General features: G+C 69.3%; 430 protein-coding genes, 6 tRNA genes, 7 pseudogenes and 4 riboswitches (2 of these 447 only partly in view). Of the genes and pseudogenes, 198 read left to right on the plus strand and 245 right to left on the minus strand.

Annotation, left to right across the window (positions count from 1 at the left end; translation table 11 throughout):
• Window positions 1-765: the 3' portion of a DNA cytosine methyltransferase gene (locus tag ATL42_RS11935; protein WP_245862494.1), read on the plus strand. 411 nt of this gene lie to the left of the window's left edge; only the last 765 of its 1,176 coding nucleotides appear in the window; its start codon lies beyond the left edge, outside the window; it ends in the stop codon at window positions 763-765.
• Between the two features lie 515 nt (window positions 766-1,280).
• Here the strand turns inward: ATL42_RS11935 and ATL42_RS11940 are convergent.
• From ATL42_RS11940 to ATL42_RS11955, 4 genes are all read right to left on the minus strand, one after another.
• Window positions 1,281-2,315: an LLM class flavin-dependent oxidoreductase gene (locus tag ATL42_RS11940; protein ID WP_098455537.1), complete on the minus strand. Its 1,035-nt coding sequence runs from the start codon at window positions 2,313-2,315 to the stop codon at window positions 1,281-1,283.
• Window positions 2,316-2,414: 99 nt separating this feature from the next.
• On the minus strand, window positions 2,415-3,401 hold the full coding sequence (locus tag ATL42_RS11945) for an ABC transporter permease subunit (protein ID WP_098455538.1): 987 nt from the start codon (window positions 3,399-3,401) through the stop codon (window positions 2,415-2,417).
• Entirely contained in the window at window positions 3,401-4,405 is a 1,005-nt protein-coding gene (locus tag ATL42_RS11950) for an ABC transporter ATP-binding protein (RefSeq protein ID WP_098455539.1), read from the minus strand. Before ATL42_RS11950 ends, ATL42_RS11945 begins: the two co-directional genes overlap by 1 nt.
• Window positions 4,406-4,567: 162 nt before the next feature.
• A complete protein-coding gene (locus ATL42_RS11955; protein ID WP_098455540.1) occupies window positions 4,568-5,410 on the minus strand; it encodes an aldo/keto reductase in 843 nt (280 codons plus the stop codon).
• An 85-nt stretch (window positions 5,411-5,495) separates the two neighbouring features.
• Here ATL42_RS11955 and ATL42_RS11960 point away from each other — a divergent pair, with 85 nt between their 5' ends.
• The 7 genes from ATL42_RS11960 (at window position 5,496) to ATL42_RS11990 (ending at window position 14,529) form a co-directional block, all read left to right on the plus strand.
• The gene (locus ATL42_RS11960; protein WP_098455541.1) at window positions 5,496-6,167 is read left to right on the plus strand and encodes a GNAT family N-acetyltransferase; all 672 of its coding nucleotides are present in this window, start codon (window positions 5,496-5,498) and stop codon (window positions 6,165-6,167) included.
• Window positions 6,168-6,278: 111 nt separating this feature from the next.
• Window positions 6,279-9,932, plus strand: a complete 3,654-nt coding sequence (locus ATL42_RS11965; protein ID WP_098455542.1) for a TM0106 family RecB-like putative nuclease — start codon at window positions 6,279-6,281, stop codon at window positions 9,930-9,932.
• Window positions 9,933-10,028: 96 nt separating this feature from the next.
• Window positions 10,029-10,742, plus strand: coding sequence for a DUF6308 family protein (locus ATL42_RS11970; RefSeq protein ID WP_098455543.1), 714 nt, complete (start codon window positions 10,029-10,031; stop codon window positions 10,740-10,742).
• A 185-nt stretch (window positions 10,743-10,927) separates the two neighbouring features.
• Window positions 10,928-11,131: a cold-shock protein gene (locus tag ATL42_RS11975; RefSeq protein ID WP_098455544.1), complete on the plus strand. Its 204-nt coding sequence runs from the start codon at window positions 10,928-10,930 to the stop codon at window positions 11,129-11,131.
• Between the two features lie 215 nt (window positions 11,132-11,346).
• Window positions 11,347-12,435 carry a fatty acid desaturase family protein gene (locus ATL42_RS11980; protein WP_098455545.1) on the plus strand — a complete coding sequence of 363 codons (1,089 nt, stop codon included), beginning with the start codon at window positions 11,347-11,349 and terminating at the stop codon, window positions 12,433-12,435.
• A 129-nt stretch (window positions 12,436-12,564) separates the two neighbouring features.
• Complete coding sequence (locus tag ATL42_RS11985; protein WP_098455546.1) at window positions 12,565-14,109, plus strand: carboxylesterase/lipase family protein; 1,545 nt, start codon at window positions 12,565-12,567, stop codon at window positions 14,107-14,109.
• A 216-nt stretch (window positions 14,110-14,325) separates the two neighbouring features.
• Window positions 14,326-14,529 (plus strand): cold-shock protein, encoded by a 204-nt coding sequence (locus ATL42_RS11990; protein ID WP_066460786.1) that lies wholly within the window; start codon window positions 14,326-14,328, stop codon window positions 14,527-14,529.
• Window positions 14,530-14,619: 90 nt separating this feature from the next.
• Here ATL42_RS11990 and ATL42_RS11995 read toward each other — a convergent pair whose 3' ends face one another.
• Complete coding sequence (locus ATL42_RS11995) at window positions 14,620-15,477, minus strand: SDR family NAD(P)-dependent oxidoreductase (RefSeq protein WP_169925415.1); 858 nt, start codon at window positions 15,475-15,477, stop codon at window positions 14,620-14,622.
• A 216-nt stretch (window positions 15,478-15,693) separates the two neighbouring features.
• Here ATL42_RS11995 and ATL42_RS12000 point away from each other — a divergent pair, with 216 nt between their 5' ends.
• Window positions 15,694-16,317, plus strand: a complete 624-nt coding sequence (locus ATL42_RS12000; RefSeq protein ID WP_245862496.1) for a M15 family metallopeptidase — start codon at window positions 15,694-15,696, stop codon at window positions 16,315-16,317.
• Window positions 16,318-16,758: 441 nt separating this feature from the next.
• Here ATL42_RS12000 and ATL42_RS12005 read toward each other — a convergent pair whose 3' ends face one another.
• Together ATL42_RS12005 and ATL42_RS12010 are read right to left on the minus strand one after the other, a co-directional pair.
• Window positions 16,759-18,360, minus strand: coding sequence for an ABC transporter permease (locus ATL42_RS12005; RefSeq protein ID WP_098455549.1), 1,602 nt, complete (start codon window positions 18,358-18,360; stop codon window positions 16,759-16,761).
• Window positions 18,357-19,265 carry an ABC transporter ATP-binding protein gene (locus tag ATL42_RS12010; protein WP_098455550.1) on the minus strand — a complete coding sequence of 303 codons (909 nt, stop codon included), beginning with the start codon at window positions 19,263-19,265 and terminating at the stop codon, window positions 18,357-18,359. Before ATL42_RS12010 ends, ATL42_RS12005 begins: the two co-directional genes overlap by 4 nt.
• A gap of 112 nt (window positions 19,266-19,377) precedes the next feature.
• Here ATL42_RS12010 and ATL42_RS12015 point away from each other — a divergent pair, with 112 nt between their 5' ends.
• Window positions 19,378-19,980 carry a TetR/AcrR family transcriptional regulator gene (locus ATL42_RS12015; protein WP_098455551.1) on the plus strand — a complete coding sequence of 201 codons (603 nt, stop codon included), beginning with the start codon at window positions 19,378-19,380 and terminating at the stop codon, window positions 19,978-19,980.
• A 17-nt stretch (window positions 19,981-19,997) separates the two neighbouring features.
• On the opposite strand, the gene ATL42_RS12020 is transcribed toward ATL42_RS12015, so the two are convergent.
• Window positions 19,998-21,176: an acyl-CoA dehydrogenase family protein gene (locus tag ATL42_RS12020; RefSeq protein WP_098455552.1), complete on the minus strand. Its 1,179-nt coding sequence runs from the start codon at window positions 21,174-21,176 to the stop codon at window positions 19,998-20,000.
• Between the two features lie 160 nt (window positions 21,177-21,336).
• Between ATL42_RS12020 and ATL42_RS12025 the strand changes: the two genes are divergently transcribed.
• Entirely contained in the window at window positions 21,337-21,993 is a 657-nt protein-coding gene (locus tag ATL42_RS12025; protein WP_169925416.1) for a QsdR family transcriptional regulator, read from the plus strand.
• A 73-nt stretch (window positions 21,994-22,066) separates the two neighbouring features.
• Here ATL42_RS12025 and ATL42_RS12030 read toward each other — a convergent pair whose 3' ends face one another.
• The gene (locus ATL42_RS12030; RefSeq protein ID WP_098455553.1) at window positions 22,067-22,492 is read right to left on the minus strand and encodes a VOC family protein; all 426 of its coding nucleotides are present in this window, start codon (window positions 22,490-22,492) and stop codon (window positions 22,067-22,069) included.
• Between the two features lie 105 nt (window positions 22,493-22,597).
• Here ATL42_RS12030 and ATL42_RS12035 point away from each other — a divergent pair, with 105 nt between their 5' ends.
• Window positions 22,598-23,644, plus strand: a complete 1,047-nt coding sequence (locus tag ATL42_RS12035; RefSeq protein WP_098455554.1) for a helix-turn-helix transcriptional regulator — start codon at window positions 22,598-22,600, stop codon at window positions 23,642-23,644.
• Window positions 23,645-23,646: 2 nt separating this feature from the next.
• On the opposite strand, the gene ATL42_RS12040 is transcribed toward ATL42_RS12035, so the two are convergent.
• Together ATL42_RS12040 and ATL42_RS12045 are read right to left on the minus strand one after the other, a co-directional pair.
• Entirely contained in the window at window positions 23,647-24,789 is a 1,143-nt protein-coding gene (locus tag ATL42_RS12040; protein WP_098455555.1) for a YihY/virulence factor BrkB family protein, read from the minus strand.
• Window positions 24,790-24,852: 63 nt separating this feature from the next.
• Window positions 24,853-26,601 (minus strand): GAF domain-containing SpoIIE family protein phosphatase, encoded by a 1,749-nt coding sequence (locus tag ATL42_RS12045; protein ID WP_143556755.1) that lies wholly within the window; start codon window positions 26,599-26,601, stop codon window positions 24,853-24,855.
• A 128-nt stretch (window positions 26,602-26,729) separates the two neighbouring features.
• On the opposite strand from ATL42_RS12045, the gene ATL42_RS12050 reads away from it, so the two are divergent.
• Entirely contained in the window at window positions 26,730-27,968 is a 1,239-nt protein-coding gene (locus ATL42_RS12050; protein WP_098455557.1) for a sensor domain-containing phosphodiesterase, read from the plus strand.
• 27 nt (window positions 27,969-27,995) lie between these two features.
• Here ATL42_RS12050 and ATL42_RS12055 read toward each other — a convergent pair whose 3' ends face one another.
• The 5 genes from ATL42_RS12055 to ATL42_RS12080 all read right to left on the minus strand — a co-directional run bounded on the left by ATL42_RS12055 (window position 27,996) and on the right by ATL42_RS12080 (window position 36,772).
• Window positions 27,996-30,377 carry a glycoside hydrolase family 65 protein gene (locus tag ATL42_RS12055; RefSeq protein ID WP_098455558.1) on the minus strand — a complete coding sequence of 794 codons (2,382 nt, stop codon included), beginning with the start codon at window positions 30,375-30,377 and terminating at the stop codon, window positions 27,996-27,998.
• A complete protein-coding gene (locus ATL42_RS12060; RefSeq protein WP_245862499.1) occupies window positions 30,374-31,117 on the minus strand; it encodes a beta-phosphoglucomutase family hydrolase in 744 nt (247 codons plus the stop codon). The genes ATL42_RS12055 and ATL42_RS12060 overlap by 4 nt, the downstream gene beginning before the upstream one ends.
• Complete coding sequence (locus ATL42_RS16735) at window positions 31,111-33,570, minus strand: plasma-membrane proton-efflux P-type ATPase (RefSeq protein ID WP_245862503.1); 2,460 nt, start codon at window positions 33,568-33,570, stop codon at window positions 31,111-31,113. The genes ATL42_RS12060 and ATL42_RS16735 overlap by 7 nt, the downstream gene beginning before the upstream one ends.
• Window positions 33,571-33,810: 240 nt before the next feature.
• Complete coding sequence (locus tag ATL42_RS12070) at window positions 33,811-35,169, minus strand: MGMT family protein (RefSeq protein ID WP_169925417.1); 1,359 nt, start codon at window positions 35,167-35,169, stop codon at window positions 33,811-33,813.
• Window positions 35,170-35,602: 433 nt separating this feature from the next.
• Window positions 35,603-36,772, minus strand: a complete 1,170-nt coding sequence (locus ATL42_RS12080; protein ID WP_098455562.1) for a TRAFAC clade GTPase domain-containing protein — start codon at window positions 36,770-36,772, stop codon at window positions 35,603-35,605.
• A gap of 181 nt (window positions 36,773-36,953) precedes the next feature.
• Between ATL42_RS12080 and ATL42_RS12085 the strand changes: the two genes are divergently transcribed.
• Window positions 36,954-39,074, plus strand: coding sequence for a thioredoxin domain-containing protein (locus ATL42_RS12085; RefSeq protein WP_098455563.1), 2,121 nt, complete (start codon window positions 36,954-36,956; stop codon window positions 39,072-39,074).
• A gap of 12 nt (window positions 39,075-39,086) precedes the next feature.
• Here ATL42_RS12085 and ATL42_RS12090 read toward each other — a convergent pair whose 3' ends face one another.
• Window positions 39,087-39,473: a YciI family protein gene (locus ATL42_RS12090; protein ID WP_098455564.1), complete on the minus strand. Its 387-nt coding sequence runs from the start codon at window positions 39,471-39,473 to the stop codon at window positions 39,087-39,089.
• 154 nt (window positions 39,474-39,627) lie between these two features.
• Here ATL42_RS12090 and ATL42_RS12095 point away from each other — a divergent pair, with 154 nt between their 5' ends.
• The 4 genes from ATL42_RS12095 to ATL42_RS12110 all read left to right on the plus strand — a co-directional run bounded on the left by ATL42_RS12095 (window position 39,628) and on the right by ATL42_RS12110 (window position 43,300).
• Window positions 39,628-40,116, plus strand: coding sequence for a GNAT family N-acetyltransferase (locus tag ATL42_RS12095; RefSeq protein ID WP_098455565.1), 489 nt, complete (start codon window positions 39,628-39,630; stop codon window positions 40,114-40,116).
• A gap of 76 nt (window positions 40,117-40,192) precedes the next feature.
• Window positions 40,193-41,878 carry an ABC-F family ATP-binding cassette domain-containing protein gene (locus tag ATL42_RS12100; RefSeq protein WP_098455566.1) on the plus strand — a complete coding sequence of 562 codons (1,686 nt, stop codon included), beginning with the start codon at window positions 40,193-40,195 and terminating at the stop codon, window positions 41,876-41,878.
• A gap of 57 nt (window positions 41,879-41,935) precedes the next feature.
• Window positions 41,936-42,691: a ZIP family metal transporter gene (locus tag ATL42_RS12105; RefSeq protein ID WP_098455567.1), complete on the plus strand. Its 756-nt coding sequence runs from the start codon at window positions 41,936-41,938 to the stop codon at window positions 42,689-42,691.
• 30 nt (window positions 42,692-42,721) lie between these two features.
• A complete protein-coding gene (locus ATL42_RS12110; protein WP_098455568.1) occupies window positions 42,722-43,300 on the plus strand; it encodes a hypothetical protein in 579 nt (192 codons plus the stop codon).
• A 19-nt stretch (window positions 43,301-43,319) separates the two neighbouring features.
• Here the strand turns inward: ATL42_RS12110 and ATL42_RS12115 are convergent, their stop codons facing one another.
• The 11 genes from ATL42_RS12115 to ATL42_RS12165 form a co-directional block, all read right to left on the minus strand.
• Window positions 43,320-44,426, minus strand: a complete 1,107-nt coding sequence (locus ATL42_RS12115; RefSeq protein ID WP_169925418.1) for a hypothetical protein — start codon at window positions 44,424-44,426, stop codon at window positions 43,320-43,322.
• Window positions 44,369-44,614 (minus strand): hypothetical protein, encoded by a 246-nt coding sequence (locus tag ATL42_RS12120; RefSeq protein WP_098455570.1) that lies wholly within the window; start codon window positions 44,612-44,614, stop codon window positions 44,369-44,371. Before ATL42_RS12120 ends, ATL42_RS12115 begins: the two co-directional genes overlap by 58 nt.
• Window positions 44,615-44,841: 227 nt before the next feature.
• Window positions 44,842-44,914: transfer RNA gene (locus ATL42_RS12125), tRNA-Arg, on the minus strand.
• Window positions 44,915-45,080: 166 nt separating this feature from the next.
• Window positions 45,081-45,169 (minus strand) — tRNA-Ser (locus ATL42_RS12130).
• A 78-nt stretch (window positions 45,170-45,247) separates the two neighbouring features.
• Window positions 45,248-46,531 (minus strand): threonine/serine exporter family protein, encoded by a 1,284-nt coding sequence (locus tag ATL42_RS12135; protein WP_245862507.1) that lies wholly within the window; start codon window positions 46,529-46,531, stop codon window positions 45,248-45,250.
• A gap of 30 nt (window positions 46,532-46,561) precedes the next feature.
• The gene (locus ATL42_RS12140) at window positions 46,562-47,341 is read right to left on the minus strand and encodes a CAP domain-containing protein (RefSeq protein ID WP_098455571.1); all 780 of its coding nucleotides are present in this window, start codon (window positions 47,339-47,341) and stop codon (window positions 46,562-46,564) included.
• A gap of 204 nt (window positions 47,342-47,545) precedes the next feature.
• A tRNA-Ser gene (locus ATL42_RS12145) sits at window positions 47,546-47,630 on the minus strand.
• 123 nt (window positions 47,631-47,753) lie between these two features.
• The gene (locus ATL42_RS12150; protein ID WP_098455572.1) at window positions 47,754-48,371 is read right to left on the minus strand and encodes a GTP-binding protein; all 618 of its coding nucleotides are present in this window, start codon (window positions 48,369-48,371) and stop codon (window positions 47,754-47,756) included.
• On the minus strand, window positions 48,352-48,762 hold the full coding sequence (locus ATL42_RS12155) for a DUF742 domain-containing protein (protein WP_211281813.1): 411 nt from the start codon (window positions 48,760-48,762) through the stop codon (window positions 48,352-48,354). The genes ATL42_RS12150 and ATL42_RS12155 overlap by 20 nt, the downstream gene beginning before the upstream one ends.
• Window positions 48,763-48,776: 14 nt before the next feature.
• The gene (locus ATL42_RS12160) at window positions 48,777-49,226 is read right to left on the minus strand and encodes a roadblock/LC7 domain-containing protein (protein WP_098455573.1); all 450 of its coding nucleotides are present in this window, start codon (window positions 49,224-49,226) and stop codon (window positions 48,777-48,779) included.
• A gap of 35 nt (window positions 49,227-49,261) precedes the next feature.
• Window positions 49,262-53,539, minus strand: coding sequence for a HAMP domain-containing sensor histidine kinase (locus ATL42_RS12165; protein ID WP_169925419.1), 4,278 nt, complete (start codon window positions 53,537-53,539; stop codon window positions 49,262-49,264).
• A 207-nt stretch (window positions 53,540-53,746) separates the two neighbouring features.
• Here ATL42_RS12165 and ATL42_RS12170 point away from each other — a divergent pair, with 207 nt between their 5' ends.
• Together ATL42_RS12170 and ATL42_RS16565 are read left to right on the plus strand one after the other, a co-directional pair.
• On the plus strand, window positions 53,747-54,745 hold the full coding sequence (locus tag ATL42_RS12170; protein WP_098455575.1) for an NAD(P)H-quinone oxidoreductase: 999 nt from the start codon (window positions 53,747-53,749) through the stop codon (window positions 54,743-54,745).
• Between the two features lie 24 nt (window positions 54,746-54,769).
• On the plus strand, window positions 54,770-55,033 hold the full coding sequence (locus ATL42_RS16565; protein WP_098455576.1) for a proteasome activator: 264 nt from the start codon (window positions 54,770-54,772) through the stop codon (window positions 55,031-55,033).
• A 36-nt stretch (window positions 55,034-55,069) separates the two neighbouring features.
• Here ATL42_RS16565 and ATL42_RS12180 read toward each other — a convergent pair whose 3' ends face one another.
• The 6 genes from ATL42_RS12180 to serS form a co-directional block, all read right to left on the minus strand.
• Entirely contained in the window at window positions 55,070-56,017 is a 948-nt protein-coding gene (locus ATL42_RS12180; RefSeq protein WP_098455577.1) for a carbohydrate ABC transporter permease, read from the minus strand.
• Window positions 56,014-57,003 (minus strand): carbohydrate ABC transporter permease, encoded by a 990-nt coding sequence (locus tag ATL42_RS12185; RefSeq protein ID WP_098455578.1) that lies wholly within the window; start codon window positions 57,001-57,003, stop codon window positions 56,014-56,016. Before ATL42_RS12185 ends, ATL42_RS12180 begins: the two co-directional genes overlap by 4 nt.
• A 139-nt stretch (window positions 57,004-57,142) precedes the next feature.
• A complete protein-coding gene (locus tag ATL42_RS12190; protein ID WP_211281814.1) occupies window positions 57,143-58,519 on the minus strand; it encodes an ABC transporter substrate-binding protein in 1,377 nt (458 codons plus the stop codon).
• 164 nt (window positions 58,520-58,683) lie between these two features.
• On the minus strand, window positions 58,684-59,700 hold the full coding sequence (locus tag ATL42_RS12195) for a LacI family DNA-binding transcriptional regulator (RefSeq protein ID WP_098455580.1): 1,017 nt from the start codon (window positions 59,698-59,700) through the stop codon (window positions 58,684-58,686).
• A 4-nt stretch (window positions 59,701-59,704) separates the two neighbouring features.
• On the minus strand, window positions 59,705-60,556 hold the full coding sequence (locus tag ATL42_RS12200; RefSeq protein WP_098455581.1) for an HAD family hydrolase: 852 nt from the start codon (window positions 60,554-60,556) through the stop codon (window positions 59,705-59,707).
• Window positions 60,553-61,827, minus strand: a complete 1,275-nt coding sequence (gene serS, locus ATL42_RS12205; RefSeq protein ID WP_098455582.1) for a serine--tRNA ligase — start codon at window positions 61,825-61,827, stop codon at window positions 60,553-60,555. Before serS ends, ATL42_RS12200 begins: the two co-directional genes overlap by 4 nt.
• Window positions 61,828-61,945: 118 nt before the next feature.
• Here serS and ATL42_RS12210 point away from each other — a divergent pair, with 118 nt between their 5' ends.
• The 4 genes from ATL42_RS12210 (at window position 61,946) to ATL42_RS12225 (ending at window position 68,506) form a co-directional block, all read left to right on the plus strand.
• Window positions 61,946-63,157: a diacylglycerol/lipid kinase family protein gene (locus tag ATL42_RS12210; protein WP_098455583.1), complete on the plus strand. Its 1,212-nt coding sequence runs from the start codon at window positions 61,946-61,948 to the stop codon at window positions 63,155-63,157.
• Window positions 63,158-63,239: 82 nt separating this feature from the next.
• Window positions 63,240-65,747: a hypothetical protein gene (locus ATL42_RS12215; protein ID WP_098455584.1), complete on the plus strand. Its 2,508-nt coding sequence runs from the start codon at window positions 63,240-63,242 to the stop codon at window positions 65,745-65,747.
• Window positions 65,748-65,786: 39 nt separating this feature from the next.
• Entirely contained in the window at window positions 65,787-66,791 is a 1,005-nt protein-coding gene (locus ATL42_RS12220) for a TIGR03885 family FMN-dependent LLM class oxidoreductase (protein WP_098455585.1), read from the plus strand.
• A gap of 8 nt (window positions 66,792-66,799) precedes the next feature.
• A complete protein-coding gene (locus ATL42_RS12225) occupies window positions 66,800-68,506 on the plus strand; it encodes an alpha-amylase family protein (RefSeq protein WP_098455586.1) in 1,707 nt (568 codons plus the stop codon).
• A 74-nt stretch (window positions 68,507-68,580) separates the two neighbouring features.
• On the opposite strand, the gene ATL42_RS12230 is transcribed toward ATL42_RS12225, so the two are convergent.
• The 3 genes from ATL42_RS12230 to ATL42_RS12240 all read right to left on the minus strand — a co-directional run bounded on the left by ATL42_RS12230 (window position 68,581) and on the right by ATL42_RS12240 (window position 71,159).
• Window positions 68,581-69,384 carry a glycosyltransferase family 2 protein gene (locus ATL42_RS12230; protein ID WP_098456543.1) on the minus strand — a complete coding sequence of 268 codons (804 nt, stop codon included), beginning with the start codon at window positions 69,382-69,384 and terminating at the stop codon, window positions 68,581-68,583.
• A 168-nt stretch (window positions 69,385-69,552) separates the two neighbouring features.
• Window positions 69,553-70,380 (minus strand): DUF5926 family protein, encoded by an 828-nt coding sequence (locus ATL42_RS12235; RefSeq protein ID WP_098455587.1) that lies wholly within the window; start codon window positions 70,378-70,380, stop codon window positions 69,553-69,555.
• 56 nt (window positions 70,381-70,436) lie between these two features.
• Window positions 70,437-71,159 carry a hypothetical protein gene (locus tag ATL42_RS12240; protein WP_143556756.1) on the minus strand — a complete coding sequence of 241 codons (723 nt, stop codon included), beginning with the start codon at window positions 71,157-71,159 and terminating at the stop codon, window positions 70,437-70,439.
• A gap of 162 nt (window positions 71,160-71,321) precedes the next feature.
• Between ATL42_RS12240 and pgm the strand changes: the two genes are divergently transcribed.
• Window positions 71,322-72,995, plus strand: a complete 1,674-nt coding sequence (pgm, locus tag ATL42_RS12245) for a phosphoglucomutase (alpha-D-glucose-1,6-bisphosphate-dependent) (RefSeq protein WP_098455589.1) — start codon at window positions 71,322-71,324, stop codon at window positions 72,993-72,995.
• A gap of 175 nt (window positions 72,996-73,170) precedes the next feature.
• Window positions 73,171-73,896 carry a hypothetical protein gene (locus ATL42_RS12250; protein WP_098455590.1) on the plus strand — a complete coding sequence of 242 codons (726 nt, stop codon included), beginning with the start codon at window positions 73,171-73,173 and terminating at the stop codon, window positions 73,894-73,896.
• Between the two features lie 18 nt (window positions 73,897-73,914).
• On the opposite strand, the gene ATL42_RS12255 is transcribed toward ATL42_RS12250, so the two are convergent.
• A complete protein-coding gene (locus ATL42_RS12255; protein ID WP_098455591.1) occupies window positions 73,915-74,241 on the minus strand; it encodes a GNAT family N-acetyltransferase in 327 nt (108 codons plus the stop codon).
• Between the two features lie 81 nt (window positions 74,242-74,322).
• Here ATL42_RS12255 and ATL42_RS12260 point away from each other — a divergent pair, with 81 nt between their 5' ends.
• Window positions 74,323-75,597: an MFS transporter gene (locus ATL42_RS12260; protein WP_245862510.1), complete on the plus strand. Its 1,275-nt coding sequence runs from the start codon at window positions 74,323-74,325 to the stop codon at window positions 75,595-75,597.
• Window positions 75,598-75,693: 96 nt separating this feature from the next.
• Window positions 75,694-77,463: a pyruvate dehydrogenase gene (locus ATL42_RS12265; RefSeq protein ID WP_098456545.1), complete on the plus strand. Its 1,770-nt coding sequence runs from the start codon at window positions 75,694-75,696 to the stop codon at window positions 77,461-77,463.
• 9 nt (window positions 77,464-77,472) lie between these two features.
• Here ATL42_RS12265 and ATL42_RS12270 read toward each other — a convergent pair whose 3' ends face one another.
• Window positions 77,473-78,429, minus strand: coding sequence for a diguanylate cyclase domain-containing protein (locus tag ATL42_RS12270; RefSeq protein WP_098455592.1), 957 nt, complete (start codon window positions 78,427-78,429; stop codon window positions 77,473-77,475).
• Between the two features lie 172 nt (window positions 78,430-78,601).
• Between ATL42_RS12270 and ATL42_RS12275 the strand changes: the two genes are divergently transcribed.
• The 4 genes from ATL42_RS12275 (at window position 78,602) to ATL42_RS16570 (ending at window position 82,137) form a co-directional block, all read left to right on the plus strand.
• On the plus strand, window positions 78,602-79,099 hold the full coding sequence (locus ATL42_RS12275; RefSeq protein WP_098455593.1) for an NfeD family protein: 498 nt from the start codon (window positions 78,602-78,604) through the stop codon (window positions 79,097-79,099).
• Between the two features lie 43 nt (window positions 79,100-79,142).
• Window positions 79,143-80,615 (plus strand): SPFH domain-containing protein, encoded by a 1,473-nt coding sequence (locus tag ATL42_RS12280; RefSeq protein ID WP_098455594.1) that lies wholly within the window; start codon window positions 79,143-79,145, stop codon window positions 80,613-80,615.
• 93 nt (window positions 80,616-80,708) lie between these two features.
• Entirely contained in the window at window positions 80,709-81,413 is a 705-nt protein-coding gene (locus tag ATL42_RS12285; RefSeq protein WP_098455595.1) for a hypothetical protein, read from the plus strand.
• 49 nt (window positions 81,414-81,462) lie between these two features.
• A complete protein-coding gene (locus ATL42_RS16570; RefSeq protein ID WP_211281815.1) occupies window positions 81,463-82,137 on the plus strand; it encodes a DivIVA domain-containing protein in 675 nt (224 codons plus the stop codon).
• A gap of 25 nt (window positions 82,138-82,162) precedes the next feature.
• Here the strand turns inward: ATL42_RS16570 and ATL42_RS12295 are convergent, their stop codons facing one another.
• Together ATL42_RS12295 and ATL42_RS12300 are read right to left on the minus strand one after the other, a co-directional pair.
• Window positions 82,163-83,200 (minus strand): VIT1/CCC1 transporter family protein, encoded by a 1,038-nt coding sequence (locus ATL42_RS12295; RefSeq protein WP_245862772.1) that lies wholly within the window; start codon window positions 83,198-83,200, stop codon window positions 82,163-82,165.
• A 166-nt stretch (window positions 83,201-83,366) separates the two neighbouring features.
• Window positions 83,367-84,356 carry an alpha/beta fold hydrolase gene (locus ATL42_RS12300; RefSeq protein ID WP_098455597.1) on the minus strand — a complete coding sequence of 330 codons (990 nt, stop codon included), beginning with the start codon at window positions 84,354-84,356 and terminating at the stop codon, window positions 83,367-83,369.
• Between the two features lie 125 nt (window positions 84,357-84,481).
• Here ATL42_RS12300 and ATL42_RS12305 point away from each other — a divergent pair, with 125 nt between their 5' ends.
• From ATL42_RS12305 to ATL42_RS12315, 3 genes are read left to right on the plus strand one after another with little or no spacing between them, the layout of a single operon-like run.
• Window positions 84,482-85,576 carry a M15 family metallopeptidase gene (locus tag ATL42_RS12305; protein ID WP_098455598.1) on the plus strand — a complete coding sequence of 365 codons (1,095 nt, stop codon included), beginning with the start codon at window positions 84,482-84,484 and terminating at the stop codon, window positions 85,574-85,576.
• Window positions 85,577-85,620: 44 nt separating this feature from the next.
• Window positions 85,621-86,229 (plus strand): class I SAM-dependent methyltransferase, encoded by a 609-nt coding sequence (locus ATL42_RS12310; RefSeq protein WP_098455599.1) that lies wholly within the window; start codon window positions 85,621-85,623, stop codon window positions 86,227-86,229.
• A gap of 7 nt (window positions 86,230-86,236) precedes the next feature.
• A complete protein-coding gene (locus ATL42_RS12315) occupies window positions 86,237-86,593 on the plus strand; it encodes a nucleotide pyrophosphohydrolase (protein ID WP_098455600.1) in 357 nt (118 codons plus the stop codon).
• A gap of 11 nt (window positions 86,594-86,604) precedes the next feature.
• Here the strand turns inward: ATL42_RS12315 and ATL42_RS12320 are convergent, their stop codons facing one another.
• Window positions 86,605-87,339, minus strand: coding sequence for a glutamine amidotransferase (locus ATL42_RS12320; protein WP_098455601.1), 735 nt, complete (start codon window positions 87,337-87,339; stop codon window positions 86,605-86,607).
• Between the two features lie 60 nt (window positions 87,340-87,399).
• Window positions 87,400-88,374, minus strand: coding sequence for a glutathione S-transferase family protein (locus ATL42_RS12325; protein ID WP_098455602.1), 975 nt, complete (start codon window positions 88,372-88,374; stop codon window positions 87,400-87,402).
• Window positions 88,375-88,528: 154 nt separating this feature from the next.
• On the opposite strand from ATL42_RS12325, the gene ATL42_RS16465 reads away from it, so the two are divergent.
• The 3 genes from ATL42_RS16465 (at window position 88,529) to ATL42_RS12340 (ending at window position 91,867) form a co-directional block, all read left to right on the plus strand.
• Window positions 88,529-88,849, plus strand: coding sequence for a DUF4234 domain-containing protein (locus ATL42_RS16465; protein WP_169925420.1), 321 nt, complete (start codon window positions 88,529-88,531; stop codon window positions 88,847-88,849).
• A gap of 57 nt (window positions 88,850-88,906) precedes the next feature.
• Complete coding sequence (locus tag ATL42_RS12335) at window positions 88,907-90,427, plus strand: glucose-6-phosphate dehydrogenase (RefSeq protein ID WP_098455604.1); 1,521 nt, start codon at window positions 88,907-88,909, stop codon at window positions 90,425-90,427.
• Between the two features lie 132 nt (window positions 90,428-90,559).
• The gene (locus ATL42_RS12340; RefSeq protein WP_098455605.1) at window positions 90,560-91,867 is read left to right on the plus strand and encodes a multidrug effflux MFS transporter; all 1,308 of its coding nucleotides are present in this window, start codon (window positions 90,560-90,562) and stop codon (window positions 91,865-91,867) included.
• On the opposite strand, the gene ATL42_RS12345 is transcribed toward ATL42_RS12340, so the two are convergent.
• From ATL42_RS12345 to ATL42_RS12355, 3 genes are read right to left on the minus strand one after another with little or no spacing between them, the layout of a single operon-like run.
• Window positions 91,772-94,879 (minus strand): AAA family ATPase, encoded by a 3,108-nt coding sequence (locus ATL42_RS12345; RefSeq protein ID WP_098455606.1) that lies wholly within the window; start codon window positions 94,877-94,879, stop codon window positions 91,772-91,774. The genes ATL42_RS12340 and ATL42_RS12345 overlap by 96 nt on opposite strands.
• 1 nt (window position 94,880) lies before the next feature.
• Complete coding sequence (locus tag ATL42_RS12350; protein ID WP_098456546.1) at window positions 94,881-96,086, minus strand: exonuclease SbcCD subunit D; 1,206 nt, start codon at window positions 96,084-96,086, stop codon at window positions 94,881-94,883.
• A gap of 38 nt (window positions 96,087-96,124) precedes the next feature.
• Window positions 96,125-96,493, minus strand: coding sequence for an STAS domain-containing protein (locus ATL42_RS12355; protein ID WP_098455607.1), 369 nt, complete (start codon window positions 96,491-96,493; stop codon window positions 96,125-96,127).
• Between the two features lie 234 nt (window positions 96,494-96,727).
• Here ATL42_RS12355 and ATL42_RS12360 point away from each other — a divergent pair, with 234 nt between their 5' ends.
• Window positions 96,728-97,201 (plus strand): hypothetical protein, encoded by a 474-nt coding sequence (locus ATL42_RS12360; protein ID WP_098455608.1) that lies wholly within the window; start codon window positions 96,728-96,730, stop codon window positions 97,199-97,201.
• On the opposite strand, the gene ATL42_RS12365 is transcribed toward ATL42_RS12360, so the two are convergent.
• On the minus strand, window positions 97,193-98,893 hold the full coding sequence (locus ATL42_RS12365) for an ABC-F family ATP-binding cassette domain-containing protein (protein ID WP_098455609.1): 1,701 nt from the start codon (window positions 98,891-98,893) through the stop codon (window positions 97,193-97,195). The two genes, ATL42_RS12360 and ATL42_RS12365, sit on opposite strands and share 9 nt — an antisense overlap.
• A gap of 113 nt (window positions 98,894-99,006) precedes the next feature.
• Here ATL42_RS12365 and ATL42_RS12370 point away from each other — a divergent pair, with 113 nt between their 5' ends.
• The 5 genes from ATL42_RS12370 (at window position 99,007) to hrpA (ending at window position 105,422) form a co-directional block, all read left to right on the plus strand.
• A complete protein-coding gene (locus tag ATL42_RS12370; RefSeq protein WP_143556757.1) occupies window positions 99,007-99,480 on the plus strand; it encodes a hypothetical protein in 474 nt (157 codons plus the stop codon).
• Window positions 99,481-99,619: 139 nt separating this feature from the next.
• Complete coding sequence (locus tag ATL42_RS12375) at window positions 99,620-99,985, plus strand: hypothetical protein (RefSeq protein WP_098455611.1); 366 nt, start codon at window positions 99,620-99,622, stop codon at window positions 99,983-99,985.
• Between the two features lie 88 nt (window positions 99,986-100,073).
• On the plus strand, window positions 100,074-100,463 hold the full coding sequence (locus ATL42_RS12380; protein WP_098456547.1) for a roadblock/LC7 domain-containing protein: 390 nt from the start codon (window positions 100,074-100,076) through the stop codon (window positions 100,461-100,463).
• 77 nt (window positions 100,464-100,540) lie between these two features.
• Window positions 100,541-100,705 carry a hypothetical protein gene (locus ATL42_RS16470; protein ID WP_169925421.1) on the plus strand — a complete coding sequence of 55 codons (165 nt, stop codon included), beginning with the start codon at window positions 100,541-100,543 and terminating at the stop codon, window positions 100,703-100,705.
• Between the two features lie 85 nt (window positions 100,706-100,790).
• Window positions 100,791-105,422, plus strand: a complete 4,632-nt coding sequence (gene hrpA, locus ATL42_RS12385) for an ATP-dependent RNA helicase HrpA (protein WP_098455612.1) — start codon at window positions 100,791-100,793, stop codon at window positions 105,420-105,422.
• 322 nt (window positions 105,423-105,744) lie between these two features.
• Here hrpA and ATL42_RS12390 read toward each other — a convergent pair whose 3' ends face one another.
• From ATL42_RS12390 to ATL42_RS12400, 3 genes are read right to left on the minus strand one after another with little or no spacing between them, the layout of a single operon-like run.
• Window positions 105,745-106,374, minus strand: coding sequence for a LysE/ArgO family amino acid transporter (locus ATL42_RS12390; RefSeq protein WP_098456548.1), 630 nt, complete (start codon window positions 106,372-106,374; stop codon window positions 105,745-105,747).
• 53 nt (window positions 106,375-106,427) lie between these two features.
• Window positions 106,428-106,880, minus strand: coding sequence for a DoxX family protein (locus ATL42_RS12395; protein WP_098455613.1), 453 nt, complete (start codon window positions 106,878-106,880; stop codon window positions 106,428-106,430).
• Between the two features lie 39 nt (window positions 106,881-106,919).
• Window positions 106,920-108,443 (minus strand): APC family permease, encoded by a 1,524-nt coding sequence (locus ATL42_RS12400; RefSeq protein WP_098455614.1) that lies wholly within the window; start codon window positions 108,441-108,443, stop codon window positions 106,920-106,922.
• A 173-nt stretch (window positions 108,444-108,616) separates the two neighbouring features.
• On the opposite strand from ATL42_RS12400, the gene ATL42_RS12405 reads away from it, so the two are divergent.
• Complete coding sequence (locus tag ATL42_RS12405; protein ID WP_098455615.1) at window positions 108,617-108,922, plus strand: DUF4235 domain-containing protein; 306 nt, start codon at window positions 108,617-108,619, stop codon at window positions 108,920-108,922.
• A gap of 95 nt (window positions 108,923-109,017) precedes the next feature.
• On the opposite strand, the gene ATL42_RS12410 is transcribed toward ATL42_RS12405, so the two are convergent.
• The 3 genes from ATL42_RS12410 to ATL42_RS12420 all read right to left on the minus strand — a co-directional run bounded on the left by ATL42_RS12410 (window position 109,018) and on the right by ATL42_RS12420 (window position 111,006).
• Complete coding sequence (locus tag ATL42_RS12410; RefSeq protein ID WP_098455616.1) at window positions 109,018-109,911, minus strand: SDR family oxidoreductase; 894 nt, start codon at window positions 109,909-109,911, stop codon at window positions 109,018-109,020.
• Between the two features lie 88 nt (window positions 109,912-109,999).
• Window positions 110,000-110,386, minus strand: a complete 387-nt coding sequence (locus ATL42_RS12415) for a DUF1304 domain-containing protein (protein ID WP_098455617.1) — start codon at window positions 110,384-110,386, stop codon at window positions 110,000-110,002.
• Window positions 110,383-111,006 carry a TetR/AcrR family transcriptional regulator gene (locus ATL42_RS12420; RefSeq protein ID WP_169925422.1) on the minus strand — a complete coding sequence of 208 codons (624 nt, stop codon included), beginning with the start codon at window positions 111,004-111,006 and terminating at the stop codon, window positions 110,383-110,385. Before ATL42_RS12420 ends, ATL42_RS12415 begins: the two co-directional genes overlap by 4 nt.
• A 115-nt stretch (window positions 111,007-111,121) precedes the next feature.
• Between ATL42_RS12420 and ATL42_RS12425 the strand changes: the two genes are divergently transcribed.
• On the plus strand, window positions 111,122-112,138 hold the full coding sequence (locus ATL42_RS12425) for an NADP-dependent oxidoreductase (RefSeq protein ID WP_098455619.1): 1,017 nt from the start codon (window positions 111,122-111,124) through the stop codon (window positions 112,136-112,138).
• Between the two features lie 66 nt (window positions 112,139-112,204).
• Here the strand turns inward: ATL42_RS12425 and ATL42_RS12430 are convergent, their stop codons facing one another.
• Together ATL42_RS12430 and ATL42_RS12435 are read right to left on the minus strand one after the other, a co-directional pair.
• A complete protein-coding gene (locus ATL42_RS12430; protein WP_211281816.1) occupies window positions 112,205-114,163 on the minus strand; it encodes a sigma-70 family RNA polymerase sigma factor in 1,959 nt (652 codons plus the stop codon).
• A 111-nt stretch (window positions 114,164-114,274) separates the two neighbouring features.
• Window positions 114,275-114,859, minus strand: coding sequence for a GNAT family N-acetyltransferase (locus ATL42_RS12435; RefSeq protein WP_098455621.1), 585 nt, complete (start codon window positions 114,857-114,859; stop codon window positions 114,275-114,277).
• A 205-nt stretch (window positions 114,860-115,064) separates the two neighbouring features.
• Here ATL42_RS12435 and sigK point away from each other — a divergent pair, with 205 nt between their 5' ends.
• Together sigK and ATL42_RS12445 are read left to right on the plus strand one after the other, a co-directional pair.
• The gene (sigK, locus tag ATL42_RS12440; RefSeq protein ID WP_098455622.1) at window positions 115,065-115,664 is read left to right on the plus strand and encodes an ECF RNA polymerase sigma factor SigK; all 600 of its coding nucleotides are present in this window, start codon (window positions 115,065-115,067) and stop codon (window positions 115,662-115,664) included.
• Complete coding sequence (locus ATL42_RS12445; RefSeq protein WP_098455623.1) at window positions 115,661-116,440, plus strand: anti-sigma factor; 780 nt, start codon at window positions 115,661-115,663, stop codon at window positions 116,438-116,440. The genes sigK and ATL42_RS12445 overlap by 4 nt, the downstream gene beginning before the upstream one ends.
• A 72-nt stretch (window positions 116,441-116,512) precedes the next feature.
• Here the strand turns inward: ATL42_RS12445 and ATL42_RS12450 are convergent, their stop codons facing one another.
• Both ATL42_RS12450 and ATL42_RS12455 read right to left on the minus strand, forming a co-directional pair.
• Entirely contained in the window at window positions 116,513-117,142 is a 630-nt protein-coding gene (locus ATL42_RS12450; protein WP_098455624.1) for a class I SAM-dependent methyltransferase, read from the minus strand.
• Entirely contained in the window at window positions 117,139-118,185 is a 1,047-nt protein-coding gene (locus tag ATL42_RS12455) for an NAD(P)/FAD-dependent oxidoreductase (protein ID WP_098455625.1), read from the minus strand. The genes ATL42_RS12450 and ATL42_RS12455 overlap by 4 nt, the downstream gene beginning before the upstream one ends.
• Window positions 118,186-118,275: 90 nt before the next feature.
• Between ATL42_RS12455 and ATL42_RS12460 the strand changes: the two genes are divergently transcribed.
• On the plus strand, window positions 118,276-118,866 hold the full coding sequence (locus ATL42_RS12460; RefSeq protein WP_098455626.1) for a helix-turn-helix domain-containing protein: 591 nt from the start codon (window positions 118,276-118,278) through the stop codon (window positions 118,864-118,866).
• A gap of 11 nt (window positions 118,867-118,877) precedes the next feature.
• On the opposite strand, the gene ATL42_RS12465 is transcribed toward ATL42_RS12460, so the two are convergent.
• Window positions 118,878-119,291, minus strand: a complete 414-nt coding sequence (locus ATL42_RS12465) for a hypothetical protein (protein WP_098455627.1) — start codon at window positions 119,289-119,291, stop codon at window positions 118,878-118,880.
• Window positions 119,292-119,423: 132 nt separating this feature from the next.
• Between ATL42_RS12465 and ATL42_RS12470 the strand changes: the two genes are divergently transcribed.
• Entirely contained in the window at window positions 119,424-120,431 is a 1,008-nt protein-coding gene (locus ATL42_RS12470) for an IS481 family transposase (protein WP_098453606.1), read from the plus strand.
• Here the strand turns inward: ATL42_RS12470 and ATL42_RS12475 are convergent.
• Both ATL42_RS12475 and ATL42_RS12480 read right to left on the minus strand, forming a co-directional pair.
• Window positions 120,428-120,811: an MmcQ/YjbR family DNA-binding protein gene (locus ATL42_RS12475; protein ID WP_098455628.1), complete on the minus strand. Its 384-nt coding sequence runs from the start codon at window positions 120,809-120,811 to the stop codon at window positions 120,428-120,430. The two genes, ATL42_RS12470 and ATL42_RS12475, sit on opposite strands and share 4 nt — an antisense overlap.
• A gap of 14 nt (window positions 120,812-120,825) precedes the next feature.
• Window positions 120,826-121,407, minus strand: a complete 582-nt coding sequence (locus tag ATL42_RS12480; RefSeq protein WP_169925423.1) for a GNAT family N-acetyltransferase — start codon at window positions 121,405-121,407, stop codon at window positions 120,826-120,828.
• Window positions 121,408-121,570: 163 nt separating this feature from the next.
• On the opposite strand from ATL42_RS12480, the gene ATL42_RS12485 reads away from it, so the two are divergent.
• Window positions 121,571-123,721, plus strand: coding sequence for a GmrSD restriction endonuclease domain-containing protein (locus tag ATL42_RS12485; RefSeq protein WP_211281817.1), 2,151 nt, complete (start codon window positions 121,571-121,573; stop codon window positions 123,719-123,721).
• A 6-nt stretch (window positions 123,722-123,727) separates the two neighbouring features.
• Here ATL42_RS12485 and ATL42_RS12490 read toward each other — a convergent pair whose 3' ends face one another.
• The 4 genes from ATL42_RS12490 to ATL42_RS12505 are packed head-to-tail and all read right to left on the minus strand — an operon-like array spanning window position 123,728 to window position 126,463.
• Window positions 123,728-124,741, minus strand: coding sequence for a hypothetical protein (locus tag ATL42_RS12490; protein ID WP_143556759.1), 1,014 nt, complete (start codon window positions 124,739-124,741; stop codon window positions 123,728-123,730).
• Entirely contained in the window at window positions 124,720-125,889 is a 1,170-nt protein-coding gene (locus ATL42_RS12495; RefSeq protein ID WP_098455632.1) for a WXG100 family type VII secretion target, read from the minus strand. The genes ATL42_RS12490 and ATL42_RS12495 overlap by 22 nt, the downstream gene beginning before the upstream one ends.
• Entirely contained in the window at window positions 125,889-126,179 is a 291-nt protein-coding gene (locus ATL42_RS12500; protein ID WP_098455633.1) for a hypothetical protein, read from the minus strand. The genes ATL42_RS12495 and ATL42_RS12500 overlap by 1 nt, the downstream gene beginning before the upstream one ends.
• Window positions 126,176-126,463 (minus strand): SAV_915 family protein, encoded by a 288-nt coding sequence (locus ATL42_RS12505; protein WP_098455634.1) that lies wholly within the window; start codon window positions 126,461-126,463, stop codon window positions 126,176-126,178. The genes ATL42_RS12500 and ATL42_RS12505 overlap by 4 nt, the downstream gene beginning before the upstream one ends.
• Before the next feature lie 208 nt (window positions 126,464-126,671).
• On the opposite strand from ATL42_RS12505, the gene ATL42_RS12510 reads away from it, so the two are divergent.
• Window positions 126,672-127,130 (plus strand): hypothetical protein, encoded by a 459-nt coding sequence (locus tag ATL42_RS12510; protein ID WP_098455635.1) that lies wholly within the window; start codon window positions 126,672-126,674, stop codon window positions 127,128-127,130.
• Window positions 127,131-127,142: 12 nt separating this feature from the next.
• On the plus strand, window positions 127,143-127,658 hold the full coding sequence (locus ATL42_RS12515; RefSeq protein WP_098455636.1) for an SRPBCC family protein: 516 nt from the start codon (window positions 127,143-127,145) through the stop codon (window positions 127,656-127,658).
• 279 nt (window positions 127,659-127,937) lie between these two features.
• On the opposite strand, the gene ATL42_RS12520 is transcribed toward ATL42_RS12515, so the two are convergent.
• Entirely contained in the window at window positions 127,938-129,026 is a 1,089-nt protein-coding gene (locus ATL42_RS12520; protein ID WP_098455637.1) for an alkene reductase, read from the minus strand.
• Window positions 129,027-129,233: 207 nt separating this feature from the next.
• Between ATL42_RS12520 and ATL42_RS12525 the strand changes: the two genes are divergently transcribed.
• Window positions 129,234-130,064, plus strand: coding sequence for a hypothetical protein (locus ATL42_RS12525; RefSeq protein ID WP_143556760.1), 831 nt, complete (start codon window positions 129,234-129,236; stop codon window positions 130,062-130,064).
• 37 nt (window positions 130,065-130,101) lie between these two features.
• Window positions 130,102-130,692: a GNAT family N-acetyltransferase gene (locus tag ATL42_RS12530; RefSeq protein ID WP_098455639.1), complete on the plus strand. Its 591-nt coding sequence runs from the start codon at window positions 130,102-130,104 to the stop codon at window positions 130,690-130,692.
• Here the strand turns inward: ATL42_RS12530 and ATL42_RS12535 are convergent.
• Complete coding sequence (locus ATL42_RS12535; protein ID WP_098455640.1) at window positions 130,585-131,205, minus strand: response regulator transcription factor; 621 nt, start codon at window positions 131,203-131,205, stop codon at window positions 130,585-130,587. The genes ATL42_RS12530 and ATL42_RS12535 overlap by 108 nt on opposite strands.
• Entirely contained in the window at window positions 131,202-132,377 is a 1,176-nt protein-coding gene (locus ATL42_RS12540; RefSeq protein WP_098456549.1) for a sensor histidine kinase, read from the minus strand. Before ATL42_RS12540 ends, ATL42_RS12535 begins: the two co-directional genes overlap by 4 nt.
• 166 nt (window positions 132,378-132,543) lie before the next feature.
• On the opposite strand from ATL42_RS12540, the gene ATL42_RS12545 reads away from it, so the two are divergent.
• Window positions 132,544-133,638 (plus strand): FtsX-like permease family protein, encoded by a 1,095-nt coding sequence (locus tag ATL42_RS12545; protein WP_098455641.1) that lies wholly within the window; start codon window positions 132,544-132,546, stop codon window positions 133,636-133,638.
• Window positions 133,635-134,363 carry an ABC transporter ATP-binding protein gene (locus ATL42_RS12550; protein WP_098455642.1) on the plus strand — a complete coding sequence of 243 codons (729 nt, stop codon included), beginning with the start codon at window positions 133,635-133,637 and terminating at the stop codon, window positions 134,361-134,363. Before ATL42_RS12545 ends, ATL42_RS12550 begins: the two co-directional genes overlap by 4 nt.
• Here the strand turns inward: ATL42_RS12550 and ATL42_RS12555 are convergent.
• Window positions 134,302-134,868 (minus strand): TetR/AcrR family transcriptional regulator, encoded by a 567-nt coding sequence (locus tag ATL42_RS12555; RefSeq protein WP_098455643.1) that lies wholly within the window; start codon window positions 134,866-134,868, stop codon window positions 134,302-134,304. The genes ATL42_RS12550 and ATL42_RS12555 overlap by 62 nt on opposite strands.
• A gap of 116 nt (window positions 134,869-134,984) precedes the next feature.
• Between ATL42_RS12555 and ATL42_RS12560 the strand changes: the two genes are divergently transcribed.
• Window positions 134,985-135,833 carry an alpha/beta fold hydrolase gene (locus tag ATL42_RS12560; RefSeq protein WP_098455644.1) on the plus strand — a complete coding sequence of 283 codons (849 nt, stop codon included), beginning with the start codon at window positions 134,985-134,987 and terminating at the stop codon, window positions 135,831-135,833.
• 75 nt (window positions 135,834-135,908) lie between these two features.
• Here ATL42_RS12560 and ATL42_RS12565 read toward each other — a convergent pair whose 3' ends face one another.
• On the minus strand, window positions 135,909-137,225 hold the full coding sequence (locus tag ATL42_RS12565; RefSeq protein WP_098455645.1) for a methyl-accepting chemotaxis protein: 1,317 nt from the start codon (window positions 137,223-137,225) through the stop codon (window positions 135,909-135,911).
• A 225-nt stretch (window positions 137,226-137,450) separates the two neighbouring features.
• Here ATL42_RS12565 and ATL42_RS12570 point away from each other — a divergent pair, with 225 nt between their 5' ends.
• On the plus strand, window positions 137,451-137,960 hold the full coding sequence (locus ATL42_RS12570) for a GNAT family N-acetyltransferase (protein WP_245862514.1): 510 nt from the start codon (window positions 137,451-137,453) through the stop codon (window positions 137,958-137,960).
• Here the strand turns inward: ATL42_RS12570 and ATL42_RS12575 are convergent.
• On the minus strand, window positions 137,957-138,376 hold the full coding sequence (locus tag ATL42_RS12575) for a MerR family transcriptional regulator (protein WP_098455646.1): 420 nt from the start codon (window positions 138,374-138,376) through the stop codon (window positions 137,957-137,959). The two genes, ATL42_RS12570 and ATL42_RS12575, sit on opposite strands and share 4 nt — an antisense overlap.
• A 48-nt stretch (window positions 138,377-138,424) precedes the next feature.
• On the opposite strand from ATL42_RS12575, the gene ATL42_RS12580 reads away from it, so the two are divergent.
• From ATL42_RS12580 to ATL42_RS16745, 3 genes are all read left to right on the plus strand, one after another.
• Complete coding sequence (locus ATL42_RS12580) at window positions 138,425-139,408, plus strand: oxidoreductase (RefSeq protein WP_098455647.1); 984 nt, start codon at window positions 138,425-138,427, stop codon at window positions 139,406-139,408.
• A gap of 195 nt (window positions 139,409-139,603) precedes the next feature.
• Window positions 139,604-140,518, plus strand: a complete 915-nt coding sequence (locus ATL42_RS16740; RefSeq protein WP_245862519.1) for a hypothetical protein — start codon at window positions 139,604-139,606, stop codon at window positions 140,516-140,518.
• Window positions 140,515-140,883, plus strand: a complete 369-nt coding sequence (locus ATL42_RS16745) for a GntR family transcriptional regulator (RefSeq protein ID WP_245862522.1) — start codon at window positions 140,515-140,517, stop codon at window positions 140,881-140,883. Before ATL42_RS16740 ends, ATL42_RS16745 begins: the two co-directional genes overlap by 4 nt.
• 40 nt (window positions 140,884-140,923) lie before the next feature.
• Here ATL42_RS16745 and ATL42_RS12590 read toward each other — a convergent pair whose 3' ends face one another.
• Window positions 140,924-141,343 carry a hypothetical protein gene (locus ATL42_RS12590; protein ID WP_098455649.1) on the minus strand — a complete coding sequence of 140 codons (420 nt, stop codon included), beginning with the start codon at window positions 141,341-141,343 and terminating at the stop codon, window positions 140,924-140,926.
• Window positions 141,344-141,539: 196 nt separating this feature from the next.
• Between ATL42_RS12590 and ATL42_RS12595 the strand changes: the two genes are divergently transcribed.
• The gene (locus tag ATL42_RS12595; RefSeq protein ID WP_098455650.1) at window positions 141,540-143,000 is read left to right on the plus strand and encodes an MATE family efflux transporter; all 1,461 of its coding nucleotides are present in this window, start codon (window positions 141,540-141,542) and stop codon (window positions 142,998-143,000) included.
• Window positions 143,001-143,393: 393 nt separating this feature from the next.
• Window positions 143,394-143,831: a DUF2087 domain-containing protein gene (locus tag ATL42_RS16980; protein WP_425443215.1), complete on the plus strand. Its 438-nt coding sequence runs from the start codon at window positions 143,394-143,396 to the stop codon at window positions 143,829-143,831.
• A gap of 256 nt (window positions 143,832-144,087) precedes the next feature.
• Here the strand turns inward: ATL42_RS16980 and ATL42_RS12605 are convergent, their stop codons facing one another.
• From ATL42_RS12605 to ATL42_RS12620, 5 genes and pseudogenes are all read right to left on the minus strand, one after another.
• Window positions 144,088-145,212: a hypothetical protein gene (locus tag ATL42_RS12605; protein ID WP_098455652.1), complete on the minus strand. Its 1,125-nt coding sequence runs from the start codon at window positions 145,210-145,212 to the stop codon at window positions 144,088-144,090.
• Window positions 145,209-145,841 (minus strand): ABC transporter ATP-binding protein, encoded by a 633-nt coding sequence (locus tag ATL42_RS12610; RefSeq protein ID WP_098455653.1) that lies wholly within the window; start codon window positions 145,839-145,841, stop codon window positions 145,209-145,211. The genes ATL42_RS12605 and ATL42_RS12610 overlap by 4 nt, the downstream gene beginning before the upstream one ends.
• Complete coding sequence (locus tag ATL42_RS16860) at window positions 145,829-146,836, minus strand: peptidoglycan-binding domain-containing protein (RefSeq protein ID WP_098455654.1); 1,008 nt, start codon at window positions 146,834-146,836, stop codon at window positions 145,829-145,831. Before ATL42_RS16860 ends, ATL42_RS12610 begins: the two co-directional genes overlap by 13 nt.
• A 281-nt stretch (window positions 146,837-147,117) precedes the next feature.
• Window positions 147,118-147,591, minus strand: coding sequence for a hypothetical protein (locus tag ATL42_RS16250; protein ID WP_143556761.1), 474 nt, complete (start codon window positions 147,589-147,591; stop codon window positions 147,118-147,120).
• Between the two features lie 216 nt (window positions 147,592-147,807).
• Window positions 147,808-147,987 (minus strand): annotated as a pseudogene (locus ATL42_RS12620) (IS30 family transposase); the annotation flags it as partial.
• 38 nt (window positions 147,988-148,025) lie between these two features.
• Between ATL42_RS12620 and ATL42_RS12625 the strand changes: the two are divergent.
• From ATL42_RS12625 to ATL42_RS12645, 5 genes and pseudogenes are all read left to right on the plus strand, one after another.
• Window positions 148,026-148,254, plus strand: a pseudogene (locus ATL42_RS12625) (integrase core domain-containing protein); the annotation flags it as partial.
• A 438-nt stretch (window positions 148,255-148,692) separates the two neighbouring features.
• Window positions 148,693-149,718 (plus strand): type IV toxin-antitoxin system AbiEi family antitoxin domain-containing protein, encoded by a 1,026-nt coding sequence (locus ATL42_RS12630; RefSeq protein ID WP_098455656.1) that lies wholly within the window; start codon window positions 148,693-148,695, stop codon window positions 149,716-149,718.
• A gap of 196 nt (window positions 149,719-149,914) precedes the next feature.
• On the plus strand, window positions 149,915-150,625 hold the full coding sequence (locus tag ATL42_RS12635) for a nucleotidyl transferase AbiEii/AbiGii toxin family protein (protein WP_245862526.1): 711 nt from the start codon (window positions 149,915-149,917) through the stop codon (window positions 150,623-150,625).
• 146 nt (window positions 150,626-150,771) lie between these two features.
• A complete protein-coding gene (locus ATL42_RS12640) occupies window positions 150,772-151,056 on the plus strand; it encodes a helix-turn-helix transcriptional regulator (RefSeq protein WP_245862778.1) in 285 nt (94 codons plus the stop codon).
• A gap of 86 nt (window positions 151,057-151,142) precedes the next feature.
• Window positions 151,143-151,643, plus strand: a complete 501-nt coding sequence (locus tag ATL42_RS12645; RefSeq protein ID WP_143556762.1) for a hypothetical protein — start codon at window positions 151,143-151,145, stop codon at window positions 151,641-151,643.
• Between the two features lie 85 nt (window positions 151,644-151,728).
• Here the strand turns inward: ATL42_RS12645 and ATL42_RS12650 are convergent, their stop codons facing one another.
• The 6 genes from ATL42_RS12650 to ATL42_RS12675 form a co-directional block, all read right to left on the minus strand.
• On the minus strand, window positions 151,729-152,940 hold the full coding sequence (locus ATL42_RS12650) for a hypothetical protein (protein WP_098455659.1): 1,212 nt from the start codon (window positions 152,938-152,940) through the stop codon (window positions 151,729-151,731).
• A 247-nt stretch (window positions 152,941-153,187) separates the two neighbouring features.
• A complete protein-coding gene (locus tag ATL42_RS12655) occupies window positions 153,188-154,501 on the minus strand; it encodes an RNA polymerase sigma factor (RefSeq protein WP_245862529.1) in 1,314 nt (437 codons plus the stop codon).
• A gap of 29 nt (window positions 154,502-154,530) precedes the next feature.
• Complete coding sequence (locus tag ATL42_RS12660; protein ID WP_098455660.1) at window positions 154,531-154,932, minus strand: YciI family protein; 402 nt, start codon at window positions 154,930-154,932, stop codon at window positions 154,531-154,533.
• Window positions 154,933-155,097: 165 nt separating this feature from the next.
• A complete protein-coding gene (locus ATL42_RS12665; RefSeq protein WP_098455661.1) occupies window positions 155,098-156,117 on the minus strand; it encodes a glycine betaine ABC transporter substrate-binding protein in 1,020 nt (339 codons plus the stop codon).
• A gap of 69 nt (window positions 156,118-156,186) precedes the next feature.
• Window positions 156,187-156,930, minus strand: coding sequence for an ABC transporter permease (locus tag ATL42_RS12670; protein WP_098456553.1), 744 nt, complete (start codon window positions 156,928-156,930; stop codon window positions 156,187-156,189).
• A complete protein-coding gene (locus ATL42_RS12675) occupies window positions 156,927-157,601 on the minus strand; it encodes an ABC transporter permease (RefSeq protein ID WP_098455662.1) in 675 nt (224 codons plus the stop codon). Before ATL42_RS12675 ends, ATL42_RS12670 begins: the two co-directional genes overlap by 4 nt.
• A gap of 65 nt (window positions 157,602-157,666) precedes the next feature.
• Between ATL42_RS12675 and ATL42_RS12680 the strand changes: the two genes are divergently transcribed.
• Window positions 157,667-158,668, plus strand: coding sequence for an ABC transporter ATP-binding protein (locus ATL42_RS12680; RefSeq protein WP_098455663.1), 1,002 nt, complete (start codon window positions 157,667-157,669; stop codon window positions 158,666-158,668).
• Between the two features lie 98 nt (window positions 158,669-158,766).
• On the plus strand, window positions 158,767-160,296 hold the full coding sequence (locus ATL42_RS12685; RefSeq protein ID WP_098455664.1) for a glycoside hydrolase family 64 protein: 1,530 nt from the start codon (window positions 158,767-158,769) through the stop codon (window positions 160,294-160,296).
• A gap of 18 nt (window positions 160,297-160,314) precedes the next feature.
• Here the strand turns inward: ATL42_RS12685 and ATL42_RS12690 are convergent, their stop codons facing one another.
• From ATL42_RS12690 to ATL42_RS12710, 5 genes are all read right to left on the minus strand, one after another.
• A complete protein-coding gene (locus tag ATL42_RS12690; RefSeq protein WP_098455665.1) occupies window positions 160,315-160,938 on the minus strand; it encodes a 1-acyl-sn-glycerol-3-phosphate acyltransferase in 624 nt (207 codons plus the stop codon).
• Between the two features lie 25 nt (window positions 160,939-160,963).
• Window positions 160,964-162,085 (minus strand): tetratricopeptide repeat protein, encoded by a 1,122-nt coding sequence (locus ATL42_RS12695; protein ID WP_098455666.1) that lies wholly within the window; start codon window positions 162,083-162,085, stop codon window positions 160,964-160,966.
• 105 nt (window positions 162,086-162,190) lie between these two features.
• On the minus strand, window positions 162,191-163,489 hold the full coding sequence (locus ATL42_RS12700; RefSeq protein ID WP_098455667.1) for a M18 family aminopeptidase: 1,299 nt from the start codon (window positions 163,487-163,489) through the stop codon (window positions 162,191-162,193).
• Between the two features lie 66 nt (window positions 163,490-163,555).
• Window positions 163,556-164,176 carry a DinB family protein gene (locus ATL42_RS12705; protein ID WP_098455668.1) on the minus strand — a complete coding sequence of 207 codons (621 nt, stop codon included), beginning with the start codon at window positions 164,174-164,176 and terminating at the stop codon, window positions 163,556-163,558.
• 32 nt (window positions 164,177-164,208) lie between these two features.
• Entirely contained in the window at window positions 164,209-165,177 is a 969-nt protein-coding gene (locus ATL42_RS12710; RefSeq protein WP_098455669.1) for a LysR family transcriptional regulator, read from the minus strand.
• A 152-nt stretch (window positions 165,178-165,329) separates the two neighbouring features.
• Between ATL42_RS12710 and ATL42_RS12715 the strand changes: the two genes are divergently transcribed.
• Window positions 165,330-168,851: a proline dehydrogenase family protein gene (locus tag ATL42_RS12715; protein ID WP_098455670.1), complete on the plus strand. Its 3,522-nt coding sequence runs from the start codon at window positions 165,330-165,332 to the stop codon at window positions 168,849-168,851.
• Between the two features lie 19 nt (window positions 168,852-168,870).
• Here ATL42_RS12715 and ligA read toward each other — a convergent pair whose 3' ends face one another.
• The 5 genes from ligA to ATL42_RS12740 form a co-directional block, all read right to left on the minus strand.
• Window positions 168,871-171,015, minus strand: a complete 2,145-nt coding sequence (gene ligA, locus ATL42_RS12720) for an NAD-dependent DNA ligase LigA (RefSeq protein WP_098455671.1) — start codon at window positions 171,013-171,015, stop codon at window positions 168,871-168,873.
• Window positions 171,016-171,165: 150 nt separating this feature from the next.
• Window positions 171,166-172,737 (minus strand): hypothetical protein, encoded by a 1,572-nt coding sequence (locus ATL42_RS12725; RefSeq protein WP_098455672.1) that lies wholly within the window; start codon window positions 172,735-172,737, stop codon window positions 171,166-171,168.
• A 27-nt stretch (window positions 172,738-172,764) separates the two neighbouring features.
• Complete coding sequence (locus ATL42_RS12730) at window positions 172,765-174,207, minus strand: hypothetical protein (RefSeq protein WP_143556763.1); 1,443 nt, start codon at window positions 174,205-174,207, stop codon at window positions 172,765-172,767.
• Window positions 174,200-174,559: a helix-turn-helix domain-containing protein gene (locus ATL42_RS12735; protein WP_098455674.1), complete on the minus strand. Its 360-nt coding sequence runs from the start codon at window positions 174,557-174,559 to the stop codon at window positions 174,200-174,202. The genes ATL42_RS12730 and ATL42_RS12735 overlap by 8 nt, the downstream gene beginning before the upstream one ends.
• On the minus strand, window positions 174,546-175,661 hold the full coding sequence (locus ATL42_RS12740; RefSeq protein WP_245862533.1) for a tyrosine-type recombinase/integrase: 1,116 nt from the start codon (window positions 175,659-175,661) through the stop codon (window positions 174,546-174,548). The genes ATL42_RS12735 and ATL42_RS12740 overlap by 14 nt, the downstream gene beginning before the upstream one ends.
• A gap of 498 nt (window positions 175,662-176,159) precedes the next feature.
• Here ATL42_RS12740 and ATL42_RS12745 point away from each other — a divergent pair, with 498 nt between their 5' ends.
• The 4 genes from ATL42_RS12745 to ATL42_RS12755 are packed head-to-tail and all read left to right on the plus strand — an operon-like array spanning window position 176,160 to window position 179,623.
• Window positions 176,160-176,729 carry a hypothetical protein gene (locus tag ATL42_RS12745; RefSeq protein ID WP_143556764.1) on the plus strand — a complete coding sequence of 190 codons (570 nt, stop codon included), beginning with the start codon at window positions 176,160-176,162 and terminating at the stop codon, window positions 176,727-176,729.
• Between the two features lie 34 nt (window positions 176,730-176,763).
• Window positions 176,764-177,702, plus strand: coding sequence for an efflux RND transporter periplasmic adaptor subunit (locus ATL42_RS16475; RefSeq protein WP_169925425.1), 939 nt, complete (start codon window positions 176,764-176,766; stop codon window positions 177,700-177,702).
• A 29-nt stretch (window positions 177,703-177,731) separates the two neighbouring features.
• Window positions 177,732-178,430 carry an ABC transporter ATP-binding protein gene (locus ATL42_RS16480; protein ID WP_169925426.1) on the plus strand — a complete coding sequence of 233 codons (699 nt, stop codon included), beginning with the start codon at window positions 177,732-177,734 and terminating at the stop codon, window positions 178,428-178,430.
• Complete coding sequence (locus ATL42_RS12755; RefSeq protein WP_098455677.1) at window positions 178,430-179,623, plus strand: ABC transporter permease; 1,194 nt, start codon at window positions 178,430-178,432, stop codon at window positions 179,621-179,623. Before ATL42_RS16480 ends, ATL42_RS12755 begins: the two co-directional genes overlap by 1 nt.
• Window positions 179,624-179,743: 120 nt before the next feature.
• On the opposite strand, the gene ATL42_RS12760 is transcribed toward ATL42_RS12755, so the two are convergent.
• The 14 genes from ATL42_RS12760 to ATL42_RS12825 all read right to left on the minus strand — a co-directional run bounded on the left by ATL42_RS12760 (window position 179,744) and on the right by ATL42_RS12825 (window position 194,804).
• On the minus strand, window positions 179,744-180,565 hold the full coding sequence (locus ATL42_RS12760; protein ID WP_098455678.1) for a hypothetical protein: 822 nt from the start codon (window positions 180,563-180,565) through the stop codon (window positions 179,744-179,746).
• A 180-nt stretch (window positions 180,566-180,745) separates the two neighbouring features.
• Entirely contained in the window at window positions 180,746-183,130 is a 2,385-nt protein-coding gene (locus tag ATL42_RS12765; protein WP_098455679.1) for a hypothetical protein, read from the minus strand.
• A gap of 134 nt (window positions 183,131-183,264) precedes the next feature.
• A complete protein-coding gene (locus ATL42_RS12770; RefSeq protein WP_098455680.1) occupies window positions 183,265-184,023 on the minus strand; it encodes a hypothetical protein in 759 nt (252 codons plus the stop codon).
• Window positions 184,020-185,561, minus strand: a complete 1,542-nt coding sequence (locus tag ATL42_RS12775; RefSeq protein ID WP_169925427.1) for an OmpA family protein — start codon at window positions 185,559-185,561, stop codon at window positions 184,020-184,022. Before ATL42_RS12775 ends, ATL42_RS12770 begins: the two co-directional genes overlap by 4 nt.
• Window positions 185,562-185,630: 69 nt before the next feature.
• Entirely contained in the window at window positions 185,631-185,852 is a 222-nt protein-coding gene (locus ATL42_RS12780) for a hypothetical protein (RefSeq protein WP_211281819.1), read from the minus strand.
• A 159-nt stretch (window positions 185,853-186,011) separates the two neighbouring features.
• Window positions 186,012-186,737, minus strand: a complete 726-nt coding sequence (locus ATL42_RS16485; protein ID WP_098455682.1) for a LuxR C-terminal-related transcriptional regulator — start codon at window positions 186,735-186,737, stop codon at window positions 186,012-186,014.
• Window positions 186,730-188,001 carry a sensor histidine kinase gene (locus tag ATL42_RS12790; RefSeq protein ID WP_098455683.1) on the minus strand — a complete coding sequence of 424 codons (1,272 nt, stop codon included), beginning with the start codon at window positions 187,999-188,001 and terminating at the stop codon, window positions 186,730-186,732. The genes ATL42_RS16485 and ATL42_RS12790 overlap by 8 nt, the downstream gene beginning before the upstream one ends.
• An 11-nt stretch (window positions 188,002-188,012) precedes the next feature.
• The gene (locus ATL42_RS12795; protein ID WP_098455684.1) at window positions 188,013-188,900 is read right to left on the minus strand and encodes a type II secretion system F family protein; all 888 of its coding nucleotides are present in this window, start codon (window positions 188,898-188,900) and stop codon (window positions 188,013-188,015) included.
• Window positions 188,897-189,820 carry a type II secretion system F family protein gene (locus tag ATL42_RS12800; protein ID WP_098455685.1) on the minus strand — a complete coding sequence of 308 codons (924 nt, stop codon included), beginning with the start codon at window positions 189,818-189,820 and terminating at the stop codon, window positions 188,897-188,899. The genes ATL42_RS12795 and ATL42_RS12800 overlap by 4 nt, the downstream gene beginning before the upstream one ends.
• Window positions 189,817-191,121: a TadA family conjugal transfer-associated ATPase gene (locus ATL42_RS12805; protein ID WP_098455686.1), complete on the minus strand. Its 1,305-nt coding sequence runs from the start codon at window positions 191,119-191,121 to the stop codon at window positions 189,817-189,819. Before ATL42_RS12805 ends, ATL42_RS12800 begins: the two co-directional genes overlap by 4 nt.
• Window positions 191,118-191,513, minus strand: a complete 396-nt coding sequence (locus ATL42_RS16490) for a TadE/TadG family type IV pilus assembly protein (protein ID WP_169925428.1) — start codon at window positions 191,511-191,513, stop codon at window positions 191,118-191,120. Before ATL42_RS16490 ends, ATL42_RS12805 begins: the two co-directional genes overlap by 4 nt.
• Entirely contained in the window at window positions 191,510-193,291 is a 1,782-nt protein-coding gene (locus tag ATL42_RS12815; RefSeq protein ID WP_169925429.1) for a CpaE/TadZ family protein, read from the minus strand. Before ATL42_RS12815 ends, ATL42_RS16490 begins: the two co-directional genes overlap by 4 nt.
• The gene (gene cpaB / locus ATL42_RS12820; protein WP_098455689.1) at window positions 193,288-194,004 is read right to left on the minus strand and encodes a Flp pilus assembly protein CpaB; all 717 of its coding nucleotides are present in this window, start codon (window positions 194,002-194,004) and stop codon (window positions 193,288-193,290) included. The genes ATL42_RS12815 and cpaB overlap by 4 nt, the downstream gene beginning before the upstream one ends.
• A complete protein-coding gene (locus ATL42_RS12825) occupies window positions 194,001-194,804 on the minus strand; it encodes a hypothetical protein (protein ID WP_143556766.1) in 804 nt (267 codons plus the stop codon). Before ATL42_RS12825 ends, cpaB begins: the two co-directional genes overlap by 4 nt.
• A 198-nt stretch (window positions 194,805-195,002) precedes the next feature.
• On the opposite strand from ATL42_RS12825, the gene ATL42_RS12830 reads away from it, so the two are divergent.
• Together ATL42_RS12830 and ATL42_RS12835 are read left to right on the plus strand one after the other, a co-directional pair.
• A complete protein-coding gene (locus ATL42_RS12830; protein WP_098455691.1) occupies window positions 195,003-195,356 on the plus strand; it encodes a DUF192 domain-containing protein in 354 nt (117 codons plus the stop codon).
• Window positions 195,353-195,979, plus strand: coding sequence for a prepilin peptidase (locus tag ATL42_RS12835; RefSeq protein ID WP_098455692.1), 627 nt, complete (start codon window positions 195,353-195,355; stop codon window positions 195,977-195,979). Before ATL42_RS12830 ends, ATL42_RS12835 begins: the two co-directional genes overlap by 4 nt.
• Window positions 195,980-196,172: 193 nt before the next feature.
• Here ATL42_RS12835 and ATL42_RS12840 read toward each other — a convergent pair whose 3' ends face one another.
• Window positions 196,173-196,949, minus strand: a complete 777-nt coding sequence (locus tag ATL42_RS12840) for a YdcF family protein (protein WP_245862781.1) — start codon at window positions 196,947-196,949, stop codon at window positions 196,173-196,175.
• 468 nt (window positions 196,950-197,417) lie between these two features.
• On the opposite strand from ATL42_RS12840, the gene ATL42_RS12845 reads away from it, so the two are divergent.
• The gene (locus ATL42_RS12845) at window positions 197,418-198,641 is read left to right on the plus strand and encodes a globin domain-containing protein (protein ID WP_098455694.1); all 1,224 of its coding nucleotides are present in this window, start codon (window positions 197,418-197,420) and stop codon (window positions 198,639-198,641) included.
• 3 nt (window positions 198,642-198,644) lie between these two features.
• On the opposite strand, the gene ATL42_RS12850 is transcribed toward ATL42_RS12845, so the two are convergent.
• Window positions 198,645-199,298 carry a hypothetical protein gene (locus ATL42_RS12850; RefSeq protein ID WP_245862537.1) on the minus strand — a complete coding sequence of 218 codons (654 nt, stop codon included), beginning with the start codon at window positions 199,296-199,298 and terminating at the stop codon, window positions 198,645-198,647.
• An 84-nt stretch (window positions 199,299-199,382) separates the two neighbouring features.
• On the opposite strand from ATL42_RS12850, the gene dapE reads away from it, so the two are divergent.
• Window positions 199,383-200,552, plus strand: a complete 1,170-nt coding sequence (gene dapE / locus ATL42_RS12855; RefSeq protein WP_211281820.1) for a succinyl-diaminopimelate desuccinylase — start codon at window positions 199,383-199,385, stop codon at window positions 200,550-200,552.
• Between the two features lie 206 nt (window positions 200,553-200,758).
• Window positions 200,759-202,204: a glycosyl hydrolase gene (locus tag ATL42_RS12860; protein ID WP_211281821.1), complete on the plus strand. Its 1,446-nt coding sequence runs from the start codon at window positions 200,759-200,761 to the stop codon at window positions 202,202-202,204.
• Window positions 202,205-202,288: 84 nt separating this feature from the next.
• Here the strand turns inward: ATL42_RS12860 and rbsD are convergent, their stop codons facing one another.
• The 7 genes from rbsD to ATL42_RS12895 all read right to left on the minus strand — a co-directional run bounded on the left by rbsD (window position 202,289) and on the right by ATL42_RS12895 (window position 209,302).
• Window positions 202,289-202,672, minus strand: a complete 384-nt coding sequence (rbsD, locus tag ATL42_RS12865) for a D-ribose pyranase (RefSeq protein ID WP_098455695.1) — start codon at window positions 202,670-202,672, stop codon at window positions 202,289-202,291.
• Window positions 202,669-203,646: a ribokinase gene (locus tag ATL42_RS12870; protein WP_098456559.1), complete on the minus strand. Its 978-nt coding sequence runs from the start codon at window positions 203,644-203,646 to the stop codon at window positions 202,669-202,671. The genes rbsD and ATL42_RS12870 overlap by 4 nt, the downstream gene beginning before the upstream one ends.
• Before the next feature lie 2 nt (window positions 203,647-203,648).
• Window positions 203,649-204,593, minus strand: a complete 945-nt coding sequence (locus ATL42_RS12875; RefSeq protein ID WP_098456560.1) for a D-ribose ABC transporter substrate-binding protein — start codon at window positions 204,591-204,593, stop codon at window positions 203,649-203,651.
• A 47-nt stretch (window positions 204,594-204,640) separates the two neighbouring features.
• Window positions 204,641-205,615, minus strand: coding sequence for an ABC transporter permease (locus tag ATL42_RS12880; protein ID WP_098455696.1), 975 nt, complete (start codon window positions 205,613-205,615; stop codon window positions 204,641-204,643).
• 27 nt (window positions 205,616-205,642) lie between these two features.
• Complete coding sequence (locus ATL42_RS12885) at window positions 205,643-207,148, minus strand: sugar ABC transporter ATP-binding protein (protein WP_098455697.1); 1,506 nt, start codon at window positions 207,146-207,148, stop codon at window positions 205,643-205,645.
• Between the two features lie 58 nt (window positions 207,149-207,206).
• Window positions 207,207-208,217 carry a LacI family DNA-binding transcriptional regulator gene (locus tag ATL42_RS12890; RefSeq protein WP_211281822.1) on the minus strand — a complete coding sequence of 337 codons (1,011 nt, stop codon included), beginning with the start codon at window positions 208,215-208,217 and terminating at the stop codon, window positions 207,207-207,209.
• Window positions 208,218-208,447: 230 nt separating this feature from the next.
• A complete protein-coding gene (locus ATL42_RS12895; protein WP_098455699.1) occupies window positions 208,448-209,302 on the minus strand; it encodes a DMT family transporter in 855 nt (284 codons plus the stop codon).
• Window positions 209,303-209,792: 490 nt separating this feature from the next.
• On the opposite strand from ATL42_RS12895, the gene argJ reads away from it, so the two are divergent.
• Complete coding sequence (gene argJ / locus ATL42_RS12900; RefSeq protein WP_098455700.1) at window positions 209,793-211,019, plus strand: bifunctional glutamate N-acetyltransferase/amino-acid acetyltransferase ArgJ; 1,227 nt, start codon at window positions 209,793-209,795, stop codon at window positions 211,017-211,019.
• 510 nt (window positions 211,020-211,529) lie between these two features.
• Here the strand turns inward: argJ and ATL42_RS12910 are convergent.
• On the minus strand, window positions 211,530-212,090 hold the full coding sequence (locus ATL42_RS12910; RefSeq protein ID WP_169925430.1) for a GNAT family N-acetyltransferase: 561 nt from the start codon (window positions 212,088-212,090) through the stop codon (window positions 211,530-211,532).
• 272 nt (window positions 212,091-212,362) lie between these two features.
• Between ATL42_RS12910 and ATL42_RS12915 the strand changes: the two genes are divergently transcribed.
• Window positions 212,363-212,791 carry a GNAT family N-acetyltransferase gene (locus tag ATL42_RS12915; RefSeq protein WP_098455703.1) on the plus strand — a complete coding sequence of 143 codons (429 nt, stop codon included), beginning with the start codon at window positions 212,363-212,365 and terminating at the stop codon, window positions 212,789-212,791.
• Between the two features lie 353 nt (window positions 212,792-213,144).
• Here ATL42_RS12915 and dnaB read toward each other — a convergent pair whose 3' ends face one another.
• Window positions 213,145-215,556 carry a replicative DNA helicase gene (gene dnaB / locus ATL42_RS12920; protein WP_098455704.1) on the minus strand — a complete coding sequence of 804 codons (2,412 nt, stop codon included), beginning with the start codon at window positions 215,554-215,556 and terminating at the stop codon, window positions 213,145-213,147.
• Between the two features lie 331 nt (window positions 215,557-215,887).
• Between dnaB and ATL42_RS12925 the strand changes: the two genes are divergently transcribed.
• The gene (locus tag ATL42_RS12925; protein WP_098455705.1) at window positions 215,888-217,219 is read left to right on the plus strand and encodes an MATE family efflux transporter; all 1,332 of its coding nucleotides are present in this window, start codon (window positions 215,888-215,890) and stop codon (window positions 217,217-217,219) included.
• 96 nt (window positions 217,220-217,315) lie between these two features.
• Here the strand turns inward: ATL42_RS12925 and rplI are convergent, their stop codons facing one another.
• The 5 genes from rplI to ATL42_RS12950 all read right to left on the minus strand — a co-directional run bounded on the left by rplI (window position 217,316) and on the right by ATL42_RS12950 (window position 221,650).
• The gene (gene rplI, locus ATL42_RS12930) at window positions 217,316-217,765 is read right to left on the minus strand and encodes a 50S ribosomal protein L9 (RefSeq protein WP_098455706.1); all 450 of its coding nucleotides are present in this window, start codon (window positions 217,763-217,765) and stop codon (window positions 217,316-217,318) included.
• A 15-nt stretch (window positions 217,766-217,780) separates the two neighbouring features.
• The gene (gene rpsR, locus ATL42_RS12935; protein ID WP_098455707.1) at window positions 217,781-218,017 is read right to left on the minus strand and encodes a 30S ribosomal protein S18; all 237 of its coding nucleotides are present in this window, start codon (window positions 218,015-218,017) and stop codon (window positions 217,781-217,783) included.
• Window positions 218,018-218,108: 91 nt separating this feature from the next.
• Window positions 218,109-218,606: a single-stranded DNA-binding protein gene (locus ATL42_RS12940; protein WP_098455708.1), complete on the minus strand. Its 498-nt coding sequence runs from the start codon at window positions 218,604-218,606 to the stop codon at window positions 218,109-218,111.
• A gap of 58 nt (window positions 218,607-218,664) precedes the next feature.
• Complete coding sequence (gene rpsF, locus ATL42_RS12945) at window positions 218,665-218,952, minus strand: 30S ribosomal protein S6 (RefSeq protein WP_098455709.1); 288 nt, start codon at window positions 218,950-218,952, stop codon at window positions 218,665-218,667.
• Window positions 218,953-219,145: 193 nt separating this feature from the next.
• The gene (locus ATL42_RS12950) at window positions 219,146-221,650 is read right to left on the minus strand and encodes a transglycosylase domain-containing protein (RefSeq protein WP_169925431.1); all 2,505 of its coding nucleotides are present in this window, start codon (window positions 221,648-221,650) and stop codon (window positions 219,146-219,148) included.
• A gap of 332 nt (window positions 221,651-221,982) precedes the next feature.
• On the opposite strand from ATL42_RS12950, the gene ATL42_RS12955 reads away from it, so the two are divergent.
• The 3 genes from ATL42_RS12955 (at window position 221,983) to ATL42_RS12965 (ending at window position 225,162) form a co-directional block, all read left to right on the plus strand.
• On the plus strand, window positions 221,983-222,681 hold the full coding sequence (locus ATL42_RS12955; protein ID WP_098455711.1) for a PadR family transcriptional regulator: 699 nt from the start codon (window positions 221,983-221,985) through the stop codon (window positions 222,679-222,681).
• Window positions 222,678-223,772, plus strand: coding sequence for an inositol-3-phosphate synthase (locus tag ATL42_RS12960; protein WP_098455712.1), 1,095 nt, complete (start codon window positions 222,678-222,680; stop codon window positions 223,770-223,772). Before ATL42_RS12955 ends, ATL42_RS12960 begins: the two co-directional genes overlap by 4 nt.
• A 103-nt stretch (window positions 223,773-223,875) precedes the next feature.
• Complete coding sequence (locus tag ATL42_RS12965) at window positions 223,876-225,162, plus strand: MFS transporter (protein ID WP_098455713.1); 1,287 nt, start codon at window positions 223,876-223,878, stop codon at window positions 225,160-225,162.
• Window positions 225,163-225,333: 171 nt separating this feature from the next.
• Here ATL42_RS12965 and ATL42_RS12970 read toward each other — a convergent pair whose 3' ends face one another.
• A complete protein-coding gene (locus tag ATL42_RS12970; RefSeq protein ID WP_098456561.1) occupies window positions 225,334-226,827 on the minus strand; it encodes a CCA tRNA nucleotidyltransferase in 1,494 nt (497 codons plus the stop codon).
• A gap of 71 nt (window positions 226,828-226,898) precedes the next feature.
• Here ATL42_RS12970 and ATL42_RS12975 point away from each other — a divergent pair, with 71 nt between their 5' ends.
• The 8 genes from ATL42_RS12975 to ATL42_RS13010 all read left to right on the plus strand — a co-directional run bounded on the left by ATL42_RS12975 (window position 226,899) and on the right by ATL42_RS13010 (window position 237,261).
• Window positions 226,899-227,516, plus strand: coding sequence for an NUDIX domain-containing protein (locus ATL42_RS12975; protein ID WP_098456562.1), 618 nt, complete (start codon window positions 226,899-226,901; stop codon window positions 227,514-227,516).
• The gene (locus ATL42_RS12980) at window positions 227,513-229,795 is read left to right on the plus strand and encodes a DUF6049 family protein (RefSeq protein WP_098455714.1); all 2,283 of its coding nucleotides are present in this window, start codon (window positions 227,513-227,515) and stop codon (window positions 229,793-229,795) included. The genes ATL42_RS12975 and ATL42_RS12980 overlap by 4 nt, the downstream gene beginning before the upstream one ends.
• Entirely contained in the window at window positions 229,792-231,456 is a 1,665-nt protein-coding gene (murJ, locus tag ATL42_RS12985) for a murein biosynthesis integral membrane protein MurJ (RefSeq protein WP_245862540.1), read from the plus strand. Before ATL42_RS12980 ends, murJ begins: the two co-directional genes overlap by 4 nt.
• Before the next feature lie 71 nt (window positions 231,457-231,527).
• Window positions 231,528-233,405 (plus strand): protein kinase family protein, encoded by a 1,878-nt coding sequence (locus tag ATL42_RS12990; RefSeq protein WP_098455716.1) that lies wholly within the window; start codon window positions 231,528-231,530, stop codon window positions 233,403-233,405.
• 104 nt (window positions 233,406-233,509) lie between these two features.
• Window positions 233,510-234,508: a thioredoxin-disulfide reductase gene (gene trxB, locus ATL42_RS12995; protein ID WP_098455717.1), complete on the plus strand. Its 999-nt coding sequence runs from the start codon at window positions 233,510-233,512 to the stop codon at window positions 234,506-234,508.
• On the plus strand, window positions 234,505-234,873 hold the full coding sequence (gene trxA, locus ATL42_RS13000; RefSeq protein ID WP_098455718.1) for a thioredoxin: 369 nt from the start codon (window positions 234,505-234,507) through the stop codon (window positions 234,871-234,873). Before trxB ends, trxA (ATL42_RS13000) begins: the two co-directional genes overlap by 4 nt.
• Window positions 234,874-234,988: 115 nt before the next feature.
• Window positions 234,989-236,299: an aminotransferase-like domain-containing protein gene (locus ATL42_RS13005; RefSeq protein WP_098455719.1), complete on the plus strand. Its 1,311-nt coding sequence runs from the start codon at window positions 234,989-234,991 to the stop codon at window positions 236,297-236,299.
• Window positions 236,296-237,261 carry a D-alanine--D-alanine ligase family protein gene (locus tag ATL42_RS13010; RefSeq protein WP_098455720.1) on the plus strand — a complete coding sequence of 322 codons (966 nt, stop codon included), beginning with the start codon at window positions 236,296-236,298 and terminating at the stop codon, window positions 237,259-237,261. The genes ATL42_RS13005 and ATL42_RS13010 overlap by 4 nt, the downstream gene beginning before the upstream one ends.
• 49 nt (window positions 237,262-237,310) lie before the next feature.
• Here the strand turns inward: ATL42_RS13010 and ATL42_RS13015 are convergent, their stop codons facing one another.
• The 8 genes from ATL42_RS13015 to rpmH form a co-directional block, all read right to left on the minus strand.
• Window positions 237,311-238,462: a ParB/RepB/Spo0J family partition protein gene (locus ATL42_RS13015; RefSeq protein ID WP_098455721.1), complete on the minus strand. Its 1,152-nt coding sequence runs from the start codon at window positions 238,460-238,462 to the stop codon at window positions 237,311-237,313.
• 153 nt (window positions 238,463-238,615) lie between these two features.
• The gene (locus ATL42_RS13020) at window positions 238,616-239,638 is read right to left on the minus strand and encodes a ParA family protein (protein WP_245862543.1); all 1,023 of its coding nucleotides are present in this window, start codon (window positions 239,636-239,638) and stop codon (window positions 238,616-238,618) included.
• Window positions 239,639-239,948: 310 nt separating this feature from the next.
• Entirely contained in the window at window positions 239,949-240,581 is a 633-nt protein-coding gene (gene rsmG, locus ATL42_RS13025) for a 16S rRNA (guanine(527)-N(7))-methyltransferase RsmG (protein ID WP_098455722.1), read from the minus strand.
• A gap of 55 nt (window positions 240,582-240,636) precedes the next feature.
• Window positions 240,637-241,155 carry a Jag family protein gene (locus ATL42_RS13030; RefSeq protein ID WP_098456564.1) on the minus strand — a complete coding sequence of 173 codons (519 nt, stop codon included), beginning with the start codon at window positions 241,153-241,155 and terminating at the stop codon, window positions 240,637-240,639.
• A 50-nt stretch (window positions 241,156-241,205) separates the two neighbouring features.
• Window positions 241,206-242,360: a membrane protein insertase YidC gene (yidC, locus tag ATL42_RS13035; RefSeq protein ID WP_098455723.1), complete on the minus strand. Its 1,155-nt coding sequence runs from the start codon at window positions 242,358-242,360 to the stop codon at window positions 241,206-241,208.
• 66 nt (window positions 242,361-242,426) lie between these two features.
• Complete coding sequence (yidD, locus tag ATL42_RS13040; protein ID WP_098455724.1) at window positions 242,427-242,723, minus strand: membrane protein insertion efficiency factor YidD; 297 nt, start codon at window positions 242,721-242,723, stop codon at window positions 242,427-242,429.
• A complete protein-coding gene (rnpA, locus tag ATL42_RS13045) occupies window positions 242,720-243,085 on the minus strand; it encodes a ribonuclease P protein component (protein ID WP_098455725.1) in 366 nt (121 codons plus the stop codon). The genes yidD and rnpA overlap by 4 nt, the downstream gene beginning before the upstream one ends.
• A 5-nt stretch (window positions 243,086-243,090) precedes the next feature.
• Window positions 243,091-243,228 (minus strand): 50S ribosomal protein L34, encoded by a 138-nt coding sequence (gene rpmH, locus ATL42_RS13050; RefSeq protein ID WP_191783193.1) that lies wholly within the window; start codon window positions 243,226-243,228, stop codon window positions 243,091-243,093.
• A gap of 472 nt (window positions 243,229-243,700) precedes the next feature.
• Here rpmH and dnaA point away from each other — a divergent pair, with 472 nt between their 5' ends.
• From dnaA to ATL42_RS13100, 11 genes are all read left to right on the plus strand, one after another.
• The gene (gene dnaA / locus ATL42_RS13055; RefSeq protein ID WP_098455727.1) at window positions 243,701-245,167 is read left to right on the plus strand and encodes a chromosomal replication initiator protein DnaA; all 1,467 of its coding nucleotides are present in this window, start codon (window positions 243,701-243,703) and stop codon (window positions 245,165-245,167) included.
• Window positions 245,168-245,741: 574 nt separating this feature from the next.
• Complete coding sequence (gene dnaN, locus ATL42_RS13060) at window positions 245,742-246,872, plus strand: DNA polymerase III subunit beta (protein WP_098455728.1); 1,131 nt, start codon at window positions 245,742-245,744, stop codon at window positions 246,870-246,872.
• A gap of 21 nt (window positions 246,873-246,893) precedes the next feature.
• Window positions 246,894-247,790 (plus strand): phosphogluconate dehydrogenase (NAD(+)-dependent, decarboxylating), encoded by an 897-nt coding sequence (gene gnd / locus ATL42_RS13065; RefSeq protein ID WP_098455729.1) that lies wholly within the window; start codon window positions 246,894-246,896, stop codon window positions 247,788-247,790.
• 86 nt (window positions 247,791-247,876) lie between these two features.
• Window positions 247,877-249,142 carry a DNA replication/repair protein RecF gene (gene recF / locus ATL42_RS13070; protein WP_098455730.1) on the plus strand — a complete coding sequence of 422 codons (1,266 nt, stop codon included), beginning with the start codon at window positions 247,877-247,879 and terminating at the stop codon, window positions 249,140-249,142.
• A gap of 76 nt (window positions 249,143-249,218) precedes the next feature.
• The gene (locus tag ATL42_RS13075) at window positions 249,219-249,794 is read left to right on the plus strand and encodes a DciA family protein (RefSeq protein ID WP_098456565.1); all 576 of its coding nucleotides are present in this window, start codon (window positions 249,219-249,221) and stop codon (window positions 249,792-249,794) included.
• A gap of 295 nt (window positions 249,795-250,089) precedes the next feature.
• The gene (gyrB, locus tag ATL42_RS13080; protein WP_245862787.1) at window positions 250,090-252,105 is read left to right on the plus strand and encodes a DNA topoisomerase (ATP-hydrolyzing) subunit B; all 2,016 of its coding nucleotides are present in this window, start codon (window positions 250,090-250,092) and stop codon (window positions 252,103-252,105) included.
• Window positions 252,106-252,187: 82 nt separating this feature from the next.
• The gene (gene gyrA / locus ATL42_RS13085) at window positions 252,188-254,809 is read left to right on the plus strand and encodes a DNA gyrase subunit A (RefSeq protein WP_211281823.1); all 2,622 of its coding nucleotides are present in this window, start codon (window positions 252,188-252,190) and stop codon (window positions 254,807-254,809) included.
• Complete coding sequence (locus tag ATL42_RS13090; RefSeq protein ID WP_169925433.1) at window positions 254,806-255,519, plus strand: DUF3566 domain-containing protein; 714 nt, start codon at window positions 254,806-254,808, stop codon at window positions 255,517-255,519. Before gyrA ends, ATL42_RS13090 begins: the two co-directional genes overlap by 4 nt.
• Window positions 255,520-255,646: 127 nt before the next feature.
• Window positions 255,647-255,720 (plus strand) — tRNA-Ile (locus tag ATL42_RS13095).
• A 27-nt stretch (window positions 255,721-255,747) separates the two neighbouring features.
• Window positions 255,748-255,867, plus strand: coding sequence for a DLW-39 family protein (locus ATL42_RS16575; protein ID WP_211281824.1), 120 nt, complete (start codon window positions 255,748-255,750; stop codon window positions 255,865-255,867).
• A 52-nt stretch (window positions 255,868-255,919) separates the two neighbouring features.
• A tRNA-Ala gene (locus ATL42_RS13100) sits at window positions 255,920-255,992 on the plus strand.
• A 20-nt stretch (window positions 255,993-256,012) separates the two neighbouring features.
• Here the strand turns inward: ATL42_RS13100 and ATL42_RS13105 are convergent.
• Entirely contained in the window at window positions 256,013-256,615 is a 603-nt protein-coding gene (locus tag ATL42_RS13105; RefSeq protein ID WP_098455732.1) for a GNAT family N-acetyltransferase, read from the minus strand.
• 12 nt (window positions 256,616-256,627) lie between these two features.
• The gene (locus ATL42_RS13110) at window positions 256,628-257,662 is read right to left on the minus strand and encodes a hypothetical protein (RefSeq protein WP_098455733.1); all 1,035 of its coding nucleotides are present in this window, start codon (window positions 257,660-257,662) and stop codon (window positions 256,628-256,630) included.
• A 125-nt stretch (window positions 257,663-257,787) separates the two neighbouring features.
• Between ATL42_RS13110 and ATL42_RS13115 the strand changes: the two genes are divergently transcribed.
• A complete protein-coding gene (locus ATL42_RS13115) occupies window positions 257,788-258,327 on the plus strand; it encodes a peptidylprolyl isomerase (protein ID WP_098455734.1) in 540 nt (179 codons plus the stop codon).
• Window positions 258,328-258,337: 10 nt separating this feature from the next.
• Window positions 258,338-259,177, plus strand: a complete 840-nt coding sequence (locus ATL42_RS13120; RefSeq protein WP_098455735.1) for a rhomboid family intramembrane serine protease — start codon at window positions 258,338-258,340, stop codon at window positions 259,175-259,177.
• A 121-nt stretch (window positions 259,178-259,298) separates the two neighbouring features.
• Here ATL42_RS13120 and ATL42_RS13125 read toward each other — a convergent pair whose 3' ends face one another.
• The gene (locus ATL42_RS13125) at window positions 259,299-259,628 is read right to left on the minus strand and encodes a cell division protein CrgA (RefSeq protein WP_098455736.1); all 330 of its coding nucleotides are present in this window, start codon (window positions 259,626-259,628) and stop codon (window positions 259,299-259,301) included.
• Between the two features lie 93 nt (window positions 259,629-259,721).
• Between ATL42_RS13125 and ATL42_RS13130 the strand changes: the two genes are divergently transcribed.
• The 4 genes from ATL42_RS13130 to ATL42_RS13140 are packed head-to-tail and all read left to right on the plus strand — an operon-like array spanning window position 259,722 to window position 262,048.
• On the plus strand, window positions 259,722-260,474 hold the full coding sequence (locus ATL42_RS13130) for a DUF881 domain-containing protein (protein WP_098455737.1): 753 nt from the start codon (window positions 259,722-259,724) through the stop codon (window positions 260,472-260,474).
• 22 nt (window positions 260,475-260,496) lie between these two features.
• The gene (locus ATL42_RS13135) at window positions 260,497-261,252 is read left to right on the plus strand and encodes a class E sortase (protein ID WP_245862548.1); all 756 of its coding nucleotides are present in this window, start codon (window positions 260,497-260,499) and stop codon (window positions 261,250-261,252) included.
• Window positions 261,252-261,416, plus strand: a complete 165-nt coding sequence (locus ATL42_RS16495) for a hypothetical protein (protein ID WP_169925434.1) — start codon at window positions 261,252-261,254, stop codon at window positions 261,414-261,416. The genes ATL42_RS13135 and ATL42_RS16495 overlap by 1 nt, the downstream gene beginning before the upstream one ends.
• On the plus strand, window positions 261,413-262,048 hold the full coding sequence (locus ATL42_RS13140) for an aminodeoxychorismate/anthranilate synthase component II (protein ID WP_098455738.1): 636 nt from the start codon (window positions 261,413-261,415) through the stop codon (window positions 262,046-262,048). The genes ATL42_RS16495 and ATL42_RS13140 overlap by 4 nt, the downstream gene beginning before the upstream one ends.
• Window positions 262,049-262,178: 130 nt before the next feature.
• On the opposite strand, the gene pknB is transcribed toward ATL42_RS13140, so the two are convergent.
• Genes pknB through ATL42_RS13175 form a run of 7 tightly spaced genes read right to left on the minus strand, consistent with a single transcriptional unit; the run spans window position 262,179 to window position 271,773 of the window.
• Window positions 262,179-264,269 carry a Stk1 family PASTA domain-containing Ser/Thr kinase gene (gene pknB, locus ATL42_RS13145; RefSeq protein WP_098455739.1) on the minus strand — a complete coding sequence of 697 codons (2,091 nt, stop codon included), beginning with the start codon at window positions 264,267-264,269 and terminating at the stop codon, window positions 262,179-262,181.
• The gene (locus ATL42_RS16755; RefSeq protein ID WP_245862551.1) at window positions 264,269-266,071 is read right to left on the minus strand and encodes a serine/threonine-protein kinase; all 1,803 of its coding nucleotides are present in this window, start codon (window positions 266,069-266,071) and stop codon (window positions 264,269-264,271) included. Before ATL42_RS16755 ends, pknB begins: the two co-directional genes overlap by 1 nt.
• Entirely contained in the window at window positions 266,068-267,537 is a 1,470-nt protein-coding gene (locus ATL42_RS13155) for a peptidoglycan D,D-transpeptidase FtsI family protein (RefSeq protein WP_098455740.1), read from the minus strand. Before ATL42_RS13155 ends, ATL42_RS16755 begins: the two co-directional genes overlap by 4 nt.
• Entirely contained in the window at window positions 267,534-269,129 is a 1,596-nt protein-coding gene (locus tag ATL42_RS13160; protein ID WP_098455741.1) for an FtsW/RodA/SpoVE family cell cycle protein, read from the minus strand. Before ATL42_RS13160 ends, ATL42_RS13155 begins: the two co-directional genes overlap by 4 nt.
• Window positions 269,129-270,547, minus strand: coding sequence for a Stp1/IreP family PP2C-type Ser/Thr phosphatase (locus ATL42_RS13165; protein WP_098455742.1), 1,419 nt, complete (start codon window positions 270,545-270,547; stop codon window positions 269,129-269,131). Before ATL42_RS13165 ends, ATL42_RS13160 begins: the two co-directional genes overlap by 1 nt.
• A 4-nt stretch (window positions 270,548-270,551) precedes the next feature.
• Window positions 270,552-271,046, minus strand: coding sequence for an FHA domain-containing protein FhaB/FipA (locus ATL42_RS13170; protein ID WP_098455743.1), 495 nt, complete (start codon window positions 271,044-271,046; stop codon window positions 270,552-270,554).
• 10 nt (window positions 271,047-271,056) lie between these two features.
• Window positions 271,057-271,773 (minus strand): FHA domain-containing protein, encoded by a 717-nt coding sequence (locus ATL42_RS13175; RefSeq protein WP_098455744.1) that lies wholly within the window; start codon window positions 271,771-271,773, stop codon window positions 271,057-271,059.
• 194 nt (window positions 271,774-271,967) lie between these two features.
• Between ATL42_RS13175 and ATL42_RS13180 the strand changes: the two genes are divergently transcribed.
• Window positions 271,968-272,050 (plus strand) — tRNA-Leu (locus ATL42_RS13180).
• Between the two features lie 110 nt (window positions 272,051-272,160).
• On the opposite strand, the gene ATL42_RS13185 is transcribed toward ATL42_RS13180, so the two are convergent.
• A complete protein-coding gene (locus tag ATL42_RS13185; RefSeq protein ID WP_098455745.1) occupies window positions 272,161-273,222 on the minus strand; it encodes an LLM class flavin-dependent oxidoreductase in 1,062 nt (353 codons plus the stop codon).
• 36 nt (window positions 273,223-273,258) lie between these two features.
• Entirely contained in the window at window positions 273,259-273,525 is a 267-nt protein-coding gene (locus tag ATL42_RS13190) for a CBU_0592 family membrane protein (protein WP_143556767.1), read from the minus strand.
• A 150-nt stretch (window positions 273,526-273,675) separates the two neighbouring features.
• Here ATL42_RS13190 and ATL42_RS13195 point away from each other — a divergent pair, with 150 nt between their 5' ends.
• The 5 genes from ATL42_RS13195 to ATL42_RS13215 all read left to right on the plus strand — a co-directional run bounded on the left by ATL42_RS13195 (window position 273,676) and on the right by ATL42_RS13215 (window position 279,543).
• Complete coding sequence (locus ATL42_RS13195) at window positions 273,676-274,581, plus strand: LysR family transcriptional regulator (protein WP_098455747.1); 906 nt, start codon at window positions 273,676-273,678, stop codon at window positions 274,579-274,581.
• 46 nt (window positions 274,582-274,627) lie between these two features.
• Window positions 274,628-276,154 (plus strand): alanine/glycine:cation symporter family protein, encoded by a 1,527-nt coding sequence (locus tag ATL42_RS13200; protein WP_211281825.1) that lies wholly within the window; start codon window positions 274,628-274,630, stop codon window positions 276,152-276,154.
• 373 nt (window positions 276,155-276,527) lie between these two features.
• Window positions 276,528-277,094 (plus strand): low molecular weight protein-tyrosine-phosphatase, encoded by a 567-nt coding sequence (locus ATL42_RS13205; RefSeq protein ID WP_098455749.1) that lies wholly within the window; start codon window positions 276,528-276,530, stop codon window positions 277,092-277,094.
• A 53-nt stretch (window positions 277,095-277,147) separates the two neighbouring features.
• Window positions 277,148-278,356 (plus strand): App1 family protein phosphatidate phosphatase, encoded by a 1,209-nt coding sequence (locus tag ATL42_RS13210; protein WP_098455750.1) that lies wholly within the window; start codon window positions 277,148-277,150, stop codon window positions 278,354-278,356.
• Window positions 278,353-279,543, plus strand: a complete 1,191-nt coding sequence (locus ATL42_RS13215) for a pyridoxal phosphate-dependent aminotransferase (RefSeq protein WP_098455751.1) — start codon at window positions 278,353-278,355, stop codon at window positions 279,541-279,543. Before ATL42_RS13210 ends, ATL42_RS13215 begins: the two co-directional genes overlap by 4 nt.
• Before the next feature lie 42 nt (window positions 279,544-279,585).
• On the opposite strand, the gene ATL42_RS13220 is transcribed toward ATL42_RS13215, so the two are convergent.
• Window positions 279,586-279,978, minus strand: coding sequence for a hypothetical protein (locus ATL42_RS13220; protein WP_143556768.1), 393 nt, complete (start codon window positions 279,976-279,978; stop codon window positions 279,586-279,588).
• A 219-nt stretch (window positions 279,979-280,197) separates the two neighbouring features.
• A riboswitch (glycine riboswitch) is annotated at window positions 280,198-280,313 on the plus strand.
• A gap of 207 nt (window positions 280,314-280,520) precedes the next feature.
• Between ATL42_RS13220 and gcvP the strand changes: the two genes are divergently transcribed.
• From gcvP to ATL42_RS13245, 5 genes are all read left to right on the plus strand, one after another.
• Window positions 280,521-283,478, plus strand: a complete 2,958-nt coding sequence (gene gcvP, locus ATL42_RS13225) for an aminomethyl-transferring glycine dehydrogenase (RefSeq protein ID WP_098455753.1) — start codon at window positions 280,521-280,523, stop codon at window positions 283,476-283,478.
• Window positions 283,475-284,614 carry a glycine cleavage system aminomethyltransferase GcvT gene (gene gcvT / locus ATL42_RS13230; protein ID WP_098455754.1) on the plus strand — a complete coding sequence of 380 codons (1,140 nt, stop codon included), beginning with the start codon at window positions 283,475-283,477 and terminating at the stop codon, window positions 284,612-284,614. Before gcvP ends, gcvT begins: the two co-directional genes overlap by 4 nt.
• Window positions 284,615-284,675: 61 nt before the next feature.
• Window positions 284,676-285,047 (plus strand): glycine cleavage system protein GcvH, encoded by a 372-nt coding sequence (gene gcvH, locus ATL42_RS13235; RefSeq protein ID WP_098455755.1) that lies wholly within the window; start codon window positions 284,676-284,678, stop codon window positions 285,045-285,047.
• A 359-nt stretch (window positions 285,048-285,406) separates the two neighbouring features.
• Window positions 285,407-285,652: a LuxR C-terminal-related transcriptional regulator gene (locus ATL42_RS13240; protein WP_098455756.1), complete on the plus strand. Its 246-nt coding sequence runs from the start codon at window positions 285,407-285,409 to the stop codon at window positions 285,650-285,652.
• Between the two features lie 94 nt (window positions 285,653-285,746).
• Complete coding sequence (locus ATL42_RS13245; RefSeq protein ID WP_098455757.1) at window positions 285,747-286,211, plus strand: (deoxy)nucleoside triphosphate pyrophosphohydrolase; 465 nt, start codon at window positions 285,747-285,749, stop codon at window positions 286,209-286,211.
• A gap of 80 nt (window positions 286,212-286,291) precedes the next feature.
• On the opposite strand, the gene ATL42_RS16760 is transcribed toward ATL42_RS13245, so the two are convergent.
• Entirely contained in the window at window positions 286,292-286,720 is a 429-nt protein-coding gene (locus tag ATL42_RS16760; RefSeq protein ID WP_245862554.1) for a PadR family transcriptional regulator, read from the minus strand.
• Here ATL42_RS16760 and ATL42_RS16765 point away from each other — a divergent pair.
• Window positions 286,715-287,188: a hypothetical protein gene (locus ATL42_RS16765; RefSeq protein WP_245862557.1), complete on the plus strand. Its 474-nt coding sequence runs from the start codon at window positions 286,715-286,717 to the stop codon at window positions 287,186-287,188. The genes ATL42_RS16760 and ATL42_RS16765 overlap by 6 nt on opposite strands.
• 287 nt (window positions 287,189-287,475) lie before the next feature.
• Complete coding sequence (locus ATL42_RS13255) at window positions 287,476-287,841, plus strand: PGPGW domain-containing protein (protein ID WP_098455759.1); 366 nt, start codon at window positions 287,476-287,478, stop codon at window positions 287,839-287,841.
• A 51-nt stretch (window positions 287,842-287,892) separates the two neighbouring features.
• On the opposite strand, the gene ATL42_RS13260 is transcribed toward ATL42_RS13255, so the two are convergent.
• On the minus strand, window positions 287,893-289,299 hold the full coding sequence (locus ATL42_RS13260; protein ID WP_098456569.1) for an SDR family oxidoreductase: 1,407 nt from the start codon (window positions 289,297-289,299) through the stop codon (window positions 287,893-287,895).
• A gap of 111 nt (window positions 289,300-289,410) precedes the next feature.
• A complete protein-coding gene (locus ATL42_RS13265; protein WP_098455760.1) occupies window positions 289,411-290,298 on the minus strand; it encodes a sugar phosphate isomerase/epimerase family protein in 888 nt (295 codons plus the stop codon).
• Window positions 290,299-290,334: 36 nt separating this feature from the next.
• Here ATL42_RS13265 and ATL42_RS13270 point away from each other — a divergent pair, with 36 nt between their 5' ends.
• Window positions 290,335-290,928 carry a P-loop NTPase family protein gene (locus ATL42_RS13270; RefSeq protein WP_098455761.1) on the plus strand — a complete coding sequence of 198 codons (594 nt, stop codon included), beginning with the start codon at window positions 290,335-290,337 and terminating at the stop codon, window positions 290,926-290,928.
• A gap of 124 nt (window positions 290,929-291,052) precedes the next feature.
• A complete protein-coding gene (locus ATL42_RS13275; protein WP_143556769.1) occupies window positions 291,053-291,571 on the plus strand; it encodes a hypothetical protein in 519 nt (172 codons plus the stop codon).
• 108 nt (window positions 291,572-291,679) lie between these two features.
• On the opposite strand, the gene metE is transcribed toward ATL42_RS13275, so the two are convergent.
• From metE to ATL42_RS13330, 11 genes are all read right to left on the minus strand, one after another.
• The gene (gene metE, locus ATL42_RS13280; RefSeq protein ID WP_425443201.1) at window positions 291,680-294,049 is read right to left on the minus strand and encodes a 5-methyltetrahydropteroyltriglutamate--homocysteine S-methyltransferase; all 2,370 of its coding nucleotides are present in this window, start codon (window positions 294,047-294,049) and stop codon (window positions 291,680-291,682) included.
• 8 nt (window positions 294,050-294,057) lie between these two features.
• Window positions 294,058-295,104, minus strand: coding sequence for a methylenetetrahydrofolate reductase (locus ATL42_RS13285; protein WP_169925435.1), 1,047 nt, complete (start codon window positions 295,102-295,104; stop codon window positions 294,058-294,060).
• 5 nt (window positions 295,105-295,109) lie between these two features.
• Window positions 295,110-295,214, minus strand: a riboswitch (SAM riboswitch).
• Between the two features lie 79 nt (window positions 295,215-295,293).
• Window positions 295,294-296,541: an ABC transporter permease gene (locus ATL42_RS13290; protein ID WP_245862560.1), complete on the minus strand. Its 1,248-nt coding sequence runs from the start codon at window positions 296,539-296,541 to the stop codon at window positions 295,294-295,296.
• On the minus strand, window positions 296,538-297,434 hold the full coding sequence (locus ATL42_RS13295) for an ABC transporter ATP-binding protein (RefSeq protein ID WP_098455765.1): 897 nt from the start codon (window positions 297,432-297,434) through the stop codon (window positions 296,538-296,540). Before ATL42_RS13295 ends, ATL42_RS13290 begins: the two co-directional genes overlap by 4 nt.
• Before the next feature lie 135 nt (window positions 297,435-297,569).
• Window positions 297,570-298,340, minus strand: a complete 771-nt coding sequence (locus ATL42_RS13300; RefSeq protein WP_098455766.1) for a response regulator — start codon at window positions 298,338-298,340, stop codon at window positions 297,570-297,572.
• Window positions 298,337-299,866 carry a sensor histidine kinase gene (locus ATL42_RS13305; RefSeq protein ID WP_098455767.1) on the minus strand — a complete coding sequence of 510 codons (1,530 nt, stop codon included), beginning with the start codon at window positions 299,864-299,866 and terminating at the stop codon, window positions 298,337-298,339. Before ATL42_RS13305 ends, ATL42_RS13300 begins: the two co-directional genes overlap by 4 nt.
• Before the next feature lie 25 nt (window positions 299,867-299,891).
• On the minus strand, window positions 299,892-300,662 hold the full coding sequence (locus ATL42_RS13310) for a glycosyltransferase family 2 protein (RefSeq protein WP_098455768.1): 771 nt from the start codon (window positions 300,660-300,662) through the stop codon (window positions 299,892-299,894).
• A complete protein-coding gene (locus tag ATL42_RS13315) occupies window positions 300,659-301,276 on the minus strand; it encodes a DUF2238 domain-containing protein (protein WP_211281826.1) in 618 nt (205 codons plus the stop codon). The genes ATL42_RS13310 and ATL42_RS13315 overlap by 4 nt, the downstream gene beginning before the upstream one ends.
• Window positions 301,277-301,371: 95 nt before the next feature.
• A complete protein-coding gene (locus ATL42_RS13320; RefSeq protein WP_098455769.1) occupies window positions 301,372-301,914 on the minus strand; it encodes a PH domain-containing protein in 543 nt (180 codons plus the stop codon).
• 16 nt (window positions 301,915-301,930) lie between these two features.
• The gene (locus ATL42_RS13325; RefSeq protein ID WP_169925436.1) at window positions 301,931-302,866 is read right to left on the minus strand and encodes an NAD-dependent epimerase/dehydratase family protein; all 936 of its coding nucleotides are present in this window, start codon (window positions 302,864-302,866) and stop codon (window positions 301,931-301,933) included.
• A complete protein-coding gene (locus ATL42_RS13330; RefSeq protein ID WP_169925437.1) occupies window positions 302,863-303,822 on the minus strand; it encodes an AfsA-related hotdog domain-containing protein in 960 nt (319 codons plus the stop codon). Before ATL42_RS13330 ends, ATL42_RS13325 begins: the two co-directional genes overlap by 4 nt.
• Before the next feature lie 46 nt (window positions 303,823-303,868).
• Here ATL42_RS13330 and ATL42_RS13335 point away from each other — a divergent pair, with 46 nt between their 5' ends.
• Complete coding sequence (locus tag ATL42_RS13335) at window positions 303,869-304,453, plus strand: ScbR family autoregulator-binding transcription factor (protein ID WP_098455771.1); 585 nt, start codon at window positions 303,869-303,871, stop codon at window positions 304,451-304,453.
• Between the two features lie 51 nt (window positions 304,454-304,504).
• Here ATL42_RS13335 and ATL42_RS13340 read toward each other — a convergent pair whose 3' ends face one another.
• Window positions 304,505-305,089 (minus strand): DNA-3-methyladenine glycosylase I, encoded by a 585-nt coding sequence (locus tag ATL42_RS13340; protein ID WP_098455772.1) that lies wholly within the window; start codon window positions 305,087-305,089, stop codon window positions 304,505-304,507.
• Window positions 305,090-305,421: 332 nt separating this feature from the next.
• Between ATL42_RS13340 and nagA the strand changes: the two genes are divergently transcribed.
• Window positions 305,422-306,612 carry an N-acetylglucosamine-6-phosphate deacetylase gene (gene nagA, locus ATL42_RS13345; protein WP_098455773.1) on the plus strand — a complete coding sequence of 397 codons (1,191 nt, stop codon included), beginning with the start codon at window positions 305,422-305,424 and terminating at the stop codon, window positions 306,610-306,612.
• A gap of 28 nt (window positions 306,613-306,640) precedes the next feature.
• Here nagA and ATL42_RS13350 read toward each other — a convergent pair whose 3' ends face one another.
• Window positions 306,641-308,125 (minus strand): family 20 glycosylhydrolase, encoded by a 1,485-nt coding sequence (locus ATL42_RS13350; protein ID WP_098455774.1) that lies wholly within the window; start codon window positions 308,123-308,125, stop codon window positions 306,641-306,643.
• A 179-nt stretch (window positions 308,126-308,304) separates the two neighbouring features.
• Between ATL42_RS13350 and ATL42_RS13355 the strand changes: the two genes are divergently transcribed.
• The 9 genes from ATL42_RS13355 (at window position 308,305) to ATL42_RS13400 (ending at window position 317,073) form a co-directional block, all read left to right on the plus strand.
• Window positions 308,305-309,441, plus strand: a complete 1,137-nt coding sequence (locus ATL42_RS13355) for an ROK family protein (RefSeq protein WP_245862562.1) — start codon at window positions 308,305-308,307, stop codon at window positions 309,439-309,441.
• Window positions 309,442-309,570: 129 nt separating this feature from the next.
• Window positions 309,571-310,824: an extracellular solute-binding protein gene (locus ATL42_RS13360; RefSeq protein ID WP_098455776.1), complete on the plus strand. Its 1,254-nt coding sequence runs from the start codon at window positions 309,571-309,573 to the stop codon at window positions 310,822-310,824.
• 101 nt (window positions 310,825-310,925) lie between these two features.
• The gene (locus tag ATL42_RS13365; protein ID WP_342748133.1) at window positions 310,926-311,777 is read left to right on the plus strand and encodes a carbohydrate ABC transporter permease; all 852 of its coding nucleotides are present in this window, start codon (window positions 310,926-310,928) and stop codon (window positions 311,775-311,777) included.
• A complete protein-coding gene (locus ATL42_RS13370; protein WP_342748135.1) occupies window positions 311,774-312,592 on the plus strand; it encodes a carbohydrate ABC transporter permease in 819 nt (272 codons plus the stop codon). The genes ATL42_RS13365 and ATL42_RS13370 overlap by 4 nt, the downstream gene beginning before the upstream one ends.
• A gap of 57 nt (window positions 312,593-312,649) precedes the next feature.
• Window positions 312,650-313,429, plus strand: coding sequence for a glucosamine-6-phosphate deaminase (gene nagB, locus ATL42_RS13375; protein ID WP_098455777.1), 780 nt, complete (start codon window positions 312,650-312,652; stop codon window positions 313,427-313,429).
• Entirely contained in the window at window positions 313,426-314,361 is a 936-nt protein-coding gene (locus tag ATL42_RS13380; protein WP_098456574.1) for an ROK family protein, read from the plus strand. Before nagB ends, ATL42_RS13380 begins: the two co-directional genes overlap by 4 nt.
• A gap of 1,027 nt (window positions 314,362-315,388) precedes the next feature.
• Window positions 315,389-315,586: a hypothetical protein gene (locus tag ATL42_RS13390; protein WP_098456575.1), complete on the plus strand. Its 198-nt coding sequence runs from the start codon at window positions 315,389-315,391 to the stop codon at window positions 315,584-315,586.
• Window positions 315,587-315,675: 89 nt separating this feature from the next.
• Entirely contained in the window at window positions 315,676-316,218 is a 543-nt protein-coding gene (locus ATL42_RS16985; RefSeq protein ID WP_425443202.1) for a hypothetical protein, read from the plus strand.
• A gap of 237 nt (window positions 316,219-316,455) precedes the next feature.
• Window positions 316,456-317,073, plus strand: coding sequence for a hypothetical protein (locus ATL42_RS13400; RefSeq protein WP_143556771.1), 618 nt, complete (start codon window positions 316,456-316,458; stop codon window positions 317,071-317,073).
• Between the two features lie 296 nt (window positions 317,074-317,369).
• On the opposite strand, the gene ATL42_RS13405 is transcribed toward ATL42_RS13400, so the two are convergent.
• From ATL42_RS13405 to ATL42_RS13420, 4 genes are all read right to left on the minus strand, one after another.
• Window positions 317,370-318,764, minus strand: a complete 1,395-nt coding sequence (locus tag ATL42_RS13405; protein WP_098455781.1) for a PTS ascorbate transporter subunit IIC — start codon at window positions 318,762-318,764, stop codon at window positions 317,370-317,372.
• Between the two features lie 45 nt (window positions 318,765-318,809).
• Window positions 318,810-319,100, minus strand: coding sequence for a PTS sugar transporter subunit IIB (locus ATL42_RS13410; protein WP_098455782.1), 291 nt, complete (start codon window positions 319,098-319,100; stop codon window positions 318,810-318,812).
• Window positions 319,097-319,549, minus strand: coding sequence for a PTS sugar transporter subunit IIA (locus ATL42_RS13415; RefSeq protein WP_098455783.1), 453 nt, complete (start codon window positions 319,547-319,549; stop codon window positions 319,097-319,099). Before ATL42_RS13415 ends, ATL42_RS13410 begins: the two co-directional genes overlap by 4 nt.
• Before the next feature lie 251 nt (window positions 319,550-319,800).
• Entirely contained in the window at window positions 319,801-320,553 is a 753-nt protein-coding gene (locus ATL42_RS13420; RefSeq protein WP_098455784.1) for a GntR family transcriptional regulator, read from the minus strand.
• A 110-nt stretch (window positions 320,554-320,663) separates the two neighbouring features.
• On the opposite strand from ATL42_RS13420, the gene tkt reads away from it, so the two are divergent.
• The 3 genes from tkt (at window position 320,664) to ptsP (ending at window position 324,752) form a co-directional block, all read left to right on the plus strand.
• Window positions 320,664-322,694: a transketolase gene (gene tkt / locus ATL42_RS13425; RefSeq protein WP_098455785.1), complete on the plus strand. Its 2,031-nt coding sequence runs from the start codon at window positions 320,664-320,666 to the stop codon at window positions 322,692-322,694.
• 82 nt (window positions 322,695-322,776) lie between these two features.
• A complete protein-coding gene (locus ATL42_RS13430) occupies window positions 322,777-323,037 on the plus strand; it encodes an HPr family phosphocarrier protein (protein WP_098455786.1) in 261 nt (86 codons plus the stop codon).
• Window positions 323,034-324,752, plus strand: a complete 1,719-nt coding sequence (gene ptsP, locus ATL42_RS13435; RefSeq protein WP_098455787.1) for a phosphoenolpyruvate--protein phosphotransferase — start codon at window positions 323,034-323,036, stop codon at window positions 324,750-324,752. Before ATL42_RS13430 ends, ptsP begins: the two co-directional genes overlap by 4 nt.
• 156 nt (window positions 324,753-324,908) lie before the next feature.
• On the opposite strand, the gene ATL42_RS16265 is transcribed toward ptsP, so the two are convergent.
• Entirely contained in the window at window positions 324,909-325,682 is a 774-nt protein-coding gene (locus tag ATL42_RS16265) for a DUF8175 domain-containg protein (protein WP_143556772.1), read from the minus strand.
• Window positions 325,683-326,142: 460 nt separating this feature from the next.
• Window positions 326,143-326,877: an Ltp family lipoprotein gene (locus ATL42_RS16580; protein ID WP_098456576.1), complete on the minus strand. Its 735-nt coding sequence runs from the start codon at window positions 326,875-326,877 to the stop codon at window positions 326,143-326,145.
• 338 nt (window positions 326,878-327,215) lie between these two features.
• Between ATL42_RS16580 and ATL42_RS13450 the strand changes: the two genes are divergently transcribed.
• Together ATL42_RS13450 and ATL42_RS13455 are read left to right on the plus strand one after the other, a co-directional pair.
• Window positions 327,216-327,893, plus strand: coding sequence for a PDDEXK nuclease domain-containing protein (locus ATL42_RS13450; protein WP_245862564.1), 678 nt, complete (start codon window positions 327,216-327,218; stop codon window positions 327,891-327,893).
• A complete protein-coding gene (locus ATL42_RS13455) occupies window positions 327,868-328,539 on the plus strand; it encodes a hypothetical protein (protein ID WP_098455789.1) in 672 nt (223 codons plus the stop codon). The genes ATL42_RS13450 and ATL42_RS13455 overlap by 26 nt, the downstream gene beginning before the upstream one ends.
• Window positions 328,540-328,700: 161 nt before the next feature.
• On the opposite strand, the gene ATL42_RS13460 is transcribed toward ATL42_RS13455, so the two are convergent.
• The 7 genes from ATL42_RS13460 to ATL42_RS13490 form a co-directional block, all read right to left on the minus strand.
• Window positions 328,701-329,279 carry a GNAT family N-acetyltransferase gene (locus ATL42_RS13460; protein WP_098455790.1) on the minus strand — a complete coding sequence of 193 codons (579 nt, stop codon included), beginning with the start codon at window positions 329,277-329,279 and terminating at the stop codon, window positions 328,701-328,703.
• Between the two features lie 211 nt (window positions 329,280-329,490).
• Entirely contained in the window at window positions 329,491-330,075 is a 585-nt protein-coding gene (locus ATL42_RS13465; RefSeq protein WP_098455791.1) for a hypothetical protein, read from the minus strand.
• Window positions 330,075-330,653, minus strand: a complete 579-nt coding sequence (locus tag ATL42_RS13470) for a TerD family protein (RefSeq protein ID WP_098455792.1) — start codon at window positions 330,651-330,653, stop codon at window positions 330,075-330,077. Before ATL42_RS13470 ends, ATL42_RS13465 begins: the two co-directional genes overlap by 1 nt.
• 10 nt (window positions 330,654-330,663) lie before the next feature.
• On the minus strand, window positions 330,664-331,131 hold the full coding sequence (locus tag ATL42_RS13475) for a hypothetical protein (protein WP_098455793.1): 468 nt from the start codon (window positions 331,129-331,131) through the stop codon (window positions 330,664-330,666).
• Between the two features lie 7 nt (window positions 331,132-331,138).
• The gene (locus ATL42_RS13480) at window positions 331,139-332,338 is read right to left on the minus strand and encodes a toxic anion resistance protein (protein WP_098455794.1); all 1,200 of its coding nucleotides are present in this window, start codon (window positions 332,336-332,338) and stop codon (window positions 331,139-331,141) included.
• A gap of 94 nt (window positions 332,339-332,432) precedes the next feature.
• Window positions 332,433-333,965 (minus strand): dihydrolipoyl dehydrogenase family protein, encoded by a 1,533-nt coding sequence (locus ATL42_RS13485; RefSeq protein WP_098455795.1) that lies wholly within the window; start codon window positions 333,963-333,965, stop codon window positions 332,433-332,435.
• Complete coding sequence (locus ATL42_RS13490; RefSeq protein ID WP_098455796.1) at window positions 333,962-334,642, minus strand: GNAT family N-acetyltransferase; 681 nt, start codon at window positions 334,640-334,642, stop codon at window positions 333,962-333,964. The genes ATL42_RS13485 and ATL42_RS13490 overlap by 4 nt, the downstream gene beginning before the upstream one ends.
• A 150-nt stretch (window positions 334,643-334,792) precedes the next feature.
• On the opposite strand from ATL42_RS13490, the gene ATL42_RS13495 reads away from it, so the two are divergent.
• Window positions 334,793-334,966: a CsbD family protein gene (locus ATL42_RS13495; RefSeq protein ID WP_098455797.1), complete on the plus strand. Its 174-nt coding sequence runs from the start codon at window positions 334,793-334,795 to the stop codon at window positions 334,964-334,966.
• A 93-nt stretch (window positions 334,967-335,059) separates the two neighbouring features.
• The gene (locus ATL42_RS13500; protein WP_098455798.1) at window positions 335,060-335,809 is read left to right on the plus strand and encodes a hypothetical protein; all 750 of its coding nucleotides are present in this window, start codon (window positions 335,060-335,062) and stop codon (window positions 335,807-335,809) included.
• 18 nt (window positions 335,810-335,827) lie between these two features.
• On the opposite strand, the gene ATL42_RS13505 is transcribed toward ATL42_RS13500, so the two are convergent.
• The 13 genes from ATL42_RS13505 to ATL42_RS13565 all read right to left on the minus strand — a co-directional run bounded on the left by ATL42_RS13505 (window position 335,828) and on the right by ATL42_RS13565 (window position 345,217).
• On the minus strand, window positions 335,828-336,376 hold the full coding sequence (locus ATL42_RS13505) for a MarR family winged helix-turn-helix transcriptional regulator (protein WP_098455799.1): 549 nt from the start codon (window positions 336,374-336,376) through the stop codon (window positions 335,828-335,830).
• Between the two features lie 66 nt (window positions 336,377-336,442).
• A complete protein-coding gene (locus ATL42_RS13510) occupies window positions 336,443-336,706 on the minus strand; it encodes a metal-sensitive transcriptional regulator (RefSeq protein WP_098456577.1) in 264 nt (87 codons plus the stop codon).
• Between the two features lie 17 nt (window positions 336,707-336,723).
• The gene (locus ATL42_RS13515; RefSeq protein ID WP_098455800.1) at window positions 336,724-337,119 is read right to left on the minus strand and encodes a DUF302 domain-containing protein; all 396 of its coding nucleotides are present in this window, start codon (window positions 337,117-337,119) and stop codon (window positions 336,724-336,726) included.
• A gap of 46 nt (window positions 337,120-337,165) precedes the next feature.
• A complete protein-coding gene (gene trxA / locus ATL42_RS13520; RefSeq protein WP_098455801.1) occupies window positions 337,166-337,540 on the minus strand; it encodes a thioredoxin in 375 nt (124 codons plus the stop codon).
• Window positions 337,541-337,571: 31 nt separating this feature from the next.
• Complete coding sequence (locus ATL42_RS13525; protein WP_098455802.1) at window positions 337,572-338,015, minus strand: hypothetical protein; 444 nt, start codon at window positions 338,013-338,015, stop codon at window positions 337,572-337,574.
• Window positions 338,000-338,185: a hypothetical protein gene (locus tag ATL42_RS13530; RefSeq protein ID WP_098455803.1), complete on the minus strand. Its 186-nt coding sequence runs from the start codon at window positions 338,183-338,185 to the stop codon at window positions 338,000-338,002. Before ATL42_RS13530 ends, ATL42_RS13525 begins: the two co-directional genes overlap by 16 nt.
• 22 nt (window positions 338,186-338,207) lie before the next feature.
• On the minus strand, window positions 338,208-339,065 hold the full coding sequence (locus ATL42_RS13535) for an ABC transporter ATP-binding protein (RefSeq protein WP_098455804.1): 858 nt from the start codon (window positions 339,063-339,065) through the stop codon (window positions 338,208-338,210).
• Window positions 339,062-340,117 carry a FecCD family ABC transporter permease gene (locus tag ATL42_RS13540; protein ID WP_098455805.1) on the minus strand — a complete coding sequence of 352 codons (1,056 nt, stop codon included), beginning with the start codon at window positions 340,115-340,117 and terminating at the stop codon, window positions 339,062-339,064. Before ATL42_RS13540 ends, ATL42_RS13535 begins: the two co-directional genes overlap by 4 nt.
• A complete protein-coding gene (locus ATL42_RS13545) occupies window positions 340,114-341,157 on the minus strand; it encodes a FecCD family ABC transporter permease (RefSeq protein ID WP_211281827.1) in 1,044 nt (347 codons plus the stop codon). Before ATL42_RS13545 ends, ATL42_RS13540 begins: the two co-directional genes overlap by 4 nt.
• A gap of 23 nt (window positions 341,158-341,180) precedes the next feature.
• The gene (locus ATL42_RS13550; protein WP_098455806.1) at window positions 341,181-342,221 is read right to left on the minus strand and encodes an iron-siderophore ABC transporter substrate-binding protein; all 1,041 of its coding nucleotides are present in this window, start codon (window positions 342,219-342,221) and stop codon (window positions 341,181-341,183) included.
• 196 nt (window positions 342,222-342,417) lie between these two features.
• On the minus strand, window positions 342,418-343,278 hold the full coding sequence (locus ATL42_RS13555) for a CPBP family intramembrane glutamic endopeptidase (protein WP_211281828.1): 861 nt from the start codon (window positions 343,276-343,278) through the stop codon (window positions 342,418-342,420).
• A gap of 128 nt (window positions 343,279-343,406) precedes the next feature.
• On the minus strand, window positions 343,407-344,090 hold the full coding sequence (locus ATL42_RS13560; protein ID WP_098455807.1) for a response regulator: 684 nt from the start codon (window positions 344,088-344,090) through the stop codon (window positions 343,407-343,409).
• Window positions 344,087-345,217 carry a sensor histidine kinase gene (locus ATL42_RS13565; protein WP_211281829.1) on the minus strand — a complete coding sequence of 377 codons (1,131 nt, stop codon included), beginning with the start codon at window positions 345,215-345,217 and terminating at the stop codon, window positions 344,087-344,089. Before ATL42_RS13565 ends, ATL42_RS13560 begins: the two co-directional genes overlap by 4 nt.
• A 136-nt stretch (window positions 345,218-345,353) precedes the next feature.
• Here ATL42_RS13565 and ATL42_RS13570 point away from each other — a divergent pair, with 136 nt between their 5' ends.
• From ATL42_RS13570 to ATL42_RS13580, 3 genes are all read left to right on the plus strand, one after another.
• Window positions 345,354-346,406, plus strand: a complete 1,053-nt coding sequence (locus ATL42_RS13570; protein ID WP_098455808.1) for an asparaginase — start codon at window positions 345,354-345,356, stop codon at window positions 346,404-346,406.
• Between the two features lie 234 nt (window positions 346,407-346,640).
• Window positions 346,641-347,099: an ATP-binding protein gene (locus ATL42_RS13575; protein WP_211281830.1), complete on the plus strand. Its 459-nt coding sequence runs from the start codon at window positions 346,641-346,643 to the stop codon at window positions 347,097-347,099.
• A gap of 8 nt (window positions 347,100-347,107) precedes the next feature.
• Entirely contained in the window at window positions 347,108-348,322 is a 1,215-nt protein-coding gene (locus tag ATL42_RS13580; protein WP_098455809.1) for an NAD(P)/FAD-dependent oxidoreductase, read from the plus strand.
• 49 nt (window positions 348,323-348,371) lie between these two features.
• On the opposite strand, the gene ATL42_RS13585 is transcribed toward ATL42_RS13580, so the two are convergent.
• On the minus strand, window positions 348,372-349,364 hold the full coding sequence (locus ATL42_RS13585) for a diacylglycerol/lipid kinase family protein (RefSeq protein ID WP_098455810.1): 993 nt from the start codon (window positions 349,362-349,364) through the stop codon (window positions 348,372-348,374).
• A 199-nt stretch (window positions 349,365-349,563) separates the two neighbouring features.
• Between ATL42_RS13585 and ATL42_RS13590 the strand changes: the two genes are divergently transcribed.
• A complete protein-coding gene (locus ATL42_RS13590) occupies window positions 349,564-350,220 on the plus strand; it encodes an Ltp family lipoprotein (RefSeq protein WP_245862567.1) in 657 nt (218 codons plus the stop codon).
• A gap of 16 nt (window positions 350,221-350,236) precedes the next feature.
• On the opposite strand, the gene ATL42_RS13595 is transcribed toward ATL42_RS13590, so the two are convergent.
• From ATL42_RS13595 to ATL42_RS13610, 4 genes are all read right to left on the minus strand, one after another.
• Window positions 350,237-350,794, minus strand: coding sequence for a ribonuclease H family protein (locus ATL42_RS13595; RefSeq protein WP_245862570.1), 558 nt, complete (start codon window positions 350,792-350,794; stop codon window positions 350,237-350,239).
• Window positions 350,795-350,954: 160 nt separating this feature from the next.
• Window positions 350,955-351,320 carry a hypothetical protein gene (locus tag ATL42_RS13600; RefSeq protein ID WP_098455812.1) on the minus strand — a complete coding sequence of 122 codons (366 nt, stop codon included), beginning with the start codon at window positions 351,318-351,320 and terminating at the stop codon, window positions 350,955-350,957.
• A 5-nt stretch (window positions 351,321-351,325) separates the two neighbouring features.
• Window positions 351,326-352,156, minus strand: a complete 831-nt coding sequence (locus ATL42_RS13605) for a hypothetical protein (RefSeq protein WP_098455813.1) — start codon at window positions 352,154-352,156, stop codon at window positions 351,326-351,328.
• 64 nt (window positions 352,157-352,220) lie between these two features.
• Complete coding sequence (locus ATL42_RS13610) at window positions 352,221-352,844, minus strand: helix-turn-helix transcriptional regulator (protein WP_169925439.1); 624 nt, start codon at window positions 352,842-352,844, stop codon at window positions 352,221-352,223.
• Between the two features lie 48 nt (window positions 352,845-352,892).
• Here ATL42_RS13610 and ATL42_RS13615 point away from each other — a divergent pair, with 48 nt between their 5' ends.
• Window positions 352,893-353,285, plus strand: coding sequence for a hypothetical protein (locus ATL42_RS13615; RefSeq protein ID WP_098455815.1), 393 nt, complete (start codon window positions 352,893-352,895; stop codon window positions 353,283-353,285).
• Between the two features lie 22 nt (window positions 353,286-353,307).
• Here ATL42_RS13615 and ATL42_RS13620 read toward each other — a convergent pair whose 3' ends face one another.
• Window positions 353,308-354,138 (minus strand): SDR family NAD(P)-dependent oxidoreductase, encoded by an 831-nt coding sequence (locus tag ATL42_RS13620; protein ID WP_098455816.1) that lies wholly within the window; start codon window positions 354,136-354,138, stop codon window positions 353,308-353,310.
• A gap of 58 nt (window positions 354,139-354,196) precedes the next feature.
• Window positions 354,197-354,904, minus strand: a complete 708-nt coding sequence (locus tag ATL42_RS13625; protein WP_098455817.1) for a winged helix-turn-helix transcriptional regulator — start codon at window positions 354,902-354,904, stop codon at window positions 354,197-354,199.
• A gap of 88 nt (window positions 354,905-354,992) precedes the next feature.
• On the opposite strand from ATL42_RS13625, the gene ATL42_RS13630 reads away from it, so the two are divergent.
• Both ATL42_RS13630 and ATL42_RS16770 read left to right on the plus strand, forming a co-directional pair.
• Complete coding sequence (locus tag ATL42_RS13630; RefSeq protein ID WP_098456582.1) at window positions 354,993-355,664, plus strand: maleylpyruvate isomerase family mycothiol-dependent enzyme; 672 nt, start codon at window positions 354,993-354,995, stop codon at window positions 355,662-355,664.
• Window positions 355,661-356,197 (plus strand): annotated as a pseudogene (locus ATL42_RS16770) (maleylpyruvate isomerase family mycothiol-dependent enzyme); the annotation flags it as partial. The gene ATL42_RS13630 and the pseudogene ATL42_RS16770, both read left to right, overlap by 4 nt.
• Before the next feature lie 108 nt (window positions 356,198-356,305).
• Here ATL42_RS16770 and ATL42_RS16925 read toward each other — a convergent pair.
• Window positions 356,306-356,395 (minus strand): annotated as a pseudogene (locus tag ATL42_RS16925) (hypothetical protein); the annotation flags it as partial.
• 295 nt (window positions 356,396-356,690) lie between these two features.
• Here ATL42_RS16925 and ATL42_RS13640 point away from each other — a divergent pair.
• On the plus strand, window positions 356,691-357,551 hold the full coding sequence (locus ATL42_RS13640) for a hypothetical protein (RefSeq protein ID WP_098455819.1): 861 nt from the start codon (window positions 356,691-356,693) through the stop codon (window positions 357,549-357,551).
• 235 nt (window positions 357,552-357,786) lie between these two features.
• Here the strand turns inward: ATL42_RS13640 and ATL42_RS13645 are convergent, their stop codons facing one another.
• The 5 genes and pseudogenes from ATL42_RS13645 to ATL42_RS13665 form a co-directional block, all read right to left on the minus strand.
• Window positions 357,787-358,077 carry a hypothetical protein gene (locus ATL42_RS13645; RefSeq protein ID WP_098455820.1) on the minus strand — a complete coding sequence of 97 codons (291 nt, stop codon included), beginning with the start codon at window positions 358,075-358,077 and terminating at the stop codon, window positions 357,787-357,789.
• Window positions 358,078-358,439: 362 nt separating this feature from the next.
• The gene (locus ATL42_RS13650; protein ID WP_098455821.1) at window positions 358,440-358,775 is read right to left on the minus strand and encodes a hypothetical protein; all 336 of its coding nucleotides are present in this window, start codon (window positions 358,773-358,775) and stop codon (window positions 358,440-358,442) included.
• Window positions 358,772-359,044, minus strand: a complete 273-nt coding sequence (locus ATL42_RS13655) for a hypothetical protein (RefSeq protein WP_098455822.1) — start codon at window positions 359,042-359,044, stop codon at window positions 358,772-358,774. The genes ATL42_RS13650 and ATL42_RS13655 overlap by 4 nt, the downstream gene beginning before the upstream one ends.
• A complete protein-coding gene (locus tag ATL42_RS13660; protein ID WP_169925440.1) occupies window positions 359,041-359,328 on the minus strand; it encodes a hypothetical protein in 288 nt (95 codons plus the stop codon). Before ATL42_RS13660 ends, ATL42_RS13655 begins: the two co-directional genes overlap by 4 nt.
• Window positions 359,325-360,390: pseudogene (locus ATL42_RS13665) on the minus strand (IS30 family transposase). The gene ATL42_RS13660 and the pseudogene ATL42_RS13665 overlap by 4 nt, the downstream one beginning before the upstream one ends.
• Window positions 360,391-361,035: 645 nt before the next feature.
• On the opposite strand from ATL42_RS13665, the gene ATL42_RS13675 reads away from it, so the two are divergent.
• Window positions 361,036-361,950 carry a phosphotransferase enzyme family protein gene (locus ATL42_RS13675; protein ID WP_281254324.1) on the plus strand — a complete coding sequence of 305 codons (915 nt, stop codon included), beginning with the start codon at window positions 361,036-361,038 and terminating at the stop codon, window positions 361,948-361,950.
• A gap of 87 nt (window positions 361,951-362,037) precedes the next feature.
• Here the strand turns inward: ATL42_RS13675 and ATL42_RS13680 are convergent.
• From ATL42_RS13680 to ATL42_RS13710, 7 genes and pseudogenes are all read right to left on the minus strand, one after another.
• A pseudogene (locus ATL42_RS13680) lies at window positions 362,038-362,657 on the minus strand (hypothetical protein).
• 86 nt (window positions 362,658-362,743) lie between these two features.
• On the minus strand, window positions 362,744-363,505 hold the full coding sequence (locus tag ATL42_RS13685) for a VIT1/CCC1 transporter family protein (protein WP_098455825.1): 762 nt from the start codon (window positions 363,503-363,505) through the stop codon (window positions 362,744-362,746).
• A 153-nt stretch (window positions 363,506-363,658) separates the two neighbouring features.
• Entirely contained in the window at window positions 363,659-363,973 is a 315-nt protein-coding gene (locus tag ATL42_RS13690) for a helix-turn-helix domain-containing protein (protein ID WP_098455826.1), read from the minus strand.
• Window positions 363,974-364,062: 89 nt separating this feature from the next.
• Window positions 364,063-365,085 carry an NADPH:quinone reductase gene (locus tag ATL42_RS13695; RefSeq protein ID WP_098455827.1) on the minus strand — a complete coding sequence of 341 codons (1,023 nt, stop codon included), beginning with the start codon at window positions 365,083-365,085 and terminating at the stop codon, window positions 364,063-364,065.
• 47 nt (window positions 365,086-365,132) lie between these two features.
• Window positions 365,133-365,837, minus strand: coding sequence for a response regulator (locus tag ATL42_RS13700; RefSeq protein WP_098456583.1), 705 nt, complete (start codon window positions 365,835-365,837; stop codon window positions 365,133-365,135).
• 11 nt (window positions 365,838-365,848) lie between these two features.
• Window positions 365,849-367,126 carry a sensor histidine kinase gene (locus ATL42_RS13705; protein WP_098455828.1) on the minus strand — a complete coding sequence of 426 codons (1,278 nt, stop codon included), beginning with the start codon at window positions 367,124-367,126 and terminating at the stop codon, window positions 365,849-365,851.
• Window positions 367,127-367,303: 177 nt separating this feature from the next.
• A complete protein-coding gene (locus ATL42_RS13710) occupies window positions 367,304-367,927 on the minus strand; it encodes a CG0192-related protein (RefSeq protein WP_098455829.1) in 624 nt (207 codons plus the stop codon).
• Window positions 367,928-368,060: 133 nt separating this feature from the next.
• Here ATL42_RS13710 and ATL42_RS13715 point away from each other — a divergent pair, with 133 nt between their 5' ends.
• Window positions 368,061-369,398: an AI-2E family transporter gene (locus tag ATL42_RS13715; protein ID WP_098455830.1), complete on the plus strand. Its 1,338-nt coding sequence runs from the start codon at window positions 368,061-368,063 to the stop codon at window positions 369,396-369,398.
• Between the two features lie 18 nt (window positions 369,399-369,416).
• Here ATL42_RS13715 and ATL42_RS13720 read toward each other — a convergent pair whose 3' ends face one another.
• Complete coding sequence (locus ATL42_RS13720) at window positions 369,417-369,752, minus strand: hypothetical protein (RefSeq protein WP_098455831.1); 336 nt, start codon at window positions 369,750-369,752, stop codon at window positions 369,417-369,419.
• A gap of 192 nt (window positions 369,753-369,944) precedes the next feature.
• Here ATL42_RS13720 and ATL42_RS13725 point away from each other — a divergent pair, with 192 nt between their 5' ends.
• The 4 genes from ATL42_RS13725 to ATL42_RS13740 are packed head-to-tail and all read left to right on the plus strand — an operon-like array spanning window position 369,945 to window position 373,677.
• Window positions 369,945-370,943 (plus strand): siderophore ABC transporter substrate-binding protein, encoded by a 999-nt coding sequence (locus tag ATL42_RS13725; RefSeq protein WP_245862576.1) that lies wholly within the window; start codon window positions 369,945-369,947, stop codon window positions 370,941-370,943.
• Window positions 370,944-370,950: 7 nt separating this feature from the next.
• A complete protein-coding gene (locus ATL42_RS13730) occupies window positions 370,951-371,904 on the plus strand; it encodes an ABC transporter permease (protein ID WP_098455833.1) in 954 nt (317 codons plus the stop codon).
• Complete coding sequence (locus tag ATL42_RS13735) at window positions 371,897-372,922, plus strand: iron chelate uptake ABC transporter family permease subunit (RefSeq protein ID WP_098455834.1); 1,026 nt, start codon at window positions 371,897-371,899, stop codon at window positions 372,920-372,922. Before ATL42_RS13730 ends, ATL42_RS13735 begins: the two co-directional genes overlap by 8 nt.
• Window positions 372,919-373,677 (plus strand): iron ABC transporter ATP-binding protein, encoded by a 759-nt coding sequence (locus ATL42_RS13740; protein ID WP_098455835.1) that lies wholly within the window; start codon window positions 372,919-372,921, stop codon window positions 373,675-373,677. Before ATL42_RS13735 ends, ATL42_RS13740 begins: the two co-directional genes overlap by 4 nt.
• On the opposite strand, the gene ATL42_RS13745 is transcribed toward ATL42_RS13740, so the two are convergent.
• From ATL42_RS13745 to ATL42_RS13755, 3 genes are read right to left on the minus strand one after another with little or no spacing between them, the layout of a single operon-like run.
• Window positions 373,674-374,180, minus strand: a complete 507-nt coding sequence (locus tag ATL42_RS13745) for a heme-degrading domain-containing protein (protein ID WP_098456584.1) — start codon at window positions 374,178-374,180, stop codon at window positions 373,674-373,676. The two genes, ATL42_RS13740 and ATL42_RS13745, sit on opposite strands and share 4 nt — an antisense overlap.
• Window positions 374,181-374,229: 49 nt before the next feature.
• Window positions 374,230-374,898, minus strand: coding sequence for a response regulator (locus ATL42_RS13750; protein ID WP_098456585.1), 669 nt, complete (start codon window positions 374,896-374,898; stop codon window positions 374,230-374,232).
• On the minus strand, window positions 374,898-376,097 hold the full coding sequence (locus ATL42_RS13755; protein WP_098455836.1) for a sensor histidine kinase: 1,200 nt from the start codon (window positions 376,095-376,097) through the stop codon (window positions 374,898-374,900). Before ATL42_RS13755 ends, ATL42_RS13750 begins: the two co-directional genes overlap by 1 nt.
• A gap of 142 nt (window positions 376,098-376,239) precedes the next feature.
• Here ATL42_RS13755 and ATL42_RS13760 point away from each other — a divergent pair, with 142 nt between their 5' ends.
• On the plus strand, window positions 376,240-377,142 hold the full coding sequence (locus tag ATL42_RS13760; RefSeq protein ID WP_098455837.1) for an ABC transporter ATP-binding protein: 903 nt from the start codon (window positions 376,240-376,242) through the stop codon (window positions 377,140-377,142).
• Window positions 377,139-377,933 (plus strand): ABC transporter permease, encoded by a 795-nt coding sequence (locus tag ATL42_RS13765; RefSeq protein ID WP_098455838.1) that lies wholly within the window; start codon window positions 377,139-377,141, stop codon window positions 377,931-377,933. Before ATL42_RS13760 ends, ATL42_RS13765 begins: the two co-directional genes overlap by 4 nt.
• A 66-nt stretch (window positions 377,934-377,999) precedes the next feature.
• Here the strand turns inward: ATL42_RS13765 and ATL42_RS13770 are convergent, their stop codons facing one another.
• The gene (locus ATL42_RS13770) at window positions 378,000-378,980 is read right to left on the minus strand and encodes an NAD-dependent epimerase/dehydratase family protein (RefSeq protein WP_098456586.1); all 981 of its coding nucleotides are present in this window, start codon (window positions 378,978-378,980) and stop codon (window positions 378,000-378,002) included.
• Window positions 378,981-379,137: 157 nt separating this feature from the next.
• Between ATL42_RS13770 and ATL42_RS13775 the strand changes: the two genes are divergently transcribed.
• Window positions 379,138-381,063, plus strand: a complete 1,926-nt coding sequence (locus tag ATL42_RS13775) for a penicillin-binding transpeptidase domain-containing protein (protein ID WP_098455839.1) — start codon at window positions 379,138-379,140, stop codon at window positions 381,061-381,063.
• Window positions 381,064-381,208: 145 nt separating this feature from the next.
• On the plus strand, window positions 381,209-381,451 hold the full coding sequence (locus tag ATL42_RS13780; protein ID WP_098455840.1) for a hypothetical protein: 243 nt from the start codon (window positions 381,209-381,211) through the stop codon (window positions 381,449-381,451).
• A gap of 18 nt (window positions 381,452-381,469) precedes the next feature.
• Here the strand turns inward: ATL42_RS13780 and ATL42_RS13785 are convergent, their stop codons facing one another.
• Window positions 381,470-382,012, minus strand: coding sequence for a MarR family winged helix-turn-helix transcriptional regulator (locus ATL42_RS13785; protein WP_143556774.1), 543 nt, complete (start codon window positions 382,010-382,012; stop codon window positions 381,470-381,472).
• Window positions 382,013-382,284: 272 nt separating this feature from the next.
• Between ATL42_RS13785 and ATL42_RS13790 the strand changes: the two genes are divergently transcribed.
• Window positions 382,285-383,178, plus strand: coding sequence for a putative protein N(5)-glutamine methyltransferase (locus ATL42_RS13790; RefSeq protein WP_245862578.1), 894 nt, complete (start codon window positions 382,285-382,287; stop codon window positions 383,176-383,178).
• Between the two features lie 15 nt (window positions 383,179-383,193).
• Entirely contained in the window at window positions 383,194-383,886 is a 693-nt protein-coding gene (locus ATL42_RS13795; RefSeq protein ID WP_169925442.1) for a Pr6Pr family membrane protein, read from the plus strand.
• Between the two features lie 67 nt (window positions 383,887-383,953).
• Here the strand turns inward: ATL42_RS13795 and ATL42_RS13800 are convergent, their stop codons facing one another.
• Genes ATL42_RS13800 through ATL42_RS13810 form a run of 3 tightly spaced genes read right to left on the minus strand, consistent with a single transcriptional unit; the run spans window position 383,954 to window position 386,046 of the window.
• Window positions 383,954-384,634 (minus strand): cation efflux transmembrane domain-containing protein, encoded by a 681-nt coding sequence (locus ATL42_RS13800; protein ID WP_098455843.1) that lies wholly within the window; start codon window positions 384,632-384,634, stop codon window positions 383,954-383,956.
• Window positions 384,631-385,002, minus strand: a complete 372-nt coding sequence (gene cmtR / locus ATL42_RS13805; protein ID WP_098455844.1) for a Cd(II)/Pb(II)-sensing metalloregulatory transcriptional regulator CmtR — start codon at window positions 385,000-385,002, stop codon at window positions 384,631-384,633. Before cmtR ends, ATL42_RS13800 begins: the two co-directional genes overlap by 4 nt.
• 48 nt (window positions 385,003-385,050) lie before the next feature.
• Window positions 385,051-386,046 carry a LacI family DNA-binding transcriptional regulator gene (locus ATL42_RS13810; protein ID WP_098455845.1) on the minus strand — a complete coding sequence of 332 codons (996 nt, stop codon included), beginning with the start codon at window positions 386,044-386,046 and terminating at the stop codon, window positions 385,051-385,053.
• Window positions 386,047-386,160: 114 nt separating this feature from the next.
• Here ATL42_RS13810 and ATL42_RS13815 point away from each other — a divergent pair, with 114 nt between their 5' ends.
• From ATL42_RS13815 to ATL42_RS13835, 5 genes are all read left to right on the plus strand, one after another.
• Complete coding sequence (locus ATL42_RS13815; protein ID WP_098455846.1) at window positions 386,161-387,444, plus strand: extracellular solute-binding protein; 1,284 nt, start codon at window positions 386,161-386,163, stop codon at window positions 387,442-387,444.
• 6 nt (window positions 387,445-387,450) lie between these two features.
• Complete coding sequence (locus ATL42_RS13820) at window positions 387,451-388,443, plus strand: carbohydrate ABC transporter permease (protein WP_098455847.1); 993 nt, start codon at window positions 387,451-387,453, stop codon at window positions 388,441-388,443.
• A complete protein-coding gene (locus tag ATL42_RS13825; protein ID WP_098455848.1) occupies window positions 388,440-389,336 on the plus strand; it encodes a carbohydrate ABC transporter permease in 897 nt (298 codons plus the stop codon). The genes ATL42_RS13820 and ATL42_RS13825 overlap by 4 nt, the downstream gene beginning before the upstream one ends.
• Before the next feature lie 72 nt (window positions 389,337-389,408).
• Window positions 389,409-391,760 (plus strand): beta-xylosidase/alpha-l-arabinosidase, encoded by a 2,352-nt coding sequence (locus ATL42_RS13830; protein ID WP_245862581.1) that lies wholly within the window; start codon window positions 389,409-389,411, stop codon window positions 391,758-391,760.
• A gap of 71 nt (window positions 391,761-391,831) precedes the next feature.
• Window positions 391,832-392,497, plus strand: coding sequence for a transmembrane-type terpene cyclase (locus tag ATL42_RS13835; RefSeq protein WP_098455849.1), 666 nt, complete (start codon window positions 391,832-391,834; stop codon window positions 392,495-392,497).
• 59 nt (window positions 392,498-392,556) lie between these two features.
• Here the strand turns inward: ATL42_RS13835 and ATL42_RS13840 are convergent, their stop codons facing one another.
• Window positions 392,557-393,327, minus strand: a complete 771-nt coding sequence (locus ATL42_RS13840) for a GntR family transcriptional regulator (RefSeq protein ID WP_098455850.1) — start codon at window positions 393,325-393,327, stop codon at window positions 392,557-392,559.
• 117 nt (window positions 393,328-393,444) lie between these two features.
• Here ATL42_RS13840 and ATL42_RS13845 point away from each other — a divergent pair, with 117 nt between their 5' ends.
• The 6 genes from ATL42_RS13845 to ATL42_RS13870 all read left to right on the plus strand — a co-directional run bounded on the left by ATL42_RS13845 (window position 393,445) and on the right by ATL42_RS13870 (window position 399,834).
• A complete protein-coding gene (locus ATL42_RS13845; RefSeq protein WP_098455851.1) occupies window positions 393,445-394,587 on the plus strand; it encodes an SIS domain-containing protein in 1,143 nt (380 codons plus the stop codon).
• A gap of 1 nt (window position 394,588) precedes the next feature.
• Window positions 394,589-395,575: an N-acetylglucosamine kinase gene (locus tag ATL42_RS13850; RefSeq protein ID WP_098455852.1), complete on the plus strand. Its 987-nt coding sequence runs from the start codon at window positions 394,589-394,591 to the stop codon at window positions 395,573-395,575.
• Entirely contained in the window at window positions 395,572-396,561 is a 990-nt protein-coding gene (locus ATL42_RS13855; RefSeq protein WP_098455853.1) for a DMT family transporter, read from the plus strand. The genes ATL42_RS13850 and ATL42_RS13855 overlap by 4 nt, the downstream gene beginning before the upstream one ends.
• Window positions 396,558-397,595, plus strand: a complete 1,038-nt coding sequence (locus ATL42_RS13860; RefSeq protein WP_098455854.1) for a 1-phosphofructokinase family hexose kinase — start codon at window positions 396,558-396,560, stop codon at window positions 397,593-397,595. Before ATL42_RS13855 ends, ATL42_RS13860 begins: the two co-directional genes overlap by 4 nt.
• Window positions 397,592-398,473: a class II fructose-bisphosphate aldolase gene (locus tag ATL42_RS13865; protein ID WP_211281831.1), complete on the plus strand. Its 882-nt coding sequence runs from the start codon at window positions 397,592-397,594 to the stop codon at window positions 398,471-398,473. The genes ATL42_RS13860 and ATL42_RS13865 overlap by 4 nt, the downstream gene beginning before the upstream one ends.
• 119 nt (window positions 398,474-398,592) lie before the next feature.
• On the plus strand, window positions 398,593-399,834 hold the full coding sequence (locus tag ATL42_RS13870; RefSeq protein WP_098455855.1) for a BaiN/RdsA family NAD(P)/FAD-dependent oxidoreductase: 1,242 nt from the start codon (window positions 398,593-398,595) through the stop codon (window positions 399,832-399,834).
• Here ATL42_RS13870 and ATL42_RS13875 read toward each other — a convergent pair.
• Window positions 399,803-400,570 carry an SDR family oxidoreductase gene (locus ATL42_RS13875; protein ID WP_098455856.1) on the minus strand — a complete coding sequence of 256 codons (768 nt, stop codon included), beginning with the start codon at window positions 400,568-400,570 and terminating at the stop codon, window positions 399,803-399,805. The two genes, ATL42_RS13870 and ATL42_RS13875, sit on opposite strands and share 32 nt — an antisense overlap.
• A gap of 102 nt (window positions 400,571-400,672) precedes the next feature.
• Between ATL42_RS13875 and ATL42_RS13880 the strand changes: the two genes are divergently transcribed.
• Window positions 400,673-401,512: a helix-turn-helix transcriptional regulator gene (locus ATL42_RS13880; RefSeq protein WP_098455857.1), complete on the plus strand. Its 840-nt coding sequence runs from the start codon at window positions 400,673-400,675 to the stop codon at window positions 401,510-401,512.
• 51 nt (window positions 401,513-401,563) lie between these two features.
• Here ATL42_RS13880 and ATL42_RS13885 read toward each other — a convergent pair whose 3' ends face one another.
• Window positions 401,564-402,022 carry a GNAT family N-acetyltransferase gene (locus ATL42_RS13885; RefSeq protein WP_098456590.1) on the minus strand — a complete coding sequence of 153 codons (459 nt, stop codon included), beginning with the start codon at window positions 402,020-402,022 and terminating at the stop codon, window positions 401,564-401,566.
• Window positions 402,023-402,219: 197 nt separating this feature from the next.
• Between ATL42_RS13885 and ATL42_RS13890 the strand changes: the two genes are divergently transcribed.
• Together ATL42_RS13890 and ATL42_RS13895 are read left to right on the plus strand one after the other, a co-directional pair.
• Entirely contained in the window at window positions 402,220-403,626 is a 1,407-nt protein-coding gene (locus tag ATL42_RS13890) for a TrkH family potassium uptake protein (protein ID WP_098455858.1), read from the plus strand.
• Between the two features lie 75 nt (window positions 403,627-403,701).
• Window positions 403,702-404,895, plus strand: coding sequence for a MalY/PatB family protein (locus tag ATL42_RS13895; protein WP_245862584.1), 1,194 nt, complete (start codon window positions 403,702-403,704; stop codon window positions 404,893-404,895).
• A gap of 53 nt (window positions 404,896-404,948) precedes the next feature.
• On the opposite strand, the gene ATL42_RS13900 is transcribed toward ATL42_RS13895, so the two are convergent.
• Entirely contained in the window at window positions 404,949-407,549 is a 2,601-nt protein-coding gene (locus ATL42_RS13900; protein WP_098455859.1) for a helix-turn-helix transcriptional regulator, read from the minus strand.
• A 493-nt stretch (window positions 407,550-408,042) separates the two neighbouring features.
• Here ATL42_RS13900 and ATL42_RS13905 point away from each other — a divergent pair, with 493 nt between their 5' ends.
• On the plus strand, window positions 408,043-409,485 hold the full coding sequence (locus ATL42_RS13905; protein WP_211281832.1) for a dicarboxylate/amino acid:cation symporter: 1,443 nt from the start codon (window positions 408,043-408,045) through the stop codon (window positions 409,483-409,485).
• Window positions 409,486-409,600: 115 nt separating this feature from the next.
• Here ATL42_RS13905 and ATL42_RS13910 read toward each other — a convergent pair whose 3' ends face one another.
• Window positions 409,601-410,707 carry a CobW family GTP-binding protein gene (locus ATL42_RS13910; RefSeq protein WP_098455860.1) on the minus strand — a complete coding sequence of 369 codons (1,107 nt, stop codon included), beginning with the start codon at window positions 410,705-410,707 and terminating at the stop codon, window positions 409,601-409,603.
• A 72-nt stretch (window positions 410,708-410,779) separates the two neighbouring features.
• Here ATL42_RS13910 and rpmB point away from each other — a divergent pair, with 72 nt between their 5' ends.
• Genes rpmB through rpmF form a run of 6 tightly spaced genes read left to right on the plus strand, consistent with a single transcriptional unit; the run spans window position 410,780 to window position 412,114 of the window.
• Window positions 410,780-411,016, plus strand: a complete 237-nt coding sequence (rpmB, locus tag ATL42_RS13915) for a 50S ribosomal protein L28 (RefSeq protein WP_098455861.1) — start codon at window positions 410,780-410,782, stop codon at window positions 411,014-411,016.
• A complete protein-coding gene (gene rpmG / locus ATL42_RS13920; protein WP_098455862.1) occupies window positions 411,016-411,186 on the plus strand; it encodes a 50S ribosomal protein L33 in 171 nt (56 codons plus the stop codon). Before rpmB ends, rpmG begins: the two co-directional genes overlap by 1 nt.
• An 11-nt stretch (window positions 411,187-411,197) precedes the next feature.
• Window positions 411,198-411,503, plus strand: coding sequence for a 30S ribosomal protein S14 (gene rpsN, locus ATL42_RS13925; protein WP_098455863.1), 306 nt, complete (start codon window positions 411,198-411,200; stop codon window positions 411,501-411,503).
• Window positions 411,504-411,546: 43 nt separating this feature from the next.
• On the plus strand, window positions 411,547-411,813 hold the full coding sequence (locus ATL42_RS13930) for a type B 50S ribosomal protein L31 (RefSeq protein ID WP_098455864.1): 267 nt from the start codon (window positions 411,547-411,549) through the stop codon (window positions 411,811-411,813).
• Complete coding sequence (gene ykgO, locus ATL42_RS13935) at window positions 411,810-411,932, plus strand: type B 50S ribosomal protein L36 (protein WP_098455865.1); 123 nt, start codon at window positions 411,810-411,812, stop codon at window positions 411,930-411,932. Before ATL42_RS13930 ends, ykgO begins: the two co-directional genes overlap by 4 nt.
• Entirely contained in the window at window positions 411,932-412,114 is a 183-nt protein-coding gene (gene rpmF, locus ATL42_RS13940; protein WP_098455866.1) for a 50S ribosomal protein L32, read from the plus strand. The genes ykgO and rpmF overlap by 1 nt, the downstream gene beginning before the upstream one ends.
• A gap of 23 nt (window positions 412,115-412,137) precedes the next feature.
• Here the strand turns inward: rpmF and ATL42_RS13945 are convergent, their stop codons facing one another.
• The gene (locus ATL42_RS13945) at window positions 412,138-413,322 is read right to left on the minus strand and encodes a class I SAM-dependent methyltransferase (RefSeq protein WP_098456593.1); all 1,185 of its coding nucleotides are present in this window, start codon (window positions 413,320-413,322) and stop codon (window positions 412,138-412,140) included.
• Window positions 413,323-413,593: 271 nt separating this feature from the next.
• Between ATL42_RS13945 and ATL42_RS13950 the strand changes: the two genes are divergently transcribed.
• A complete protein-coding gene (locus ATL42_RS13950) occupies window positions 413,594-413,878 on the plus strand; it encodes an HU family DNA-binding protein (protein WP_098455867.1) in 285 nt (94 codons plus the stop codon).
• Between the two features lie 19 nt (window positions 413,879-413,897).
• Here the strand turns inward: ATL42_RS13950 and ATL42_RS13955 are convergent, their stop codons facing one another.
• A complete protein-coding gene (locus ATL42_RS13955; RefSeq protein ID WP_098455868.1) occupies window positions 413,898-415,217 on the minus strand; it encodes a YibE/F family protein in 1,320 nt (439 codons plus the stop codon).
• Between the two features lie 53 nt (window positions 415,218-415,270).
• A complete protein-coding gene (locus ATL42_RS13960; protein ID WP_098455869.1) occupies window positions 415,271-417,829 on the minus strand; it encodes a flippase-like domain-containing protein in 2,559 nt (852 codons plus the stop codon).
• Window positions 417,830-417,965: 136 nt separating this feature from the next.
• Between ATL42_RS13960 and ATL42_RS16865 the strand changes: the two are divergent.
• Window positions 417,966-418,439: pseudogene (locus ATL42_RS16865) on the plus strand (HdeD family acid-resistance protein); the annotation flags it as partial.
• 306 nt (window positions 418,440-418,745) lie between these two features.
• Here the strand turns inward: ATL42_RS16865 and ATL42_RS13970 are convergent.
• From ATL42_RS13970 to ATL42_RS13980, 3 genes are read right to left on the minus strand one after another with little or no spacing between them, the layout of a single operon-like run.
• On the minus strand, window positions 418,746-419,594 hold the full coding sequence (locus ATL42_RS13970; protein WP_098455871.1) for a CPBP family intramembrane glutamic endopeptidase: 849 nt from the start codon (window positions 419,592-419,594) through the stop codon (window positions 418,746-418,748).
• 60 nt (window positions 419,595-419,654) lie between these two features.
• The gene (locus tag ATL42_RS13975; protein ID WP_098455872.1) at window positions 419,655-420,572 is read right to left on the minus strand and encodes a cation diffusion facilitator family transporter; all 918 of its coding nucleotides are present in this window, start codon (window positions 420,570-420,572) and stop codon (window positions 419,655-419,657) included.
• The gene (locus tag ATL42_RS13980) at window positions 420,569-420,751 is read right to left on the minus strand and encodes a hypothetical protein (RefSeq protein ID WP_098455873.1); all 183 of its coding nucleotides are present in this window, start codon (window positions 420,749-420,751) and stop codon (window positions 420,569-420,571) included. Before ATL42_RS13980 ends, ATL42_RS13975 begins: the two co-directional genes overlap by 4 nt.
• 141 nt (window positions 420,752-420,892) lie before the next feature.
• On the opposite strand from ATL42_RS13980, the gene ATL42_RS13985 reads away from it, so the two are divergent.
• The gene (locus ATL42_RS13985; protein ID WP_098455874.1) at window positions 420,893-421,495 is read left to right on the plus strand and encodes a DUF305 domain-containing protein; all 603 of its coding nucleotides are present in this window, start codon (window positions 420,893-420,895) and stop codon (window positions 421,493-421,495) included.
• Between the two features lie 18 nt (window positions 421,496-421,513).
• On the opposite strand, the gene ATL42_RS13990 is transcribed toward ATL42_RS13985, so the two are convergent.
• Both ATL42_RS13990 and ATL42_RS13995 read right to left on the minus strand, forming a co-directional pair.
• Window positions 421,514-422,077 (minus strand): hypothetical protein, encoded by a 564-nt coding sequence (locus ATL42_RS13990; protein WP_098455875.1) that lies wholly within the window; start codon window positions 422,075-422,077, stop codon window positions 421,514-421,516.
• Window positions 422,078-422,256: 179 nt separating this feature from the next.
• Window positions 422,257-422,883: a copper resistance CopC family protein gene (locus tag ATL42_RS13995; protein ID WP_169925443.1), complete on the minus strand. Its 627-nt coding sequence runs from the start codon at window positions 422,881-422,883 to the stop codon at window positions 422,257-422,259.
• A 182-nt stretch (window positions 422,884-423,065) separates the two neighbouring features.
• Here ATL42_RS13995 and ATL42_RS14000 point away from each other — a divergent pair, with 182 nt between their 5' ends.
• Window positions 423,066-425,021 carry an adenylyl cyclase gene (locus ATL42_RS14000; protein WP_098455876.1) on the plus strand — a complete coding sequence of 652 codons (1,956 nt, stop codon included), beginning with the start codon at window positions 423,066-423,068 and terminating at the stop codon, window positions 425,019-425,021.
• Window positions 425,022-425,127: 106 nt separating this feature from the next.
• Here the strand turns inward: ATL42_RS14000 and ATL42_RS14005 are convergent, their stop codons facing one another.
• Window positions 425,128-426,108 carry a LacI family DNA-binding transcriptional regulator gene (locus ATL42_RS14005; protein WP_098455877.1) on the minus strand — a complete coding sequence of 327 codons (981 nt, stop codon included), beginning with the start codon at window positions 426,106-426,108 and terminating at the stop codon, window positions 425,128-425,130.
• A 158-nt stretch (window positions 426,109-426,266) separates the two neighbouring features.
• Here ATL42_RS14005 and ATL42_RS14010 point away from each other — a divergent pair, with 158 nt between their 5' ends.
• Window positions 426,267-426,914 (plus strand): GyrI-like domain-containing protein, encoded by a 648-nt coding sequence (locus tag ATL42_RS14010; RefSeq protein WP_245862587.1) that lies wholly within the window; start codon window positions 426,267-426,269, stop codon window positions 426,912-426,914.
• A 48-nt stretch (window positions 426,915-426,962) separates the two neighbouring features.
• On the opposite strand, the gene ATL42_RS14015 is transcribed toward ATL42_RS14010, so the two are convergent.
• From ATL42_RS14015 to ATL42_RS14045, 7 genes are all read right to left on the minus strand, one after another.
• Window positions 426,963-428,207 (minus strand): Dyp-type peroxidase, encoded by a 1,245-nt coding sequence (locus ATL42_RS14015; protein WP_098455878.1) that lies wholly within the window; start codon window positions 428,205-428,207, stop codon window positions 426,963-426,965.
• Window positions 428,204-428,809 (minus strand): copper chaperone PCu(A)C, encoded by a 606-nt coding sequence (locus ATL42_RS14020; RefSeq protein ID WP_098455879.1) that lies wholly within the window; start codon window positions 428,807-428,809, stop codon window positions 428,204-428,206. The genes ATL42_RS14015 and ATL42_RS14020 overlap by 4 nt, the downstream gene beginning before the upstream one ends.
• Before the next feature lie 65 nt (window positions 428,810-428,874).
• On the minus strand, window positions 428,875-429,531 hold the full coding sequence (locus ATL42_RS14025) for a copper resistance CopC family protein (protein WP_098455880.1): 657 nt from the start codon (window positions 429,529-429,531) through the stop codon (window positions 428,875-428,877).
• 232 nt (window positions 429,532-429,763) lie between these two features.
• Complete coding sequence (locus tag ATL42_RS14030; RefSeq protein ID WP_143556775.1) at window positions 429,764-430,420, minus strand: hypothetical protein; 657 nt, start codon at window positions 430,418-430,420, stop codon at window positions 429,764-429,766.
• Between the two features lie 172 nt (window positions 430,421-430,592).
• On the minus strand, window positions 430,593-431,399 hold the full coding sequence (locus ATL42_RS14035; RefSeq protein ID WP_098455882.1) for a C40 family peptidase: 807 nt from the start codon (window positions 431,397-431,399) through the stop codon (window positions 430,593-430,595).
• Window positions 431,397-431,558: riboswitch (cyclic di-AMP (ydaO/yuaA leader) on the minus strand. It overlaps the preceding gene by 3 nt.
• Window positions 431,559-431,712: 154 nt before the next feature.
• Window positions 431,713-432,255, minus strand: coding sequence for a GNAT family N-acetyltransferase (locus ATL42_RS14040; protein WP_098455883.1), 543 nt, complete (start codon window positions 432,253-432,255; stop codon window positions 431,713-431,715).
• Window positions 432,255-432,800 carry an NUDIX domain-containing protein gene (locus ATL42_RS14045; RefSeq protein WP_098455884.1) on the minus strand — a complete coding sequence of 182 codons (546 nt, stop codon included), beginning with the start codon at window positions 432,798-432,800 and terminating at the stop codon, window positions 432,255-432,257. Before ATL42_RS14045 ends, ATL42_RS14040 begins: the two co-directional genes overlap by 1 nt.
• 48 nt (window positions 432,801-432,848) lie before the next feature.
• Window positions 432,849-432,911, plus strand: a riboswitch (guanidine-III (ykkC-III) riboswitch).
• 10 nt (window positions 432,912-432,921) lie between these two features.
• Between ATL42_RS14045 and ATL42_RS14050 the strand changes: the two genes are divergently transcribed.
• The gene (locus ATL42_RS14050) at window positions 432,922-433,236 is read left to right on the plus strand and encodes a DMT family transporter (protein WP_098455885.1); all 315 of its coding nucleotides are present in this window, start codon (window positions 432,922-432,924) and stop codon (window positions 433,234-433,236) included.
• Between the two features lie 434 nt (window positions 433,237-433,670).
• The gene (locus ATL42_RS14055; RefSeq protein WP_098455886.1) at window positions 433,671-434,345 is read left to right on the plus strand and encodes a GNAT family N-acetyltransferase; all 675 of its coding nucleotides are present in this window, start codon (window positions 433,671-433,673) and stop codon (window positions 434,343-434,345) included.
• Window positions 434,346-434,464: 119 nt separating this feature from the next.
• Here the strand turns inward: ATL42_RS14055 and ATL42_RS14065 are convergent, their stop codons facing one another.
• The 3 genes from ATL42_RS14065 to ATL42_RS14075 all read right to left on the minus strand — a co-directional run bounded on the left by ATL42_RS14065 (window position 434,465) and on the right by ATL42_RS14075 (window position 437,759).
• Window positions 434,465-436,873 carry a heavy metal translocating P-type ATPase gene (locus ATL42_RS14065; RefSeq protein WP_245862795.1) on the minus strand — a complete coding sequence of 803 codons (2,409 nt, stop codon included), beginning with the start codon at window positions 436,871-436,873 and terminating at the stop codon, window positions 434,465-434,467.
• Window positions 436,874-437,085: 212 nt separating this feature from the next.
• Window positions 437,086-437,391 carry a heavy-metal-associated domain-containing protein gene (locus ATL42_RS14070; RefSeq protein WP_098455888.1) on the minus strand — a complete coding sequence of 102 codons (306 nt, stop codon included), beginning with the start codon at window positions 437,389-437,391 and terminating at the stop codon, window positions 437,086-437,088.
• Between the two features lie 86 nt (window positions 437,392-437,477).
• Window positions 437,478-437,759, minus strand: a complete 282-nt coding sequence (locus ATL42_RS14075) for a metal-sensitive transcriptional regulator (RefSeq protein ID WP_098455889.1) — start codon at window positions 437,757-437,759, stop codon at window positions 437,478-437,480.
• A 105-nt stretch (window positions 437,760-437,864) separates the two neighbouring features.
• Between ATL42_RS14075 and ATL42_RS14080 the strand changes: the two genes are divergently transcribed.
• Window positions 437,865-438,086, plus strand: coding sequence for a hypothetical protein (locus ATL42_RS14080; protein ID WP_098455890.1), 222 nt, complete (start codon window positions 437,865-437,867; stop codon window positions 438,084-438,086).
• 138 nt (window positions 438,087-438,224) lie between these two features.
• Entirely contained in the window at window positions 438,225-438,728 is a 504-nt protein-coding gene (locus ATL42_RS14085) for a septum formation family protein (RefSeq protein WP_098455891.1), read from the plus strand.
• A 49-nt stretch (window positions 438,729-438,777) separates the two neighbouring features.
• Here the strand turns inward: ATL42_RS14085 and hemL are convergent, their stop codons facing one another.
• From hemL to ATL42_RS16785, 3 genes are all read right to left on the minus strand, one after another.
• A complete protein-coding gene (hemL, locus tag ATL42_RS14090; RefSeq protein ID WP_098455892.1) occupies window positions 438,778-440,106 on the minus strand; it encodes a glutamate-1-semialdehyde 2,1-aminomutase in 1,329 nt (442 codons plus the stop codon).
• A gap of 91 nt (window positions 440,107-440,197) precedes the next feature.
• The gene (gene hemB, locus ATL42_RS14095) at window positions 440,198-441,178 is read right to left on the minus strand and encodes a porphobilinogen synthase (RefSeq protein ID WP_098455893.1); all 981 of its coding nucleotides are present in this window, start codon (window positions 441,176-441,178) and stop codon (window positions 440,198-440,200) included.
• Window positions 441,175-441,897 (minus strand): uroporphyrinogen-III synthase, encoded by a 723-nt coding sequence (locus ATL42_RS16785; protein ID WP_245862589.1) that lies wholly within the window; start codon window positions 441,895-441,897, stop codon window positions 441,175-441,177. Before ATL42_RS16785 ends, hemB begins: the two co-directional genes overlap by 4 nt.
• A gap of 709 nt (window positions 441,898-442,606) precedes the next feature.
• Here ATL42_RS16785 and ATL42_RS14105 point away from each other — a divergent pair.
• Both ATL42_RS14105 and ATL42_RS14115 read left to right on the plus strand, forming a co-directional pair.
• Complete coding sequence (locus ATL42_RS14105) at window positions 442,607-443,716, plus strand: FAD binding domain-containing protein (protein ID WP_143556776.1); 1,110 nt, start codon at window positions 442,607-442,609, stop codon at window positions 443,714-443,716.
• Window positions 443,713-446,472, plus strand: a complete 2,760-nt coding sequence (locus ATL42_RS14115) for a molybdopterin-dependent oxidoreductase (protein WP_143556777.1) — start codon at window positions 443,713-443,715, stop codon at window positions 446,470-446,472. Before ATL42_RS14105 ends, ATL42_RS14115 begins: the two co-directional genes overlap by 4 nt.
• Here ATL42_RS14115 and ATL42_RS14120 read toward each other — a convergent pair.
• The 3 genes from ATL42_RS14120 to ATL42_RS14130 form a co-directional block, all read right to left on the minus strand.
• Window positions 446,414-447,799, minus strand: coding sequence for an MFS transporter (locus ATL42_RS14120; protein WP_143556778.1), 1,386 nt, complete (start codon window positions 447,797-447,799; stop codon window positions 446,414-446,416). The genes ATL42_RS14115 and ATL42_RS14120 overlap by 59 nt on opposite strands.
• Window positions 447,800-447,943: 144 nt before the next feature.
• The gene (locus ATL42_RS14125; RefSeq protein WP_098455896.1) at window positions 447,944-448,975 is read right to left on the minus strand and encodes an XdhC family protein; all 1,032 of its coding nucleotides are present in this window, start codon (window positions 448,973-448,975) and stop codon (window positions 447,944-447,946) included.
• A 161-nt stretch (window positions 448,976-449,136) separates the two neighbouring features.
• Window positions 449,137-450,438: a hypothetical protein gene (locus ATL42_RS14130; protein WP_098455897.1), complete on the minus strand. Its 1,302-nt coding sequence runs from the start codon at window positions 450,436-450,438 to the stop codon at window positions 449,137-449,139.
• A 493-nt stretch (window positions 450,439-450,931) separates the two neighbouring features.
• Between ATL42_RS14130 and ATL42_RS14135 the strand changes: the two genes are divergently transcribed.
• Window positions 450,932-452,066: the 5' portion of a response regulator gene (locus ATL42_RS14135; RefSeq protein WP_281254308.1), read on the plus strand. 29 nt of this gene lie beyond the right edge of the window; 1,135 of the gene's 1,164 nt are visible here — the first part of the coding sequence; the start codon lies at window positions 450,932-450,934; its stop codon lies off the right edge, out of view.

Raw genomic sequence — 452,066 nt, forward strand, 5'->3', positions numbered from 1 at the left:
GTCCCGGCCTTCCTCAAGTCACCCCAATACGAAGTATTTCTGTCCGAGCTGGAGCCAGGCGGTCTCCTCGAGGACTACAGCTTCGAGGCACGCGTGCTCAACTCTGCGGACTACGGCGCGGCACAGGCTCGTAAGCGGGTCGTCGTGATGGGGCACCACAAGGACGTGATTGCACCGGGATTTCCTGAGATGACGCACGCTGAGCACCGGACTGTAGGGGATGCATTGAGCGGCGTGCCCGCCGAGGTTACGGCCACGGGACTCGCAGGCGAGGTCGTCACCTTCGCGGGCAGAGAGCTCCGGGGACCTTACTCATCGCGCGAACTCCATGTCGGCCGCAACTATGAGCAGATCTCCCGTGATCGTTTCCCACACATCAAGTACGGGGGCAATCGATTCAATCTCCCGGACCACTTGAAATCCCCTTGCTGGCTCAAGCACACATCAGGATCGGGCGACGTCATGGGCCGGTTGCGGTGGGAAAAGCCCTCGGTGACGATCCGCACCGAGTTCTTCAAGCCGGAGAAGGGGCGTTACCTGCACCCGGAGGAGCATCGCGTCATCACGCACTACGAGGCGGCGCTCATCCAGGGGTTTCCGAGCGACTATCAGTGGCTCGGTTCCTGGGCCGACATCGCCCGGCAGATCGGGAACGCGGTCCCAATCGCTCTGGGAGCGGCGATCGGACGTCGCTTGAAGAATGCACTGGACTCGACCAACGAGGCTCCGTCGGAGGCCGACGCACCTGCTCCAGTTCTCCAATGAGTGCGCTTCTGGTCTTCAGCCCGTCCCGTCCTGAAGTACCGGAGAAGATAGTCACCGTCGTAAGGGAGTTAGAAGCGCGCCGAGCTACGATTCGTCGAACGTTCTCTGACCGCGGAGGGATCACATGCCGAGATGTCAGCCGAGTCGTCGATTCCACTCTGCACACTTCCGGCTTCGCGCCTGGCTCATACGCTACGTTCAGTCCAAACGAGTTGGTTGATTCTCCTCGTGCCCGAGCGATACAAGAACAGCTCGACGTATGATTCGGGCGTCAGCCAGCTCAAAGGACTAGAGGCCAGCTCAGGGGTACGCCTCGGCCTCCAGGGCATCTTTTTTTATCCCATACTGACAGGGCAATAGCGCCGACATCAGCGATGGCGTCCGGAGGGATCCCTAGCCCGACCGATCTGTTCATCTGAATACATAAAATTGGTCGTGTCAAACTTGGAACTCTTGAGTTCCCAAAGGTCCGAGTGACGTTGCGAGTACAGCTCCCGCCGCGGCGTGTCGACGCATCACGCCAACATCTCCCGCACCAACGGCACCACCCGGGTCCCGTACAGCTCGATGCTCGTCATGAGCTTGGAGTGCTCCATGGGCCCGTTGGCGTACTTGAAGTCGAACCGATCAAGCTCCAACGCCTTGACCACCCGCACGATCTTCCGGGCAACCGTCTCCGGCGACCCGATGAAGTACGCCCCCTCGGGCCCCACCTGCGCGCGGAACTGCCCCTCGCCCATCGCCCGCCCACCACGCTCGAGCGCGATCTTCGAGAAGTACTTGCCGATGAGCGGCCACGAGTCCTCTATCGCCTGCTCGTCCGTCTCGGCCACGTACCCCGGGGCGTGCACGCCGACCGGCAGCGGAGCCGTGCCGAGCTCGCCCAGCGCACGCCGGTACAGGTCGGTGAACTGCTTGAACGCGACCGGGTCGCCACCGATGATCGCGAGCATGAGCGGCAGGCCATACCCAGCAGCACGCAGGACGCTCTCCGGGCTGCCGCCCACCGCGATCCACGTCGTGAGCAGGCCACCGTCAACGTGCGGGAACACGTCCAGCCCGTCGAGCGGCTTGCGCACGCTCCCCGACCACGTGACCGGTTGCTGCTCACGGACCTTCATGAAGAGGTCCAGCTTCTCCTCGAAGAGCTCGGTGTACTGCGCGAGGTCGTACCCGAACAGCGGGAACGACTCGATGAACGACCCGCGCCCGAGGATCACCTCAGCGCGACCGCCCGAGATCGCGTCGATCGTCGCGAAGCGCTGGAACACGCGGACGGGGTCGTCGCTCGACAGGACCGTCACCGCAGACCCGACCCGGATGCGCTCCGTCGTCGCCGCGATCGCCGCCAAGACGACGTCCGGCGCCGAGACCGCATAGTCCGCGCGGTGGTGCTCGCCGATCCCGATGACGTCGAGCCCCACCTGGTCGGCGAGCACCCCCTCGGCGACGACGTTCCGGAGCACCTGCGCGTGCGTCAGGAGCTCACCGTCCGGGCCACGACTGACGTCGCCGAAGGTGTCGATGCCGAATTCCAGTGCGCTGCTCATGTCCGTCTCCTGATCGAGGGTGCCGAGGTCGAACCGACACCACCCACAGTAGTTGATGATTCAACCAATGCCTGCTCGACCAGTCGACGGCCCCGCCGATCAGCTGACGTCGCGCCGGCGGAACACCACCCCGGCGACCACGACGACGACCACAGTCAGGACGCCGATGACCGTGACACCGTGCGCGAGCGAGACGGTGCGGAAGTCCGACATGCAGGACTGCCCGAGGGCCTCCGTGGTGCACACCTCGACCCAGTACTGGCCCTCGCCCTTCGTGACCGCATCGATGTTGACCAAGAGCAGGTAGGGACGGACAGCCTGGGCGAGGCCGGACACGATGCCCTCGAAGACGATCATGTACCCGACGAGCACCCCCAGGGCGGCCGCGGTGTGCTTGAGGAGCGCACCGACACCGACACCGAGCGCAGCGACGACCGCGGCCAGCGCGATCGAGCGCCCCGCGAGGGAAGCCACACCGCCCCACACGTCCCCGGTGAGGTCACCGAGCGCGTCGAACGACGCAAAGATCCCGTACGCCCCGACGACGAACACTGCGACGAGACCGAGCACGATCGGGATGGTCCCGAGCGCGGCGGCGGCAACCTTGCTCGCGTAGACGCGCACGCGCCGTGGCTCGAACGTCAGCCAGTTCCCGAGCGCACCGGTGCTGATCTCCGCGGCGACGAATCCGGCCCCGAGCAAGAACGCGAGGACGACGAAGAGCGAGGAGATGTCGGCGAGCGCCGGCTCGAGGGCAGAGGCGAGCTCCCGTTGCGAGCCGATCCAGTCCTCGAGGCGTGGTGCAGTCATCTGGTCGCACCCCCAGTCGGCGGCTGGGTTGATCTCTTGCTCTTCGGCTTCGCCCTCGTAGCAGCCGGCGATCTGTTCGTCGCCGTTCTCTTCCCAGTACTTGGCCTGCTCCTCGTAGTTGCTCACCGCCCATGCCTGCTCCTCGTCGCTCAACGGCTTCGCGCCGTCCCACAGCCCGACGAGGGCGAGCACGACCACAGCGAGCGAGAGCACGGCACCGACGAGCACGAGCCGGCGGGCGAAGAATCTCTGGATCTCGACCTTGAGGAGACGCATCAGGCAACCTCTCCGTCGGTGTGACTACTCGCGGCTGCGATGTGGGTGCCGGGGCCTTCGCCAGCGGTGAGCTGGAGGAAGATCGACTCGAGACCAGCGCGCACGGGCACCAGCTCGTCGACGTAGAGCTCGTGGTGGGCGAGGCGCCGCGTGATGTCGGCGGGGTCGTCTGCTCCGTCGACCACGAGCTGGCGGCCGTCGAGGCGCACGGCCAGGCCTGCCTCGGTGAGGATGCGCAGGGCGCCAGGCAGGTCGGAGACACCGACGCGCACCTGGGTGGCTGCGTGGGCTCCTCCGCGGATGAGGTCGGCGACGGTCCCGCTCGCGAGGAGCCGCCCGTGGCCGATGATCGAGACCGTGTCCGCGACCTGCTCCACCTCAGCAAGGATGTGGCTGCTGACGAGGACCGTCTTCCCGCGCTCGGCGAGGCCGCGCATGGTCGTGCGGATCTCGCGGATGCCTGCGGGGTCGAGGCCGTTGGTCGGCTCGTCGAAGATGAGGAGGTCGGGGTCTTTGAGGAGCGTGGCAGCGATCGCGAGCCGCTGCTTCATCCCGAGGGAGTACGTCTTGTAGCGGTCCTTCCCCCGGTCGGCGAGCCCCACGTCGTCGAGCACCTTCCCGACGGCCGCTGCCGGCGCGCCGATCGCGCCTGCGAGGAGGTCGAGGTTCTTGCGCGCGGTGAAGGTCGGGAAGAACTTCGGCTGCTCGACGATGGCGCCGATGCGCCCGATGACGCCCGGCAGGTGGTCAGGCACCTCCTCGCCGAAGATCCGCATGCTGCCGGAGTCGGCGCGGATGAGGCCGAGGAGCATGCGGATCGACGTCGTCTTGCCGGAGCCGTTGGGGCCGAGGAACCCGTGGACACCACCGATCGGCACGTCGAGGTCGAGCCCCTGGACAGCGACGTGACGTCCTTTGAGCGAGCGGTACGTCTTGCGCAGCCCGCGTGTGCTCACCGCGAGGGTGGTCGGGTCGACGTCGGGCGGTGCGGCGGTGGCTGTCATCGGAGCTCCCCTGGGTGGCGCCTGCTGGTGCGCAGGCGTTCACAGGAAAGCGTATCGATGCAGGTCGGGCAGAGTCTGTACGACCGCAGGGGGATCTTCTCCGTGTCGTGTCCGTCTCCGGACGGGTGGCGACCACCCGTCCGGAGACGAACGCGGCTGCGGTCAGCGGTACTGCGTGAACGCCGCCGTCGCCGGGTCGGAGCCGAGACGCTGCCCGGTCTCGAGCCCGGTGATGTCTGCCATCTCCTGTGCGGACAGCTCGAAGCCGAAGAGGTCGAGGTTGGACGCGATGCGCTCGGGGTCCGTCGACTTCGGGATGATGATGTGGCCGTTCTGGACGTGCCAGCGCAGCACCGTCTGCGCAGCCGTGACGCCGTGCGCCTCGGCGATCGCGACGACGACGTCGGACTCGAGGTCCTCGCCCCGGCCGAGCGGGCTGTAGGCCTCGACGGTGATCCCGGCCGCGCGCGAGTCGGAGGCGAGCGACCGCTGCTGGAAGGTGGGGTGCACCTCGATCTGGTTGACGGCCGGCACCACGTCGGCGGACTCGAGGAGCGTGGTGAGGTGCTCGGGGAGGAAGTTGGAGACGCCGATCGCGCGCACCACGCCGTCCGCGTAGAGCTTCTCGAACGCGCGCCACGTCTCCACGTACAGGCCCTCGCTCGGGTACGGCCAGTGGATGAGGTAGAGGTCGACGTAGTCGAGGCCGAGCGCAACCCTGCTGTTCTCGAACGCCGTGAGGGTGCTCTCGTAGCCCTGGTCGCCGTTGCGCAGCTTGGTCGTGACGAAGAGGTCCTCGCGCGCGACGCTGCTCGCACGGACCGCCGCACCGACCCCTGCCTCGTTGTAGTAGCCGGCCGCGGTGTCGATGTGGCGGTAGCCGGAGCCGATGGCGGACTCGACGGCGCGCTGCGTGTCGTCGGCCGGGATCTTGAAGGTGCCGAACCCGACCTGCGGGATCGTGATGCCGTTGTTCAGTGTCACGGTGGGGTGAGAAGTAGTCATACGTCTTTCATACCGCAGCGTGCTGCGCGGTGCAGGCTGTGCCTGCGCCTTCCGGTCGCGGCCGGCCACCGCTACATTGCCTCGTATGGCCGACGACGCACGCCTCTCCCCTGCTGCCCCGCGCTACGCGGTCCGGCCCGCCGACACCTCCGACCCTGCCGAGGTCGACCGTCTCTACGAGATCTGCCTGCGAACCGGCGACAGCGGCGAGGACGCGACCGACCGTGCCGTGCACCCACGGCTCATCGGCGACCTCTTCCTCGGTCCGTACCTCGCCTTCGAGCCCGAGCTCGCGTTCGTCCTCGTCGACGAGACCCGCACCGGTCCGGACGCCGTCGTCGGCTACGTCCTCGGCGTCCGCGACAGCGCAGCGTTCGACGCCACCGTCGTCCGCGACTGGCTGCCCGCCGTCCGCGAGCGCTACCCGCTCGCCCAGGCGCGCGACGCGTCGTTGCCTGTGGGGACGGTCGACGCGATGTTCATCGAGATCCTTCACGACCACCACGGACCCGACCCGGCGTTCCTCGACCTGTACCCGGCGCACCTGCACGTCGACGTGCTGCCGCAGGCGCAGGGCGGCGGCAACGGCCGTGCTCTGCTCGAGACGCTCTTCGGTGTGCTGCGGGGGCTCGGTGTGCCCGGGGTGCACCTCGGCATGGCGGCGGGCAACGTCCGGGCGGGCGGGTTCTATGCGCACCTCGGGTTCATGCAGCTTGCGGCGGACGAGAACGTCGTCCACGTGGGGCTGCGTCTGTGACGCGAGGCACGTGCCCGGCGGGGGCGGGGGCGTCGGTCCCGTGAGGTGGCGCACCTGCTGCCCGGTAGGTTGAGCCCGGGGCATCTCGCCCCGTCCGTGTGAGGAGCCACCGTGCTTGTTCTTGATGACGTGCTGGTGTGCAGCGCGACCGACATCGCCCTGTCGGCGACGTGCGAGCTGGCGCTCCTCAGCGCGCTCGATCTGCGTCTGGGGCGGACGGCGGCACCAGCCGCGGTGGCGGGCGACGCGATGCTCGCGCGCACGGCGCACCTCGGCCTCGCGCACGAGAAGCGAGTGCTCCAGGACTACCTCGAGCGCTTCGGTCCGCACGACCCGGCGACCGGCTCGCTGCACCCGGACCGTGGTGTCGCGGTCCTCGAGGACGAGCGGTGGGACACGGCCGAGGATCTTCGGGCGGCGCACGAGCGCACGGTCGCGCTGCTGCGCAGCGGTGTGGACGTCGTCTACCAGGGCACCGTGTTCGACGGTCGGTTCCTCGGTCGCCCGGACTTCCTCGTGCGTCACGCCGACGCGCGCTCGGTCCCGCGCACGTCGTCGTCCCACGCGTCGTACACGGTCGTCGACACGAAGCTGGCGCGCCACGCGAAGGTCACGGCGCTCCTGCAGGTGGCGGCGTACGCGGACCAGCTCGCGTCGGCCGGGATCGCGGTCGAGCCGCAGGTGCGTCTCGTCCTCGGCGACGGCAGCGCGTCGAGCCACGCGGTGGCAGACATCGTGCCGGTCTACCGCGAGCGCCGCGCACGGCTCGAGGCGATCCTCGACGAGCACCAGGGCGAGGACGGGCCTGTCGTCTGGGGCGACGAGCGGTACCTGGCGTGCGGTCGGTGCGACGTGTGCGCCGTCCATGTGGCGGCGCACCGCGACGTCTTGCTCGTCGCGGGCATGCGCACGACGCAGCGTGCGCGTCTTGCGGCGGCCGGGCTGCGGACCATCGACGATCTTGCGGCAAGCAGCGGCCCGGTCGCGGGGCTCGCCGAGCGCACGCTCCATGCGCTGCGCGAGCAGGCCCGGATGCAGGTCGCGCAGGAGCACCGCCCCCTGCTGGCGAACGGGCAGCCGGACGTGCGGGCGGTCGTCGTCTCGACGGACGCGCTTGCCGCTCTCCCTGCTCCCGACCCGGGAGACCTCTTCTTCGACGTCGAGGGCGACCCGCTGTGGGCGGAGCGCGGCTCGGGCGACTGGGGGCTGGAGTACCTCTTCGGTGTCGTCGAGGCGGACGGCGCCGACGGGCCGGAGACGTTCCGGCCGTTCTGGGCGCACACGCGCGCCGAGGAGAAGCAGTCGCTCGTCGACTTCCTCGACTACGTGACGGCGCGACGCGCCGAGCATCCTGCGATGCACGTCTACCACTACGCCTCGTACGAGAAGACGGCCCTCGGGCGTCTCGTCGGGCGGCACGGTGTCGGGGACCGTCAGCTCGACGAGCTCGTGCGCGCGGGTGTTCTCGTCGACCTCTACGCGACGGTGCGCCAGAGCGTGCGGGTCTCCCAGCCGTCGTACTCGATCAAGAGGCTCGAGCCGCTCTACATGCGCGACGAGCAGCGCAATGACGCCCTCGACAACGCGGTCGACTCGATCGCTCAGTACGCGCTCGCGTGCGACCTGCGCGACGCCGGTCGCACGGACGAGCACGACGCTGCGCTCGATCTCGTCGAGGAGTACAACCGGTACGACTGCGTGTCGACGCTGCGCCTGCGCGACTGGCTGCTCGAGCGCGCCGCCGAGGCAGGCGTGACGCCGAGCGCCCCCGCCCTCGCCGAGGACACGGTCGTCTCCGCCCGCTCGATGGACGAGGAGAACCTCGAGGAGGCCATCGCGTCCGAGGCTCTCGAGCTCCTCCATGCTGCAGGTGACGCGCCCCGCGACGACCGCACGCCGGACGAGCAGGGCCTCGCCATGCTCGCGGCCGCGCTCGGCTACCACCGCCGGGAGAACAAGCCCTTCTGGTGGGAGCACTTCGACCGCCTCACGGCGCCGTCCGACGAGTGGGCGCAGTCGCGCGACGTGCTCGTCGCCGACACCGTGTCCGTCACCCGTGACTGGTTCAAGGAGGGCAACCAGCGCTCGCTGCGCCGTGAGATCACGCTCGTCGGCGCGCTCGCCACGGGCAGCACCCTCGGGGCCGGGTCGAGCGTCTGGTGCATCTACGCCGCGCTGCTCCCTGCAGGCCTCGTCGCGCCCGCAGGCGCGGTCCGCCAGGTCACCGGGACCGCCACGGTGCTGCGCGTCGCCTCGGACGAGGCAGGGCGCGACGTCCTCGTCGTCGAAGAGGTCCTCAAGAAGGGCCTCGACCCGTACGACGAGGTGCCCATGGCGATCGGCCCCGGCAGCCCGGTCCGCACCACGCCGCTCGAGAACGCGATCCGCGAGGTCGCGAGCAGCGTCCGCCGGTCCCTGTACCTCCCAGGCCGCTCGTTCCCGGCCCAGGCTGGGCTCGACATCCTCCGTCGGCTCCCGCCGCAGCTGCGCGACACCTCGGGCCCGGGCGGCAGCGCGACGGGTGCCCTTCCGGCTCCGCGCACGGGCAAGGGCGCGTACATCAGCGCCATCACCGACGCGGTCCGCGCGCTCGACCGCTCGTACGTCGCCGTCCAGGGCCCGCCCGGGACCGGCAAGACCTTCGTCGGCGCGCGCGTCATCGAGCGGCTCGTGCGCAGCGGGTGGCACATCGGCGTGGTCGCGCCGTCCCACGCCGTCGTGGAGAACCTCCTCGACACGATCGTCGAGGCGGGCGTGCCCGGCTATCGCGTAGGCAAGACTCCCCACGACCCCGGCGTCGAGCGCACGTGGACCGCGATCCCCGAGAAGAAGCAGGCGAAGTTCCTCGCCGAGCACCGCGACCACGGCTACGTCATCGGCGGCACGGCCTGGGACTTCACGAACACCGCCAAGGTCCCGCGCGAGAAGCTCGACCTCCTCGTCGTCGACGAGGCCGGTCAGTTCTCGCTCGCCAACACGCTCGCCGCGTCCGTCTGCGCCCACAACCTCCTCCTGCTCGGCGACCCGCAGCAGCTCCCGCAGGTGACCCGGGGGACGCACCCTGAGCCTGTCGACCAGTCCGCTCTCGCCTGGGTGGCCGAAGGCCACGACGCGCTTCCCGCAGACCGCGGGTATTTCCTCGAGCGCACCTGGCGCCTGCACCCGGCGCTGTGCGCCCCGGTGTCCCGGCTCGCCTACGACGGCCGGCTCCTCTCCGAAGAGGCCACGACGACGGCTCGCGACCTCGCCGGGGTCGCTCCCGGCGTGCGGACCGTCCTCGTCGAGCACCGCGGCAACGCCGTCCTCTCGGTCGAGGAGGCCGACGAGGTCGTGCGACAGGTCGCCGCCCTGGTCGGCACCCCGTGGTCAGACGGGACCACCGACGAGCCCGACGACGAGCGCGTGTACCGGCCTCTCGCCGACAGCGACGTCCTCGTCGTCGCCGCGTACAACGCGCAGCGCGCCCTCGTCGAGCGTTCCCTGCGAGCCGCCGGGTTCGCCGGCACCCGCGTCGGGACGGTCGACACGTTCCAGGGTCAGGAGGCGCCCGTGGTCATCATGACGATGGCCGCCTCGTCTGCCGAGGACGCTCCCCGCGGCACAGGTTTCCTCCTCTCGCGCAACCGCGTCAACGTGGCGGTGTCCCGGGGCCAGTGGCTCGCGATCGTCGTGCGGTCTCCGTGGCTGACCGACCACCTCCCCTCGACGCCGGAGGGCCTGTGCGAGCTCGGGGCGTTCATCGGGCTGAGCGGCACGCAGGGCTGACGCTCGCCCGGCCGGCCGGGCGAGCGAGCGGATGAAAAACGTGGTGATCGAGCGCACACGCTCGCCTCGAGAGACGATCCGTCCGATAGTCCACTCATGACTACATCGAGCTCGGACGTCGTCGCCGACCGTCCAGACGTCAGGGTGGGTGGAGCACGCACCAGCTTCGACGCCGCGCACAGCCACGTCCTGCACGTCCTCAACACTCCGGAGGACCACGGCTCGTACCCGGCGTACGACGCCTACGAGGGCGGGCCCTCGGAGCGCCTCTCGTCGGCCGACCTGCTCGCGCCATGGTTCGTCGGAGCGCCTCTCGCCAGCATCGCGACGTACGACGCGCTCGTCGACAACCTCCCGTCGATCAACGCCGTGCTCAGCGCGATCCCGCTGGAGACGTCCCTCGTGGGCGCCACCTACGACGACCTGGGGAGCGTCCTCGACCTCTACGCGTTCCTCGACACCCACCCGATGCCCGGCGTGTCCCTGACCACGTTCTCGGCGCTCTTGCACCGCAAGCGCCCGCGCCTCGTCCCAGTCTTCGACAAGCACATCTCCTCCTGCTACCTCGACGTCGAGGGAGCACCGCTCAAGCGCGACGACCGACGCTCGTACGCTGCGTTCGCACAGCTGTGGCTCCGTGCCGTCCAGCGGGACCTCGACAGCCAGCTCGACACGTGGGCGGAGCTCACCACGCTCGTCCCGCTCGACGGCCCGCCGATCAGCGCGCTGCGCGCCATGCACATCGTCGGGTCCTCCATCGGCACGCCCTCGCCCGAGACCGGCATCCTCACCGAAGAGACCACCACCTGACACTGCCACTAGCCACGACGGCCCGAGGTGTGTAGTCTCGGGACAGAAGTTGCTGTGCATCTCATGTCTTTGCCGCATCCGGGCCAATGCCCGCGGATCTTGTTCTTCAAGAGTTGACGACGGAACACCGTGACGAACGCCTCCGACACGCGGAGCCGTTGTGATCACTCTTGAAGGAGTATCAAATGACTGTTGGAACCGTGAAGTGGTTCAACGCCGAAAAGGGCTTCGGCTTCATCGCACCTGAGGACGGCTCGGCCGACGTGTTCGCGCACTACTCCGCGATCTCGTCCAGCGGATACCGCTCCCTCGACGAGAACCAGAAGGTCGAGTTCGACGTCACGCAGGGCCCGAAGGGCCCGCAGGCTGAGAACATCCGCCCCCTCTGATTCTGGTGCCCTGACCTGGGCAGTCTGAGTAGTCGGACGCCAGGACAGCTACCAAGATCTCTACGAATGCCCCGGGACTCGTTCCCGGGGCATTCGTGTATCCAGACCTGCTGGGACAGCCGCGTCGCCGACCACGCCCGAGCTCGAGCGGAACTCACCGGTCGGCGGCCCCCGAGAACGACCTCTTGCGCTCACCCACTCCCCTCGGAGCCCCCATGAGCGCGACGCTCACCCTGCCCGACCCTTCAGTTCCTCCCGAGTCGCCTCGCGTCCGCGCGGTCACCGACTTCGCCGAGATCTCACGACGCATCCAGGACGCCGGCCTCATGCGCCGCCGCTACGCGTACTACTGGGCCAAGCTCGTCGGCATGGTCGTCGTGTGGGCAGCGCTCATCACCGCGTTCGTCCTCGTCGGCGACTCCTGGTGGCAGCTCGCCACCGCCGTCGTCGCAGCCGTCGTCATGACGCAGACCGCTTTCCTCGGCCACGACGCCGCGCACCGCCAGATGTTCGTGTCCGGCAAGTGGAACGAGTGGACGTCGCTCGTCGTCGCGAACCTCTTCGTCGGGCTCAGCTACGGCTGGTGGCAGCACAAGCACACCAGGCACCACGGCAACCCGAACAAGGAAGACGTCGACCCAGACATCGACCTGCCGGTCCTCGCGTTCACCGCGACCCAGGCCGCCTCGCGCCGCAACCCGTTCACACGCTGGTTCGCCGCGCACCAGGGCTACTTCTTCTTCCCCCTGCTGCTGCTCGAAGGCATCGACCTGCACTACCAGGGCCTCAAGCGCGTCTTCGGTCGCGAGCCCATCGCCCGCCGCGGCGTCGAGATCCTCTTCCTCGGCACCCGCCTCGTCGGCTACGTCGTCCTCGTCTTCGCGGTGCTCTCCCCGGTCAAGGCCGTCGTCTTCATCGCCCTGCACCTTGCACTCTTCGGCCTGTACATGGGCGGCTCGTTCGCACCGAACCACAAGGGCATGCCCATCGTGCCGAAGGACCTCAAGATCGACTTCCTGCGTCGTCAGGTGCTCATGAGCCGCAACGTCACCGGCGGACGCTTCGTCGACGTCGCGCTCGGCGGGCTCAACTACCAGATCGAGCACCACCTCTTCCCGAGCATGCCGCGCATCAGCCTGCGTCGGGCGCAGCCGATCATCGCCGCGTTCTGCGCCGAGAAGGACGTCAAGTACACCCAGACGACGCTCTTCACGTCCTACGGCATCGTCATCCGCTATCTCAACGAGGTCGGCCTCGGCGCTCGGGACAACTTCACCTGCCCGCTGGTGCAGTCCTACCGCTGACGCAGACCTGTCGCGGATCCTCACGCCTTCTTCGCTGCCCCGGCGCGTGGCGCGCTCCCGGACGGGCTAGCCTCAGAGCGAGGACGCAAACCGCGAAGCCGCACCACCAGCGGCGCAAGGAGCCGCACTGTGAGCAGCACGGACAACCCCACGCCCACCCGCACCGTGAGCACCCAGGTCGACGTCGGCCAGGGCCGGGTCCGGGGGACCATCACCGCGAGCGGGCTGCGTGCGTTCCGCGGCATCCCGTACGCGGCCCCGCCCGTGGGCAACCTCCGCTTCCGCGCTCCTCAGGGACCGGTCCCCTGGACCGGTACCCGCAACGCCATGCACCACGGACCGGTCGCACCGCAGCGCGTCACCCAAGGGTTCTCCGCCGCCGGGCCGGAGACCGAGCAGTCCGAGGACTGCCTCACCCTGAGCATCCTCGCTCCGCAGCCGGGGCCCGACGACGCGCCGCGCCCCGTCCTCGTCTGGTTCCACGGTGGCGCGTTCAGCCGCGGCGCCGGATCAGCACCCGCCTACGCAGCCGACACCCTGGTCGCTCGCGGAGACATCGTGGTCGTCACAGTGAACTACCGCCTCGGTGCGCTCGGCTTCCTCGACTTCTCGCAGTACTCGACCCCGCGGCGGACGTTCGAGTCCAACCTCGGCCTGCGTGACCAGGTCGCTGCGCTCGAGTGGGTCCGGGACAACATCGCCGTGTTCGGCGGCGACCCGTCGCAGGTGACGATCGCCGGGCAGTCCTCCGGCGGCGCGGCAGTGACCACCCTCATGTGCGTCCCGTCAGCCCGTGGCCTCTTTCACCGGGCGATCGCCCAGAGCCCGACCCTCGCTGCGGCCTACAGCCCGGAGCGGGCAGCCGGCTGGGCACGCGACTTCATCAACTGGTTGCACACCACGGAGAGCCTCGCTGTGGACGCCCTGCTCAGCGCGTCACCGAAGGAGCTCGTCAACGCCGGCGCACGCCTGGCAGCCCTCGTCCCCGTCGAGACGCCTGGCGCGCTGTGCATGAGCCCCGTCGTCGACGGCGACTTCCTGCCGGAGCACCCGCTCGACGCGTTCGCGGGCGGCCGCTCCGCGCCCGTGCCGTTCCTCGTCGGCTCGACCAAGCACGAGGGCATCGTCTTCGCCAGGCCCGGTACGTCAGACGTCCCGATCACGCCCGAGGCGATCAACCTCATGTTCGAGATCACCGACCCGGGCGCACAGCTCCAGGTGCTCTCCGCCTATCCGGGGTACCCGAGCGCGCGCGCACGGGCCCAGCTCGGAGGGGACGCGACGTTCTGGGTACCTGCCGTCGAGGCGGCCCAGGCGCACGCGACCCGCTCGCCGACGTTCGTGTACCGCTACGACTTCATGACGCCAGCGCTCAACCTGGCGGGGCAGGGCGGCGGGCACGGCACGGACCTCGTGCCGGTGTTCGGCCTCCTCGACTCGGCTCGCGGACGAGGCATGACGTGGCTCGGCGGGCGCGAGGAGCTGGCCGCCGTCAGCGACCGGATGCAAGAGAGCTGGTTGTCGTTCGTCCGCACCGGCGCTCCTGTCGCAGGGTGGCCTTCCTACGATGCCGACGACCGTCCGACGATGATCTTCGACGCCCGCGACAGGGTCATCAGCGACCCGGGCCGAGAGCGCCGACGCGCCTGGGACGGCGTCGCGGGCTACCGCTGAGACCGGTCGATCTCGGACACCCGGATTTCACGGCGTGTCTAGCGACAACACCAGCGATGTGGCTAGAGTAAGTGGTGAAGTTGCAGTGCATCGCACGTCTTACCTGCACCGACGCGAGTCGGGGTAGTTCTTGGTCCTCAGGAGTGGACGACGCGCGCCGTGACGAGCGGCCTCCGCAGGGGAGGTCGTCTTACACGCTCTTGAAGGAGTATGAAGATGGCAGTTGGTACCGTGAAGTGGTTCAACGCAGAGAAGGGGTTCGGCTTCATCGCCCCCGAAGACGGCAGCGCTGACGTGTTCGCCCACTACTCTGCGATCCAGAGCTCGGGCTACCGCTCGCTCGACGAGAACCAGAAGGTCGAGTTCGACATCACGCAGGGCCCCAAGGGCCCGCAGGCGGAGAACATCCGCCCGATCTGATCTCGCACCAGCGTCGATCCGATTCTTGCGAAGGCCCCGGTCGGGAGACCGGGGCCTTCGTCGTCCCCGAACGGTGAAGACCTGGCCCGCTCAGCGCCCGAGACGGCTCGCGACAGCGCGCGCGACGACCTGCGGCACAAGCCGACCAGCGTGGTAGAGCGCGCGGGTCTGGACGCCGACGACCCGGTTGACCCCACGGGGCACCCCGAGGACCCGTGATGGCTGCGTGGCCTGTCGGTAGACCGCCGCAGCGATCGTCTCGGTGGAGAGCCGGACCCCGAGGGCACTGACGCTCCCGGCAGCCTGTGCGTCGTCGACGAGCGCGGTCCGCACCCACAGCGGCGAGACGCAGAACGCCCGGATACCGAACCGGAGCCACTCGAGGTCGAGCCCCTCGGTGATCGACTGGACGGCCGACTTCGTCGCGGCGTACGTGACGATGCCCGACTGGCCGTAGAACGCGGACGCCGAGCACATGGTGACGATGCGTGCCGGCTCACGCTCGGCCCCGACAGCGCCCTTTCCTCCCCCGCCGCGGGCACCTGCGACGCGCAGGTGGTTGAAGGCGGCCTGCGACCCCGCCAAGACGCCCTTGACGTTGATGTCGACGAGGCGAGACTGACTCTCCCAGGAGAGCTCCTCGAACGGCCCGGACACGATGGTCCCCGCGTTGTTGACGAGGACCGTGAGGCTGCCTGCGACAGCGACGAACTCGTCGAGCGCGCGGTCCCAGCCGCTACGGTCGGTGACGTCGAGCCGCGTGGTGACGACAGGGCGGCGCGGTCGGCCCGTGCGGAGATCGGTGACGTGCTCCCATCCTGTCGCGAGCGCGTCCACGTCGACGTCGCTCACGCCGACGGTCCAGCCGTGGCGGAGGAAGGTCTCGGCGGTGGCGCGACCGATACCTCGGGCGGCGCCAGTGATGAAGACGGTGGTCTGGGAGGTCATGGGGAGAACTATCCACCTCAGCATCGGTGCACGTCGCGCCAGAGATCTCGCCCGCCCAACGCCCACACCAACAGGCCGATAGTTTCGGCAGATCTTCGTTCCGAAGGACTCCTCATGGTCGGCCCCTCGAGGTCGATGGGCTGTGCGAGACCGGACCCATGGACGGGCCTGGGTCCAGGCCATGCGGACGGCCGAACAGAGGTCAGGAAAAGGTCAGTGGGTATCGAGGCAATCTCTTCACGCATCATGGAGATCCAGACGACGATCGCGTCGATGTCGCAGCGCACTGCGCCGGTCGCCGCCTCCGCGAGCGTGTCCACCGCTGCGTCGAGCACATCGACCGCGTCCTCGTTCGACACAGTGCTCGCCCAGGCTCAGAGCCTCACCTCCGGCACCTCGACCGTCACCGCGAGCAGCGCCTCCCGATCGACGCTCAACGCCGACGGGATCCCGACCGATCTCGCGGCCTACGGCAACGGCAAGATCCCGCACGACGCCCTCGCGTCGATCGGCACGACCGGCCACCGCCTGTGGGCACCGGCGAGCGAGTCCTTCGAGAAGCTGCTCGCGGCCGCGAAGGCGGACGGCGTCGACATCGGCATCACGGACTCTTACCGGACCTACGAGAGCCAGGTCGACCTTGCTGAGCGCAAGGGCTTGTACTCCCAGGGCGGCCTCGCCGCGACGCCAGGGACGAGCGACCACGGATGGGGCCTGAGCCTCGACCTCAAGCTCGACGGACCGGCGCTGGCCTGGATGCGGGCGAACGGCGCAGAGCACGGCTTTGTCGAGGACGTGCCGCGTGAACCGTGGCACTGGACATTCCAGGGCGAAACGTGACTCTTCAAGAACCCGCGGTCACTGGACGACGGTAGGATGACAGCGATTTCAGCGCGAAAGTATCGAGCATGCGCTTTCTTCGTTGAAATTCTGCGGAATCACCCATGGGTACTTCTCCCCATACTGTTCACCTCGCGTCGCCTTGAGTGCGGCCCCCGGTGGCTCTAGTGTCCTCAGGGTGATCAGTCAGAAGCTCGATACCGCAGCAGAAGCTCCCCCTACGCTCGTCTCGCTCCGGCGAGTCGGATTTGCCGGGCTGGCGATGGCTAACCTCATCGTCGAGCACCCACTCGCGCCGTCGACCCCCCTCACCCCCCGCGCGGTCCGCGGACGCCGTTCTGGCGCCCCCGCCCGCGAGCACGCCCCGGTCTCCTGACGGCTCGTCTCCCTCTCCCCCCCCACCCCTGCACCACCCCTCGCCCGCCCAGGGCGAGGGCGTAGTCATCGTGCGAGATCGCGCCTGCGGAAGCCCACGAAGCCGATCGTCACGAACGCCGCCGTCACGAGGGCGAGCCAACCGAGCCCGCTCCAGTCCGTGTGGGTCGTGGCCATCTCTGGCACGTGCCAGAACGGGCTGATCGCCAGGACCCAGTCGCTGAGACCGAAGCTCGGCCCGAGAAGCGTGAGGCCGAACGAGGCGAGGACGCCCGCCCACGCGGCGATCCCCAGCGCCGGACGGGCCCCGATGACGAGCACAGAGAGCGCCACAACAGTCCAGACCGCCGGCGCGGTCGTCACCGCCTGCACGAGCGCGTCAGCGAAGCTCATCCCGATGTCCGCCCGTGCTGCGAGCAGCGCGACGAGGACCCCGGCGACGAGGACATAGACGGTCGAGGCGCCCAGCGCCAGCACCACGGTGCTCGCGAGGTAGCGGCGCCGAGAGACCGCGCCGGCGAGGACGGGCTCGACCCGGTCTTCGAGCTCCTCCGTGCGCAGCTTGAGGAGCACCTGGACGCCGGGCACCGCCGCGAGGATGCCCAGCAGACTCATGATGGTGCGGACGAACGCCGCGACCAGCTCGTCTGGGCTCGTCGCTCCGGCGGCCAAGATCTGCTGGACGGACGCGTCACCGCTGAAGAGGTCGTCGGCAGAGGCAGCGAAGTATCCGAAGACCACGCCGAGGCCCAGGAAGGCGACGGCCCACGTGATCATCGGTCCGCGGTTCAGGCGCACAGCGAGGCCCCAGGTGGTGAGCGTGGCACCGCGAGCGGACCCTGGGCGCGGCGCGATCGCCCCCTGCCCGTAGTCGCGACGGCTCTGCAGGACGAAGGCCACGGCCACCGCGACGAGCGCGAAGGCGACCGCGAAGAGCAGGGGCGCCCAGTGGCCGCCGCTGGCCGGACGGGTCTCCTGCATCCAGCCGAGCGGGTTGATCCACAGCGTCCAGGCCGGTGCGTCGAGCGAGGAGGAGAAGCCGCGGAGCACGAACAGGACGCCGAGGGTACCGACAGCCATCGAGCTGGCCGTGCGCGCGTCAGAGCCGATCTGGGAGGTCACCGCTGCCACCGCGGTGAACATCCAGCCGCTCGCAGTGAAGGTCGCCCCCAAGAGCAGGGAAGTCTCCCACCCTCCGCCGAACAGGATCGTGGCGAGGCTGGCGACCACGCCCGCGGCCAGGGACCCGACGAGCGCCACCGCGATCCCGGACATCAGCCGGGAGGAGCGGCCCATCACCCCGGAGGCCAGGAGCTCGGCCTGGCCGGAGTCCTCTTGAGCGCGGGTGCTGCGGATCACCGTGAAGATCGCACCGAGCGCGACGAAGAACCCACCCAGCGTGAGGCTGCGCCAGGCGTTGAAGCCGTCGACCGAGCTGAGGTCGTAGGCGGGGCCGAAGATCAGGCCGAGCGCGGGGTTCGCGCCGAGCGCGGCGGCGAGCGCCAGGCGCTCGGCCGCGGTCGGGAAGACCCACGGGTAGATGAGGACGGACGACGCCGACAGGAACGTGACGATCCCGATCCAGGGGGCGAACCGGCGGCCGTCGTGCTTGAGGGAGGTGCGCAGCAGCGGCACCGTCCCGGTGAGGGACGTCGCGACGGCGCTCATCGGGCTGCCTCTGCGTCGTCGCTGCCGTAGAGGCGCAGGAACAGGCTCTCGAGCGACGGCGGGGCGACGGTCAACGCCGTGAGGCCTGCGGGGGCGAGCAGGGTCATCGCCTCGCCGATCCGGCCGGACTCGACGCTCACCACCAGCGTGGCGCCGTCGACGTGGACGTCGCCGAACAGCTCGCGGTCGCTGAGGTCGGGGGGTCGCGTCGTGCTGGCGTGGATCGTGGTGCGGGCGCGCCCGCGCAGGTCGGTCAAGGTGCCGGACCGGACGATCTGCCCGTCGCGGATGATGCTCACGCGGTCTGCCAGGATCTCGACCTCAGCGAGGATGTGGCTGGACAGAAGCACGGTCGCTCCCCGCTGCGTGGCCTCGGTGACGACCTCTTGGAAGACGTTCTCCATGAGGGGGTCGAGGCCGGAGGTGGGTTCGTCGAGCACGAGGAGCTCGGCGTCTGAGGCGAGCGCCGCGACGATCGCGACCTTCTGGCGGTTGCCCTTGGAGTACTGCCGGCCCCGCTTGGTCGGGTCTAGCTCGAAGCGCTCGACGAGCTCGGCCCGACGCTGCTCGTCGAGGCCGCCGCGGAGCGCGCCGAGGAGGTCGATCGCCTCGCCTCCGGTCATCCCCGGCCAGAGGGAGACGTCTCCGGGGACGTAGGCCAGGCGGCGGTGCAGCTCGACGGTGTCGGTCCACGGGTCGCCGCCGAGGAGGCGGACGGTGCCGCCGTCGGCCTTGAGCAGGCCGAGCAGGATCCTGATCGTGGTGGACTTGCCGGCGCCGTTGGGGCCAAGGAACCCGTGCACCTCGCCTCGCTCGACCTCCATGTCGACGCCCCGGAGCGCCGGGAACTTTCCGTAGGACTTCGTCAGTCCCACGCTCTCGACCACCGTGTCTGGTCCGCTCATCGGATCGTCCCCTCGTGTCTGGTGCACCCGACGGCCGGGCACCCCCAGTAAACTCCCCATACAGAGAATTCCACAAGTGGGGAAGTCCACGCGCGGAGAGTATCGTGGGGGCATGACGACGCCTGGACCCCGACGGAACAGACCGACCGGTCGGAGAGCAGGCGACAGCGGCACCCGGGAGGCGATCCTCGACGCAGCCCTGAGCCTGTTCGCCGAGCACGGCTACGAGAGCGCCTCGATCCGCGCGATCGCCTCGACCGCAGGCGTCGACCCGGCGCTCATCCGGCACTTCTTCGGCGACAAAGAAGCGCTGTTCGCGGCAGCCGTCGCCGACCGGACCACCATCCCGACCCGCATCGCGGCCGCCATGAGCGGCGACCCGACGACCGCAGGCCGTGAGATCGCCGACGTGTACCTGCGGCTCTGGGAAGAGGCGGACACCCGGAAGGTCCTGCTCGCGCTGTTTCGCTCGGCCGTGACCTCAGCGAACGCCGCCGACATCCTGCGCGACGTGTTCCTCGCTCGCATCCTGGAGAACGCCGCCCACGACGCCGAGGAGATGCGACGCTTCACCCTCGCAGGCTCCCACCTGCTCGGCGTCGCCCTCGCCCGCCACCTCGTGCGGATCCCCCCGCTCGCGGACCTCACCCTCGACGAGCTCGTCGACGAGGTCGCACCGACGATCCAGCGCTACCTCACAGACACCCACCGCTAGAGGACGGCCGCCGGCCGTCAGACGAAGGCCGCGTGCCCCGTGATGGCTCGCCCGACGATGAGCGAGTTCATCTCGCGCGTGCCCTCGAACGAGTAGATGGCCTCGGCGTCAGCGAACCGGCGGGCGACACCGTAGTCGAGCAAGATGCCGTTGCCACCCATGATCTCGCGCGCCCACCCGACCGTCTCGCGCATCCGGCTCGTCGCGAACGACTTCGCCAGGGCCGCGTGCTCGTCGCCCTGGCGACCCTCGTCGAGCAGCTGGGACACCTGCATGCACAGGGCGATGCTCGCGGTGATGTTGCCGAGGCACCGCGTGAGCAGGTCCTGGACGAGCTGGTGGGCCGCGATCGGCTTGCCGAACTGCTCCCGCTCCTTGGCGTACGCGAGCGCGGCCTCGTAGGCGCCGATCGCGTTCCCCACAGCCTGCCACGCCACCTCGGCGCGCGTGAGCCTCAGGACGGTCGCGACGTCGCGGAACGAGTGGATCTCCTGGAGGCGCAGCTCATCGGGCACGACGACGCCCTGGAGCACGATGTCGGCGTTCTGCACGGTCCGCAGGCTCTGCTTGCCCTCGATCTTCGTCGCGGTGAAGCCCGGCGTCTCGGTGGGGACGATGAAGCCCTTCACCTGGTCGTCGGCGACGTCTCGCGCCCAGATGATCACGACGTCCGCAAAGGTCGCGTTGCCGATCCAGCGCTTGGCGCCGTCGAGCACCCACGTGTCGCCACGACGCGCCGCCGTGGTCCGCAGCCCCCGCGCTGAGTCAGAGCCTGAGAGCGGCTCGGTGAGACCGAACGCCCCGATGATCTCGCCACGGCCCATCCTCGGGAGCCACTCCTTGCGCTGGACGTCCGAGCCGCCGACGCCGATCGCTCCCATGGCGAGCCCGCTCTGCACACCGACGAACGTCGTGACGGACGCGTCGACCCGGCCCATCTCCAGCGCGGCCCAGCCGCGGTACCGGGCGCTGTTCTCGAAGTGGCGCGACTCTTCCCACGACGACCCGAGGACGCCGAGGTTGCCGAGCCCAGGGACGATCTCGTGCGGAAACTCGGCACGGTCCCAGCAGTCGTCGGCGATGGGGCGCACGTGGGTGTCGAAGAACTCCCGGATCTCGAGGATCGAGGTGTTCTCGCGGGCGGTGAGGCTGTCCTGGAAGTGAAAGAAGTCGACTTCGAGGGATCGTGCAAGCATCCTGAGCTCCGTTGCTGTGGGTGGCCGCGCAGGTCGGCGACGAGCCTGCGCAGGCCAACTATGCATCATTCCCCAGAACGTTGCATAGACCGCAGGGTGACCACATACCCCACGTCACAGGACGTTGCAGCCGCGAGAAGCGCCCGGCTAGGGTGCGCCCATGACCGACGAGCCCGGCGACACCAGCACCACGGCAGGGATGGGAAGCCTCGGCACCAGCCTCGTGCCCAGTGCCCTCTCCCGACGGCTGCAGCCCGGACCGGACCTCCACGAGGACGCCCTGCGGGCGTTCGTCCACGCCCGCAAGACCTTCATCGCCGGCGAACGCGTCGACATGACCGTGCTCGCCGCGAGCCTCGGCGTCGACCGCACGTCCCTGTTCCGCTGGGTCGGCAAGCGCGACGCCCTCCTCTCAGAGGTCCTGTGGTCCCTCGCAGCACCCACCCTCGACCAGGTCGACCGTCGGGCCGTCGGTGCCGGAGCCGACCGGGTCGTCACCGTGCTCACCGACTTCACCGGCGCGCTCATCGACACCGAGTACTTCCGCGCGTTCCTGCGCCGTGAGCCCGCCCGGGCGCTGCGCCTGCTCACCACGAAGGAGAGCCACGTCCAGCGCCGCTTCGTCGCCGTCACCGAGGCCGCCCTGCGCGAGGAGAGCGACGCCGGCCGCATGACGCTCACCCTCCCGTGCCACGACCTCGCCTACCTCCTCGTGCGGATCTCGGAGTCGTTCACCTACACCGACCTCATCACCGGCGAAGCCCCCAGCGGCGAGCGCGCGCTCGCCGCGTTCCGCCTCGTCCTGCGCCCGGCCTGACCTCGCACGGCAGGTCCGCAGGTCCGCTCAGACCCACTGACGCGCCGCACGAGACCAGGCCGCGCATCGACGGTCAGGCTGCGTCGTAGGCGACCGCGACGTCAAGGACCCAGACGACGCCGAACGCGTCCTCCACCATGCCGTAGAGCGGGGAGAACGCCGACGGTCCGAGATCGGCGAGCACGGTCGACCCCTCGGCCAGCCGTCCCCAGAGCTCGGAGATCTCGTCGGCAGAGTCGCCGCGCACGGAGACGAAGAGGGACTTCTCGCCCTGGTCGTACGGGACGCTCGCGGGGACGTCGTACGCCATGATCTGGAACCCGTTCTCTACGACGACCTGGCCGTACTTCACCTGCTGCGCCTCGGAAGGCGTCTCGACGCTGGACGCGTCCGCGTTCGTGACGACGACGAGCCGTCCGCCGAAGACGTCGTGGTACTTCTCGAGTGCCGCGCGCGCGTCGCCGCGGAAGTTCAGGTGAGGGGTGGTGGTGACAGTCATGTCTGCTCCTGGGTGAGATGCGCCCCGGGTCGTTCCCCGGACACCACGAACTCTCACAGCGATACAGGACAGCCTCGGTCCTCTACCGACCGTAGGGTCGGGCCTATGACGACGACCACCGCGACGACGTCTCGCCTCCTCGCGCTCCTCTCGCTCTTGCAGACACGACGAGACTGGCCCGGCCCCATCCTCGCCGAGCGCCTCGACATCACGCACCGGACGGTCCGGCGAGACGTCGAGCGCCTCCGCGAGATGGGCTACAGCATCCGCGCCCTCAGGGGACCGGCCGGTGGCTACCGCCTCGACGCAGGCACCGAGCTCCCGCCGCTGCTCTTCGACGACGACCAGGCCGTCGCGCTCGCCCTCGCCCTCCAGTCCGCGGCGTCGAGCGGTGCCGACATCGACGAGGCCGCCGTCCGCGCCCTCGCCACGGTGCGCCAGGTCATGCCGCCACGCCTGCGCCACCGGCTCGACTCTCTCGACGTCACCGTGCTCCCTGGACGGCCCTCGGCGCGGCCCTCCGGCGACCCCAGCAGCACCGCCGAGCAGGTGTCGCCCGGCCTGCTCGTCGACCTCTCGACAGCCGTCCGCGCCCGAGAGGTCCTACGCCTCGACTACGCGAGCACCGGCGAGCAGGACCGCGATCGGGACGACACCCGTCGCGAGAGCCGGGACCTGCGCCCACCCCGCCGCATCGAACCGCACCACGTCGTCACCTCGCACGGACGCTGGTACCTCGTCGCGTGGGACCTCGACGCGGACGGCTGGCGGATCTTCCGCACCGACAGGATCACCCTGCGCACCCCGAACGGTCCACGGTTCACCCCGCGAGAAGTTCCCGGCGGGGAGGTGCGCTCCTTCGTCTCCGCGCAGTTCAAGGGCGCACGACGGGCCGACGTCTGGCCCTGCCTCGGGACCGCCGTCCTCGACCTCCCGGCCGCCGCGGTCCTCCCGTTCGTCGGTGACGGGAGCGTCGAAGCACTCGGGCACGACCGGTGCAGGATCACGGTCGGTTCCTGGTCCTGGGTGGCGCTCGCCGCCTCGCTCGGCCGGTTCGGCGCCGTCGTCACGGGCGTCGAGCCGCCCGAGCTCGTCGACGCCTTCAGCCTGCTCGCGGTCCGCTACGCGGAAGCAGCGACCGCGAGCCGCTGACGTCAGTCGTTCGTGGTCGTCTCGTTCGTGGTCGTCTCGCTCGCGCGCCGGTTCCCGACACGGTGCTCGGCGTCCGGGTCTGCGTCCACGCCCGACCTCTCGCGCAACGCACGCCCGCGCTCCACGTCCTCCTGGGCCTTCTCGGCCTTCTTCTCGCTCGCAGACGTGTCGCGCGGCGGCAGCTGGATCGTCTCCTCCGCGACGATGCCCGCCTGGAGCTCGCGCCCACGCTCGATCTCCGCGTCGAGCTCGGCGCCGAAGAGGAGCGCGAGGTTCGTGATCCACAGCCACAGGAGGAAGACAATCACGCCCGCGAGCGCGCCGTACGTCGCGTCATAGCTGGAGAACTTCGACACGTAGAAGCCGAACCCGACCGAGGCGAGCGCCCACACGAGGATCGCGACGAACGCCCCGACGCTGAGCCAGCGGAACTTCGGCTGCCGCACGTTCGGGGTGCCGTAGTAGAGGATCGCGATGACGAGGACGACGAGCAGCAGGACGACGGGCCACTTCGCAATGTTCCATACGGTGAGCGTCTGGTCGCTCAGCCCGATGAACGCCCCGATGGCGCTCGCCACGGGCCCGGAGGCGACGAGCATGAGGCCGATGAGCGCGACGAGGACGAGGGTCACGAGCGTGATGAGCAGCATGATGGGGCGCAGCTTCCAGATCGGTCGCCCTTCGTCGATCTGGTAGATGCGGTTCATGGCGCGGCTGAACGCGTTGACGTACCCGGACGCGGACCAGAGCGCGACGACGAGACCGGTGACGAACGCGAGCCCGGCAGCCGAGGAGCCGGTCACCTGCTCGACGACCGGTTCGATCGTCTTTGCCGCATTGGCCGGGACGAAGTCCTCAAGCACGTTCATGAGGTTGTCGACGATCTGCTCGCTGTTGCCGACGAGCCCGAGGATCGACACGAGGGCCAAGAGCGCAGGCGCGATCGCCAAGACCGCGTAGTAGGTCAGGGCAGCGGCGAGGTCAGTGCACTGGTCGGAGAGGAACTCGCGGAACGTCTTGCCAGCGATGAATCCCCACGAGTGCTTGGAGAGATCGGTCGGCGAACCTGGTTTGCGGTCGTCCTCAGGCTGGGGTGCGTCTGCCTTGAGGTGGGCTGCCGACACGGTGTTGTCGGTATAGCTCATCGTGGTCTCTCCTTGCACGGGCACGGGGTGGCTCCCTATGGTCCGTCGGGTGAGACCGCACCGCTACCGGAACGCGACCTCACCGAGGTCTGTCGGCGCACCGGGGGCCGGCACGGCAGGCTGTGCGTCGACCCGGACGAGCAGGACCGCGATGTCGTCCGCGAGAGCATCACCGACGAGATCGCGCACGAGCACCGACGGCAGTTCCGCGAACGCCACTGTCCCAGACGACTCGAGGGTCGTGACGAGCCGTCGGAGACCGTCGAGGAACATCTCGTCGCGCCGCTCGACGAGGCCGTCCGTGTAGAGGACGAGGACGTCCCCCGGCCCCAGGAGCACCTCGTGGTCGTGGCGCGTGATCGAGGGCTCCACGCCGAGCATGAGACCGTTGCGGCCCTGCAGGATCTCGACCGTGCCGTCCGCGCGAGCGACGACGGGCGGCGGGTGGCCTGCGCTCGACCACCGCATCCGTAGCCCGTCTCCTTCGTGGCTGAGCCGCGCGACGATCGCCGTCCCGGTCGCGTCGAGCTTGATCCCACGGTTCGTCTTGTCGAGGATCGACAGGATGGCCGACGGCGGCTCGTTGTGCTCCCACGCGAACGCGCGCAGCATCGACCGCAGCTGACCCATGACCGCTGCCGCAGCGACGTCGTGCCCGGTGACGTCGCCGATCATCACGGCGATAGAGCCGTCCGGCAGCTCGATCGCGTCGTACCAGTCACCGCCGACCTCTTCCGTGCGGGCCGCAGGCTCGTAGATCGACGCGAACGTCACACCCTGGATCGTCGGGAGCGGCGAGAGCATCGCCGCCTGCAGCGTCCTCGCCACGCCCTGGCGCGCCGCGAGCATCTGCGCACGGTCCAGCGCCTGCGCGGTGTACCCCGCGAGCGCCGTCTTGATCGCCCTCGACTGCTCGTCGAAGACCCGTGGCATGTCCCAGACGAGCGTGAGCACCCCGAGGAGCTTTCCGCTCGAGATGAGCGGGAGCATGCCCCGCGCGCCGGTGACGTTGTGGGAGACGCTCGCCGTCATGGGGAACTTCCGCACCATCTCGGCGCTGTCGGTGAACATCATGGGCTTGCGGGTCAGGGCGACCAAGGACAGCGGACGGTCGTCGCCGATGTACGCCGTACGCCAGTTCTCGTCGATCTCGTCGTAGAAGCCGTCGAGCGACGTGTAGGTCAGGGACATGCCGTCCTCGTCGAGGAGGGCGAGGCCTGCGTAGCGGGCCCCGAGACCCGTGGTCGCGACGCGTCCTGCGGTCGTCGCCACGTCGTCGATCGTGATCGCGTCCGCGAACGCGTCGCTCAGCAGGAGAAGCAGGCGGCTCTGCCTGTTCGTCTGCGTCGTGAGGCGCTGGATCTCGCGAGAGCGCGCGTGCTCTCCTCGCAGCCGCAGCTCCGACGAGCACACGTCGGCCAGGTCGGCGCAGAGCTCGAGGTCGGAATCAGACCAGTCCCGGGGACCGGCGTCGACGACGCACAGGGCACCGATCGGGACCGTTCCGATGCTCCGGAGCGGAAGAGCGACGAGGGCCCCGACCTCGGCGTCCGGACCAGAGAGAAGGTCACGCAGGGCGGGATCGTGCTGCAGGTCCCGACTCACGACCGGGGCGTCGCGCGCCACGACCAGGCTGGCGACCGACCCGCCCAGGTGCACCGCACCGTCGAGGGTCAGCGACACGACCGCTGCCGTCGCGCCGAGCTGTGCCCGCGCCAGGCGCGCATAGCGCTCCCGTGTCTCCTCGTCGAGGAGCTGCGCCCCGCTGGCGCTCGCGCCAGGACGCGGCGAGGATGGGGAGGTAGACGGCACGAGAGTGATTATCCACGGCAGCGCACGATTCACCGTCCCGTCGGCGATCCCTGCGCCTCATGCATCTCTGCCGCAGGTCGATGGGATCGTGCAGGTGCGCGAGGCGCTCGCGGAGAGGAGCCGAAAGCATGGGCAAGAGAAGGTCGGAGGCCGACCAGCAGGTCGCGGAGCTGCTCCGGACGGCCAAGGAGGCGATCGGGCTCTCCGTCGCGTTCCTCTCGCGGATGGACGGCACGGTCCAGCACCTCCAGGTCGTCGACTCCTCGATCCCCCTCCTCTTCCCCGAGGGGGCGCGGCTCAAGCAGGAGACGACCTTCTGCCAGGCGATCCTCGACGGCCGTCTGCCTGCTGTCATCCCGGACGTCCGCAAGCACCCTGCGGCGATGGCTCTGCCTGCGGCGAAGTTCCCTCGCCTGCGCAGCTACGTCTCGGTGCCTGTGACGTTGAGCGACGGCACGCTCTACGGGACGTTCTGCGCGGCCGGCCTCACGACGGACACGGGCCTGACCCTGCGTGACAAGGCACTCCTGGGCGTGCTGGCGTCGGCTGCTGCTGTGATCATCGAGCCAGGCGTGGTCGAGCAGGAGCGGCGCGACGAGATCACTGAACGCCTCGTGCCGGTGCTCGACGGGCGCGGACCTGTCGTCCTCCTCCAACCGATCGTCGATCTTCCGACGGGACGCCGGGTCGGTGCCGAGGCGCTGAGCCGGTTCCCCGCCGAGTGGGGCATGGCACCGGACGTCGTCTTCGAGCAGGCGCACAGCGTCGACCTCGGTCACCGGCTCGAGCTCCTCGCGCTCGAGCGGGCAGCCGACCACCTCGACGCGGTGGACGGGTACGTCGCGATGAACGTCTCGCCGCAGACGCTCCTCACCCCCGGTTTCACCGAGCTGCTCGAACGGCTGCCTCTCCCCCGGGTGCTCCTCGAGCTGTCGGAGCACGACCAGGTGGAGGACTACGACGCCCTGCGCGCCGTCCTCGCCGGGCCGCGCGCAGCAGGCATGCGGCTGGCGATCGACGACGTGGGTGCGGGCTTCTCGTCGTTGCGGCACATCGTCTTGTGCGCCCCGGACGTCATCAAGCTCGACCGGAGCATCGTCGACGGCGTGAGCACGGACCCGGTGCTCTCGACGCTCGTCGGCGCGCTCGTGGAGTTCGCGCACGGGAACGGGACGCTCGTCGTCGCCGAAGGGGTGGAGACAGCCCAGGACGTCGAGGCGCTGCGCGGCCTGCACGTCGACCTCGCGCAGGGTTGGTTCTTCGGACGCCCCGGGCTCGCGGCGGACCTCGCGCCCGTGGGGCTCGCGGCGGTGGAGCACGCAGCAGACGGGTTCTCAGAGGACGACGAGCAGCCGATCGCGTCCTGACGTCGTCGACCGGTCCGCTCTCGCGGGTCACCGACCGCGGTTGCCCTCGGAGCCCGCGGGCGGCGCGGGCTCCGGCGAACGACCAGGCGGCTGCGCCGGGCGCTGGAGCAGCGGGACCCGGATGCCGAGCTCCCGCGTGACCGGTGCGTCCGGCGTGACCGTGACCTCTTCACCGGCGTGCAGCAGCACGAGGCTCGCGGTGGCTCCGTCGACGACGGCGTACGTGACGGCGCTGTGACGGACGTCCACCGTCAGCCGCAGTCCCTGCCACCGGACAGAGAAGCGCAACCGCGTCAGCCCCTGCGGCAGGGCAGGGTCGAACGACGGGGTGCCCCCCGTGTCACGGAAACCGCCGAACCCTGCCACCAGTGCGAGCCACCCGCCGGCGAGCGACGCCATGTGCAGACCGTCGTGGGTGTTCTTCTGCAGGTCGTGCAGGTCGATGAGCGCCGCCTCGCGGGCGTAGTCGTACGCGAGGTCGAGGTGACCGGTCTCCGCGGCGAGGATCGCTTGCGTGCACGCGGACAACGACGAGTCACGCACGGTCCGCCGCTCGTAGTAGTCGACGTTGCGGGCCTTCTGCTCGGCGGTGAACGCATCGCCGCACCAGTGCATCGCGAGGATCAGGTCGGCCTGCTTGAGGACCTGCTTGCGGTAGAGGTCGAAGTACGGGGCGTGCAGGAACAGCGGGTACGCGTCCTCGTCGTCGTCGAAGTCCCACTCGGCGTGCCCGGTGAAGCCCGCCGACTGCTGGTGCACCCCCAGCACCGCGTCGAACGGCACGTGCACGGCCGCGGCCGCTCCGCGCCAGACCGACGTCTCCGGCGGGGTCACGCCGAGCCGGTCCGCGACGTCGGGGTGACGCAGCGACGCCTCGGCCGCAGCGACGAGCGCCCGGGCCGCCATGAGGTTCGTGTAGAGGTTGTCGTCGGTGACCGCGCTGTACTCGTCGGGCCCGGTCACTCCGTCGATGTGCCAGCCGCCGTCACGGTCATAGTGCCCGAGCGACACGAACAGGCGAGCGATCTCGACCAGCAGCTCGAGGCCGACCTCCCGCTCGAAGCCGGTGTCGCCGGTCGCCGACACGTAGCGCACCACGGCGTCGGCGATGTCCGCGTCGATGTGGAAGGCGGCCGTCCCGGCGGGCCAGTAGCCCGAGCACTCGTCTCCACGGATGGTCCGCCACGGGAAGGCTGCCCCGGCGAGGTGCAGCTCGGCGGCGCGCGCACGGGCCCGGTCGAGCGTCGAGTGACGCCATCGCAGAGCGTCGGCGACGCTCGACGGGTGGGTGTAGGTCAGCACCGGGAGCACGAACATCTCCGTGTCCCAGAACGTGTGCCCGTCGTACCCCAGGCCGGTGAGGCCCTTGGACGGGATGGCCCGACGCTCGGCCCGCGCTCCGGACTGCAGCACGTGGAACAACCCGAAGCGCACCGCCTGCTGCAGCTCCGCGTCGCCGTCCACGACGACGTCGGCCGCGTCCCAGAACTCGTCCAGGTAGGCCCTCTGCTCGGCGACGAGCCCGTCCCAGCCGGTCAGGCGCGCGCCCGCGAGCGCTGCGGCGACCTGGTCGCGGACCGCGGTCTCCGAGCGCAGGCTCGACCATCCGTAGGCGAGCAGCTTCACCACGCGCAGCTGCTCGCCCGGCTGCACCGTGCACGAGACCGTCAGCCGCGCCCAGTCCTCGCTCACGACCACCTCGGACGCCATCCGGCCGGGTGCCTCGACGATGTGGCCCATGCCCGCGCCCACGAGCAGCTCGCTCGCTCGCGTCCGGTGCAGCAGCACGACAGAGCGGTCGTCGCGGTCTTGCGCGACCGGCGCCAGAGGGTGCCCGAGCACCGCTGCGACACGCGGGTCGGTGGACTCCCCCGGCTGCTGCTCGTTCGCGACGAGCTCCGACTGCACGGTGATGCGTGCCGCGCTCCCGACGGGCTCGACCACGTACTCGATCGCGGCGATCGCTCGCTGCGAGAACGACACCAGCCGGCGGGAGCGGACCCGGACCCGGGTCTGTGCGGCGGAGCTCCAGTCGACGGTGCGCTCGAGCATCCCGCTGCGCAGGTCCAGCCGGCGGTGGTGGTCGTGCAGGTCGCCGTAGCGGACGTCGAGCGGGGCGTCGTCCACGAGGAGGCGGACGAGCTTGCCGTTCGCGACGTCGACGAGCGTCTGGTCGGTCTCGGGGAAGCCGTACCCGGCCTCGGCGTACGGCTGCGGCTTCTTCTCGTAGAACCCGTTGAGGTAGGTCCCGGGGATGCCGTACGGCTCTCCCTCGTCGAGGTTGCCGCGCAACCCGATGTGACCGTTCGACAGGGCGAAGAGCGACTCGGACTGCGCGAGCACGTTGAGGTCGAGAGCAGTCTCGCTCACCGACCACGGCTCGGTCGGATACGCCCCGTGCCGGATCACGCGGCCTCCACCAGCTCGGCCAGGTCCGTCACGACGACGTCCGCGCCGTGCGATCGCAGCTGCTGCGCCTGACCGACCCGGTCGACACCGACCACGTAGCCGAACCGACCGGCCCGGCCTGCGGCGACGCCCGCGAGCGCGTCCTCGAAAACGGCGCACTCCCCCGGCTCGGACCCGAGCCGCGCGGCAGCAGCCAGGAACGTGTCGGGGGCGGGCTTCCCGGCCAGGTGCTCGGCGCTGATCGTCACGCCGTCGACCCGCACCTCGACCAGCGCGGCGAGCCCGGTCACCGCCAGCACCTCCCCGGCGTTGGCTGACGACGACACGACCGCTCGGCGCAGGCCCGCACGCTCGGCGGCGACGAGGTAGCGCCGGGATCCGTCGAACACGGTGACCCCGTCCTCGTGGATCCGGCGCAGCACCATCGCGTTCTTGCGGCTGCCCAGCCCGTTGACCGTCTCGGCCGTGGGGGCGTCCTGGTCGGTGCCCTCCGGCAGGACGATGCCGCGGGCGGCGAGCAGGTCGCGCACCCCGTCGAGCCTGGGCTTGCCGTCGACGTACGCCTCGTAGTCGTGCACCGGGTCGAACGGCACGTAGGGCGCACCGTCGCGCTGGGCCCGTGCCTGCAAGAACTCGTCGAACATCTCCTGCCACGCGGCGCCGTGCACGGACGCGGTGTCGGTGAGCACCCCGTCGAGGTCGAACAGGCACGTCGTGATCTTGCTCGGCAGGCCTAGCACCGTGCGCCGTCCTCCACGCTCGGTGCGGGGACGTCCTCCACGCTCGGTGCGGGCACCGCGGCGCGGCCGCTCCCGCCGGGGTCGAGGATCCGGTAGGCGACGAGCTTGAGGCGGTCGTTGAGCAGCGCCCAGAGGATCGCGTAGCCCCACACAAAGCCGGCCCAGCCCCATCCGAGGGGCGTCATGAAGAGCCCGTACACGGCGATGAGCGTCGCGATGACCTGTGTTCCGACGACCGCGACCCACAGGATCCGGGCGGGCCGGATCGACCAGAACGGACCGCGGGTGCGCGTAAGGAAGATCGTCAGGTGCCCTGCGACCGAGAGCTTGAGGTACATCAGGGTCTGGACGTGGTCGCGATCGAGGTTGAAGACGCGCTCGCCGAGGTAGAAGAGCCCGAAGGCCGAGACGACGCCTGCGACGCCGAGGACTGTCGAGATGCCGAGAACGAGACGCATGTTCCACACCTCGGGCGTCTTCCTGTACTGCACCTTGTCGTAGGCGATCGAGAGGATCGCCCCGTCGTTGAGGATGGCGAGCATGACGATCATGATCGCGGTGACGGGGTAGAAGTCGAACGCCAGGATCGCGACCGTCATGAACAGCAGCACGCGCAAGGTCTCGGCGATGCGGTAGATGGCGTACGAGTTCATCCGTTGGAAGATCCGTCGACTCTCTTCGATCGCCTCGATGATCACCGAGAGCCCCGGGGTGAGCAGGACGATCGCGGCGGCCGCACGGGCCGCGTCGGTGGCACCCGAGACCGCGATCCCGCAGTCTGCCTTCTTCAGTGCCGGAGCGTCGTTGACGCCGTCTCCGGTCATCCCGACGATGTGGCCGCGCTGCTGGAGGACGTCGACGATGTGGTACTTGTGCTCGGGGAAGACCTGGGCGAACCCGTCGGCGGCCTCGATCGAGCGACCCACCTCGGCGTTCTCGTCCTTCGTCACGTCGCCGAGGCCCTCCGCGTCGAGGATGTCGGTGCCCAGGCCTACCTTGCCTGCCGTCTCCTTCGCGATCGCCAGCGCGTCGCCGGTGACCATCTTCACGTGCACGCCCATGTCTGCTGCTGCAGCGATGGTGGCCGTCGCGTCCTCGCGCGGAGGGTCGAACAACGGCAGCACACCGACGAGCTGCCATGTCCCGGCCTCGTCGGTCCGAGCCACACCGAGGGAACGGAAGCCACGAGCGGCAAAGTCGTTCACCGCGGCATCGACCGCTGCCCCGACAGCGTCCTTGTTCGCCGCGAGCGCCAGGATCACCTGCGGGGCACCTTTGGTGACCGTGAACGACGCGTCGCCCGGGCCGGTGACGCTGGCCTCCGTGCGCTTGTGGACCGGGTCGAACGGCGTGAAGCCCGTCACCGTGAAGGTGTGCAGGGCGTCCGGGTCGCTCAGCCCGCCCAGGACTGCGAGGTCGATGGGGTCGTCGTTGTCCGCACGCGAGGCGAGGGCCCCGGCGAGCACCACCTCGTCGGCCGTGATCCCGGGGGCGGTGAACGGGTCGCCGAGCGTCAGGGCGTTCTGGGTCAGGGTCCCGGTCTTGTCGGCGCAGAGCACGTCGACTCCGGCGAGCTCTTCGATCGCGACGAGCCTGCTGACGATCGCCTGCTTCTTCGCGAGCTGACGCGCTCCCACCGCCATCGTCACCGACAGCACGGTCGGCATGGCGACGGGGATCGCGGCGACGGTCAGGACGAGCGCGAACTGCAAGGTGGTCAGGAGCTCGTCCCCGCGGGCCAGCGAGACGACCATGATGACGGTGACGAGGGCGACGGCGAGCAGGATGAGGTAGTTCCCGATCTTCAGGACTGCCTTCTGGAAGTGGCTCACGGTGTGAGCGTCCTGGACGAGGTCGGCGGTCTTGCCGAAGTAGGTGTGGGCACCCGTCGCGTAGACCACGGCACCGATCTCGCCTCGGCGGACGATCGACCCGGAGTAGACGGCGTCGCCCGGCGCGCACGTGGCAGGCAGGGACTCGCCGGTGAGCGCCGACTGGTCGACCTCGATCTCGTCGCCGCCCAGCAGCCGGGCGTCGGCGGGCACGATGTCGCCGAGACGCAGGCGGATCACGTCACCGGGCACCAGGTCGCGCGCAGGCGGGGTCACCCATGCGCCGTCGCGCCGGACGCGGGCGGTGATCGCGAGCTTGGCCTTGAGCGCGTCGATCGCGTTGCCGGCCTGTCGTTCCTCGCTGTACCCGACGAGCGCGTTGGCGACCAGCAGCACGAGGATGATGGCGAAGTCTGCCCAGTGGCCGACCGCGCCGGAGAGGATGACTGCGACCTCGATCATCCAGGGGATGGGGCCCCAGAAGTAGGACAAGAGCTTGAGGAGCGGGTTGGTCGAGTGCTCGGCGATCTCGTTGGGTCCGTACCGCGACAGCCGCTGGGTGGCTTCGTCTTGGGTCAGCCCGTCGGGCGAGGTCTCGAGGCGTTCTTGGAACTCCTCCATCGGCACCGTCGCTAGGTCGGGAGGGTGTGTTTCCGCAGGTTGCGTCGGCACGCTGTCTACAGTCATAGGTGGCTCCACACTGTCTATGGAAAGCCGCGGCCCTACGCGATCGAGACGCGCACAGCGCTGCTCCTTGCTAGTGAGGGGCCTCGAGGTCGCACAGATCGACGAGGTCCTGGTCCTGTCCACACAACTCCGCTGCTGGTGCACTGTCAACCGAGGGGGCTCGTGCGTGCTGGCTCAGCCTGGCTCGGTCAGCTCTTCGAGCTCTGTCAGGCTCATCTGCTGGCTGCGATCCGCGACCCGCCGGTCAAGACGGACGCCCTCTGCCCGGAGCACGGCTAGCGGGTCACGGTGGTCGTCCGGGTCGGTCCAGGCGAACGACTCGCTCACGCGCCCGTCCGCGCCCAGGACCCGCTGCGCGTCGGGGCAGTCGGCGCAGTGCCCGATGTGGGTCCCGACAGGCTGCGCAGCCGTGCCGACCAGGGCCGCGAGATCACCATACGTCGTCCACCTGCCCGCCGGGATCGCCGCCATGATGGTGTGGAGCATGCTCCAGTCGAAGCCGCCGCGAACCGTGACAGTCCCGGCGATCTCGCTGAGAGTGCGGCCGTCGGGCAAGATCCACCACGCAGCTCCGCCCACCGAGGACTCGACACCTGCGGCCGCGAGCAGGACCGCCTGAGTGATCGGGGTCGGCAGTCCGCGCCGCCCGGCATACTCCCACTCGATCGGGTCAGACCGCCGGTTGCTCCACGTCGCCCGACCACGCCGCGGATCGCCACTGACCCACTCCTCGACCTGCCGCGCAAGATCAGGATCGACGTCGACGGGGCGGAGCCGGAGCGTCGTACCGTCAGGAATCATCGCCGAGTCGACGAGCTTCGCGACCGTGCTCTTCTCGCGCGCACGACGGCGGCCTGCGTCGTCTGCCCGCGCCTTCGCCCGGAGCGGCGACACCATGAGCTCTTCGACGTCCGGCACCGGGAACAGCTGCGAGACCGTGATGACGATCTCGCCGCCCAGCGTGCGGTATGCCTGGACCCTCTGGAGAGCCACGTCGAGGCCCATGTCGGTCAGCCAGACGGCCGTGGCCGTCACCACCGGAGGAAAAGCCCCGGCCACGAGCACGATCCTCGGTCTCTTCAGCAGCTCTGCGTCGAGCTCGCCGCCCACGTGCGTCGCGAGCAGCTCGCGCACGGTGTCCTCGTCCGCTGGGAGGCCCTGGCGGGTGCGGAAGCGCGACAGCTGGTCGACCAAGGACTCCTCAGTGAACCGGCTCGCCATCGCGGCGTACTTGATCGCCTGCATCTCGACCGTGTCCGGTGCGCGGTCACGCTTGAGCTCGGCAACCACCAGGCGCCCGTCGGTGCCGAGGCCGAGAACATCGAGCCGGTCCCGCTCTCGGGTACCAGACCCGGACCACCACCGGTCGAACTCGAGCGTGATGACCATGACGCCGGGGCCAAGGATCTGCGGATGCGCTACTACCCACTCCTGGAGATCGTCACGCTCCCGGAGCCCTGCGTCCGCGAGCGTCACCGACTCCGCCGGCGTCGCCTGCGAACCGTCGACCGTGAACACCAGCTCGCTCGCCACCGGAGGCACTCCCATCGCTGTTTGACCAGACAGATCCACGCGCACCTGCGCCGAACGATGCACGCCCCGGGTCGCTACCGAGGACTCCCGAGGACATCGGCCTCCGAGGGCGGCCTCGGCATGTCCCACACGCGCGCAAAGATGTCAGCAAGCTCTGGCCAGACGAGTCGCTGCCCGTCCTCGGAGGAGCGGACCTCGTCTGCGAGGGGAGGGAGCACCACGATGTCGTGGGGAATCACGCGCCCTGCCGCGTCACAGCGGCCCAGCGGATCAGGAAACCGCAGAGCCACATTCGTGCCGACCCGCCGACAGACGGTCGACTCACCGTCAGTTCCTGCGAACGCGAGATCGTAGACCGGGAGCGGATCGGCAGATCCTCCACGGAGGAGGAACCGAAATCCCCAGGAGCGCCCGCGCGTAGCCCAGACGAGCGTCACTTGAGGCTCTTGACGAGGAAGCCGTCCTTGACGCCCTGGTCGAGCTGGAGCCGGAAGTGCGCCAGCGTCGCGGTGAGGTAGTCGTGGTTCGCTCGGGCCTGGGCGTTGATCTCTTGGAGCTTCGCCTCCCCCATCTGGGCTACCGTCACGAGCGCGGGGAGAGCAATGACACCCAGAGCAGGGCCGACCTTCGGCGCCTTCGTCAAGAATGAGGCCAATTTTTTGGCGCCGGCAAGGGCATGTGCCACGGACCCGGCATTGCTCACAAGGTTGGCGAACAGCTTTTGCGGAATCTCGAACTTCTCTCCCCACCGAACAACTCGCTCCAGAGGGAGCATCGTTGCCACCGGCAGGAGGAGATCAAGGCCGACCCGTTCAGCCACCTCGATCCGGCCTGGCTCGAACCGTGCCGACGAGAGCAGCATGAAGTCTTCGCCGATCGACAGCGCGTCAGGGGTCTGCACGAGTCCCTTGAGCACCTCGTGGAGCGACGTGAGGTCGCCTGCAGCCTTCTCGACGACCAGATCTTGAAAGCCGTGGACGTCGAGGTCGGGGTGCAGGTCTGCCTTGGACAACGCGATGATCCAGATGCGGGGGAACTTCGCCAACGGCTCACCCTCGTGGAGGAGGTCGTCCTTGAGCCGCAGGAGTCCGTCGCGGACGCCCCAGAGCAGCGACTTGAGGTACTTTTCCTCCTCGCCCGCGGAGTCGAGCAGCTTCTGGCCGTCGACGAGAAGAACCGCGACGTCCGACTGGAGCAGCACCCGAAACGTCTCGACGCGACGGGTGGCCTCCTGAGCGCTGCTCGGCTCCTCGTCGAACCATTCTCCTGGGTAGTCGTGCCAGACGAGACGCAGCGCGTCGAACTTCCCCTTCTTCGCAGCCTTCGCGCCGCTGGCGTGCTTCAGCTTGATCATGAAGGAATAGGGAATCGCCGCAAAACGGGTGAGATCGGGCACCTTCGCGCTGTTCTTCATCCCCAGATAGTTCTGCCGCAAGCGGTTTCCCTGACCGGTGTCGTCAGCTATGACATAGAACAGGCTCTCCTTGAGGAAAGACTGCTCCTGCGCCGCACCGTAGAAAGACGAGACCAGAACGGTCTTTCCGCTTCCGGTCCCACCGAACACTGCAATGTGCTGGTCCAGCACCTGGTCTTTTTCCGTCATTTTGCGACCCTAGCAGCCGAGGCGCAGCAGCCCTCGTAGACACGAGAAAGAATTCACCCATGCCGGGTGGCTTAAAAGGCACCGGGGATGCGCTGGCACCAGCACGCGTGCAGAACCCGACCACAGCAGCCCCCCCCGTGCGCCGATCGCGCACCGCTCCCTCAGGGTCCAGACTGGCCCGGTGACCAACCGTCTCGCGGCCGCGACCAGCCCGTACCTCCGTCAGCACGCAGAGAATCCCGTGGACTGGCGGGAGTGGTCCTCCGAGGCGTTCGACGAGGCCCGCGAGCGCGACGTGCCCGTCCTCCTGTCGATCGGCTATGCGGCCTGCCACTGGTGTCACGTCATGGCGCACGAGTCCTTCGAGGACGAGTCCATCGCGCGCACGATGAACGACGGCTTCGTGAGCATCAAGGTCGACCGCGAGGAGCGCCCGGACATCGACTCCGTCTACATGGCGGCTGTGGTGGCGATGACGCGGCAGGGCGGCTGGCCCATGACGGTGTTCCTCACGCCTGACGGCGCCCCGTTCTTCGCTGGCACGTACTTTCCGCCCACTCCCGTGCACGGCATGCCGGGCTTCCCGCAGGTGCTCGACGCCGTGAGCACCGCGTGGCGAGACAAGCGTGCCGGGCTCGAGGAGCAGGCTGCGGGGCTCGTCGAGCACCTGCGGTCCGGCGCCGGGCTCTCTGCCCGGCACACGGTTGCGCCGTCTCCGACCGACCTGGAGGTGGCGGTCGAGGCGCTCGCCCGCCAGCTCGACACGACGCACGGCGGCTTCGGCGGGGCACCGAAGTTCCCGCCGTCCATGAATCTCGAACAGCTTCTGCGCCACCACGCGCGCACCGGCGACCCGTTGTCCCTGCAGATGGTGGAGCGCACGTGCGAGGCGATGGCACGCGGCGGCATCTACGACCAGCTCGGCGGCGGTTTCGCACGCTACTCGGTGGACGCGCAGTGGGTGGTCCCCCACTTCGAGAAGATGCTCTACGACAACGCCCAGCTCCTCAGCGTCTACGCGCACCTCGCCCGCACGCTCGCGCACAGCGAGAACACCGTCCTCGCTGGTCTCGCCCGCCGCGTGACGACCGAGACCGCCGCGTTCCTCCTGCGCGAGCTCCGCACCGCCGAGGGCGGCTTTGCCTCCTCACTCGACGCAGACACCGACGGCCATGAGGGCACATTCTACGTCTGGACGCCCGACCAGCTCGTCGAGGTGCTCGGAGCGGACGACGGCGCGTGGGCCGCACAGCTCCTCGCGGTGACGCCCGGCGGCACGTTCGAGGCAGGGTCGAGCGTCCTGCAGCTCCTCGAGCCGGTGCCCCCGGCGGACGACGCCCGGTGGGCGCGCGTCCGCGCCGCGCTCTTCGCTGCACGCGAGGAGCGCACGCACCCCGCCCGCGACGGCAAGGTCGTCGCCGGCTGGAACGGCCTCGCCATCGGTGCGCTCGCCGAGGCCGGCCGCATCCTCGAGCGTCCCGACTGGGTCGAGGCGGCTGTCGTCGCGGCCGAGCACGTCGTCGGCCTGCAGGTCCTCGAACCGGACGCCTCCGGCCGGGACAGCCTCGAGCTGCGCCGTGTCTCGCTCGACGGGCAGGTCGGTGCAGCCTCCGGCGTCCTCGAGGACTACGCCCTCCTCGCCGACGGGCTCCTCCAGCTCTTCTCCGCCACCGGCACCACCCGCTGGTTCGACGTGGCCGGGCAGCTCCTCGACGTCGTCCTCGAACGCTTCGCCGAACCGGCTCCCGCCGCCGCCGGCACAGGCAGCGAGACGCGCGGTCCGCTCACCTTCTTCGACACCCCCGCCGCGACGCCCGAGGGCGAGGTGCCGCTCGTCGTGCGCCCGGCCGACCCCGGGGACAACGCGAGCCCGTCGGGCCGCTCCGCCGCCGCCGGCGCCCTCCTGCGGTACGCCGCGCTCTCCGGCTCGCACCGCCACCGCGTGGCCGCCGAGGCGGCCCTCGCCGTCTACCCAGCCCTCGCGGCCACAGCGCCACGCTTCGCCGGGCACGCTCTCGCGGTGGCCGAGGCGCTCGCCGACGGGCCGCGCGAGATCGCGATCGTCCTGCCTGCAGCACCCGACCCAGGAGGCACGACGCAGGCCCGTGCCGATACGCTCGTGCGCGAGGCCTGGCGCTCCGGTGCCCCGGGAGCTGTCGTCGCGACGGGGGTCGAGGGATCGACGCACCCGCTCCTCGCCGACCGCCCCGCAGCCGTGCCGACGGCGTACGTGTGCCGGGGTTTCGTGTGCGAACGACCGGTCACGGACGCCGAGGGCCTGCGCAGCCTCCTGCAGGAGTGACGCCAGACTCGATCACGACTGGAGCAGCGCCTTGATGGAGTCCTCGGTCTGGAAGGGCCGCACCTCGACCGCGCCGTGGCACGCCTTCGAGCCCTCTGCCGCGAGCCGCAGCGCGACGTCCAGGTCGGGGACGTCGATCACCCAGAAGCCGCCGAGGTGCTCCTTGGACTCCAGGTACGGCCCGTCGGTGACCACCGGCTGGTCGCCCTGACCGTCGACGACCGTGGCGGTGGTGGCCTGTGCGAGCCCGTCGGCGAAGACGAACCAGCCCTCGGCCACGAGCTTGTCGTTGAACGCTCCGGTGTCCTCGACCGCCTGGAGCATGGCCTCCTTGGTCGGGTAGTCGCCGAACTCGTTCCGCTCGGCAGGCCCGTAGACGGACAGCATGTACGTGGGCATCTCATCGTCTCCTCGATCGGTGTGCGGACGTCTCTTACCCTGACGACGAACGACTGTCCTTCGATCCGACACCCTCACGGGCACTTTCTCAACCGGCGCAGCCTCCTGCAGTATTGACGAGCCGAACAGGCACCCGTCGTGCCACCATGAGCGCATGACGGTCCATCTCGAGCCCATGCCCGCCACGCGTCTCGCCCTGTGGGTCGAGCGGACGTTCGAGGAGTACATCGAAGATCGCGTCCGCGCGGGCGAGTCCCTCGACGAGGCGCACGCGAACGCGGAGCGCAACCACGAGAACATCTTCCCGGCGGGCCAGCTCGCCCCGGGGCACGTCGTCTGCGACGTGGTGCGCGACGACCTGCCGATCGGCTTCCTCTGGATCGGGCCGCGCTCCGACGAGAACCCGACCGCCTGGTGGGTGTGGGACGTCGAGATCGAGCTCGAGCACCGCGGCAAGGGCTGGGGGCGCCAAGTCATGGTCCTCGCCGAGAGCGTCGCCGCCGAACACGGTGCGACGTCGCTCGGGCTCAACGTCTTCGGCTTCAACACGGCCGCACGTCACCTCTACGAGTCGCTCGGCTACGAGACGACCGCCATCCAGATGTCCAAGCCGATCACCCCTGCGGACGAGTCGACCGCGTAGCCGAGCCTCGGCGCCGACGGCTGCGTCACCGTCGGGCGTCGTCGGGCGTCGTCCCTGCGTCGGGGAGGATAGACGCATGACCGCCACCCTCGTCGCCCGCGGCCTCGCCGCGGCCCACGCCGACCGCACCCTGTTCTCCGGCCTCGACCTCGTGGTCGCTCCCGGGGACGTCGTCGGCCTCGTGGGTGCGAACGGTGCCGGGAAGTCCACGCTGCTCTCGTTGCTCGCCCGCGTCCAGCCGCCAGAAGCGGGGGCCGTGACGCTCTCCCCGGCCGACGCCCTCGTCGGGTGGCTCCCGCAGGAGGTCGAGCGCGTGCCCGGCGAGACGATCGCCGCGCACCTCGCCCGCCGCACAGGCGTCGCAGACGCCCAGGCGGAGTTCGACGCGACCGCGAGCGCCCTCGGTGACGGCCTCCCCGGAGCAGACGACGCCTACGCCGCCGCGTTCGACCGCTGGATGGCGATCGGCGCCGCCGACCTCGGCGAGCGCACCGGCGCGGTCCTTGCCGACCTCGGCCTCGACCTGGACGACGACCACCTCATGACAGGTCTCTCCGGTGGTCAGGCGGCGCGCGTCGGCCTCGCAGCCCTGCTGCTCTCCCGCTTCGACGTCCTCCTGCTCGACGAGCCGACGAACGACCTCGACCTCGACGGGCTCGCCCGCCTCGAAGCCTTCGTGTCGTCGCAGCGCACCGGTGTCGTCGTGGTGAGCCACGACCGTGAGTTCCTCGCGCGGTGCGTGACGCGCGTGGTCGAGCTCGACCTCGCTCAGCAGCAGGTGGCGGTGTACTCGGGCGGCTACGAGGCGTACCTCGACGAGCGTGCGACGGCCCGGCGTCACGCCCGCGAGAGCTACGACGAGTACGCCGACAAGAAGGCGGGGCTCGAAGGGCGCGCGCAAATGCAGCGTGGCTGGATGGCCAAGGGCGTGCGCAACGCGGTCCGCAAGGGCGACCCCGACAAGCACATCCGGGCGGCGCACCGCGAAGGCTCAGAGAAGCAAGCGGCCAAGGCCCGGCAGACAGAACGCATGATCGAGCGCCTCGACGAGGTCGTCGAGCCGCGCAAGGAGTGGGAGCTGCGCTACGAGATCGCCGCCGCACCGCGTGGGTCGAGCGTCGTCGCGACGCTGCGCGAGGCCGTCGTGACCCTGGGTGGGGCCGACGGCCCGGATACGCAGAGCGCCGCGCCGTTCACCCTCGGCCCGGTCTCGCTCCAGGTCGACGCAGGCGACCGGGTCGCGATCACCGGCGCCAACGGCTCCGGGAAGACGACTCTCCTGCGCGCGCTGCTCGAGCGGGTCCCCCTGACGAGCGGCACGGCGTCGCTCGGCGCGAGCGTCGCGATCGGTGAGGTGGACCAGGCGCGCAGCCAGCTCGGCGAGGGCGCAGAGACCTCCACCCCTGCTCCCCTGTTCGACGCGTTCGCGCGCCTCGTGCCGGACTGGCCCGAGTCCGAGGTGCGCACGCTCCTGGCCAAGTTCGGGCTGCGTGCCGCACACGTGCTGCGTCCCGTCCGGTCGTTGTCCCCGGGCGAGCGCACCCGCGCCGCGCTGGCGCTCCTCCAGGCGCGCGGCGTCAACCTCCTCGTGCTCGACGAACCGACCAACCACCTCGACCTGCCGGCGATCGAGCAGCTCGAAGAGGCCCTCGAGTCCTACACCGGCACCCTCCTGCTGGTGACGCACGACCGCCGCATGCTCGACGCCGTGCAGGTCAACCGTCGGTGGGCTGTCGCTGGAGGCCGTGTCACGGAAGAGTGAGCCCATGAGCACGCCGAACCCGACCGCGACGCACCCGACCTCGATGCCCACGCCCTCGTGAACCCTGTCCTCGAAGCCGGCGCGTGGGGACTGGTCGGCGGGGCCGCCCTCGTCCTCGGCGCAGCCGTGGCCTGGTTCGTCCGGGTACCGGCCACGGTGACGGCGACCGTCATGGCGTTCGGCGCTGGTGTGCTCGTCTCGGCGCTCGCGTTCGACCTCATGGACGAGGCTGCCGACACCGGCGGCATCGGGCCTGCAGCGCTCGGGTTCCTCGCCGGTTCGGTGACGTACGTGCTCGCGAACGTCGAGCTCAACCGTCGCGGCGCCCGGCACCGCAAGCGTTCTCGGGGCAAGCAACCGTCGGAGGAGGAGCAGAGCGGCAGCGGTGGTGCCATCGCGATCGGTGCGCTGCTCGACGGCATCCCAGAGTCTGTGGTTCTCGGGGCGAGCCTCCTCGGCGGGGGCGGGGTGAGCGTCGGGGTCGCCGTCGCGGTGTTCCTCTCCAACGTTCCTGAAGGCTTGTCGAGCGCTGCCGGGATGAAGGAGGCCGGCCGCAGCGCCCGCTACGTGTTCGGCGTGTGGTGCTCGATCGCAGCGATCAGCGGGCTCGCCGCCGCGGCCGGCTATGCCTTCCTCGGCGACGCGTCACCTGAGGTCGTCGCGATCATCACGGCCGTCGCCGCGGGCGCGATCCTCACGATGGTCGCGGACACGATGATCCCCGAGGCGTTCGAGCGTGCCCACGTCCTCACCGGCCTCATCACCTCCGCGGGCTTCCTCCTCGCGTTCACGGTCTCCCGCCTCGGAGGCTGACCCAAGCATGCGTCAACGTATAGTTGACACATGACCGAACAGGAAGCACGCACCCTTCGCGACCACCTCGCTGCTGCCCTCGACGCCGCGGCGCCTGGAGTCGACGCCCGTCTCGACACAGATCCGCAGGCACACCTCGACCTCGTAGCGGTCACACAGAAGGCCACGACCGAGACGGACGCGTTGCTGCGCGCAGCGGTCGACTCCGCCCGTGGTGCGGGCTGCACGTGGGAGCAGATCGGCGGGGTCCTGGGCATGACCCGTCAGGCGGCGCAGCAGCGCTATGGTCGCCGCTCCGAGGATCTCGTCGCTACGGGTCCACACACCATGACGCTCGCTCCGCTGACCGCCTTCAACGAGATGCGCGTCCTGGAGCGGGCAGGTCACCACGGGTGGCACTCCATCGGGTATGGCGCCTTCTTCCATGTGGTGACGCACTCCGAGCAGCAGTGGGAGCACGCACGCACCACCTTCCGGTCCGGGGCCCCGTCGGGCGAGGGCTGGGAGAAGGTCGGCGCCGGGTGGGGCTGGTGGACCTACTACGCCCGGCCGCTCACGAGCACCGCGCTGCCTGGCCCCGACGACGTCCGCGACCTCCTGGACGGCTGAGCGTTCCTCGGCCCAGCGCTCAACCTGCGGCAGGCGTCGGGGAGAGCTGATCCTGGAGCGCCTTCAGGTCGGCGACCAGCGCCTCGATCCGGGCCCGCTCGGCCGTTGCTGCTGCTTCTGCTGCCACGAGCGCGGCCTCGCGCTCGGAGAGGTTCGCTGCGTCGCGCGACAGGAGACCCGCGGCAGACGTGAGGGTCTCCGCAGCAGCCGCCATGGGCAGGTCGGTCCCGTCCCACCACACCCAGGCCAGCCGCAACCGTGACCGTTGGTCCGCGGACATCGCTGCGACCTCGGCGGCCTTGGCGTCGTACGACTCCTCGTAGTACGCGACGGAAGCGCGGTCCGCATCGAGCTGTGCGCGCTCCTGCGCGTTCACCGTCTCCTGGGGAGCCGCCGCGGCCCAGGCTGCCTCGATCTCGGTGCTCATGTCGTCGAGCGCTCCCTGCCAGGCGGTGTGCACCGCGACGAGGGCCGCGCGGTCCTCGATGAAGCGCCCGTAGACCTCCTCGAGCCCGGGCGCCAGGCCGCCGTCACGCCAGAGCAGCGTCCCGACATAGGCGAAGAGCTCCGTCGGACGGTTCTCCGCGTTCTCTCCGACGGACCCGGCGATCTGCTCGAGGATCGGATCGTCGGCCGCGACGGTCGCCACCTCGGCTTCGAGGAGCGGTTCGAGCTCGTCCTGCTCGGCACCCGTGAGCCGGTCCCACGCCGCGTGCAGAGCCTCGTGCGCTGCCGTCTCGACGACGAATCCGTAGAGTCGCGGGTCCGTCGGCGCATAGAGCACGATCCCCCCTGTCCCACCGGAGTAGCAGCCCACCACCTCGGAGCGCGGGAACAGCGACGCCGCGTGACCGTCGGTGCACCGCCCAGCGAAGGCCTCCGCGTCGAGGAGCTCTGGTTGTGTGGCGTAGAAGATCTCGCGTCCCTCGTCGGAGAGGTGCGCGGCGTCAGCGAGAGCGACGACCTCGGCGGTCGGCGGCATCCCTGACGCGACGGCGACCGAGTCGACACCTGGCAGCGCGTCGAGCGCCGTGGCGATGCTGCTCGGCAGCCCGCCTGCCCCGTTCGTCAGCCACCAGGAGCTGCCGAGCGCAGCGACGACGACGAACGTCGCGAGCGGCACCACGCGACCGCCACGATGCCCAGACGACCGTCCTGTCCTCTGCGTCCGCCGGCGAGACCTGGCATGGGTTGGTCGACCAGCACGCTCTGGTCGGCCAGCATGCTCTGGTCGGCCAGCATGCTCTGGTCGGCCAGCATGCTCTGGTCGGCCAGCATGCTCTGGTCGGCCAGCATGCTCTGGTCGGCCAGCATGCTCTGGGGCTGCTGCGACCCGCGTCGCCTCGTCGAGCGCCCACTGCGGCACACGCCCGGAGGGCGAACGAGGAAGGTCGTCTGGGGTAGAGAGCACACCCTCAGTATCGACGGCCAGCCTGTGGACATGAGAATCGAACACGCCGTCGCGTGACTCATGCCACTGCTGCCACTGCCACAACGACGAACGGCCCCACTCTCTCGAGTGGAGCCGTAGGTGCTAGATGTGCGCCCGGAGGGATTCGAACCCCCAACCTTCTGATCCGTAGTCAGATGCTCTATCCGTTGAGCTACGGGCGCGTGATGCAGACCGGTGCGAACACCGACCGACGAGAACATTACCGTGCTGCCGCACAGATCCCAAACCGATCCCACGTGACGCCCGCCACCCGACCGTCAGGCGGCCGTTTCGCCAGCCCCGCGCACGACGAAGGGCCCCGGTCATCGACCGGGGCCCTTCGTGAAGCGGAGACGGAGGGATTCGAACCCTCGGACGGGTTTCCCCGTCACCACCTTAGCAGGGTGGCGCACTAGACCGGGCTATGCGACGTCTCCTCGAGCACCCACGGAGGACAGATCTTCTGCGGGCTGTGCAAGGGTACCTGCCAGGCAGTCCCCACAGCAAAACGGACGTCAGCGCGGCGCCCGCGTCCACGACCGGTCGGTAACGGTGCGGGCGATGGTCAGCCCGATCGCCAGCGCGACGACGATGAACGTCGCCTGCACCCCGAACGCGAGGGCCTCGACCGTCTGGCCGTCGTTGAGGAAGTAGATCGCACGGTACGCCGCCGCGCCCGGCACCATGATGACCACGGCAGGAACAGACAGCGTGATCCGCGGGACGTTCATCCGAGGCGCGACGAGGTTCGCGAGAACACCGACCAGGAGCCCCGCGAGGCACGCAGCCCCCTGCGGGATGATGCCGAGGTCGATGATCTCCAGCCGGAGCGTGTTCGCGACCATCCCGATGAGGGCCGCAGCGAGAGCGACCCGCCACCGGCTGTTGAAAAGCAGGGCGAACCCCCACACCCCGGCCGCGCTGGCCGCGAGCCGCAGGCCGGTCTCCAGCGCGGTCGACAACGACAAGGGCTCAGCCGGGTTAGGGGTGAGACCCATGACCGCGGAGACAGCCCACACGCTCAGCGCCGCGGACGTCATGATCATGAGCGCGTAGGTGAGCCGCGAGACGCCCGCCGAGAAGTCGAGCCGTGACAGGTCCAGGCCCGCAGTCACCAGCGGGAACCCCGGGACGAGGAAGAGGACCGCCGAGATGTAGCCGCTCTCGTGGATGGACGAGACGACACCCGCCTGGAACAGGACGTTGACGATGCTGAGGTAGACGACGCTCGCGATCGCCGCCGACAGCATCGTCACACCGAGCTGGTTGTACCCCCGGTGCAGCAGCGCGCGCCGTGTCAGCTGCCCCAGGCCCGCCCCGAAGAAGACGACGAGGACCTCCACCGGCCCACCGTTGTTGAGGAACGCGAAGGCTGCGCACGCGATGGCCGCGAAGAGCGCGTTGGGCACAGGGCCGTAGAGCGGCGGGGTCGCTTGGATCTCGTCGAGCCGACGCTCCAGCTCCTCCGTGGAGAAGCCGGGCGCGAGGCTCGCGCACAGGCGCTCGAGCGCGGCGATCCGTGCGGCGTTCACGCCGATAGCGGGGCTCTGGACCACCTCTGTGCGGAAGATCGGACCACGGTGGCACGTCGCGGTGATCTCGTTGACCGTCACCTGCGCCTGCACGCTGTCGATACCGAACGCGCGCCCCACCTGGTGCATGGCGATCTTCACGCGGTAGCTGCCGCTCCCTGCGCTGAGGAGCATGGTCCCGACCCGCAGGACGAGCCGTGACTGGCGGATGAAGCCGACGGGTTCGAGGGCGTCTTCGAGCGTGCCGGGGCTAGCGGGATCTGTCACCCGACCATCATCTCCCGATCCGGGGCCAGATCAGTATCTCGCGAACACCTGTGTCGCCCACGCCGTCCCCGCAGCATCGACGTGATATCCGATCCCGACGTCCGTGTAGGTCGACCCCAAGATGTTCTTCCGGTGACCAGGGCTGTTCATCCAGTTCGTGTGGATGGTGCCCGCGAGGTCGGCGTAGCCGCCGGCGTACGCGATGTTCTCGGCCAAGGCGCGCCACCCAGCCGGGATCTGCGTCGACACCGACGGGTTGTGCACCATCGCACCGGTCGCCGCCATGTTCGCGCTCCACGACTGCGCCACGGCCGCGAGGCTGTCGTTGTACGCCAGAGCCGGAAGCCCCGCCGCGGCACGGGAGCTGTTGAGCGCCGAGAAGAGCGCCTGCGTCCCGGCGCTGTTCGGCGCACCAGAGGCGATCGCGACGGTCGCGGCGGCGGCTACAGGCTCGGACACTGGCGCAGGAGGGGCTTCGGGGGCAGGCGCCGGCGCCTCGGGGGGTTCAGGCGCCGGAACAGGCTGCGGTACCGGCTGTGGAACATTCTCAGGCTCCGGAGCCGGAACCGGGGCAGGCGCCAGCGTCGCCTCGACAGGCACGGCCGGCGCCTCGACCGCCGGAGGCGGATCGACGGGGGCCGGGGCAGCCGTAGCGACCTGTGAGTCGTGACGTGCTGGGTCAGGCGACGAGGCATGGGCCCGCTCGAGGGCGACCTCCAGTGCCGGCGCCTCGGCTGAGGTGGCCGCAGAGCCCGCAGACAAGAGCGTCAGAACGAGCACGGACGTTGCGACGGCGATCGTGGACTTCACGCGGTTCTCTCCCCCTGTCGATACGCATCCCCAGAGCAGATGACCGATATGCGGCCCTTCTGCAGTTCTGGGCAAACGTTGCTCGTCTTACCATCGACGGAGACGGGGCGACTCGCGAGCCCCTGGGCCAAACTTCACCCGCTCCACGCACGACGACGCCCCTCCCCCAGCAGGCTGGGAAAGGGGCGTCGACATGGTCCGCGGCGGAGGGCGAGGGATTCGAACCCCCGGTTACTTTCGCAACAACGGTTTTCAAGACCGTCACATTAGGCCGCTCTGTCAGCCCTCCATGGTGGTGCCGTGCAGCTCCTGGTCAGGGGCAGCACAGAGCACACAGTGTGACATGGCGGACCATCAGGGATCGAACTCGTCTCGCTGCGTGCGCGACGACCCGGTCCGGGGTGGTGAGAGGTCAGGCGGCGCGCAGCTGCTGCATGGCGTGCTGCACGAGGGCGATGAGGGACTGCTTCGTCGCCGCACGTGACCGCGCGTCCGTGTAGAGCATCGGCACGTGGGCTGGGATCTGGAGCGCCTCGCGAACGTCCTCGAGCCGGTGCTTTGCCACACCGTCGAAGCAGTTCACACCGACGACGAACGGGATACCACGCGACTCGAAGTAGTCGACGGCCGGGAAGCACTGCTCCAGACGGTCGGTGTCCACGAGCACGACAGCTCCGATCGCACCGCGCACCAGGTCGTCCCACATGAAGAGGAAGCGGTCCTGGCCCGGCGTCCCGAACAGGTACAGCCACAGCGAACCGGGCAGCTCGATGCGACCGAAGTCCATCGCCACGGTCGTCGTCGTCTTGCGGTCAGACACGCCACCTGCGTCATCGACCCCGACCGAGTGCTCGGTCATGGCGGCCTCGGTGTTGAGCGGCTCGATGTCAGAGATCGAACCGATGAAGGTCGTCTTTCCGACGGCAAAGCCACCTGCAACAACGATCTTGACGACGGTGGGTGCACCTGCAGGCTTGGGGGGCGTCGCCGTGGGGGCGTTCGCGTTGCCGCTAGAGGGCGGAAATACCATTGAGAACACTCTCCAACACACTCAGGGACAGAGCCGGGTTCTGGCCGTGACCGGTGTGAACATTAACGGGCGTTGACGTGTGGATGGTGAGGAACCCATCGTCGGCTAGGTCGGCGATGAGGATCCGCACCACGCCGAGGGGCATCCGCAGCAGAGCGGAGACCTCGGCGATCGACACGTAGTTGTGAGCGGCGTGGCTGAGGATCGATCGCTTCTCCGGGGGAAGCCCACGGCTGTCCACAGCCCCTGGCATAACCTCGATCAGCGTCTCGAGAGGCAAGCTAGAGGTTGCAGAACGTACGCGTCCACCAGTCACAGCGTAGGGGCGCACGGTCGCGGCCTCGAAGTGCTCGCCATCCATCGCGTGCGAGTTCGACGTGAAGTTCGACATAGTTCTGACCTACCTCATCCGATCGGCGCTCGAATTGCTCCGTCAACGGGAAGGCTACCCCGCATCTCTGAGATAAGCTGCGGCGTCAGCGTCGCTTCTGTACGAGAGACGAGCATTGCCATCTCATAGCCGATAAGTCCCACGTCACAGGTCGAGTCGGCGACTGCGGCAAGCACAGAGCCGTTCGAGACGTTCATGAGGAACAAGAATCCGTTGTCCATCTCGATGATGGCCTGGCGAACGGCACCGCCGTTGAGCTGGCGGGACGCACCTCGGGTCAGGCTCGACATACCAGAGACGATGGCGGCCAGCTGGTCACCGCTCGTCCGGTCAAGGTTCTCCGACATGGCCATGAGAAGCCCGTCGGCAGACACCACCAGTGTGTGACGGGTGCCTGGAACAGTCCTGACGAAGTTGTCGAGCAACCAACCAAAGTTCGTCGCCTCAGTGCTGAGAGCGCTCACGCTTCCTCCTTTTCCGATGCCTCAGTGGCGATTGATCAACGCGGCCGGGGCGCCGAGTCGGGAACAGTATTCATCACGGTGCCGTCATCCGATGTCCGGTGATCAGCACCTCGGTTGTCAGCTGTTTCGGCACCCGGCGTCTGACGACCACGTGATGTGGCCGACTGGAACGCCGAGAGTCGGGATCGAAGCTCTGCCGCGTCGCGGCTGATCTTCTGCGAGGCCACGTCGTCGGTGGAAGCCGCGACCTGCCCACGTGTCCGGCGGGTCAGCCCGCCGGCCTGGTCCGTGTCGACTGCTGCCGGACGATATGCCGACAGCTGGCTCAACTCGGAAAGTGCTTGTTCCTGGATGTTCGACCGCATGGCGAGCATCGAGGCGATGTCCCCGTTGATCTGGCTCGGGGGTGTCCAGCTCTCGCCGGCGTCCCCGCCACTCGACGGAAGATCTGTGTGGGGAACCGGCGCCGCGGGGGACTGCGGTGCAGCTCCAGGACGGTGCGGGCTCCACATGTTGCCGCGCGCGTCGTTCGCGGACGGCGGACCGACGCGCAGCGACTGCGGTGCAGCCTGGTCGGCAGCGAACGGGGCGAACTGCTGAGCCCGCATCGTGCCGCTGACCTGCTGGTCGTCACCCCGGTCGTTCGACGGCACGTAGCTCTGGGAGCCTCCCGTCGAACGGTCCGTCCCGGTCGAGCCGTGGTCGGGCTCAGGTACGAACATCGGGCGGGGAGCCTGCATGGCAGCGACCTGCTGCACCGGGACCTCGGCCGTGGCAGGTGGCTGCTCGTCGTCACCGCGGCGGCGGAGCCACGCGAACGGTCCACGTCGAGAAGCCTCGGCCGTGTGTCGCGCGTTCCCGCGCCGGGTCGGCGCATCAGCGACGACGTCAGCGAAGCTCGGGAGCGTCGGTGTGTTCGCGACCGTCGGCGCCCACTGCGGGGACTGCTCGTCCTGAGCGCTCGGCTCTGGTCGGGCCGACTCCGGTCGACGTGGGGTCTCGCCCTGCTGCGGGTATGTGGGCTCGCGGCGCTGCGTGGGCTCGAAGGGGCGCTCAGCCTCGACACGCGGCTCTGCCGGACGGTACTGCTCCGGCGGACGCTGCGGCTCGATCGGGCGCAGAGGCTCGATCGGCCGGTAGGCTTCCTCGGCGGGCTGGCTCCGAGGCGTGGAGTCGCCGAAGGCGCCTCTCGTCCTCAGCGGTGCAGCTGCCTGGGGTGCGACGGGGGCTGCGGGCGCCTCAGGCGAGGCCAGCGGCTCGAAGCGCTCGACGGGCTGGAAGCCGCGCGACTCCTGGTAGGCCTGGACCTGTGCAGCCGTGCGTGTCGGCGGTTCGACCGGCGCGTCACGGTTCTCAGAGCTGCCCAGCGGCTCGAAGCGCTGGACGGGCTCGAAGATCTCAGGCTCAGCCTCACGCTGGACGGGAGGGGCGACTCGCGGCGGCGGGCTGCCGAACGACGGAAGCGGCTCGAACTGCTGCACGGGCTCGAACGTCGACTCGTCGCTGTCAGCCTGAGGCTGCCACTGAGGCTCCTCCACCTGCCACGCGAGCTCGTCCTCGTCCGGCTGGAGGCCGGGGACGACCATCGGGCGCTGCGGCTGCTCAGGCTCGACGGGTGCGGGGACCTCGAAGTGCAGGCCTGCCGTCGACGGTGCGCTGTGCTCGACGCGGTCGACGTGCTCGTCGACGGGGGCGTAGGCGTCGGGCTGAGAGTACTGCGAGTCGAACTCGCCCAGCTCAGACACGGGGACCGGGTCGTGCTCGTCGATCGTGTACTGGGACCGGGTGAGCTCCGAGGGGTCGAAGCGGCTCTCGCTCAGCTTGCCGCCACCGGACATCGGCGACTCGTGCTGGAGGCCACGCTCGGGTTCGGGCTCAGGCTCCGGAGCGACGGTCTCTTCGCGAGGTTCGTCGTGCTCGACCGGCAGCTCTGTCGGCGCGTCAGCCTCGACCGAGCTCCGGGTGCGGAACTTGTTGAACATCGCGCTACGACGTTCGCCGTCGAGGATGGGCTCGTCCTGCACGGGCTCGAGGTGCCCGAACGAGACGGGAGCCTCGGTACCGCGTGCACGGCTCGGGAGGCCGAGCGGGAGACGCTCTCCGAGCGCCTGGGGCGGGCTCCAGTTGAGGTCTCCGGGGCTCGAGAGGTCGATCGCCGGGTTGGCGGACTCGAGCGGAGGCAGGACCATCGCGCTCTGGGTGTCCGACACGTCAGGCGTGCTGGCGACGGCCGGCGTCTCGGTGGTGCTCGACGAGCTGCGACGACGCGGCATGCCGACGCTCGTGGCTCCGTCGGTGAGCGCCTCGAGGTCGACGGGCACAGCCATCTCGGCCTCGGGGGCCATCCACTGCTCGGTCGCCTGGCGGTTCGAGGCGCTCAAGGGATCTGTCGGTCCCTGGAGCGGCACGTCGCTGTCGTCGACGAAGAGGCCTGCCGGGAAGGAGACCGTGGCCACCGTTCCTGCGCTGCCGTCGCTCGCACGAGCGAAGAGGACATGGGCGCCGAGACGGTCGGAGAGCCGGCCGACCACGAAGAGGCCGAGGCGCTGGACACCGATGACGTCGGACGCGGAGCGGGACGCGACCTTGATGTTCGCGGCCTCGATGTCCTCGGGGCTCATGCCGAGGCCGTGGTCGCGGACCTCGACGGTGACGTAGCGGGACGTCCGGTTCGTCGTGACCTCGACGGGCGAGTGCGGCTCGGAGAACATCGTCGCGTTCTCGAGGAGCTCGGCGATGAGGTGCGCGGCGTTGAGCGCGTTGTGCCCGAGGATGAGCGGGTCGGCCTCGAGGTTGAGTCGGACCCGGTCGTACAGCTCGATCTCGGAAGAAGCCGTGCGCACGACGTCGGAGACGGGCATCGGCTGGCGCACGCGTCGACCGGAGTCGATGCCGGCGAGCACGAGGAGCGACTCGGAGTTGCGGCGCATCCGGGTTGCGAGGTGGTCGAGGCGGAAGAGGTTGGCGAGGACGTTCGCGTCTTCTTCAGACCGTTCGAGCTCGTCGAGGAACGCGAGCTGACGGTTGAGGAGCACGTGGTCACGACGAGCCACGTTGACGAACATCTCAGCGATGGACCCTCGGAGCGCTGCCTGCTCACGGGCCACCTCGACGGTGGTCGAGTTGACGTCGTTGAACGCTGCAGCGAGCTGTCCCACCTCGTCGGTGGACTCGATCTTGATGGTCGTCAGCGTGAGCTCCGGGCCCTGACCGGGCACGGACACCTGCTCGACGAGCTTCGGCAGCTCGGCACGGACGTCCTGAGCAGCCTTGGCGAGGTGGCGCAGCGGGACGGTGATGCGGCGCGAGATGAACACGGCGATGAGGATCGACGCCAGCACGGTGATGACCGTGATGACGATCGTGTAGATGGCGACGGTCTGCGTGCTGGCGACCTCGTCAGCAGTGGCCGTACGGGCGAGAGCGGAGAGCTCCCCCTGCAGCGGTGCGAGGGTGTCGACCTCGAGGGCGGACTGGTCGTTCCAGGTCGACGCGAGAGCCGGGGTCATGCGCTCGGTCTCACCGGAGGTGAGGATCTGACGCATCGTGGTGTATTGACCACCCGGGCGTTCGACGAGGAGCCCGTCGATGTTCAGCGCAGAGACCGAGGACTCGGCCGTGTCACGGGTCGTGTCGGTCCCGGCGATGAGTGCGGCGGTGTTGCGCTGCTCGCTCTCGATCCCCTGCCCGGCCAGCGTGGTGGTGAGCACCTTCTGGACGAGGGGGATCTCGGCGCGGACCGCGTCGACCATCCGAGAGACGTCGGCGTAGGAGTCGAGGAACCCTGCGACGTTGCGGTCGGTGAGGTTGTCGGCGAGCGCCTGGGGGACCTTGAGGAACTGCAGGACGAGCGCTGAGTAGCGGGTCGTGACGACTGCAGACGTTCCAGCCTTGCGGTTGACGAAGTCACGCACCGAGGCGAGGAGCGTCTGGTTGTTCTCGCTCACGGAGATGAGGGTGATGGTCACCGTCGGGTCGAGACGGCTGATGTCGAGTCCGGCGTAGGCCTCTCGGAGGGTCCCGAGCTTCACGTTGGTCTCGGAGCGAGCCTCGGTCAGTGCGAGCGTGGCTTCGCGGCGAGCGTTGATGCTCTCGACCTCTCGGCCTACAGGTGCCTCGTTGAAGGCGACGGACGCTGCGCGCTCCGTCTGGAGCGCCGTGGTCACTTCCTCACCCATGTCGAGCAGGGCGACGACCTCTTCAGCCTGCTGCGCGACCTGGAGGTCCCGGATGGAGGAGAGCGAGAACACGGTTGCTGCGATGAACAGCACCAGCACCGGTACGGCGAGGGCGGCGAGAATCTTTCCTCGCACACTCAGTCTCCGGAGCATGTGCATCCCTTCATGTTGCTGTCTCTAGCCGTTGCGACGCTGCTGCCCGTACGAGGCGCTGCACGAGCGTCTTCGTTCGCAAGAGCACCATCGACCGACAACGGGGCTCTCTTAAGGAGAACGCCGGTCTTTAACCCGCTACTGACGCGCATCTCGCGACTACCGCCGAGTGGCCGTAGGGTGACAAGTATGCACGTGGTTGAAATCACAAGCTTCGGCGACCCCGACGTCCTGGTCCTCGCTGAGACCCTAGACCCTGTCCCTGACCGGGGAGAAGTCCTCGTGGCGGTCGCTGCCGCCGGAGTCAACCGCGCCGACATTCTCCAACGCCGAGGGCACTATCCGCCACCCCCCGGCGCGTCGGAATGGCCAGGCCTTGAAATCTCGGGGGTCGTGACTGCCGTGGGCGAGGGCGTGACCCGGTGGTCGCCCGGCGATCGGGTCGCCGGGCTGCTCGAGGGCGGCGGGTACGCCTCGATGGTCGTGGTGCCGGAAGGGCAGCTGCTCGCGGTGCCCGACCACGTCGATCTCGTCGATGCTGCGGCCCTGCCCGAGGCCGTGTGCACGGCGTGGAGCAACCTCGTGGACGCGGGCGGTCTCCAAGCGGGTCATCACGTCTTGGTGCACGGCGGCTCCGGGGGCGTCGGGACGGTGGCGGTCCAGCTCGCGACGGCGCTCGGCGCACACGTGCTCGTCACAGCACGGGACGCGGACCGCGTCGAACGGTGCCGCGCGCTCGGCGCCCAGGACGGTCTCGTCTACCAGCGGCCCGACGGCGTGGACTTCGCGGACGAGCTCCCTGGCCTCGTACACGCAGCGACCGGGGGCCACGGCGCCGACGTCGTGCTGGACGTGGTGGGTGCGGCCTACCTCGACGCGAACGTGCGGAGCCTGGCCGTGGGAGGGACCCTCGTCGTCATCGGGACGCAGAAGGGGCAGCGCGGCGAGCTGGACCTCGGCCTGCTCATGGTCCAGCGGGCGCGGGTCGTGGGGACGACGCTGCGGGCACGTCCGCGCGACGAGAAGGCTCGCATCGTCGCGGACGTCGCCGCCACGGCATGGCCTATGCTCGACGACGGACGCCTCCGACCTGTCGTCCATGCTCGGCTGCCTCTCGCAGAGGCCGCCCAGGCACACCGTCTCCTCGACTCCGGCGACGTCTTCGGCAAGATCCTCCTCATCCCCTGACCTCCGGTACGCACGACGGGTCCGATGCAGCGCAGCGCAGGCACCCCCGGACCGACCCCGAGCACCGCACCGAGCACCGAGGTGACGACCCAGAGCACACCAGCGACGACCGAGGGTGACGCCACGCCCTCCCGCACGGTCATCGAAGAACCCGCGAAGGTCCTGCGGATCGGCGACCTCATCGAGCGACTGCTCGGTGAGGCGCGCAGCGCACCTCACCCAGGGCAGCACGGCCTCCACGCTGCCCCCAGGGCTGTCCACGAACGGCACCGGGGGTGGGGCGCCTGATGCGCGCCCCACCCCCGGTCAGTACCTCTGACAGGCTCAGCCCTTGACGGACCCCGCGAGCATCCCGCGGACGAAGTACCGCTGGAGGGACAAGAACACGATGAGCGGGACGATCATCGATATGAAGGCTCCCGCGGACAGGATGTGCCAGTCGCCACCGCGCGAGCCGGCCATCTCCGCGACGCGCACCGTGAGCGGAGCGACGTCTGGTCGACCGCCGGCGAACGTCAGCGAGACGAGGAGGTCGTTCCACACCCACAGGAACTGGAAGATCCCGAACGACGCGATCGCCGGGACGAGCAGCGGCATGAGGACCTGGAAGAAGATCTTCACGTGGCCGGCGCCGTCCATGCGGGCCGCCTCCACGAGGCTCGAGGGGATCTCCTTCATGAAGTTGTGCAGGAGGAAGATCGCCAGCGGGAGCGCGAAGATCGAGTGCGAGAGCCACACGGTCCAGAACGTCTCCGTGAGACCCCAGCTGACGTACTGCTTGAGGAGCGGGATGAGCGTCACCTGGATCGGGACCACCTGGAGCGCGAACACCGCGACGAAGAGGATGTTCTTGCCCTTGAAGTCGATCCATGCGAACGCGTAGGCGGCCAGGAGAGCCAGGGTGATCGGGATGATCACCGCGGGCAGCGTGATGACGATCGAGTTGATGAAGTAGGTCGACAGGTTCGTCGAGCTGCCGAAGAGCGCGCTCTCGTAGTTGTCGAAGTTGAACCACGGGTGCGCGATCGCGGTCCACCAGCCGCTGCTCTTGATGTCCGCCTCGGGGCGGAAGGACGTGATGAGCAGGCCGACGGTCGGCGTCGTCCAGAGGACCGCGATGATCACCGCGGTGACGGTCGCCCACGGCGAGGTGAGCTTGCCCTTCGCGGCGATCGCACGCTTCTCGACCCGGGAGAGCTTCGTCTTTCGGTCGACGGAGCGCTGCGACCCGTCCACGTCGGTGAGCTTCACAGGAACCACGGGGTCGGTCATCGGATCTCCTCCGTGATGCGGAGCTGGCGGATGTTGTATACGACCAGCGGGATGACGAACACGAAGAGGATGACCGCGAGCGCAGCGCCGAGCCCGGCGTTGTTCTGGCGGAAGCTCTGCGTGTAGAACTCGTTCGCGACGACGGACGTGCCGAAGTTGCCGCCTGTCATCGTCCGGACGATGTCGAAGACCTTGAGCGTGCCCATCGCGATGGTCGTGACGACAACCACGAGCGCCGGCCGGATGCTCGGGACGGTGATGTACCGGAACATGCCCACGCCGCGCAGGCCGTCGAGCTGGGCTGCCTCGACGATGTCGTCGGGGATCGCCTTGATGGCGGCCGAGAGGATCGTCATCGCGAAACCGGTCTGGATCCAGATCATGACCGCGATGAGGAAGAACGTGTTCATCGGCTGGGTCAGCAAGAACTGCTGCGGCTCGAACCCGACCCAGACGAGGAGCTGGTTGAGCAGACCGGTCTGCTGGATGCCCTGCTGGTTCGGCTTGAACTCGTAGACGAACTTCCAGATGATCCCGGCCCCCACCATGGAGATGGCCATCGGGAGGAAGATGAGGCCCTTCGCGATCTTCTCGAACCGGGTCCGGTCGACGAGCACCGCGTAGAGCAGGCCGAGGAACGTCGCCACGAGCGGCACGCAGACGACCCAGAGGGCCGTGTTGCGCAGCACGAGCTGGAACGAGTCCTGCGTGAAGGCTCGGACGTAGTTGTCGAATCCGATGTACTCCGAGCCGGTGCGGTCGAAGAACGACGTGTAGATGGTCCGCAGCCCCGGGTACACGAGCCCGAACGCGAGGAGCAGGACCGACGGGCCGAGGAACGCACCGATGACCAGTCCCTTCGGCGGGTTCTTGGGGCGGTCGACCGCGAAGAGCACCACGCCCATCACGACGACGAACAAGAGAATCGCCACAACCATGAGAACGAGCTTCTCGGTCGTGGTGTTGGCGTGCAGCAGCCAGTCCATCGGAGCCTCCGTGCCACCCGCCGGCTAGGGCGGGATCAGTTCAGGTCAGACATGGGGTTCCCGGTCTCCCCGGGGGCCGTGCGGACCGGTGGGGACCCACCCGCTCGGGTGAGCCCCCACCGGTCAGAGCATCAGTGCGTCAGGACTGGGGCCAGGAGGCCTCGATCGCGTCGGCGACCTCCTGCGAGCTCTTGTCCTCGGAGAAGAACTTCACCATCTCGGACCAGAACGTCCCGGTCCCGACCTCACCAGGCATGAGGTCCGAGGCGTCGAAGCGGATGACGGACTCAGGGTCGGCAAGGATCTCGGCGGACAGCTTGTCGAACTCCGTAGCGAGGTTGTCGGTGTCGAGACCGTTGTTGGCGCTGACCCAGCCGCCGTCAGGGGTGGTGACAGCCTTGACGTTGGCCCAGTCCGCGCTGGACAGGTACGTCTGGAAGGCCTGGACCTCGGGGCGGTCGCTGAACGCGGTGACGAACTCTCCACCGCCGAGGATCGGCTTCTCGCCCTCGGTCATCGCCGGGAGGTAGAACGCGAAGACGTCGCCGTCTTCAGAGACGTCCGTACCCGCGGGCCACTGCGTCTGGTAGAAGTTCGCCGCGCGGTGCATCCAGCAGTTGCCGTCGAGGATCGGTGCGCCTGCGCTGTCCCACTCGGTGGTCGCGATGGAGTCGACACCGCCGAGGCCGGCGTTGACGTAGTCCGGGTTCTTGAGGATGTCGGCGACGTCGTCGAGCGCCTCCACGATCTGGGGGTCGTTGAACGGGATCTCGTGGGTGTACCACTGGTCGTAGACCTCGGGTCCGGCGGAGCGCAGGACGACGTCTTCGACCCAGTCGGTCGCCGGCCAGCCGGTCGCGTCACCGGATCCGATGCCCGCGCACCACGGCATGGAGCCGTCGGCGACGATCTGGTCGGAGAGCGCGATCATGTCGTCCCACGTCGTGGGGACCTCGTAGCCCGCGTCGGCGAACATGGTGGGCGAGTACCAGACGAAGGACTTCATGTTGGCGCCGAGCGGTGCTGCGTAGAACGTCCCGTCGACCGATCCGTAGCCCTTCCAGGACTCGGAGAAGTACGTGTCGACGTTCGCCGCGACGGCGTCCGGGGCTGCTACGGCGGCGTCGGTGTCAGTGACGATCGTCTTGAGGAGCCCGGGCTGCGGCAGGTACGCGATGTCGGGCGCGCTGCCGGCCTTGAGGCGGACGAGCAGCTGGGCCTCGAACTCACGGGAGCCCTCGTACTCGACCGTGACGCCGGTGCAGTCTTCGAACGGCTGGTAGGAGTCTTCCTGCGTCTTCTGCTCGGGCTCGACGATCGAGGTGTAGACCGAGACGCTGGTGCCGTCCAGGTCGCCGAACTCGTCGTAGGCGGCGCAGTCGATCTCGGGAAGCTCAGCGGTGGCAGAGGTGTCGTCGGTGCTGTCGTCGCCGCCGTCGTCGGCGCTAGGAGCACAGGAGGCCAGCACGAGGGCGAGCGCTGCCCCGGTGGCCAGTGCAGCAGAGCTGCGGCGCATTGAATTTCTCATCTTCGAGGTTCCTCACATCGTCATGATCGGCACGGTCGGGCGGTACGGCCGGGGACGACAGCGATGTCGGCACCCTTGCCTCCAGGACCCATGCAAGCGCTTACATGGGGGTTTCGCAACTGGTGTATCGATTCTCCAGGGTAACGATTCAGTCACGCATCCCCGGAACGGGGCGAACCGGTCGAACCCCGCACGACGAGCCTCGTCGGATGGATCACCTGCAGAGCCGACCCACCGCCGGCGATGAGCTCGAGCAGCAACGCCGCCGCCTGCGCCCCCTGACCCGACGCGTCCTGGGACACCGTCGTCAGGTCGACGAGCTCACCGAGGTCGTGGCCGTCGATCCCGATGACCGAGAGGTCCTCCGGCACCCGGAGCCCACGGTCCCGGGCAGCGAGGATGACCCCCATCGCCATCTCGTCCGACGCCGCGAACACCGCCGTGAGCTCAGGATGGGCGTCGAGCAGGGTATGGGTCGATGCCCTGCCGCCCGGGACGTCGAAGTTCCCGTTGATCTCCCAGCCCGGGAGCGGCGGCGACCCCGCCGCACCGAGCGCGTCGGCCCAGCCCGCCCGGCGCGCGTTCGGCGGTGACCACGAGTGGTGGTCGTCCGGCGTCCCCGACACGTGACCGATCGCCCGGTGACCCAGCGCGACAAGATGTTCCGTCGCCCGGGTGCCCGCAGCATGGTCGTCCAGACGGACCGTCAGGTGGTCGTCGCGGCCCGTCCCCACGAACGCCAACGGCTGCCCGAGGTCCTCCAGCGCCTGCACCTCGGCGTCCCGCAGCGGCATCCCCACGACGAGCGTGCCGTCGACCCGGCGACGCAGCACCCCGGGGTCGACCTCCCGCCGCGGCTGCTCCCGCGAGATGTCGAACGTATAGAGGAGCGCGTCAAAACCCACCGCGCGCAGCGTCCGCTCCGCACCCTCGATGACGTTCGCGAAGAACCACCGGTTCACCCACGGCGTCAGCAGGCCGATCGTCCGCATCCGCCCCGACGCCAGGCTCGCCGCAGACGGCGACGCGACGTAGCCGAGCGCCAGCGCCGCGGACCGCACCCGCTCGCGGGTCGCCGCCGACACGTTCGGCAGCCCCCGCAGCGCACGCGAGACCGTCGCCGTGGACACACCCGCAGCCCGCGCGACGTCCTCGATCCCCTGGACCACGACGTCAGCCCAGCAAGATGCTTCGCAGGACCGAGACGGCACCGTCGTCGAGGATCGAGCCCGTCACCTCGTCGGCTGCAGCGATGACCTGCGCCTCAGCGTGACCCATCGCGACGCCGCGACCGGCCCACGCGAGCATGTCGACGTCGTTGCCGCCGTCGCCGATCGCGACCGTGTGCTCGCGGGCGATGCCCAGCAGCCCGCGCAGACGCTCGAGCGCGGACGCCTTCGTCACACCGTGCGGCGCGACGTCCATCCACCGCGTGCTCCCGATGACGAAGTACGTGTCGACGAGCCCCAAGAGCCGCAACGCCTCCTGGAACTCCCGCCGCGGCGCCTGAGCGTCCGCAGCGACGACGCGCGCCGTCTCACGACCGTGGAACTCGTCGAACTCCGTCACCGTGTGCAGGCCGTGCAGCATGCGCTCGGGGAACACCTCGTTCACCCAGTACCCGACGCCGATCTCTTCGACCGCCACCTTCGCCAGCGGCATGTGCTCGCGCACGACCCGCAGGGCCTGGTGCGGGTCGAACATGACGACGTCGTCGAGCACGAACCCGTTCGTCGACTCCGGCGCGATGCGCGCGGTGACCGACCCGTTCGAGCACACGACCCAGCCGTCGTCGATACCGAGCAGCTGCACCACCGGCATGAGCGCGACGAGCGGCCGCCCGGTCGCGAGCACCACCTGGTGGCCGGCGGCGCGGACGTCCGAGACCGCGTCGCAGACCTCCTCCGACAAGAACTCGTCGTACGTCATGAGCGTGCCGTCGACGTCGAGCGCGACAAGCTTGCGCTCGACACCCTGCGCGACGAGACCCGGCGCCGTCGACGAGCCTCCGAGGTCGAAGGTCATCGGCTCGTCGGCTCCATGACCTCGAGGCCGCCGAGGTACGGGCGCAGGCCCACCGGGACGCGCACCGACCCGTCCGCCTGCTGGTGGTTCTCGAGGATCGCGACGATCCACCGCGTCGTGCCCAGCGTCCCGTTGAGCGTCGCGACAGGCCGGGTCTCCCCCGACGCCGTGCGCTCACGCATCCCGAGACGACGTGCCTGGAAGGTCGTGCAGTTGGACGTCGACGTCAGCTCGAGGAACCGCTCCTGCGTCGGCAACCACGCCTCGCAGTCGAACTTGCGCGCGGCGCTCGACCCGAGGTCGCCCGCCGCCGTGTCGATGACCCGGTACGGCAGCTCGACGGCCGCCAGCAGCTGCTCTTCCCACGCCAAGAGACGCTGGTGCTCCGCAGCAGCCTCCTCGACCGGGACGTACGAGAACATCTCGACCTTGTGGAACTGGTGCACACGGATGATGCCGCGCGTGTCCTTGCCGTACGAGCCGGCCTCGCGCCGGTAGCACGCGCTCCACCCTGCGTAGCGCTTGGGGCCGTCCGAGAGATCGAGGATCTCGTCCGAGTGATAGCCCGCGAGCGCCACCTCGCTCGTCCCCGTGAGGTAGAGGTCGTCCTCCTCGAGGTGGTAGATCTCGTCGGCGTGCTTGCCCAGGAAGCCCGTGCCGGCCATGACCTCCGGCTTGACGAGCGTCGGTGTGATCATCGGTGTGAAGCCGGCGGCGAGCGCCATGTCCATCGCGGCGTTGAGCAGCGCGAGCTCGAGGCGCGCACCGATCCCGGTGAGGTAGTAGAAGCGTGCGCCGGACACCTTGGCGCCGCGCGCGGTGTCGATCGCGCCGAGCCGCTCGCCCAGGTCGAGGTGGTCGCGGGGGGTGAAGCCCTCGGCGGCGAAGTCTCGCGGGGTGCCCTCGGTGCGCAGCACCACGAAGTCGTCCTCGCCCCCGGGGGGCGCTCCCTCGACGATGTTCGCGACCTGGTAGGTCAGCGTGTCGAGCGTCTTCTCGGCCTCGGCGGCCTCGCTCTGGAGCCCCTTGACCTGCTCGGAGATCCGCTTCGTGTGCGCGAGCAGCTCAGCCTTCTCGTCGCCCTTCGCCGCAGCCACCTGCTTGCCCAGCGACTTCTGCTCGGCGCGCAGCTGTTCGAACTCCGTGAGCGCAGACCGCCGTCGCGCGTCGGCGTCGAGCAGGTGGTCGACGAGCGCGGGGTCATCACCTCGAGCCGTCTGGCTGGCGCGGACGAGGTCGGGGTTGTCACGTACGACTCGGAGATCAATCACCGTGCAAGGGTATCCACTCGCCGCCGGGCACGTGGCGCACCACCCCGCACGAGGCACGACGGTGGGCCCCGCTGCGCGGCGAGGCGCGGTGGAGGGCCCCAGGGCCTACCGTGTGCGCATGGGACTGGAAGGTTGGCTGCTCACTGCAGCGCTCGTCGTCGCGCTCGTCGCGCTCGGCCTGACGCTCGTGCTCCTGCGGCAGCACGCCGCGCTGCGGGCGGAGCTCGCCGCGCGTGAGGCGGCGTCGTCCTCCGGTGACGTCTCCGTGCCGTCCGGGCCGCGTCTCGCGTTCGTCGCGAACCCGTCGAAGAACGGTGCCGCGGCGATCAAGGTCTCGCTGCTCGCGCGGTGCGCCGCAGAGAAGCTCCCGGAGCCGGTGTGGTTGGAGACGACGATCGAGGACCCGGGGGTCGGTCAGACGCGCGAGGCGCTGAGCCGCGGCGCCGACCTCGTCGTCGCGGTCGGCGGTGACGGGACGGTGCGAGCGGTCGCCGAGGGCATGGTCGGTACGGGCAAGCCCATGGCGCTGTTCCCGCTGGGCACCGGCAACCTTCTCGCCCGCAACCTCGACATCTCCGTCACGGACCGCGAAGAGGCGTTCCGCATCCTGCTCGACGGCACGGACCGGTCGATCGACGTGGGCTGGCTCCAGGTGCTCACGCCCGCGCCGGTCGACGACGTCGCCCCGGACGAGCCACCCGCCACCGAGGCCGCAGGCCCGCGCCACCTCGCGCCCGGACCGCACGACCCCGAGGCAGCGGCCCTCGCACCAGCCGACACGACGAAGCACATCTTCCTCGTCATCGCCGGTCTCGGCTTCGACGCCGCGATGGTCGCCGACGCCGACGCGACCCTCAAGTCCAAGGTCGGCTGGATCGCCTACTTCCTCGCTGGCGCCCGCCACCTCCACGGCCGCCGCCTCGACATGACCATCACGCTCGACGACCACCCGCCGGTCCAGGCGAGGCTCCGCACGCTCATGGTCGGCAACTGCGGAAAGCTCCCGGGCGGGATCACCCTCATCCCCGACGCCCTCATCGACGACGGTGTCCACGACGTCGCAGCCATCGACACCCGCGGCGGGATCATGGGCTGGGCCCAGCTGTTCGGCGAGGTCGTCCTGCAAGGGTTCGGCCTGAAGAACGACCTGCCGAACAAGATCGGCCGCATCGACCACGCACGGGCCGAGCGCGTGCTGCTGCACGTCGAACGGGCTGAGCAGGTCCAGGTGGACGGTGACGTCCTCGGACGCGCCGTCGAGGTCCGCACGTGGGTCGAGCCTCTCGCCCTCGTCGTCCGAGCACCGATCCCCCGGCTCAGCACGAGGTAGACCGCACACCCTCCACAGGTGTTCCACCCGACGCACCACCGTGCAGGCCTGGCAGCGACCAGGCCCCGTCTAGGCTGACGAGGTGAACCGCAACCCGATCCTCGTCTCCGCGCGCACCCCGGTGCGCACACGCGTCGGGAGCGTCCTCCTCCTCGTCACCCTCGGCCTGGGAGGCGGCGCAGGCAGTGCCGGCGCCCTCGAACGGCCGTCGCACGAGACCAGCACACCGACCGCCGTCACCGACGCTCCGTCGGTGACCACCGCGAGCCCGCTGACCGACGACCGCGTCCTGCTCGTCGGCACCGGCGGGATCACGTGGGAGGACGTCTCCGCAGAAGCGACCCCCACCCTGTGGGCGATCGCCGAGGCCGGCGCCGTCGGCAACCTCGTCGACCGGAGCGTCGAGAGCTCCACGTGCCCGGCCGACGGCTGGCTCGCGATCTCAGCGGGCAAGCGAGCCGGCGACTGGTTCAACGCCAAGTCCGTGCCCTGCCGCCTCCTGCAGAACACCGTCCCCGGCTCCGGGTCGACCGTCCCCGCGTGGGACGACTACCTCGCGGCAGTCAGCGAGCAGACCTTCGGGGCGGCGATCGGGACGTTCGGCGACGTCCTCGTCGCTACCGCCACCCCCGCGAGCGCCGTCGGCCCGGGCGCCGCGATCGCCCTCGCGACGTCCGACGGTGTCGTCGCCGGAAGCTACGCCCCGCTCTCCACAGGCACGACCGACCTCCAGGCCGACCCAGACCTCCGAGAGATCGTCGGCACCGCGCTCGACATGTCCGAGCTCGTCGTCGTCGACCCCGGATCGGTGCGCAACCTCGGGCACGCCGCGGAGCTCAAGCCGGTGCCCATAGCCGACACCGACGAGAGCCCCGACATGCCCGAGGAGGCCAACCCGCCAGGCCCGACCGCCCAGGTCCAGCACGCCGCCGACGTCGCCGTCGTCGACGCCCAGATCGGCGTCGTCCTCGACGCAGCCCGCGCGCACGACCCCGGGCTCGAGCACACGACCGTCGTCGTCGCGTCGCTCTCCGAGGCGAGCACCACCGCACGCATGCAGGTCGTCGCCGTCCTCGGCAGAGACCAGCAGCCCGGCATCCTCGAGTCCCGCTCGACCCGTCAGGACGGGTACGTCCAGACGACCGACGTGCTGCCCACGATCGCCGAGCTCCTCAGCCTCACCGAAGAGATCCCCCGGGGAACCCTCGTCGGCTCCTCGATGACAGGAGACGACTCCGGCGCCCCCGTCGAGGACCGCGTCTCGACCCTCGTCGACGACCAGACCCACGCCCTGGCGACCCGGCCGCTCCTCGAGGGGTTCTTCCTCCTCTACTGCGCGGTGAACCTGCTCCTCTTCGGGGCCGTCTCCTTCGCGTTCAGCCGTCGGTTCATGGCCGCCGTCGACCGTGAAGACGCCAAACGCCTCGGTGCCGCGACCGAGGAGCCTACAGACCGCAGCCTCGTCTCCCGTCTCGCACCGACCATCAGCCAGATGCCCGTCCAGGTGCTCACCGTCCTGCGTGGCGCGAGCATCATCATCGCCGGCGTCCCCGTCGCGACCCTCCTCGCGAACCTCACCCCCTGGTGGACCACGAGCATGCCGACGCTCGCCCTGACCGGGCTCGTGATCGGATGGGTCCTCATCATCACGGCCGCCGCCGTCCTGCCGCCCTGGCGGGCGTGGCTCTTCGGCCCCGTCGGCGTGGTCGCGACCATCACCGCCGTCGTCCTCGCCGTCGACGTCGCCACCGGTGCGCACATGCAGGTCTCCGCGCTCATGGGCATCCAACCGACCGTCGCCGGGCGCTTCTACGGCTTCAACAACACGGCCTTCGCGCTCTTCGCGACGACGACCGTCCTCGTCGCCGCGGCCGTCGCGAACCGGCTCGTCGCCAGCGGCCACCGCCGGCTCGCCGCTGTCGCGGTCCTCCTCATCGGCACGACAGCCGTCGTCCTCGACGGGTCACCGAGCATCGGCGCCGACTTCGGTGGTCCCCCGGCGCTCGTGCCCGCCTTCGCGATCCTCGCGCTCGTCGCCGCCGGGATCCGGCTCGACTGGAAGAAGGTCGGCCTCGTGCTGATCGGCGCTCTCGTCGTCGTCAGCGGGTTCGCGGCCCTCGACTGGATGCGCCCGGAAGCGGACCGCACGCACCTCGGCAGGTTCGTGGACACCGTGCTCGACGGCGGGCTCCTCGACGTGATCGTGCGCAAGCTCGAGGCCAACTTCAAGACCCTGCGCAACCCGCTCGCCCTCGTGGGGATCGCGGGCATCGCGGTCATCGGTCTCGTCCTGGGCCGTCCGCTGCACGACGCGACGCGCTCTGACGACAGCTCCCGCTACCGCTGGCTGACCGACGGCGCCCCGCTCAAGCAGATCAACAACGACGCGCCCATGTTCGGTCCAGGCGTCCTGTGCGTGACGATCGCCCTCGTCATCGGCACGTTCGTCAACGACTCGGGGATCGTCGTCCTCGCCGTCGGCATGTCCGTCCTCGTCCCGCTCGTCGCGGCCACGTACGCCAGCTGGATGCTCACGCTGCGCAAGTCCCGGATGCTCGCTGCCCGCGCCGTGACGGAGCAGCCGGGATAGGTTCGTGCACTTCCGCACCCCCATCGGAAGGACGTCCCCTTGGCGATCTACGGATTTCACGCCTCGCACGAGCAGGTCCACCCGCGTCAGCTCCTCGACGCGGTCAAGCACGCAGAGTCCGCCGGCTTCGACGCCGCTATGTGCTCCGACCACTTCGCTCCCTGGAGCGAACGACAAGGCCAGTCCGGGTTCGCCTGGTCGTGGCTCGGCGCAGCCCTCGAAGCCACCAACCTCAAGCTGGGCGTCGTCAACGCACCCGGCCAGCGCTACCACCCGGCGATCGTCGCCCAGGCTGCCGCGACCCTGTCAGCGATGTACCCCGGCCGCTTCTGGGCCGCGCTCGGCTCTGGAGAAAACTCCAACGAGCACATCACCGGTGACGCATGGCCCCGCAAAGACGTCCGCAACGCACGGCTCCTCGAGTGCGTCGACGTCATGCGCGACCTCTTCGCCGGCGAGGAGGTCACCCGCGACGGTCTCGTGACCGTCGACCGCGCCCGCCTGTGGACCCGGCCCGAGACACCCCCTCCCCTCATCGGGGCGGCAGTGAGCGTCGAGACCGCCCGGTGGGTCGCCGGGTGGGCTGACGGCCTCGCGACGATCGCCCAGCCCCGCGAAAAGCTCCAGGAGATGATCTCCGCATACCGCGATGCCGACGGGCGCGGAGACCTCATCCTCCAGGTGCACGTCAGCTATGCCCCCACCGACGAGGAAGCCCTCGCGATCGCGCACGACCAGTGGCGCACCAACGTGTTCTCGCCCCCGCTGTGCTGGGACATCGACACGCCCGCGGCCTTCGACGAGGCCGCCAAGCACGTCCAGCCCGAGCACCTGCACGACTCTGTGCTCGTCTCGAGCGACCCCGACTTCTTCGTCGACCGCATCGGCGAGCTCCAGAGCCTCGGCTTCGACGAGGTCTACCTCCATCACGTCGGCGTCGAGCAGACGCCCTTCATCGACACGTTCGGGACAGAGGTCTTGCCGCAGCTCCGTGCGAGCAGCGCCTCGGCTGCCGCTCCCCGTGCACGCACGGAAGAGAGCTGAGCCCGGCCATGCGCATGACCGACACCTCCGACCTCTGGTGGAAGACCGCAGTCGTCTACTGCCTCGACGTCGAGACCTTCATGGACTGGAACGACGACGGGATCGGCGACCTCGAAGGCCTCGCCCAACGCATGGACCACCTCGCCGAGCTCGGCATCACGTGCCTGTGGCTCATGCCGTTCTACCCGACACCCGACCGTGACGACGGCTATGACATCACCGACTTCTACGGCGTCGACCCGCGACTGGGTCACCACGGCGACCTCGTCGAGATCATCCGCACGGCCCACGACCGAGGGATGCGCGTCATCGTCGACCTCGTCGTCAACCACACGTCCGACAAGCACCCGTGGTTCAGGTCCGCCCGCGCCTCCAAGACGTCCCCGTACCGCAGCTTCTACATCTGGCGCGACGAACCGCCCGCGGACCCAGCCCCCACGGTGTTCCCCGGCGAAGAGACCGGCGTGTGGCAGCTCGACGAGAAGACGAACCAGTACTACCTCCACAGCTTCTACAAGCACCAGCCCGACCTCAACGTCGAGAACCCGCGCGTGCGCGAGGAGATCGCCAAGGTCATGGGATTCTGGCTCGAGCTCGGCATCAGCGGGTTCCGCGTCGACGCGGTGCCGTTCCTCATCGAGCCGTCCGTCGCCGCGGAGCAGCGCGGCGAAGAGTACGGCGACCCCCACGACTACCTGCGGTCCCTGCGCGCGTTCCTCGGGCGTCGCACCGGCGACGGCATCCTTCTCGGCGAGGTCAACCTGCCGCACGCGGAACAGGTCGAGTACTTCGGCGGTGACGACGGGAACGAGCTCACCATGCAGTTCGACTTCGTGTCGATGCAGGCGCTCTACCTGTCGCTCGCCCGGTCCGACGCACGCCCGCTCGCTACCGCCCTCGCGGGGCGGCCCCCGGTGAGCCGGGGGTCGCAGTGGGCCAACTTCCTTCGCAACCACGACGAGGTGACGCTCGACAAGCTGAGCGAGGACGAGCGCCAGGAGGTCTTCGACGCGTTCGCCCCAGACGAGCAGCAGCGCGTCTTCGACCGGGGCATCACACGGCGGCTGCCGACCATGCTCGACGGCGACCCGCGCCGGATCCGCATGGCGTACAGCCTCATGTTCTCCATGCCCGGCACCCCGGTCCTGTTCTACGGCGAGGAGATCGGGATGGGTGAGAACCTCGACGCGGGCGGGCGCGAGTCTGTGCGGACACCCATGCAGTGGACGTCTGGCAAGAACGGCGGCTTCTCGACCGCGGCACCGTCGCGTCTCCCCGCACCCGTGGTCGACGACGGCTTCAGCCCCGAGCACGTCAACGTCGCGGACCAGCGCAACGACCCGGACTCGCTCCTGCACTTCATGCGGGTCCTCGTGCGCCGCTATCGAGACTCCACAGAGATCGGCTGGGGTGACCTCACCGTGCTCGACCAGCCCGAGAGCTCGGTGCTCGCGCACTGTGTCACCGGTGCCCAGGGGCAGATGATCGCGGTGCACAACTTCGCCTCGCACGCCGTCTCCGTGCCGATCACGGTCCCGAGGCTCGACAGCGACGGCTCGAGCGACACCAGCGACGCGGTCGGCGCACGGCTGGTCGACCTGCTCGAGTCGGGCGAGACCGAGGTTGCGGCCGACGGGACCGCCGAGCTCGCGGTCAGCGGCTACGGCTACCGGTGGTTGCGTGTCGTCCGGAGCGGCGACAAGCGCCTCACCTGAGCCTGCTGGGCTCGGCGGGACGTCCGCCGGGCTCAGCAGTGCCCCGACGACCGGCGACGCCGGAGAACGGCAGGCTAGCGAGGAGCGCGAGGGGGCTTGGACGTCGATTCCCGGACAGCCTTGCCGACCGCCCGCACCCGGCGGGCGTTGACGGCGAGCACGACGTCGCGGTACTGGCTCGCGCGGTGCATCTGCCCGCGAAAATCGGTGCCCGAGGGCCGGTGGCGCAGGTCGCACGGCACCTCGACCGCGACGTACCCGAGCCGTAGCAGGTCGATCGTCAGACCGGTCTCGACGCCCCACCCGCGTGCGAGCGGGGTCGCGGCCTCGAACGCCTCACGCGTCATGCAGCGCATCCCGGACAAGGGCTGGGTCGGTGTCCAGCCGGTCATCGCGGAGATCGCCCGCCGGGCGGCCCCGACCACGATGCCGCGCCCGCCCGCTCCCGCCTGCGGGGGCAGGAGCGCGATCGACATGTCGGCCCGCCCTTCGAAGACGGGCAGGATGAGCGGCGCCGTGTTCACGGCCGTCTCGGCGAGGTCGCCGTCGATGAAGAGGAGCAGGCGTGGTGGTCGGCCGGGCGCGTCGCGCATCGCGACGACGGCAGCCCCGGTCTCCATCGCCGAGGCCTTGCCCCGGTTGTGCGAGTGACGGACGACGACGGCGCCTGCGTCGCGCGCCACGTCCTGGGTGTTGTCCTCGCTGCCGTCGTCGACCACGAGGACGAGGTCCACGCGAGGGATCGCCTTGGCTGCACGGACGGTCGCAGCGATCCGGCGCGACTCGTCCTTCGCCGGGATGATCACGGCGACCCGCTGACGGGTCGCGGCACGCCCGCTGAGGTTCGAAGACACCGACTTGGCGCGCCGGGCTGACACCTGGTCGTCGCCCCCGTGCGCGCGCTCGTCGACGCCGTCGACCGTCGGTCGGTCAGACGACACGCCAGGTGCAGGCTGTGCGCCAGCTGCGGACTGCGGATCACCACTCACGAGGCCAACCCTAGTGGTCCTGTGGACCTGGCACGCGCCGGAGAGCCCGACTCGCCCTCAGCGCAGCGTGACCTGGCGGGAGACGATCCCCGCGCGGGCGCGACGCTCGTTGGCGTCGAGCGGCTCTGTGCTCTCGAGCTCTGCAGAAAAGAGCGGCCAGAACGCTGCGACGGACTCCTCGATGTCTTCAGCCTCAGACCCCTTCGGGAGCTCCCAGACGGGGATGACGATCCCGGACGAGCGGAACGCCCCGAGGAACTTCGACCCGCCGAAGCCCGAGGCGCGGCGGGCGTGCAGCCGCGCGACCGCGTCGATGACGGTGTCCTCGCTGACCGGCATGGACCAGCGCAGGTACTCGCGGGCTCCCATGCGGCACCAGTAGGCGCTGTCGACCGAGGAGAGCTTGCGGGTCTCGATGATCGTCGAGCTCGCCTCGTCGAGGGACTCCCGGATCTCCGCGGTGACCTCTTCGGCAGGGTCCATCCAGTACTCGAACGTGTCGTGGACCGTGACGTCGAACGGGACGGTCGGGTCGAGGATGTCCTGGAGGCGCGGTCCTGGCTCGGGGAGCGTGATCTGCGCGATGGAGCTGCCCGGTTCGAGCGCGATCGCGTCGAGGACGGTCTGCGCGAGGTCGCGGCTCGCGTCGCCGGAGCCTGCGTGCGTCTGGAGCGCGACGAAGATCTCGCCGTCGGCGCGGTGCAGCGCGGCCCACGCGCCCGGGAGGACCGTGGTGAACGTGATGTCGCGTGCGCCGTGCTCGGCCGTGGTCCGGGCCGTCGCGGTCGCGGCGGGCACCACCTCACGCATCGCGACGAGGTCGGGCTCTCCCGTGACGCCCTCGAAGGGACGCAGCACAAACTCAGGTGACGTGTTCTTGGCCATGCAGGAAGCCTACCTGCCGCGGTCCGGCGTCCGGGCAGCGGCAAGCAGGCTGTGGACTAGCAGCCTGCGGAGTCGTACACGCAGAGGAGCCCCCACGCGGCCTGGCTCGACGCGACCGCGTCCCCGCGCGACCTCGCGATGCTCGCCTCGCCCCCGAGGTGGCCCACGAGCGTGACGGCGTTCCCTCGACGGGTCGTCACGACGTAGTAGCCCAGAGCGTCGTCCACGCTGCCGGTCATGGACGTCCCGTAGTAGTCGACGGCCAGGCCGGTGCCCTGCGCCCCGACCGCCACCTTCTCCGCCACGTACGCCGTCTGGCCGTCAGCGTCCGTCGGTGTGCAGGCCGACATGACCTCGGCGAGCCGCTGAGCCTCGGCGACCGCCGCGTCTGCGTCCTCGAAGACAGCGAGCTGCTGGGTCTCGACCGTCGACTCGAACGCACCGTCGCCGTAGGTCACCCCGCGCGAGACGACGGCTGTGGACGGGCCGTCGGCGGCGCACGACTCTGGGAGCGCCCAGACGTCGACCGACTCGGTGACGACCGGCTCGACACCCTCAGCCCCGAAGGCTGCGCCCGAGAGCATCGCCTCGGGCGACAGCGTCGTGGTGAACTGCACCTCCGACGAGGCCACCGAGGATGGGTCTGGCATCGGTTCTAGCGTCAGCTCGGCGGTCGGAGCCGTCGAGGTGACCTCGGGCTCGTCCGCTGGGGCGCTGCTGCATCCCGCCAGGGCGAGCATTACCACGACGAGAGCGGAACCGCGCAGCGAGATTCTCATAGAGGAAGAGTGCCAGCCCGGAGCCCTGTGCCCAAGGCGAGCCCGCACCAAGGCACCGACCGGCGTCGGGACGGGCACCTGCTGGCCACCCGGGAATGTCCGGATATCTGACGATGGGGCGTCGCACTGACGAACAGGCGGTCCGCGTGTCAAGATCGACGCATGGACCCCCGCGCAGGCACTCTCGCCCAGGCTCAAGACCTCATCGACGTGGACGCCGTGGTCGGTGCGTACTACGACCTCGTTCCCGACGTCGACGACCCGTCGCAGAAGGTGGTGTTCGGCACGTCCGGCCATCGAGGCTCGAGCCTCGACCACGCCTTCAACGAGGCCCACATCATCGCGACGACCGCCGCGATCGTCGAGTACCGCCGCAACCACGGCACGGACGGGCCGCTCTTCATCGGGCGCGACACCCACGCGCTGTCGCTGCCCGCGTGGCAGACCGCCGTCGAGGTGCTCGCCGCCGCCGGCGTCCAGACGTACATCGACGCCCGCGACTCCTTCACACCCACCCCTGCCGTGTCCCAGGCGATCCTCCTGCACAACGGCTCCGCGACCCTCGAGGGTGTGCGCACCACGGGCCCCGGGCTCGCCGACGGGATCGTCGTCACCCCGTCGCACAACCCGCCGCGCGACGGCGGCTTCAAGTACAACCCGCCGCACGGCGGTCCCGCAGACTCCGACGCGACGAGCTGGATCGCCGACCGTGCCAACGAGATCCTGCGCAGCGGCGTCGGCCAGGTCCGCCGGACACCGCTCGAGCAGGCCGTCGCTGCGGACACCACGCACCGGCACGACTTCATGGTCGCGTACGTCGACGACCTCGCGACGGTGCTCGACATGGACGCCATCCGCTCGGCGGGCGTCCGGATCGGAGCCGACCCGCTCGGTGGCGCGTCCGTCGAGTACTGGGGCGCGATCGGCGAGCGCTACGGGCTCGACCTCACCGTGGTCAACCCGCAGGTCGACCCGCGGTGGGCGTTCATGACGCTCGACTGGGACGCGAAGATCCGCATGGACTGCTCGTCCCCGTACGCGATGGCGTCCCTCGTCGAGACGATGAAGGGCGACGCGCCGTACGACATCGCGACCGGCAACGACGCCGACTCCGACCGTCACGGGATCGTCACCCCCGACGCGGGCCTCATGAACCCGAACCACTACCTCGCCGTCGCGATCAGCTACCTGTACGGCGGTGCGCGTCCTGACTGGTCCCCCGAGGCTGGAATCGGCAAGACGCTCGTGTCGTCTGCGCTCATCGACCGGGTCGCCACCGGCCTGGGGCGTCGTCTCGACGAGGTCCCCGTCGGTTTCAAGTGGTTCGTCCCCGGCCTGCTCGACGGCAGCGTCGGCTTCGGCGGCGAAGAGTCGGCGGGTGCGTCGTTCCTGCGCAAGAGCGGCGGGGTGTGGACCACGGACAAGGATGGTCTGCTGCTCGCGCTCCTCGCCTCCGAGATCCTCGCGACGACCGGGAAGTCGCCGTCGGAGCACCACGCGGCGCTCGTCGACAGCTACGGACAGTCTTGGTACGCGCGCGTCGACGCACCCGCGACCCTCGAGGAGAAGTCCACGCTCGCGAAGCTCGCTCCCGAGCAGGTCACGGCGTCCACGCTCGCGGGCGAGGACATCACGGCCAAGCTCACGACCGCGCCGGGCAACGGTGCGTCGATCGGCGGGCTCAAGGTGACCACGAAGAACGCCTGGTTCGCGGCCCGCCCGTCCGGCACGGAGAACGTCTACAAGATCTATGCGGAGTCGTTCGTCAGCGAGGCGCACCTGGCCGAGGTCCAGGACGCGGCGCGTGCACTCGTCACCGAGGCGCTGTCGTCCTGATCTCGTACATTCGAAGGAGAGACTCTTCTTGTCCGGGTGACATTTATCCCCGTGCATGGGGAGAATTCCACGGGTAGTTCGTACCATGCGTCTGGCGGTCATCACGACTTTCTTCGGGATAGTCTCGAAAACAAGTCACTACCGACAATCTCCGAGACGGATCGAGACCTCCACCATGCGAATCTCCCGCGGGATCGCCACCCTGTCCATCGCCACCCTCGCCCTCGTCGGCGTGAGCTCCTGCTCGAGCGACGAGCCCGAGGAGACGGCCACGACCGCAGAGGAGACCGACGCTCCTGAGGCCGACGAGGCGGAGCCCGAGACCGCGGAACCAGAGGAGGACGCCTCCGACGAGCCTGCCGGATCGGGCTCCACCGCGAGCTGGGCGAAGCCCGTCACGACACCGGGAACGCTCTTGACGACGGTCACGTCGGACCAGTTCACGCTCGACGTCTACCAGGTCGGTGTGACCCAGGCGACGAAGACCGGCCAGTTCGCCGACGCTGACGGGAACCCGATCATCACCGAGGGTTCCGACATCGTGTTCGTGAACTACATCGTGACGAACACGTCGGGCGAGACCATCCCGATCGGCGCGAGCCTCGTCGACGTCTCGGCCCGGTACGCCGACTGGCCGTACATGCAGGGCATGGACTCGATCGTCGACAACGCGCTCTTCGAGGAGCAGGAGGTCAACTCGTCGGGCGCCGCGACCGACTCCTACGTCGACCCGTACGTCCTGCAGTGGGAGCCCGGCACCCAGTTCTCCTACGGGGAGAACTTTCTCTACCAGGCGGGTTCACCCATCACGTTCGACGTGACGATGGTCCCGGTCGACGACGAGGGCGACCTCGTGCACGACGAGAAGGTCGAGGTCACCGCAGACACCGCGATCGAATGATGTAGCTGTCGATCGCCTTCAGGGCAGCAGGTCCTGATATTCGGGGTGCCTCTCGACAAATTCGCGGACGAATGCGCACTCCGGAATAACGACCATCTTTTTTGTTCGGGCGTCGTCGAGCGCGGCACGGGCCAGGGCTGATCCGATGCCCTGGCCCTCGTGCTCCGGCTGGACGACCGTGTGCGTCATGACGATGGTGTCCTTGCCGTGGTGCGCGGTCGTCGCGACCGGGTCGTACGCGAGATAGCCGGCGACGTTCCCGTCGTCGGTGAGGACCTCGAACCGGTGCTCCTGTGCGTCGTGCGTCACTGTGAGCCTGTCGTCGCTGCTGCTGCTCGTAGACATATCCCCATGATGCGCTCGTAGCCCTCGTCGTGCTGCTCGACGACACAGGAGCACCCGTCCACCAAATGAGACACTTGCGGGGTGCTCGACCCCGCCGCCGCCTCAGACGCCCCCACCGCCCAGAAGCCCTCCCGCAACCCGTACGCGGCGATCCTCGCGATCCCCGGCGCCAAGAGATTCTCCGGAGCGGGTGCGCTCGCTCGGCTGCCGATGTCGATGGTCGGGATCAGCATCCTGCTCATGCTCCAGGGGATCCATGGGTCATACACCCTCGGGAGCCGGGTGAGCGCCGTCTACATCGTCGCGCAGGCGATCTTCTCCCCGCAGCTCGCACGGCTGGTCGACCGGCACGGGCAGTCGCGCGTCATGCGGCCGATGGTCGTCGTCACGACCGTCTCGCTCGTCGCGCTCGTCGTGTGCGCCGTCACGCGTGCACCGGAGGTGACGCTCTACGTCTTCGCGGTCCTCGTCGGCGGGACCATCGGCTCGGTCGGGTCCATGGTGCGGGCGCGGTGGTCCTACCTCCTGGACGACAAGCGCAAGCTCCACAGCGCCTACTCCTTCGAGGCGGCGGTCGACGAGCTCTGCTTCGTCATCGGCCCCATGCTCGCGACCATCCTCGCGACGAGCGTCGCGCCCGCGGCCGGTCTCATGGTCCCGATCCTCGCCGTGTCGATCGGTGGCGCGTGGTTCTTGTCGTCGCGGGCGACCGAGCCTCCGCCCTCTCCCCGGGTCGCCGGCGTCCACCAGCGGTCCGTGCTCCTCAACGCCGGCATGATCGCCGTGATCGTCGTGTTCGTCGGGATGGGCACGATCTTCGGCTCCGTCGACGTCGCGACGATCGCGTTCGCTGAAGAAGCCGGCCACGAGCCGCTCGCGGGCGTGCTCCTCGGCATCTTCGCCGCGGGATCTCTGGTGTCTGGTCTCGCGTACGGGGCGAGGCAGTGGCTCTCGCCGCTGTGGTTGCGGTTCGTCATCGGCATGATCCTGCTGGCCGGGAGCGTGAGCCTCTTCCTGTTCGTCACGACCCTGCCGGTGCTCGCCGGCGTCATGTTCCTCGCCGGCTTCGGGATCGCCCCCACGCTCATCAACGGCAACAACCTCGTCCAGATCCTCGTCCCCCCGGCACAGCTCACAGAAGGGCTCACCTGGGTCGGTACGGCCCTCGCCGCGGGCGTCTCCTTGGGAATGACCGTCGGCGGCCAGCGGATCGACGGCGGCGGCGCGCACGCAGGCTTCCAGGTGGTCATGCTCGCCGGAGCCCTCTCGGCCCTCACGACGCTCGTCTTCCTCCCGGTGCTGCGGCGGCGCGGCCAGGAGTCGCGGATCGTCGAGGCCATCGACCCGATCGCCTAGGACCTCAGGAGGTCGAGCGCCTCCGCCTGAACAGGCGTGCACCACGGAACCGACGCACGATGGACGAGCACCTCCGTCGTCTCCGAAAGGACCACCGTGGCCAAGAAGGCTCGCAACCAGACCGTCGCCGACCTCCTCGTCGCGCAGATCATCGAGGCTGGTGCCAAGCGCATCTACGGGATCGTGGGCGACAGCCTCAACCCGGTCGTCGATGCCGTGCGCCGCGCCGCCCACGACGGCGCGGACATCGCCTGGGTGCACGTCCGTCATGAGGAGGCCGCCGCCTTCGCTGCTGCTGCGGAGGCCGAGGTGACCGGCAACCTCGCCGTCTGCGCCGGGTCCTGCGGCCCGGGGAACCTCCACCTCATCAACGGCCTCTACGACGCGAACCGCTCGAAGGTGCCCGTCCTCGCCATCGCGAGCCAGATCCCGACGACGCAGATCGGGACCCAGTTCTTCCAGGAGACGCACCCGGACCGGCTCTTCAACGAGTGCTCGGTCTACTCCGAGCTGATCTCCTCGCACGAGCAGGCGCCCCGCGTCATCAGCTCGGCGATCCACCACGCGTACGGCGCGCCGGGCGTCGCGGTCCTCACGCTCCCGGGCGACGTCGCCGACCACGACGCCCCGCCGGCGCTCGTCGACGTCTCGACGCGCCCGCCTCGCCCGCGCGTCGTCCCGGACCCGGAGTCGCTGCGCCAGCTCGCTGACGCGATCAACAGCGCGAAGAAGGTCACCTTCTTCGCCGGCGTGGGCGTGCGTGGCGCGCACGACGACGTCATCGCCCTGGCTGACAAGATCGCTGCACCCGTCGGCCACTCGCTGCGCGGCAAGGAGTGGATCCAGTACGACAACCCGTTCGACGTCGGCATGTCCGGTCTCCTCGGCTACGGCGCCTGCCACGACGCGATGCACGAGGCCGACCTGCTCGTGCTCCTGGGCACCGACTTCCCGTACGACCAGTTCCTGCCCGAGAAGGTCCGCACCGCGCAGGTCGACACCAACCCGACGCACCTCGGCCGGCGCACGCGTCTCGACGTCGCGGTCGTCGCAGACGTCGGTGAGACCGTCCGGGCGCTCCTGCCGCTCGTCGAGAAGGCTCGCTCGCGGAAGTTCCTCGACTCGATGGTCTCGAAGCACGAGCGCGCGATGAACGGCGTCGTCGGCGCGTACTCCGGGCGCGCGGCCGAGACGATGACGCCGATCCACCCCGAGCTCGTCGCGGACGTCCTCGACCAGGAGGCGTCCGACGACGCCGTCTTCACCGTCGACACCGGGATGTGCAACGTGTGGGCCGCGCGCTACATCCGGCCGAACGGCAAGCGTCGGGTCATCGGGTCCTTCCTCCACGGGTCGATGGCGAACGCGATGCCGCACGCGATCGGTGCGGCCGCCTCGCAGCCGGGCCGCCAGGTGATCGCGATGGCCGGCGACGGCGGGCTCTCGATGCTGCTCGGCGAGCTCGTGACGATCAAGCACTACGACCTGCCCGTGAAGATCGTCCTGTTCGACAACGCGACGCTCGGCATGGTCCGCCTCGAGATGCTCGTGGACGGGCTGCCCTCGTTCGGCACCGACTCCCCGTCGGTCGACTACGCGGCAGTGGCCCGCGCGATCGGCATCCCGGCCGTGCGCGTCGAGGACCCGAAGGACCTGCGCTCCGCGCTGCGCGAGGCGCTCGACCGCCCGGGCCCCGCGCTCGTCGACGTCGTCACCGACCCCCGGGCGCTGTCCATCCCACCGACGATCACCGCCGGCCAGGTGCGCGGCTTCGCCGCCGCGCTGAGCAAAGAGGTGCTCGGAGGCGGGCTCGGCGAGGTCGTCTCCATGGCCCGCTCGAACCTGCGCAACGTGCCGCGGCCGTGACGGAGACCCTCAGGGCTCCGTGCGGTCGACCGCGTACGTGAGGAGCGTCCCCGGCAGGACCCCGACGGGCGCGACCGCGTACCCGGTGCAGGCGCGGAGCTCGGTGCCCTGGGCGCCGAGCTCCGCCGTGACGGCACGCAGCGCGGTCTGCGCGGCGCTGCGGACCCGACGCGCGACCGCTTCGCCCTGCGCGACCGCGTCCGCGTCGTCCGGCCCGGCGAGGGCAGCGAACAGCCCCATCTGTGTGCCGCTCAGGCGACCGAGCGTCGAGCGTGGCACGTACTCGTTGCGCAGCCCGTCCGCGATCGAGACGAGCACGGCGTCGCCCGCATCGAGGCCGAGCTCGGAGTTGACCGCGCTCACGCCGCGCAGCGACACGACGACCACAGCGAGGTAGCCGCTGCTCGCGGTGCCGGCGACCGACTGCGCCCCCAGCGCGTCGAGCCAGGCCGTGCGGCTGCGCAGCCCCGTGAGGTGGTCGTCGTCAGACACCGTCGCGACGTCGCCGGAGAGCGCGTCGACGAGCGCCGACACCGACACGCTCGCCCACACCTGGGCCCGGACGACGAGGTCGTCGTACCGGCGCGGTCGCGGGCGGGCCATCGCGATCCGCAACGCGTCCGCCACCGTGCACCACGGGTCGACGACGGTCGGGCTCCAGTCCGTCAGCTCGCTCACGTGCTTGCGGTAGAGCAGCGCACGCCCGTACCCCAGCTCCCCCGACATCGCCGCCGCGCACCGCTCACGCGTGATGAGCCCGACGTTCATCGAGTCCCCGGAGTACTGCACGGCGACGCTCTCCACCCGCTCCGGACGGAACAGCTCCTCGAGGCTCCTGCAGCTCATCGTCGACTCGACCACCTCGAGAGGACGGGAGACGTCAGAGACGGTCGGCACCCGTGCAGGGTGTCCTGCAGAGACGTCCGCCGGGGAGATGGTGGGCGCCTGGGTGCTCGCAGAGTTCATGGACGTATCTTCCTGCCGCCCACCGCGCCGGTTCACTGGACGTTCACCGGGTTCATGCGATGTTCATGACGCACGGCGCCACATCACCCGCTGCCGTCGCAGGGTCCCCGCCCACGAGCCTCGACCCGCTAGAGTGCGGGCAGAGAACCGGTCTACGACGAGGCGGAACACCATGCTCACCTTCCTCATCATCGGCGGTGTCGGTCTCCTGCTCGTCACAGGGTCCCTCCTGGTCGGCGAGGTGTTCGAGCTCGGCGACGGTGCCCTGTCCGGAACATCGCTCGGCGTCGGCGCCATCGTCTTCGGCGCAGTCGGTGCCATCGTCATCAGCAACGACCTGCCCCTGTGGGTCGCCTACGTCGGATCGCTCGTCGTCGCGGCCCTCGTCATGGTCGTCGTCCAGGTCTTCATCAAGCGCCTGCGCGACACCGAAGACGGACAGCCCGTCTCGCTCGTGGGCGTCCAGGGAGTCGCCACGTCCGACATCGACGGCGGGCGCGGCGAGGTCTCCCTCGACGCCGCCTCAGAGGTGGAACGCCGACTCGCCTGGGCACAGTCGCCCATCCCGGAAGGCACCCGCGTCGTCGTCGTCGAGCAGTCCGGCAGCCGCGTGCACGTCGAACGAGCGACCCCCGCAGCTCCAGCGCACGTCAAACCGACGAAGCCGTAGCGCCGACCACCACCGAAAGGAGCCCCTCCGGGGGCAGGACCTCATGCCAGAGAACACCATCACCATCATCGCCGTGCTCGCACTGGCGATCGCCTTCTTCTCGGTCATCGCCTTCATCGCCAAGCGGATCCGCCGCGTCCCACCGAACGAGGCCCTCATCATCGTGGGCCGTGGCGCAGGCAAGGCCGCCTCCGCCCAGGGCGGCCAGCGCGTCGTCGTCGGGGGCAGGGTCTTCGTCTGGCCCATCCTCCAGCAGGGCTTCTCCATCTCGCTCGAGCAGCGCCAGATCGGCATCACCGTCGAGGGCGTCGACAAGAACCGCATCAAGATCGCCATCAAGGCGTCCATCAACTTCAAGGTCCGTGGCGACGAAGAAGGCGTGCGCCGGGCAGGCCAGCGATTCCTCTCCCAGCAGGGCACGCTCACCGAGATCATCAAGGAGTCCCTCGAGGGCTCGCTCCGCTCGATCGTCGGCGACATGACCATCGAGCAGATCATCTCGGACCGCAAGGGGCTCTCCGACCGGGTGGTCGACTCGACCAAGACCGACCTGTCCGAGCAGGGCCTCCAGGTCGACCTGCTCAACATCTCCGACATCTCTACACCCGGCTCCGACTACCTCGGCAACCTCGGCCGCGCCGAGAACGCACGGGCACGACAGGTCGCTGAGGTCTCCGAGGCCGAAGCCCAGCGAGCGTCCGACTTCGCGTCGATCGAAGCCCAGGAGCAGGTCGCCGAGCGCCGCAAGGCCTTCGAGCTCAAGCAGGCCACCATCAAGGCACAGACCGACCGCGCCAACGCCGAGGCCAACGCCGCCGGACAGCTCGCCCGCGCGGAGCAGGACCGCCTCGTCGCCACCCAGCAGCGCGACGCCCTCGCCGAGCAGGCGAAGGTCACCGAGGAAGAGCTCGACATCTCCATCCGCAAGCCCGCCGAGGCCGACGCCTACGCAGCGGTCCAGCGAGCCAACGCCGAGCGCGACGCCGCGAACGCCGCGACCGAGGCCGACGCCTACAAGCGCACCACGATCGCGCAGGCCAACAAGACCGCCGCGATCCAGGACGCCGAGGCCAACGCCGAAGCCGTTCGTCGGACCGGCGAGGCCGAGCGCGACCGCCAGGTGGCGCTCGCTGTCGGAATCCGTGCGGAGGGCGAGGCACGAGCAGCCGCGACCGAGGCCGAGGGTCGCGCCGAGGCCGCAGCGCTCGACGCGAAGGCCGAGGCACTGAAGAAGTACGGCGAGGCCGCCCTCGTCCAGGAGCTCATCGAGCGTCTCCCCGAGATCGTCCGCGCGGCGGCCGAGCCGATCGGCAACATCCAGGGCATGACCGTCATCTCGACCGACGGCGCCTCCGCGATCACGAAGAACGTCGCTTCTGTCCTCGGCGAGGGCCAGGGAGTCATCAAGCAGCTCACCGGCATCGACCTCAACGAGCTCATCGCCAACCTCGCCGGCGGCGGGACCACCGCCGGCTCTGCGGCCCGGAACAGCGCCACTGCAGGCCCGTCCGACTGAACCGACCGGACAAATGTCACCCTCTGACAGGGGTGACAAACTCGCTGCCGCCCGCTATAGAAGTGCCGCGGTTACGTCGTTAGGGTGAAAGACATGCTCACATCCGACCAGGTAGCGAATGTCCACCGGTTCGCCGCGTCGTCGCGCGGCGGCTTCTCGACGACCGACGTCGACGCCCTCGTGGCTCACGTCGTCAGAACCCTCGCGAGCTACGAAGGGACCGGGACGCCAGGGCCCGACGGCCTCACCGCCGCAGCCCTGAGCAGCGCCACCCTGCCGTCGGTCTCCTCCGAGCCCGGCTACCCGCTCCTCGAGGTGCAGGACCTCCTCGACGAGGTGCACGAGACCCTGGCGACCTACGAGCAGCGAGGTGCCTTCCCCGCGACCTCGTGGATCCCCGCTGCCGACACGGACGCGCCCGCAGGGAGCGGCGTGCTCGCCAGCGTCTCGGTGCTCGCCGACCACCAGGCGCACAGCGCCCCGCTCCCGACGAACATGACTCCCGCGGTCAGGGCGCTCGCGTCCGTCGGCGGCGGCTCCCGAGGCCCGCTCCCTGCACCCGCGGGAGGCTCCTCGGACCTCACCCTCCCAGCGACGCCCTCGTGGGCGGACGAGCGCACGCCTGCGCGCGACTACGGGATGGATGCCGACAGCCTCCTCGTCGAGCTGCAGTCCGTCATCGCCCAGTCACGGGCGCGCGGCTCGCTCGAGGTCACTGTCCAGGTCCCCGGGCAGCACCTGCGCGTCATGCGTGTGGTCGAGTCCTCCCCCGGAAAGATCACGATCGTCGCGCAGTAGACCCGACCAGACCTGACGCAATCCACCGATACAGGCTAAGTTCTCCTTCATGCTGACCGCCGATGACGTCCTGACGCACGATTTTCCGTCCACGAAGTTCCGACAGGGGTACGACGTCGTCGCCGTCGACGACTTCCTCGATCGCGTGATCGGAGCCCTGCGGTACTACGAGACCGGCGGGGTGCAAGGCAGCCGCATGGGATCCGACGAGGTCCGTGCGATGAAGTTCCCGGTCACCAAGTTCCGTGAGGGCTACGACCTCGACGGAGTCGACATCTTCCTCGAAGAGGTCGAGCAGAGCCTCCTCGGTTTCGAGAAGGCTGAGAAAGCCGGGCAGCAGCCACCCCTCAGGCAGTATCGCCACGAACCCGAACCCGAGCCGGCGCCCGTTCAGCCGGCGTATGCCGAGCCGCAGTACACCGCCGAGCCGCAATACACCGAGCCAGCGTATGCAGAGCCGCAGTACGCCGAGCCCCAGTACGCACATGCCACGCGGCAGCACGACACCGACCTCCTGCCGCCGATCAGCCCGCACTCGCGCGACGCCTACCCCGCCCAGGCCGGGCTCGACCTCACGAACCTCGTGAACGCGCTCCAGCGGTCGTACCTGCTCTCCGCCGTGCCGAGCGACTCCCTGCCCATCGTGCTCACCCCGGACGGACGCGAGTACGTGGTGCGAGCGGTGACCCACGAGTCCGGCCAGGTCGTCCTCGAGCTCGGCTGAGACGGCAGCGGCGCCGGCGATCGGTTCAGCTCGCGCCGAACGCGAGACCGAGGAGGTACGTCACTCCGGCCGCGCCGTAGCCGATCGTGAGCTGCCGTACCGCTCGCGCGAGCGGAGAGGCCCCAGACAGCACCCCGACCGCAGCACCGGTGGCGCACAGGGCGAGACCGACGAGGCCTGCGCCGAGGAGCATCGCGGTATAGCCCTCGAGGCCCAGCAGGTAGGGCAGGACGGGGACGAGCGCGCCAGACGCGAAGAAGCAGAAGCTCGATGCAGCGGCACTCCATGCGGAGCCGACCGCCTCGTGCTCGCCGTGGGAGCCACGCGGCGCGATCTCCGTCGCCAGCGTGCACGAGGCGAGCACCTCGGCCGCGCGCCTCTCTGCCTCGGCGATGCTCAGCCCCCTCGCTCGGTACACGAGCGCCAGCTCGTTCGCGTCCACGTCAAGGTCGGGGAGAGCGGCAGACGCCTCGGGGCTCGGGTTCCCGGCGTCGAGCAGCTCGCGCTGAGAGCGCACCGACACGAACTCTCCCGCGCCCATCGAGAGCGCGCCGGCGAGCAGCCCTGCGAGCCCCGAGAGGAGCACCGTCTCGTTCGACGCTCCGGACGCACCGATGCCGAGGATGAGGGCGAGGTTCGACACGAGCCCGTCGTTCGCCCCGAAGACGGCGGCACGGAACGTCCCGGACATCCGGGTCCGCCCCCGCGTCGCGAGCCCGCGCACGACCTCCCCGTGGATGCGCTCGTCCGCGGCCATCGCGGGCGTCGCGTCCACGTCGATCCCGTACGTCGACCGGTCCTCGGCTCGTTGGGCGAGCGCGAGGACGAAGACGCCGCCGAGCCGCCGTGCGAGCTGTGCGAGGACACGCGTCCGCCAGTGACCCCGCAAGGGCTTGCCCACCTGGTCACCGAGCAGCTCGGTCCAGTGCGCCTCGTGGCGGCGTTCGGCCTCGGCGAGAGCCAGGAGGATCTGCTGCTCCTCGCCCGTCCGCCGTCCGGCGAGCTCTCGGTACACGCGCGCCTCGGCGCGCTCGTCAGCCAGGTTGCGACGCCAGCGCTTCAGGGTGCGCGGGGAGACGGCGGTCGGCCCGCGGGGCTTGTCCCTGTCGGCCTCTGGTGCGGTATTCACAGGCGCAAGTCTGGCAAGGTTGTGCGCCGCCGGTGTTCGGGTACCCGTCCGTCAGCGCAGGGGTGACCGAACATCGCGACCTACCCGGCGATGGCTCTGCTCAGTAGCTGAACGCCGACTGCTGCGTCGGCCGTGCCTGGAACGCGTGATGCGTAGCCAGCGGTGCCCTGCCGGGGGTGGCAGGAGGGAACGCGCCCCAGAAGCTGTCGAAGATCGCCGCCGTGAGTCCAGGGTTGTCCTCGGACGGGAGGTGACCTGCGTCCTCGATGACCTCGTACCGGGCGCCGAGCGCGCGCGCCATGATCTCTTGCCACTGCTGCGGCCACGCGTCGTCGTCGGCTCCGTGAGCGACGAGCGTGCGGACGCCCGTGTTGAGCAGCTGCTCTGTGGTGTCCGGTGCGGTCACGAGGATGTCGATGATGCCGAGCAGGTTGTCTGGCGAGGTCTGGCTCGCTCGGTACCGGTGGAACGACTCACGGGAGGTGAGCGGTGGGGCGCCGATCTCGACGAGGTCAGGGTTGGACGCCTCCCAGAGACCGAGGCTCCCGCTCTCCCGGACGACGAACGACATCTCGCGGATCTCCTCGCTCCAGCACTTCGGCCCCGAGCACAGGAACGTGAGGTCAGCAAAGAGCTTCGGCGAACGCAGCGCCGCCGCACGGGCGACGAGGCCTCCGAAGCTGTGCCCGACGATGTGGACGGGCGAGCCGTCACCGATCACGTCGGCGACCTCGAGCAGGTCGGTGGCGAACTCGCCGAGCCGGTAGTTCAGGGGGTTCCGCGGAGAGGCCGAGTCCGCCTGTCCACGCTGGCTGTAGGCCCACGTGTCCCACCCGCGGGCAGCGAGCAGCGGCAGGAGCGGGAGGAAGTCCTCCTTCGAACCGGTGAAACCCGGGACGAGCAGCACGGTGCCACGGGACCGCGCCGGGTTCGGGCCGCGCGTCACGGCGGGCGCATACAGTGCGGTGAGCTCGCCCACCATCGTGCGGATCGAGACCGGCTCGACACCGAGCGGGACGGGGAGTCCTCCGAACGGCTCTCCTGGCTGGACGAGCACCCCTCCGGGCCGTACATTTTCATCGATACCCATAGCCGCTCACTGTAGGCCTTGTACAGGGTGAAGTTCACCCCCTGCGGGTGAATTCTTTTCATCGAATATTCACAGCCGCGGTTATCCGACCTCTGGCGCACCCGCCGGGTATCGTCGAGAGCCTCATGCCTTCCCTCTCGTTGCCCCGTCATCCTGCCCTCCGCGCGTCTGTCGTCGTGCTCCTGCTCCTGCTCGTGCTGGTCGTGACGACGTCGACCGTGCGGGCGTCGACCGTCGACGCCCAGCAGGCTCACGAGGCCGCTGCGGAGGCCGCGGCAGACGCTGAGGCCCGCGCAGCCGCGTCGGCGAAGGTCGCAGCGACCCTCGAGCAGGCCAGGCTCGACGAGGCCGAACGCGTCGCGCTCCTCGAGGTGGAGCAGGCGCGCGAGGCGCTGGTCAAAGCGATCGCCGCTGCGCACGTCGTGCTCGACGAGTCCGTCGACCGGGTGGCCGACGACCTCGTGCGCGCCGCGCTCGCGGCCGCCATCGACGCGGCGAACGTCGCGCTCGAGGCGCCGCTCTTCGAGCTGGAGGAGGCGAGCAGCACGCTGGCAGACGCTCAGCTCGCCGTCACCGACGCGCAGACCGCGTGGGAGGACGAGCAGGTGCGCCTCGAGGCGGAGGCCGCCGCCGAGCAGGCAGCCCTGGAGGCCGCGCAGGCTACGGCCGAGGAGGCCGCCGGCGACACCGCTGCGGCCCCCGACGCTGCAGCACCGGCGGATCCAGCGCCCGCCTCCGCGCAGTGCGTCAACGACTCGACGTACTCGGGGACCCCCTTCTACACGACGGCCCCGAGCGTGGACGGCGACGGCTCGAACGGGAACATCCCTGCCTCGCAGATGACCCAGCTCTCGTGGGGGCACGACACCGCGGGGACGCCGCAGTACCTGCGCACGCAGGCTGCGCAGGCGCTCGATCAGCTCAATCAGGCGTACCGCGCCCAGTTCGGCAGCAACCTCGATCTCGACCTCACGTACCGCTCCTACGCGAGCCAGGTGGCGATGCGCAACGAGCTCGGCACCATCGCAGCGGTCCCGGGAACGTCGACGCACGGGACCGGCAACGCCCTCGACGTCCCGGAGTGGTCGTGCTACGCGTTCGGCTCTGTCCGGCGCGACTGGCTCGTGACGAACGGCCCGTCGTACGGCTGGGTGTCACCGTCCTGGGCCCGCGAGGGATCGTCGAACCCTGAGTACTGGCACTATGAGTACACGGGCTGACGATCTCGCCTGATCTGTCAGCACCCGTCGAGCGAGAGGCACGCATGCGCACCCCCACCGTCTGGGAGAACATCGTCCAGGAGAACCCTCAGCACTCCACCTGGTACGTCGAGCGCTTCCGAGCGATGGCGCAGCAGGGCAAGGACCTCGCCGGGGAGGCGCGCACGATCGACGCAATGCTCCCCCGTGGTGCGCACGTCCTCGACGCAGGGTGCGGGCCGGGCCGGGTCGGTGCGGCTCTCGCCGCGGTCGGCCACGACGTCGTGGGCGTGGACGTGGACCCTGTGCTCGTCGCGGCCGCGCGGGAGGACCACCCGGAGCAGACGTGGATCGTCGGCGACCTCGCCGAGCTCGACCTGCCTGCCGCTGGCGTGACCGCCTCGTTCGACGCGATCGTCTGCGCCGGCAACGTCATGACCTTCGTCGCCCCGGACACGCACGCCGAGGTGCTGCGCCGCATGCGGGACCACCTGGCCCCGGACGGCCGCGCGATCATCGGCTTCGGGGCAGGCCGCGGCTACGCCTTCGAGACCTTCCTCGACGATGCCCGCACCGCCGGCCTCGTCGTCGACGCGACCTTCTCCACGTGGGACCTGCGACCGTTCACCGACGGCTCCGACTTCATCGTCGCCGTCTTCTCGCGCACGGCCTGAGGCTCACATGACCGACCTCGCTGCCCTGACCACAGCCGTCCGACAGTTCGCGCACGAGCGGGACTGGGAGCAGTTCCAAGACCCCAAGTCGCTCGTCCTCGCACTCACGGGCGAGGTGGGCGAGGTCGCCGAGCTCCTCCAGTGGGTCCGCGCCGAGGAGGTGGTCGAGCGGTTCAGCACGCCTGAGCGGCGCGCCCGGATCGGTGACGAGCTCGCCGACGTGCTCCTCTACCTCGTCCGCCTCGCGGACGTGCTCGGCGTCGACCTCGGCGCGGCGGGCGAGGCCAAGCTCGCGCGCAACCACGAGCGGTTCCCCGTCGCGGGCGACGACAGCGTCGTCGGGGTCGCTCCGCACAAGGCGTAGGCGCCCGCAGATCACGTCCGGGCGTACCGCTCGACGAAGTTCCGCATGATGCGGGACGGGTGCGTGACCGCCGTGCGACGAACCTCGGCGATGACGCTGTCGGCCTCACCGAGCGGGAAGTAACCGTTGCCCTGGTAGAGCTCGATGCGCTCGACGAGACCTCGGACGTCGAGCTCCGGGTGGAACTGCGTCGCATAGAGGTTGGTCCGCACGCGGAACATCTGGACCGGGCACGACGGCGAGGACGCGAGGAGCACCGCGCTGTCCGGCAACCGGGTGCACGCCTCCTTGTGCCCCACGTACGCATGGAACACGGGCGGCATGCCTGCGAGCAACGGGTCGGCCAGCCCGTCGGCGCTGAGCGTCACCGGGACGGCGCTCACGGGCTCGCCGTACGTCGTGTCGACGACCGCGCCCTGCTGCACACCGAGCGTCCCGACGCCGTAACAGGCCCCGAGGTAGGGGAAGTCGCGGTCGACGATCTCGTCGAGCAGCCCGAGGATCTCTTTCTCCACCCGGACCTGGACGTCGCTCTTCTCGGCTTCCGGGTCGCTCGACGTGAACGGGCTCCCACCGACGAAGACCCCGGAGTAGTCGTCGAGATCGAGCGTCGGGAGCGGTCCTGCTTCCATCCGGATGCGGTGCAGCCCGTCCGCGGGCAGGCCGCCGCACCGCCGGAAGGCAGCCACCTCGCTGTCTGCCGCCGCGTCGTCTTCTCTGCTCGCCAGGAGGAGGAACGGTCGCACGCCCCCAGTGTGCCCCGCCCCGGCGGGCCTCGCGCGTCAGTGAGTCAGCGCGTCAGTGCGTCAGCCGGGAGGGGTCCCGTCGCCGAAGGGACGCCCGCCGAGCGACTCGCGCCCGTGAGGCGTCGTCCAGCCCGCGAGGTCTGGGCCCTTCGGCACGATCCCGCTCGGGTTGATGTCGCTGTGGACCACGTAGTAGTGCGCCTTGATCTGGTCGAAGTCGACGGTGTCGCCGAAGCCGGGCGTCTGGAACAGGTCGCGGGCGTACGCCCAGAGCACGGGCATCTCGGTGAGCTTCGACCGGTTGCACTTGAAGTGCCCGTGGTAGACGGCGTCGAAGCGCACGAGGGTCGTGAAGAGGCGGACGTCGGCCTCGGTGAGGGTGTCCCCGACGAGGAAGCGTCGGGTCGCCAGACGGTCCTCGAGCCAGTCGAGCGCCGTCCACAGGCGGTCGTAGGCGTCGTCGTACGCCTCCTGCGAGCCGGCGAAGCCGCAGCGATAGACACCGTTGTTCACCTCGGTGTAGATCCGGCGCATGATCGGGTCCATCTCCGCGCGCAGGTGCTCGGGGTAGAGGTCCGGGGCACCAGGACGGTGGTGCTCACGCCACTCGGTGGAGAGGTCGAGCGTCATCTGGGCGTAGTCGTTCGTCACGACCTTGCCTGTGGTGGTGTCGACGATAACGGGCACGGTGATGCCCCGCGGGTAGTGCGGGTCGCGGGCGAGGTATGCCTCCTGGATCCGTTCGATCCCGAGGACGGGGTCCAGGCCGTCCGGGTCGAGGTCGAAGGTCCAGCTGTTCTTGTCGTGCGTCGGGCCCGTCAGGCCGAGGGAGAGCACGTCGTCGAGGCCGAGGAGCCGGCGCACGATGATCGTGCGGTTGGCCCACGGGCAGGCTCGCGCCGCGACGAGGCGATACCGACCGGGCTCGACGGGGAAGCCGTCACGACCGTCAGCCGTGATCCTCGTGGTGATGTAGGTGGTGTCCCTGCTGAACTCTTGGCCTGGGATCGAGTACACGCCGCCTTCGTTGCTCATTCAACTATCTTGCCTCACGACAACCCGAAGAGCACGAGACCTACCCAAGGAATGTGAAGAGCACTACCCTGAGCGCGTCACCACACCGAACCCATCCACGCCGCCGCTCTCGGGCCCCGGCAACGGACCCTCTGGACTCACCCGCTCCCCGATCGTGGTCTTCCTCCTGCCGCTCGTCACCTTCGGCATCTACGGCCTCGTCTGGTACTACAAGGTCAACGTCGAGCTGCAGAGCTTCAACCGGTCGATCCAGGTCAACCCGGTCGCCATGATCCTGCTCTCGATCTTCGTGCCGTTCTTCATGCTCTGCTCGGTCTTCGCCACCGGGCAGCGCATCCAGCAGGCACAGGCCGCCGCAGGGCTCCCCGCGACGACCTCCCCCGGCATCGGGGCCCTGCTCCTGCTCGTCATCGGCGGACACTCGTTCTACTACCAGGACGCGCTCAACACCATCTGGCAGTACCGCCAGGCCTGATCCGTCACCCGGAGGTCCTGTCGTGCACCGGGCCTCGCCCTGACCTACCGTCGGGGCATGACCGATGCCACCCAAGCGCCACTCGTCCTCGTCCTGCACGGAGCAACAGGAGACCTCGCTCGACGCATGGTCCTGCCGGCGATCTACACGCTCTCGAGCAGCGGTTTCCTTCCGGAGCAGTTCTCGCTGGTCGGGACCGGTGCCGAGGACGTCGGTGCAGAGGCCTTCCGTGAGCGGGTGGTCGACTCGCTCACAGAGTTCGGCGGGGTGTCCTCGGCCGAGGACCCCGCCGTCGTCGCGTTCCTCGAGCGACTCTCCTTCGCCGGCCCCGTCACGGTCGAGGACGCCGGCACCCTGCCCGCCCGGATCGCCGAGGTGGCCGACGGTCAGCCCGCGACCGTCATCCACTACCTCGCCGTCCCGCCCGTCGCGTTCGAGCCGATCACCCAGGCGCTCGACGCGCACGGCCTCGCCGACGGCATCCGGGTCGTCTACGAGAAGCCGTACGGGACGTCGCCCGAGTCCTTCGAAGCCCTCGACCGCGTGGTGCACGACGTGTTCGACGAAGAGCAGGTCTACCGGATCGACCACTTCCTCGCGAAGGAAGCGACCCAGAACCTCTACGTCCTGCGCTTCGCCAACGAGCTCTTCGGCGGCATGTGGAACCGGAACCACGTCGCGCAGGTGCAGATCGACGTCCCCGAGGTGCTCGACGTCGCGCAGCGCGCCACCTTCTACGACGCGACCGGCGCCGCGCTCGACATGCTCGTGACCCACCTCTTCCAGGTGGCCGCCGAGATCGGCATGGAACCGCCTTACGCCATCGATGCGGCCGGGCTCGCCAAGTCCCGCGAACGTGTCCTCGGCGACTTCCGTCCGATCGACCCCTCCGAGGACCTCGTCTTCGGGCAGTTCGAGGGCTACCAGGACATCGACGCTGTCGCCGATGGCTCCCGCACCGACACGTACGTCGCCGCACGGCTGTGGATCGACAACGACCGGTGGTCGGGCGTCCCGTTCATCCTGCGGACCGGCAAGCGGCTGGCAGCGTCAGGCCAGCGCGTGACCCTCGTCCTGCGGTCCGACCACGAGCTGCAGTTCGGCGCAGCCGCCCCCGGCGAGCCCGAGGTGTGCCCCGAGAACGCGCACCTGCGCTGCAACACCATCAGCCTCTCGCTCGCAGGCTCCGGGTCCATCTCGTTGCGCACCACCGTCAAGCGCCCCGGTCACGATCTCGTCCTCGCGAACGGCACCGCGGAGCTCGACCTCGCGAGCGTCGATCCCGGCCGGTCCGTCCCGCCGTACGCCGCGCTCCTCTACGACGTGATCCGAGGAGACCGTTCGCTCTTCCCCACTGCGGAGAACCTGCGCCAGGCGTGGCGCGCCTTCGCCCCGGTGCAGGAGGCGCAAGCCGCCGAGAGCGTCCCCGTGCACAGTTACGCCCCGGGCACGTGGGGCCCCGTGGAGGCGGACGCGCTCGTGCACCCGTACGCCTGGCAGATCGACACGCACCCGGAGAACGCGGGCCCCGACGACATCACTGTCGGGCTGACCGAGCACGGAGCCGACCACGGCTGACCTGCACTGACCTGCACTGACCTGCACTGACCTGCACTGACCGACGGCGACGAGCACGACTGGCAGCCGACGACCCTGTCCAGCATCCGGACCGTCTGGAACATCCAGTTACCTCCCAGGAGTTGGCCCGTCATGCCTGCCTCCCAGTCGAAGCCGATCCCGCTCGGGTTCGTGCTCCTGCTCTCTGCGCTCGTCGCTGTCGGTCCGCTGACGATCGACCTGTACCTCGCCGCGTTCCCCGAGATCACCCGAGACCTCGGGACCACGGAACCACGCGTCCAGCTCACGCTCACCGCAACGCTCGCCGGGCTCGCGCTCGGCCAGCTGATCATCGGCTCCGCGTCGGACGCGATCGGTCGTCGCCGACCGCTGCTCGCAGCCCTGGCCCTGTACGTCGTGGTCTCAGCGACGATCGTCCTCGTGGACGGGATCGCGCTCCTCACCGCCCTGCGGTTCGTCCAGGGCCTGAGCGCCTCCGCGGGCATGGTCCTGTCCATGGCGATCGTCCGGGACCACTACTCGGGCTTCCGCGTGGGCAAGGTCGTCGCGCGGCTCATGCTCGTCGTCGGGGTCGCGCCCGTCCTGGCGCCGACGATCGGGTCACAGCTCCTGCGCCTCGGCTCCTGGCGCCTCATGTTCGTCCTGCTCTCCGTCGTCGGGCTCGTGCTGCTCGTCGTCGCCTACTTCCGCCTGGACGAGTCGCTGCCGGTCGAGCGTCGACGCTCCGGCGGCGGGCGAGCCGCACTGCGCTCGTACGCCGGGCTCTTGCGCGACTGGCCGTTCCTCGGGGTCGCGCTGCTCAGCGGCTTCTACATGGCGGCCCTGTTCACGTACATCGCGTCGTCGTCGTTCGTGTTCCAGGACGGGTTCGGGCTCAGCGCACAGGAGTTCGGGTACATCTTCGGGGCCGGCGCGGTCGCCGTGACCGCCGGGAGCCAGATCAACGGCGCTCTCATCGGACGGGTCACCCCGCAGCGCATCCTCGCGGTCGCGATCTCAGCAGGGTTCGTCCTCTCGGGCGCGCTCCTGGTGACGGCACTCCTCGTCGCAGGCTCTGAGGGCGGCGGGTTCTGGCCGTTGGTCGTCCTGCTCGTCCTCACGCTCTCGACGGTCGGCTTCGTCATGCCGTCCGCACCGGCGATCGCTCTCGAGCACAACGGGCACCGAGCCGGTTCCGCGGCGGCCCTGCTCGGGGCGTTCCAGTTCGGCATCGGTGCCGGGATCGCGCCGGTGACCGGACTGCTCGGCGGAGATCCTGCCACGACGATGGCGGCAGTGATGTTCGCGGTCGTCGCTGTCTCAGGCGTCTTGTTCGTCGCGGCGCAGCGCTCCGAGCGCCGTGCGTCAGCCCGCGCGGACGGTGAGGGTGCTCGATCCGTCGGGGAGACGACGGACGGAGATCCCGTCGCTGATGGTCTGCTTGAGAGTCTCCACGTGTGACACGACGCCCACGATGCGCCCTCCCGCGCGCAGACCTCCGAGCACCTGGAGCACGGAGTCGAGCGTCTCAGGGTCGAGCGAACCGAAGCCTTCGTCGACGAACAGCGTGCCGAGGTCCACTCCTCCGGCCTCGGCCATGACGACGTCGGCCATCCCGAGCGCGAGGCAGAGCGAGACGTAGAACGTCTCTCCGCCGGAGAGGGACGACGCGAGCCGGGGCGCTCCGGTCTGGTGGTCCAGGACACGGAGCGCCAGACCGACCCGGTGCCCTTTGCCGGTCTCCTTCTCGTCGCTGCGCTCGAGCTCGTAGCGTCCGTCCGACATGATCGTGATGCGCTCGTTGGCCGCCGCGACGACGTCCTCGAACCGGCGCATGAGGACGAACGTCGCGAGCGTGAGGCGCTTCGTGTTGTCTGCGGACACGCCGGTCGCCAGGCCCGCCATCCGCAGGACGGGCTCTGCCCGGGCCGCGACCTGCTGGAGCGCGGCCTCAGCCGCAGCGATCGTCTCGGCGGCCGCGGCAGCTGAGCGCACACGGCTCTCGGCGAGGGTGGCTTCGCCGGCCGCACCGCGGGCGGCGGCCTCCGCTGCCGTGACAGCCGCGCCGGCGGCGTCGACGTCCACGACGACCTCCTCGGGGAGCCCGGCCACGCCCGGGTCGGCCAGCCCGTCGCGGACCCGGTCTCGCGCCGACCGGTAGGCGGACACCTCGGCGTCGAGCGCGGCCGTGGCGGCAGACGAGAGGACAGCCGCCCGGACCTCGTCGAGGGTGGCGAAGCCCTGATCAGCCATGACGCGGGTGCGCTCGGCAGCGCGCTGCGCGTGCGCGCGCACGGCCGTCTCCGCGTCGGACCGCGCCGCACGGAGCACGTCGATCACCGCGACCTGGTGGTCGAGGTCCGCGACGACAGCCGCGACCGTCCGCCCGGCACCGTCGGCCTCTGCGACCGCTGAGGAGTCGGCTGCGAGGTCCGAGGCGTCGTGCTCAGCCCGTGCGGTGTCTGCCGTGATCCTCGTCCGGAGCGCTCCGAGCTCGTCGGTGAGCCGCGCGGTGGCGGCGTCGTGCGCGGTGAGCTCCTCGTCCGCTGCAGGGAGGGCGTCGCGGGCGTCCTGCGCCTCGACGACTGCCGACCAGGCCCGCTCGGCGACGGCAGCCGCGGTCGCACGGTCGGCGTCACCGGCCGCCTGGAGGGCGTTGGCGAGCCGCTCGCCGATCTGCGCGGCGCGGACGTCCGCGGCAGCGAGCAGCGTCTCTGCCTCGCGGCGCACGGTCTCGGCCGCATCGACGTCGTCTTGGCTCACGTGGTCGGAGAGCAGCGGTGCAGGTGCTGGATGCTCGTGCCCACCGCAGACGGGGCAGGGTTCGTCGTCGACGAGCGACGTCGCGATCTCCCCGGCCATCCCGGCGATGCGGCGCACACGGAGCGCGACCTCGTCCTCGCAAGCGTCGCGCGCGACCGCGCCGGCCCGGGAGAGCGCGGCCCTGGCCTCGGTGACCTCCGCCTCGAGTGCGGCGGCCTTGTCGAGTACCTGCACCGTCACGTCGGCGCGGTGCACGGCGTCGGTCCGCGCGACGAGCTCGGCGGCGACAGCACGCAGCTCGTCGCGACGGAGCTCGAGGTGGTGCCTCTCCGCAGGCCGGAGGCCGAGCGCGTCAGCCTGCTGCGCTGCTTCTTCGCGCAGCCGGTCGAGCGCCTCGGTGGCAGCGACGAGCGCGACGCTGCGCGCCGGCAGACCGGCCTCTATGTCGACGAGGCGCCCGAGAGCCGCAGCCCGTCCGGCCGCGTCGTCGCGGCGTTGGCGCAGGGTCTCGTCGGAGGGCGCATCGTCGGCGTCGTCCGTCCGCGGCTGGTCCTCGTCTGATGAGGCCGGGTGAGAAAGAAGCTCGTCGACGGGCGCCCGCTCCGGCAGACCGAGCACGGGAGCCGACTCGGCGAGGGCGGCACGGAGCGTGTCTCGAGCTTCGCGCGCACCGGTCGCGGCGTGCTCTTCGCCGACGACGAGAGGCTGCACCACGCTGGCCCGACGTGCAGCGTCGAGGTCCTGCGCCTGCTGGTCGACGACGGGTCCGCTCTCAATGAGCGCAGCGTCCTCGGCCCGCAACCGTGTCCGGCGCGAGAAGAGGTCGGCGCGAGAGCGTTCGTCATCGAGCATCGCCCGTGCGGTGGTCAGCGCCGAACCTGCGGCTGCGTCCGCGAGACGGAGCGCCTCAGCCTCGGCCTCCTGGCTGGCGACGTGCTCGCGAGCCAGCGCGTACGCGTGCTCGGGGAGGGCGTCTCGGAGCGTCTCTGCGGCGTCCGTCTCGAGCGCGGCGGCCTCGAGGAAGCGCTCGACGCTGCTCGTCGTCGCGGCGCGGGCCGCGTCGGTCTCGCGCTGCGCGTCGATGCGCATGGTCGCCAGCTGGGCCTGTGCACGCTCGTACATCTCGGTGCCGAAGACCTTCTGCAGGAGCCCACGGCGGTCCTCGGGGTTCGCTCTGAGGAAGTTCGCGAACTCGCCCTGCGGGAGGACGATCGTCTGGACGAACTGGGTGCGGTCGAGCCCGATGATCCGCTGGAGCTCGAGGCCTGCCTCGTCGAGCCGGGAGCTGACGAGCTCGCCGACGTCCCCGGGCTCCCCGAGCCCGGCGCCGGTCTCGAGCGCGCCGGCGGGCAGCCGCCACAGCCTGATCCCGGCCTGCTGCTTCGTCGTGCCGTCGCCCCGCTTCTTGCGACGCATCCGCTCCGGGGTACGCAGCACCCGAAAGACCCCGGCGCCGGTCTCGAACGTCAGGTCGACGAAGGAGTCGACCTCGTCCGGCGCGTACGCCGACCGCAACCGGTCGTCGCTCGAGGACGCGGACGCGACCTTGCCGTAGAGGGCGAAGACGATCGCGTCGATGAGCGTCGACTTGCCGGCGCCGGTCGGTCCTTCGAGGAGAAAGATCCCCGACGTCGCGAGGGCGGCGAAGTCGACGACGTGCTCGCCCGCGAACGGCCCGATGGCTTGGAGGCGCAGCTGGTGGAGATACATCTCACGCGCTCCGCTCGGCGGCGGCGGCGCGCTCGAAGGCGGTGCGGAGCACGCTGATCTCGGCGCTGCTGGGCTCGTCGCCGGTGACGTGCTCGACGAACCCTGTCGCGACGTCGACCGGGTCGCTCGCGGCCGTGACCGTGAGGCTGACCGACTGCCGGGGCTCACGCGCCTCGGGGCGGTGCTGCATGACGAGCGCGTGCGGGAACAGCTCCTTGAGCTGGACGTTCATCTCGCGCGGCCGTGCTCGGTCGGTGACGACCAGGCGCACCCAGTCGTCCCGGTGGGCCTCTCCGGCGGCACCGAGCAGGTCGGCCAGAGGGCCGACGACCTCGCTCAGCCGGCGCGGCACCGGTGCGAGGTGCAGCTCGGGCTCGCCGACGCCCCCCGGCGCCCGGCCGTCCGCCGGGTCGGCGAGCTCGACGACGACCGTCGACTTCGTGTGGCGCATCTCGGAGAACGAGTACGCGAGCGGCGACCCGGAGTAGCGGCCGACGGTGCCTGCCGGGAACGCGACGCGCTGCGGTCCGTGGAGGTGGCCGAGGGCGACGTAGTCGACGCCGGCGAAGACCCCGGCCGGCACGCTGTCGACGCCTCCGACCCGGATGTCGCGCTCTGACTCCGACGCCTCGCCGCCGACGACGAACGCGTGCGCCATGACGACAGACCGGACCGGCCGCCCCGCCGCGCTCGTGCGCAGCGCGAGGTCGGCGCGGACCCGACGCATCGCCGCCCCCATGACCGCTTCGTGCGAGCGGCCCAGCGGCTCAGGGGCGTCGTCCCGCAGTGCGGTGCGCGCCACATCCGGGTCGAGGTAGGGCAGGGCGTAGACGAGGACGGGCGGACCGCCGTGCGGGTCGACGAGCTCGACCGGCCTGCCCACGTCCGCGACCCGAGCGCGGACGTGGATGCCGGAGCGCAGCACGTCCGCGCCGAAGCCGAGCCTGACGGCGGAGTCGTGGTTGCCCGGCGTGATGACGACCTGGGCGTGCTCGGAGAGCCGTTCCACGGTCTGAGACAAGAGGGTGACGGCCTCGACGGGCGGGATGGCGCGGTCGTACACGTCGCCGGAGACGACGACCGCAGCGACGCCTTCGGAACGGGTCAGCTCGACGAGGTGGTCGAGGTACGCGGCCTGGTGCTCGACGAGATCGACACCGTGGAGCGTCCGCCCGAGGTGCCAGTCAGAGGTGTGCAGGATCCGCATGCTGCGACGGTATCCGCCACCGCCGACATCGTCTCCGGTCACGCGCCGGCGGCGACCGACTCCTGTGCACCGGAGCGCTCGATGGTGAAGAGCTCGCGCATGCCGACCATGTCGAGCAGGTCGACGAGGTTGACCGGCGGGTCGAGAAGGACGAGCTCGAGCGAGCTCTCGTCGCACACCTTGTAGACCTGGACGAGGAAGGCGATGCCTGAGGAGTCGATGAACGTCACGCGTCGGGTGTCGAGGACGACCGGGGCGTCACGGCCGACGAGGGAGACCATCGCGGCGCTCGCCTGCTCACGCAGCGCTGCGTCGATGTCGCCGGTCAGGGTGATGAGCGTCGTGCCCGGCCGGACAGAGCACGTGATCCCGTTCGCGTCGTCGCGGTCCGTGGGTGTGGAGGTCATGATCTTCTTCCTGTACTGCCCTGTGCGAGGGTCCGGGAGCGCCCGGAGAAGCGCGTCACGATCGGCACGCGGAATACGTCGGCTGACGTTAACCGCCCGGCGTGGAAATTTCCACCGCACCAGAGCGAGGCGACAGGCCCCGGTTCTGCCTCTCGTTCGTCCGAGAGGTGACTTCCGGGGTGAGATCGACCCGCTGTCCAGGGGTTTCCCAGAATTCCGTTGCAGAATTGTTACATGACGTCAAAGACGACTCAGATCGCAGCGGCCGGCCTCCTCGCCCTCGCCATGCCCCTCGCCCAGGCAGGACCCGCGAGCGCGACCTCGATAGAACGGCACACGACCCTGTCCCCCGTCTTCTCCCAGACCGAGGCGGTCGGCCGAGACATCCTCGTCGCCGCCACCCGCACCACCGCGCTGCCCGACGACCTCGCCGCCGTCGTGCGCGACGCCGTCGCCTCCGCCGACGCCGCGACCACCGACGCGCGCACCGCGCTCTCGCAGGCCAACAGCCCCGACGTCCACACGCGGTGGAACGCCGAGGGCGCCCTCCAGGACGCACGGACCGCGCTCGACGCCGCCTCTGCCGAGCTCCGCTCGGTCACGGCGCTCGTCGACGGGATCGACGCATCCACGACGCAGGCGCTGCGCGTGCTCCAGGACGACATCGACCTCCTGCGCGGCGCCGGGTCAGCCCTGACCTCAGACTGACAGCACGAGGACCTTGCCCCGCCAGGTCCGACGCAACCATCGGTCGTGCGACGCCGCCACGATCGTGCCGGGGGCCTTGCCGATCGCCTCCCCCAGCTCTTCCGCGAGCGCGAGCGAGATGTGGTTCGTCGGTTCGTCGAGCAGGAGGACCTCGGGGGCCTGCGCGACGAGCATGCCGAGCACCACGCGTCGGCGCTGCCCTGTGCTCAGCTCGCGCAGGGGCCGGTCCATGTCCCGGTCCTCGACGAGCCCGAACCCTTCGAGCGCTCTCGCTGCGCCGAGCAGGTCGAAGAGCTGGCGCGGCGAGCGGACGTCGTCCTGGAGGTAGACGTCTTGCTCGAGCAGGGCGACCCGCACGCCTGCGGCGGTCCGCACGGTACCGCGGGCGGGGACGATGTCACCGGCGAGGACGTGCAGGAGGGTCGACTTCCCGGAGCCGTTGGGGCCGGTGACGAGGAGCTTGGTCCCGGCGGCGACGTCGAGGCGTGCCAGCGTGAGACGGCCGGGGACCACGACGTCGCGCACCGAGAGCACGCGTCCCTTCGCTGCGGCGATCGCGAGCCCGTGCGGTCCGGGGGCGAAGGTCAGCGGGAGCGGCGGGCGTCGTACCTGGGCACGTTCGAGGACGTCGAAGCGCTGCTGGGCGTTGCGCACGCGACGCGAGACGCTCGACTCGACGCGTGCGCCGTGGAAGTCGTAGCTCATCTTGTTGCGGTCGCTCATGAGCCGGTCGTGGCCGACCGCCCGGGCGGTCGTGTCGACTGCCTGGCGCAAGGACTCGAGCTCGGCCTGCTCCGCCTCGTAGACGCGCTGCCACTCGGCGCGCTCCTTCTTCTTCGCGACCCGGTAGTCGCGGTAGGCGCCGTGGGTGAGCGTGCCTGACTCGCCGGTGGGCGAGGGGTCGAGGTCGAGGATCTCCGTGCAGACCTCATCGAGGAAGTCCCGGTCATGGCTGGCGAGCACGACGATCCCGGGCATCGCCCGGACTGCTTCTCCGAGGAACTCTGCGGCGTCGTCGTCGAGATGGTTCGTGGGCTCGTCGAGCAGGAGCGCGCCGGGCTGACGGACGAGGAGCGCCGCGAGGCCGAGCCGGGTGCGCTCGCCACCGGACATCTGCCCGACGACCCGCCCGTGGAGGTGCTCGATGCCGAGGCCGGCGAGCGTCACGGCGGCGCGCCTGTCGGCGTCCCAGACCTCGGCGGCCTCGGCGCGCGCGAGGGCGCGGGCGTAGGAGGCTTCCGCTTCCGAGCGCGCGTCGGCGCTGCTGCCCTCGTGAGCGCCGACGCGGTCACGGTCGCCGTCGAGCGCGGCGAGCACCTCACCCGCGGTGAGCACCTGCGCCTCGAGCGCGCGGACCTCCGCGAGCGCGTCGGCGATCACCTGCTCGACGGTCGCTGTCGGGCCGTACGGCGTCTCTTGGTGGAGGAAGCCGAGGTCGTCTGGGCGCTGGACGGTGCCGGCGTCCGGCTCGTCGATCCCCGCGAGGAGCCGCAGCAGCGTCGACTTCCCGGCGCCGTTCTCACCGACGACCCCGACGCGGTGGCCGGGCGCGACGACGAGGGACACGGCGTCGAGGACCGTGCGCCCGTCGTAGTAGCGGGTGAGCCGTTCCGCGACGAGCGGTGCGGGCCCGTCGAGGAGCTCGTCGGGCGCGTGGACGGATGAGGGGCGATCAGGGCCTGCGTGGGTCATGGTGCTCCAGTGTGGACCACGTGCCTGCGCGGGCGCACAACGTTTTCTGGATCCTCACGCTCCTGGTGCTGCGATCGATCGTGGTTCAGGACCCTGTCGGACACAATGGAGCCATGTCATCTCTTGCACCGTCATCGCACAGGACACGCGCCCGTCTCGCTGCCGTCGGTATCGCTGCAGCCCTCACGCTCTCGGCATGCTCAGACGACGGCATCAGCGGGGACCTCCAACAGCTCGTCGCCGACGCTCGCTCGCAGGTCGAGTCGATCGCCGCCGACGCCGAGTCGTTGAGCGACCAGCTGGGCAGCCTTCCCGCCGACGCGCGCTCCACCGCAGAAGGGGCCGTCACCGCCGCGAAGGACGCCTCCGCCAAGGCCCAGGCCGCCCTGGACGACGCCGGCGAGACCGGCGCAGACGCCGAGGAGACGACCTCCGACGCACAGTCGGCTCTCGACGACGCCAGCAGCCGGCTCGACTCGCTCCGCGCGCAGCTCGACGACGCGACGCCTCCCGACGTCATCGCGTCGATCGACTCTCTCCAGGCCGACGTCGACGCGCTCAAGCAGAAGCTCGTCGACGCGTCCTGAACAGGTCTGGGCCCGCTCGCCGAGCACCCCGTCGCAACGCAGGACGGACGACTCCCTCACGTCTGGGTCGCGCCGTCCGATGGGATGTCTGGACTCGCCTCGGAACCGCCGTGGCTCCGTAGACCCCTAGGACACACCTATGACGACAGTGGACAGCACCCTCAACGCAGCGCTCCTCATCGAGGGCGCGATGGCAGTGGCCCTCGTAGACTATGACAGCGGCATGTCCCTCGGGCAGGCTGGCTCCGGAATCGACCTCGATGTCGCAGCCGCGGGCAACACCGACGTGGTGCGCGCCAAGCTCCGCACGATGCAGGCACTCAACCTGCAGGAGGGCATCGAGGACATCCTCATCACGCTCTCCACCCAGATCCACCTCATCCGCCTCATCCAGAGCCAGTCCGGCAAGGGGCTGTTCCTCTACCTCGTCCTCGACAAGGGCCGCGCGAACCTCGCGATGGCTCGCCGGCAGCTCCTCAACCTGGAGCGCGAGCTCGAGATCTGATCCTCCGCACGACGCGCACCACCGCCAGCACCCCTCAGGGGTGCTGGCGAACGCGCCAGACCTGGACCCACGGGACGGACAAGAGCACATGCTCGTCAAGCACCACGCCATGAACGTCGCGAAGACGCTCCGGAGAGACATCCCGGGGATCCGTCGCGTGATGGTGGCACGCACAGACGGCCTGTCGTTCCACGACGACGCGCCTGACCAGGACGAGGGCCCGGCTGCAGTCGCAGCAGCCACCGTGCTCGCCGTCGGCTACCAGGCCGTCGGGGCGTTCACGCTCGGTGCGCTGCAGGTGACGACGGTGCGCGGCCCGGACGGGTGCGTCGTGGTCTACCCGATCGACGCCCGGCACCTGCTCACCGTCGTCACCGACCCGAACGTCAACCTCGTCCTGCTCGACCGGGTCGCCCAGCGGCTCGCGGCCGAGCTCGCGAAGGCCGACGAAGGGACCGGCGGAAGTCTCTTCCCCTAGGTGCAGCGCTCCCGAGACGTCGTCGGCGCACCGGCGCTGATATCTTGAGCGGAGAAACCAACTCCGGAGGAATCCCCATGCGTCCCCTCTTTGCCGTCGCCATGACCGCCCTGTTCGTGCTCGGCCTGTACCTCATGGGCGCGGCCACCGATTTCCCGGGCGCCGAGGCGTACGTGTTCGTCGCCGGTCTCCTCCTGTCGACCCTCGCCTTCTTCATCCCCATCCAGATGGTCAAGGACTGACTCGCTCGACGACGAGTCCCGGAGCCGCACGGAGCCTTCTCCCGCGGGAAGAAATGTGTTGCGCCCGCTGGGAGAATAGTTCGTTGTGAGCACGGCTGACGAGAACCACCAGACCACCGACCCGAGCGCAGGGACCGAGCGTCCCAGCACCGCTCCTCGGCGGCCGCGCCGCAACCGCCGCGGACGATCCCCGAGCGACAGGTCCCGGGATGACGGGTCCCAGAGCGACAGACCTCGTGGCGACAGGCCCCGAGGCGGCGGCGTTCGCGTCCCGCGCGTCAACCCTGCCCGGCTCGCACGGGCGGCCGCTGCGCGCGCCGCGGTCGTCGTCCCACCCATCACCTATCCCGAGCAGCTGCCCGTCTCTGCGCGGCGCGAGGACATCGCTGCCGCGATCCGCGACCACCAGGTGGTCATCGTCGCGGGCGAGACCGGCTCCGGGAAGACGACCCAGATCCCCAAGATCGCGCTCGAGCTCGGCCGCGGCCGAGCGGGGCAGATCGGTCACACCCAGCCGCGCCGCATCGCGGCTCGCACGGTCGCCGAGCGCATCGCGGAAGAAGTCGGCACGACGCTCGGCGAGATCGTCGGATACCAGGTCCGGTTCACGGACACCTCCTCGGAGGAGACCCTCGTCAAGGTCATGACCGACGGCATCCTCCTCGCCCAGATCCAGCGCGACCCCCAGCTTCTCGCCTACGACACGCTCATCATCGACGAGGCGCACGAGCGGTCCCTGAACATCGACTTCATCCTCGGGTACCTCACGCGCCTGCTCCCCCAGCGCCCGGACCTCAAGGTCATCATCACCTCGGCGACCATCGACTCGGCGCGGTTCGCGCGACACTTCGCGCCCGGTGGACCGGCCCCAGCCCCAACCCCAGCCGACGAGGGTGCGCCTGCTGCGACGGGTCCAGGCTCGACCACGCCGCCCGACGTGCCCCTGGCTCCGGTCATCGAGGTCACCGGCCGGACGTTCCCCGTCGAGCTCCGGTACCGTCCGCTCACGCCCGAGGACGCGAAGAAGGGCGAGGAGCGCGACCTCATGACCGCCGTCTGCGAGGCGGTCGACGAGCTGAGCGCCGCCGGCCCCGGCGACATCCTCGTGTTCTTCTCCGGAGAACGAGAGATCCACGACGCATCCGACGCGCTCGCCGGGCACTTCGGTGCGCGCGTCAGCGACCCGCGGCGCCCGGACCACATCGAGGTCATGTCCCTGTACTCCCGGTTGTCCGCAGCCGAGCAGCACCGGGTCTTCCAGTCCCACCCCGGCCGGCGCGTCGTCCTGTCGACGAACGTCGCCGAGACGTCCCTGACCGTTCCAGGCATCCGCTACGTCATCGACCCGGGCACCGCCCGCATCTCCCGGTACTCCAAGGCGACGAAGGTGCAGCGGCTGCCCATCGAGCCCGTGTCGCAGGCGAGCGCGAACCAGCGGTCTGGGCGCTGCGGTCGTGTTGCGGACGGCATCGCGATCCGCCTGTACTCCGAGGACGACTTCGAGTCGCGGCCCGAGTTCACCGAGCCGGAGATCCTGCGTACCTCCCTCGCGTCCGTCCTGCTCCAGATGATCTCTGTGGGCGTCGTGCGCACGCCCGACGACGTGGCGCGCTTCCCGTTCGTCGAGGCTCCCGACACACGGGCGATCCGCGACGGCGTCCAGCTCCTCACCGAGCTCGGTGCGCTCGAGACCCAGGCTCCCCCGGTTCCCCCGGAGCCCGCACGCACGACGGGCGGAGCCGAGCCCCAGACCACCGCCGGCTCGCTCGGGAAGGGTGGCGGCACGCGGCTCACCGACGTCGGGCGTGCGCTCGCCCAGTTGCCGATGGACCCGCGCCTGGCGCGGATGATCGTCGAGGGCGGCAGGCGCGGGTCCGCGCGCGAGGTGATGATCGTCGCCGCCGCGCTGTCCATCCAGGACCCGCGCGAACGCCCAGCCGACTTCCGGCCCCAGGCCGACCAGTCGCACGCGCGCTTCACCGACCCGACCTCCGACTTCCTCTCGTACCTCAACCTCTGGGAGTACGTCCGGGCCCAGCAACGAGACCTGGGGTCGTCGGCGTTCCGGCGCATGTGCAAGTCGGAGTACATCAACTTCCTGCGGGTCCGCGAGTGGCAGGACGTCGTGGCGCAGCTGCGGGAGATGGCCAAGCCGCTCGGGATCGTCGTCAACGCGCCCAGCACCCATGCCGAGGCCGCGGACGACGACCTGCGCCTCACGTGGGACACCGACACCATCCACCGGTCCCTCCTCGCCGGGCTCCTCTCGCAGATCGGCATGCAGGAGGCCACCGAGGTCAAGGCCTCCAGCGTCAAGGGCCGCGAGAGCGCGAACGACCGTCGGGCGAAGAAGTTCGCGCGCAACGAGTACCTCGGCGCGCGCGGTGCCCGGTTCGCGATCTTCCCCGGGTCTGGCCTCGCGAAGAAGCCGCCGGTCTGGATCATGGCCGGCGAGCTCGTCGAGACGTCGCGGCTGTGGGGGCGCGACGTCGCCCGCATCCAGCCCGAGTGGGCCGAGGAGCTCGCGTCGCACCTCGTGAAGCGCACGTACTCCGAGCCGCACTGGTCGACCAAGCAGGGGGCTGCCCAGGCGATCGAGAAGGTGCTGCTCTACGGCGTCCCGATCGTCACCGACCGCAAGGTCCTCTACTCCAAGGTCAACCCCGAGATCGCCCGCGAGCTCTTCGTCCGCCACGCCCTCGTCCAGGGCGAGTGGACCACGCACCACGCGTTCTTCGCAGAGAACCGCAGGCTGCTCGACGAGGCCGCCGAGCTCGAGGCACGGTCCCGTCAGCGAGGCCTCATGGTCGACGACGACGCCCTCTTCGCGTTCTACGACGAGCGGGTCCCCGAGTCGGTCGTCTCGGCACGGCACTTCGACCAGTGGTGGAAGAACGCCCGGCGCGACGACCCCGAGCTGCTGACGTTCACGCGCGACCTGCTCGTCCCCGAGGGCGCCACCTCGGTCTCCGCCGACGAGTTCCCCCACGAGTGGGTCCAGGGCGACCTCACCCTGCCGCTGACCTACCAGTTCCAGCCAGGTACCGAGGCCGACGGCGTCACCGTCCACCTGCCCATCTCCGTGCTCAACCGCGTGGTCCCCGACGGCTTCGACTGGATGGTCCCCGGCCTCCTCGCCGAGCTCACGGTCGCCACGATCAAGTCGCTGCCCAAGCCTGTGCGCGTCCAGCTCGTGCCCGCACCCGACGTCGCGCGCGCGGTGGTCGCCTGGCTGCACGAGGAGTGTCCGCAGTGGGGCGACATCACGCGGGCCGGCGACATGGCCGAGTCGTTCGAGAGCGCGTTCTCGCGTGCCGTCCGGTCGCTGCGCGACGTCGACATCCCTGCCGACGCCTGGGATCGCGAACGGCTCCCGGCACACCTGCGCATGACGTTCCGCGTCTTCGAGGAGCGCGGCTCCGGGGCGAAGCGCAGCCAGGTGGTCCTCGACGAGAGCAAGGACCTCGTCGCGCTCCAGCGTCGCCTCGCGGCGCAGTCCCAGGACGCCGTGCGCTCCGCGGTGAAGAGCGCGGTAGGCACGGCCCTCCGCGAGGCCCAGGCCGCGGCGAGCGCAGCGGCGGTCGCTGGTGCGGGTGCGGATGCTGGTGCCGGGGCTGGTGCTGGTGCTGGTGCGGATGCGGGTGCCGCCCACCCGACGTCCGTCGAGGTCGGCACTTCCAGTCCAGATCGGCGGTCTGGACTGCCGACCCCGGCCCAGAGTGCCGACTTCGCGGGCTCCGGAAGCTCCGGAGGCTCTGGGGGGCCAGGGGTGGCAGGAGCGGCAGGGGTGGCAGGGGGAGCAAGAGGGGTAGGGGCCTCTGTCACCGAGGTTGGTGGGCTGACGACCTGGCCCAGCGACTTGCCCGACGGGGTCATGCCCGCACAGGTCGAGACGCCCGGCCCTGGCGGGATGGTCGTGCGTGGCTATCCGGCACTCGTCGAAGAACGGTCCGGTGCGTCGTGGACCGTCGCGCTGCGGGTTCTCGCCGACGCGTCACGTCAGGCAGGCGAGCACGAGCGGGGCGTCAGGCGGCTCGTGCTCGGAGAGACCGCGCTGCAGCAGGCACGCATCACGTCGCGGTGGTCGAGCAGCCAGTCCCTCACGCTCGCGGCCAGCCCGTACACGAGCACGGCTGCGCTCGTGGCCGACCTGCAGCTCGCCGCCGTCCGCATGCTCACGCCGGAGGCCGGGTTCGTCCGGGATGCTGCTGCCTATGCCGCGACCGTCAAGGGCGTGAAGGTGCGGCTCGAAGACCAGGTCCACACGGTCGTCGGGCACGTGGTCGCAGCCCTCGCCGCAGCACGCACGCTCGACGGCGAGATCCGCAGCGGCAACAGCCTCGCGCTGCTCAGCACGCTCGCCGACATCCGCGACCACGTCGGCGGTCTCGTCGTCGACGGTTTCGTCGCCGCGACACCAGGTCACCGGCTGCCGCACCTCGCACGGTACTTGCGGGCTGCGTCGTACCGGCTGGAGAAAGCGATGACGAACCCGAACCGCGACGCTGAGCTCGCGTGGCGGGTGCACGACGTCGAGGAGGCGCACGCGAGAGCCCGCGCCGCGTACGCGGCCGGCTCGCCCGACCCTGTCCGTGCAGCCGAGCTCGCCGAGGTGCGATGGACGATCGAGGAGTTCCGCGTCTCGCTGTTCGCCCAACAGCTCGGCACCGACGGCCCCGTGAGCGAGAAGCGCATCCGCAAGGTCCTAGGCGTCTGAAGCGCCGACCACCAGCAAACTACAGGCGGCAACCTGCAGGCTTCGGGCCCCAGGCTGTGGGCTGTGGGCTGCAGACGGCAGACGGCAGACGGCAGACGGCAGACGGCAGACGGCAGACGGCAGACCAGGACATCGAGTTCGGCACTTTGAGTCAAGTACGGCACTCCCACCACCCGAACTCGACTCAAAGTGCCGACCTCACCGGTGCCCGGGGGCGGGTGGGGCTGACCCCGAACGGGTGGGGCCACCAGGGGTGGGGGCAGGAGCCGCTGCCGGAGAGCCGGCAGGAGCCGCGACCGAGGGGCTCGGCCGCGGAGGCGTGTCAGTCGCCGAGCGCCAGGCGCACGCCGAGGCCGATCATGACGACGGCGATGACCGAGTCGAGGATGCGCCACGAGCGAGGGCGGGCGAAGAACGGCCGGAGGTAGCGGGCGCCGAGTCCGAGCGCCAAGAACCACACGATGCTCCCGACCACCGCCCCGACGGCCCACCACCACCGCTGGGCGCCCGGGTTCTGGTTGGCGACCGACCCGAGGAACACCACCGTGTCGAGATAGACGTGCGGGTTGAGCCACGTGAGCGCCACAGCGGTCCCGACCGTGGACCGCAGGCTCGTCGACGGTGGTGCGTCGGTCGGAGAGAGCGCTCCGGGGTGGAACGCACGCCGGGCGGCGAGCAGGCCGTAGACGACGAGGAAGCCCGCACCGAGGACCCGCACGACGACGAGCGCACCGGGCGCGGCGTCGACCACCGCACCGATGCCGAGCACCCCCGCAAGGATGAGGACGACGTCCGACCCTGCACAGACGCTCACCACCGCGAGGATCGTCCGGCGCTCGCCCAGGATGCCGAGCCGCAAGACGAAGGCGTTCTGCGCACCGATCGCCACGATGAGCGCCAGCCCGGTCCCGAGCCCGAAGAGCGCCGGCAGCAGCGTCGTGGAGAAGGTCATGCGGCCGAGAGCAGTGACCTGGCCGTTGGCCAAGGATGTGCATCCACTCGCGGTCACTCTTCCTGGGGAGAGCGCGACCGCTGACGCCAGGCGTGCCACGCGCCCGTCGACCAGAGCGCCCACGCGACGAGCAGCGGCTGGAAGAGCAGCCGGACGCTCCGGGCGAGGTCGGAGTCGAGCCCGAAGGCGTCGGTGCGCGTGACGAGCTGCGAGATGTTGCCCGGGAAGACGATGACGAAGAACGCGGCAACCACCCAGCCGACACGGACGCGATGCGTGCGGCCGAACAGGAGGGCCGCGCCGAGGCTCAGCTCGACGGCGCCAGAGACATAGACGACCGAGTCGCGCGCCGGGAACCACGGCGGCACCTGAGCGAGGAACTCGTCCGTGTTCTGCAGGTGCCCCACCCCGGCCGCGAGCAGCACGGCTGCGAGGCCCCAACGCCCGACCGTTCGTGCGGCGGGGTGCGGTGCGGGCGTCGCCACGAGGCTCGGTTCGACAGTCATCGCAAAAAACCTAGCACCGCGCGAAGGATCCGCACCCGCTCAGGTGCGGACCTCGTCCGAGCTGTCGGTCGCAGCAGCCGCGCGCGCAGATCCTTCCCGGCCGAGCTGGCTGTTGCGGTACGAGAACCCGAAGTAGACGGCCGTCCCGATGACGAGCCAGGCGCCGAACCGCAACCACGTCAGGGTGGTGAGGTTCGACATGAGCCAGAGGCACGCGACGCCCGAGACGATCGGCAGCGCGGGCGACCACGGGACGCGGAAGCCACGCTCGAGGTCGGGACGTGAGCGGCGCAGGAGCGGGATGCCGAAGCTCACGAGCACGAACGCGGAGAGCGTCCCGATGTTGATCATCTCCTCGAGCAGCTCGACCTCGGAGAACCCGGCGATCGCGGCGACGACGACTCCCGCGCCGACCTGCAGGCGCACCGGCGTGTGGAAGCGGCCCGACGTGCGAGACAGCGCCCGCGGCAGCAGCCCGTCGCGGCTCATCGAGAAGACGATCCGGGTGAGCCCGAGGAGGAGCACCATGATGACCGACGTGAGGCCGAGCAGGATCCCGATCGAGATGACCTTGCCCGCCCAGTCCGCACCGACGAGGACGAACGCTGTCGTGAGCGACGGGCTGTCGCTCGCGGCGAGCTCGGTGTACGAGACCATGCCGGTGACGACGACGGTGACCAGGATGTAGAGGACGGTGACGACGGCGAGCCCACCGAGGATCCCGCGCGGGAGCGCTCGCTGCGGGTCTTTGGTCTCCTCCGCGGTGGTGGCGACGACGTCGAAGCCGATGAACGCGAAGAAGACGAGCGCAGCACCGGAGAGCAGGCCGACGGCTCCGTACGTGGTGGGCTCGAGCCCGAAGAGGAAGGCGAAGAGCGGCTGGTGGAGGGCGGACACCGACTCGGCGGGCTCCGCCGGCGGGATGAACGGCGAGTAGTTCTCCGCCTTGACGTAGAAGAACCCGACGACGATGACGAAGAGGGTGATGCCGACCTTGAGGATCGTCAGGACCCCGTTGACCCGGGTGCTGAGCTTCGTGCCGATGACGAGGAGCACCGTGAACACGGCGACGATCGCGACGGGTCCCCAGTCGAGGTCGACGGGCCCGAGGTCCACCGTGGTCGGGACGTCGATCCCGAAGAGCCCGAACGCGTCGGACAGGTAGATGCCCCAGAACTTCGCGATGACGGCTGCGGCGAGGAGCATCTCGAGGATGAGGTCCCAGCCGATGATCCACGCGACGAACTCCCCCATCGTCACGTAGGAGAACGTGTAGGCGGAGCCGGCGATCGGCAGGGTCGACGCGAACTCGGCGTAGCACATGATGGCCAGCCCGCACACGACGGAAGCGATGAGGAACGAGATGATCACGCCTGGTCCTGCATAGTTCGCGGCGGCGGTCGCCCCCACGGAGAAGATCCCGGCACCGACCGCGACGGCCACCCCCAGGACGGCTAGGTCCCACGCCGTGAGGTCTCGCTTGAGCGAACGGTCCGGGTCGTCCGTCGTCGCCAACGCCTGCTCGGCGCTCTTGCGCCTGAAGATGTTCTTGCCGCTAGCCATCGTCGTCTCCCCTGGTCTCGCGCCCGTTCAGGTCTGAGCCTGCTCCTTCGCCAGGGACACCGCGAGCCTGGTACCGCGATGCGGGACGACGGCGCCGGCGTCTCCCACCTCGTCGGGCGTCTCGCTAGGCCGTCGACCAGCGAATCTCCAGCACCTGAACTAGCGTCGGAAGCATGAACGCACCACGCAGAGAAGAGACAGGAACGACGTCCGCGAAGCTCTTGTACCGGCCTGTCGGGCTCGTCAGCTCGCTCATCGGCGGGCTCGTCGCCGGACAGATCTTCAAGCAGGTCTACAAGCGTGTCGCCCCTGGCGACCGCAAGGACGCGCCCGGCCCCTTGCAGTCTGAGTACGGCCTGGGCGAGGTGCTCGTCGCCGCGCTCATCCAGGGTGCCATCTACGCATCCGTCAAGGCGCTCATCGACCGAGGTGGCGCACGCGCCTTCCAGCGCGTGACGGGCGACTGGCCTGGTAGCTGAGCCTGGTCGTCCGCCTGCTCGAGCAGGCCGTCCTCGCGGACGTGCCTGCTCGAGCGGGTCACTGCTCGAGCGGGTCGGTCAGGGCTCAGGACGTGTCACGGCGTCGGTGTCCCGCCGTTGACGTTGAGGGTCTCGCCGCTCACGTAGCTCGACTCCTGAGACGCGAGGAACACATAGGCCGGCGCGAGCTCGGCCGGCTGGCCGGCGCGACCGTACGGGGTCTGCTCCCCGAAGGTCGGCAGCTTCGCGGGCGGCTGACCGCCCGAGGCCTGCAACGGCGTCCAGATCGGTCCCGGGGCGACGACGTTGACCCGGATCCCCTGGGGTGCGAGCTGCTGGGCTAGCGCCTTGGAGAGCGTGTTGATCGCCGCCTTGGTCGTCGCGTAGTCGACGAGGTTCGGTGAGGGCTTGTAGGCCTGGATCGAGCTCGTGTTGATGATGCTCGCCCCGGCCGGCAGGTGCGGGAGCGCCTCCTGGATGATCCAGAACAGCGCGTGCACGTTCGTCTTGAACGTCAGGTCGAACGACTCCGACGTGAGGTCGGCGAGCTCGTCGACGAACTTCTGCCGGCCTGCGATGTTCGCGAGGATGTCGAGCCCGCCGAGCTCGTCGACAGCACGGCGCACGAGCTCGCGTGCGAAGGACTCGTCGGCGATGTCGCCCGGGACGAGGACGCACGTGCGGCCCGTCGCGCGGACGAGAGCAGCGACGTCGTCGGCGTCGCTCTGCTCCTCCGGGAGGTAGCTGAGCACCACGTCGGCGCCCTCGCGGGCGTAGGCGATCGCGACAGCGCGCCCGATCCCGGAGTCTCCCCCGGTGATGAGAGCCTTGCGCCCCTCGAGACGGCCGGACCCGCGATAGCTGTCCTGGCCGTGGTCCGCCGTCGGGACGAGCTCGGAGTCGAGGCCCGTGCCGGACAGGCTCTGCTCCGGCGGCTCAGGCATCTGGTACTGCGTGATCGGGTTGGTGAGCGTGTGCTGGTCAGTCATCTGTGCTCCCTCTCTCAGACACGAGCCCTCACCGGGTGGGTGAGGGCTCGTTCTTTATCGTCTGGCGACGACGAGGAGGTCGCAACCGCTACGCGGCCAGGCCGACCGCCATCGTGAGGAGCGCCACGGCCGGAACCGACAGCTGGACGAGCGCCGCACGGGCCTTGCTCGGCGAGGAGACGAGGAGCACGATGCCTGCGAGCACCATCGACCCCGCACCGGCGAAGACGAGCGCTGTCCCCGCCGCAGTCTGGTCGGCGGCGACGAGGACGACGCCGACCACCGTGACGATCGCGAGGAAGAGGTTGTAGAAGCCCTGGTTGAAGGCGAGCTCTCGCGTCGCGACCGCCTCCTCGGCCGTGGTCCCGAACGTCGCACGTCCTCGAGGAGCCGTCCACAAGACGGACTCGAGCACGAAGATGTAGACGTGGACGGCGGCAGCGAGCGCTGCCAGCACGAGACTCAGGGCGATCATGGGGACTCCTCAGGGGTGGGGGCGGGGAGAGCAGAGGTGGGGGCGGGGAGAGCAGGTGTGGCGCGCAGGTCGTCGACCGCGTCGTGGAGCAGCTCGGCCGCGGCCGCCGGGTTGGTACGGGCTATCGAGAGTGCGGAGATCGTCAGCCCGGCGGTCACCCGGGCGCGTCGGGCTGCGTCCGGGATCTCTGCGGCGAGGGCCGTGGTGAACGCCGCGACGAGGTCGTCGCGGTACGTCTCGACGACGCGAGCGAGGTCGTCGTCTCGGGCGGCGAGGCTCGTCGACGCGTTGACGAGCAGGCAGCCGAGGCGCGACCACCGAGCCGTGTCGTCTCTGAGGACGGCTGCCAGCTGCTCGAGGTAGTCGACGACCTCCCCCAGCCCGGCCCCTGGCGCGCGGACGATCTCGCTCCGAGGGCCGACGACGACGTCGAGGTAGTTGCGCACCGCGTGGTCGAAGAGGCCTCGCTTGCTGCCGAACGCGTGATAGAGGCTCGACCGGTTGATGCCCGTCGCCCGTTCGAGGTCGGTGATCGAGGTCGCGTCGTACCCGTGCTCCCAGAAGAGGTCGCGCGCTGCGGCGACGGCGCTCGCCGTGTCGAATGCCTGTGGCCGACCCATGGTGTCCTCGTCCCTGTCTGCTCGTCCTCGTACCGTCTGTGGTTGCATCGTTCGCGTTCGTGGTCCACAGTAGTTGTGAACCGTTCAGTTCACAACCTCGATCGAAGGAGTCCCCGTGCCCATCAGCACCCAGGTCCAGCTCGTCTCCCGCCCGACCGGTTGGCCCACGGACGAGAACTTCCGCACCGTCCAGGTCGACCTCCCCGACCTCGCTGACGGTGAGGTTCGCGTCCGCAACGAGTTCATGTCCGTCGACCCGTACATGCGCGGCCGGATGAACGAGGGCCGCTCCTACACGCCGCCGTTCCCCCTCGGCGAGACCATGACCGGCGCCGCGGTGGGCCGCGTCGTCGAGAGCCGCTCCGACACGCTCGCCGAAGGCGACCTCGTCCTGCACCAGTACGGATGGCGCGACATCGCCCAGGCCGAGGCAGCCCAGTTCCGCCCCGTGCAGCCCCTCGAGGGCATCTCCCCGTCCGCGTACCTCGGCACCCTCGGCATGACGGGCCTCACCGCCTACGCCGGTCTCCTCAAGGTCGCCAAGATGCAGCCGGGCGAGACCGTGTTCGTCTCCGGTGCCGCAGGCGCCGTCGGCACCGCCGTCGGCCAGATCGCACACCTCAAGGGTGCAGGCCGCGTCATCGGCAGCGCCGGGACCGACGAGAAGGTCGCCCTCCTCACGGAGCGGTACGGCTACGACGCCGCGTTCAACTACAAGAAGGGGCCTGTCCTCGAGCAGCTGCGCGCGGCAGCACCGGACGGCATCGACGTCTTCTTCGACAACGTCGGCGGCGACCACCTCGAGGCAGCCCTGGACTCGTTCAACGACGGCGGCCGCGCAGCGCTCTGCGGTGCGATCTCCCAGTACAACTCGACCGAGGCGACGCCCGGCCCGCGCAACATGACGAACCTCGTCACGCGCCGCCTCACCCTCGAAGGCTTCATCGTCGGGTTCCACGCCCAGCACATGCCCGAGTTCATCAGCGAGATGGGCCCGTGGCTCACGTCGGGCGACGTCGTGTCCGACGAGACCGTCGTCGACGGCCTGGAGAACTCTGTCGAGGCGTTCCTCGGCCTCATGCGCGGCGAGAACACCGGCAAGATGGTCGTCCGCATCGGCGCCGCCGGCTGACCGGAACGGCTCCCCGACCCGCACGAGGACGGGCCGACCCGCACAGCGGGTCGGCCCGTCCTGCGCTCAGCCTGCGGCCTTGTACGCCAGCCCGGCCTCGGTCGGCGTGGTGGCGTCCCGGTAGAGGCCGAACTCGACGCTGTCCCCCACGGCGGGCAGACCGAACCAGGCATAGCGCTCGACGAAGGCGCGCGACTCCATGCCCGTCGTCGAGCCCTCGATGAAGGCGGCAGCCTGGGCCCCGGTCGGGTACTTCGGGCTGCCGGAGAAGTTCATCAGGCCGTACTCGGTGATCCAGACGGGCAGCCCATAGCGCTCGTGCACGGCGTCGACGTAGCTGAGGAAGTGGCCGACCGATGCATCGCTGAAGTCCGAGCCGTACCAGTGCAAGGTGATGAAGTCGACGCGCAGGTTGCGCTCGGCGGCGCCGGTCATGAAGGTGTCCAGCCATCCGCCGGGAGTGTCGCCGCCGTAGGCGACGGCCGGGCTGCCGAGGCGCATCCCCGTGCTCTCGAGCTGCGGCCACAGATCGAGCGCCTCCTCGACGCCCATGTTCGCCTGACCGCCCATGTCCGGCTCGTTGAAGCCGAGCAGAACCGTTCCCTCGCTCGCCACCTGGGCGAGCGTCGCGGCATCGACGTCGTCCCTCCCCCAGATCATGGGGACGAACTCGACGTCCGCCGGGCCAGGCATCGTCGCGTTCGACGGTGACCAGTTGTAGTACCAGCCGGCACCGACGTCACCGAGCGCGCCCTCGATGCCGTCGAACTGCCAGGTGGCGACCCCCTTCTTCACCGAGAGCGTGGCGGGCAGGACGGCTGCCGCGGTCGGGCTCGTGGTCGTCGTCGGAGCCGGTGCCGGTGCCGGTGCCGGTGCCGGGGTGGGTGATGCTGTCGGTTCTGGCGCGGCTGGCTGGGAAGACGGGCTCGGTGTCGGATCGTCCGTCGTCGGGGTCGGAGCAGGCTGAGGCTTTCGGGACGCTTCAGAGAGGGAGGGCGTGGACACGGTGGTCGACCGCGCAGCAGTCGGGACGATGACCGGGGCGCTCGCCTCCTGATCGTTCTGATAGCCCACCGCGACCGCCCCGCCGCCCAGCACCATCCCGGTGACGAGCAGCGTGGTGAGCACCCGGCGGCCGGTCGTGATCCCTGCGACGAACGACCTGCCGGTGATCACCGCGCCGGGTGCTGGGTGCGCCGTCCCGGTGCTCGCTGCCGTCCCGGTCTGCGCCGCTGCGACGGGGTCACCGCCGAGGTGAGCCAGCCCTGCGCTCACGGTCAGGCTCGGGGGCACGAGCGCCATGCCGCCGAGCAGCCGCTCGGCGGAGACGAGGCCCGACCAGGCGGGCGTGCACCGCTCGCACTCGCGCGTGTGCCGGGCGATGCGCTTGCGCCACAGCGGGCTCGGGCTCCCGTCCCAGTGCGTCGTCGCGAGGATGAGATCAGGGCAACGAGGGCTGGTCGCCAGTGCGCGCACGACCACCCGGGATGTCTCCAGCTGCTCTTTCATCCGCTGGATACGGACGGCGGTGTGCTGGCGGTTGACTGCTGTCGTGGCGACGATCTCGTCACGGGTCAGGTGACCCGAGGCCTCCAGCCACCAGAGCGCGAGCAGCTCGCGGGCCTCCTCGTCGAGCCAGCGGGTGGCCTCGGCAGTCTCTCGGCGCTGGCCCGACAGCTCCAGCCGGACGATCGCCAGGTCAGTGAAGTCTGACCCTGCCTGACGGACGTCGTCCGGCACCACCGCGCGCGGCGCGTCCCGGCGGGCTCGGTACCGCTCCCGCACCTGGCGCACGGTGATCGCGACCAACCAGGAGCGGAAGGACTCAGGTTCCTGCAGGTCGCCCAGGTTACGGACCACCCGCATCATCGTCTCCTGCACGACGTCGTCCACGTCGGCGTGCCCGTCCAGGGCCCGTCCGACGATCGTGTAGACGAGCGGCAGGTACTCGGTGACCAGTCGGTCGACGGCCTGTGGGTCGCCGGCGCGGGCAGCCACCACCGTGGCGGTATCAGGGTGGTTCACCATGAACGTGTGGACCTCTCCATCGGGTTTCGGACAGTCAGCTACGGCTGCCCAGCGGGCAGCCACATGACAGGAGACGGGCGCGGAACCCTCCGATAACGAAAACTTGCCTCACGTCTGCTGCCCCCGCGGCTCTGGCCCGTCGGCATCTGCATCGGCATCGTCGGCCGTGCGGTCGACGAGGCTCAGCTGCAGCAGCGTCGTACCCAACCATCGGTCGTGCTTGCGCCCGACGTCCTCGAGGCGCCCGACCGTGCGGAATCCGAGGCGGGTGTGGAGGGCGAGCGACGCGGTGGTCTCCGCGTCGGCGATGACGGAGACGACCTCGCGCGCCCCCGCTGCCCGCGCGAGGTCGAGGACCTCCGCGAGGAGCCGGGTACCCACGCCGCGGCCGGTCGCCGCAGCATCGAGATAGATGGTGTCCTCGACCGTGTACCGGTAGGCCGGTCGGACCCGCCACGGACCCACGTAGGCGAAGCCCACGACACCGCCGACCTCGCCAGGCGACGGGTCGGTGATCTCGGCCACGAGGAACGGCCACCCTGCCGCGACGATCGACACGACCTTCTCCGCCCACAGCGCCTCGCCGGGCGGCACGGTCTCGAACGTCGCGGTCGTCGTCCGCACGTGGTGGTCGTAGATGCGTGCCATCGCCGGGACGTCGTCGGACATCGCGGCACGGAGTACGACTGTCATGCTCGGACGATAGTCGGACTCCGCCGTGGCGCGCGCGGGCCGGGGTGAAGATCTCTCCCGCGCACCCATCCGGACCGCAGCCCGCTCCGAACCTCCCGTGACAGACGCACACCACGCGCCACGACGGAGGACCGCACCATGAAGACGTCAGACCCGCCGAGCCGCTCGGCTCGTCGCCCCTCGTTCCGCACGGCAGAATGGCCCGATGACCTCGACCGGACCACGTGCTCCTAGCGCGCCGACGGACCGCGACGAGCGGGCCCGACGGCTCGCCGGTCTCGTGAGCCAGGTCGCCACCGGCGACCGCGCAGCCTTTGAATCCCTCTACGACGAGACGTCACCGCTGGTGCACGGCACCGCGCTCCGGGTCCTGCGGGACCCAGACCTCGCTGCCGAGCTCACGCAGGACGTCATGGTCGAGGTGTGGCGCACCGCGCCCCGCTTCGACGCAGGACGCGGGAGCGTCGCCGCCTGGATCGCGACGATGGCTCACCGCCGGGCTGTCGACCGCGTGCGGTCGGTGCAGTCGCAACGAACCCGGGACGACCTCGTGGGAGTCCGGGACTACAGCAGGCCGTACGACGATGTCGCCGAGACGGTCGAGCACAACGAAGAGCGCGACCGGGTGACCGACTGCCTGGGATCGCTCACCGATCTCCAGCGGGAGGCAGTCATGAGCGCGTACTACGGAGGACTCACCTATCGTGAGGTCGCTGACAGCGCTGGCGTGGCCCTCCCGACCGTGAAGTCCCGCATCCGTGACGGGCTCAACCGGCTCCGCGACTGCTTGGGGGTGGACCTGTGAACAACGACGACCTGCACGACGACGTCCGCGACCTTCTCGCGCCGTGGGCCCTCGATGCGGTCGACGACGTCGAGCGCGCCACCGTCGAGCGCGCCCTGCGGGACGATCCGGCCCTCGCGGCGGAGGCGCGGTCCCTCCGGGAGACGACAGCTTTGCTCGCTGCCTCGGGCTCCGTCGCGGCACCCGACCGGCTCCGCACGTCCGTGCTCGACCGGATCGCCACCACGCCGCAGATGGGTGGGGCGGCACAGATCGGTGGGGTGACGCAGATCGGTGGGGTGACGCAGATCGGTGCTCGAGGCAGGTCTGGCACCGCGCGGGCGTCCCGCCCGCGTCCGGCCGCTCGGTGGCTGGCCGTCGCTGCCGCGTTCCTCGTGTCTGTCGCGGTGCCGACCGGGATCGCCGTCCAGCAGGCACAGCGTGCGGACCGGGTCCAGCTGCAGGCCGACGCTGTCGCGGACGTCCTCGCTCAGCCCGACGCACAGATCGTCCAGGCCGACGTGTCCGGTGGCGGGCGCGCGGTGGCTGTCGTCGCTGCCGACGCTGCCGTGTTCACGGCTGCGGACCTGCCCGACCTCGACGACGGGGACTACCAGCTCTGGGTCGTCGCGGACGGCGCACCGGTCTCGGCCGGGGTCCTGGCGCTCACCGAGGGGACGGCTGTGGCCCGCGTGGCGTCGATGCCCCAGGGGTCGGTGCTCGCGCTGACGGTCGAGCCTGTCGGAGGCTCTGAGCAGCCGACGACGGACCCGGTCGTCGTCCTCGCCGCCGGCTGAGCGCGCCGCACGGTCACGGACGACGCGCGGGCGGGATCGTGAATCCCGCCCGCGCTCGGCTCGTCGAGAGGCTCAGACCTTCCGACGCGCGTGGACGACCGTGTCGTTGATCGCGTGCTCCGCGCCCTCGTGGACGACGGTCCTCCCTGGAGAGGTGTTCGCGAGGACGTCCCAGGCGTCGGGGTCGAGCGACGCGACGATGTCCGCTCCTGCCCAGAAGGAGTCCGCGTCGAAGTGGCCGCGCACCGGGGTCTCGCGGTCGGAGAGGTTGTGCCCGACGACGAGCAGGCTCCCGCCCGGCGCCACCGAGGCGGCGAGCCGTGCAAAGAGCGGGATCCGGAGCGCGCTGGGCAGGTGCATGAACTGGGCTGAGACGAGGTCGTAGATCCCCTCGCCCGGCTCCCAGTCCGTGACGTCGGCCTGTTCCCAGCTGATCCGTGCTGCGACGTCGTCGCCGGCCTGCGCGGCGTGCTCGGCGCTCCGTGCGAGCGCGACCTGGGAGTGGTCGACCGCGGTGACCTCCCAGCCTGCGGCGGCGAGCCAGATCGCGTCGGCGCCCTCACCGCTGCCGACGTCGAGCGCCTTTCCGGGCGTGAGGTCGATCGCTCCGCTCACGAGGTGTGGGTTGGGCTTGCCGCTCCAGATCGCGGCGGACGAGCTGTAGCGCTCGTCCCAGAATGCTGCATCGTGCACCTGGCTCACAGTCCGTGCCTCCTGTTCCCGAGCACACGCTCGGAGTTGCGCGCTTCTGCCGCGGCCGAGAACGGTTCTCGGCGATCTGCGACGGCATGCTCAGTGTCCTCTGCGACGAGGTCTGCGTTGATCGAGGCTCCCGCGACGAGACCTCCGGCTGCTGCGACGACGACCTGCGCAGCGAGATCCGTGACGTTGCCGGCGACCCACACGCCAGGCACCTCGGTGGTCCCGGCTGCACCGGCCTGGATGTGCTCGCCTATCCCGGAGGGGTGCGGGACGGGAACGATGCCGAGCTGCGCGAGGAGCGTCGAGCGCGCACGCAGGAGCGGGGCCACGACGACGGCTCGGACGGGGATCACCGTGCCCGAGGCAAGCCGCACGCCGGCGATGTGGTCCTCGGTCACGTCGAGGCCTGCGACCTGTCCGTCGACGACCGCGATCCCGCGTGCAGCGAGCTGCTCCCACTGGTCGTCCGAGGGCTCGAAGGCGTCGTCGAGGAACAGGGTGAGATCGGCGGTCCACTGCCGGAAGAGCAGGACCTGGTGCATGGCCACCGGGCTCGAGGCGATGATCCCGACAGGTTGGTCACGGACTTCCCACCCGTGGCAGTAGGGGCAGTGCAGGACGTCGCGCCCCCACCTCTCGGCGACCCCGGGGACGGCGGGGAGCTCGTCGACGAGGCCTGTCGTGACGAGCAGCCTGCGCGCGCCGACCGTGCGGCCGTCCGCAAGAGCGACGACGAAGCGGCTGCCGGACCTGTATGCACCGACGACCTCTCCGTCGACGACGGTGCCACCGTAGGACTCCACCTCGGCGCGGCCGATCGCCAGGAGCTCGCCCGGTGGTGTCCCGTCGCGGGACAGGAAGCCGTGGACGCCTGCCGCTGGGGCGTTGCGCGGTGCTCCGGTGTCGACGACGAGCACGGAGCGACGCGCACTGGCGAGGACGAGCGCACCGTTGAGCCCGGCTGCTCCGCCGCCGACGACGAGGACGTCGACGGTGCTCGGAAGACCGGTGCGGTGCGGGACTGCAGTAGTGCTGTGGGTCATGGGACCACCTCCATGACGACCTTGCACCAGACTTCGCCAAAGCAGCAAGAATATTTGCCAGAACAGCAATTCTGGGTGCATGCTCGAGTGATGGAAGACCTCGATGACGTCATCACGGCCGTCGGCCCCCGTCTGCGCGCCCTGCGGGCCCAGCGTGAGGTCACCCTCGCCGAGCTCTCGGCGACGACAGGAATCTCGGTGAGCACCCTCTCGCGTCTGGAGTCCGGCCAGCGACGACCGAACCTCGAGCTGTTGCTGCCCCTCGCCCGGGCGTACGAGGTACCGCTCGACGAGCTCGTCGGCGCCCCGCACACGGGCGACCCGCGGGTCCACATGCGTCCGGTGTCGACGGCTCACGGCGCGACGATCATCCCGCTCACGCGTCGCGCCGGCGGCGTCCAGGCGTACAAGCACATCATCCCCGGCACCCCGCCCGACGCCGTGCCGACGCCGAAGACGCACGAGGGCTACGAGTGGGTCTACGTGCTCGACGGGCGACTCAGGCTCGTCCTCGGCGACCAAGACCTCATCCTGGTCCCTGGCGAGGCGGCCGAGTTCGACACCCGAGCCCCGCACTGGTTCGGCAGCGCCGACTCCCAGCCGGTCGAGATGCTCAGCCTCTTCGGCCGCCAGGGCGAGCGAGCCCACGTCCGCGCTCGCTCGGTGCCGCAGGGCTCATGACATAGCAGACGTCAGGGCGTGCGGTGGCGCAGCCACCATGCCGTGACATATGAGACGACGGCTGCGCCGAGAAAGACACCGACCGCGAGGAACAGCGCCCCCGCACCCCAGAGTCCGGACGAGTCCTGCGGTGCGGACGTGATGACGAACCCGGCGGTGAGACCGGCTGCGGTCGCGAGAGCGACGAGCGCGGTGCCGAGGCGCAGGGCTGTTCCGACGACGACGAGCGAGACGATCGTCAGCACAGCACCGAGCCCTTGCCACGTCTCGTAGGGGCCGGACGTGTTTCCGGATGCGTCGACCTGGTACGTGGTGTCCCACCCGAACCACCCGAACCAGGTCGCGGCTGAGAGGAGCGCGAGCAGCAGGAGGCGCCCTCTGTGCCGACGGGCTGGTCGTGGGGCGTCGTCGCGATCAATGGTCATGGCGGCACTCTAGGTGTTGTGGGTCATGACGTTGGTGACATGCCGGGGAGTGTGGGCGTGAGGAAGGGGTAGGTCCCGGTCTTGCAGGATGGAAGTACTCCTACATCCGCCTGCTTGAAGGACCTACCCCTCATGACCCACGCTAATGCCCCGTTGACCCCAGCCGGAAGACTGCGCCTGGTGCAGCGCTGCGAGTACCGTCCGATCGCTCACGTCGCGGCCGAGGCGGGCGTCGCCCGCCAGACGGTGACGAAGTGGTTGCGCCGCTACGAAGCCGTCGGGGAGGTCGGTCTGGTCGACCGGTCCAGCGCCCCGCACTCGTCCCCGACCCAGACCCCGCCCGAGGTGGTCGTACGGATCGAGGAACTGCGCCGCACCCACAAGTGGACGGCCCGACAGATTCATCTCGAGCTGGTCCGTGAGGGTCATCAGATCGCGCCCGTGACCGTCGCCCGCTGGTTGCGCCGGTTGGGGATCTCCCGGCGCCGGGACATCGACCCCACCGGCGCGAGCAACCGAGTCATCAAGAAGATCGTGGCCAGGTATCCCGGCCACATGGTCCACCTGGACGTCAAGAAGGTCGGGCGGATCCCCGACGGTGGCGGCTGGCGGGCTCACGGCCGCGGATCCGAGGCAGCCAAGGCCGTTGACCGGGCCAAGACCAGGGGCGCCAGAGCCGGATACGTCTACCTGCACTCGGCCGTCGACGGGTTCTCCCGCCTGGCCTACACCGAGGCCCTGCCCGACGAGAAAGCAGTCACCACGATCGCGTTCTGGGCCCGCGCGAGGGCGTTCTTCACCGCCCACGGAATCACCCGGTTCACCCGCGTCGTGACCGACAACGGGTCGAACTACCGCGCCCGCGACTTCCACCGCACCATCGCGGGCACCGCCGCCCGCCACCAGCGCATCCGCCCCCACACGCCCAAGCACAACGGCAAGGTCGAACGTTACAACCGCACGCTCGCCGAAGAGCTCCTCTACGCCACCGAATGGACCTCAGAGACACAGCGGGCCAACGCGATCACCGTCTGGAACATCCACTACAACTACCATCGACCCCATACTGCAATCGGTGACCGACCCCCAGCCTCACGCATGCCAGCACGTGTCACCAACGTCATGACACAGAACATCTAGGTGAGCCGTCGCAGGTGATCGGGGAGGACAGGCCGACGAGCACGCGCGAGACCCTCGACCACCAGGAGGTAGGAGTCGACGACGAGCTCGTGGACGAGGTCCGGCGTGAGGCCTGGCCCGGCGGCGACCGAGATCCAGTGCTTCTTGTTCACGTGATACCCCGGGGTGATCGAGGGGAGCTCGCGTCGCAGCTCGTGAGAGTCGTCTGGGTCGCACTTCAGGGTGATGATCGGCTCGCCGGTGGCTTCGGTCGCCATGAGGAAGACGCGGCCGACCACCTTGAAGACGTCGTGCTCGGGACCGAACGGAAACTCGTGCGCGACGTCGGGCAGCTCCCGGGCTGTGGCCATCGCAGCCGCTTGGATCTCCGGCCCGTCCATGCGGTCTCCTCGAGTCACGGCGTGGGTTTCCATCCGAGGGCGAGCACGATGTCGCGCCCGAGTGCCGTCGTGCGGTCGAGGTCTGGTCGGCGCTCGAACCCGGCGGCGAGCGCTGTGCGTTGGGAACCGACGTTGTCTGGTGTGGTCCGGGCGACGAGCGGGTGGTCGCTGAGGTACTCGTGCCAGAGCGCGACGCTCGCGCGTGCGGCCTCGCTCGCGAGCCCGCACCCCCAGACTGCGGGGGTCAGCCGGTAGTAGAGGTTGACGACGTTGCGACCGGCCCATCGTGACCAGCGGAGCCCGGCGAAGCCGATCGGTTCACCGGGTCCGTTGTTCTCGGGCCGCTGTGGATCACGGAGCCGGACGCTCCAGTACCCGAAGCCGAACTCGTCCCAGTGCGCGGTGAACCACGAGAGACGATCGGCTGCTTGGTGCCGGGTCCGGATCGGGACGGTCGGGTTGTGCTTGTTGGTCTCCGGGTCGGAGTGGATCTGCCAGATCGCATCGATGTCGTGCGCCTGCGGACGCGAGAGCACGAGCCGGTCGGTGACGGGCTCGGTGGCGGACTGCGGGACGGTGGTCAAGACGGGGAGCACGGGTACACGGTAGCGAGGGGGAACGACACTGCTGCGATGCACAGTGCATGAGCCTCGATCGTGACCTCGGAGGAATAGGCTCCCTCTGAGTCAAGTCAACGACAGTTCGCGCCGATGACGTGCCGAGTGCCGACGACGACGGCACGCACCCTTGAGGAGAACTGTGGATACCGCCGCCCATACGCCGCTCGTCTTGTTCAACCACCCGCAGCGTCTTGTCGTCCCACTCTTTCAACGCGCCTACGTGTGGGACCTGGCCGAGCAGTGGATTCCTCTCTGGCGAGACATCACGACGATCGCTGACCGATTTGTCAATGGTCAGATGCGGTCGAAACCACATTTCCTCGGTGCCGTCGTGCTCCAACAACAGCTGAGCACCGTAGGGTCGATGAGCACGTGGACCATCATCGACGGGCAGCAACGTATGACCACCCTGCAGCTTCTGTTCGACGCAGTGGCGTCTGCACTCACCGAGGCTGGATTCGAGCTGCTGCGCCAACGTCTCGAGCTCCTCACCACCAATCCGGTTGCGTTCTGCACCGAACCTGACGACCGCTTCAAGGTGTGGCCCACAAACCGTGACCGTGCAGCGTTCCGGGAAGTTCTCTCGGCCGAAGTGCCTGTTGAGCACAGCACCCTCGCGTTGAAGGACTCGCAGATCGTCAAGGCGCACGCATTCTTCGTCAGTCAGGCAGGAGACTGGCTGACCGACGAAGGAGACGCTCGCTTGCGAGCGGAGGCATTGGTCAACGCGCTGACTGACGGACTCCAGCTCGTTGTCATCACTCTCGGACACGAGGAAGACTCCCAGGAGATCTTTGAAACCCTCAACGCCCGTGGCACACCTCTCACGGCGGCCGACCTCATCAAGAACTTCGTGTTCCAGAAGCTGAGCCAGGAAGGTGCCGACACGGAGCTGGCGTATCGATCGGACTGGCAGTTCTTCGAAAGCGACTTCTGGGAGACGTCGGTCAGCGTCGGTCGCGTCTCTATGGCCCGGAGCTCGCTGTTCCTCAACCAATGGCTCATCGCTCAGACCGCAGAAGAGATCAGTCCCCGCGCGACCTTCGCTCGGTTCAAACGATTCGTCGAGCACGAGAACCGCGAGAAGATGTCGGAGCTCCTCCCACGGATCAAACGACAGGCGCAGATGTATCGCGGCTGGGTCGAACGTGCGAGTCAGGCCGATGCACACCTGAGCACGGTGGAGCTAGCGGTCTACCGGACGCAAGCAATCGGCAGCGAGCTCATCAAGCCTTTGCTCATCAGCCTGCACGATGATCACGTGAACGTGCCCGAGTCGGCACGGCATCGCGCGATCGCAGCAGTCGAGAGCTGGCTGGTGCGCCGGTCGTTGCTGCGTCTGACATCGTCAGACCTTGGCCGGATCGTCGCGGAGCTCGTCCGCATCGTCCAGACGGTCGACGCGCCAGACGTAGGCCAGAGCGTCGAGGCACTTCTTGCGCGACTCGACAGCGCCAGCACCTACTGGCCCGGTGACGCGGAGATTCGTGAGGACCTGAAGGCGCTTCCGGCATACAGCCGTTTCAAGCGCGCCAAGCTGCGCATGATCTTGCAGGCCGTGGAGGACCATGGACGGGGGTTCACACGCGACGGCGGTGTGAAGACGGGGAGCCGTGCGCTGCGTGGCGACAACCTGCACATCGAGCACCTGCTCCCCCAGTCCTGGCGTGCGTCCTGGCCGATCGCTGATGCGGAAGAAGGAATCCACCGCGAATCACGGGTCAACCGACTCGGAAACCTCACGCTGCTCACCGGTGCGCTCAACACCTCGATCTCGAACGGGCCATGGTTGGGCGAGAAGGGCAAGCTCGCGCAGCTCGCAGCGCACGATGTGCTTCTTATGAACCAATGGGTCAGGCACAACGGCTCCGCAGGCTGGGACGAGGGGCTCATCGACCGACGCACGTTGCTCGTGATCGACGCGCTCCTCGACACGTGGGTGGTGCCCGCGGGTCATACCGGAGAAATTCGTGTGCGAAAGCCAGACTCGGAGTCGGTTGTGGAGATCGAGGACCTTGTCAAGGCCGGGTTGCTGAGCGTTGGAGATTCGCTCACACCGCGAAGCGGGAGCAGTTCTGGTGAGCTGGGCTTTGTCGGAGAGAGCGGAACGATCCGAGTCGGCGATGATTCCTTCGAGTCCCCGTCGGCTGCTGCCAAGCGGGTTCGGGGCGGCTCGACGAACGGCTGGAAGTTCTGGTCTCTAGCCGACGGCAGGCGACTAGGGGATGTTCGCGAGCAGTACCGAAGTGCTCTGGTGATGGCGCCCGCACCAGCGACCCCACCGGTGTAGGTCACGTCACGACGTCGCTATCCACTGACGGTGCCCTTCGTCCGCAGCGACGTTCGGCTGAACATAGGCCGGGACGTCGGCGTTCTTCAGTCGGTGGACCGCCGCGGGCCCGCTCAGCTCGGCGCGGGCCGCAGGATTCTCCCGATAGAAGCAGAGGATCTGGTGGGTCAGGACCGGGTCGATGCCTAGGTGCAGTCTCCGGATCAGCCATCCAGAAGGTACGACCGGGCCGTCTCCACCGGCTGCCCCGTTCGCGTACACCCGGATATGGATGCCCTCGTACCGCTCCTCGTGCAGCAACCCGACTGCTTCCACCTCCGCGATCTGGTCCCAGCGCGCGACGTGGCGTCCACCGGTCCCGTAGAGCACGACCCCGTCAGCGTTGATGAGCACCCCCCTCTTGCGCCAGCCCGTGAGAAGCAGCGAGCCTGCCCACCAGAGAGCGCCTGCCGCGACGCACACTCCGGCCGGAGCTGCCATGTCCTGGCGGTAGCCCCCGACAGACGACAGCGGGATCACGGTGATCATGACGGCCGCGCCGACGAGCCCGGCGAGCACTCCGATCCAGGACAGCAGCGTCGTCCCGCGCGCGTACGGAAGCAGCAGCCCTCGGTTATGTGGGCGCAACGTCCCGGTCCGTACCCCGTACGTCGACCGGACACGACGGCGGACCCGGGCGCGATAGAGCGGCACGAGAAAGAGCAGCACGAGGACCCCGATCACTCCGACCGCGCGCGCTCCGGGGTCAGGGTCATTTTCAGCAATCGCTCTCAGGCCTGCCCACACGCACAGCGAGCCATAGGCCGCCACACCGACCATGGAGAGAACTGCAGGAGTCCTCGACACCTGGGTGAAGCGCTCTGGCCACGGCAGGTGCCGGAACTTTCCTCGTGGGCCGACTCTCGGGATCCGCGCCTCGGCGGCTGCTTGCTCTGCCCTGCTCTCGTGCGCGGAGTCGCCGTACCTCGCTTCACGCCTCTTCTCAGCCCTGCCCTTGATCATGAGGTCACCAGTCCCCACGCGGACGACGTACCGTCAGCGATCCACGATCCGGTGGCCTTCGCGCTGTCGGCCACCCACTCGAAGCCGTCGTCGATCGAGGCTCTGACGTCTTCAGACACCGTTTTCTCCCAGAACCATTCCGCCGTCCAGCCGAGTGCGATCGCCGTCCCGGTCGCCGCGATGGCCACGAGGACGACCGGGCCCGATGCGAACACGACGGTGACGGCGATGCCTGTCCCCGTCGCGACGACGGCCCCGACCAGTGCAGTGCTCACAGACTTGCCTTCGTGCACGTCCCAACCGACGCCTGCGAGGGTCACTGCGGTCCCGACGATCGGGAGGCGTCCGGCCCAGAGTCGCCCGGTCCGAGAGTGCGGGGACTGCTTGAGATCCTCCGTCAGGACGCGAAGCTCGCTCGCCTTGCTCGCGCGCAGGTTCTCCTGAAAAGCCCGTTCCTGCACGGTTCTAGCGTTGACGTATCTCGATTCCAGCACCTTGACGTCGTTGGTGAGCACTGTTCCGCGGTCCTTGAGTGTCGATACACGCACGCCGTAGGCGATGCCGCGGAACGTGCCGACGAACGTTCCCGAGACGAGTCCCCACCGCACCGCCGTCGCGTCAGGGATCGTCTTGATCGCGGCGATCGCGTCCGCGCGGAACGCCGCGACGGTGACTGCGTCGTCCTCGGCTTTCACGTACGCCGCGACCTTCATCTCGTGGGCCACGAGGTCGACGGTCGGGCGGTCGAACGGCGTCGCTGCTCGTGACGACGTGGCACCGACAAGCACGGGTCCGCGCGGGGCCACGGGAGCCGGGCCTGGCGCATGGATCTGCTCCGCGACGACGACGAGCCCGGCGAGCGTCGCCGCGGTTCGCACGGCCGCCATGGTCGCCTGGGCGGTCTCGAGCGCTGTCGCGTAGGTGTCGAGCCCTGTCGCAGCGGTCTGGGCGTCGGCGTCGAGGTCGCTGCCGTGGGTGGCGAGCGTCGTCATGACGTTCTGGAAGCCCCAGCTCGCGTTGCCGTCCCAGTCCGCACCCGCCGTCGTGCGAGCAGACGTGATGTTGTCGGTGTAGCCAGAGACCGCGAGCGCGAAGGTCGTGCGCAGCCATGTCGCGACGGCGCGGACGGCGGCGGGGTCCCCGGGAACCGCGGTGTCGATGGGCATCAGTGCGCCGTCACGAGGAGAGCGTCGGCTGAGCACTGGTCGGCACTGGCATAGGTGGTGCTCGACGTGGTGAGGCGGGCTGCTGCCTCGAGCGCGTCCGTGGACAGCACCGATGCGGCGGTGACGAGGTGGGTCATGAGCTCGGCGACGAGGAGCGAGGCGTCGCCGGCCGACGGGACGGGCGGGACGAGCGGGGCAAGTCCCTCGAGGAGGTCTGAACCGGCAGTGACGGTCGTCGCGAGGCTGCTCAGGGTTCCGTCGGCTGCGGAGAGGCCGCCCGAGCGCATCATGCGGCGGCCGTCCGGCGGAGCTCGGCAGGGAGCGAGACGTCGAGGAGGATCAGGTCGTAGGGCTGCTGCGCGTTGATCTCGTCGAGGGTCTGGGTTGCGAGGAGCGCCCACGGTTGATGGGTGCCGCACCCTGCGTGGAGGCGGTCGAGGGCCGTGTACGCCAGGAGGGCGAGCCGTCCGTCCTCGATGCGGCGGAAGTCGAGGAGCAGGGAGCCGTCCGGGGACGGTCCTGCGCTGGGGACGTAGAGCATGGGCGGCAGCGGGCGGCGGGCGGTGTCGGTCATGGCTCCCCTGTGGTCGATTCGGGCGATACATGCACGTTAGCCCGCTCGCACGGGCTCGATGGAGTTGTCCACAAGGGCGATCGTCGGGCGTTTCGCTGGGCAGATCCGGTCCGCATCTCGCATCATGATGGTGGGGGTAGACATGAAAAACATGAATGCTGCATTACACGTGGTTGTGGACGGAGAGCATGCTCGACAGTCGTTCGGGATGCTCACCGCTCATCTGCTCGCGCCTGAGGCGAACATCGAGCAGCTCAAGGAGTTCGTCGCGCTCCCGGTCGAGGAACGCGTCTGCGTCCTCGCCGCGACCTGGACGATGTGGAACGTGTTCGCTGGGGACGCAGCGGTGCTGGGTGCGTACGGCGGATCTGTCGAGACCGCCTTGCGCGAGACTCGCGCACAGACCGACGGTGACTACCGCGGGGCGTTCCCGTCGGCGGTCATGATCGCGAACAGATTTGACGACGCTCTCTCTCTGCGAGGATTGACCTTCATCGAACCTGAGCTGGTCGACGAGATCGGCGACTGCCCGGCGCACTCGCTCGGCGCCCTCGGATACTTCCTGAGGGCTGCGAGCATCGCGCTGTGCGCGTGCGCCGTGCAGCGAGGCTGCAGCATCTCGGACCTGCTCGCCCTAGTCGGTCAGCGCCTGGCGCTCTCCGCATGAGAGAGGAACTACATGGCCCGCAGAGCCACCGGACGTGTCACCCGATCAGGACCTGACGGCTTCGAGATGACCTTGACCCGGACGTTCACCGCACCGGTCGAGGACGTCTGGGCGAGCCTCACGGAGTCTGACCGAACGGCCGGATGGTTCGGTCCCTGGCGTGGTGACGCCCGTGCTGGGAGCACGGTGCAGGTGCGGATGGGTGCCGACGAGGGCGCCCCGTGGAGCGACATCCGCATCGACGCGTGCCAGCCTCCGCGCCGGCTCCTCGTCGCCCTCATCGACGACTCTGGTGAGTGGAACCTCGAGGTCATGCTCTCTGCAGGCGAGCACGGCGGCACGCTCCTCGAGCTCATCCAGCACCTCGAGGACCCCAACGTCGCGAAGAACAGCGGGCCGGGGTGGGAGTACCACCTGGACATGCTCATCGCGTCGCGCGAGGGCCTGCCGCTCCCGGAGTTCAGCGACTACTACCCGTCGCAGGTCGAGCACTTCGCGTCGCAGGCCCGGTCGGCGCAGCGCGCCTAGCCCGGAGAGACGCGAGGGCTTCAGCACCGAGTCCTGGAACGTTCGTGAGTTCGTCGCTCATACAGGTCATGTCGGCACAGACCGGCTCGACCTTGAGCTCGATCTCGCAGCCCGACGGGCCGCCCGAGCGATGGCTAGGAACGCTCACCTCTGTCGCTGCCGCCTGCCACAGGATCGATCACCGACGAGAAGGTGGAGTAGGCAGATACTGCGCGGGCAGCCCGCACCTGGCGGGCCGCCCGGCCTTCCTGTCGTCGCACCGGGCGACGGGAACGTGCGTCAGACGGCCAGGACCGCGTCGAGCATCGGGTAGTCGGTGTAGCCCTCGGCGCCCGGGCCGTAGATGGTGGCCGGGTTGAGCGGGTTGAGCTCGGCGTCCTCGCGCCAGCGGCGCACGAGGTCGGGGTTGGCGATGACGGGGCGACCGACCGCGACGGCGTCGGCGACGTCGGCCGCGACGATCTCGGCAGCCTCGTCACGCGTCGTGATCGTGCCGAACCCGGAGTTGACGACGAACGGCCCGCCGAAGCGTGCGCGCAGGTCCTGGACGAAGGCTCCAGACGGCTCGACGTGCAGGGCGCTCAGGTAGGCGAGGCCCAGGGGCGCGATCGCGTCTACGAGCGTGCCGTACACGGCTGCGAGGTCGGCCTCGTCGTTCTCGAGGACGCCCTGGATGTTGTGGGCGGGCGAGATGCGCAGGCCCACGCGGTCTGCGCCGATCTCTGCGGCGACCGCTGTCGCGACCTCGATGACGAGGCGTGCCCGGTTCTCCGGCGACCCGCCGTAGACGTCGTCGCGCTGGTTGGACACGGGCGAGAGGAACTCGTGGAGGAGGTAGCCGTTGGCGGAGTGGAGCTCGACGCCGTCGAACCCGGCCTCGATCGCGTTGCGGGACGCGGTGACGAACGTCGTGACGATGTCGTGCACCTCGTCCGTCGTCAGCGCGTGCGGGACGGGGTACGCGACCTTGCCTTGCGGGGTGTGGGTGTCGCCCTCGATCGCGATGGCGCTCGGTCCGACGACGGGCCGTCCGCCGTTGATGTCCGAGTGGCTCACGCGGCCAGAGTGCATGACCTGCGCGACGATCCGTCCGCCCGCTGCGTGCACAGAGTCGGTCACGCGACGCCAGCCAGCGAGCTGCTCGGGGGTGACGAGGCCAGGCTGCCCGGTGTACGCCTGTCCTTCGGGCGACGGGTACGTCCCTTCGCTGACGATGAGGCCGACCGAGGCACGCTGCGTGTAGTACTCGACGACGATGTCTCCCGGCACGCCCTCCAGACTGGAACGCATCCGCGTGAGCGGCGCCATGACGACGCGGTTGCTCAGCTCGAGAGAGCCGAAGGACGTGGGTTCAAAGATGTCGGTCACTGGTGTGGGTCCGTTCGTCGAGGCAAGGCTCCCGAGTGAGGACGGAGCCACTTGCGTCAACCTCCGGCACGGCCGGATATTCCGGTCTGTGATGCACGACACTGACCGTCGGGCGGTACCGTGCCACGTGGTGCGCCCGCACGTCTGCGCTGCGTATGCCCGGTTCTTCAGGTGCGGCACCGTTACCTAGGTGATAGACCAGACCACGTGACCACAGTGCGCAGCACCCCCGTCCGGCGCGGCCGTCCGCGCCGTCGTACCTCCCCACGCCGCAGGTCTGCCGTGCTCGTCGCCGCGCTCACTGCGGCGGGCCTCTCGCTGACGGGGTGCAGCAGCACCGACGACGCCACACCGACCGACGCAGCGTCTGACGCGGCCCTGCGCCCGACCACCGACCCGGCCTCAGAGACCTCCGCAGGAGCCGGCGCGGGTGCTGGTTGCACTGCGACCGAGGTCGGTACACCGGCGGGAGCAGCGACGACCGAGATCGTCGACGTCGACGGCGACGGCGCTCCTGACACCGCGTGGATGACCGGTGGTTCTGGACGCAGCTTCGGTGTGACGACGGCGTCGGGCGCGACCTTCAGTACCCCGATCGTCTCGGCCAGCCCTGTTCCCGCGTCGGCCGTCGTGAACGTCGTCGGCGACGACGCGACCCCCATCGCCCTCGTCGATCTCGGGCGCGAGGCCCAGCTCTTCTCGCTCATCAACTGCGCCGTGACCCAGACCGTCGACGCGAGCGACACCGCGTACGTCTTCGATCGCGGGTTCGCCGACCAGGGAACGGGCGTCGGGTGCACCGAGGTCGTCGGCGTCCTCCAGCTGGCTGGCCTCCGCGCGGTGCAGGAGGGCGGGACCTGGACGGTGACACGCACCCTCGTCGATCTCTCGGACGGGGGACGGGTGGCCGCCGACGGGACGGTCGACGTCGTCGCGGAGGGCGCGGCCGCGGCGGATCCCGTCGTGACGACAGCCCAAGAGGTCTCGTGCGGCGACATCGTCGCGGGCGACGGCGGGCTGGCCGAACCGGAGGCGTGAGCCGTCCGGCGGACTGATCGCTCACTAGGCTGTCCGCATGCAGATCGAGCTCCGCCCGTACGACCATCCGCACGTCCAGGCGCTCGTCGAGCGGCTCCAGGCGGAGTACCTCACCATCTACGGCCAGACCGACGCGGCCCCGGCCAGCGCGAGCGAGCTCGCTCCCCCGCGCGGCTCCTTCGCTCTCGGGTACGTGGACGACGTCCCGGTCGCGATGGGCGGATGGCGGCTGCGCGACGACGGCCGCGCGGAGCTCAAGCGCATGTACGTCGTCGACGAGGCGCGCGGTCGCGGGCTGTCACGCGACATCCTGAGGTGGCTGGAGGCCTCGGCGATCGCTGCCGGGATGACGGAGATGATCCTCGAGTCGAACCAGAAGCACCCCGCGGCCCTCGGCCTGTACCGCTCCCACGGCTACACGCCGGTCCCCGCGTTCGGCTACTACAGCGCGAGCCCGGAGAACGTGTGCCTGGGGCGGTCGCTCGCACCGCCGACCGGTCGAGGACAGCCCGGTGCCGCCTCAGCGCAGGATGCCCAGCCGTCGTGCCTCGGAGACCGCGGCGGTCCGGGAAGAGACGTCGAGCTTGGCGAAGACGTGGACGAGGTGCGACTTCACGGTCGCTTCTGACACGAACAGCACTCCAGCGGCCTCGGCGTTCGAGCGGCCGTCGGCGACGATCTCGAGCACCTGGATCTCGCGGGCGCTCAGGGCGACGCGCGGTGCGCGCAGGCGGTCGAGGAGGCGCGAGGCGATCACCGGGGCGAGGGCGCTCTCCCCCGCCGCGGCAGCGCGCACGGCGGCCAGGAGCTCGTGCGGAGGGGCGTCCTTGAGAAGGTAGCCGCTGGCACCGGACTCGACGGCACCGAGGATGTCGGCGTCGGTGTCGTAGTTGGTGAGCACGAGCACGTACGGCGGCGTCGCGAGCGCGCGCACGCGCCGGGTGGCGTCGGCGCCCGACGACCCTGCTCCGAGCTGCAGGTCCATGAGCACGAGGTCAGGCTGCTCGCGCTCGACGACCGCCACCACCTCGTCGGCCGTCGCCGCGTCACCGACGATCGCGAACCCGTCCTCGGACTCGAAGAGCGCGTGCAGGCCCGCACGAACGATCGGGTGGTCGTCGGCGACGACGAGACGGATCACGGCTGGACCGCCAAGACCACGGTGAGCGTCGTCCCGTGACCGGGCGCCGACTCGACGAGGAGGGTCCCGTCGAGCTGTTCGACGCGCTCGCGCGTCGCCCGCAGGCCGAACGAGTCAGAACGGCCTGCGTCGTCCCGTGCTCTGGTCTCTGCGACATCGAACCCGATTCCGTCGTCCGCGACCGTGAGGGTGACCGAGCCTGCGTCGCGGGTGATCGTCACGGCGACCGAGCGGGTGCCCGCGTGCTTGACCACGTTGGCGACCGCGCCCTGGACGATCCGCAGGAGCGCTGTCTGCACGTGCATCGGCAGGTCGAGACCGTCCGGCACGTGCACGTCCACGTCGAGGCCTTCCGCGTGCCACTGGGAGCGTGCGAGCCGACGCAGCACGCCGCCGATCTCGCGCTCGTCGAGGGAGGGTGGGGCCAGCTCGCGGATGAAACGCCGTGTCTCGGCGAGGTTGGTCGCGGCGGTCTCGCGGGCGAGACGCACGTGCTCGAGGCCTCGTTCCGGGTCGGCGCGCTCGGCGGCGTGCAGGAGGAGCTGGATGCTCGCGAGGCCTTGCGCGACGGTGTCGTGGATCTCGCGGGCGAGGCGGGCACGCTCGGCGAGGACACCGGACTCCCGTTCCGTCGCAGCGAGCCGCCCCTGCGTCTCGACGAGCTGCGCGACGAGCTCCTCGTGCTCGCGTGCTTCGCGGGCGAGCGCCTGGTAACCGCGTCCGAGGAGGAGTGCGACGCACGCGCCGATGAACGGCCCCACCGCTCCGGCGACGGACCAGCCGCCGTGCAGGCCGAGGGCGACGATCGCGACGGCTGTCGTGGCGAAGACGGTGATCGTGCCTGCGCGGCGGGGCAAGAGATGGATGTAGACGAAGAAGAGGGGGAACACGAGGTAGGCGGGCTCGGGCTCGAGCCACACCATGGCGATCCATCCGAGGGTGAGAGCGAGGAGCCAGAGCCGCACCGGGAGCGTCGTGCGGGCTCGGCGGCCGACCGCGCCGCCGGCGCAGTAGAGGAGGAACCATGCCAGAGCGAGGACCACGACCACTGCCCGCGTGGGTCCTGGCGTGAGGACCGCACGGACGACGACGAGCGTCGTGAGGCCCGTGACGAGGACGTGGAGGCCGGTGCGCATACCCACGAAGACGGGCGTGAGCGTGGCAGGTGGCATGTCGATCGACACTACGCCGACCGGGTGGCCTGGCGCATCGTTCGAACGATGGACGGCGGGGTCCGCCGTTCGAGCCCGGGAGGCCCGTCGCGCGGGCGATGACGCGGGGGCGACGTCTGATGGAAGGTCTAGAGCGTCGCGAGAACGTGGCACGGAAGGGATCCTCATGTTCGTCGCCTGGCGCGACCTCCGCTCGGCCAAGGGCCGGTTCGTCCTCATCGGCTCTGTCGTCACGCTCATCACCGTGCTGGTCCAGTTCCTCAGCGGTCTCACCGCTGGCCTGGCGTCCGAGAACGTCTCGGCAGTCTGGTCGCTGCCGGTCGACCGTGTGGTGTTCTCGTCGTTGTCGAGCGGGGCGGACCCGCAGTTCGCGGACTCCTCGGTCTCGCAGGCCGACGCTGACGCGTGGGCCGCGGTGCCGGGCGTCGAGGGTGTCGAGCCTCTGGGCGTCTCGCAGACGCGTGCGGAGGTGGGCGGTGTGCGGGTGGCGGTGTCGCTGCTCGGGGTCCAGCCCGGCTTCGTCGCCGGGCCCGCGCTCGAGGACGCTGCTCTCGGGGACGGCCTGGCTGACGGGAGCGTCGCGCTGTCCTCGGCCGCGGCGGCGGACCTCGGCGTCGAGGTCGGTGGGACGGTGACGATCAACGAGACCGGCTACACCGTCGCGGCGGTCGGCGGCGACTCCTGGTACAGCCACACGCCGGTCGTGTGGACGACGTTGTCCGACTGGCAGTCGTACTCCGCCGCGACAGGGTCGCCGGACGCGTTCGCGACGGTGCTCGCCGTGACCGGGACCGCTGACTGGACCGCAGCCGACACGAGCACGCAGACGGTCTCGGTGTCTCGGCTCGGCTCGCTCGTGGCGATCGGCTCGTTCCGCTCCGAGACAGGATCGCTGCTCCTCATGGTCGCGATGCTGTTCGCGGTCTCCGCGCTGGTCATCGGCGCGTTCTTCACCGTGTGGGGCATGCAGCGTTCCTCGGACGTCGCTGTGCTCAAGGCGCTCGGCGCCTCGACACGGTCCTTGGTGCGCGACGCGCTGGGTCAGGCCCTCGTGGTCCTCGGCATCGGCATCGGGGTCGGGACCGTCGTGGTCGTGGTGCTCGGTGCCCTGGCCGGGCAGGTCCTGCCCTTCGTGCTCAGCCCGCTGACGACGCTCCTGCCGGCGCTCGTCATGAGCGTTCTCGGGCTCGCGGGCGCGGCGACGGCGCTGCGCTCGGTCACGTCAGCCGACCCCCTCACCGCGCTCGGGAGCAACCGATGATCCAGCTCGACCACGTCACTCTCTCCTTCCCGGACGGTGCGTCGCGCGTCACCGCCGTCGACGACGTCTCACTCGTCGCGCAGCCGGGCACCGTCACCGGCATCACGGGGCCGAGCGGCTCGGGCAAGTCGAGCCTCCTCGCGGTCGCGGCGACGCTCATCCGGCCCGACAGCGGCCGCGTCGTCGTCGGTGGCCTCGATGCTGCGCAGCTCAGCCCTGCAGAGGCGAGCGACCTGCGTCGCAGCACGGTGGGCATCGTGTTCCAGCAGTCGAACCTTCTTCCTGCGCTCACGGCGCACGACCAGCTGAGGGTGATGAACGAGCTCGGGGCCCGGGGCAGCCGTGCGCGCCGTGCCGAGGTGGCACGGCGGGCGGATGAGCTCCTCGACGCGGTCGGCCTCGCGGACCAGCGGCACAAGCGCCCGAGCCAGCTCTCCGGCGGCGAGCGTCAGCGCGTGAACATCGCCCGGGCGCTCATGAACGACCCGAGCGTCCTGCTGGTCGACGAGCCGACGAGCGCGCTCGACCAGGAGCGCGGCGCCGCGATCATCGACCTCGTGGTCTCGCTCACCGTGTCGCTGAGGACGGCGACGCTCCTCGTCACGCACGACCTCGTGCACCTTCCCCGGATGGACGCCGTCCTGACGATGGTGGACGGGCGCCTCACGAGCGCGGAGCGAGCCCAGCGTCGATCAGCGTCGACGCCGCAGCCCGTGCAGCGGTAGCCCAGGCGGGCTCCTGCGTGATGGCGGCCATGGTCTGGGCGCCCTCCGCGAGCAGGACGAGCTGGGGCGCGACGTCCGCGTCGAGCCCGACGTCCTCGGCGAGCCTCGCGACGTAGTCGGCGAAGCCCTCTTTGTGGGCGCGGACCGCGTCGGCCACCGCGAGGTTGACCGAGCCGAGCTCACCGAACGTGTTGATGAAGCCGCAGCCTCGGAAGGCGTCGTCGCCGGTCCAGTCGACGAGGTAGTCGTAGATCGCGAGGAGCTTGTCGCGGGGGGTCGTCGCGGCGTCGACCGTGCGGGAGACGCAGTCCTGCCACGATCGTGTGCGGTGGTCGAGGACGGCGAGGACGATCGCGTCCTTGGACTCGAACTCGCGGTAGAGCCGTTTGAGCGAGACACCTGCGGCTGTGCGGAGCTCGTCCATCCCGACAGCCTGGACGCCGCGGCGGTAGAACAGGTCGTCGGCGGCCGCGACGACGGCGTCGCGGACGGTCAGGTCGGGCATGACGGACTTCTTTCGGTATTCATCACAAAGGGGTTGCGCTGAGAACGATCGTTCTCTACTGTATTCCACATCACGGAGAACGATCGTTCTCCCCTGGGATAAACAGGAGCACCACCATGCCGTACGTCACCACCGGGACCGAGAACTCCGCCAGCATCGAGATCTACTACGAGGACCACGGGCCCGCCGACGCAGCGCCCGTCGTCCTCATCCACGGATATCCGCTCGACGGCCGCTCCTGGGAGCGCCAGGCCCGGACGCTCCTCGAGGCCGGCCACCGCGTCATCACCTACGACCGCCGCGGCTTCGGACGCTCCAGCCACCCCGCCACCGGCTACGACTACGACACGTACGCCGCCGACCTCAACACCCTCCTCGAGACCCTCGACCTGCGCGACGTCACGCTCGTCGGCTTCTCCATGGGCACCGGCGAGGTCGCGCGCTACGTCGGCACCTACGGCACCGACCGCCTGAGCCGCCTCGGCTTCCTCGCATCCCTCGAGCCGTTCCTGCTCCAGACCAGCGACAACACCACCGGCGTCCCCCAGTCCGTCTTCGACGGCATCGCCGAGACGGCGCGCGCCGACCGCTTCGCCTGGTTCACCAGCTTCTTCGCCAACTTCTACAACCTCGACGAGACCCTGGGCTCCCGCATCAGCGAGGAAGCCGTGCGCGCCAGCTGGGCCACAGCGGCCGCGAGCGCACCCGACGCCGCCTACTCCGTGGTCCCCACCTGGATCACGGACTTCCGGTCCGACATCGCGACGGTTCGCGCCGCCGGCCTGCCGACGCTGATCCTCCACGGCACCGCCGACCGGATCCTCCCGATCGACTCGACCGGACGCCCGTTCCACGAGTCCTTCCCCGAGGCGACCTACGTCGAGGTCGAGGGCGCGCCGCACGGCCTGCTCTGGACGCACGCCGCCGAGGTCGACGCCGCGCTGGCGGACCTGCTCGCGCGCTGATCGCTGCGCCCTCGTCGGGCCCGGGCGGGCAGGCTCGGGCCCGCTCGCCCGGGCTCGGAGACGTCGGTCGACGCGCTAGCGGCTCGCGAGCTCTCGGATCGTGTCGGCGATGCTGTTCGCTCCGTCGGCGACCTTGACGAACGTCGAACGGGTCATCGCTGTGGTGGTGGACTGCTCTTCGACAGCGGTCGCGATGCTCGTCGTGAACCCGCTGATCTGCAGGATCACGGACGAGACCTTGACCATCGAGGTCAAAGCCTCGTCGGTCTCGGTCCGGATGCGCTCTGCGAGCGCGCCGATCGACTCGGTGGCGGTCGCTGTGTCACGTGCAAGGGTCTTGACCTCGCCGGCGACGACGGCGAAGCCCTTGCCTGCGTCTCCGGCCCGGGCGGCTTCGATGGTGGCGTTGAGCGCGAGGAGATTCGTCTGTGCTGCGATGCCGGCGATCACCCCGACCAGCCGACCGATCTCTTCGACCTCGCCACCCAGCTTGGAGATCACCGAGCTGGTCTCGGTGACCAGTCCGACTGCGTTGCCGGAGACGGCAGAGGCGTCGCTCACGTTCCCGGAGATCTCCCGGATGGCGATGTCGATAGACCCGACGGCGTCGGAGGCGGCGGTGACGCCACCAGAGACGGTGCTGGTCGCTTCGGAAAGGATGGTGAGCTGTTCGTCGACCTCGGCACGGTCGCGGCGCTGAGCATCGAGAGCCTCGGCGATCTCCTGCGCTGCTGCTGCCCGGTCGTCGGTAGCGGACTTCTCGGTGAGCAGCTGCTCGGCGAGCATCTCCTTGGCCTTGGTCTCCGCGGCTGCTGCACCGATCTGGGCGGCCTCGGCGAAGCGCCAGAAGGTGATCTGCGCCCAGGCGCCGGCCAGGATGAAGGCAGCGTGGACCATCGCCCAGAGCACCGGGTTGGTGGACTCGATCGACCCGGGCGTGAACAGGTGCATCGGCATGTAGATCGCCATCCAGAGATGGTGGATCGCGGTGAAGACGACGGCGAGGATGTAGGCGGGCCAGCTCTGGTAGAGCGCGATGAAGCCGAGGCTGACGAAGAAGTCGAAGTGGGCGGACGTCGAGCCGCCGAGCAGCTCGACGAGCATCGCGGAAGTCCCGAGCAGCGAGAGCGCGGCGGCCGAGGACGCGAGGGTGCGGTTCACCGGTGAGAGCGCGACGACCCCGGGTATGGCGACGAGGAGGACGAACTCGATCTGGGCCATCATGCCGTTGTGCCCACCGAACGCGGCAAGTGCGGCGAGCGCCGGCAGGTGCACACCGATGACGATGAGCACCATGCGGTGCCGGCGTTTCCAGTCGGCTTCGGCTAGGGGCAGACCGACCGGGAGCAGGGCCCGGAAGCCGGTGCGTGCAGGAGCGTCGGATGCTGTCATGGTGTCCCAGATTCTGTGAAGTGAGGTGGTCTGCACGGTCGTGGCGTGCGGAATCGTCTGGCCCCCTCATCGACCGCCTACCAGCCAACTGAAGAGAATTCGTCGAGATGCGACGGCGATCCCCGTCCCCGGACCGCGTGCGCGCGCGGAGCGCACAGCTGTGAGAGACGTTCCGTGCCGTTCTGTGTCGACACGTCCGGAACGTGGTGGGCTAACCTTTCACCCGTGAGCACCCAGGCATTCTCGATCCGGCGGACGACAGGCGACGACTGGCGCGAGGTGCGCGACCTGCGCCTCGAGATGCTCCGTGACACCCCGACGGGCTACATCGAGACGCTCGAGCAGGCGCTGGCCCACGGCGACGCCGAGTGGAGGATGCGCGGCGAGCGCGGGTCTGCCGAGCACCAGATCGTCCTCGCGGCGATCTCTGGTTCGGGGCGGTGGGTCGGGACGATGCGCGGGCTGGTCCTCGATCCTGAGGTCGGTCCCCTCCTCGTCGGCGTCTACGTCGCTCCCGACGTCCGGGGCGCCGAGGCCGGTGTGGCCGATGCGCTGCTCACGGGGATCGAGGCGTGGGCTCGCACGGAGGGCGACCGCCTGACGCTCCACGTCCATGAAGACAACGTGCGTGCACGGACCTTCTACGACCGTCGAGGATTCACCGCCACCGGCCACACCGTTCCTTACACCCTCGACCCCACGAAGAACGAGGTCGAGATGGTCAGGACGCTCTAGGCCCTCGACACCGGCCGTCGCGCTCCTGACGCCAACGCTCCCTGGTACATGTGGATCTTGTCGGTGATGACATCTCGGCAGGCTTCGAGCTCGGCGATCTGCTCGTCGAGCGACCGGGCGTGCTCCTGCATGAGGGCGATCCGTTCGGCCTCGTTGCCGTCCCCGGCACGCACGAGCGCCGAGTACCGGGCCATCTCGGCGACGGGCATGCCGGAGTCCCTCAACCGTGTGAGCAGCGCGAGCCACCTGACCGACTCGGCGTCGAACACGCGACGCCCGGCCGTGGTGCGCGGCACGTCGCGCGGGAAGAGTCCCTGGGACTCGTACCACCGGAGCGCGTGCACGCTCAGCCCGGCGAGATCCGCCAGCTCACCGATGCTGTACGTGCGCTCGGGCGCTCTCTCGTCGATCGCCATGAGCCCCTCCTTGACTTCGAGTCCACTCTAGGTCCTACCGTCGGTGTCATGACGACAACAGCAGACATGATCGCCCGACAGCAGCCCTTCACCACCGGGTTCGGATATCGAACGACGGCGTCCGAGGTCCTCGCCGGTCACACCCTGGCAGGCACGACGGCCATCGTCACCGGCGGCTATTCGGGGCTCGGCCTCGAGACGGTGAAGGCCCTGTCGGCTGCAGGCGTCTCCGTGATCGTGCCCGCCCGACGACCCGATGCCGCGGCAGCAGCCCTGGCGACCGTCGCCGGGGTGCAGGTCCGACCGATGGACCTCAGCGACCTCGAGTCGGTCGCGGCATTCACAGCCTCCGTCCGCGAGAACGGCACCCCGATCGACATCATGGTCAACGTCGCGGGCGTGATGGCGACCCCCGAGCAGCGCACCCGGCAAGGCTGGGAGCACCAGCTCGGCACCAACCACCTCGGGCACTTCGCCCTCGTCGCCGGCGTGGCGCCGCTCCTGCAGACGGGCGCTCGCGTCGTGTCGTACTCCTCGGTGGGGCACCACCGTTCACCGGTGCTCTTCGACGACTTGAGTTTCGAGACCACGCCCTACGACCCGTGGGTCGCGTACGGCCAGGCGAAGACTGCGAACGCTCTCTTCGCGGTGGGGCTCGACGCTCGGGCGAGCGCCGACGGCATCCATGCCTACTCGGTCCACCCGGGTGGCATCATGACCGACCTCCAGCGCCACATGCCTCGTGAGGAGCTCATCGAGCGTCAGTGGATCGACGCCGACGGGAACGTGAACCCGCTCTTCAAGACCGCCGCCGAGGGCGCGGCGACCGGCCTGTGGGCCGCGACTGCACCCGAGCTGGTCACCCGTGGTGGGGTCTACTGCGAGGACTCCTCCGTCGCGGCGGTCGTGCCTGACGACTCCACGGACATCGCCGCCGGAGGAGTCAAAGAGTGGGCTGTCGACGCTGACGCTGCGAACAGGCTCTGGGCACTCTCTGTCGCTGCGACCGGGCTGGACCCGTTCAACAGCTGACCAGCACGGCCCTGCAGCCGTCAGGAATGTGCGCTGAGCAGCACCAGCGCTGGGCCTGGCCCCGTCGCCTCTGCGGGGCTCGCCAGCGCTCGGGCGCGTCACGCTGGGGCGCCACCGTCGTTGGAAAAGTGTATCGATGCGTTGGTACATACATGTATCGTCTGGGAGGTACAGGCGAACGAGACGGGGTAGCTCATGACGCAGGTGTATCTGTTGGTGTTCGGGTCCTTCGGTGCGGGCATCGTGCTCGCGTCGGTGTGGCGACTGACGCGGGGGCGTGCGTCAGCGTTGCCTGCCGGACCAGCCAGCCGGCTCACGCTCACCGCAGGGCTGATCGTCCTGCTGGGCGATCTCGCGACCCGCGCCATGGCCGCCACGCCCCTCATGCCGTTCGACGTGCCGTCCGCTCTGAGCTGGTGGTACCTGGACTACAGATTCACCGTCCCGGTGGTCGCCGGCGTCCTCGCCGTGACGCTCCTCGCGCTCCCTGTCCACGCGCGTCGGGGACGCTGTACGGCCGAGCTCACCCGGCGGTCGCTGGTGTCGTTCGCGCGGCCATGGTGGTTCGTCCCGCTCGGCGCACTGCTCGCGCTCGTCGTCCTCGTCACGATCGTGGCAGGTGCGGCCTCTCAGCCGGACTCGTCGACAGGGCGCTACATGTCCTATGAGGTGGACGTCGGGGGCTACACGATGGGAACCAACATCTACGGATGGTTCTACTCCGTCCCGGCCATCGTCTCGGTCGGCGTCCTCCTCGTCGTCGCGACCGTCGGCATGTCGTTCGTCGCGCGGCCGGCCCTGGCCGAAGACCGGCAGGCGGACATCCGCGTGCGGACCGCACGGACCCGCAACATCGTCGCGGCCACGACAGGGGTGCTGCTGCTCCTCCTGGGAGACATCTGCGGGTCGCTCGCCGGGACAGCGTCGCTCCGGTCGACGTTCGCTACGTCCGAAGGGCCCGTGAGCTTCTGGACGACGTTCTCTGCCCTTGGGCCAGCACTCATCGCCGCATCCACGCTGTGCACCGCGCTGGGGGTCGCTCTCTGGGCTGCCGTCACGCTGTCAGGGGTCCCAGGGCGTCGGCGGGCACCGGTCACGGTCGGCTCGTGATCATCACGCTGTCCGGGTCCGCACCGCCGGCGGACCAGATCCACGACCAGATCCATGGACTGGTCTCGACCGGTCGGCTCGCGGCAGACGAACGTCTCCCCTCGGTCCGTCAGCTCGCCAAGGACCTCGGCGTCGCCCCCGGCACTGTCGGCCGGGCCTACCGCGCTCTCGAGATCGAGGGTGTGCTCGTCTCCCGGATCGGGAGCGGGACCCGCGTCGGCCCGACGGCGTCGACGACCACGCGCCCCGTCCTCGAGGCAGCCCGCGTCCTCGTCGAGACCAGCATCCAGTCGGGCACCAGTCTCGACGAGGCGGTCCGCATCCTCCGCGCGACCTGGCCGACCCCGCCGGGCACCGAGGTCTGATCCAGACGAGACCCTCCGGCGAGATCGGCGCTACCGTGGCTCACGGATTGGGGTCGAAGGTCCTGAACCATCCGTTGTCTCGCTCGACGAACAGGCCTCCGTCGCCGCGGCGCCCTCCGTCCGGCCAGAATATCGCGGTCAGAGGGATGAACACGGTGCCATTGTCGTAATGGTAGGCAAAGTCACCGTCGATCTCGATATCGGCCATGAGCTCGCGCTCTTCCTCGTCGAAAGGTGACAGGACCTTTTCGCAGTCACCATCTTCGTCGAAGGTCTTCTCGAACTCGTCGTCGAAGTAGGTGCACGCCTCCTCGACGTCGCCCTCGTGCAGCTCCGCGAAGATCGCAGCAAGCGCTGCGTCGGGAGTGGAGTTGTCACGCTCCGGATCAGGCGGCCCCTTGGAACTGGCACACCCAGTCAAAATCGTAGCAACTAATACGGCAGAAATTGTGGGGGACATAACCCTCGATACACTCACATCGCGGACAGTACCAGGCATCTTGCAGTGGGACGGACGTCAGCGAATACGCAGGTCACAAGGTGAACAACGCAAGAACGGGAGTCGACGACATGGTCGATAGGAAGGCTGGGGCGACGGTTCGTGAGCCGGTCCTCATGACCGTCGAGGGACCGCTCCGCGCGTCCGGTGCGAGCGCATGAAACAACGCCGGCTGCCGCCGACGAGGGAGCGGCCCCACCTCATAGATCTCGAGACGGCCCGTCACGTTCTCCGCGTCTCGGTCCCGCTGCTCTTCGGGATGGTCGGGAACTTGATCTTTCTGCTGGTCGATCGGATCTGTCTCGCCCGGTACTCGGAGGACACCCTCCAGGCGTCCGGCCCTGCCGTCTTCACCGCCACCACCGTCATCGTGCTCACCACAGGAGTTGTCGGGATCACCCGCTCCTACGTGGCGCAGGCCCACGGTCGCGGCGACGCGCGAGGGGCGATCGACGAGGGCGCGAACGGACTCGTCCTAGGAATGATCCTGGCGCTGCTGCTGGTGCTGTCGACACCGCTGCTCATGTGGGTGCCGACCCTGGGCGGCCATCCTCCGCACATCCAGGAGCTCGAGTCGCAGTATCTCGGTCTGTCCACGCTCTTCGGCGCGGTCATGACCGTCACCATGGCGCTCTCCTCCTACTTCAACGGGACGGAGCGCACACGGATACCGATGACGGTCGGCATCATCGGCCAGGCAGTCGGCGTGATCATGACGATCGGGCTCGTGTTCGGGCGCTTCGGGCTGCCGGAGCTGGGCATGCGAGGCTCCGCGCTCGGCACGCTGAGCGCGGTGCTGGTGATGCTCGTCGGCTACGTCGTCCTGCTGCCCCAGAGTTGTGCCGCCGGGCTGGCGCGCCTCGTGCGCCAGGGCGGGAAGCGGGCGGTGCAGGTCGTGCTGCTGCGCCTGCGGCGGGGTGCACCCGCTGGCGGCTCGCTCAGTCTGGAGGAGCTCGGCCAGACGGCGTTCGTGTGGCTCGCGGGAGGCCTGGGTGCGGTCGCGCTCGGCGCGAACAACGTCGCCCTCGCCGTGAACTACGCCGCGGTGATCCCTCTCATCGGGCTCGGCCTGGGGTGCAACATCTTGTGCGGCACGGCGGTCGGCGCCGGGCTCCACACAGACATCCCGCGGATCATGCGGGTCACTCTCGTGATCTCAGGTCTGTACGTGGCTGTGGTCGCCTTCTTCCAGATCGTCACCCCGACACTTCTTCTCGGTCCCTTCGGTCTGGACGGCTCAGACCCCGCGACGACGGCTCACGCGATCGACGTCTCGCGCGTGCTGTGGACGTACTCCGCCGCGTTCATGTTCTCGATGGTCGGCTCGGCCGTGCTGGAGTGCCTCGGGCTCGCGCGCTTCGCGTTCCTGGCACGGCTCGGCGTCATGTGGTGCCTGTGCGTGCCCGCCCTCGTCATCATCGTCGTGAACAACCGCGACGATGCCGACCTGCTGCCCGCGCTGTGGTTGGTCTTCTCTGCCTTCGAAGCAGTTATGGCGGGCCTCTGCCTGTGGCGCGTCAGACGCGCCGTGAGGAACGAGGAGAACCTGCTGCACAGCACCGACCGGCCCAGGGGTGCGCACGACGCGACCGACACGGCAGACGCACCCCGGCCATGATGGCGCTCGTCGCGGACCGCACGGACGATTGTTGGGCGGTAGGGTATTTTCTTGTCGGCGGGCTTGGAGATGATGCTCTCAACGTTGGACTGCGAAACCTCATCTATCGAAGAGTGAGCGAAGAGAGGCGCGCAAGCGCTTGGTCGTACGTCGGGGTCCTCGGTAACGCTATGACCGCGATCGGCTACTTTCTAGGAACTCCTTACGGAAACACGGATCCTCAGTTCATCATTGTCCTTTCGGGCATCCTTGGGGCTCTGGTTGTGGTGTTGGGGTCAGCGATTTATTGTAAGAGTTTTGGTGCAGAAGGCCGAGAGAAGGCGGATCACGATGAGCGATAGTGCGAGTTGGCAGCGCGTCATAGCTCTCTTGATAAATAGCGAGAAGCGGGCCATGTACGCTCAGGCGGTTCACAGAGACAGCACGGGAGATCCGATCACCTACCGAGACCTCTCGAAACGGGATCGAAGTTCCGTTCGAAGCCTGGAAGCATGCGGCCTCCTCATTGTTGAGGATTCTGGACTAGTCGTAGATGGTTCGGACTCTTTGCGCGAGCTTCTCGAGACACAGCCTCCGAACAGCGGCCTGTCGGTGACCCGTTTCTTTGAGAACGGTCGTCTTCAACGCACACCGAGCAGGTTGTCGGACCATCGATCGGCTATCGAGCACCTAGCCGACATATGTCTTCAGCGCGGCGAGAGAATCAGCGAGCGGGAGCTGATGGAGCGACTATCAGAACACGCTCTGGATCCCGTAGGACGGCGTAGAGAGATGGTCGAGTTCGGGTTCGTCAAGCGGACCAAGGATGGATCCTTGTACTGGCGTGCATGAAGAACCGATGCCTCTCCTCCGTGGTCCTGGTGACGTGAGCCCGGCGCGATCGGGAGAGCGAGATCTGTTGGTGTGCTGCACGCTTGGCGGGCATCTCAGAACATGGCACATCCGTGCCGACGTGCTCACCGAGGGCACGGGGCTCAGCCCTCGGCTTCTGCAACCGCACCGAGCACGTGGCCAGGCACCTTCTCGAGACCGGCTGATCTAGACCGCTCCTACACCCTCATCTGCGATGAGCCGAGAATCTCCTTTTTCAGCGGTCCTTGAGAGTAGCGAGGGTGTCCTGGCGTGGGAGGAGCTGGGCTGCGGCGGCGAGGCTGGTGGCGACGCACGTACCGATGGTCAGGCTGCGGGCGACGACGAGGAGGGAGGCTCTGGTCGCTGTGTCGGTGAGCGCGAGCCCTGCGAGGGAGAGGGACCATGCGCCGAGGAGCGCGACGGCCAACAGCGTCGCCCATTCGGTCCCACGGAGAAGTATCAGGGTGGTGCGCTCGGCACCGAGGGTCGTGTAGAGGCTGTCCTCTGCTCGTCGGAACCACGAGACGAGGAGCCACAGGAGTCCTGCGACAGCACCCCCGAGGTAGGGGCCGAGCGCGGTCGTGCGTTCGTCGAGCTCCGTGGAGAAGTCTCGGGAGAACTGTCCTGAGACGAGGCGGTCGAGGACGACGACGGGCGTCCCGTCGTCGTCCGGGGTGAGCAGAGCCGGGAGGACTGCGCGCACGGCGTCCGCGGTCGCGGGGGTCGTCCGGACGAAGCAGCGCTCGACGGTCCCGGCGGCGGCCTGCGGGACAGCGATCGAGTAGGCGTACTCGTCGCCGAGGACGTCGAGCGGTGTGACGGCGGCGATCTCCAGCGGTGCCAGAGGGAGGTCCTGCTCGCGTCCTCCCGCTCCGCCCGGCGCCTGCCCGCTCCCGAGCAGCACCGGGCTGGCGGGCAGAAGCTGCAGCACGTCACCGGAACCGGTGTCGTCGCGGGCGTCCGGGGTCACCACGGCTCCGCCACCGTCGATACCGAGGAACCTGTGGATGCCACCGGTCACGAGGACGACGGCGACTCCAGCGTCCGGGGCGGCCACGGTCGCGTAGGTCCCGGGCAGCCTGCGTGCGCCGAACGCTGCGTCGATGCCGTCGACGGTGTTGAGCGACTCGCACTGCGAGGCGGAGAATCCCTCGTCGCGCGTGGCGATGAGGAGGTCCCCTCCGGCGGCCCGCCACCTGGTCTCGTCGTCGACGATCCGGGCGACGGCGCTTGCGTCGAGGGTTGCCGGGACAGCGAGAGCGAGCATGAGACCGAGCACGATGCTGATCGTGACGAGGCCGCCCGAGGCGACGCTGCGCAGGCCTTCGCCGACGGCGACGCGCCGGTCCCAGTCTTTCATGCGGGCACCAGGTGGCCGTCGTCGATGCGCAGGACGATCTCGCACGAGCGGGCGACCTCCTCGTCGTGGGTCACCACGACGAGGCAGCTGTCCCGGGAGGCCTCGAGCAGCGTTCGGGTGACGTCCCGCGAGGTGGAGCGGTCGAGCTGGCCGGTGGGTTCGTCGGCGAGGACGAACGGGTGGCGGCCCACGAGTGCCCGAGCGATGACGACGCGTTGGAGCTCACCACCGGAGAGGGAGCGGGCGATGCGGTCTTCGAGGCCGCCGAGCCCGACGCGTGGGAGCGCCTCGCGGGCGAGGTCGAGCGCGTCGGGCCACGAGGTGCCGTCGTGCAGGGCGCCGAGCGCGGCGTTGTCGAGGGCGGTGCGCCGCGGCAGGACGTTCACGGTCTGCAGCACGTACCCGACGTGCTCGTCGGGGGGCGACCGTCGCCCGTCGTCATCCTCGACCGTGACCGTCCCGCCCGTGGGTCGCACAAGACCGCCGCACAGCCCTAGCAGGGTCGTCTTGCCGGATCCCGACGGGCCGGTGATCGCGACGCTCTGCCCTGGTCGCAGCTCGAGGTCCACGCCGTCGAGGACCCGACGGTCTCCATAGACGCGGGTGAGCGCCTCGGCTATGAGGCGCACGTGAGGCGGCGGATCTCGCCGGGGTTGGCCAGGACCGTGGTGGCCGCGGTGTCGAGGGGAAGGTCCACCGTGCCGGAACGCCCACCGATCGGCTCGACGGCTACGGGGTCCGCCGTGGCATCGGGATAGACGCAGGTGCGCCCCTCGGCGTCGGTGACGACCGCGGTGGCGGGGACGGTGAGGACCTCGGTCCCCTCGAGCTGCACCACCTGGCCGGCCCCCACCTCGGGACCGATCTGCTGGACCAGGTCGGCGACGTGCTCAGGGTCGGTAACCGCACCCGTCGCCGGGTCGTACGGAATGACCACCGACCCGGCACGGAGCTCGAACGCACCAAGGGTCCCGTCCGGGAGGGCAGGCATGTCGACGAGCACCGACGCAGGTTCGGCAGCAGCCGAGACCAGCGGCGCCCCGGGAATGATCGTCTCGCCCGCCTGGGCCTCGATGCTGTCCACGACGAGCGACCGGGGCCCCACCCACACCACCGACGCCCGGGCGAACGTCGTGCCGGACCTGCCGTGCGCCTCGTTCCACGCCCTGACCGCCTCCACCACGGAAGGCCCCGCCTGCCCGTCGACCGGGCCGTCGAAGGTCCCGGTAGACAGGAGGAACTCCTGGAGGCGCGCGACGTCCGGCCCGGCATCCCCCGGCGCGAGGTCACGGTGCAGCGGTGCAGCGGCCACCATGGCGACGAGCGGCACGTCTGCGACCGTCGCGACGGTCTCCCCCGTCTCGACGACGTCACCCGGCTTCACATCCACCGACGTCAGGACACCACCGGTCTCTGCCCGAGCAACGAGCCCCTGCGTCGACACGACAGTCAACCCGGCGACGAGACGCTCCACCTGCTCACTGCTCTCGACCGGCACGACCACGGCCTCGGGGGCGGCGTCCGACGCGAGCGGGCTCGAGGAGGTGCGCTCGACGACGACGATCCCGCTCGCACACAGGGCCAGCACCCCGGACACAGCGACGGCACCGACCAGACCGTCCATCTTTTGACGCTCCACGCATCACCCTCCACAAGAAATACTCAGTAGTTGTTGGCACTCCAGACAGGATTGCACCGGTGACGCACCGCCATGCAGGAACACTGGCTGCTCCCGGCCTCACATACGGTTGCATGGTCCGCGCTCACAATCGCGAACGTACTGCATCCAGCAGCAGCAGGCGCAGGCGCAGGAGCGACAAGCACTCCGGATGCCATGAACAATGCGGTCGGCCCGAGCAGGACGAATCGACGTGAGCACACCTTGCTCATACCTTCTGCTTTGCTTTACGTGTACCCAGCTTCAACGAGGCAATTTACCCCACCCTCGACCATGAGATCGGTCGATTTTATCTCATATTCAACCCTCGATGCATCGCGTTCGACATCGACCGAATTGCCATCCAGGCATTCCCACACCGCTTCTCGATACGGTTCGAAATTTGCATCGACCGCCTCTTGGACAACGGGGGTCTCCTGGTAGAGGGATTCCACGAACATGGAGTGGGTCAGGATGCACTCCTTGGATATTGCATCCGTCTCCGCTTCGGTGCGGCCGGCGGACCCAGCGCCGTAGCTATACTGTATTTCGGGGAACCCTCTAGTGTTAGAAACCTGATCGTTTACTACTTCTATACCCGCGGAACGCAGGCATTCAACTGTCTTCAAGACTGCCTTCTCGTAGTCTGAGAACGAGACAGTCTCGCTTCGGAGCACTTCTAACTGCTCTTCGGACGCGTTTGCTTGTTCTGCGGCAGACACGGTCCCGGCTACCTTGTCGTCCCAGGTCCTCGCATTTACGCTATTTTCCGAACTCTCTGAGCAGGCCGCTACACATAGGGACAGGACTAGGATTGCTCCCGAGCAGCGTATTCTTCTCACGCCACCACGCCCCCGTTTCGAAACGAATGTCAACAGAAATTTCAGGTGTCCGTTGAGTGTAACCGGTTCCACTACAGCCGTGCCAGTTGGGCGGTGTCAAGGCGTCGAATCACCGAGGATTTTCTCGGAGGATTCACGTGGATCCAGGAAGCCCAGGACGGCGCACTGTCGTTCGTTGACCTCGTCAGCGATGGCGGTCAGGTAAGGCTGGTGGTCGGTGATCTGAGTTCCCTTGGGTAGGTACTCACGGATCAGTTCGTCGGTCCTCTCGTTGGTGGGCCACCAACTCACACCGCACCATCCTGGCGTCCGCCGCCAAGCACCAGCGCATCCGGCCCCACCCCCAAGCACAACGGCAAGGTCGAGCGCTACAACCGCACCGTCGCCGAAGAACTCCTCTGCGCCCGCGAATGGACCTCCGAAGCTCAACGCACCGCAGCGATCACCATCTGGAACATCCACTACAACTTCCATCGACCCCACACTGCAACCGGGAACCAACCCCCAGACTCACGCCTCTCTGCACGTGTCACCAACGTCGTGACACAGAACAGCCAGGCGCGACTGAGTTCCATCAGTGCTCCTTCACCCCGCGGATCGTCTCACCATCGAGCCGTTGGAAGGCCTCCTCGGGGACTACCGCCGGCACACTCATCTCGCTCGTGGGTTCATCCTTCCAGGGCACCCCACAAGCCGTGGGGCGCCGACGCCATCTTGTGGATGGCGCGCTCCATCCACAAGGCCGACGCCTGAGGGCACCCCGGCTCAGCACCGCTGCGCATCGTGCGGAGCTGCTGGTCGTTTGCTGCTGGACACCGTTCCACCCGCTACCGAACGCGTCAGTAGGCCTTGCCCCGCTCCCGCCATGCGGGTCTCTAGCGCTACGGATGTATCGATCAGGAGATACGAAAGTAGAGCACCCCTACGCCGACCGCATCAGCGAGCACTACTCTCGTATCGCCCAGTTGATACAATCAACGCATGACGACCACCCTTGTGCTAGCGAAGGTCTCTCAGCTTGCCGCTGGGCAATGGGGGCTGCTCACCACCGCGCAAGCAGAGCGCGAAGGGGTGACTCGACTGCACCTGACTCGCCTTGCTGGCGCGGATATCCTCGAACGCGTCGACCGCGGCGTGTACGCGACCACGTCTTCACCGATCGAGCACCGCACGCTACGTGCCGCATGGCTTGCGCTCGACCCCAGTCACACCGCCGAAGAGCGACTGGCTGACCCGATCGCCAGCGGTGTCGTCTCGCACACCTCTGCGGCAGGGCTGCACCGACTCGGTGACCTGCTCGACGACCGACCGGAGATCACCCTTCCCCACCGAAAGCAGACACGGCGCGGCATCCGCCTGCATCGCCTTACCCTGACCGACAGTGATGTCACGTTCGTTGACGGGCTCCCTACCACCACCGTGGAGCGCACTGTCGCTGACCTTCTGTGTGATGGCCACGACCCTGAGCACATCGCGCAGATCATCGGCCAAGGTGTACGCCGTGGAGTGATCAACGTGACCGACCTCGCCGTTCACCTCGAGCCGTCCGCGCGCCGGTACGGGCAAGCGGACGGACCTGCGCTCGTCGAGCACCTTCTGGACCTCGTGGGACTTAGCCCCACAGCCCTCGTTCGTGACCTCGCCAACAGCGGCGCCGGCAGAGAGCTCGTCGCAGCTGGCCACTACGCGGGCGCGGCTAGCGCCATCACGGCCATCAGCGATGCCCTCAGCACTCTCATGCCAGGCATGCTGGGCCAGGACAAGACGTCAACGAATTCCCTCGCGGGCGTCCTCGAGGGCTTCAAGACGATCCAGGCGCAGATGGCGATGTCGGTGGCGCTTCCACAGTTCGCGTCCATGAACACAGCTGGGTTCCGCGTTGCCACAGCAGCGTGGGAACCGTCAGTGACGGTCGCGCAGCATGCTGCTTCCGACGTTGGCACTCGATCGACGGCTCAAGCAGTTGCTGCTGTCATGCACAGCGATGAGCCTGAGGGCGACGAGTGACAAGCGCCGGCGAGTATCGCTCCGGCGTCGCAGTATGGGCGGCAGTGACGTCGCGCGCGAAGGCGACCGCGAAGGAGACCGGAGTGGATTCGGCCGCGCTGATGCGACGTTTCGTGTTCGGACGGTTCCTCGCTCGTGTCTTCCACGACCCGGCTGCACCGTGGGTGCTCAAGGGGGTACCGCGATTCTCGCTCGCGTGCACGACGCCAGAACCACCAAAGATGTTGACCTGCTGGGACAGCTCAGCAATCTCGATGCCGCGGTGGACGCACTCCGCACATCCACCGCTCTTGATCTCAGTGACCACTTTCGGTTTGTAGTCACGAAGGTCGATCGCACCCTCGGAGGCGAAAATCAGCCCGGCGTGAACGGGTGCCGAGTGAACATCGACGCTTACTGCGGCACAGCGCAGAAGGGCTCTTTCGGAGTCGACCTGGTCACTGGATCCCTGATGACCGGTGCCCCCGAGCTACTCACCGACCCAGTGCTAGATCTGCGCGGGATCAATGCGCCCACGATGCGCCTGTACTCGGTAGTCGATCACATCGCTGACAAGCTGTGCGCCACACAGTCGACGTACGGCGCCGCCGGTGACCAACCGTCCAGTCGGGTGCGTGACCTTGTAGACCTCGTGGTGCTCGCTAGCGCTCAGGACATTGACGGTTCAGCTCTGATCGCTGCCATCCGGGGTGAGTGGATGCACCGTGGCCTGCCCGGCGTCCCAGTGTTTGCGCCGCCGCAATCGTGGGAGCGGCTGTACACGCCACTGGCGAAGAAGGTGCCAGCGTGTGCCCACGCCACGTCGTTCGAAGCCGCCGTTGCCCATATCGGCGCGTTTCTAGGCCCAGTGCTCGACGGGGACGCGACGAGTCGCCTCTGGTCTGCGGGCGACCACGTCTGGCAGTAGCCCAGTGAGCTCCGACATCGCAGTGCTACCCCGGGAGTTGCTCGATGGCCCCCGAGATCGGGCCGACCAGAGCACCGCCGAGCGCACCGCCGACCTAGATATGTAGAGTTAGGGATATGAGTCGTTCGTTGCGTCGGACGCCGGCGATGGTCGATGTCCTGGGTTGTCTGCTCGGTGCTGGTGAGGCTGTCTGGGGTCTCAGCATCTCCGCCGCGACCGGACGTCCCACCGGGACCGTCTATCCGCTGCTGGTTCGCCTTGAGCAGGCCTCCGTCGTGACGTCGGACTGGGAGCCTGCCAATGATCGGCCTGGGCCCCGTCGCCGCTTCTATGCGCTGACGCCAGCTGGCTGCGACTGGGCCAGCGGCGTGTGCGCCGCCAGGCAACCAGCTCGCAGCAGTCGGCCAGCGCTGCGGGTGGTGGTGGCGTGAGCCGGGCCGCACGTCGCTTGAGCCGGGCGATCAGGACAACGCCGTCGAGGGATCGTGATCGGTACGCCAGGGAGTGGCGCGGCGACATGGATGGCGCGATAGAGCTCGGTCTGTCCCCAGCAGAGGTGGCTCGGGGTGCACGTCGCGTCGCATGGCGCCTGCGAGTGCAGTCCTGGGAACGGGCCTTGTCCGGCGCGGAAGGCGGACGCAGGGCGGCGTTCGCCTGGGCTGGCGTTCTAGCCTCGCTGCCCGTCCTCTTCATGGTCGGCGGAGTTCTCGCCCCGCTCGTCGTCCCCGCCGCGCTCCTCGTGGCGCTCCTGGTGACGCGTCACGGTCCATCTCGGGCGGGCCGCGTCGTGATGCTGAGCGCAGCGGTCCTGTGGCTGGCGTGCACAGTCCTTTTCTGGTGGCTCTGGGGCGTGGGATTCGACGCTGCCGACGCGGGCCAGCCTCCTCCTGCCGTCATGGGGTGGTACGGGCCATCGTTCTGGGTGGGCCTCGGCGCCTTCGTCACCTTCTGGATCGCCTTCGTCGTCAGAGTCGTCCAGGTCGCCTCAACACGCGGAACCGTCCACAGCAGGTCCTAGGTCGTCCTCGGTCTCAGCCCGACCACCCGCCCCGCGCCATAGCCAGGAAGCGCCCAAGCAGGGTCGAGGACCGCGACAGAACGACCTATCGGACGTCAGCCAAGACCAGAGCGTCGAGGGCACGCGCCCGCCAGCGTTGACCGGACCGGACACCCATCGGCCTGCCACGGCGCGTGAGCTCCTCGGCCAGCACCGCACCAGACACCGACGGGTCGGCGCGCACCATCTCGATCGCCAGGTCGAGGATCGAGGGCACGTCTGCCGACAGATCCTCAGAACCACCGACACCCACGACCGCGAAACTCTCGTCGGCACGATCGTCGTGGCGATCGACCGCTGTGTCGCCGTCGCGATCGACGACGACGTCGGCATCGATGTGACCGATGTCAACGCCGTCACCGCCATCACCGCCGTCACCGCCATCACCAGCCAGGTCAGCCGGTGTCACCGCCGGCGCCTCGACCGTCGTGTCGTAGCGGTCGATCTGGGTGGTGACCGACGCCGGCGGCGCCGACGCGGCCGCGACCAGGGACCTGCCACCGCCGACACTCAGCTCGAGCCGCGGCACGACCGGCTCGTGCGACGGGTCCGGACATCCCGGCAGCCCCGCCACCCGCGTGGCGTCCGGCAGACGATCGACCTCGCCGACCGCGGCCAGCACAGCACCGAGCGTCGCCACCGGCGGTGCCACCCGCAACGCCCGCAGGTGCGCACGGTCCAGCCGTCGCCGGGCACGACGCCCCCGCGCCGTCGCCGACAGACCTGAGCCCTCCAGCCGTCGCACCACCAAGGCTGCACGCGCCACCCCCAGCAGGCGCCGGTCACGACGCACCTCCACCAGCGTCCGCTCCGCCTGCTCGGCACGAGCAGCCTGCAGCACCCGCTCCCACAACCACGCTGCCACCAACGGCGCGACGAACCGCACCGCCGCCGCCAGCACCGACCCTGGCTCCACCAACCACGTCGTGGAACCGTCCGCCCTCGTCACGACGAGCTCGTGGACCCCCGCCAGCAGCCCCGACGTCCCCGACACCACCCACACCGCGACCGCGTCAGCGCCACCCGGACGACCCGCCAGCGCCGCAGCACGCGCCAGCAACGCCGACGACACGAGCGCCAGCTCGAGGAACGACGCCAGCGCGACCGCCGCCAGCACAGGAAAACCCAGCACGTCGATGGCGAGGAACGTCATCCCCTGCGCCGCGAGAACCGTCGGCACCACAGCGCCCACCGCAGCGACAGCCGTCGCCTGCCGGCGCGCACGCTCAGCAGGCCCTATCGAGACCTTGTCGCTCATCGCCGCACCCCGCAGGGCTGCGCGTCCACGGCGTGCAGAGGCACACGGGCCGGACGAGCGCGAGAGACATCAGAAAGGTCCATGGACAAGGGAATCCTCCAGTACATCGGTGGGTTCTCTGCCCGACAGCGCGGGCGCACCGTCGGGCACTGTGACGCGTGCCGGGTGCAGGGTCGAGTGGAGGCTCGGTGATGACGGTCCGACCGTAGTCGAGGTGGCGTCGTGGCGGAAGGGCTCACGGGCCTGGTCAGCCGGTCGGATCGGGTTCGTCGCGTCGTGCAGGCCCGGGGGCCGTCTCGGCCATGCGCTTGCTGAGGAACCGGCGCTCGACCTCCGACGGTGCAAGCTCCCGGGCCCGCCAGTACTCGCGGTGCGCCTCGGTTCGTCTGCCCAGGCGCCGCAAGAGGTCACCTTTCGCCGCAGGGAGCAGGTGGTAGCCGTCGAGGGACCGTTCCCGCTCCAGCCGATCGATGAGCTCCAGGCCATCCTCTGGTCCGTGCGACATCGCGACGGCGACAGCACGGTTGAGCTCGACGACCGGGGACGGGGCGATCTGTCCGAGGCGGCCATAGAGCGCGGCCACCGTGGCGAAGTCCGTGCTGCCCGCGTCCGGGGCGGACATGTGGCAGGCGGCGATGGCAGCCTGGACGCAGTAGCTGCCGGGCTGTGAGCGGTACGCGACTGCCAGCCGCTCGGCGGTCGCCAGGAGTGCCATCCCTTCCGCTGTCGCAGCTGCGTCCCACGAGCCGCGGTCCTGGTCTTCCAGCGTCACCAGGTCCCCCGCGGCGTCCGTCCGCGCCCCTCGCCGCGCATCGTGGAGCACCATGAGCGCGAGGAGACCGATGGCCTCCGGCTGCTCAGGAGAACCGTCGAGCAGTGCGCTCAGCAGCCGGGCGAGGCGGATCGCTTCCTCGACGAGGGGTTCGCGGACCAGCGTGCTGGCCCCCGTCGCCGAATAGCCTTCGTTGAACAGGAGATAGAGGACGGACAGGATGCCGGCAGTGCGCTCCGAGATGAGCTCCGGCGGCGGCACGCGGTAGGGAATCCCTGCGTTCCGGATCTTGGCACGAGCCCGGACGAGCCGTTTCGACATGGTCGCTTCTGAGACGAGGAACGCGCGGGCGATCTCACCGGTGGTGAGGCCAGCGACCGTGCGCAGCGTCAGAGCCACCTGGGCCTCGAGCGGGAGGGCCGGGTGGCAACAGGTGTAGACGAGCCGCAGCCTGTCGTCCACAGCAGGATCGGTGCGGGGCTCGTCCGGCGCCTCGTCGAGCTCGACGAGCGCTGCCAGCTGACGCACCGCCCTCGTCTCGCGGGCAGCACTGCGCAGACGATCGATCGCCCGGTTCTTCGCGACGGTGGTCAGCCAGGCCCCGGTGCTGCGAGGGACGCCCCGGACCGGCCAGACGACCAGAGCCCGCGCGAACGCGTCCTGGACGCAGTCCTCCGCAAGGCTCCAGTCGCCCGTGACCCGGATGAGGGTGGCCATGATGCGCGCGGTCTCCGTTGCGGAGGCCGTCGCGACGGCAGCCTGCACCTGCGTCATCGGCTCCGTCACCACGACCCCCTCCCCGGATGTCGGCCGATCGCCTACTCGCCGGTCGCCTGCTCGTCGGTCGCCTGCTCGTCGGTCGCCTGCTCGCCGGTCGCCTGCTCGCCGGTCACCGGCTCGTCGAACGGCCACACCGGTCTGATCTCGATCTTGCCGAAGCGCGCCATGGGGTGCTTCGACGCCATCTCGATGGCCTCGTCGAGATCGGTGCAGTCGAGGATGTCGTAGCCCGCGATCCATTCTTTCGTCTCGGCGAACGGTCCGTCAGAGACCACCACCTCGCCGGCACGGACCGTGACGGTGGTCGCGTCCTCCACAGGGCGCAGCCTGTTGCCGTGGCGGGCGACGCCCCGGGCTCTCGTCTCGGCTACCCACTCCCCGATGTTGTCCTCAGCGGCGACGTACGCCGGTGCTGACGGATCCGTGCAGATGAAGAGCATGTATTCCACGATGACTCCTTCGTGTTGGTCGGTACACCAGCACGACGTCCGGGATGCCGCCAGGAGGACACGTCCCGAGATCTCGTGTCCCTGAAGAGACAGCACCGGCCGTCGCCCCGCGAGGGACGACGGCCGGTGCAGTCGTGTGCGTCCGTGCTATCCGAGCTATCCGAGCACTGCGTCCGAGGAGAAGATCAGACCGAGCGTGATCGTCCCGCTCTTGAGCGCTTCCTTCGTCAGCGGGCCGCCCGCGTCGAGGGACGTGAACTCCGCGACGTCGAGACCGTAGGTGTCCTGGAGGCCCAGCTGGCAGAACGGGCGCTCGGGGCACTCCGGCGGTCCGCCGAGGACGATCCCGCCGCAGTTCTCGGCAAGGTCCGTGAGGGTCGTGAGGTCGTGCTCGGTCGCGAACGCTTCCGTCACCGCGAAGGCGTTCTGGTCCTGCGCGTCCGCCGGCTCGCCGACGACGAGGCCCACGCCCTCGGCGAGGGTCGTCAGCTCCGTCATCGTGGCGTCGAGGTCAGGGGTGGCCACGGACTCCGCGCCCTCGCCGTTCACCTTGACGTTGAGGAACTCGGTGAGCGTGCTCACGTACTCCGGCAGCACGGTGACGGACCCGGACTCGAGGTCCGTGAGGTAGAGCTCGCGGTTGCCGACGTCCTGCGTCGAGGCGTCGTACCCGGCAGAGTTGAGCACCTCGGCGTAGAGGTTCGCGAGCGTCGCGCCCTCGGAGAAGTTCGGCGAGCCGACGACCACCGAGCGTCCCTCGCCGACCTGCTCGGTCGCAGCGAGTCCCTGCTCCTCGACGAAGGCCTGCGCGGCCTGCGCGGACGTCTGCCGGTCGATGTCGACCGCCTTGTTCAGCGCGACGAGGCCGTCGGTGTCGAGCACCGCGGACACCGTGTTGAGGAGCGTGACGAGCTCCGGGTCGTCAGCGGCAGCAGCCCCGTTGACGGCCGGCACGATGTTGTCAGGGTTCTGCAGGTTCTGGTCGTCGACGAGCGCGACGAGCGCGTCTCCGGGCACGGCCTCGCACACGGCGAGGTCGGACGCGGTGGTCGACGTCGCGGTCCCGGACCCGCTGTCGGAGGAACCTGGCGAGCCGCACGCCGCCAGGAGGACGACGACGCCCATCGCCGCGGCGAGCCTCGCCGTCGGTGCGGACGTGAAGGTAGACCTGTGCATCGTGCTCTCCTCAGAGGGTGGGACGTTTCCTCGACCATTTGATCCCGCCGAGCGGCGCGAGGCAACCGGTCAGGTGGACTCGCGGCGCGCTGCGGCCGTGACACGCATCTGGGGAGGCGTCACGAGCCGCTGGCCAGCGGCAAGAACACCTTCGACGAGCAGGCACAGGACGGCGACGAGAAATCCCCCGGCGATGACCTGCCCATAGCGTTGTGTGCCGAAGCCCTCGACGACGATGCGTCCCAGCCCGCCGCCGCCCACGAGCGCCGCGAGCGGGATCGTCGCGACGACCTGCACGGTCGCGCTGCGCAGGCCGGTCGCGATGAGCGGCATCGCCAGCGGGAGCTCGACACCGAGCAGCACGCGCCGCCCCGAGAGGCCCATGCCGCGGGCGGCGTCCCGGACGTCCGCGTCGACCTCGACGATACCCGCGTACGCGTTGGCGAGGATGACCGGGAGCGCGAAGATCGCCGCAGCGAGCACGGTCGGGCGGTTGCCGAAACCGAGCCCTGTCGTGGCAAAGATCGTCAGGAGCGCGAAGGTCGGCAGCGCACGGGACACGTTGGCGATCACCACGGTCGTCGCGCCCGCACCGGGCCCTGCGCTGCGCCGTGCCCGGCCCGAGTGCGTGGTTCCCGGTGCGTGCGCCCCGTGCCCGAGGAGCACGCCGAGCGGCAGAGCGACGAGCGTCGCGAGCAGCACAGCGACGACCGTCATCGCGAGGTGCTCCCCCGCGAGAGAGAAGACACCCGAGGGCCCCGTCCAGTTGAGCGGGTCGTTGAGCCACAGGAACGCGCTGCGCAGGTCGTTCACCGTGCCGCCTTGGTCCGCGCCCACGGGGTCACGAGGCGTCCGACCAGCGAGACGACGAGGTCGAACGCGAGGCCGAGGAGAAGACAGAGGATCGTCGCGGTCATGATCTGCGCGCGGTACCCGCTGGCGAAGCCCCGGAACATGAGCTGGCCGAGGCCGCCGTACCCGATGACGACACCGACCGTCATGAGCGCCACCGTGCTCACCGACGCGAGCCGCACACCGGTGATGACGCTCGGCAGGGCGTTCGGCAGCTCGACCGTGAGGAGCAGCCGCCACCGACCGTAGCCGAGCCCCCGGGCAGCGTCACGGACGTCCGGATCCACCCCGCGCAGCCCCACGAGCGTGTTGCGCACCACGAGCAGGAGCGCGTAGAGGACCAGGCCGACGAGGACCGTCGTGCGGCGGTCGCGCAAGAACGGGTAGACGACCGCGAAGAGCGCGAGCGACGGGATCGTGTAGAGCACGCCCGTCGTGCCGAGGACGAGGCCGGACAGCCGCGGCCACGTGTGCGCGAGCGCCGCCAGCGGCACCGCGACGAGCAGCGCGATGACTACAGCCTGCGCCGAGAGCGACGTGTGCTGGCCGAGATACCGGAGGATCTCCGGTGCGTTGTCCTGGACGTACGACCAGGACAACCACGGGTTGGCAGGCGCGTCGGAAGTCACCACAGCGAGGCTACCTGTGCGAGCGCCAGCCCGCGCCGCGAGCCGGGCGGGACGGTAGTGTCGCGCGCATGGCTGCCAAGGATCTTTCCGCGACGCCCGACGACGTCCTCATCCGTTTCCGGGGTGTGCGCAAAGAGTTTGCGAGCGGCACCGTGGCCGTCGAGGGCCTCGACCTGGACGTGCGCCGGCACGAGCTCCTCGCCCTCGTCGGGCCGTCAGGGTGCGGAAAGTCGACCACGCTGCGGATGGTCAACCGTCTCGTCGAGCCGACCGCCGGTCAGATTCTTCTCGACGGCGACGACATCGGAGCCGGCGACCCGGTCGCCCTGCGTCGGTGCATCGGGTACGTCATCCAGCACGTCGGCCTCTTTCCGCACCGGACGGTCGCGCAGAACGTCGCGACGGTCCCCCGGCTCCTGCGCTGGGACCGGAAGCGGACCACCGACCGCGTGGACCAGCTCCTCGACCTCGTGGGGCTCGACCCGGCGACGTACGCGCGCCGATACCCGCACGAGCTCTCTGGCGGAGAGCGACAGCGCGTCGGCGTCGCCCGGGCGCTGGCCACGGACCCTCCCGTGCTGCTCATGGACGAGCCGTTCGGTGCGGTCGACCCGGTCGGACGCCGTCGCCTGCAGATCGAGTTCCGCCGGATCCAGGAGGATCTCGGGACGACGGTCATGCTCGTGACGCACGACATCGACGAGGCCGTACAGCTCGCTGACCGGGTGGCCGTCTTCAGCAAGGGGGGCGTCCTCGAGCAGATCGACGACCCCGTGCGGCTGCTCGCCCAGCCGGCGAACGACACCGTCGCCGAGTTCGTCGGGCAAGGACGAGCGCTGCGTCTGCTCGGGCTCGGCACCGTCGACCGTGCAGACCTCTCCCCCGCCGGAGCGGTCGCGTCGGGGGCGACGATCCCGCTCGGCACCCGCCTCGACGACGCGTTCTCCGCCCTGGCGTCCTCGTCGAAGGACTCTCTCGACGTCGTCGACGACGGTCAGGTGGTCGGCCAGCTCTCCGCGTCCGCGCTCGTCGACTCTCTGCAGCGCCTCACGGAGAGCGGGCGAGACTAGCTCTCCAGCATGAAAATTTCCTCACTTTTGACTGCTTTACTGCATTTCGAGGTTGACGCCGCTGTTCTCCTCGAGACCGCACTGTTGATGGAGGTTTCATGCTTGTTCGTCCACGCACCGCCAGCCATCCAGGAGCTGCCCTGCTCCTGGTCATGACGCTCGTGCTCGCGGGGCTGTTCGCTGCCGTGCCTGCCCGCGCGGCGGAGTCGTCCGACTCTCTGCCCTTCACGATCACGAACGACTCTGGGCTGTCGAGCGACACGTCCGTCTATGTCATCGCCCGCGACCAGGCGACGGGCACACAGGGATGGGTCGACGCGACCGGCACCTGGCACGCCTTCGACTTCCCGACCAGCATCCCTGCTGGCACGCCGCCGCCCGCAGCCCCTGACACCTCCTTCGCCGGCCCTGGCGACGGAGAGAGCATGACCGTGTACCTCGGTCCGGGCCTCGTCGGAGGCCGCCTCTACGTCACCTTCGGCGCGCCCCTCTACCTCGCGCTCACCACCGACGGCCTCGTCGAGCCGGCCGGATGGCTGCCTGGCGACCCCAACCACGGCGTCATGTACGACTGGGTCGAGTTCGCTCGAGACGGCTCGCGCCTCTTCATCAACACGACGATGGTCGACATGTTCAGCGTCCCGCTCTCCGTCAAGGTGGCGAACGCCGACGGGAGCACGGAGACCCAGGGCAAGATGGTCGCCGGCGGCCGCGACCAGGTCTTCGCCGACCTCGCATCAGACCCCGTCACCGCCGGCCTCGTGCAGAACAACCCCGACGGCACCCCGCTGCGTGCGGTCGCACCGTCCCACGGCATCTACCAGGAGCTCACGAGCGAGACCTACTTCGACGACTACATCGCCGACGCATGGTCGTACTACGCCTCGAACGACCTGACGGTCGACACCGCGCTCGGCGCCTTCGTCGGCCGGGTCTCTGACGGGACCCTCGTGTTCCGCGACACCGCAGGCGCCACGGTCGGCTCCTTCGCCGCCCCGACGACGGTCGACGTCTACGCGTGCCACGGTGCGCTGCAGCCGTCGGACCAGCCGAACCAGACCGCCGCTCTCGCGATCGGCGCACGCATCTGTGCGGCGTTCAACCGCGGCACGCTCTCGACCGCGACGGTTCCTGGATCAGACACCCAGTCGACGAGCGACGCCGACACGTTCTACCCGGAGGGCGGCACGTCCAACCTCTACTCTGCAGCGATGCACCGCAGCCAGGTCAACGGCAAGGCGTACGGCTTCGCCTACGACGACGTCGCCGACTTCAGCCCGAGCATCAACTCGGCAGAGCCGACGTCCGCTGAGCTCACCATCGGTTCTGTCGTCTCCTCGACAGCAGGAACGACGACCGAGCCCACCACGGACGAGACGACCGAACCGGCAACCGAGCAGGCAACCGAGCCGGCAGAACCGGCCGCTGAGCCGACCACCGAAACGGCCCCCGTCGCGACGGACGGGGCGTCACCTGTCGCTGCGCCCACGACCGAGCCGGCCGAGGCTGCAGCCACGGCGACCCCGGAAGCCACCGAGGCATCGGTCAAGGCCGGCACGCCGACTGCCCCTCGCGCCGAGCCGACCTACATGCACCGGATCCGGACGATCTGGCGCTCGATGCGCTGACAGCTTCCTCGGGGAGCTTCAGCCAGCAGGATCCGTGGGGGGCGCCGACTCGGCGTCCCCCACGCTGTCTGCATCCTCGTCGCGCAGACGCGGCTCGGTCCGACGCGACGGCGTGTGACCGGTCTTGTCCGCATAGAACGCCCGCACGAGGTCCATGTCCGCGGAGACGTCGCCGGTCGGCTTGAACGTCAGCCCCAGCCCGACCGTCCGCGTCGGGCGGTCGACGTACCCGAGGGTGATGGGCAGCCCCGTCTCCATCGCGATGCGATAGAACCCAGACTTCCAGTACTCCCCCTTGGACCGCGTGCCCTCCGGCGTCACGACGAGGTAGAACCTGTCCCCGGCCTGGACGCGCCGGACGATGTCGTCGACGATCCCTTGCGGGTTGCGACGGTCGACCGGGAACCCACCGAGCGCGCGCATGAGCGGCCCGAGCGGCCCTTCGAAGAGCGTGTGCTTGCCGAGAAACTTCGCAGCGATCCCCGCCTGAGAGGTGATCGCGAGCATGATGATGAAGTCCCAGTTGGACGTGTGCGGTGCTCCGATGAGGATCCCGCCACCCTCAGGCGGGGTCGCTGGAGAGACGTACTTCCACCGGCTCACGGCCCAGTAGGCGCGCGCGAGCGCGCGACGAACCTTCACAGCGCGCTCTCGGTGAGTCCGAGGGTCACGGGACCCGACGCGAGAGGTGGTCCTCGTACTGGCGGCGCGCCTCCGCGTAGGCGACCTCTGCCTCGTCTGTACGACCAGTCACCTGGTAGATGTCCGCGAGGCCCACCATGCAGTCGCCGACCGCACGGCGCAGGCCGAGCTCCTGGTAGGCCTCGAGAGCAGTCTTGTAGTCCGCCTCGGAGTCGTCGAACCGACCGGAGTCCTGGTTCGTCGCAGCGAGACCGACCGTGCAGTCCGCGACCTGACGGTCGAGGTCCAGCCCCCGGTAGATCTCCCGAGCCGTGGCGTAGGAGGCGGTGGCCTCGTCGAAGCGCTCGAGCTCGCGATAGACCAGACCGAGGCCGATGGTGCAGTCGGCGACCCGGTTGCGCAGCCCGTGCGCCTCGTAGTAGTTCTTCGCGGAGCCGTACGCAGACTCAGCGAGCGTGTAGCGGCCGGAGCTCGCGTAGATGCCGCCGAGGCTGATCGCGGCGCTGGCGACCTCGCGCTGGAGGCCCTGTGCGATGTAGAACTCGCGTGCTGCGACATAGGACGACTCGGCAGCCTCGAGCTGCTCGGTGCCCCAGTAGACGAGCCCGAGGTTCATCTGGCAGTCGGCCACCTGACGGTGGAGGTTGAGCGCCTGGTAGTACTCGAGAGCAGAGCGGTAGGCGAGCTCGGCCTCGTCGGCCCGCTGCGCGTCCCAGTAGAGGTCCCCGAGGTTGACCGCGCAGGTGGCGGCCTCGTGGTGGAGGTCGTGCGTCTGGAAGTACGAGCGCGCTTCGCTGAAAGCCTTCTCGGCCTCGTCGTACCGGCCCGACGACTGGTAGACGTTCCCGAGGTTCGCGGTGCAGTTCGCGACGAGCCTGTCCATGCCCTGCGCGCTGTAGAACTCTCGCGCCCGGTGGTAGGCGCTCTCGGCTTCGTCGAACCGGCCCGTGGCCCGGTAGACGACGCCGAGCTTCACCGTGCAGTCCACCGCGCGCTCTTTGAGATCGAGCGCGACGAACTCCGCCTGGGCCGCCAGCCACTCATGCTCGGCACGTGGGTGGTCACCACTGGTGAACGCCTCGATTGCACGTTGAAAAGATTCGTCGGCGGCGCGTCGTCGCACAACTCGATCAAGCGTCCGTTCCATGGCGATGACTGTACGGGAGAGTAGCCGTCATTGGTGGCACGCGCTGGGTGAGTTCAACGTTCACCTACCCCCTGGAGGCGGGTGCCGACCACGCACAGCCTCGTCTCAGCCGCGGAAGAACGCCCCTGCCGCGGCTCCGAGCGCGGCAAGATCGTCGATATGAGCCAGTTCGCGTGCAGAGTGCATCGACAGCAGCGGGACGCCCACGTCGACCGTCCGGATGCCGAGTCGTGTCGCCGTGAGCGGACCGATCGTCGAGCCGCACGGCACCGTGTTGTTCGACACGAACTCTTGGTACCCGATGCCCGCCGCCGCACACGTCCGCGCCCAGAGGGCTGCGCCGTGCGCATCGGTGGCGTAGCGCTGGTTCGCGTTGATCTTCAGCAGCGGGCCACGGCCAGCGACCGGCCGGTTGGCCGGGTCGTGCTTCTCGGGATAGTTCGGGTGGACAGAGTGGCCTGCGTCGGCCGAGAGGCACCACGACCGGGCATAGGACTGGAGCCGCTGCGCCTCGGTGGCACCGGAGGCCGCAGCCAGACGGGTGAGGATGTCGTCGAGGAAGGGACCGCTCGCGCCGGAGCGCGACGCGGAGCCGAGCTCCTCGTGGTCGAACGCGGCGAGGACGCTCACGTGGGCCGCGTCGTCGGCGTCGGCACCAGCGGTCGCGACGAGGGCGACCAGCCCGGCATAGACCGACGAGAGGTTGTCCATGCGTCCCGACGCGAACAGCGCCCTGTCGAGCCCGAACCGCGTTCCTGGCGCGGTGTCGACCGTGAGGATGTCGTACCCGGCCACGTCGTCGGCCAGGACGCCCGCGAGTGCTGCGAGGTGTCCCACGATGTCGCCGTCGCCCGGCTCCCCCACGCCGTAGACGGGGCTGGTGTGCCGCTGGCGGTCGAGCGTGAGGCCGGTGTTGGCGTCGCGGTCGAGGTGGATGGCGAGCTGGGGGATGCGCAGGAACGGGCCGGTCCGGACGAGGTGCTCGGTCCCGTCACGGGTGACGAGGCGTCCGGCGAGCTCGAGCTCGCGGTCGAGCCACGAGGTGAGGAGCGGGCCGCCGTAGATCTCGACGCCGACCTGGAGCCATCCGTGAGAGCCGGTGCTCGGCTTCGGCTTGAGCTTGAAGCCCGGTGAGTCGGTGTGCGCGCCGAGGATACGGAAGGGTGTGGTCGGCCCGGCGACCTTCGGCTGGTGCCAGGCGATGACGGCGCCGTCGCGGACGACGTACGCGGTCGTCGGGAGCGCGGTGGTCTGGGTGGGCGCTGTCCACTCGTGCTCTTCGTCCAGACGGGTGAAGCCGGCCGCGTCGAGGCGGCGGCCGACCTCGGCGGCTGCGTGATAGGAGGAGGGGCTCGCTGCGATGAAGCGTGCGAGGTCCTCGATGTACTCGTCGGTGCTCAGCATGGTGCCATCCCATCACACGCTGGCGGGTCTCTCGGCGGTCGCCCCGATCGGATGCCCGGCGGGGAGTCAGGCCAGGTCAGGGGTGTGCGCCGCATCCTGGCTCGTCGCAGCTGCGGTCCTGGCGGTCTCGTCGAGGCGGGCCCGGTAGCGGTCCCACCAGGCGGCGTCCTCGTGCGGGAGGTTCTCGTTGCCGAGGCGCAGCCCGGTCGACCCGTCGAGGAGCTCTCGGACGATGTCGGCGTGGCCGATGTGCCTCTGGGTCTCGGCGACCATATGGACGAGGATCCGGTGGAGCGTCACCGTGCCGGGGGCTCGCCACCACGGGACGTGACCGAGGGCGTCGAGCGCCAGGGCATCGATGGTCGCGTCCGAGTGCGCCCAGACCCGCCGGTAGAGGTCGACGACCGACTGCCTGCTCTCGTCGAGTGTGGCCCACATGTCGGAGTTCGGCTCGGCATCCTCCTCCATCCAGGGCAGAGGCTCCGGGAACGGACGGCCGAAGACCGTTCCGAAGTACTCCGCCTCGGTACCGGCAACGTGCTTGACGAGTCCGAGGAGGTTCGTGCCGGTCGGTACGAGAGGTCGTCGGACGTCGTGCTCCGACAGCCCGTCGAGCTTCCACAGCAGGATCTCGCGGCCTTCCTGCAGGTAGTGGTGGAGATGCTCTTTCGCTGCGGTCTCGTCCATGGGTCCCATGCTCACAGACGGCGCACAGCGTGTCACTGGGACGGTGCGCCGGACCTGGTTCCTGCGCCAGCCCCGGTTCCGTCGCCGGGCGTCGCGTCCTGGGCCGCGAGCGCCTCGGCCGCCTGCTCGAGCGTCTGGCGGAACATCCGGACGGCAGGGGACGCGAGGCTCGCTGCACGCTGGGCGGTGAAGATGGTGCGTCGTGGCAGGCCGGGAAGGTCGACGAGACGGCAGGTGGTGGTGCGTCCGGTCCAGACGAGGTCGGGCATGAGGCCGACGGCGTTGCCGGACTCGACGAGACGGATCTGCGCCTGGAGGTCGGCGGTCTCGTAGCGGACGTCGGGCTCGAAGCCTGCGGAGCGGCACATCTGCTCGGAGAAGTGCCGGGACGCGGTGCCGCGCGGTTCCATGACCCAGGGCGTGCCGCGGACGTCGTCGAGGTTGGTGACGGGGCGCAGCGCGGTCTCGACCGGGGGCAGCGCGAGGCGGATGGCGTCGGTGGTGAGGACTCGCCGGTCGAGCCCGGCCAGCCAGGGCGAGGCGTGCGCCGGGTACTGCTCGGCGACGACCATGTCGAAGTCGCGGGTCCAGGTCTCTCGCAGCGCCTGCTCCGGCTCGCGCTGGACCATCTCGATGCGGACGTCGGGCGAGAGGGCTGACATGGTGCGCAGCGCGCCGGGCATGAGGGCGAGCGCGGCCGACTGGAAGACGGCGACGCGGACGCGGCCGCGCACGGTCGTGAGGGAGGCCTGGAGCTCGGCCTCGGTGCGTTCGACGATGTCGAGGAGCCGCTCGGTCGCTTCGACGAGGACGTCTGCCTGGGGTGTGAGCTGGACGCCACGGCCGGCTTTGCGGAGGAGCGTCATGCCGGTCTCCTTCTCGAGCATGCTCAGCTGCTGCGAGACGGTCGACGGGCTGAAGTCCATCGCCTCGGCGACGGCGGCGAGCGTGCCTCGCGCGGCGAGCTCGCGCAGGAGGACGAGCCGGTGCAGGTCGAGCATGGGCCCTCCTCGTGGTGCAGGCACCAGTGAATCATCGGCTGCCGTGACGAATATAAGCCAGGAATGATCGCTTTACCCGAAGACTCGGCGGCTTGATACTTGTCACGACGGCCCTGCGACCCAGCACCGTCCACACCTTGAGGGAGACTCCTATGACGCGCGCGAACCCACGTAGCACCTCGTTGCCCGCTGTCACGGGGACGGACGCCGAGAGCGGTCTGGCCGAGGAGTCCGTGGCGCTCGTCCGTCGGTGGCTCGCGGAGGCCTCTGAGCTGCCCGTCGACGGTTCGGCGGCCCAGCTGGCCGGTGCGCTCGGGGAGCCGGGCGGGCTCGACTTCGTCGTCGGTTTCGTCGACGGCGTCATCCGCCCCGAAGACGACCGCGTCGCCGCCCATGCCCTCGTCGAGCTCAGCCGCTCGGCACCGCGGTTCCTGCCTGCCCCGATGCGTGCCGCGCTCCGGCTCGGCGGGGTCGTCGCGCCGATCTTGCCCGGGGTCGTCGTCCCCGTCGCCCGGCGCGTGCTGCGCGAGATGGTGGGGCACCTCGTCATCGACGCGAGCGACAACCGGCTCGGCCCGGCCATCGCCCGCGTGCGCCAGGACGGCGTGCGCCTCAACGTCAACCTCCTCGGCGAGGCTGTCCTCGGCCGCCGCGAGGCGGACAACCGTCTCGAGGGCACGCTGCGCCTCCTGAGCCGCGACGACGTCGACTACGTCTCCGTCAAGGTGTCCTCTACCGTGCCGCCGCACAGCCCGTGGGCGTTCGACGAGTCGGTCGTCCACATCGTCGAGCGGCTGCATCCCCTGTTCTTGGTCGCTGCGCGTTCACCGGCGCCGAAGTTCATCAACCTCGACATGGAGGACTACAAGGACCTCGACCTCACCATCGCGGTCTTCACGCGCCTGCTCGACAGCCCGGACCTTCTCGACCTCGAGGCCGGCATCGTCCTCCAGGCCTACCTGCCGGACGCTCTCTCCGCGATGGTCCGGATCCAGGACTGGGCCGCCGACCGCCGGTCGCGCGGCGGCGCTGCCGTGAAGGTCCGGCTCGTCAAGGGTGCGAACCTGCCGATGGAGCAGGTCGAGGCCGAGGTGCACGGCTGGCCACTGGCCACGTGGGGGACGAAGCAGGAGACCGACACGCACTACAAGCGGGTGCTGCGGTACGCGCTGCACCCCGACCGGACCGCCAACGTGCGCATCGGTGTCGCGGGGCACAACCTCTTCGACGTCGCCTACGCCTGGCTGCTCGCCGGGCGTCGCGGCGTCCGTGCGGGGATCGAGTTCGAGATGCTCCTCGGGATGGCCCAGGGCCAGGCCGAGGCCGTCCGCCGCGAGGTCGGCAGCCTCCTGCTCTACACACCGGTCGTCGCGCCGCGCGAGTTCGACGTCGCGATCGCGTACCTCATCCGGCGTCTCGAAGAGGGGGCCTCGACGGAGAACTTCATGTCCGCCGTCTTCGAGCTCGACTCGGACCCTGTCCTCTTCGCCCGGGAGCGCGACCGGTTCCTCGCCTCGCTCTCGGCGCTCGACGGCGAGCCGGCCGACCACGTGCCTGCCGCTCGTCGCAGCGCGGACCGCTATGCCGCGATCGACGTCCCCGGCCCGGGGCGCTTCGTGAACACCCCCGACACGGACCCGGCGGTCGAGGCGAACCGGACGTGGGGACGAGAGATCCTCGGCCGGGTCGCCGGCTCGACGCTCGGCGCTGCAGCCATCGACGCAGCGCGCGTGACGGACCCGGCAGCGCTCGACGCGCTGATCACGGGCCTGCGCGAAGGCACGTGGGGGTCGCTGTCCGCACAGGAGCGTGCCGCGGTGCTGCACCGTGCGGGCGAGCTGCTCGAGGCGCGCCGCGCGGACCTGCTCGAGGTCATGGCCTCTGAGGCGGGCAAGACGCTCGACCAGGGCGACCCCGAGGTCTCCGAGGCGATCGACTTCGCGCACTTCTACGCCGAGCGTGGGCTCGAGCTCGCGCACGTCGACGGGGCGCGGTTCGTCCCGGCCCGCGTCACCCTCGTGACACCGCCGTGGAACTTCCCCGTCGCGATCCCGGCCGGCTCGACGCTCGCCGCTCTCGCAGCCGGGTCCGCCGTGGTGCTCAAGCCGGCGCAGGAGGCCGAGCGGTGCGGCGCCGTGCTCGCCGAGATCCTCTGGGAGGCAGGGGTGCCGCGCGACGCGCTGCAGCTCGTGCAGGTAGACGAGTCGACCCTCGGCCAGACGCTCATCGCCCACCCGCACGTCGACCGGGTCATCCTCACCGGTGCATACGAGACGGCCGAGCTGTTCCGCACGTTCCGTCCCGACCTGCCGCTGCTCGCGGAGGCGAGCGGCAAGAACTCGATCATCGTCACGCCGAGCGCCGACCTCGATCTTGCGGTGCGCGACGTCGTCGCCTCCGCCTTCGGGCATGCCGGGCAGAAGTGCTCGGCGGCGTCGCTCGTCATCCTCGTCGGCTCGGTCGCCCGCTCGCGCCGCTTCCGCACGCAGCTGCTCGACGCCGCGTCGTCGCTCGTGGTCGGCCCGCCAGACGACCCGCAGACACAGATGGGTCCGCTCGTCGCACCCGCCAGCGGCAAGCTGCTCGACGGGCTCACCACCCTCGACGAGGGCGAGCACTGGTCGCTCGCCCCGCGCCGGCTCGACGCGGCCGGTCAGCAGTGGACGCCGGGCATCCGGTCAGGGGTGGTCCGAGGGTCGACGTCGCACCGGGTGGAGTACTTCGGTCCGGTCCTCAGCGTCATGACGGCCGAGACGCTCGATGACGCGATCAACATCGCGAACGACATCGACTACGGGCTCACGGCCGGGATCCAGTCGCTCGACCCGGCAGAGATCACGACGTGGATCCGCCGCATCCAGGCGGGCAACCTCTACGTCAACCGTGGGATCACCGGTGCGATCGTCCAGCGGCAGCCGTTCGGCGGATGGAAGAAGTCGGCTGTCGGGCCCGGCACGAAGGCTGGCGGGCCGAGCTACCTGCTCGGTCTCGGCTCGTGGGAACCAAGCGAGGCGACGGCGACAGACCTCGTCACCGACCCGGCTGTCGCCCGCGTGCTCGGTGCGGCGCGAGCCGAGGTCGCGATCACCGCGTCTGGCGTGAGCGCCGACCCGGCGGCACCGTCCTTGACCGCGGACGACGTCGCGTCGCTCGAGCGTGCCGCGGCCAGCGACGCCGCGGCGTGGTCGACCGTGTACGGAACCTCAGCCGACGTCTCGGCTCTCGCGAGCGAGCGCAACGTGTTCCGCCACCGACCGGTGATGGACGCGGTGCTCGTCCGCCGGGCGGCCGACGAGCCGCTCGTGGACCTGCTGCGTGTCGTCGTCGCCGCGGCGGCCGCGGGAGCGCCCGTCATCGTCTCGTCTGCCACGGCGCTGCCCTCGCAGGTCCTCGTCGCGGTGCGGGCGGTCGCCCGGCGCCTCTACATCGAGGACGACTCGGCGTGGGCGGCCCGTGCGGCCCGGCGCGGCGGCGGCAGGATCCGGCTGCTCGGCCCGTCCGGGATGGACGCGGTCGCAGCGGCGACCGGCGGACGGCCCGACGTCGCGGTGTGGGCGCACCCGGTGACGGAGTCCGGACGCGTCGAGATGCTGCCGTTCCTGCGCGAGCAGGCCGTGAGCATCACGGCGCACCGTTTCGGCACCCCGAACCACCTCACGGACGAGGTCCTCTGAGCCGGTCGGCTCGCGCCGATCACGGCTCCGGAGAGGTGGATGGTGCGGGGCTCGCAGTGACGTCTTCGTCGGCGACGTCTTCCGCCGGGCTGCTGTCCTCGCTGGCCTCTGCGGTCGGCGCGCCCGCGAGGAGCACGATGAACTCGGCTGGGGTGATGATGCGGACGCCGAGGTCGGTGGCCTTCGTGTACTTCGACGAGGTCGACGGCTCGGAGACGAGCAGGGTCGTCGTGGTGGACACGGAGCTCGAGGCGGTGCCGCCGTTGGCTTCGATGACCTCGGCGATCTCGCCGCGCGTCAGGCCGGGGACAGACCCGGAGACGACGACGCGCATGCCGGAGAGCGGCAGCGCGTCTGCCTCGTCGCCGGGCTCCGGCTCGGTGCCCATGTTCACGCCTGCCGCCTCGAGCGCGTCGAGCACCCCGATCGCCTCGAGCTCGCGCAGCCCTTGGTACATGAGCTCGGCCTTGATCGGGCCGATGCCTCCGACGTCGGCGAGGGCGTCGACGCTCGCGGCGCGGAGCCGGTCCATGGTCGGGAACGCGGCGGCGAGCCGGCGGCCCATCGTGCGGCCCGTGGCCCGGATGCCGAGCGCTGTGATGACGCGGTTCCACGGGGTGCTGCGGGCGCGCTCGATCTCGGCGAAGATCTTGCCGGCGTTCGCGGCGCCGAGGGCGCGGCCGCCGAGGTCGAGCCCTTCGAGCTGCTCGAGCTCGAGCGTGAAGAGGTCAGCCACGGTTGAGACCATGCCGCGCTCGACGAGCGTGGTCGCGATCTCGGTACCGATGCCCTCGATGTCGAAGCAGTCGCGGGACGCTGCGTAGACGACCCGGCCGAGGACAGAGAGCTCAGGAGACGTGGAGCGCCACAGGAGCGTCGACTTGTCCCACGGGTTGCCTACGGGATCGTTCTCGGGCGGCGCCCACGGCTCGGAGTCGTCGGGGCGTGCCTCGAGGTCGACGTCGGCGATGTACGGGATGACGTCGCCCGCGCGGCGGACGGTGATCGTGTCCCCGACCCGGACGTCGCGCTCGAGCATCCATCCGACGTTGTGGCCGCTCGCGAACGTGATGGTCGTGCCGCCGACGAACACGGGCTCGACCTCGACCCGGACGGCGAGGCGCCCGGTGCGCCCGACGGCCGTGGTGATCGCCCGGACGGTGGTCGTCGCGTTCTCGGCCTCGTACTTGTAGGCGACGGCCCACTTCGGTGCGCGGGAGCCGTAGCCGGCAGCCCGGCGGTCCTCGTCGTCGTCGGCCTTGACGACCGCTCCGTCGATCGGGAAACCGAGGGTGGCACGACCGTCGCCGAGGAGCTGGACGCGGGCGAGCACCTCGTCGACGTCCGTGGTGGGCTCGGCGCTCAGGGCGTCGACGAGCTGGTGGACGGTCCCGATGCCGAGGCTCTCGACGAGGGCGATCCGTTGCCCGTGCGTGGTCTCGGCGACCTCAGCGACGGCGGGGTCGGGCAGCACCTCGTAGGCCGCGAACGTCGGGACGCCCGCGAAGGCCGGGTCGCCCTTGCGCAGGATGCCCGCAGCGGCGTTGCGCGGGTTGACGAACGCGGTGGCCTTCGCGGAGGACGCGAGGCGCAGCTCGTTGGCACGCTCGAAGGCCGCTTCGGTGACGAACACCTCGCCGCGCACCTCGAGCACCCCGGCAGACTCGCCGGCGAGCTGCTCGGGCAGCCCGCTGATCTCCAGCCGACGGATGCGGTCGGTGATGTCTTCCCCCGAGCGGCCGTCGCCGCGCGTGGCCGCGACGGCAAGCACCCCGTCGCGGTACGTGACCGTGAGCGCGAGCCCGTCGAGCTTCGGCTCGACGACGACGGGCCCACCGAGGGTCGTGACGAACTCCCCCACCGCCTCGAGCCCGACGACCTTCTCCATCGATCCCATGAGCGACGTGTGCGTGACGTCGCCACCAGCGGACTGGCCCGCCGCGACCGAACCGAGCAGGTCGTCGAACCGCTCCGCGAGCGTCGGGTGGTCGACGGCGGCGATCCGCAGTCGCTCGATCCCGTCGTCGTACTCGGCGTCGGTCATCGTCTGGGCGTCTGTCTCGTAGTACGCCGACGCGGCCGTGCGCAAGGTCGCTGCAAGCTCGTCGAGGGCCGCGGCGGCGTCCCCGCCGGGCGATGGCGTGGGGGTCTCGAGGTCGTTCATCGTCGTCCGATCGTCCAGGGGTGTGGCCGTCCCTCACCCCAGCGGCCATGGGCCATTGTGCCCGAGGGCACTGACAACAGCGGGCGATGGTTCCACGTGAAACCATCGCCCAGGCCGTCGGTGCTGCGTCGACGAGGACAGACACGCCTCCTAACCGACCGGGGTCACTGACCTGTCCCGGTAGTACCCCTCACCGTCGGGGTGCGAGCTGGTGACCGGGTCTGAACCGCCCGCGTCGTAGTAGTCGGCACCGGACGTGTCTTTCGTCTGCGCGCGACACTTGGGCGCGGGGTCGACCGTGCGTGAGTCTCCGTTGACATCGATGTACTGCAAGGACGAGCTCGTGAGCGTCTTCTCCGTGTCGACCTCCGACCACGTCGACGACCACAGCTTGATGGGGGCGACGCGCACGCTGGCCTTGCTGCCTTCTTGCTCCTGGTCGACGTCGTACTCCAGCGAGCGGGCTCCACCCGCTTCGCTGATCTCGTCGAGGATGTCGCCCGCGTACGTGCTCGACCAGTCTTTGCCGAAGTCGATGGCCGCGTCCTTGTCGAGGGTGCCGTCCTCGTCACGCGGGAAGAGCTTCTCAGCATTGCCTTGGAGCATCTCTCGCGCTTCCTCCGTCAGCCCGTCCATGGGGATCGTGACCTCCACCATCGACTGTGTCCCGTCGGCTCCGCCCCAGGTCTTGTACCCGCCCGCGTTGAAGACCTCGAACGGGCCATAGCCGACCTGGACGCTGCCACCAGCCTCTTCAGACCACTTCTCGAGCGTCGTCGTGCTCGTGCGGAACATGATGTGGTCGACAGTCCCGTCTGCGTTCCACAAGACCGAGATCGCCGACGACTCGGTCGTCGAGTCTCCCCCGCCCACGCCGCCGCCGAGCTTGCCCTTCAGCATCGGCAAGCCCGACATCGCGAGCATGATCTGCCCGCCCATGGTGCTGTCAGTGGTGAAGGTCGTGAAGTACTTGCCGTCCGTCATGACCTTGCGCTCCTCGAGCGACGTCTCGGTCACGACGGAGACCTCTGCCTTGGTACCGCCGCCTGCCTCGTACTTGTCCTGCTGACCTCCCAGACCGTCGGAGACCTTGCCTCCGCCGGTCTGCTTCACGGTGAACCACAGACCAAAGCTGACGGTGGACTTCTGGGTCGAGGCCTCCGCTACGTGGATGACCTTGTGGTCAGGCTCGTCTGCCCGCACGCTCTCGAGTGCGTCGAGACGCTCCTTCCACCCTTCCCCGGCCAAGGAGTCCGTGATCGGCAACGAGTAGACACCCGGCTCAGGGTTCGGTACCCAAGGAAACCTCGTGATCTCTTCCATGTCAGGCTTTCTCGAGCAGTCGCCGTAATAGCAGTTGTACGTGTCATCGAAGTCGGCGACGGACTTGTCAGCATGCTCATAGAGGACGTACCAGTCGGCCCATTCCTGGGCGTCTTCGAGGTTGCGGAACTCATAGGTCGTGTCGTCGCTCGCCCCGGTCGCCGACCAGGCTCCGAAGGACACCCCGCCCTTGGCCTTGCCTTTGCTCGCGACGACTTCCAGCGTGATGCCGTTGCCGCTCCCTGAACCGTGCAGGGCGTGCATGCGGACCGTGCCGTTACCCATCTTCTCGAAGACGAACGCCTCAGACTTCGACCACTCCCAGAACAGCACCTGATGGACCTCGTCCTTCGCCTGAGTGTTCTGCCAGACGACGCACTCACGCTCTGTCGGCGACATGCATGTGTTCGATGGGGAAGTAATCGCCTAGTTCTGCTCTCGCAGTTGTGGGTAGTCGTTCCAGGTCCCGCCGGAGAGCTGGCTCCACCTGGCAGCGGTGCTCTCGGCGACACCGAAGGCGTCAGCGACCACGCGGGCGGGCAGTGCTGTGGCCAGGTGTCGCATGGCTGCATCCTTGGCCGTGCGCGGGCTGATGCCCACGGCTAGGAGAAGCTCACCGAGGCGCGACGAGGTGATGTGCGTCGTGGGCATGAGTCCGCTGAAGAGCCATTCGGTGCCCTCGGTGCGGTAGATCGTGCGCACGACGGGGTCGTTCACGTAGGTGCGAAGGAGGTCGCCCAACGCTCGTGGCATCGTCACGGGGTCTGTGGCGAAACGCACGGCGACCGATTCGTCGGTGATGGTGACGTCCGAGTGCTTCATCTGGGCGCAGGTGGCTAGGGACTGAGCGAAGAGGAGCACAAAGAGCCCTACGATCCGGGTCGTCACGGGGAGCTTGTCGTCGTCGAGCAGACGATCGATGTGTTGCCATCGCTCGCCCTCGCTGACGGCCGGACGTGCGTTCGTACCCGCTCGCCGTTGAACCTCGACGTCGGTCACGTGCCGGTTGGTACGCGCCCAGGTCAGGAAGGTCATCAGGGCGTTGCCGGTGTTGGCGATCTGAGCGAAGTAGTAGTCGAGGTCCCCTTGTGTGACTGTTGACAGTGACTGGCCTTGCCCCTCGACCCATGCCAGGAGGTCTCGGATGGCCGTGAGCTGATGGCGGCGACTGTCCACGACGGAGGCGCTGGCGTGGGTGTTCGGGTATCGCTGACTGAGGGAGCGCAGGATGTGCCACCGGTAGTGGCGCCTCAGCACGTGCGCGTGCTCAGTCGAGAGGGACTCGAGGAGACGCTGCGCGAAGAGGTCGAGGTCGTTGACGTAGATGTCGATCTCAGGGAGCGTCTTCGCGCTGATGAGCAGGCAACGAAGGTAGCGAATCCGGGGAGACGGTCCGAGGAGGTCGAGCGTCGCGTGACTGATCGGGGCGATCCCCAACGCCATCTGCCCCAGGGCCGTGCTGATCCCGTCTCTCCTGAGCCATCGAGTGACGTTGCGCGCGTCCGGTGCACTCAGCAGGTGCTCGAAGAGACTCACAAGGTCGGGGTGGAGAGTGCCGTCCTCGCGGGCCAGGACCTTTGATGCTCGATCCTTGAGCCGGCACGTTCCGCACTGGGCGCCGGTGAGCTGCTCCTCGCTGCCGCACGAGCGGCAGGCGAACCTGCTCGGCACTCCGGCGCACGCAGCGCACACGACGTTCTGCTCTTTGTCGTGGAAGGCGAGGACCTTGGGGACACCGCAGGACGGGCAGGGGAAGGCTTCACGTCGCAGCCGCGAGTAGCACGGGTTGCAGATCGGTCCGCCTAGTAGGTCATAACCGGCGGTGATCGTCCTCGCGCATATGTGGCACGAGCGGGCGGGCTCAGTCACTCGTGGGGCGGTGGATGCGTGCTGGGATCGGTCGCAGGGATCCGATCGACGGTCCCGTGGCACCGGTGGTGCTGGCGGTGCCGGTGCGTGTGGATCCGGTGGCGGCGACGGGCGGGTTGATCTCGATCAGGTCGGCCGGGCTGCAGCTCAAGATGGTGCACAGGGCAGCGAGGATCTCCATGTTGAGGCGAGCCGGTGGCTTGGTGACGAGGCGAAAGACCTGCTCCCTGGAGAGGTGGACCCCTGCTGCGCGTAGCGGTTCGACGAGGTCGGTGGTCTGGAACATTCCGGCAGAGGCCATCAGGGCGCGCAGGTGCCAGGTGATCGGTGCGTGAGTGTCAGGGCTGGGCATGGGAGTCTCCGTAGACGCGCGACAGGGCTTGGGCGATGACCCGGTTCTTGTAGTCGTTACCGACCGAGGTGTAGATGGCGGTGGTCGAGGCGTAGAGGTGACCGACCTGATCTTGGACGAACTTCTCCGAGTACCCCCACTCGATGAGGTTCGTGACGTAGGTGTGGCGCAGCGCATGCAGACTCAGCTCGACGGGCAGACCCGCACGGTCGCGCAGGTCCGCGAAGCGGCTGTCGAGGTAGCGCAGGCACACTCGCGTACCGCGCTCGGTCGGCCACAACGCTCCCCGCGGATCGTCCGACAGTCGCGGCCGTCCTTCATCGACCCACTGGCGGAGGCCGTCGACGACCCAGTCCAGCTCGGGCAGGGTCAGTACCGTCCGGCGGCGAGGACCAGAACCGCTCGATCCTTTGCCCCATCGCACCTCTACCGCGCCGTAGGTGCCGAACCTCGGCGCCGCCGGGTTCGGGCGGAGGTCGGCGAGCTCCAGCGAGGCTGCTTCCTTGCGGCGGAGCCCGAACGCGTAGATAGTCTTGAAGATCTGTGCGTCCCGCAACGCACTGAGCGCGCCCTTCCTGCCCGCGGCGAGGATCGTCTCGACCCGCTCGTCGGCGCACGCGAAGAACGCCTCAAGCTCGTCGTACGTCAACGCTCGGCGCTGCGGGCGCCCTTCGTACTCGAGCAGGTGGGCGACCGTGTTCCAGTCGTGGCAGATCTGCTGAGGAGCGCTGCCGAAGCGTTCGAGGCACTCCGCGACCCACTCGTAGCGCATGTCGGTGAGGTAGGCGCAGAAGATGCGGACGGTCATCTGATAGTTGCGGATCGTCGACTTCGCCAACGGCTTCGACCCGGACATCGACCGCACGGTGAAGTCCTCGAGGTCCCCCGGACCCCACTGCCACGGCGGCTTCTCGCAGTAGCCAGCGAACCGGCGGATGAACTTGATCCGCACCTCGACACCGTATGGATCGAGCCCCCGGCTGCGCTGCTGATCACGCCAGCCGTTGAGCATCTCGTCGAAGACGAAGCTCGCCTCGTGCAACGGGCGCACGCTGCGCAAACGGCGCGTCGGGCTGAGGCTGAGGTCAAGGTGGTCCGACACCGTCCAAGTGTTGCATCTGACGCATCATCGATGCAATGGATGCAAGGAGTTCGCGTCCGGACTCGCGATCGAGGCTGTGAACGACAGGCCACAGCCAGGCTCGACGATGCAAGCTCGGCCAAGCGGGCATGCATTTGCTCCGCATGACTCTAGATCCGCCCCCTTCAGTCGTCCGTAACACGTTCGGGCGGCATGAATAGTGCCTCGCGACTGGCATTCACTGGCCCAGAGTATGTGAATTCCTTTCGGATGGTAGCGGACCCTCCGTGCGTCCGCGGGCGGGAACTGTCCACAAGTTCCTCCAGGTCAGGGCGCACAGAGACGGACCGTCGAGCCCGCGGAAGCCCGCTCAGAAGACGCCGACATCAACCGTGCCTACCCAGCGCCAAATGAGTCCAGATCTGCTCTTGTGGCAACGTGAGCGTTTCGCTAGGTTTCCGATACGGACATGTTGTCCGATTTCCCTAGACTCACATCCACGCCTGAAGAATCGCGATCATGACCACCACCCCTTCGTCCGCCGTCCGGGCACGTCGAGCAGGATCCCTGCTCCTCGTCGTCTTGTGCGCTGCTCTTGCAGGCTGCACGGCGAGCCCCGACGCCTCTGCCCCCGACACCACGTCACCGGGCGTGACAGTGCTCGAATATCCGGCGATGCTCGCCGAGTTCCGTGCGGAAGCTGCGACGCTGCAGCTCCCCGAGGGTGCCACCTGGATCGAGCCGGCGGAACCAGAGCCTGAACCCCTCCCCGGAGGCGGCATGGGAGTTTCCGACTTCGAGCAGGGTGTAGGCGTCGGAGCGGCGGGAAATCAGTGGTTCTGCTACTGGACTCGACAGTGGTTGGCGCAGCGGGGCGTCGATCCCACGGCGGAAGCGGAAGCACTGGACGTCATGAACTCGTACGTCGACAGTAGGGCGTTCCTCGAGACCATGGACCCAGCAAGCGCTCAGCCCCTCATCCTCGACCTCCTGAAGAAGGCGGCCCTCGGGGACCCGTCAGCGGCGGCGAGCTATGACGATCTCAGTTGCAAGTGGTGGCTGGCGCCAAACGCGTCGGCCGCGTCGTGACGCACCCAACGGGCGTCCGCTCCGGTAGGGCACTGTGACTGCGCCCCGCCGCGCCGCCATCTGCACCGCTGTGCTGCTCGGATTGCTGACTGCGTCCGGGTGCTCCGCGGTCGAGCTCCCGTCGGCTGCTCAGGCCACTCCCGTCGAGTCGATCCCGGTACAGCCCATCGCGGTGGTCACCGGATCGATCACCTCAGTCGTGAGCGTCCCCGTGACAGCAGTCGTGCGACCTGAGTACGCGGTCGTGTCCCCGGGGGACGGTCGGGTACGCCTGGCCAGCTCACTGACCAAGGACAAGGAGGTCACCGCCGGTCAGGTCCTGGGGTGGCTCGGTGAGACCACGATCACCGCCCCGACGGACGGCATCCTCACCTACCGCCTTCCCGACCGGACCACGTTGATCCACCAGGGCATCCCCGTCGCCACGATCAGGTACCCAGGATTCGGCGTCACGGGGACCGTGCCCGTCGCCCAGGCGTTCCGCCTGTCCGCGGACCCGTCCATCGCCAAGGTCCAGCTCGACTCCGGACCTGGCGTCACCGACTGCGCTCCCCAGCCGACCGCTCCAGCAGGATCGTCGACCCCCTCGACAACCACGCCATCGGCTGCTTCTCCATCAGCCGCCGTGACATCGACTCCCGCGCAGTCGACTGTCGTCGAGGCACCGACCACAGCCGCTGCGACGCTCGAGGTGCTGTGCCTCCTGCCCTCGGGCACGGGCGTTGTCGACGGGCTCACCGGCACCTTGGGGCTGCGAACGGGCGAGGTCACCGACGTCCTCGTCCTGCCGGTCGCTGCGGTCGCCGGGGCCGTCGATCACGGAGACGTGGCGCTCGTCGTCGACGGGACTGTGACCACGACGCCCGTCACCCTCGGGATCAGCGACGGCGTCCTGGTCGAGATCACCGGCGGGCTCGCTCTCGGCGACCAGGTCTTGCCGTTCGGCCCGAACCTTCGCCAGACCATCTCGTGAAGGGGCAGCCCTCTACGCCCGATGCCCCCGTGCTCACTGCGACGGACCTGCGGCGCACCGTGCGCCTACCCGGTGGCGGCACCCTCGCCGTTCTCCAGGGAGTCGACCTTGAGGTGCGTGCCGGAGAGTCGGTGGCGATCGTGGGGCGCTCTGGATCGGGAAAGACCACATTGCTCGCCCAGCTCGGCCTCTTGTCCCCTGTCAGCGGCGGGCGCCTGGAAATCCTGGGGATCGACGTCTCATCGATCAGCGACCGCCGCAGGGCACGGATGCGCAACCGCAGCATCGGGTACGTCTTCCAGTCCTACTCCCTCGTCCGGCACCTGTCCGCGCTCAAGAACGTCGAGCTCGCTCTGCTCTACGGCGCGCGGACCGGGCGCCGGGAACGGCGACGTCGCTCCCGCGCAGCCCTGGCGGCAGTCGGCCTCACCGACCGCGCACGGTCACGCCCCAAGCACCTCTCCGGCGGCGAGCAACAACGCGTGGCGATCGCGCGCGCCCTCGTGCGTGAACCTGCGCTCATCCTCGCCGACGAACCCACCGGTGCCCTCGACGTCGACACCGCAGCCTCAGTGCTCGACGTCCTGCTCAAGGCAACTCGCGAGCGGGGCTGCGCGCTCGTCGTGGTTACTCACGACGAGGCAGTGGCTGCGCAGATGAGCCGTCGCGTCGTCATGCACGAAGGCACCATCCGCACCACCCCCGCACTCGACGGAGTCGACGCCTGATGCGCACCGCCATCCACGCACTGGCCGATCTACGAGCCCACCCCTGGCGGGCAGCTTTGTCCGGGGTGAGCCTGACGATCGGCGTCCTTGCCGTCGTCGCGATCTTCACCATCAGCTCGGTCATCTCCGAGGTGTTCATCGCCGGCGCAGAGCAACAGTTCGGCCGAAAGATCACGGTCACCGGCACCCTCGAGCACCTCGCGCCGTCCGCCGACACCGTGCGCGCGATGCTCGACGCCGCCGACCCCTTCACCCAGGCCGGAGGCTCCGCCGCACTGATTGTGGAATCCACGTCCGTGCCCGGGATCTCCCACCCAGACGCCGCAGCAAACAACGAACCATTCGCCCGCGAGTCGATCAAGTTCGTCGCTGGCAACCTCGACAGCATCCGTCGCCTGCCCCTCATATCGGGGCGCTGGTTGAACTCCCGCGAGGACTACCCGCTCGAGATCACGCTCAACCCGACCGCAGCAGACACCTGGGGCGGAGTCGGAGCACAGCTCGCCCTCCAGGTCACGCCCTACTCCCCAACCCTGACCGCCACCGTGGTGGGCGTCGCCGCCGATGGATCCAACGACCCCGTCGTCTACGCGTCCCTACCCGCAGTCCTCGTCTACCAGCCTGACCTTTTGTCAACGGCCAACGTGCAGCTGATCCTCCACGACAAGGCCGCCGACGACACCACCTTCCGAGAGGTCGCCGAGCGGATCGCCGCAGCCGGAGGCGGCACCCTGGAGCCCAGCGGAATGAAGCGCTCCGACCAGGTCGACCGCCTCCTAGCCGACCTGCGCACCCAGCAACGCGCCTTCCTCGCCATCGCCCTCCTTGCCCTGGTGATCTCCGCACTCGGCATCCTCAACATCGGCCTCGCCAGCATCGGCGAACGCGCCCGCGAGCTGGTCGTCCGACGCGCCCTCGGAGCCACCCGATCCGGGGTCATCAGCCAGGTGCTCCTCTCGTCGATGATCATCGGACTGATCGCCTCCGCGGCCGCGGCCGCAGCCGCCATCTGGGGCGTGCAGTGGTGGGTACCCCAGCAGATCCCTCTCGGATCGGCCATCGAGCCTCCCGGAGTGCCCTGGACCGCAGTCGCCTGGGGAGCCCTCGCCGCAGTCGCGACCACACTTATCGGCTCAGCGTTGCCCGCGCTCGTCGCCGGCCGGCTCGACGTCGCGACCGCACTCCGCGACTGATCGGCCGCGACACGCGGCCTCGACACGAACACACACCGCCTGCGAACTCCCACCGGTGCGACCGGGCCGAGGGCAACCACACCGGACACCAGCCTGCCGTTGCACCTGGCGCAATAATGCTCAGTCCATCGCGTTGAGCGACTCGACCACACAGTCTTTGAGCGCCGCGGCACTCGCCTCCTGCGACGCAGGCCCGCTCCAGTCTGTGTAGTCCTCCCACGCGGCCTTGCACTGCTTCGGCACCCATAGGTCAGTGCACCCCACCTGTACCGTCGGCTCGAGAAGATTCAGCACCGGCTCGATCGCAGAGCTCGCGGGCGTCGCGTTCTTGCAGTCCTGGGTGTCCGGGTCCTCGTCGGTATCGCCGGTCGTGGAATCGGTCACGCACTCTGCCCACTCCGCAAACCCCTCCTCGCCCGACAGGTCTGTGCCCTGCTCCCACCCGCTGCGCGGCGCGCTGCACTCCGCCGGCGGCGTATAGGCCTGACACCCCGTCCACACGACCGTCCGGCCGTCGATCGTCCACACCGTCTCGAGCCCCGCCGGATCACCGACGACCTCACCGGTCTCCGAGTACTCACAGTCCTCACCCCGCGGGTGGCACGGCTCGGCAGAGTCGTACCCGTTCGACGTGTCGCACAGCTCGTCATAGTCCTCAGGCGCCACCATCCCCGTGTTCGGCGGCACGACAGCCGGACCGTCCTCGTCCTCGTCGTCGGGCACCTCCATGGACGGCTCCGGGGCGCAGTCGTCCGACGCCCCGGGCGCCGCCTCGCCCGCCCACGCCTCGTCCGCGGAGTCCACCACGCACTCGGCCTTCCACCCGATCCACTGCCCCACCGGCGCCCCGCTCAAGGTCACCGTGGTGATCGCCGCGACAACCAGCATCACCACGCCCACCACCTCGACCCCGGCGGCCCCACGCTCACGTCGCTGTCCCATACGACGACCCTTCAGTGAGACGACACCACGATCCAGGGGCCCTGGACCTGCCCAGGACCCCGCACGGGCCCGGGCCTGCCCCGCGACGACGATCAGAGGAGCAGGCTCACGCGCGAAGGCAACCGTTGGATCTGCGCGGTCTAGGCGAGGTCGCTGACCATCTCGCCGACCCGCACTCCCTCAGGTGTCCCACGTCGGTGTCACCGACCTGTCCCGGTAGTACCCCTGACCGTCAGGGTGGGAGCTGGTGACCGGGTCTGAGCCGCCCGCGTCGTAGTAGTCGGCGCCGGACGTGTCTTTCGTCTGCGCCCGACACTTGGGCGCAGGATCGACCGTGCGCGACTCACCGTTGACGTCGATGTACTGCAGCGACGAGCTCGTGAGCGACTTCTCCGTGTCGATCTCCGACCACGTCGACGACCACAGCTTGATCGGGCCGACCTTCACGCTGGCCTTGCTGCCCTCTTGCTCTTGCTCGATGTCGTACTCCAGCGCACGAGTGCCACCCGTCTCACCGATCTCGTCGAGGATGTCGCCCGTGTAGTCCGTCGACCAGTCCTTGTTGAAGTCGATAGACGCGTCCTTGTCGAGGTTGCCGTCCTCGTCACGCGGGAAGAGCATCTCGGCGTTGCTCTGGAGCATCTTGCGGGCTTCCTCCGTCAGCCCGTCCATCGGGATCGTGACCTCCGCCATGGACTGCGTCCCCTCGGCTCCGCCCCAGGTCTTGTACCCGCCCGCGTTGAAGATCTCGAAGGCACCGTAGTTGAGCTGGAGACTGCCACCGGCCTCTGCGGACCACTTCTCGAGCGTCGTCGTGCTCGTGCGGAACATGATGTGGTCCACGGTGCCGTCCGCGTTCCACAGGACCGAGATCGTCGAGGAGTCGGTCGAGTCACCTCCACCGCCCCCGTTGCCAGACGCCTTGCTCTTCAGCAGAGGAATACCCGACATCGAGAGCATGACCTGCCCGCCCACCGTGCTGTCCGTGGTGAACGACGTGTAGTACTTGCCGTCCGTCGTCACCTTGCGCTCCTCGAGCGACGTCTCGGTCGTGAGAGAGAACTCTCCCTTCACGCCGCCGCCCAGCTCGTACTTGTCTTGCGTCCCGCCCAGGCGGTCTGGGATCTTTCCCCCTCCGGTCGCCTTCGCGGTGAACCACGCACCAAAGTTGAAGGTGGACTTCTGGGTCGAAGCTTCCGCTACGTGGATGACCTTGTGGTCGGGCTCGTTGGCCCGTGCCTCTTCGAGCGCAGCGAGGCGCTTGTTCCAGCCTCCCCCAGCCATGTTGCCCATGCTCGGCATCGGCATGCCTCCCGGTGAAGGGCTCTGGATCGGCGGGAGCTTCCAGTTCTCTTCCATGTCGGGCTTGTTCGAGCAGTCTGAGTAATAGCAGTTGTACGCGTCGTCGAAAGCAGCGACGTCTTTGTCAGTTTTCTCGTACTCGACGTACCAGTCGGCCCACTTCTGCGCGTCTTCCATGTTGCGGAACTCATACGTCGTGTCGTTCGTCGCCCCGGTCGCAGCCCAGCCGCCGAAGGCGACCCCGCCTTTGAGGCTTCCCTGGCTCATGACGAATTCCAACGAGATGCCGTTTCCTTTCCCCGAGCCGTGCAGGGCGTGCATCCGGATGGTGCCGTCGCCCATCTTCTCGAAGACGAACGCCTCAGACTTCGACCACTCCCAGAACAAGACCTGGTGGACCTCGTCCTTCGCCTGCGTGTTCTGCCACACCACGCAGTCACGCTCCATCGCGTTGAGCGTCTCCACCACGCACTCCTTGAGCGCCGCAGCACTCGCCTCCTGCGACGCAGGCCCGCTCCAGTCGTTGTAGTCCTCCCACACCGACTTGCACTGCTTCGGCACCCACAGGTCCGCGCAGCCCACCTGGACCGTCGGTTCGTCGAGGTTCACCGTCGGCTCGATCGCAGAGCTGCCGGGAGTGGCGTTCTTGCAGTCTTGGGTGTCCGGGTCCTCGTCCGTGTCCCCGGTCGTCGAGTCGGTCACGCACGCGACCCACTCCGCGAACCCTTCCTCGCCCGAGAGGTCCGTGCCCTGCTCCCACCCGCTGCGGGGTGCGCTGCACTCTGCCGGAGGCGTGTATGCCTGGCATCCGGTCCATACGACGACGCGACCGTCGATCGTCCACACAGTCTCGAGCCCCGCCGGATCACCGACGACCTCACCGGTCTCCGCGTACTCACAGTCCTCACCCCGCGGGTGGCACGGCTCAGAAGAGTCGTACCCGTTCGACGTGTCGCAGAGCTCGTCGTAGTCCTCGGGAGGAACCATCCCGGTGTTCGGCGGCACCACAGCAGGCCCATCGGCATCCTCGTCGTCCTCAGGCACTTCCGTGGAGGGTTCGGGGGCGCATCCGTCGGTTGCTCCGGGCGCCGCCCCGTCCTCCCACGCCTCGTCCGCGGAGTCCACCACGCACTCGGCCTTCCACCCGATCCACTGGCCCACCGGTGTGGCGCTCAAGGTCACAGTGGTGATCGCCGCGACAACCAGCATCACCGCCCCCACCACCTCGACCGCGGCGGCCCCACGCTCACGTCGTTGTCCCATAGGACAACCCTTCAGTGAGACGACGCCATGATCCAGGGACCGTGGGCCTGCCCAGGACCCTGCACGGGCCCAGGCCCAGCAGGTCACGGGACCTGAGACCGTCGCCCGAGGCTGTCTCGCAGCAGCTGCGAGGGTCAGAGCACGAGACCTACACGCGACGTGTACCCACTGGTCTCGGGGGTCTCGAGGGCCGTGCCGCTCTGCGGCCGGGACGTGTGGCAGGTGCCGTCGACACGGACACCGATCATGCCGGCGGACACGCACAAGCCGCCGGTGGGACGCACCTCCGCGACCGCGACCGCGTGCGCCCGTTCTTCTCCCCCGTCGACGAGCGGCGTCTCGTAGCGCACCTCGACATAGACGAGCCAGCGCTCGAGATCGACCTGGACGTCGACGAGCTCGGCGCCGTTGGCCGTGGCGAGCCGCTCAGCGGCCTCGTACGCGACATCCAGGTCCGCCACGTCCCCGAGGGACGTTCCAGCCAGCGTCCAGACAGGCGCCGGGACAGGTGCCGGAGGCGGTTCCTCCTCCGCGGGAGTCTCGTCGGTCCCCGGCTCCGGGCTGGCTGGGTCCTCCGAGCCCGGGTCCGGCGTGACCACCGGGTCGGGCGTGACCTCCGGTTCGGGCGGCTCCGCGGTGCGGGCCTCCTCGAAGGTCCGCTCGACAGCGTCGTCGAGGACGCCCGCCGCCGCGAGCGCCGCGGCATCGGCTGCGGTCACGGCGGTGCGGCGGTCGGACAGGCCTGAGGCCACGATGGTGACGAGGAGGATCGCCAGGAGCACGAGCCCGAGCACCATGGGGATCGCCATGACGTGGAGCGAGCCTCGTTCACGGTCCGACGACCGGGGACGCTCGTGCGGCACGGGCGCGTCGTGCAGGCCGGTGCGGGTCACCTGGCCTCGTCCTCGACGGGGACGTCGACGATGCGGAACCGGTCGGGGGCGTCGATCGTCACGACGTCTTCTCCTTGGTCGGGCCAGTAGACGCTCACGGTGAGGACGTCGCCGGGGGCTTGAGGCCCGGCGGCGAGGAGCTCGTCGCCGAGGATGCGCCGGGTGCCGCTGTCGGTCTCGTAGTCGAGCGGGTACAGGCGCTCGGTCTCGCCGAGCAGCGTGAGCTCGTGGAGGCCGAGGTGGGTGCTCACGGCGGAGAAGCCGCGGGCGGCTGACAGGCCTCGGCCGTACTCGCCGAACAGTGCGCTCACGGCGCCACCGTGCCCGTCGACGAGCTCGATCTCGATCGTGCCGCGCAGGCCTGCTGCGGTGCGCACGACGGTCGCGGGCCCCACCGTGTAGGTGCCTGAGCCGTCGCCGGCGTCGACCTGCACGGGTTCGCCGTCGGTCGACGTCGGTGCGTCGGTCGAGGGCGGGCCGCTCGCGCCGGGTGCGGTCGGCACCGACGGAGAGGCCGTGCCTGCGGCGGTGAAGGAAATCTCGACGCGGCGGTTGGCTGCACGGGCGGCGGCGTCCGTGCCTGCGGCGACGGGTCGGGACTCGCCGTACCCGGCGGTCTCGACGACCTGGTCGTCGCTCAGGGCGGGGCGCAGGGCGTCGGCGACCGACGTGGCGCGCTGCTCGGAGAGCGACTGGTTGTACTCCTCGGTGTCGACGTCGTCGGTGTGCCCCGCGACGACGATCCTCCCGGCGGCTCCGTCGGCGACGATCGAGCGGGCGACGTCCTCGACGACGCGGGTGCCCTCAGGGTCGAGGACGTGCTCGTCGGCGGCGAAGAGCACGTCTGCGGTGAGCGTGAGGGTGACGTCGTCTCCTTCGACGGCGACCGAGCTCTGGTCGTCGTAGGCGGCGGTGAACGCTCGCAGGTCGTAGGACTGGCCGCCGCTCGTGGGCAGCCCGCCGAGCTCGTCGCGCGCTGCGTCGACGTCGAGCGCGGCATCGTCGTCCTGCGTCGAGTCGACGACCGGTACCGCGGCGACCACGCCGACAGCGGGCAGGACGACGTCGACGTCCTCACCGCTGGGCGCGGCGTGGACGGTGTGCAAGGTCAGAGACTCGCCCGGCTCGACCGTGAGGGCACCGTCCGATGCCCACACGGTGTCGTCTCGCACGACCGGGAGCGCGGTGCGCGCCTCGCGGTCGACGAGCCGGACGGCTCGTGCGCCCTTGCGCTCGGTCACGTCCTCGATGAGGAGGTACCCGAGGTCGACGGGCTCCTCGGCGTCGGCGGGGACCGTCACCTCGAGGGTCGTGACAGCGACGTCACCGTCGACCGCCACGGGGTGCGCGGCGACCGTGAGGGTGCTCGTGCCGTGTGCGAAGGTCGCCGTCGTGCGCGCGGGCACGGTCTCTGTCTCCCCCGCGCTCGGAGACAGCGACGGGGACGGGGACGGCACCTGATCGCGCTCGGGCTCTGCGCTGCAGCCCGCCACGAGCAGCGTCAGCACGAGAACCGTGGCTGTCCTCTTCGTGTGCACCCGTCCACCGTCTCCCGTCCGTCCCTCGTCACGTCCCACGTGCGACCGACCGCCTCGTGGGACGTCGTGTCAGTTGGTCCCGCCGACCTCGCCGATCTTCTCCACGGCGTTCGTGAGCTGGGTAGCGATCGCGTCGCCGACCCCCGACGCCTGGGCGACCACTGCGACGATGATCGCCACCACGACGATGATGATGCCGACGTACTCGACCGAGCCCTGTCCGGCCTCTCCGCGGAAACGGTTGCCGAGTGTGCAGAACATCGCCGTCGTCCATGCTGCGAGCTTGTCCATGATCCTCACTGCCCTTCGTGTCGTGGGTGACACCGTGTGCGGTCCCACCAGCACGAGCAACGCTAGGAGCCGGGACGACCCGGGCGACAGGGCGTCGACACCTTGGGCGGGCCCCTCTCAGGCCCAGGGTGCTCTGGGTCCAGGGGCCCGGGCCTGTGCTCACGCGGCGCTGTCCCGGGTCGCGAGCCAGCAGACGATCGCCTCGCCGCGCGAGGACACCCCGAGCTTGCCGAAGACGTTGTTCACGTAGTTCTTCACCGTCTTCTCCGTGACGAACAGCCGCCGGGCGATCTCCCGGTTCGTCAGTCCTTGCGCGATGGCCTCGATGACTTCGCGCTCACGACCGGTGAGGCGTCGGGGCGTACCGCGGCCCTCCGTCCTGCGCGCTGTCCTGCTCTCCTCCGTCTGCTGCGTCACGCCCTCGGTGCCGGTGGCCCTCGGGGTCACGGTCCGGGGCTCGGGTGGCGTCCACGGGACCGGCAGGCCGGCGAAGACGGTCCCGCCCGCCACGCACGTGCGCAGCGCGGCGACGATGCCACGCGGCCCCAGCGCGCCGTGCACGACGTACCCGCTCGCTCCTCGCGCCATCGCGGTCCCCAGCGATCCGGGGTCGTCGGTGTGCGTGAGCATGAGGACGCTCGCGTGCTCGACGAGGTCTGGCAGCGCGTCGAGCCCGTTGCTGCCGGCGAGGCGGACGTCGAGGAGCACGGCGTCGGTCTCGCCGCGCCGGACGATCTCGACGGCCTCGGCGAGGTTCGGGGTGTCCAGCACGGACGCGATCTCCTCGCTGTTCTCCAGCGCCGCCCGCACCCCGAGCCGGATGATCGCGTTGTCGTCGACCACGAGGACCGAGATCGGCCTCTCCTGCGTGTGTTCGCTACCCATCGAGCACCTTCTCTCTCGTCCGGTCCCCGGCCGGCTCGTGCCAGCCGGGCGTGCTGTTCTCGTCCTGGGTCGGCAGCTCCACGCGGACGAGCGTCCCGGCGCCTGGTTCCGACGTCCAGAGCGCGGTGCCGCCCATCTCCGAGACCCGTTCCACCACACCGACGATCCCGAAGTGCCCCGGCTCGGCCGCCGGCAGCTGCCCGGAGGCGCGCGACCCGGGCAGTCCGCGGCCGTCGTCGTGCACGACGAGGAGCAGAGGACGCGAGGTTCCTGCACCGTCCTCACGGACCAGGACGCGGACGTGCGAGGCACCGCCGTGCCGACGCACGTTCTCGAGCAGCTCGCGAAGCACCATCGTCACCGCACCACGCCGCGCAGCATCCACCGCGTCGTAGTGCTCGTCGACGTCCGGGCGAACGGCCACGAGCGTGCGCGCCGACCAGTCCTCCAGCCAGGCCACGAGCTCTCGACGGGTCATGGGCTCTAGACGGGTCATGGGCTCGACGGTCTCGCCGCCCGTCCGCAGCGCGCACAGCGCCGCACGCGTGTCCTCGTGCGCAGCCTCGGCCGCCTGCCCGAGCATGTCGGCGACCTCACGCGTGCGCGCGTCGGTGCTGGTGCGCTCGAGGAGGTCGTCGAGCGTGGCGACGAGCAGCCGGATGCCCGCGATCTCGCCTGCCACGGTGTCGTGCAGGTCGCGTGCCGTCCGCAGCCGGTGGTCGACGACCGCTCGTCGCACCCGGGCGCGCGCCAGCTCTTCCTGGGTGCGCGCGAGCGCGGCCAGCCCACGTCCGAGCGTCGCCCCGGCCCCGGCCATCGCGACGAGGGAGACGACCGTCGCGCCCGCGAGGACGAGCCCAGGGATGTCGCCGACGTCCCGCACCCAGGTGAAGGAGACGAGCGCGAGGCCGGTCGCGACGAGCAGCGCCGGACGCAGGCCTGTGGCCAGGCCCCAGAGCGCGACGGTCGCGGCGTCGTAGACGAACACGGGCGCGGAGCCCTCGAGCACCACCGTGACGACCGCGGCGGCGAGGACGTCGGCCCCCTGGATCGCGAACGAGCGCGCATAGACCGCGCCGCGGCGCGGCCACGTGACCGCGGGGACGAACGAGAACGGCGCGACGCCGACCCCGGCGACGAGCACGAGGACCTCGCCCTGCGCCACCACCGGAGCGAGCGCGAGCAGCAGCACCGCGAGCCGCAGCTGGCACAGGAGCCGCGCGACCCCCGCTGTCGTGCGCTCCCACGTGTGCTCCACCGGCATGGTTCCCCGCCTCAGAGCAGGCCGTCGAACAGGCTGGCGTTGCCGAGCAGCACGGCCGAGACGAGCAGGACGAGCGCGCCGGGCACGATCGTCACCGTCACGGCGAGCGACACCTTGGGGCCGGCCTTGGCCGCCTGCTGGCGGACCTTCTGCGCGTGGTCGCGGCGCACGTCCGCCGCGATGTCCGTGAGCGCGTCGGACATCGGCACACCGAGCTCCTCGGCCTGCAGCAGCGCGGCGACGAAGTTGCCGAACGCCTCCGAACGGGTCCGGTCTCGCAGGTCCTCGAAGACCCGCCGACGCGGCACCCCGAGCGACATCTCGTGCAGCGCCGCCCGGATCTCCTGGGCGAGCGGCCCGTCGGAGAACTCGCACACGCGCCCCAGCGAGGCCCGGAAGCCGAGGCCAGCACGGACCGTCACGCCGAGGACGTCGAGGAAGTCCGGCAGCTCGGCGTCGATCGCGTGCTGACGCCGCACCCCGACACCCCACAGCCACAGCGGCATCCACGCGCACAGCAGAGCGGCGAGCATCACGCCCATGAACAGCGACCCCAGGTACCACAGCGCCGCGAGACACACGGCACCGAGCACGACGAACCCTGCCTGACGACGGACGAACACCGTCGGGGTGATCCCGTCTGGTCGGCCGGCCCGCCGGATCGCCGCGTCGAGCTCGGTCATCCGGCGCGCCCCGAGCGCCTTCGTCAGCGGGCCGACGAGGCGTGCACCGAGCAGGTCGAGCATCCCGTGCGACCGCTCCGGACGCCCCTCGCCGGCCGGTCCCCCGCTCGAGGGCGCCTCCACGTGCTCGAGCCCTGTCGTCGTGAGCTGGTGCACCGCGATGGCGGCGACCACGACGAGGAGCGCGGCCGCGAAGGCGATGGCCGGGCCGTTCACAGCGCCACCTTCGACAGGCGCCGCACCATCACGTACCCGACGGCGAACAGCGCCCCCGAGACACCCAGCGCGAGCTGGCCGAGAGGTGTCCCGATCATCGCGTCGAGCGCCCCCGGAGACAGGACGTTGACCATGACGACGGCGGCCAGCGCGAGGACGATGACCGCGTAGCCGGAGAACGTGGCTCCGACGGTCGCCGTCTTGATCTCGCGCCGCAGCTGGCGCCGCTCGTCGAGCGTGCCAGAGATCGTGGTCAACGCTTTCACGAGCGCACCTCCAGCGCGGTTCTGGACGACGAGCGTCTGGCTGAGGACGGCGATCTCGCGGGACGGCAGGCGCTCGCGCAGGTGCGCCAGCGCCCCGTCGACCCCGTGCCCGACGCCCAGCTCCGCGCAGACCTGCGCCAGCTCGGAGGACGCCGGCTCCTGGATCTCCTGGGCCGCGAGCCCGAGCGCGCGAGGCAGTCCGAGGCCGGCCTGCGTCGCGTTCGCGAGCAGGCGCGCGATCTCCGGCAGCTGAGCGATGATGCGCTCGATGCGCTGCTCGCGACGGCGGTCGAGCCAGCGCGCGGCGCTCGCGACGAGCGCCAGTCCCACGACGACCCCGCCGACCCGCCCCAGCAGCGGGACCGCACCGACCGACCCGACGACGGTCACAGCACCGACGGCGAGGACGACGCCGGACGGTGACCAGGTGGGGTAGCCCGCTCCGGCCAGCAGCGCCGCCAGCCGCCGCCCGGGCGTGGTGCGACCGAACCGCGCGTCCAACCACCGGAGCCGGTCGCGGCTGACGACCGCAGACGGCCCGACGGCGTCGACCAGGGCCCCGTTGCGCTCGGCGGTCGCGTGCCGGTAGCCGACCGTCACGACCGCGAGGACACCGGTGATCGCGGTGATGACGAGCACCTCCCCTGGCGTCATTCGGTGCCGTCCACGACGTCGACGACGGACTCGCCGGCGAGCGCGAGCCGGGCCCGCAGATCGTCGGGGACGGACATGTGGACGAACCGGCCGGTGACCACGCGGTCCGGTCCGAGCGGGTCCGCGTGGAACTGGAGCACGGGCACTGTCACGTACTCCTCGCGTCCGTGGGAGGCCACCCAGCAGACCTCGGCGACGCGGCGGGCACCGTCGACCGACCGGCTCAGGTGCACGACGAGGTCGACGGCGCTGTTGATCTGGTCGCGCAAGGTCGTGACCGGCAGGTCGAGCTCGCTCATCGTGGCGAGCGTCTCGAGGCGGCGCAGGGCGTCGGCTGCGGTGTTGGAGTGCACGGTCGCGATGGAGCCCTCGTGGCCGGTGTTCATCGCTTGGAGCATGTCGAGCGTCTCTCCGCCACGGACCTCGCCGACGACGATCCGGTCGGGGCGCATGCGCAGGGCGTTGCGCACGAGGTCACGGATGGTGACGGCTCCGAGGCCCTCGATGTTCGGGGGCCGGGACTCCAGGCGCACGACGTGCGGCTGCTGCAGGGAGAGCTCGGCGGCGTCCTCGACGGTGACGATGCGCTCGTCGTCCGGGATGGCGCCGGACAGCGCGTTGAGGAACGTCGTCTTCCCGGTGCCGGTGCCGCCGGAGACGATGATGTTGAGGCGTCCGCGCACGCACGCGGTGAGCAGCCGGGCGGTGATCGGGTCGAGGCTGTCGCGGGCGACGAGCTCGGACATGCGGAACGGCCGCGGGAAGCGGCGGATCGTCAGGCAGGCGCCGTCGACCGCGAGCGGCGGGACGACGACGTTGACACGCTCGCCCGTGGGCAGGCGTGCGTCGACCATCGGCGAGGACTCGTCCACACGACGGTTGACGCTCGACACGATGCGGTCGATCGTCTGCATGAGGTGCTCTTCGGACGCGAAGCGCACGCTGAGGCGCTCGAGGCGCCCGCGCCGCTCGACGTACACCTCGGACGGGCCGTTGACCATGATCTCGGTGATGCTCTCGTCGGCGAGCAGCGGCTCGAGGACGCCGAGCCCGAGCACCTCGTCGACGATGCGCTGCACGAGGGTGGAGCGTTCGCGCGGGGACAGGACGGGTCCCTCGGAGACGAGCACCGAGAGCAGGACCCGTTCGAGGCGTGCCCGGCGCTGCACCGTCCCGAGCCGGAAGACCTCTTCGACGTTGATCTCTTCGAGCAGCCGCGCGCGGTAGCGGGCGACCATGTCCGGTTCTTCGGGCGCGCTGGCCCGGGTGCCGCCGTCGGCCAGACGGTCGCGCAGGCTCATGAGTCCATCCTCGGGAAGGTTGCGGACCGCTCGACGAGCAGGCCGCCGACGGTGACGGACGGGCCGAGCACCGGGAGGCGCACGGCGACCTGGACCTCGACGTCGTCCGCGTTCCGCTGGACGACGTACCGCTCGACGCGGATCCAGTCGGGGAGGCGCGCGTCGAGCGCTGGACGCCCTGGCTCGCCCTCAGCCTCGATGCGTGCGGCGTCCCGCACCGCGGCCTGGGTGGTGGAGTAGACCTGGGCGACGTAGACGCCCTGCACGCAGAGCATCGCGGCGAGCACGACGAGCGTGACGACGCCGACGAGCTCGAGCGCGACCTGACCGGCCTCCCGGCTGGTCTGCTCGTCGAGCTGCTCGTGCTGGTCGCCCTGCTCGTGCTCTCTCACGACGGTTCCTCGAAGACGCCGACGCGGGCGTCCACGCTGAGGTGCACGCCCGGGATCACCGTGGGCGAGTCGAGCGTGACGACGACGTCGTCCCCGTCGAGATCGACCTCGACGTCGTTGTCCCACGGCGACGGAACCCGTGCCTCGACGAGGCGCTCGAGACGGGCCCGCTCCACGTCGTCGCCCTCGGCGGGCATCCCGACGATGCCGATGTGGCGAGATCCCTCGTCTGCGGCACCGCGCGCGGCGAGGAGCCCGCCGGCCCAGAAGACGGCCTGCAGGCACAGGACGAACACGGTGAGCCCCATGAGCACGACGAACGGCAGCTCGACCGCGGCCTGACCCGACTCGCTGCCGGACGTCACGGACTCCTTCTCGGATGTTTCCTCGGGCGCCTTCTCGGGCGCTGTCTCGGCTGCCGCCTCGGGTGCGTCAGACGCTGATCCCTCGTCCCGGCTCGCCGTGTCCGGAATCGTCGTGTCCGGAATCGTGCTGTCCGGGCTCTCCGCGTCCGCGGTCGTGGCGTCCGGGCTCGCAGCGCCGCGACGGCGTCGGGACCTCTCGCTGCGACGGGCTGCCCGTGCCGGGCGCCGGCGCCGTGGTTGGTCGGTCACCTCGGGCGGAGGCTCGACGTCGTTGGGGTCGCGCACCACCGCGAGCGCCGCGGACGCGACGGCGGTGTGGACCGTGGTGCGGGCGGTGACGAGCTCGACGGCGTTGACGGCTGTCTCGAAGAGTGCGGCGCCGTCGGGTACCACCGCGGTCACCGGGCGCCCGAGGACGCGTTGGACCACCTGGGGGGTGACCTCGTCCTTCTTGGTGCGGCGGTTGACGACGATCGCCACGTCTGTGCGCTTGCGCACGGCGAGCCGTTCCCACTGGTCGAGGGTGCGGCGTGCGGCGCGCAGCGCGGGCAGGTCGGGGGTGAGGACGAGCACGACCCGGTCTGCCCGTTCCAGGACGGCGGCGCGTGGTTCGTCGAGCCCGGAACCGACGTCGACGACGGCGAACTCGGACTCGTAGCGCAGGGCGTGGACGATGGCGCGTGCGGTGTCGGAGGACATGGCTTCTGCGTGCTCGCCCTCGTCGGGTGCGGGCACGAGGCGCAGGCCGCCGGGCACGGGGTAGGTCGTCTCGCGCAGGCTGCGGCCCGACACCTCGTCTCCGAGCGCGGCGAGGTCGACGACGGACTTGCGGGTGGACACCCCGAGGTAGCCGGCGAGGTCGCCGCTGGCGAGGTCGAAGTCGACGGCTGTGACGACGCCGGCGCCGCGGCGTGCGAGGGCGAGCGAGAGGAGGAGCGTGTAGACGCTCGTGCCGACCCCGCCCTTCGCCCCGGCGACGGCGACGACGCGGCCGCGGTGGCCGCCCTGGTCGCTGCGTCCGACGGCGTCGTTCGCTGCTGCGGTCCACGCGGCGACGGACTCGAGGCGCGAGACGAGCTCGTCGAGCGGGGCCGTGCGGGCGACGACGGATCGTGCCCCGACGTCCATGGCTGCGGCCAGCCCGTCCGGGCCTGCCTCTTCGACGAGCATGACGAGCCCGAGCAGCGGCAGCATCGCGCCGAGCTGGCGGGCGAGGGCGTGGCCCTGCCCGTCGCGGACGGTCTCGTCGACGAGCACGACGCCGACGTCACCGACGCGGCCTACCGTCTTTGCGACCTCGTCGACGTCCGACGTGACGCGGACGAGCTCCATGGTGCCGCTCTCGAGCAGCAGGTTCTGCGTGCGCTCGTGGACTGCGGGGTCGTCGGTGACGAGGATCGCCTTGACGTTCATCCTTGAGCCTCCGTCGTGGTGTAGACCCATTGGTCTTCGGAGATCTCGCTCGTGTCGCCGGCGCCTCGCAGGGCCAGGCGCAGCTTGACGGAGAAGCTCTCGACGTACGCGACCTTGAGCGCGTCGTTCGTCGTGAGGGCGAAGGTCACGGGGACGCCGCTCGAGCTCTCGAAGCTCGCGCGGGCGTCGCTCTCGTCGTCGACGTCGCGGGCGACACCGACGTCGATGACCTGCGCGTTGGACACCCACACGCGCGAGCTGGGCGGTGCGGTGTCGGTGCCGCCGACGGTCGCGATGATGTCGACCCGGTCGCCTGGGCTGACCTTCCCGGCGACGCCGGTCTCGGCGTCGACCATGACGGCGATCTCGCGGTAGCCGGGCTCGACGGCCGGAGGGGTGACCATCATGCCGGTCTGGACGGTCGTGCCGGCGACGAAGCTCGAGCTGGCGACCTTCCCGAGGATGTCGTCCTGCTCGTCGGCGAGGAGCGTCGCACCGGAGACCCAGCGCTCGGGCATCTCGACGGACGCGAGCATGTCCTCGGTGATGGCCTCGTAGACGCCGACGTCACGCGTGAGGCGCAGGACCTGGACGGACGGGCCGACCCGTGAGCCGACGTCGTCGACGTAGGTCATGATGCCGAAGAACACGGCGACTGCGGCGATGCTCGTCAGGACGATGAGCACCAGGCCTCGTCGCTGTCGGGGATTCACAGACGGACTCCTTCAGAGTCGAGGATCGAGGCGGTGGGGAGGTCAGAGGCTCGAGAGGGCAGGTCGACGGTCTCGGGATCCTCGCGCACGACGGCGCAGAACAGGCAGGCGTCGTCGACCACCGGCCGCTCGCACACCGCGCACGGCTGCGTGCCTGCTGCGGTGGTGGCAGCGGCGACGGCGTCTGCGGCGAGCCGGGCGAGGTCCTCGGGGCCTTCGGTCGTCTCGAGCCAGCGTCGCGCGGGCCAGGTGCCGCCGGTGATCTCGGTCCGGTCTGCGGGCAGGGTGCGCTCGACGTCGGGCAGGACGTCCTTGCCTGCGCGGGCGACGACGAGGCGCGGCGACTCGACGGCCGGCGTCTCGCGTGTCCGGCGGACGACGTCCTGGTCGATGTCGACGAGGAACCGGGTGGTGGGCCACCACGAGAGCAGGTGCAGGCCGAGCCCGGGGTTCGGGTCGGCGAGCCCAGCGACCCCGCTGAGGACTGCTCGGGTGCGCACGGCGTCGTCCACGGCTCGGACGACCGCCGGGGCGAAGGTCAGGTCGGCTGCGGGCAGCGTGGCGAGCGCGGTGACGTGGAAGGACCACCTGGTCACGGGGCTGTCGAGGAGAAGCACCGCGACGGGTTCGTCGGAGAGCGCGCGCACGGCGTTCGCGACACCTCGGGACGTCGGGGTGTCACAGACGAGGAGCACCTCCTCGTGGACGGTCCTGACGATGTCCAGCAGGTCCTCGACGACGGCAGGGGACCACTCGTGGGCGGACGACGTGGCGCCGTCCGACCGGACCGGGATCAACAACGTTGCTTCTCCTTGCAATGCTTCTGGGGAAAAGCGACCATTCGCCTAATCGGACCCAAACGCAGGCATACGATGTCATGCGGACAGGAACAATGTCGACGTTTGTGTTGAATTGTTCGTGTTCTATTCATGTAAACAACACCTACGTTGCTGAGCGGCCACCGGTCGCCCCGACGAAGACCCCCGGAGGACACTCTCGTGCGCACCGCCCCGCTCGCCGTCGACGGTCGGCCTGTCGCCACCACCGTCGTCGCCGACACCTACCTCGCCCGCCTGCGCGGCATGCTCGGGCGCACCCCGCTGCCCGAGGCCATGTTCCTGGTCCCCTGTGCGTCCGTGCACGGGGTCGGGATGCGCACCTCGCTCGACGTCGCCTTCGTCGCACCCGACGGCGAGGTCCTCGGGACGGGTGTCCTGCGCCCCTATGCCTTCCTCGGTGCCCCGCGCGGCACGCGTGCCGTCCTCGAGGCCCCGACCGGGTCGTTCGCCCGGTGGGGGCTGACCACCGGCGCGCGCCTCGCCCGCCCCGACACCTCCCCTCTCCACGCATGACGACGCGCGTGTGGCGCCGCCCGCCCCACCACGTCGCGGAGGACGCGTGGCGCGAGGTCACCGTCCACCCGGTCGCGTGCGCGCTGTTCGCCGCCGCTGCGCTCACCGCGGTCGCGGCACGCGCGCTCCTCGGTGCGATCGAGGTCCTGCCTCCGCTCTCCCCCGGCAGGCTGGCCGCACTGCTGGTCGTCCTCCTGCCCACCGCGCTGGCCGCCGGGGTCGACGCGCGCACGCACCGTCTGCCCGACGTGCTCGTCCTGCCCGTCTACCCGATGCTCGCGGCCGTGCTCCTCGTCACCGCGCTCGTCGACGCCGACGGTGGGCCCGCGGGCCGGGTCGTGCTCGCGGGGCTCGTCGCAGCTGCGGCGACTGCGCTGCTCCACCTCGTGACCCCGGCCGGGCTCGGGTTCGGCGACGTCAAGCTCGTCCCCCCGCTCGCAGCGCTGTGCGCGTGGGACGGCTGGCTCGGACCGATGGTCTGGCTCGTCGCGTCGTGGACGTCGGCCGGGGTCGCGGCGCTCGTCCTCCTCGTGACACGGCAGGTCAGCCGTGGGTCGTCGATCCCGCTCGGGCCGCACCTCGTCGTCGGCGCGCTCGTCGCCGTGGTCCTCGCCCCGGTCTGACGCTCGCGGGCCGTGCCGGGGTCGATGGTTCCACGTGAAACCTCGCGGGCGCGCACGAGCGCGCTGTCGCTGCCGATCACGAGGGCTTCGAGCTGACACGGTTCGAGCCTGCGTCGCCACACACCTGCCGAACGCACCTGCAGGTCAACGCACCATCGCGCCCGTCAGGTCACCCACCCTGATGAGAACACCGCTATCTCTGAAGAGTATCGAGCGTGATGCCGAACCATTCGCGGACCCACGACGTCGGAAGAATCCATGGGACGGTCGGCGCGGCAAGCCCCTCGGCGTCAAGTCCGACGCGCTCGGCGAACGACAGTGCCCGGTACATGTGGTAGCCCTCACTGACGACGATGACCGATGTGCTCAGACCGTTTTCAGCAAGCATCTCTCGGGAGAACGTGAGGTTCTCGAGCGTGGAGGTCGAACGATCCTCCATCAGGATGCGGTCCTCAGAGATGCCTCTCTGCACCAGGACGCGCTTCATCGCTTCCGCTTCGCTGATCCATTCGTGGGCGCCCTGGCCGCCGGAGACGATCACCTGCACGGAAGGATTCGCCAGGAGATAGTCCGCGGCAGTATCGACTCGACGAAGGAGAGACGCGCTCGGCGTGTCGCCGTTCACGCGGCAGCCGAGGACGATCACGGTGGTGGGCGACTCGGGCTGAGTGCTCATGGCGGTCGCCATGAGCAGGGAGAGCGCGCCGCACCAGAGGACGCCACAACCGAGGAGAGCGGCAGCCGAGACGATGACGATCTTTCCGCGGCGCTGCTTCATACGGGCGGACAGGAAGCGGGAGACTCTCGACGAGAAGAGGACGACGACGGCCAGAAGGACAGAGAAGCCCATGCCGACGATGTTTCCGATGTTGATGATTCCAGAGATGGTCACGGGCTGGAGAAAGACCCAGAATCCATAGACCGAAAGCAGCAGGAGGATCAGGCGAAGCGCATTGCGCAGAGTGAGCATCTTCACGGATGAATACTCCTGTTAGGTGAGAATACAGTCGCGAACCGTATCACGAGCATCAGCAATGAGGTGTTCTCACCAGGATGGGCGGGCTGGGGAGCGCGGTGCTGGGTTGACCTGCAGGTTCACTGTAGCGCTGGTGCAAGGGGCGGGACCCCAGGCGCCAAGATTTAAGCCGCTAGATGTTCTGGGTCATGACGTTGTGACACGCCGGGACATGCGCGCGTGTGGAAGGGGCAAGTCCCGGTTGTCATACACCAAAGCCTCACCCGACACGATCACATTCTGAGCCAGGCCGCGATCACCGTCCGGAACATCCACTACAGCTCCCCTCGACCACGCTCTGGCCGGGGACCAGCCCTCGCCTCACGCCTCTACGCACACGTCACCACCGCCCTGACACAGATCGGCTAACCTGACAAAACCGGCCACCAGGGGGTGGTCGGGTCTCTCATGAAGGAGCTTGCCATGCTCTCCGACAGCTCACGTCCCGTCGTCGGATCGACCTTGCAGGTGATCGCCGAGCACATCCCCCAGATCGCGCAGCGCTTCTACCAGCACATGTTCGCGGCCCGCCCCGACCTGCTCGACGGCACGTTCAACCGGGGAAACCAGGCACAGGGGACGCAGCAGGTAGCTCTGGCCGGTTCGGTCGTCGCGTTCGCGAGCGCTCTCATCAAGACGCCGGAGCAGCTGCCCGAGCACCTGCTCTCACGCGTCGCGCACAAGCACGCGTCCCTGGGGATCCGGCCCGACCAGTACGACGTGGTGCACGAGCACCTCTTCTGGGCGATCGTCGACGTGCTCGGCGACGCCATCACTCCCGAGGTCGCCGCCGCGTGGGACGAGGTCTACTGGCTCATGGCCTACGCGCTCATCAACCAGGAGCGCGGCCTCTACAGCGGCCGTGGCGTGCGCCCAGAGACGGTGTGGCGGCAGTGGAAGGTCGAGGAGAAGATCGCCGAGACCGCCGACGTCGTCACGTTCGTCGTCAAGCGGGTGGACGACCGTCTCGTGCGGACGTCGCTGCCCGGCCAGTACGTCACCGTCAAGGTCCCGATGCCCGACGGCGTGCACCAGCCGCGCCAGTACAGCCTCACGCGCGCCGACGACGGCGAGCACCGTCAGTTCTCGGTCAAGCGTGTCCACGGTGGCGGCCAGCCGGACGGCGAGGTGTCGTCGTACCTGTGCGAGACCGTGGAGACCGGGGACGTCTTGACGATGTCCTTGCCGTTCGGTGACGTGGTGCTCGACGACTCTCGCCCGCTCGTCTTCGCCAGTGCTGGCATCGGCATCACGCCCATGGCCGGCATGCTCTCCCACCTCGTCCAGGCGGGCTCTAACCTGCCGGTCCACGTACTGCACGCCGACCTCGACGAGGCCTCGTTCGCCCTGCGGCACCAGGTGCTCGCCGACGTCCGCGCGCTGCCGAACGCGACCGTGCACGCCTGGTACGAGCGCGGACCGGAGTCGTCCTTGCCGCTCGACGGCGTGTTCGAGGGCCTCATGGACGCCTACCAGATCGACCTGCCGGACGGCGCCGGGTACTACCTGTGCGGGCCCCTGCCGTTCATGCAGGCGGTCCGCAGCGACCTCGTCGCCCGCGGTGTGCCGCCGCAGGACATCCAGTACGAGGTGTTCGGCCCAGACCTGTGGCAGGCCGACCTGCTGACCGAGGCGTCCCCGGGCTGAGCGTCACGGGACGTCGAGCGGCTCGACGAGCAGCCTGACGCGCTCGTCGAGGTAGGCCACGACGTCCCGGGCGGCGGCGTCACCGAGGGCTGCGTTCCAGCGGACCGCGAGCGTGCCGTCCGGGGCGAAGACGAGCGGGCCGTCGCCGGAACGGACCGCGGCCGCGTCGAGCGCGAGCTCGCGCCAGCCGTAGTTGACCGTCTCGCCGGGCCCGAACTTTCCTCGCAGGGCCGCGGCACGCAGGTCGCGGCGGGCTTCCGCCGACGCCGACTGGTGGTTGCGGACCCCCGCCTCGCGGGCGCGCACGAGCGCTCCCGTCGCGTAGAGCGTGCCGTCGGCTCCGAGCATGAGCGCTCCGAGACGCCACGCCCGCCCGACGCCGCGGAGCACGGCAGGTCGGGTGAGGCCCAGCAGCGGGCGCGGCTCGACGAGCACCGCGAGCGCCTCGTCCCGCGCACCGGCGGCCTCGAGGCGCTCGACGGCTCGCACCAGGACGGCGCGAAGATCGTCGAGGGCACGGTCGTCGAGGGCAGGGTCGTCGAGGGCACGGTCGTCGAGGGCACGGTCGTCGCGAGCGCTGTCGTCGCGAGCGCTGTCGTCGCGGGACCTGTGGTCGAGAGAGCGCTCGCCTGCGGGGTCCTGCTCGGTGCTGGTCACGCGACCATCATGCCGCGCGGCGGGTGGGCCGGGAGGTTCTCGGGCGGTGTGCCGAGACCGGGCGTCGTGGGCCACACTGGGAGGGTGCCTGAAGAGATCGATGTCGTCGCGCTGACGCAGGCGCTCGTCCGCTGCCGGTCGGTGACGCCGGCCGACGACGGCGCGCTGGACGTCGTCCAGGCGGTGTGCGAGGGCCTGGGCTTCACCGTGACCCGGCTCGAGTTCGACGGGACCCCGAACCTGTTCGCCCGGCGAGGCAGCGGTTCGCCGCACGTGTGCTTCGCGGGCCACACCGACGTCGTGCCGGCAGGCGCGTCCACGTGGACGTCCGACCCGTTCGCTGCCGACGTCCGTGACGGCGTGATCGTCGGGCGCGGGACGAGCGACATGAAGGGCGCCGTCGCGGCGTTCCTCGCGGCTGTCGGCGCGCGCGACGCGTCCACCGACGCGGACGCGTCGATCAGTCTCCTCATCACCGGAGACGAGGAGGGCCCGGCCACCGGTGGGACGGTGCGGGTGCTGGAGTGGATGGCAGCGAACGGGCACGTGCCGGACTTCTGCATCGTCGGCGAGGCCACGAACCCCACCCGCATGGGCGAGACGATCAAGATCGGACGCCGCGGCAGCATCGGTGCGCACATCGTGGTCGAGGGGACGCAGGGGCACGTCGCCTACCCGCACCGGGTGGACAACCCGGTGCACTCGCTCGTCGGTGCGCTCCACGAGCTGTCCACGACGACGCTCGACGAGGGGACGGACTGGTTCGAGCCGTCGAGCCTGCAGGTCACGAGCGTCGACGTCGGCAACCCGACGACGAACCTGGTGCCGGCCGTCGCGACCGCACGGCTGAACATCCGGTTCAACGATCTCCACACGGGACGGTCTCTGGAACGCCTCCTGCACGACGTCCTCTCTCGTCACTGCACCCGTTTCACTCTCGACGCGACGATCGGCGGGGAAGCGTTCCTCACCGTCCCCGACGCCGCCACGTTCGCGCTGGCCGCCGCGGTCGAGCAGGTGACGGGGACGGTTCCCACCTTCAACACCACCGGTGGCACCTCCGATGCTCGGTTCGTCTCGGGGTACTGCCGTGTCGCAGAGCTCGGCCTCGTCGGCGCGACGATCCACCAGGTCGACGAGAGCACGACCGTCGACGACCTCCACCAGCTGACGGCGGTCTACGCGGCTGCGCTGGACGGTCTGCTGCGGGCCGACGGGCCGCTGACAGATCTGCCGGGGACCCAGGCGGGCTGATCGGCCCGTGCCCGTCAGCCTCCTGGGCACGGACGTCACGAGCCGTGACTTTCCAGACATGTTTGACATACGTGATGCTCTCGCGGTTGGGTGAGCGCGAACCACCCGCCCGCCACGACGGCGGGGCGCACAGGCTCCGGGCGTCCACGCCGGACGACGAGGACCTGCGACGGCGGGAACCCAAGGACGAAACGAGGCGGTTTCGCATGCGAGATCAGCAGAGCTCACTTGGTAGATGGTCGACGACACGCCGTGCACTGACCGCGCTCACGGTGGGAGCGCTCATGGCGACCGTCACCGCGGCAGTACCGGCAGGGGCGTTCCCCGCGTCGTCGAAGCAGCAGGTGCTCACCTACCTGTCGTCGATCACGGGCAACGGGGTGGTCTCCGGGCAGCACAACAAGGAGCCTGCTTCCACCCCGGCGAAGTACACCGACGCCGTCAAGGGCATCACGGGCCAGTACCCCGGGCTGTGGGGCGGCGATCTCATGTTCAACGCCTCGGACGTCAGCAACCGCCAGAGCGTGATCGACGAGGCCAAGGCGCAGTGGTCCGCAGGCTCCCTCGTGACCTTGACCTGGCATGTGTGTCCCCCCACAGGAGGGTCGTCCTGCGCCTTCGAGGGCGGTGTGAAGTCCCGGATCACGGACACGCAGCTCGACCAGGTGATCACGGACGGCACGTCGCTCAACGCTGCGTGGAAAGCCCGGCTCGACGAGTCGGTCCCGTACCTGCAGCAGCTCAAGGACGCTGGCGTCCCGGTGCTGTTCCGCCCGCTGCACGAGATGAACGAGACGTGGAACTGGTGGGGCGGCTACGGCGCCAAGAGCGCGGAGCTCTACAAGATCACGCACGACTACCTCGTGGCCAAGGGCCTGAGCAACCTCATCTGGGTGTGGAACGTGCAGGACAACCCGGCCGGTGGCTGGTCGACGTACTACCCCGGCAGCAGCTATGTCGACGTGGTCAGCCTCGACGCCTGGTACAAGAACTACCCGAGCACGGCCGACTACCAGCAGATCCAGGCGATCGCGGGCAGCAAGCCGATCGCCCTCGCCGAGATGGGCAAGGTGCCGACACCTGCGTTCCTCGCGAGCCAGCCACGCTGGTCCTACTTCATGGTCTGGTCCGAGCAGCTGCAGAACGAAAACACCAACGCCGAGATCCAGGCCAGCTATTTCGCTGCCCCTGTCCTCAACCGAGGCGAGGTCACGCTCCCCGCAGGCGACAGCACGCCGACGACGTCCCGCACCGGTGCGATCACGGGGATCGGCGGGGCGTGCGTCGACGTCCAGGCTGCCGGCACCGCGGACGGCACGATCGTGCAGATGTACGCGTGCGCGACGGGCACCGCCCAGACATGGACGGTCAACGCCCCGACCGGTACGGGAACCGTCGTCAACCCGAGCTCGGGCAAGTGCCTCGACGTCTCGGCAGGCGGCACCGCGGACGGCTCCCGCGTCCAGATCTGGACGTGCAACGGGACGGGCGCGCAGCAGTGGACGTACAGCTCGGCGAACGGCACGTTCCGCAACCCGCAGTCCGGCAAGTGCCTCGACGCCGCCGGCGAGAGCAGCGCCAACGGCACCCGGGTGCAGATCTGGACGTGCAACGGCCAGACGAACCAGAGCTGGACGCTCCCGGCCGTCTGACCAGCACGACGAACGCGACGGCGCCGCCCCGGTCAGGGGCGGCACCGTCGCGTTCTGGCTTTCCGCAAGCCCGGTGTGCACTCGCTAGAACGACACCCCGCACACGAGCGCGGCGTTGGCGAACGCCGTGGCTTCACCGGTGCGCACGAACACCCTCGCCGCGCCGGCGAGCTGTTTGAGGTCGCAGTGCTCGATGTACTCGATGTCCGCGAACCGCTCGTTCAGCCAGCCCTCGACCACGGTGCCCCGCGCCTCCTGCGCAGCGACGCACCGGTCGACGACGATCTCGCCCAGCAGCGCACCGAGCACCTGCTCGAACCTCGGCACACCGTGCACGAGAGCGAGGTCGATCACCGGCACCCCGGCGGGCGCCGGCATGCCGCAGTCGGCGACGAGGACGACGTCGCCGTGGCCCAGACGGCACAGCGCCGCGCTCAGATCGGCGTTGAGGATGCCTGTGCGTTTCACGCGGTTGCCTCGTTCTCCTGGGTGGCGGGACCGGTACGGACCTCCGGGAGGATATCGCCCGCGCGAGGGTAGGACGGCTGGGTTCCTGGAGACTGCACCGCGAACGCACCGACCCGCACGGCCAGCCCGACCGCCTCGCGGAGGGAGTCACCAGCCGCGAGCCGGGCGCTGAGCGCACCCACGAACGCGTCTCCCGCACCGGAGCTGTCCACGGCCACCACCACCGGGGACGCCACGGCGTCGGTGCCGTCGGCGTCCGCGACGATGGCACCGAGCGCACCGCGGGTGAGGACGACGGACCGCACCCCCCACTCGCGCAACCTCGCCACCGCCTCGGCGTCCGAGGCAGGATGCTGCGCTCCTGGCGCGAGCTGCGCCAGGAGCAGCGCGGCCTCGTGCTCGTTCACGACGAGCGGGTCTGCGGCAGCGATCGTCACCGGGTCCAGCTCGATCACGGGTGCGAGGTTGAGCACCACGCGGCCGGTGGCCAGCCGGGCCGCGGCGACGCTGGCCGCTGCAGGAATCTCGCCCTGCAGCACCACCACCGCCGCGCCGGCGACGAGGTCGGCGCTCTGGGCGACGACATCGGCGTCCACCGCCTCGTTGGCCCCGGGGATGACGATGATGGTGTTCTCGCCGTCGTCGGCGACGGTGATCACGGCCAGCCCTGTCGGGCTGTCGACCGTCCGCACGCTGGACAGGTCGACGTCCGCGGACTCGAGGATCGTCGTGGCGGTGCGGGCGTGTGCATCGCGACCGATCGCGCCGACCATGCTCACCTGGGCGCCGAGCAGGGCCGCGGCCACGGCCTGGTTGGCGCCCTTGCCACCGGGCAGCATGGTGATCGACCGACCGATCAGGGTCTCGCCGGGCAGGGGGTGCCGCGCGACGGTGACGACCTGGTCTGCGTTGATCGACCCGACGACGACCACCCCGGCACGGGTCGCGCTGGTTCCCGAGGCGTGTGCTGGCACCGTCACTTGGTGAAGTCGCCCACGTTCGTCTTCGTGACAGCGACCACGTCGACGGGAACGGTGGCTTCGACGGCCTCGCCGTCGATCGCCTGGACGGCGAGCTCGACCGCGAGCCTGCCGAGCTCGGCGGGCTGCTGGGCGACCGTGGCGTAGAGGGTGTCTGCCGAGATGGCGGCCAGGCCGTCTTCGGTGCCGTCGAACCCGACGACCATGACGTCAGAGCCGGCCCGGTCTCCGAGGGCCTGGATGGCGCCGAGCGCCATCTCGTCGTTCTCGGCGAAGATGCCGGTGACGTCGGGGTGGGCCTGGAGCAGGTTGGTGGTCACGTCCAGAGCGGATGCCCGGTCGAAGTTCGCGGTCTGCTGAGCGACGACGGTGATGCCGGGGTAGGCGGCGATCCCCTCGTCGAACCCGGCGCCGCGGTCGCGGCTGGCCGAGGTGCCCGAGACACCCTGCAGCGTGATGACGGTGCCCTCCTCCCCCATCGCGGCGGCGAGCTCGTCGGCTGCCTGTCGTCCGCCGGCGACGTTGTCGCTGGCGACGAGGGAGGTCAGCTCTGCGTCGTTGACCGTGCGGTCCACGCCGATGACGGGGATGTCCGCGGAGAGCAGGGCGTTCACGGAGGCGCTCGAGGCGTCCGAGTCGACGGGGTTGACGATGACGGCCTTGGTGCTTCCGGCTTCTGCCGTGGCGAGCTGGTTGGCCTGGGTGGCTGAGTCGTTCTGGGCGTCGACGATGTAGAGGTCGACTCCGGCCTCGTCCGCCGCGGCCTGCGCGCCGTCGCGCAGCTCGACGAAGAACGGGTTGTTCAGGGTGGAGATCGCGAGAACGACCTTGGGCCCGCTGGCCTCGCCGCTGCTGTCGCGGCCGCAGGCGGTGGTTCCGACGAGGACGAGGGCGGCCGCTGCAGTGACGGCGGCGACGCGGCGGAAGGAGGAGGTCTTCATCATGTTTCCTTTGGTGGGGGTGGGTGTGAGCGAGAGAAGAACGGAGGTCAGCTGTTGCGGGTCTTGCGGCGCAGCACGTCGGCGCCGACGGCGAGGGCGATGACCAGCCCGATGACGACCTGCTGCCAGAACGAGGACACGTTGAGCAGGTTCAGGCCGTTGCGGATGACGACGAGGACGAGCGCGCCGATGAACGTCCCGGAGATCTTGCCGAGCCCGCCGGCGAGCGACGCCCCGCCGATGACGACGGCGGCGATCGCGTCCAGCTCGTAGCCGGCAGCGGCCTGCGGCTGAGCGGAGTCGAGCCTGCCGGCCAGGAGCAGCCCGGCCACGGCCGCAAAGAGCCCGGCGAGGGCGAAGACCGTGACGATGATGCGCTTGACCGGCAGCCCGGAGAGCCTGGAAGCCTCGGCGTTGCCACCGACGGCGTACATCGAGCGGCCGAGCACCGTGCGGTTGAGGATGAAGGAGGCGACGAGCGCTGTCAGGACCAGGATGACGATCGGCATCGGTATCGAGCCGACGGTGCTGCCGAGGAAGGACACCTCGGGTGCGGTCTTGATCGGTCGGCCGTCTGAGATCACCAGGGTGAGCCCGCGTGCCACGCTGAGCATCGCGAGGGTCGCGATGAACGACGGCAGCTTGCCGTAGGCGTTGGCTGCACCGTTGACCACGCCGGCGAGGAAGCCGACGAGCAGCCCGCCGATCAGCGCCGCCCAGCCGGGCAGGCCCGCGCTGACGAAGAACCAGCTCGAGGACATGGCCGAGAGCGCAGCGACCGCACCGACGGACAGGTCGATGCCGCCGGCGACGATGACGAAGGTCATCCCGAAGGCGAGCACCGCCACCGTCGACACCTGGATGCCGATGTTGAGCAGGTTCTGGCCGGTCAGGAAGTCCGGGGTGGCGATGACGAGCGCAATGCAGAGCACCACGAGGCCGACGAGTGCACCGTTGTTGGCCAGGAACGTCGTGTAGTCGAACGATCGTCGGGTCGGGGTGGCTGTTGTCGTCTTTGACATGAGCTGTTGCTTCCTTCAGTTTCAGGTTCAGGTCTGCGTGGCGACGTCGCGGGCGGCGAGCGTCATGACCGCGTCTTGGGTGGCATCTGCTGCGCTGAGCTCGCCGGCCAGCCGGCCGTCGCGCATGACGAGGATGCGGTCGCTCATGCCGAGGATCTCGGGCAGCTCGCTGGAGACCATGACGATGGCTCCCCCGGCTGCGGTGATGCTGTTCATGAGCTCGTAGATCTCGACCTTGGCGCCGACGTCGACGCCTCGGGTCGGTTCGTCGAGCAGCAGGACGGTCGAGGCGGCGATGATCCACCGGCCGAACACGGCCTTCTGCTGGTTGCCGCCGGAGAGCGACCGGATCGGCTGCTCGATGGTGTTCATCCGGATCCGGAGCGTCTCGGAGACGGCCTCGGCGCGGCGCCGCTGACCGGTGAAGTCGGCGAGACCGAAGCGGGCGCTGGACGACAGCGTCGCGTACCCGAGGTTGTCGTTGACCGACGCGTCGAGCACGAGGCCCTGACCCTTGCGGTCTTCGGGGACGTGGCCGACCCCGGCCCGAATGGCCGCCTGCACGTCACCTCGGGGAAGCTGGGCGCCGCGCACGGTGACGGTGCCGGAGTCGTATCGGTCGGCGCCGGCGATGGCACGGACGACCTCGGTGCGACCGGCGCCGACGAGTCCGGCGATCCCGACGACCTCACCGGCTCGAACGGTGAAGCTGATGTCGTCGAACCGGCCGGCGCTGGACAGGTGCGAGACCGCGAGCACCTCGGTGAGCGCCGGGGACTCGTCGGCGCGGCGCGGGAACTGGTCGTCGATGCTGCGGCCGACCATGAGCTGCACGAGCTCGTCTTCGGAGGTGGACGCCGGGACCTCGGCGATGAAGTGTCCGTCGCGGATGACGGTGACGGTGTCTCCGACCTCGGCGATCTCGTCGAGGTGATGGCTGATGAAGAGCATCCCGACGCCGCGCTGGCGCAGGTCTGCCATCACGGCGAACAGCGCCTGGGTCTCGTGGCGGGTGAGCGCGGCGGTGGGTTCGTCGAGGATGAGCACGCGGGCGTCGATGCTCAGGGCCTTGGCGATCTCGACGAGCTGTTGCTGGGCGATCCCGAGGTCGCCCACCATCGTGTCGACGTCGACGTCGAGGCCGATGAGTGCCATCGCGGCGCGGGCCTGGCGGCGGAGCTCCGTGCGGTCGACCATGCCGAACCGCGTGGGCGTCCGGCCGAGCATGACGTTCTCGGCCACGCTCAGGCTGGCCACGAGGTTGAGCTCTTGGTGGATGGTCGCGATGCCGTGGCGCTCTGCGTCTCGGGTGGTCGGCAAGGTGGTCTCGGTGCCGTCCACCAGGATCTGGCCGCCGTCGGGCTGGTAGACGCCGGCGACCATCTTGATGAGGGTGGACTTGCCCGCGCCGTTCTCGCCGAGCAGGACCTGCACCTGCCCGGGGTAGACGTTGACGGTGACGTCGTGGATGACGGTGACGTGGTCGAAGGACTTGGTCACGTTCTGCAACGTGACCAGGGGGTGTGCTGTCATGTCCGGCTCCTTTGCCGAGGCGGTCGAGCGAGAGAGATCGAGAGAGAAGGCGAGGCGGTCAAGCGAGAGAGATCGGGAGTGAGGAGGAGGCGCGCACGATGAGCTCGCTGGGCAGGACGACGGATGCGGGCTCCTCGCCTGCGATGACCTGCAGCAGGAGCTCGACGGCGATGCGGCCCATGTCTTCGACGCTGTGCGCGATGACGCTCAGGGCGGGGTCGAGCAGCGCGAACCATTCGATGTCGTCGAAGGCGACGAGGGCGACGTCTGTGCCGATCCGCAGGCCTCGACGGTGCAGGATGCTGATGGCGCCGACGGCCATGAGGCTGTCGGCGGCGAGCAGCGCGGTGGGTGGGTCGGCGAGCTCGAGGAGGGCGTGCACGCCGGCAGATCCGCTGGCGGCCTGGTAGTCGCCGAAGTAGACGAGCTCTGGGTCTTGGCTGAGGCCGGCCTCGGCGACGGCCTGGGTGAAGGCGGCGAAGCGGTCCCGGCCGGTGGAGGTGGCCTGCGGTCCGGAGATGTAGCCGATGCGGGTGTGCCCTTGTGCGGCGAGGTGCTGGACGGCCTGGCGGATGCCGGTCTCGCTGTCGGTCGTGACGCTGGGCAGGCGAAAACCGGGGACGGTGCGGTCGACGAGGACCGTGGGGACCTTGCGTTCGAGGAGTGCGCGCAACCGACCACCGTCGCCGCCGACCGGGGCGATGATGACTCCGTCGACGCGGCGCGAGATGAGGGTGTCGAGGTAGCGGTCCTGCTGGTCGCTGCTCTCGTTGGCGTTGCCGAGCAAGGTGACGTAGCCCGCTGAGAGACCGGCTTGTTCGGCGGCGTGCGCCAGGTCGGCGAAGAACGGGTTGCGCACGTCGGGCACGAGGAGGCCGAGGGACTGGGACCGGGCGGAGCGCAGGGCCTGGGCCTGGGCGTTGGGCTGGTAGTCGAGCTGCGCAGCCGCGGCGGCGACGCGCTCACGGGCGTCGGCCGAGGTGGCCGGGTTGCCCGACAGGACCCTGGAGGCCGTGCCCACGGAGACACCGGCGAGAGCGGCGACGTCCTTGATCGTTACGGCTTGCACATTCACTCCCTCGTGTCTGTGTGCGCTGGTGCAGGTGAGGCGATGTTTCTGGCAGTCTTCGTAGAATCGTTTCCATGGAAACGATTCCATGAGAGTTCGACAAAGGTACGTCCGAGGACCAGGCGTGTCAAGAGGGGTGGTCGTCGCGCTGCTCTGCCGCGTGCGGTCCGGGCTCCTTGCGGGTCGAGCTCGATGCCGGGCACCACCTCGCGAACGACGCTGGTCAAGAGCTAGCCAGAGGCAGCGACGGCCGCGATCGCGATGAGGGAAAGTGCCAGCCCCACGATCTGGAAGTGGACGATGCGTTCCTTGAGCACGACGATGGCGAAACCGACCGTGACAGCTGGGTAGAGCGCGATGAGGATACTGACGACGGAGAGCAGACCTGCTTGGAACGCGTAGAGCATCGTGACGTTCGCGACGACGTCCAGCAGCCCGATCATCACCGCGAGACGCGCCGTCGCCCCCTGAGGGAGCGTGCTCTGCCGCACGAGCACCGCAGCGGCCACGACGACGACCGACGCGATCCCTCGCGCCACGAGCAGCGGCCACAATCCCGTCCCGGCCTCGATCTGGTGAGTGAAGACAAAGCTGAGCGCGAAGCACGACCCGGCGCCCACCGTGAACTGCGCAACCCGTGGCGTGAAGGTCCGCGTGAGCGGCACATTGCTCGCCGTCGAGCCTTCTTTCGTCACCAGGACGATCGCACCCAGCGCGAGCGCTATCCCGGCGTATGCGAGCGCAGTCGGCCGCTCGCCGAGCGCGATCCCGACGATGACGGGAAGTCCCGCGACGATGATGGCGGTGAGCGGCGAGACGACGCTCATCGGGCCTTCGGCGAGTGCGATGTAGAACCACCACATCGCGAGTGCCATAACGATGCCCGACGCCCCACCCCAGAGGAGAGAGCCAGGCGTGGGGACGCCCGCGACAAAAGGCGCCGCGACACCGATGACGATGGCGGAGACCGGGTACGAGACGAGAACCACGCGCAACGGCTGGATACGTCGTGAAGCGACGCCACCGGCAAAGTCGCTCACTCCGTAGGCGACCGCCGAGGTGAGCGCGAGAACTATGGCGACCACTGGTTCTTGTCCGTTCTTCGGTATGACGTCGACAGCTGGACGGAGATCGGTGGCAACGGTGCTCGTCTCGGACGAGCGGTCCGCGGTCTGGTCGAGCCAGGGAGAGTGTTGCAGGGTCGTGCGGCTGGTGCACCTACGTGTCCACAATCGACTCCGGTCTCGTCGCTACGCACACCACGGGTATGTCCGGCACCGTGGGAGGGAAAAGGGGCACCTGCGCGCGGCGGCCGAGATGCTTCCCGCGAGCGTCGCGTGGTGTCCCAAATGGGCGCCGCACCATGGCAGCGGTGTCGACGAGAATCTCGACCAGGCGGTCGCCGCCGGGAGGGTCGCCCGTCGGCCGACGTCTCGCAATTTAGTGCCTGCGTCGACGCACAGCTGGTTGATGGGATGCTGCAGTCCCGGACTGGGCGGCCGACGCTGAAGCGTGCATCGATGCCGCGACCCACCTCTACCAGACCAGCGCCTGAAGGCGCGGAAGGGCCCTGCCATGTTTGATATCTCGAGGTTCGCACCGGAGTCGTTCCCAGCGGTCGCGGCTGTCGCAGGTGTCACGAGCGCGACGACGTCCTGCAGCTTGAAGTCTGGCGGCCAACCCGATCTGTTGCTCATGTGCGTCCCGCCGGGCTCAGCGGTCGCCGGCGTATTCACGCAGTCGAGCGTGACGTCGACAGCTGTGCAGCGCTGCCGCTCGAGCATCCCAGCAGGGCGTGCGCGTGCGCTCGTCGTGCACTCCGGAAACGCGAACGCACTTACCGGGGCACAAGGCCGGGCGCTGGTCGAGCGCATGTGCGAGAGCCTCGCGACAGAGCTCGACTGCCCCTCGTCAGAGGTGTTCATGGCAGGTACTGGGATCATCGGCCAGCACATCACCGACAGTCAGATCCTCGCTCCGCTCCCAGACCTGGCCTCCACACAGGGCGAGGTCAGCTGGGAGCAGGCCGCGCAGGCCATCCGCACCACCGACACCTTCCCGAAGGGTGCCTCGCGCTCGTTCCAGGTCGGCGACCGGCAGGTAGTGGTCAGCGGTATCGCCAAGGGTTCCGGGATGATCGCCCCTGATATGGCGACGATGCTCTGCTTCTTGTTCACCGATGCGGACGTCGAGCCGGACGAGCTTCAGGAGGCGCTCTCGCACGCGAACGTGCAGAGCTTCCGACGGATCAGCGTGGACGGTGACGAGTCGACGAGCGACACCATGCTCGCGTTCGCCACCCGGCGATCCGACCTGGCCGCCGGTGGTGATCGCACCTCGGCCGTGGCCGAGCTGCGCGACGTGATCGCAGAGGTCGCGCTCGACCTCGCGATGCAGGTCGTGAGCGACGGCGAGGGCATCACCAAGCTCATCCAGGTGTCCGTGACCGGCGCCCGCACCGAGGACGACGCCTACGTCATGGCCAAGTCGATCAGCGAGTCCCCCCTCGTCAAGACAGCGATCGCGGGAGGGCACCCGAACTGGGGGCGCATCGCGATGGCTGTGGGGAAGACCCACCGTCCGGTCCGCCAGGAGCGCCTGGACATCTGGCTCGGCCCGCACCAGGTCGCGCTGCAGGGCGACGCCAACGACTCCGTGGACCAGGACGCACTCGCCGTGTACATGAGCACCGACGTCATCGAGATCGCGGTCGACGTGGCGATGGGCACGGCCAGCTCGACCCTGTGGACCTGCGACCTCACTCAGGGCTACATCAACATCAACGCCCACTACTCCACGTAAAGCACGTGCGTGACGGGTCACCGGGCGAGAAACCTCGCCCGGTCAAGTTCTGCGCTGCACGCACCCGCATGCCCACCGGACGTCGGGCGCGTGCAGCGCGCCGGACTCGGTCGCCGCGTCCCGACGGGTCCTCAAGATCGCAGTCGAGGACCACGTCGCCTTCATGTCGCTGTACCGCAGTGAGCTCTGACTCACTGCAACCACGAGCGCACTGAACCAAGCCACCCGGCTGACCATGGGTTCGCAGAAACTCGACCGTGCTACACAAGCGGAGGCCTGTGCAATCTAGGCCGCACGCCCACACTCTTGACGTGCCACGCAGACTGCACGGACACGCCGCTGCACTTTGCACGATCTCGGGCGTGCCGCGGGGGCCGTGCAAACTAGGACGCAGGGCAACCACCCGCCCTAGCCGGCCTGACGGTAGGAGCATCACCCGCGGTCGTCACATCATGGTGTGAACGGGCCGAGCGTCAGTTCCGAACTTCCGCTAGACCCCGAACGCGACACTCACTCGGCGCGGTCTCCAGCCAGCAGGCTGTGGACAACGGTGTCCCGGCGACCCGATTTGAACGTCATGTGCGAGCGCAGCACGCCTTCGCGCCGGAAGCCACATCGCTGAGCTACCCGCTGCGAGGCGATGTTGTCGGGGCCGCAGGTCAGTTCCATGCGCGCGAGGTTCAGGGCATCGAAGCCCCAACCTGTCAGCAGCCGAACGGCTGTGGTCGCTGCGCCCCGACCACGCGCCACCGTCGTGAGCCAGTATCCGATGGACGCCCGTCGCTGCGTCAGATCGACCGCGTACAGCGACACACCGCCCCACAGCATTCCCGTGCCGCAGGCCACCACCGCCAGCTGTAACTCCTGCCCCGCGATCCACGAGCGCTGCTGGTCCTCCAAGAACCGCTGTGCGTCCTCGACGAGGTAAGGGGCAGAGGACGGCCATGTGAACGCCAGCACCTCCGGGTCAGCGAAGGCTGCATGCAAAGCGACTGCCTCATCGGCGAGCCACCGTCGCAACAAGACACCACCGGAGGACAAGTCCGGGTCAGGCAGCGGTAGGGCGCTCATCGCAAGCAGTATAGGAGCCCCGCAGCCACGCCCTACGCTCCTTGGGGTCCGCAGCCCGGTAGTTCCACCACCGTGATTTGCGGGGATCCACATGCGTCCCCCTCTCGGCCAGATAATGCCAACCTTTCCGATGCCGCTGGCCTCCCTCGACCCACGCTCTACGTCTGACTCGACGAGAGCGGCTAGCAACCCGCGCGGATCACGTCGAGGACCCCTCGCCCAATCGATGGACGACCTGCCCTGAACCGGTCCGCGATCCTTAGCCTGTCGCCATGAGCACCGCGCCTGAAGGCTATGAGATCTCTGCCGACCCTTCACGCCTGGATGTGGACCTCGTCTACCGCTGGTTGTCCGAAGACACCTACTGGGCGCTCGGACGCTCGCGCGAGAAGCACAACGCGGCGATCGCAGGTTCGACGAACCTCGGTGTTTTCAACGTCGAGTCGGGCGACCAGGTGGCTTACGCCCGCGTGGTCACCGACCACGCAACGTTCGCGTGGCTGTGCGACGTGTACGTCGCCCGTGAGGCGCGCGGGAACGGGCTGGGCACCGCCCTCGCGGCCGCCGTGCGCGACCACTTGGAGCCGTTCGGCGTCCGGCGGATCATGCTCGCGACGGCCGACGCGCACCGCGTCTACGAGCGCGTCGGCTTCGCGCCGATCACGACTCCTGAGAAGTGGATGGTACTGGGCTCGCAGTGATCTCCTCCGCCTGCTCACAGGGTAAGGACGTGTCATGCTGCGCTGAGGCTACGCCCCACCCTGTCTGAGGCCTGTGCATCGCCGAGCGCCAACCCAGACGGTCCAGCGTCGGGGTTGGCGGACAAACTACTGACGTCTAACCAAGGAGCCCCCACCATCTCGACCGCGCTCCGCATCTTGATGGAGACCGGTGTGCCACGGAGCAGCCCAGACCCAAGCACCACGCCGCTACTCAGGGGCCATCAGCTCAACACCCTCGCCCCATCTGATGGGCACGATCAGACAAAGTGACGGTCATGTTACAGAGGTGGGCGAGTGCGCAAAATAGGTTGCACGTCCACAACACCCCCACGTCACGCCTGCATATCAACAAATCGCGAGTAATGCCCTTGGAATGCCACGGTGATGACGTCGGTCGGCCCGTTGCGGTGCTTGGCGACGATGAGGTCGGCTTCACCGGCCCGCGGCGATTCTTTCTCGTACGCGTCTTCTCGGTGCAGCAGGATGACGATGTCAGCGTCCTGCTCGATCGACCCAGACTCACGCAGGTCGCTCATCGCCGGCCGCTTGTCCGTGCGCTGCTCGGCGCCACGGTTGAGCTGCGAGATCGCGATGACCGGAACCTCGAGCTCCTTGGCAAGGAGCTTGAGCGCACGAGAGAACTCCGAGACCTCCTGCTGACGCGACTCCACGCGCTTGCCAGACGACATGAGCTGGAGATAGTCGATGACGACGAGCTTGAGGTCGTGCTTCTGCTTGAGCCGTCGGCACTTGGCACGGATCTCCATGAGGGACATGTTCGGCGAGTCGTCGATGAACAACGGCGCCTCAGAGATCTTGCCCATGGTCCCCGCAAGCTTCTGCCAGTCGTCCTCGCCCATGGACCCGTTGCGCATCTTCTGCAGGTGGATCCGCGCCTCGGCCGCAAGGAGTCGCATGGTGATCTCGTTGCGGCTCATCTCGAGCGAGAAGACGACAGAGGTCAAGCCGTGCTTGATCGACGCCGACCGAGCGATGTCGATCCCGAGCGTCGAGTTGTGCGTCGGAATCATCGCGTGCGACGCGAGGTACAGGTGCTCGGGGTGGCTGATCTCCACGCACCGGACCGGCACGGGCTCCACAGGTCGCACGTCCACGATCAACCGGCTCTGCAGACGAGGAGTCGACACCCGGCGGCATTCCTTGTGGACAAGCTTCTTGCGCTCGAGCGCGAAGACCTCGTCGTCAGCCGTGAACGTGAGGGTGAACGCCGTCGCGCTCTCGTCAGACCGTCCGCGGACAGTCCGCTCGGACCAGCTCGTCTGGTAGCCGAGGCTGTGGACGAGCTCGCGAGCGTCCTGGGCGAGCCGCCTGCTCGTCACCGTGAGCTGCAGGCTCCCGGTTGGGTCGACGGAGCCGTCGGCGTCGAGCAGACCGGCCAACAGCTCGCGGCGCTGGTCCTCGCTGCCTCGCAGGTAGGACACGGGGATGTGCTTGTCACCCAGCACTCCGAGCGCCCGCAACATCCCGGCGACGGTGCCACGCACGTCAGCGCACTCGGGGGCGGGCAGCTGCAGCACGTAGTGCCGTGCGGCACCGTCCCGGCTCGGCAGCTCGTGCGCGACGAGCCCGAGCCCGTCGATCCGCATCGCGATCTCTGGATCTGCCGACGTGAGCTCTGCGGAGGCAGAGTCCCCGTCACCGAGCCAGACCCCCAGAGCATAGGGGTGCAGCGGAAGATCTGCGGCGGGAAGCTGCAGCGCGGTCGCCACGGGTACGCCGTGGTTGGCACGCTCGCCCGCTGTGGCACACCGCACCGTAGCGGCGATCTCCTCCGTCGTCCGGATCTCGGTAACGCTCCCTGCACGACGAGCCGCACGCGTCGTCGTCGCCCACTCGTGCTGAGCGTCCGCCACGATCGAGGTGCCGTCGTCGAAGACGACCTCGTAGCACGGACGGTCCGTCATGACCTCGGTCGCTGCGACGACCGTGGTGGGCGTCCCGTCGGCGGCGAGCAGCTCGTCTCCGACCTGCACGTCCCCCATCGTCGTCCACCCGGTCGGCGTCGGCAGGGGCGTGTCGAGCGCCAGAGCCTTCCCGATGGCCGGGCGCGCCGCCAGGACGATCATCTGTCCGGGGTGCAGCCCGTTGGTCAAGCGGTCGAGATCGGCGAACCCCGTCGGTACGCCCACCATGCCTTCGCCGCGGTGCCCGGCGGCCTCGATCTCGTCGACCGCTCCCCCGATGACGTCGCCGAGGACGTGGTAGTCCTCGCTCGTGCGCGTCTCGGTGACGGCGTAGACCTCGGCCTGGGCGTTGTTGACGATGTCGTCGACGTCGCCGCCGTCCGTCGCGTACCCGAGCTGGACGATGCGCGTCCCGGCCTGCACGAGACGGCGCAGCACGGCACGCTCACGGACGATCCGCGCGTAGTAGCCGGCGTTCGCGGCCGTGGGCACCATCGAGATGAGGGTGTGGATGTAGGGCGCTCCACCGATGCGGCCCATCTCGCCGCGCTTCGTGAGCTCGGCCACGACCGTGATCGCATCCGCAGGCTCGCCGCGACCGTAGAGATCGAGGATGACCTCGTAGACCGCCTCGTGGGCGGGCTTGTAGAAGTCGGTGCCCTTGAGCTGCTCGATGACGTCGGCGATCGCGTCTTTCGAGATGAGCATGCCGCCCAGGACGCTCTGCTCCGCGGCGACGTCCTGCGGCGGCGTCCGGTCGAACGGGGAGCCGGAGGAGCGTTGTGAGCTGTAGTCCGACTCGAGCTCGTCGATCGACATGAAGTCCCATCTCGTGTGCGTGCTTCTGGGCTTCGGTGTACACCCTGCCACTGACAGAGCGTCGGCTGCTCCTGCACCGTACGCTCGCGTGGCATGCGGAACCAACCCGCACCAATCGACTTATCCACAGGCTTGTCCCCAGGGGTGGGGACAACTCGGCAGGGGGCAGGTCAGCAGTCATCCACAGTGTGGATAGAGGTGTGGATAACTGGGGATAACCTGTTCATAGAAACGAGTTTTCTCCTCTCAGCCGCGACAATCCGCCACTCTGCTTGTGGACTCACAAGTGCCTCGAGAGGCATCCACGCCTCGGACCTGATGGGATCACTCTGTGGAACAATCTCGCCCGACCAGCGGCGTCGACCGCCAGATCCTCGCCCTCGCGGTGCCCGCGCTCGGAGCGCTCGTCGCCGAGCCGCTCTTCGTCCTCGTCGACTCGGCCGTCGTCGGGCACCTCGGGACTCCGCAGCTCGCAGGGCTCTCGATCGCCTCGACAATCCTGCTCACCGTGGTCGGTCTGTGCGTATTCCTCGCCTACGCGACCACCGCCGCGGTCGCGCGACGGCTCGGAGCCGGGGACGCCGTCGCGGCCTTGCGCTCAGGCATCGACGGCATGTGGCTCGCAGCGGCTCTCGGCGTCGGTCTCGCGGCTCTGCTCTGGGTGGCCGCTCCCTGGGCCGTCGGCGTCCTCGGTGCGGACGGCGCCGTCGCCGACCACGCGACGTCCTACCTGCGCTGGTCCGCCCCCGGCCTGCCGGGCATGCTCCTCGTCCTCGCGTCGACGGGCGTCCTGCGCGGCCTGCAAGACACCCGCACGCCCCTGTGGGTCGCAGCAGGCGGCGCTGTCGCCAACGCGGTGCTCAACGTCGTGCTCGTCTACGGCGCCGGGATGGGGATCGCCGGCTCGGGCCTCGGCACCGCGGTCGCACAGCTCGCCATGGGAGCGATCCTCACCGCCGTCGTCGTCCGGGGAGCGCGCGCCGCGGGCGCCGGCCTCCGTCCGTCGACCGGCGGGATCTGGTCGAGCGCGCGCGCCGGCGCGCCCCTGCTCGTCCGGACCGTGTCCCTGCGCCTCGCCATCCTCCTCACCGTCTTCGTCGCGACAGGGCTCGGCGCGGTCGCTCTCGCGGGCCACCAGGTCGTCACGAGCGTGTGGGGCCTGGCAGCGTTCGCGCTCGACGCCCTCGCCATCGCGGCGCAGGCGCTCATCGGCCACCGGCTCGGTGCGGGCGACGTCGACACGACCCGCCAGATCCTGCGACGCACGCTCCAGTGGGGCACGGGCGCCGGCGCGATCCTCGGCGCGGTCGTCGCGGGCGGCGGCTGGTGGTTCGCGCTGCTCTTCACGTCCGACCCCGACGTGCGCGTCGCGATCGCGCTCGGCATGGCTGTCGCTGGCCTGCTCATGCCCGTCGCCGGGTGGGTGTTCGTCCTCGACGGCGTCCTCATCGGCGCCGGCGACGGTCGCTACCTCGCGGTCGCGGGCGTCGTCACGCTCCTCGCCTACGCCCCCGTCGCCCTGGCGGTGCGGGCGTGGGCGCCGTCGGGCGCTGCGGGCCTGGCCTGGTTGTGGCTCGCCTTCGCGGGCGTCTTCATGCTCGCTCGCGCGCTGACCACCGGCCTCCGCGCCCGCGGCAGCGCCTGGCTGTCCACCGGCACCTGACGCAAACAGCCAAGAAGCGGGTACGACGACGGCCCGCCGCCTCCCGGGGGAGACGAGCGGGCCGTCGGTCGTGCAGATCAGTCGTTCAGCGTGAGATCACGCAGCGACGACGTTGACCTTGATGTTCGCCGAGACCTCGGAGTGCAGACGGATCGAGACCGTGTACTCCCCCGTGGACTTGATCGGCTGAGCGATCTCGATCTTGCGCTTGTCGACGGAGAGCCCACCGAGAGCGGACACTGCTGCCGCGATCTCGCCGGTCGTCACCGCACCGAAGAGACGACCACCGTTGCCAGCCTTCGCGGACACGGTCACCGCCTTCGACTGCAGCGAGTCGCGCGTGGCCTTGGCCTCGTCGAGGGTTGCGATCTCACGTGCCTTGCGAGCCTTGCGGATCGCGGAGATCTGCGACTCGGCACCCTTGGTCCACAGGGTGGCGAGGCTGCGGGGGACGAGGTAGTTACGGGCGTACCCGTCCTTGACCTCGACCACGTCGCCGGGCTCACCGAGTCCGGTGACCTCGTGGGTCAGAATAAGCTTAGCCATCAGTCAGCCTCCTTCTCAGCGTGCCGAGGACGAATAGGGAAGCAGTGCCATCTCGCGGGCGTTCTTCACGGCCTTCGCGATCTGACGCTGCTCCTGCGTGTTCACGCCGGTCACCCGACGAGCGCGGATCTTCCCGCGGTCGGAGATGAACTTGCGCAGCAGGGCGGTGTCCTTGTAGTCGACCGTCTCGATCTTGGCCGACTTCAGCGGGTTGGACTTCTTCTTGGGCTTGCGCACAACGGGCTTTGCCATTGCGGTACTCCTTTACAAGGTGCTTCTCCGGGCCGCACCGCATGCGATTGCGCACGGTGAGACCAGGAAGCGAATATCTACGTGGTGGGGACTAGAACGGAGGCTCGTCCGCGAACGAGCTGCCTCCGCCAGACGAGGCCGGGCCTGCGGTTGCCCACGGGTCGTCGGCCTGTGTCCCCGAACTGGCGCCGAAACCGCCACCGCCGCTGGTGTTGCCACCGGAGCGCTGGGCGCGGGTGACCTTGGCGGAGGCGTACTTCAGGGAAGGACCGATCTCCTCGACCTGAAGCTCGACGACGGTGCGCTTCTCGCCCTCGCGAGTCTCGTACGAACGCTGCACGAGGCGGCCAGACGCGATGACACGAGTTCCCTTGGTCAGGGACTCGGCAACGTTCTCGGCAGCCTCACGCCAGATGGAACAACGCATGAACAGCGTGTCGCCGTCTTTCCAGTCGTTGCTCTGGCGGTCGAACGTCCGGGGCGTGGAAGCCACCGTGAAGTTCGCGACGGCCGCCCCTGACGGGGTGAATCGGAGCTCGGGGTCGCCCGTGAGGTTCCCGACCACCGTGATGACGGTGTCACCAGCCATGCCATCTCCTTGGAGTGAGTGCGTGTTCGTGAGAGGTGCAAGGGGTCAGAGCGGGTGCTCAGACGTCTGCGCGCATGACCTTCGTACGCAGGACGACCTCGTTGAGGCCGAGCTGGCGGTCAAGCTCCTTGGACGTCGCAGGCGTGGCGGTGAAGTTGACCACCGCGTAGATGCCCTCGGTCTTCTTCTGAATCTCGAACGCCAAGCGACGGCGGCCCCAGATGTCGACCTTGTCGACGGTGCCGCCCTCGGTCGAGATGACCGAGAGGTACTTGTCGAGCGACGGAGCAACGGTGCGCTCTTCGATCTCGGGGTCGAGGATGATCATCAATTCGTACTGACGCATGTGTGTAACCCACCTCCTACGGACTCTGCGGTCACGGAACTTCCGTGACAGGAGGGTTGTGCGTGCGTGTCGGCCGAGCAGCGCCCGGCCTGGTGCTGTGCGCGCCCCACGCCGATAGGCGACGGGGAGTGGGCACACAACAAGCCACAAGGGTACCCGCCCGGGGGCGGGTACCCGAAATCGATCGCTCCGACTATCCGGAGCTCTTCGGTGTGGTCACTTCAGGGACCTCTTCCGAGGTCGCTGTGGGTTCCGGCGCCGGCGTGGTGGTCGGCTTGGTGGTGGCTGTCGCCGTCGGCTCCGGTTCAGGCTCCGGTTCAGGCTCCTCGGTCGGCTCCTGCGTCGGGATGCTCGACTGGTCGGGCCCCTTGGAGACGACGATCGACACGGTCGAGCCGATGGCAGTCTCCGACCCTTCGCCCGGGACGACGCTGATGACGTTCCCCTTCTTGACGTCCGAGTCGTACGCCTCGGTGATGGAGGAGTTGAGCCCTGCGGCTCGGACCGCCGACTCGGCGTTGTTGCGCGACCGTCCGACGAGACCGTTGGGCACAGTGGCCGTCTCGTCCTCTGGCGCCTCGGTGGTGGCTTCCTCGGTGGGCTCGTACGTCGGTTCCTGGGTGGGGGCGTACGTCGGTTTCGTCACCTTGGTCCGCGCGGGGAACTGGACGACCTCGCGGCCTTCGAGCACCATGCCCATGTAGTCGGTCCACACCTGGACGGGGATGGTGCCGCCGGTGACGCCGTTCTCCGCGGAGACGCCGCCGAACGGCGTGATGGTCTCCTGCACTCCCCCCTCACCGGACTGGTAGAGAGTGACGGCCGTGACGAACTGAGGCGTGTACCCCACGAACCAGGCGGACTTGTTGTCCTGGGACGTTCCCGTCTTGCCGGCGATCGGCACACCGAGCGCACTCGCCGCCTTTCCGGATCCTTCTTCGACGACCTTCGTCAGCGCATACGTGAGCTCCGCGACATCAGGAGCCTGGAACTCCTGCTGGGGCGTGTTCGGAGGCGTGTAGGTGACCGCGCCTCCCCGGCTCACGCTCGCCAGGATGTGCGCCTCGTGCCGGACGCCCTGAGCCGCGAAGGTCGCGTAAGCGCTGGCCATGTCGACCGGACGGACCGTCGCTGTCCCGAGGACGTTGGCGAGGTTCGACTCGAGGCCGTCAGCAGGGACGCCTGCACGCACAGCGACGTCGACGGTGTTCTCCGGACCGATCTCCTCGTTCAGCTCGATGTACGCAGTGTTGATCGATTCGGCTGTGGCCTTCTCGAGGGTGACGACCCCGTAGTCCTTGTAAGCGAAGTTCGCGACCTCGTACTCGCCGAACGACTTCGGCGAGTTGCCGTCGAAGGTGTCGTAGAGCGTCTTGCCCGCCTCGAGTCCGGCCATGAGAGCGAAGGGCTTGAAGGTCGAGCCTGCCTGGGCAGTTCCCTGGGTCGCACCGTTGAACTGCGTAGTCGTGTAGTCGGCCCCTGCGTAAAGGGCAAGGTACCCGCCTGTCGCCGGGTCGATCGTGACGATCGTCTTGACGAGGTTCGGCGAGCTGTCGGTCGCCATGTTCGCGATGGCCTGCTCGGCCTGGTCCTGGATGCCCTTGTCGATCGTCGTGACGATGGTCAGCCCACCGGTGAGCAGGTCCTCCTCGTCGATGGCGGCGTCCGAGTCGAGCTCGCGGGTGACCATGTCGAGCAGGTAGCCCTTAGGGCCGGCAAGTTTGTTCTCCTGAACGAACGGGACGGCCTCGGGGTAGACGAGAGCATCACGCTCGGCCTGCGTGAGGAACCCTTTTTCGACCATCCGGCCGACGACGTACTCCCAGCGGCTCTCAGCCTTCTCCGGGTCGTTGCGGGGGTCCCACCCGGTCGGGTTGGGGATCACACCAGCGATGAGGGCCGCCTGCGCGACCGTCAGCTCGGAGGCCGGGACGCCGAAGTACAGGAGCGCAGCGGTCTGGATGCCGTTGGCACCGCGACCGAAGTAGATCGTGTTGAGGTAGCCGGTGAGGATCTGGTCCTTGTCCTGCTGACGGTCGATCTTCACCGCCATGAGGACCTCTTCGACCTTGCCCGCGTAGTCGGACGTCGTCGAGCCCTTGTAGTAGCGCTCCACGTACTGTTGCGTGATCGTCGAACCACCGGTGACGCGGCCACCCTTGAGGTTCCCGATGAGCGCCCGGGCCATGCCCATCGGGTCGATCCCGGAGTTCTCGTAGAACGAGCCGTCCTCGGACGCGACGACGGCCTGCTTGACGTGCTCCGGGATCTCTTCGCTCTCGATGATCTCGCGGTTCTGGTCCGCGTAGGTCGCCATCTCGGTGACGCCGTCGGCGTAGTAGACCTTCGAGGCCTGCGCGAGCGCGAACTCGTCAGCGCTCTTCGGGACCGTGATCGAGGCGTAGGCCGCGAGGACGAGGCCCACCACGAGCGCGATGACCGTCAGGCCCGTCCCGACGACGACCCGCCACGACGGCAGCCAGCGGTGGATCGGGCCCTTGCCTGACCGGGGGTAGTCGAAGAACTTGCGCTTGGACGTCGTGCGGCCGCTCGTGCGGCCCGTCGGACGGCCGCTCGTGCGGGCCGTCGGGCGACCGGTGCTGCGGCCTGTGCTGCTGGCCGTCCGTCGCGTCGAGGGTGTGCGCGACTGTGCTCCGCTTCCCGTGGAGCGCGCCGGTCGATTGCTCGAGCTCGCCACTGTGAACCTTCCTGCCGTAGACATGTGCGGATCGCCGTCAGCTCGGTCGTTCTGTGGCTGATCTGCGTCGGGCCGGGCGAGCAGACACTCGGACCCAGATTCCCACGGTGCACTCTATGGGGTGAAGTTCGAAATTCCACAGTGCCTAGCACGTTCCAGGGACTTCCTCCCCGCGCCCCGCCCTAGAGCCACCCTGATCCTTCACACCTTCTGGGACAAAAAGCCCAGAGGGTAGCGTAAAGGGCCGTTCTTGCGCCAGTCACGCAACGCGCCTACTGTGTCGATGTATCGGATCGATACATCGAGAAGCACCGAACGAGGGATGGTAGGTCGTGCGCAGCAAGTCCACCGTCCTCGAGACAGCCATCCTCGGCCTTCTCAACGACTCCCCGCTGCACGGGTACGAGCTCCGCAAACGTCTCAATCTCGTGCTCGGATCGTTCCGTGCCTTGTCGTACGGGTCGCTGTACCCGTGCCTCAAGACGCTCGTCACCCGCGGGCTCATCGTCGGCAGCACGTCCTGTGCCGCACCACCCCATGCACTCTCAGGCAAGCGCGCGAGGATCGTCTACACGCTCACGGCCGACGGCAAGGAGCAGCTCCAAGGCGTCCTCGCCTCGTCCGGGCCGGCTGCATGGGAAGACGAGAGCTTCGACGTCCGCTTCGCGTTCTTCGGCCAGACGGACGCCGAGACACGCATCCGGATCCTCGAGGGCCGGCGCAGCCGCCTCAACGAGCGTCTCGAAGCGGTGCGCGACTCCACGGCGCGCACCCGTGAGCGGCTCGACGAGTACACGTTGGAGCTCCAACGACATGGCCTCGAGCAGGTCGAACGCGAAGTTCGATGGCTCGACGGCCTCATCAACACCGAGCGCGACCGTCGTCGTGCCCGGACACCGGGAGCACTCCCGGGCGCCAGCCTGACGGCGGACGCAGAACGAGCACCAACCGCACCACCCGAAGAAACCAGCAACCCACACACCGTCGACGGCGATCACCGCCTCGGCACTGACAGCAAGGAGCGAGGATGACTGCCATCCGCGTCGCCATCATCGGCGTCGGCAACTGCGCCACGTCACTGATCCAGGGCGTCGAGTTCTACAAGAACGCCGACGCGAACGACACCGTCCCGGGCCTCATGCACGTCCAGTTCGGCGACTACCACGTCTCAGATCTTCAGTTCGTGGCCGCGTTCGACGTGGACGCGAAGAAGGTCGGGTTCGATCTCTCCGAGGCCATCCTGGCGTCTGAGAACAACACGATCAAGATCGCCGACGTACCGCCGACCGGCGTCACCGTGCAGCGTGGACACACCCTCGACGGCCTCGGGAAGTACTACTCCGAGACGATCGAAGAGTCGGACGCCGAGGCTGTGGACATCGTCCAGACCCTCAAGGACGTCAAGGCTGACGTGCTCGTCTGCTACCTGCCTGTCGGTTCCGAGCAGGCCGCGAAGTACTACGCGCAGTGCGCCATCGACGCGAACGTCGCGTTCGTCAACGCGCTCCCCGTCTTCATCGCGTCCGACCCCGTGTGGGCCGCAAAGTTCGAGGCTGCTGGCGTCCCCATCGTCGGTGACGACATCAAGTCCCAGGTCGGCGCGACGATCACGCACCGTGTCCTCGCGCGTCTCTTCGAAGACCGCGGCGTCGTGCTGGACCGCACGTACCAGCTGAACGTCGGCGGCAACATGGACTTCAAGAACATGCTCGAGCGTGAGCGCCTCCAGTCCAAGAAGCTCTCCAAGACGCAGGCCGTCACCTCGAACATCGACGACGGTCCGCTCGCCGGCAAGAAGGAAGACCGCAACGTCCACATCGGCCCGTCGGACTACGTCGCGTGGCTCGACGACCGCAAGTGGGCGTACGTCCGCCTCGAGGGTCGCGCGTTCGGTGAGGTTCCCCTCAACCTCGAGTACAAGCTCGAGGTCTGGGACTCGCCCAACTCGGCCGGCATCATCATCGACGCCGTGCGCGCCGCGAAGATCGCCAAGGACCGTGGCATCGGCGGACCCATCATCTCCGCATCGACGTACTTCATGAAGTCGCCGCCGGTCCAGATGGAAGACAACAAGGGCCGTGCACAGCTCGAGTCCTTCATCCGTGGTGACATCGAGCGCTGACGTCCCACCTTGCAGCACCTCGGAGGGCCCCGGTGACATCACCGGGGCCCTTCGTCGTCCGGGCGGCGTCCGGGCGTACTTCATGGTGCGTACGCTTCGTGACGTGGGCGCCCTGAGAGATCTTCGTCAGCTGCTCCGCATCCGTGACTTCCGTCGGCTGTTCACCGTGCGGATGGTCAGCCAGGCCGGCGACGGGATGTTCCAGATCGGCTTGGCGACGTTGTTCTTCTTCTCGCCGGAGAGCCAGGGCACCGCTGCGAGCATCGCGGTGGCGTTCGCGATCCTGCTCGCGCCGTTCACGCTGGTGGGCCCCTGGGCAGGAGTGCTGCTCGACCGCTGGCGCCGCCGCCAGGTGCTCGTCGTCGCCAACGCGACGCGGGTGGTGATCACCGTCGTCATCGCTGTGGTCATCCTCGTGTGGGGCGTCGTCCCGGTCGTGTACGCCCTTGCTCTCCTCAATCTCTCGCTCAACCGCTTCCTGCTCGCTGCGCTGTCTGCGTCGTTGCCCCGCGTGGTGGACGGACCGCTGCTGCTCACGGCGAACGCCCTCGTCCCGACCCTCGGCGCGGGAGCAGCGGGTGCGGGAGCGCTCGTCGGCCTCGGAATCGGCCTCGCGGTCTCCGACGGGACGCTGCACGACGCCCTCTCGTTGGGGACCGCGGCGATCCTCTTCGCGGCTGCCTCGGCCCTCGCGCTCGTCTTCTCCCGCGACAGGCTGGGTCCGGAACGCCTGGCCGACGCGCAACAGACGCGCCACGAGCTCGCCCGCCTGGGGAACGGGCTGGTCGAGGGCGCACGGCTTCTCGTGGCACGACGGACCCCCGCGCAGGCGCTCGTCATGATGGCGACGCACCGTTTCCTCTACGGTCTCGCGTTCGTGGCAAGCATCCTTCTCTCACGAAACTCTCTCGGCGGGGACGACGCCGCGTCGTCCGGCTCAGGGATGGGGACGTTCACGCTCGTCCTCGCGGCGACGTCTGTCGGCTTCGCGCTGGCTGTCGTGCTCACCCCGACGGTCGCCCGGCACACCGGGCCGCAGGTCTGGATCGTCGTGTGTCTCGTCCTGGCAGCCGTCAGCCAGGCAGTGCTCGCGCTCGACGTGACCCTCACGACGCTGCTCGTCTGCGCCGTCCCGCTGGGCCTCGCCGCCCAGGGCGCGAAGATCGCAGTCGACACGATCGTCCAGCGCGACACGCCCGACGAGTACCGAGGCCGGGCGTTCGCGCTCTACGACGTCCTCTACAACACCGGCTTCATCGGAGCGTCCGCCCTCGCCGCGGTGACCTTGCCCGACTCCGGCTACTCGCCGGGACTGTTCGCGGGGATCGCGGTCGCCTACGCTGCAGCGGCGCTCGTCTTCGGCTGCTGGGGCGCCCGGACGCCGAACTGAAACGATTCGGTCCTTGCTCGACGGCCGTCGGACGTCGATAATCGGTCCAGGTCCCGTTCCCTTGGAACGGGTGGTCGGGGGGCCGATCGCTCGCCCAGAACGCAGCGGTGCGCTGGGCGAGCGAGGCCCACCAACCCGTGTTCCACGTGAAACATCGGGCACCTGACGCTCTCAGGCTCCGCGCTCGCCCCACCAGCCGAGCAGCTCCTCGCGTGCGGCGTCCGCTCCGATCGGGCCTCTGTCGAGCCGAAGCTCCATGAGGAACTGGTACGCCGCCCCCACGTCACGCCCCGGTGGGATCGAGAGGATCGCCATGATCTGCTCGCCGTCGAGGTCTGGACGGATCGACGCCAGCTCCTCTTGACCGCGCAGCTCTGCGATCCGCGCCTCCAGCCCGTCGTAGGCGGTGGAGAGCCGCTGCGCCTTCCGACGGTTGCGCGTGGTGCAGTCCGCGCGGGTCAGCCGGTGCAGGCGCTCGAGGAGCGGCCCGGCGTCCGTCACGTACCGACGCACCGCAGAGTCCGTCCAGGCACCCTCGCCGTAGCCGTGGAACCGCAGGTGCAGCTCGACGAGCCGGGTCACCTGCGCGATCGTCTCCTTGTCGTAGCGCAGCGCGCGCATGCGCTTGGCGGTGAGCTTGGCGCCGACGGCCTCGTGGTGGTGGAAGCTCACCGTGCCGCCCTGCTCGAAGCGCCGGGTCGCGGGCTTGCCGCAGTCGTGGAGCAGGGCCGCGATGCGCAGGACGAGGTCTGGTCCGGGCACCGGCCCGTCAGGTCCCGTCTCCAGGTCGATCGCCTGGTCGAGCACCGTGAGCGAGTGCTCGTAGACGTCCTTGTGACGGTGGTGCTCGTCGATCGCCAGCTTCATGCCTGGCAGCTCCGGGAGCACGTGCGTCGCCAGGCCGGTCTCGACGAAGACCACCAGACCGAGCCGCGGCTCCCGACCGAGCAACAGCTTGTTCAGCTCGTCCCGTACTCGTTCAGCGGAGACGATCGTGATGCGTTCAGCCATCTCCGTGATGGCACGGCGGGCATCAGGGTCGAGCGTGAACCCGAGCTGCGCCGCGAAGCGCGCCGCGCGCATCATCCGCAAGGGGTCGTCGTCGAAGGACCGCGCGGCCTCGATCGGGGTCCGCAGGACACCTCGGGCGAGGTCGACGAGGCCGCCGTGCGGGTCGACGAACGTGAGCTCCGGGAGACGGACCGCCATGGCGTTGACCGTGAAGTCACGGCGGGACAGGTCCCCTTCGAGCGAGTCGCCGAACGCGACGAGCGGCTTGCGCGACGCGGGGTCGTACTCGTCGGTCCGATACGTCGTCACCTCGACGACGACCTCCGGGTGGTCTGCCGTGGCGAACTTCTTGGCGCCGATCGTGCCGAACTCCTTGCCGATGTCCCAGTGGGCGTCCCCCCACCGCGCGAGCAGCGCCTCGGTCTCGTCCGGGCTCGCGGACGTGGTGAAGTCGAGGTCCGCGCTGGCCCTGCCGAGGAACGCGTCACGGACCGGCCCTCCGACGAGAGAGATCTCGTGTCCGGCGGTCGCGAAGAGGGTCCCGAGCTCACCCACCGCCGGTGCGAGCAGCGCAAGAACGGCTGTGGCACTGCGCTGCAGGGCAGCGACGTCCGCAGCGACATCACCCGCTGAGACGGCCTCGTCGGCCGGGATTTCAAGGTTGGGGACGCTCTCTGACTCAGACACAACATCAAAGCCTGCCAGATAAAGATAAAGTGGCCGACATGTCCACTCCCGCGCACTCTGAGGGCCGCTCGCAGGTCCCCGCGCCGCCGGGTGGTCACCCCCTGCGGATCAACCCGCAAGAATCCCGCCCGACGACGGGTCACAGCGCCCACGGCGTCCACGGCAGCGCGCTGACCTCAGACCTCCCGGTCGTCGAAGAGACGTCCGCCGGCGGGCTCGTCGTCGAGATCCTCGACGGGCTCCACCACGCGGCCGTCATCGCACGGCGCAACCGCGCCGGCCGCCTCGAGTGGTGCCTGCCCAAGGGACACCTCGAAGGAGAAGAGACCGCCGAAGAAGCCGCGGTCCGCGAGATCGCCGAAGAGACGGGAATCACCGGCTCCATCCAGCGGCGCCTCGGCGTGATCGACTACTGGTTCACCGGCGACGACCGTCGCGTGCACAAGGTCGTCCACCACTTCCTGCTCTCTGCGGTGGGCGGGTTCCTCACGGTCGAGGGCGACCCAGACAGCGAGGCCGAGGACGTCGCCTGGGTAGCGTTCGCAGATCTTCCGGCGACGCTGAGCTATCCCAACGAGCGACGCCTGGCGGCAGCTGCTCTCGACCTCCTCACTCGTCCGACAGATCCCGGACAGGACACCCCGACCCACAGATGAGACGTCTTCACGCCCCGCTAGCAGCACGTGACGGCTCCGGCACACCGATCGCGGACCGTGTGCGTGCCGGGCTCTCTGCACTCACGCTCGTTGCGGCCACCCTGCTCGGCGCCGCCCTTCCCGCGGCCCCTGCCTCGGCCGCGCTCGACGACGACGAGGCGATCGTCAGCGTCCAGCTCGTGTCCCTCGCACCCGAGGTGACGCGACCTGGAGACACCCTCACCGTCGTCGTCGAGATCCAGAACACCGGCCCGACCGAGATCACGTCGCCACAGGCCGAGCTGAGCGTGTCACCCGTCTCGATCTCGACGCGGAACACGTTGGCCGCCTGGGAGGAGAACGGGCTGGAGGGCAGCCTCGGCTCCTCGCTCGCGACGACGATGCTGCCCGGACCTCTCCCGCCTGGTGCCACGGCGGTCGTGACGCTCGAAGCGCCTGCCGACTCCATGCAGCTGCGGACCGGCGTCAGCAGCTGGGGGCCCCGCGGGCTCGCTGTCGCGGTCACCGGTGACACGGCCAGCACGGCCGCGGACGAGAGGCTCGGGGTGCTGCGCACGTACGTCGTGTGGTTCCCGGTCGACGACGCAGCGGTCAACCCGGTGCAGGTGAGCGTGCTCGTCCCTGTCGTCGGCCCCCCTGTGGACACGCTCGCACCGCAGGTCGCCGAGGAGACTCTCGCGGAGGAGACTGCCGCCGGCGGCAGGCTCGCGACGCTTCTCGCCAGCACCCAGGGCCTCCCCGGTGTCACTCTGGCGGTCGACCCGGTCCTGGTCCCCTCGTCGTCGGACGAGACCGACGAAGCGTCGGACGAAGCGTCGGACGAACCGACCAGCAAACCGACCGACGAAGCGACCGACGATCCTGCGGCTCCTGACCCGACCGAGCCGGAGGCGACCTGGGTCGAGACCCTGCTCGCCCAGGCTGCCGAGCGCGAGGTCTACGCCCTCCCCCGCTACGACCAGGACTGGGGCGCGTTCGCGGACGCCGGCCTGCCCGCTCCCGCGTCGAGCGACCTTCCGACAGCCCTCTCCGCGTGGCGCACCGACCTCTCGTGGCCCGCAGAGGCGGAACCAGACACGGCGACCCTCGGGCTGGTCGTGAGCTCTGGGGCGCCCACCGTCGTCGTCGGCCCGCAGGCCCTCATGCCCGACGTGGGCCTCACGTACACCCCCACCGGGCGCGCCACCGCGACCACAGACGCCGGCGACGCCGCCCTGCTCGTCCCGGACGCGACGCTCAGCGCACTCCTCGAGGCGCCCGCCCAGACGACGCCGGCGAGCGCACGCCAACGCGTGCTCGCCGAGCTCGCCGTCATCGCACGGGAACGCCCCGGTGACCAACGGCACGTCTTCGTCACGGTCCCCCGTGACTGGTCACCTGACGCGACGACCGCCCAGGCCCAGCTCGCGAGCATGGACACGGTCCCGTGGTCGTCTCTCCAGCCGGTCTCGACGCTCGCTGCTGCGCCAGACCCGGGGGTCTCGCGAGCTCCTCTGCCTGAGGCAGCCAGCAGCTCCGAGGGCGAGCTCGACCCCGCCATCATGAGGAACCTCCGTAAGACGAGCGCCGACATCTCCGCGTTCTCGAGCATCGTCCCCGACCCAGCAGAGATCACTGCGCCGCTCGACGAAGCGGTGCTCGCGGCGACCTCGATCGGGTGGCGGTCGGACGTCGCCGGCCGGTCAGCAGCGATCGACCGCATCCATGCCTCGGCGGCCTCCACCACGGCATCCATCACCATCCTCGGTCAGAGCGACTTCACCCTCATCAGCACGGGCAGCGCGATCCCCATCGACATCAGCAACACCCTCACGCAGCCCGCGACGGTCATCGTCGCGCTCGATCCCGACGACCCGCGTCTCGTCGCCGAGAGCTCAGTGACCGTCACCGTCCCCGCCGGCTCGGACGCGTCCGTGAGCATCCCCGTCAAGGCCATCGGGAGCGGCGACGTCACGGTGAACGTGCAGATCCTCGCCCAGAGCGGCGCCGTGGTCGCCCACCCCTTCGCCTTCGAGGTCCGCGTCCGTGCCGGCTGGGAGACCATCGGGACGGTCGTCGTCACGGTGCTTCTCGTCCTCTTCCTCGCCGGCGGTGTGATCCGGACCATCCACCGCGGACGGTCAGACCGTCGTGCGTCCGCGGCCGTGGTGGAGCAGCTCGAGCGGAGCGAGCAGACCGGTGAGCTGGCAGTCCTCCTCGACGCACAGTCCGTCAAGCCCGCACCCGACGACGAACCCGATCCCCCTCATCACCCCGACGACAGAGAGAACCACCTGTGAGCGCGCAACCGGTCAAAGCACGATCGATGGGACGCAGCTCGATGATCATGGCGTCGGGCACAGCCGTGTCCCGCGCCCTGGGTCTCGTCCGCAACGTCCTCCTCGTCGCGATCCTCGGCTCGACGGGACAGATCGCCGACGCGTTCGACATCGCGAACAAGGTGCCGAACATCCTCTTCGCGCTCATCGCCGGCGGTGTGCTCAACGCCGTCATCGTTCCCCAGGTGATGAAGGCCTACCGCTCGGACAACGCGCAGGAGTACCTCGACAAGCTCCTGACGATCACCGGGACGGCCCTGCTCGTGCTCACCGTGCTCTGCACGGCCGGCGCGACCGCGGCCGTGTGGATCTACACGAACGGCTCGAGCTGGACCGCCGGCCAGACGTCGCTCGCGGTCGCGTTCGCGTTCTGGTGCATCCCCCAGCTCTTCTTCTACGGGCTCTACTCGATCCTCGGTCAGGTCCTCAACGCCCGCAGCCAGTTCGGCCCGTTCATGTGGGCTCCGGCGATGAACAACGTCATCTCGATCATCGGCTTCAGCGCGTTCCTCATCGTCTTCGGTGGCCAGGACGCCAACGCGTCCATCGCCGACTGGGGAACCTCGCAGGTCGCGCTCCTCGGCGGCGTCGCGACGCTCGGTGTCGTGTGCCAGGCGCTCGTCCTCATCATCCCGCTGTGGCGCTCAGGGTTCCGCTGGAACCTGCGCTTCGGTTTTCGCGGCGTCGGGCTGCGGTCAGTCGGTCGCGTGGGCATGTGGACGTTCGCTGCGGTGCTCCTCGACCAGGTCGCCGTCTGGGTGACGACGAGCATCGCGACAGCCGCACCCAACGCCGCGCAGGCAGACGGCTACACGGGTGCCGCGGTCGCTGGGAACGGTGCCTACACGCAGGCGCTCATGGTCTATCTCCTTCCCCACTCCCTCGTCACCGTGTCGATCGCCACCGCGCTGTTCACCGGGATGAGCGCCGCGGCCGCGCGGGGAGACCTCAGGGCAGTCCGGGAGAGCGTGTCGCGCGGCCTGCGGACCATCGGGGTCTTCACCGTCTTTGCGACGGCGCTGCTCGTCGTCCTGTCTCAGCCGGCGATGAAGCTGCTCGTCCCGAGCCTCCGACCAGACGACGTCGTCGTCGTCGGTCGCGTCATGCTCGCCATGGCACTGGGGCTGGTGCCGCTGGGAGCGATGGTGCTCATGAAGTGGGTGTACTTCGCGTTCGAGGACGGCCGGACGGTCTTCATCATCCAGATCCCCGTGACGATCGTCCTCGGTGTCGGGGCGTACGTCTCGACGCTGTTCCTCCCAGGCGAGTGGTGGGTCGTGGCCGTCGCCGGAGCGATGTCGCTCTCCAACCTCGTGGCGGTCCTGCTCCGCATGCGCGGGCTCATGGCCAAGATGGAGGGGCTCGACCTGCCGCGCATCCTCCGCCTCCACGTCCAGCTCGTCATCGCGGCCACCGTGTCGGGGACCGTCGGGTGGGCGGTCCTCAAGGTGTGGGGCTTCTCGCCCGACGACTCGTTCCCCCAGGCGCTCAGCCTCACGCTCCTCGTCGGGGTAACGATGACAGCCATCTACGTGCTCGGGCTGCGGATCATGCGCGTCGAGGAGCTCCAAGGACTCGTTGCACCGATTCTGCACAAGATCTCACGACGACGCGCGGGCTGAGACGCGTACCATGTTGGCGATGCCGACTGATTGCCAGACCGACCTAAAAATGTGTGGATGGGGGCGCGTGCGTGGACAGCGTTGAACGCGGAACCCTGGTCGTAGCGCGGTACCGGCTCGAGGACCAGATCGCGAGCGATCTCGAAGGTGTCAGGGCGTGGGAGGCCGTCGACCAGATCCTCGACCGCGCCGTGCGGGTCAGCCTCATCGAGGGTGACGAGGCTGCTCTGACGCTCGACGCGGCGAGGCGCGCGGCTCTCGTCGCTGACTCACGACTCACACGCGTCCTCGACGTGCTGCACGACTCGTCGCGCAGCTTCGTCGTCACCGAGCCGCACGTCGGGCGCAGTCTCGCGGACCTCGTCGCAGAGGGACCCCTCACTGCTGCGCAGGCGCGTGCCATCGTCGGGAACGCGGCACGTGCCCTCGAGGCGGCTCGCCGCCGCGGGGTGCACCACGGCGCGCTCCGCCCGTCGGCGATCCGTGTCTACCGGGGGAACGTCCGCGTCACAGGCCTCGGGCTCGACGGCGCGCTCACAGGGCCAGCACCCTCCGGCGACGAAGCCTCCCGGCAGGACACCGTCGCGCTCGTCGCACTCCTGCACTATGCGCTGACCGGCATCCTCCCGGCGGCCGGGCTCCGCGTCGCCGCACTCCACCCGGGTGCGCCGCTGCCTGCCGGTCTCCAGTCAGCAGGGGCTCCCCTGAGCGCCCCGCGGGACGTCGTCGCAGGCGTCCCCAACGACCTCGACACCCTGTGTGTCGTGACGCTCGGTCCGAACGACGACGGGCCGCACACGCCCGGACAGCTCGTACAAGAACTCGAACCCTGGGATGAGGACGACGTGCCACAGAACGCCGACGACGAGGTCGTCCCGGAGGTCCCCGGACCTCCGCCCGCCCCCGGAGTCCAGCGCCAGTCCGTGCGCTCGACGTTCGGTTCGTCTCCGCTCGCAGGCTCCTCGATGCCGGGGACTCCCCCGCCGGCGGGGCCGTTCCGCCGTCCGACCACGGGGCGCATCCCCCGTGTCAGCGGCAGCCCGGTCGTCCGCACCTCCCTCTCCGCGACGGGCGCTGCGACCGCGATGCAGCCCAGCGCCGGCTCTCCTGGGTCGATGCCGCCGTCGTTCAGCCCGTCGGACGGGCCTGTCGGCGCGGGCCAGGGCTCAGTGACCGCGACCCAGATCGCACCAGCGGCCTCGTACGACCGGCTGGACAACCTGGCCGAGCAGCCGTCGAACGGCGGTGGCCAGGGTGCCATCGACCGGACCTACGAGTCCATGGTCGCGACGAAGGACCGCGCGAAGCACTACCGCTTCAACCCGACGACGGTCATCCTCGTCGCCATGCTCGCTCTCGTGATCTTCGGAGGGATCTGGGCGAAGAACGCGCTCGGCGACGGGCTCGGCCCGGCGATCGTCGCGTCCGACTCACGGGACGACGCGGCAGACGAGCCGTCGAGCGAAGCGACCGAGCCAGGTGCTGAGCCGACGACCGCGGCGCCGACGACGGAACCTGTCGTCGTCCCTGTGATCGCCTCGGGCGCCCAGCTGGACCCCCTCGGTGACAACAACGAGCACCCCGAGCTCCAGGGTGCGGCCATCGACGGGGACTCCACGTCCTCCTGGTACACGCGCTCCTTCAACAGCTCCCAGTTCGGCGGGTACAAGACGGGCATCGGCTACGCGGTGACGCTCACCGCGCCTGCGGACGTCTCCACGGTCTTCCTCACGACGAACAGCAGCGGCGGCAACGTCGAGGTCCGTGCGACCGACCCGTCGACGCCCACCGAGGGCGAGGTCCTCGCATCCGGACCGCTCGCACCAGAGACTGTCCTCACGCTCTCCACGACTGTGACCACGCAGACGATCGTCCTGTGGTTCACGGACCTGCCGGCGATGCCGTCAGGGAAGTACCGCGTCGAGCTCTTCGAGATCGCGCTCTCCTGACGCCCTCCGGCGACGCGGCCTGCCGGCGGGAACAACGACTCCTGTCCTGGTGTTCTCGTCGCTAGCAAGGAACACACTCCCCCGACTGGATTGAAGGAACGACAGTGACCGTAGCGTCCACGACCACGCCCACCCACGAAGTCATCATCATCGGTTCGGGTCCTGCGGGGTATACGGCTGCGGTGTACGCGGCGCGTGCGGGGCTGGCGCCCCTGGTGCTGGCCGGGTCGATCACTGCGGGTGGTGCGTTGATGAACACCACGGAGGTGGAGAACTTCCCCGGCTTCGTCGAGGGCATCATGGGTCCTGATCTCATGGAGAACATGCAGAAGCAGGCCGAGCGGTTCGGCGCAGTGATCGAGTGGGACGACGCGACCGAGGTGGAGCTGGAGGGTCCGGTCAAGACAGTCCGCACCGGCAACGGAAACACGTACACGGCCCGGGCGATCATCCTGGCGACAGGGTCGGCCTACCGCGAGCTGGGACTGGCGGACGAGAAGCGCCTGTCCGGGCGCGGGGTCTCCTGGTGCGCGACGTGCGACGGGTTCTTCTTCCGCGACCAAGAGATCGTCGTGGTCGGCGGTGGCGACTCCGCAGTCGAGGAAGCCACGTTCTTGACCCGGTTCGCGTCCAAGGTGACGATGGTGCACCGTCGTGACGCCCTGCGGGCCTCGAAGATCATGGCCGAGCGGGCCGAGGCCGACCCCAAGATCGAGTTCGCGTGGAACACCGAGGTCGTGGGCATCACCGGCGAGACCAAGGTCGAGGGACTGCGCCTGCGCGACACGGTCACCGGCGAGGAGCGCGACCTGGCCGCGACGGGGCTGTTCGTGGCGATCGGTCACGACCCGCGCACCGAGCTCGTCGCGGGCCAGATCGCCCTGGACGCCGAGGGTTACATCGAGGTCGAAGGACGCACCACCCGCACCACCCTGGCCGGAGTCTTCGCCTGCGGCGACGCCGTCGACCACACCTACCGACAGGCGATCACCGCCGCCGGATCCGGCTGCGCCGCAGCCATCGACGCCCAGAACTACCTCGGCGACCTCGTCCACGAAGCCGCCTCACCCACCCACATCGCCGACGCACTGGAGACACTGTGACCACGACGACCGTCGTCACCGACGACACGTTCACGACCGAGGTCCTCGAGTCCGACATCCCCGTCCTCGTCGACTTCTGGGCAGAGTGGTGCGGACCGTGCCGCATGGTCGCGCCCGTCCTCGAGGAGATCGCTGCCGACTACGCGGGCCGCTTGAAGATCGCGAAGATCGACATCGAGGAGAACCCCCGAGTCACCTCCGAGTATGGCGTGGTCTCGATCCCGCTCCTCAACGTCTACCGCGGGGGCAAGGTCGTCCGCTCGATCCTCGGCGCGCGACCCAAGCGGGCCCTCGTCGAAGAGATCGACGAGATCCTCGCCGAAGGCGCTGACGCCCAGGTCGAGCCCGCCGGACCGGCCGCCTGAACCAGGCTCGTCCCGCACCGGATCTGACCGCGCACCGCGCACGAAGGCCGCGACCCCGTCCCAGGGGTTGCGGCCTTCACACTTTCCCCCGGCTCCGCGTGCGAGACTAGGCAACGTGACTTCTGCGACCCCACCCACCGCGGGAAACCGCCTGGACCCATGGTTCGGTGCGTACGCCCAGCGGGCGCACAACATGCGTGCGTCGGAGGTCCGAGCCCTCTTCGCGGTCGTCAACCGGCCCGAGGTCGTCTCGCTCGCAGGCGGGATGCCGAACCTCGCAGGGCTTCCGCTCGACGCGATCGCCGACACGATCCAGCGCGTCATCGCGACGCAGGGTCTCTCGGCGCTCCAGTACGGCTCTGGCCAGGGCCACGAGGCGCTGCGTGAGCAGATCCTCGACGTCATGGCGCTCGAGGGCATCTCCGCCCACCCGGACGACGTCGTCGTCACCACGGGCTCTCAGCAGGCGCTCGACCTCGTCACGCGCATCTTCATCGACCCCGGTGACGTCATCGTCGCCGAGGCTCCCTCCTATGTCGGCGCGCTCGGCGTCTTCCGCTCCTACGAGGCTGACGTCGTCCACGTCCCGATGGACGAGCACGGGCTCATCCCCGAGGCGCTCGAAGCGACCTTTGCACGGCTCGCTCACGAGGGGCGTCGCGTCAAGCTCCTCTACACGATCCCGACCTTCCACAACCCTGGCGGGGTGACGCTCAGTCTCGAGCGTCGACCTCAGATCCTCGCGATCGCCCGGCGCTACGGAGTCCTGCTCGTCGAGGACAACCCCTACGGGCTCCTCGGCTTCGGGCAAGATCCCACTCCTGCCATCCGTTCTCTCGACGAAGACGGTGTCGTCTACCTCGGATCGTTCTCGAAGACGTTCGCTCCAGGCTTCCGTGTGGGATGGGTCGTCGCGCCGCACGCCGTTCGCGAGAAGCTCGTGCTCGCCTCCGAGTCCGCAATTCTCTGCCCGTCGAACGCCTCGCAGATGGCGATCTCCGCCTACCTGGCCACCAGCGACTGGCAGGGACAGATCAAGGCGTTCCAGGTGATGTACCGCGAGCGGCGGGACGCCATGGTGTCGTCCCTCGCGGAGCACCTCCCGGACGCGTCCTGGACCGTGCCAGACGGTGGCTTCTACACCTGGGTCAAGCTCCCCCCGGGCCTCGACTCGAAGTCGATGCTGCCCCGTGCTGTCACAGGCCGCGTCGCGTACGTCCCAGGAACGGCTTTCTTTGCCGACGGCACCGGCGCAGACCACATGCGCCTGTCGTACTGCTATCCCACACCCGAGCGCATCCGTGAGGGTGTGCGTCGCCTCGCGTCGGTCGTCAACGCTGAACGAGAGCTCGTCGAGATCTTCGGCACGAGCCCGTTGCTGGACGACGTCACCGACACCGACAACCCAGGACCGGACGTCGCATGAGCCAGCACCCCCGGGTGGTCATCTTGTCGGGTGGCCTCTCGCACGAGCGTGACGTGTCGATCCGTTCCGGCCGGCGGGTGGCGGAAGCCCTGCGCGCCGCGCACGCCGAGGTCACGGTCCACGACGTGGACGCGGATCTCCTGCCACTCCTCGACGAGGTCCGCCCAGACGTCGTCTGGCCTGTCCTGCACGGTGCCAGCGGCGAAGACGGGTCCGTCCGTGACGTCCTGAGCCTCCTGTCCGTCCCGTACGTGGGGACCGGCCCCCGATCGAGCCGTGTGGCCTGGAACAAGCCGGTAGCGAAGTCTGTCGTCGCACGGGCCGGCCTCACCACACCCGACTACGTGACCCTCCCCCAGACGCTCTTCCGCGACCTCGGAGCACGAGCGGTGCTGGACGCCGTCGTGGGCAACCTCGGGCTGCCTCTGGTCATCAAGCCGGCGAGCGGTGGCTCCGCTCTCGGCGTCACGTTCGTCTCGGAGCGAGCCGACCTTGCTCAGGCGATGGTGACGTGCTTCGCGTACGGCGACATCGCCCTCATTGAGAAGGCCGTCTCCGGCACGGAGATCGCCGTCTCCGTCATCGAGACGGCTGACGGACCCCAGGCTCTGCCCGCTGTCGAGATCGTCACCGACGGCGCCTACGACTACGACGCGCGCTACAACCCGGGCCGCACCGAGTACTTCGCACCGGCACGCCTCGACGCGACGGATGCCGAGCACGTCGGAGCGGTCGCGGTGCAGGCGCACCAGGCGCTGGGCCTGCGCCACATCTCTCGCACAGACCTCATCCTGCGGCCCGACGGCACTGCAGAGTTCCTCGAGGTGAACGTCGCGCCCGGGATGACCGAGACCTCGTTGCTGCCTCAGGCGGCTCTCGCCGGCGGCCACTCCTTGCCGGCGCTCTACCTGTCTGTCGTCGACAGGGCCAGGACGACAGGCTCGAGCGTCTCCCCCGGCTGAACAGCCGGTCCTCCCAGGCCGAGACCTGTCCTGGCCCGAGAGCCCCGTCCTACTTCTTGAAGAGCCCGGAGTCCTCGGGTGCCATGACGCTGAGGATCCGGTTGAGGTCCTCGACCGAGGCGAACTCGACGGTGAGCTTGCCCTTCGTCTTTCCCAGGTCGACCTTGACTCTGGTCTCGAAACGATCAGACAGCCGCGAGGCGAGGTCTTCGATCGCCTGGATCTTCCCGCCCGCACGTGGCCTCGTGGCCTGCTTCTTCTCCTGGTCCAGCCCGCCGAGGGCCACGATCTCTTCTGTCGCGCGGACGGAAATCCCCTCAGCGACGATCCTCTGCGCGAGCCGCTCGATCTCAGACCCGTCCGACAGACCGAGAAGCGCGCGGGCGTGGCCGGCAGAGAGCACTCCCGCTGCGACCCGGCGTTGAACCAGCGGCGGGAGTCGCAGGAGTCGGAGCGTGTTGGAGATCTGTGGTCGCGACCGTGAGATGCGGCTGGCCAGCTCTTCGTGCGTGCAGCCGAAGTCGTCGAGAAGCTGGCGGTAGGCGGCAGCCTCCTCGAGGGGATTGAGGTCGCTGCGGTGGAGGTTCTCCAACAGTGCGTCGCGCAGGAGGTCGGAGTCCTCGGTCTCGCGGATGATCGCGGGGATCGTCGTCAGACCAGCTTCTTGGCTGGCGCGCCACCGCCGCTCCCCCATGATGAGCTCGTAGCCGCTCCCGTCCTTCGACGGACGCACGACGATGGGCTGCAGCACGCCGATCTCTCGGATCGACCCGACGAGCTCGCCCAGCTCGTTCTCGTCGAACGTCGCGCGGGGCTGGCGTGCGTTCGGCCGGATGCTCTGCACGTCGAGCTCGGCGAAGGTCGCTCCAGGCACGGGAACGAGGTCCACAGACAGCGACGTCCCGGTGGCGGCCTCGTACGTTTCACGTGAAACAGAGTCGATGAGGAACGGACGGTCAGCCGCCTTCACTGCAGCGACAACTGTGGGGGCGTCGGGCGCCGAGGCGTCCCGCGGGACATCGGCTGCTGCCAGCTCACCGTTCGGCGGCGCGCCTGCCTCAGACGATTCCGCCAGCTCCTTCACCGCGGTGCCTGCGGGCGCGCCGTTGGGGAAGAACACGTCCACGGGACGTCGCCCCTCGGAGGCCGACGGGATCAAGGCTCCCAGTCCACGGCCGAGGCCGCGACGCTTTTCACTCACTGTGCTTCCTTCTCACTGTGCTTCGTTCCGACTGTGCTTCCTCTGGACACCGATGCTTTGCGCCCCCGATGCTCGCCCCGTGGCCCGTAGAGAGGCCGCCGGGAGGTCCGAGCGCTGCGTTCATTGTGGCACCGAGGTCGTTCTAGCCCTGGCTCATCCGCGTGCGGCGCGTTCAGAGAGCTCTCGTGCGGCTTCACGGTAGGCAAGGGCGCCCGTGGAGCTCGGCTCGTAGGAGATCACCGTCTGGCCATGGCTCGGCGCCTCAGAGACGCGGACAGACCGTGGGATCGACGTCACCAGAGTCTGGTCGGGGAAGTGCTCCCGCACCTCGGACGCGACCTGCTGGGCGAGGTTCGTCCGGGAGTCGTACATCGTCAAGAGGATCGTCGACACGTGCAGCTCTGGGTTGAGGTGAGCCTGGATGAGCTGGATCGTCTTGAGCAGCTGGCTGAGTCCCTCGAGGGCGTAGTACTCGCACTGGATGGGGATCAGAACCTCACGCCCGGTGACGAACGCGTTGACCGTGAGCAGCCCGAGGCTCGGGGGGCAGTCCACGAGCACGTAGTCGATCCGAGGTTCACCCGCGGCGTCGCGATCGGCGAGGTAGACGTCCAAGGCGCGTCGCAGCCGTGTTTCACGTGAAACGAGCGAGACGAGCTCGATCTCCGCTCCGGAGAGGTCGATGGTCGCGGGCACGCACAGGAGCGTCGGAAAGTCCGGGCACGGTTGGACGGCCTCCGCCAGCGGTGCACCCTCGACGAGCACCTCATAGACCGACGGCACGCCAGCCCGGTGATCGATCCCGAGCGCAGTCGAAGCATTTCCTTGGGGATCGTTGTCGATGACCAGGACGTTGAGCCCGCCCTGCGCCAGGCTGGCTGCCATGTTGACGGTCGTCGTCGTCTTGCCGACCCCGCCCTTCTGGTTCGCCACCGTGATGATCCGTGTCGTCTCCGGCCGCGCAAAGCTGTGGTTCTGCAGCGACACGCGGCGGCGTGTGTCTTCAGCGAGCTGAGCAGCCAGAGGCGTCGTCTCGTCACCTGACGGAAGGCTTTCGAGGATCTCGCGAGTGTGGGTGTCACGAACCCATGTTTCACGTGGAACATCCACGGCCGACGAGGACGTCGGCTTGCGTGGGTACTGCGGGCTCATGCCTGCTGCGGACGTCGTGGGCACGCGCGTCTCCTCCACACTGCTTCCTCTCGATCACCTGCACACACGTCTGGTGTGTCGCGCGACGGTATCGTCGGGGCCTGAAGAATCACACGCTCTCGTCAGACTGTCGTGCTCTAGTCTCCACGGAAGTCGTCCCGATGTGCTCGCAGGTCCCGGCGGCCCCGACGCCGTGACAACACTACGTGGCTCGTGCCCGCGGCAACGTCTGCCACGCGCAGTCGTCTCACCCGATCATCCTCGACGATCGGCGATCGAGAACGACGGTCCCCAGAACGCACAGGTCCTGTTTCACGTGAAACAGGGCGGCAGATCAGCCGCCGTGGCGAACGCTGCGCAGCACGGTCGTCGGTTCGGCACCCTCGATGGTGCGGGCTTCGAGGATCTCCGGCTCAGACATCTTGAACTTCTTGAAGACCTTGCGCGCAGGTCCGATCTCGTCGACCACCCCACGTCCCTTGAGAATGACGAGCTGGCCGCCGGGGCCGAGGAACGGGAGCGACCATCGAGCAAGCTTGTCCAGCGGAGCGACAGCGCGCGAGGTGACGACATCCGACTCGAACGCTCCGTGGAACTCTTCGGCGCGGCCTCGTTTGACCTCGACGTTCTCGAGCTTGAGGAGATCGGTCATCTCGGTGAGCCAGGTACACCGGCGCTCCATCGGCTCGACGAGAGTGACCGCTGTGCCTGGAAGCATCGCTGCGATCACCAGGCCGGGAAGGCCCGCGCCGGACCCGATGTCGACGATCGAGCCCGTGCTCGGCAAGAAAGGCACGAGCGCTGCGGAGTTGAGGATGTGCCGCGACCAGATCTTCCCAGCCTCGCGTGGGCCGATCAGCCCCCGAGTCTCGCCTTGCGACTCGAGCTCGCCGACGAACGTCGAGAGTGCCGGGAAAGCATCGGCGAAGTACTCGCTCAGTGCGTCGTGCGACAGCTGCTCGTCCACTGTTCTCCTCTGTCGATGATCGCGACGTGCTCGTCGAGCCGTCGCGACCGCTGTGCTATTCGGCCGGGCTGACCTGGATGTACCGCTGCGGATCGACGCCGAAGGACTCGCTCACGAGCCCCGCGTCCGTCACGACGTCGTGCACCACCTTGCGCTCGAAGGCGTTGAGAGGCTCGAGCGCGACCTTCTCCCCCGAGCTCTTGACCTTCTCGATGATCGTCGTCGCGAGAGCCGTGAGCTCGACCCGACGTCCCGCTCGATATCCAGCGACATCGAGCATCAGCCGGCTCCGCTCCCCCGTGCGCGTCTGGACGGCGAGCCGCGTCAGCTCTTGGAGTGCCTCGAGAACTTCCCCGTTGCGTCCGACGAGGTGACGGAGCGACTCCTGGTCGTCTGCGACGACCTCGAGAGCCGCGCGTCCGTGGTCGACGTCGATGTCGATGTCTCCGTCGAGGTCAGCGATGTCCAGCAGCTCTTCGAGGTAGTCAGCAGCGACTTCGCCCTCTTCTTCGAGCAACGATGTCTTGGTGCGTCCCTCAGGCTCCGTAGCCGGTGAGTCCGTCGATGCAGTCACGTCTGTCTCCTTCACGATGTACAGCTCGGCCCCGGGCTCCGGGGAAGTCCTCAGCGCTTGTTGCGCTTGCTCTTCGACTTGCCTGGAGTAACGACTCCCGGCGTGCCGGAACCCTTCCCTGTGGCCCCACCAGGCGTGTTGCTGCCGCCGGGAGCCTTCGGGTCTCGGGCCTTCGTGGGCTGGTCTGCGGACTGTGCGCCGGACGGTGCCTTCGCCGCCGAGCCTGATCCCTGAGCGGTGGCGCTCGTGCCGGACCCTGCCGGCCGGCCCTTCTGGCGGTCCTTGCGCTTGGGCTGCTGACGCTGTCCGCGAGGTGCCTCGATGACCGTGGGCGTGGTCTCTTCTATGACGATGCCCTTGCGTGCGGCCTTGCGTGCCTTGCGCTCGTTGAGCAGTCGCTCGGCCTCGGAGCCAGGTGCGGGCATCTTGCGGATCGTGTAGAACTGCTGGCCCATGGACCAGAGGTTCGTGGTCGTCCAGTAGATGAGGACACCGACGGGGAAGTTCACGCCGGAGACTCCCATGATCACGGGGAGCATGTAGAGCATGATCTTCTGCGTCTGCATCATCGGGCCCTCGAGGGCCGCCTGAGGCATGTTCTTCATCGTCAGCTGGCGCTGCGTGAGGAACTGCGTCGCAGCCATGGCGACGATGAGCACCCCCGCGACGACCTTGGTGTTGAGGTCCGTCGGCTCGTGCAGGAACGTCGACGAGAGCGGCGCACCGAAGAGGGTCGAGTTCTCAGCCGCTTGGGCGATCGCCTGGTCGATGGGCCCGATGGCGTCCTGGGTACCTTCGCTGATGCCACGCAGACCGTTGAGCACCCGGAAGAGCGCGAAGAAGACCGGGGCCTGGAGCAGGACGGGGAGGCAGGACGAGAACGGGTTGGTCCCGTGCTTCTTGTACAGGTCCATCGTCTCGCGGCTCATCGCCTCGCGAGAGGCCGGGTCCTTCTTGTTCTTGTACTTCTTCTGAATCGCCTGAAGCTCGGGCTGGATCATCTGCATCCCGCGCGAAGCGTGGATCTGCTTGAAGAACAGCGGGATCATCACGGTACGGATGACGATCACGAGCCCGACGATGGAGAGGATCCACGCGGCTCCAGAGCCCTCGGACAGGCCGACGAGCGTCAGCGCCTTGTGGCAGAGGAACATGATCCACGCGACCACCCACTCGATGGGGTAGAGGATATTCATGAGATCCATTGCTACGGCTCCTCGCGCACAAGCTTCTTGCTGTGAACCATCGGAGGAGTTCTCCGACGGCGGGGTCTAGTGGGTCGAGCTCGGTCGTGGGGTCGGTTCGGGGACGTCGTCGACTCCCCCGGGATTCCACGGGTTGCACCTGATCAACCGATGAGCAGCCAACCACGTTCCCTTGAGCGCACCGTGCTTCTCGACAGCCGTGATCGCGTAGCTGGAGCAGGACGGGTAGAACCGGCAGCGAGGCCCTGACAAGGGAGACACGAACCGTTGATACACGCGGGCCGCTGCGACGAGCGCTCGCACGCCAGGGCCGCGGCCTGCGGTCGGCACCGGGACGTCCTCATGGGACGACTCGGTGCTCATCCTGCAGCCAGGCGATCGTCGCGACGTCGGAGACCGCGGCGAAGACACGACAGGTAGTCCGCCTCGAGCTGGGAGAAGTCGGCCTTCGCAGCGTCGGGAAGAGATCTCACGACGACGCGTGCCTGCACCGGAACCTCCGCAAGGTGGTTCGCGACGATGGCTCTCATCCGACGCTTGACCTTGTTCCGCACTACAGCGTTGCCAACCGCTTTGGATACAACAAAACCGACCAGTGGCACTTTCACGTCGTCTGGTGACTCTACGAGATGAAAGACCATGGTCGATTTTCCTGTGCGCACGCCCCTGCGCACCGCCCGTTCGAAGTCGTCGGGGCGGCGCATGCGATGCGCCGCTGGAAGCACCGAGCTCAGGCAGAGAGCTCGGTACGACCCTTACGGCGGCGAGCTGCGAGGATCGCGCGACCGGCACGGGTGCGCATCCGCAGTCGGAAACCGTGGGTCTTCGCACGACGCCGGTTGTTCGGCTGGAAGGTCCGCTTAGTCACGAGGTGCTCCAAAAACGTTGAGGAAGCGCGTCCACGATGGACGCGCGTGTCGCCATCCCTGATCGGGGCACAGAAGGCATGCAGAAGCGAGGGGAATGGCTGTAAAACGGTACGTTGCAGAGGGCCTGCTGGTCAAACTGACGACGAGGCCGCCCCTGATGGCTCGTAAGTCTTGTCCCCATAGTCGTCCCCATGCTGTGGACAAGTGCCCCCAGACAGCGAGCCTACCGGACCTCTGAAGGAGGGGTCCACGAGGAGCCGCGCACCCTCGTACGCTGCCCGCACCGCAGATCTCACGCTGTTCCCACCGTCCACACGCTGGACCCACAGGCTGTGGAAAACTATGTGGATGACCGACCCGCGTGGGAGACTTCACAACCGGTCGAAGGCTGTCGGGGGACCCTTCACAGGCGTCGACCAGAGCCCTTCTCGCGTCCTACCGTCCGAGCAAGTTCACCCACAGGAAGTCCACGTGGCACACCAAGACGACAACATCGGCGCGATCTGGAAGCAGGCCATCGCGGAGCTCGAGGCGAGCCCGGACATCACGCCGAGGCAGCTGGCGTTCGTCAAGCTCGCCAAACCGCTCGGCCTCTTCGACGGAACCGTCATCATCGCCGTCGCGAACGACCACACCCGCGACTACCTCGAGACCCGGGTCCGGACCGAGGTGGTCCAAGCGCTCTCGAACGCTCTCGGCCGCGACGCCCGCTTCGCGATCACCGTCGACCCGGAGCTCGGCTTCGACCAAGAGTCTGCGATCTCGGCGGTCGTCACCCAGCCGCCACCGGAACCGGTCGACTTCACCGCGCGCATCGAGTCGCCAGAGCACACCGACATGTCTCGACGGCGGGCCTCCTTCAGCACCAGCTCGTCGCGCGCCTCGTCGAAGAGCGAGGTCGAGCCGGCACACCTCAATCCCAAGTACCTCTTCGAGACCTTCGTCATCGGGTCGTCGAACAGGTTCGCGCACGCAGCGGCGGTAGCCGTCGCCGAGGCGCCCGCCAAGGCGTACAACCCTCTCTTCATCTACGGGGACTCGGGGCTCGGCAAGACGCACCTCCTCCACGCCATCGGCCACTACGCGTACAACCTCTACCCGGGCGTCCGCGTGAAGTACGTCAACTCGGAAGAGTTCACCAACGACTTCATCAACTCGATCCGTGACGACAAGGCTGGCGGCTTCCAGCGTCGGTACCGCGAGGTCGACTTCCTCCTCATCGACGACATCCAGTTCCTGCAGGGCAAGGAACAGACGATGGAGGAGTTCTTCCACACCTTCAACACGCTCCACAACTCCAACAAGCAGGTCGTCATCACCTCCGACCTCCCGCCCAAGCAGCTCAACGGCTTCGAGGACCGCCTCCGCTCACGCTTCGAGTGGGGCCTCATCACCGACGTCCAGCCTCCGGACCTCGAGACCCGCATCGCGATCCTGCGCAAGAAGGCCGGCGGTGAGCGCCTCGCAGCACCGGACGACGTCCTGTCCTACATCGCCTCGAAGATTTCGTCGAACATCCGAGAGCTCGAGGGAGCTCTCATCCGCGTGACGGCCTTCGCGAACCTCAACCGGCAGCAGGTCGACCTGGCCCTGGCAGAGATCGTCCTCAAGGACCTCATCACGGACGACGACGCCTCGCAGATCACCGCCGGGAGCGTGATCGCCCAGACGTCCGCCTACTTCGGTCTGACGATCGACGACCTGTGCGGCAGCTCTCGGTCCCGGGTTCTCGTCACCGCGCGCCAGATCGCGATGTACCTCTGCCGAGAGCTCACCGACCTCTCTCTGCCGAAGATCGGCCAGCAGTTCGGAGGACGGGACCACACGACCGTCATGCACGCGAACAGGAAGATCACCAGCCAGATGGCGGAGCGCCGATCGACCTTCAACCAGGTGACGGAGCTGACGAGCCGCATCAAACAGCAGCACAGGGGCTGATCTCCGGTAGCGCGCAGGTGACCTGGAGGTGTCCGAGAGACGACTGTGGGCCAAATATTCACACGTGTGGACAGACCTGTGGACAGCGGTGGACGAAGGCCCCAAAACCTGTGCACACAGAAGTCGAATCTGTGGACGGGCTGGGGACCAAAAACGGTTGTCCACACAGCGCCTAGTTCATCCACAGGTAACCCCACCGTCCACACACAGGCAGAAAGTGCCTCTCACCTGCGCAGACAGCGGTTCTCCACAGTATCCACAAGTGCTACTACTACGACTACAGATCTATCCAGGAGAAATCCACACGCCTTCATCAGGGTTCCGAGGAACTTTTCGGGCCGCCCTCGGGACAGGGCGACAAGACCAGCACGGAAGGTCGCCGGTGACCCTGCACTCGCGTAGTGTTCAACCACGCTGCACCGTGTCGCTGCCCCGAGGAGCCCTTGACCGATGATCGATCGACGATCTCTGGTCGTGCAGCACACAGATCGGCTCGCACCGCCTACGGTGATCTCGAGCAAGAGTGCGGACCGACGTGGGACTCTGCCGCAGGCAGACCAAGAAGGGGTGTGGGATGAAGTTCCGGGTTGAGCGTGACGTTCTTGCGGAAGCTGTGACCTGGACCGCTCGGACTCTCCCGACGCGTCCACCAGCCCCCGTCTTGGCCGGAGTGAAGATCGAGGCGAGCGCTGACGGTGTGCTCGGCCTCTCGAGCTTCGACTACGAGGTCTCTGCCAGGTCAGAGATTCCTGCCGAGGTGACGGAGCCTGGAACCGTCCTCGTCTCCGGACGCCTGCTCGCAGAGATCTCACGATCGCTCCCCGGAAAGCCCGTCGACTTCAGCGTCGAGGGCAGCAAGGTCACGGTGGTGTGCGGCGCGAGCCGTTTCACGCTGCTGACGATGCCCGTCGAGGACTACCCCACGTTGCCGACCATGCCGGACATCGCCGGGACGGTGGCTGGTGACGAGCTCACCCACGCGGTCGCCCAGGTGACCGTCGCTGCCAGCCGTGACGACACCCTTCCGCTCCTCACGGGCGTCCGTGTCGAGATCGAGGGTGAGCGCATCACGCTCCTCGCGACCGACAGGTACCGGCTCGCGCTCCGGGAGATGACCTGGAAGCCGGCGTCACCCGACTTCTCGACCGTCGCGCTCGTCCGAGCACGGACGCTGTCCGACGCCGCCAAGTCGCTCGGTGGGAGCGGCAGCGTGAACGTCGCGCTCTCGACCGGGGCGGGTGTCGACCTCGTCGGTTTCGAGGCCGGCGGACGCCACACGACGTCGCTCCTCATCGATGGCGACTACCCCCACGTGCGTCGGCTCTTCCCCGACGAGACGCCCATCCACGCGGTCGTCTCGACGCAAGGGCTCATCAACGCGTCGAAGCGTGTCGCGCTCGTCGCAGAGCGGAACACCTCGATCCGTCTGAGCTTCACCGAGGGCCAGGTCGTCCTCGACGCAGGTCAGGGAGACGACGCACAGGCGTCGGAGGCGCTCGAGGCGGTGCTCGTCGGTGAGGACATCTCGGTGGCGTTCAACCCCCAGTTCCTGCTCGACGGGCTCGGCGCGCTCGGTACGGACTTCACGCGTCTGAGCTTCACGCACCCCAACAAGCCTGTGGAGTTCACGGGCCAGAGCACGCTGGAGGGCGAGGACAGCTCGCACTACCGGTACCTCTTGGTCCCCATCCGTTTCGCAAACTGACACCGACGAGGGGAATCAACCGTGCGCATCGGTCTGGTGGGTCTTGGCAAGATGGGTGCGAACATGCGCACCCGCCTCCGTGCACACGACGTCGAGGTCGTCGGTTTCGACAGGAACCCCGACGTCTCTGACGTCGCATCGCTCGATGACCTGGTCGCTGCCCTGCCGGCAGGGCAGCGGTTCGTCTGGGTCATGGTCCCCGCGGGCGGTCCCACCCGCGACGTGCTGGCGCAGCTGGCCACCTTGCTGGCTCCTGGCGATGTCGTCATCGAGGGAGGCAACACGCACTACGTCGAGGACGCAGAGCGTGCAGCGACGTTCGCGGAGCACAGCATCGGCTACCTCGACGTCGGCGTCTCAGGTGGCGTGTGGGGTCTCGAGAACGGGTACGGCCTCATGGTGGGCGGAGACGCCGCGACCGTCGAGCGTGCGCTGCCGATCTTCGACGCGCTGCGACCCGAAGGACCGCGGGACGAGGGGTTCGTCCACGCTGGGGCAGCCGGCGCAGGGCACTACACGAAGATGGTGCACAACGGCATCGAGTACGGCCTCATGCAGGCATACGCAGAGGGCTACGAGCTGCTCGACGCCAAGGACATCGTCACGGACGTCCCGGGCACGCTCAAGGCCTGGTCACGGGGCACTGTCGTCCGGTCGTGGCTGCTCGAGCTGCTCGTCAAGGCGCTCGAGGAAGATCCCGAGCTTGCCGATATCAGCGACTGGGTCGAGGACTCGGGTGAGGGCCGGTGGACCGTCGACGAGGCGATCGACGCCGCGATACCACTCCCTGTCATCTCCGCCGCTCTCTTTGCACGGTTCTCTTCCCGTCAGGGCGCGTCGCCTGCCATGAAGGCAGTCGCCGCTCTCCGCCACCAGTTCGGTGGTCACGACGTTCGTCCGTCCTCCCCAGGAGCCTGAGGCTCTCGTCGCAGGAGGGGCACCACGCGGTGCACGCGCGATGTTCCACGTGAAACACGACCCGTCCGGGTAGATCTGTAGGTCTCATGTTCGTCTCCCACCTCTCGTTGCTCGACTTCCGCTCGTACGACCAGGTGGATGTCGAGCTCAGCCCCGGCGTCAATGCGCTCGTCGGTCCGAACGGGCAGGGCAAGACGAACCTCGTGGAGGCGATCGGGTACGTCGCGACGCTCGGCAGCCACCGTGTGTCCTCGGACGCGGCGCTGGTCCGGGCGGGTGCCACGCGAGCCGTGGTGCGTTCGCGCATCGTGCGCGGCGATCGCGCGAGCGTCGTCGAGATCGAGATCACGCCGGGCAAGGCGAACCGAGCACGTCTGAACAAGTCCCCGGTCCAGCGTCCGCGAGACATCCTCGGGATCGCACGGACGGTGCTCTTCGCGCCCGAAGACCTCGTGCTCGTCAAGGGGGACCCCGATGCTCGACGTCGCTACCTCGACGAGCTCACGGTGCTTCTCGTGCCCCGGATGGCCGGCACGCTGGCCGACTACGACCGGGTCCTGCGCCAACGCAGCGCACTGCTGAAGTCGGCTGGAGCCGCACGACGGTCGGCGTCGGCGCCCGACCTGCGCACCCTCGACGTGTGGGACGCAAAGCTCGCGCACATCGGTGCGCGGATCATCGTCTTGCGGCAGAGCCTCGTCGAGGCGCTCCGTCCGCACGCCAGCACCGCGTACGAGCAGGTGAGCTCCGGGCAGGGCCATGCAGAGATCGGGTACAAGTCCTCGCTCGAAGCGACCGAGTCCCAGCAGGATGGAAGCCAGCAGGACGGAAGCCAGAGAGACCCGTTGGAGACGGCAGCCACCGCTGGCGGAACGAGCCTTGCTGAGTCGCACGAGCGTGTCGAGGCGCGGATGATCGATGCCATGGGGCGGCTCAGGGCGAAGGAGATCGAGCGTGGTGTGTGCCTCGTCGGTCCCCACCGCGACGACCTCGTCCTCACTCTCGGTGGCTTGCCTGCGAAGGGCTACGCGAGCCACGGCGAGTCGTGGTCGTTCGCCCTCGCACTGAGGCTGGCGTCGTATCGGCTCCTCACCGACGGGCCGGACGTCCCTGACGGGGCCAGTCAGGATGACGCCTTCTGGTTCGCCGAGTCTGGCCCGGACACCGAGCCGGTCCTCATCCTCGACGACGTCTTCGCCGAGCTCGACAACCGGCGTCGGGCACGGCTCGCGGATCTTGTCGCCGGTGCCGGACAGGTGCTCATCACTGCCGCCGTCCCCGAGGACATCCCCGAACAGCTGGTCGGCGCGCGGCTGGACGTCTCTGACGGTCGTGTCACCCGTGCCGACTGACCGTCGTCGGTCCGTACCGACCGGGGGCGGTCGGCCGGAAGACCCCGCCCGCACCACGACCTCGCCAGCTGTGCCGATGCCGTCGGCGGCAGACGAAGAGCGGACCCCTGACGATCTCCCCCGAGCTACCGAAGGGGTTCCCGTCAGCGAGCTGATCAGCCTGACGCCCCCCGGCGACGTGGCACGCCAGGCGCTCAACCGTGCCCGCGCGGCCGCCCGGGCCAAGGGGCTGTACCCAGGTGCACAGAGCCGACGGATCCTCGCAGAGCCTCGGCGCAGCGGTCCGGGCAAGGACGGTCGTGACCCGAAGCTCTTCGCCGAGACGCTCGCGGCCCTGCTCCAGCAGCGCGGCTGGGTTCAGGAGGTCTCCGTGGGTGGGGTGATCGGCCGCTGGCGTGAGGTCGTCGGCAACGACGTGGCGGACCACTGCACGCCGGAGACGTTCGAGGACGACGCGCTCGTCGTCCGTGCCGACTCCACCGCCTGGGCGACGCAGATCCGGCTCCTCATCCCACGGTTGCTGGAGCTCATGGAGAAGGAGGTCGGGAAGGACGTCGTCCAGACGATCACCGTCCTCGGTCCGGTCGGCCCGGGATTTGGCAGGGGCCCGCGCTCGGTGCGCGGACGAGGTGCGCGAGACACCTATGGGTGACTCGAGAGGGGGCGCCGGGAGCGGCTCGGAGGTCTGTTCCGACCGATCTGGACGGAAGGCGAGAGAATGTGCCGCAAACCTGTGCGTGAACCTGTGGAAATCTCGTGTGAATCCCCGAGTTTCCGCTACTTTCCGGTAGACTTGAGCAGTCATTCCGGGCGCTCTTCGCGGTCGGGAAATGAGCAGCCCACCCGCTGCCGCCCAGGCCCCGATTCATCGTCCCCTGTGCTGAGTGCGGTGAGCTGCAGGAGGACTAGGAGCACCACCCGCCGTGGCAGAACTCAACAACGACGCCATTCCCGAGTCGATCGCACACATCGGCGACACGAATGACGGAAGTTACGACGCCAGCGACATCACAGTCCTCGAAGGTCTCGAAGCAGTTCGCAAGCGCCCCGGAATGTACATCGGGTCGACCGGCGCACGCGGTCTTCATCACCTCGTGTACGAGGTTGTGGATAACTCTGTGGACGAAGCCCTCGCGGGGCACTGCGACCACATCGAGGTCACGCTCCTCCAGGACGGCGGCGTCCGTGTCGTCGACAACGGTCGAGGCATCCCTGTCGACATCGTCAAGAGCGAGGGCAAGCCGGCGGTCGAGGTCGTCCTCACGGTCCTCCACGCAGGCGGAAAGTTCGGTGGCAGCGGCTACGCGGTCTCCGGTGGTCTCCACGGCGTCGGCGTGTCCGTCGTCAATGCGCTCTCGCACCGCCTCGACATCCAGGTGCGACGTCAGGGCAGCATCTGGTCGCAGGAGTACGCCGACGGCGTGCCCCAGGCTCCCCTCGCACAGGGCGCCGAGACGTCAGAGACCGGCACCACGGTGACCTTCTGGGCGAGCCCGGTGACGTTCGAGACGACGGAATACGACTTCGAGACGCTCCGTGCACGTTTCCAGCAGATGGCCTTCCTCAACAAGGGCCTCCAGATCTCGCTCACCGACGAGCGTCCTGAGCACAGCGACACCGACGACGAGGTCACGGGAGACGGCGCCGTCCCGGCCGAGTTCCGCGCGGTCACGTACAAGTACGACAACGGCCTGCTCGACTACGTCGCTCACCTGAACTCGGCGAAGAAGGTCGAGGTGGTCCACCCCGAGATCATCGCTTTCGAGTCCGAAGACCTGGACCGACGCATCTCCCTCGAGATCGCCATGCAGTGGACCAACGCATACTCCGAGTCGGTCCACACGTACGCCAACACGATCTCCACGACGGAGGGCGGAACGCACGAAGAGGGCTTCCGCGCGGCGATGACCGGGCTCATCAACAGGTATGCCCGCACGAAGGGCATCATCAAAGAGAAGGACGAGAACCTCACGGGCGACGACATCCGTGAGGGACTCACCGCGGTCATCTCGATCAAGCTCGGCGAGCCCCAGTTCGAGGGCCAGACGAAGACGAAGCTCGGCAACACAGAGGCAAAGACCTTTGTGCAGTCGGTCGTCAACGAGCGGCTGGGCGACTGGCTCGACTCCCACCCGATCGAGGCGAAGGACATCATCCGCAAGGCGATCCAGGCATCGCAGGCGCGCATGGCGGCTCGCAAGGCTCGAGAGGCCACGCGTCGCAAGGGACTCCTGGAGTCGGGCGGCATGCCTGGAAAGCTTCGAGACTGCCAGTCCAACAAGCCGCAGGAGTGCGAGGTCTACATCGTCGAGGGCGACTCGGCAGGCGGCTCGGCCGTCCGTGGTCGCAATCCTCGGACGCAGGCGATCTTGCCGATCCGCGGAAAGATCCTCAACGTCGAGCGGGCGCGGCTCGACCGGGCTCTGGGCAACCAAGAGGTGCAGGCCCTCATCACGGCGTTCGGGACGGGCATCGGCGAGGAGTTCGACATCGCGAAGCTCCGCTACCACAAGATCGTCCTCATGGCGGATGCCGACGTCGACGGCCAGCACATCTGCACGCTTCTCCTGACCCTCCTGTTCCGGTACATGCGACCGCTCATCGAGCACGGGATGGTCTACCTCGCTCAGCCGCCGCTCTACCGCATCAAGTGGTCGAACGCGGACCACGACTACGTCTACTCCGACCGCCAGCGCGACGAGATGATCGTCGCCGGCCAGGCTGCCGGCAAGCGGATCCCCAAGGACAACGGGATCCAGCGGTACAAGGGACTGGGTGAGATGGACTACTCAGAGCTCTGGGACACGACCATGGACCCTGAGAACCGCACCCTCCTCCAGGTCACCCTCGACGACGCTGCGGCGGCGGACGAGACCTTCTCCATCCTCATGGGCGAAGACGTGGAGTCACGACGCAACTTCATCCAACGCAACGCCAAGGACGTGAGGTTCCTGGACATCTGACGGTCGGCGGAGCGAGACCGCTCCCCCGCCCCAGCACCAGGGACCATCATGGCGAACGCGCCGGAAACGAACGAGGAAGAACTTGACTGACGACCTGACACCCGAAGAGAACGCACCTGAGCAGCCGGCCTGGACCGGCACGGCGATCGCGCACGGCAACATCGAGCGCGTCGACCTCCAGCTCGAGATGCAGCGCTCATACCTCGACTATGCGATGAGCGTCATCGTCGGGCGAGCCCTGCCAGACGTTCGCGACGGGCTCAAGCCCGTGCACCGCCGCGTCATGTACGCGATGTACGACGGCGGCTACCGGCCCGACCGCGCGTTCTCGAAGTGCAGCCGCGTCGTCGGCGACGTCATGGGCAAGTACCACCCGCATGGTGACACCGCGATCTACGACGCGCTCGTGAGGCTCGTCCAAGACTGGTCGATGCGGTACCCGCTCGCTGCAGGCCAGGGCAACTTCGGCTCCCCCGGAAACGACCCGGCCGCGGCACCGCGATACACGGAGACCCGCATGGCGCCCATCGCCATGGAGATGGTCCGGGACATCGACAAGGACACCGTCGACTTCCAGGACAACTACGACGGTCGCACGCAGGAGCCGGCCGTTCTTCCGTCACGGTTCCCGAACCTGCTGGTCAACGGCTCGTCGGGCATCGCGGTCGGTATGGCGACGAACATCCCGCCGCACAACCTGCGTGAGGTCGCCGACGGCGTGCGGTGGTACCTCGACAACCCCGACGCGACCCGTGAGGAGCTCCTCGAGGCGCTCATCGCGCGGATCAAGGGACCGGACTTCCCGACCGGCGCGACGATCCTCGGACGGCGTGGCATCGAGGACGCGTACCGGACGGGGCGCGGCTCGATCGCCCAGCGTGCGGTGGTCAACGTCGAAGAGATCCAGAACCGGATCTGCCTCGTCATCACCGAGCTTCCGTACCAGGTGAACCCGGACAGCCTCGCGCTGAAGATCGCTGACCTCGTCAAAGAGGGTCGCATGCAAGGCATCGCGGACATCCGCGACGAGACCTCGGGACGGACAGGTCAGCGCCTCGTCGTCGTGCTCAAGCGCGACGCCGTCGCGAAGGTGGTTCTCAACAACCTCTACAAGCACACGCAGCTGCAGGACAACTTCAGTGCGAACATGCTCGCGCTCGTCGACGGGGTGCCGCGCACGCTGAGCATCGACGCGTTCGTCCGGCACTGGACCGTCCACCAGCTCGAGGTGATCGTCCGGCGCACCGCGTACCTGCTGCGCGAGGCCGAGTCGAGGATCCACATCTTCCGCGGCTACCTCAAGGCGCTCGACGCGCTCGACGAGGTCATCGCTCTCATCCGTCGGTCCCCCGACGCCGACCGTGCTCGCAGCGGACTCATGGAGCTCCTCGCGATCGACGAGGTGCAGGCGACAGCGATCCTCAACATGCAGCTGCGGCGGCTCGCGGCCCTCCAACGCCAGGAGATCATCGAGGAGCACGACAAGCTCGAGCGCGAGATCCTCGAGTACCAGGACATCCTCGCCAAGCCCGACCGCCAGCGCACGATCGTTGCTGAGGAGCTCGACGAGATCGTCGCGAAGTACGGTGACGAGCGCCGCACGACGATCGTGCCCTTCGACGGCGAGGTCTCGATGGAAGACCTCATCGCCGAGGAAGAGGTCGTCGTCACGATCACGCGCGGCGGATACGTCAAGCGCACACGCAGCGACAGCTACCGCGCACAGAAGCGTGGCGGCAAGGGCGTGCGTGGCGCTCAGCTGCGCGAGGACGACATCGTCGACCACTTCTTCGTCACGACGACGCACCAATGGCTGCTCTTCTTCACGAACCTCGGGCGCGTCTACCGTGCCAAGGCGTACGAGCTGCCCGAGGGCGGCCGTGATGCCAAGGGACAGCACGTCGCGAACCTGCTCGCCTTCCAGCCGGGCGAGAAGATCGCCCAGGTCCTCGACCTGCGCACCTACGACGCTGCGGAGTACCTCGTCCTCGCGACCCGTCGCGGGCTCGTGAAGAAGACGCGCCTGTCGGAGTACGATTCCAACCGCACCGGCGGCGTCATCGCGATCAACCTGCGCGAGGACGACGAGGGGCTGTCCGACGAGCTCGTCTCTGCGCGTCTCGTCGACGCGACAGACGACCTCATCCTCGTCTCGCGCAAGGGACAGTCGATCCGTTTCACAGCGAGCGACGAAGCGATGCGGCCGCTCGGCCGGGCGACGTCCGGTGTGACGGGCATGAAGTTCCGCGAGGACGACGAGCTCCTCGCCATGGACGTCGTGCGAGACGACGCCGACCTGTTCGTCGTGACCGAGGGCGGTTTCGCGAAGCGGACACGGATCAGCGAGTACCGCGTGCAGGGCCGTGGTGGGCTCGGCATCAAGGTCGCGAACCTCGTCGAGGTCCGTGGTGACCTTGTCGGAGCGCTCGTCACCGACGAGGATGACGAGGTGCTCGTCATCATGGAGCGAGGAAAGATCGTGCGCTCGGCGGTCAGCGGAGTGAACCAGACCAGGCGCAACACCCAGGGTGTGACCTTCGCAAAGCCGGACAAGAATGATCGAATCATCGCGGTGGCGCGTAACGTGGAGCGCAATCTTGGTGACGATCTCGAGATGTCCGAGCGTGGTGCGGACACTGAGAACGACCCTGAGATCGAGATCGACACCACCATCGAGACCGTAGAGCCCGAGGAGAAGGCATGACCCGCGACACCACGGAGCAGCCCGCCGCACGGCCCACCACCAGCACGAGCGCGCCCGCGAAGAAGCCCGCCGGGAATCCAGCAGGGAAGCCCGCCGGGATGCCAGCAGGTAAGCCGGCGGGGGCGCCGTCGAGCAAGCCGGCCGGGGCCCCAGCCGGGAAGCCTGGTCTTCCTCCGGTCCCTCGACCGGCACCTGGGAGCTCGCGCGACCTGTCGACTCCAGCGGACGGCACACCTGCTGTCAAGCCTGCGACCGGTGCTGGCGCTCCCCCGACCATCAGCCCCGCCTCGGCGCGCTCAGCGACATCGACCGGTGCACGCCCCCCGGAGAGGAAGCCGGCGGCCGGTCCTCGTCGTGTGAGGCTCGCGGTGTCGCGTGTCGACCCCTGGTCGGTCATGAAGCTGGCGTTCCTGCTGTCGATCGGCATCGGGATCATGATCGTCGTCGCATCGGTGGTCTTCTGGTTGGTTCTGGACGGACTCCACGTCTTCACCGAGGTGAACGACATGGTCGTGACCATCTTGGGCGAAGACGCGACGCAGACGGACATCCTCCAGTACGTCGAGCTCCAGCGGTTCGTGTCGTTGGCGACGATCATCGCCATCGTGGACGTGGTGCTCCTCACAGCACTGTCGACGATCGGCGCATTCCTGTACAACGTGGTCGCGGCGCTCGTCGGCGGAGTTCACCTCACGCTCACAGACGAGTAGAGTCGGCCACTGCGCACGATCTTTATGTCGTGGACGGTCCCCACCTTTTCAGTTTGGGTGGGAGACAGTCCGTGAGGTAAGGTCAAGCGCTGCACCAGCACAGGTCCTCGGGCCTGCTGGTGTGCAGGGGCCTTTAGCTCAGGCGGTTAGAGCGCTTCGCTGATAACGAAGAGGTCGGAGGTTCAAGTCCTCCAAGGCCCACTGCCGGAACCCATCGAGGGGGAACGTATGAAGAAGTTGTTGTTCGTGATCATCACCGCGCTGGTCGGTTACGCCGTCTGGCGCAGGTGCACGGAAGACGACATCGAGCGTGACCTCTGGGCAGAAGTGACCGACACCTTCGAGTGATCGGTTGGGTCCGGACCAGACGTTGACTGCGTGCACTGCACGCCGTCGATGAGGGGCCATGGCGCAATTGGTAGCGCACCTGCTTTGCAAGCAGGGGGTTAGGGGTTCGAGTCCCCTTGGCTCCACACATGACGACGATCTGCGATCAGCAGGTCGTCGTCTGTCGTATCCCGCCAGTCGTCGCAGTGCGCTCGAGGATCGTCTCGCGGCCTCCCTCGACGGCACGCTCCCCGACCTGGACGAAGCCGAACCCGCCCACGGTCGCAAAGGACGCGGTGTTCGTGGTGTTGATCGATGCACGGACCCGGTGCACGTCCGGAGCGAGGTGCACCTCGTCCAGGAGAGCCCCGACGATCGCCCGCCCATAGCCTCGTCGACGCCAGGCAGGGTCGACCGAGTAGCCGATCTCGGCCATGCCCTCCCGTGGAGGTCCATGGAAGCCAGCATGACCGATGACCGTCCCCTCAGGGGTGACTGCGGCGCAGGCGAGCCACCGGGCCTGCGCCGCAGCGTCCAGATCGGCTGCGACAGTCAGCTGCCACACCCAGAGCGCACGATCGACCATGACGAACTCGGAGAGCGGGAGGCCGCAGTCCCGCAGAGCGGACGGCGCATCACCGTCTGCCAGCGCCTGGATGGTCTCGATCCGCAGGTGCACCAGGGTGACGACGCACAGAGGAGCCTGGTCCGTCTGGACCAGGCTCCTCTGTGTCGCGCGCGCCGATGACCGGTGCGCGGCTGGGTGCATCGGTGTGTGCTTCTACTTGGTGGTGTCCGTGTCGCCGAGCGTCGAGTCGGTGGTGTCAGCCGTCTCGTCGACCTTGTGCTTCGCACCCTCCGCCGCGTCACGTGCAGCGTCGGCAGAGGAGTCGATGGCCTCGTCGACGGCTGGCGCGGCCGCGTCGACCTTGCTCTTGGCCGTGGCACGCGTACGGGTCGATGCCTTCTTCGCTGTCGCCTTGGCCTCCGTGATCTTGTCGGACACCTTCTCCGACAGCTCTTCGACGGAGTCTGCGACCTTGCCCGAGACCTCACGGCTCTTCGCGACAGCAGCACCGGCCGCCTCGCCGACAGCCTCGGCTGCGTCACCGACGGCGACCTTGGCGTCGTCCACGACCTCGTCGAACGAGTGCGCGTCGACCTTCTCCCAGGGCTCAGCCCAGGGGTCGGTCGTCGGCTGGGACTTCTTCCACAGGACGTAGGCGCCTCCGGCGGCAGCGACACCCCCGACGATCCACCAGCCCTTGCCAGACTTCTTGCTGTGCTTCTCGGCAGCCTTGGCTGCTGCGGCAAGCTTCAAGGGTCCGCGCTCCGACGCTGCTGCGATCGAGTCGGCGAGGTGGGTCGCTCCGGACGAGGTCTTGGTCCCCGCGACGGCGACGCCCGCGACAGCCGCGTCAGCAGCAGTCTCGGCTGCGGCGTTCAGCGCTGCCACGAACTTCGGGAGGATCTCGTCGACCAGCTTGTCGTGAGCCGAGTCGATCACCGGTGCGGCCTTCTCGGCGGCCTTCTCGACGCGAGGCGCGGTGGCCTTGAGCGTCTCGTTCCATGCTTGCTCGAACCGGGGCGTGACCCACTCGACGAAGGCCTCGACCTTCGGGGTGCTCCAGTCCTTCGCCTGGACCGCAGCCTCGCGCGCCTGGCCAGCAAAGACCGCAGCCGCGTCGCCGGCGTGGTGCGCTCCGTCCGAGAAAGCTGCGACGGCGTCGGACGCCTGCCCCTTGATCTTCTCGGAGTCGATCTTGTCGATCTTCCCGCCCGCGTTCCGGGCGAGCTTCTTGATTCCGTCAGACATACGTTCTCCCAGGGGGTAGAGGGGATGCACCTGAACCCACTCTGCCACTTGTCGACACTCGACGCAGCAGAACGCGACGTGCGGGCAGCAGTGTCACGGGCAGGAACCCGTGAAAGAATGACGTCATGTTCGCAACCCTCCACACCACTGCTGGTGACATCCGTATCGAGCTGTTTCCCTTCCACGCTCCGAAGACGGTCGAGAACTTCACTGGTCTCGCATCGGGTACGAAGCCCTGGACGGACCCGAAGACGGGCGCCGAGCGCTCCGAGCCGTTCTACGACGGCCTCATCTTCCACCGCGTGATCCCCGGATTCATGATCCAGGGCGGCTGCCCGCTCGGAACCGGGACCGGTGACCCGGGATACAAGTTCAACGACGAGATCCACCCCGAGCTGACCTTCTCCAAGCCCTACATCCTCGCGATGGCCAACGCTGGCACGCGTCGCAACTCGATCACCGGTGAGCCGGAAGGCACGAACGGTTCGCAGTTCTTCATCTCCGTCGCGGCCACGCCGTGGCTCAACGGCAAGCACACCATCTTCGGTGAGGTTGCCGACGATGCGGGCCGTGCCGTCGTCGATGCGGTCGCCGCAGCCGCGACCCGTCCTGGAGACCGTCCGGTCGAGGACATCACGATCACCTCTGTCACGATCGAGGACTGACTCTCCCTCGATGTCCGTCCCTGCGAGCCAGCCGCCGGTCTGCCCTCGACACCCTGACCGCATCAGCTATGTGCGGTGCCAGCGGTGCGGGCGGCCGGCGTGCCCGGAGTGCGTGGTCCAGGCGCCTGTCGGGGTGCAGTGCGTCGACTGCGTGCGCGAGGCGAAGGCGGCAGCCCGTCCGGCCCGGACGGTGCTCGGAGCGCCGGTCCGGACAGGACGACCCGTCGTCACCCTGACATTCATCGGGCTGTGCGCCGTGAGCTATGTGCTCCAGCTCGTCGTCGGGTGGTCAGACTGGACGAGCAGGTGGGCCTTTGCGCCCGCGTTCGGCGACGTGGAGCCGTGGCGGTTCCTCACGTCGGCGTTCATGCACTCGGACCAGCCGCTGCACATCCTCATGAACATGTACGCCCTGTGGATCGTGGGACCGGACCTCGAGCGGATGCTCGGCCGGCTCCGGTTCGCCGCCCTCTACCTGCTGTCCGCTCTCGGCGGCAGCGTCGCGGTGCTCCTGCTCGCCGACCCTACGACCGTGTCGTGGTACACCGGGACGGTCGGTGCGTCCGGTGCGGTGTTCGGGCTCTTCGGAGCGATCCTCGTCGTCCTGCGGCGGATCGGACGTGATGCCCGAGCGGTGCTCGTGATCATCGGGCTGAACTTCGCCATCGGTTTCTTCGTGCCGAACATCTCGTGGCAGGGTCACCTCGGCGGAGTCGTCACCGGCACGATCCTCGGGGCGCTCTATGCGTTCGCCCCGCCTTCGCGCAGGCGCGTCGTCGGGATCGGCGGCACCGTCCTCGTCGCTGTCGTGCTCGTGGTGTGCGCGGTCGTGAGGTACGGAACTCTCTGAGGGAATGACATCCGTGTAGTTATCCACAGATGGGGATAACCTTGTGTATCAACCGAGGCGCGCACAGGCGGGATTCGACGGAAGGTCCCTGACAGGTGCCGTCTCGCGCGCTGCGGTCGAGCTACTTCCAGCGGGTAGAGAGCCCAAAACCGACAAGGATGAAGGCGAACCCGACGGCGATGTTCCACTGGCCGATCGGTGGGATCGGCAAGCGCAGACCACCTGATGTCAGGTAGAACGTCACGACCCACAGGACACCGACGACAAAGAGCGTGAGCATCGTCGGGACGAGCCAGCGGGGGTTCCCGACCGTCTGCTTCTTGGGCTGGGCGACCTTGGCAGGCCGCGCACCCTTGGAGGACTTGCCCGGCTTGGGCGGTGTGACGGGTTTGCCGGACGCGCTCGGCGTCTGAGACTCTTCAGCCTTCTTGGACGGCTTCGATTCGGGCACGGCGACGGGCTCCTGTCGATGGGATGGCGACGTATTCTCGACTAGCCTAGTGGCAGCGTCGACTGACGTCAGACACCTCGGACGGTTGGGACCATGGCGCGACAGACGCACGGTAGGAGAGGCCCGCTCCGGGCAAGCTTCTCGGCTGCGCTCGTGCTGTTCCTCTCCGGGCTCTTGTTCGTTGCGAACGCGCGCCTCACGAGCGGTGAAGAGGCACGGCACCCGGAGAACTTCGGAGAGCTCGTCGAGCAGGAGAGCGAGCGAGGGGACGCCCTCTTCGCCAAGGTGGAGAGCCTGCGGCTGAGCGTCCAGGAGCTCACGGTCCTCGCGGACGCACAACCTACCCGCGTCTCTCCTGAGATCGACGTACGCTCAGGGATCTCGACCGGCCTCGCTGCGGTCTCCGGCCCGGGGCTGAGCGTCTCCCTCCAGGACGCACCAGCGAGCCGCATCCAGCCTGACAACATCACGCCGGACGATCTCGTGGTTCACCAGCAGGACCTCGAAGGCGTGATCAACGCCCTGTGGGCTGGTGGTGCGGAGGCGATGACGCTCGCTGGGCAGCGTGTCACGACGCTCTCGGCGTTCAGGTGCGTCGGGAACGTCCTCTCGCTCCATGGCCGCGTCTACTCACCCCCCTACGTGGTCCAGGTCATCGGTGACCCGGTCGCTCTCATGGACGCGCTCGATGCCTCGGTCCCTGTCAGCCTCTATCGCGAGTACGTCGAGTACGTCGGGCTCGGGTGGGAGGTTCAGACCCTCGACACGGTGGACCTTCCCGCATACGAGGGTGCACTCAACCTAGAGTTCGCCTCGGTCCCCGAGGGCACGGAGATCTACCGGTGAACCGACGAACGGAGAGTCCCAGGTGAGGCACGCCCGTAGGAGGAAGGCGAAGCCCCACATCGCGCTGCGCATCACCGGGGTCGTGGGCGAGCTGATGATCACGCTCGGCCTTCTCGTCGGGCTCTTCGTCACCTGGCAGCTGTGGTGGACCGACGTCCAGGCCGGACGGATCCAGGCGCAGCAGCTCGAGAGCCTCGACTGGGTCGAGCCTCCGACGACGATCGTGGCAGCCGAAGACACCTCGGACGAGCCACCGCCCCCTGTCGTGGCCCCGGCGGTGGGCGAGACCTTCGCCAGCATCTATGTCCCACGCTTCGGCAGCGACTACGAGGTGACGATCGCCGAGGGCATCGGGAAGAAGCAGGTCCTGGACACCGGGGCGATCGGGCACTACCCCGACACCGTGATGCCGGGCGCGCTCGGAAACTTCTCCGTCGCTGGCCACCGGACGACCTACGGCAAGCCGCTCCACCTCATCGCGGACCTCCAGCCCGGCGACCCCATCGTGGTGCGCACCGCGGACACGTGGTACGTCTACGAGGTCACGGAGTCGCTCATCGTCAATCCGGACCAGATCGAGGTCATCGCACCGGTTCCCGGCCTCCTGGCAGGCGAACCGATACCTGATCTCACCGAGCGTTACATCACCTTGACGAGCTGTCACCCGATGTACTCCGCGAAAGAGCGGTACATCGTCCATGGCACGTTGACCTCCTGGATGCCGGTCTCTCAAGGCACCCCCAGCGCTCTCGCTCCCGCAGCCGAAGGTGGGCAATGATGTACGGACTTCTCTGGCGGCTTCTCCCTGGACCTGCCTGGCTGCGGGTCGTGATGCTGGTCGTGCTCGCTGTCGCTGCGGTGATGGTGTGCTTCGAGTGGCTCTTCCCGGCCGTGGCCGACTACATGCCCTTCAACGAACAGACTGTGGGTGAAGCCCGATGACTCGGATTCTCGTCGTCGACAACTACGACTCGTTCGTCTACACGATCGTCGGATATCTCAACCAGCTCGGTGCCGAGACGGACGTGGTACGCAACGATGCTGTCCCGAGCGCCGACGAGCGCGCCGGCTACGACGGCGTGCTCGTCTCCCCCGGCCCCGGTAGTCCGGCAGGTGCGGGCGAGAGCCTCCAGGTGATCCGGGACTGTGGCACAGCCGGCGTCCCGATGCTCGGGGTGTGCCTGGGCCACCAGGCCCTCGGAGAGGCGTACGGGGCCACCGTGACGCACGCGCCCGAGCTCATGCACGGCAAGACGAGCGAGGTCGAGCACGAGGACCGTGGTGTGCTCACTGGACTCCCCCACCCGTTCACGGCCACCCGCTACCACTCGCTCGCTGTCGTGACCGGGACGGTGCCCGACGAGCTCGAGGTCACGGCCGAGGCGATGACGCCGAACGGTCGGCTCATCATGGGCCTGCAGCACCGAGAGCTGCCGCTCTACGGGGTGCAGTTCCACCCAGAGTCTGTTCTCACCGAAGGCGGTCACCGGCTGCTGGCGAACTGGCTCGAGGTCTGCGGTGCCGCTGACGCTGTCGAGCGGTCTGAGGGACTGGCGCCGCTCATCCGACGCTGACGCCTCGACAGTCCCTGCTCGTCGACTGACCAGCCGTTCCGGACACGAGACGAGAGGAGCCCCACCGGACGTCCGGTGGGGCTCCTCTCGTCTCGTGCTGTGAGGCTGTCGTGAGCGGTGAGCTGTCCGGTCAGCGCCCGTTGGGCAGCAGGTCGAGCAGGGAGAGGGCGTTGTTGTCTTCGTCGTCGTCGCTCGGGTCGTCAGTCGGGTTCTGGTTCGAGTTGTTCTGCTTCTCGTAGACGTAGAGGATGACCGTCGAGCCGACCTCGACCGAGCTGCCCGCAGAGGGGTCCGTGCGCACGACCGTGCCGTCGGCAGCCTTCTGGCCGTCGTTGCGCGTGTTGTCGTACACAGTCACGACCTCAGAGACGAGACCGCGCTGCGAGAGCGCCTCGCGCGCCCCGTCTGCAGTGTTGCCGACCAGGCTGTTCGGCACCTGGATCTGCTCGACGACGATCTCGATCGCGATCTGGAGGGAGACAGAAGAACCCTGTGTCACGCTGCCGGGTGCCGGCTGCTGCTCCACGACGGTTCCCGCGGTAGCGTCGCTCTGCTGTGTGTTGATCACGGTCACGAGCCCGAGCTCACCGAGCTTGGTCGTGGCTTCGTCCTGGGTGAGCCCAGACAGATCGGCGAGGTCGACCATCCCGTCAGAGACGTAGATCGTGATCTCGGTGCTGGCTGACTCGACGACACCAGCGGCCGGCTCCGTCCTCGTGACAGAGTTCTTCGCGACGTTGGTGCTGTGCTCGGGTTCGATCCCGTTGGCCACAGCAAAGCCTGCGGCCTCGAGCGCCGTGATCGCGTCGTCTTGGCTCATGCCCGTCACGTCAGGGACAGCCAGCTGGTCGGCGCCCTGCGAGAACCACAGCGAGATGGTGTCATCTGCTGCGAGGTCGGTCCCCTCGGCCGGGGTGCTCTTGATGAAGAGACCTTCGGCGACGTCGTTGTTCTTCTCGAAGGCGATGAGCGGGTCTTTGGTGAACCCGGCAGCCTCGATCTTCGCGACCGCTTCCTCCTGGGTGAGCCCGGTCAACGACGGAACGGGGAAGGTCGCGACCTCTTCCTCACCACCCCCGTTGAGGATGAGCATCGTCGCGATCGCCGCGACAGCGACGATCGCGATCGCGATGAGCGTCCACAGGAGGCCACGGTTGCGGGGCGGCTCGTCGTCGTAGTCGTCGTCCTCGTCCTCGGGCGACATCGGTGCGCGTTCCCCGGGGACGGCGGACCATGCCGGTGAGACTTGCGTCTGGGAGACGGGACCCGCGGGTGTTGCCGCGAAGACCTCGGTAGCTCCAGAGAGCTCTGCCGCACCCACGCCGGCTCCGACCATCCCGACCGCAGGGGCCTGGACGGCTCCACCGCGGATCGCTGCTTCGAGATCGGCCCGGAACTCGGCCGCGCTCCCGTAGCGAGAGGTGCGCTCCTTGGCGAGCGCCTTGAGGGTGATCCTGTCGAGAGCGTCAGGGACGTCGGGAGCGATGCTGCTCGGGCTGACCGGCATCTCACGGACGTGCTGATAGGCCACAGACACAGGAGAGTCGCCCATGAACGGAGGCCGACCGGTGAGCAGCTCGAAGAGCAGGCACCCGGCTGAGTAGAGGTCGCTGCGGGCGTCGACGCTCTCGCCACGAGCCTGCTCAGGGGAGAGATACTGCGCCGTACCGATCACGGAGTGGGTCTGCGTCATCGTCGCAGCGGAGTCCGCCAGGGCGCGCGCGATGCCGAAGTCCATGACCTTGATGGCACCGGTGGGGGTGAGCATGACGTTCGCGGGCTTGATGTCGCGGTGGACGATGCCGGCATGGTGCGAGTACTCGAGCGCAGAGAGGACCCCCGAGGAGATCTCGACGGCCTCCTCGATCGGCACGGCGTTGCCGTCGCGGAGGATCTCGCGGACCGTGTGACCCTCGACGTACTCCATGACGATGAACGGCACGTGCGCCATGGCGCCGCCGTTCTCCTGCATCATGTCCTCGCCCGTGTCGTAGACGGCGACGATCGCAGGGTGGTTGAGGGCAGCGGCAGACTGCGCCTCCCTGCGGAAGCGCGCCTGGAACGAGGGGTCACGAGCCAGGTCCGACCGAAGGATCTTGATCGCGACGGTGCGACCGAGGCGGTTGTCGTGACCGATGTGGACCTCGGCCATGCCGCCACGGCCGATGAGCTCCCCGACCTCATAACGGCCCGCGAGAATACGGGGTGCGTCGTCAACCACTACGCGTCCTTAGGTGTTCTAGGTGTCGTTGTTCCGTCAGGCGCAGAGGATCCGCGCACAGCGTCGTCGTCTATCATCCCATCCATCAGGATCCCGCTTGTGGATTGTACCGAAACGGGATACATGCCATGTGACGTCATTCCTTCGTTCGTCGAGCCGCCACCGTTGACGATGGCCTTGACGATGGTCGCAAGAACGATGACGAGTACCAAGAGCACGAGCGCGATCGTTGGCCAACCGAGATTTCCGATGCGTTGACCTGTGGTCGTCGACGTACGACGCTGGCTCGTCGGTGCCGTGCGATGGGACGACGACGAGCGCCCCGACGAGCTTCCCTCGCTGAAGCGACGGCTGGCCTGACGTGTGGGACTCGAGGGGGTACTACCGGCGAGGTCAGGTGCCTCGAAACGCGAGTGGCTCTTTCCCTGAGCGCTTCCGCGTGCGGTCGCGCCGCGCGGCAGAGGGGTGCGGCGCGCAGCCGGTCGGCTCGCGGCATTGAGGGACGCACGGGTGGGCGACGGCCCGGCGGACCGTTCGTGGACAGGGCGCGCCGCAGGCGCAGCCGATCGTTCGCGCGAGACCGCCGGAGTCGGTGGAGGCGTCGGGAGCTGTATCGACGGCGGGGTAGGCGGCTGGGGGACCGGGGGCAGGGTCGGCGGTGCGACCGGTGTCGCCAGCCTGCCCTCGCGTCGCGGCGGCGCAGGCTCGTGGGCAGGAGGGGGTGACGCGGCTAGGCTGCCCTCACGGCGTCCGGCCGCCTGACCTGCGGCGATGCGCTGACCAGCGCGGGTGGTCGCGGGCGGTTCCTCGATCGGACCGCGGGCACCGCCGGCGAGGTGCGACGGCTGACCAGACCGAGGACGTCGTGATGTGACGTCCGAGGCAGGAGCCGCCTTGTCTGGAGCAGGCGTGAAGGTCTCCCGTCGCCCGGGCGGGGACGAGTTGCCCCGTCGACGCAGGCCGCTGCCCCACGGGTCGGCAGCGATCTCTTCCGCGAGGAGGTCGAAGTTGCGGGCGAGGATGGCTCCGCTGCGCGGACGGTCGAGAGGATCCTTGCTGAGCATCCGCATGATGAGGTCGGCGAAGCCCGGGTGGATGGACTTCGTCAGGGGTGGGACAGGCTCGTTGACGTGCGCGACAGCGATGTCGACCGGGCTGGCGCCCGTGAACGGGCGGTTCCCGACGATCGACTCGTACGCGACGATGCCGAGGGCGTAGATGTCTGACGCCCCGGTGGCGGCCTTGCCGATCGCTTGCTCGGGCGACAGGTACTGGGCCGTGCCCATGACCATGCCCGCTGCAGTCATGGGGACCTGGTTCGCCGCGAGCGAGACACCGAAGTCGGTGATCTTCACCTCGCCGGTGCGCTCCAGCAGGATGTTGCCGGGCTTGACGTCGCGATGGACCACCCCGGCGACGTGCGCTGCGTGCAGCGCACGTGCGGTCTGGGACAGGATCGACAGCAGGCGCAGGACCGGCAGCACCGGCTCGCGCTCGAGGAGGTCGGACATGGGCTCGCCGATGACGAGCTCCATGACGAGGTACCCGGAGGCTGCCTGCTCGCCGTAGTCGTAGAGCTGGGCGATGTTCGAGTGCGAGAGGGCTGCGCTGTTGCGCGCCTCGGTCCGCAGCCTGTCGAGGAAGTCCGCGTTCCCGGCGAACTCTTCACGGAGCACCTTGACCGCGACGTCGCGGGCCAACGACTCGTCGTGCGCGACCCAGACCTCACCCATCCCACCGATGGCGATGAGCCGGACGAGCCGGTACCGACCGCCGAGCGCGATGCCTGCTGCCGGCCTCACTGGTTGATCACCGCTTCCATGACTGCCCGGGCGACAGGCGCCGCCGCCCGACCACCTGTGGCTTCGCTGCCGAGGTTCCCACCGTTCTCGATGACGACGGCGACGACGACCTGCGGGTCGTCTGCCGGCGCGAAGCCGGTGAACCATGCGTGCGGTGCGACGTCGCTCGTGGTCTCGGCCGTACCCGTCTTCCCGGCGACCTGGACCCCGCTGATCTGGGCGGCGGTGCCCGTGCCGGACTGGACCACCCCGACCATCATGTCTCGCAGCTGCTCGGCCGTCGAGGAGGAGATCGGCTTGCTGAACACGGAGGGGTCGGTCTCGAAAGCCACCGCGAGGTCCGGGGTGCGGACCTGGTCGATGAGATAGGGCGTCATGAGCTTTCCGTCGTTCGCGATCGCCGCGGACACCATCGCGACCTGGAGCGGGGTCACCCTGACGCTGGCCTGGCCGATCGCGGACAGTGCGGTCGTCGCGTCGTCGAGAGGCGACCCGTCCGCCTCCTGCGGGAACCGGCTCTGCGTGACGAAGGTCGGGATCGACAGGTCGGTGTCGAAGCCGAACTCCTCGGCCTGCTCGGCGATCGTCTCGCTGCCGAGGTCGATGCCGAGCTGGCCGAACGCCGTGTTGCACGAGATGCGCAAAGCATCGGCGAGGGTCATCGTCCCCGTGCTCGAGCAGGTCTCGCCTCCGAAGTTGCCGAGGACGGAGCTCGACTGCGGGAGCGGGAGCTCGTCGGGTGCCGCGACCTCGCTGGTGGACGTGAGGTCGCCCTCCTCGAGGGCGGCAGCGGCAGTGACGAGCTTGAACGTCGATCCGGGCGGGTAGGTGTTGCCGCCGATCGCGCGGTTGATGAGCGGGTCGCCGTCCTCGGCGAGGAGCGCCTGGTAGGCGGCGCTCGCGTCCGAGCTCACGTGCCCGGCGAGGAGGTTGGGATCGTAGCTGGGCTTCGAGACCATCGCGAGGATCGCCCCCGTCGTCGGGTCCAGCGCGACGACCGCTCCACGCTGGTCTCCCAGCGCGTCCCATGCTGCCTGCTGCACGACCGGGTCGATCGTCAGCTCGACGGACGAGCCCTGGGGGTCCGCACCGGCGATGAGGTTCTGGAGACGGCTCCACCACAACGAGTCCGAGGTGCCGTTGAGGTACTCGTTCGCGCGCAGCTCGATCTGGGTACGGCCGTTGACCACAGAGTAGAACCCGGTCACCGGGGCATAGAGGGGCCCGTTCGTGTACGCGCGCTGGTAGCCGAACGCGTCGTCCACCGGGGTGGACACGGCGACGGCTTCTCCGCCGATGACGATCGGACCGCGGTTGTTGCCGTGCTCCCGGTAGAGGGTCCGGACGTTGCGAGGGTCGGTGTTGAGATCGGGTGCGCGGAAGTACTGGATCCACGAGGCTGCGCCCATGAGCACGAGAAACATGGCCAGCATGACGACCGCGACGCGGCGCAGAGGGACGTTCACGAGTCCACCCTCCTCACGATCTGGGTCGCGTCGTCTGACGGGACCTCTTGCACGGTCTGCGGCTCGTCCTCTGACGGGACCGCGCTGACGATCTGTGTCGCGTCGCCCGACGGGACAGTGCTCACGATCTGCGTCGCGTCGTCCGACGGGACCGCGCTGACGATCTGCGTCGCGTCGTTGCTGCTCGGACGTTCGCGGACCTCGTCGTGCTCGTCGTCGTCCTGGTCGTCGGCAGGCATGCCACGCAGCGGTAGCGGCGTCGGCCGTCGCGCGTTGTCGGAGATCCGGATGAGGAGGGCGACGATGATCCAGTTCGCGAGGAGAGACGAGCCACCGTACGCGAGGAACGGCATCGTCAGGCCGGTCACCGGGATGACGCGCGTCACACCGCCGACGACGACGAAGACCTGCCAGGCGAGGACGAAGGCGACGCCGCCGGCAAGGAGCTTTCCGAACCCGTCTCGGGTACCGATCGCGATCCGCATGCCGCGCTCGACGAAGAGGAGGTACATGACGAGGATCGCGAGCAGGCCCGTCAGGCCGAGCTCTTCGCCGAGGGACGCGACGATGAAGTCCGAGGACGCGTACGGGACGAGGTCCGGTCGGCCGTCCCCCCAACCTGTCCCGAACAGTCCGCCGTTGGCGAGGCCGAACAACCCACGGACGAGCTGTCCGGAGCCGCCGAACGCCTGGTTGAAGACTGACGTGTCCATGGCGTTGAGCCAGGCGTCGAAACGGCCCTGGACGTGGGTGATGGAGGTTGCGGCGATGAAGGCGCCTCCAGCGAACAGCGTGAGGCCGATGATGACCCAGCTGATGCGTTCGGTGGCGACGTAGATCATCGCGACGAAGAGGCCGAAGAACAGCAGCGACGTCCCGAGGTCACGCTCGAAGACGAGGACCGCGAGGGACGCGATCCACACGATGATGATCGGACCGAGGTCGCGTGCTCGAGGCAGCTGGAGGCCGAACATCTTGCGACCGGCCAGCGTGAGGGTGTCTCGGTTGGTCACCAGATAGCCGGCGAAGAAGACGGCGAACGAGATCTTGGCGAACTCTGCCGGCTGGAGGGACGCCGGCCCGAGGCGGATCCAGATACGGGCTCCGTTGATCTGCGTGCCGATGCCCGGGACGAGCGGCAGGACCACGAGGACGAGCCCGATGATCATGGCCGTGTACGTGTACCGACGCAGCGTGCGGTGGTCGTGCAGGAACCACAGGACGGCGACGGCGGCGATCATCCCGAACGCCGTCCAGCCGAGCTGTCGGTTCGCCAGGGCGGAGTCGCCGCCCTTGAAGTGGTTCGCGAGGTCGAGCCGGTAGATCATCGCGAGGCCGATGCCGTTGAGCCCGACCGCGATCGGCAGCAGCGCAGGGTCGGCGAAGGGCGCCTTCTTGCGCACGATGAAGTGGAGCCCGAGGCCCAGGGCGAGCATCCCGCCCGCGAGGACGTAGAAGTTGCCGGGGACCCGCCCTTCCATCGACAGGCCGACCAGGGCGTAGGCCCCGATCCCGAGAGCCAGCGCGAGGAGCAGGAGCGTCAGCTCGCTGGCGCGTCCGCTGCGAACCCGAGACGGCTCGACGGTTGCCATCAGCCGGTGCCTTCCTTGGTCGTGGGCTGCGCATCCTCGACGAGGTCAGCGACCCGTTCACGGGCGTCCTCGAGCGAGGTCGCCCTGATGGTCCGGTCGAGCTGGTTCGCGACGAAGGTCTCGAGGCTGTCCGCCTCGAGGTCGGTCGTCTCGATGACCGACGAGAGGCTGATCGGGCCCGCGCTCTGCGCGATGCCCTGGAAGATCGCTACTCGACCGCTCTCGACGCCGACGTAGTACTGCGTCTGGGTCCAGCGGTAGCCCCACCAGGCCCCTGCGGTGAGGAGCCCACCGACGACGAGGAACGTGACGAGCGTCCAGACCCAACGGAACCGTGGCTCGTCGTCGTCGACCTCAGAGTCGGCACGGGCCTGGGCGCGCGCCTGTGCGCGGGCTTGCTTGCGCGCGGCCTTCTCGGCCTTCTTGCGGCGCCGGCGGCTCGTCTTCGGTGGTGGGAGCACCTCGTCCATCGTGAGGACGTCCTCGAACGAGGGGGCGCTGCCTGGCAGCGTCGAGCTCGTCTGGGAGGCGGGGGCGGTGAGCGCGTCGACCGTCGCGCGCGCCTCGGCGAGGAGAGCAGCAGCACGCGCTGCCGGACCGTCGGCGGCGACCGTGGGGGCGTCCCTGCTGATCGCGACCGAGCCGACGACCTGCACGCCCGTGTACGGGCCGGCGCCGTCGGGGACGTCGTCGAGGTCGACGATGTCGGCGACGATGCACGTGACGTTGTCCGAGCCTCCGGCGCGCAGGGCGAGCTGGATGAGCCGCTCCGCGCACGACTCGACGTCGGGGACGTCGTTGAGCGTCCGCTCGAGGGTCTCCGCGCTGACGAAGCCGCTCAGCCCGTCGGAGCACAGCAGCCACCGGTCGCCGGGGTGAGCCTCTCGGACCGACAGGTCCGGGCTGAGCTCGAGGTCGAAGTCTCCGAGGACGCGCATGACGACCGAGCGCTGAGGGTGGTGCTCTGCCTCGTCCGGAGTGATCTTCCCGGTGTCGACGAGGTGCTGGACGAACGTGTGGTCCTTGGTGACCTGGCTGAGGTGGCCGTCGCGCAGCACGTAGGCGCGGGAGTCGCCCATGTGCGCCATCGCGAGCTTGTTGCCCGACCGCAGCAGGGCCGTGACCGTCGTGCCCATGCCCCCGAGCTCTGCGTCCTCGCGAGCGCGGCGGACGAGCTCGAGCCGCGCGGTCTCGATCGCGCGCTCGAGCCGCTGCAGGATCTCGTGCGACCCGAAGGCCTCGCCGTCGAGCGGGGCCAGCGACGCGACAGCCAACGAGGACGCGATGTCGCCGCCTGCGTGCCCGCCCATCCCGTCAGCGACGAGGAGCAGATGAGGCCCGGCGTACGCGGAGTCTTGGTTGTTCGAGCGCACGAGTCCCACGTCAGAGCGCGCGGCGTACCGCAAGGCGATCGTCATGGCACTACCTCTGCAGCTCGACGACGCTCTGCCCCACGCGCACCTGCGTGCCGGGGGAGAGTGGCGTCGGTTCGCTCACGCGTTTCGAGCCGATGAAGGTGCCGTTCGTGGAGCCGAGGTCCTCGAGGATCCACTGCTCGCCGGACGGGAAGATCCGGGCGTGACGGGAGGACGAGTAGTCGTCGTCGAGCACGAGGGTGCAGCTCGGTGCGCGGCCGATGAGGATGGCCGACGTCGAGAGAGGGAGCGTGGTGCCACGCAGCGGTCCTTCGGTCACGACGAGCTTCGTCGGCCGCGTGCGGGATGCCGCGGACGGACGCGCGGGCGGCGGGTTGGGCATGCCGCTCTGGGCCACGAGGTTCTCGCGCGGGCCGCCGCGGGTCGAGGTGATGCGGGTGCCGTAGAGATCGCGCCGCAGCACGCGGACGATCGAGTAGACGAAGAGCCACAGCAAGACCAGGTAGCCCAGCCGCAGCAGGGTCATCGTCAGTTCGCTCATCCGGACCGGTTCACCAATCTCCGCGTGCAGAGTCGTCAGATACGCCTGTCCAGAACATGATCCGCGTCCGACCGATGGTCAACGAGTTTCCGTCGAGGAGTGTTGCGGCCGGGACCTGGTGGCCCTCGACGTACAGCCCGTTCGTCGAGCCGAGGTCCGTCGCGATGACGCCGTCGGACGTCATGCGGATCTCGAGGTGACGACGTGAGACCCCTGGGTCGTCGACGACGATGTCGGCTTCCGCTCCACGCCCGATGACCGTGACCGGTCCGGTGAGGAGGTAGCGCTGGCCGTCGATGTCGACGAGAGGGTGTCGTGAGCTCGGTGCAGAGGAGGCCGCCGGTGCGACCGCACCGCGGACCGTCGACGACTGCACCTCGAAGCGGCCGACCTCGAGCTCCTCGACCTCCTGGAAGGAGACGGTCACCGCTCCGACGAACGCATAGTGCTGCGATCCTGCGTAGTGGGTGAGGTTGGCCGCCAGCTCGTCGGCCATCGTCTCTGCACCCCAGCCGTCGACCTGCGCGAAGTCTTCGGTCGCGAGGTGGATGGTGAAGACGTTGGGCACGACGGTGCGGTCCCTGTCGACGACTGCCGCACGGTCGTCGACCTCACGGCGCAGGGCGCTGGCGAGCTCGACAGGCTTGAGCTCACTGCGGAAAACCCGGGCGAACGTGTTGTTCACAGCGCGCTCGACGCTCTTCTCGAATCGGTCGAGAACTCCCATGCCGCCTCCTTCCGTCCACTCGCGCGGGGCGGTCCCCGTCGTCGGGGACCGCTCGGTTCGGATCTATGATTGCTGAGTACAGGTCACGAAGTCGGTTGCGACGCGCTCCCGACCCAAGTTCATCGTATAGACCAAACGATGTGGTGACGGCAATGTGAAGAGTTGATCCCCGCCGTGGTAATGTTCTGCGGCACGCGTGAGTGGCGGAATGGCAGACGCGCCGGCTTCAGGTGCCGGTGCCCGAAAGGGCGTGGGGGTTCAAGTCCCCCCTCACGCACAAGATCCGTTCAACGGATTGTTCGAAGGCCCCGACCAGGGAAACCCGGTCGGGGCCTTCGGTGCATCGTGGTGGGTCGTCGCACGGACTGTCCGAGCTCTGTCCGGGGTCTACGCGGGGAGCAGCTCGGCACCGAGAAGACGCAACGTCTCCTCACGGGTGTCCGACCGGCGGTTGTCCGCACCCACGTGCACGGACGAGACGGGCGCGAGCATGACCTCGTCCGCACCGACGCCGTCGGCAAGCTCGCGGACCGCGGCAGCCGCGACGTCCGGGGTGCCGATCGCCCACGTCGAGCGCATCTGGTCGAGCATCGGCTGGTGCTCGGGCGCGACGCCGACAGCCTCGGCGTCCTCGATGAGCTCGAGCGGCTCGAGCCCCTGCCCCGTGCGCAGGCGGATCATCGACATCGCGTACGGGAGCGCCCGCCTCTCGGCCTCTTCGGCGGTCTCGGCGACGACCGCGTTGATGATCGCGAAGGTCGTGGGAGCCTCGAGGTGCTCAGACGGTCGGAACTGGGACCGGTACGTCGCCATGGCCTCGGCCGTGCCCTGGCCGGCGAAGTGGTGGGCGAACACGTAGGGCAGGCCGAGCGCTGCCGCGAGCTGCGCCGAGTACATGGACGAGCCCAGCAGCCACACGGCTGCCGCAGAGGTCGCGCGCGGCGTCGCCTTGAGCCCGTAGGAGCGTCCGCGCAGGTCCAGGGTCATCCCTGTACCGGACATGAGCTCGGCGACGTCGCGGACGTCGTCAGGGAAGGTGTCGACGGCGTCGCGGCCCTGTGCTGCGCTCGAGCGCAGCATGTGGCTCGTCACCGGGTCGGAGCCCGGGGCGCGACCGATGCCGAGGTCGATGCGGCCCGGGAAGGCAGCCTCGAGGAGAGCGAACTGCTCAGCGATGACGAGCGGGGCGTGGTTCGGGAGCATCACGCCGCCAGAGCCGACGCGGATGCGCTGCGTGGCGGCTGCGAGGAGCGAGATGATCACGGCCGGGTTCGTCGACGCCACGGCAGGCATGTTGTGGTGCTCCGCGACCCAGTAGCGGGTGAACCCCAGCTCGTCGGCAGTCTGGGCGAGGCGGGTGCTCGCCGCGAGGGCGTCGGAGGTGGTCTGGTCGCTGCGGACGGGGACGAGGTCGAGGACGGACAGCGCTGTGCGGGGGAGTGGGGTCACCCACGGTGCAACGGGAGCGACCCGTGCGGTATTCCGTCAGTGCGCAGCGATACGGCTGCGGGTGATCGCGCGCAGCGCGAAGACCCCGATCCCGACCCAGATGACGTTGACGACCGCCGAGGGCCACGCACCGTAGACGGTGGCGCTCACGGAGAGCAGGGCGGCACCGACGATGTTCATGGCCTGGAACCGCAGGGAGTCCGGTGTGATCCGCTTCGTCGTGACCAGCCCGTAGGCGATGACGGCGGTGATCGCACCCGTCCACCCGATGGCGGTGAGTGCAAGCTGGACGGCAGCGGACATGACGTGCTCCTTGGGGATGGTGGGGGACGTGGCCGTGCCAGCGGCTCTGCGTCCCAGGTGGTGCGTCACCTGCGGTGACGTCACAAGTGTGGCGGTCAAAGTCATGTAGCACAATTGAACGATTCTCTTTAACCCATGTAGCATCTCTACATGGCTATCGATGCCCGAAGGCTTGGTGTTCTCCTTGCCGTCCACAGGGCTGGCGGAGTCGTTGCAGCGGCCGATCTGCTCCGTCTGACCCCGTCCGCCGTCTCTCAGCAGATCGCCAAGCTCGAGCTCGAGGAGAACGTCCAGGTCCTCGACCGCGGGCCCCGAGGAGTGACCCTCACCGCGGTCGGGCTCATGCTCGCCGAAGCGGCCGAGCGCATCGAGACCGAGCTCGTCGAGGCCCGCAAGCAGATAGCGCTCCTCGGCCCCGAGGTCAGCGGACGCGTCGTCATCGGTGCGTTCCAGACCGTCACCCGGAGCGTCGTCGCACCGATGCTCACCGACCTCGCCCTTACGGCGCCCGGCATCGAGATCTCCGTCCACGAGGTCGAGAGCGTCGATGCTGCCCGGGGGCTGCGCAGCGGCGAGCTCGACCTGGTCGTCCTCGAGCACGACTCCGCCTCGGCACGGCCCGTCCCCAAGGGGTTCAGCGAGACGCTGCTGCTCGACGAACCGTGGCGGCTCGTCGTGCCGACGAGCATGGCTGTCCCGGCCACGGTCCAAGGCCTCAAGGACGCCGTCTGGATCGGAGCAGAGAAAGACACTGCTGCTGCGCGTGCCCTCGCTCGCGTCGTCGCCCTCACCGGGGCCGTACAAGAGTCGCGGCACGCGTACTCCAGCTACGAGGTCGCTCTCGCGCTCGTCGCCGCTGGTCAGGGGATCGCGCTCCTTCCGGCCCTCGCGCTCCAGACCGCAGACCTGCAGGGCGTCGACGTCGTGCAGGTCGCCGGGCTCGGCACCCGGCGCATCGCTGCCCGCCACCGCGCGAACCGCCACGAGCCCACCTCGGCGGTCACAGCGGTCGTGGACGGTCTGCTCGCACACGTCGCTGTACTCGACCTGGGATAGTTCGTCAACAGTTGCGGACATGCTCCCAGTACGGTCCAATTGCCCGATGCAGCCAGCAACAGTGTTCTGGACAGCGTCCGTCAGCGACATCGAGGAATCGATCAACTCCGCCTTTGCGCCTGTTGCAAAAGTATTCGCCGACGTCATCTTCTACAGCGTGCCGATCGGAGACGCGAGCGTCCCGATCCTCATCGCATGGCTCATCGGTGCCGCGCTCTTCTTCACCATCGCGCTCCGCGGCATCCAGGTCCGTGGCTTCGGCCACGCGATCGCCCTCGTGCGCGGCAAGTACGGACGCTCCTCGGACCCCGGCGAGGTCAGCCACTTCCAGGCGCTCTCCTCGGCAGTGTCCGGGACTGTGGGACTCGGCAACATCGCTGGTGTAGCGATCGCCGTGACGATCGGTGGCGCGGGTGCGACGTTCTGGATGATCGTCGCCGGTCTGCTCGGCATGTGCACCAAGTTCGTCGAGTGCACGCTCGGCGTGAAATATCGTGAGGAGCACGAGGACGGCACCATCTCTGGTGGCCCGTTCCGCTACCTCCCCATCGCGTTCGCGCGGTTCGGCCGCATCCCGGCGAAGGTGCTCACCAGCATCTTCGCGGTCTCGATCTTCTTCTTCGGGATCGTGGGCGGCAACATGTTCCAGGCCAACCAGACCTACGCGCAGGCGCGCAACGTCACCGGCGGAGACGACGGCCCGCTCGCGAGCGACGGATCAGCACTGATCTTCGGGATCGTGCTCGCACTCCTCGTCGGCATCGTCATCATCGGCGGCATCAAGTCCATCGCTCGCATCACGAGCAAGCTCGTCCCGGCGATGGGCGTCCTCTACGTCCTCGCGTGCCTCACGGTCCTCGCGGTCAACGCCGACGGGATCATCCCGGCCTTCGGCGAGATCATCTCCGGAGCATTCGACCCGGACGGCGTCACCGGAGGGATCGTCGGTGTTCTCATCGTCGGGTTCCAGCGGGCCGCGTTCTCCAACGAGGCAGGCATCGGGTCTGCACCGATCGCCCACTCGGCCGTCAAGACGAAGCGCCCGGTCACCGAGGGCTTCGTCTCGCTCCTCGAGCCGTTCATCGACACGGTCGTCATCTGCACGCTCACCGCCCTGACGATCATCATCGCGCGGCCGCAGTCCTGGCTCGACGGACGTGAGGACGTCGCCACCGGCGGCCTCGGCCCGGGCAACGGTGTCACGCTCACGTCTGACGCCTTCGAGACGGTGCTCCCGTGGTTCCCGGTCGTGCTCGCCGTCGCTGTGGCGCTCTTCGCGTTCTCGACCCTCATCACGTGGGCGTACTACTCGCAGAAGGCATGGACGTCCCTCTTCGGACGCACGCCCGTGACCGAGCGCATCTTCCAGGTCGTCTTCGTCCTCTTCACCGTGTTCGGTTCGGTCCTCTCGCTCGGCGACGTCGTCAACCTCGCCGACGCGATGCTCTTCCTCTGCGCGTTCATCAACATCCTCGGGCTCTACCTGCTGTTCCCGGTGGTGCGCAACGAGCTCCGGGAGTACCTCGACGACCGTCGCGCGGACCGGCTCGTGCGCTCCGACGTGGACGCGTGAGCTGCACGCACGTCTGGGCCTGAGACACAGAAGGGCCCGTGGGCTGGTGGGGTCTCCCCCACCTGCCGCGATGGACGAGATCGCGGCTCCCACGGGCTCCGGTGGCTGTCTGGTACTCGCTGCCGCCCACCTGTGAAGGTGCGGTGGCCCGGGTATCGGCACTGCCGTCCGGCCGTCCGTCGCTCACCGGTCGGTGACCCGACCTGAGCACCTGGCGACTAGCGGACAGCCACCTCACGCGTCTGAGAACAGATCATGTCTTGGACCACCTCCTTTTCTGTGTGCTGCCGAGGCTACGCCCGGCCTCGCGGGACGTTCAAGGGTTTTTTCGACGGGCAGGCGCGGGCGACCAGCCTGGGGCAGGATGGGCGCCATGACGGCACCCCTTCTCCGCATCATGACCGTGTGCACGGGCAACATCTGCCGCTCGCCCATGGCCGAGATCGTCCTTCGCGAGCGGCTCGACGCCGCCGGCCTGGGGGAGCACGTCGTCGTCGACTCGACGGGAGTCACCTCCGAGGAGGTGGGCAACCCGATCGATCGTCGTGCACGGGCTGTGCTCGTCGCGGCCGGGTACTCCGACGCGGCGCTCGACGCCCACCGGGCACGACGCACCGACGCAGCCGACCTCGCCGAGCGAGACCTCGTCCTCGCGATGACCACCGACCACGCCCGGGTGCTGCGGCGTCTCGCCGAGACCTCGGGCACGGACGGTGGACCGGCGCAGATCCGGATGTTCCGGTCGTTCGACCCGCAGGCACCGCGCGTGACCGAGCAGCGCGACGAGTGCCTCCTCGACGTCGAGGACCCCTGGTACGGCGGGCCGGCAGACTTCGAGGGGTGCCTCGACCAGGTCGAGGCCGCCGTCGACGGCATCGTCGAGCACGTGCGCGCTCACCTGGCAGGACGCGGCACCGCGACCGCGCCTCACGCCGGCTAGCTGCCGACACCGCCCAGCGGGCACCGACCCTCACCCGCTGGAAGACTCCTCCCATGAGTACCGACACGTCGAGCAGACCGCACCGAGCGAGCCGCTGGGAGGACCGCTTCGTCAACGCTGTCGCCAGGACGCTGCGCTCCCGCGGATGGCAGGCCCGCATCGAGCCGTACACGGGGTACGGGATCGCTGCAGATGGTGACGAGGACGGCTGGGTGCGTGTGCTCGGCCGGGTCATGCTCTCGCCGAAGAGCAACCAGCGGGCGCAGGGCGTCGACGACCCGACCGCGATCGAGGAGGACGCAGCACCCGAGCCTCGGGCCAGGAGAGCCCGGGCGGCAGCCCGTCGCGGACCTGAGCCTCTGCGGGCCGTGCGCGGCTGGCGCAGCTTCTTCACCGCCCAGCTCCCGCACGCCGCTGTCGAGATCGTCGTCGACGGTGTCGCCCACGCGGCGACGTCGGACCGCGGTGGCTACGTCGACACGGTCGTCCCCGCGCGCCTGACCAAGGGATGGCACGACGTCCAGGTGCGCGCGACCGAGGACGGGCCCGCCGGGGGAGGCCCGTCGGTCCGGACCCCGGTGCGGATCCTCGACGCCCACGAGACGACCGGGCTCGTCAGCGACGTCGACGACACCCTGATGGTCACCGCGCTGCCGCGACCGCTCACCGCGATCTGGAACATCCTCGTCCTCCACGAGGACGCCCGGCGGCCGGTCAAGGGCATGGCTGCGCTCTACGCCGAGATCGAGGCGGCGAACCCGGAGATCCCCGTGTTCTACCTCTCGACGAACGCGTGGAACGTCGCGCCCGCGCTGCGCCGGTTCTTCGCCTACCACCACTACCCGCCAGGTCCCCTGTTCCTCACCGACTGGGGCCCGACCAACACGGGATGGTTCCGCAGCGGTCGCGAGCACAAGCGTCGGGCGCTCCAACGGCTCGCCACGGAGCTCCCGCAGGTCCGATGGTTGCTCGTCGGCGACGACGGCCAGCACGACCCCTCGATCTACGGCGAGTTCACCGAGACGCACCCGGACCAGGTGCGAGCGGTCGTCATCCGTCAGCTCACGCCGACCGAGCAGGTCCTCGCCCACGGTGCCCCGACCCCGAACGTCGGCTCCCGCACGCAGGCCCGCGCCGCGGCCGGCACGGTTACCGTCGTCGGTGCGCCCGACGGCGAGAGCCTCGGCCGAGAGCTTCGCGCGGCCGGCGTGCTCCCCGCCACCGGACCTCGCACGGTCAGGCCTGACACGATGTCCTCATGAAGGTCTCTCGGCGCGCCCAGGTCCCCCCATTCGCCGTCATGGAGGTGCTCGCCGCCGCCAACGCCCGGCGGGCCGCCGGCGAGTCCGTCCTCAACCTCTGCGCGGGCGAGCCGTCGACCGGCGCGTCGGAGGCCGTCCGCCAGCGGGCGATCGAGCTGCTCACCGCCGGTGACCTCGGCTACACGGAGGCGCTCGGTGCCCCGGCGCTGCGCCGCGCGATCGCCGAGCACTACGGCCGCTGGTACGACGTCGAGGTCTCCCCCGAGCAGGTCGCCGTCACCACCGGGTCCTCCGGCGGCTTCATGCTCGCGTTCCTCGCGGCGTTCGACGTCGGCGACAGGGTCGCTCTCGCTCGCCCCGGATACCCCGCCTACCGCAACATCCTCACGTCGCTCGGGTGCGAGGTCGTCGAGCTCGACTGCGGACCCGAGACCCGCTACCAGCCGACGATCTCCCAGCTCCAGGAGGCCTACTACGGCGGAGGCCTCGACGGCCTCGTCATCGCGAGCCCCGCAAACCCGACAGGCACGATGATCCCGGCCGACGAGCTCGCCGCCCTCGCCAGCTGGTGCTCCGACTTCGACGTCCGGCTCGTCAGCGACGAGATCTACCACGGGATCACCTACGAGGAGCCGGGGGTCGACGCCGTCCGCACCGCGACCGCCGCGTCCTACCTCGGCAGCGGCGCCGTCGTCGTCAACTCGTTCTCCAAGTACTGGGCCATGACCGGGTGGCGCCTCGGCTGGCTCGTCCTGCCCGACGACCTCGTCAGCGCGGTCGACGCGCTCGCGAGCAACGTCGCGCTCTGCCCGCCGGCGCTCGCGCAGCACGCAGGCACCGCCGCCTTCAGCGACGCAGGCTATGCGGCCGCGCGCGCGAACGCCGAGCAGTACCGCGAGTCACGACGGCTCGTGCTCGACCGGCTCGACGACCTGGGCTGGGAGCGTGTCGCACCCGCCGACGGGGCCTTCTACATCTACGCAGACGTGTCCCGCTCGGGGCTCGACTCCGTCACCTGGTGCGAACGTCTCCTCGCCGAGACGGGCGTCGCGCTCACGCCAGGGACCGACTTCGACGGCGTGCACGGCCACGACTGGGTCCGGCTCTCTTTCGCCGCCGCACCCGAGGTGGTCTCCGAGGCGGTCGACCGGATCATCGCCTGGCAGCGCACGCTCGACGTCCGCTGAACGGCAGCGCCCTAGTTCTGCGGGCGCTGCCGCCGTGCTGGCTCAGAGCAAGACGTCGAGGCCACCGGACAGCGCGGTCGTGATCGCCAGCTGGCTGGCCTCGACCCGTGCAGCATCAGCAGCGAGCGTGGCCTGGTCGGCCTTCTCTCGCGTGTGCTGAGCCTGGGTCCGCTGGTCCACGGCGAGCTGGCGGCGCAGCGCAGCAAGGTCGGTCGAGGTCGAGCTTGAGGTCGTCGACGTGGACGTGGTCGTCGACTCGCTCGTCGAGGAGCTCGACGCGGAGCCGGACTCCGCGGGCGGCGGGCCTCCGCGTCCGCCACCCAGGGGCGGACCGGCCTGTCCGCCAGGAGGCGGACCTTCGGGGCGGTTCGCTCCCGCGCCGGCCAGCGCGCTCGCTGCCGCGCCCGTCGTGTCGGCGATGCCTGAAACCTGCATGGTCGTGTCCTCTCGTCTGCACAGCGCCGTGATGGCGCTCCACCTGCCCATCGGCGGACCGACGCCGTGTCTGCATCGTCTGAACCTGTGCAGGACCTGTGGGTTCCTGTGGGGCGTTTCTGTGGGGTGTTCCTGTGGGTCTCGCGAGACGCTGTTCCCTGCCATCAGCAGCACGAACGCGACCGGTATCATTGCCGCACAACCACAGATAGCGCTGCTCGAGCTGCGGCGGGAGAGCCCTGACCGGCCACCCGTCATCCCGGAGACACGTGTCAGGCGCCGAAGGAGCAAATCCTCCCCGGGAAACTCTCAGGCCCACGTACCGCCGCGGCGAGGCAACTCTGAACAGCAGGCGCGTCGACCAGCGGACACCGTAGCCGACCGCCTCACCGAAGGGGCAAGCCCGCGCCACCCGCGGCGGGCCAAACTCTCAGGTTGACCCAGACGCCCCCTCGACCGGGGCGCGCAGGGTCTGACGACAGAGCGGGGAGGGTCCCGTGCCCACGGCGTGCTGCGCCTGCCCGACCCTCCAGGAGCCTGTTGTGACCCCGACCTTCGCCAGCGCAGGACCCGCAGGAGACCGTTTCGTCGACCGCCACGTCGGCCCACGGGCCGACCGCCAGGACGGCACCGACGACGTCCAGGTCATGCTCGACCACCTCGGCTACGCAACCGTAGACGACCTCATCGACACCGCCGTCCCCGCGTCGATCCGCCTCGACGGCCCGCTCGACCTCCCGGCCGCCCGCACCGAGGCCGAGGTGCTCGCCGACCTGCGGGCGATCGCCGGCAAGAACCAGACGCGCACGCAGATGATCGGTCTCGGCTACTACGACACGATCACGCCCGCCGTCATCCGCCGCGGAGTCCTCGAGAGCCCCGCCTGGTACACGGCCTACACGCCCTACCAGCCCGAGATCTCGCAAGGACGCCTCGAGGCGCTCCTCAACTTCCAGACGGTCGTCAGCGACCTCACCGGTCTCGAGGTCGCCAACGCCTCCCTCCTCGACGAGGCGACAGCCGTCGCCGAGGCCGTCGCCCTCATGTGGCGCGCCGCGAAGCGCGGACCAGCAGCCGGCCCCGGCGTCGTGGTGCTCGACTCCGACCTCTTCCCGCAGTCGCTCTCGGTCACCCAGGGACGCGCCGAGGCGATCGGCCTCCCGGTCGTCGTCGCCGACCTCTCCGCAGGCTTCACCTCCGGCGTCGCTGCAGCGCTCGCGGACGCAGATCTCACCGGGGCGGACGTCGTCGGCGTCGTCGTGCAGCAGCTCGGGGCGAGCGGGCAGGCGCGCGAGCTCGCTCCGCTCGTCGACGCAGCGAAGGAGGCAGGCGCGCTCGTCACCGTCGCGACGGACCTCCTCGCGCTGACGATCCTCACCGCGCCGGGCGACGTCGGCGCCGACATCGCCGTCGGATCGGCTCAGCGCTTCGGTGTCCCGCTCTTCTACGGCGGCCCGCACGCAGCCTTCATGGCGGTCCGCAAGGGCATCGAGCGGATGCTCCCCGGCCGGATCGTGGGAGTGAGCCTCGACGCCGACGGTGCGCCCGCATACCGTCTGGCGCTCCAGACCCGTGAGCAGCACATCCGCCGCGAGAAGGCGACGAGCAACATCTGCACCGCACAGGCGCTCCTCGCGATCGTCGCCTCGATGTACGCCATCTACCACGGGCCCGACGGGCTGCGTGCGATCGCGGAGCGCGTCCACGGCCGAGCCCTCGCCGTCGCGAAGGGAGCCCACGCCCTGGGCCTAGACGTCGAGCACGACGACTTCTTCGACACCGTGCGGATCGTCGTCCCCGGCCGCGCCGCCGAGATCCTCGCCGCCGCCGACGCCGTCGGGATCAACCTCTACGCGCCGGACGCCGACCACGTGCAGATCGCGTGCGACGAGACGACCACCTCGTTTCACGTGGAACAGCTCCTCGCGGTGCTCAACCTCGACGGTGCCGACCTCGCCTTCGTCGCGGCCGGCGAACCAGTCCCCGCGCGCCTCGCCCGGACCAGCGAGTACCTCACCCACCCCGTCTTCCACGCGCACCGGTCCGAGACCCAGATGATGCGGTACCTGCGCGCGCTCTCGGACAAAGACCTCGCGCTCGACCGCACGATGATCCCCCTGGGCTCGTGCACGATGAAGCTCAACGCCGCGATCCAGATGGAGCCCATCTCGTGGCCCGAGCTCGCGGGCCTGCACCCGTTCGCCCCGCGCGAGCAGGCGCTCGGCTACGCCGAGCTCATCGGGTCGCTCGAGGCCCAGCTCGCGGAGATCACCGGGTATGCAGCCGTCTCTGTCCAGCCGAACGCGGGCTCGCAGGGCGAGTTCGCCGGACTGCTCGCGATCCGCAACTACCACCGCTCCCGCGGAGAGGGCGCACGCACGATCTGCCTCATCCCGGCATCCGCGCACGGCACGAACGCCGCTTCGGCCGCGATGGCCGGCATGCGCGTCGTGGTCGTCGCGACCGCCGCAGACGGCGAGATCCTCCTCGACGACCTCCGCGCCAAGCTCGACCAGCACGGTGACCAGGTCGCGGCGATCATGATCACCTACCCGTCGACCCACGGGGTGTACGAGGAGCACGTCCGCGAGGTCTGCGACCTCGTCCACGCGGCCGGAGGACAGGTCTACATCGACGGCGCGAACCTCAACGCGCTCGTCGGCCTCGCGAAGCCGGGCCAGTTCGGCGGCGACGTCTCGCACCTCAACCTCCACAAGACGTTCTGCATCCCCCACGGCGGCGGCGGTCCGGGCGTCGGCCCGATCGGCGTCGCGCCGCACCTCGTCCCGTTCCTCCCGGGCGACCCGCTCGACCCGCAGGGCGCCACCCCGGTGGCCGCAGCCCCGTTCGGCTCGGCCGGCATCCTCCCGATCCCGTACGCCTACGTCTCCCTCATGGGGCCGGACGGTCTGCGTCGTGCGACGGAGATCGCCGTCGTCTCCGCGAACTACATCGCCTCCCGGCTGAACGACGCGTTCCCCGTCCTCTACACCGGGCCCGGAGGGCTCGTCGCCCACGAGTGCATCCTCGACCTGCGTCCCCTCACGGCACAGACCGGGGTCACCGCGGAAGACGTCGCCAAGCGCCTCATGGACTACGGCTTCCACGCCCCGACCCTCTCGTTCCCGGTCCCTGGCACGCTCATGGTCGAGCCGACCGAGTCCGAGGACCTCCACGAGCTCGACCGGTTCATCCACGCGATGCTCGCCATCCGTGCCGAGATCGACGAGGTCGCCGCCGGAACCTGGACGCTGACGGACTCTCCGCTGCGCAACGCACCGCACACGGCCACCAGCGTCGTCTCGGACGCCTGGGACAAGCCCTACTCCCGCGAGACGGCCGCCTACCCGGTAGCCGAGCTGCGCACCGCGAAGTACTGGCCGCCCGTCCGCCGCGTCGACGGCGCTCGCGGGGACCGCAACCTCGTCTGCTCGTGCCCACCCATCGAGGCCTACGCCGAGCCTGGCGAGTCCCTCACCACCACGGAGGAGAACCGATGACCGCCACCGCACGCCTGAGCCCCTTGCACGACGAGCACGTCGCGCTCGGTGCGAGCCTCACCGAGTTCGGCGGCTGGGAGATGCCCCTGCGCTACGGCAGCGACATCGCCGAGCACACGGCCGTGCGCACCGCGGCCGGGCTCTTCGACCTCTCCCACATGGGCGAGATCATGGTCACCGGCCCGGAGGCAGCCTCTGCGCTCGACCACGCCCTCGTCGGATGGCTCTCGCAGGTCGGTGTCGGACGGGCCCGCTACACGATGATCGCCCAGGAGGACGGTGCGGTCATCGACGACCTGGTCGTCTACCGGCTGGCCGACGAGGAGTTCCTCGTCGTCGCGAACGCCGGCAACACCGACGTGGTCCACGCGGCGCTCGTCGAGCGGTGCTCCTCGTTCGACGCGACCGTCCGACTGACGTCGGTCGAGACGGCGCTCGTGGCCGTGCAGGGGCCGCTCGCCGAGTCGATCCTCGTCTCGCTCGTCTCCAGCGACGTCGACGCGGTCACGGGTCTGCGCTACTACGCGATCGTGCCCGCGGTCGTCGCCGGCATCGACACCCTCGTGGCACGGACCGGGTACACGGGCGAGGACGGCTTCGAGCTGTTCGTGCCTGCCGAGCGTGCTCGCGAGCTGTGGACCGCGCTGCTCGCTGCGGGGGTGCCCGCAGGTCTCGTCCCCGCAGGTCTCTCGGCTCGCGACAGCCTGCGGCTCGAGGCAGGGATGCCGCTCTACGGCCACGAGCTCGACCTCACCACGACACCCTTCGAAGCAGGGCTGGGCAGGGTCGTCCGCCTCGACAAGGTCACGCCCGACGGGTCTGTCGTCGAGTTCGTCGGGCGCGCTGCGCTCGCCTCGCGCAAGGGATCGCCGCCTGCGCGCGTCCTCGTCGGGCTGAGCGTGCTCGGTCGCCGACCAGCACGCGCGGGGCACTCCGTGATCATGGACGCGTCGAAGCCCGACGTCGTCATCGGTCGCGTGACCTCGGGAGCGCCGTCGCCGACGCTCGGCCACCCCATCGCCCTCGCGTACGTGACGCCGGAGGTGTCCGCGGTCGGTACCCGGCTCGCGGTCGACGTCCGAGGCCGTGCGGAAGAGGTCGAGGTCATAGCCCTGCCGTTCTACAGGCGAGACTGAGCGGGCATTTTTCACCCTCCATCTGTACGCTTCATGAGAACAACATGAGAGAAGGACCCGTATGTCGAACTTCCCCGCCGGACTCAAGTACACGGCCGAGCACGAGTGGTTCACCGATGACAGCCCCACCACCATCGGGATCACGTGGACCGCACAAGATGCGCTCGGCGACATCGTGTACCTCGAGCTGCCTGCCGTCGGGACCGTGCTCGTCGCGGGTTCCGTCGTCGGCGAGATCGAGTCGACCAAGTCGGTGTCGGAGCTCTTCTCTCCGGTGAGCGGAACAGTCGTCGAGATCAACGACGGTGCTGTCGAGAGCCCGGACCTCGTGAACACCGATCCCTACGGTGCGGGCTGGCTCATCAAGGTCGACGTGACAGAGACCGGGGCGGTCTTGACCGCGTCTGAGTACGAAACGCAGGTGGGAAGCTAACGTTTTGGTAACGGAGGAAGAGGAGGCCTCATACGCCACGCTCTCTCTGACGATAGGCCAGGTGTCCCGTTCGGGAGGCGCAGTGGTAAATGTCCGATTATTCTGAAATTAGGATCGCCGGACAGTTGCTGCAGCAGGGCCGGTTCACACCGGTCTGTCGCTCCTGTCGAACCGAAATAGCGCGCTGAACTGCCACTACGTGCCGTCCAGCAGTCTATGGAACTGGGGCGCCGAACGAAGGCGAAAGTCGGGGTGAAATCCGCGTCATAGACGCGGACCAACCCCCTCTCTCCTTGTAGTAGACGAACCGGTTACCTGATCCAGAGCAGCTGGGCCACCGGCAGAACGTTGGAGGAAACATGACCACGATGGAGTTGTCGGGATCGGCGAAGCCCTCAAACAGCTCGCTGACTCGACGGGAACGCGTCGTTCTCTCGAATCTCACCGAAGAGGTGACGCTCGAGCAGATCGCCTCAAAGCTGTTCGTCACGCGCAACACCGTCAAGTCGCAGGTTCGCAGCGTCTACCGCAAGCTCGGGGTCTCGACTCGTGCCGAGGCTGTCGAGTGGGCCCGCGACGCAGGTCTGTACAAGGGTGACAGCTGAACGCTTGATCCTCACCTCGTCCGGACCGAGGAGCAACGTGGCTGCTCGGTCGAGCGACACTCCTGCGAAACATGTCTCTGAGAAGATCTCAGGTATGGAGAACGCAGTATTAGTGGTCGCAGCCGCGATCGTCGACGACCTGGCAACCCCAGGAGCGCTGCTCGCGGCTCGAAGGTCCCGGCCCGAGCATCTTGTCGGCCGGTGGGAGTTTCCTGGCGGCAAGGTCGATGCAGGCGAGACCCCCGAAGAAGCACTCCATCGCGAGATCCGCGAGGAGCTCGGCGTGCGTGTCGAGCTCGGTCGCGAGATCGTCGGCCCTGACGCCGGATCGTGGATCATCACCGACCGTCACGTCATGCGCCTCTGGTACGCCCGGGTGGTCGACGGGCAACCAGCGCCGCTCGTCGAGCACGATGCGCTCCGCTGGCTGTCGAGCGACGACCTCTGGGACGTCCCGTGGCTCGACGGCGACGTCCGCATCGTCGAGGACATCCAGCCAGACCTTGCGGCAGGCTCGGACGCCTCAGCCTCCTCCGCGCCCCAGGACGAGACGGTCTAAGACGCGACCGCCTCGTCCGTGAGCACATCCGTGCCCGGGACGACCTAGAGCCTCGGGACGACCTCGAGCCTCGGGCCGGTCTAGAGCGTCGACCCGTCCTCGTCGTCGTCCTCTGTGGCTAGCGTCTCTCCTGCGAGCAGGAGATAGAGCTCTCGCCGTGCGCGCTCGAGCGCGAGCAGCGCCTGGGCGGTCTGCTCGTCCGTCCCGCTCCGCGCGATCTGGTGCGCCGCGTCGCCGAGCTCGTCGAGGGCGCCGCGCAGTGCGCGTGCCGGGTGCGCCGCCCGGCCGGTGGCCTGGTCCCACGGTGTCGCCAGCTCGTCGCGGTGCTCCTCGACGTGTGCAACACCTTCTGGTGTGAGGGTCGCGAGCTTGCGGCCCGAGTCGGCCGTGATCGTCAGGAAGCCTTCGTCCTCGAGGAGGCTGAGCGCGGGGTAGATCGCTCCCGGGCTCGGGGTCCACCGTCCGCCAGAGCGCTGAGCGATCTCCTGGATGATCTGGTACCCGTGCATCGGCTGCTCGCTGAGCAGGAGCAGCACCGCGCCGCGGATGTCGCCGCGACCCGCTCGGGAACCGCGCCCGAAGCCGCGCCCGGGTCCACCGGGCCCGCCGGGGCCGCCTGGTCCACCGGGCCCGCGACCTCCGCGCCCGCGTCCTTCGCCGTCGCCCGGTCGGCCGGGTCCGTCAGGGCCGTCGTCGGAGCGGCGGCCGGAACCGCCGCCAGATCCGCCGCCTGGCCCGCGCCCGGACCGGCGGCCCTGTCCGCGGCCTTGTCCGCGCCCGGATCCCTGGTCGGGCCCTGGGTCGCAGGCGCCGTTCCCGTCGTCGTCGCACGAGCGTGCCGTCAGGTAGCCGAGGTCGTTCATGCCGTGGTGGTCGTCTCGGCACCGGCCGTGGCGGTCGTGCCGGCTGGGACCGCACCGGCCGCGGCCTCGCTCGTCGTCGGAGCAGCGGGCTGGTTCCGTGTACCAGGTGTGTGAGCAGTCGTGTCGCATGGGGTGTCTCCTTGAAGGTGGTGCAGGTGGTGGTGCGCGATGGGTGGAGGGCCGGAAGGTCCTCGGACGGGGCTGCACCTCGCGGGTGCTGTCCGGCAGACGGGAGCGGGGAGCGGTGCTCCTCGGCTCAACCGATGTCTTAAAGATATATCGACGATATATCTTTAGCAATGCTCGCGTGTGGAGATGTTGTGTGCAGCAGGCTGTGCGACCCCTCAAGATCCACCACAGAATTCCTCGTGAGAACGCTGCTCTCCCCGTATCGTGGAGCGATGACGACGCTCGCACCGCCCGCACCCGCACGTCCGCACGCGGACACCGTCCCGAGCGCCCCCGTCCATCCGCACGCGGCCGCGCGCGCCCTCGACCGCGTCCACGCGCGGCTCCGGACGCTGCCGCACCCCGTGCGCGTCGCGACCATCGCTCTCGTCGGGACGGTCCTCGTCCTCGCGGGCCTGGCGATGCTCGTCCTGCCCGGACCCGGGCTCGTCGTCATGTTCGCCGGCGTCGCGGTCCTCTCGACCGAGTTCCCCTGGGCCAGCAGGCTCCTGCACCGGATGAAGGTCGTCGGTGCGCGTGCGTGGGAGATCGTCCGCACGACGGCGCACAGGCTCCGTCGTCGTCGCGCACAGGACTGACCAGGCCGGAGGCCCGGCCACGAGCGTGCTGCGCACCAGCGCGAGCAGGTGCTACCAGGCGGACGGTGCGTAGTCCTTGAGGAAGCACCCGAACACGTCTTCGCCGAGCTCGCCACGCACGATCGGGTCATAGACCCGCGCCGCGCCGTCGACGAGGTCGAGCGGAGCGTGGAAGCCTTCCTCGGCGAGACGCACCTTCGTCGTGTGCGGACGCTCGTCCGTGATCCACCCGGTGTCGACGCTCGTCATGAGGATCGAGTCCGTCTCGAACATCTCACGGGCGCTTGTGCGGGTGAGCATGTTCACGGCCGCCTTCGCCATGTTCGTGTGCGGGTGCCCCGGTCCCTTGTAGCCGCGGGAGAACTGCCCCTCCATCGCTGAGACGTTGACGATGTAGCGGCGCGCGCCCTCAGCCTGGCGCATGGACTCGCGCAACCGGCTGATGAGGATGAACGGCGCGGTGCTGTTGCACAGCTGGACCTCGAGAAGCTCGAGGGCGTCGACGTCTTCGACGTTCTGGACCCACGAGTTCGAGTCGACGAGGTCGGGGACGAGCCCCGCGGCGTCGATCGCCGTCGAGCTCGCGACCCGGTCGAGGGAGGCCGAGCCGGCGGTGAGCGCGAGCTTCGTCAGCAGGTCGGCGGTCGTCACCGAGGCGTGCGCCGTGGCTGTCGGCTCGGTCGGCACCGTCCCCTCGAGCGAGGCAGGGTGCGTGTCGTGGCTCCGCCCGAACGTCACGACGTCGGGCAGGTACCCCGAGGGGAGCGGCGAGTCCTCCGCAGCGGCGAGCGGAGCGTAAGCACCCGGCGAGCGGCGGACGGTCTGTGCAGCGTTGTTGATGAGGATGTCCAACGGGCCCTGCGCCGCGACGTCGTCCGCCAGCGCGACGACCTGCGCAGGGTCACGGAGATCGATCCCGATGATCCGCAGCCGGTGGATCCAGTCAGCGCTGTCGTCCATCGCCGTGAACCTGCGGATCGCGTCGTTCGGGAAGCGCGTGGTGATCGTCGTGTGCGCACCGTCGCGCAGCAGGCGCAGAGCGATGTACATCCCGATCTTCGCCCGGCCACCGGTGAGCAGGGCACGCTTGCCCGTGAGGTCGGTCCGGGCGTCGCGGCGGTCCCGGTTGAGCGCAGAGCACTCCGGGCACAGCTGGTGGTAGAACACGTCCACGTCGTTGTAGTGCTGCTTGCACACGTAGCACGGGCGGGACTTGATGAGCCGGCCGGCAGAGGCGCCCTGGGCCGCCGGCAGCAGCTCGAGGCCCTGCGTCTCGTCGTCGATGCGGGTCGGTGCACCGGTGGCTGTCGCCGAGATCACCGCCTGATCGGCTGTCCGCACAGCGTCCTTCGCCGCGTCGCGACGCTGCTTCTTGACCGTCTTGTAGAGCTTGGCCGTGGCGCGCTGCAGCGCGACCTTGTCCGGGTGCTCCGGGTCGAGGTCGTTCGCGGACTCCATGATGCGCAGGACGGTCGCGAGGTCGGCAGGATCGAGGTGAGGCGTGGAAGACACGTCTCCGATTATCCCTTGCTCACCTGAGATCCCGGACCAGCGGGCGCCTGCTCCCCGCTACCAGGCGTCTGCTGGGCGGTGGTGGGCCGGCGGCACGGTGATGTCGGGGTGCTCGCCGAGCGTCAGGTAGGTCCTGGCGAACGCGAGCGACGTCGCCACGTCTTCGCGGCGTTCCGCCGCGGTGCGTGCCTTGCGGGTCCCGATCTCGACGACCACGTCACCAGACCACCCGCTCTGCGCAAGGTGCTGCAGCACCTCCCGGCAGGGCTGTGTGCCCCGTCCCGGCACGAGGTGCTCGTCCTTGTTGGACCCAGAACCGTCGGTGAGGTGCACGTGACGCAGACGGTCGCCGAAAGCCTTCGTCATCTCGAGGCTGTCCTGGCGAGCCGTCGACGCGTGAGAGAGATCGAGGGTCACCGCGTCGTACGCGTGCTCCGTCGGATCCCATCCTGGGAGGTAGGCACCGTAGTCACGACGCTTGCTGCGCCACGGGTACATGTTCTCGACCGCCACCGTCAGCCCCGACTCGTCGGTGAGCTGCTGCACCTGGTCGACGAACGTCCGGGCGTACTTGCGCTGCCACGCAAAAGGAGGATGCACCACGACGGTGCTCGCGCCCAGCGAGTGCGCCATGTCGACCGCCTTCGCGAGCTTCGGTCCGGGCTTGCCGCCCCAGACGTTCTGGCTCACGAGGAGCGTCGGCGCGTGGACGCTCCGGATCTCGACGCCGAACTCCGCAGCGAGGTGGGTGAGCGCGTTGTCGTCCTGGGTGGTGGAGTCCGACCACACCATGATCTCGATGCCGTCGTACCCGAGCTCGGCCGCGAGCTGGAACGCGTACGCGACCTTGCGCGGGTACACGGAAGCGCTCGAGAGCGTCACCTTGATCGGGGAACCAGCCCCGTCGGCGGGCGTGGTCTCTGCGTCGTTCACGGCTTCGCGCATGCTTCCAGACTATCGCCCAGATTGGTAAAATCGCCCGTGCTCTCACTCGGTCCTCACGATCCCCTGCCGGTGCGGCCGTCCCGCATCACTGTCGCCGGGACGTCAGGATCGGGCAAGACGACCCTCGCACGCCGGATCTCCGCCGTCCTCGGTGCACCGTTCACGGAGATGGACGGGCTCTACCACGGGCCGGGCTGGGTGCCGCGGGACGCGTTCGTCGCGGACGTCACCGCGCTCGTCGCGCAGGACGCGTGGGTGACGGAGTGGGGGTACCAGGCCGCACGGCCGCTCGTGCTCGAGCGTGCCGAGGTGCTCGTCTGGCTCGACCTCCCGGTCTGGACCGTCATGCGTCAGGTGGTCACCCGGACCGTGCGGCGCAGCGTCCGGCGCGAGGTCCTCTGGAACGGGAACGTCGAGGGCCCGCTGTGGAGGCTCCTGCGCCGAGGGGACGGGAACATCGTCGACTGGGCCTGGACCACGCGGCACGCGCTCGACGGGCTGGACCGTCGCCTGGACGACGAGGCACCTCACGTCGTGCTCGTCCGGCTGAGGTCCCGAGCCGAGGTCGAGACATGGGTCGAGACACTGGCCGACACCCTGCGCCAGGGCCGAGATCCTGAGCAGTCTTGACCGAAGTCTTCCAATCTTTCAGTGTTGGCGTTAGCATTTCGTTACACAACACCAGAGCGGGAACTTCACCCGCACGGACGCCATCTAGGCCGCCACGCACGTGGCGACGCGACAGGAGTCGTCAGTGAAACGGTCTGCACGGATCCTTGGCATCGGTCTCGGCCTACTGTTCGTGACAGTGGTCGCGGGCGGTGGACTGACCTTCGTCGCGATCGAAGATCCGCTGCCCGACCTGGTCGACGACCGCATGCTCCTCATGGCGGCCTTCGGGATCGGTGCGCTCTTCCTCATCGCCGTCCTCTGCCTGTGCACCGCAGCAGTCAGGGCTGCGGCAGCGATCGACAAGATCGCCGACGAGACGCTGGTCTTCGCCCGATGGACCCGTCTCGCGGGGTCGGAGTTCCCGGCGTCGGCGCTGAAGAACGCACGCCAGACCCCGAAGCAGGGCTCCGAGACGAGCGGCGCGACCCAGCGGCACGCACGCCCGGCGACGAGCTCGGTCCCCACCGTCAAGACGTCGACGGCCGCCGTGCCCCGCGTCGGCACCGCCCGGAGCGAGACGGCTCACCTCGACTCACGGTCCGAGCTCGACGAGCACCAGCGCAAGCTCGTCGCGCAGTACCGGGCCGAGCGCGGGCACTGAGCCGAGCAGCGACGCTCCCCGAGCGCCGCTCGGAGGAGCGCCGCTCGGGGAGCAGGCCTCAGACCTGCTGCGCGTCGTATGCGGTCACGTGCGCGTGACCCTGCCTGTTCAGGCGAGCTGCTCGCGCACGGTGCGGGCCGCCGCGACGAGGTGCTGCAGAGACGGTGTCGTCTCGGCGTAACCGCGCGTCTTGAGCCCGCAGTCCGGGTTGACCCACACGAGAGCCGGGTCCACGGACTTCACCGCGAGCTCGAGAAGATCGGTGACCTCCTCCTGGGAGGGCACGCGCGGCGAGTGGATGTCGTAGACCCCCGGGCCGACCCCGCGGGCGAAGCCTGACGCGGAGAGCTCCGGCAGGATCTCCATGCGCGACCGGGCCGCCTCGATCGAGGTGACGTCCGCGTCGAGAGCGTCGATCGCACCGATGACCTCGCCGAACTCCGAGTAGCACAGGTGCGTGTGGATCTGCGTGTCCGGGCGCACCCCCGCGGTCGCGAGCGTGAACGAGCCGACCGACCAGTCGAGGTACGCCTGCTGGTCCGCGCGCCGCAGCGGCAGGAGCTCCCGGAGCGCCGGCTCGTCGACCTGGATGATCGCGATGCCCGCGGCCTCGAGGTCGGCGATCTCGTCGCGCAGGGCGAGGCCGATCTGGTTGGCCGTCTCCCCGAGGGGGATGTCGTCCCGGACGAACGACCACGCCATGATCGTCACCGGCCCGGTGAGCATCCCCTTGACGGGCTTGGCCGTGAGCGACTGCGTGTACTGCGTCCAGCGGACCGTCATCGGAGCCGGGCGCGAGACGTCGCCCCAGAGGATGGACGGACGCGTGCAACGGGACCCGTAGGACTGGACCCAGCCGTTGCGCGTCACCGCGAACCCGTCGAGCAGCTCGGCGAAGTACTGGACCATGTCGTTGCGCTCGGCCTCGCCGTGGACGAGGACGTCGATCCCGATCTCCTCCTGGAGGTCGACCACGCGACCGATCTCTGCGCGCATCTCGTCCTCGTACGCCTCGAGCGACAGGTCGCCCTTCGCGTGCGCGGCGCGTGCCTTGCGGATCTCGACGGTCTGCGGGAACGACCCGATCGTCGTGGTCGGCAGGAGCGGGAGGCCGAGCCGGGCGGTCTGCGCGGTGCGGCGGTCCTCGACGGACCCGCGGTGGAAGTCGGCGTCCTTCAGTGCGGCGGTGCGGGCACGGACCGCGGTGTCGACGACCCCCGCGGCCTGGGCGCGGCTGGCGACGGCGTCGCTCGCGTCGAGAAGAGCCGCGTGGACCGACTCGCGTCCCTCGGCCAGGCCCTGGGCGAGCGTGACGACCTCGACGACCTTCTGGTCGGCGAACGCGAGCCACGACCGCAGCAGCGGGTCGAGGTCTGGCTCGTCGTCCGCGTCGTGCGGGACGTGCTGGAGCGACGTCGACGTGCCGACGGCGACCGCGGCCGCGCCGAGGCCCTCGAGCTGTTCGAGGATCTCGAGCTTCGCCGAGAGGTCGGCGCGCCAGATGTTGTGGCCGTCGATGACGCCGCCGACGAGCGTCTTCGTCTCCAGCCCTGCGACGGGACCTGTCGGCGCTGAACCCTTGACGAGGTCGATCGCGATCGCCTCGACGTCCGTGGCGGCGAGGACCGGGAGCGCGTCCTGGAGATCGCCGAACGGCGCACCCACGAGGATGGCCGGACGCTCGCCGCGCGGCAGCTCCGTGGCGAGCGCGCGGTACGCCTCTGTGAGGGCGGCGTGCACCTCGTCGAGCGGGACGTCGATCGTGTCGGTCACCAGACCTGGCTCGTCGAGCTGGACCCACGGGGCGCCGGCGGCAGCGAGCGAACGGAGCAGCTCGGCGTAGACCGGGAGGAGGTCGGCGAGGCGCGCGAGCGGCTGGAAGCCGGTGGGCGCGACGTCTGACGGCTTGCTCAGCAGGAGGAAGGTGACCGGGCCGACGATCACGGGTCGGGTGGTCACGCCTGCGGCCTGGGCCTCGACGAACTCACGGACGATGCGGTCCGAGGCGAGCCGGAACGCCGTCTCTGGGCCGATCTCGGGGACGAGGTAGTGGTAGTTCGTGTCCAACCACTTGGTCATCTCGAGCGGGGCGTCGTCGCCCGCGCCGCGCGCCACGGTGAAGTAGCCCGCGAGGTCGAGGGTCCCGTCGTCGTCCTGGAGGGAGGCGAACCGGGCCGGGACGGCGCCGACCGTGACCGCGGCGTCGAGCACCTGGTCGTAGAAGGAGAAGGAGCCGGGGACCGACGCGTCGTCGGCGCGCAGGCCGAGGGCGACGAGCCGGTCGCGCGTCGCTGCGCGCAGCGTGGCGGCCGTGGTCTCGAGCTCGGCCTCGTCGATGCGGCCCGCCCAGAAGGACTCGACCGCCCTCTTGAGCTCGCGTCGTGGGCCGATCCGGGGGTAGCCGAGGATGGTTCCTGCCGGAAAGGTCGGAAGTGTCGCATCGTGCTGGGCAGAGCTGTGCCCCTGAGGTGTCGTCATGGTCATCCCTAGTGAGTTGCCGCGATGAGCGGAGTGGTGTGCGGGGATGCGCCGACCCACGGCCCGCTGGCCAGGTCCGGACCGGCGCCGGGGAGGACCCCGGTCGTCTGTCCGCCGCCGAGGTGTACGCCCTCGAGCAGGTCAAGTGCGGCTTCGTGCTTGTTGAACGTATAGATGTGCAGGCCCGGGGCTCCGGCTGCGAGGACGGCACCGGCGAGCTCGACGCTCGCCCGGATGCCGAGTCTGTGGCGTGCGGCCGGGTCCGAGACGGCTTCGAGGTCTCGGACGAGGGCCGACGGCGCGGGGACGCCGGTGAGCGCCTCGACCCGCGCGAGGCGGGCCGGGTCGGTCATCGGCAGGATGCCCGCGAGGATGGGGAGCGTCACGCCGGCGTCGCGCGCCTCCGCGACGAAGTCGACGTACGACTCGGGCTGGTAGAAGAGCTGGGTCATCGCGAAGTCCGCGCCTGCCTCCTGCTTCTGCAGCAGGCGCGCGACCTCCTGGCTCCGGGTGGTCCCAGCAGCGTGGTTGCCGTCGAGGAACGTGGCGACCGCGATCGTCAGCGGGTGGGCGGCCGAGCGCAGCGCGGTCGACGGGTTCGACGCGCAGCGGCCGGCCTCGACCTCGCGCAGGAGGGCGACGAGCTCGTCGGAGGAGTGCACGCCCTCGGGGTGCGGCTCCCAGTCTGGCTGATCCGCCGGCGGGTCGCCGCGCAGCGCGAGGAAGCTGCGCACGCCCTCGGCGAGAAACTCGTCGATCACCTCGGCGACGTTGTTGCGCGACGCCCCGACGCAGGTCAGGTGGGCGATCGGCAGCACCGGGGTGTGCTGGATGAGGCGGCTGACGACGGTCCGGGCGGTGTTGCGGTCCGTGCCTGCGGCGCCGTACGTCACCGAGATGAAGTCGGGACGCGCGGCGACGAGCCGTTCTGCGGTCGCCCAGAACTTCGGGGCCGCGTCGGGGTTGCGCGGGGGCATGAGCTCGAACGACACGGTCGGACGCTGGCGTGCGGCGGGTCGCTGAAGGGTGGTCGGTGCAGTGCGGGAAGCCGTCATGGGTCGCTCCATCGGACCTGGCGTTAGCACCCGCACCCTCAGGAGGCTTCCATTGTGGGGGGTTGCTGCGGCGTCGACGAGCCAGGACTCTCGACCGCTCTGGATGGTTGATCCAGCGTAAGACGCATCCACCCTATGAGCAACACTCTGCTCATAGGGTGGGACGGTCGGGTGACGAGCGGCGTCAGGTCAGATCTCGACCTTGAGAGCCTGGCGCCACTTGAGCGCCGTGCCTCCCTGCATGACGGCCCGCTGGTAGACACGCTCGCCCAGACGGAGCAGGGCGTAGGCAGCGAGCATGCTCAGGCCGAGCGCGATCAACGGCTCCCACAGCGGCACGTCGCCGTCGAGCATCCTGATCGGCATCGCGATCGACGAGATCACCGGCACATAGCTGGCGACCGTCAACCACACGCCGTCGGCGAAGAGGCCGACGAACAGGGCGACCATGATGACTGTCGTGATCGGCCCCGTGTTGGACTGCAGGTCCTCGCTGCGGCTCGCGAGCGAACCGAGGACCGCCCACACCGCAGCCAGCGCCGTGAAGCCGACGACGAAGAACGCGATGAACCATCCCGACGCCCCGAGCAACCAGCCGAGGTCTGACGCGACGCCCGTGACGTTGACCGCGACGAGCGCGACGACCGCGAACACGGCGATCTGCGCGAACGCGAGGATCGAGTTGCCGATGACCTTGCCGTAGAGGAGCTGACGGATCGGGATCGCCGTCGCGAGGATCTCCACCACGCGGTTCTGCTTCTCCTCGAGGACCGAGTTGGCGATCGCCATGCCGAAGATGATCGCCGCCATGTAGAAGAGGAACGCGAACACGAAGCCGACCGCCGACTTGATCGCCTCGTTCTGCTCGCTGCTCTCGAGCAGCTCGGTCGTGACCTCCGACCCCGCGGTGAGCGCCTCGACGGTGGTGCCCGCGGCCTGTGCGTTCGCGGAGAGGACCGAGGTCGAGACGCTCTGCGCGAGCGCGGAGGACAACGTGCCGTCCACCTCGTCCAGCCCGACGACGACCCACCCGTCCGTGCCGGCGACGAGCGCCGCATCGACGTCCCCGTCGCGGACAGCCTGCCGTGCAGCGACCTCGTCGGAAACATCCTCTGCTGTGAGCGTGTCGCCGGAGTCGTCCGCCTCGATCGTGACCGCGCCGCCGGCGACGAGCTCGCGAGCCTCCCCCGAGCTCACAGCGACCGTGTAGTCCGACGTCCTGCTCCCGAGGAACCCGGACACCGCCACACCCCCGATGATGAGGACGAGAGTCAGCCCGGTCGAGAGGAGAAAGTTCCGGTCCGTGAGCTTCACCATGATCTCGCGGACCATGACGACGAGCCACGGGTTCTTCACCGCGGGCATGTCGTCCTCCGGCGCGCGCACAGGCCCGGCAGGCAGCGTCACCCTGGTCGTGCTCTGCGTCGTGCTGCTCATCGTGTGACCTCCCGGTAGATGTCCGACAACGACGCGACGATCGGCGTGAACTCGCTCAGCCCCCGACCGACGGCCTCCTGGAGGACCCGCTGCTGCGCGCCCTCGTCGTCGAGCTCGAGGACAGCGTGGGGGCCGTCCACGTCGACGACACGAACTCCGGGCACGCCGCGCAGCCAGCCCGCGTCGGGCGCCGTCGTGATGGAGAACTGACGTGGCCCGCGCGACCGCAGCTGCGCGCTCGTCCCGGACGCCATGACCTTGCCGTCCGACAAGACGACGAGCGAGTCGCACAACCGGTCGACGAGATCGAGCTGGTGGCTCGAGAAGAGCACCGGGACTCCCTCGCGCAGACGGTCCCGGAGAAGGTCGACCATCGAGTCGACCGCCACGGGGTCGAGGCCCGAGAACGGCTCGTCGAGGACGAGCGCCGTCGGACGGTGCAGCAGGGACGCGGTGATCTGCACGCGCTGCTGGTTGCCGAGCGACAACGACTCGAGCTTGTCCTTGAGCCGGTCGCCGAGACCGAAGCGCTCGAGCATGCGCGTCGCCTCCGATGCGGCGTCCTTGCGCGTCATGCCGCGCAGCTGGCCGAGGTACGTCAGCTGGTCGACGATGCCCTGCTTCGGGTAGAGCCCCCGCTCTTCCGGCATATAGCCGAAGCGCGTGCGGTCCGTGAGCGCGATCGGACGCCCGCCCCAGAGGACCTCGCCGCCGTGGACGGTCAGGACGCCCATGATCATGCGCATCGTCGTCGTCTTGCCGGCGCCGTTGGCACCGACGAACCCCGTCATGCGTCCGGGCTCGACCGTGAACGAGACATCGTCCACCGCCGTCGTCTCCCCGAAGCGCCGGGTCAGGTTCCTCACCTCGAGCGAGGGTGCGTCGTGCGTCATCGTCTGCCCTACCTTCCGTCACGCTCAGCCTAGGGACGGAGGCGCCCGCGCAACTCCCCCGTCAGGGGGAACGGTGCTGCCGCGGGTCCCGTGCCGGGTCCGCCGAGCGGTCGGGGCTCCTCCTCAGGGGGGAGGTCAGCCCGCCGACCGGCCGAGCTCGCGCTGGAGACCGTGGCGGTACGCGAAGATCACGGCCTGGACCCGGTCCCGGGAGTCCGTCTTGGCCAGGATGTTCGACACGTGGGTCTTGACCGTCGACTCGCCGAGGTACAGCCGAGCCGCGATCTCGGCGTTGGACAGGCCCTCGGCGAGGACCTCGAGCACCTGGAGCTCCCGCGGTGTGAGCAGCGCCGCGGCGCTCGGAGCCCTGCTCGTCCCTGACCGCACGACGACAGGCGCGGGAGCCGATGACCGACCGACCACGTCCCCCGGCCGAGGAGGCTGCACGAGCCGCGAGATCACCTTGAGCGTCGCCTCCGGCGCGAGCAGCGCGTGCCCCTCCGCCACAGCGTGCACCGCCTCGACCAGGTCGCTCGGGTCAGCGTTCTTGAGCAAGAACCCGCTCGCACCGGCCGCAAGAGCGTCGAACAGGTAGTCGTCCCGGTCGAAGGTCGTGAGGATGACGACCTTCGCGAGGCCGCGCGCCACGATCTCCTGCGTCGCGGCGATCCCGTCCATGACCGGCATCTGCACGTCCATGAGCACCACGTCGGCAGGACAGACCATCAGCGCGGCCAACGCCTCCTCGCCGTTGGCAGCCTGCCCCACCACCTCGATGTCCTCCTCGACAGACAGGACCATCGCGAAACCCGACCGGACCAGAGCATGGTCGTCGACGATCAGGACCCGGACCGGAGCCGGCGTGCCGGGGAGCGCACCGCTCGTCGGAGCAGCGGGCACGGTCATGAGTGATACCTCTCGGTCGGGGACGTCATCGGCAGCCGGACACGCACGCGCCACCCGGAGCCTGCCTGGCGCGGACCGATCTCGGCCTCGCCGTGATGGAGGTGGACGCGCTCGCGGATGCCACGCAGCCCATAGCCTGATCCGGCTGTGCCTGACCGCGGATGCCCGTCGTCGACGACCTCGACCTCGACCCACGGGTGCACAGGTGCGGTGCCTGCTGGATCGGTCGCCGGGTCGGTCGGCTGCGCGAGCGACGGACCGGAGCCGGTCCGGACGCTCAGCCTGACGTGCCGCGCGGTCGAGTGCCGCGCGACGTTGGACAGCGACTCCTGGACGGTGCGGAAGAGCGACAGCGAGACCGGTCCGGGCACCGCGGACACGGGCCCCGCACCTTCGACGACGGTGACGACCACGTCGAGACCAGCGGCGCGGTGGACCTCAGCGAGCTCGTCGAGGTCGGCGAGCCCCGGCTCGGGCGCGCGCTGCGGTCCGGACGGGCGGTCGGTGTCGGTCTCGCTGCGCAGGACACCGAGGAGGGAGCGCATGTCGCCGACGGCCTGACGGCTCGAGGACTCGATGGTCCGCAACGCGTCCGACGCAGCGTCTGGGTCGCGCGTCAGGACCGTGCGGGCTGCGCCTGCCTGCACACCGATGACCGAGACGTGGTGCGCGACGACGTCGTGCAGCTCGCGGGCGATGCGCAGCCGCTCGTCGACGACAGCGCGCCGGGCCAGCTCGTCCGACTGCTCCCGGATGCGGTCTGCCTGCTGAGCGAGCCGCTCGCGCTGGAGCGCGCTGCGCCACGACGCGCGACCGGCCGCGATCGCACCGCCGAAGTACGCAAGATTGACGATCGACGTATAGACGACCGCCGCCGTGAGCGGGGCGACCGGTCCGGCGAGGTCGTCCACGCCTGCCGGCAGCAGGTCGCTGTACCCCGACGCGAGCGTGAACGTGATGACGAGCCAGAGCGTCATCGTCAAGAGCACGAGCCCCATCGCGATCCACAGCATGCGGCGCTCGGGAGCCCACGCGACCGCAGCGTAGAGCGCCGCGAAGTAGGCGACCTGGAAGGAGATCGTGTACGCAGCGGACGGCGCCAGGTAGCTGAGGCCGAGGAAGAGCGCGCTCGACAGGAGCAGCACGGCGAGCGGGAACCGGCGGCGGACCGCGAGCGGGGCGACCATCACGACGGTGGCTGCGTACGCCTCCCACGTGCTCTCGTCGGCAGGGGCCTCGCTCATGCTCTTCGACATGACGAGCGCCACGAGGGCGACGACGGCGAGGGCGAGAGCGCCGTAGAGATCGTTCCGCTGCTCCGTGCGGGTCGGGCGCGGACGCTCCCAGAGAGGCTCGGCCGGGTCGTTGAGCCACGAGTTCAGCCGCTCCGTGACCGTCCTGTGCTGTGCGACAGCGCCAGGGACGACAGCGCCAGGGACGACAGCGACAGCGACGTCGGTGACAGCGACGTCGGTGACGGCGACGTCGGCGGGTGCGGCAGAGGCCGCCGCGATGGACTCAGGCATGGCAGGCACGCTACGCCACGTGGGGTCAGGGCTCGGTGGCCGCAGGTCCGGCGGGCGACGCACCGGACCGAGGACGGGTGAAGCGGGCGCGCCAGCGCTCCCACGGCGGGCTGGTCCGCCAGTTGACCGACAACGTGTGGAACGCCCAGGTGAAGCGTCGCCGGAACGCCGCCGGGCTCGCGAAGGTCCGGCCGGCGACCCCGACGACGAGCTCGCGGTCGTACCGGACACGCATCGTCGGGTCGAGCTGGAAGCTCAGGTCGATGTCGTCGTGGACCATCGGGTCGGTGCGGTGCACACGCTCCCGGACGCTCTCCCAGCACGACGCGCTGAGCGCCATGTTGGACCCCCACAGCGGGACGCCGGCCAGCGCCGCGTGGATGCCCCAGTAGTACCCGCGCATGTAGAAGACGCGCGCGACCCAGCCTCGCACCGGCGGCAGGTCGTAGAAGCGGCCCGGACCGGTGAGCGCCGACAACGACGGGTCCTCGGTGAACACGCGGTGCACGCGCTCGAGCCAGTCGGCAGGTGGGCGGGTGTCGGCGTCGCACCGGACGATGACGTCGCCGGTCGCCGCGTCGTATCCCCGCGCGGCCGCCGACGGGATGCCGCGCAGCGGCTCGTGCACCACGCGGGCGCCGTGCCGTGTCGCGACAGCGACGCTGTCGTCGCTCGAGCCGTTGTCGACGACGACGATCTCGGACGGGGCGAGCGTCTGGCTGGCGAGGAGCTGGAGGCACCGTTCCAGGTGGGGGGCGTCGTCGAGCACAGGGACGATGACCGACAGGCGGATCATGCGGACTCCTTGGTCAACGACCGGTCCGCGGTCCGGGTGTGCACGCTCGTCGCGAGCACGACGAGCAGGATCCCGCCGAGCAGCGAACCGGCAGCACCCGAGACGAGGTCTCCGAGCGTGTCCTCGTATCCCACGTTGATCCCGTCGTCGAAGTAGGTGTGGCCCGCCCACTCGCCGAGCTCCCAGAGCACCCCGAGCATCGCGCCGAGGGCCGTGGTCATGACGACCACGCCGGTGCGGTGGTGCGCCAGGGCGCCGTCGCTCGGGTCTGGGACGGCGTGGAACCGCACGAGCAGGAGGTACGTCGTCACTGCGAGCAGACCGTTCGCCACGAAGTGCACCACGAGATCGAGCGGCCCGACGACCTCGAAGACGTCGAAGACCGCGAACCAGCCACCGGCGAGGAGGGTGGTCCCCAGTGCGAGGTCGAGCGCGAGCGGCAGGACGAGCACGCGCGGCACGAGCAGGCCGAGAAGCACGAGGAGGAAGAGCGCTATCTCGACGGGCCCGAACCAGACGGCCGAGACGAGGATGCTCAGGGCTCCCAGGACACGCACCGAGTCGGCGAGGACGAGCGCGGTGCGCGGCAGGGCCGGTCCCACGTCTCGGTTCATGCGGTCACCCTAACCGAGGGGCGACGGACCGGCTCGTCCAGCGCGAGACCGGGACGAGCGCCTGCCGAGAGCTCTTCAGCCCCGCGGGTACCTGCTCACCGGGCGGCGGCGCGACGCGGTTCGGTCGGCGGGAACTCGCCGTCGTCCGAGCCGTCGTCGGCAGCGAAGAGCAGCTCGGAGAGCTGCAGCTGGACCGACTCGATCCGCGGGATGTCGTGGAGGACCACACCGGCCTTGTCGGTCGCGTCCGAGATGACGAGCGTGCCGCACCCGAGGAGACGGTCGACCAGGCCCATCTCATAGGCGATGTCGTTGATCCGGTACAGCGGGATGTCGCGGCCGGTGCGGGTGATGATGCCGCTGCGGGTGATGAGACGACGGTTGGTGATCGTGTACCGGGACGTGCTCCACCGCAAGAACGGGACGAACGCCCAGACGAGCACGGCGACGACCGCCAGGGCCACGACGGCGAGCTGCAGCCACAGCTGCGCTGCGACGCCGGGGATGAAGGCATATGCCGCCCCGACGGCGGCCAGCGCCAGGAGGAGGACGACGAGCGGGCCGAGGAGGGCTTTGACATGGGTGCGCAGGTCGAGGACGACGTGTTCGCCCTCGCCGAGCATCGAGGAGTGGCTCATGGCGTGCATCCTCCCATCAGGAGAGGGCGCGGCGATACCACTCCTTGTGTGCCTCTGTCAGGGAGAACGCTGTCTCGGGCGCGTCTCCGGCGAGGTTCCACGCGGGCTCGGCGTCGTACCAGTGGTCGAGGGTGACGAGCGCGAGCTGGTGCTCGCTCGCGGCGGCGGGGACGAGCACAGCCCGCGCCTGCTCGACGGTCACGGTCCGCGAGGGGACCGGGATGCCGAGGGCAGCCGAGAGCGCCTCGTGGATCTGGGCGATCGCGACAGGCTCGGGTGCCGCAGCGTGGAGCACCGAGCCCTTCTCGACATCCGGGTGCAGCGCGACCGCGGCGACGAGCCGGCCGAGGTCGTCGGCCGAGACGACCGAGATCCGGGCTCGTCCGGAGTCGATGGTCGCGCCGAGGCCTGCGGTGAGCTTCGCGAGCGCGGGCACGAACCAGCGGTCGCCTGCACCGTAGACGAGGTTGGGGCGCAGGACGACGCCGCCTGCGTCGCGGACGAGCCCCTCGGCTGCGTGCCGGTCGGAGCTGGCAGCCGACTCCGGGCGCGGCGGGACGTCGCCGACGCGGACACCGCGGTGCGGGCCGGTCCCGTAGACAGACGTGGTCGACACGTAGACGATCCGGGTGACGCCGGCGTCGTGCGCGGCGGCGACGAGGTTCGCCGTCCCGTCGATGTTGGTGGACTCGCTCAGTGCTGCGTCCTTGCCGACATAGGAGGCGGCGTGCACGACGACGTCGGCACCGACGAATGCGCCAGCGAGCGACGCGGGGTCGAGCAGGTCGACGGCGACCGTGGCGATCGTGCTCTCTGCGCCGTCGGTGCCTGCGGATCTGGCGACCGGTGTCCGCGACGCGGCCGTGACGACGACACCTGGACGCTCAGCGAGGGCTCGGGCGGAGTGCGAGCCGATGAAGCCGCTCGCACCGACCACGACGACCCGGGTCACAGGACTGCCCCCTGCACGACGGGCGAGGGGTCGCCGGCGTCGATGCCTGGAAGCGTGCTGTCGCCCGCGATGGAGGAGGCGTTGATGCCGGTGACCCGGCCTTCGGCGATCTCGCGACCGTTCTGCGAGAAGACGACGTCGAGGGTCGTGCCGTCGGCGCCGCGCACCGTGCGGAAGGAGACAGGTGGGTCGAACTCGGGGAACGAGTCGCACGTGAGGTCGACGGACCGGGCGGTGAGGAGCGGGAACGTGAGGTCGAACAGGTGGGTCATGGTGTGCAGGAGGAGCATCCCGGGGACGTGGTCGACGGGATGGTCGAAGAAGAAGGGGTTGGCGTGGTTGTAGCCGACGAGCCCCAGGTAGCCGTCGGGGGTCTCTCGGAGCTCTCGCACCGGGGTCGGGTCGTACCGTCGCACCACGTCGTGGGGGGCCGGTGCGCCGCGACGCAGCGCCCGGTAGTGGACGGGGGAGATGCAGCGCAGCTCGCCCGTGCCGACGGCGACCTTCTCTGTGCCCACATAGAACTCGAGGCTCGCCTCGAGCCCGCTGACGGTGCCCTTGCGCAGGGTCTCGCCGGTGACGACGAGGTGGGTCGTCAGCTCGAGCGGCCCGAACTCGGGGAACGCGACCCGGGCGTCCGGGAGCCAGGCGAAGGTCGTCTTCTGGAGCGTGAACGCCCAGTCGGTCGGGATGGCGTATCCGGAATGAGCCATGTAGAGGCCCATCTGGCGCAGAGCCTCGATGCACAGGGTGAGCGGGATCTCGGAGGTGTGCGGTGGGACGAGGACGTGACCACGGGAGATCTGCACGTCGAAGGCCCACTCGCGCTGGCTGATCTGGTGCGCGCCGGTGAGAAAAACTTCTGCTGCGGCGCGTCGATGGACCATTGACCGGTCGACCGGTCGGTCAAATGTAGGGTTGTGCGTGTCGCGCCAGGAAGTAGCCTCGTGGGTCATACGGTGATAATACCGAGCGGTGAGCGGCACCTGAGAATGGAGAGTCATGTCACGTCGAAGCGATCAACGGGCAGCGACCCGAGCCGGAATTCTTCAGGTCGCGGCTGAAGAGTTCGAGGCGCACGGGTACGTCGGGGCGTCCTTGGCGGACATCGCCGAGCGGCTCGGACTGACCAAGGGTGCGCTCTATTTCCACTACCCCTCCAAGGGGGACATCGCTCGGGCGATCGTCGCGAACTACTTCAACTCGTGGGAGCCGTTGGTCACGACGGCGGAAGCGCGAGGGAACGGTCCGCTGGAAGGGATCCGATGGCTGACCGGCGAGGTGGCCGTCGCCTACCGTGACGACATCCACATCCGGGCTGCTGTCCGTCTGGTCCGGGACCGTGCCGCGATCGACGTCGAGATGCCGACTCCGTTCGTCGACTGGATCAAGACGTCGCGGTACTTCCTCGAGAAGGCTGCCGAGGTCGGTGAGATCCGTAGCGACCTCGACCTGGATCGCGTGACGCTCATCTCTGTGGCTGCCTGGTTCGGTGTCCAGCAGGTGTCGCAGGACCTAGACTCCCGCGAGAGCCTCCAGTCGTTCACCGAGAGCCTGTGGGACCTGCTCCTGGACGGCATGAAGTAGCTGCCGGGCGGCCGGTTCGCAGCAGGACATGATGCTGCCGCGACCGGCTCCTCAGACCGCCTGCCGCAGTGCGACGGGGCACCCCACCAGGTGGTCGTCGACGAGCCCGCACGCCTGCATCGTGGCGTACGCGGTGATCGGCCCGACGAAGGCAAAACCGTGCGCTTTCAGGTCTTTCGCGAGGGCGACGGACCCCGGGGTGGACGCGGGGACGTCCATCCACAGCGGCGGTCGCTCGCTCGCGGGCTCCGCGGGGGCGTGCGACCAGACGAGGTCGTCCAGCGTGCGTCCCTGCTCGTGCAGCGCGACGACGGCTCGCGCGTTCGTGACCACCGCCCGGATCTTCGCCCGGTTGCGGATGATCGACGCGTCCTGCACGAGCCGCTCGACGTCGTCGTGCGTGAAACGGGCGACCACGTCGGGCTCGAAGCCCGCGAAGGCCTCGCGGAACGCCGGACGCTTGCGCAGGACGGTGAGCCACGACAGCCCGGACTGGAAGCCTTCGAGCGCGAGCCGCTCCAGCAGCTCAGGCTCGCCGTGGACCGGGACGCCCCACTCGGTGTCGTGATAGCTCGCGTAGAGCTCGTCGCCGTCGCCGAAGCAGCGTGCGCCGATCGTCGTGGTCTGGTCCTTCATCGACTGTCTCCCGTGTGTCGCTCGTGGTGCGCGTCGTGTGGTCCAACCATGCCCCTTCAGGGCGAGGTCTCAGGACACGCACAGCGACCCTGTGGACGAGGGAGCGCTCCACAGGTGCCCGCGACAGCCTCTCAGGCGCAGACGGCGAGCGGGTGAAAAATGCGGGCCGTAGTATTTTCGACGGAGCGAGGACGGTGCGTCCTGGATCGCCGCTGAATTTCACCCGCTAGAGTGCTGACACATTCGTCGAGACGATTTGTCAGAAAAAACTGTTAGGCACAGCAAAAACAAGCGAATTCCTCTGTTCCCCATGGATCGCTATCCTGAAGACCATGTCTCTTCGTGGCTCGATCGTCCTCCACGGCGGAGTTCTCTCCACCGGAACTCACCCCACGTCAGCCCCCGACGCCTCCCACCCCGACGGCTGGGTCGTCGTCGTCGACGGGACGGTCGCCGCCCTCGGCCACGGACACGTCCCCGACACGTGGGACCACGTCCCCCACGAGGACGTCGCCGGCCGCCGGATCGTGCCCGGGCTCGTCGACATCCACTGCCACGGCGCAGGCGGAGCGACCTTCGGCGCACGTCCAGAACCCTCCAGCACCCAGGCCGACGACGCCCTGCGCGCACTCGCCCACCACCGCTCCCACGGCACGACGACGACCGTCGCCAGCCTCGTCACCGCACCGATCGACACCCTCGCCGACGCGGTCGCAGCGCTCGCCGAGCTCGTCGAGCAAGGCGACCTCGCCGGGGTCCACCTCGAAGGACCATGGCTCAGCCCGCTGCACCGCGGGGCGCACGATCCCGCGCTCCTGCGCGACCCGGCGCTCCCTGAGGTCGACAGGCTGCTCACCGCCGCGGGCGGCGTCGTCCGCGTCGTCACCATCGCACCCGAGCTGACCGGCGGGCTCGAGGCCGTCCGGCGCATCGTCGGGCACGGCGCCGTCGCCGCGATCGGGCACACCGACGCCGACGCGAGCACCGCGCTCGCTGCCGTGGACGCAGGCTCGCGCCTCGCGACGCACCTGTTCAACGCGATGCCGCCCGTGCACCACCGACGGCCCGGTGCTGTGCTCGCCCTCCTCGAGGACGAGCGCGCGGTCGTCGAGCTCATCGCGGACGGTGTCCACCTCCATCCGCTGACGCTCGCGCACGCCGCCCGTTCCGCGGGCGCGGGGCGCACCGCGCTCGTCACCGACGCCATGGCTGCGACGGGCATGGCGGACGGCCCGTACTTGCTCGGGGGCCTCGCCGTCGACGTCCTCGACGGCGTCGCCCGGCTGCGCGAGGGCGGTGCGATCGCCGGCAGCACGCTCACTCTCGACGCAGCGCTGCGGTACGCGACGCTCGTCGCCGGCGTGCCGTTCGACGACGCCCTCGCCGCGGCGACCTCCGTGCCTGCCGGGGTCATCGGGCGCGACGACATCGGTCGCCTCGCCGTCGGGGCACGCGGTGACGTGGTCGTCCTCGACGACACCCTCACTGTCAGCGCGGTCTACCGGGGCGGCACGCTCGTCTGACCATGATCCTGCGCGGTCGGGGCTGGTCTCAGTGCCACCCGATCGACGGATCGCGGTGGAACACGAGACCCGCGGCGTCCCACCATCTGCCGTGCCGTGCGAGCGACGCCGCGAGGCGGTCGACGTTCTTCGGTGAGCCCCACGCGACCTCGGCGAGGGCCGGCAGGCGCGGCAGCAGCATCGTCGTCAGGTCGTCGAGGGTCCGCAGGGTCTCCGACCAGAGGCAGGCCTCGACGCCGACGACGGCCTCCGCCGGAACCCCGGGCAGCTCGTCGACCGGGTCCCACGCATAGGCGTCGCGGATGCTCACAGCCCCGGCCCACGTGAGACCGAGGGGGAAGTCGTCCGTGTACTTCTGGTCGAGGTACGCGTGGTTCGCCGGCGACGCCACGAACCGGACGTCCTGGGTGCGGGCCGCCTCGGCGAGGTGCGCTGTCTCGATCTCCCACGTCCAGTACTGCAGGCGTGTGCCTGCCGGGAGCGCCGCACCGGCTGCCTCCTGCCACAGGGCGAGCTTCTTCCCGTGGCGGGCGACGACCTCGCCCAGACGTTCCATGAAGGTCAGGTACTCCGCCCGGCCGAGCGTGAGGGTCTCGTCGCCGCCGAGGTGCAGGTAGTCGCCGAGGGTGTCGCGAGCGAGGCTGGCGACGACGTCCTCGACGAGCGCCCACGTGGCCGGTGACGTGAGGTGGACGGAGCTGAAGCCGACCTCGATCCCGGCGTAGGGCTCGCGAGGTGCCCCGTCCGGGCTCACCTCGGGGTAGGCCACCTGGGCGGCGTGCGTGTGGCCGGGCAGGTCGATCTCGGGGACGACGACGACGTGGCGCTCGAGCGCGTACTCCTGCAGGTGCCGGTAGTCGTCGCGCGTGAAGAAGCCGCCTGCGCCGCCGTCGGCGTCGTTCGACGCGCCGAGCGCGGTGAGCAGGGGGCGACCAGCGATCTCGAGGCGCCAGCCCTGGTCGTCGGACAGGTGCAGGTGGAGCTCGTTGAAGCGGTAGGCGGACGCGAGGTCGATGATCCGCTCGATGCTCGCGACGGGGAAGAAGTGCCGGGCGACGTCGATCATCACGCCGCGCACCGGGTACGCGGGGGCGTCCGAGCAGGAGAACGTGGGGACCGAGCCGTCGCGGACCGCCTGGTGGAGGGTCTGGACGGCGCGGTACGCGCCCGCCTCGTCGCCGGCGCGCAGGTCCCAGGCGGCCGGGTCGATGCTCAGCTCGTAGCCCTCGCTCGCGAGCGTGGGGTCGAGGGTGGCGGTGACAGCCGGGGGTGCGGAGGCGACAGGCGGGAGAGCGGCGCCCGCACCATCCGGCTCGGCTCCGCGCTGGGATGCGAGCCCTGATGCGAGCCCGGATGCGAGCCCGGACGTGAGCCCGGACGTGAGGCGGGACGCGCGCGGCGCCCAGGGAGCGAGGGCGAGGGCGAGCGCGTCGAGGGTCTCGCGCCGGGGTGGCGGGCCGCCCGGGTCGATCACCGTGAGGTGTCGCGGGGCCGGGAGCAGAGGGAGGGTCATCGGTGCTCGTTCTCGTCGTCGGGGCTGGCGAGGTGGTCTCGTCGGAGGTCTGAGGATGTTCTCGTGACGCACCGTTGACACCGAGTATGTATGTACGCTGTACTTACTATATGGCACGCAAAAGTCTCAGTACAGACATACGGCGCAGCGTTCTGCGCAACGGACCGGCAGCATCGAAGATGCTGCCCTCCGACGCCCGCATCCACCACCGTGCCCTCGTCCTCCAGCACCTCTTCGACGGCGGACCGGTGAGCCGTGCCGACCTCTCCCGCCTCACCGGCCTCACCCGTGTCACCGTCTCCGACGTCGTCGCCGACCTCATCGGCGACCAGCTCGTCATCGAGCTCGGGCTGCGTCCCTGCTCGCACGTCGGCAAGCCGGCCACCCTCGTCGGGGTGAACGCCTCCGGTGCGCACATCGTCTGCCTCGACCTCTCCGACGACACCGTGCTGCGCGGGGCGCTCTACGACCTCGAGGGAACCGTCGTGACGACGACCCAGGTCGCGCTCGGCGGCGACACCGGCGAGGCTGCCGTGCTCAAGACGCTCGCGCTCGCCGGCCGGCTCCTCGAGGCTGCACCCGGACGCGTACTCGGCGTCGGAGTCGGCACGCCGGGCGTCGTCAGCCTCGACGGCGTCGTGCACCACGCCCCCAACCTCGGGTGGACCGACCTCGGCCTGCAGGAACGTCTCCAGGCCGACCTCGGGTTCCACACCTACGTGGCCAACGACGCCGACACCGCTGCCCTCGCCGAAGACACCTTCGGCAACGGCTCGGGCTCCGGTCTCGTCCTCGTCGAGATCAGCCACGGCGTCGGCGCAGGCATCCTCCTCGACGGCGCCCTCCTGCGCGGTCCCGACGGCACCGCGGGCGAGATCGGCCACGTCAACGTCACAGCGGCCGCCGCACTCGCCGCCGCCACTGCGGGCATCGAGCCGAGCACCGACGAAGGCCCCGAGTGCTCCTGCGGTCGTCGCGGGTGCCTCGAAGCCTTCCTCTCGGTCCCCCGCCTGCGCGCACGCGTCCACGGCCTCGACCAGGCTGGCGCCGCTGCCGAGCTCGCCGCCGGAGGTCGACAGCTCGGACGCGTCCTCGCGCCCGTCGTCCAGGCGCTCGGCCTGCGCGACGTCGTCCTGTCCGGCCCCGAGGAGCTGCTCGGCGGAGCGTTCTGCGAGGCGACGGAAGCCACCCTCGTCGCGCTCACACGTCCCTTCGGCGACGCACGCGTCCACGTGCGGATGTCCGCGCTCGGGCACGACGGCATCCTCGCTGGCGCCGCCGCGCACGTCCTCGGCCGAGAGCTCGGGCTCTCCTAGACCACCGCTCACCTAGACCACCGCTCGTCCCGACGTCCGCACCTCCACCCACCGCTGTCCCACCGTTCGTTCATCACTCAGCTGGTCCCCGCCCCGGCCTCCCCCGGCCACCTCGAAAGGACAGAAACGATGAAGCTCATCCCCATCGCAGTGCTCGGCACCGTCGCCGCGCTCGTTCTCGGTGCGTGCAGCAATGACGGCTCGACGACAGGATCCGGCGGCGCCGACGCAGGCGCCGACGCCGAGATCACGCTCTGGCTCGCGGGCGAAGACACGCCCGTCGAGCTCACCGACTGGCTCACGACCGAGTTCGAGGAGACCACGGACGCCACGCTCACCGTCGAGCGGGTCGACTGGGGCGAGCTCCTGCCGCGTCTGCAGACGTCGCTCGGCAACACCGACGAGACCCCGGACGTCGTCGAGATCGGCAACACCCAGGCGCCCACCTTCGCGTCGGTCGGCGCGTTCACGGACCTCACCGACCACCTCGACGACCTCGGCGGCGACGCCATCGGTCCGCAGGGCTTCGTCGAGGCCGGCACCGTCGACGACGCGGTCTACGCCGTCCCGTACTACTGGGGCTCGCGCTACGTCTTCTACCGCACCGACCTGCTCGAGGCCGCCGGCATCGCCGTGCCGACGACCCTCGCGGAGTTCAACGCCGCCGCGGCCGCGCTGACCACCGACACGCAGTCGGGCTTCTGGCTCCCCGGGCAGGACTGGCGCAACGGCATCAGCTGGATCTTCGCCAACGGCGGCGACATCGCCGTCCAAGAGGACGGGACATGGACCGGAACGCTCTCGAGCCCCGAGTCCATCGAGGGCCTCACACAGCTCAAGGCGATCTACGACGGCGTGTCGAAGGCACCCAAGGACGGCGAAGACGCCGAACCGTGGACAGCCTTCAACAACGGCGACGCCGCCATGTTCATGGCACCCGGCTGGGCCCGCTGGAGCATCGCCGAGGACCTCGTCGAGAACGTCGGAGCGTTCGCGCTGCCCGGCGTCGACGGCGGGGCCGCACCGGTCTTCGCCGGCGGCTCCACCATCGCCATCTCCAAGGCGTCACCCAACCAGGAGCTGTCGCTCGAGCTGCTCGAGCTCATCTACAGCGACGACTACCAGACGATGCTCGCCGAGAACGGGCTCGGCCCGGCGAACTCGACGTTCAACAGCCTCATGGGCGGCGGCGAGCAAGACGAGTTCACCGTCGCAGCCCTCGCCGCGGCGGAGAACGCGAAGCTCACACCGGCTGCCGCAAGCTGGGCGGCCGTCGAGCAGTCCAAGATCATGGAAGAGTTCTTCGCGAAGATCGCCCAGGGCGGCGACATCGCCACCGAGGCCGCAGCAGCCGACGCCGCGCTCGACAAGGCGCTGAACTGACCAGTCCCCTCGGCGTCGCTCGTCCCACCGCAGCCCGCACGACGACGGCGGCCGCCAACCGCCGTCGTCGTGCCCTGGCGCCGTACCTCTTCCTCCTGCCCGTGGCGGTCGTCCTCGTCCTCGCGCTCGGCTACCCGCTCGTGCGTCAGCTCCTCATGTCCTTCCAGGAGTTCGGCCTCGCCCAGCAGTTCGGTGCAGCCGAGCCCGAGTGGGTCGGGACCGCCAACTACCAGGCGCTCTTCGCCGACCCGGTCGTGTGGGGAGTCATCGCCCGCTCCATCGCGTTCTGCGCGGTCAACGCCAGCCTCACCATGATCGTCGGGACCTCGGTCGCAGTCCTCATGACCAAGCTCGACGGACCCGTGCGCCTCATGCTCCAGACCAGCCTGCTCCTCGCCTGGGCGATGCCCGTCATCGCCGCCATGACCGTGTGGCAGTGGCTGTTCGACACCCAGTACGGCGTCATCAACTGGGCCCTCGTCCAGTCCGGCTTCGAAGGCTTCGCCGGCCACTCGTGGCTGCTCAACCCCCTGTCCTTCTACTTCGTCGCGACCGTCATCGTCGTGTGGATGAGCGTCCCGTTCGTGGCCTTCTCGCTCTACGCGGCGCTCACCCAGGTGTCCGAGGAGGTCCTCGAGGCCGCCCAGCTCGACGGCGCCAGCGGGTGGCAGCGCTTCCGACACATCCTCGTCCCCACGATCATGCCGATCATCTACGTCGTCAGCCTCCTGCAGGTCATCTGGGACCTGCGCGTCTTCGCCCAGATCTACTACCTCCAGGGCGCCGGCGGGCTGCGCAGTGAGACCGATCTCCTCGGCACGTACATCTACAACCTCGGCATCGGGCAGTCCGACTACGGCATGGCGTCCGCGGTCGCGACCTTCATGCTCCTGCTCACCCTCGCCCTGACCATCGGATACGTCCGCAAGCTCGCCAAGGAGGAGGAACCGTGACCCGACGCCCGCTCGTCAACACCCTCGGGGTGCTCGTCAGCCTCGTGTGGGTGTTCCCCGTCTACTGGATGGTCAGCTCGGCCTTCCTCACACCGCAGCAGGTCCGGTCGGCGACACCGACGTTCGTCCCCTTCGGCGGCGACCTCTCCGCCTTCGGCCGCGTCCTCGACTCGAGCTTCCTCAGCTCGATGCGCCTGAGCCTCCTCGTGACGTTCCTCGTCGTGACGATCGCGCTCCTGTTCGCGTTCCTCGCGGCGCTCGCGGTGAGCCGCTTCCGGTTCGCGGGCCGCAAGGGCTTCATCCTCACGGTCCTCATCGTCCAGATGATCCCGGCCGAGGGGCTCTTCATCTCCCAGTACAAGATGCTGGAGTCGTGGTCGTTGCTCAACTCGGTCGCGGGCCTCTCGCTCGTGTACGTCGCGATGGTGCTGCCGTTCACGGTGTGGATGCTCCGCGGCTTCGTCGAAGGCATCCCTGTGGAGCTCGAGCAGGCGGCGATGATCGACGGGTGCGGTCGCACCCGGGCGTTCTTCGCCGTGACGTTCCCGCTGCTCGCGCCGGGGCTCGTCGCGTCGGGCGTGTACGCGTTCCTCCAGGCGTGGAACGAGTTCACGCTCGCCACGGTGGTCATGAGCCCGTCGAACCGGACGGTGCCGCTGTGGCTGCGCGGGCTCACCACGCAGTCGAACGCCGCGATCGACTGGCCAGGCGTCATGGCCGGGGCACTTCTCGTCGCGGTGCCGGTCATCGTGTTCTTCCTTGTCGTGCAGAACAAGATGACGTCCGGGCTGGTCGCAGGTGCTGTGAAGGGCTGAGTGCCTGACCTGCAGGATGCAGGAGAGAATGGTCGAGATGATCGAAAGGACAGCTTCATGGAGGTCGTGATCAGGTCCGCGGCAGCGGAGCTCGGCGCGGTGGCCGCAGACTCGATCGAGCATCTCGTGCGCACGCACGACGCGCCGGTGCTCGGCCTGGCGACGGGATCGTCGCCCCTGCCGGTCTACGCCGAGCTCGTGCGCCGGCACCGGGCGGGGCTGACCTTTGCCCATGTCCGCACGTTCTCGCTCGACGAGTACGTGGGCCTGCCGCTCGGGCACCCCGAGTCCTACCGCGAGGTCGTCCGGCGTGAGCTCACCGCACAGCTCGACATCCTCGACGAGAACGTCCACGGCCCGGACGGCGCGAGCGACGACGTCGCCGGCGCCGGGGCGCGCTACGACGCCGCGATCGAGGCGGCGGGCGGCGTGGACCTGCAGATCCTCGGGATCGGGAGCGACGGCCACCTAGCCTTCAACGAGCCGGGCTCGTCCCTCGTGTCGCGCACCCGTGTCAAGACGCTCACGCAGCAGACGCGCGAGGACAACGCGCGCTTCTTCGACTCCGTCGACGACGTGCCGCACCACGTCCTCACCCAAGGGCTCGGGACCGTCCTCGAGGCGCGTCACCTTGTGCTCCTCGCCGCGGGCGAGGCCAAGGCCGAGGCGGTCGCCGCGATGGTCGAGGGGCCGTTGAGCTCCTTCTGCCCTGCGTCGGTGGTCCAGCTCCACCCGCACGTCACCGTCCTGCTCGACGACGCGGCCGCGTCCCGTCTGCGCCTCGCCGACTACTACCGGTACGCGTACGACAACAAGCCAGAGTGGCAGGGCCTGTGAGCAGCCCGCTCGTCCTTGCCCTCGACGTCGGTGGGACGAACCTGCGCGGCGAGGTGCTCGGCTCCCGGCTCGGTGCACCTGTCGCGAGCCTCTCGCTGCCGACCCCGGAGCACGACGGCGAGGCGACGTTCGCCGCCATCGAGGTCTTGTGCCGGCAGCTGCTCGACCGGCTGACGCCGGCGCAGCGGGAGCAGGTCGAGGTCGTCGGGCTCGGCGTGCCCGGGATCGTCGACCACGTGCGCGGCGTGGTTCGGCTCGCCGGAAACCTCGGATGGGTCAACATGCCGCTCGCTGCACGACTGTCCGAGCGGCTCGACCTGCCTGTCCTCGTGCACCACGACGTCACGGTCGCCGGGCTCGCTGAGCAGACGCTCGGCGCCGGCTCCGGCGTCGAAGACCTGCTCGCCGTGTTCATCGGGACAGGGATCGCGGCCACCATCGTCGTCGCCGGCAAGCCGGTGACCGGCGGGCTGCACCAGGCCGGGGAGATCGGGCACGTGTCCATCGATCGTGACGGGCTGCTCTGCCTGTGCGGGCAGCGCGGCTGCCTGGAGATGTACTCCTCGGCGCGCGCGATCGGGCGGGCGTACGGCGAGCTCACCGGCGATCCGGACGCGACGTCGCTCGACGTGGTCAGCGCGCTCGGCACCGACCCGCGCGCCGACACCGTGTGGTCGGACGCGATCGACGCGCTCGCTCATGGGCTGCTCGCGGCGATCACGCTCCTGTCACCGTCACGCGTGATCATCGGGGGCGGCCTCTCCGGGGCCGGGCCCTTGCTCGTCGACCCGCTGCGTGCCAGGCTCGTCGCCAACGCGCGGGTGGCAGCGATCCCACCGATCGTCGTCGCCCGGCTCGGGCAGCGTGCCGGGGTGCTCGGGGCTGCGCTCGCGACGTTCCGGGCGCTGGAGATGGAGCGCGTGAGCGCCTGAGACTGTGCGATCTTTCACGCGCATGCCGTGGTTCACGATCTTGGTGCCCCGCGGCCTGGGTGCAGCGTCAGTCCGACGCTGTTCATCGGAGCGTCACGGTATGGAACGCTCGAGGTGCTGGTGATCTTGAGCCCGCCCGAAGAAGGCGACTTCGCCGGCATCGAGCACGGTCGTACGAGACGCACTGGCCGCCAACCTCACCACCCACGCAGCGAGCTGAGGTGAGGGAGAGCCCTCGGGTGCTGCCTCGGTACCACCGCCAGCGGTGACCTGGAATCCGCACTACCAGGGCGGCATGGACCACTTCGGTCGAGCGCGCCAAACCTGTACAGCCCCCTAGATGTTCTGTGTCATGACGTTGGTGACACCACGTCTACCGTTCGTGAACGACTGTTCACGGATGGGGCCGAACAGACCCTCCATCGAACCCGGTATGAGACATCTCGACCGGGGGTCGCGTCTGGGCACCAGTGCGATGCGTGGTGCCCAGACGATCGCGAGCCCGTCGAGGACATCCCCCTCGCGTCACCACACCACCCGTACCAGCGCCCCGACAGGCGACCGCGCATCATGCGGGGTCCAACGAGGCGGAACCTCAAGGGCGTCGAGAATCCTCTGCGCCCGGTAGCCCGCAGCTTGCGCACACTGATCAATCATCAGACCGACGTGCCCCACACCCCGCCCACACCCGGGCTCGAGGTCAGCGTCGTGCGTCACCGGCACGCAGGCCCCGTGCGGGCCAGCTATGGGGTGGGGATGGTGCGGATCCACGTCAGCCGGTACCCCGTGGGAACTTGTTCGAAGATCTGGGCGCGAGCCAGGGGATAACTCTCCCCTGAAGCTTTCAGAAGAGGGCCAGGCTCCTCATCGGTGCCCTGTTGGTCTGAAGGGATGCGATGGGTCAGGGCCTCAAGGTGGATCACGCGCTGATCGTAAACCTGCGCGGTCGCACTATCGGTGACCAACGTCATGACACAGAACGTCTAGCTCTGGGCGGGGTCCGTGCGACGGCGCTAGCGTGCAGAGCATGCGATGCGACCAGTGCAACAGGACGATCTCGGGCGCGCCCACCGAGACGGCGACCCGAACGCTCTGTACGCCGTGCGGCGAGACGCTTCTCGGCGCAACCGCGGGTTTCCTGTCGACCGGCAGCGTGGGCGGGGCGATCTCCACGGCCGGCTGGTACCGCGCGCTCCGCGACCGTCGACGCGAGAAGAACAACTAGTCAGGTCGCCGGAGCGCGCTCCCCCACGAGGCCAGGGCCCCAACTGCACCGGCGCGCCGACACAACACCGCAGTTCACAGACCTACCCAATGACTTTGCCGAGGCCCTGGGGGGCATTCCTGCGGATTGGCACGCCAGCGGTCTTCAACCGGTTCGACAACGTCGTGTCCATGATACCCAGGTCCAAGGCGATCCCTGCGACAGTCGCCGTCGGCGTCGACCGGTACAGCTCAGCAGCGTCGCGCCGGAACCCCTCGGAGTACGTCTTCCTTGCCATGATCAGATCTTCTCGCTTCCTCCAGGTCGAGCCTGGAATCAGCGTCTCCACGATCAGGGGTCAAGGCCCGGACTCATACCTCGTCCGGGAGCGCCCACCCAAAGGCACCGTCATCACCGACCACCAGCCCTACCGCGACGCCATCGCTGAAGTATTCAACGAGAAACTCCGAGCAGCCCTCGGCTTCTACACTCCACGAGAGATAGTCGAAGACCTCATCAAAGCCAGCATTGCTTCCACGTCTCGACATCAAGCCGCAGCACCCAGCACCCAGCACAAGGCCTCGCCACGACGCCACCTGACCCCAGCGACCGCTCCACCTTCGTTGGCCGACCATCTGGCGACGTGTCAATAAAGCTATCGCTCGCCACCGTGACTATTTCCTCGGACGGCCTCGACAGGGCGAAGGTGCTGTCTCCGCAGGCCAGGATGGTGCAGTATGGGCGATATGAAGAATATGAGGCTTCTGACAGTGGGGGCGTTGGTCTTGACCATGGCCGCGGGATGCTCGAGTGACGAAAGCGCCGAGACGTCCCAGACAGGGCCGCGAGCGACAGACGTATCGACGTCATCAACCGACGGAGAGTCCACAGTGACGAACGAAGCGGCGGACTCCTCTGGGGCGACGGACACATGGCTCGGCATGTATCCGGACGTCGAGTCGTTCGAGGTGTCGGGCGAAGGGAACAAAGTGATCGAGCTGCCCGCGGGCGCCTGGGCTGGGACGGTGACGGCGTCCTTCGATGGAGATGGACCGGCAAGCCTGTGGCCGATGGATGACACAGGGGCACCTACAGGGACCATGGTGAGAACGACCGCGCCTTACACCGGAACCACCGCGTTCGGTCTGGACGGGGCCGAGGACACTCGAGCGCTCTCTCTACAGTTCGACGGCTCGTGGACTCTGAGCGTCAGTTCGCTCCTGGAGGCCCCTGAGCTGACAGAGGCGACCACCGGTGACGGTGACGCGGTGTTCCTTAACCACGCCCACGGCATGGTCGACATGACGTTCCCTGGTGACGGTGACTTCAACGTCACCGCCTATTCAGAGTACGCGGCACCTGCTGTCGTTCTGGGTTTCCTGCCGCTGTACGACATCGGGGAGATCGTTTCGGGTTCCACCCAGACTCGGGCCGTCGACTTGGATCAGGACGCGCGTATCGTCACGATTCATTCGACCGGCCCCTGGCGGGTAGCAACTACCTCTTGAACCGTAGTGTGGCTCTCCTGCTGGAATGTTGAAGCAGGAGAGCCACGCTAACGCCCAGAGTTTTTAGAGAGTTCCTAGATTCAGGCGTCACTGCCTCTTAGTAACCAGCGTTCGCGGAACAGCGAACATGGGGCTTGACCCCTGATCGTGGACATGGGGGTGGTTTCACGATCAGGGGTCGAGCCCCGAGAACAGCCTCTACGTCTCCCGACACAGGCCCGAGAGTCCGGCCGAAATCAGCTGGCCAGAGTCTCCAACAGTCGTCGGTGGTTCAGAGGACCTCTCAGGAGAGACAGCTATACGGCAGGCTCTTCGACTGGCTGCGCCGCGATCCGCCGGTTGTCCCGGAGACGCATGACGACCGTGATGACGAACAGGGCGACCAGCGATGCCAGGATCCCGACGATGATGGCGACCTGCCCGCCTGCGCTCGAAAGGCCGCCGAGCGCGAGACCGAAGACGCCATAGTCGGCGTCGGAGAACGTCGCGTTGGACAGACCCATGTCCCCGAGGACAGGGAGCAGGAACAGTGGAAGGAAGGTGATCGCCACACCGTTGGCGAAGGCGCCGAGGACCGCGCCCCTGCGCCCGCCGACGGCGTTGCCGATGACGCCGGACGCGGCGCCCGTCATGAAGTGCGCGACGACACCGGGGATGATGATCGCGGTTCCCAGAGCAACCATCCCGAGCATCCCGACGATTCCGCCGACGAAGCTGGCGATGAACCCGATGAGCACGGCGTTCGGGGCGAAGGTGAACACGATGGGCACGTCGAGGGCGGGCTTGGCGTTCTTCACGAGCTTCTCGGAGATTCCCTTGAACGCTGGGACGATCTCGGCGAGCACCACGCGGACACCGGCGAGGATGATGAACACTCCTGCGGAGAACGTCGCAGCCTGGAGGAGCAGGTAGACGATGAAGTTCTGTCCGGCCGACAGCTCGGACTCGATGTAGCCGGCTCCGGCGAACACACCGACGATCACGTAGATGATCGCCATCGACAGGGCGACGATGACGGTGGTGTCTCGCAGGAAACCGAGGCCCTTGGGGAAGGTGATGTCTTCGGTGGACTTCGAGGTGCCCTTGCCGCGGGTGAGGCGTGCGACCCAACCGCTCAGGGCGATGCCCGCACCACCGGTGTGGCCGAGAGCGACGTCGTCGGTGCCTGTCACCTGGCGCATGAAGGGCTGCACGAGGGCGGGTGAGACGACCATGTAGATACCTTGGGCGATCGAGCCCCAGAGGATCACGGCCCAGGTGTCGAAGCCAGCGACCGAGAGGATCACCGCGAACATCGCGGCGATGTAGAACGCGACGTGCCCGGAGAGGTAGATGTACTTGAATCGAGTCGTGGCCGCCAGCACGATGTTGACGATCATGCCGAAGAAGAAGATCAGGGCTGCTGTCGACCCGTACTCGAGCAGTGCCTGGGCGACGATCGCCTCGTTGTTCGGCACCACTCCCTGGACGTCGAACGCCGTCTGGAACATCTCGCCGAAGGGGTTGAGTGCGCCGACGACGACGCCGGCACCAGCAGCGAGCACGAGGAAGCCGACGAGGGTCCGCACGGTCCCCTTGAGGACGTCGCTGAAGCTCTTCGACTGAGCGGAGAGACCGATGAGGGCGATGAGGGCGACGATGACCGCCGGCTGGGTGAAGATGTCGAGAAAGACGTCAAGTACCGCGTCCATGGGGAACTTCCTGTCTGGTGAGAGGGGTCGGGGAGGGGTGGGGGACTAGCTGGTGGTGTGACCGTGCCGCTCGGCGGCAGACCGAACCTTCTCGCGGAGCTCGCCGAGGTCGATGATGCTCGTGAGAACGACGACGTCGTCCAGGTGGCTCGCGGCCTCGGCGATGTCGCGACCGACGAACACGGCGTCTGCCTGGCTGGGGGCGACCGAGCCGAGGTCGGTATGGTCTACCTCGATGCCGTCGATCTCGAGCTCCTTGAGCACCTTCTCGATGTTCATGTGAACCATGAAGCTGCTCCCGAGCCCCGTGCTGCACACTGCGAGGAACTTGGTCATGACTGCTCTCCTGCCATCAGGACCACCAGGGCGGCGGTCGCGTCGGGTGCCGCGAGGAGTGCCTCGCGGGCGGTCTCGTCAGACAGCAGGACGCCGAGGCGTGCCATCGCTGCGAGGTGTGCGCTGCTGTCGGCCGCTGCGAGGCAGACGAACAGCGTGATCGGGTGCACTTCCTCGTCGTTGAGCAGCACCGGCTGGGGGGCCCAGAGGGCCGACATGCCTGTCTGGACGACGCCCATCTCGGGTCGGGCGTGGGCGAGGGCGATCTGGAAGCCGAGGTCGATGTATGTGCCACCGCCAGCGATCGAGGTGAGCATGGCGTCGACGTACTCGCGGGTGATCGCGCCGTCGTCGAGCAGCGGGGCGCTGACCTGTCCGATCGCGTCGCGCCAGCCGTCGACGCGCTCTGGGAACAGCATGGTGCGCTCGTTGAGGTACTGAGTGAGCATGGGGTCAGCCCTTCGGGATTGTGGTGCTGGGCGCGGGATGTCTGGTGGTGCGGTGGTGTTCGGTGATGAGTCGCACGCCGGTCGCCGCCGCTGCGTTGCGGTCTGAACCGTCCATGAGTCCCGTTCCTCACCCTCGCACGATCACCAAGCTGCTGTGCTCGGAGACCGATGATCACCTCGAGGACATCATATTGTCATGATGAATTGTCAGACCGCAAGCCATCGTGCATCGATGCTGGTCAGGCGAAGGATCAGGTGCGGTCGGGCTCGCCCGCACCGAGGCTGATGGCGATCTCGCTGTTGTCTGCGGTGTGCCGGGCGATCCCGAACGCCACGGCTGCCCCAGACGCCTCGTAGACCGACGACTCCATCGCGAGCACCACGGTGCCGTCCTCGACATGGAGGGCCCGAGCGATCCGGCCGTCAGGACGGTCGAGGCGCACGAGCAGGTCGTTACGGACCAGAGTGATGCCGTAGTCCCGGTCGAGGTGGTCGAACAGCGACCCGTGCGACAGGTCGGCGTCGAGGAGCGCCTTGAAGCGTCCGGCCGGGAGGTAGGTGTAGACGTGCTGGTGCAGCAGCCCGTTGACGAACCGCAGGCGCTCGAGCTCGATGAGCTCGTCGGCCGGGTTGAGGCCGAGGGCCGTTGCGGCGGTGATGTCCCGGACGACGTGGTTCGAGAGCACCTCGGTGGTCACCGTGCGTCCCAGCGCGGACTGCTGGCGGAAGAATCCGGTCACCCGGTCGGCAAAGGTCTCGCGAACCTGCTGCGTGTAGCGACGCTCTGCTACGAAGGTCCCTCGCCCCTGCTCGCGCACGATGAGGCCTTCACGGATGAGGTCGTCGACCGCGCGCCGGACGGTGATGCGGCTGACGCCGTACTCCTGGCACAGGACGGGTTCGGTGGGCAGCTGCTCGCCCGGCTCCATCGAGCCGATCCGTCGCTGCAGGTGATCTCGCACCGCGACATACTTCACCGTCCCCCCCGCTATCACTGTCTCCATCAGGGTTTCATTATGTCGTCCTGCTGATGCTGGCGTCCACCTTGCCGAAAACTCATCATGACGATAGGTTCTAATTCATCATGACCATATAACGATTAGAGGAGGCTGTCATGACAGCACCTGTCACTACCTCGTTGGACGAGCGCGCAGTGACTGCGGCTCGAGTCCTCGCTCTCGACGCGATCGAGGCTGCGAAGTCCGGCCACCCGGGTGCAGCGCTGGCGCTCGCACCGGTCGCGGACCTGCTGTTCCAGAAGCACATCCGCCACGATCCCCACGACCCGTCCTGGGCCGGCCGCGACAGGTTCGTGCTCTCGTGCGGCCACGCGAGCATGCTGCTTTACACCCAGCTCTTCCTCACCGGCTACGACCTCTCGCTCGACGACATCGCGTCGTTCCGCACGCTGCACTCCCGGACCCCGGGCCACCCCGAGCTCGGCATGACGCCCGGGGTCGACGCAACCACCGGCCCGCTCGGCCAAGGCATCACGATGGCGGTCGGCATGGCGATGGCCTTCCAGCGCGAACGTGCCGTCTACGACCCCGAGGGGCTCATAGGATCGCCCTTCGACAGGCACGTGTGGGTGCTCGCCTCTGACGGCGACCTCCAGGAGGGTATCTCTTACGAGGCGGGTGCGCTCGCCGGGCGCCACCAGCTCGACAACCTCACCGTCGTCTATGACGACAACGACATCCAGATCGAGGGCTCCACCACACTCACGTGGAGCGAGGACGTCGGCGCACGTTTTGCTGCACAGGGCTGGCGTGTGTCGCGGGTGTCCCGCGCAGTCTCGGGCGACATCGACGTCCCGGCGCTCGACACCGTGCTCAGCAGTCGTACCGACGACGGCCGACCCCACCTCGTGGTCCTCAAGTCCGAGATCGCCTGGCCCGCACCGAACGCCCGCGGCACCGCCGCCTCGCACGGGGCGCCGCTCGGCACCTCCGAGGTCTCCGAGGTCCGCGCCGCGCTGGGTGTCACCACCGGCCCCTTCGAGCTAGACCCCGAAGCCGTCGCTCACACGCGTCGAGCGGTCGCTCGCGGTGCCCGGCTGCACACCGAGTGGGACCAGCGCATGTCCGCCTGGGCCGCCGCGCACCCCGATCTCGACACCCAGTGGCGGACCGCGCAGGCACGAGAGCTCCCGGACGACCTCGCCGCGTCCCTCCCTGTCTTCGAGGTCGGCTCTGTCCTCGCGACACGAGATGCGTCCGGCCAGGTCATCCAGGCGCTCGCCGCTCGACTGCCCGACCTGGTGGGCGGTTCCGCCGACCTCGCGGAGCCGAACCGGACCGCGATCGCCGGCTCGCACAGCTTCTTGCCCGAGGGCGAGGGGCGCACCGGGCGCAACATCCACTGGGGAGTACGAGAGCACGCCATGGCGGCGGCGATGAACGGCATGCTCCTCGCGGGCGGCACGCGGCCGTTCGGCGGCACCTTCCTCGTGTTCTCCGACTACCAGCGCCCGGCTATCCGGCTGGCGGCCCTCATGGGTCTTCCCGCGATCTACGTGTGGTCTCACGACTCGATCGCTCTCGGCCAGGACGGCCCGACCCACCAGCCGATCGAGCACCTCACCAGCCTGCGCGCCATGCCTGGACTCACCACGATCCGCCCAGCCGACGCGAACGAGACGGCCGCGGCGTGGCTCGTGGCGCTCGAGCAGGACGGCCCGACAGGACTCGTCCTCTGCCGTCAGCCGCTCCGCACCCTTGACCTGCCGCTCGAGCAGGTCACCGAGGGGGTCCGCCGCGGAGCGTACGTCGTGAGCGACGACGCGGACGCGGACGCGGTCGTCATCGCGACCGGCAGCGAGCTCGAGCTCGCCGTCGAGGCTGCTGAACGTGTCCGTGCCGCAGGGACCCGTGTCCGGGTCGTGAGCATGCCCTCGCGCGAGCTGTTCGAACGTCAGGACGCTGGGTACCGCGAGTCGGTCCTGCCTGCGGCGCTCACTGCTCGCGTCGTCGTCGAGGCAGCCTCGACCTACGGGTGGCGTGACATCGCCGGCGACCGCGGCGTCCTGGTCGGCATCGACCAGTTCGGTCTCTCTGCACCTGCCGGCGACGCACAGCACGAGCTCGGTATGACGGTCGACAGGGTGGTCCAGGCCATCGAGACCGCCATGGTCGGCAAGCGCTGAGCGCACCCGTCCCACCCTGCGGGCGCCAGCCGACGACCCGGCCGGCGCCCGCATCGTCAGCACCCATCTCTCGAGGAGCCCCATGCCCACCCGTACTGTCACCATCGGCTCGCCCTCCGGTCTGCACGCACGTCCCGCTTCTGACGTGTCGAAGGCCGCAGCAGCAGCGGGAGCGACCGTGCTCATCGGTCGCACTGGCCAACCGGGCGTCGACGCCTCGAGCATCCTCATGCTCATGAGCCTCGCGCTCGGTGCCGGCGAGCAGGTCGAGCTGACCAGCGACGACGAGACGGGCCTCGACGTCGTGGCCGAGCTCGTCGCGTCCGACTCGGACGCCGAGTGACCACCCGTGCGGGCGCCCGGACCCTCGTGGGGGTGGGCGTCGGACGCCGCGCCGTCATCGGCCCGGTCGTCCTCGTCCGTTCCCCGGCTCCCGCACCGGGAGATGCCCCCGTGCTCCGGGACGGCACGCCCGTCTCTGCCGGAGCGCTGCCGGGTGTCGTCGCAGACGCCTTCGCGCACGTCCATGCCGACCTCGCAGACCGGGCAGCGCGCGCCAGCGGGAGCGTCGCCAACGTGCTGACAGCGACCGCGCAGATCGCCAGCGACCCGGCGCTGATCGCAGGAGTGCAGCAGAAGATCGCCGAAGGTACTGCTCCGGTCGCCGCTGTGCACGCCGTCGTCGACGTCTTCGTCGACATGTTCGAGAGCGCTGGCGGGCTGCTGGCCGAGCGGGTCATCGACCTGCACTCCGTCCGTGACCGTGTGATCGCCGCCGTCCTCGGCCTGCCCGCACCAGGCGTACCCGAGCTGACCGTCCCCGCTGTCGTCGTCGCCCGGGACCTCGCACCGGCAGACACGGCCGCGCTCGACCTCGACAAGGTCCTCGCGATCGTCACAGAGCTCGGCGGACCGACCAGTCACACCGCCATCATCGCTGGCCAGCTCGGATGGCCCTGCGTCGTCCAGGTCGCCGGTGCTGGCGACCTTCCCGACGGTGCGACGGTCCTCGTCGACGCGCAGTCCGGGACGATCGTCGTCGACCCGGACCCTGCCGCCGTCGCCGCGGTCGCGGACCGTGCCGCAGCCGAGGAGATCCTCGCGCACGACAACGCCCCAGCCACGACCGCTGATGGTCACGGCGTCGACCTCCTCGCCAACATCGGCACGGTAGCCGACGCCGACCTGGCAGCGGCCCGCACCGACGCCCGGACGGTGGCCGGCAGCGGCTTGTTCCGGACCGAGGTGCTGTTCCTCAACGCCCAGCAGGCCCCTACGGTCGAGGAGCAACGGCGCGAGTACGCAGCAGCGCTCGCCGCCTTCGGCGACCGCAAGGTCGTGGTCCGTACGCTCGACGCGGGGGCAGACAAGCCCCTCGCCTTCGCGACGCTGCCCGACGAGGAGAACCCGGCCCTCGGTGTCCGTGGGTACCGGGTCAGACGAGTGCATCCCCATCTGCTCAGCGACCAGCTGACCGCGCTCGCTGACGCAGCCGGCGAGGGTGGGACCCAGCCATGGGTGATGGCACCGATGATCGCGACGGTCGCGGAGGCTCGTGCCTTTGCGGCGGACGCACGTGCGGCTGGGATCGGTACGGTCGGCATCATGATCGAGGTCCCAGCGGCCGCCCTGCGTGCCCGTGACCTGCTCCACGAGGTGGACTTCGTCTCGATCGGCACCAACGACCTCGCGCAGTACACGATGGCTACCGACCGGCTCCGTGGTGAGCTCGCTGATCTGCTGGACCCGTGGCAGCCAGCCGTGCTCGAGCTCGTCGCTCAGACCGCACGCGCCGGGCGCGAGCTCGGCAAGCCGGTCGGAGTGTGCGGGGAGTCGGCAGCAGACCCGCTCATGGCGCTCGTGCTCGTGGGACTCGGCGTCACGAGCCTGTCGATGTCATCGGGGGCGGTGCCTGCTGTGCGCTTCGCGCTGCGTCAGCACACGCTCGAGCAGTGCCAGGCGATGGCCCGTGCCGCGCTCGGTGCGGACGACCCATCCCGCGCTCGTCGCGGCGTCGTCGAGCTCCTTGAACCTCGCGCCGTACAGCTGCTCTCGTGAGGCTCGGGCTCCCGCTCCGGTCGCGGAGAGCCCGGGCCTGGGCAATGTGCTGTGCGGCAAGTGATGCTGCGCGGCTAGATGGTGTGGGTCATGAGGTTGGTGACACGTGCGTGGAGGCGTGAGGCTGGGGCTGGTTCCCGCCGGCAGCGGGTTAGGTCAGCGCTGGTCCGCCGTCAAGGCGACGAAATTGCTGGGTTCGGTGAGCGGTCGCATCTCTGACCAGATGGTCTCTGACGGTTGCATGACGGCCAGCCAGTCATGGTCGGACCATTGAAGGACCACCGTTGTCGCTGATGACGTGCGTGACGCGGACGGATCGGTCGACGTGAGGAGTGCGAGGTCCAGAGTGACGCGATCCGCGGCGACGTCGACGAATCGGTATCCCGTGATCTGCGGGGCGCCAGGTGAGGTCGAGTCCGAGGTCTGCGCTGCTGTGCGAGAAATCGCCTCGATCACGCGTGGCTCGCGGACCGTTCGGCCCTCGAGCATCGTCCTGTCGCCGAACGAGTGCTGATCGGCCACCATTCCCACCGCAGCGAACAAGGCTCCGACCGGAGAATGGGCATAGCAGGTGTGCATGGTGTTCTCGGTCAGCCCTGGCCCGATCGCACTGTCGGTGGGGATCATCACCTCGTCTACGCGTTCCCATGTCGCGGCTGGCGGCTCTGTGGGAACGGACTGGTCTCCAGCGACGAGCTCGCAAGCGGATTGATTCGGGTCGGTCAGAACCGGTAGTGCTCCCTGGTTGGGGTGTGTATCGCTCGGATCTTCAAAAGACCAGTCGATCGGTGCGTCAAGCTCGTCGTCACCTGACCCACTTGCTGCAAAGACGACGAGTATGCCTGCGATCACCGTCCCGCCAACGATCAACCAGGTTCCCCAATGCCAAGGATCGTGTTCAGGCTCTTGTAGGTCACCACCAGTGCTCATGCACCTGAGAGTAGTCGGGTGGCGCGTCTTCCCGCCGACATTCAGGCCGAGCTCGTTCAGTCAGCAGAGCGCGGTCCGGTCCGAGCGATCGACGCCTGCGACAAGTGCGTCGAGGACTTCTGGATGGGCCGTGCGAGAATTCCAAACCTCACGCCTTGACACCAAGAACAGACCCTCCATCGAGCCCGGTACGACACACCCTGCGGGTCAGGCACGGGCGCAACCGTATCCAAGATGTTCTGGATCGTAAGTCGCGAATCCGGCTCTTGACGATCGAGGATGTAGCAAGGTGGGTGCATCGATGCAGGGGGCAGCGGCTTTCGATGATCGTTCACGGAACAGCGAACACGGCGTTACGTGCGTCATGACACAGAACAACTAGTCTTCGCCGCGAACTGAAGCTTGACAAGGCGCGAGGCTGAGTACTTTTTCCCCCGGATGTCCCACCGGTAGGTGGTGCCTACAGGCCCAGTGTGTCGACGGCGTGCGTGGCCTGATCGAGGGTGAACTGCCCGCCGTACTGGCTCGAGAGCTGGTCGATCAGTCCCTGCCGCGACATGGGCAAGAGCTCCTGATAAGACTCGGCAGCCTCGACGGCCTCGGCGTTCCAGTCCACGCCCCCTTCGGCCTCCAGGCGGGCGACCGCGAACTCGGCGTCGTCGGCGGGGAACTGTCCGCCGTACTCGCTGGTGAGCTGGTCGATGAGGCCTGCACGCGAGAAGGGCAGGGTGGACAGGTAGGACGTGGTCTGGCTGTAGGCGTTCTGCTGGGCCAGGGTCCCAATCAGGGCTGTCTCGGCAGCGGCAGCCTCTTCGGCGGCGGCCTCCTCAGCCAGCCGCGCCTCCTCCGCGAGGCGCTCCTCCTCAGCCTTGGCCGCTTCCTCTGCCTCGGCTTCGGCAGCTGCTTCCTCTGCCTCGGCGGCGATCTCCTCAGGAGTCTTCGCATCCTCCTGGACTGTCGCTTGAGTGGCGGTGCCGTCGGCGGTGGGGGTGCGGTCGGTGTCGTTGTTACCACCGCTGAGGGCGCCGATGAAGATCATCAGCAGGAGGAACGCTCCAGGGAGGATGAAGCGCTTCTTCTTGAACCACGGCCGGGGTTGCCGCGGAACACCCGGCTGGAGCGGCAAGCCCGCGGTCGGTACACCGGGCGGGAAGGCAGCCGCCGGCCTGGACTCGTGCGGGAACTCAGACGCCATCCCAGCTGCAGCGTCGTCCACCCACAGCTGCCAACCCTGTGGGGCCGGTCCCCACGACGGGTCCGGAGTCCAGTCCGGCGGCGGAGTCCACCCGGCGGGAGGAGCAGGCCAGTTCGGCGGCGGGTTGAAACGCGAATTCATCAACAACTCCACTCAACAATGCGGACACGGCGACTAAGCCAGTTTGCACGGTAAATGCCCCCGCTGCGCCAGCTCAGCGGGTGAAGAACGGCTGACCGCAGATGATGCCGCCGGCGCCGCGCGGAATGACTGTCCGGACAGAACGGGGTTTGAGAGCGCAATGGGTCGGGCCATGTGCCAAGCAGAATGAGGGCTTGTTGACGAACTCTGACGAACGCGCAGGGGACCTGGCCGGGTACAGCGATCTCCTCGCCAGGCTCGAGGACCGTGTGCGCCAGACGCAGTTCCGGGCCGTGCGGGCAGCCAGCACGGAGGTGATGCGGCTCTACTGGTCGATCGGCTCGGCTCCCTCGACTTTCGACTCCGAGCTCAACCCGGTCGAGTCCGACCTCGCACGCCAGCTCGTCAAAGACCCGTACGTCTTCGAGCAGCTGGCGATGGTGAACACCCGGCTCGAGCGTGATGTCGAACAAGCTCTGGTGGACCGCCTGCAGGACGCCCTCATGGGTTTCAGCCGGGGCATGGCCTTAGTTGGTCGCCAGTTTCACCTCCCGCTGGGTGACGGTGAAGAGTTCATCATCGACCTGCTCCTCTTTCACGTCGAACAGCTGCGCTACGTTGCCGTCCAGCTGAAGGTCGGGTCCTCCTTGCCGGCGCACATCAGGCAGCGAGGGCCTACGTCGCCGCGGTCGTCGGTGAGCTGCGCCGCGGCGACGTCCACGCGCCCACCGTCGGGTTCCTGCTGTGCACCGGAAAAGGCGGGGCGGCGATCAAGTACGCACTGGCCCCAACCGCCCCACCACTGGCCGTTGCCTCGAACGAGGCGGGTATTGCTTGGAGTCTTGTGCCATGAGTATCGACTGGAATGGCAATGAGACCTACGAGACTCACGAGCCCATCGGCCCTGGGTCGCCGAGTGGTCTTCCTCGATTCGAGGCGCGGAGGTTGTTCAAGGAACGCATGAAGAATCGGCATGCGCGCATCGAGATGCTGAGGCGACTTGTTGCTGCTGGCGGTGTTGTGCTCGGGAGCGATGACGCGGCTGTCCAGGATCTCAACGACTGGTTCGCCGCCAACATCGAGGCTGATCCGGAGAATCCAGGCTTCCCGTCCTCTGAGTGCTACTCGGTGTGTCATGACATGGCGTTGTTTCTCGGTGAGGTGATGATCGAGCGGCACCCGAACCTGTACTGGGAGTTCTTCACGTGGGGCAAGAAGAGCGTGTCCTTCCAGCGTCAGGTGCTCATGGGGCTGAGCACCGAGGACCCCAAGTTCCGCACGAACATCGACATTGATGGGATGGTCGTGGGCTCAGCGCACGAGGTTCTTGGATCACAGGGATCGATCCCGACGTATGGCCTGGTTGAAATCAAGGGCCACCTGATCGACATCGATTCCACGGCCCGACGGCCACATCGATCTGGTGCTCACCCTCGTCCCAGGGTTCCGGCAAAGTTGCTGGTCGTGCGGCGCGCCGTGTCCGCCCGGGTGCGGCCGCCGCACGGGGCCGGGATCCTCTGATGATGGGGGCTTCAACGCTGCCCGTCCAGAGGACCTCGACCATGAGCTTCTCGGTTGGCGCCCGACCACACTGGTTGTGATGATCCGCCGCTATCGGTGCATCGGTTGGGGGCGCTGGTGCTACCTCTTCACCACCCGGGCGGCCGGGACCGTTGGACCTGTCAGCCCGATGTGTCATCACGTGATCCTGGTCCGTGCCGACGCCGAGACTCGAGCTCTCGACGATAGATCTGGACATGGACGCCCTTCGGCGTGACGTCGGGTCGGCCGTGCTGAAAGCCGAGCTGGGTCGCCAGTCGGATGCTCGCCAGGTTCTCAGGCTGGATGACTGCGATGAGGGCGTCGGAATCGAGCTCGTGCTCAGCCCAGTCGATCCATGCTCGGGATGCTTCGCGAGCGAAACCCTGGCCCTGACGGTCGGCTCGGATCACGTAGCCCAGCTCCACGGCGTCCCACGCGGGCCAGTCGTGGAGGCCGACCCGACCGATCATCTGACCCGTCGACTTCTCGATCACCGCGCTCTGGCCGTACCCGCGCCTGTGCCAGATCGCCTCGAACGTGTTGATCTGAGCCCGGGTGGCGTCGGAGGTGAGGTGCGGTCCGCCGATGAATCTGGCAACGGCGACGTCCTCGTAGATCTTCGCCAGATCGCCCGTATGAGCGTGAGCCAGGCGCGGCAGCAGCAGCCTCTCTGTCTCGACCGGGGCCGGATGGGCGTCAGGACGCACGGCCGGGCTCATACGCCCAGCATATGGCGGCAGCCTCGCGTCCTGTCTGCAGAAGAACGCTGTGCCACCACCGACACGACCCGCACGGCTATCTCTGGGCGGGGTCCGTGCGACGGCGCTAGTTGTTCTGTGTCATGACGTTGGTAGCGCCATGTTCACTATTCCGTGAACGGTCAATCACGGACAGCGGTCGTGGAGTCACCAACGTCATGACCCACAACAGCTACATGCCGTACTCCGCGCGCAAATGCCCCTGGGAGGGGTACGGCTCGCTGTCTGCGCGGAGGTAGAGCTCGCCGTCGTGCTGGTAGAGCGCGAGGGCGGTGGTGCCCGGGGCGCACACGATCCTCGTCCCGCCGACGAGCTCGATCGAGATCACGGACGTCGACGGCACACCGATGATGATCCGCCGGAAGGCGCGCAGGTGGCGCAGCCCCACGTCGTAGGAGGTGGCAGTCCCGGCCGACCCACGAGAGACGTACGGACGACGGCCGTCGTCGAGCGGGACGTCGTCCAACGGACCGGACCGGCCGTCGGCCAGCTCCCACAGGACGCCAGCCCAGTCGGGGGCGGGGTCGACGAGGACGCGCAGCGAACCGATCGACGACTGCCGGCGGTCGAGCACCACCATCGGCGCGTGCGGCTCGAGGCGACCCGCACCGCGGACCCGCGGCAGGGTGCGGAGCGTGCTCTCCGGTCCTGGCTCCGGCTGGTGCAGGGCGAGCGCTGGTGCCGACGACACCTCAGCAGACGGCGTCGGCTTGTGCGGCGGGCGGCGGCGCAGGAACGGGACGGTCGCACCGCTCATCAGAGCGAGAACCCGAAGTCCCGTGCGACGTCGCTGACGCCTCCCACGTACCCCTGGCCCACGGCCCGGAACTTCCACTCGTCGCCGCGGCGGTAGAGCTCGGCGGCGAGCATCGCGCTCGTCGCGCCGAGGTCTTTGTCGTGCGTGTCGACCGGGTACCGGATGAACTCGTCGCCGCTGCGGTCGAGCACCCGGACCACGGCGTCGCGCATGCTGTCGAAGGTGCCCGGGCGGCGCAGGTCCGGGTTCACGTAGAGGACGAACGCGATGCGCGCGACGTTCGAGGGGATCTGGCCGACGCTCACCTCGATCTGCTCGGTGTCCCCACCAGGGAGGTCGCCGCTCTCGTCATAGAGGACGCCCTCGTCCGGGTCGAGCATCTGGTTGAAGAAGACGACGTGCTCGTCGGAGACCGCTCGGCCGTCCTGGCCGCAGACGATCGCGCACGCGACGATCTCGGTCGCGGGACCGTTGCTGTGGACGACGTCCCACGAGAAGCCGACGGTGATGTTCGAGACGGACGGGAGAGCCTTGGAGACGGAGGTGTTCGCACCCCGTACCAGGATGGTGGACGGCATCTAGATCGACCTATCCGAACTTCTCGCGCAAGAACCGGCCGTTGATCTCGAGCTGAGCACTGTCATGCGCGTAAACGGCCTCCATCATCGAATGCACCCGATGGTACAACAGGGCCAGCTGGTTGATGAGGAGCGAGTCCTTCGTCGCGTCGTCGGCCATCGACGCGAGATAGGCGGTGATCGTCGAGGGGATGTAGTCCTTCACCATGAACTCGATCGCGATCTGCTCGTCGACGTTCGCGGGGGCCACGAGCGTGTGACGCAGCAGCTCGTCGAGAGAGTCGACCATGGTGAAGAGCTGGATCGAGGCCTCCACCGGGAGGGAACGCCCCTCCTGCTTCGTGGACCTCTCGATCGCCCGGACCGCGTCGTGCATCTCGTCACGGAAGGCGCGCTCGGGCGCGACCGGGTCAGTATGGACCGGCGCAGCCTCGTCGGCTGGCTCGTCCTTGCCTCGACCGAACCACGAGCTGATCATCAGAGCCTCAGGGGGTGATCTCGTTCCTGGACTGCGCGCGAGCGAGGTACGGCTGCGCACGGTCGATCTGCCCCTCGAGCGCGGAGATCGTCACCGACATCGACGACGCGGCCTCGGCACGGAACGTGTCGATCGCGTCCATGGTGGCGAACACGTCGGCGAACGCCTTCTCGAGCTTCTCGATCTCGATGCCCGACGACGCGGCCTGCTGGTGGATCTCCGCCGACTGCGTCTTGAGCATCTCGGCGTTCGACGCGATGAGGTCGCTCGTCGTCCGGTTGAGGGCGGTGATCTGGTCGAGGACGAGGCGCTGGTTCGTCAGCGCCTGCGCGACGATGACAGCGGTCCGCAGGGCCGAGAGGGTGGTGGTGCGTGCCCGGTCGACACCCTTGATGAGCTCGACGTTGTTGGCTCGCACCATGTCCATCGCGAGGTAGCCCTGCGCGGAGACGGCGAGCTGCGTGAGGATGTCCTCGCGTCGCTGACGCACCGCGAAGAGGACGTCGGACCGCATCGCGTTCGCCTGTGCCGGGTTGGACACGTCGAGGGCGGAGATCTTCGCCTCGACGGCGCGGTCGAGCCCGTCGAGCAGGATCGTGTACTCCGACAAGGTCCCCATGGTGGTCCAGAGGTTGACCTTCTCTTGCTCGATGCTCGCGTTGTCCTTGCGGAGCTCGTCCTGACCGGCGGCGAGCGAGCGCGTGATCGCGTCGAGCTGCACCTGCGCGGACTTGTACTTGTCGAAGTACCGCGCGATCTTGTTGCCCCCGGGGATGAAGCCGAGGATCTTGCGGACGCCGGTGAGGTCGCTGCGGTTCGGCGTGAGGTCCTCGACCTGGAAGCGGAGGTCGGTGAGCGTCTTGGCCACGCGCGCCTGCGCGTCCGCGCCGTCGCCGCTGCCCTTCGCCGCCGCGAGGGCCGACGCGGGCCGCTCGAGCATGCGGTTCGACGAGCTGGCTGCGAGGGCGATCTCGTCGCGGCCGAGGTTGGTGATCTCCGTGACCTTCGCCTGCAGCTCTGGGCTGTTGGGGGTCAGCGTGGAGAGCTCGTCTGCGTAGGCCAGCGCCGTGGCGGAGAGCTCCTTCGTGCGCGCCGGGTCGACCGGGACCATGCCGCCGGCCTGCTCGGGCTCCACGACGGCGACCGGCTCTGGGGCCTTGAGGACGAGCGTCGTCCCTGGTGGTGTGAGGGAAACGTTCTCACTCATCGAGCCCTCGATTCGTTGGGATGGTCGGTGCGAGCGTCGCCGTCAGCATACTCCGGGGCCCTTTGCCCCGGCTGTGCACGGCGCCCCTGCGCAGTCACAGGCCGGCCGTCTCGAGGAGGCGCAGCCAGACCTCGCTCATGGTCGGGTAGGCGGGCACCGCGTGCCACAGTCGCTCGATCGGCACCTCGCCCACGACGGCGATCGTCGCCGCGTGGAGCATCTCGGCGATCTCGGGGCCGACGAACGTGGCACCGACGATGACGCCGCGCTCGGTGTCGATGACGATCTGCGCGGTGCCCTCGTAGCCGTCGGCGCTCACCGCTGCTCCGGCGACCGACCCGAGGGCGTACTCGACGGTCCGTACGGTGAGCCCGGCGTCGTGCGCGGCGGACTCGGTGAGGCCGACGCTCGCGGCCTCGGGGCGGCTGAAGACGACCTGCGGCACCGCCGCGTGGTCGGCGGTCGCCCGGTAGCGGCTCCATGCGCCGGCGGCAGACTCCGCGGCTGCGGCCGGTCGCTCGCTGCCCGGGACCTGGGGTCCGTCGGCAGGCTCGGGTGCGTCGGCCGTGCCGAAGCGCGCTGCGATGACGTCGCCGACGACGCGCGCCTGGTACTTGCCCTGGTGGGTCGTGGCGACCCGTCCGGTGACGTCTCCTGCGGCGAAGAGCCAGCCGTCGGCCACGCCCTTGACCGCGAGAGAGTCGTCCACGGTGATCGTCGATCCGGCTGTGAGGCCGACGGTCTCGAGCCCGAGGTCCGCCGTCGCGGGGCGTCGTCCCGTTGCGACGAGCACCTGCTCGGCGACGAGCACGGACCCGGTCGACAGCCGCAGGTGCACGCCGCCGTCCTCGCGGTGCGCCTCGACGACCTGGGTCTCGAGACGGACGTCGACGCCGATCTCGCGCAAGGAGCCGACCACGGCCTCGCTGACGAACGGCTCGAAGCCGTTGAGGACGCGGTCGCCGCGGACGATGAGGGTGACGTGCGTACCGAGGTCCGCGAACGCCGTGGCCATCTCGACGCCGACGACCCCGCCGCCGAGGACCGCGAGGCTCGCCGGGACGTCCTCGACGGACGTTGCCTCGCGGCTGGTCCACGGAGCGCTGCGGACGAGACCGTCGATGTCGGGGATCACGGGTTCGCTGCCCGTCGCGAGGACCACGGCGTGGCGCGCGGTGAGCGTGACGACGCTGCCGTCGTCGCTCGTGACCTCGAGGACGCGGGGGCCGGTGAGGCGCGCAGCGCCGCGGACGAGCGCGATCCCGGCGCCGTCGAGCCAGCTGACCTGGCTCGCGTCGTCCCAGTGGGACGTGAACGCGGAGCGCCGGGCGAGCAGCGCCGTTGTGTCGATCGTGCCGCTCACCGCCTCCGCCGCGCCCGGCACGGCGCGGGCCGCCGCGAGGACAGCACCGGGCCGCAGCATCGCCTTCGACGGCATGCACGCCCAGTACGAGCACTCGCCACCGACGAGCTCCTGCTCGACGACGACCACGCTCAGCCCGGTCCGGCCGGCACGGTCTGCGACGTTCTCACCGACTGCCCCTGCGCCGACGACGACGACGTCGTAGGTGAGCTGGTCGTCCTGCGGGGTGGAGGCTGTGGGCGCGGTCGTTCCCTCGTCGGTCATGACTCCATGGTGCCTTGCTGCCCTGGCGGGTGCAGCGCGAGGTCGCTCGCGGCGGCGCGAGCGACGGCATCGAGGTCGACGAACCAGTCGTTGCAGCGGATCGGGGTGCCGACCGGGTACTCCACCTCGCACGCTCCGGCCCACGTGAGGCCCGCACTGCGGCAGACGCCGTTCGAGCCGGCGTTCTCGATCTTGGGGAAGGCATGGAGGAAGCGTCGCAGCCGGTCGTCCGGCTGAGACCGGTGCCGCGCGGTCGCCCGGATCGCCGCGACCGTCGCGGCCGTCGCGATGCCGCGTCCCTGGTACCCCGGCAGGACGCTCCAGCCGGCCTCGAACACAGGTTCGTCGTGCCAGGTGGTGCGCCAGCACGCCACGATCCCGGCCGAACGTGCTGGTGGCAGGTCGGCACCGTCCTCCCCAGGACCGCGGTCGTCGGGAGAGCGGCCATCGGGACGGCGGTCGACGGGAGAGCGGTCGACGACGACGCGGAACACGTGGGCGGCGCCTGTTCGCCAGCCGTCGAGATATCTCGCGTGCCTGCGCTCGAGCTTCGCCGGCGTCTCCGGGCCGCCGAGATGGAGCATCATCGCCGGGGCGTTGGCGAGCACGAGCAGCTCCTCGTCGGCAGCCGACCACGGCTCGATCCGGACGCGCTCGGTACCCACGGGACGGGACATCGATCCAGCCTAGCGATCAGCGTGCCTCAGGGCCGGTCTGCGCCGTGACCTGATCGCCGGCGCACGACCTGCTCGCCCGCGATCGAGATGCAGAGCGCTGCACTCGGACGTACCGTCGTTCGCACAACTGCCGGACTCACAGGAGGACTCATGGGACTCGACGACAAGCTGAAGAACAGTGCCGAGAACGTCGGCGGCAAGGCCAAGGAGGCCACGGGCTCCGCCACCGGTGACGAGCGGCTCGAGGCCGAGGGCAAGGGCGACCAGACCTCGGCGTCGCTCAAGCAGGCAGGCGAGAACATCAAGGACGCCTTCAAGAGCTGACGCTCCTCCGGAGCAACCACGCAGCATCACCGGTCCTGCCGAGCGCACCCGGTGATGCTGCGGAGGCCGGGGCCGCTTGCTAGCGTCGAGCGCATGTTCGAGGACGTGTACCGGGTGGACCAGCTGGCGTCGGCGGTCGAGGAGTCGGCGGTCGAGGCGCTCGACGACCTGCTGGGTGGACGTACCCCGGCGGGGTACAAGGAGTTCGTCACGGAGCTCGGCGACGGGGTGTGCTCCGGCTACGTCCGCGTGTACCCGCCGGCACGCGTGCTCGCCGAGTACGAGTCGGTCCAGGACCGGGTCCAGGAGTGCTTCTTCTGGGACGACGGGTCGTCTGTCGCGACGCGCGACGACCTCGTGACCGCCGTCATCGTCGCGGACACGCTCGGCGGCGACGAGGTGTTCGTCCATCCCGACACCGACCGGATCCTCGTGCTGCCCCGCGAGGAGAGCGGCATCTATGCCTTTCCCAACGACCTGCGCACGGTCCTCGGATGGCTCCTGACGTCCGGGACGCTCACGCCCGCGCTGCCGCAGCCGCCGACGTTCGAGACGGCCGGACGGCAGAGCCACCGCGGCTTCGCCGGTGCGCCGGGCCTCACGCAAGACGCCGTGGCCGAAGCGGTCGCAGCCCTGGCTGGTGGCGCTCGCAGGGACGACGTCGCGGACGGCGACGAGGTCTACATCCAGCAGTTCTTGCCCGTGGTCGGGGGATACGTCTTCGTCAGCGGTGAGGGCGAGGACCTGTTCGCGACCTTCTCGATGGTCACGTCGGCGAGCACCGCAGACGTCGAGGCCGTGACCGAGGCGCTGCTCGGCGCAGGCCTGGTCCGCAGCACCTAGACCGTGAGGTCTGGCTGGTCAGGTCCGGTCGGCCAGATCGCGCCAGGGGCGTGGCGACGCGTCCGAGAGGTTGGACCGACCGGTCGGGTCGATCCGCGACTTGATGGTGGCCGAGATCTCGCTGAGCGCGGAGACCTGCTCGCGCGTGAGCGCGTCGAAGACGAGGTGGCGGACGTGCTCCACGTGCCCGGGCGCGCTCTCGATGATCTTCGCCATCCCCGCGTCGGTGAGGACCGCGTTCGTGTGGCGGCGGTCGTGCGGGCTCGCCTCGCGGACGACGTAGCCTTCCCGCTCGAGTCGTTTGACCACGTGGGAGAGTCGGGAGAGGGAACCGCTCGTGAGGCGAGCGAGGCTGCCCATGCCGAGGGTGCGCTCTGACTGCTCGGAGAGCATGGCGAGGACCATGTACTCGTAAAAGCTGAGGTCGGCGTCGTTCTGCAGCTGCGTGTCGAGCGCCGACGTCATGCGGATGACGATCTCGGAGAACTGGAGCCAGGCGTCTGTCTCCTCAGCGTCCAGCCACCGTTGAGCGGCTGCTGGGCTCGAGGTTTCTCCGACGTCGGTCATGAGACCAGTCTAGGGCTTGCGGTTGATCATTCAAATATCACGGGTCGATGAAATTTTCTTGAGCCCTCAGGCCAGCGACAGGAACAGCTTCTGGAGCCGCTGGACGTCGAGCGTGTCTTCGCCGTGGGACGCGACGAGGCACTGCTTGAGCCCCGACGAGATGATGGCGATCCCTGCGCGGTCCAGCGCCTTGGACGCGGCGGAGAGCTGGATGACGACGTCTTCGCAGTCCCTGCTCTCCTCGAGCATGCGGACCACGCCGGCAAGCTGGCCCTGGGCGCGCTTGAGGCGGTTGATCACCGGGGTCATCTCGGCGCGGTCGAGCGCCACCCGCGCCGCGTCGGGGCTCATGGGGTGCTCAACGAGTCCAGGGCCGCACGGAGCCTGCCTGCTGCGTCGTCGGAGACGGCGCTCAGGGCGGGGTTGCCGGTGATCTGGACCATGGTGAGCGGGTCCAGCGCCTCGACCACCGTCTGGGTGTCGCTGAGGGCGCGGACCACGACGTTGCACGGCAGGAGCAGCCCGACAGACTCTTCGGCCTGGAGCGCGCGGTGCGCGAGAGGTGGGTTGCACGCGCCGAGGATGACGTGCGGTGCGACGTCGACGTCGAGCTTCTTCTTCAGCGTCGCGGCGAGGTCGATCTCTGTGAGGACGCCGAAACCCTGCTCGCCGAGCGCGACGCGGACTGCCGCGACGGTGGTGTCGAAGGGCTGGTCGAGGGTGGTGCTGATGGCGTAGGTCATGGTGCCTTCCTTCGTGCGTCGGGCGGGTGGGGTGCAGAGCGGGCGGTCAGCGGGTGGGCTGGGCCTTCTGCTCGGCGATACGTGTGCGCACGTCGTCCATGTCGAGCTCGCGCACGGCGGTGATGACCTGCTCCAGGCCAGCGGCCGGGAGCGCGCCCGGCTGGGAGAAGACGAGGACGCCCTCGCGGAAGGCCATGAGCGTCGGGATGGAGCTGATGTCGGCCTGGGCGGCCAGCACCTGCTCGGCCTCGGTGTCGACCTTGGCGAACACGATGTCGGTGTGCTGTCCGGAGGCCTTCTCGAACACGGGCGCGAAGGCGCGGCACGGTCCGCACCAGGCGGCCCAGAAGTCGACCAGGACGATGTCGTTCTTCTGGACGGTGTCGAGGAAGGTGGACTCGGTGAGGTTGGTGGTGGTCATGGTCTCTCCTGTCGGGTGGTGGTGAGCGACGTCAGCGTGGGCCGGTGGCGCAGGTGGTGCTGTCGGGCGTCAGGCGCTGCAGGAGGCCTGCGGTCGCGACGATGACGGCGACGAGAGCCATCGAGGCCTGGTGCGGGCCGAGGGCCAGGAGCCAGGCGGCGGCGAGCACCGTGAGGCCCGAGACCGCGGAGCACGGTGCGCACCCGAGGTCGAGGCGCCAGGGGGCGCCTCGGGCCGGGACGTACGTGGAGAGCGTGGCGGCACCGACGAGCGCGGCGACGACCACGAGAGCCGTCCAGGCGGGGAACGTGGTCGGTGACCATCCGCCGCCCGCGTCGGCGAGGACCCATCCCAGCGGGACTGCGAGCAGGACCGCGGCGACGAGCCTGCGGGTGGGCCAGCGGCTGCGCCACCGGCTGAGCCGGTCGTGACTCGACGGAGGTGCGTCGAGCCCGACGCTCAGCGGCAGGCGCACTTCTGCTCGGGCGGCACGGACGCCATGACGGAGTCGACGTGCATGCCGCACCCGTCCCAGGTGACCTTGCCGCAGCGGGGGCAGTTGACGGGGTAGCACATGGCGGTTCTCCTCGGTGTGTCGAACATCTGGTGCGCCGCGACGGTCGTCGTGGTGCATGAGTTCAACATACCCCCAGGGGTATCGACTTGACTAGTGCTGCGCGGCCGCAGAGAGCTCGCCGGCGAGCTCGAGCCCCACCGCGTCGTGCTCCGTCACGTGGTGCCTGCCGATCGGGAGCATGAGGGGCTTGCCCGACGTGGGGTCGACGACGACGCGGCTCTCGAGACCGAACACCGACCGCACCATGTCGTGCGTGAGGACGGCCGACGGCGGCCCGGCGCTGTGCACCCCGCCGTCCGCCAGCGCGACGAGGTGGTCCGCATAGCGGGCAGCGAGGTTGAGGTCGTGGAGCACCATGACGATCGTCGTGCCGCGGGAGCGGTTGAGGTCGGTGAGCAGGTCGAGCACCTCGATCTGGTGGCTCACGTCGAGAAAGGTCGTCGGCTCGTCGAGCAGGAGCAGGTCTGTCTGCTGGGCGAGAGCCATGGCGATCCACACGCGCTGGCGCTGCCCTCCGGAGAGCTCGTCGACAGGACGGTCCGCGAGGCCCGCCGTCTCGGTCGCGTCGAGGGCTGCTGCGACGGCCTCGTCGTCCGCATGGCTCCACCGCGAGAACATCCCCTGGTGCGGGTGGCGCCCGCGGCCGACGAGGTCGGCCACCGTGATGCCCTCGGGCGCGGTCGGTGACTGGGGGAGCAAGCCGAGCGTGCGCGCGAGCTGCTTCGCAGGCATCCGGTGCACCTCCTTGCCGTCGAGGACCACGTGCCCGGCGCGCGGCACGAGCAGCCGCGACATCGAGCGCAGGAGGGTCGACTTGCCGCACGCGTTCGCACCCACGATCGCGGTCACCTGGCCCGGCGGCACGGTGAGATCGAGGTGCTCGACGACGCTGCGGTCGCCGTAGCCGAGCGTGAGGTCCTCGACGACGAGGGTGTGGGACGTGGTCACAGCGATGCTCCTGCACGGTTGGTGCGGACGATGAGGAAGACGAGGTACGGAGCCCCGAGGACACCGGTGACCACGCCGACCGGGTACCGGGCGCCGAACGCGTACTGGCCGCAGAGGTCGGCGACGAGCACGAGGAGCACACCGACGAGCGCAGCAGGCACGAGGAGCGAGCGCCCCGGCGGCACGAGCCGCGACGCGATCGGCCCCGAGAGGAACGCGACGAACGCGATCGGCCCGGTCGCCGCCGTCGCGAAGGCGATGAGCCCGACCGCCGTGACGATGACGACCAGCCGGGTCCGCTCCACGCGGACACCGAGGGCAGACGCCGCGTCGTCGCCGAGCTGCGTGACCGAGAGGTTCCGCGACTGGCTCAGGAGGATCGGAGCGAGGACGAGGACTGCCACGAGGACCGGGACCGTCTCGCCCCAGCTCGAGCCGTTGAGGCTGCCGGTGAGCCACCGCATCGCCTCCTGGAGGTCCCACTGCGCGGCGCGCGAGAGCACGTAGCTCGTCAGACTGTCGAGCATCGCTGCGATGCCGATACCGATGAGGATGAGCCGGGTCCCTGCGACCCCGCCCTTGAACGACAGCGCGTAGACGACGAGCGCGACCGCGAGACCGGCGACGATCGCGAAGGCCGACACCTGCCGAGCACCGAGCGAGAGCGACACGATCGCGAACGCGGCGGCCGCGCTCGCGCCAGAGGTGATGCCGATGATGTCCGGGCTGGCGAGCGGGTTGCGCAGCATCGTCTGGAAGGTCACGCCGCCGAGACCGAAGCACAGGCCCGCGAGGACCGCGAGCACCGCCCGCGGCAGCCGCAGGCGCCCGACCGTGAACGACGCCCCGGCCACGTCCTGACCGAGGACGACGCGCACGACGTCGCCCGGCGGGTAGAACGTCTGCCCGACCATGAGGCTCAGGGCGAACACCACGACCACGAGGACGGCGAGGACCGTGACGACCACGCGGCGACGCAGCCCGCGCCGCGCTCGGCTGCGGACGATCGCGTCGACGGTGCTCAGGGGGCTCGGCGCGCTCGGTGTCCTCACAGGGCACGCACCTTCTGCCGGCGGACGATGTAGATGAAGAAGGGCGCGCCGACGAGGGCGGTGACGATCCCGACGTCGATCTCGGCCGGGCGCGCGACGATGCGGCCGAGGACGTCGGCCCCCGTGAGCAGGGCGGCTCCGACGACGGCAGAGAACGGCAGCAGCCAGCGGTGGTCGACACCCACCAGGAGGCGGCACGCATGAGGGACGACGAGGCCGACGAAGCCGATCGGACCGGTCACGGCGGTGGCCGCGCCGCACAGGACGACGGCGGCCAGCGCGGCAGACGCGCGCGCCACGGCGACGCGCTCACCGAGGCCCGCCGCGAGCTCGTCCCCGAGCGCGAGCGAGTCGAGGCTCCGGGCAGAGAGCATAGCGACGAGGAACCCGACCGCGAGGAACGGCAGGGCGAGCCGGATGCTCTCGAAGGTCCCGCCGCCGACACCGCCGATCTGCCACGACCGGATGCTGCCGGAGACGTCGCCCCGCGGGAGCATGATCGCGCTGATGAACGACGCGAGGGCGGCCGAGCTCGCCGCACCCGCGAGAGCGAGCTTGAGCGGCGTCGGTCCGCCCCGGCCGAGTGAACCGATCGTGTAGACGGCCGTCGCGGTCACGCCCGCTCCGACGATCGCGACCCAGAGAAAGCTCGACGCCGCCGTGAGGCCGAAGAACGCGATGCCGACGACGACCGCGAGCGACGCCCCCATGTTCACGCCGAGGATGCCCGGGTCGGCGAGCGGGTTGCGGGTCACGCCCTGCATGAGCGCGCCGGAGACCCCGAGCGCGGCGCCGACGACGACCGCCAGGACCGTGCGAGGGATCCGCTTGGCGACGGCGGCCTGCTCGAACCCGTCCGTCGAGCCGCCGAACGCCGCGACGACGTCCGACCACGCGACCTCGCGAGAACCGGTCATCACCGACACGACCATGAGCGCACCGAGCACGACGACGACCACGAGGAGCCACAGGGCGCGTGCGCGCCCGGCACGCCGCACGACAGCGACGCCCGGAGCACGTGGTGGAGCGGCGGCGGTCACGAGACCTGGACGACGCTCGTCCGTCAGGAGCTCGCGTCAGAGGCGTCGGCTGCTGCGGCGATGAGCGCGAGGTAGTCGTCGAGCACCCACGAGATGGACAGTGGCGTCGGGTTCGCGGCGGTGCCGAGCGGGTTGCTCGAGGGCAGGTTGACGATCGCGCCGTTCGCGACGGCGGGCATCTGGGACAGGAGCGGGTCCTCTTCGAGCGCGGTCACGAGCTCGTCGCCGCCGTAGGTGACGATGATGTCGACGTCGCTGAACGCGTCAGCCTGCTCGGCGCTCTGGGTGAGCGAGAACGTGTCGGTCTCGGCCGAGGCCGTCGCGATGCTGTCGGGCGTCGTGAGACCGATGTCCTCGAAGAACATGGCACGCGTGTCGTGTGCGGTGTAGAAGCTCACCTGGCTGAGGTCCGTGGTGTCCACGTGGGTGAGGAACATCGCCGACCTGCCCTCGAGCTGGGGGTAGTAGGCGAGGGTGTCGGCGATCTCGGTCTCGAGCTCGGCGACGAGCGCCTCTCCTTCGTCGGCCATGCCCATCGCCTCGCTGTTGAGCGTGATCGTGTCGCGCCACGACGTGCCCCACGCGGTCTCGGGGTACGCGACGACCGGTGCGATCTCGCTCAAGGTGTCGTAGTCCTCCTGCGTGAGCCCGGAGTAGGCCGCGAGGATGACGTCCGGATCGGTGTCCGCGACGGCCTCGAAGTCGATGCCGTCGGTCTCGTCGAAGAGGACGGGCGTCTCGGCGTCGAGCTCTTCGAGCTTTTCCTCGACCCAGGGGAGGAGCCCGTCGCTGTCGTCGTCGCCGAAGTTTGCGGCAGCCATGCCGACGGGAACGATCCCGAGCGCGAGGGGCACCTCGTGGTTGGCCCAGTTGACCGTCGCGACGCGCTCGGGCTTCGACTCGATGACGGTGGTCCCGAGCGCGTGCTCGATGACGATGGGCGTGAAGTCGCTCGTCGTCGCGGACTCGGTCGCCTCGTCGGGCGCGTCGGGCGAGCAGGCCGTGAGGCCGAGGGCGAGGACGGCTGCCGCAGAGAGTGCGGTGAGCATGGATGCGCGAGGCATGGTTCCCTTTCGGTCGTGCAGTGGTCTCGTTGATGCATGTTCTCAGGACGAGCGGCGCACCGGGCTCGTCGAGCACGAGGGAGCGCGCCCCACCACCCCGACGGTTCGGGATAGTTAGGGTTGGCTACCCAAATCTAGAGCACGATCGGGTGTGTGGCAATTGTCCACGAACAGCCCCGAGGGGCCCGGCCGAGGTTCAGCCGCGACGCATCGGGACGATCCGCCCGCGGCGCTGGGCGAGCCGCACGAGGAGCACGGTCGCGACCGAGCAGACCAGCACGGCGACGATGCTCGCTTCCGGACCGAAGGTGCCGCCGGTGAGCCAGACCGGGCCGGGGGTGATGGCGGTCGCGAGGGACTCGCGGGCGTCGCTGCCGGACGCGATCGTCCCGAAGACCGCGACAGAGGTGATGTTCCATCCGAGGTGCAGGCCGATCGGCAACCACAGCGAGCCCGTCGCGACGTAGGCCGCACCGAGCATGAGGCCCGCTTCGATCGCGATCGCGACCGCACCCCAGAGCGTCGCGCCAGGGTTGACCAGGTGGACGAACCCGAACAGGAGCGCGGACGCACCGAGCGCGAGCCACGTGCCCCAACGCTGCTGTAGCAGCCGGAACACGACTCCGCGGAACAGCACCTCCTCGGCGACGGCGACAGCGCACATCAGGCCGACGACGGTCAGTGCGCCGCTGAGCGAACCCCAGCCGGTGATCCGGTAACCACCGAACAGTGCCAGCACGGTGATCGTGATCGTGGCCAGCGCGAACCCGCCCGCTGCGCCGCGGCGCACCGCAGACGCAGCGCCGGGGAGGGCGAGCTCGGTCACCGGTCGGTGCTCTGTGCGCCGGACGGCCACGGAGTAGAGCACGAGCACGAGCGCGGCAAGGACGGGGCCGACCACGAGCGAGGCGACCGGGTGGCTCATCGCGGAGGCGATGGAGCTCGACACCGCCATCACCACCGTGAACCCCACCACCATGGCGGTGACCTTCACCCACCCTCGGGTCGTCGTCTGGGGCTGGGATGCGGCTTCGTCACGATTCTTCGTGTGCGTCATGATCTGTTCTCCTCGTCCGGTCTGTCCGTCGAGAATCACGCTACGGAGATCGCTGACCTGGATCATCACGCCCCAGGGGACACTTCGGGTAGCTCTCTCGGGGGATACCCGCTCGGAGGAGGAGCCCCTCAGGCCGGGTTGGCGAGCCCGAGCCGGTGGGCGAGCACGACAGCCTGGACGCGATCGCGCAGGGAGAGCTTCAGGAGGATGCGAGAGACGTACGTCTTGACGGTCTCGTGGCTGATGACCATCGCCTGCGCGATCTCCGCGTTCGACAGGCCGTCTGCGACGAGGACGAACACCTCGCGCTCTCGAGCCGTGAGCGCGTCGAGCACCCCGGTGTCACGGTCGGCGGGGCGCAGGTGCTCAGCGTGGCGGCCGATGAGCGTGCGGGTCACCGCGGGGGCGAGCAACGACTCGCCTGCGGCGACCGTCCGGATCGCGGTCAGCAGCTCGGCCGGCCGGGCGTCCTTGAGCAAGAACCCGCTGGCACCGGCCCGGAGCGCGTCGAAGACGAGCGAGTCCAGGGTGAAGGTGGTCACGATGAGCACCTTCGTCGGGTCGTCCACCCCCGGCCCCGCGATGCGCCGGGTGGCCTCGATGCCGTCGAGGACGGGCATCCGGACGTCCATCACGACCACGTCCGGGCGCTCGCTGCGCACCAGGCGCGTCGCCGCCTCGCCGTCGGCAGCCTCGCCCACGACGACGAGGTCGTCTTGCGCGCCGATGATCGTCGCGAAGCCGGTGCGCACCAGGTCTTGGTCGTCGCAGACCACCACCCGGATCGGGCGGGCAGCCGTGCCGCCGCTCACGCCGGCACCCGCGCGTGCACGACGAACCCGTCGCCCTCCGGTCCCGCGTCGAGCTCGCCGCCGACGAGGGCGACACGTTCGCGCAGCCCCTCGAGACCACGTCCTGCGCCCCGCCCCACCCCGACCTCGCCGTACCCGTCGTTCGTCACGCGGACATCGACCTCGCCTTCGTCGTACCGGACCCGCACCACGGTCGTGGCGCCGTGGGCGTGCTTCATCGCGTTCGTCAGACTTTCCTGGACCACACGGCTCGCTGCCAGGCCTGCCGCGCCGGCCAGCGGGCGCATCTGGCCTTCACGGACGAGGTCCACGGCCTGACCTGCCGAGCGTGCTCGCTCGACCAGGTCGGCGATCTCGAGGACGACAGGCTCCCTCGTCGGCTCTGCGGCACCGTCGAGCGCGCCGAGCAGGTCTCGCAGGTCGGTGAGCGCAGCCCGGCCGGTCTCGCCGATCGTCGCCAGGACGGTGCTGGTGCGTCCCGCGTCCGTGGTCCCGTACTGCGCTGCGTCAGCCTGTACCACCATCGCGGTGACGTGGTGCGTGACGACGTCGTGCAGCTCCCGCGCGATGCGAGCGCGCTCGGCTGCGAGCGCCTCGCGCGCAGCCAGCGCGGTGTGGCGAGCCTGAGCCTCCGCACGTACCCGCGACCAGGTGCCGGCCCACCACAGCAGGACGAGGAGCAGCCCGAACACGAGGTAGTCGAGCACCGTCGACGGCGAGCCGACGGCCTCCAGACCGACGGCGAGGAGCACGTACCCCGCGAGTGCGATCGTGCCCACGACCTGTCGTCGCTCCTCGAGGAGCGCCCCTGCGCCGACGAGGGCGACCAGCAGGCCGAGCGCTGCGAACGTGGTCGGGTATCCCATGAGCTGATAGGCGCCGAACGCGGTCCCGACGACGGCGAGAGACCACGCAGGCCACCGGCGAAGGGCCGCGACGGGTGCGCCCTGCGCCACCACGAGCACCCAGCCGGTCGCATCCATCAGCCGGTCAGGAAGCTCCGCGAGGTCGACCCCTTGGCGTGCCACGCCGGGGACGAACGCCAGCCCGACGAGCGCCACCGCTAGCAGCACGTCCCAGCGACGAGACGACGGTCGGACCTCGGGAACCACGTGCGTCTCGATCACACCCCAAGGGTAGGAGGCAGGCGCCGTCTTCCGGCACCACCCCGAACCGTGCCGAGATCGTGGCCGGGACGCGGCGAGCGGCGGCGTCGTGCTACGTCATGACGTCCTGTGCAGGCGCACAGGGTTGAATGGAGGGATGCTCTCGTCTCCTCCTCTCCGGCGCGTCCGGCTCATCACGCTCGGCGGAACCATCAGCTCCGAGCCCGCAGGCCCCGGCCCCGAGACGACCGGTCGCGGCTCGTCTGAGGGCCTGTCCGACGGGCCGGCCGGCGTCGTCCCCCGCAGCGGCGCAGGGCTCTTCCAGCAGGAGATCCAGCACTGGGTGCCGGGCGTCGAGCTGGTGCCGCTCGAGCTGCGCATGGTCCCGTCGCCCTCCCTGACCATGGCTGACCTGCTCGCGCTGCACGCCGCCATCGCCGGCTTCGGCGACGACGTCGACGGGGTGGTCGTCTCTCAGGGGACGGACACCATCGAGGAGACGGCGTTCGTCCTCGACGTCCTCGGCGCGGCAGCCCGCGTGCCCGTCGTCGTCACGGGTGCGATGCGGGACCGGACCACGCCCGGGGCCGACGGCGCCGCCAACCTCGTGGCCGCCGCGCTCGTCGCCGCGTCGCCGGACGCCCGCGGCGCGGGCGTCCTCGTCCAGATCGCCGACCGGACCCACGCCGCCCGCTGGGTGACCAAGCGCAGCACCTTCCGGGTCGATGGCTTCTCCTCCGAGCCCTTCGGCCCGGTCGGCGCCGTCGTCGAAGGGGTCGTCCACCTCGGGGGCGTCCCCCGCCCTCGCCCTGCGCTGCCCGTTCCGACCGGCGAGGCGCCACGGGTCGCGGTCGTCGTCGCAGGCCTGGGCGACGACCTCGCGCTCCTGCCCGGCCTCGCCGACGCCGGGTACGACGGCGTCGTGATCGCCGGCGCCGGAGGCGGCCACGTCGCCGCCAGCGCGGTCGAGAACGTCGCCGCGACGGTCGCCCGGATCCCCGTGGTGATGTGCAGCAGGGTCGGTTCCGGGCCTGCGCTGACCCAGACGTACGGGTACCCCGGAGGCGAGATCGACCTCGCACGCGTCGGCACCGTCCCAGGTGGTGGTCTCTCCGCTCCCAAGGCGCGGATGCTCCTCATGCTCCTCGTCGCGTCCGGCGCAACACCCGACGAGGTCCGCGACGGCATCGTCCGGTACGGCCGGGACTAGCCACCACGTCGGTGCCCGAGGCGGTGCTCAGGGCGCGGCGCCGTGGCCTGCGACGCGACCACCCCACCGCGCGCACCCGCCCGTCTGCTGTTAGAACAGGGTGTGAGCCGCGACTGCTCGGACGGCGCGAACGCCCCGGAGAAAGGGTGCTCAGCAGCACGAACGACGCTCGGCGACGAGAGGGATGTCATGACACTTTTGCAAACGAGGACGCCACCAGACGGTTTCCGTCTGGTGCAACGGTGGGAGCTCGACTCTGTGCACGCGCTCGCAGGACTTCGATCGTCGCTGCACGAGGTGATCACCGGTGAGGCCGAGATGCCCGCCGAGGACCTCACCGAGACGCCTGCTCGGATCGTCCTCGTCGCCAGCGAGCTCGCGACCAACGCCTTGCGCCACGCCACGGCGCCGCGTACCGTCCGGCTCTTCGCACGTGACCACGAGCTGCTCCTCGACGTCGTCGACCACGACCCGGCGACACCGCCGGTCGTCTCAGGCGGGCGCCCTCTCGGAGAAGGCGGGTTCGGTCTCAGGCTCGCTCAACGTCTCGCGTCGCAGGTCGGCTGGTACTCGCGCGGCACCGCCAAGCACGTCTGGGCATCCTTCCCCGTCACCGACCACGAGACCGTCGCGTGCGGCCCCCGCGCGCTCGACGGGATGCGGCTCGGACCGCGGTCGCAGGCGGTCGCTTGAGCGCCGCGATGGTTCCCCGCAGACAGCACGACGTCGTCATCGTCGGGGGCGGCAACGCAGGCCTCTCGCTCGCGGGACGGCTCGTCCGGGACGGGGCGAAGGACGTCGTCGTCATCGAGCCCGAGCGCGTCCACCACTACCGACCGATGCTCTCCTACGTCGCAGGAGGCGAGGCGACGCTCGACCAGCTCCGACGTCCGCAGGAGCGCGTCACGCCCAGAGGGGTCCGCTGGCACGCGGGCACGGTCGTCGCGGTGGACCCCGAGCGCTCTGTCGTGCGGCTGGCTGGTGGCGAGTCGATCGGGTACACCGACCTCGTGCTGTGCCCCGGCTCGCAGGTCGACTGGGACGCGATCCCTGGTTCCGAGGCCGCCGTCCGGACGCCGCACGCCGCGACGAGCTACCTGCCCGACTCGGCGGTCGACACCTGGAGCATGCTCTCCTCCCTCACCTCAGGCCGAGCCGTGTTCGTCGTCGGAGGCCAGCACGTGCCGTGCGCGCCGGTCGCTCTCAAGCCGCTGTTCCTGGCGGCCGAGCACTGGCGGCGCGAAGGGGTCCGCGAGCAGATCGAGATCGACCTCCTCGTCGAGGGTGATCGTCTCGTGGACCATGCACGCGCCGACCGCAGGCTGCGCGACGCTGCTGCCGAGCAGGGCGTCCGCGTCCGGTTCGGAGCGACGGTGGCCTCGGTCGACGCCGCCGCGCGGACGCTCGAGGTCCGGGCACGGCGCGACGGGACGGCTGCAGCGGTCGCGCCGACCACGGTGACGTACGACGCGCTGTACCTCGCGCCACCTCACCGCGCGCCGGCGTGGATCGCCGAGAGCGGGCTCGCGTGCACCGCCGACGGCGGCTTTCTCAGCGTCGACCCGCAGACGCTCCAGCACGTCGAGCACCCGAACGTCTGGGGCCTGGGGGACGTCGCCGAGGTCGACGCGCTGCCGTCCGGAGGTGCACTGCGCCGCCAGGTCCCGGTCGTCGCGAGCAACATCTCGGCACGCCGCACGGGCGCCCCCATGAAGCGCTATGACGGCTACTCGATCGCTCCGGTGGCCGTCTCCCGTCGCCGCCTGCTGCTCGCCGAGTTCGACCGTGCTGGGCGCAACCAGCCGTCCGTGCCGTTCCCCGACCTCGTTCGTCCTCGCCTGAGCACGTGGGCGTTCGACCGCTACCTCGAGCCGCACATCTACTTCCGTCAGCTGCTCCAGGGCAAGGTGTCCTGAGCCTGCCGAGCCGAGCCCGGGATCGTCTGTGCCGGGTGGAGCGCGGCCGCTAGCGTCCTGACGGCCCGGCCATGGGCACGCGCACGACGAGGTGCTCGTGGTCGACCCATGTCGTGAACGCGGTCGCCTCGCCGAAGCCGTCGCCGTCGAGCTCGATCTGTTCCGGCTCGCTCAGCTCGACCGTGATCGTGGATCCGCGGACGTACTCGAGGGCGCGCACGTCCTTGGTCCGGAACCTGCGGCCGAACGGGGTCCGGCTGAGGACGCCGTTCTCCCAGACGATCTTCGTGAGGACCTGGATCCACCCGACGAGGTTCTCTGGGCGCATGACGACGACGTCGAGGAGGCCGTCGTCGAGCGCCGCATCGGGCAGGAGGCGGACGTTGGCCTGGAGCGAGCCGCAGTTGCCGACGATGACGGTGTGCGCCTTGACGGACTCGGGCTCGGCGCCGTCGACGGACATCTGGAGCCTGACGTGGTTGCGGCCCTTGAGGGACGTGACGGCGGCGCCGACGTAGGCGAGCCAGCCGACCTTCTTCTTGAGGTCGTCGTCGGTGTTCTGGAGCATCGAGGCGTCGAGACCGACACCTGCCATGACGACGTAGGAGTGGCGTGCGACTGTCGAGTCGGGACGGGTGATCTCGATCGTCGCGACGTCGACCCGACGGTCCGTCCCGGTGAACGCGTCGTGCACGGAGCGGTCGAGGTCCTCGAGCGTGAGCTCGAGGTTGCGTGCGAGGAGGTTGCCCGTCCCGGACGGCAGGAGCGCGAGCGGGGTCTGGCTGTCGCCGATCGCCTCGGCGACGGCCCGCACGGTCCCGTCGCCGCCGGCCGCGAGGATCATGTCCGCACCGGCGTCGAGCGCGTCCCGCGTGGCCCCCTGCCCGGGGTCGTCGACGCTCGTCTCGAACCACACGGACGTGTCCCAGCCCGCTGCCTGCTCCTCGCGGGCGACGATCTCCCGGAGCGCGTCGAGGTCGACCTTGACGGGGTTGTACACGACGGCCGCGACACGGTTCGGGGCGGTGGCCGGTTCAGACATGGTGCGTGCTCGATTCCGTGGAGGTGTGCGGCGTGCAGGAGGTGCGCCGGTCAGAGTGTGCCCTGAGGTGGGGGTTCGTGCACCTCCACAGTGGTTCAGTCGTTTTTGGGCGACACGTCCTCGATGCCTCACATCGCACGACCGGCAGCCGATGTGATTCATGTCGCACGATGCCAGCTCATCTCGGAAGGACAGCACGATGACCAGCCCAGACGCTCCGATCTCGCCTCAAGAACCCGCGAAGGAGGTCGCTGCTCGGTCTTGGTACAAGAAGAAGCGCTACGCCATTCCGACCGCCCTCTTGGCGATCGGCGTCGCTGCAAACCTCGGTGGCGGTACCGACGAAGACGAGCCGGTCGCAGAACCCACCACGGTCACCGAGACGACCCCGGCAGTGGTGGAGGACGTGATCGTCGAGGTAGACGAGCCGACTGCGGAGGAGATCGCTGCTGAGGCTGAGGCTGAACGTGTAGCAGCTGAGAAGGCGGAGGCCGATCGAGTCGCCGAGGAGCAGCGAGCTGCGGCTGACGCCGAAGCGGCGCGAGCAGCCGAAGAAGCCGCGAGCGGGACGGTATCGCAGCAGAATGCCCTCAGCAAGGCCGGTGAATACTTGCGTTTCACGGCCTTCTCCCGAACGGGACTGATTGCCCAGCTCGAGTTCGAGGGTTTCCCCACGGAGGACGCGAACTGGGGTGTCGACCGTGTGGAGGTTGACTGGAACACCCAGGCTGCTGCGAAGGCGAAGAGCTACCTCGAGTACAGCTCGTTCTCTCGCGCAGGCTTGGTCGACCAGCTCTTGTTCGAGGGATTCACGGCCGAGCAGGCTGAGTTCGGCGTCAGCCAGACGGGCCTCTAGACGGCCCCGTCGTCCATCAGAAGAGGAGGTCGGCGTCGAGGGCGCGGGCGGGCGCCGCAGAGGCTGCTGCCGCCACGGGCCGGGGTGCTGGGACCGTCTCGTCAGCGCCGTCGGACCGCGTCACGACGACCTCGCCGCGCTGGGCCGCACGCGCGGCCGACCCCGCGAGGACGTCGGCGCGCTCGTTGAAGTGGTCGCCCTGGTGGCCGCGGACCCAGTGGAAGACGACCTTGCCTGCGCGGTCGGCCATCGCCTGCTCGATCCCTTGGACGAGGTCGAGGTTCTTGACCGGGCCGCCGCTCGCGGTGCGCCAGCCCTTGCGCTTCCAGCCCGTGACCCACACGGACGCGCACTTGATCGCATACTGGGAGTCGGACTCGATGCGCAGCTCGTCGGCCCCCGGGTGGGCACGGATCGCCTCGAGCACGGCCTGCAGCTCGGCCACCTGGTTGGTGCCCGACGCGATGCCGCCCGACGCGAACGAACCGTCGTGGTTCACCCACGCCCAGCCGCTCGCCCCTCCGGGGTTGCGCAGGCAAGAACCGTCCGTGCTGACTGTGATCACGGCGTCCATTGTGCCGTGCGGACCGGCTGAGCCGGACAGGCTCGTGCTCGGCTCGTGGGTGTTGTGTCTCCTCGAGCGATCGCGCAGAGCACCATCGGATTCCGTCCGAACGACGACGCCGGGCGGTGACGGAGCCTGCAGGCACCGTCACCGCCCGGCGACCGAGCGACTAGTTCGCGATAGTGACGAGGAGGAACTTCGATCCCTTGTCGTCTACGAGGTGGACGTCGGCGTTCGGGAAGGCGTCGGCGTCGAGGCCGTAGCCGATGAGCGGTAGTCCGTCGAGATCCTGTCCGGAGAACCTGATCGTCACGTCGGCGCCGTCAGGGCCGGGCGCCACGTCCGCATAGTGGACGACGATCGTGCCGTCGAACGGCAAACCGGTGTCGAGCATGCCGACCACGCGCGCGTGATTCGCGATGGACTGGCCCGCGGTGAGCTCCTGGGTGTAGAGCCACTGCGCCCCGTTGACCGTGACGGCCGTGAGCGTGGCGGCGTAGTCCGTGTCGTTCTTGACCGAGACGATGAAGTCCATGACGTCTACCGCACCTTCGCGCTGTTCAGCGCGGCCTGGAGGGCGACGGCCTTGAGGTCGCCGATCTTCTTCTCGACCGCGGCGATGAGGGTGTCGAACACGGCGTTCGCGGTCGTGTAAGCCTCGGGTGTGATCTTTCCCGCGCTCAGCTGGTCGAGCAGGTCCAGCTCGCGCTGCTTGAAGACGGTGATCTGGTCCGAGTACAGGCGCACGAGCTGCTGCTTGACCTCAGACTGCGCCTGCTGGACGGAGAACTTCACCGAGTAGATGTAGAGGTACTCGTAGATGTACTCGTTGTGGAAGAAACTTGTCGACTGGTAGCTTTCCGAGCTCACAGCAGCGAAGAGCTGCATGCCGTACCCGAGCGGCTTGTTCTGCATGTTCGTCTTGAAGGTCAGCGCGCTCGACGTGCCGAAGCTGAGCATGATGCTGCTGAGGACGTTGAACACCTGCCCCGCGATGTAGAGCTCGAGGTTTGCCATCTCACCGATCGTCGGGCCGAGCTCGGCTTTTGCCGTGCTCACCCCGTCCTTGTCGACAGTTGCCCCGGCCGGCGGCTTTCCTCCAGTGAAGACCGCCTGGGAGATGGCGTCGATGATCCCCTTGAGGTTGTCCATGCTGAACGACTGCTCTTGCATGAAGTCGTAGTTCAGCCCCGACGTGATGTTCTTCGCGTCGGTGTAGCCGCTGTCCTTGTAGAACGCGGTGATCTCGGCGTCGACCTTGCTCTGCACGTCTGACGCCTTCGTCGAGAGCTGGTCCTCGAGCGAGTGGATGTAGTCACGGAACGCGCTCTCGCTCTTCTCGAGGTCTTTGATGGTTGGTGTCTTACCCATGGTGTGCCCCCTGCTGGTGCCAGCCGGACGGTCCGACCTGGCACCTCCCACTCTCGTGACGCAGTCACGGACGAACATCACCAAAAGTGGCGATGTGGAGGGTGTTCGAGGCGTCCCACTCGGGCCCGGCCCGACGAGCGACCGCGACGGCAGCCAGCTGCGACTGCACCCCGAGCTTCACGAGGATCGACCGGATGTGGCTGCGGACCGTGTGCACCGAGTGGTGGGAGCCTGTGGCGATCGTGGCGGCCGACAGCCCCGCAGCAAGGCTCCTGAGCGTCACTCGCTCTGCATCGGTGAGCGTCGCCAGCGCGCAGTGCTCCGCGGCTCGTCGACGCACAGCCTCGCTGTCGTTCCGACACCGGCCTGCGAGCCCTAGCTCGACCAGGCCGAGCAGCACGAGGAAGGGCGCTGCTCGATCGAGGACCAGAGCGCCGCGGTCCACGAGCGGGACGAGGCTCGACAGCGCCTGGACAGAGGTGACGACGACGACGCCGGGCCGGCCGAGGACAGTCGGCACGTCGAGGTGCACGGTGTCGATGTCGTCGTCGGTCACGACCACGTACCGGCCGCGCCACGCGACCTCGCGCGAGCACACCGCGCCCGGCTCCGCAGGCCACCCGCGATCGACGAGCGCTGTGAGGAGTGCGGACGCAAGAGCAGAGCGCAGCGGTGCGACCACTGACACGGCACACTGGGCCTCCGTCCGCGTGGCAGCTTCGGAGAGGTTGTCCACGTGCAAGCCGTACCCGATGGCGATCGACCTGTCTGCCGCACGCCGCGCGTCCTGCGCAGCTCAGGACTCGGCCCGGGTGCGGTCGAGCGGCCGACCTCCGCGGCAGGACGTAGGTTCGTCCCACACGACCAGGGAGGGACCATCGCTCAGAACAACACCGCCACCGCGATCCTCGGCATCGCCGTCGTGCTCGCCGTGGTCGGCATCTTTCAGCTCGTCAAGGGTCTCGTGCTCGTCGCCCGGTCACGCCGGGCCACGGTCCACGACCTGTTCGACGAGTGGCCAGCCGCCGCTCGTCGTCGTGGGGTCAGGGCCTACCGGACGAGCGCCGTCTGCGGCGCCGTGGCCGTCGTCGCGCTCGTGCTCGTCTCCGTGAGCAACACCCACCTCTGACGCGAGAGCGCCAGCCGTCCCCTCAGGACGTTTGCGCGACGAGCGCTTCGGACTTCTCCCACAGGACCCGGGCGAGCTCGTCGTCGTACATCTCCGGCTTGACCTTTGTCGCGATCGCGCGGGACTCGTAGTACGCGCCAGGCTCGAACGTCGATCCGGGGGTGCCCTGCGCGAGCCACACGAGCTGGTCTGCGCCCTTCTCAGGGCTGATCGTGAAGAGTCGCTTGAGCGGGGAGTGGTAGAAGAAGCGCATGACGTGCGTGGTGTCGCTCGCGAAGCTCGTGCCGACGACGCCCGGGTGGAACGAGACCGCGTTGATGCCCTGGTCGCCGAAGCGGCGCTGCAGCTCCCGTGTGAACAAGATGTTCGCGAGCTTGCCGTTCCCGTAGGCCCGCTGCGGTGCGTACGACGTGGCGTTCTGCAGGTCGTCGATGTTGAACCTGCCGAAGGCGTACGCAGCCCGGCTCGCCGTCTGGATGACGGTCGCGCGTCCGGCGACGAGCGCCGGCATGAGGAGCGTCGTCAGCAGGAAGGGAGCGAGGTGGTTGACCTGGAAGGTCTTCTCGTTCCCGTCGACGGTCAGTGCGCGCTCGCCCATGATGCCGCCGGCGTTGTTCGCGAGGACGTCGATGCGCGGGTATGCAGCGAGGAGCTCGGCAGCGAGCGTGCGCACCTGCGACAGGTCCGCGAAGTCGGCCACGTAGAACGGCACGCCGAGCTTCGTGGCTACCGCCTCGGTCTTGCTCGCGGAACGGCCGACGACGACGACGGTGTGGCCGCCACGGACCAGCTCTGCGGCAGCAGCCTCGCCGATACCGTCGCTCGCTCCGGTGATGATGATGGTCTTGGTCATGGTGTTCCTTCAGGTCGTGACGGACAGGCGCTCGCGCCTCGGGGGTGGGATGTGGGGTTCAGGCGCTCGCGCTCGCGGTCGCGGTGGCGAGGCCGCGCAGCGAGGTCGCGTCGATGAGCTGGTGGACGGCTTCGGTGCTGCCGGTCGTGTGGACGCCTGGGAGCTGGTCGAGGGGGACACCACCGATGAGGCACGCCTTCCAGTCCTGGGTGGTGGCCGTGATCGTCGCGTCGACCGGGCCGGGCTCGGAGGACCTGCCGACGTGTGTCGCGTCCGCAGACATCTGTGCCAGGTAGGTGACCGGCCGGGCGTCCGGGCGCCGGGAGTCGGTGAGGTCGAGCGCGACACGACGTTCGTCGACGCACCCGGGGACGGGTCGCGCGTGGGCGCGCATCGCGAGGACCACGGTGTCTGGGCTCATGTCCGCGTCGCGCGGCAGCGCCGGCGACGAGACCGCCCACATCGACAGCGCCGTGTTGACCGCTTCGAGCTCGCGCCCCCACCCGGTGAGCTCGTAGACGTCGGCGCGCGCCGGTCCGGGCAGCTGGCGCCGGAGGGCGATGCCGTGGGCCTCCAGGTCGTTCAGCCGCTGGGTGAGGACCGCAGGGCCGATGCCGATCGTGTCACGCTGGATGTCGGAGAAGCGCTTGGGGCCGAGCAAGAGCTCGCGCACGACGATCAAGGTCCACCGGTCACCGATGAGGTCGAGAGCGTGGGCAGCGGCGCAGCCGTCGTTGTACGAGCCGTAGGAGCGCCGGGAAGCCATTGACACACCGTACTACGGTTCCAGTAGTGTCGACTTCAGTATCCGTAGCGAAGCTGTGTCCGACGCCCGCAACCGCACCGGAGCCGACATGCGCACCCCAGCAGCAGCGATCTGGCAGACCGTCCACACCGAACGACGACGCCTGGTCGCAGACCTGTCCGACCTCGAGGACGCGCAGTGGCGCACGCCCTCCCTCTGCCCAGGATGGGACGTCCACGACGTCCTCGCTCACCTCGTCGACACAGCACGAACGGGCAGGCTCGACTTCGTCCGCGGCCTGCTCGCCGCACGCATGAACTTCGACCGCGCGAACGAGCGCGGCATCGCCCGGCAGAAGCGGCACGACCCGAAAGACACGCTCGAGGCGCTCACGCACGCGACCAGCCTCACCCGGACACCGCCAGCGAGCCTCGAGACCCGACTGGTCGAGGCGATCGTCCACGGCGAAGACGTCCGCCGCCCCCTCGGCATCGACGGAACATACCCAGAGCCGGCGATCGCCCAGGCGCTCGCCTACCAGCTGCGCACACCGGTCGCCTTCGGAGGCGGGCGCGAACGCGCGGCAGGCCTTCGGCTCGTCGACCGCACCACCAGCACAGCATGGGGCACGGGCGACGACGTCGAAGCAGACGTCATCGACCTGCTCCTCGCCGTCTCCGGTCGACCTGTCCAGCAGAACCGGTTCGCCGGTGCCGGAGCAGCCCGCCTCGTCGCCGCAGCCACCCGCACGACCCCCGACCGGAAGGCACGCGACCGATGAGCACCGGAGCCCCCGGCACGGCAGGAAGCCAGGACGCCTCTCTCTGGGCGCACGTCCGCACCGAGCGCGCTGCGCTCGCAGAAGACCTCGCCGGTCTCGCTCCAGAGCAGTGGCGCCGCAGCACCCTGTGCGGAGAGTGGGACGTCGAGGAGGTCGTCGCGCACCTCGTCGCTGCGGCGAGCCTGGGCCGGTGGCCGTGGGTGCGCAGCATCGTCGGGGCGCGTTTCCGTCCGGAGGTGCACAACCAGCGCAGGATGACCGATCACCGTGGCACGACGTCGGTCGAGACGCTGGAGCGCTTCCGCGCCATCGTGGGCAGCACGACAGCACCGTCCGGCCACACCTCGGCCTACCTCGGCGAGGTCCTCGTGCACGCTCAAGACATCCGGCGGCCGCTCGGGATCCGCCGGTCACCGAGCGTCGAGGCGCTGACGCCCGTGGCCGACTTCTACGCCCACACCAACTTCACGGTCCCGAGCCGGACGACCGCCGAGGGCGTGCAGCTCCGCGCTGACGACGGTCCGTTCGCTACGGGTACCGGCCCGCTCGTCACCGGGTCGACACTCGCTCTCGTGATGAGCATGGCCGGACGGGCGCCGTACCTCGACCTCGCAGCCGCCTGCACGCAGCTGGTCCATCTGAGCGTCCAGGTTCTGATCCCGGGTCGACACGCGCGCATATCCGATCGAAGCCATGCCGGAAATGTGCGGCGAACGTACCTCACAGCACATAGGTCTCGGACACGGGCCACGAGACACGACGCGCTCACTCGGACCTCAAAGTCGGGGACTGTCTCATGGACGGTCGTTCGTAGACAGTGGTCATGGTGTCACCAGCGTCATGACACAGAACGTGTAGTCGTCCGCGGCTCGCACGGTTGGGGGCCGCTTGGCGTCTGCCCAGCGCATCGAGGCATCGAGCCTCGGACACCGCCGAGGGCCGACGCCCGGTCGGGCCTGCCTACGACGACACGCGTGAGGCGACTCCCCAAAGGTCGTTGTCGTATCTGAACTGTAGACTGAAAAAATGGAATTCGTACCGTTCGATGCTTCAGAAGACGAGGTCGCGGCCAGGCAGGTGCTCCGCAGCGGCGTACCCACCTCGATGCGTGCGCCGATCACGAATTGGATCTGGCATCAAATGGCATCGCCCCAGGGCTTCGTGAAGCCGTACGCAATGCACACGATCGAGAATAATCTTGACATATCATTCGGCTTTGACTCCACCTTCACCGGGGTCCTCGAAAAGAAGGTCTTCCTCACCCTGTTGGGGAAACGCGATGCGAGAAACCTATTGCGGATCGCCGATTGGCTGCTCGCCCAGGCGGGCTCTCGGGGGACAAAACATATCGCCCTTCAGGCTGTCCTGCGGCAAGGACGTTCGCAGTACGAAGTGGTGCTCCGCGACTCGTCTTACCGGCTGGCGCTACGGCTGCCTGAAGGTGTGCAGGCGGCGGCCGAGCAGGTGATGGATCTGGGAACGCCTGGCACCTTGTTGAGGAGGGCGTGGTCGAAGCTGTATGACATTGACCCCGATCCAAGCGGCGCGTATTCAGCTGCTGTGAAGGCTGTCGAAGCTGCGGCACTCCCGGCGCTCGGGATCTCGAGACCCACTGCGACGATTTCTGACGCGGTGCGGGCGATTGAACGCAGGGAGGCCACTTGGCGCCTTCCGTTCAAGCGGGAGCACACCGAGTACCTGTCGCGAGATGTCCTGCTCGGCATGCTCAAATCGTTGTACCGAGGTCAGCGCGACCGCCACGGGAGCGACGCCTATTCGGACGTGACGCCCGAGGAGGCCGAGGCCGCCGTCCTGATGGCGGTTCCCCTCGTCGGTTGGTTCGCCCGTGGCCTCATTGAGGAGCGGGACGTCGCGACCTTCGGTTGACGCCGACCACGGCCAGCGGTGAGTAGCGACCCGGGCTGCCCTCGAAGAAGTGCACCAGTGAGGTTTTTCTCACCAGGGGGTTCGTCGGGTTCCTCGTTGGAGTGTGGTCAGGACGAACGTGGCGGCTAGCTTCGATCTTTCATCGGGCTCGTGAGGTGGGTCTTTTGGACGTTAAGGCGCCTGCTCGGGTGTGATTCCACTTTGTGGGTATGACGGATGGTCCCGTGTTGTCGGGTTAGGTGCCGGTTCCAGGCTCGGGTGGTCGCGCGGGGGTCATTGAGTCGGCGGTAATTCGTTCGATTAGCACGTCGAGGAGTTTCTCGGTCATCGAGAGTCGACTAGACAGTGCGCTTATCCGCGCCTGATCAATCCGAAAGAGAGCCGCAACGGTCTCGGGATCGGCCGTATCGACAACATCCCCGAAAGGTGCGGCCAGCCCCTCGACCTTTCCCTCGAGGAGGGAGGTCGCCTCGGTTCGCGCCTGGATCCACTCATTTTTGACGGCGACGAGATCATCATTGTTCATCTTGCATCTCCCTTGGCTCCGGCCTGCGTGCTAGGTACGCCCGAGCTCGACAGTTAGAACGTGGAGGTCGACTCGGCTGGATGGCGCTCCGGCCGGGATCGGCCGGGCGATCAACGATCTTGAGCGTACTCTCGGGTCGGCCTGCTTGGCACATGAGCCGACACGACCACACCGCCTTGGGGCCTCCGCGCATGCGTGAGGACCTGGTCAAGACGCAGCAAGGGCCCGGTCGAATTGACCGGGCCCTTGCTAACGCATGGAGTGTGGAAAAGCGCCTAGAATGGCTGCGTCATCTCCTCTGGGATGGCAGGCGCAGGACCCCCGCTGGGACATGCCATCCCCTAGAAAAGGCGGGGGTTCTGTTATGTCCGGGGGGTCTCGTCGCCGCGCGAGACGTCCACCTGGTGCGTCGAGTCCTTGTCGATCACCTGGTGAACGGCCGAGAGCGTGCACCGGTAGCTCCCGCCCGGGAAGGGCGTGAGGTCCTTGCAGCGCATGGTGGCCTCGAGCCGGGCCAGCACCGAGGCCGGCAGGTCCGAGACATGCATGACCATCGGCTGCGACGGCCGGGTTGCCTCGATCTCCACGAGCAGTGCACGCACATCGCCGGCACGCATGCTGACCAGCTCGTGGTCGTCCCAGCCGTCGAGCTTGCGAGACAGGCGCGCCCGCTGGACGGGCGTCAGCATGAGGGTCACGCGCTTTCCCTCCCCTTCTTCCAGGGGAGGTCGCAGGTCGGGGTGCCTGCGGCCACGTCGTAGAGAAGCTCCCACCGCCCCTCGATGTGCTGGTAGACGCGCCCCTCGGCCACGCCGTACCGGAGGTCCCCGTCCGGAGAGCGGGTGTTGTGGGCGCGCGACGAGATGGACGCCAGGGCCTGGCCGCGCTTGAGGTATGCGCGTGATGTGGGTGTCCGGCTGGGGATGACCGAGGCGTATGGCCCCTCGACGGGCAGGTCGCCGCTCACCGCTTCACCTCCACGGCGCCGACCTCGACGAGCTCGCGAGCGAGGGCGTCCGGGGTGAGCTCAGTGACGATCTCGAATGCCTGCTCCATCGCGGTGGTGAGGGTGGCGATGTCCGCGTCGACGGCGTTCGTCTGGTGGTAGTCCCAGAACGCCAAGGGCGCCAAGGGGCACCCGGTGAGGCCGAGCGCCTCGAGATCCGCCTCGAACACCGCCCCGTCGGGACCATCGGCCTTCAAGTAGCCCGGTGCGTCAGTGCCCTCCACGACGGGGGCGCTTGGTGTCAAGGCGTGGACGCAACGTTGGCGTTGAGGAGCTCTTCGAATTTCTCCCGTGGTGTGTAGAAGCCGAGGGCTGCTCGGGGGGGGGGGGGGGGGGGGGGGGGGGGGGGGGGGGGGGGGGGCGTTGAGCTCTTCGGCGATGGCGTCGAGGTACGGCTGGTGGTCAGTGATGACGGTGCCCTTGGGCAGGTACTCCCGGATGAGGCCGTTGGTGTTCTCGTTCGTGCCCCGTTCTCAGGGGGACCGGGGGCGGGCGAAGTAGACGGGCATCGTCGTTGCGAGTCTCAGCGCGCCATGGCGGGCCATTTCCGAGCCTTGGTCCCAGGTCAAGGACTTGCGCATCATGGCCGGCAGGGAGTTCGCGTGGTCGATGAGCAGGTCCGCCAACGGGGCCGATGTCTTGCCCTTCGGCAAGCCGAGGATCACCGTGAACCAGGTGGTGCGGTCCACTCGCGTCGCCACTGCGGTGCGCCCGAACGCCCCCACGAGGCGGTCACCTTCCCAGTGCCCGGGAACCCGGCGGTCAGCGACCGTGGCGTCGTGGTCGTCGATGGGGACCATTCCCACGATCGGCCCGGTCCGCTCACCAGCAACTGTGCGGGGCCGGCGGGCAGCGGGCTTGGAGCGCAGCATCACTGCGTGCTTGGCGAGGTCGCCCTTGGGCAGGGCATAGATGAACCGATAGATCGCTTCGTGGCTGGCCGGGGCACCGCCGGCCGCAGGGGAATGACTCACCGTCGCAACGGTGGGGCCGACGGCTTCCAGAAGCAACCGGCCCGCAATCTGCCGGGGCGTCCTGGACCTCTTCAGATCCGCCAGGACCCGAGCCCGCAACACCGGATCGCGGGCCACCTTGCCGACCTGCGGTCGCCAGCGGTTGCGCCCAGCTCGACAGTCCGCCGTCACCAACCGATACCCCAACGTCTTCGTCGAGTTCCGGCTGACCTCACGGCTGACCACCGAGGGAGCACGGTCGATATGAGCGGCAATCCGGCGCAACGACCACCCCGCCTTGAGGCTCGTAGAGATCTCCACCCGATCAGCGACCGTCAACGTCCTGCGCCCCACACCCGCACCCCTCGCCGACCAGCACTGTTACTACGACGCTATGACACCAAGACGGACCGCGCGCCACAACGTCTTCCACGTCGTGCCGAGCCGTCGGGCAAGACCCTCGATCGTGGCGTGCTGCCGGCGCAGCTGCTCGACGAACAACCCGACCGGGCAACCGGCATCAGGGCACCGCCAAGTCCGCTGCCGCCACCGCACCTCGACCCGGACCGCGCCGGGAACATCACGCAGCCGCCGGACCCGCCGCCCTCGCCCGACCGCGACGACCCCGCACGACGGGCACCCCATCAGCTCCCACGGTGTGGAGACCGTCACCGTCAAGCACGTCGGGCCGCGTTCAACCTGCTCGACATGGACACCATCCAGCCCGAGCAGGACATCACAGTGCGGACAAGGACCAGTCGTGGGCGCGCCAGCGCACCCCGTAGCGTTGGACACCGTCGAGGCACTCGTTCAGAACAGGTTGCTTGGTCACTACCGATCCTCGGGGACCTCGACCCCTCAACCCACCACCACGCTCACCGGCGAGCCGCCACCCCCACCGGAAGTCCGAAGAGCCAGCCAGTTCCAAGGAACCAGACAGAAAAAGGGATCATGAGCGATAATCGCCTCCATCCTATGGAGCAAGTTGACAACGCTCTCATGAAGCGCCTCTGCGAGCCCTACGGGCTGGTCCCAGAGGGTTTCTCCGTGCTTAGCGGTGGGCTTATTAACACTAACGTTAAGGTGGAGACCGCCGAAGGTCCCGTGTTGCTAAGAATCTACATCTCCGAGCGCACGTGTGAACAGGTTGAATTTGAAATGTCGGTTCTGAAGCAGCTCCATGAGCAGGGATTGCCTGTTCAGCGCCCCCGCTCGACCGTCAACGGTGCTCTCGTCTCGTCTGACTCCGGGCGCCACCACGTTGTCCTGGACTTTGTGCCCGGTACTGCGATGGATGACGAAGATCTCGACGACCGGATGGCCGCCGACATCGGCCGCTTCGTTGCGCACATGCATGAGGCACTCGATGGATTCGTTCCACGAGGCTCGCGGCCCTCTGCTGACACGGCGTTCATCGACACACAGCTCGACTCTTTGGCCGAGCTCGAAGGTGGATACCGTGGAGTGCAGAACCTCTGGCCTGCAATTCGGGATTACTTTAACAGCCGCGACGTGGCGCAGGGCGTGGTACACGCCGACATCTACCCGGGCAACATCATCGTTGACGAGACGAATCGACTTCGGGCCGTTATTGACTTCGACGACTGCTACTGGGGTACGCAGGTGTTCGACCTCGCGATCGTGACCATGGCGTTCTCCTTCATTGGCGCGTGCGGTCATGACTGGCGACGCGCGGGTCTCGTCCTCGGTGCCTACGAAGCCGTCCGTGGTCCGATCGATTCGCAGGACCTCTACTTGTCGATGATCCTCAACTGTGTCCGGTTCTACGTTTACACCTTGCCGTTGACGCGCGCAGAAGGCCGTGAGGCGATAGAGAACCCGTTTGCCCGACGCGCTGCACACTTGGTCGACGCCACGACACGAACTGAATTTTTCACCTCGAGGGAACTGTGAGCCCGAATCCATCCTGGAAGTACGCACATCTCGTCAGTTTTCTACAAGATTTGGGCGAGAGGACTCTTAGCGAGCAACTTTTGCGGCTCATCGCATTCGAGGGTGTAGTTGGGGTCTGAAGCCGCCGGTTTCGAGTAGGGATCGGGCGATGTAGTTCGTCAGATTGCGGTACCCGAGGGCGGACCCGCGTAGGTGTTCGAAGTGGGCCAGGACGTCGTCGGCGCGCTTCTTCAGGGTCCGCCTGAGAGTGATGACTTCGCTCAGTGCGCGCGGGACGCCGCTGGCGACCGCGTCAATGCGCTCGCTCATCAACGCTCGGCCTTGGAGCGACCCTCGACCATGTCCAACAGCCTCGCTGGCCCCGTGCCGTCGCGAATCGGGGTCAGGCCGATGATCGACAGTGACGTACTTCTCGCCGCGGCGGGTGTGGCGCCACACGTGCCCGCACCCGGTGCACTGGTAGCGGCGCACCGTGACCAGCAACACCGCGGGACGCCAGCCCACCGGCTCGTGGCCAACCGGCGCGTCACGCTATCCCCGGGCGAGCCCTCGCACCCACACCGACGACACCACCCGCCGTCCTGGACGACCCGGCACGCAAGGACCGTCCGGTCAGGTTCAAGGCGTTGCCCCACAACATGCAACCCGAGTTCGTCGAGGCGAGCGAACGTGGTCAGGTCAGGGCAGGCAAAAGTAGCGTCAAGCACGTCGAGGCTCTCGTCTGCGCTGAGCCACCAAACCCGGTACGAGACACCCTCCACGCACGTATCACCAACGTCATGACCCACAACACCTAGATGCCGCTCACGCCGAGCAGGTTTCCGATCGCGAAGGAGATCGCCATGGCGACGGCACCTCCGACGACCATGCGCAGCACCGCGCGCGTGCGCCCGGCGCCGCCGATGGTGGCGCTCGCGCTACCGGTGAGGGCGAGCGCGAGCAGGACCGCGACGAAGGTCACCGATACCCGGAAGGCGGCTGGAGCGAGCCAGATCGCAAGGAGGGGGAGGAGCGCACCGACCGTGAACGAGATCCCGGACGAGATCGCAGCATGGGTCGGGTTCGTGAGGTCGTCGGGGTCGAGGGTCAGCTGGGCATCGATGTGCGCGGCGTGGACGTCGTGCGCCGTGAGCTCTTCCGCGACCGCGCGGGCGGTCGCCTCGGAGGCTCCCTTACGGCGGTAGACCGCCGTGAGGTCGTCGAGCCCGGCCGCCGGATCGTCGTCGATCCGGCGCCGCGCCCGCGCGATGAGGGATCGTTCTGCGTCGCGCTGGCTGCTGACGGAGACGTACTCGCCGAGGGCCATCGATGCTGCGCCTGCCACGAGCCCGGCGACGCCCGCGGTGAGGATCGGACCGATCTGCGACGTCGCACCGGCGACACCGATGATGAGCCCGGCGATCGAGATGATGCCGTCGTTCGCGCCGAGCACCCCGGCACGCAGCCAGTTGAGCCGTGCGGCATCGCTCGCACCTGTGTCGCTCGCACCTGTGCCGGTCGGTGGGAGCGCACTGTCGAGCGGGAGCTGGCTGGGGCGCGACTGCAGATCGGTCATATCGAGGACGGTACGTCGATCAATTGCATTCCGCTAGCAAGGAAAGGAAACGCTTTGCATGGAGAGCCGAACCTAACAAAGGCATTGTTTACCTTCTGTCCGGCGTATTCTTTTCGGCTATTCCGGGCGCGAGGAACGGGGCGTCGGAGCGGCCTACCCGCGACGAGGCGAGACGCCGGCGGTGGGTGGTGTGCCCGTCCTGGGGGTCGGCGCCACGGTGACGGCGGAGCCGATGGGGACGACCACCAGCTCGTAGCCGCACTCGGTGAGTGCAGCTACGAGCGTGTCTGTCGCTGTGGGCAGGCCACGTTCCATCCGGGAGACGGTCGGGCGAGACGAGCCGATGGCCTGGGCGAGCTCGCTCTGCGTCGTGCCGCTCGTCGTGCGGACGGCCTGGACGGCGCTGGCCAGCGCGCCGAGGGTCCGCACGCGGTAGAACCGTTGATGCATCGTTGCTGACTCATCCATGCGTGAATCTTAGGAGAGTCATGATCGTGCTGACGACGGACAGGTCACCGACGGTTCGCGCGGGAACCTCACCCGGTCCCGTGGCACGTTCAGGCCGTCTCGTCGGCAACTCTGATGAGCACCTTGCCCGTGACGCCGGCCGCGACGGCGTCGTGCGCTGCCGCGGTCTGGTCGAGGGGAAACCAGGTGAGCGGGAGCCCGGCGGACTCTCCGACCGGCAGGACGCCGGCGCCCAGCGCGGCCGTGATGTCCTCCGCGGCGGCGTGGAGCGCTCGCTCCCCCACCGTGTAGAGGAGCAGGCCCTGCCAGCGGACGTTCTTGACGAAGCTCGCGACGATCGGGGCCGTGAGCTCCTCACCGTTGTTGTTCGCGTAGTAGGCGATGCTGCCGTGGTTGGCGATCACCTCCACGTCGAGCGCCGCATTCTGCGCAGGCGCCACCTCGACGACATGGTGGACGCCGTCGGGGGCGATCTCCCGGATGCGGTCAGCGAGCGCGTCGTCGGGGTAGCGGACGATGTGGTGCGCGCCGGCGGCACGGGCCAGGTCGGCCTTCGCGTCGCTGCTGACCGTCGTGATGACGGTCGCTCCCGCCCACGCAGCGAGCTGGATCGCGGCGTGGCCGACGGCTCCGGCACCGCCCTGGACGAGGACGACGCGTCCGGCGAGCGCACCGGGGGCGAGCCGGGAGGGGCCGTCCTCGTGGACGGTCAGGGCGCGGTGCGCCGTCATCGCGGGCACGCCGAGGCTGGCTGCGACATCGAGGCCGACGCCGTCGGGCAGGCGCACGGCACGGTCTGCTGGGAGGACGGTGAGCTCCTGAGCCGTTCCCGTCGGGCGCCCGTGCGCTGCGAGGTACACCCACACGCGGTCGCCGACAGCCAGGCTCGTGACGCCGTCGCCGACCGCGTCGACGATGCCTGCACCGTCCTGGTTCGGGACCATCTCAGGGAATGCCAGGGCGCCGCCCGCACGGGCCTTCCAGTCGGTCGGGTTCACACCGGACACGACGACGCGCACCCGCACCTCACCAGGGCCCGGGACGCCGACCTCGCGGTCGACGAGAGACAGGACGGAGGAGTCACCGGGACGGGAGAACACGATTGCTTTCATGTGCAGGTACAAGGAGCGGGGGCTGTGTCGTATTCCGTCGGCCGTACTCACGAGGGTGTCGGTAGCAGGACGAGCCCGCTCTCGTAGGCAGCGATCACGAGCTGCACGCGGTCGCGGCAGCAGAGCTTGCGGAGGATCTCTGACACGTGGGACTTCACGGTCGCCTCGCTGATGAACAGCTCGACGGCGATCTCGATGTTCGACAACCCTCGGGCAACCGTGAGCAGCACCTCTCGCTCCCGGCGGGTGAGGTCCTCGAGTCCAGGTACGGGTGCCGCCCGGCGGGTGGGGACGGCGAAGTCGGCGACGAGGCGCCGGGTCACGTTGGCACCGAGGAGCATAGAACCGTCGCCGACGAGCCGCACTCCGTCGACGAGGCGGTCCGCCGTGACGTCCTTGAGCAGGAACCCGCTCGCGCCGGCGCGCAGTGCGTCGTAGACGTACTCGTCGAGGTCGAAGGTCGTCAGGACGAGCACCTTGGTGCTCGGGTACTCGTCCGTGATGCGTTGCGTCGCCGCGATGCCGTCCATGACCGGCATCCGTACGTCGACCACCGCGACGTCGGGCTGGTGCGTCGCGACGAGGGCGAGCAGCTCCGCGCCGTTGCCTGCCTCCCCGAGGACCTTCAGGTCCGGCGCCGAGTCGAGGATGGCGGCGAAGCCCCGGCGCACCACGGCTTGGTCGTCGGCGACGACGACGGTGGTCGCCGTTTCTCCCGTCGTGCCTTCTCCCGTCGTGCCTTCTCCCGTCACCTGTCCGCTGGTCACACGCTCACCTCTGCTCGCCCGTGTGCGGTGACGTCGACCGGCAGGGTGACCATGAGATGGAATCGGTCCTCCCCGAACTCTGCGGTCATGGTGCCACCGAGAGACTCGACCCGTTCGCGCATCCCGATGATTCCGCGCCCAGGTTCCGCCGGTCCCGTGCCCCGTGAGAGGTTGGTCATGGTGAACCCGACGGTGGAACAGGCACGTGTCCGGGCGAGCGTCACAAGAGATCGTGGGGCATGACGCCGTGCGTTCGTCAGTCCTTCCTGGACCGCCCGGTAGAGGACGTACCCCTGTGCGGACGGCACGGTGCCCCACCCGCCGTCGACGTCGACGTGCTGACCGGCGGCTTGGGCGCTGAGCACGAGCTCGTCGATGTCTGCTGCCTTCGGCTGCGGCGCTCTGCTCGGCTGTCCGTTTCCGCTCACCTCGGTGCGCTGCAGGACGACCAGCACCTGGCGCAGCTCACCGAGAGCCTGCCGGGCGTCCTCGGCGATGTCTGCGAGGACGGCCCGTGCGGCGGCATTGAGGTCCGGGTGCTGGTACGGCGCGCTCTCCGCGCGTACAGCGACGAGCGAGACATGGTGCGCGACGACGTCGTGCAGGTCACGTGCCACCTGTGCGCGCTCGCCGGCGATGAGCTCGATGTGCAGCGCGTGCGTCTCTTTCACGAGTGCTGAGAGCTCCTGTCGCCTGGCGCGTTCCAGTGTGCTGATGCTGGCGATGATCGCGACGACCGCAGTGATGGCTGCGACGTACAAGACGAAGACCACGAGTCGTGACCCTGGTGTCAAACCCGCAGTGACGAAACCGATCGGGAGGACCGCGGGGGTCTCGGTCTTGCAGTACACGGCGACGATCGACAGGGCTGCGGCGTAGGGGGCGACGGCGCGGCGCCAGGACACGGTCGCGGCCAGTGCTGCGACGGTGATCGTGCCGAGGAGCCAGCCCCACACGAAGGTCTGCCACCACGGCACCATGAGGAACGGGAGAAGGGTGAGCCCTGTCGCAAGGAGTGCCGAGCGCTTGGTGAGGAGTACTCCGACGACGACGCAGGCCCCTGCCACCGCAGTGAACACTGCGAGCGTGTCGCGATCGGGAGGCATGAGAATGGAGGCAGTCCGCTCGAAGTGCATAGCGATAGTCAGGCCAGGTGTCACGACCAGGAAACCCGCGACGACGAGCGCGAGCACCACGGTGACGGCCTCCCGTCGGCACCACGCGACGACGGAATAGACGGCGCTGGGGGAAGCCGTGGACACTGTGGTGGTCATGAGCCCATCGTGCCGTTCTCGTAGCAGGGGGGCCTCGGTCCTGAGACGGATCTTCCTCCCCGTCGCGAGGAGCACACCGACGAGCAGATCGCTCCCTCCGGCACAGGGTCGTGCGTGGGGCCGCCCGGCTCGGCCGCGAACGAGGGGACGCGGACTGTGTCCGGACGTAGACGGCCGCTACCTGTTCTGGCGTGCCCGTACGCGGGCCAGGACCTGAGGCGCTGTCCGCTCGCCGTGCTCGGTCCAGGTGCCGGACAGGATCTCGACCTGGAGCCCGTCGGTCGCGGGTTCGCCGTCGGGTGCGTCCGTGCCAGGGGTGCGCACGAGGTCGAGGCGAGCGCCGGCGGTCTGTGCACCGTCCTCGATGCCGGGGCCGCTGCCGACGACCGTGGCCGTGGACTCCCGCAGCACGGGCGCTCCGTCGACCTCGACGTACTGGTCGGCCTCGCGGGCGCCAGCGAGCACGGTGTCGACGAGGACCGCACGGTAGACCGGGTCGCCTTCGGCGTCGTAGACCCAGCGGCGACCGAGCACCGAGTGCTCCATCGTTGTGATGAGGAAAGAGTCCCCACCGGCCAGGGGTGCTGCGCGGTAGGTGAGCGGGACCTGGAGGACCGGACCGCCGGCGCGCACGAGCAGCGTCTCGATGCCCACCTCGCCGTCCGGGTCGTCGAAGCGGTAGGACGCGACGAGGGTCAGGGCTGTGTCCGCTGTGCCGGTGAACCACGGCTGGGTCGGGACCCAAGCAGCAAGGGCCTCGAGCTTTGTCGGTCGGATCGTCGCCTGGTGGATGAGCGCCATGGGTCGACCTTAGACGTCGACCGACACCCATCCGGTTGCGGACCCTCGTGCGGGGTCCAACACTGGCGTGAGGGGTATCTGCTCCGGGGTGCAACCGTGCACGGTCGGAGCCAGCACAGGAGCGGGGACATGGATGGCCGCTGGTCAGGGCAAGAAGACGAGCAGGCCGACAGGTGAGGACCGCGCGACGAACGCGACGACCTCGAGCGGGACGTCCCCTGACGCGAAGACCTCGGCCACGGAGGGCACGCTCCTCGACGTGAGCGCCGACACCTTCGGTGCGGCGACCAAGGCGGTCCCGCGGTCGAACGACCTCGTGCCGCGCAGCATCCAGGTCGCGGCAGCGTGGTCGTGGCGGCTCGTGGCGATCGGTCTGGCTGCGGCGGCGCTCGTGTGGGCCGTCTCGTACCTTCAGGTCCTCGTCATCGCGGTCGCTGTCGCGCTGCTCCTCACGGTGCTCCTGCAGCCGGTCACCCGAGTGCTGCGGACCTATCTGCACTTCTCGGCCGGGCTCGCCGCGGCGACGGCACTCATCGCGCTGATCTCTGCCGTCGCGGGGCTCGGGGTGGTCGCTGGCCTCGGGATCGCCGACGGTCTGAACGACCTCGGTGCCAGTGCGGAGAAGGGATTCGAGCAGGTGCTCGACGCGCTCGCCACCGGGCCCCTCCACTTGGGCGACGCGGAGATCGCGAAGTACCTCGACGACGCGACCGGAGCCCTCCAGGGGGAGTCGTCGTCCGTCGCCGCCGGCGCGCTCTCCGTGACAGGGACAGTGACCGAGCTGTTCTCCGGTGCGCTCATCGCCCTGTTCTGCACGCTGTTCTTCCTGTTCGACGGCCGTCGCGTGTGGACGTGGGTCGTCGGGCTCCTGCCGCGCGGCGCGCGCGAGCGCACCCACCAGGCGGGCCGGCGCGGCCTCGTGACCCTCGCGTCCTATGTGCGCACCCAGATCCTCGTCGCGTTCATCGACGCGGTCGGTGTGGGTGTCGGCGCAGCCATCATCGGTGTGCCGCTCGCGGTCCCGCTCGCCGTGCTCGTGTTCATCGGTGCGTTCGTGCCGCTCGTCGGAGCGATCTTCACCGGGGCGATCGCCGTGCTCGTCGCGCTCGTCGCGAACGGGTGGGTGGCCTCGCTCATCATGCTCGGGGTGGTGCTCCTCGTCCAGCAGATCGAGGGGCACGTGCTCCAGCCGTGGCTCATGGGCCAGGCGGTGTCGTTGCACCCGGTCGCTGTCGTGCTCGTCGTGACCGGTGGGGCGCTCGCTGCCGGGATCGTCGGGGCGTTGTTCGCCGTGCCGGTCGCAGCGGTGCTCAACACCGTGGTCCTGTACTTCCACGGGCACGACAAGTTCCCGGAGCTCGGTTTCGACGACCATGTGAGCGTCCGTCCGAGCGGTCGGCGGGCCGTGATGATCACTGCTGCCGAGCGGTCGGTCAGGGACGACGTCCGGCCGGTGCAGCCGAGCGAGTGAGCGCCGAGGCTCAGGGCGTCAGAGCCGCAGCGGGTCTTTGGCGCCGAGCATGGTCGTCACGAAGCTGATGCAGCGTGCTTTGGGCGCTTCCCACCCGTTGGCGTTGCCGCGGGGGTACTCGTTCATGTCTGGCGTGAAGATCTTCTCGGAGATGTCGACGACGAGCGTGGTCCCGGGGCGCAGATAGTACAGGAGGAACGCGCCGCCCTGGCTCCACTTGCCGGTGGGGAAGAGCAGGAGCGCGGCGCCGGTGTCGACGTTGACCCACTCGTGGCAGCCGATGCCTCCGCCGTTGCCGACAGGGACCTCTGAGCCTGTCCAGATGTCCGAGCGGTCCTTGGAGACGATCCACATAGCTGTTTCCCTTCGTGTCGACCGCGCCACAGTACCGACCGCGGCGCGTGGTGGCGCGGACGCGCAGGGTGATCAGCGGGTGGAGTTGGCTGAGAGCGACGAGGGTGACGCAGCCCATGTCCGTCGGGTTTTTCTCCTCCATGACGAGCGGGTTAAGGTAAGGCTTACCTTTCACCGATCTTGGAGATGTTCATGCGCCTGCAGTCCGGCCGCCGTACCGGTGCCCTCGTCGCACTCACCGCCACCACCCTCGTCCTGTCCGCCTGTGCGGGAGCCGCCGACGCCGACACCGAGGAACCCGCTGCATCCACAGCGTCCACGACGGTCGAGATCGACGACAACCACGGCACGATCACGGTGCCGGTCCTCCCAGAGCGCGTGGTCGCCCTCGACAACCACGTCTTCGAGACGCTCAGCTCTTGGGACGTCGATCTCGTCGCCGCGCCCAAGGTGATCATGGGCGACCTGTGGCCGGTCTACACCGACGACGAAGCCGTCCTCGACGTCGGGAGCCACTTCGAGCCCAACCTCGAGGCGATCATCGAGGCCCAGCCAGACCTCGTCATCGGCGGCTACCGCTTCGCTGAGTCCTATGACGACATCACGGCACAGAACCCCGACGCTGCCGTCATCGAGCTCTCGCCCCGCGAAGACCAAGACATCTCAGCAGAGCTCGTCCGGCAGATCGAGATCCTCGGACAGGTCTTCGACCGTGAAGACGATGCCGCCGCCCTCGTCGAGGCCTTGAACGACTCCGTGACCGCCGCGACCGAGGCCTACGACACCAGCGAGACCGTCGTCGGGCTCATCACCTCAGGAGGAGAGATCGCGTACAGCGCGCCGGTCACCGGACGCAGCATCGGCACGGTCTTCCCCACGCTCGGCCTCACGCCGGCCATCGACCTGGAGGCCGACGACGTCTCGCACGGGGACGACATCAGCGTCGAGGCGATCGCGGCAGCGAACCCCGACTGGATCATCGTGCTCGACCGCGACGGCTCAGGCGTCGGAGAGGGCGAGTACACCTCGGCCGCTGAGATCATCACCGGGTCCGAGGCCCTGAGCGCGGTCACGGCTGTCGCCGAGGACCAGGTGATCTACCTCGACCCGAGCTTCTACCTCAGCGAGGACATCCAGGCGTACACCGCGCTGTACGAGCAGATCGCCCAGGCGTTCTCGCAGTCCGCCTGAGGCACCGATGAGCACGAACGTCGCGCGCGCGACGCTGCCCGCGGCGGCTCTGCTCGTCGCAGGGCTCGTGGTCCTCTCCCTCGCCGTCGGTGCCTACGACGTCGTCGGCGGGGAGCAGGGCCGGGAGATGTTCTTCATCACCCGTGTCCCACGGACCGCGGCCCTCGTGCTGGCGGGGGTCGCGATGTCCCTCAGCGGTCTCGTCATGCAGATGATCACGCAGAACCGGTTCGTCGAGCCCACGACGAGCGGGACCACCGAGTGGGCGGCGCTAGGCCTCCTCGTCTCGGTCATCCTGGTGCCAGGAGCCGGACTCACCGTCCGGATGATCATCGCCAGCGCCTCAGCGTTCGTCGGGACCATGATCTTCCTCGCGTTCTTGCGCCGCGTGGTCATCCGGTCGACGCTCGTGGTTCCTCTCGTCGGCATCATGATGGGCGCGGTCGTCAGCTCGTTCACCACGTACGTCGCGGTCACGACCAACAACCTGCAGATGCTTGGCACGTGGTTCATGGGCAGCTTCACGAGCGTCGTCCGCGGGCGGTACGAGGTCCTGTGGGTGGTGGCGGTCATCGCGGTCGTCGTCTACCTCGTCGCCGACCGGCTCATGGTCGCCGGGCTGGGCAAGGACGTCGCGACCAGCCTTGGTGTCAGCTACGAGGCGATCCTCCTGGGCGGTACCGCCCTCGTGGCCGTCGCGACAGGCGTGACGACCGTCGTCGTCGGGTTCCTGCCCTTCCTCGGTCTCGTGGTCCCCAACATCGTCTCGATCGTGCGCGGCGACGACCTGCGCTCCAACATCCCGTGGGTCTGCCTCGGCGGAGCGGGGCTCGTCATCGTGTGCGACATCGTCGGCCGGACCGTCCGCATGCCGTTCGAGATCCCGGCCTCCATGGTCCTCGGGATCATCGGCGCAGCGGTGTTCATCGCTCTCGTCCTCGGACCGAGGCGTCGTGCTTGACGCCGGGCCGCTCGGAGCGGTGGCTCCCGTCCGGGCCGCAGCGCGTCCCGCTCTCTCGCGCGTCGCGCGCGGGTGGATCGTCGGCGGGGTCGTCGTCGTGGTGCTCGTGCTCGCGACGGTGCTCTACGACAACAGGCTCCCCGTCGGTTCGCAGGGCTTCTGGACGATCCTCCAGACGCGGCTCGTCGCCGTGGCGACGATCGCGATCGTGGCGTTCTGCCACGGAGTCGGGACCATCGTCTTCCACACCGCGACGGGCAACCGCATCCTCACCCCGTCGATCCTCGGGTTCGACGCCCTCTACCGCATGATGCAGACGTCGCTCGTGTTCCTCCTCGGTGCCGGGTCGCTCGTCGCAGCCGACAGCCTCGGTGCGGTAGCCCTCCAGACCCTCGTCATGGTCCTGTTCGCCACGCTCCTCTACGGCTGGCTGTTCTCTGGGCGCCGCGGCGACCTCCACGTCCTCCTGCTCGTGGGAGTCGTCCTGGGCATGGGCTTCGGCTCTGTCTCGACGTTCATGCAGCGGATGCTCACCCCGAGCGAGTTCGACGTCCTCTCGGCGCGGCTCTTCGGCACGATCAGCGGGTCGAGCGCCGAGTACCTGCCGTGGGCGGGCGGGGTCTGCGTCGCCGTGGGTGCGGTCCTGTGGCGTCGTCGCAGGGTGCTCGACGTCGTCGCGCTCGGTCGCGACGTCTCGACGAACCTCGGTCTGAACCACCGGCGCGAGGTCCTCCTGCTCCTCGTCCTCGTGGCGCTCCTCGTCTCGGTCTCGACGACGATGATCGGCCCGATGACCTTCTTCGGCTTCGTGGTCGCGACCCTCACCTACCAGATCGCCGGTGTCGCCGACCACGCCCGACTCATGCCGCTCGCAGCCCTCGTCGGTACGGCGACCCTGCTCGGCGCGTACTTCGTGCTCCGTCACGTCTTCTACGCTGCTGGGCTCGTCACCGTGATCATCGAGTTCGTCGGCGGTCTCGTCTTCCTCGTCTATCTCTTGCGGAAGGGGCTGCGGTGATCACGCTCACCAACGTCACGAAGTCCTACGGCTCGGTCCGGGCGCTCGGCCCGGTCGACCTCGAGATCCCGCGAGGCGGGATCACGGCGCTCGTCGGGCCGAACGGTGCCGGAAAGTCGACGATGCTCACGATCATCGGGCGGCTCCTCGACGCCGACGCGGGCCGGGTGCTCGTCGGCGGGCTCGACGTCGTCACCGCGAAGTCGAAGGACCTGGCCAAGGTGCTCTCCGTCCTTCGCCAGGAGAACCACTTCGTGACCCGTCTGACGGTCCGCCAGCTGGTGGCCTTCGGACGGTTCCCGCACTCGCGCGGACGGCTCACGGCCGAGGACGAGGAGAAGATCGACGAAGCCCTCGGGTTCCTCGACCTGACCGCCCTCGCCGGGCGCTTTCTCGACGAGCTGTCGGGCGGTCAGCGGCAGCGTGCGTACGTCGCGATGGTCCTCGCGCAGGACACCGACTACCTCCTGCTCGACGAACCGCTCAACAACCTCGACATGCAGCACTCGGTGCTCATGATGCAGCAGCTCCGGCGTGCTGCAGACGAGCTTGGACGCACCGTGGTCATCGTCGTCCACGACGTGAACTTCGCATCGGCGTACGCGGACCGCGTCGTCATGATGGTCGACGGCGGGGTGCACCGGGTCGGCACACCAGCCGAGGTGATGACGTCAGAGGTGCTCAGCGACGTGTTCCGGACGCGAGTCGACGTCCTCGAGCACGACGGGCGCCCGCTCGCTGTGTACTACCGCTAGTCCCGTGCGGGCTCGCCATCCGGGGCGGTCCCGAGGAACCGGCGCAGGGCCTCCACGACGAGCGCGTGGTCGTCGAGCTGCGGCAGCCCCGACACGACGACGACGCCCACGAGCCCGGAGCCGGTCACGACGAGGGGGAAGCCTCCGCCGTGCGCTGCGTAGAGCTCAGGCTCGAGCGCGTGCTTGTCGTCGAAGGACACACCGGCGTCCCGGCACTCCTGGCCGACGTAGAGCGAGCTGTGACCGAAGTGCCGCACGACGCGGGTCTTGCGCTCGATCCACGACACCTGGTCGATGCTCGACCCGGCGAGCGCTGCCCGGAAGAGCGTCTGGTCGCCGCGGCTGATGTCGATCGTCACCGGGGCCTGGCGCGCCTGGGCGACTTCGACGAGCGTGCAGCCGAGGTCCCACGCGTCGTCGTTCGTCAACGACACGAGCTCGAGCTCGGCCTCCTGCGCTGCGATCTCGTCGAGCGTGAGCCACGCGGGCGTCGGGTCGGTCATGAGGTCTCCTTCGGTGTGCGGTCGGTGTGCTGTCAGCATGCGGTCGGGGTCAGCGGAGCTCGGCGTCGTGCACGCAGATCGCTACCTGCACCCGATTCTCCACCTGGAGCTTGGCGAACAGACGCCCGACGTGAGACTTCACCGTAGCGACACTCATGTAGAGCGACGTCGCGATCTCCGCGTTGGACAGCCCTCTGCCGACGGCGACGGCGACCTCGCGCTCGCGCTCGGTGAGCCGCGCGAGGCGCTCCAGCGCCGGCTGGCTCCGCGCGCCCGTGGTGTCGCGCACGACGCTCGCCATGAGCTGAGCCGTCACCGTGGGGGAGAGCATCGGGTGCCCGGCGGCGACGGTCTGCACGGCTGCGACGATCTGTTCGGGCGCCGTGTCTTTGAGCAGGAAGCCCTGCGCACCGATCCGTAGGGCGCTGAAGACCATGTCGTCGGTGTCGAACGTGGTGAGCACGATGACCTTGGTGCTGGGGTGCGCGGCGAGCACCTGCTCGGTCGCGGCGAGGCCGTCGAGCCGGGGCATGCGGATGTCCATGAGGACCACGTCCGGCTGCGTCCGGGCGACGACGAGGACGCCTTCGGCACCGTCCGGGGCCTCGCCGACGATGTGCACGTCCTTGTCTCCGCCGAGGATGAGACGGAGCCCAGCACGCACGAGCGGGTCGTCGTCGACGAGGACGACCCGGATGGGTTCGGTGCGAGGAGTCATCACGGCCACGGGAGCCAGGCTCTCACGGCGAACTGCCCGCCCTGGTCGATGCCGTGCGTGAGCTCGCCGCCGGCGAGCTTCGCCCGCTCGGTCAGCCCGGCGAGACCCATGCCCGACGCGGGCAGGTCCGGGCCCGTCGAAGCGAGCGCTGCCGGCTCGGGGACGGGGTTGCGGAGCACGATGTCCAGCCGTCCGCCCGGCACGCCAGAGAGCCCGAGCTCGACGGGTGCGCCGGCGGCGTGCTTGCGCGCGTTCGTCAGCGCCTCCTGAAGGATCCGGAACGCGTTGCGGCTCGTCGTCTCCGGCAGCGAGGCGAGAGCTTCTGCGGTCTGGGCCAGGACGGTGCACGTCACGGCAGTCCCGGCGGCGCGGCTCTCCTCGACGAGGTCAGGCAGCGCCCCGAGGGTCGGCTGGGGACGGTCCGGCTCGGTCGCACCGGAGGCGACATCCCGCAAGACGCCGAGGACCTCCCGCAGCTCGGCCAGGGCGAGGTACGCGTTGTCGCGGACGATCGTCGCCGTCGCCCGGGTCTCCTCTCGGGTGAGGTCGTCGCGGTACGCGAGCGCACCGGAGTGCATCGCGACGAGAGAGATGCGGTGCGCGAGGACGTCGTGCATCTCGCGGGCGATGCGGGACCGCTCAGCCGTGCGGGCCTGGTCCACGCGCGCGGCCTGCTCTCGTTCGGCGCGCACGGCGCGCTCCTCGAGGTTCTGCAGCGTCTCCCGGCGGCCGCCGATGTAGAAGCCGACCGCGACGCAGACGGCGTAGACGAGCGCGCTCGCCAGGAGCGCTGCCCACCACGAGACCTGGACCTCGGTGCTCACGATCTGCTCGTACGCGTAGCCGGCACCGATCCAGACCACCCCGATCGCCAGCACCTCGCGCCAGCGTCGCCGTGCCGAGACCGAGACGACGATGATGGAGAGAGCTCCGGCGCTGGACGCCGAGACGGCAGAGATCGCGGAGACGACGAGGGCGATCGTCAACGGACGTCGTCGTCGCCACAGCATGAGGACGACAGCGGCGAGGCCGAGCAGCAGGTCGAGCGCGAAGAGGACGTCGGAACCGTCCGGAAAGCTCAGGAGCGTCCCACCGAACGTCAGCGCCCCGGTGGACAGGGCCACGAGGACCCGCCACGTCGTGCCCCACGCCCGCAGCGGCGGGGGAGAGTACGCGGGCAGGACCGGGCGGAAGGGCATGGGGTGCAGCGTAGGTCGCGCTCCGGCGGCGGCGACAGCGTCGCAGGTCGCGGGCTGCGGGCGCTCACCTCATACCAGAGGCGTACAGGTCTCCGCCGGACGGCCGATGCGGACGACCCCGCAGGCAGAGGAGGGTAGAGCCATGATCACAGTGGAGAGACTCACCAAGAGATACGGCGCGTTCACCGCCGTCGACGACGTGTCCTTCGAGGTCCGGCCAGGACGCGTGACAGGTTTTCTCGGACCGAACGGTGCCGGCAAGTCCACCGCGATGCGGATGATGTGCGGGCTGACCCCGCCGACGACCGGGACCACCACGGTGTTCGGCAAGCCCTTCGCCGAGCTGGTCAACCCCGGCCGCCGCGTCGGCGTCCTCCTCGACGCGTCCGCGCAGCACGTCGGACGCACCGGCCGCGAGGTCCTCGCGCTCAGCGCCCTGACGATGGGCGTGGACAAGCGCCGGGTCGACGAGATGCTCGAGCTCGTCGGCCTGAGCCCCAAGGAGGCCGGCCGTCGTGTCCGCAACTACTCCCTCGGGATGCGCCAGCGTCTCGGCATCGCGAACGCCCTCGTCGGTGACCCGCAGATGCTCGTCCTCGACGAGCCCGTCAACGGACTCGACCCCGCCGGCATCCGGTGGATGCGCTCGCTCCTGAGAGACTTCGCCGAAGCCGGCGGGACCGTCCTGCTCTCGTCGCACCTCCTGCTCGAGATGGACGCCATCGCTGACGACCTCGTCGTCATCGGGCACGGCAAGATCGTCGCGCAGGGCGCCAAGTCCGAGCTGCTCGCCGTCGCCGGGTCCGTCGCGTCGAGCCTGGACGACGCGAGCCTGCTCGCCGCCCTGCGCGGCGCTGGCCTCGAGGCCGAGACCCGACCGAGCGGAGGGCTGAGCACACCAGCCAGCCCAGAAGAGGTCGGGCGCGTCGCGCTCGCGGCAGGCATCGTGCTCACCGGTCTGGGCGCAGCAGAGAACCACGGGCTCGAGGAGCTCTTCTTCGACCTGACGTCGGAGCACGGTCGCGAGGAGGTCGGAGCAGCATGAGCACCACGACAGAGTCCCTGGGGAAGCCAACCCTCGCTCGGACACAACCCATCGCTGCCGTCCCGTTCACGCGGTTGCTGCACGTCGAGCTCCGCAAGCAGATCGACACGCGGGCCGGGCGGTGGCTGCTCATCACGCTCGGGATCGTGACGGCCCTCATCATGCTCATCGTCGTGTGGGTGAGCGCCCCCGAGAACCTCACGTTCATGAATCTCGTGCTGGGTGCGGCGGTCCCGCAGAGCCTCCTGCTGCCGGTCATCGGCATCATGGCGGTGACGAGCGAGTGGTCGCAGCGGACAGGCATGGTCACGTTCGCGCTCGAGCCCCGACGTGGCCGGGTCGTCGCGGCCAAGGTGCTCAGCGCGCTCGGCCTCGGGATCGCAGCCGTGGTGGCGGCGATCGTGCTCGCCGCGGTCGCGAACGTCGCCGGGATGGCGTTCCAGGACGGCGTCGGCACCTGGACGCTGGACTGGGAGGTGCTCGGCGGGTTCCTCCTCACGCAGCTGCTCGTCGTCGCCCAGGGGGTCGCGTTCGGCATGATCCTGCTCAACACGCCGGCGGCGATCGTCACGTACTTCATCCTGCCGACCGTTCTGAGCCTCCTCGGGGGGCTCGTCTCATGGCTGCAGACCCCGTCGCAGTGGCTCGACATGAACAGCACCATGGGGCCGCTCGTCGCCGGGACGATGGACGGTGACGCGTGGGCGAAGCTCGCCGTGTCCAGCCTCGTCTGGGTCGTCCTCCCGCTCGTCGCGGGAACGTGGCGGGTGCTCCACCGCGAGGTGAAGTAGCCCGAGGCGGAGCAGGTGGGCCGAGGCCGAGCCGGCAGGCCGAGGGCGTCGCACTGACGTCCTCGGTCAGCCGTCTGCGAGCCGGGTGACGAGATCGAGCTCGTCGTCGCGGGTGATCCCCGCGCGACGAGGCCGATCGAGACCGCGGGCACGCTCGTCCTCGAGCGTGTCCGCCAGCGTCTCGCGGACGGGACGCAGCGTCCCGCCCGCGGCGCGGAAGGCCTGGTTGCTGCGCCGGAAGAACCCCGTGCACGACGACGGGAGCCAGAGCGGCAGCGACCGTGGGCCCGCCCAGGGGTCGACGCCCTGCTCGGTCAACCAGTCGTCGTCGGCAGCGACGAGCCGCCCGCGGAACCCGGCGACAGCCCCGGCCTCGTCGAGCAGGTCGCCCAGCGGGACGGGGTCGCCCACGACGTTGACGGTCCCCGTCGTGCCGTGCCGTGCGGCACCGGCCAGCCAGGACGCCGCGTCCCGAACGTCCACCACCTGCACGTGGCGGTCGTCGCAGACCGGGGAGAGGACAGGGCCGTCGTCGGCCAGAGCCAGGCGCGAGACCCAGTAGCCGAACCGGTCGCTCGGGTCGCCAGGCCCCGCGACGAGCCCCGGCCGAGCGACGAGCAGCCGGTCACCGAGCGCAGCCCTGGCCGCCCGCTCGGCGGTCACCTTCGCGTGGGCGTAGTCGTCGAGGTCGGTGGGATCGACCGCCGTGGCGCTCTCGTCCGCGCCCGGAGGGTCGTCGTCCTGGGCATAGACGGAGACCGAGGAGACGAACGTCCAGTGCGCGGCGCGCGGACCGAGGACCGCGACGGCGTCGGCGACCGCGGCCGGGTCGCGAGAGACGTCGACCACCGCGTCCCAGTCCGTGCCGGCGAGCGCGTCATACGCACCGGGCCGGGAACGGTCGGCCTGCACGAGGGTCGCGCCGTCGGCCACGGAGCCAGAGCTGCCGCGGGCCAGGCACGTCACGTCGTCGCCCTGCGCGACGGCCCGGGCCGCGATCTGGCGTCCGAGCCATGCGGTGCCGCCGAGGATGAGAGTGGTCGCCATGCGCCCACCGAACCACACGGCGGTCACAAGACCACGGACGTTCGCTCTGGGCACACGACCCTCCCGTGCCGGGTGCGAGCCCCCTCGCCAGGTGAAACATCGCCGGTCACGGCGCGGAAGGCTGGACAACCCTCGCGATTCGGCGTTCCCTGGTCACATGCCTCCGGCTCCCTCTCGTCCTGTCCGCACGCGCCCGCTCGCCCGACCGCGCCTGAGCTCGATCGCCCTCGTCGCCGTCCTCGCCGGCGCGGGCCTCACCGCGTGCGCGCCCGACGGCCCCGCTCCCGAGGACGCTGCTGAAGCGCTCGCCGCAGGTATGGCGAGCGGCGACCTCACCGGCGTCACCTTCGACGGGCTGGAGGTCGCCGACGCGACCGCCCACCGCACGGCCGTCCTCGAGCCGCTCGCCGACGCGACGCTCGACGTGAGCGTCGGGACCGTCACCCTCGGCGACGACGACACCGCGACAGCCGACCTCGTCTACGCCTGGGACCTCGGCGGCACCCCGTGGACCTACACGACGAGCGCCGACCTCGCGCTCGTCGAGGACACCTGGCACGTGACCTGGGAGCCCGACATCCTCCTCCCCGGTCTCGTGCTCGGCGACCGGCTCCAGATCACTCGCACCCCCGCCGAGCGCGGAGACATCCTCGGAGCCGACGACGTCGCGCTCGTCACCGACAGCCCCGTGACCCGCATCGGGATCGACAAGACGCGCATCGACGCGGCCGGGTGGGACGCCGCTGCACGGGCGCTCGCCGCCCTCGTGGGCATCGACGTCGAGACGTACGCCGCGAACGTCGCCGCTGCGGGCGAGCAGGCCTACGTCGAGGCGATCACCCTGCGGCCCGAGGCCGAGAACGACTGGGAAGCGATCACGGCCAGCCCCGGCGCGCTGCTCATCGAGGACACGCTCCCCCTGGCACCGACCCGGGAGTTCGCTGCCGCGATCCTCGGTCGCGCCGGAGACGCCACGGCCGAGATCGTCGAGGAGTCGGACGGCGCCGTCGTCGCCGGTGACCTCGTCGGGACGTCCGGGCTGCAGCGCCAGTACGACGACCAGCTGCGCGGCACCCCAGGGCTCTTAGTCGAGATCCTCGGCTCAGACGGCGCCGTCCGGGAGACCGCCTTCGAGCAGGCTCCCGTCGACGGCGAGCCGTTGCGCACCACCCTGGACCTCGACCTGCAGACGGACGCCGAAGGGATCCTCGCCGGGACGACCGTCCCCGCCGCGATCGTCGCGATCCGGCCGTCCACAGGCGCTGTCCTCGTCTCGGCCGGCTCGCCCGGCAGCGACGGCCTCTCGACGGCGACGGTCGGGATGTACGCACCCGGGTCGACGTTCAAGGTCGTCTCGTCCCTCGCTCTCCTCCGAGCCGGCGTCACTCCCGAGACGATCGTGCAGTGCCCGGCGACCACGGTCGTCGACGGCCGGACGTTCACGAACTTCCCCGACTACCCGCTCGACCACCTCGGAGACATCCCGTTGTCCGACGCGGTCGCGCAGTCGTGCAACACGGCGTTCATCAACGCGAGCGAGACCGTCACGCAGGCCGAGCTCACCGACGCCGCCGCGTCGCTGGGCATCGGGCTCGCCGCACAGCCCGGTCCGAGCGTCTTCACGGGCGTCGTGCCGTCCGGGTCGACGGGCACCGAGCACGCCGCGTCGATGATCGGCCAGGGCAAGGTCCAGGCGTCACCGCTGACGATGGCGGGCGTGGCCGCGTCCGTCGCGCACGGCGAGACCGTGCGCCCCACGTTCCTGGCGCAGGAGGTCGAGGACGGGGAGTCGTCCGACCTGCCGACCGTCGCCAAGACACCGCTCACCGCGGACGAGGCCGCCCAGCTCCAGACGCTCATGCGTGGCGTCGTGACCGACGGTGGGGCAGCGTTCCTCCAGGACCTGCCGGGCGAGGTCGCGGCCAAGACCGGCACCGCCCAGTACGGCGACGGCTCGACGAACCACGTGTGGATGATCGCGATCTCCGGTGACCTGGCTGTCGCGGTCTTCGTCGAGACCGGTGAGTACGGCTCGACGACCGCCGGGCCGCTGCTCGAGCAGTTCCTCGTCGACGCCGGCTGAGGCCGACTGACGCCGCTGCGTGACGCCGCTGCGTGACGCCGATGCGTGACCTGACCGCCTGACGGCGCCGCCTGGCGTCGGTGCGAGCGCACCTCCAGCAGGCGAGGGACTTGTGCCAGGGCGTCGCGCAGGCGATCCTGGCGCTATGGATCTCGCCCCCTCTGTGCTCACGCTCGACCTGTGGAGGGCTGACGCCGTCGTGCTGCACTTCTGGCTCACGACCGTCGACCTCGACCTGGTGCCGTTCGAGCACGCGGGACAGAAGCAGGCACTGGTCGACCTCCTGACCGGGCTCGACCAGACGGTCGCGGCCGAGGCAGACGACGCAGAGATCGTGCAGGCTCACGACCTCGTCGACCGGACCGGGACCTCGCTCACCCCGTCCTGAGCTACCGCTCAGCGGGTTTCAGCCGACGTCGCCCACCATCATCCGACCGACCTGTGCGGCGGCACGGTCGAGGAGATCGAGCAGCTCGGCGATCTCGTCCGGACGGCTCTGCTGCAAGAGCGCGTCCGTCGCACGGAACTCCATCGCCTCAGCCTGCGTGAGGACTGCGCGGCCACCGTCGGTGATGCTCGCCTCGACCATCCGCCCGCCCGGGTCGAGGATCGTCGCGGTCAAGCCCTTCTCGGTGAGCGCGTCCAGCGTGATCTCGACGGCGCCGGTGTCCATACCGACCTTGCGGCCGATGTGCCGAGGGTGGACCACACCCTCCTCGATGGCCTTGAGGATGAGGAACTGGCTCGTGCGCAGCGAGGTGATGGACTCCATGCCGCGCTGCAGCTGGTCACCGAACGCGCGGAGCCGGTTCATCCGCTCGAGGATCGCGACCGTGGTCGCCACGTCACCGACCGGGAGGGCCGCGAGCTCACGTCGTGCACGGAGCGCGAGGTCGGTGCCGCTGGCAGGCGTCGAGGTGGTCACGGGGACGAGCATCTGGCTGGGCACGGTTCTCCTGCGATAGAGGGACTTGGTCTCTGTATACAACGTACGGGGACAAAGAGACGTTCAGGTGGACGCCATGCTCGGGCATCCGTCTCGATCTCGGGCCGATGACCGCCCGAGATCGAGACGAGTGCCCGATCTCAGCGCCCTGCGAGGGCTGGGGGCGCGTCACCAGAGCGCAGGGGGCGGGGGCGGCCTTCACCCCAGAGTTCGCCCGGGGGTGCGGATCTGACTGGTCGTCAGGGGCTCGACGCTCTAGCGTGACGATCGTCATCGTGTCCTCCCTTCCTCCTGAGGTCGTCCTCCTGACTTCTCACCGCCCGACCAGCACCGACCTGTCGTCCGTCACGAGCGCGCTCCGCGGCGCCGGCTGCGTCTTCGCCGAAGACGAGGCCGCAGCGATCCTCGATGCAGCGCACGACGCGTCGCACCTCGCCGACATGGTCGAGCGCCGGGTCGCCGGGACACCGCTCGAGCAGATCCTCGGCTGGGCCGAGTTCTGCGGCATGAGGATCGCCGTTGCGCCCGGTGTGTTCGTCCCGCGGCGGCGGACGGAGCTGCTCGTGCGCGAAGCCGCCGCGATCCTGCAGCACGGCGACAGCGGCGACCGCGTCTCTCCCGGTCGGCCGGTGGTCGTCGATCTCTGCTGCGGCTCCGGTGCGGTAGGTGCCGCGCTCGCAGCGTGCCGGGACGTGGACCTCTATGCCGCGGACATCGACCCGGTCGCCGTGCGGTGCGCGCGCCGTACCGTCCAGCCTGCGGGCCGGGTGCTCGAGGGCGACCTGTTCGACGCGCTGCCCGTGAGCCTGCGCGGACGGGTGGCCGTCTTCGTGGTCAACGCGCCCTACGTGCCGACGGACGAGATCCGGTTCATGCCCGCCGAAGCACGCGAGCACGAGCCGCACCGCACGCTCGACGGCGGGCCGGACGGGCTCGACGTGCACCGCCGCGTCGCGCACGGGGTCGGTGGGTGGCTGGCGCCGGGCGGGCACCTGCTCGTCGAGACGAGCGGACGTCAGACGACCGGGACGGTCGAGGCCTTCCGTGCGGCGGGCCTCGAGCCGCGCGTGGTGCACGACGAGGAGATCGACGCGACGGTCGTCGTCGGCCGGGCTGACGGCGGCTGGCGCCCGGGCGCGGTGCTCCCCGCGCTGACCGAGGACCGGTGACCTAGGCTCGCGACCATGCCCGAGGACCTCAGAGCACCGACGCCGCTCGCCACAGACGACCCGACCGATCTGCTCGCCCAGCGCACCCGACGCGCACGGTGGGCGCACGCCCTCGTCGCTGTCCTCGCCCTCACCGGCGTGATCATGGAGCTGACGATCGCTGCCGTCGACGGCCCCGGAGAGGCCGGGAGCATGACCGAGCGCCTCGTGCGCCTGCTCTCGTACTTCACGATCCTCTCGAACATCACGATCGGCGTGGTCTCGATCGTCGCGGCCGTCGACCCGCGCCGGGACGGGCTCGGCTTCCGGGTCGCCCACCTCGACGGTCTGCTGTGCATCGCGGTGACCGGCATCGTCTACAACACCCTCTTGCGCGGGGTCGCTGCCCTGTCGCAGGCGGGCGCCTTCTCGAACTTCCTGCTGCACGTCGCGGCCCCGCTCGCTGCCGTGATCGTCTGGGTGGTCGTCGGCCCGCGACCGCGGATCGACACCCGGACCGTCCTGCTGTCGGTCGTCGCCCCGATCCTGTGGCTCGTCTACACGTTCGTCCGCGGGTCGATCGTCGACTGGTACCCCTACCCGTTCCTCGACGTGATCGAGATCGGTCTCGGATCGGCGCTCCTGAACGCAGGGATCATCGCGGTCCTCTTCCTCGCGCTCGCTCTCGGGCTCCGCTGGGTCGACGGTCGGCTGCGTCCCGCGCCCTGAACCCGCCGCCCGTGAGGTTCAGGAGAGCACACAGGCAGGCGAGCGGCGGGCAGGCGAGCAGGCGCCGTCAGCAGCAGGTGTGCGGCTCCGCAGGCTGCTCGCCGGTGAGGGCGGAGACGGGCGTCGCGCACGTCTCGCCTCTCCACGCCTCCAGGCCCTCGCGGACGGCGAGCGCCGCGATGACGAGCGCCGCGACCGAGTCGGCCCATGCCCACCCGAGGAGAGAGTTGAGCACGAGGCCGACGAGCAGCGCCGCGGAGAGGTAGCTGCAGACGAGGGTCTGCTTGGAGTCGGCTACGGCGCTCGCGGAGCCCAGCTCGGTTCCGGTGCGGCGCTCGAACCAGCTGAGCAGCGGCATGACGGCGACGCTCACGGCGGCGAGGACGATGCCGACGCTGCTGTGCGTGGCGTCGCGCGCGCCGAGCAGGGACAGTGCGGCGTCGACCACGACGTAGGCGGCGAGGGCGAAGAACGAGACGGCGATGACGCGCAGGGCGACAGCCTCGCGCCGCTCGGGGTCGGGTGCTGCGAACTGCCAGGCGACCGCGGCGGCGGAGAGGACCTCGACGATCGAGTCGAGCCCGAAGCCGACGAGCGCGGCCGACGAGGCTGCTGCTCCGGCGGTGAGCGCGATCGCCGCCTCGATGACGTTGTACGCGATCGTGATCGCGACGACGATCCGGATGCGGTGCTGGAGGACGGTCCGCCGGGCGTCGGTGAGGGCGGGTGTGCTCGTCAGCGCGCTCATGCGTCGGCCGCCAGGTGGTTGTCAGGCGGGCAGCACAGGGGACCGTCGCAGGTCTCGTCGGTGCACGGTTGCGCGTCGTCGATCGCCAGGACGACGTCGACGAGTGCGGTGAGGGCGCGGGTCAGGTGCGGGTCGGCGATCTCGTAGCGTGTCCGGCGCCCCTCGACGACGGCGACGACGATCCCGCAGCCGCGCAGGCAGGTGAGGTGGTTCGAGACGTTCGAGCGGGTCAGGTCGAGGTCGGTCGCGAGCTGACCGGGGTGCCCCGGTGAGTCGAGGAGACGCAGCAGGATGCGTGATCGTGTCGGGTCGGCCATGGCGCGGCCGAGGCGGTTCATGGCGTCGAGCCGGGACGCAAGGGTCAGCATGCGCTGACTATACAGCGGATGCTGACCTATAGGGAGGGGGCGGTTCTCTCAGCGCGGTCCCGTGGACCCACGCTCGACGAGCGACGTCGGGAGCTGGATGTGCGTCTCGTCGACCGTTGTGCCCTCGATGAGCGAGATGAGCAGGCGGATCCCTGCGGCGCCCATCTCCTGGATCGGCTGCCGGACCGTCGTCAATGGCGGGGTGGTGCGCGCAGACTCGGGGACGTCGTCGAAACCGATGACGGAGAGCTGGCTCGGCACCGCGATGCCCATCTCCTGCGCGACCTCGAGGGCCGCGATCGCAGAGAGGTCGTTCGCGGCGAAGATCGCGGTCGGCCTGTCGGGCAGGGAGAGGAGCTCGCGCGCCGGTGCGCGAGCGCTCGCGGTGCGGTACTCGCCCGACCGGATGAGCGCCGGGTCGACGTCGATGCCGGCGGTCTTGAGCGCGAGGCGGTAGCCGTCCTCGCGCCGCTGGGACGACTCGAGGTCGCTGCGCCCGGCGAGGAAGCCGATGCGCCGGTGGCCGAGCGCGAGGAGGTGCTCGGTCGCGAGCTCGGCACCCGCGAGGTTGTCTGAGTCGACGGTCGGCAGCCCGGCCGGGCCTGCGTGCGGGTCGATCGCGACGACGGGGATGCCGGCGTCGGCATCGACGACCGTGGGGGTGACGAGGACTGCGCCGTCGATGAGGGTGCCGCTGAGGCGAGAGAGGTAGCGCCGCTCCCAGCCGGTGCCGCCGCTGTGGCGGCCACCGGTGTAGGCGAGGAGCTCGTAGCCGGTGTCGGCGAGCCCGGTGGAGGCGCCTTTGAGGATCTCGGTGCTGAAGGGCTCGAACTCGGCCACGAGGATGCCGATGACGTTGGTCCGCCGGGACCGCAGGCTCCGGGCGACGAGGCTCGACTCGTAGCCGAGCGTCTCGATGACCTCGTTGACCCGGGCGAGGGTGCTCTGGGCTACGCCGTAGCGGCCGTTGATGACCTTGGAGACGGTCGCCACCGAGACGTCGGCCACCCGGGCGACGTCGGTGATGGTGACTCGTTGTGCCATGAGCCCGACCCTAGCGTATGTAAAACGTTATCGATAACGATTGACACGATGGTTTCGGGGTGCAAGTCTGACTATCGATCGGCTCGACCGTGTCAACGACGACAAGGAGTTCCCATGAAGAAGCGGAATGCACTGACTGCCGCAGCCCTGGCTGCAAGCCTCGTGATGCTCGCAGGATGCGGCTCAGGAGGAAGCGACGCGGATGCCGGCGACGGCAACACGCTCACGTGGTGGCACAACTCGAACTCCGAACCCGGCAAGGGGTACTACGAGGAGGTCGCAGCCGACTTCGAGGCGGACCACCCCGGTGTGACCATCGAGGTCAGCGCCCTCCAGCACGAGGACATGCTCACCAAGCTGGACGCCTCGTTCCAGACGGGCGACACACCAGACGTCTATATGGAACGTGGCGGCGGCGAGCTCGTCGCGCACGTCGAGGCAGGTCTCGTCCAGGATCTTTCCGCCCCCGCAGCAGACGCGATCAGCACGCTCGGTGGAAACGTCACCGGCTGGCAGGTCGACGGCAAGACGTACGCGCTGCCCTTCTCCTTGGGTGTCGCCGGGTTCTGGTACAACACCGCGCTCTTCGAGAAGGCCGGCATCACCGAGACGCCGACGACGATGACCGAGCTCTACACGGTCATCGACAAGCTCAAGGCCGCCGACATCGTCCCGATCTCGGTCGGCGCAGGCGACAAGTGGCCGGCAGCCCACTACTGGTACTTTCTCGCGCTGCGCTCCTGCTCCCAAGACGTCCTCACGGACGCGGTCTCGTCGAAGGACTTCTCCGACGAGTGCTTCGTCGAGGCAGGCGAGCAGCTGAAGACGCTCGTCGACGCAGAGCCGTTCAACCCCGGCTACCTCGCGACCGTCGCACAAGCTGGTCCGTCGAGCGCGTCGGGTCTCCTCGTCACCGAGCAGGTCGCGATGGAGCTCGCGGGTCACTGGGAGCCAGGCGTCATGCAAGGCCTGACCGAGGACCACGAGGGCCTCGGCGACAAGACCGGCTGGTTCTCGTTCCCTGCGGTCGAGGGCGGCGAGGGCGATCCGGCCGCGCAGCTCGGCGGCGGCGACGCGTGGGCGTGCAGCGTGACCGCACCCGAGATCTGCTCTGAGTTCGTCTCCTACCTCGTCTCCGACACGGTCCAGAAGGGCTTCGCCGAGAACGGCATGGGGCTCCCGACCAACCCGGCCGCGACCAGCTCGGTCGCCGACCCCGCCATCGCCGATCTCCTCGCCGTCCGCGACGAGGCGCCCTACGTTCAGCTCTACTTCGACACGCTGTTCGGCGAGAACGTCGGTGGCGCCATGAACGATGCCATCGCCCTGATGTTCGCAGGCAAAGCCTCCGCCCAGGACATCGTCGACCAGACCCAGGCCGCGGCCGACAACGAGTGACGGACCATGTCTGACAACGCACAGACGCCCCCCGGCCTGCGCAAGCCGCAGGCCGGGGGGCAGGTCAGGGGGCGTCGCGCCCTGACGAACGCGTGGCGCCAGCGCCTGGAGATCATCTTCTTCGTCGCTCCGGCGCTCGTCCTCTTCGCGATCTTCGTGGTCGCACCCGTGCTCCAGGCGGCGCACTACTCGCTGTTCCGCTGGAACGGGCTCGGTCCCATGGACAACTTCGTGGGGCTCGCCAACTACAGCAGGGCGCTGCAGGACACGATCTTCACCGGTGCAGTCATGCACAACCTCATCATCATCGTGCTGTCGATCCTCATCCAGCTCCCGCTCGGCCTGGGGATCGCGCTCCTGCTCAACCGGGACATCTGGGGGCGCGCGATCATGCGCGTCATCATCTTCGTGCCCTACGTCCTCGCCGAGGTCGTCGCCGGTGTCGTGTGGGCGCTGCTCCTGCAGCCCAACGGCGCGATCGACGCGATGCTCGGCGCGATCGGGCTCGGCGGTGCAACCCAGCTGTGGCTCGGCGACCCGGACATCGCGCTCCTGACCGTCATGGTCGTGCTCACGTGGAAGTACCTCGGGCTCGCCATCATCCTCTTCCTCGCAGGCCTCCAAGGGGTGCCGGCCGAGCTGAGCGAAGCCGCACAGATCGACGGCGCATCCTGGTGGGCGACCCAGCGTCGCATCACCATCCCGCTCCTCGGGCCGACGATCCGCACCTGGGGCTTCTTGTCCATGGTCGGTGCCCTCCAGCTCTTCGACATGGTGTGGATCCTCACCAAGGGCGGCCCCGCCAACTCGACGATGACGATGGCGACCTACCTCATCAACCAGGGCACCGAGCGCAGCCAGTACGGGTACGCGTCCGCGGTCGCCGTCCTCCTCTTCGGCATCTCCTTCGTCTTGGCGATGCTCTACCAGCTCCTCGTGCTGCGCCGGGACATCGACTCCGGTGCAGGCCCGCTCCCGATCAAGAAGGTGAAGCGATGAGCACCTCCACGACGCTCCCCGCCACGACAGCCCCCGCGCGGACGGTCCGTCGGCGCACGGCCCGGCGGTCGTCCCCTCGCCCTGGCGCCGGTGTCCTCACGTACGGCATCGCGCTCGTCGTGCTGGGCGCCACGCTCGGGCCCGTGGTCTACGCAGTACTCGGTGGCTTCCGTTCCAACGCCCAGCTCGTCTCGGACCCCGTGGGGCTGCCCAGCCCGTGGGTGACGACGAACTACACCGGGGTGCTCACCTCGCCAGACTTCTGGCGCTTCGCCCTCAACTCGACGATCATCGCGCTGCTCACCACGATCATCGTCGTCGTGCTCGGCGTCATGGCCGCCTACCCGCTGGCCAGGTACCGTTTCAAGGGGCGCGAGCCGCTCTTCCTCGTGTTCACGCTCGGTCTGCTCTTCCCGCTGACCGTCGCGATCATCCCGCTGTTCCTCATGATCCGTGACCTCGGCCTCAACAACACCGTCTGGGGCGTGGCACTGCCGCAAGCAGCGTTCGCGCTGCCGATCACCGTCGTCATCCTGCGCCCGTTCCTCATGGCGCTCCCCATCGAGCTGGAGGAGGCCGCGATGCTCGACGGCACGTCACGCATCGGGTTCTTCTGGCGCATCCTCGTCCCGCTGTCCGGGCCTGGGCTCGTCACGGTCGGGGTCCTCGCGTTCGTCGCCTCGTGGAACGCGTACCTCCTGCCGCTCCTCGTCCTCAACGACCCCGCCTCCCAGACGCTCCCGCTCGGGGTCGCAACCTTCTCGACCCAGTACGCGCAGGACACCGCCGGTGTCCTCGCCTTCACGTCGCTCGCGATGATCCCTGCGCTCGTCTTCTTCCTCGCGATGGAGAAGCGCATCGTCAACGGGCTCCAGGGCGCGGTCAAGGGCTGAACGCCCGCTACCTCCCGCGCCCGCACCAACCCGGTCCCTCTCCCGACGGACCTGCTCGAAGGAGTGGTACCAGTGACAGAACGTCAGACGCACCCTGCGGGGCTCGACGTCCCGTGGGCGTCAGCCCGCGTGCGCGACCTCCTCGCGCAGATGACCCTCGACGAGAAGCTCGCACAGCTCGTCGGCTACTGGGTCGACCAGGGCGGTGCGGTCGTCGCGCCCCTCCAGGGCGAGATGGCCACCTCCGGCGACCTCGACGAGGTCACCCGGCACGGGCTCGGACACCTCACCCGCGTCTACGGCACCCGACCGGTCGATCCTGCCGAGCGCGCCGCCTGGCTGTGGGCGCAGCAACGACGCCTGCGCACCCAGACCCGACTCGGCATCCCGGCGCTCGTTCACGAGGAATGCCTCACCGGCCTCGCCGCCTGGCAGGCCGCGACCTTCCCCACCCCGCTCGCGTGGGGCGCGAGCTTCGACCCCGACCTCGTCGAGGAGATGGGTGCAGCCATCGGCGGCTCCATGCACGCGCTCGGTATCCACCAAGGTCTCGCTCCCGTCCTCGACGTGATCCGCGACCCCCGCTGGGGCCGGGTCGACGAGTGCATCGCCGAAGATCCCTACGTCGTCGGCACCGTCGGCAGCGCCTACGTCCGAGGGCTCCAGAGCGCAGGCGTGCACGCCACGCTCAAGCACTTCGTCGGCTACTCCGCCTCGCAGTCCGGACGCAACCACGCACCCGTGCACGCCGGGCCGCGCGAGGTCGCCGACGTCCTCCTGCCCCCCTTCGAGATGGCCGTGCTCGACGCCGGAGCGCGCTCCGTCATGAACTCCTACGCCGAGATCGACGGCCTCCCCGCCGCCGCCGACCCCCAGTACCTCACCGGTGTGCTGCGCGAGCGCTGGGGCTTCGACGGCGTCGTCGTCGCCGACTACTTCGCCATCGCCTTCCTCGCGCTCATGCAGGCCGTGGCCGCCGACCGTGGCGAAGCAGCAGGCCTCGCGCTCGCCGCCGGCATCGACATCGAGCTCCCGACAGGAGACGCCTACCTCGAGCCGCTCGCGGAGAAGATCCGGGCAGGTCTCGTCGACGAGGCGCTCGTCGACCGTGCCGTCCTGCGCGCGCTCGCACAGAAGGACGAGCTCGGGCTGCTCGACGAGACGTTCGAGGGCGAGCCGCCGACGACCATCGACCTCGACTCACCGCTGCACCGCGACGTGGCACGACGCCTCGCCGAGCAGTCCGTCGTCCTCCTCTCGAACGACGGCCTGCTCCCGCTCGGCGGCCCAGGCCAGGGCACCCCCGAGGCTGCGGCCCCGGGCACGGCGCCGCGACGGATCGCTGTCGTCGGACCGAACGGCGACCGCCCCGAGGCGCTCATGGGGTGCTACTCGTTCGCCAACCACGTCCTCGCCCACCACCCCGACGTGCCGCTCGGCTTCGAGATCCCGACCGTCGTGCAGGCGCTGCGTGCGGAGCTCCCCGCGACGGACGTCACCGTCGTCGAAGGCTGCTCCGTCCAGGGCGACGACCGCTCAGGCATCGCGGCCGCCGTCGCCGCTGCCGCCGACGCCGACGTGGCCGTCCTCGTCCTGGGCGACCAGGCGGGCCTCTTCGGACGAGGCACCGTCGGAGAGGGCAACGACGCCGAGTCGCTCGAGCTCCCCGGCATCCAGCGCGAGCTCGTCGAGGCGGTCCGCGCGACCGGGACCCCGGTCGTGATCGTCCTGCTCACCGGACGCCCGTACGCGATCGGCTGGGCGCTCGACGGCGAGCACGCCGTCTCAGCGGTGCTCCAGTCGTTCTTCCCCGGCGAAGAGGGCGGCGCCGCCCTCGCGGGCGTGCTGTCCGGGCGGGTCAACCCGTCCGGTCGGCTCCCAGTGAGCCTGCCCCGCTCGGCGGGCGCTCAGCCGTTCTCCTACCTGCACCCGATCCTGGGCGGCCCGTCCGAGGTGACGAGCTCCGACAGCACCCCGGTGCGCCCCTTCGGCTTCGGTCTCTCCTACACGGGCTTCGAGCGCTCCGACCTCACGACGGACGCCGAGGTCGTCGCCGGCGGCACGTTCACGGTGTCGGTGCGCGTGACGAACACCGGGGACCGCGCGGGCGCCGACGTCGTGCAGCTCTATGCGCGAGACACGGTCGCGAGCGTGACCCGGCCCGTGGCGCAGCTCCTCGGGTACGCGCGCGTCGCCCTCGACGCGGGAGAGTCCGCGGTGGTCGAGCTCCACGTCCCGACGACACGCCTCGCCTTCTCGGACCGCACCATGACACGGATCGTCGAACCCGGCGCCGTCGAGCTGTGGGTCGGGCCGTCCTGTGATCAGAAGGAGCTGGCGGCGGGGATCGTCGTCACCGGACCCGTGCACACGGTGACGACCGACGACGCCCGCACGGTGCGGGTCGAGGTGGTGCGCGGCTGAGGTGCCGCGGACGGCCGACAGCCCAGTTCCCTGCCCTGTCGGTCGTCGCGCGGACGGACTAGCATGCAGACATGTCCACCGGTCTCACGATCCTCAGCGGTCTCGCCTGGACGATCGTCTACATCGAGGCCATCCGTCTCGGGTTCAAGCACCGCACGTACGCGATGCCGGTGGCCGCCCTCGGGCTCAACATCGCCTGGGAGACGATCTACGCCGCCGTCGAGATCTCGAACGGGGGCTCGATCCAGGGCGTGAGCAACCTCGTCTGGGCCTTGGCGGACGTCGCCATCGTGTACACGTTCTTCCGTTTCGGCCGCAGCGAGCTGCCGATGCTCGTCCCCCGCTGGCTCTTCGTCACCTGGGGTGCAGGCATCCTCGTCGTCGGCTACGTCGTGCAGTGGCTGTTCATCGTGGAGTTCGGTCTCTACCTCGCTCCTCGGTATGCCGCGTTCCTGCAGAACGCGCTCATGTCCGGGCTGTTCATCGCGTTCTTCGTCGCCCGGCGCGGCGCCCGCGGCCAGTCGCTCACCCTCGGCGTCGCCAAGTGGCTGGGCACGCTGGCTCCCACCATGCTCTTCGGTGTGGTCAAGGGGTTCGACCCCTTCATCCTGGGCCTGGGGCTGATCTGCTCGGTCCTCGACCTCGCCTACATCGGTCTGCTGGTCTGGGCGCGGCGCGTCCCACTGACGATCTCTCCGACGGTGCCCGCCGGGGAGCGTGCTGCGCCGCAGGGCTGACCCCCCGCCGTGCGTGCTCGTCGTAGGGGTCGTCCTGACGACCGTGGAGCCTGCCTTGCTCAGTCTGTGATCGACGCGTGGAACGTGTACCGGTCGCCGCGGTACGCCTGGACGGTGAGCTCGATGGGCTGGTTCTCCTGGTTGAACGTCAGCTGGGTCGCCGACAGGATCGGCACCGGTCCCTCGATCTCCAGGAGCTCTCGCTCGGTGTCTGTCGCGTTGCGCGCCTCGACGGAGTAATCGGCGTAGCGCGGCACCTGGGACGGCGTGGCTGCGCGGAGCAGCTCGTAGAGGGACGCCTCGCTGAAGTTGGCCTCGCTGAGATCGGGTGCGACGGACAGCGGAAGCCGGTTGTGCTCGAGCGCGATCGCGAGGCCGTTGAGGTACCGCAGCCTCCGCAGCTCGAAGAGAGGGACCCCGGGCGCGGTCCGCAGCTGCTCGGCCTCCTGCACGGTCGCTGGCCTGACCGACTGCTCGAGGACTCGGCTGCGCATCGTGAGCCCGCGTGTCCGGGCCAGGTCGGTGAACCCCTGGACGTGGGCGCGACCGAGGCGCCCAGCACCCTCGAGGGTGCCCGGCGCCACCGCCCACCCACGTGCGGGGAGCGAGACGAGGACACCTTGCGCCTTGAGCTCGTTGAGCGCCGACCGGACGGTGACGCGCGAGACGTTGAAGCGTTCCACGAGGCGCCGCTCGGACGGTAGCCGTGCGCCTGCTGGTGTCGCCTCGCGCTCGAGCTCTGCCCGGATGTCGGCGGCGAGCCGTTCGTACAAGGGACGTTCGTCAATTCCTAGCAGCGCGCTGCTCGTGTGCTCACCCGTGCTGTCCATACCACGAAGATACCAGTTTTTGATAGAACCAGTACCAGACCAGTAGAAGACTATTGACAGACCAGTTGGCCACCGCTTAAAGTCCAGAACCTCACATAGTGGTGGAGGGGATTGCAGATGGCTACACAGACCGGCACCGTCCTGGCGTCGTGCAAGACAGGCGCAGAGATCGCGCACCAGCCCGACGTCTGGCGGGAGGTGGCCGCTCTCGTCGCCGATCGACAGGCAGACCTCGACACGTTCCTCGCCGAGGCGCTCGCAGACCCCCGCAGCGTCGTCGTTCTCACCGGCGCAGGGACCTCGTCGTTCGTCGGCGAGCTCGTCGCCCACGACATCGCACGTCGCGTCGGCCGCACCGCGATGGCGGTCCCGACGACCGACGTCGTCTCCACCCCGCGCTCCGCCCTCCCCGCCGACCGGCCGATCCTGCTGGTGTCCTTCGCCCGCAGCGGGGACAGCCCCGAGTCGGTCGCCGCAGTGGCAATCGCAGACCAGGTCGCAGACCAGGTGCGCCACCTCGTCATCACGTGCAACGCCGAGGGCGAGCTCGCCCGTCACTGCGCAGGCCGCTCTGACGCACTCGTCCTGACTCTGCCGGCCGAGGCCAACGACGAAGGCTTCGCGATGACCTCGTCGTTCACCGGCATGGCGCTCACCACCCTCATCGCCTTCGGTACCGCGCCAGACGTCGCCGCGATCGCCGCGGCCGGGGAAGAGATCCTCGAGACGGCAGAAGCGGCCGTCGCCGAGATCGTCGCCCTCGCGCCTCGCCGGCTCGTCTACCTCGGCTCCGGCTCGCTCGCAGGCATCGCCCACGAGTCCGCGCTGAAGTGCCTCGAGCTCACCGCAGGTCGCATCGTCGGCCTCGCCGACACCTCGATGGCCTTCCGGCACGGCCCCAAGTCCGCGCTCGACGACAGCACGGTCGCCGTCGTCTACCTGTCGAACGACCCGTACACGCGCCAGTACGACCTCGACATCGCGAGAGAGCTGTCCGCGAGCATCGGCCACGAGCGCGTGGTCGTCGTCGACGGGACAGGGAACGCCGACGTCCCCGGGACGGTCTGGACCGTCCCAGGCGTCGCGGGGCTACCCGACGCAGCCTGGGCCCTGCCCGCCATGCTGCTCGCACAGACCCTCGCGCTCGCCGCGTCGCTCGACCACGGGATGACACCGGACAACCCGTTCCCCGGCGGCGAGGTCAACCGCGTCGTCCAGGGCGTCGTCATCCACGCTCTCGATGCTGCGACGGAGCACTGACATGTATCTCGGTGTCGACGGTGGCGGCACCAAGACCGCGTTCTGCCTGCTCGGCGACGACGGCCTCGTCGTCGCCGAGAGCCAGCACGACAGCATGTACTACTTCGCCGAGGGCATCGAGCTCGTCGAACGCGTGCTCCGGACCGGTATCGACACGGTGTGCAAGGCTGCCGGCGTCGCACCGGACTCCGTCGACTACGCGTTCGTCGGGATCCCCTGCTACGGCGAGGTGAGCATCGACCTGCCCGAGCTCGACGCCATCTGCGAGCGGGTCTTCGGCGCCGGACGCCACACCTGCGGCAACGACATGGTGTGCGGGTGGGCCGGCTCCCTCGGCGGTGCCGACGGCATCAACGTCGTCTCCGGCACCGGGTCGATCGCCTACGGAGAGCGCGACGGCACCGCCTGGCGGGCCGGCGGATGGGGTGAGCTCTTCGGCGACGAAGGGTCGGGCTACTGGGTCGCGACCCAGGGGCTCAATGCCTTCTCCCGGATGAGCGACGGCAGGCTCCCCTCCGGCCCCCTCGTGCCTGCCGTCCGCGAAGCCCTGGGCCTCGGCTCAGACCTCGACGCGGTCGACATCGTGCTCAACCGCTGGCACGGCGACCGGGCGAAGATCGCCGCAATGAGCCGCGCCGTCGCCCGAGCGTCAGAGGCCGGCGACCCGGTCGCGACCCAGATCCTCCGCGACGCAGGACGCGAGCTCTCGGTGCTTGTCGACGTCGTGGCGGACGCCCTGGGCTTCGACGACAGCGACGTCGTCCCCGTCTCCTACTCCGGCGGCATGTTCGCGGCGCCGTACGTCCTCGCATCGTTCACAGAGCACGTCACCGCCAGCAGCCGCACCGTCGACCTGCGCGAACCCCTCCTGCCCCCGCACGTGGGCGCCGCCGTCTACGCAGCACGCCTCGCGGGGCACCAGCTCGACCCCGACCAGCTCCAGCACCTGCACTCCCAGACCTCAACCAAGGAAGGCCTACCCTCATGAGCTCTCCCGGCAACGTCGCCGTGGCTCGCCGCGGCGCAAGTTGGATCCCCTACGCAGCGCTCCTCGTCCTCTTCTGGGGAGTCTGGGGTGCCTTCTCGAGCCTTCCGACATCGAGATACGGCTATCCCGACGAGATGATCTACGTCGTCTGGGCGTTCACCATGCTCATCCCCGCCTACGTCGCGATGCGTGGGCAGACCTTCGACCGCCGTGGCATCGCGATGAGGTACGGCCTCATCATCGGCCTCGCCGGCGCCGGCGGACAGCTCCTGCTCTTCAAAGCACTGACCATGGGCCCCGCCTACGTGATCTTCCCGATCATCGCCCTCTCGCCCGCGATCACCGTCGTCATGGCGCTCGTCGCACTGAGAGAACGCGTCACCAGGCTCGCGGGCGTCGGCGTCGTCCTGGCGCTCGTCGCGATCGTCGCCTTCTCGATCTCGTCGGGCGACTCAGACATCTCAGCAGGCTCCTACCTGGTCCTGGCAGTGCTCATCTGCATCGCGTGGGGCGTCCAGGCCTACTTCATGCGCAAGGCCGCCACTGTCGGGGTCAACGACGCCACGACCTTCGGATGGATGACCATCAGCGCCCTGCTCCTCGTCCCGGTCGCCATCCTGATGATGGGCGGCATCCCGGGCGGGTTCCCCTGGCAGGCACCCGGCCTCACCGCCATCACCCAGGTGCTCAACGCCGTCGGTGCGCTCTTCCTCGTCATGGCTCTGAGCCGAGGCAAAGCGTCCATCGTCGCCCCCGTGACGAACGCGCTGGCGCCCGTCCTGACGATCGTTCTGTCGCTCATCATCTACCAGACGCTCCCGTCGGCCTTCCAAGGCATCGGCATCGTCCTGGCTCTCGCCGGCTCGACGCTCATGGTCTACTCCGACGAGAAGCGCAGCGAGACGCCGAGCACCGGTGAGGTGGCGGCCGTGCCGCCCAGCGTCCAGGACGCCCGGGCAGCAGACAGCACCCCCGAGCCCCGATGACCCACCACGAGGCCCGCAGCGAGCGACCACGCGTCGCGACCGTCACGTTGAACCCTGCCATCGACGTCACCTACGAGGTCCCGTCCCTCGTCGTCGACGACGTCGTCCGGGTCACCCGGACGACGTCCCGCGCCGGAGGCAAAGGCGTCAACGTCGCTGCCGTCGCATCGGCGATCGGCGCCGACGCACGGGTCCTCGTCCTCACCGGCGGCCCCTCCGGGACAGCGTTCACCGACGGGCTGGCCGCACTCGACCTCGACGTGCTGGCGGTCGACGCGCTCGCCGACGTGCGCCGCACAGTCGTCGTCGTCGCCCACGACGGCACGACCACGAGCCTCCAGGAACCAGGCCACGACGTCCGCGAACCGCAGACCACCGCCCGGCAGGTCCTCGAGGCGGTCGACCGGTTGCTCGCCGAGGGCGTGAGCGCCGTTGCCGTCAGCGGCTCCCTGCCACCAGGGTGCCCGGTGAGCCTGCTCACGGACGTCGTCGCCCGGTTCCTCTCAGGCGGCGTGCCCGTCGTCGTCGACACCTCCGGCGAGGCTCTCGCCTCCGTCGTCAGGTCCGGCGCGATCCTGACCCCCAACAGGTCCGAGCTCGTCGAGATGCTCGGCGAGAGCGCTCCGGAGCCCTTCGGCGCGAACGGCCTCGACGAGGCATGGACGGTCGCCGCTGCCCGACGTCTGCTCTCCGAGGGGGCGCCCGCAGTGCTCGTCACGCTGGGCGCCGACGGCATCCTTGCCGTCACTCCCGACGGGACGTTCGCCGCGCGGCCTCCCCAGGCCGTCTTCGGGAACCCCACCGGTGCCGGCGACGCAGCCGTCGCGGCGCTCCTCGTGCACCTGGCAGCCGCCGGTGACCCTGCGGCAGTCCGCTGGACCGAGGCGCTCGCAGACATGGTCGCGACCTCTGCGGCGTGCGTGCTGCGTCCCGTCGCCGGGGAGGTCGACCACACCGCACGTGCGGCATGGCTGCCCCAGGTCAGAGTCCGCGCCACCACACCACCCACCGACCAGGAGGACCTCCCGACATGAACACCACCATGGCAGCCGTCGCTCACGAGTGCCGGACGCGGGGCACCGCCGTCGGCGCCTTCAACGCGATCCTCCTCGAGCACGTCGAGGCGATCGTCGCAGGCGCTGAGGACGTCGGTCTTCCCGTCGTGCTCCAGCTGTCCCAGAACGCCGCCGAGTACCACGGGGGGCTCGCACCGCTGGCCCGGGGCGCGCTCGCGATCGCAGAGGCAGCATCCGTGCCCGTCATCGTGCACCTCGATCATGCAGACGACGAGGCGCTCGTCGACGAGGCGCTCGCTGTGGGCATCCGGTCTGTCATGTTCGACGCGTCGACAGCCGACTATGCGGAGAACGTGAGCCGTACCGCCAACGTGGTTGCCCGGTGCCATGCTGTCGGGTGCTGGGTCGAGGCCGAACTCGGTGAGGTCGGTGGCAAGGACGGAGCGCACGCGCCCGGCGCTCGCACCGACCCGGACGAGGCGGCGGCGTTCGTCCTCGCGACGGGGGTCAACGCGCTGGCGGTCGCGGTCGGGTCCTCGCACGCGATGTCGAGCCGTGACGCCGTGCTCGACGACGAGCTCATCGCCCGGCTACGCGACGCCGTGGACGTGCCCCTCGTGCTGCACGGTTCGAGCGGGGTCCCAGACGACGGGCTGCGCGCTGCGGTCCACCACGGGATCACGAAGGTCAACGTCGGCACGCGGCTCAACGTCGTCATGACGTACCAGGTGCGCCGCGTGCTCGCGGAACGTCCCGAGCTGACGGACCCGCGTGCCTACCTGGCTCCCGGCCGGGACGCGATCCGCTCTGAGGTCGGTCGCATCCTCCGCCTGCTCGCCGACGGCTCAGGGCTGGAGACGGTCTCTGCCTCCGATCCGGACCCCGCCCGCGCCTGACGAGCCTGCTCTGGCCGGACGCCCCTCAGCCGTGACGCGTCGTGGACACGACCGCTGCCGTCGGTGGGCTATGTTTCGGGGATGCTGACCACGACCATCGACCGTGACCGTCCCGGCCGATGAGCACGGTGAGCGTGATCGGCGGTGGCCCGGCAGGGCTGATCGCTGCTGAGGAGCTGGCGCGGGCCGGCATGGACGTCACGGTGCACGAGCACATGCCCGCCGTCTGCCGGAAGTTCCTCCTCGCGGGCCGTGGCGGGCTGAACATCACGCACTCCGAGGACTTCGCACGCCTGCTCACCCGGTACGGGGACTCCTCCGACAGGCTCGCGCCGATGCTCGCGCAGTTCGACCCGCAGGACCTGCGCGACTGGTGCGCAGGCCTGGGCGAGGAGACGTTCGTCGGGTCGAGCGGGCGCGTGTTCCCGCGAGCGTTCCGGGCGACACCGCTGGTCCGTGCCTGGCTGGCGCGGCTCGCCGAGCTCGGCGTGCAGATCGAGACGCGGCGCCGGTGGACGGGCTGGACCGACGAGCCCGGGGTGCTGCGGTTCGCCGGTGCGGACGGGACCGAGACCGAGGTCGCCAGCGACGCGGCGGTCTTCGCGCTCGGTGGCGCGTCGTGGCCCCGGCTCGGGTCCGACGGCGGATGGGTCGAGACGTTCCGCGACCGAGGCACCGAGGTGACACCCCTGCGCCCCGCGAACGTCGGGGTCTGCGTCGGGTGGAGCGACATCTTCGTCGACAGGTTCGCGGGGAAGCCGTTGAAGAACGTGGCGCTGTCGGTCCGCGGCCACGGCGGTCCGCCAGCACGCGGTGACGCGATGATCACCCAGACGGGGCTCGAGGGCGGACCGCTCTACGCGATCGGGGCCGTGATCCGCGACGCACTCGACAGCGGTGAGCCGTGCGTCGTGGAGGTCGACCTGCGCCCGGACCTCACCGTCGACCGGCTCACGGAACGGCTGCTGCAGCGCAGACCGAAGGACTCTGACCCCACCTGGCTGCGACGCACGACAGGGCTCGATCCCGCTGCGATCGCGCTGGTCCGCGAGTCGGGCGGCGGGACCGTCCCGCGAGACGCCGCCGTCATGGCCCGGCTCATCAAGGCCGTGCCCGTCGAGGTGAGCGCGACGATGCCGATCGCACGGGCCATCTCGACCGCGGGCGGCATCGCCTGGTCGGAGGTCGACGAGTCGCTCATGCTGCACCGCATGCCCGGAACCTTCGTCGCGGGCGAGATGCTCGACTGGGAAGCGCCCACGGGCGGCTACCTGCTCCAGGCCTCGTTCAGCACGGGGGTCACCGCAGCACGGGGGGCCCTGGCGTGGCTCACGCCCTCGCGTGCGGGTCCGTCCGGTTGAGCATCGCGACGACCTCGGGGTAGGCGCCGTTCACCTCGCTGAACCGCAAGGGCTTCACGCGCTCGACGAGGATCTCGTGAGCGTCCGGCTGGGTCTCGAGGAGGGTCATGACCTCGTCGACGAACGCGTCGAGGGGGACCGCCGCGTCGTTCTCTGCGTGGCCAGGCATGAGGTCGGTCCGGACCGCGGGCGGCACGAGCTCGAGCACCTGGACGCTCGTGTCCGCGAGCTGGAGGCGGATCGACTCGCTGAGCATGTGGATCGCGGCCTTCGTCGCGTTGTACGTCGGCGTGACGCGCAGCGGGGCGTGGGCGAGCCCGCTGGAGACCGTGACGATCGTCGACGCGGACCTCGTCTGGAGGTGCTCGACGAAGGCCGCGACGAGGCGGATCGGTCCCAGCAGGTTCGTCGTGACCGCCGCTTCCGCGTCGGCGAGGAATCCTGCGGGCGAGTGCCAGTCCTCCGTGCGCATGATGCCGGCCATCGCGACGAGGACGTTCACGTCCGGGTGCGCGGCGATCACCTCGGCAGACGCCGACGCGATGCTCGCGGTGTCGGCCGTGTCGATCCGGACCGTGTGGATGCCGGGGTGGTCCGCGGCGATCTGCTCGAGGAGCGCGGTGCGGCGGCCGCCGACGATGACGGTGCTGCCCGCCGCGTGCAGACGCAGGGCGAGGGCCAGCCCGATCCCGCTCGTGGCGCCGGGGACGAAGACGGTGCTCTCGGTGATGTTCATGCCACCACCGTGCGCCGGGCGCACAGCCGCGACAAGAGCCCCGCGGATCCAGGGATCGCCGATCCCTGGATGTGACGAGGCGCGTCGACGATGATGGCGGGCATGGAACGCCACGACCTCGCCGACTTCGTGCGAGCCCGCCGCGAGGCGCTGCGCCCGAGCGACGTCGGCCTGCCCGCCGGTGCCCGGCGCCGCGCACCCGGCCTGCGTCGCGAAGAGGTCGCCGCCCTCACCGGCATGTCCACGGACTACTACGCCCGCCTCGAGCAGGGCCGCAGCCCCCAGCCCAGCGAGCAGATGCTCACGGCCCTCGCCCGCGCCCTGCGCCTCACCGACGACGAGCGCGACTACCTCTTCCGTACCGCCGGCCGCACGGCACCGGACCGGGCCAGCGCGTCGTCGCACGTCGCCGCACCGCTGCTGCGGGTCCTCGACCGGCTCGACGACAGCCCAGCGCTCATCCTCTCGGAGCTCGGCGAGACGCTCGTCGCCAACCGGATGGCGGTCGCGCTCTTCGGCGACCAGTCAGCCCGCACAGGCCTCGCCCGCAGCGACGCCTACCGGTGGTTCACCGACCCCGGGTCACGCACCGTCTACCCCGAGGACGACCGCCCGCGCCAGTCCCGCGCGCTCGTCGCGAACCTGCGCGCCGCGTACGGGCGCTCCGGGCCCAGGTCGCGCGCCGGCGGCCTCGTCACGGCGCTCCTCGACGAGAGCCCCGAGTTCGCGGACCTCTGGGCCAGCCACGAGGTCGCCCGACGCTTCGAGGACCACAAGATGCTCGTCCACCCCGAGCTCGGGCCGCTCGACCTCGACTGCCAGGTCCTCTTCACCGAGGACCAGACCCAGGCGCTGCTCGTCCTCACCGCCCCGCCACGCACGCCGGCATGGGAGAAGCTCCAGCTCCTGGCTGTCGTCGGGAGCCAGAGGTTCACCGGATAGCGCGGGCCACGAGCGTCCAGGCGCTGGGACCGCGCACAGGGCGCCGGCCGCTCACCTGTCGAGCGCGAGCTTGAACCCGACGTGCGACCCGACGAAGCCGAGCCGCTCGTAGAAGCGGTGGGCGTCGGTGCGGCTCGCGTCGGTGGTCAGCTGGACCAGCGTGCAGCCGCTCGCGCGCGCTGCCTCGATCGCCCACGCGACGAGCTGGGTGCCGAGCCCGCCGCTGCGCGCCGACGAGTCCACACGGACCCCTTCGACGAGGCCACGGTTCGCTCCCTGGCGTGAGAGGCCAGGCACGATCGTCAGCTGCAGCGTGCCCACCACGATGCCGTCCCGCTCCGCGACGACGAGCCGGTGCTGCGGCTCAGCGAGGATACGGTCGAAGGCCGCGTCGTACGGGGCACGGTCGTCGGGCGTCTCGCGGGACGCCCCGAGCGGGTCGTCGGCGAGCATCCGGACGATCGCCGGGATGTCGTCACGGGTCGCAGCCCGGATGGTCGCGGGAGTCATGGCTGCACTGTAGCCGTGGAGCCTGCGCCCGGCGGCGACTGTCAAGGTTCCGTCAAGATCCTCTGCCGTGCGCCCCACGACAGGCCAGCGTCCTCCGCGACGAGTACGGTAACGGACGTTCGAGCCCACCGACCAGCGGCGGGCGAGCCTGACGGAGCCGCGAGCACGATGCACGAAGACACCCGCGGCGGAGCCGTATGAGCCCGCTCGACCAGCTCCCCCGAGGACGGCCCGGGCGCGGCCTGCGCAGGAGCCGACGCCCCGGTGTCACTCCCGACGCCGGGATCCGGCGTCGACCCGGCCAGGTGCTCGTCGGGAGCTTCGCTGCCGCCATCGCCGTCGGCACGCTCCTGCTGCTCCTGCCCGTATCGAGCGCAGGCCGTGGCGCGACGGTGCTCGAGGCGCTCTTCACCGCGACGTCCGCCGTCTGCGTGACCGGGCTCGTCGTCGTCGACACCGCGACGTTCTGGACCCCGTTCGGCCAGGCCGTCGTCATGCTCCTCTTTCAGGTCGGCGGGTTCGGCATCATGACGCTCGCCTCCTTGCTCGGCCTGCTCCTCTCCCGGCGGCTCGGCCTGCGCAGCAGGCTCGTGGGCGCGTCCGCGACGAGCACCGTCAGCCTCGGAGACCTGCGCAGGGTCCTCCTCGGCATCGGGACCGTCACGGTCGTCGTCGAAGGGACGACAGCCGCGGTCCTCGCCGCACGCTTCGTGCACACCTACGGCGAACCCGTCGGCCGTGCGGCCTGGCTCGGTCTCTTCCACGCCGTCTCAGCGTTCAACAACGCCGGCTTCGCCCTCTACACGGACAACCTCATGGGCTTCGTGACCGACCCGTGGGTGTGCCTGCCGATCGCCGCAGCCGTCGTCGTCGGCGGGATCGGCTTCCCCGTCCTGCTCGAGGTGTGGCGCAGCCCCCGTCGTCCCCGCGCCTGGAGCCTCCACACCAAGATCTCCGTGATGATGACCGCGGTGCTCATCACGGCGGGCACCGTCTTCATGACGCTGGCCGAGTGGAGCAACCCCGCGACCCTCGGCCCGCTCGACGTCCGAGGCAAGGTGCTCGCCGGGTTCTTCCAGGGCGTCTCGCCCCGCACCGCCGGGTTCAACAGCATCGACATCGCCCAGATGGACAGCGCGACGTGGCTCGGCAGCGACGTCCTCATGTTCATCGGCGGCGGGAGCGGAGGCACGGCCGGCGGCATCAAGATCACCACCTTCACGGTGCTCCTCGTCGTCATCTGGGCAGAGCTGCGCGGAGACCCGGACGCCACCCTGTTCGACAGGCGCATCGCCGTCTCGGCGCAGCGCCAGGCGCTCGCGGTCGCCCTCCTCGGCGTCGCTGCCGTCCTCGTGTCGACGATCGTCATCGCGATGACCTCGCCCTTCACGTCCGACCAGGTCCTCTACGAGGTGGTCTCAGCCTTCGCGACGGTCGGCCTCTCGACCGGGATCACCGCACAGCTCGACTCCTGGCACCAGGTGATCTTGTGCGCTCTCATGTTCGTCGGGCGGCTCGGACCCGTGACGCTCGGGACAGCGTTGGCCCTGCGGTCGAAGCAGCGCCTCGTGCGCATGCCGGAGAGCGCCCCGATCGTCGGCTGACGTCGGCGGTGCCCGGTAGGCCCGGTGGGCTCGGCGGGCTCGGTGGGCGTGGCGCTGCCGGTATACGGTCGACGGGTGACAGACCAACCCACCATCTTCGACTCGCTGTCCCTCGACGAGCTCCGCACGCGCACGAGCAAGAAGTGGCGTGCGTACGCGCCGGACGTCCTGCCGCTGTGGGTCGCCGAGATGGACGTGCCGCAGCCCGAGCCCGTCGTCGCCGCCGTGCACGACGCGATGCGCCGCGGCGACACCGGCTACCCGAGCGGCACCGACTACGCCGAGGCGTACGCCGAGCTCGCCGACGAACGCTGGGGTTGGACCGTCGACCCGGGCAGCGCCCGGATGCTCACGGACGTGATCATCGGCATCTCCGACGTGCTCAAGGTCCTCACGGAGCCCGGCGACACCGTCGTCGTGAACACCCCCGTCTACCCGCCGTTCTTCGCTGTGCTCGACGACCTCGGCCGCCGCACGGTCTCCGCTCCTCTCGGCGCGGACGGTCGCATCGACCTCGCAGCGCTCGAGGCCGTGCTCCCCGGCGCGCAGGTGTTCCTCCTGTGCAACCCGCACAACCCGACCGGGACCGCGCACACCCCCGAGGAGCTCGCCGCGGTCGCCGCCCTCGCCCGCACGCACGGCGTCCGTCTCGTCGCCGACGAGATCCACGCACCGATCTCCTCGCCGGCGGCGGCGGCCGAGCTGGGCCGGCCGGTCTTCACACCGCTCGCGACCGTCCCCGGTGCAGAGAACGCGATCAGCGTCGTCTCCGCGTCGAAGGCATGGAACCTCGCCGGCCTCAAGGCAGCGCTGGCGATCGGTGGCCCGGAAGCGACGCAGGACGTCCACGAGATCGCTGAGCTCGCCGACCACGGGGCGAGCCACCTCGCCTCGATCGCGCACGTCGCGGCGCTGCGCCACGCCCGCGGGTGGCTCGACGAGGTCACCACCGGCATCGACGTCAACCGTCGGTTCTTCACCGAGCGGCTCGCCGAGCGCCTGCCGGGCGCGACCGTCCAGGAGGCGCACGCCACCTACCTCGCCTGGGTCGACTGCCGTGGGCTGCGGGACACAACCGGCATACCGCTCGGCGACGACCCGGCTCGGGCCTTCCTCAAGAGAGGCAAGGTCGCCTTCACGTCGGGCGTGCCGTTCGGTCCCGGTGGCGAAGGTTTCCTCCGGGTCAACCTCGCGACGTCACGAGCAGTGCTCGCCGAGGCGGTCGACAGGATGGTCGCCGCGCTCGCGAGCCAGCGACCGGCTCGCTAGCAGGCCGCTCGCTAGCTCGCTCGCTGGCGGGCGGGCGGGCGGGCTGATACCCGTCAGACGTGGTGCACGCCGAGGAACCCGTGCGCGTGCCCGGCGGCGACGGCGCCCATCCTGTCGCGGACGTCGAGCGCCCGGTACAGGCCTCGGACCTGAGACTGGACGGTCCCCCTGGACACCCCGAGCTGGGCGGCCATCTGAGCGAGCTGCGCCCCGGAGTTGAGCTCGCGCAAGAGGTCCTGCTGGCGTCGTGTGAGCTCGATGAGCGTGGAGCGCTCCGACATGTAGAGGGTGACGCCCGACGCGACGAGCCGTTCGACGATGGGGCCCGCAGCCGGCACCAGCGGGGTGAGGTCCACGAGGACCTTCCGCGGCACGGACACGAAGGGGCGCAGCAAGAGCGGCCCGGCGAGGTCGATCGCCGAGCGGAGCATCGTTGCAGCGGCAGCGAGCTCACCGAGCCGGTGGTGGGCGACAGCGCTCGTGAGGAGCATCTCGATCCGGAGACGAGCGGAGACGTCGCTGCGCGCGAGCGCCGCCGTGATGATCGACAGCGCCTCGTGAGCGTCACCGACCTGGAGAGCGATCCGTGCACGGACGGGCTCGAAGATCACCGTCGGAGGGCACGCACCGAGAGAGTTCTTCGCCCGGGTCGGGCTGCCAGACCACACGAGGATGCGCGCCACGGTGCTCACGAGGAGCTGGGACGACAGGGTGCCCCGCGCCATCGCGTCCTGGTTCGCCTTGAGGCTGCGCCCGAGCGCTGTCAGCGCGACGAAGAGGTTGCCCTGCAGGACGTTCAGGTGCGCACGCGCGTACTCCTCGACGAACCATGTCGCGCGTGCTCGCGGTCGGATCATGGCCGGTTCCTCGGGCGGCAGCAGGGCGGCGGCGGTCTCCAGGTCGAGGGCGTCCAAGGCGAGGACCGCGCGGACGAGGTTGGCGACGCCCCTGTCGATATAGCACACGGTCTTGCCCTCGCCCTGGAGGGTCGACGCCACCTCGAGGTGCTCGGAGGCGCTCTCGAGATTGCCGACCATCACGTGCGTGAGGGCGCTGTACTCCGCGGCGGCGAGCGCCACGAACTCGAGCGGCGTGCCCCGGCCGCTCGCGACGCACTCCGCGAAGTCGCTCAGTGCCGTGTCGAGATCGCCGACCGTCAACCGGGTGATGCCGGACTGGAGCAGCAGGTAGGGCAGGGTGGCGCCGAGCGCTGAGCGCCATGTCCCGTCGGCGTTGCGCGCGGCCGCGCGGTGCCGTGTCACGAGCGTGTTCGACGCGGCGTACTCGTGGCACTCCCGGAGCGCGACGATCTGCGCGAGCCCGACTCCGACGGCATGTCGGAGGGTCTCGTCCTGGAGCTCCGGGACGGCGGCGAGCCCGTCGATCTCGTGGCGCTCGCTCGTGTCGTCGGAGAGGTGCAGCAGCACGTCTCTGGCCGCCATGAGGTCGGGGTGGTCGGCGAGGGCCCCGGGCGGCAATGCCGCGAAGGCCCTCTTGACGAGGAACGGGTGCTCGACGACGAGGAAGACGCAGTGCGTGCTCACGAGCTGGACGACGAGGTCCCAGTCCAGTCCGGTGACCGCGTGGCCGAGGGCGACGTCCGGGAAGTCGCGGAGGAGGTGCGCCGCCCTCCGGTGCGCCGGGAGCATCGTGGACGCCAGCTCGGGGAGCTCCATCGCGCGGCGGATCGCGGGCAGCAGCGTGTATGCGCGACGTCCGTCGACGTTCGTCATTCGGAGCATGCCCGCACGTTCCAGGTCGTTCAGGCTCCGGCACGTGTGCTCTGAGCCGACGAGGCGGGTGGCGAGCTCTTCGGTGATCGGGTCGAGGAGGCTCAGCTGGCGGACGAGGAACGAGAGCTCCGGGTTGTCCACGCGGCTCCCGTACCGCACGAGGTACTGGGCAGCGGGTGTCCAGGCGTCGGAGGAGTACGGGAGACCGGCGCTGGCGAGGCGGTGCAAGACCGCTCGGGTGAGGGCGGGCCAGCCCCACAGGACGCTGTACAGGTCGTCGGCGTCGTCCTTGTCGAGCGGGACGCCGAGGGACTGCGAGAGGGTGCGGACGTCGTTGGCCGAGAGGGCCAACGCCTGTGCGTCGACGATCGCCGCGTCGTCGAACAGGCAGTCCATGGACAGCGGGCCCTGCGAGCGGCAGCAGACGATGACGGAGAGCTGCGGGCAGGTGCGGGCGAGCTCGGTCAGCCCGAGGGCCACCGAGACGATCGGTGACTCTCCGACGACCTGAGCCTTCGCCGCGTTCTCCAGCCTGTCGACGACGAGCGTGAGGGGCGCGTCGATCGACCTGAGCGCCTCGGTGACGCTGGCCCGGTGGTCGACCACGCTCGCGCGGTCGACGTCGTGAGCAGGGAAGACGCCGTCGAGAGCGAGCGTCGTGCGCAGTGCGAGCCAGAAGTCGGGCTGAGTGTCGCCGTGGGGGTCGACGTCGTGCCAGAGGACGTGCGACGCGCCGCGCTGCTCGCGGAGCCATGCCGCGACAGCGGCTGACTTTCCGAAGCCGCTCGGGCTGCGGACCACCGTCATCGGGCGGCGCTCGTCGAGCGCGCTGCGGACGTCCGGGCGCAGCACGAAGTGCTCTGGTATGCGCCGCTCGTACGGCTCTGACCTGTGGAAGGTCTCGAGAGGTTGGTCAGTCACATCGGCCCCGTCGATTGCTGGCGTCTACTGATCGTATGCGTGTCTAGACCAGGCGCGCGGTGAGCGTCCGAAATTCACCCGCTACCGGTATGCGGGACACCAGATACGCTGGGAGCGCTTCACCAGCCCTGAGCGAGCCCGGCGCGGACGCGGAATAGATCCGCCCGAGGACTCGTTGGAACGCTCGGCGCACGAGCACTCGGGCGCCCCGACGATGCAGGAGAACGACTGTGACCGACCAGCCCACCGTGACCGCACTCCGAACCGCCGACGCACGTCGCGCGCGCTCGCTGTCCGGGTCCATGGGCTGTTGTCGCACATGGTGCTGACGCCCGTCTGACACGACCGGCACGACCCAGCAGCCCGTCGTTGCCCACGGCGTCTCTCCTGACCGCCTTCGTCCGCTCTGCCGGACTCTTCCTGCGCTGATCGCTGCCCGCACGGCACGCCCCTGCCCGCAGCCCGGCTACCCCGTCCGCGAAAGGTTTCTTCCGTGACCACCTCGTCACCCTCTGTCCTGTCTGCTCCCGCCGCGCCGCCACGGCGGCGGCGCTGGCGATCTCCGTCGTTCTCCGTCCAGATCATCGGGGCGCTCGTCCTCGGTGTCCTGCTCGGCTGGGCCGCCCTGTCGATGGGTACCTCCGACGGCACTCCCGACGGTGACCCCAACTGGTTGACGACCACGCTCGACACCATCGGGTCGTCGTTCGTCCTGCTCCTCAAGGCGATCGTGCCGCCCCTCGTCTTCACCGCGATCGTCGCGTCGATCGCGAACCTGCGGAACGTCGCCAACGGAGCGCGCCTCGCCTGGAAGACCCTCATGTGGTTCGCGATCACGGCGCTCGTCTCGGTGTCGATCGGCATCGCGCTCGGTCTCGTCTTCCGGCCCGGTGAGAACACGAGCCTCACGACGGCCGGCGCCGTCGAGCCTGGCCGCACCGGCAGCTGGCTCGACTTCCTCGACAGCCTCTTGCCGGCAAACTTCCTCGGCATCGCGGCGAACACCTCCGCGGGCAGCGACGGCTCCGTGAGCACGTCCGTGTCCTTCAACGTGCTGCAGATCGTCGTCATGGCTCTCGTCGTCGGCATCGCCGCGCTCAAGGTGGGCAAGGGCGCCGAGCCGTTCCTCACCTTCAACCGGTCTGCCCTGGAGATCATCCAGAAGGTCTTGTGGTGGATCATCCGCCTCGCCCCTCTCGGCACGCTGGGTCTCATCGGCAACGCGATCGCTGCCTACGGCTGGGACCTCCTCTCGCCGTTGGCCACCTTCGCCGTGGCGATCTACACGGGCCTCGCGCTCGTCCTGTTCGTCCTCTACCCGGTGATCCTGCGGACCAACGGGCTGAAGGTCTCGAGCTACTTCCGTGGTGCATGGCCTGCCATCCAGCTCGCGTTCGTCTCCCGGTCCTCGATCGGCACGCTCCCGGTCACGCAGCGCGTGACCGAGCGCAACCTCGGCGTCCCCGCCGAGTACGCGTCCTTCGCGGTGCCGCTGGGTGCGACGACGAAGATGGACGGTTGCGCCTCGATCTACCCGGCGATCTCCGCGATCTTCATCGCCCAGCTCTTCGGGATCGACCTCTCGATCATGGACTACCTGCTCATCGCCTTCGTCTCGGTCGTCGGCTCTGCAGCGACGGCGGGCCTCACCGGCGCGCTCGTCATGCTGACCCTGACGGTCTCGACCCTCGGGCTCCCGCTCGCGGGCGTCGGGCTGCTGCTCGCGATCGACCCGATCCTCGACATGGGCCGCACCGCGGTCAACGTCGCAGGCCAGGTGCTCGTCCCGACGATCGTCGCCAAGCGTGAGGGCATCCTCGACATGGAGAAGTACCGCGCGGCAACCTCGGAGGACCTCTTCGCCGAGGCCCCAGAGGCCGACCCGACCCCGACCCCGGCCCCGGCCCCGGCCCAGCTGGCGAGTTCGGCAGTCTGAGTCGAGGCCGGCAGGTGGAGATCACGATCTCACCTGGGACTGCCGAACTCGGCGGACCAGCCGCCGCTCTCGGGCTACGCCACCGGTGACCGTGCCGCGGTCACCGGTGGCCGCCTCATGCGAGGTCGGCGGGATCGCCGAGCCACGGCTCGAGGACGTCGGGGCGTCCTAGCCAGGCGAGCTCGGCGTCGGCGAGCTCCGCGTCCGTGAGGAGGATCTCCTCGAACACCGAGCGCAGTCGGGCGCGCTCGCCGCGGCCGACACCGGTGAACACGAGCCGGGTCGTCGGGCGGGCGCCCCGCCAGGACCCGAGCGTGCCCACGTAGAGCTGACCGCCGGCGCCGTCCCAGTGGCAGACGGCGTCGGCACGGTTCGGCACATGGAAGACGCCGCGGCTGCGCAGGCGTCCGGCACCGAGCTCCTCGATGCGCTCGAGGAGCCGCTCGGGGTGCACAGGCCGGTCGGACGCGAGCTCGAGGCTCCACGCGTGGTCGGTCTGGCACAGTGATGCCCGGGCGTGCAGCGGGTCGCAGCGTCGTTCGCCTGCGCTCGCGTCGTGCGTGGTGCTGCGCAGGCTCTCGGCGGTGATCTCGTGGAGACCGTCGATGCGCTGCGAGTCGTGGGCCCGCAGGTGGTCCACGAGCTCTGTGCCGCAGCGGGAGCGCAGCCCTGGGTGGGTGTGGCTGCCGCTGCACGTGACGACGAGGTCGGCGTGCTCGAGCTGGGAGGCCAGGGCATCCCCGACGGAGCGTTCGTCGTCGTCTGTGAGCGCGATGCCGCGCTCCGCGAGGGAGTCGATGCCGAGGAGGTCTTCTTCTGCGGTGTCGGCATCGACGGCTGTGACGACGGTCGCCAGCCGCATGCGGTCGAGCGGCGCTCCCGGCGCGGTGGCGGCAGAGAGCGCGTGCGTGACGGCGAGCGACTCGGCGGAGACGGGCAGCGCGAGCACCACGTCGTCCCAGCGGCCGTCCCGGGCGAGGTCGGCGAGGGAGGGGATGGCGTCCTCGCGGACCGCGCAGCTGAGGCATGCGTGCTCGAGCTCGACGGCGACGTCGTCGAGGATCCCGGTGCCGTCGATGACGACGCGTCGCAGGGTGCCGTGCTCGGCATGGATGTCGTGGCGCAGGACGACGGTGCGGGGGGAGTCAACGAGGAGCGCGAAGATCGCGCTCTCGCGCAGGACGGGGTCGATCGTGCTGAGCACGGAGAGGGGGATCGGCATGGTTGCACCCTACGCTTTGACGATAATGATTATCAATACCTATAGTGGGCGCACACTCACCGGAGGTCACCCATGTCAGCCGTCTGCCAGGTCCTTGGCACGAAGCCCGGATTCGGGCACTCCATCTCCCACTCCCACGTCCGCACCAAGCGGCGCTTCGATCCCAACATCCAGAAGAAGCGCTACTGGGTGCCCTCGCTCGGCCGTCATGTCACGCTCCGCGTGAGCGCCCGAGGCATCAAGACGATCGACAGGCTCGGCATCGAGGTCGTCGTCTCCCGCATCCAGGCACGTGGGGAGAAGGTCTGATGGCGGGCAAGCGCGTCGACCTGCGCCCCGTCATCAAGCTCCGCTCGACGGCCGGCACCGGGCACACCTATGTCACGACGAAGAACCGCCGTAACACCCCCGACCGTCTCGTCCTGTCCAGGTACGACCCGGTGGTCCGGCGCCACGTCGAGTACCGCGAAGAACGCTGAGGAGAGCAGTCATGGCCAAGAAGTCACTCATCGCACGAGACCAGCAGCGGCGCGCCGTCGTCGAGCGCTACGCCGAGCGGCGCGCCGAGCTCACGAGGACGGTCTCCGCGCCCGGGACCTCGGACGCGGCCCGGGCCGCAGCTCTCGCCGAGCTCCAGGCCCAGCCGCGGGACGCGAGCGCCACCCGGCTGCGCAACCGCGACGTCGTCGACGGACGCCCCCGCGCCTACATCCGAAAGTTCGGGCTCTCACGCATCCGGCTGCGCGACATGGCGCACCGCGGGGAGCTCCCGGGCGTCACCAAGTCCAGCTGGTGATGTCGACGCCAGGCGTCGACCACCTCGATCTCCAGGAGTCATCATGAAGAACGGCATCCATCCCGACTACCACCCGGTCGTCTTCCGCGACGCGTCCGCGGGCTTCGCGTTCCTCACGCGCTCCACCGCGACGCCGACCACCACGATCGACTGGACCGACGGGGAGACGTATCCCGTCCTCGACGTCGAGGTCTCCAGCGCGAGCCACCCGTTCTACACGGGTACCGCCCGCGTGCTCGACACCGCCGGACGGGTCGAGAAGTTCAACCGCCGCTACGGCCGCTCGTCCCACGAGGGAGCCGGCTCGTGAAGGTGCGCAGCTCGTTGCGGTCCCTGAAGAACAAGGACGGCTCCATCGTCGTGCGCCGTCACGGCAAGGTGTTCGTCATCAACAAGAAGAACCCACGATGGAAGGGCAGGCAGGGCTGATGGCCGTACCGAAGCGCAAGATGTCTCGGTCGAACACGCGCAGCAGGCGGTCGGCCTGGCGAGCGACCCCGGTCGACCTCGTCCCGGTCCAGGTCGACGGGCGCACCGTCCGGATGCCCCGGGCCCTCGTGCGTGCTGTCCACCGGGGGCTCGTCGACCCGGACGCGCTGCCGCACGTCTGAGCGGACGACGCGGCCGTCTGCTCTCAGGGACGGCGAGAGCGCGTCACCGTGAACCGTGGGTCCTGGCCCATCATCGTCGTCGGCCCGACGGCGCGGGCCAGGTCGCGCTTGTACGTCAGGTGCGAGTTGTAGACGGTCCACAGCTCGCCGCCCGGGCGCAGGACCCGGCCCGCGGCGTCGAACATGCGTTGTGCTGTGTCCGTGTGCAGGGCCGTCCCCGCGTGGAACGGCGGGTTGCACACGACGAGGTCGGCGCTCGCGTCAGGCAACGACGAGAGAGCGTCGTCGCGGACGGCCTCGACGCGGTCGCCGACACCGTTGGCGGCCGCAGTCGCCCGGGCGGACCACACTGCTGCCGCGGACTGGTCGGTCGCGACGACGTGGACGTCTGGGCGGCTGCGCGCGAGCACGGTCGAGAGGATGCCGCTGCCGCACCCTGCGTCGACGGCGTCCCGGGCGTCGGGAGCCATCCGCGACAGGAACGTGAGGAGGAACCGTGTGCCGAGGTCGAGGCGCGTCCCCGCGAACACCCCGCCGTGCGCGACGACCGTGAGCCCGAGCTCGTCGAGCAGCGCGGTGCGGGGAAAGGTCGGTGCGCCGAGGGTGCGCGGCGCGCGCGCGACGAGAGCCCTCGACTTGAAGGCACCCAGGCTCGCGTGCACGTCGCCGAAGGAGCGGGCGAGCGTGTCGTTCATCCCGCGCGACATGTGCTTGACCCGCCCGCCGGCGTAGAAGACCACGTCGGGGGAGGCGTGCCGCGCGACCGCCTGGGCGATCTCGTCGAGGGCGTCGAGGCTCTTCGGGAGGCGGAGCAGCACGACCTCGGCGCCGTTCAGCAGGTCGGGGCCGAGCGCCTCTGTGACGGAGCGCGAGCCAGCCTGTGTGTAGCAGTCGATCATGCCGAGGCGCTCGGCGTTCCTCGCGAGCGCCCGCTCGGACGTCAGTGCGTCTTGGTGCACCCTGACGTGGCCGGCGCCGAGCGACACGGACCCGAGGGTGAGCGCGCCGAACTCGTCGTCGAGCACGACCACCCGGCGGCTCTCACGGGCCGAGGAGGACTCCAGGGCGACCGGGAAGAGGTCGGCGGACGCGGATCGGAGCAGGAGCTTGTCGACCCCGTCGAAGCACTCAGGGCCTGCACCTTCTTCGCACGGGTAGCGCCCGAGGTGCGTGAGGAGGCTCTCGAGGGAGTCCTGGAAGGTCGGCATGTCACCAGTCTCCCCGATCGCGGGCATTCGGGCGTCTGGACGGGCCGGTGTAGCACCAGTAGCAAAAAAATGGTACAAAATACCCATCGGGCGTCTCGGAAGTGCCGAACTTTCACCGATTTCCGCGCTGAGAGAAACTCAGGAGGCGGAAATGGCGTCACGAGCGCCCAAGATTACCTAGTGTTGTCCAGGAACACCGGCCGCACGGCTGGCAAGGTACGTCCGACCCCGCTCAGCGCACGCTGTCGCTCGGACCAAAGAAGGGATCCGCATGTCGCTGAACCGCACTGACCTCGTCTCGGCAATCGCTGGCAAGTCCGGCCTCACCAAGACGGACGCTGACGCTGCCCTCGCGGCGCTCCAGGAAGTTCTCGTCGAGTCACTGAGCGCGGGCGAGGCCGTCAAGGTCACCGGTCTGCTCTCCGTCGAGCGCGTCGAGCGCGCCGCTCGCACGGGCCGCAACCCCCGCACGGGCGAAGAGATCTCGATCCCCGCCGGCTTCGGCGTGAAGATCAGCGCTGGAAGCCTGCTCAAGAAGGCTGTCTCCACCAAGTGACATCCCCGACGGCTGCTCGCTAGCCGTCACCACGTCGACGGGCGCGGATCGAGGCACTGGCCTCGATCCGCGCCCGTCGTGCGCTCCGGGTGTCTGCGGTCGCGCCTGTCCTGGCTCCGGTCTGGGGAGCGAGGTCGTGCGCGTGGCTGCTCGGCACGGCTGCGTCGTGGTCGTGGTCGTCCGGGGCGCCCTTCTCCGGGACCGGTGTGAGGACGCCGGACCCACCGACGGCGAGAGCCGCGATCGCGGTCGTCGCCGGGATAGCGAGCACGAGCCCGATGGACCCGACGAGGGTGCGGACCACCTCCTGCGCAATCTCTCCCGACGTGAGGGTCTGGCCGAGGCTCGTGCGCACGAGGCTGATGATGAGGAGCATCGGCAGCGCGGCGCCGAGATAGGCGAAGGCGACGGTGTAGACCGTGGACGCGATGTGGTCGCGCCCGATGCGCATGCCGCGCCGGAAGAGCTCCAGCCGTGACATGTCTGGGCTCACTGCTCGGAGCTCCCAGACCGCGGACGCCTGGGTGATCGTCACGTCGTTGAGCACCCCGAGCCCGGCGAGGACGATCCCGCACAGCGCGATGCCGGTGATGTCGACGTTGGGCGCGTACGCGGGCAAGAACCGCATGTTGTCGTCCAAGAGTCCTGTCACCTTCGTGGCGTCGACCGCCCACGCAGCGAGCACGGTCGTGATGACGAGGCCGAGGAAGGTGCCGAGGAGCGCGGTGGAGGTCCGTGCGTTGAACCCGTGCGCGAGGTAGAGGACGACGAACATCACGCTCGCGGACGTCACGAGGGCGACACCGATCACGCTCTCGCCGGAGAGCAACGCCGGGAGAGTGAACTTCACGACGACGACGAAGGAGATGACGAGCCCGGCCATCGCGGCCAGGCCACGCCAGCGCGCGACCGTGAGGACCACGAGCGCGTAGGCGATCGCGAGGATGGCGATCGGCACGTCACGCTTGAAGTCGAGGAACTGGTACTGGGTGCCTTCGAGGACCGCGTCGGGGATATCGAGGATCTTGTACTGGTCGCCGATCTCCACCCCCGCAGCGACATACTCCGACGGAACCTGGACGACGACGTCCTCGCCGGTCTCCTGCAGCTTCACCGGGACGTGGGAGTCGTCGATCGCCGGGCCGGTGACGGTCCCGTAGACGATCCCGGCGCTGTCGGCGGTCGGGTCGATGGTCTGCCCGGGGGCGTCGTGCGGCCACAGGACGACGAGGCCGACGATCGTCGCGAGGAGTGCTGGGACCAGGAGTGACGCGAGGATGACGCGGACGCGTCGTGAAGCCTTGGGGGCCGGTCCGTGAGAGTGGGCGTGTGCGCTCATCCGGTGATCATCTCAAGGTCTGGGTGCTCTCAGCGCATACGTCTGGCCTGCGGCTACAGGTCCCCGCGCTTCTGCAGGTGCCGCATGGCGACCCAGCCGATGGGGATGCGCAGCCAGTAGGTGACGACGCGGAAGAGGACCACGGCTGACGTCGCGATAGAGGCCGGGACGCTCGCGGTCGTGGTGAGACCCGTGACGAGCGCGAGCTCGATCGCGCCGAGGCCCCCGGGGGTCGGTGCGAGGGAGCCGACGGTGTTGCCCACGAGGAACACGACCGCGACGTCGATGAGCGAGACGTCGCGGCCGAACGCTGCGAGCGAGGCGTCGAACGCGAAGACGTAGCCGAGCGTCATGGTGGCGTTGCCGAGGATGCCGATCCCGATGCGCGCCGGCTGCCCGAGCATCTCGGACAGCCGCGGCCACAGCTGTTGGAACATCGGGCGGAGCCTGCTGTGCAGCCACCGGCGGACGACAGGCACGAGGAGCGCGGCTGCGCCGACCACGGCGACGGCGATGATCGCCGCGAGGACGGTCGCGGACGGGAGGCTCCGCAGCGCACCGCCGTCGCCGGTGAGCACGGAGAGCAGCACGAGGAGCAGGATCGTCACGACGAACTGCGACGCCTGGACGAGAGCGACGGTCGCGACCGCGAGCGACGTGCTCACGCCGCGCCGGGTGAGCATCCGCAGGTTGAGCGCCGCGGGCCCGATCCCGGCCGGGGCAGCGAGCGCGACGAAGGACGCTGCGGCCTGGACGAGCGTCGCGCGCACGAGAGGCAGCCTGACGGGCGAGAACGCCACGAACGTCACGGCGCCGCCGACCCAGGTGAGGAGCCCGAGGGCGAACGCGACGGCAGCCCACCAGGGCTCGGCGTCGAGGACGGCTTCCTCGATCTGGTCGAAGTTGATGGTGGTCACGACGACAGAGACGGCGATGATCGTGACGACGAGGGTGAGGATGGTCCGTGCCCCGAAGCGGACGAGCTGGACGGGCTCGACGTCGGCCTGGGGGAGGCGCTCGACGAGGGCGCTGCGGAGCCCGGGCAGGATCTCGCGCTGGGCTCGGAGCTGTTCGCGGGTGCTCGCGGGCAGGGCGACGCTCTGCATGAGCGGGCCCATGGCGATGATGTCGCTCTCGTCGAGGACCGCGACGGCGGAGGCCATGGCGCGCTCCGCGCCGACCCGGATCGCGAGGACCGTGATCATCTGCGTGAGGTCCATCCGCCGGGCGAGGGCGGAGGAGGCGACGTCTCCTGACTCCCAGCCGGTGAGCCACACCTGCGGCTCGGCGTACGGACCGGTGCCGACGAGCACGACGTCGGACGTGAGGGCGCGGTGCGCGAGCCCGGCGGAGTGCGCGATGTCGAGCTGGCGCCAGGCGTCTCGCAGGACGTCGTCGGTGATGCGTTCGACGGGCATGTCGCGCAGGGGGACGGTGCCGACGGCGTGCTGCTGGACGAGGAGCATCGAGTCGTCTGCCTCGGCGATCCCCTCGAGCGTGGGGGAGCGGACGCCTGCGGCCTGGGCGGCGTACGCGAGGAGGGCTGCCCGCTCGGCGACGGCGCGCAGGGAGATGGCCGACCGGCCGTCGAGCCCTCGGAGCCGCAGGGAGCGCCAGGCGCGGGTGAGGAAGCCGATGACCTGGCGGTCGCCGTCGAGCACGACGACGTCGAGGCGGGGGCCGTGCTCTTGGGTGAGGGCGTAGACGCGGCTGTCGGAGTACCGGGCGATCGAGAGCGCGGAGGCGTCTGGCTCGGTGACCTGTCCGCCGTGGACGTGCACCTCGTCTGCGACGTCGCGGACGCGGACCAACGACACGGGGTGGAACCCGGCGCGGCGCACGCCGTCGACGAGGTCGTCGCCGTAGGCGCGCTCGCTGCGCACGCCGGCGACGTAGCGGACGCCCAGCCCGGCGAGGCGTCCGAGGAGGAGGGTGAGGAGCACCCCGGCGAGGGAGACCTGGCCGATGACGAGGACGATCGCGAGGGAGACCCACAGGAGGTTCCAGGAGAAGGAGACCGTGCGGCGTCGTGCGCGTCCGGCTGCGGTGAGGAGCCCGGTGACGCCGGCGACGTAGCCGGGGACGGTCAGCGTCGAGACGCCCCGCAGGGGGACGGACATCCCCTGGATGAGGTCGGCGGAGCCCCAGGTGACGAGGCTCCACGTGACGACGGCGGCGAGTGCGAGCCCGAGCACGAGCGCGGCGATGCACTCGACGACCTGCCGTCCGAGCCGGCGGATCGCGATCTCGGCGAGGACGGCGAGGGGGACGAAGAGCGTGACGAGGCCTTCGAGGACGGCCACGGGCAGGAAGAGGACGCTCGCGAGGACGGAGGAGAAGCTCTGGACGTCGGACTGGACGCCTTCGGTGGTGCCGTGACCGAAGACAGCGAGGACGAGGACGAGGACGGCGGCCAGCGCGGTGAGGATGATCGCGAGGAGGTCGCGGGGCTGGCGGACACGGTCGAGGGGGGTGTCGACGACGAGGACGGAGAGGCGTTCGTCGTCGTCCTGCACGCGGGGTCGGCCGGGTCCTGTCCCGAGCGGCGCGTCGGGCACGTGGTAGTCACCGACGTCGTGCACCACCGGCTCGGGGCGCTCGGAGGTCGACATGTTTGCGAGTCTATGGTCAGCCCTTGCGGATACCGCGGCGTTATCACGGGGCGTCGGTCACGTGTCGGTGACGTCTCGTCAGGTCAGTCTGGCGTCGCGGACCTACCATGGCTCTCACCGACAAGAAAGAGCAGCCATGTCACGCAGGTCGTCCACCTCGTCCACCGCCCAGAAGGCCCGACAGCCTGCCGCCACCGTGTCTGGCTCGCTGCGCAGGGTCTGGTGGATCCCGCTGCTGCGCGGGCTGTCCCTCATCGTCCTGGGGCTCCTGCTCATGGTCGAGCCGCTGGGCGTGCTGTCGACGCTGGTCGTCGTGTTCACGGTCTTCCTCCTCATCGACGGGTTCGTCGCGGTGCTCCAAGGTCTCGTGAACCGGGACCAGCAGGGGTGGCGGTGGTGGCTCGTGCAGGGCGCGGTCGACCTCGTGTTCGCGGTCATGGTCGTCGTGTGGCCGAGCGTGACGGCTCTCGCGCTCTTCTACCTGCTCGTCGTGTGGGCGCTCTCTCTCGGTGTCGTCGCGATCATCGGAGCGGCTGCGCTCCTGCGCAACCGCGACCTCGCATGGCCGTGGCTCCTGAGCGTGGGGCTGCTGTCGACGCTCTTCGGGCTGATGCTCCTCACCAAGCCCCAGACGGTCGGGGGCGTCCTGAGCGTCACCGTCACGGTCTTCGGCATCTACGCCTTCGCGTCCGGGGCCGTCCACGTGGTCTCGGCGTTCTCTGTGCGCTCTGTGGCCCAGTACATCGACAAGGCGCTCGACGGGGAGAGCCCGGTGCTCGACGCGATCGTCGAACGGCGTGCGGAGTCTGCACGCGCGGCCGGTGCACGCGCTGAGAATAAGGAGGCTGTCCGCGACGAGGCGAAGCGGCTCACCGGCGGGATCATCGTCCTCGACGACCCGGACGACGGGCACGCGTCATCCGACGCCCAGGACACGCAGCCACTCCTCGGGAAGGAACGCGTAGCCGACGAACGCCACCACGTCGAGGATCGTGTGGGCGACGACGAGCGGCATGACGCGCCGGCGCCCCCAGCGTGACGTGTAGAACCAGGTGAACAGGACGCCCATGACGACGTTCCCGACGAACGGCCCGAAGCCCTGATAGAGGTGGTAGGAGCCGCGCAGCAACGAGCTCGCGACGATGATCTTCACGCGTGACCAGCGCAGGTCGTCGAGCCGTTCGGTGAGGTACGCGACCACGATGACCTCCTCGAGCAGCCCGTTCTTCAGCGCCGCGAGGACGAGGACCGGGATCGTCCACCAGTACGGGTCGAGCGTGGCCGCCTGGACGTCGACCGTGATCCCGAGCGCGCGGCCGGCGGCGTAGAGCGCGAGGCCGGGGATGCCGACGGCCGCCGCCAGGGCGAGTCCGTACCCCGTGTCGCGCACGGGGCTCGCCCGGTCGAGGCCGATCCGGGCGAGGGTCCCGCGACCGCGCGCGGACAGCAGGTAGAGCGCGAGCGCCACGGGCACGAGCGTGAACCCGATCGACAACAGCTGGTACGTGAGGTCGAGGTAGGGGCGTGGTGACTGCGACGTGTTGAGCGCGGTCGACTGCTCCCCCAGCGGGGTGCCCTCGGTGAGGCGCGCGACGATGTTCGTCAGCGCGTAGACCCCGGAGCGGCCCAGGCTGAGGCCGAGGACGATCCAGATCTCCACGCCGATCCGTCGGCGGGCCGACCGGTCGAGGACGTCGCCGGAGGCGGGGAGCGGGCGGTCCGGCAGGGCTCGGTCCGCTGCCGCGGGTGTCGGGTCGAGGGGCATGGAGTTCGTTATAGCACCGGGTCCTGGACGTCGGGAGGCCTGCGGCGGCTCGGGATGTGGTCAGTCGTGGTGGACGAGCTCGTGGCCCTGGTGCTCGGCGGGCTCGAGCTGGAACGTGCAGTGGCTGATCGCGAAGTCGGTGGACAAGCACTCGGCGAGGGCATCGAGGACCTCTCCGGACCGGCCTCGTGCGATGCACTCGTCGTCGACGACGACATGGGCCGAGAGGGCAGGGACCCCGCTCGTGATGGTCCACGCGTGCAGGTCGTGGACGTCGACCACCCCGGGGACTCCTCGGACGTGCTCGCGCACGGTGTCGAGATCGAGACCGCGCGGGGTCGCCTCCAGCAGGACGTCGACGACCGAACGCAGGAGCGACCATGCGCGCGGCAGGATGAAGAGCCCGATCGCGAGCGACGCGACGACGTCGGCCCGGGCGTAGCCGGTGGTCGCGATGACGACTCCCGCGATGATGACAGCGACGGAGCCGACGAGGTCTCCGAGGACCTCGAGATAGGCCCCACGGAGGTTGAGGCTCTCCTTCTCGCCCTGGCGCAGCAGCAGGAGGCTTGCGAGGTTGGCGAGCGCGCCGAGCGTCGCGGTGACGAGCATGAGCGTGGTCCCGACCTCGGGAGGGTCGTCCCACCGCTGCACCGCCTCGACGATGACCCAGACGGCGAGCCCTCCGAGGAGCAGCGCGTTGGCGAGCGCGGCGAGGATCTCGGCACGCTGGAGGCCGAACGTCCGGCTCTTGTCGGGCGGTCGGGCGGCCAGACCGGTCGCGAGGAGCGCGATCGCGACGCCGGTGGCGTCGGTGAGCATGTGGCCGGCGTCGGCCAGGAGCGCGAGCGACCCGGAGACGAGACCGCCGACCACCTGGATCCCGACGACGCTCAGGGTGATCGCGAGCACCCAGACGAGGCGCTGGCGGTGACGGCCGGTCGCGGTGCCGTGGGTGTGGCTGTGCCCGCCGCTCATCGCGGGGACGTCCGGGAGCCGGGTGAGATCGACGGCCCGGTCCTCGACGACGGCCCGGTCCAGGCAGCGACCCGACCAGGAGCCTCGTGGCGCTCCCCGAGCGCGCGCGCGGCCGTGACCAGTGCAGACATCTCGGAGGGCGTGAAATGAGGTGCGACGCCCGGCACGATCGTCGTCATCTCGCGATCGTATCGCGTCGCCCGTGAGCCTGACCAAGGACCCACCGAGGCCGACCCGCGATGTTGTTAATATGACGCCATGCGGGCAGGGCTCACATCCCGTCCCTGACGCCCGCAGCGATCCCATGATGGAGCATCTCGATGAAGACCCCCCGTACCGCTGCCGTTGCAGTGTCCCTGGCGCTGTTGGGCGCCCTTGCTGCGTGCGGCGGTGAGTCGGACTCGCCCGCTCCCGAGGTCGCGTCTGATGCTCCGGCCCCGACCCACACAGACGTCGACGCCTCGTTCGCGCAGCTCATGACGGTGCACCACCAGACCGCTGAGGAGATGTCCGGTCTCGCCGAGATCAACGGCGGGTCGCAGGACATCAAGGACCTCGCGGTCAACATCACGGACGTCCGGGACACCGAGGTCGACGCGATGACGTGGTGGCTCAAGGTGTGGGGCGAGGAGAGCGCGGCGAGCGCCGAGGCGAACGGTCTGGACTACACGAGCATGCAGATGGACGGGCTCTCGCCCGAGGAGGTCATGTATCAGCTCGGAGGTCTTTCTGGGGCGGAATTCGACCAGCGCTATCTCGAGCTCATGATCGTCCACCACAAGAATGCGAACAACGCCGCACAGAAGGAGATCAGGGACGGCGCCAACGGCGACGCCATCCGGCTCGCTGAGGCGATCGTCGCGACCCAGAACGAGGAGATCACCACGATGGAGACGATGCAGACGGCGCTCACCGGATTCTGAGGACGGTCGCCTGGCCGTTCAGGGAAGGACGCGTTCTCCGACGGTCCGTGCTGTCCCGTAGACCGCGAGGAAGTAGCTCGTGCTGCTCGGGACGTCGATGTCGACGTCGATGCTCGCGGTGGCGCTCGCGAGGTGCAGCGGCGGCGTCGTGAACACCGCGATCGTCGGTCCGCCGCAGGACGCACCGTCCGTGGCGGTCAGTGCTTCGTCTGTCTCGGCGGCGACGAGCGAGATGGTGTAGGCGATGGGCCGCGCGCACGTCAGCACGAGGGCCAGCGACTCGTGACCAGGACCGGCAGGCAGGCTGATCGACGACGCCCCCGACCCCGCAGCGTCGATCAGCAGCGTCGACCCGTCGAGCTCGGACGGCATGAGCTCGGGGTTGTCGTGCCAGAACTCGACGGCGCTCTGCGCCGTGCCGTCCGGAAAGGCGTCGGTGACGGGCGGCCGTTCTCGCAGAGCGCCGTGGTGCGCGCGCTGCGGTGGGTGCGGACGCTCGTCCGGCGGTGCGCAGCTCGTGGACGTCACGGTGAGCAACGCCGCGGCCACGAGGGCGGCCGTCGTGTGCGCGCCGTGCTGCATCCGCTGCCTCCTGCGGGTCGCAGGTCGATTGCTCGACCCTGGGGAATATCCGCCAGGCTAGCACCGGGATTTCGTCGGTGAGAAGTATTTCTAGGGTGATTGACCGGGTGGTTGTCGATAAACCGTCCGGTCATTGCTGAGGGAAATTCACTGACCGTTGGTCGGTGAGGTTATCGGTATTATCCGTTCCGATTCTTGCGCCACCTGGACCAGACCAGGACGCCGATCCCGGCGCAGAGGCCGAGCGTGCCGCCGATGATGATGCCAGGCCACGGGAGGGAGTCCTCGGTGTCGGTGTCAGCGTCAGCGGCGGTCGAGGTTGCCTCGGCGGACGGTTCCGGTGCGGTCGTCGATGTGTCGGTCGGTTCGGCGGAAGGGGACTCGAGGGGCTCCTCGAGCGCGGTCACCTCGGGAGCCGGGTCGACGGTGCTGGCGGGGTCTGCGACCGAGAAGGCGAAGGTGCCGTCGATCGGGTGGCCGTCGGCGGACACGACCCGCCAGGTGACGCCGTAGGGGCCGTTGGCGAGCGGCGGCATGTCGAAGGTCGCGCTCGCCCCGTCGATCGCGGGCACGCCGGCAGCGACCTGGGTTCCTGCGTCGTCGACGACGAGGACCTGGCTGCCGACGGCCTGGATCTCGTCGGTGAACGTCAGCGTGATCTGCGGGGGGCTGACGGTGAGCTCGGCGCCGTCGGCCGGGTCCGAGCTGATGATGCTGTCGTGCGCGCTGGCCGGCGCGAGGGAGACCGCCACGAGCCCGAAGGTGGCGAGGAGCAGGGCAAGGAGGCGTGCGACGTGGGTTCTCACAGCGTCCACCCTAACCGGGAGCCTCACGAATCCATCGGATGCGCACCCGGAGCCTGACGCGACCGTCGCCGCGTGGGCCGCAAGCGAGGTGGTGCGGCTCTTGCCCGTTGTGCGGCATTCCCCTAGGGTGAACAGCGGGGTGACACGAGTCACCTGCGGAGACCTCAACGAAGAGAGTCGACATGTCACCAGCACGTCCGAGGCGCCGAGGGCGCCTCTCCCTCACGGTCGCGGCTGTCGCGACCGCAGCGCTCGTCACGTCCGGGGCTGCCGCCGCAGGCCCGGTAGCACCCGCGGTCGCAGACGTCTCGGCCAGCAGCACTTTCTCGGCCGGCCGCTCCACACCGTCCGTCGACCTCGGTGAGAACGTCATCGTCTTCGACGAGTCGATGGCGACCGCGGACATCGAGTCGCAGGCGAACGCGATCGCCGACGCCCAGGTCGACAACGAGATGGGCACCGCCCGCTGGAGCCTGCTGTTCAAGCCCGGCACCTACGGGACCGCCGCCGACCCGCTGCAGATCCGGGTCGGCTACTACACCGAGGTCGCCGGTCTCGGCGCGTCCCCGGCCGACGTCGTCATCAACGGCAAGATCGAGAGCTACAACCGCTGCCTCACCGCAGACAACTGCATCGCGCTGAACACCTTCTGGCGCTCGTTGTCGAACCTCACGCTCGACATCAGCGCCGAGGGACAGGACGGGTGCCGCGGGACGGCCAACTTCTGGGCCGTCTCCCAGGCTGTCTCGGTCCGTCGGCTCGACGTCCGTGCAGACGAGGGCGACCCGACCTTCTCGCTCATGGACTACTGCACGAACGGCCCGCAGTACGCCTCGGGCGGGTTCATCGCCGACTCCCGCTTCGGCACCGTCGTCAACGGCTCCCAGCAGCAGTGGCTGACGCGCAACAGCGTCGTGGACGAGTGGAGCAACGGCGTCTGGAACCAGGTCTTCTCCGGGGTCGAGGGCGCGCCCGACGACGCCGGCTTCCCCGACCCGACGTACACGACCGTGGACAACACCCCGGTGAGCCGCGAGAAGCCGTACCTCTTCGTCGACTCCCGTGGCGCCTACAAGGTCCGCGTGCCCCAGGCGCAGACCGAGAGCCGAGGGATCTCGTGGGCCGACGGCACGACCGCCGGGCGCAGCATCTCGCTCTCAGACTTCTACGTCGCGTCTCCTGGCGACTCGGTGAAGACCATCAACAGCCAGCTCGCACGCGGCAAGAACCTCCTCCTCACCCCGGGCGTCTACGACGTAGACAGCAGCATCACGGTGAAGCGGGCGAACACCGTCGTCCTGGGCATGGGCCAGGCCACGCTGACCGCGGTGGGAGGGTCCACCCCCTTGGTCGTCTCAGACGTCCCCGGGATCGTCGTCGCGGGAGTGACGATCGACGCGGGAACCGAGAAGTCTGACGTGCTGCTCCAGGTCGGCAGCGTGCGCAACGGCAACGGCAACGGCAACAGCTCGTCGAGCTGGCTCCGCAAGATCACGACGCCTAACCCCATCACGCTCTCCGACGTCTACTTCCGCGTCGGTGGACCGCACGTCGGCAAGACCGACACCGCGATGCGGATCGACGCCGACGGCGTGCTCATCGACCACACCTGGGTGTGGCGTGCCGACCACGGCGTCGAAGGCTTCACGGACGGCGTGAACGGCGACACCGACCGGTGGAACACGAACACCGGCACCACCGGTGTCGTGGTCACCGGCGACGACGTGACCGCCACCGGCCTCTTCGTCGAGCACTTCCAGCAGCGCAACCTGCTCTGGGAGGGCGAGCGCGGGACAGTGATCCTGTTCCAGAACGAGCTGCCCTACGACCCGCCCACGCAGGCCGACTGGACCCAGCCCGACGGGACGCTCGGCTGGCCGGGATACACGGTGGCCGCTGACGTGGAGACCCACACGTTGTTCGGGGCAGGTGTCTACGTGTTCAACCAGAACAACCCCGACATCGTGACAGCGTCCGGCTTCTCGGTGCCGAGCACGCCCGGGGTCCAGCTGAACCACGTCATGACCGTCAACCTCAACGCCGGGACCGTCCAGCACGTCGTCAACGACACCGGTGCACAGGTCGACTCGAGCGCACCGGGTGTGCCGAGCTTCGTCACGGTGTACCCGGAGCCGTGACCGACAGCTGACCGACAGCTGACCGACAGCTGATCGACCGGACGACGCTGCGGGCCTGGTGGGACCTCCCACCGGGCCCGCGGTGCGTCGTGACGCGCTCAGCCGGTCAGGTGGAGTCGCGTCCGACGACGGCGAGGACGTCCGGCGGCCAGGGCAGCCGGCCGTCGTCGCCGTCCAGGGCCGCGATCGTCGCGGCGGCCAGGTAGGCGGCCTGCAGCTCGATGGACTGGGAGATCGTGCTCAGCGCCGGGCACGCGAGCCGGGCAGCAGGGGTGTCGTCGACGCCGATGACCGCCACGTCGGTCGGGACCGCCATCCCTTCGGCTCGCAGCCCGGCGAGGACGGCGAGCGCCACGTCGTCGTTGTATGCGGCGACGGCGTCGGCCCCGGCGTCGTGCCAGATCGTCGCGGCGGAGCGGGCCGAGGCGACCTCGAGCTCGAGCGTGGCCACGACGGGTGCGGGCAGGCCTGCTGCTGTGCACGCCTCGGTGACGCCGACGAGGCGCGGCTCGGAGAACTCCGCGAGGCGAGAGTCGGTCGGCCCTGCCCAGCCGATCCGTCGACGCCCGCGTGCGACGAGGTGCTCGACCTGCATCTGGCCGATCCGGCGCTGGGAGACGGCGTACGACGTGGCGTCCGGGTGGCCTGCGTCGATCCGGGTGCCGACCACCCGGATGCCTGCTCGGCGCATCGACTGGACGTCCTGCGGGGCGAAGGCGGTGAGCCCCACGACGGTGTGCGGTGTGACGACCCGCCACAGGTCGGAGAGGGGGCGAGGGCCTCGGCCGTGGTGGACGAGGACGGACATGCCTCGCTCGGCGAGGTCGTCGGCGAGGTGGTCGAGGAGCGTGTCGATGACCGGGCCGATGGGCCAGTGGGGCAGCACGACGAGGACGAGGTCGCTGCGGCCGCGTCGCAGGGTGCGGGCTGCGGCGGACGGTGCGTAGCCGAGCTGTTCCGCTGCCTCGAGCACACGGCGGCGGGTGGCGTCGGAGATCGTCGTGCCCGAGCGGTCGTTGAGCACGTAGCTCACCGTGGTGCGTGACACGCCGCTGGCGTGCGCCACGTCCGCGCTGGTCACTGCCACTGTGCCTCCTGCCCTAGATCCTCACCTCGACGATAGCTGCGTGGCGTGCGTCCGGACGTCACCGTGCGGCTGCTGAGCAGCCTGACCCGTGCCGCCGCGCCGGGCGGTGCGGGGTTTCCTATGCTGGCCATGACAGGTGCTCGTTCTCGAGGAGTGGGGTGACGGTCATCGACGACGTGGGGACGACGGCAGCCAAGTACGACATCAAGCGAGATCTCAAGGCCGTGTACTCGGCACCGACGACAGACTTCGTCCGTGTCTGCGTGCCACCGATCCAGTATCTCGCGGTCGACGGTGCTGGTGACCCGAACACCGCGCCCGCGTATGCCGAGGCGATCGAGACTCTCTTCGGGCTGTCCTACGCCGTGAAGTTCGCGAGCAAGACGACGCTCGGTCGCGACTACGTGGTCGGTCCGCTCGAGGCGCTGTGGCGGTCGGGGGACCTGGGCGCGTTCGTGTCGCGCGACAAGGGCGCGTGGGAGTGGACGGCGATGATCGCGCAGCCCGCGTGGATCACGGCGGAGCTCGTCGACACCGTCCACGCCCGGCTCGCCGCGACGAAGGATCTTCCCGCCTCGGAGCGGGTCCGGCTCGTCGTGCTCGACGAGGGGGACTCGCTGCAGATCCTCCACATAGGCTCCTACGACGACGAGGCGCCCACCCTGCACCGGCTCCACGAGGAGCACATGCCCGCGAACAGCCTCACGTTCGCCGGCGACCACCACGAGGTCTATCTCAGCGACGCGCGCCGCACCGCTCCCGCGCGGCTCAGGACGATCCTGCGGCAGCCGGTCGCGCCGCTCTGACGACGAGCGACGTGCCGGCCGACGCCGGTGGCTCCTGGGCCTCGACGGTCACGCGAGGAGCGTGTCGCCGATGTATCCGCCCTCGGAGCAGCCGGGCGGGATCGCGAAGACGGCCGAGCCGATCGGGGTGGTCCACTGGTTGAGGAGGTCGAGCTCGTCGAGCCGACGCTGGAGGGGGACGTACTGGGCGTCGACGTCGACCTGGTAGGCGGCGAACAGGAGACCCGAGCTCGAGACGTCGTCCCCGGTGGGAGCGCCGTCGTAGCTGTACCCGCGGCGGAAGATCCGCTGCGAGGTGTCCTCGGAGCGGGCCCGGCGCAGGTGGGAGAACTCCGGGATGACGGGGAAGCCGATCGCGGTGGTCGCGTCGAAGTCGGGCTCGTCGTGCTCGTCGGTGCCGGTGAGCGGTGCGCCGTGCGCGAGGAACCGCCCGGTGGACTGCTCTCGTCCGCTGCGGTCGAGGCGGTCCCAACCGTCGAGGTCCATGCGGATCCGTCGCAGGACGAGGCTCGTCCCGCCGGCGAGCCACCCGTCGGCGATCCAGACGACGTCACCGAAGTCGGTCGTGGTCGGTGCGGGGTTGACGGTGCCGTCGACCTGGCCGAAGAGGTTGCGCATGGTGGTGCCGGACTTCTCCGAGCCGTGGGCCCGACGGAAGCCGGTCTGGACCCAGCGCACCGTCGTGAAGCTGCGGGAGTCCTTGAGGAGCATCCGCTGGGCGTGGGCGACCGTCAGCGCGTCGTCGGCGCCGATGTGGACGAGGAGGTCCCCGCCGCTCCACGCGTCCTCGAGCTGGTCGATCGTGAACTCCGGCAGCGGACGCAGCCACTCGGGTGGCGCGGCGGCGTCTGTCGCTGCGCGACGGACGAGCTCGGGGCCGAACCCGAACGTCACGGTGAGGCGCGCGGGGATGCGGGCGAGCTCGGGCTCCGAGTCCGCGAGCGCCTCCATGCCCTGTGTCAGCCGTGCGGCGTCGTCGGTGAGCACCTTCATGAGGCGGCGCAGGCTGTCACGGTCGACCTCGGGACGCAGGTCGAGCGCCAGGTAGGTCGCGTGCGCCTGGGGCGGGGTCTCGACCCCGGCTTGGTGGATGCCGTAGAAGTCGATCGTGCTGGCACCGTTGAGGGCCTGCTCGGCCTCGGTGGTCGGGGCGTCCGGGGTGTCGTCCTGTGCGAGCGCGTCCGCGCCGATCGCGGCGACAGCCCCGATCCCGGCGACAGCCCCTCCGAAGAGGAGCTGTCGCCGGGAGGGTCCGCCGCGACCAGGGGCGTGCGCCTGGTCGCGGGACGTCATTCGTTCATGTCCGTCTCGGACGGGGTCGCGTCGGTCATGTCGCCCATGTCGCTCATCTCGTCGTCTGCGCCTTCGTAGTTCTCGTTCGCGCCCGAGTAGTCCTTGGCGGGCGCCGTGAACTCGACGGTGGAGTCGTCGGAGAAGGTCAGCGTGAAGGTGATCTCGTCACCGGCCGTGACCGGGTCGACGAGGTCCATGAGCATGATGTGGTTGCCGCCCGGCGCGAGCATCAGGTCGCCGCCCGCGGGGATGGTGAAGCCGCCGTCCTTCGCGCGCATGGCCATCTCGCCGTCCTCGTTCTCCACGGTCTCGTGCAGCTCGACCATGCTGGACGCTGCGGTGGTGGCGGAGGTCACGGTGACGTCTTCGGTGCCGGAGTTCTTGAGGTCGCCGAAGGCAGCCGACATCCCCTCGTCGGCAGCCTTGACCCAGGCGTTCTCGATGGTCACGGACTCGGCGGCGGTGCTCGCCGTGGTCGCGGCAGGAGCGTCGGACGATGCCGCCGGGGACTCGGTCGTCGTGTCGGAGCTGCTGCACCCGGCCAGGGCGAGGAGGGCGACGGTGGCCAGGGCGACGGTGGGCTTGGTCAGGCGTGCAGACATGTGAGTCTCCTTCGGTAGGGGTGAAGCAGGAAGAGCACGCAGGACCGGTGCGGTCCGGCGGAGGGTCACGAGGGGTCGCCGGGCTGGTTGGGAGGACGACGGCGCACGAGACGCGGCACCCCCCAGAAGAGGGCGGTCGCGACGAGCGCGCCCGCCGCACCGACGACGACGGGCCGGACCCACGACGGCGACGTCGAGGTGTCCGTGGTGGTGCTGGCGGCGGCGTCAGCAGAGGGTGCCTCCGACGCCTCGGTGTCTGGCGCGGACCCCTCGGCGTCAGGCGCCGTCGCGGACGGCGGAGCGGTGTCCGTCGTGCCGGTCGTGCCAGCGGCCTGGGCGTCGCCGACGGTGAAGGGGACGACGCCGGAGATCGGGTGACCGTCGGCCGACACGACGCGCCAGCGCACCTCGTACGACCCGTCCGGGATGTCGTCTGCCAGCGGCACGACGAGGTCGGCGTCCTCGATCGTGGGGTCACCGTCGGTCCAGGTGGCACCGCTGTCGTCGGTGACGATCACCGCGGGGCCGATGGTGAGGATGTCGTCCGAGAACGTCAACGTCACGTACGTCGGGGCGACGTCGAGATGCTCCCCCTCACCAGGGGAGCTGTCGAGCAGCTCGTCGTGCGCGCTGGCTGACGGTGCGCCGACCGTGACGAGGAACGCGAGGAGCGCTCCGGTCCCGGCCGTGCGCAGGGCAGCGCGAGGTGGATGAACAGTCATGTCGGGTACGACCTTCGGTGGAAGGTCCGCGCACGGCGCAGCGACAGCGAGCAGCCGTCGACGACCGCCCAGACCGCCCGGTGCTCCGTCAGGGGAGGGTGGGCGTCCGGTCGTTCACCTGTCGGTGCTCTTCAGCCGGAGGTCTGTGGCGCTGTGCGCAGACACGTCAGGACAGCACGACCGGTCCGGGGCACGACGGTGTCGCGCCACGACGGCGGGTGCTGTGTGGGACTCAGACCAACGACAGGACGGGTGGGCCGCGACGGACCACACCGGAGGACATCACCGGCAGGGCGACCGGCACCCAGGTCCCCGCGGCGCTCGCCAGCGCGGTGCGCGGGTGCGCCGGCAGAGCGGCGACCCGGACGACCGGCGGCAAGAGGAACGCAGCGACACGGCTGGACAGACGCGTGAGACGCGACAGGACGGCTTCGCCCCGCTGCAGGACGACGATCGTCACGACGCCCGCGAGCGCGTGGGCGAGCCACATCCACCCGGCGCTGTGCCCGGCATGGGCCATCGACCCGGTCGTCGAGCTGAGGACGACGAGCGCTGACTGTGCGTCGTGACCGGCGTGCAGCCCTCCGTCGCCGACGACCTGGGCCGTCCCGGTCGTCCCGAGGACGAAGAGCGTGTGGAAGAGGATCTGGCTCAGCGCCACCGACCCTGTGAGGCGCAGCCACGAGCGGCGCAGCCCCGCGAGGGCGACGCAGGCCGAGGTCGCGAGCAGGAGGGGGACCGCGATGCCGAGGATGCCTGGCACCGTGCCGCCGGCGAGGACGTGCGAGAGGAGCGCGACGAACGTCGAGAAGGCAGCCGCGACGAAGCCGTGCGTCGCGCGGGACGCGCGCGAAGGCGTGCCTAGCACGCTTGTGCCCCGACTGCTCATGACCTAGATCCTAGGCGATCGATCTCACGAGACACCGTTCGTTCCCAGACCGTGACCGATGCCACAACCTGGTCGAGCGCGTCTCGAGAAGCCTCGGGACGCGCTCGGACCGGGTCGCGGCACGCTCTGGGAAACCGACGCGACCCGGCGAGGGCCCCGACCGCAGGCGGTGTCAGCCGACGCGGATGAAGACGGGGTCGGCCTGCCAGATGTCGCGGAACTGGATCGTCTTGCCCGGGCGGGGTGAGTCGATCTGGGTGTTGCCGCCGGCGTAGATCGCGATGTGGCCGGGGGAGTAGATGAGGTCGCCGGGCTGAGCGTCGGCGCGGGAGACGATCGTGCCCACGCCGGCCTGCGCGGACGAGGTCCGGGGCAACGAGATGCCGACCTGAGCGAAGACGTACGACGTGAACCCGGAGCAGTCGAAGCCCGACGGCGTGCTGCCGCCCGAGACGTACGGGACGCCGACGTAGCGGCTGGCCGCGTCGATGATCGCGCTGCCGCTCGCCGACGCAGGCACCGCGACAGGAGCAGCCTCGATCACGGGAGCCGCCTCCGTGACGACGGTCGACGTGACTGCCGAGCGCTCCGCCGAGCGCGACGTCGTCGCACGCACAGGCTCCGGCTCCACGACGGGCTCCGGGACCGGCTCGGGCGCCGGCGTCACGGTGATGGTCGTCAGCTCGACGGACCAGGTCGCGTCCGCCGTGCTCGTCACAGCGGGTGCCGTCTCGAGGGCGGCGCGGGCCTGCGTCGTCAGCGCGTCGAGGTCGACGGTGGTCGAGGCGGACGGTGCTGTCGAGGCGCTCGCGGGGGCAGCGCCCATGAGAGAGACGAGAAGGCCCGACGACGCGGCGAAGAGTGCTGTGCGTCGGCCGATGATGCTGGCGCTGGTGCTCGCGCTCGTCGCGAGATCGGTCAGGGGCGTGCGTGCTCGTCGGTCTGAGCGGTGCTGGGCCGGGCGGGGTCGAACAGTCATGTCTCTCCATGACGCCTACGAGGTTAGCTGTCGGGTTCGGGCTGGAGAACTGCGCCCGGCCGTTCGGACGAGTCCGAGCGGCTTCACCCCGAGGGCGCTGCGTGCAGCGCCCAGATCTGGGTCCCCCATCCCTGCCAAGAAGATCGTCGAGACCTCGAGCGGTGGCAGGGCTAGACGTCCGCTCGAGCGCTCCACGTGGCGGTCGCCGTGTGAAGCACTCCGAACATATGTCGCCTACCTTGGGTATGTCACGGGGAGGTTACGGGTGATCTTCCCCAGGGGCGGGTGAAGTCCGGGTGGAACGGTGCCGATCTCAGTGCGTCGCGCTGGCTGCGGGTCGGACGACCTGATAGATCGCGTGGTCCTGCCAGCGCCCCGCGATCTGGAGATAGTCGGGTGCTGTGCCGATGCGGACGAAGCCGTTGCGCTGCAGCACACGCTGCGACGCAGCGTTGTGCAGGAGCGTCTCGCCCTGCACGCGGTGCAGCCCGAGGACGTCGAACGCGACCCGCACCGCGTCGCCCACCGCGGCCGTCGCCAGGCCGTGCCCGTTCGCGTGCGCGCTCACCCAGTAGCCCACGCTGCACGACTGGAACGCGCCGCGGACGATGCCGCTGAGCGTGATCCGGCCGACAACCTCCCCCGCACCGTCGAGGATCGTCAGCGGCATGCAGGTCCCCTGGGCGTGCTGCTCCAGCACGGCCTCGACGACGGCCCGCTGACCCTGCTCGGTGAAGTACGTGTCCGGCCGGGCGGGCTCCCACGGCGCGAGGAACTCCCGGTTGCGCACCATGAGGTCTGCGAACGTCGCGGCGTCGTCGAGCGTCGTGAGGCGGGTGGGGCCGGGCGACGGCATCATCCGACGCGACCCAGGGCGATCGCCGCATACATGAGGGCCGCGACCGTCTCGCCGTCCGTGATGGTCCCGTCCCGCACGAGCCCCATGACCTCGGACCACGGGAGCGTCCGGGTGCCCGTGATGCCCTCGGCAGCCTGCTCGGCGGCCTCCTCGGCGGTGTGCAGGCCCCGAGCGAGGTAGACGTGCTCGATCGCGTCGCAGACGCCGTTGAGCGCGAACATCGTGCCGAGCCGTTCCCACGACGACGCGGCCAGGCCCGTCTCCTCGCGGAGCTCGCGCTGGGCGGCGAGCAGCAGGTCCTCGCCGTCCGAGCCGCCCGCGGGCACCTCCAAGGACAGGGTGCTGGTCGCGTACCGGGCCACCTCCACGAGGACGACCTCGTCGTCCTCCGTGAGCGGCACGACGAAGACCGAGGGGTTGCGAATCTCGACCACGCCGTAGATCCCCGGGGTGCCGTCGGGCCGGTCGACGGCATCCTCGCGGACCCGGATCCACGGGTTCTCGTAGACGACGGTCGACGTGCGGGTGGTCCAAGGATTCATCGAACCAGTCTCGCAGAGCGACCGGCACGTCGGCGTGAGACCCTGGCGGCAGAGCCCTGCGGGCTCCCGGACGAGCGGTGCCGTACCCGGTGTGCGACAAGACGGCGCCTTGGAGGCAGTCATGTCCTGGATCGTTCTTGTCGTGTCCGGAGTTCTCGAGGCCGTGTGGGCCACCGCGCTCGGAAGGTCCGACGGCTTCAGCCGCCTCGGACCGTCGGTCGTGTTCGGTGTCGCGCTCGTCGCGAGCATGGGAGGCCTCGCCTACGCGATGCGTGAGCTGCCGGTCGGCACGTCGTACGCCGTCTGGGTCGGTATCGGTGCTGCGCTCACCGTCACGTACGCGATGCTCACCGGCACCGAGACCGTCTCGCTCGTGAAGATCCTCCTCGTGCTGGGCATCGTGGGCTGCGTCGTCGGCCTCAAGCTCCTCCACTGACGCGCCGGGCCGGGCCGCGCCGGGCCGCGCCGGGCCGGGCCGGGCAGCCCGGCCCTCCCCTCCCACGCCTCCCCCTCCCGGCTCGGTTGGCCCTCCCCTCTCCCCCGACTCGGCCCGGCGCTCCTCTCCCCAGCTCCCCCCGCCTGCTGGTCAGCGGGCCTCCGGTGAGGTCGGTACGTGTAGTCGAGTTCGGCAAATCCGACCGACGGTCTCGACTCGCAGTGTCGAACTCAACGGCTGGGACCGGGGTCGGGACCGGGGTCGGGACCAGGGTCGGGACCGGGGCTAGGACCGGGGGGGGGTTGGGACCGGAGTTGGGAGCAGAGGTGGGGGCCAGGGAGACGCAGCACGGGAGGCGTCGGGGCTCTGGTGCATGGATAGAATGGGTCCGTGGAGACTCTGGCTGTCATCGTGTTCCGACCAGTTATCGACGGATGAGCGCTCAGACGTCGGTCGGCATCGGGCCGGTGACGCTGAGAGGTCGGCTCGTCGTTCTCGAGCCGCTCGCAGCCGAGCACCATGACGGTCTCGTCGAGGCGGCCCGCGACGGTGAGCTCTGGCGCCTCTGGTACACCTCCGTGCCCACGCCGGAGCAGATGGGCGCGGAGATCGACCAGCGGCTGTCGGCCCAGGCGTCCGGCTCGATGCTCCCGTTCACCGCACGCCTGCGCGATCAGCAGACCGGTGGCCCCGGACGCATCATCGGGATGACCACCTACATGAACATCGACGCTGCGACGCCGCGCCTCGAGATCGGCTCGACGTGGAACGCGGCCTCCGCCCACGGGACGGGGACCAACGCTGAGTCGAAGCTCCTGCTCCTCGGTCATGCGTTCGAGACGTTGGGCTGCCCTGCGGTCGAGCTCCGCACGCACTCGCTCAACATGCAGTCGCGCGAGGCGATCGAGCGGCTCGGTGCCAAGCAGGACGGGATCCTGCGGAGCCATGCACGCACTCGCGACGGGCTGCTGCGGGACACGGTCGTGTACTCGATCCTCGAGCACGAGTGGCCGGCGGTGCGCCGCGGACTGGAGTTCCGGCTGTCCCGGCGCCCCGACGCGGGTGGACCCGGAGCCCCCGCGCGTGGACCAGGCGCCCCGACGGAGTAGCCCGCACCTGAGCCCCGAGGCACCGAGCCTGCACCCGAGCCCGAGCCCGAGCCCGAGTCCGAGCCCGAGCCCGCCCCCGAGCCTGCACCCGAGCCGGCACCCGAGGCGCCCGCCGCGCCCTAGCTGGCTGCTGTGCGCAGCCGGAGGGAGTTGCTCACGACGATGACGGAGCTGGCCGCCATCGCTGCGCCCGCGATCATCGGGTTGAGCAGCCCGGACGCCGCGAGCGGGATCGCTGCGACGTTGTAGGCGAACGCCCAGAAGAGGTTCTGCTTGATGATGCGGAGCGTCGCGCGCGACAGGCGGATGGCGGTGGCTGCGCTGCGCAGGTCCCCGCGGACGAGCGTGATGTCGCTCGCTTCCATGGCGACGTCGGTCCCCGTGCCCATCGCGAGTCCGAGGTCGGCGGCAGCGAGCGCTGCGGCGTCGTTGACGCCGTCGCCCACCATCGCGACCGTGGCGCCTTCGGCGCGCAGGCGCTCGATCACGTCGACCTTCTCGTGGGGCAGGACGTGGGCGATGACGTCGTGCGCGGGGATGCCGACGGACGCGGCTGCCACGCGGGCGGCTCCGGCGTTGTCGCCGGTGAGGAGGACCGGACGGAGGCCGAGGGCGGTGAGCTGGGCGATGGCTTCGGCCGACGACTCTTTCACCGGGTCGCGCAGCACGACGACACCGCGTGCTGCACCGTTCCAGGCGACGACCACGGCGGTGGCGCCGGAGCCCTCCGCCGTCGTGAATGCTGTGACGAGGCTCGCGGTCGCGGGGTCGGCGGCGTCGAAGGCGACGCCTTCCTCGGCGAGCCACGTCGGGCGTCCGACGAGGACCCGGGAGGACATCGCGACCCCGGAGTGGGCGACACGGACGACGCCGGAGACTCCGCCGCCGGGTGCGCTGCGGAAGTCGAGCGCCTGGTCGGACCCGATCTCGATGCCGTCGTCGCCGGTCTCGGGCGCGATGGCGTCCGTGCCGGCGGCGGCCGCGGTCGCAGCGGTCGCTGCGGTGTCGGTCGCGGCGGCGGCGTCGGCTGCTGACGCGATCGCTCGGGCGATGGGGTGCTCGCTCAGTGCTTCGAGAGCGCCGGCGAGGCGCAGCGTCTGCGGGTCGCCGACGACGTTCTCGACGACCATCCGGCCCTGCGTGACCGTGCCGGTCTTGTCGAGCACGATCGTGTCGACGCGGCGGGTCGACTCGAGGATCTCCGGGCCCTTGATGAGCACGCCGAGCTGCGCGCCGCGGCCGGTGCCCACGAGGAGCGCGGTGGGTGTGGCGAGACCGAGGGCGCAGGGGCACGCGATGATGAGGACGGCGACGGCCGCGGTGAACGCGGACTCCGCGGACGGGCCCCACACCATCCAGCCGACGAACGTGGCGACGGCCAAGACGAAGACGATGGGGACGAACACCGCAGAGATGCGGTCGGCGAGGCGCTGCACGGGGGCCTTGCCGGTCTGTGCGCGGGCGACGAGCTGACCGATCTGCGCGAGCGTGGTCTCTTCGCCGACGCGGGTCGCGCGGACGAGCAGATGGCCGGAGGTGTTGACGGTCGCGCCCGTGACGGGGTCTCCGGGGCCGACCTCGACCGGGACGGGCTCGCCGGTGAGGAGGGACGCGTCGATGGCGCTCGATCCTTCGACGACGACGCCGTCTGTGGCGACCTTCTCGCCAGGCTTGACGGTGAAGAGGTCGTCGACGAGGAGCGAGGCGGCGGGAACGGTCCGCTCGACCCGTCGGCCGCCCTCGTCGACGACGAGGGTCGCGTTCTTGGCGCCGAGGTCGAGGAGAGAGCGCAGGGCGTCGCCGGCGCTGCGTCGGGAGCGGTGCTCCGCGTAGCGGCCTGCGAGGAGGAACGCGGTGACGACGGTCGCGACCTCGAAGTAGAGCTCCGGCAGGTCGCCCGACTCCAGTGCGGCCATCCCCTGGGCGTCGACAGCCCCGGAGCCGCCCAGCAGGAGCGCCCACAGCGACCATGCGGTGGCGGCGACGACGCCGACCGAGACGAGCGTGTCCATGGTGGAGGAGCCGTGGCGGGCGGCGCGGAACGCGGCCCGGTGGAACGGGAGAGCAGCCCAGGTGACGACGGGCATGGAGAGAGCGGCGACGACCCACTGCCAGCCGGGGAAGCGGAGGGCGACGATCATCGACAGGGCGACGACGGGGACCGCGAGCGTCGCGGCGACGACGAGCCTGCGTCGCAGGTAGGTGCCTCGGTCGGGGGTGGGCGCGGAGGTGTCGTCGTCCTCGCCCATGGTGTGGCCCTCGGCCATCGAGTGCCCGGAGAGCGCCATCTCGGTGTCGGAGCGGTCTGCGGGGCTCGACGGGTCGGACCCGGAGGTTCGCGGGGCGCGGCGACCGGTGATGCGTGCGGTGTACCCGGCTCGCTCGACCGCTGCGAGGAGGTCGTGGTCGTCGACGCTGCCGTGGACGGTGACGTGTGCGCTCTCGAGGGGGAGGTTGACGGTGGCCTCGACCCCAGCGACCTGGTTGAGCTTCTTCTCGACGCGGGCGACGCACGACGCGCAGGTCATGCCCTCGATAGCGAGGTCGATCTCGAGCGGTGCGGCCGGTGTGCCGGTGGTGTCCTGGATGCTCACGAGTGCTCCTTGTGCGCGCGGTGGACCGTGGGTGCGTTCCTCTGAACACCATACCCCCGAGGGGTATTTCGTCCGTGGGGCCATGGTCACGTGCGCTCGCTCGCCGAGCCGCGCGCTTCCGAGCTGGTCCGCACGCCCGCACGCGCTCAGGTCAACGGGTGCTGCGCGCGGTACTCCTCCTGGTGCTTGTGCTGCTCCGCCGCCTGGGACGCGAGGCCCTCGGTGTCGACCTCGATGCGGCTCGCCTCGTAGCCTGCCTCGACGATCGCGGCACGCAGCGCCGACTCGTCGAGGGGCTCGTGGGAGAGCACCGTCACCTCGGAGGCTCCCTCCGTGCGCAGCTCGACGCTGACCCGCTCGACACCGTCGACGGTCTCGAGCTCGTTGGTGACCGCTGAGACGCAGTGGCCGCACGTCATGCCGCTGACGTCGAGGGTGGTGATGACAGTCATGAGAGCTCCTTGGGTGGATCGTGGATCGTGCGTGGCCTGCATGGGTCCGGGATGCAGCTCCGGACTTTTCTACCGTGGCAGGAGACTCAGCTCCTGACGAGGCGAGCGATCGCGTCCGCGGCCTCGCGGACCTTCTCTTGACCTTCTTCGTCGGACGACTGCGCGGCGTGGACCACGCAGTGGCCCAGATGGTCCTCGACGAGGCCGAGGCTGACCGCCTGGAGGGCCTTGGTCACCGCAGCGACCTGTGTGAGCACGTCGATGCAGTACGTGTCTTCGTCGACCATGCGGGCGATGCCGCGCACCTGGCCCTCGACGCGACGCAGCCGCTTGAGATAGTCGTCTTTCGAGCCGCTGTACCCGGCCATCGTCGTCCTCCTGGTCGTCGAGCTTCGCTCGCCACGTTACCCCCGGAGGGTATCGCGCGCACCCATGCCGCAGCAGCCACAGGTGCGTGGCGTACGGTGACCCGTGTGAAGACGCTCGCGGCATACTTCGGCCTCAGTCACGACGGGACGAGGGTCAGCGCCTCGACCTCGATCGCGATCTCCATCATCCTCTCGCTCGTCGTGAGCCTCCTCCTGCGCGTGCTGTTCCCGGGGTTCAGCTCCGTGGTCCGGCTCGTGCTCTGGGGGATCGTCATGTTCGTCATCTTCCGGTGGGCCGCCGCCAACGCGCAGCGTCAGGGACGCTGACCGCGCTGCGTGGGCCGAGTGGTTGCTCGATCGTTGCGAGACCGTGCCGCACACTCTCGCCGCGAGCAGCGCGCGACCCGTAGAGTGCAGCGGTCGACGCACGTGCGACGGTGCCTGACCTCGGACAGAAGGACACTCATGCGCGCTCCAACCCGCTCCTTCGGCGGTGTCATCACCCTTGCCGCGGCACTCGCCCTCACCGGGTGCTCCGCCATCGACGACCTCGTCGGGAACGACGAGCCCGAGCGAGACGACGCCGGTGAGATCGTCGAAGCCGCGGAGCTCGACGTGTTCTCGCTGCTCGTTGGCGACTGCGTGAACTCTGCGGACCTCGCCGACACGGTCGAGACCGTCCCGACGGTCCCGTGCAGCGAGCCCCACGACAGCGAGGCGTTCGCGGTGATGGACCTGCCCGCAGGGGACTTCCCCGGCAACGACGCCATCGACATCGCGGCCGACGACTTCTGCTACGACGAGTTCACGGCGTTCGTCGGGATCGCGTGGGACGACTCCACCCTCGACTACTTCCCCCTCACCCCGCTCGAGGAGGGCTGGAACCAGCTCGACGACCGCCAGGTCCTCTGCTTCGTCTTCGACGGCGAGGGCGGCGTCGTCGGGACGCTCAAGGACGCCGCGCGCTGATCGCACGCACCGGCGCCCGGGTCGAGCCCGGTCGTCAGGGCCGCGCTCGTCAGGGCCGCGCCGCGGCCGCGGCCCGCGCCGCACCCGGCAGCGCCTCGAGGATCCGGCCGACCGCCACGTCGTCGTGCGCGGCGGAGAGGAACCACGCCTCGTAGACGGACGGCGGCAGGTTGACCCCGGCGTCGAGCATCGCGTGGAAGAACGGCGGGTAGCGGAACGTGTCAGACGCCTGGACCTGGGCGTACGTGTGCACGCCCGACGCGGCGGCCTCCTCGCCGAACATCACGGAGAAGAGGCTGCCGGAGTACTGGACGCGGTGGGCGACGCCCTCGGCGGAGAGCGCCTCGGAGACGGCGGCGCCGAGGTGCGTGGCGGTGGCGTCCACCTTGGCGTACACGGCGGCGTCGGCGGCCCGCAGCGTCGCGAGCCCGGCCGCGACGGCCACCGGGTTCCCGGAGAGCGTGCCCGCCTGGTAGACCGGTCCGAGCGGGGCGAGCTGGTCCATGAGCGCAGCCGGACCGCCGATCGCCGCGACGGGCATACCGCCGCCGACGACCTTGCCGAACGTGAAGAGGTCAGGTGTGAAGGACGCGCCGAGCACCGAGGTCTCGTAGCCCCACCAGCCGGACGCGCTCACGCGGAAGCCGGTGAGCACCTCGTCGAGGATGAGCAGCGCGCCGTGCGCGGCGGTGATGCGGCGCAGCCCGGCGTTGAAGCCGGGGGCGGGCGGGACGATGCCCATGTTGGCAGGCGCAGCCTCCGTGATGACGGCGGCGATGTCCGCGCCGCGCTCCGCGAAGGCCGCCTCGACAGCACCGAGGTCGTTGTACGGGAGCACGAGGGTCTCCGAGGCCGTCGCCTCCGTGACACCGGCCGAGCCGGGCAGAGCCTGCGTCGCGACGCCCGAGCCTGCCTCGGCCAGGAGAGAGTCGACGTGACCGTGGTAGCAGCCCGCGAACTTGATGATGAGCGGCCGGCCCGTCGCCCCGCGCGCGAGACGGACGGCCGTCATCGTCGCCTCGGTGCCGGTCGAGACGAGGCGCACGCGCTCGGCCGCCGGGACGCGGCGGCGGATCTCCTCGGCGAGCTCGACCTCGCCGACCGTCGGGGCGCCGAAGGACAGCCCGCGCGCGGCCGCCTCCTGCACCGCGGCGACGACGGCCGGGTGCGCGTGCCCGAGCAGCGCCGGACCCCACGAGCACACGAGGTCGACGTACTCGTTGCCGGCGACGTCCGTGATGTACGGCCCGGCAGCCGACGCGATGAACCGCGGGTCGCCGCCGACGGAGCGGTACGCCCGCACGGGCGAGTTCACCCCGCCCGGCAGCACGCCCTGGGCGCGCTCGAAGGCTGAGTGGTTCGCTGCGTCGTCGTGCATGGTCCGTCCGTTCGTCAGGTGCTCAGGAAGTCGGTCAGGTCGTTCGGGTCGGTCAGGTCGCCGGGCATGCCCGGCGGTGCGCTGGTGCGGGCTACTTGATCCAGCCGGCGAGCTCGACGGCCCAGTACGTGAGGACGATGTCGGCACCCGCCCGCTTGATGCTCACGATCGACTCCTCGATCGCGGCACGACGGTTGATCCATCCGTTGGCCGCAGCCGCCTCGATCATCGCGTACTCGCCAGAGACCTGGTACGCGGCGACGGGGACGTTCGACGTCTGGGCGACGTCCGCGAGCACGTCGAGGTAGCTCATCGCGGGCTTGACCATGACGATGTCGGCGCCCTCGAGCATGTCGATGTCCGACTCGCGGGAGCCCTCGCGGCGGTTGGCCGGGTCGAGCTGGTACGTGCGACGGTCGCCCTCGAGCGTCGACTCCACCGCCTCGCGGAACGGGCCGTAGAACGCCGAGGCGTACTTGGCGGAGTAGGCCAAGATTGCGGTGTCGGGGAAACCGGTGCCGCCGTTCGCCGTCGAGGCGTCGAGCGCGCTGCGCACCGCGAAGACCTGCCCGTCCATCATCCCGGAGAGGCCGAGCACCTCGGCGCCTGCCTCGGCCTGGGCGATCGCCATGGCCTCGTAGCGCAGCAGGGTCGCGTCGTTGTCGACGCCACCCCGGGCGTCGAGAACGCCGCAGTGGCCGTGGTCCGTGAACTCGTCGAGGCACAGGTCCGCCATGACGACGAGCCGCCCGGCCGCCGCCTCGACCGCGATGCGGATGCCGACGTTGAGGATGCCGTCCGGGTCGTCTGCCCCGGAGCCGGTCGCGTCGCGCGTGGTCGGGACGCCGAAGAGCATGACGCCGCCGATGCCGGCGTCGGCCGCCTCACGGACAGCCTGCGCGAGCGAGGCCTCGGTGTGGTGGACCACGCCCGGCATCGAGGTGATCTCCACCGGCTCGGTCGCGCCCTCCTTGATGAACAGGGGCAGGACGAGGTCCCGCGCGTGCAGGCGGGTCTCAGAGACGAGAGCGCGCAGCGCGGGAGTGGTGCGCAGGCGGCGTGGGCGGGTCACGGGTCCTCCGGAAGGGTCGTGGGGAGAAGAGCTGCTGCATCGATGATCGCACTGAAGAGAGCGTCGTCGGACGCACCCGTAGCAACAGCGGCAACCGCTTGCCCTGTTCCCTCGGCGGCACGACGCGTCGGCTCACCGATCGCGACAGCCAGCACGTCCGCACGCGGCCCGAGCTGGCGGGCGACCTCGCGGGCCACGCTCCCGGACGTGAGGACCACGAGGTCGATGCGCCCTGCAGCCCAGTCGGCGACGACCTCCGGCGGGGCCGGGTGAGAGACCGTCCGGTACGCGGTGACCCGGACCGGGGTGTAACCGAGCTCGGTGAGGCCGCGCTCGAGCGTGGGCTCGGCGAGGTCGCCGAGGGGAAGGAGGACGCGGGTGCTGGAGGGCGAGCTGGAGCCGGTCCCAGTGCCGACATCGAGGCCGCCGAACGTCGAGGCGTGCGCGTCCGGCCACTCGGCGAGCATCCCGACGGCAGAGTTCTCCGCGGCGACGAGCTTCGGCTCGACCCCGGCGGCCCGCAGCGCCCGTGCGGTAGCCGGCCCGACGACAGCCCACCGCACGGGCCAGCCATCCACCCCGCTGTCGCCGCGGCCGCGGCTGCTGTCGCTGCGGCCCGTGCTGCTGTTGCGACGGTCCGTGTGGTCCGTGTGGCCAGTGTGGTCCGCGTGGCTCCCGATGCACTCGCGGCTGCCGCCGCGTCCGTCGACCTCGGGCACTTGTCTCGAGATCGTGCCTTCGAGTGCCCGATCTCGAGACAACTGCCCGAGCTCGACGTCAGCTGAGGATGAGGCTGGGGGCAGGGGCAGGGGCGGGGGCGGGGATTGGGGCAGGGATTGGGGGTGAGGGGTTGCGTCTTGGGAGGGCATAGGCATCGCGGCCGCGGAGAGTGCCGTTACCGCGTTGACGCTCGTGATCGCCACCCACGCGTACTCGCCTGCGCTTGCGGCGGCGGCCGCCGTGCGCAATGCGTCGAGGTCAGGTCCAGCGGCGTCGGCTCGGGAGATGAGCGGAGCGACGACCGCACGACCACCCGCAGCCTCGATACGTGCGCCGAGAGCCTCGCCCCGTCCCGGCGCCCGGGGGATGAGCACACGCACGCCACGCAGAGGAGATGTCGTCACACGACCAGTCTCCCCGATCTGTCACCCGCTGTGCAGCCTGACGGCAGCCCGACGGCAGCCCGAGGGCAGCTCGACCGCGCGCCTCGACCGCAGCTCGCCCCCACGGCCGGACACCATCTCGACCGCGTCTCGGCCGCGCGCCTCGCCCGCCGCCCGACCGCACCGTCCGACAGCATCACCGGCCGCAGCAGCCAGACACTGCCGGCCTCCGCGTGGTTACACCGGCGACACATTCGCATGGTTCTCTGGCGACAGCCGAGGACCAGGAGGTCGTTGGCCCGTCGGATGTGCAGGAGGTGCTCGCGTGGACCTGGTGATCGATTCCGTGCGCGTCGCGCTGAGCAGGCAGGACGTGGCTCTCGCCGACGGCGAGACCTTCCTCGGCGGCGGCACGTGGCTCTACTCCCAGGCCGAGCACCACCTTGCCCCTGAGAACACCGAGGTCTCGTCGGCTGCACCGAGCCAGGACGCACGCGTGCGCGGCCTCGTCGACCTCACCCTCCTCGGGTGGGCTCCGCTCACCCCGACCGACGCCGGCCTGAGCATCGCGGCCACCTGCACCATCGCGACCCTCGTCGACCTCGGCGAACATGGTGCGGCCGAGCACCCCACATGGACGGCTCTCCCCTTGTTCGCCCGGTGCGCGAACGCCCTGCTCGCGTCGTGGAAGGTCTGGAACGTCGCGACAGTCGGCGGCAACGTCTGCCTGTCGCTCCCCGCCGGCGCGATGATCGCGCTCGCCGTCGCGCTCGACGCGGACGCGGTGACATGGCTGCCGGACGCCGAGACGGTGGCTGGGGCCGCGACCGCGACCGCGACCGCGACAACAACCTCGACCTCGACCGCAACCGAGACCGCGGCAGCGCCACCGATCGGCGGCGAACGCCGGCTCCCCGTGGCCGAGCTCGTGACCGGGCCGGGCCGCAACACGCTCGCGCGCGGCGAGGTGCTGCGATCGATCGAGATCCCGCGGTACGCCCTCGAGTCCCGGACGGCCTTCCGGCAGATCGCGCTCTCGCCGCTCGGCCGCTCGGGTGCGGTCGTCGTCGGGCGGCACGACGCAGACGGCACGACGACCCTCGCGATCACCGCCAGCACACCCGCACCCGTGGTCCTGCGTTTCCCGGCTCCACCGACGGCGGCTCGTGTCCGCGAGGCGGTGGCCAGCATCGAGACCTGGTTCGACGACGTCCACGGCGCACCCGACTGGCGCGCCCACGTCACAGGCGTCCTCGCTGAGGAGGTCCGCGCGGAGCTCGCGGCATGCGCCACGTCGAGCGCCACGTCGAGCGCTGCGTCGAGCGCCGCGTCGAGCGCCGCGCCGAGCGCCGCGCCGAGCGTCGGGCCGAGCGTCGGGCCGAGCGACCCGGCGGGGTCCGGCCCTCGCCCCGACCAAGACGGAGGCCTGCGATGAAGCTCGAGGTCAACGGCGTGATGCTCGACGCGCAAGCCGCCCCCGGCCAGTGCCTGCGGACCCTGCTGCGCGAGCACGAGCACTTCGAGGTGAAGAAGGGCTGCGACTCCGGCGACTGCGGGGCGTGCACCGTCCTCGTCGACGGCGCGCCCGTGCACTCGTGCATCTACCCGGCGCACCGCATGGACGGGAAGACCGTCACGACGGTCGCCGGCCTCGGCGACGAGGAGCACCCGCACCCGGTCCAGTCGGCGTTCGCGGCCGCCGGTGGATTCCAGTGCGGGTTCTGCACGCCGGGCATGGTCGTCACCACGTCCGTCCTCACGGACGAGCAGAAGGCTGACCTGCCGCACGCCCTCAAGGGCAACCTCTGCCGCTGCACCGGGTACCGCGCGATCGAGGACGCGGTCAACGGGGTCCGCAACGTCGAGCCGACCTGCGGCAGCGCCACGACAGCAGGCGCAGACGCCTCGACCAGCGCTCCGGCCACACCGACGGTTCCCATCGCGCCCATCGCGCCCACCGCGCATACCGCGCCCGCAGCGCTCGCAGCCCCCGCAGCGCCGACCGGCCCCATGGGCACCTCCGTCGGCGCCCCGGCAGCGATGCGCGTCGTCACCGGCCGTGAGCCGTACACGCTCGACCTCACGACCACGGGGGTGCTCCACCTCGCCGTCCTCGGCAGCCCGTACGCCCACGCACGCGTCCTCTCGGTCGACACGACCGTGGCACAGGCTCTCCCGGGGGTCCGCGCAGTCCTCACCGCAGCCGACTCCCCGGACGTCCTCTTCTCCACGGGCCGCCACGAGAACCGGCTCGACGACCCGGACGACACCCGCATCATCGACACGATCGTCCGGTTCCAGGGCCAGCGGGTCGCGGCTGTCATCGCCGACGACGTCGCCACCGCCCAGCGTGCCCGCGACCTCGTGCGCGTCGAGTACGAGGTGCTGCCCGCCGTCTTCGACCCCGAGGAGGCCCGCGCGCCCGGCGCCCCCCTCATCCACCCCGACCGCACACCCGCGGACCGCGTCGACGAAGCCCACCGCAACGTCATCGTCACCCTCCACGACGAGATGGGCGACACCACGACTGCTCTCGCGGACGCCCACGCGACCGTCTCCGGCACGTGGCGCTCGCAGCGCGTCTCCCACGCCGCGCTCGAGACCCACGCCGCACGCGGCTGGCTCGACGCGACCGGTCGGCTCGTCATCCGCACGAGCACCCAGGTTCCCTACCTCGTCCGCGACGAGCTCTGCCACGTCCTCGGCCTCGAGCAGGACCAGGTCCGCGTCTTCACCGCCCGCGTCGGCGGTGGCTTCGGCGGCAAGCAGGAGATCCTCACGGAAGACCTCGTCGCGCTCGCGGTCCTGCGGACCGGGCGGCCGGTCCAGTACGAGATGACGCGCGAGGACGTCTTCACGATCGCGACGGTCCGCCACCCGATGGCCGTCACCGTGCGCCTCGGTGCCGACGCGGACGGCACGCTCACCGCGATGACCGTCGAGATGCTCAGCGACACCGGCGCCTACGGCAACCACAGCCGCGGCGTCATGTTCCACAGCCTCAACGAGTCGCTCGCCGTCTACCGCTGCCCGGCCACGCGGGTCGACGCCGAGGTGGTCTACACGAACAACCCGCCCTCGGGTGCGTTCCGGGGCTACGGGCTCGGTCAGGTCGTCTTCGCCGTCGAGTCGGCGATGGACGAGCTCGCCCGCGAGCTCGGCATCGCGCCGGTCGAGCTGCGCCGGCGCAACGTCGTCGGGCCCGGGGAAGTGATGGTCGTCACGGACCCGGACGAGGTGAGCGACCTGCGCCACGGCAGCTATGGCCTCGACCAGTGCCTCGACCTCACGGAGGCCGCGCTTGCTCGAGGCGCAGCCGACGGGCCGGGCGTGCCGAGCGGTCCGCAGTGGTCGCACGGTAGCGGCACGGCGCTCGCGATGATCGCGACGATGCCGCCGCGCGGGCACTTCGCTGACACGAGTGTCGCCCGGCTGGCGGACGGGACCATCGAGGTCTGTGTCGGGACCGCGGAGTTCGGCAACGGCACCACCACCGTGCACCAGCAGTTCGCCGCCCAGGTCCTCGGTGTTCCTGTGAGCCAGGTCCGGGTGCGGCAGTCGGACACCGACGTGGTCCGTTACGACACGGGCGCGTTCGGGTCGACGGGCTCGGTCGTCGCCGGCAAGGCGGTCGTCCTCGCAGCCGAGCGCCTCAAGGCGATGATCACCGAGGCCGACGCGCGTCGTCCGGGCACCGGCGAACCGTTGACCGAGCTCGTCGCGCACGGGAGTCACGACGGCACGCCGCGGTCGGTGGCCTACAACGTCCAGGGCTTCCGGGTCGCGGTGAACCGCGATACCGGGGAGGTCCGCATCCTCCAGAGCGTGCAGTCGGCCGACGCCGGCGTGGTCATCAACCCCGAGCAGCTCCGCGGCCAGATCGAGGGCGGGGTGGGTCAGGCGATCGGCGCTGCGCTCTACGAGGAGGTGCGGCTCGACGGCGCAGGCCACGTCCTCACGCGCACGTTCCGCGAGTACCACGTGCCGCAGATCGCCGACCTCCCGCGCACCGAGGTGTACTTCGCGGACACGGTCGACAGCATCGGCCCGCTCGGGGCGAAGTCGATGAGCGAGGCCCCGTTCAACCCCGTCGCCGCGGCGCTCGCCAACGCGATCGACGATGCGACCGGGGTCAGGCTGACGGAGCTCCCGATGTCTCGAGAACGGGTGTGGCGGGCGATGGCTCGCTAGGTCCGTCGCCGACGAGGGAGTCGCCGTCGGTGAGCGTCCGGTGCGCGACGAACCAGTACGCGACTCCGGCGAGCACGACGATCGACGCAGCGATCGACGGGAGCGCCAGCGCGGCCGACGCACCGAAGCGCTCACCGACCTCGCCGGTGACGGCGGAGCCGATCGACTGCCCGACGATGACGGCAGAGCCGAGGATCGTCATGACGGTCGTCGACCGGCCGCGGGGGCTGAGGGTCGAGCCGATGCTGTACTGCGTGACGAGGGTGGGCCCTACCCCGATGCCGATGACGGCGAGAGCGACGACGAGGTGCAGCACCGAGCCTGCGAACGGCAGGGTGAGCGTCCCGGCGAGGACGACGCCGGCGAAGGTGAGCCACCGTGCACGGAGCGTGAACCCGACGGGGAAGAGCGCGACGGCGAGAGCGAGCGCAGCCGACCCGACGCCCATGACGCCGTAGACGAGGCCGGCGCGCTCGGGGTCGCCCTGGTCGTTCATGAATGCGGTGAGCGAGGTGAGCATCGTGCCGAAGAAGAGCCCGACACCGAGGATGCCGACGATCACGCTCACGAGACCGGGGTGCCACAGGTCCCGCAGCGGGGCGGCCTCGGCTGCGTCCCTGTCGTGCGTGCGCTGGACCGTGCTCGTGGGGTGCAGTGCGAACGCGGTGACGAACACGAGGGTGATCGCCCCGGCGGCGACGAGGGGGAGCCACGGGGCGACGCCGGACGCGAGGATCCCGACGAGGAACGGCCCGACGACGAAGACGGTCTCGTCGGCGGCGGACTCGTAGGCCATCGTCGAGTTGAAGCTCCGGACCCGGAGGTTCGGGGCGAGCCGGTCGGAGATGATGCGCACGAGGCGGGTCCGTGACATGGGGCCGACCTGGGGCGCCGTCGTCCCGATGAGGAAGGCCGCGACGAGGACCGCCGCGTCCGGCAGCGTGGAGTACACGGCCCAGGCGAACCCAGCGAGCATGAGGCCGTTGGCCGTCCCGGCGACGAGGAGGACGACGCGCTGGCCGTACCGGTCGGCGGCGGCGCCGAGCAGCGGGCCGACGCACGCGGTGCCGAGGCCCACCATCGCGGAGCTCAGGCCGGCGAACGAGAGCGACCCGCGGGCGGAGACGACGAGGGTGAGGACCCCGACGACCATCATCGCGAACGGGAGACGTGCGACGAACGCGACGGGGAAGTAGAGCCGTCCTGTGTGGTGCACGAGCGCGGAGCCGGGCTCGGACGCGCGGGGAGATGCGGTGCGCGGGGACGCGGTGCGGTGGGGCTGGGTGGGGCGGAGTTCTTCGGGCTGTGGTTCTGGGGTGGTGTTCATGACCTCTGCGCACGGTCGCAGCCGGGGCTGCGACAGCTCTGGTGCCGCCGTCGTCTGGTCGGCAGGAGGCCGACAGCCGGTAGATACACGTTGACGAGACTTACGGCGCGCCGTCGATCGGTGCGCCTGCTGTCAGCAAAGGTATCAGGCGACGATCGGCCGGGCGCGGGAGGAGGTGCGGTGGACGGGCCCGTCGAGCGCTCGCAGCGGGACGCCGCTCGCCCCGGCGCGGACCGCCAGGATCTCGGCGAGGATCGCCACGGCGGTCTCCTGCGGGGTGCTGCCACCGATGTCGAGCCCGATCGGTGAGTGCAGCCGGCCGAGCTCGTCCTCGGTCACGCCAGCCTCGACGAGAGCTGCCACCCGGTCCGTGTGGGTGCGTCGTGAGCCCATCGCGCCGACGAAGGCGACGGGCATGCGCAGCGCTGCCGCGAGGAGCGGCACGTCGAACTTCGGGTCGTGCGTGAGCACGCACACGACCGTCCGGTCGTCGATCGTCTCCGCCGCTAGCTCGCCTGCGAGGTACGCGTGGGGCCACGACACGACGACGTCCCGGGCCCGAGGGAACCGGTCGGGTGTCGCGAACACGGGGCGCGCGTCGCACACGGTGACGCTGTAGCCGACGAAGGCGGCGGCCTCGGTGAGGGCGACCCCGAAGTCGTTGGCGCCGCAGACGATGAGGCGTGCGGGCGGGCGGGACAGCTCGCGGAAGACCTTGACGGGGGCGCCGGGGGCGCCGAGAGCGTCGCACGCGTCGTCTCCGACGAACGTCCCGAGCATCGCGGGTGGCCCGTCGACGACGAGCGAGAGCGATGCGGCGAGGCCTTCGCGCGCCGCGCGCAGCGGGCCGAGCCACGCTCCGGCCGGGGGCAGCAGCGCGACGAACACCTCGATCTCGCCGCCGCACGTGAGGCCGACGCCGATCGCGTCGGCGTCGCTGATGCCGTAGGTCTCACGGACCGGAGGGCCACCGTCGAGGATGTCGAGGGCAGCCTCGTAGACCGCGCCCTCGACGCAGCCGCCGGAGACGCTGCCGACGACGCTGCCGTCGTCGAGCACCACCATCGATGCGCCGGCAGGGCGCGGGGCGCTGCCACGGACGCCGACGACCGTCGCGACCGCTGCTCGCCGCCCGGTCGCCACGACATCCAGGAGGGTGCCGGCGACGTCGAACATGGGCGGTCCTCTCCTGGTGGCGACGGTGCCGTGCGTCGTTGCACGACACGGCACCTGCGGGCGCTCTCACGCTAGGGCGTCCGTGTATCCCGAAGGTTACGACCGTGCGCCTGCCGGTGACGGCCTGGCACGGCAGGCCCGGGCGTGGCGCGTCGTCGTGGTCACGCGAACGGGTTGACCTCGAGCGCGGCGAGCGCCGCCCAGGCGGTCGCGCCCGTGTGCAGGGACGTGTAGATCTCGTCGCCCTCGCCGCTCGAGAGCCCGTCGGACGACGCGGCGGGGATGCCGCGGCCGTCGGAGGTCTCGACGGAGACCTGCGCTCTCCAGATCGAGGTCCGCAGGGCGCTCGCACGGGCGGCGTCGCCACGGGAGGCCCGGGTGCTGAGCGCGCAGGCGAGGTGCCCGGTGCCTTCCAGCCAGACCTTCTTCTCGTCGGTGACGAACACGCGGGTGCCACGCACCGGACCGTCGGTGGTCACGAGGTTCGCCAGCGTGTAGTCGAGCGACGTCGCGTAGGCGGGCTCGCGCAGCGCGAGGTACGTCCATGTCTGGACGTCTTCGAAGATCGGGGAGACGTTCGGCGTGATGCCGTCGTTGACGGTACCCACATGGAAGTGGTCGCCCTGCCACATCGAGCGGACGAAGACGCGGGCGGTCTCGGCGTGGGCTGCCCACGCCTGGTCGCCCGTGGCGCGCGCCAGCTGCGTGAAGAAGCCGACGCAGTCGGCGTTGTGCTCCGTGGAGCGCCACGTCAGGGGTGTGCCGGTACCCGTCGACCCGCCGGAGAATCCACCGACGCCGCGGGCGTCGTACGCGGTGGTGACGACGAAGGTCGCGGTGCGGAGCGCTGCGTCGCGGAACTGGGGCGCGCCGGTGTGCTCGAAGAGCCGCACGAACGCCATGCCGACCCACGCCTGGTTGCCGGTCATCGTCGCGGTGCTGGCGATGCGCGGGCGGCCGACCCCAGCCTCCGGCACCGAGGTGTACGAGCTGCGCAGCCGGCTGTCGCCGGCCGGGTCGGCGAGCTGGACCGCGACGAGGACGTCGCCGATCTTCGTCGCTCGGGCGACGTCGTCGGGTGTCCCGCGGGCCAGGTAGGCGAGGACGACGAGGGCGCAGTCGTAGACGGACGCGGAGTCGTAGCCGATATCGCCGAGGTGCCCGCCGGTGTAGCTGCGCGGGAGGTAGCCCTCGGTCCCGGGGTCGAGCGGTGTCCGTTCGTCGAGAAACTCGAAGGCGTTCGCCAGGGCTGCGACGGGGTCGACAGGCGTGCGTGTCCGAGTCTGTGCACCGCGGCGGTTCTCTCGCGCGGACGCAGGGCCGGCGCCAATCCCGCACGAGACGGCGATGGGCACGAGCACGGCGATCCCGGCGATCCTCAGGATGGTCCGCCGACCAGGCCCGAGGAGTGCTCCTCCGGGGCCGTCGCTGGTCGTCGTGCGGTCCGGTGCGGTGAAGGTCATGGTGCCGTCCTTGGCGTTGTCGACACCGGCGCACCCGTGGCACGGGTCTCGCCCGTGCGGTGCATGGTCGCGACTGCGCGGTCCAGCCGTCTGCTGTCGCGCTCGTCGACCGTCGCACGTGGCGGTGCGCGGCACCAGGGCACGGAGCCGGCTCGCCGGGTGAAAAAAGAACGGTGCACCGGACGGTCGAGAAAGAGGTGATCGGAGGTATCTGAATTCTTGGTGGAGCGGGTGAAAAAACTCTCAGAACGCGAAACTCTTCGGTACCCTTCGCGCTCGGGACGCCCGGAACTGTGCGGACACCGAGGGGGTGACCGGCCGTGCGCCGAGCAAAGACGGCTCGCCGCGAATTACCCGCGAGGTTACGCTCGAGAGCAATGGCTCTGACGAGGGTGACAGATAAAAGAACGCAGTCGGGTCCAGGCTCCGGGCATACGGTACGGAGACTGCACGACGGATCCATTCCGGTAGGAATGACAGCGGAGGGAGATCTGTGAGCACTGGTTATGTGGTCTTGGTCGTCGAAGACGATCCGGATGCCGCTGTCTACATGCGCACCATCCTCCAGCGCGTCGGGATGCGGCCGCACGTGACGGGGAGCCCGCGCGAGGCGCTCGAGCTCTTGGCGTCGACCACGGTGGACCTCATCCTCACGGACATCGAGCTGCCGGGCATGACGGGGCTGGAGATGATCGGGCAGATCAAGCTGACGTGCCCGACGGTGCCGATCGTCGTCATGACGGCCCATGCCACCGTCAGCTACGCGGTCGACGCCTTGCGGGCCGAGGCCGACGAGTTCCTCTTCAAGCCGATCCGCAAGCCCCAGCTCGTCGAGGTCATCGAGCGGCTCGTCACGAAGGCCCGCGCCGCAGCGACACCGGCCACCGTGGTCCTCGCGATCGGGGCGCACCCAGACGACATCGAGATCGGGATCGGCGGCACCCTCGCCGCTCACCGGGCTGCGGGCGACGCCGTGGTGATCCTCACGATGAGCCGCGGTGCCCGTGGCGGCGAGGCCGACGACCGGCAGGGCGAGTCTCTCGCTGCGGCCGAGCTGCTCGGCGCCCGGCTGTTCCTCAAGGATCTCGAGGACACCCGGATCAGCGCGGGCGACCCGACGGTCGGCATCATCGAGCAGGTCGTCGCCGAGACGGGGCCGTCGATCGTCTACACGCACTCGGCGAACGACCGTCACCAGGACCACGTGGCTGTCCATCGTGCCGTCTCGGTCGCGACCCGGCGCGTCCCCATGCTCGCCTGCTACCAGAGCCCGTCCGCGACGGTCGACTACCGGCCCAACCGCTTCGTCTCCATCGACGGCTTCACCGACTCGAAGCTCGCGCTGCTGCGCGCGTTCGGCTCTCAGTCGGGCATCCGGGACTACCTCATGCCCGACTTCGTCCTCGCGACGGCGCGCTACTGGTCCCGCTACGGCGGCGGCACGTACGCGGAGCCGCTCGAGGTCATCCGGGACACGTCCGCCGTGCGACGTGCCACCGGCGGGACGTCTACCGGAGCCACCGTGGTTCCGGTGAGCCACGACACGGCGCTCGTCGGCGACCCGGGGGCGCTCCCCGGGGTGGCGCTCGGACCGGACACCACGTTCCGTCCTGACCTGACGTTCCGAC

Origin of the sequence: Sanguibacter antarcticus (assembly GCF_002564005.1) — a bacterium.
In the GTDB taxonomy this organism is placed as follows: Bacteria; Actinomycetota; Actinomycetes; order Actinomycetales; family Cellulomonadaceae; genus Sanguibacter; species Sanguibacter antarcticus.

What these genes read in the sequence shown, in the direction of transcription:
- ATL42_RS13160 (WP_098455741.1), bottom strand. Translation starts at nt 269,129, where the DNA reads ATGGCAACCGTCGAGCCGTCTCGGGTTCGCAGCGGACGCGCCAGCGAG.
- cmtR (WP_098455844.1), bottom strand. Translation starts at nt 385,002, where the DNA reads ATGCTGACCCTTGCGTCCCGGCTCGACGCCATGAACCGCCTCGGCCGC.
- ATL42_RS13705 (WP_098455828.1), bottom strand. Translation starts at nt 367,126, where the DNA reads ATGACCACCACAGTGTCCACGGCTTCCCCCAGCGCCGTCTATTCCGTC.
- ATL42_RS12470 (WP_098453606.1), top strand. Translation starts at nt 119,424, where the DNA reads ATGACCCACGCTAATGCCCCGTTGACCCCAGCCGGAAGACTGCGCCTG.
- ATL42_RS13310 (WP_098455768.1), bottom strand. Translation starts at nt 300,662, where the DNA reads ATGATCCGCCTGTCGGTCATCGTCCCTGTGCTCGACGACGCCCCCCAC.
- ATL42_RS12505 (WP_098455634.1), bottom strand. Translation starts at nt 126,463, where the DNA reads ATGACCGACACCGCCCGCCGCCCGCTGCCGCCCATGCTCTACGTCCCC.
- ATL42_RS13190 (WP_143556767.1), bottom strand. Translation starts at nt 273,525, where the DNA reads ATGTCCGCTGCCGTCCAGCTTGCACTCACCGCCATCGGGTGGACGGGT.
- ATL42_RS12315 (WP_098455600.1), top strand. Translation starts at nt 86,237, where the DNA reads ATGACCGACCTCGCTGCCCTGACCACAGCCGTCCGACAGTTCGCGCAC.
- ATL42_RS13880 (WP_098455857.1), top strand. Translation starts at nt 400,673, where the DNA reads ATGGAACGCCACGACCTCGCCGACTTCGTGCGAGCCCGCCGCGAGGCG.
- ATL42_RS12640 (WP_245862778.1), top strand. Translation starts at nt 150,772, where the DNA reads ATGGTCGATGTCCTGGGTTGTCTGCTCGGTGCTGGTGAGGCTGTCTGG.
- ATL42_RS12395 (WP_098455613.1), bottom strand. Translation starts at nt 106,880, where the DNA reads ATGACTGTCGAACCGAGCCTCGTGGCGACGCCCGCACCGCACCCCGCC.
- ATL42_RS13835 (WP_098455849.1), top strand. Translation starts at nt 391,832, where the DNA reads ATGTCCACCGGTCTCACGATCCTCAGCGGTCTCGCCTGGACGATCGTC.
- ATL42_RS12325 (WP_098455602.1), bottom strand. Translation starts at nt 88,374, where the DNA reads ATGAGCAACGAAGGCGGCGTGTACTCGATCCCAGGCCAAGAGTTCAGC.
- ATL42_RS12335 (WP_098455604.1), top strand. Translation starts at nt 88,907, where the DNA reads ATGACCGATGCCACCCAAGCGCCACTCGTCCTCGTCCTGCACGGAGCA.
- ATL42_RS13850 (WP_098455852.1), top strand. Translation starts at nt 394,589, where the DNA reads ATGTATCTCGGTGTCGACGGTGGCGGCACCAAGACCGCGTTCTGCCTG.
- ATL42_RS14050 (WP_098455885.1), top strand. Translation starts at nt 432,922, where the DNA reads ATGTCCTGGATCGTTCTTGTCGTGTCCGGAGTTCTCGAGGCCGTGTGG.
- ATL42_RS12880 (WP_098455696.1), bottom strand. Translation starts at nt 205,615, where the DNA reads ATGTCAAAGACGACAACAGCCACCCCGACCCGACGATCGTTCGACTAC.
- ATL42_RS13855 (WP_098455853.1), top strand. Translation starts at nt 395,572, where the DNA reads ATGAGCTCTCCCGGCAACGTCGCCGTGGCTCGCCGCGGCGCAAGTTGG.
- ATL42_RS13720 (WP_098455831.1), bottom strand. Translation starts at nt 369,752, where the DNA reads ATGTGGATCGTCTCCAAGGACCGCTCGGACATCTGGACAGGCTCAGAG.
- ATL42_RS12120 (WP_098455570.1), bottom strand. Translation starts at nt 44,614, where the DNA reads ATGCTGGCCGACCAGAGCATGCTGGCCGACCAGAGCATGCTGGCCGAC.
- ATL42_RS13010 (WP_098455720.1), top strand. Translation starts at nt 236,296, where the DNA reads ATGAGCCAGCACCCCCGGGTGGTCATCTTGTCGGGTGGCCTCTCGCAC.
- ATL42_RS12380 (WP_098456547.1), top strand. Translation starts at nt 100,074, where the DNA reads ATGCTCGTCAAGCACCACGCCATGAACGTCGCGAAGACGCTCCGGAGA.
- ATL42_RS12575 (WP_098455646.1), bottom strand. Translation starts at nt 138,376, where the DNA reads ATGGCGATCGACGAGAGAGCGCCCGAGCGCACGTACAGCATCGGTGAG.
- ATL42_RS13515 (WP_098455800.1), bottom strand. Translation starts at nt 337,119, where the DNA reads ATGACCTACGCCATCAGCACCACCCTCGACCAGCCCTTCGACACCACC.
- ATL42_RS13730 (WP_098455833.1), top strand. Translation starts at nt 370,951, where the DNA reads ATGAGCACGAACGTCGCGCGCGCGACGCTGCCCGCGGCGGCTCTGCTC.
- ATL42_RS11950 (WP_098455539.1), bottom strand. Translation starts at nt 4,405, where the DNA reads ATGACAGCCACCGCCGCACCGCCCGACGTCGACCCGACCACCCTCGCG.
- gcvT (WP_098455754.1), top strand. Translation starts at nt 283,475, where the DNA reads ATGACCGCCACCGCACGCCTGAGCCCCTTGCACGACGAGCACGTCGCG.
- ATL42_RS12765 (WP_098455679.1), bottom strand. Translation starts at nt 183,130, where the DNA reads ATGGGACAACGACGTGAGCGTGGGGCCGCCGCGGTCGAGGTGGTGGGG.
- ATL42_RS12790 (WP_098455683.1), bottom strand. Translation starts at nt 188,001, where the DNA reads ATGCCGGTGGAGCACACGTGGGAGCGCACGACAGCGGGGGTCGCGCGG.
- ATL42_RS13845 (WP_098455851.1), top strand. Translation starts at nt 393,445, where the DNA reads ATGGCTACACAGACCGGCACCGTCCTGGCGTCGTGCAAGACAGGCGCA.
- ATL42_RS13205 (WP_098455749.1), top strand. Translation starts at nt 276,528, where the DNA reads ATGACGGCACCCCTTCTCCGCATCATGACCGTGTGCACGGGCAACATC.
- ATL42_RS13600 (WP_098455812.1), bottom strand. Translation starts at nt 351,320, where the DNA reads ATGGACTTCATCGTCTCGGTCAAGAACGACACGGACTACGCCGCCACG.
- ATL42_RS12255 (WP_098455591.1), bottom strand. Translation starts at nt 74,241, where the DNA reads ATGTCTACGAGCAGCAGCAGCGACGACAGGCTCACAGTGACGCACGAC.
- nagB (WP_098455777.1), top strand. Translation starts at nt 312,650, where the DNA reads ATGGAGGTCGTGATCAGGTCCGCGGCAGCGGAGCTCGGCGCGGTGGCC.
- ATL42_RS12980 (WP_098455714.1), top strand. Translation starts at nt 227,513, where the DNA reads ATGAGACGTCTTCACGCCCCGCTAGCAGCACGTGACGGCTCCGGCACA.
- ATL42_RS13430 (WP_098455786.1), top strand. Translation starts at nt 322,777, where the DNA reads ATGCCCACCCGTACTGTCACCATCGGCTCGCCCTCCGGTCTGCACGCA.
- ATL42_RS13820 (WP_098455847.1), top strand. Translation starts at nt 387,451, where the DNA reads ATGTCTGACAACGCACAGACGCCCCCCGGCCTGCGCAAGCCGCAGGCC.
- ATL42_RS13480 (WP_098455794.1), bottom strand. Translation starts at nt 332,338, where the DNA reads ATGAGTGAGAACGTTTCCCTCACACCACCAGGGACGACGCTCGTCCTC.
- ATL42_RS12180 (WP_098455577.1), bottom strand. Translation starts at nt 56,017, where the DNA reads ATGACCGACCCCGTGGTTCCTGTGAAGCTCACCGACGTGGACGGGTCG.
- ATL42_RS12200 (WP_098455581.1), bottom strand. Translation starts at nt 60,556, where the DNA reads ATGACCTTCGACCTCGGAGGCTCGTCGACGGCGCCGGGTCTCGTCGCG.
- ATL42_RS13685 (WP_098455825.1), bottom strand. Translation starts at nt 363,505, where the DNA reads ATGACCGATCTGCAGTCGCGCCCCAGCCAGCTCCCGCTCGACAGTGCG.
- ATL42_RS14015 (WP_098455878.1), bottom strand. Translation starts at nt 428,207, where the DNA reads ATGACGTCCCGCGACCAGGCGCACGCCCCTGGTCGCGGCGGACCCTCC.
- ATL42_RS13815 (WP_098455846.1), top strand. Translation starts at nt 386,161, where the DNA reads ATGAAGAAGCGGAATGCACTGACTGCCGCAGCCCTGGCTGCAAGCCTC.
- ATL42_RS14120 (WP_143556778.1), bottom strand. Translation starts at nt 447,799, where the DNA reads ATGAACACCACCCCAGAACCACAGCCCGAAGAACTCCGCCCCACCCAG.
- ATL42_RS14055 (WP_098455886.1), top strand. Translation starts at nt 433,671, where the DNA reads ATGAGCGCTCAGACGTCGGTCGGCATCGGGCCGGTGACGCTGAGAGGT.
- ATL42_RS12235 (WP_098455587.1), bottom strand. Translation starts at nt 70,380, where the DNA reads ATGGCCAAGAACACGTCACCTGAGTTTGTGCTGCGTCCCTTCGAGGGC.
- ATL42_RS12515 (WP_098455636.1), top strand. Translation starts at nt 127,143, where the DNA reads ATGGCCCGCAGAGCCACCGGACGTGTCACCCGATCAGGACCTGACGGC.
- ATL42_RS13485 (WP_098455795.1), bottom strand. Translation starts at nt 333,965, where the DNA reads ATGACCGACGAGGGAACGACCGCGCCCACAGCCTCCACCCCGCAGGAC.
- ATL42_RS12940 (WP_098455708.1), bottom strand. Translation starts at nt 218,606, where the DNA reads ATGGCTGGTGACACCGTCATCACGGTGGTCGGGAACCTCACGGGCGAC.
- ATL42_RS14045 (WP_098455884.1), bottom strand. Translation starts at nt 432,800, where the DNA reads ATGAATCCTTGGACCACCCGCACGTCGACCGTCGTCTACGAGAACCCG.
- ATL42_RS12355 (WP_098455607.1), bottom strand. Translation starts at nt 96,493, where the DNA reads ATGACCTCCACACCCACGGACCGCGACGACGCGAACGGGATCACGTGC.
- ATL42_RS16980 (WP_425443215.1), top strand. Translation starts at nt 143,394, where the DNA reads ATGTACGCTCAGGCGGTTCACAGAGACAGCACGGGAGATCCGATCACC.
- ATL42_RS13970 (WP_098455871.1), bottom strand. Translation starts at nt 419,594, where the DNA reads ATGCCCCTCGACCCGACACCCGCGGCAGCGGACCGAGCCCTGCCGGAC.
- ATL42_RS12530 (WP_098455639.1), top strand. Translation starts at nt 130,102, where the DNA reads ATGCAGATCGAGCTCCGCCCGTACGACCATCCGCACGTCCAGGCGCTC.
- ATL42_RS13580 (WP_098455809.1), top strand. Translation starts at nt 347,108, where the DNA reads ATGGTTCCCCGCAGACAGCACGACGTCGTCATCGTCGGGGGCGGCAAC.
- rpmF (WP_098455866.1), top strand. Translation starts at nt 411,932, where the DNA reads ATGGCCGTACCGAAGCGCAAGATGTCTCGGTCGAACACGCGCAGCAGG.
- ATL42_RS16575 (WP_211281824.1), top strand. Translation starts at nt 255,748, where the DNA reads ATGAAGAAGTTGTTGTTCGTGATCATCACCGCGCTGGTCGGTTACGCC.
- ATL42_RS13620 (WP_098455816.1), bottom strand. Translation starts at nt 354,138, where the DNA reads ATGACCAAGACCATCATCATCACCGGAGCGAGCGACGGTATCGGCGAG.
- ATL42_RS12225 (WP_098455586.1), top strand. Translation starts at nt 66,800, where the DNA reads ATGCGCATGACCGACACCTCCGACCTCTGGTGGAAGACCGCAGTCGTC.
- ATL42_RS12580 (WP_098455647.1), top strand. Translation starts at nt 138,425, where the DNA reads ATGACGACAACAGCAGACATGATCGCCCGACAGCAGCCCTTCACCACC.
- ATL42_RS12275 (WP_098455593.1), top strand. Translation starts at nt 78,602, where the DNA reads ATGCTCACCTTCCTCATCATCGGCGGTGTCGGTCTCCTGCTCGTCACA.
- ATL42_RS12030 (WP_098455553.1), bottom strand. Translation starts at nt 22,492, where the DNA reads ATGACTGTCACCACCACCCCTCACCTGAACTTCCGCGGCGACGCGCGC.
- ATL42_RS13875 (WP_098455856.1), bottom strand. Translation starts at nt 400,570, where the DNA reads ATGAACATCACCGAGAGCACCGTCTTCGTCCCCGGCGCCACGAGCGGG.
- ATL42_RS12555 (WP_098455643.1), bottom strand. Translation starts at nt 134,868, where the DNA reads ATGCCCGACCTGACCGTCCGCGACGCCGTCGTCGCGGCCGCCGACGAC.
- ATL42_RS12910 (WP_169925430.1), bottom strand. Translation starts at nt 212,090, where the DNA reads ATGAGCGCCCTACCGCTGCCTGACCCGGACTTGTCCTCCGGTGGTGTC.
- ATL42_RS12565 (WP_098455645.1), bottom strand. Translation starts at nt 137,225, where the DNA reads ATGACAGCATCCGACGCTCCTGCACGCACCGGCTTCCGGGCCCTGCTC.
- ATL42_RS12755 (WP_098455677.1), top strand. Translation starts at nt 178,430, where the DNA reads ATGCGCACCGCCATCCACGCACTGGCCGATCTACGAGCCCACCCCTGG.
- ATL42_RS12300 (WP_098455597.1), bottom strand. Translation starts at nt 84,356, where the DNA reads ATGGGTATCGATGAAAATGTACGGCCCGGAGGGGTGCTCGTCCAGCCA.
- ATL42_RS13605 (WP_098455813.1), bottom strand. Translation starts at nt 352,156, where the DNA reads ATGGGTAAGACACCAACCATCAAAGACCTCGAGAAGAGCGAGAGCGCG.
- ATL42_RS13870 (WP_098455855.1), top strand. Translation starts at nt 398,593, where the DNA reads ATGAGCACGGTGAGCGTGATCGGCGGTGGCCCGGCAGGGCTGATCGCT.
- ATL42_RS12510 (WP_098455635.1), top strand. Translation starts at nt 126,672, where the DNA reads ATGCTCACCGCTCATCTGCTCGCGCCTGAGGCGAACATCGAGCAGCTC.
- ATL42_RS16760 (WP_245862554.1), bottom strand. Translation starts at nt 286,720, where the DNA reads ATGCACGGGTACCAGATCATCCAGGAGATCGCTCAGCGCTCTGGCGGA.
- ATL42_RS13170 (WP_098455743.1), bottom strand. Translation starts at nt 271,046, where the DNA reads ATGAGCGAACTGACGATGACCCTGCTGCGGCTGGGCTACCTGGTCTTG.
- ATL42_RS13350 (WP_098455774.1), bottom strand. Translation starts at nt 308,125, where the DNA reads ATGACCCTCCCTCTGCTCCCGGCCCCGCGACACCTCACGGTGATCGAC.
- yidD (WP_098455724.1), bottom strand. Translation starts at nt 242,723, where the DNA reads ATGAGCACCGAGTCGTCCCATGAGGACGTCCCGGTGCCGACCGCAGGC.
- ATL42_RS13550 (WP_098455806.1), bottom strand. Translation starts at nt 342,221, where the DNA reads ATGCCTCGCGCATCCATGCTCACCGCACTCTCTGCGGCAGCCGTCCTC.
- ATL42_RS11995 (WP_169925415.1), bottom strand. Translation starts at nt 15,477, where the DNA reads ATGACCTCCCAGACCACCGTCTTCATCACTGGCGCCGCCCGAGGTATC.
- ATL42_RS11955 (WP_098455540.1), bottom strand. Translation starts at nt 5,410, where the DNA reads ATGACTACTTCTCACCCCACCGTGACACTGAACAACGGCATCACGATC.
- trxA (WP_098455801.1), bottom strand. Translation starts at nt 337,540, where the DNA reads ATGACCACCACCAACCTCACCGAGTCCACCTTCCTCGACACCGTCCAG.
- ATL42_RS12960 (WP_098455712.1), top strand. Translation starts at nt 222,678, where the DNA reads ATGACTGCCATCCGCGTCGCCATCATCGGCGTCGGCAACTGCGCCACG.
- ATL42_RS12605 (WP_098455652.1), bottom strand. Translation starts at nt 145,212, where the DNA reads ATGAAAGACTGGGACCGGCGCGTCGCCGTCGGCGAAGGCCTGCGCAGC.
- ATL42_RS12745 (WP_143556764.1), top strand. Translation starts at nt 176,160, where the DNA reads ATGACCACCACCCCTTCGTCCGCCGTCCGGGCACGTCGAGCAGGATCC.
- ATL42_RS13950 (WP_098455867.1), top strand. Translation starts at nt 413,594, where the DNA reads ATGTCGCTGAACCGCACTGACCTCGTCTCGGCAATCGCTGGCAAGTCC.
- ATL42_RS13725 (WP_245862576.1), top strand. Translation starts at nt 369,945, where the DNA reads ATGCGCCTGCAGTCCGGCCGCCGTACCGGTGCCCTCGTCGCACTCACC.
- ATL42_RS13115 (WP_098455734.1), top strand. Translation starts at nt 257,788, where the DNA reads ATGTTCGCAACCCTCCACACCACTGCTGGTGACATCCGTATCGAGCTG.
- ATL42_RS13285 (WP_169925435.1), bottom strand. Translation starts at nt 295,104, where the DNA reads ATGACGGCTTCCCGCACTGCACCGACCACCCTTCAGCGACCCGCCGCA.
- ATL42_RS12170 (WP_098455575.1), top strand. Translation starts at nt 53,747, where the DNA reads ATGCACGTGGTTGAAATCACAAGCTTCGGCGACCCCGACGTCCTGGTC.
- ATL42_RS13265 (WP_098455760.1), bottom strand. Translation starts at nt 290,298, where the DNA reads ATGCGCGAAGCCGTGAACGACGCAGAGACCACGCCCGCCGACGGGGCT.
- ATL42_RS13175 (WP_098455744.1), bottom strand. Translation starts at nt 271,773, where the DNA reads ATGGGAGTTCTCGACCGATTCGAGAAGAGCGTCGAGCGCGCTGTGAAC.
- ATL42_RS13860 (WP_098455854.1), top strand. Translation starts at nt 396,558, where the DNA reads ATGACCCACCACGAGGCCCGCAGCGAGCGACCACGCGTCGCGACCGTC.
- ATL42_RS13455 (WP_098455789.1), top strand. Translation starts at nt 327,868, where the DNA reads ATGAGTATCGACTGGAATGGCAATGAGACCTACGAGACTCACGAGCCC.
- ATL42_RS16570 (WP_211281815.1), top strand. Translation starts at nt 81,463, where the DNA reads ATGCTGACCGCCGATGACGTCCTGACGCACGATTTTCCGTCCACGAAG.
- ATL42_RS13200 (WP_211281825.1), top strand. Translation starts at nt 274,628, where the DNA reads ATGCAGCCAGCAACAGTGTTCTGGACAGCGTCCGTCAGCGACATCGAG.
- ATL42_RS14000 (WP_098455876.1), top strand. Translation starts at nt 423,066, where the DNA reads ATGTCACCAGCACGTCCGAGGCGCCGAGGGCGCCTCTCCCTCACGGTC.
- rpsR (WP_098455707.1), bottom strand. Translation starts at nt 218,017, where the DNA reads ATGGCAAAGCCCGTTGTGCGCAAGCCCAAGAAGAAGTCCAACCCGCTG.
- ATL42_RS12550 (WP_098455642.1), top strand. Translation starts at nt 133,635, where the DNA reads ATGATCCAGCTCGACCACGTCACTCTCTCCTTCCCGGACGGTGCGTCG.
- ATL42_RS13800 (WP_098455843.1), bottom strand. Translation starts at nt 384,634, where the DNA reads ATGAGCGCGCTGACGAGCACACCCGCCCTCACCGACGCCCGGCGGACC.
- ATL42_RS12840 (WP_245862781.1), bottom strand. Translation starts at nt 196,949, where the DNA reads ATGCTCACTCTGCGCAATGCGCTTCGCCTGATCCTCCTGCTGCTTTCG.
- ATL42_RS12345 (WP_098455606.1), bottom strand. Translation starts at nt 94,879, where the DNA reads ATGTATCTCCACCAGCTGCGCCTCCAAGCCATCGGGCCGTTCGCGGGC.
- dnaN (WP_098455728.1), top strand. Translation starts at nt 245,742, where the DNA reads ATGAAGTTCCGGGTTGAGCGTGACGTTCTTGCGGAAGCTGTGACCTGG.
- ATL42_RS12725 (WP_098455672.1), bottom strand. Translation starts at nt 172,737, where the DNA reads ATGTCGCCGACAGAGCGTGAGTGCGTCGTCTGGCAGAACACTCAGGCG.
- ATL42_RS12210 (WP_098455583.1), top strand. Translation starts at nt 61,946, where the DNA reads ATGGGACTGGAAGGTTGGCTGCTCACTGCAGCGCTCGTCGTCGCGCTC.
- ATL42_RS13110 (WP_098455733.1), bottom strand. Translation starts at nt 257,662, where the DNA reads ATGTCTGACGGAATCAAGAAGCTCGCCCGGAACGCGGGCGGGAAGATC.
- ATL42_RS12460 (WP_098455626.1), top strand. Translation starts at nt 118,276, where the DNA reads ATGGAAGACCTCGATGACGTCATCACGGCCGTCGGCCCCCGTCTGCGC.
- ATL42_RS14125 (WP_098455896.1), bottom strand. Translation starts at nt 448,975, where the DNA reads ATGTTCGACGTCGCCGGCACCCTCCTGGATGTCGTGGCGACCGGGCGG.
- ATL42_RS12150 (WP_098455572.1), bottom strand. Translation starts at nt 48,371, where the DNA reads ATGGTATTTCCGCCCTCTAGCGGCAACGCGAACGCCCCCACGGCGACG.
- ATL42_RS14130 (WP_098455897.1), bottom strand. Translation starts at nt 450,438, where the DNA reads ATGACCTTCACCGCACCGGACCGCACGACGACCAGCGACGGCCCCGGA.
- ATL42_RS12705 (WP_098455668.1), bottom strand. Translation starts at nt 164,176, where the DNA reads ATGGACGAGACCGCAGCGAAAGAGCATCTCCACCACTACCTGCAGGAA.
- ATL42_RS12360 (WP_098455608.1), top strand. Translation starts at nt 96,728, where the DNA reads ATGACGTCAAAGACGACTCAGATCGCAGCGGCCGGCCTCCTCGCCCTC.
- ATL42_RS12650 (WP_098455659.1), bottom strand. Translation starts at nt 152,940, where the DNA reads ATGAGCGACAAGGTCTCGATAGGGCCTGCTGAGCGTGCGCGCCGGCAG.
- ATL42_RS12545 (WP_098455641.1), top strand. Translation starts at nt 132,544, where the DNA reads ATGTTCGTCGCCTGGCGCGACCTCCGCTCGGCCAAGGGCCGGTTCGTC.
- ATL42_RS13695 (WP_098455827.1), bottom strand. Translation starts at nt 365,085, where the DNA reads ATGAAAGCAATCGTGTTCTCCCGTCCCGGTGACTCCTCCGTCCTGTCT.
- rpsN (WP_098455863.1), top strand. Translation starts at nt 411,198, where the DNA reads ATGGCCAAGAAGTCACTCATCGCACGAGACCAGCAGCGGCGCGCCGTC.
- ATL42_RS12685 (WP_098455664.1), top strand. Translation starts at nt 158,767, where the DNA reads ATGCTTGTTCGTCCACGCACCGCCAGCCATCCAGGAGCTGCCCTGCTC.
- ATL42_RS13295 (WP_098455765.1), bottom strand. Translation starts at nt 297,434, where the DNA reads ATGACGCACGACGCACCCTCGCTCGAGGTGAGGAACCTGACCCGGCGC.
- ATL42_RS13315 (WP_211281826.1), bottom strand. Translation starts at nt 301,276, where the DNA reads ATGAACCGAGACGTGGGACCGGCCCTGCCGCGCACCGCGCTCGTCCTC.
- ATL42_RS13195 (WP_098455747.1), top strand. Translation starts at nt 273,676, where the DNA reads ATGGCTATCGATGCCCGAAGGCTTGGTGTTCTCCTTGCCGTCCACAGG.
- ATL42_RS13290 (WP_245862560.1), bottom strand. Translation starts at nt 296,541, where the DNA reads ATGAGCAGCACGACGCAGAGCACGACCAGGGTGACGCTGCCTGCCGGG.
- ATL42_RS13945 (WP_098456593.1), bottom strand. Translation starts at nt 413,322, where the DNA reads ATGCCGACCTTCCAGGACTCCCTCGAGAGCCTCCTCACGCACCTCGGG.
- ATL42_RS12540 (WP_098456549.1), bottom strand. Translation starts at nt 132,377, where the DNA reads ATGCCACCTGCCACGCTCACGCCCGTCTTCGTGGGTATGCGCACCGGC.
- ATL42_RS12100 (WP_098455566.1), top strand. Translation starts at nt 40,193, where the DNA reads ATGACCGCCACCCTCGTCGCCCGCGGCCTCGCCGCGGCCCACGCCGAC.
- ATL42_RS13555 (WP_211281828.1), bottom strand. Translation starts at nt 343,278, where the DNA reads ATGACGCACACGAAGAATCGTGACGAAGCCGCATCCCAGCCCCAGACG.
- ATL42_RS13865 (WP_211281831.1), top strand. Translation starts at nt 397,592, where the DNA reads ATGAACACCACCATGGCAGCCGTCGCTCACGAGTGCCGGACGCGGGGC.
- yidC (WP_098455723.1), bottom strand. Translation starts at nt 242,360, where the DNA reads ATGGATCTCATGAATATCCTCTACCCCATCGAGTGGGTGGTCGCGTGG.
- ATL42_RS12375 (WP_098455611.1), top strand. Translation starts at nt 99,620, where the DNA reads ATGACGACAGTGGACAGCACCCTCAACGCAGCGCTCCTCATCGAGGGC.
- ATL42_RS13765 (WP_098455838.1), top strand. Translation starts at nt 377,139, where the DNA reads ATGAGCACCACGACAGAGTCCCTGGGGAAGCCAACCCTCGCTCGGACA.
- ATL42_RS13760 (WP_098455837.1), top strand. Translation starts at nt 376,240, where the DNA reads ATGATCACAGTGGAGAGACTCACCAAGAGATACGGCGCGTTCACCGCC.
- ATL42_RS11990 (WP_066460786.1), top strand. Translation starts at nt 14,326, where the DNA reads ATGGCAGTTGGTACCGTGAAGTGGTTCAACGCAGAGAAGGGGTTCGGC.
- hemL (WP_098455892.1), bottom strand. Translation starts at nt 440,106, where the DNA reads ATGCACGACGACGCAGCGAACCACTCAGCCTTCGAGCGCGCCCAGGGC.
- ATL42_RS12270 (WP_098455592.1), bottom strand. Translation starts at nt 78,429, where the DNA reads ATGAACTCTGCGAGCACCCAGGCGCCCACCATCTCCCCGGCGGACGTC.
- ATL42_RS12305 (WP_098455598.1), top strand. Translation starts at nt 84,482, where the DNA reads ATGCCTTCCCTCTCGTTGCCCCGTCATCCTGCCCTCCGCGCGTCTGTC.
- ATL42_RS13255 (WP_098455759.1), top strand. Translation starts at nt 287,476, where the DNA reads ATGACGACGCTCGCACCGCCCGCACCCGCACGTCCGCACGCGGACACC.
- ATL42_RS12405 (WP_098455615.1), top strand. Translation starts at nt 108,617, where the DNA reads ATGAACGCACCACGCAGAGAAGAGACAGGAACGACGTCCGCGAAGCTC.
- ATL42_RS13140 (WP_098455738.1), top strand. Translation starts at nt 261,413, where the DNA reads ATGACTCGGATTCTCGTCGTCGACAACTACGACTCGTTCGTCTACACG.
- ATL42_RS14025 (WP_098455880.1), bottom strand. Translation starts at nt 429,531, where the DNA reads ATGACTGTTCATCCACCTCGCGCTGCCCTGCGCACGGCCGGGACCGGA.
- ATL42_RS13495 (WP_098455797.1), top strand. Translation starts at nt 334,793, where the DNA reads ATGGGACTCGACGACAAGCTGAAGAACAGTGCCGAGAACGTCGGCGGC.
- ATL42_RS14065 (WP_245862795.1), bottom strand. Translation starts at nt 436,873, where the DNA reads ATGACCTGCGCGTCGTGCGTCGCCCGCGTCGAGAAGAAGCTCAACCAG.
- ATL42_RS13825 (WP_098455848.1), top strand. Translation starts at nt 388,440, where the DNA reads ATGAGCACCTCCACGACGCTCCCCGCCACGACAGCCCCCGCGCGGACG.
- ATL42_RS12780 (WP_211281819.1), bottom strand. Translation starts at nt 185,852, where the DNA reads ATGGACAAGCTCGCAGCATGGACGACGGCGATGTTCTGCACACTCGGC.
- ATL42_RS13320 (WP_098455769.1), bottom strand. Translation starts at nt 301,914, where the DNA reads ATGAGCCACTCCTCGATGCTCGGCGAGGGCGAACACGTCGTCCTCGAC.
- ATL42_RS13330 (WP_169925437.1), bottom strand. Translation starts at nt 303,822, where the DNA reads ATGACCCACGAGGCTACTTCCTGGCGCGACACGCACAACCCTACATTT.
- ligA (WP_098455671.1), bottom strand. Translation starts at nt 171,015, where the DNA reads ATGAACGACCTCGAGACCCCCACGCCATCGCCCGGCGGGGACGCCGCC.
- ATL42_RS12240 (WP_143556756.1), bottom strand. Translation starts at nt 71,159, where the DNA reads ATGAGAATCTCGCTGCGCGGTTCCGCTCTCGTCGTGGTAATGCTCGCC.
- ATL42_RS12885 (WP_098455697.1), bottom strand. Translation starts at nt 207,148, where the DNA reads ATGACAGCACACCCCCTGGTCACGTTGCAGAACGTGACCAAGTCCTTC.
- ATL42_RS13405 (WP_098455781.1), bottom strand. Translation starts at nt 318,764, where the DNA reads ATGGACGCGGTACTTGACGTCTTTCTCGACATCTTCACCCAGCCGGCG.
- rpsF (WP_098455709.1), bottom strand. Translation starts at nt 218,952, where the DNA reads ATGCGTCAGTACGAATTGATGATCATCCTCGACCCCGAGATCGAAGAG.
- ATL42_RS16565 (WP_098455576.1), top strand. Translation starts at nt 54,770, where the DNA reads ATGCAGCGCAGCGCAGGCACCCCCGGACCGACCCCGAGCACCGCACCG.
- ATL42_RS12735 (WP_098455674.1), bottom strand. Translation starts at nt 174,559, where the DNA reads ATGCCCAGCCCTGACACTCACGCACCGATCACCTGGCACCTGCGCGCC.
- ATL42_RS13980 (WP_098455873.1), bottom strand. Translation starts at nt 420,751, where the DNA reads ATGACGACGATCGTGCCGGGCGTCGCACCTCATTTCACGCCCTCCGAG.
- ATL42_RS12420 (WP_169925422.1), bottom strand. Translation starts at nt 111,006, where the DNA reads ATGGGTCGGCCACAGGCATTCGACACGGCGAGCGCCGTCGCCGCAGCG.
- ATL42_RS13645 (WP_098455820.1), bottom strand. Translation starts at nt 358,077, where the DNA reads ATGAACAATGATGATCTCGTCGCCGTCAAAAATGAGTGGATCCAGGCG.
- ATL42_RS13640 (WP_098455819.1), top strand. Translation starts at nt 356,691, where the DNA reads ATGGAATTCGTACCGTTCGATGCTTCAGAAGACGAGGTCGCGGCCAGG.
- ATL42_RS14115 (WP_143556777.1), top strand. Translation starts at nt 443,713, where the DNA reads ATGAAGCTCGAGGTCAACGGCGTGATGCTCGACGCGCAAGCCGCCCCC.
- ATL42_RS13215 (WP_098455751.1), top strand. Translation starts at nt 278,353, where the DNA reads ATGAAGGTCTCTCGGCGCGCCCAGGTCCCCCCATTCGCCGTCATGGAG.
- ATL42_RS14020 (WP_098455879.1), bottom strand. Translation starts at nt 428,809, where the DNA reads ATGTCTGCACGCCTGACCAAGCCCACCGTCGCCCTGGCCACCGTCGCC.
- pgm (WP_098455589.1), top strand. Translation starts at nt 71,322, where the DNA reads ATGGACCCCCGCGCAGGCACTCTCGCCCAGGCTCAAGACCTCATCGAC.
- ATL42_RS14085 (WP_098455891.1), top strand. Translation starts at nt 438,225, where the DNA reads ATGCGCGCTCCAACCCGCTCCTTCGGCGGTGTCATCACCCTTGCCGCG.
- ATL42_RS13240 (WP_098455756.1), top strand. Translation starts at nt 285,407, where the DNA reads ATGACCACGATGGAGTTGTCGGGATCGGCGAAGCCCTCAAACAGCTCG.
- ATL42_RS11970 (WP_098455543.1), top strand. Translation starts at nt 10,029, where the DNA reads ATGACTACATCGAGCTCGGACGTCGTCGCCGACCGTCCAGACGTCAGG.
- ATL42_RS12010 (WP_098455550.1), bottom strand. Translation starts at nt 19,265, where the DNA reads ATGAGCGGACCAGACACGGTGGTCGAGAGCGTGGGACTGACGAAGTCC.
- ATL42_RS13985 (WP_098455874.1), top strand. Translation starts at nt 420,893, where the DNA reads ATGAAGACCCCCCGTACCGCTGCCGTTGCAGTGTCCCTGGCGCTGTTG.
- ATL42_RS13745 (WP_098456584.1), bottom strand. Translation starts at nt 374,180, where the DNA reads ATGACCGACCCGACGCCCGCGTGGCTCACGCTCGACGAGATCGCAGCG.
- ATL42_RS12155 (WP_211281813.1), bottom strand. Translation starts at nt 48,762, where the DNA reads ATGTCGAACTTCACGTCGAACTCGCACGCGATGGATGGCGAGCACTTC.
- ATL42_RS12560 (WP_098455644.1), top strand. Translation starts at nt 134,985, where the DNA reads ATGCCGTACGTCACCACCGGGACCGAGAACTCCGCCAGCATCGAGATC.
- ATL42_RS12040 (WP_098455555.1), bottom strand. Translation starts at nt 24,789, where the DNA reads ATGAGCTATACCGACAACACCGTGTCGGCAGCCCACCTCAAGGCAGAC.
- ATL42_RS14030 (WP_143556775.1), bottom strand. Translation starts at nt 430,420, where the DNA reads ATGAGCAGTCGGGGCACAAGCGTGCTAGGCACGCCTTCGCGCGCGTCC.
- ATL42_RS12805 (WP_098455686.1), bottom strand. Translation starts at nt 191,121, where the DNA reads ATGAGCCTGCGCGACCGTCTGGCCGACGGCGGCACCCGGGCCAGCGCG.
- ATL42_RS12350 (WP_098456546.1), bottom strand. Translation starts at nt 96,086, where the DNA reads ATGCGGATCCTGCACACCTCTGACTGGCACCTCGGGCGGACGCTCCAC.
- ATL42_RS12005 (WP_098455549.1), bottom strand. Translation starts at nt 18,360, where the DNA reads ATGAGCGCCGTCGCGACGTCCCTCACCGGGACGGTGCCGCTGCTGCGC.
- ATL42_RS12680 (WP_098455663.1), top strand. Translation starts at nt 157,667, where the DNA reads ATGGCTGCCAAGGATCTTTCCGCGACGCCCGACGACGTCCTCATCCGT.
- ATL42_RS12080 (WP_098455562.1), bottom strand. Translation starts at nt 36,772, where the DNA reads ATGACGGAAAAAGACCAGGTGCTGGACCAGCACATTGCAGTGTTCGGT.
- ATL42_RS13465 (WP_098455791.1), bottom strand. Translation starts at nt 330,075, where the DNA reads ATGAGCGGTGCGACCGTCCCGTTCCTGCGCCGCCGCCCGCCGCACAAG.
- ATL42_RS13590 (WP_245862567.1), top strand. Translation starts at nt 349,564, where the DNA reads ATGACCAGCCCAGACGCTCCGATCTCGCCTCAAGAACCCGCGAAGGAG.
- metE (WP_425443201.1), bottom strand. Translation starts at nt 294,049, where the DNA reads ATGACGACACCTCAGGGGCACAGCTCTGCCCAGCACGATGCGACACTT.
- ATL42_RS13260 (WP_098456569.1), bottom strand. Translation starts at nt 289,299, where the DNA reads ATGGAGTCCGCGAACGACCTCGACCCGGAGCACCCGGACAAGGTCGCG.
- ATL42_RS12410 (WP_098455616.1), bottom strand. Translation starts at nt 109,911, where the DNA reads ATGACTGACCAGCACACGCTCACCAACCCGATCACGCAGTACCAGATG.
- ATL42_RS13390 (WP_098456575.1), top strand. Translation starts at nt 315,389, where the DNA reads ATGCGATGCGACCAGTGCAACAGGACGATCTCGGGCGCGCCCACCGAG.
- ATL42_RS13210 (WP_098455750.1), top strand. Translation starts at nt 277,148, where the DNA reads ATGAGTACCGACACGTCGAGCAGACCGCACCGAGCGAGCCGCTGGGAG.
- recF (WP_098455730.1), top strand. Translation starts at nt 247,877, where the DNA reads ATGTTCGTCTCCCACCTCTCGTTGCTCGACTTCCGCTCGTACGACCAG.
- ATL42_RS16985 (WP_425443202.1), top strand. Translation starts at nt 315,676, where the DNA reads ATGACTTTGCCGAGGCCCTGGGGGGCATTCCTGCGGATTGGCACGCCA.
- ATL42_RS13300 (WP_098455766.1), bottom strand. Translation starts at nt 298,340, where the DNA reads ATGACCGTGCCCGCTGCTCCGACGAGCGGTGCGCTCCCCGGCACGCCG.
- ATL42_RS13890 (WP_098455858.1), top strand. Translation starts at nt 402,220, where the DNA reads ATGAGCCCGCTCGACCAGCTCCCCCGAGGACGGCCCGGGCGCGGCCTG.
- ATL42_RS13530 (WP_098455803.1), bottom strand. Translation starts at nt 338,185, where the DNA reads ATGTTGAACTCATGCACCACGACGACCGTCGCGGCGCACCAGATGTTC.
- ATL42_RS12860 (WP_211281821.1), top strand. Translation starts at nt 200,759, where the DNA reads ATGCGAGATCAGCAGAGCTCACTTGGTAGATGGTCGACGACACGCCGT.
- ATL42_RS13810 (WP_098455845.1), bottom strand. Translation starts at nt 386,046, where the DNA reads ATGGCACAACGAGTCACCATCACCGACGTCGCCCGGGTGGCCGACGTC.
- ATL42_RS13775 (WP_098455839.1), top strand. Translation starts at nt 379,138, where the DNA reads ATGCCTCCGGCTCCCTCTCGTCCTGTCCGCACGCGCCCGCTCGCCCGA.
- ATL42_RS13355 (WP_245862562.1), top strand. Translation starts at nt 308,305, where the DNA reads ATGCTGCCCTCCGACGCCCGCATCCACCACCGTGCCCTCGTCCTCCAG.
- ATL42_RS13910 (WP_098455860.1), bottom strand. Translation starts at nt 410,707, where the DNA reads ATGCCGATCCCCCTCTCCGTGCTCAGCACGATCGACCCCGTCCTGCGC.
- ATL42_RS12500 (WP_098455633.1), bottom strand. Translation starts at nt 126,179, where the DNA reads ATGATGCGCTCGGGCGGCCTCTCCGCAGCCGACGGAACCCTGAGCAGC.
- ATL42_RS13220 (WP_143556768.1), bottom strand. Translation starts at nt 279,978, where the DNA reads ATGCAGGTTTCAGGCATCGCCGACACGACGGGCGCGGCAGCGAGCGCG.
- ATL42_RS13755 (WP_098455836.1), bottom strand. Translation starts at nt 376,097, where the DNA reads ATGCCCTTCCGCCCGGTCCTGCCCGCGTACTCTCCCCCGCCGCTGCGG.
- ATL42_RS13750 (WP_098456585.1), bottom strand. Translation starts at nt 374,898, where the DNA reads ATGACTCCTCGCACCGAACCCATCCGGGTCGTCCTCGTCGACGACGAC.
- ATL42_RS12015 (WP_098455551.1), top strand. Translation starts at nt 19,378, where the DNA reads ATGACGACGCCTGGACCCCGACGGAACAGACCGACCGGTCGGAGAGCA.
- gcvH (WP_098455755.1), top strand. Translation starts at nt 284,676, where the DNA reads ATGTCGAACTTCCCCGCCGGACTCAAGTACACGGCCGAGCACGAGTGG.
- ATL42_RS13490 (WP_098455796.1), bottom strand. Translation starts at nt 334,642, where the DNA reads ATGTCCCGTCCCGTGGGTACCGAGCGCGTCCGGATCGAGCCGTGGTCG.
- ATL42_RS12975 (WP_098456562.1), top strand. Translation starts at nt 226,899, where the DNA reads ATGTCCACTCCCGCGCACTCTGAGGGCCGCTCGCAGGTCCCCGCGCCG.
- ATL42_RS13625 (WP_098455817.1), bottom strand. Translation starts at nt 354,904, where the DNA reads ATGGCTTCCCGGCGCTCCTACGGCTCGTACAACGACGGCTGCGCCGCT.
- ATL42_RS12595 (WP_098455650.1), top strand. Translation starts at nt 141,540, where the DNA reads ATGAAACAACGCCGGCTGCCGCCGACGAGGGAGCGGCCCCACCTCATA.
- ATL42_RS12875 (WP_098456560.1), bottom strand. Translation starts at nt 204,593, where the DNA reads ATGAAGACCTCCTCCTTCCGCCGCGTCGCCGCCGTCACTGCAGCGGCC.
- ATL42_RS12590 (WP_098455649.1), bottom strand. Translation starts at nt 141,343, where the DNA reads ATGTCCCCCACAATTTCTGCCGTATTAGTTGCTACGATTTTGACTGGG.
- ATL42_RS12390 (WP_098456548.1), bottom strand. Translation starts at nt 106,374, where the DNA reads ATGACCTTCTCCACGACGCTGCTGCCGGCGCTCTTCGGGCTCGGGACC.
- tkt (WP_098455785.1), top strand. Translation starts at nt 320,664, where the DNA reads ATGACAGCACCTGTCACTACCTCGTTGGACGAGCGCGCAGTGACTGCG.
- ATL42_RS13975 (WP_098455872.1), bottom strand. Translation starts at nt 420,572, where the DNA reads ATGAGCGGCGGGCACAGCCACACCCACGGCACCGCGACCGGCCGTCAC.
- rplI (WP_098455706.1), bottom strand. Translation starts at nt 217,765, where the DNA reads ATGGCTAAGCTTATTCTGACCCACGAGGTCACCGGACTCGGTGAGCCC.
- ATL42_RS13795 (WP_169925442.1), top strand. Translation starts at nt 383,194, where the DNA reads ATGCCCGAGGACCTCAGAGCACCGACGCCGCTCGCCACAGACGACCCG.
- ATL42_RS13715 (WP_098455830.1), top strand. Translation starts at nt 368,061, where the DNA reads ATGGCCGCTGGTCAGGGCAAGAAGACGAGCAGGCCGACAGGTGAGGAC.
- ATL42_RS13630 (WP_098456582.1), top strand. Translation starts at nt 354,993, where the DNA reads ATGCGCACCCCAGCAGCAGCGATCTGGCAGACCGTCCACACCGAACGA.
- ATL42_RS14075 (WP_098455889.1), bottom strand. Translation starts at nt 437,759, where the DNA reads ATGGCCGGGTACAGCGGCTCGAAAGACGACTATCTCAAGCGGCTGCGT.
- sigK (WP_098455622.1), top strand. Translation starts at nt 115,065, where the DNA reads ATGACCTCGACCGGACCACGTGCTCCTAGCGCGCCGACGGACCGCGAC.
- ATL42_RS12845 (WP_098455694.1), top strand. Translation starts at nt 197,418, where the DNA reads ATGCTCTCCGACAGCTCACGTCCCGTCGTCGGATCGACCTTGCAGGTG.
- ATL42_RS11940 (WP_098455537.1), bottom strand. Translation starts at nt 2,315, where the DNA reads ATGAGCAGCGCACTGGAATTCGGCATCGACACCTTCGGCGACGTCAGT.
- ATL42_RS12250 (WP_098455590.1), top strand. Translation starts at nt 73,171, where the DNA reads ATGCGAATCTCCCGCGGGATCGCCACCCTGTCCATCGCCACCCTCGCC.
- ATL42_RS14070 (WP_098455888.1), bottom strand. Translation starts at nt 437,391, where the DNA reads ATGACTGTCATCACCACCCTCGACGTCAGCGGCATGACGTGCGGCCAC.
- ATL42_RS13840 (WP_098455850.1), bottom strand. Translation starts at nt 393,327, where the DNA reads ATGGACAGCACGGGTGAGCACACGAGCAGCGCGCTGCTAGGAATTGAC.
- ATL42_RS13585 (WP_098455810.1), bottom strand. Translation starts at nt 349,364, where the DNA reads ATGTCTGAACCGGCCACCGCCCCGAACCGTGTCGCGGCCGTCGTGTAC.
- ATL42_RS12665 (WP_098455661.1), bottom strand. Translation starts at nt 156,117, where the DNA reads ATGCACAGGTCTACCTTCACGTCCGCACCGACGGCGAGGCTCGCCGCG.
- ATL42_RS13120 (WP_098455735.1), top strand. Translation starts at nt 258,338, where the DNA reads ATGTCCGTCCCTGCGAGCCAGCCGCCGGTCTGCCCTCGACACCCTGAC.
- ATL42_RS12630 (WP_098455656.1), top strand. Translation starts at nt 148,693, where the DNA reads ATGACGACCACCCTTGTGCTAGCGAAGGTCTCTCAGCTTGCCGCTGGG.
- ATL42_RS13415 (WP_098455783.1), bottom strand. Translation starts at nt 319,549, where the DNA reads ATGCTCACTCAGTACCTCAACGAGCGCACCATGCTGTTCCCAGAGCGC.
- ATL42_RS12475 (WP_098455628.1), bottom strand. Translation starts at nt 120,811, where the DNA reads ATGGACGGGCCGGAGATCCAAGCGGCTGCGATGGCCACAGCCCGGGAG.
- ATL42_RS13305 (WP_098455767.1), bottom strand. Translation starts at nt 299,866, where the DNA reads ATGCCTGAGTCCATCGCGGCGGCCTCTGCCGCACCCGCCGACGTCGCC.
- ATL42_RS11945 (WP_098455538.1), bottom strand. Translation starts at nt 3,401, where the DNA reads ATGCGTCTCCTCAAGGTCGAGATCCAGAGATTCTTCGCCCGCCGGCTC.
- ATL42_RS12435 (WP_098455621.1), bottom strand. Translation starts at nt 114,859, where the DNA reads ATGACAGTCGTACTCCGTGCCGCGATGTCCGACGACGTCCCGGCGATG.
- ATL42_RS11980 (WP_098455545.1), top strand. Translation starts at nt 11,347, where the DNA reads ATGAGCGCGACGCTCACCCTGCCCGACCCTTCAGTTCCTCCCGAGTCG.
- ATL42_RS13075 (WP_098456565.1), top strand. Translation starts at nt 249,219, where the DNA reads ATGCCGTCGGCGGCAGACGAAGAGCGGACCCCTGACGATCTCCCCCGA.
- ATL42_RS13105 (WP_098455732.1), bottom strand. Translation starts at nt 256,615, where the DNA reads ATGCACCCAGCCGCGCACCGGTCATCGGCGCGCGCGACACAGAGGAGC.
- ATL42_RS16470 (WP_169925421.1), top strand. Translation starts at nt 100,541, where the DNA reads ATGCGTCCCCTCTTTGCCGTCGCCATGACCGCCCTGTTCGTGCTCGGC.
- ATL42_RS12020 (WP_098455552.1), bottom strand. Translation starts at nt 21,176, where the DNA reads ATGCTTGCACGATCCCTCGAAGTCGACTTCTTTCACTTCCAGGACAGC.
- ATL42_RS16735 (WP_245862503.1), bottom strand. Translation starts at nt 33,570, where the DNA reads ATGGAGGAGTTCCAAGAACGCCTCGAGACCTCGCCCGACGGGCTGACC.
- ATL42_RS13770 (WP_098456586.1), bottom strand. Translation starts at nt 378,980, where the DNA reads ATGGCGACCACTCTCATCCTCGGCGGCACCGCATGGCTCGGACGCCAG.
- ATL42_RS13410 (WP_098455782.1), bottom strand. Translation starts at nt 319,100, where the DNA reads ATGACCAAGTTCCTCGCAGTGTGCAGCACGGGGCTCGGGAGCAGCTTC.
- ATL42_RS13960 (WP_098455869.1), bottom strand. Translation starts at nt 417,829, where the DNA reads ATGTCGACCTCCGAGCGCCCCGAGCCGGTGGTGCACGACGTCGGTGAC.
- ATL42_RS12095 (WP_098455565.1), top strand. Translation starts at nt 39,628, where the DNA reads ATGACGGTCCATCTCGAGCCCATGCCCGCCACGCGTCTCGCCCTGTGG.
- ATL42_RS12760 (WP_098455678.1), bottom strand. Translation starts at nt 180,565, where the DNA reads ATGGGACAGCGACGTGAGCGTGGGGCCGCCGGGGTCGAGGTGGTGGGC.
- ATL42_RS11975 (WP_098455544.1), top strand. Translation starts at nt 10,928, where the DNA reads ATGACTGTTGGAACCGTGAAGTGGTTCAACGCCGAAAAGGGCTTCGGC.
- ATL42_RS11960 (WP_098455541.1), top strand. Translation starts at nt 5,496, where the DNA reads ATGGCCGACGACGCACGCCTCTCCCCTGCTGCCCCGCGCTACGCGGTC.
- ATL42_RS12050 (WP_098455557.1), top strand. Translation starts at nt 26,730, where the DNA reads ATGGGCAAGAGAAGGTCGGAGGCCGACCAGCAGGTCGCGGAGCTGCTC.
- ATL42_RS13780 (WP_098455840.1), top strand. Translation starts at nt 381,209, where the DNA reads ATGGATCTCGCCCCCTCTGTGCTCACGCTCGACCTGTGGAGGGCTGAC.
- ATL42_RS12110 (WP_098455568.1), top strand. Translation starts at nt 42,722, where the DNA reads ATGACCGAACAGGAAGCACGCACCCTTCGCGACCACCTCGCTGCTGCC.
- ATL42_RS12035 (WP_098455554.1), top strand. Translation starts at nt 22,598, where the DNA reads ATGACGACGACCACCGCGACGACGTCTCGCCTCCTCGCGCTCCTCTCG.
- nagA (WP_098455773.1), top strand. Translation starts at nt 305,422, where the DNA reads ATGTCTCTTCGTGGCTCGATCGTCCTCCACGGCGGAGTTCTCTCCACC.
- ATL42_RS12645 (WP_143556762.1), top strand. Translation starts at nt 151,143, where the DNA reads ATGGATGGCGCGATAGAGCTCGGTCTGTCCCCAGCAGAGGTGGCTCGG.
- ATL42_RS12835 (WP_098455692.1), top strand. Translation starts at nt 195,353, where the DNA reads ATGACGACGCGCGTGTGGCGCCGCCCGCCCCACCACGTCGCGGAGGAC.
- ATL42_RS12800 (WP_098455685.1), bottom strand. Translation starts at nt 189,820, where the DNA reads ATGACGCCAGGGGAGGTGCTCGTCATCACCGCGATCACCGGTGTCCTC.
- ATL42_RS13990 (WP_098455875.1), bottom strand. Translation starts at nt 422,077, where the DNA reads ATGCAGCACGGCGCGCACACGACGGCCGCCCTCGTGGCCGCGGCGTTG.
- ATL42_RS13340 (WP_098455772.1), bottom strand. Translation starts at nt 305,089, where the DNA reads ATGAAGGACCAGACCACGACGATCGGCGCACGCTGCTTCGGCGACGGC.
- ATL42_RS12915 (WP_098455703.1), top strand. Translation starts at nt 212,363, where the DNA reads ATGAGCACCGCGCCTGAAGGCTATGAGATCTCTGCCGACCCTTCACGC.
- ATL42_RS13500 (WP_098455798.1), top strand. Translation starts at nt 335,060, where the DNA reads ATGTTCGAGGACGTGTACCGGGTGGACCAGCTGGCGTCGGCGGTCGAG.
- ATL42_RS13360 (WP_098455776.1), top strand. Translation starts at nt 309,571, where the DNA reads ATGAAGCTCATCCCCATCGCAGTGCTCGGCACCGTCGCCGCGCTCGTT.
- ATL42_RS12310 (WP_098455599.1), top strand. Translation starts at nt 85,621, where the DNA reads ATGCGCACCCCCACCGTCTGGGAGAACATCGTCCAGGAGAACCCTCAG.
- ATL42_RS14040 (WP_098455883.1), bottom strand. Translation starts at nt 432,255, where the DNA reads ATGCCGTCGCCCGGCCCCACCCGCCTCACGACGCTCGACGACGCCGCG.
- ATL42_RS13420 (WP_098455784.1), bottom strand. Translation starts at nt 320,553, where the DNA reads ATGGAGACAGTGATAGCGGGGGGGACGGTGAAGTATGTCGCGGTGCGA.
- ATL42_RS13955 (WP_098455868.1), bottom strand. Translation starts at nt 415,217, where the DNA reads ATGAGCGCACACGCCCACTCTCACGGACCGGCCCCCAAGGCTTCACGA.
- ATL42_RS13460 (WP_098455790.1), bottom strand. Translation starts at nt 329,279, where the DNA reads ATGAGCCCGGCCGTGCGTCCTGACGCCCATCCGGCCCCGGTCGAGACA.
- ATL42_RS13090 (WP_169925433.1), top strand. Translation starts at nt 254,806, where the DNA reads ATGACCCGCGACACCACGGAGCAGCCCGCCGCACGGCCCACCACCAGC.
- ATL42_RS16740 (WP_245862519.1), top strand. Translation starts at nt 139,604, where the DNA reads ATGACGCAGGTGTATCTGTTGGTGTTCGGGTCCTTCGGTGCGGGCATC.
- ATL42_RS13690 (WP_098455826.1), bottom strand. Translation starts at nt 363,973, where the DNA reads ATGGATGAGTCAGCAACGATGCATCAACGGTTCTACCGCGTGCGGACC.
- ATL42_RS13475 (WP_098455793.1), bottom strand. Translation starts at nt 331,131, where the DNA reads ATGATCAGCTCGTGGTTCGGTCGAGGCAAGGACGAGCCAGCCGACGAG.
- ATL42_RS16860 (WP_098455654.1), bottom strand. Translation starts at nt 146,836, where the DNA reads ATGGACGGTCTGGTCGGTGCCGTCGCTGTGTCCGGGGTGCTGGCCCTG.
- ATL42_RS12285 (WP_098455595.1), top strand. Translation starts at nt 80,709, where the DNA reads ATGCTCACATCCGACCAGGTAGCGAATGTCCACCGGTTCGCCGCGTCG.
- ATL42_RS12695 (WP_098455666.1), bottom strand. Translation starts at nt 162,085, where the DNA reads ATGGAACGGACGCTTGATCGAGTTGTGCGACGACGCGCCGCCGACGAA.
- ATL42_RS12710 (WP_098455669.1), bottom strand. Translation starts at nt 165,177, where the DNA reads ATGCTCGACCTGCACCGGCTCGTCCTCCTGCGCGAGCTCGCCGCGCGA.
- rpmB (WP_098455861.1), top strand. Translation starts at nt 410,780, where the DNA reads ATGTCAGCCGTCTGCCAGGTCCTTGGCACGAAGCCCGGATTCGGGCAC.
- ATL42_RS12415 (WP_098455617.1), bottom strand. Translation starts at nt 110,386, where the DNA reads ATGATCGCCCTGAGTCTCGTGCTGGCAGCGCTCGCTGCCGCCGTCCAC.
- ATL42_RS12700 (WP_098455667.1), bottom strand. Translation starts at nt 163,489, where the DNA reads ATGCTGAGCACCGACGAGTACATCGAGGACCTCGCACGCTTCATCGCA.
- ATL42_RS13710 (WP_098455829.1), bottom strand. Translation starts at nt 367,927, where the DNA reads ATGGCGCTCATCCACCAGGCGACGATCCGACCGACAAAGCTCGAGGCC.
- ATL42_RS12190 (WP_211281814.1), bottom strand. Translation starts at nt 58,519, where the DNA reads ATGCGCCGCAGCTCTGCTGCACTGGCCACCGGGGCAGCGCTCGCCCTC.
- dnaB (WP_098455704.1), bottom strand. Translation starts at nt 215,556, where the DNA reads ATGTCGATCGACGAGCTCGAGTCGGACTACAGCTCACAACGCTCCTCC.
- argJ (WP_098455700.1), top strand. Translation starts at nt 209,793, where the DNA reads ATGTTTGATATCTCGAGGTTCGCACCGGAGTCGTTCCCAGCGGTCGCG.
- ATL42_RS12715 (WP_098455670.1), top strand. Translation starts at nt 165,330, where the DNA reads ATGACGCGCGCGAACCCACGTAGCACCTCGTTGCCCGCTGTCACGGGG.
- rpmG (WP_098455862.1), top strand. Translation starts at nt 411,016, where the DNA reads ATGGCGGGCAAGCGCGTCGACCTGCGCCCCGTCATCAAGCTCCGCTCG.
- ATL42_RS13570 (WP_098455808.1), top strand. Translation starts at nt 345,354, where the DNA reads ATGCTCTCGTCTCCTCCTCTCCGGCGCGTCCGGCTCATCACGCTCGGC.
- ATL42_RS16485 (WP_098455682.1), bottom strand. Translation starts at nt 186,737, where the DNA reads ATGGGTAGCGAACACACGCAGGAGAGGCCGATCTCGGTCCTCGTGGTC.
- ATL42_RS13130 (WP_098455737.1), top strand. Translation starts at nt 259,722, where the DNA reads ATGGCGCGACAGACGCACGGTAGGAGAGGCCCGCTCCGGGCAAGCTTC.
- ATL42_RS12365 (WP_098455609.1), bottom strand. Translation starts at nt 98,893, where the DNA reads ATGACCCACGCAGGCCCTGATCGCCCCTCATCCGTCCACGCGCCCGAC.
- ATL42_RS12025 (WP_169925416.1), top strand. Translation starts at nt 21,337, where the DNA reads ATGACCGACGAGCCCGGCGACACCAGCACCACGGCAGGGATGGGAAGC.
- ATL42_RS13505 (WP_098455799.1), bottom strand. Translation starts at nt 336,376, where the DNA reads ATGACCGACGTCGGAGAAACCTCGAGCCCAGCAGCCGCTCAACGGTGG.
- ATL42_RS12815 (WP_169925429.1), bottom strand. Translation starts at nt 193,291, where the DNA reads ATGAACGTCAAGGCGATCCTCGTCACCGACGACCCCGCAGTCCACGAG.
- ATL42_RS12495 (WP_098455632.1), bottom strand. Translation starts at nt 125,889, where the DNA reads ATGCCCATCGACACCGCGGTTCCCGGGGACCCCGCCGCCGTCCGCGCC.
- ATL42_RS13930 (WP_098455864.1), top strand. Translation starts at nt 411,547, where the DNA reads ATGAAGAACGGCATCCATCCCGACTACCACCCGGTCGTCTTCCGCGAC.
- ATL42_RS12400 (WP_098455614.1), bottom strand. Translation starts at nt 108,443, where the DNA reads ATGGCTAGCGGCAAGAACATCTTCAGGCGCAAGAGCGCCGAGCAGGCG.
- ATL42_RS12660 (WP_098455660.1), bottom strand. Translation starts at nt 154,932, where the DNA reads ATGCTCTTCATCTGCACGGATCCGTCAGCACCGGCGTACGTCGCCGCT.
- ATL42_RS13885 (WP_098456590.1), bottom strand. Translation starts at nt 402,022, where the DNA reads ATGACTCCCGCGACCATCCGGGCTGCGACCCGTGACGACATCCCGGCG.
- ATL42_RS14035 (WP_098455882.1), bottom strand. Translation starts at nt 431,399, where the DNA reads ATGACTGTTCGACCCCGCCCGGCCCAGCACCGCTCAGACCGACGAGCA.
- ATL42_RS12090 (WP_098455564.1), bottom strand. Translation starts at nt 39,473, where the DNA reads ATGCCCACGTACATGCTGTCCGTCTACGGGCCTGCCGAGCGGAACGAG.
- ATL42_RS16495 (WP_169925434.1), top strand. Translation starts at nt 261,252, where the DNA reads ATGTACGGACTTCTCTGGCGGCTTCTCCCTGGACCTGCCTGGCTGCGG.
- ATL42_RS12370 (WP_143556757.1), top strand. Translation starts at nt 99,007, where the DNA reads ATGTCATCTCTTGCACCGTCATCGCACAGGACACGCGCCCGTCTCGCT.
- ATL42_RS13470 (WP_098455792.1), bottom strand. Translation starts at nt 330,653, where the DNA reads ATGCCGTCCACCATCCTGGTACGGGGTGCGAACACCTCCGTCTCCAAG.
- ATL42_RS12340 (WP_098455605.1), top strand. Translation starts at nt 90,560, where the DNA reads ATGCCTGCCTCCCAGTCGAAGCCGATCCCGCTCGGGTTCGTGCTCCTG.
- ATL42_RS12185 (WP_098455578.1), bottom strand. Translation starts at nt 57,003, where the DNA reads ATGGACTGGCTGCTGCACGCCAACACCACGACCGAGAAGCTCGTTCTC.
- ATL42_RS12465 (WP_098455627.1), bottom strand. Translation starts at nt 119,291, where the DNA reads ATGACCATTGATCGCGACGACGCCCCACGACCAGCCCGTCGGCACAGA.
- ATL42_RS13335 (WP_098455771.1), top strand. Translation starts at nt 303,869, where the DNA reads ATGTCACGTCGAAGCGATCAACGGGCAGCGACCCGAGCCGGAATTCTT.
- ATL42_RS12455 (WP_098455625.1), bottom strand. Translation starts at nt 118,185, where the DNA reads ATGACCCACAGCACTACTGCAGTCCCGCACCGCACCGGTCTTCCGAGC.
- ATL42_RS12280 (WP_098455594.1), top strand. Translation starts at nt 79,143, where the DNA reads ATGCCAGAGAACACCATCACCATCATCGCCGTGCTCGCACTGGCGATC.
- ATL42_RS16580 (WP_098456576.1), bottom strand. Translation starts at nt 326,877, where the DNA reads ATGGCGTCTGAGTTCCCGCACGAGTCCAGGCCGGCGGCTGCCTTCCCG.
- ATL42_RS13595 (WP_245862570.1), bottom strand. Translation starts at nt 350,794, where the DNA reads ATGGACGCCGTGATCACAGTCAGCACGGACGGTTCTTGCCTGCGCAAC.
- ATL42_RS13165 (WP_098455742.1), bottom strand. Translation starts at nt 270,547, where the DNA reads ATGACGATCGCCTTGCGGTACGCCGCGCGCTCTGACGTGGGACTCGTG.
- ATL42_RS16265 (WP_143556772.1), bottom strand. Translation starts at nt 325,682, where the DNA reads ATGAGCACTGGTGGTGACCTACAAGAGCCTGAACACGATCCTTGGCAT.
- ATL42_RS13675 (WP_281254324.1), top strand. Translation starts at nt 361,036, where the DNA reads ATGAAGCGCCTCTGCGAGCCCTACGGGCTGGTCCCAGAGGGTTTCTCC.
- ATL42_RS13245 (WP_098455757.1), top strand. Translation starts at nt 285,747, where the DNA reads ATGGAGAACGCAGTATTAGTGGTCGCAGCCGCGATCGTCGACGACCTG.